At 71.4% G+C, this 450,566-nt stretch carries 455 protein-coding genes, 1 tRNA gene, 2 pseudogenes and 3 riboswitches; of the genes and pseudogenes, 247 read left to right on the top strand and 211 right to left on the bottom strand.

What is annotated here, in order from left to right:
• Positions 1-904: 904 nt before the first annotated feature.
• The 5 genes from IEZ27_RS53960 to IEZ27_RS17955 all read left to right on the top strand — a co-directional run bounded on the left by IEZ27_RS53960 (position 905) and on the right by IEZ27_RS17955 (position 6,236).
• The gene (locus tag IEZ27_RS53960; RefSeq protein ID WP_229824081.1) at positions 905-1,831 is read left to right on the top strand and encodes a hypothetical protein; all 927 of its coding nucleotides are present in this window, start codon (positions 905-907) and stop codon (positions 1,829-1,831) included.
• A gap of 41 nt (positions 1,832-1,872) precedes the next feature.
• Positions 1,873-2,043 carry a hypothetical protein gene (locus IEZ27_RS17970; RefSeq protein ID WP_189648240.1) on the top strand — a complete coding sequence of 57 codons (171 nt, stop codon included), beginning with the start codon at positions 1,873-1,875 and terminating at the stop codon, positions 2,041-2,043.
• Between the two features lie 1,199 nt (positions 2,044-3,242).
• Positions 3,243-3,662: an N-terminal phage integrase SAM-like domain-containing protein gene (locus tag IEZ27_RS53955; protein WP_229824080.1), complete on the top strand. Its 420-nt coding sequence runs from the start codon at positions 3,243-3,245 to the stop codon at positions 3,660-3,662.
• Positions 3,663-3,956: 294 nt separating this feature from the next.
• Positions 3,957-4,436 carry a tyrosine-type recombinase/integrase gene (locus IEZ27_RS17960; protein ID WP_189648238.1) on the top strand — a complete coding sequence of 160 codons (480 nt, stop codon included), beginning with the start codon at positions 3,957-3,959 and terminating at the stop codon, positions 4,434-4,436.
• A 1,254-nt stretch (positions 4,437-5,690) separates the two neighbouring features.
• Positions 5,691-6,236: a 5' nucleotidase, NT5C type gene (locus tag IEZ27_RS17955; RefSeq protein ID WP_229824079.1), complete on the top strand. Its 546-nt coding sequence runs from the start codon at positions 5,691-5,693 to the stop codon at positions 6,234-6,236.
• A 251-nt stretch (positions 6,237-6,487) separates the two neighbouring features.
• On the opposite strand, the pseudogene IEZ27_RS17950 reads toward IEZ27_RS17955, so the two are convergent.
• Positions 6,488-7,254, bottom strand: a pseudogene (locus IEZ27_RS17950) (transposase family protein).
• A 748-nt stretch (positions 7,255-8,002) separates the two neighbouring features.
• On the opposite strand from IEZ27_RS17950, the gene IEZ27_RS17945 reads away from it, so the two are divergent.
• Complete coding sequence (locus IEZ27_RS17945) at positions 8,003-8,392, top strand: integrase core domain-containing protein (RefSeq protein WP_189648236.1); 390 nt, start codon at positions 8,003-8,005, stop codon at positions 8,390-8,392.
• Between the two features lie 28 nt (positions 8,393-8,420).
• Positions 8,421-8,768 (top strand): integrase core domain-containing protein, encoded by a 348-nt coding sequence (locus IEZ27_RS55540; protein ID WP_379478710.1) that lies wholly within the window; start codon positions 8,421-8,423, stop codon positions 8,766-8,768.
• A gap of 249 nt (positions 8,769-9,017) precedes the next feature.
• On the opposite strand, the gene IEZ27_RS17935 is transcribed toward IEZ27_RS55540, so the two are convergent.
• From IEZ27_RS17935 to IEZ27_RS17925, 3 genes are read right to left on the bottom strand one after another with little or no spacing between them, the layout of a single operon-like run.
• Positions 9,018-9,320, bottom strand: coding sequence for a hypothetical protein (locus IEZ27_RS17935; protein WP_189648235.1), 303 nt, complete (start codon positions 9,318-9,320; stop codon positions 9,018-9,020).
• The gene (locus IEZ27_RS17930; protein ID WP_189648234.1) at positions 9,317-9,934 is read right to left on the bottom strand and encodes a SigE family RNA polymerase sigma factor; all 618 of its coding nucleotides are present in this window, start codon (positions 9,932-9,934) and stop codon (positions 9,317-9,319) included. Before IEZ27_RS17930 ends, IEZ27_RS17935 begins: the two co-directional genes overlap by 4 nt.
• Positions 9,931-11,463 (bottom strand): sodium:solute symporter family protein, encoded by a 1,533-nt coding sequence (locus IEZ27_RS17925; RefSeq protein ID WP_229824078.1) that lies wholly within the window; start codon positions 11,461-11,463, stop codon positions 9,931-9,933. Before IEZ27_RS17925 ends, IEZ27_RS17930 begins: the two co-directional genes overlap by 4 nt.
• 163 nt (positions 11,464-11,626) lie before the next feature.
• Here IEZ27_RS17925 and IEZ27_RS55535 point away from each other — a divergent pair, with 163 nt between their 5' ends.
• The 5 genes from IEZ27_RS55535 to mctP all read left to right on the top strand — a co-directional run bounded on the left by IEZ27_RS55535 (position 11,627) and on the right by mctP (position 16,410).
• On the top strand, positions 11,627-11,881 hold the full coding sequence (locus IEZ27_RS55535; protein ID WP_189648233.1) for a DUF3311 domain-containing protein: 255 nt from the start codon (positions 11,627-11,629) through the stop codon (positions 11,879-11,881).
• A 92-nt stretch (positions 11,882-11,973) separates the two neighbouring features.
• Positions 11,974-14,151 carry a carbon starvation CstA family protein gene (locus IEZ27_RS17915; RefSeq protein WP_189648232.1) on the top strand — a complete coding sequence of 726 codons (2,178 nt, stop codon included), beginning with the start codon at positions 11,974-11,976 and terminating at the stop codon, positions 14,149-14,151.
• Positions 14,148-14,333 (top strand): YbdD/YjiX family protein, encoded by a 186-nt coding sequence (locus IEZ27_RS17910; RefSeq protein ID WP_189648231.1) that lies wholly within the window; start codon positions 14,148-14,150, stop codon positions 14,331-14,333. The genes IEZ27_RS17915 and IEZ27_RS17910 overlap by 4 nt, the downstream gene beginning before the upstream one ends.
• Complete coding sequence (locus IEZ27_RS55530) at positions 14,324-14,764, top strand: DUF3311 domain-containing protein (RefSeq protein WP_407672838.1); 441 nt, start codon at positions 14,324-14,326, stop codon at positions 14,762-14,764. The genes IEZ27_RS17910 and IEZ27_RS55530 overlap by 10 nt, the downstream gene beginning before the upstream one ends.
• Positions 14,761-16,410 (top strand): monocarboxylate uptake permease MctP, encoded by a 1,650-nt coding sequence (gene mctP, locus IEZ27_RS17900; protein WP_189648230.1) that lies wholly within the window; start codon positions 14,761-14,763, stop codon positions 16,408-16,410. The genes IEZ27_RS55530 and mctP overlap by 4 nt, the downstream gene beginning before the upstream one ends.
• A 301-nt stretch (positions 16,411-16,711) precedes the next feature.
• On the opposite strand, the gene IEZ27_RS17895 is transcribed toward mctP, so the two are convergent.
• On the bottom strand, positions 16,712-17,257 hold the full coding sequence (locus IEZ27_RS17895) for a pyridoxamine 5'-phosphate oxidase family protein (RefSeq protein ID WP_189648346.1): 546 nt from the start codon (positions 17,255-17,257) through the stop codon (positions 16,712-16,714).
• 1,577 nt (positions 17,258-18,834) lie between these two features.
• Between IEZ27_RS17895 and IEZ27_RS17890 the strand changes: the two genes are divergently transcribed.
• Positions 18,835-20,427: a site-specific integrase gene (locus IEZ27_RS17890; protein ID WP_189648229.1), complete on the top strand. Its 1,593-nt coding sequence runs from the start codon at positions 18,835-18,837 to the stop codon at positions 20,425-20,427.
• A 425-nt stretch (positions 20,428-20,852) separates the two neighbouring features.
• On the opposite strand, the gene IEZ27_RS17885 is transcribed toward IEZ27_RS17890, so the two are convergent.
• Positions 20,853-20,926, bottom strand: a tRNA-Ile gene (locus tag IEZ27_RS17885).
• A gap of 277 nt (positions 20,927-21,203) precedes the next feature.
• On the opposite strand from IEZ27_RS17885, the gene IEZ27_RS17880 reads away from it, so the two are divergent.
• Positions 21,204-21,731 carry a histidine phosphatase family protein gene (locus IEZ27_RS17880; protein WP_189648228.1) on the top strand — a complete coding sequence of 176 codons (528 nt, stop codon included), beginning with the start codon at positions 21,204-21,206 and terminating at the stop codon, positions 21,729-21,731.
• Positions 21,732-21,901: 170 nt separating this feature from the next.
• Here the strand turns inward: IEZ27_RS17880 and IEZ27_RS17875 are convergent, their stop codons facing one another.
• Positions 21,902-22,834 carry a LysR family transcriptional regulator gene (locus IEZ27_RS17875; RefSeq protein WP_189648227.1) on the bottom strand — a complete coding sequence of 311 codons (933 nt, stop codon included), beginning with the start codon at positions 22,832-22,834 and terminating at the stop codon, positions 21,902-21,904.
• A gap of 96 nt (positions 22,835-22,930) precedes the next feature.
• On the opposite strand from IEZ27_RS17875, the gene IEZ27_RS53950 reads away from it, so the two are divergent.
• On the top strand, positions 22,931-23,155 hold the full coding sequence (locus IEZ27_RS53950; RefSeq protein ID WP_308427286.1) for a DUF6158 family protein: 225 nt from the start codon (positions 22,931-22,933) through the stop codon (positions 23,153-23,155).
• A 17-nt stretch (positions 23,156-23,172) separates the two neighbouring features.
• Positions 23,173-23,397, top strand: a complete 225-nt coding sequence (locus IEZ27_RS17870; RefSeq protein ID WP_189648226.1) for a hypothetical protein — start codon at positions 23,173-23,175, stop codon at positions 23,395-23,397.
• Between the two features lie 481 nt (positions 23,398-23,878).
• Here IEZ27_RS17870 and IEZ27_RS17865 read toward each other — a convergent pair whose 3' ends face one another.
• Both IEZ27_RS17865 and IEZ27_RS17860 read right to left on the bottom strand, forming a co-directional pair.
• The gene (locus tag IEZ27_RS17865; protein WP_189648225.1) at positions 23,879-24,040 is read right to left on the bottom strand and encodes a hypothetical protein; all 162 of its coding nucleotides are present in this window, start codon (positions 24,038-24,040) and stop codon (positions 23,879-23,881) included.
• Positions 24,037-25,614 carry a sodium:solute symporter family protein gene (locus IEZ27_RS17860; protein WP_229824077.1) on the bottom strand — a complete coding sequence of 526 codons (1,578 nt, stop codon included), beginning with the start codon at positions 25,612-25,614 and terminating at the stop codon, positions 24,037-24,039. The genes IEZ27_RS17865 and IEZ27_RS17860 overlap by 4 nt, the downstream gene beginning before the upstream one ends.
• A 134-nt stretch (positions 25,615-25,748) precedes the next feature.
• Between IEZ27_RS17860 and IEZ27_RS17855 the strand changes: the two genes are divergently transcribed.
• Complete coding sequence (locus tag IEZ27_RS17855; protein ID WP_229824076.1) at positions 25,749-26,528, top strand: putative hydro-lyase; 780 nt, start codon at positions 25,749-25,751, stop codon at positions 26,526-26,528.
• Positions 26,529-26,543: 15 nt separating this feature from the next.
• Here IEZ27_RS17855 and IEZ27_RS17850 read toward each other — a convergent pair whose 3' ends face one another.
• A complete protein-coding gene (locus tag IEZ27_RS17850; protein WP_189648224.1) occupies positions 26,544-28,748 on the bottom strand; it encodes an excinuclease ABC subunit UvrA in 2,205 nt (734 codons plus the stop codon).
• 52 nt (positions 28,749-28,800) lie between these two features.
• Here IEZ27_RS17850 and IEZ27_RS17845 point away from each other — a divergent pair, with 52 nt between their 5' ends.
• Positions 28,801-29,421: a TetR/AcrR family transcriptional regulator gene (locus IEZ27_RS17845; protein ID WP_189648223.1), complete on the top strand. Its 621-nt coding sequence runs from the start codon at positions 28,801-28,803 to the stop codon at positions 29,419-29,421.
• On the opposite strand, the gene IEZ27_RS17840 is transcribed toward IEZ27_RS17845, so the two are convergent.
• Positions 29,363-29,959 carry an AAA family ATPase gene (locus tag IEZ27_RS17840; RefSeq protein WP_189648222.1) on the bottom strand — a complete coding sequence of 199 codons (597 nt, stop codon included), beginning with the start codon at positions 29,957-29,959 and terminating at the stop codon, positions 29,363-29,365. The genes IEZ27_RS17845 and IEZ27_RS17840 overlap by 59 nt on opposite strands.
• Before the next feature lie 85 nt (positions 29,960-30,044).
• Between IEZ27_RS17840 and secY the strand changes: the two genes are divergently transcribed.
• Positions 30,045-31,334: a preprotein translocase subunit SecY gene (secY, locus tag IEZ27_RS17835; protein ID WP_189648221.1), complete on the top strand. Its 1,290-nt coding sequence runs from the start codon at positions 30,045-30,047 to the stop codon at positions 31,332-31,334.
• On the opposite strand, the gene IEZ27_RS17830 is transcribed toward secY, so the two are convergent.
• From IEZ27_RS17830 to IEZ27_RS17820, 3 genes are all read right to left on the bottom strand, one after another.
• Complete coding sequence (locus IEZ27_RS17830) at positions 31,327-32,028, bottom strand: response regulator transcription factor (protein ID WP_189648220.1); 702 nt, start codon at positions 32,026-32,028, stop codon at positions 31,327-31,329. The genes secY and IEZ27_RS17830 overlap by 8 nt on opposite strands.
• A complete protein-coding gene (locus IEZ27_RS17825; protein WP_189648219.1) occupies positions 32,025-33,005 on the bottom strand; it encodes a sensor histidine kinase in 981 nt (326 codons plus the stop codon). Before IEZ27_RS17825 ends, IEZ27_RS17830 begins: the two co-directional genes overlap by 4 nt.
• Positions 33,006-33,089: 84 nt before the next feature.
• A complete protein-coding gene (locus tag IEZ27_RS17820; RefSeq protein ID WP_189648218.1) occupies positions 33,090-33,995 on the bottom strand; it encodes a phosphotriesterase family protein in 906 nt (301 codons plus the stop codon).
• Between the two features lie 150 nt (positions 33,996-34,145).
• Here IEZ27_RS17820 and IEZ27_RS17815 point away from each other — a divergent pair, with 150 nt between their 5' ends.
• Both IEZ27_RS17815 and IEZ27_RS17810 read left to right on the top strand, forming a co-directional pair.
• The gene (locus IEZ27_RS17815) at positions 34,146-34,607 is read left to right on the top strand and encodes a TIGR02611 family protein (protein WP_189648217.1); all 462 of its coding nucleotides are present in this window, start codon (positions 34,146-34,148) and stop codon (positions 34,605-34,607) included.
• 64 nt (positions 34,608-34,671) lie between these two features.
• Positions 34,672-35,601 (top strand): TolB-like translocation protein, encoded by a 930-nt coding sequence (locus tag IEZ27_RS17810; protein WP_189648216.1) that lies wholly within the window; start codon positions 34,672-34,674, stop codon positions 35,599-35,601.
• Here the strand turns inward: IEZ27_RS17810 and IEZ27_RS17805 are convergent.
• Both IEZ27_RS17805 and IEZ27_RS17800 read right to left on the bottom strand, forming a co-directional pair.
• The gene (locus IEZ27_RS17805) at positions 35,596-35,916 is read right to left on the bottom strand and encodes a GroES family chaperonin (RefSeq protein WP_125631016.1); all 321 of its coding nucleotides are present in this window, start codon (positions 35,914-35,916) and stop codon (positions 35,596-35,598) included. The two genes, IEZ27_RS17810 and IEZ27_RS17805, sit on opposite strands and share 6 nt — an antisense overlap.
• Before the next feature lie 74 nt (positions 35,917-35,990).
• Complete coding sequence (locus tag IEZ27_RS17800) at positions 35,991-36,941, bottom strand: endonuclease/exonuclease/phosphatase family protein (RefSeq protein WP_189648215.1); 951 nt, start codon at positions 36,939-36,941, stop codon at positions 35,991-35,993.
• Between the two features lie 52 nt (positions 36,942-36,993).
• Between IEZ27_RS17800 and IEZ27_RS17795 the strand changes: the two genes are divergently transcribed.
• Complete coding sequence (locus IEZ27_RS17795; protein WP_189648214.1) at positions 36,994-38,247, top strand: ArgE/DapE family deacylase; 1,254 nt, start codon at positions 36,994-36,996, stop codon at positions 38,245-38,247.
• A gap of 10 nt (positions 38,248-38,257) precedes the next feature.
• Here IEZ27_RS17795 and IEZ27_RS17790 read toward each other — a convergent pair whose 3' ends face one another.
• Complete coding sequence (locus IEZ27_RS17790; RefSeq protein WP_125631010.1) at positions 38,258-38,575, bottom strand: rhodanese-like domain-containing protein; 318 nt, start codon at positions 38,573-38,575, stop codon at positions 38,258-38,260.
• Between the two features lie 37 nt (positions 38,576-38,612).
• Here IEZ27_RS17790 and IEZ27_RS17785 point away from each other — a divergent pair, with 37 nt between their 5' ends.
• A complete protein-coding gene (locus tag IEZ27_RS17785; protein ID WP_229824075.1) occupies positions 38,613-39,251 on the top strand; it encodes a TetR/AcrR family transcriptional regulator in 639 nt (212 codons plus the stop codon).
• A gap of 66 nt (positions 39,252-39,317) precedes the next feature.
• On the opposite strand, the gene IEZ27_RS17780 is transcribed toward IEZ27_RS17785, so the two are convergent.
• Entirely contained in the window at positions 39,318-40,133 is an 816-nt protein-coding gene (locus tag IEZ27_RS17780; protein ID WP_189648213.1) for an ABC transporter ATP-binding protein, read from the bottom strand.
• Positions 40,133-40,309 (bottom strand): annotated as a pseudogene (locus tag IEZ27_RS17775) (iron chelate uptake ABC transporter family permease subunit); the annotation flags it as partial. The pseudogene IEZ27_RS17775 and the gene IEZ27_RS17780, both read right to left, overlap by 1 nt.
• Positions 40,310-40,542: 233 nt before the next feature.
• Between IEZ27_RS17775 and IEZ27_RS17770 the strand changes: the two are divergent.
• Positions 40,543-41,307: an ABC transporter substrate-binding protein gene (locus IEZ27_RS17770; RefSeq protein ID WP_229824074.1), complete on the top strand. Its 765-nt coding sequence runs from the start codon at positions 40,543-40,545 to the stop codon at positions 41,305-41,307.
• Here the strand turns inward: IEZ27_RS17770 and IEZ27_RS17765 are convergent.
• Both IEZ27_RS17765 and IEZ27_RS17760 read right to left on the bottom strand, forming a co-directional pair.
• The gene (locus IEZ27_RS17765) at positions 41,301-43,718 is read right to left on the bottom strand and encodes a helicase-associated domain-containing protein (RefSeq protein WP_189648212.1); all 2,418 of its coding nucleotides are present in this window, start codon (positions 43,716-43,718) and stop codon (positions 41,301-41,303) included. The two genes, IEZ27_RS17770 and IEZ27_RS17765, sit on opposite strands and share 7 nt — an antisense overlap.
• Before the next feature lie 76 nt (positions 43,719-43,794).
• Positions 43,795-44,289, bottom strand: coding sequence for an ATP-binding protein (locus IEZ27_RS17760; RefSeq protein ID WP_125630998.1), 495 nt, complete (start codon positions 44,287-44,289; stop codon positions 43,795-43,797).
• A 232-nt stretch (positions 44,290-44,521) separates the two neighbouring features.
• Between IEZ27_RS17760 and IEZ27_RS17755 the strand changes: the two genes are divergently transcribed.
• From IEZ27_RS17755 to IEZ27_RS17730, 6 genes are all read left to right on the top strand, one after another.
• The gene (locus IEZ27_RS17755) at positions 44,522-45,343 is read left to right on the top strand and encodes a helix-turn-helix domain-containing protein (RefSeq protein WP_125631253.1); all 822 of its coding nucleotides are present in this window, start codon (positions 44,522-44,524) and stop codon (positions 45,341-45,343) included.
• Positions 45,344-45,580 carry a DUF397 domain-containing protein gene (locus IEZ27_RS17750; protein ID WP_189648211.1) on the top strand — a complete coding sequence of 79 codons (237 nt, stop codon included), beginning with the start codon at positions 45,344-45,346 and terminating at the stop codon, positions 45,578-45,580.
• A gap of 100 nt (positions 45,581-45,680) precedes the next feature.
• Entirely contained in the window at positions 45,681-45,920 is a 240-nt protein-coding gene (locus IEZ27_RS17745; protein ID WP_229824073.1) for a 3'-5' exonuclease family protein, read from the top strand.
• A 43-nt stretch (positions 45,921-45,963) separates the two neighbouring features.
• Entirely contained in the window at positions 45,964-46,722 is a 759-nt protein-coding gene (locus tag IEZ27_RS17740) for a hypothetical protein (RefSeq protein ID WP_185844458.1), read from the top strand.
• 20 nt (positions 46,723-46,742) lie between these two features.
• Positions 46,743-47,624 (top strand): maleylpyruvate isomerase family mycothiol-dependent enzyme, encoded by an 882-nt coding sequence (locus tag IEZ27_RS17735; protein WP_189648209.1) that lies wholly within the window; start codon positions 46,743-46,745, stop codon positions 47,622-47,624.
• 25 nt (positions 47,625-47,649) lie between these two features.
• Complete coding sequence (locus IEZ27_RS17730) at positions 47,650-47,916, top strand: sigma factor (RefSeq protein ID WP_189648208.1); 267 nt, start codon at positions 47,650-47,652, stop codon at positions 47,914-47,916.
• Here the strand turns inward: IEZ27_RS17730 and IEZ27_RS17725 are convergent.
• Together IEZ27_RS17725 and IEZ27_RS17720 are read right to left on the bottom strand one after the other, a co-directional pair.
• A complete protein-coding gene (locus IEZ27_RS17725; protein ID WP_125630987.1) occupies positions 47,909-48,493 on the bottom strand; it encodes a histidine phosphatase family protein in 585 nt (194 codons plus the stop codon). The two genes, IEZ27_RS17730 and IEZ27_RS17725, sit on opposite strands and share 8 nt — an antisense overlap.
• Positions 48,486-49,412, bottom strand: coding sequence for a TIGR03621 family F420-dependent LLM class oxidoreductase (locus tag IEZ27_RS17720; protein WP_229824072.1), 927 nt, complete (start codon positions 49,410-49,412; stop codon positions 48,486-48,488). The genes IEZ27_RS17725 and IEZ27_RS17720 overlap by 8 nt, the downstream gene beginning before the upstream one ends.
• A 59-nt stretch (positions 49,413-49,471) precedes the next feature.
• Between IEZ27_RS17720 and IEZ27_RS17715 the strand changes: the two genes are divergently transcribed.
• The 9 genes from IEZ27_RS17715 (at position 49,472) to IEZ27_RS17675 (ending at position 57,952) form a co-directional block, all read left to right on the top strand.
• Entirely contained in the window at positions 49,472-50,239 is a 768-nt protein-coding gene (locus IEZ27_RS17715) for a phytanoyl-CoA dioxygenase family protein (RefSeq protein ID WP_125630983.1), read from the top strand.
• Positions 50,224-51,180, top strand: a complete 957-nt coding sequence (locus tag IEZ27_RS17710; protein WP_229824071.1) for a phosphotriesterase family protein — start codon at positions 50,224-50,226, stop codon at positions 51,178-51,180. The genes IEZ27_RS17715 and IEZ27_RS17710 overlap by 16 nt, the downstream gene beginning before the upstream one ends.
• Positions 51,177-52,370: a cytochrome P450 gene (locus tag IEZ27_RS17705; RefSeq protein WP_189648206.1), complete on the top strand. Its 1,194-nt coding sequence runs from the start codon at positions 51,177-51,179 to the stop codon at positions 52,368-52,370. The genes IEZ27_RS17710 and IEZ27_RS17705 overlap by 4 nt, the downstream gene beginning before the upstream one ends.
• Positions 52,367-53,218: an SDR family NAD(P)-dependent oxidoreductase gene (locus tag IEZ27_RS17700; RefSeq protein ID WP_189648205.1), complete on the top strand. Its 852-nt coding sequence runs from the start codon at positions 52,367-52,369 to the stop codon at positions 53,216-53,218. Before IEZ27_RS17705 ends, IEZ27_RS17700 begins: the two co-directional genes overlap by 4 nt.
• 168 nt (positions 53,219-53,386) lie before the next feature.
• Positions 53,387-54,244, top strand: a complete 858-nt coding sequence (locus tag IEZ27_RS17695; RefSeq protein ID WP_189648204.1) for a Gfo/Idh/MocA family protein — start codon at positions 53,387-53,389, stop codon at positions 54,242-54,244.
• A 253-nt stretch (positions 54,245-54,497) separates the two neighbouring features.
• On the top strand, positions 54,498-55,454 hold the full coding sequence (locus tag IEZ27_RS17690) for an ABC transporter substrate-binding protein (protein ID WP_189648203.1): 957 nt from the start codon (positions 54,498-54,500) through the stop codon (positions 55,452-55,454).
• A gap of 1 nt (position 55,455) precedes the next feature.
• Positions 55,456-56,493, top strand: a complete 1,038-nt coding sequence (locus IEZ27_RS17685) for a FecCD family ABC transporter permease (protein ID WP_189648202.1) — start codon at positions 55,456-55,458, stop codon at positions 56,491-56,493.
• The gene (locus IEZ27_RS17680; RefSeq protein ID WP_189648201.1) at positions 56,490-57,266 is read left to right on the top strand and encodes an ABC transporter ATP-binding protein; all 777 of its coding nucleotides are present in this window, start codon (positions 56,490-56,492) and stop codon (positions 57,264-57,266) included. Before IEZ27_RS17685 ends, IEZ27_RS17680 begins: the two co-directional genes overlap by 4 nt.
• Complete coding sequence (locus tag IEZ27_RS17675) at positions 57,263-57,952, top strand: adenosylcobinamide amidohydrolase (protein ID WP_189648200.1); 690 nt, start codon at positions 57,263-57,265, stop codon at positions 57,950-57,952. Before IEZ27_RS17680 ends, IEZ27_RS17675 begins: the two co-directional genes overlap by 4 nt.
• On the opposite strand, the gene IEZ27_RS17670 is transcribed toward IEZ27_RS17675, so the two are convergent.
• Entirely contained in the window at positions 57,936-59,621 is a 1,686-nt protein-coding gene (locus IEZ27_RS17670) for a hydantoinase B/oxoprolinase family protein (protein ID WP_189648199.1), read from the bottom strand. The two genes, IEZ27_RS17675 and IEZ27_RS17670, sit on opposite strands and share 17 nt — an antisense overlap.
• Positions 59,618-61,612, bottom strand: coding sequence for a hydantoinase/oxoprolinase family protein (locus tag IEZ27_RS17665; protein WP_189648198.1), 1,995 nt, complete (start codon positions 61,610-61,612; stop codon positions 59,618-59,620). The genes IEZ27_RS17670 and IEZ27_RS17665 overlap by 4 nt, the downstream gene beginning before the upstream one ends.
• 102 nt (positions 61,613-61,714) lie before the next feature.
• Between IEZ27_RS17665 and IEZ27_RS17660 the strand changes: the two genes are divergently transcribed.
• From IEZ27_RS17660 to IEZ27_RS17635, 6 genes are all read left to right on the top strand, one after another.
• Entirely contained in the window at positions 61,715-63,190 is a 1,476-nt protein-coding gene (locus IEZ27_RS17660) for a zinc ribbon domain-containing protein (RefSeq protein WP_189648197.1), read from the top strand.
• Entirely contained in the window at positions 63,190-64,890 is a 1,701-nt protein-coding gene (locus tag IEZ27_RS17655; protein WP_189648340.1) for a serine/threonine protein kinase, read from the top strand. The genes IEZ27_RS17660 and IEZ27_RS17655 overlap by 1 nt, the downstream gene beginning before the upstream one ends.
• A gap of 70 nt (positions 64,891-64,960) precedes the next feature.
• Positions 64,961-65,617, top strand: a complete 657-nt coding sequence (locus IEZ27_RS17650; RefSeq protein ID WP_189648196.1) for a response regulator — start codon at positions 64,961-64,963, stop codon at positions 65,615-65,617.
• 70 nt (positions 65,618-65,687) lie between these two features.
• The gene (locus IEZ27_RS17645; RefSeq protein WP_189648195.1) at positions 65,688-67,751 is read left to right on the top strand and encodes a DUF6421 family protein; all 2,064 of its coding nucleotides are present in this window, start codon (positions 65,688-65,690) and stop codon (positions 67,749-67,751) included.
• Positions 67,748-68,377: an SDR family NAD(P)-dependent oxidoreductase gene (locus IEZ27_RS17640; protein WP_189648194.1), complete on the top strand. Its 630-nt coding sequence runs from the start codon at positions 67,748-67,750 to the stop codon at positions 68,375-68,377. The genes IEZ27_RS17645 and IEZ27_RS17640 overlap by 4 nt, the downstream gene beginning before the upstream one ends.
• Positions 68,374-69,423 carry a threonine aldolase family protein gene (locus IEZ27_RS17635; protein ID WP_189648193.1) on the top strand — a complete coding sequence of 350 codons (1,050 nt, stop codon included), beginning with the start codon at positions 68,374-68,376 and terminating at the stop codon, positions 69,421-69,423. Before IEZ27_RS17640 ends, IEZ27_RS17635 begins: the two co-directional genes overlap by 4 nt.
• A gap of 7 nt (positions 69,424-69,430) precedes the next feature.
• On the opposite strand, the gene IEZ27_RS17630 is transcribed toward IEZ27_RS17635, so the two are convergent.
• The 4 genes from IEZ27_RS17630 to IEZ27_RS17615 all read right to left on the bottom strand — a co-directional run bounded on the left by IEZ27_RS17630 (position 69,431) and on the right by IEZ27_RS17615 (position 72,280).
• Entirely contained in the window at positions 69,431-70,852 is a 1,422-nt protein-coding gene (locus IEZ27_RS17630; RefSeq protein WP_229824070.1) for a phytoene desaturase family protein, read from the bottom strand.
• A gap of 13 nt (positions 70,853-70,865) precedes the next feature.
• On the bottom strand, positions 70,866-71,495 hold the full coding sequence (locus tag IEZ27_RS17625) for a DUF305 domain-containing protein (protein WP_189648192.1): 630 nt from the start codon (positions 71,493-71,495) through the stop codon (positions 70,866-70,868).
• A gap of 146 nt (positions 71,496-71,641) precedes the next feature.
• Positions 71,642-71,902, bottom strand: coding sequence for a winged helix-turn-helix domain-containing protein (locus IEZ27_RS17620; protein WP_229824069.1), 261 nt, complete (start codon positions 71,900-71,902; stop codon positions 71,642-71,644).
• 126 nt (positions 71,903-72,028) lie between these two features.
• Positions 72,029-72,280 (bottom strand): GntR family transcriptional regulator, encoded by a 252-nt coding sequence (locus IEZ27_RS17615; RefSeq protein ID WP_189648191.1) that lies wholly within the window; start codon positions 72,278-72,280, stop codon positions 72,029-72,031.
• A 180-nt stretch (positions 72,281-72,460) separates the two neighbouring features.
• On the opposite strand from IEZ27_RS17615, the gene IEZ27_RS17610 reads away from it, so the two are divergent.
• The 7 genes from IEZ27_RS17610 (at position 72,461) to IEZ27_RS17580 (ending at position 76,997) form a co-directional block, all read left to right on the top strand.
• A complete protein-coding gene (locus IEZ27_RS17610) occupies positions 72,461-72,670 on the top strand; it encodes a hypothetical protein (RefSeq protein WP_189648190.1) in 210 nt (69 codons plus the stop codon).
• 73 nt (positions 72,671-72,743) lie between these two features.
• Entirely contained in the window at positions 72,744-72,893 is a 150-nt protein-coding gene (locus IEZ27_RS17605) for a hypothetical protein (protein ID WP_189648189.1), read from the top strand.
• Positions 72,890-73,204 carry a hypothetical protein gene (locus IEZ27_RS17600; protein WP_189648188.1) on the top strand — a complete coding sequence of 105 codons (315 nt, stop codon included), beginning with the start codon at positions 72,890-72,892 and terminating at the stop codon, positions 73,202-73,204. Before IEZ27_RS17605 ends, IEZ27_RS17600 begins: the two co-directional genes overlap by 4 nt.
• Before the next feature lie 99 nt (positions 73,205-73,303).
• A complete protein-coding gene (locus IEZ27_RS53945; RefSeq protein WP_229824068.1) occupies positions 73,304-74,140 on the top strand; it encodes a hypothetical protein in 837 nt (278 codons plus the stop codon).
• An 83-nt stretch (positions 74,141-74,223) separates the two neighbouring features.
• Entirely contained in the window at positions 74,224-75,921 is a 1,698-nt protein-coding gene (locus tag IEZ27_RS17590) for an FtsK/SpoIIIE domain-containing protein (protein WP_189648187.1), read from the top strand.
• A gap of 134 nt (positions 75,922-76,055) precedes the next feature.
• The gene (locus tag IEZ27_RS17585; protein ID WP_189648186.1) at positions 76,056-76,235 is read left to right on the top strand and encodes a hypothetical protein; all 180 of its coding nucleotides are present in this window, start codon (positions 76,056-76,058) and stop codon (positions 76,233-76,235) included.
• 144 nt (positions 76,236-76,379) lie between these two features.
• On the top strand, positions 76,380-76,997 hold the full coding sequence (locus tag IEZ27_RS17580; protein ID WP_189648185.1) for a hypothetical protein: 618 nt from the start codon (positions 76,380-76,382) through the stop codon (positions 76,995-76,997).
• A 58-nt stretch (positions 76,998-77,055) separates the two neighbouring features.
• Here IEZ27_RS17580 and IEZ27_RS17575 read toward each other — a convergent pair whose 3' ends face one another.
• The 23 genes from IEZ27_RS17575 to IEZ27_RS17465 all read right to left on the bottom strand — a co-directional run bounded on the left by IEZ27_RS17575 (position 77,056) and on the right by IEZ27_RS17465 (position 92,901).
• Complete coding sequence (locus tag IEZ27_RS17575; RefSeq protein WP_189648184.1) at positions 77,056-77,313, bottom strand: holin; 258 nt, start codon at positions 77,311-77,313, stop codon at positions 77,056-77,058.
• Between the two features lie 9 nt (positions 77,314-77,322).
• The gene (locus tag IEZ27_RS17570) at positions 77,323-77,703 is read right to left on the bottom strand and encodes a hypothetical protein (protein WP_189648183.1); all 381 of its coding nucleotides are present in this window, start codon (positions 77,701-77,703) and stop codon (positions 77,323-77,325) included.
• Entirely contained in the window at positions 77,700-78,437 is a 738-nt protein-coding gene (locus IEZ27_RS17565; RefSeq protein WP_189648182.1) for a peptidoglycan recognition protein family protein, read from the bottom strand. The genes IEZ27_RS17570 and IEZ27_RS17565 overlap by 4 nt, the downstream gene beginning before the upstream one ends.
• 2 nt (positions 78,438-78,439) lie before the next feature.
• Positions 78,440-78,715 (bottom strand): hypothetical protein, encoded by a 276-nt coding sequence (locus tag IEZ27_RS17560; RefSeq protein WP_229824067.1) that lies wholly within the window; start codon positions 78,713-78,715, stop codon positions 78,440-78,442.
• Positions 78,716-78,808: 93 nt separating this feature from the next.
• Positions 78,809-79,216 (bottom strand): hypothetical protein, encoded by a 408-nt coding sequence (locus IEZ27_RS17555; protein ID WP_189648180.1) that lies wholly within the window; start codon positions 79,214-79,216, stop codon positions 78,809-78,811.
• Positions 79,216-81,066, bottom strand: coding sequence for a hypothetical protein (locus IEZ27_RS17550; RefSeq protein WP_189648179.1), 1,851 nt, complete (start codon positions 81,064-81,066; stop codon positions 79,216-79,218). Before IEZ27_RS17550 ends, IEZ27_RS17555 begins: the two co-directional genes overlap by 1 nt.
• A 16-nt stretch (positions 81,067-81,082) precedes the next feature.
• Positions 81,083-82,162 carry a phage distal tail protein gene (locus tag IEZ27_RS17545; protein WP_189648178.1) on the bottom strand — a complete coding sequence of 360 codons (1,080 nt, stop codon included), beginning with the start codon at positions 82,160-82,162 and terminating at the stop codon, positions 81,083-81,085.
• Between the two features lie 15 nt (positions 82,163-82,177).
• Positions 82,178-82,882: a hypothetical protein gene (locus tag IEZ27_RS17540; RefSeq protein ID WP_189648177.1), complete on the bottom strand. Its 705-nt coding sequence runs from the start codon at positions 82,880-82,882 to the stop codon at positions 82,178-82,180.
• Positions 82,883-82,884: 2 nt separating this feature from the next.
• Entirely contained in the window at positions 82,885-83,091 is a 207-nt protein-coding gene (locus IEZ27_RS17535) for a hypothetical protein (protein ID WP_189648176.1), read from the bottom strand.
• 9 nt (positions 83,092-83,100) lie between these two features.
• Complete coding sequence (locus IEZ27_RS17530) at positions 83,101-83,562, bottom strand: hypothetical protein (RefSeq protein ID WP_189648175.1); 462 nt, start codon at positions 83,560-83,562, stop codon at positions 83,101-83,103.
• Positions 83,563-83,621: 59 nt separating this feature from the next.
• The gene (locus IEZ27_RS17525; RefSeq protein WP_189648174.1) at positions 83,622-84,098 is read right to left on the bottom strand and encodes a hypothetical protein; all 477 of its coding nucleotides are present in this window, start codon (positions 84,096-84,098) and stop codon (positions 83,622-83,624) included.
• Between the two features lie 9 nt (positions 84,099-84,107).
• Positions 84,108-84,317, bottom strand: a complete 210-nt coding sequence (locus IEZ27_RS17520) for a hypothetical protein (protein ID WP_189648173.1) — start codon at positions 84,315-84,317, stop codon at positions 84,108-84,110.
• A gap of 13 nt (positions 84,318-84,330) precedes the next feature.
• On the bottom strand, positions 84,331-87,624 hold the full coding sequence (locus IEZ27_RS17515) for a phage tail tape measure protein (protein ID WP_189648172.1): 3,294 nt from the start codon (positions 87,622-87,624) through the stop codon (positions 84,331-84,333).
• A gap of 139 nt (positions 87,625-87,763) precedes the next feature.
• Entirely contained in the window at positions 87,764-88,327 is a 564-nt protein-coding gene (locus IEZ27_RS55810) for a DUF7426 family protein (protein ID WP_446686196.1), read from the bottom strand.
• A gap of 19 nt (positions 88,328-88,346) precedes the next feature.
• Positions 88,347-88,817, bottom strand: coding sequence for a phage tail tube protein (locus IEZ27_RS17505; RefSeq protein ID WP_189648171.1), 471 nt, complete (start codon positions 88,815-88,817; stop codon positions 88,347-88,349).
• A gap of 12 nt (positions 88,818-88,829) precedes the next feature.
• Positions 88,830-89,267 (bottom strand): minor capsid protein, encoded by a 438-nt coding sequence (locus IEZ27_RS17500; RefSeq protein ID WP_189648170.1) that lies wholly within the window; start codon positions 89,265-89,267, stop codon positions 88,830-88,832.
• On the bottom strand, positions 89,264-89,614 hold the full coding sequence (locus IEZ27_RS17495) for a hypothetical protein (protein WP_229824065.1): 351 nt from the start codon (positions 89,612-89,614) through the stop codon (positions 89,264-89,266). Before IEZ27_RS17495 ends, IEZ27_RS17500 begins: the two co-directional genes overlap by 4 nt.
• Before the next feature lie 9 nt (positions 89,615-89,623).
• The gene (locus IEZ27_RS17490; RefSeq protein WP_189648169.1) at positions 89,624-89,938 is read right to left on the bottom strand and encodes a hypothetical protein; all 315 of its coding nucleotides are present in this window, start codon (positions 89,936-89,938) and stop codon (positions 89,624-89,626) included.
• Positions 89,931-90,362, bottom strand: coding sequence for a hypothetical protein (locus tag IEZ27_RS17485; protein ID WP_189648168.1), 432 nt, complete (start codon positions 90,360-90,362; stop codon positions 89,931-89,933). The genes IEZ27_RS17490 and IEZ27_RS17485 overlap by 8 nt, the downstream gene beginning before the upstream one ends.
• Positions 90,363-90,431: 69 nt before the next feature.
• Entirely contained in the window at positions 90,432-90,779 is a 348-nt protein-coding gene (locus IEZ27_RS17480; RefSeq protein WP_189648167.1) for a hypothetical protein, read from the bottom strand.
• Positions 90,780-90,781: 2 nt separating this feature from the next.
• Entirely contained in the window at positions 90,782-91,120 is a 339-nt protein-coding gene (locus IEZ27_RS17475) for a hypothetical protein (RefSeq protein WP_189648166.1), read from the bottom strand.
• A complete protein-coding gene (locus tag IEZ27_RS17470; RefSeq protein WP_189648165.1) occupies positions 91,120-92,319 on the bottom strand; it encodes an SU10 major capsid protein in 1,200 nt (399 codons plus the stop codon). The genes IEZ27_RS17475 and IEZ27_RS17470 overlap by 1 nt, the downstream gene beginning before the upstream one ends.
• 9 nt (positions 92,320-92,328) lie before the next feature.
• The gene (locus IEZ27_RS17465) at positions 92,329-92,901 is read right to left on the bottom strand and encodes a hypothetical protein (protein WP_189648164.1); all 573 of its coding nucleotides are present in this window, start codon (positions 92,899-92,901) and stop codon (positions 92,329-92,331) included.
• A gap of 105 nt (positions 92,902-93,006) precedes the next feature.
• Between IEZ27_RS17465 and IEZ27_RS17460 the strand changes: the two genes are divergently transcribed.
• A complete protein-coding gene (locus tag IEZ27_RS17460) occupies positions 93,007-93,387 on the top strand; it encodes a DUF732 domain-containing protein (RefSeq protein ID WP_189648163.1) in 381 nt (126 codons plus the stop codon).
• 59 nt (positions 93,388-93,446) lie between these two features.
• On the opposite strand, the gene IEZ27_RS17455 is transcribed toward IEZ27_RS17460, so the two are convergent.
• From IEZ27_RS17455 to IEZ27_RS17290, 34 genes are all read right to left on the bottom strand, one after another.
• Positions 93,447-93,611 (bottom strand): hypothetical protein, encoded by a 165-nt coding sequence (locus IEZ27_RS17455; RefSeq protein WP_189648162.1) that lies wholly within the window; start codon positions 93,609-93,611, stop codon positions 93,447-93,449.
• Positions 93,612-93,625: 14 nt separating this feature from the next.
• Complete coding sequence (locus IEZ27_RS17450; protein ID WP_189648161.1) at positions 93,626-95,764, bottom strand: phage minor capsid protein; 2,139 nt, start codon at positions 95,762-95,764, stop codon at positions 93,626-93,628.
• 15 nt (positions 95,765-95,779) lie between these two features.
• Positions 95,780-95,944 (bottom strand): hypothetical protein, encoded by a 165-nt coding sequence (locus tag IEZ27_RS17445; protein ID WP_189648160.1) that lies wholly within the window; start codon positions 95,942-95,944, stop codon positions 95,780-95,782.
• Positions 95,945-95,947: 3 nt separating this feature from the next.
• A complete protein-coding gene (locus IEZ27_RS17440) occupies positions 95,948-97,510 on the bottom strand; it encodes a hypothetical protein (RefSeq protein ID WP_189648159.1) in 1,563 nt (520 codons plus the stop codon).
• Between the two features lie 11 nt (positions 97,511-97,521).
• Positions 97,522-97,677 carry a hypothetical protein gene (locus tag IEZ27_RS17435; protein ID WP_189648158.1) on the bottom strand — a complete coding sequence of 52 codons (156 nt, stop codon included), beginning with the start codon at positions 97,675-97,677 and terminating at the stop codon, positions 97,522-97,524.
• Positions 97,674-97,955: a hypothetical protein gene (locus tag IEZ27_RS17430; protein ID WP_229824064.1), complete on the bottom strand. Its 282-nt coding sequence runs from the start codon at positions 97,953-97,955 to the stop codon at positions 97,674-97,676. Before IEZ27_RS17430 ends, IEZ27_RS17435 begins: the two co-directional genes overlap by 4 nt.
• A 161-nt stretch (positions 97,956-98,116) precedes the next feature.
• Positions 98,117-99,367, bottom strand: a complete 1,251-nt coding sequence (locus tag IEZ27_RS17425) for a PBSX family phage terminase large subunit (RefSeq protein WP_189648156.1) — start codon at positions 99,365-99,367, stop codon at positions 98,117-98,119.
• Entirely contained in the window at positions 99,348-99,857 is a 510-nt protein-coding gene (locus tag IEZ27_RS17420; RefSeq protein WP_189648155.1) for a helix-turn-helix domain-containing protein, read from the bottom strand. The genes IEZ27_RS17425 and IEZ27_RS17420 overlap by 20 nt, the downstream gene beginning before the upstream one ends.
• Positions 99,858-99,954: 97 nt before the next feature.
• A complete protein-coding gene (locus IEZ27_RS17415; protein ID WP_189648154.1) occupies positions 99,955-100,539 on the bottom strand; it encodes a hypothetical protein in 585 nt (194 codons plus the stop codon).
• Positions 100,540-100,545: 6 nt separating this feature from the next.
• The gene (locus IEZ27_RS17410) at positions 100,546-101,256 is read right to left on the bottom strand and encodes a hypothetical protein (protein WP_189648153.1); all 711 of its coding nucleotides are present in this window, start codon (positions 101,254-101,256) and stop codon (positions 100,546-100,548) included.
• A complete protein-coding gene (locus IEZ27_RS17405; protein ID WP_189648152.1) occupies positions 101,253-101,576 on the bottom strand; it encodes a hypothetical protein in 324 nt (107 codons plus the stop codon). The genes IEZ27_RS17410 and IEZ27_RS17405 overlap by 4 nt, the downstream gene beginning before the upstream one ends.
• Positions 101,569-101,997, bottom strand: coding sequence for a helix-turn-helix domain-containing protein (locus IEZ27_RS17400; RefSeq protein WP_189648151.1), 429 nt, complete (start codon positions 101,995-101,997; stop codon positions 101,569-101,571). The genes IEZ27_RS17405 and IEZ27_RS17400 overlap by 8 nt, the downstream gene beginning before the upstream one ends.
• A complete protein-coding gene (locus IEZ27_RS17395; RefSeq protein WP_189648150.1) occupies positions 101,994-102,224 on the bottom strand; it encodes a helix-turn-helix domain-containing protein in 231 nt (76 codons plus the stop codon). Before IEZ27_RS17395 ends, IEZ27_RS17400 begins: the two co-directional genes overlap by 4 nt.
• The gene (locus tag IEZ27_RS17390; protein ID WP_189648149.1) at positions 102,202-102,573 is read right to left on the bottom strand and encodes a hypothetical protein; all 372 of its coding nucleotides are present in this window, start codon (positions 102,571-102,573) and stop codon (positions 102,202-102,204) included. The genes IEZ27_RS17395 and IEZ27_RS17390 overlap by 23 nt, the downstream gene beginning before the upstream one ends.
• On the bottom strand, positions 102,570-105,098 hold the full coding sequence (locus tag IEZ27_RS17385) for a bifunctional DNA primase/polymerase (RefSeq protein WP_189648148.1): 2,529 nt from the start codon (positions 105,096-105,098) through the stop codon (positions 102,570-102,572). Before IEZ27_RS17385 ends, IEZ27_RS17390 begins: the two co-directional genes overlap by 4 nt.
• 1 nt (position 105,099) lies before the next feature.
• Positions 105,100-105,489: a hypothetical protein gene (locus tag IEZ27_RS17380; RefSeq protein ID WP_189648147.1), complete on the bottom strand. Its 390-nt coding sequence runs from the start codon at positions 105,487-105,489 to the stop codon at positions 105,100-105,102.
• 145 nt (positions 105,490-105,634) lie between these two features.
• Entirely contained in the window at positions 105,635-105,913 is a 279-nt protein-coding gene (locus IEZ27_RS17375; RefSeq protein WP_189648146.1) for a hypothetical protein, read from the bottom strand.
• A gap of 88 nt (positions 105,914-106,001) precedes the next feature.
• Positions 106,002-106,619, bottom strand: coding sequence for a hypothetical protein (locus IEZ27_RS17370; protein ID WP_189648145.1), 618 nt, complete (start codon positions 106,617-106,619; stop codon positions 106,002-106,004).
• Between the two features lie 25 nt (positions 106,620-106,644).
• On the bottom strand, positions 106,645-107,442 hold the full coding sequence (locus IEZ27_RS17365) for a hypothetical protein (RefSeq protein ID WP_189648144.1): 798 nt from the start codon (positions 107,440-107,442) through the stop codon (positions 106,645-106,647).
• Positions 107,439-107,834 carry a hypothetical protein gene (locus tag IEZ27_RS17360; RefSeq protein ID WP_189648143.1) on the bottom strand — a complete coding sequence of 132 codons (396 nt, stop codon included), beginning with the start codon at positions 107,832-107,834 and terminating at the stop codon, positions 107,439-107,441. Before IEZ27_RS17360 ends, IEZ27_RS17365 begins: the two co-directional genes overlap by 4 nt.
• Before the next feature lie 114 nt (positions 107,835-107,948).
• Positions 107,949-108,302, bottom strand: a complete 354-nt coding sequence (locus IEZ27_RS17355; RefSeq protein WP_189648142.1) for a hypothetical protein — start codon at positions 108,300-108,302, stop codon at positions 107,949-107,951.
• On the bottom strand, positions 108,299-108,559 hold the full coding sequence (locus IEZ27_RS17350; protein ID WP_189648141.1) for a hypothetical protein: 261 nt from the start codon (positions 108,557-108,559) through the stop codon (positions 108,299-108,301). Before IEZ27_RS17350 ends, IEZ27_RS17355 begins: the two co-directional genes overlap by 4 nt.
• Positions 108,560-108,633: 74 nt before the next feature.
• The gene (locus tag IEZ27_RS17345; protein ID WP_189648140.1) at positions 108,634-109,494 is read right to left on the bottom strand and encodes a DUF2303 family protein; all 861 of its coding nucleotides are present in this window, start codon (positions 109,492-109,494) and stop codon (positions 108,634-108,636) included.
• On the bottom strand, positions 109,495-109,866 hold the full coding sequence (locus IEZ27_RS17340; RefSeq protein ID WP_189648139.1) for a hypothetical protein: 372 nt from the start codon (positions 109,864-109,866) through the stop codon (positions 109,495-109,497).
• The gene (locus IEZ27_RS17335; protein WP_189648138.1) at positions 109,863-110,240 is read right to left on the bottom strand and encodes a WhiB family transcriptional regulator; all 378 of its coding nucleotides are present in this window, start codon (positions 110,238-110,240) and stop codon (positions 109,863-109,865) included. The genes IEZ27_RS17340 and IEZ27_RS17335 overlap by 4 nt, the downstream gene beginning before the upstream one ends.
• Positions 110,228-110,752: a Holliday junction endonuclease gene (locus tag IEZ27_RS17330; protein WP_189648137.1), complete on the bottom strand. Its 525-nt coding sequence runs from the start codon at positions 110,750-110,752 to the stop codon at positions 110,228-110,230. The genes IEZ27_RS17335 and IEZ27_RS17330 overlap by 13 nt, the downstream gene beginning before the upstream one ends.
• Positions 110,752-110,895 (bottom strand): hypothetical protein, encoded by a 144-nt coding sequence (locus IEZ27_RS17325; protein ID WP_189648136.1) that lies wholly within the window; start codon positions 110,893-110,895, stop codon positions 110,752-110,754. Before IEZ27_RS17325 ends, IEZ27_RS17330 begins: the two co-directional genes overlap by 1 nt.
• Positions 110,892-111,230: a hypothetical protein gene (locus IEZ27_RS17320; protein WP_189648135.1), complete on the bottom strand. Its 339-nt coding sequence runs from the start codon at positions 111,228-111,230 to the stop codon at positions 110,892-110,894. Before IEZ27_RS17320 ends, IEZ27_RS17325 begins: the two co-directional genes overlap by 4 nt.
• Positions 111,227-111,583: a hypothetical protein gene (locus tag IEZ27_RS17315; RefSeq protein WP_189648134.1), complete on the bottom strand. Its 357-nt coding sequence runs from the start codon at positions 111,581-111,583 to the stop codon at positions 111,227-111,229. The genes IEZ27_RS17320 and IEZ27_RS17315 overlap by 4 nt, the downstream gene beginning before the upstream one ends.
• The gene (locus tag IEZ27_RS17310; RefSeq protein WP_189648133.1) at positions 111,580-111,735 is read right to left on the bottom strand and encodes a hypothetical protein; all 156 of its coding nucleotides are present in this window, start codon (positions 111,733-111,735) and stop codon (positions 111,580-111,582) included. Before IEZ27_RS17310 ends, IEZ27_RS17315 begins: the two co-directional genes overlap by 4 nt.
• Positions 111,732-112,247 (bottom strand): hypothetical protein, encoded by a 516-nt coding sequence (locus IEZ27_RS17305; protein ID WP_189648132.1) that lies wholly within the window; start codon positions 112,245-112,247, stop codon positions 111,732-111,734. Before IEZ27_RS17305 ends, IEZ27_RS17310 begins: the two co-directional genes overlap by 4 nt.
• On the bottom strand, positions 112,247-112,774 hold the full coding sequence (locus IEZ27_RS17300; protein WP_189648131.1) for a hypothetical protein: 528 nt from the start codon (positions 112,772-112,774) through the stop codon (positions 112,247-112,249). The genes IEZ27_RS17305 and IEZ27_RS17300 overlap by 1 nt, the downstream gene beginning before the upstream one ends.
• An 89-nt stretch (positions 112,775-112,863) precedes the next feature.
• Complete coding sequence (locus IEZ27_RS17295; protein WP_189648130.1) at positions 112,864-113,163, bottom strand: hypothetical protein; 300 nt, start codon at positions 113,161-113,163, stop codon at positions 112,864-112,866.
• Positions 113,163-113,441 (bottom strand): helix-turn-helix transcriptional regulator, encoded by a 279-nt coding sequence (locus tag IEZ27_RS17290; protein ID WP_189648129.1) that lies wholly within the window; start codon positions 113,439-113,441, stop codon positions 113,163-113,165. The genes IEZ27_RS17295 and IEZ27_RS17290 overlap by 1 nt, the downstream gene beginning before the upstream one ends.
• 160 nt (positions 113,442-113,601) lie before the next feature.
• Here IEZ27_RS17290 and IEZ27_RS17285 point away from each other — a divergent pair, with 160 nt between their 5' ends.
• Together IEZ27_RS17285 and IEZ27_RS17280 are read left to right on the top strand one after the other, a co-directional pair.
• Positions 113,602-114,105, top strand: a complete 504-nt coding sequence (locus tag IEZ27_RS17285; protein WP_189648128.1) for a helix-turn-helix domain-containing protein — start codon at positions 113,602-113,604, stop codon at positions 114,103-114,105.
• Between the two features lie 189 nt (positions 114,106-114,294).
• The gene (locus IEZ27_RS17280) at positions 114,295-114,510 is read left to right on the top strand and encodes a hypothetical protein (protein WP_189648127.1); all 216 of its coding nucleotides are present in this window, start codon (positions 114,295-114,297) and stop codon (positions 114,508-114,510) included.
• 103 nt (positions 114,511-114,613) lie between these two features.
• On the opposite strand, the gene IEZ27_RS17275 is transcribed toward IEZ27_RS17280, so the two are convergent.
• The gene (locus tag IEZ27_RS17275) at positions 114,614-115,591 is read right to left on the bottom strand and encodes a tyrosine-type recombinase/integrase (RefSeq protein WP_189648126.1); all 978 of its coding nucleotides are present in this window, start codon (positions 115,589-115,591) and stop codon (positions 114,614-114,616) included.
• A 262-nt stretch (positions 115,592-115,853) separates the two neighbouring features.
• On the opposite strand from IEZ27_RS17275, the gene IEZ27_RS17270 reads away from it, so the two are divergent.
• Positions 115,854-116,555, top strand: a complete 702-nt coding sequence (locus IEZ27_RS17270; RefSeq protein WP_189648125.1) for a DUF3105 domain-containing protein — start codon at positions 115,854-115,856, stop codon at positions 116,553-116,555.
• Positions 116,556-116,621: 66 nt separating this feature from the next.
• Here the strand turns inward: IEZ27_RS17270 and ald are convergent, their stop codons facing one another.
• The gene (ald, locus tag IEZ27_RS17265; protein WP_189648124.1) at positions 116,622-117,737 is read right to left on the bottom strand and encodes an alanine dehydrogenase; all 1,116 of its coding nucleotides are present in this window, start codon (positions 117,735-117,737) and stop codon (positions 116,622-116,624) included.
• 165 nt (positions 117,738-117,902) lie between these two features.
• Between ald and IEZ27_RS17260 the strand changes: the two genes are divergently transcribed.
• Positions 117,903-118,847, top strand: coding sequence for an excalibur calcium-binding domain-containing protein (locus tag IEZ27_RS17260; protein ID WP_189648123.1), 945 nt, complete (start codon positions 117,903-117,905; stop codon positions 118,845-118,847).
• On the opposite strand, the gene IEZ27_RS17255 is transcribed toward IEZ27_RS17260, so the two are convergent.
• The 3 genes from IEZ27_RS17255 to IEZ27_RS17245 all read right to left on the bottom strand — a co-directional run bounded on the left by IEZ27_RS17255 (position 118,844) and on the right by IEZ27_RS17245 (position 122,698).
• Positions 118,844-120,223 (bottom strand): NCS2 family permease, encoded by a 1,380-nt coding sequence (locus IEZ27_RS17255; RefSeq protein ID WP_189648122.1) that lies wholly within the window; start codon positions 120,221-120,223, stop codon positions 118,844-118,846. The genes IEZ27_RS17260 and IEZ27_RS17255 overlap by 4 nt on opposite strands.
• 62 nt (positions 120,224-120,285) lie before the next feature.
• Positions 120,286-120,519, bottom strand: a complete 234-nt coding sequence (locus IEZ27_RS17250) for an EF-hand domain-containing protein (protein ID WP_189648121.1) — start codon at positions 120,517-120,519, stop codon at positions 120,286-120,288.
• Entirely contained in the window at positions 120,503-122,698 is a 2,196-nt protein-coding gene (locus tag IEZ27_RS17245; RefSeq protein WP_189648120.1) for a xanthine dehydrogenase family protein molybdopterin-binding subunit, read from the bottom strand. The genes IEZ27_RS17250 and IEZ27_RS17245 overlap by 17 nt, the downstream gene beginning before the upstream one ends.
• Positions 122,699-122,793: 95 nt before the next feature.
• On the opposite strand from IEZ27_RS17245, the gene IEZ27_RS17240 reads away from it, so the two are divergent.
• Entirely contained in the window at positions 122,794-124,284 is a 1,491-nt protein-coding gene (locus IEZ27_RS17240) for a PucR family transcriptional regulator (RefSeq protein ID WP_189648119.1), read from the top strand.
• Between the two features lie 2 nt (positions 124,285-124,286).
• On the opposite strand, the gene IEZ27_RS17235 is transcribed toward IEZ27_RS17240, so the two are convergent.
• Genes IEZ27_RS17235 through IEZ27_RS17225 form a run of 3 tightly spaced genes read right to left on the bottom strand, consistent with a single transcriptional unit; the run spans position 124,287 to position 132,696 of the window.
• Positions 124,287-127,094, bottom strand: a complete 2,808-nt coding sequence (locus IEZ27_RS17235) for an AfsR/SARP family transcriptional regulator (RefSeq protein WP_189648118.1) — start codon at positions 127,092-127,094, stop codon at positions 124,287-124,289.
• Positions 127,091-129,901, bottom strand: coding sequence for an AfsR/SARP family transcriptional regulator (locus IEZ27_RS17230; protein WP_189648117.1), 2,811 nt, complete (start codon positions 129,899-129,901; stop codon positions 127,091-127,093). Before IEZ27_RS17230 ends, IEZ27_RS17235 begins: the two co-directional genes overlap by 4 nt.
• Positions 129,898-132,696 carry an AfsR/SARP family transcriptional regulator gene (locus IEZ27_RS17225; protein ID WP_189648116.1) on the bottom strand — a complete coding sequence of 933 codons (2,799 nt, stop codon included), beginning with the start codon at positions 132,694-132,696 and terminating at the stop codon, positions 129,898-129,900. Before IEZ27_RS17225 ends, IEZ27_RS17230 begins: the two co-directional genes overlap by 4 nt.
• Before the next feature lie 452 nt (positions 132,697-133,148).
• Between IEZ27_RS17225 and IEZ27_RS17220 the strand changes: the two genes are divergently transcribed.
• The 4 genes from IEZ27_RS17220 to IEZ27_RS17205 all read left to right on the top strand — a co-directional run bounded on the left by IEZ27_RS17220 (position 133,149) and on the right by IEZ27_RS17205 (position 137,623).
• Positions 133,149-134,432 carry a helix-turn-helix domain-containing protein gene (locus tag IEZ27_RS17220; RefSeq protein WP_229824063.1) on the top strand — a complete coding sequence of 428 codons (1,284 nt, stop codon included), beginning with the start codon at positions 133,149-133,151 and terminating at the stop codon, positions 134,430-134,432.
• Positions 134,433-134,476: 44 nt separating this feature from the next.
• A complete protein-coding gene (locus IEZ27_RS17215) occupies positions 134,477-135,055 on the top strand; it encodes a copper resistance CopC family protein (RefSeq protein WP_189648115.1) in 579 nt (192 codons plus the stop codon).
• Entirely contained in the window at positions 135,052-137,025 is a 1,974-nt protein-coding gene (locus IEZ27_RS17210) for a cytochrome c oxidase assembly protein (RefSeq protein WP_189648114.1), read from the top strand. Before IEZ27_RS17215 ends, IEZ27_RS17210 begins: the two co-directional genes overlap by 4 nt.
• Positions 137,026-137,233: 208 nt before the next feature.
• Positions 137,234-137,623: a sensor histidine kinase gene (locus tag IEZ27_RS17205; RefSeq protein ID WP_189648113.1), complete on the top strand. Its 390-nt coding sequence runs from the start codon at positions 137,234-137,236 to the stop codon at positions 137,621-137,623.
• 33 nt (positions 137,624-137,656) lie between these two features.
• Here the strand turns inward: IEZ27_RS17205 and map are convergent, their stop codons facing one another.
• Positions 137,657-138,505: a type I methionyl aminopeptidase gene (gene map, locus IEZ27_RS17200; RefSeq protein ID WP_189648112.1), complete on the bottom strand. Its 849-nt coding sequence runs from the start codon at positions 138,503-138,505 to the stop codon at positions 137,657-137,659.
• A 32-nt stretch (positions 138,506-138,537) separates the two neighbouring features.
• On the opposite strand from map, the gene IEZ27_RS17195 reads away from it, so the two are divergent.
• A complete protein-coding gene (locus IEZ27_RS17195; protein ID WP_189648356.1) occupies positions 138,538-138,714 on the top strand; it encodes a hypothetical protein in 177 nt (58 codons plus the stop codon).
• 13 nt (positions 138,715-138,727) lie between these two features.
• Here IEZ27_RS17195 and IEZ27_RS17190 read toward each other — a convergent pair whose 3' ends face one another.
• Together IEZ27_RS17190 and IEZ27_RS17185 are read right to left on the bottom strand one after the other, a co-directional pair.
• Complete coding sequence (locus IEZ27_RS17190) at positions 138,728-139,372, bottom strand: cyclase family protein (protein ID WP_189648111.1); 645 nt, start codon at positions 139,370-139,372, stop codon at positions 138,728-138,730.
• The gene (locus IEZ27_RS17185; RefSeq protein WP_125630923.1) at positions 139,369-139,620 is read right to left on the bottom strand and encodes a CBU_0592 family membrane protein; all 252 of its coding nucleotides are present in this window, start codon (positions 139,618-139,620) and stop codon (positions 139,369-139,371) included. The genes IEZ27_RS17190 and IEZ27_RS17185 overlap by 4 nt, the downstream gene beginning before the upstream one ends.
• Before the next feature lie 73 nt (positions 139,621-139,693).
• Between IEZ27_RS17185 and IEZ27_RS17180 the strand changes: the two genes are divergently transcribed.
• Complete coding sequence (locus tag IEZ27_RS17180; protein ID WP_189648110.1) at positions 139,694-140,635, top strand: LysR family transcriptional regulator; 942 nt, start codon at positions 139,694-139,696, stop codon at positions 140,633-140,635.
• Positions 140,636-140,663: 28 nt separating this feature from the next.
• On the opposite strand, the gene IEZ27_RS17175 is transcribed toward IEZ27_RS17180, so the two are convergent.
• Complete coding sequence (locus tag IEZ27_RS17175) at positions 140,664-141,242, bottom strand: hypothetical protein (RefSeq protein WP_125630920.1); 579 nt, start codon at positions 141,240-141,242, stop codon at positions 140,664-140,666.
• A 109-nt stretch (positions 141,243-141,351) separates the two neighbouring features.
• Between IEZ27_RS17175 and npdG the strand changes: the two genes are divergently transcribed.
• Complete coding sequence (npdG, locus tag IEZ27_RS17170) at positions 141,352-142,005, top strand: NADPH-dependent F420 reductase (RefSeq protein WP_221761998.1); 654 nt, start codon at positions 141,352-141,354, stop codon at positions 142,003-142,005.
• Positions 142,006-142,019: 14 nt separating this feature from the next.
• On the opposite strand, the gene IEZ27_RS17165 is transcribed toward npdG, so the two are convergent.
• From IEZ27_RS17165 to IEZ27_RS17140, 6 genes are read right to left on the bottom strand one after another with little or no spacing between them, the layout of a single operon-like run.
• Entirely contained in the window at positions 142,020-142,625 is a 606-nt protein-coding gene (locus tag IEZ27_RS17165; RefSeq protein WP_125630916.1) for a response regulator transcription factor, read from the bottom strand.
• Positions 142,622-143,707, bottom strand: a complete 1,086-nt coding sequence (locus IEZ27_RS17160) for a sensor histidine kinase (protein WP_189648109.1) — start codon at positions 143,705-143,707, stop codon at positions 142,622-142,624. Before IEZ27_RS17160 ends, IEZ27_RS17165 begins: the two co-directional genes overlap by 4 nt.
• Positions 143,708-143,726: 19 nt before the next feature.
• Entirely contained in the window at positions 143,727-144,446 is a 720-nt protein-coding gene (locus tag IEZ27_RS17155) for an ABC transporter permease (RefSeq protein ID WP_189648108.1), read from the bottom strand.
• A complete protein-coding gene (locus tag IEZ27_RS17150; protein ID WP_189648107.1) occupies positions 144,443-145,324 on the bottom strand; it encodes an ABC transporter ATP-binding protein in 882 nt (293 codons plus the stop codon). The genes IEZ27_RS17155 and IEZ27_RS17150 overlap by 4 nt, the downstream gene beginning before the upstream one ends.
• A gap of 46 nt (positions 145,325-145,370) precedes the next feature.
• Positions 145,371-146,060: an alpha/beta fold hydrolase gene (locus tag IEZ27_RS17145; protein ID WP_189648106.1), complete on the bottom strand. Its 690-nt coding sequence runs from the start codon at positions 146,058-146,060 to the stop codon at positions 145,371-145,373.
• Between the two features lie 12 nt (positions 146,061-146,072).
• Positions 146,073-147,509 (bottom strand): aminotransferase-like domain-containing protein, encoded by a 1,437-nt coding sequence (locus tag IEZ27_RS17140; RefSeq protein ID WP_189648105.1) that lies wholly within the window; start codon positions 147,507-147,509, stop codon positions 146,073-146,075.
• A 60-nt stretch (positions 147,510-147,569) separates the two neighbouring features.
• Between IEZ27_RS17140 and IEZ27_RS17135 the strand changes: the two genes are divergently transcribed.
• Both IEZ27_RS17135 and IEZ27_RS17130 read left to right on the top strand, forming a co-directional pair.
• The gene (locus IEZ27_RS17135; RefSeq protein WP_189648104.1) at positions 147,570-148,742 is read left to right on the top strand and encodes a trans-sulfuration enzyme family protein; all 1,173 of its coding nucleotides are present in this window, start codon (positions 147,570-147,572) and stop codon (positions 148,740-148,742) included.
• Between the two features lie 88 nt (positions 148,743-148,830).
• A complete protein-coding gene (locus IEZ27_RS17130) occupies positions 148,831-149,766 on the top strand; it encodes a serine/threonine dehydratase (RefSeq protein WP_189648103.1) in 936 nt (311 codons plus the stop codon).
• Positions 149,767-149,782: 16 nt separating this feature from the next.
• On the opposite strand, the gene panB is transcribed toward IEZ27_RS17130, so the two are convergent.
• Positions 149,783-150,610, bottom strand: a complete 828-nt coding sequence (panB, locus tag IEZ27_RS17125; RefSeq protein ID WP_189648102.1) for a 3-methyl-2-oxobutanoate hydroxymethyltransferase — start codon at positions 150,608-150,610, stop codon at positions 149,783-149,785.
• 134 nt (positions 150,611-150,744) lie between these two features.
• Between panB and IEZ27_RS17120 the strand changes: the two genes are divergently transcribed.
• The 6 genes from IEZ27_RS17120 to IEZ27_RS17095 all read left to right on the top strand — a co-directional run bounded on the left by IEZ27_RS17120 (position 150,745) and on the right by IEZ27_RS17095 (position 158,174).
• Positions 150,745-151,971 (top strand): MFS transporter, encoded by a 1,227-nt coding sequence (locus tag IEZ27_RS17120; RefSeq protein ID WP_189648101.1) that lies wholly within the window; start codon positions 150,745-150,747, stop codon positions 151,969-151,971.
• 219 nt (positions 151,972-152,190) lie between these two features.
• The gene (locus IEZ27_RS17115; RefSeq protein WP_189648100.1) at positions 152,191-153,732 is read left to right on the top strand and encodes an MFS transporter; all 1,542 of its coding nucleotides are present in this window, start codon (positions 152,191-152,193) and stop codon (positions 153,730-153,732) included.
• A gap of 7 nt (positions 153,733-153,739) precedes the next feature.
• Complete coding sequence (locus IEZ27_RS17110) at positions 153,740-154,357, top strand: TetR/AcrR family transcriptional regulator (RefSeq protein WP_189648099.1); 618 nt, start codon at positions 153,740-153,742, stop codon at positions 154,355-154,357.
• Positions 154,358-154,495: 138 nt separating this feature from the next.
• On the top strand, positions 154,496-156,583 hold the full coding sequence (locus IEZ27_RS17105; RefSeq protein ID WP_229824062.1) for a right-handed parallel beta-helix repeat-containing protein: 2,088 nt from the start codon (positions 154,496-154,498) through the stop codon (positions 156,581-156,583).
• Positions 156,580-156,957, top strand: coding sequence for a cupredoxin domain-containing protein (locus tag IEZ27_RS17100; RefSeq protein WP_189648097.1), 378 nt, complete (start codon positions 156,580-156,582; stop codon positions 156,955-156,957). The genes IEZ27_RS17105 and IEZ27_RS17100 overlap by 4 nt, the downstream gene beginning before the upstream one ends.
• Complete coding sequence (locus tag IEZ27_RS17095) at positions 156,954-158,174, top strand: hypothetical protein (RefSeq protein ID WP_189648096.1); 1,221 nt, start codon at positions 156,954-156,956, stop codon at positions 158,172-158,174. The genes IEZ27_RS17100 and IEZ27_RS17095 overlap by 4 nt, the downstream gene beginning before the upstream one ends.
• Here the strand turns inward: IEZ27_RS17095 and IEZ27_RS17090 are convergent.
• The 5 genes from IEZ27_RS17090 to IEZ27_RS17070 all read right to left on the bottom strand — a co-directional run bounded on the left by IEZ27_RS17090 (position 158,135) and on the right by IEZ27_RS17070 (position 165,976).
• Positions 158,135-159,253 carry a DNA alkylation repair protein gene (locus IEZ27_RS17090; protein WP_189648095.1) on the bottom strand — a complete coding sequence of 373 codons (1,119 nt, stop codon included), beginning with the start codon at positions 159,251-159,253 and terminating at the stop codon, positions 158,135-158,137. The genes IEZ27_RS17095 and IEZ27_RS17090 overlap by 40 nt on opposite strands.
• Before the next feature lie 134 nt (positions 159,254-159,387).
• A complete protein-coding gene (locus tag IEZ27_RS17085) occupies positions 159,388-161,160 on the bottom strand; it encodes an NAD+ synthase (protein WP_189648094.1) in 1,773 nt (590 codons plus the stop codon).
• Between the two features lie 32 nt (positions 161,161-161,192).
• On the bottom strand, positions 161,193-162,686 hold the full coding sequence (locus IEZ27_RS55275) for a BTAD domain-containing putative transcriptional regulator (protein WP_189648093.1): 1,494 nt from the start codon (positions 162,684-162,686) through the stop codon (positions 161,193-161,195).
• Positions 162,687-162,735: 49 nt separating this feature from the next.
• On the bottom strand, positions 162,736-164,616 hold the full coding sequence (locus tag IEZ27_RS17075) for a sensor histidine kinase (protein ID WP_189648092.1): 1,881 nt from the start codon (positions 164,614-164,616) through the stop codon (positions 162,736-162,738).
• 166 nt (positions 164,617-164,782) lie between these two features.
• Positions 164,783-165,976, bottom strand: a complete 1,194-nt coding sequence (locus IEZ27_RS17070) for an MDR family MFS transporter (protein WP_229824061.1) — start codon at positions 165,974-165,976, stop codon at positions 164,783-164,785.
• Positions 165,977-166,034: 58 nt separating this feature from the next.
• Between IEZ27_RS17070 and IEZ27_RS17065 the strand changes: the two genes are divergently transcribed.
• Positions 166,035-167,000 (top strand): DUF5937 family protein, encoded by a 966-nt coding sequence (locus tag IEZ27_RS17065; protein WP_189648090.1) that lies wholly within the window; start codon positions 166,035-166,037, stop codon positions 166,998-167,000.
• 66 nt (positions 167,001-167,066) lie between these two features.
• Here the strand turns inward: IEZ27_RS17065 and IEZ27_RS17060 are convergent, their stop codons facing one another.
• Together IEZ27_RS17060 and IEZ27_RS17055 are read right to left on the bottom strand one after the other, a co-directional pair.
• Positions 167,067-168,047 carry a terpene synthase family protein gene (locus IEZ27_RS17060; RefSeq protein WP_229824060.1) on the bottom strand — a complete coding sequence of 327 codons (981 nt, stop codon included), beginning with the start codon at positions 168,045-168,047 and terminating at the stop codon, positions 167,067-167,069.
• An 8-nt stretch (positions 168,048-168,055) separates the two neighbouring features.
• Complete coding sequence (locus IEZ27_RS17055) at positions 168,056-168,601, bottom strand: EF-hand domain-containing protein (RefSeq protein WP_125630879.1); 546 nt, start codon at positions 168,599-168,601, stop codon at positions 168,056-168,058.
• 152 nt (positions 168,602-168,753) lie between these two features.
• Here IEZ27_RS17055 and IEZ27_RS17050 point away from each other — a divergent pair, with 152 nt between their 5' ends.
• Positions 168,754-170,115, top strand: coding sequence for a glutamine synthetase family protein (locus tag IEZ27_RS17050; protein ID WP_189648089.1), 1,362 nt, complete (start codon positions 168,754-168,756; stop codon positions 170,113-170,115).
• A 25-nt stretch (positions 170,116-170,140) separates the two neighbouring features.
• On the opposite strand, the gene IEZ27_RS17045 is transcribed toward IEZ27_RS17050, so the two are convergent.
• On the bottom strand, positions 170,141-170,485 hold the full coding sequence (locus IEZ27_RS17045; protein WP_189648088.1) for a YciI family protein: 345 nt from the start codon (positions 170,483-170,485) through the stop codon (positions 170,141-170,143).
• A 13-nt stretch (positions 170,486-170,498) separates the two neighbouring features.
• Positions 170,499-171,122, bottom strand: coding sequence for an AAA family ATPase (locus tag IEZ27_RS17040; protein ID WP_229824059.1), 624 nt, complete (start codon positions 171,120-171,122; stop codon positions 170,499-170,501).
• A 442-nt stretch (positions 171,123-171,564) separates the two neighbouring features.
• On the opposite strand from IEZ27_RS17040, the gene IEZ27_RS17035 reads away from it, so the two are divergent.
• On the top strand, positions 171,565-172,278 hold the full coding sequence (locus tag IEZ27_RS17035; protein ID WP_189648086.1) for a PaaI family thioesterase: 714 nt from the start codon (positions 171,565-171,567) through the stop codon (positions 172,276-172,278).
• A 63-nt stretch (positions 172,279-172,341) separates the two neighbouring features.
• Here the strand turns inward: IEZ27_RS17035 and IEZ27_RS17030 are convergent, their stop codons facing one another.
• Positions 172,342-173,190 (bottom strand): alpha/beta fold hydrolase, encoded by an 849-nt coding sequence (locus IEZ27_RS17030; protein WP_189648085.1) that lies wholly within the window; start codon positions 173,188-173,190, stop codon positions 172,342-172,344.
• A gap of 102 nt (positions 173,191-173,292) precedes the next feature.
• On the opposite strand from IEZ27_RS17030, the gene IEZ27_RS17025 reads away from it, so the two are divergent.
• The gene (locus IEZ27_RS17025; RefSeq protein ID WP_189648084.1) at positions 173,293-173,970 is read left to right on the top strand and encodes a type 1 glutamine amidotransferase; all 678 of its coding nucleotides are present in this window, start codon (positions 173,293-173,295) and stop codon (positions 173,968-173,970) included.
• 22 nt (positions 173,971-173,992) lie between these two features.
• On the opposite strand, the gene IEZ27_RS54980 is transcribed toward IEZ27_RS17025, so the two are convergent.
• Positions 173,993-174,535, bottom strand: coding sequence for an HXXEE domain-containing protein (locus IEZ27_RS54980; protein WP_185844455.1), 543 nt, complete (start codon positions 174,533-174,535; stop codon positions 173,993-173,995).
• An 81-nt stretch (positions 174,536-174,616) separates the two neighbouring features.
• Between IEZ27_RS54980 and IEZ27_RS17015 the strand changes: the two genes are divergently transcribed.
• Positions 174,617-177,538, top strand: a complete 2,922-nt coding sequence (locus IEZ27_RS17015) for a bifunctional [glutamine synthetase] adenylyltransferase/[glutamine synthetase]-adenylyl-L-tyrosine phosphorylase (protein WP_189648083.1) — start codon at positions 174,617-174,619, stop codon at positions 177,536-177,538.
• 33 nt (positions 177,539-177,571) lie between these two features.
• Positions 177,572-178,615, top strand: a complete 1,044-nt coding sequence (locus IEZ27_RS17010) for a hypothetical protein (RefSeq protein ID WP_189648082.1) — start codon at positions 177,572-177,574, stop codon at positions 178,613-178,615.
• Between the two features lie 10 nt (positions 178,616-178,625).
• Here the strand turns inward: IEZ27_RS17010 and IEZ27_RS17005 are convergent, their stop codons facing one another.
• Complete coding sequence (locus IEZ27_RS17005) at positions 178,626-179,453, bottom strand: LysR family transcriptional regulator (RefSeq protein ID WP_189648081.1); 828 nt, start codon at positions 179,451-179,453, stop codon at positions 178,626-178,628.
• 83 nt (positions 179,454-179,536) lie between these two features.
• On the opposite strand from IEZ27_RS17005, the gene IEZ27_RS17000 reads away from it, so the two are divergent.
• Positions 179,537-180,811, top strand: a complete 1,275-nt coding sequence (locus IEZ27_RS17000) for an MFS transporter (RefSeq protein WP_229824058.1) — start codon at positions 179,537-179,539, stop codon at positions 180,809-180,811.
• The gene (locus IEZ27_RS16995; protein WP_229824057.1) at positions 180,808-181,530 is read left to right on the top strand and encodes a B3/B4 domain-containing protein; all 723 of its coding nucleotides are present in this window, start codon (positions 180,808-180,810) and stop codon (positions 181,528-181,530) included. Before IEZ27_RS17000 ends, IEZ27_RS16995 begins: the two co-directional genes overlap by 4 nt.
• A gap of 37 nt (positions 181,531-181,567) precedes the next feature.
• On the opposite strand, the gene IEZ27_RS16990 is transcribed toward IEZ27_RS16995, so the two are convergent.
• The 3 genes from IEZ27_RS16990 to IEZ27_RS16980 all read right to left on the bottom strand — a co-directional run bounded on the left by IEZ27_RS16990 (position 181,568) and on the right by IEZ27_RS16980 (position 184,770).
• Positions 181,568-181,801 (bottom strand): hypothetical protein, encoded by a 234-nt coding sequence (locus IEZ27_RS16990; RefSeq protein WP_125630860.1) that lies wholly within the window; start codon positions 181,799-181,801, stop codon positions 181,568-181,570.
• Positions 181,802-182,224: 423 nt separating this feature from the next.
• A complete protein-coding gene (gene glnA / locus IEZ27_RS16985) occupies positions 182,225-183,649 on the bottom strand; it encodes a type I glutamate--ammonia ligase (RefSeq protein WP_189648080.1) in 1,425 nt (474 codons plus the stop codon).
• 95 nt (positions 183,650-183,744) lie between these two features.
• Positions 183,745-184,770, bottom strand: a complete 1,026-nt coding sequence (locus IEZ27_RS16980; protein WP_189648079.1) for a hypothetical protein — start codon at positions 184,768-184,770, stop codon at positions 183,745-183,747.
• Positions 184,771-184,847: 77 nt separating this feature from the next.
• Between IEZ27_RS16980 and IEZ27_RS16975 the strand changes: the two genes are divergently transcribed.
• From IEZ27_RS16975 to IEZ27_RS16960, 4 genes are read left to right on the top strand one after another with little or no spacing between them, the layout of a single operon-like run.
• Positions 184,848-185,309 carry an RDD family protein gene (locus tag IEZ27_RS16975; protein WP_125630854.1) on the top strand — a complete coding sequence of 154 codons (462 nt, stop codon included), beginning with the start codon at positions 184,848-184,850 and terminating at the stop codon, positions 185,307-185,309.
• Positions 185,306-186,493, top strand: a complete 1,188-nt coding sequence (locus tag IEZ27_RS16970) for an MFS transporter (protein ID WP_189648078.1) — start codon at positions 185,306-185,308, stop codon at positions 186,491-186,493. The genes IEZ27_RS16975 and IEZ27_RS16970 overlap by 4 nt, the downstream gene beginning before the upstream one ends.
• Positions 186,494-186,544: 51 nt before the next feature.
• Complete coding sequence (locus tag IEZ27_RS16965) at positions 186,545-187,165, top strand: TetR/AcrR family transcriptional regulator (protein WP_229824056.1); 621 nt, start codon at positions 186,545-186,547, stop codon at positions 187,163-187,165.
• Complete coding sequence (locus IEZ27_RS16960; RefSeq protein WP_229824055.1) at positions 187,162-188,100, top strand: hypothetical protein; 939 nt, start codon at positions 187,162-187,164, stop codon at positions 188,098-188,100. Before IEZ27_RS16965 ends, IEZ27_RS16960 begins: the two co-directional genes overlap by 4 nt.
• On the opposite strand, the gene IEZ27_RS16955 is transcribed toward IEZ27_RS16960, so the two are convergent.
• From IEZ27_RS16955 to IEZ27_RS16890, 14 genes are all read right to left on the bottom strand, one after another.
• The gene (locus IEZ27_RS16955) at positions 188,081-188,845 is read right to left on the bottom strand and encodes a class I SAM-dependent methyltransferase (RefSeq protein ID WP_189648077.1); all 765 of its coding nucleotides are present in this window, start codon (positions 188,843-188,845) and stop codon (positions 188,081-188,083) included. The genes IEZ27_RS16960 and IEZ27_RS16955 overlap by 20 nt on opposite strands.
• Positions 188,845-189,525, bottom strand: a complete 681-nt coding sequence (locus tag IEZ27_RS16950) for a DUF4191 domain-containing protein (protein ID WP_125630848.1) — start codon at positions 189,523-189,525, stop codon at positions 188,845-188,847. Before IEZ27_RS16950 ends, IEZ27_RS16955 begins: the two co-directional genes overlap by 1 nt.
• Positions 189,526-189,581: 56 nt before the next feature.
• Entirely contained in the window at positions 189,582-191,939 is a 2,358-nt protein-coding gene (locus IEZ27_RS16945) for a glycoside hydrolase family 3 protein (RefSeq protein ID WP_189648076.1), read from the bottom strand.
• A gap of 52 nt (positions 191,940-191,991) precedes the next feature.
• Complete coding sequence (locus tag IEZ27_RS16940; protein WP_229824053.1) at positions 191,992-192,807, bottom strand: alpha/beta fold hydrolase; 816 nt, start codon at positions 192,805-192,807, stop codon at positions 191,992-191,994.
• Positions 192,804-193,187, bottom strand: coding sequence for a VOC family protein (locus IEZ27_RS16935; RefSeq protein WP_189648075.1), 384 nt, complete (start codon positions 193,185-193,187; stop codon positions 192,804-192,806). The genes IEZ27_RS16940 and IEZ27_RS16935 overlap by 4 nt, the downstream gene beginning before the upstream one ends.
• 96 nt (positions 193,188-193,283) lie before the next feature.
• Positions 193,284-194,240: an AraC-like ligand-binding domain-containing protein gene (locus tag IEZ27_RS16930; RefSeq protein WP_189648074.1), complete on the bottom strand. Its 957-nt coding sequence runs from the start codon at positions 194,238-194,240 to the stop codon at positions 193,284-193,286.
• Positions 194,241-194,332: 92 nt separating this feature from the next.
• Positions 194,333-195,262 (bottom strand): lipoyl synthase, encoded by a 930-nt coding sequence (lipA, locus tag IEZ27_RS16925; RefSeq protein WP_125630838.1) that lies wholly within the window; start codon positions 195,260-195,262, stop codon positions 194,333-194,335.
• Between the two features lie 42 nt (positions 195,263-195,304).
• A complete protein-coding gene (locus IEZ27_RS16920) occupies positions 195,305-196,288 on the bottom strand; it encodes a M48 family metallopeptidase (protein ID WP_189648073.1) in 984 nt (327 codons plus the stop codon).
• Positions 196,289-196,345: 57 nt separating this feature from the next.
• The gene (gene lipB / locus IEZ27_RS16915) at positions 196,346-197,038 is read right to left on the bottom strand and encodes a lipoyl(octanoyl) transferase LipB (protein ID WP_125630834.1); all 693 of its coding nucleotides are present in this window, start codon (positions 197,036-197,038) and stop codon (positions 196,346-196,348) included.
• A 37-nt stretch (positions 197,039-197,075) separates the two neighbouring features.
• Positions 197,076-197,813: a Type 1 glutamine amidotransferase-like domain-containing protein gene (locus tag IEZ27_RS16910; RefSeq protein ID WP_189648072.1), complete on the bottom strand. Its 738-nt coding sequence runs from the start codon at positions 197,811-197,813 to the stop codon at positions 197,076-197,078.
• Between the two features lie 36 nt (positions 197,814-197,849).
• The gene (locus tag IEZ27_RS16905; RefSeq protein WP_189648071.1) at positions 197,850-198,743 is read right to left on the bottom strand and encodes a TIGR01777 family oxidoreductase; all 894 of its coding nucleotides are present in this window, start codon (positions 198,741-198,743) and stop codon (positions 197,850-197,852) included.
• Between the two features lie 66 nt (positions 198,744-198,809).
• Positions 198,810-200,246 (bottom strand): 2-oxoglutarate dehydrogenase, E2 component, dihydrolipoamide succinyltransferase, encoded by a 1,437-nt coding sequence (sucB, locus tag IEZ27_RS16900; RefSeq protein ID WP_189648070.1) that lies wholly within the window; start codon positions 200,244-200,246, stop codon positions 198,810-198,812.
• Positions 200,247-200,284: 38 nt separating this feature from the next.
• Positions 200,285-201,649 (bottom strand): dihydrolipoyl dehydrogenase, encoded by a 1,365-nt coding sequence (lpdA, locus tag IEZ27_RS16895; protein ID WP_189648069.1) that lies wholly within the window; start codon positions 201,647-201,649, stop codon positions 200,285-200,287.
• A 51-nt stretch (positions 201,650-201,700) separates the two neighbouring features.
• Positions 201,701-203,167 (bottom strand): leucyl aminopeptidase, encoded by a 1,467-nt coding sequence (locus tag IEZ27_RS16890; protein ID WP_189648068.1) that lies wholly within the window; start codon positions 203,165-203,167, stop codon positions 201,701-201,703.
• Positions 203,168-203,273: 106 nt separating this feature from the next.
• Between IEZ27_RS16890 and IEZ27_RS16885 the strand changes: the two genes are divergently transcribed.
• The 3 genes from IEZ27_RS16885 to IEZ27_RS16875 are packed head-to-tail and all read left to right on the top strand — an operon-like array spanning position 203,274 to position 205,467.
• Positions 203,274-203,621, top strand: coding sequence for a GntR family transcriptional regulator (locus IEZ27_RS16885; RefSeq protein WP_125630823.1), 348 nt, complete (start codon positions 203,274-203,276; stop codon positions 203,619-203,621).
• The gene (locus IEZ27_RS16880) at positions 203,618-204,583 is read left to right on the top strand and encodes a DUF1648 domain-containing protein (protein WP_189648067.1); all 966 of its coding nucleotides are present in this window, start codon (positions 203,618-203,620) and stop codon (positions 204,581-204,583) included. Before IEZ27_RS16885 ends, IEZ27_RS16880 begins: the two co-directional genes overlap by 4 nt.
• A complete protein-coding gene (locus IEZ27_RS16875; RefSeq protein ID WP_189648066.1) occupies positions 204,580-205,467 on the top strand; it encodes a CPBP family intramembrane glutamic endopeptidase in 888 nt (295 codons plus the stop codon). The genes IEZ27_RS16880 and IEZ27_RS16875 overlap by 4 nt, the downstream gene beginning before the upstream one ends.
• A gap of 16 nt (positions 205,468-205,483) precedes the next feature.
• Here IEZ27_RS16875 and IEZ27_RS16870 read toward each other — a convergent pair whose 3' ends face one another.
• A complete protein-coding gene (locus tag IEZ27_RS16870) occupies positions 205,484-206,227 on the bottom strand; it encodes an adenosylcobinamide-GDP ribazoletransferase (protein WP_189648065.1) in 744 nt (247 codons plus the stop codon).
• A 35-nt stretch (positions 206,228-206,262) separates the two neighbouring features.
• On the opposite strand from IEZ27_RS16870, the gene IEZ27_RS16865 reads away from it, so the two are divergent.
• On the top strand, positions 206,263-207,063 hold the full coding sequence (locus IEZ27_RS16865) for an ABC transporter ATP-binding protein (RefSeq protein WP_125630815.1): 801 nt from the start codon (positions 206,263-206,265) through the stop codon (positions 207,061-207,063).
• A 47-nt stretch (positions 207,064-207,110) separates the two neighbouring features.
• Here IEZ27_RS16865 and IEZ27_RS16860 read toward each other — a convergent pair whose 3' ends face one another.
• Positions 207,111-208,130, bottom strand: a complete 1,020-nt coding sequence (locus IEZ27_RS16860) for a bifunctional adenosylcobinamide kinase/adenosylcobinamide-phosphate guanylyltransferase (protein WP_229824052.1) — start codon at positions 208,128-208,130, stop codon at positions 207,111-207,113.
• Positions 208,131-208,732: 602 nt separating this feature from the next.
• Here IEZ27_RS16860 and IEZ27_RS16855 point away from each other — a divergent pair.
• On the top strand, positions 208,733-208,939 hold the full coding sequence (locus IEZ27_RS16855; protein ID WP_189648063.1) for a hypothetical protein: 207 nt from the start codon (positions 208,733-208,735) through the stop codon (positions 208,937-208,939).
• A 62-nt stretch (positions 208,940-209,001) separates the two neighbouring features.
• On the opposite strand, the gene IEZ27_RS16850 is transcribed toward IEZ27_RS16855, so the two are convergent.
• Positions 209,002-210,000 carry an aldo/keto reductase family protein gene (locus tag IEZ27_RS16850; protein ID WP_189648062.1) on the bottom strand — a complete coding sequence of 333 codons (999 nt, stop codon included), beginning with the start codon at positions 209,998-210,000 and terminating at the stop codon, positions 209,002-209,004.
• Positions 210,001-210,056: 56 nt separating this feature from the next.
• Here IEZ27_RS16850 and IEZ27_RS16845 point away from each other — a divergent pair, with 56 nt between their 5' ends.
• Positions 210,057-211,010, top strand: a complete 954-nt coding sequence (locus IEZ27_RS16845) for an SMI1/KNR4 family protein (protein WP_189648061.1) — start codon at positions 210,057-210,059, stop codon at positions 211,008-211,010.
• 118 nt (positions 211,011-211,128) lie between these two features.
• On the opposite strand, the gene IEZ27_RS16840 is transcribed toward IEZ27_RS16845, so the two are convergent.
• Complete coding sequence (locus tag IEZ27_RS16840) at positions 211,129-211,713, bottom strand: DUF3043 domain-containing protein (protein WP_229824051.1); 585 nt, start codon at positions 211,711-211,713, stop codon at positions 211,129-211,131.
• Between the two features lie 151 nt (positions 211,714-211,864).
• On the opposite strand from IEZ27_RS16840, the gene IEZ27_RS16835 reads away from it, so the two are divergent.
• The 6 genes from IEZ27_RS16835 (at position 211,865) to IEZ27_RS16810 (ending at position 216,453) form a co-directional block, all read left to right on the top strand.
• A complete protein-coding gene (locus IEZ27_RS16835) occupies positions 211,865-212,671 on the top strand; it encodes a PspA/IM30 family protein (protein ID WP_189648060.1) in 807 nt (268 codons plus the stop codon).
• A complete protein-coding gene (gene pspAA, locus IEZ27_RS16830; RefSeq protein WP_125630804.1) occupies positions 212,668-212,946 on the top strand; it encodes a PspA-associated protein PspAA in 279 nt (92 codons plus the stop codon). Before IEZ27_RS16835 ends, pspAA begins: the two co-directional genes overlap by 4 nt.
• Positions 212,947-212,951: 5 nt before the next feature.
• Positions 212,952-213,851: a zinc metalloprotease HtpX gene (gene htpX / locus IEZ27_RS16825; RefSeq protein ID WP_189648059.1), complete on the top strand. Its 900-nt coding sequence runs from the start codon at positions 212,952-212,954 to the stop codon at positions 213,849-213,851.
• A gap of 6 nt (positions 213,852-213,857) precedes the next feature.
• Entirely contained in the window at positions 213,858-214,415 is a 558-nt protein-coding gene (pspAB, locus tag IEZ27_RS16820) for a PspA-associated protein PspAB (protein WP_125630801.1), read from the top strand.
• Between the two features lie 25 nt (positions 214,416-214,440).
• On the top strand, positions 214,441-215,784 hold the full coding sequence (locus tag IEZ27_RS16815; RefSeq protein ID WP_189648058.1) for an alpha/beta fold hydrolase: 1,344 nt from the start codon (positions 214,441-214,443) through the stop codon (positions 215,782-215,784).
• A gap of 66 nt (positions 215,785-215,850) precedes the next feature.
• On the top strand, positions 215,851-216,453 hold the full coding sequence (locus tag IEZ27_RS16810; RefSeq protein WP_189648057.1) for an SIMPL domain-containing protein: 603 nt from the start codon (positions 215,851-215,853) through the stop codon (positions 216,451-216,453).
• A 45-nt stretch (positions 216,454-216,498) separates the two neighbouring features.
• On the opposite strand, the gene nadA is transcribed toward IEZ27_RS16810, so the two are convergent.
• Entirely contained in the window at positions 216,499-217,656 is a 1,158-nt protein-coding gene (gene nadA / locus IEZ27_RS16805) for a quinolinate synthase NadA (protein WP_189648056.1), read from the bottom strand.
• Between the two features lie 157 nt (positions 217,657-217,813).
• On the opposite strand from nadA, the gene erpA reads away from it, so the two are divergent.
• Positions 217,814-218,167, top strand: a complete 354-nt coding sequence (gene erpA, locus IEZ27_RS16800; protein WP_125630793.1) for an iron-sulfur cluster insertion protein ErpA — start codon at positions 217,814-217,816, stop codon at positions 218,165-218,167.
• A 108-nt stretch (positions 218,168-218,275) separates the two neighbouring features.
• Entirely contained in the window at positions 218,276-219,262 is a 987-nt protein-coding gene (locus IEZ27_RS16795; protein WP_189648055.1) for a carbohydrate kinase family protein, read from the top strand.
• A gap of 52 nt (positions 219,263-219,314) precedes the next feature.
• On the opposite strand, the gene IEZ27_RS16790 is transcribed toward IEZ27_RS16795, so the two are convergent.
• From IEZ27_RS16790 to IEZ27_RS16780, 3 genes are read right to left on the bottom strand one after another with little or no spacing between them, the layout of a single operon-like run.
• The gene (locus IEZ27_RS16790; RefSeq protein WP_189648054.1) at positions 219,315-219,743 is read right to left on the bottom strand and encodes a CBS domain-containing protein; all 429 of its coding nucleotides are present in this window, start codon (positions 219,741-219,743) and stop codon (positions 219,315-219,317) included.
• A 54-nt stretch (positions 219,744-219,797) separates the two neighbouring features.
• On the bottom strand, positions 219,798-220,043 hold the full coding sequence (locus tag IEZ27_RS16785; protein WP_125630788.1) for a sulfurtransferase TusA family protein: 246 nt from the start codon (positions 220,041-220,043) through the stop codon (positions 219,798-219,800).
• A complete protein-coding gene (locus tag IEZ27_RS16780) occupies positions 220,040-221,173 on the bottom strand; it encodes a cysteine desulfurase family protein (protein WP_189648053.1) in 1,134 nt (377 codons plus the stop codon). The genes IEZ27_RS16785 and IEZ27_RS16780 overlap by 4 nt, the downstream gene beginning before the upstream one ends.
• A 151-nt stretch (positions 221,174-221,324) precedes the next feature.
• Between IEZ27_RS16780 and ctaC the strand changes: the two genes are divergently transcribed.
• The 4 genes from ctaC (at position 221,325) to IEZ27_RS16760 (ending at position 225,573) form a co-directional block, all read left to right on the top strand.
• Positions 221,325-222,158: an aa3-type cytochrome oxidase subunit II gene (ctaC, locus tag IEZ27_RS16775; RefSeq protein ID WP_125630784.1), complete on the top strand. Its 834-nt coding sequence runs from the start codon at positions 221,325-221,327 to the stop codon at positions 222,156-222,158.
• Positions 222,155-223,816, top strand: a complete 1,662-nt coding sequence (gene ctaD, locus IEZ27_RS16770; protein WP_189648052.1) for an aa3-type cytochrome oxidase subunit I — start codon at positions 222,155-222,157, stop codon at positions 223,814-223,816. The genes ctaC and ctaD overlap by 4 nt, the downstream gene beginning before the upstream one ends.
• Positions 223,816-224,229: a cytochrome c oxidase subunit 4 gene (locus IEZ27_RS16765; RefSeq protein WP_125630780.1), complete on the top strand. Its 414-nt coding sequence runs from the start codon at positions 223,816-223,818 to the stop codon at positions 224,227-224,229. Before ctaD ends, IEZ27_RS16765 begins: the two co-directional genes overlap by 1 nt.
• Before the next feature lie 141 nt (positions 224,230-224,370).
• Complete coding sequence (locus IEZ27_RS16760) at positions 224,371-225,573, top strand: L,D-transpeptidase (RefSeq protein ID WP_189648051.1); 1,203 nt, start codon at positions 224,371-224,373, stop codon at positions 225,571-225,573.
• A gap of 119 nt (positions 225,574-225,692) precedes the next feature.
• Here IEZ27_RS16760 and trpD read toward each other — a convergent pair whose 3' ends face one another.
• Positions 225,693-226,739, bottom strand: coding sequence for an anthranilate phosphoribosyltransferase (gene trpD, locus IEZ27_RS16755; RefSeq protein ID WP_189648050.1), 1,047 nt, complete (start codon positions 226,737-226,739; stop codon positions 225,693-225,695).
• 6 nt (positions 226,740-226,745) lie between these two features.
• Positions 226,746-227,144 carry a hypothetical protein gene (locus IEZ27_RS16750; RefSeq protein WP_189648329.1) on the bottom strand — a complete coding sequence of 133 codons (399 nt, stop codon included), beginning with the start codon at positions 227,142-227,144 and terminating at the stop codon, positions 226,746-226,748.
• A 207-nt stretch (positions 227,145-227,351) separates the two neighbouring features.
• Here IEZ27_RS16750 and ctaE point away from each other — a divergent pair, with 207 nt between their 5' ends.
• From ctaE to qcrB, 4 genes are read left to right on the top strand one after another with little or no spacing between them, the layout of a single operon-like run.
• A complete protein-coding gene (ctaE, locus tag IEZ27_RS16745) occupies positions 227,352-228,002 on the top strand; it encodes an aa3-type cytochrome oxidase subunit III (RefSeq protein ID WP_125630774.1) in 651 nt (216 codons plus the stop codon).
• A 14-nt stretch (positions 228,003-228,016) separates the two neighbouring features.
• Entirely contained in the window at positions 228,017-228,826 is an 810-nt protein-coding gene (gene qcrC / locus IEZ27_RS16740; protein ID WP_189648049.1) for a cytochrome bc1 complex diheme cytochrome c subunit, read from the top strand.
• Positions 228,823-229,938, top strand: a complete 1,116-nt coding sequence (qcrA, locus tag IEZ27_RS16735) for a cytochrome bc1 complex Rieske iron-sulfur subunit (protein ID WP_189648048.1) — start codon at positions 228,823-228,825, stop codon at positions 229,936-229,938. Before qcrC ends, qcrA begins: the two co-directional genes overlap by 4 nt.
• Positions 229,935-231,584, top strand: a complete 1,650-nt coding sequence (gene qcrB / locus IEZ27_RS16730) for a cytochrome bc1 complex cytochrome b subunit (RefSeq protein WP_189648047.1) — start codon at positions 229,935-229,937, stop codon at positions 231,582-231,584. The genes qcrA and qcrB overlap by 4 nt, the downstream gene beginning before the upstream one ends.
• A 158-nt stretch (positions 231,585-231,742) precedes the next feature.
• Here the strand turns inward: qcrB and IEZ27_RS16725 are convergent, their stop codons facing one another.
• Positions 231,743-232,030 carry an Lrp/AsnC family transcriptional regulator gene (locus tag IEZ27_RS16725; protein WP_125630767.1) on the bottom strand — a complete coding sequence of 96 codons (288 nt, stop codon included), beginning with the start codon at positions 232,028-232,030 and terminating at the stop codon, positions 231,743-231,745.
• 17 nt (positions 232,031-232,047) lie between these two features.
• Positions 232,048-233,772, bottom strand: coding sequence for a DEDD exonuclease domain-containing protein (locus IEZ27_RS16720; RefSeq protein ID WP_189648046.1), 1,725 nt, complete (start codon positions 233,770-233,772; stop codon positions 232,048-232,050).
• Positions 233,773-233,906: 134 nt separating this feature from the next.
• On the opposite strand from IEZ27_RS16720, the gene IEZ27_RS16715 reads away from it, so the two are divergent.
• From IEZ27_RS16715 to IEZ27_RS16705, 3 genes are all read left to right on the top strand, one after another.
• Entirely contained in the window at positions 233,907-235,409 is a 1,503-nt protein-coding gene (locus tag IEZ27_RS16715; protein ID WP_189648045.1) for a serine/threonine-protein kinase, read from the top strand.
• Positions 235,399-236,844, top strand: coding sequence for a serine/threonine-protein kinase (locus IEZ27_RS16710; protein ID WP_189648044.1), 1,446 nt, complete (start codon positions 235,399-235,401; stop codon positions 236,842-236,844). The genes IEZ27_RS16715 and IEZ27_RS16710 overlap by 11 nt, the downstream gene beginning before the upstream one ends.
• Positions 236,845-236,917: 73 nt before the next feature.
• Positions 236,918-238,495: a hypothetical protein gene (locus IEZ27_RS16705; RefSeq protein WP_189648043.1), complete on the top strand. Its 1,578-nt coding sequence runs from the start codon at positions 236,918-236,920 to the stop codon at positions 238,493-238,495.
• A gap of 151 nt (positions 238,496-238,646) precedes the next feature.
• Here the strand turns inward: IEZ27_RS16705 and IEZ27_RS16700 are convergent, their stop codons facing one another.
• From IEZ27_RS16700 to IEZ27_RS16690, 3 genes are read right to left on the bottom strand one after another with little or no spacing between them, the layout of a single operon-like run.
• Complete coding sequence (locus tag IEZ27_RS16700; RefSeq protein WP_189648042.1) at positions 238,647-240,212, bottom strand: PH domain-containing protein; 1,566 nt, start codon at positions 240,210-240,212, stop codon at positions 238,647-238,649.
• Positions 240,209-240,700: a PH domain-containing protein gene (locus IEZ27_RS16695; RefSeq protein ID WP_189648041.1), complete on the bottom strand. Its 492-nt coding sequence runs from the start codon at positions 240,698-240,700 to the stop codon at positions 240,209-240,211. Before IEZ27_RS16695 ends, IEZ27_RS16700 begins: the two co-directional genes overlap by 4 nt.
• Complete coding sequence (locus IEZ27_RS16690; protein ID WP_189648040.1) at positions 240,697-240,924, bottom strand: hypothetical protein; 228 nt, start codon at positions 240,922-240,924, stop codon at positions 240,697-240,699. Before IEZ27_RS16690 ends, IEZ27_RS16695 begins: the two co-directional genes overlap by 4 nt.
• A gap of 110 nt (positions 240,925-241,034) precedes the next feature.
• Between IEZ27_RS16690 and IEZ27_RS16685 the strand changes: the two genes are divergently transcribed.
• Positions 241,035-242,258 carry a sensor histidine kinase gene (locus tag IEZ27_RS16685; protein WP_229824048.1) on the top strand — a complete coding sequence of 408 codons (1,224 nt, stop codon included), beginning with the start codon at positions 241,035-241,037 and terminating at the stop codon, positions 242,256-242,258.
• Between the two features lie 14 nt (positions 242,259-242,272).
• Positions 242,273-242,929: a response regulator gene (locus IEZ27_RS16680; RefSeq protein ID WP_125630751.1), complete on the top strand. Its 657-nt coding sequence runs from the start codon at positions 242,273-242,275 to the stop codon at positions 242,927-242,929.
• Here the strand turns inward: IEZ27_RS16680 and IEZ27_RS16675 are convergent.
• The gene (locus IEZ27_RS16675) at positions 242,919-243,986 is read right to left on the bottom strand and encodes a phosphotransferase family protein (protein WP_189648039.1); all 1,068 of its coding nucleotides are present in this window, start codon (positions 243,984-243,986) and stop codon (positions 242,919-242,921) included. The two genes, IEZ27_RS16680 and IEZ27_RS16675, sit on opposite strands and share 11 nt — an antisense overlap.
• Positions 243,987-244,187: 201 nt before the next feature.
• Here IEZ27_RS16675 and IEZ27_RS16670 point away from each other — a divergent pair, with 201 nt between their 5' ends.
• The 6 genes from IEZ27_RS16670 to IEZ27_RS16645 all read left to right on the top strand — a co-directional run bounded on the left by IEZ27_RS16670 (position 244,188) and on the right by IEZ27_RS16645 (position 251,447).
• Positions 244,188-245,465, top strand: coding sequence for an NYN domain-containing protein (locus tag IEZ27_RS16670; RefSeq protein ID WP_229824047.1), 1,278 nt, complete (start codon positions 244,188-244,190; stop codon positions 245,463-245,465).
• 85 nt (positions 245,466-245,550) lie between these two features.
• Positions 245,551-246,525, top strand: a complete 975-nt coding sequence (locus IEZ27_RS16665) for a C40 family peptidase (protein ID WP_229824046.1) — start codon at positions 245,551-245,553, stop codon at positions 246,523-246,525.
• Between the two features lie 326 nt (positions 246,526-246,851).
• Positions 246,852-247,015: riboswitch (cyclic di-AMP (ydaO/yuaA leader) on the top strand.
• A 154-nt stretch (positions 247,016-247,169) separates the two neighbouring features.
• Positions 247,170-247,622 carry a C40 family peptidase gene (locus IEZ27_RS16660; protein ID WP_229824045.1) on the top strand — a complete coding sequence of 151 codons (453 nt, stop codon included), beginning with the start codon at positions 247,170-247,172 and terminating at the stop codon, positions 247,620-247,622.
• A gap of 134 nt (positions 247,623-247,756) precedes the next feature.
• Positions 247,757-248,587, top strand: coding sequence for a gluzincin family metallopeptidase (locus IEZ27_RS16655; RefSeq protein ID WP_189648036.1), 831 nt, complete (start codon positions 247,757-247,759; stop codon positions 248,585-248,587).
• Between the two features lie 11 nt (positions 248,588-248,598).
• The gene (locus tag IEZ27_RS16650; RefSeq protein WP_189648035.1) at positions 248,599-250,365 is read left to right on the top strand and encodes a M48 family metallopeptidase; all 1,767 of its coding nucleotides are present in this window, start codon (positions 248,599-248,601) and stop codon (positions 250,363-250,365) included.
• Positions 250,362-251,447, top strand: coding sequence for a glycosyltransferase family 4 protein (locus IEZ27_RS16645; RefSeq protein ID WP_189648326.1), 1,086 nt, complete (start codon positions 250,362-250,364; stop codon positions 251,445-251,447). Before IEZ27_RS16650 ends, IEZ27_RS16645 begins: the two co-directional genes overlap by 4 nt.
• Before the next feature lie 9 nt (positions 251,448-251,456).
• Here IEZ27_RS16645 and IEZ27_RS16640 read toward each other — a convergent pair whose 3' ends face one another.
• The 3 genes from IEZ27_RS16640 to IEZ27_RS16630 are packed head-to-tail and all read right to left on the bottom strand — an operon-like array spanning position 251,457 to position 254,526.
• Positions 251,457-252,374, bottom strand: a complete 918-nt coding sequence (locus IEZ27_RS16640) for a carbohydrate ABC transporter permease (RefSeq protein WP_189648034.1) — start codon at positions 252,372-252,374, stop codon at positions 251,457-251,459.
• Positions 252,371-253,243: a carbohydrate ABC transporter permease gene (locus IEZ27_RS16635; protein WP_125630737.1), complete on the bottom strand. Its 873-nt coding sequence runs from the start codon at positions 253,241-253,243 to the stop codon at positions 252,371-252,373. The genes IEZ27_RS16640 and IEZ27_RS16635 overlap by 4 nt, the downstream gene beginning before the upstream one ends.
• A complete protein-coding gene (locus tag IEZ27_RS16630; protein ID WP_229824044.1) occupies positions 253,243-254,526 on the bottom strand; it encodes an ABC transporter substrate-binding protein in 1,284 nt (427 codons plus the stop codon). Before IEZ27_RS16630 ends, IEZ27_RS16635 begins: the two co-directional genes overlap by 1 nt.
• A gap of 183 nt (positions 254,527-254,709) precedes the next feature.
• Between IEZ27_RS16630 and IEZ27_RS16625 the strand changes: the two genes are divergently transcribed.
• Entirely contained in the window at positions 254,710-255,492 is a 783-nt protein-coding gene (locus tag IEZ27_RS16625) for a DeoR/GlpR family DNA-binding transcription regulator (RefSeq protein ID WP_189648033.1), read from the top strand.
• A gap of 36 nt (positions 255,493-255,528) precedes the next feature.
• Here IEZ27_RS16625 and IEZ27_RS16620 read toward each other — a convergent pair whose 3' ends face one another.
• Positions 255,529-256,422, bottom strand: a complete 894-nt coding sequence (locus IEZ27_RS16620) for an aldo/keto reductase (RefSeq protein ID WP_189648032.1) — start codon at positions 256,420-256,422, stop codon at positions 255,529-255,531.
• 59 nt (positions 256,423-256,481) lie between these two features.
• Between IEZ27_RS16620 and IEZ27_RS16615 the strand changes: the two genes are divergently transcribed.
• From IEZ27_RS16615 to IEZ27_RS16605, 3 genes are all read left to right on the top strand, one after another.
• Positions 256,482-256,853 (top strand): MerR family transcriptional regulator, encoded by a 372-nt coding sequence (locus tag IEZ27_RS16615; RefSeq protein ID WP_189648031.1) that lies wholly within the window; start codon positions 256,482-256,484, stop codon positions 256,851-256,853.
• 77 nt (positions 256,854-256,930) lie between these two features.
• Positions 256,931-257,257 (top strand): PadR family transcriptional regulator, encoded by a 327-nt coding sequence (locus tag IEZ27_RS16610; protein ID WP_229824043.1) that lies wholly within the window; start codon positions 256,931-256,933, stop codon positions 257,255-257,257.
• On the top strand, positions 257,254-258,228 hold the full coding sequence (locus IEZ27_RS16605) for an HD domain-containing protein (RefSeq protein ID WP_189648030.1): 975 nt from the start codon (positions 257,254-257,256) through the stop codon (positions 258,226-258,228). Before IEZ27_RS16610 ends, IEZ27_RS16605 begins: the two co-directional genes overlap by 4 nt.
• A 34-nt stretch (positions 258,229-258,262) precedes the next feature.
• On the opposite strand, the gene IEZ27_RS16600 is transcribed toward IEZ27_RS16605, so the two are convergent.
• Positions 258,263-260,008: an AMP-dependent synthetase/ligase gene (locus tag IEZ27_RS16600; protein WP_189648029.1), complete on the bottom strand. Its 1,746-nt coding sequence runs from the start codon at positions 260,006-260,008 to the stop codon at positions 258,263-258,265.
• 128 nt (positions 260,009-260,136) lie between these two features.
• Here IEZ27_RS16600 and IEZ27_RS16595 point away from each other — a divergent pair, with 128 nt between their 5' ends.
• The 7 genes from IEZ27_RS16595 to IEZ27_RS16565 all read left to right on the top strand — a co-directional run bounded on the left by IEZ27_RS16595 (position 260,137) and on the right by IEZ27_RS16565 (position 265,794).
• Complete coding sequence (locus IEZ27_RS16595) at positions 260,137-260,904, top strand: metallophosphoesterase family protein (protein WP_189648028.1); 768 nt, start codon at positions 260,137-260,139, stop codon at positions 260,902-260,904.
• A 61-nt stretch (positions 260,905-260,965) separates the two neighbouring features.
• Complete coding sequence (locus IEZ27_RS16590) at positions 260,966-261,409, top strand: SRPBCC family protein (RefSeq protein WP_125630724.1); 444 nt, start codon at positions 260,966-260,968, stop codon at positions 261,407-261,409.
• Positions 261,406-262,569 (top strand): ArsA family ATPase, encoded by a 1,164-nt coding sequence (locus IEZ27_RS16585; protein WP_189648027.1) that lies wholly within the window; start codon positions 261,406-261,408, stop codon positions 262,567-262,569. Before IEZ27_RS16590 ends, IEZ27_RS16585 begins: the two co-directional genes overlap by 4 nt.
• Positions 262,570-262,609: 40 nt before the next feature.
• On the top strand, positions 262,610-263,005 hold the full coding sequence (locus IEZ27_RS16580) for a DUF5304 family protein (RefSeq protein ID WP_189648026.1): 396 nt from the start codon (positions 262,610-262,612) through the stop codon (positions 263,003-263,005).
• A 13-nt stretch (positions 263,006-263,018) separates the two neighbouring features.
• Complete coding sequence (locus IEZ27_RS16575) at positions 263,019-263,951, top strand: ROK family glucokinase (protein ID WP_189648025.1); 933 nt, start codon at positions 263,019-263,021, stop codon at positions 263,949-263,951.
• Positions 263,952-263,990: 39 nt separating this feature from the next.
• Positions 263,991-264,650, top strand: a complete 660-nt coding sequence (locus tag IEZ27_RS16570) for an endonuclease/exonuclease/phosphatase family protein (RefSeq protein ID WP_229824042.1) — start codon at positions 263,991-263,993, stop codon at positions 264,648-264,650.
• Positions 264,651-264,738: 88 nt separating this feature from the next.
• Positions 264,739-265,794: a hypothetical protein gene (locus IEZ27_RS16565; RefSeq protein ID WP_229824041.1), complete on the top strand. Its 1,056-nt coding sequence runs from the start codon at positions 264,739-264,741 to the stop codon at positions 265,792-265,794.
• Between the two features lie 71 nt (positions 265,795-265,865).
• Here the strand turns inward: IEZ27_RS16565 and IEZ27_RS16560 are convergent, their stop codons facing one another.
• Positions 265,866-266,321, bottom strand: a complete 456-nt coding sequence (locus IEZ27_RS16560) for a hypothetical protein (protein ID WP_185844448.1) — start codon at positions 266,319-266,321, stop codon at positions 265,866-265,868.
• A 46-nt stretch (positions 266,322-266,367) separates the two neighbouring features.
• Positions 266,368-267,126 carry an alpha/beta hydrolase gene (locus IEZ27_RS16555; protein WP_125630710.1) on the bottom strand — a complete coding sequence of 253 codons (759 nt, stop codon included), beginning with the start codon at positions 267,124-267,126 and terminating at the stop codon, positions 266,368-266,370.
• 147 nt (positions 267,127-267,273) lie between these two features.
• On the opposite strand from IEZ27_RS16555, the gene IEZ27_RS16550 reads away from it, so the two are divergent.
• Positions 267,274-267,984 carry a lysophospholipid acyltransferase family protein gene (locus IEZ27_RS16550; protein WP_189648023.1) on the top strand — a complete coding sequence of 237 codons (711 nt, stop codon included), beginning with the start codon at positions 267,274-267,276 and terminating at the stop codon, positions 267,982-267,984.
• Here the strand turns inward: IEZ27_RS16550 and IEZ27_RS16545 are convergent.
• Positions 267,974-268,429, bottom strand: coding sequence for a MarR family winged helix-turn-helix transcriptional regulator (locus IEZ27_RS16545; RefSeq protein ID WP_189648022.1), 456 nt, complete (start codon positions 268,427-268,429; stop codon positions 267,974-267,976). The two genes, IEZ27_RS16550 and IEZ27_RS16545, sit on opposite strands and share 11 nt — an antisense overlap.
• A gap of 81 nt (positions 268,430-268,510) precedes the next feature.
• Here IEZ27_RS16545 and IEZ27_RS16540 point away from each other — a divergent pair, with 81 nt between their 5' ends.
• A complete protein-coding gene (locus IEZ27_RS16540; RefSeq protein WP_189648021.1) occupies positions 268,511-268,945 on the top strand; it encodes a DoxX family protein in 435 nt (144 codons plus the stop codon).
• Between the two features lie 71 nt (positions 268,946-269,016).
• On the opposite strand, the gene mmuM is transcribed toward IEZ27_RS16540, so the two are convergent.
• From mmuM to IEZ27_RS16525, 3 genes are all read right to left on the bottom strand, one after another.
• Positions 269,017-269,883, bottom strand: a complete 867-nt coding sequence (gene mmuM, locus IEZ27_RS16535) for a homocysteine S-methyltransferase (RefSeq protein WP_229824040.1) — start codon at positions 269,881-269,883, stop codon at positions 269,017-269,019.
• Positions 269,884-270,301: 418 nt separating this feature from the next.
• Positions 270,302-272,839 (bottom strand): VIT domain-containing protein, encoded by a 2,538-nt coding sequence (locus IEZ27_RS16530; protein ID WP_189648019.1) that lies wholly within the window; start codon positions 272,837-272,839, stop codon positions 270,302-270,304.
• The gene (locus IEZ27_RS16525; protein WP_189648018.1) at positions 272,836-273,438 is read right to left on the bottom strand and encodes a helix-turn-helix domain-containing protein; all 603 of its coding nucleotides are present in this window, start codon (positions 273,436-273,438) and stop codon (positions 272,836-272,838) included. The genes IEZ27_RS16530 and IEZ27_RS16525 overlap by 4 nt, the downstream gene beginning before the upstream one ends.
• 117 nt (positions 273,439-273,555) lie before the next feature.
• Here IEZ27_RS16525 and IEZ27_RS16520 point away from each other — a divergent pair, with 117 nt between their 5' ends.
• Positions 273,556-274,023 (top strand): Dps family protein, encoded by a 468-nt coding sequence (locus IEZ27_RS16520; protein ID WP_125630696.1) that lies wholly within the window; start codon positions 273,556-273,558, stop codon positions 274,021-274,023.
• 259 nt (positions 274,024-274,282) lie between these two features.
• The gene (locus tag IEZ27_RS16515; RefSeq protein ID WP_189648017.1) at positions 274,283-275,305 is read left to right on the top strand and encodes an alkaline phosphatase PhoX; all 1,023 of its coding nucleotides are present in this window, start codon (positions 274,283-274,285) and stop codon (positions 275,303-275,305) included.
• Between the two features lie 21 nt (positions 275,306-275,326).
• Here the strand turns inward: IEZ27_RS16515 and IEZ27_RS16510 are convergent, their stop codons facing one another.
• Positions 275,327-275,920 (bottom strand): TetR/AcrR family transcriptional regulator, encoded by a 594-nt coding sequence (locus IEZ27_RS16510; RefSeq protein ID WP_229824039.1) that lies wholly within the window; start codon positions 275,918-275,920, stop codon positions 275,327-275,329.
• 150 nt (positions 275,921-276,070) lie between these two features.
• Here IEZ27_RS16510 and IEZ27_RS16505 point away from each other — a divergent pair, with 150 nt between their 5' ends.
• Positions 276,071-278,260, top strand: coding sequence for an MMPL family transporter (locus IEZ27_RS16505; protein ID WP_229824038.1), 2,190 nt, complete (start codon positions 276,071-276,073; stop codon positions 278,258-278,260).
• On the opposite strand, the gene IEZ27_RS16500 is transcribed toward IEZ27_RS16505, so the two are convergent.
• Positions 278,217-279,074 carry a bifunctional helix-turn-helix transcriptional regulator/GNAT family N-acetyltransferase gene (locus IEZ27_RS16500; RefSeq protein WP_229824037.1) on the bottom strand — a complete coding sequence of 286 codons (858 nt, stop codon included), beginning with the start codon at positions 279,072-279,074 and terminating at the stop codon, positions 278,217-278,219. The two genes, IEZ27_RS16505 and IEZ27_RS16500, sit on opposite strands and share 44 nt — an antisense overlap.
• Positions 279,075-279,168: 94 nt before the next feature.
• Between IEZ27_RS16500 and IEZ27_RS16495 the strand changes: the two genes are divergently transcribed.
• Positions 279,169-280,068 (top strand): lactonase family protein, encoded by a 900-nt coding sequence (locus IEZ27_RS16495; RefSeq protein ID WP_189648013.1) that lies wholly within the window; start codon positions 279,169-279,171, stop codon positions 280,066-280,068.
• Positions 280,069-280,198: 130 nt separating this feature from the next.
• The gene (locus IEZ27_RS16490; RefSeq protein WP_189648012.1) at positions 280,199-281,704 is read left to right on the top strand and encodes a N,N-dimethylformamidase beta subunit family domain-containing protein; all 1,506 of its coding nucleotides are present in this window, start codon (positions 280,199-280,201) and stop codon (positions 281,702-281,704) included.
• On the opposite strand, the gene IEZ27_RS16485 is transcribed toward IEZ27_RS16490, so the two are convergent.
• A complete protein-coding gene (locus tag IEZ27_RS16485; protein WP_189648011.1) occupies positions 281,661-282,386 on the bottom strand; it encodes an ATP-dependent Clp protease ATP-binding subunit in 726 nt (241 codons plus the stop codon). The genes IEZ27_RS16490 and IEZ27_RS16485 overlap by 44 nt on opposite strands.
• A 186-nt stretch (positions 282,387-282,572) precedes the next feature.
• On the opposite strand from IEZ27_RS16485, the gene IEZ27_RS16480 reads away from it, so the two are divergent.
• Positions 282,573-283,376, top strand: a complete 804-nt coding sequence (locus IEZ27_RS16480) for a class I SAM-dependent methyltransferase (RefSeq protein ID WP_189648010.1) — start codon at positions 282,573-282,575, stop codon at positions 283,374-283,376.
• Positions 283,377-283,645: 269 nt separating this feature from the next.
• Positions 283,646-284,671, top strand: a complete 1,026-nt coding sequence (locus tag IEZ27_RS16475) for a 6-phosphofructokinase (protein WP_189648009.1) — start codon at positions 283,646-283,648, stop codon at positions 284,669-284,671.
• 153 nt (positions 284,672-284,824) lie between these two features.
• On the opposite strand, the gene IEZ27_RS16470 is transcribed toward IEZ27_RS16475, so the two are convergent.
• Together IEZ27_RS16470 and IEZ27_RS16465 are read right to left on the bottom strand one after the other, a co-directional pair.
• Complete coding sequence (locus IEZ27_RS16470; protein ID WP_189648008.1) at positions 284,825-285,643, bottom strand: MHYT domain-containing protein; 819 nt, start codon at positions 285,641-285,643, stop codon at positions 284,825-284,827.
• A gap of 98 nt (positions 285,644-285,741) precedes the next feature.
• Entirely contained in the window at positions 285,742-286,611 is an 870-nt protein-coding gene (locus IEZ27_RS16465) for an MHYT domain-containing protein (RefSeq protein ID WP_189648007.1), read from the bottom strand.
• A gap of 115 nt (positions 286,612-286,726) precedes the next feature.
• Here IEZ27_RS16465 and macS point away from each other — a divergent pair, with 115 nt between their 5' ends.
• The 3 genes from macS (at position 286,727) to thiI (ending at position 289,808) form a co-directional block, all read left to right on the top strand.
• A complete protein-coding gene (macS, locus tag IEZ27_RS16460; RefSeq protein ID WP_189648006.1) occupies positions 286,727-287,824 on the top strand; it encodes a MacS family sensor histidine kinase in 1,098 nt (365 codons plus the stop codon).
• Positions 287,825-287,898: 74 nt separating this feature from the next.
• Positions 287,899-288,546 carry a response regulator gene (locus IEZ27_RS16455; RefSeq protein ID WP_189648005.1) on the top strand — a complete coding sequence of 216 codons (648 nt, stop codon included), beginning with the start codon at positions 287,899-287,901 and terminating at the stop codon, positions 288,544-288,546.
• A 65-nt stretch (positions 288,547-288,611) separates the two neighbouring features.
• Complete coding sequence (gene thiI, locus IEZ27_RS16450; RefSeq protein ID WP_189648004.1) at positions 288,612-289,808, top strand: tRNA uracil 4-sulfurtransferase ThiI; 1,197 nt, start codon at positions 288,612-288,614, stop codon at positions 289,806-289,808.
• A 1-nt stretch (position 289,809) separates the two neighbouring features.
• On the opposite strand, the gene IEZ27_RS16445 is transcribed toward thiI, so the two are convergent.
• Positions 289,810-290,100, bottom strand: coding sequence for a YiaA/YiaB family inner membrane protein (locus IEZ27_RS16445; RefSeq protein ID WP_125630667.1), 291 nt, complete (start codon positions 290,098-290,100; stop codon positions 289,810-289,812).
• A 155-nt stretch (positions 290,101-290,255) separates the two neighbouring features.
• Between IEZ27_RS16445 and IEZ27_RS16440 the strand changes: the two genes are divergently transcribed.
• The 3 genes from IEZ27_RS16440 to IEZ27_RS16430 all read left to right on the top strand — a co-directional run bounded on the left by IEZ27_RS16440 (position 290,256) and on the right by IEZ27_RS16430 (position 292,854).
• The gene (locus IEZ27_RS16440) at positions 290,256-290,852 is read left to right on the top strand and encodes a molybdopterin-dependent oxidoreductase (RefSeq protein ID WP_229824036.1); all 597 of its coding nucleotides are present in this window, start codon (positions 290,256-290,258) and stop codon (positions 290,850-290,852) included.
• Between the two features lie 55 nt (positions 290,853-290,907).
• Positions 290,908-292,047 (top strand): sensor histidine kinase, encoded by a 1,140-nt coding sequence (locus tag IEZ27_RS16435; protein WP_189648002.1) that lies wholly within the window; start codon positions 290,908-290,910, stop codon positions 292,045-292,047.
• A gap of 66 nt (positions 292,048-292,113) precedes the next feature.
• Positions 292,114-292,854 (top strand): LytR/AlgR family response regulator transcription factor, encoded by a 741-nt coding sequence (locus tag IEZ27_RS16430; RefSeq protein WP_189648001.1) that lies wholly within the window; start codon positions 292,114-292,116, stop codon positions 292,852-292,854.
• 666 nt (positions 292,855-293,520) lie between these two features.
• Here the strand turns inward: IEZ27_RS16430 and IEZ27_RS16425 are convergent.
• Complete coding sequence (locus tag IEZ27_RS16425; protein ID WP_125630659.1) at positions 293,521-294,363, bottom strand: deoxyribonuclease IV; 843 nt, start codon at positions 294,361-294,363, stop codon at positions 293,521-293,523.
• 144 nt (positions 294,364-294,507) lie between these two features.
• On the opposite strand from IEZ27_RS16425, the gene uraD reads away from it, so the two are divergent.
• From uraD to IEZ27_RS16390, 7 genes are read left to right on the top strand one after another with little or no spacing between them, the layout of a single operon-like run.
• Positions 294,508-295,020 (top strand): 2-oxo-4-hydroxy-4-carboxy-5-ureidoimidazoline decarboxylase, encoded by a 513-nt coding sequence (gene uraD, locus IEZ27_RS16420; RefSeq protein WP_189648000.1) that lies wholly within the window; start codon positions 294,508-294,510, stop codon positions 295,018-295,020.
• Positions 295,017-295,316, top strand: a complete 300-nt coding sequence (gene uraH / locus IEZ27_RS16415) for a hydroxyisourate hydrolase (RefSeq protein ID WP_125630655.1) — start codon at positions 295,017-295,019, stop codon at positions 295,314-295,316. The genes uraD and uraH overlap by 4 nt, the downstream gene beginning before the upstream one ends.
• Positions 295,317-296,180 carry a factor-independent urate hydroxylase gene (pucL, locus tag IEZ27_RS16410; protein WP_189647999.1) on the top strand — a complete coding sequence of 288 codons (864 nt, stop codon included), beginning with the start codon at positions 295,317-295,319 and terminating at the stop codon, positions 296,178-296,180.
• Positions 296,181-296,185: 5 nt separating this feature from the next.
• The gene (locus tag IEZ27_RS16405) at positions 296,186-297,046 is read left to right on the top strand and encodes an FAD binding domain-containing protein (protein ID WP_189647998.1); all 861 of its coding nucleotides are present in this window, start codon (positions 296,186-296,188) and stop codon (positions 297,044-297,046) included.
• Positions 297,046-297,516, top strand: coding sequence for a (2Fe-2S)-binding protein (locus tag IEZ27_RS16400; protein WP_189647997.1), 471 nt, complete (start codon positions 297,046-297,048; stop codon positions 297,514-297,516). The genes IEZ27_RS16405 and IEZ27_RS16400 overlap by 1 nt, the downstream gene beginning before the upstream one ends.
• Positions 297,513-298,928 carry an 8-oxoguanine deaminase gene (locus IEZ27_RS16395; RefSeq protein ID WP_189647996.1) on the top strand — a complete coding sequence of 472 codons (1,416 nt, stop codon included), beginning with the start codon at positions 297,513-297,515 and terminating at the stop codon, positions 298,926-298,928. Before IEZ27_RS16400 ends, IEZ27_RS16395 begins: the two co-directional genes overlap by 4 nt.
• 47 nt (positions 298,929-298,975) lie before the next feature.
• On the top strand, positions 298,976-299,188 hold the full coding sequence (locus IEZ27_RS16390; protein ID WP_125630645.1) for an EF-hand domain-containing protein: 213 nt from the start codon (positions 298,976-298,978) through the stop codon (positions 299,186-299,188).
• A gap of 18 nt (positions 299,189-299,206) precedes the next feature.
• Here IEZ27_RS16390 and IEZ27_RS16385 read toward each other — a convergent pair whose 3' ends face one another.
• Positions 299,207-300,358 (bottom strand): winged helix DNA-binding domain-containing protein, encoded by a 1,152-nt coding sequence (locus IEZ27_RS16385; protein ID WP_189647995.1) that lies wholly within the window; start codon positions 300,356-300,358, stop codon positions 299,207-299,209.
• Positions 300,359-300,562: 204 nt separating this feature from the next.
• On the opposite strand from IEZ27_RS16385, the gene IEZ27_RS16380 reads away from it, so the two are divergent.
• The 3 genes from IEZ27_RS16380 to alc are packed head-to-tail and all read left to right on the top strand — an operon-like array spanning position 300,563 to position 303,972.
• A complete protein-coding gene (locus IEZ27_RS16380) occupies positions 300,563-301,717 on the top strand; it encodes a glycerate kinase (protein ID WP_189647994.1) in 1,155 nt (384 codons plus the stop codon).
• The gene (gene allB, locus IEZ27_RS16375) at positions 301,714-303,024 is read left to right on the top strand and encodes an allantoinase AllB (protein WP_189647993.1); all 1,311 of its coding nucleotides are present in this window, start codon (positions 301,714-301,716) and stop codon (positions 303,022-303,024) included. The genes IEZ27_RS16380 and allB overlap by 4 nt, the downstream gene beginning before the upstream one ends.
• Positions 303,025-303,972 (top strand): allantoicase, encoded by a 948-nt coding sequence (gene alc / locus IEZ27_RS16370; RefSeq protein ID WP_189647992.1) that lies wholly within the window; start codon positions 303,025-303,027, stop codon positions 303,970-303,972.
• Positions 303,973-303,982: 10 nt separating this feature from the next.
• Here alc and pknB read toward each other — a convergent pair whose 3' ends face one another.
• The 4 genes from pknB to thiO all read right to left on the bottom strand — a co-directional run bounded on the left by pknB (position 303,983) and on the right by thiO (position 308,168).
• Complete coding sequence (gene pknB, locus IEZ27_RS16365; RefSeq protein WP_229824035.1) at positions 303,983-305,914, bottom strand: Stk1 family PASTA domain-containing Ser/Thr kinase; 1,932 nt, start codon at positions 305,912-305,914, stop codon at positions 303,983-303,985.
• Between the two features lie 130 nt (positions 305,915-306,044).
• Positions 306,045-306,752, bottom strand: a complete 708-nt coding sequence (locus IEZ27_RS16360; RefSeq protein ID WP_229824094.1) for a thiazole synthase — start codon at positions 306,750-306,752, stop codon at positions 306,045-306,047.
• 40 nt (positions 306,753-306,792) lie between these two features.
• Positions 306,793-306,993, bottom strand: a complete 201-nt coding sequence (gene thiS, locus IEZ27_RS16355; RefSeq protein ID WP_125630631.1) for a sulfur carrier protein ThiS — start codon at positions 306,991-306,993, stop codon at positions 306,793-306,795.
• A complete protein-coding gene (thiO, locus tag IEZ27_RS16350; RefSeq protein WP_189647989.1) occupies positions 306,990-308,168 on the bottom strand; it encodes a glycine oxidase ThiO in 1,179 nt (392 codons plus the stop codon). Before thiO ends, thiS begins: the two co-directional genes overlap by 4 nt.
• Positions 308,158-308,274: riboswitch (TPP riboswitch) on the bottom strand. It overlaps the preceding gene by 11 nt.
• 58 nt (positions 308,275-308,332) lie before the next feature.
• Between thiO and IEZ27_RS16345 the strand changes: the two genes are divergently transcribed.
• The 3 genes from IEZ27_RS16345 to thiE are packed head-to-tail and all read left to right on the top strand — an operon-like array spanning position 308,333 to position 310,514.
• The gene (locus IEZ27_RS16345) at positions 308,333-309,496 is read left to right on the top strand and encodes an NAD(P)/FAD-dependent oxidoreductase (protein ID WP_229824034.1); all 1,164 of its coding nucleotides are present in this window, start codon (positions 308,333-308,335) and stop codon (positions 309,494-309,496) included.
• A 30-nt stretch (positions 309,497-309,526) separates the two neighbouring features.
• On the top strand, positions 309,527-309,901 hold the full coding sequence (locus IEZ27_RS16340) for an Rv2175c family DNA-binding protein (RefSeq protein ID WP_189647987.1): 375 nt from the start codon (positions 309,527-309,529) through the stop codon (positions 309,899-309,901).
• Positions 309,879-310,514, top strand: a complete 636-nt coding sequence (gene thiE, locus IEZ27_RS16335) for a thiamine phosphate synthase (protein WP_189647986.1) — start codon at positions 309,879-309,881, stop codon at positions 310,512-310,514. Before IEZ27_RS16340 ends, thiE begins: the two co-directional genes overlap by 23 nt.
• Positions 310,515-310,573: 59 nt before the next feature.
• On the opposite strand, the gene IEZ27_RS16330 is transcribed toward thiE, so the two are convergent.
• Entirely contained in the window at positions 310,574-311,641 is a 1,068-nt protein-coding gene (locus tag IEZ27_RS16330; RefSeq protein ID WP_189647985.1) for a polyprenyl synthetase family protein, read from the bottom strand.
• A gap of 85 nt (positions 311,642-311,726) precedes the next feature.
• Here IEZ27_RS16330 and metF point away from each other — a divergent pair, with 85 nt between their 5' ends.
• Entirely contained in the window at positions 311,727-312,647 is a 921-nt protein-coding gene (metF, locus tag IEZ27_RS16325; RefSeq protein WP_189647984.1) for a methylenetetrahydrofolate reductase [NAD(P)H], read from the top strand.
• A 181-nt stretch (positions 312,648-312,828) separates the two neighbouring features.
• On the opposite strand, the gene IEZ27_RS16320 is transcribed toward metF, so the two are convergent.
• Both IEZ27_RS16320 and IEZ27_RS16315 read right to left on the bottom strand, forming a co-directional pair.
• Positions 312,829-313,392 carry a GNAT family N-acetyltransferase gene (locus IEZ27_RS16320; protein ID WP_229824033.1) on the bottom strand — a complete coding sequence of 188 codons (564 nt, stop codon included), beginning with the start codon at positions 313,390-313,392 and terminating at the stop codon, positions 312,829-312,831.
• 10 nt (positions 313,393-313,402) lie between these two features.
• Positions 313,403-313,879, bottom strand: coding sequence for a YbaK/EbsC family protein (locus IEZ27_RS16315; RefSeq protein WP_189647983.1), 477 nt, complete (start codon positions 313,877-313,879; stop codon positions 313,403-313,405).
• 124 nt (positions 313,880-314,003) lie between these two features.
• Between IEZ27_RS16315 and IEZ27_RS16310 the strand changes: the two genes are divergently transcribed.
• The gene (locus IEZ27_RS16310; protein ID WP_189647982.1) at positions 314,004-314,828 is read left to right on the top strand and encodes a L,D-transpeptidase family protein; all 825 of its coding nucleotides are present in this window, start codon (positions 314,004-314,006) and stop codon (positions 314,826-314,828) included.
• Between the two features lie 77 nt (positions 314,829-314,905).
• Positions 314,906-316,612 (top strand): hypothetical protein, encoded by a 1,707-nt coding sequence (locus IEZ27_RS16305; protein ID WP_189647981.1) that lies wholly within the window; start codon positions 314,906-314,908, stop codon positions 316,610-316,612.
• Here IEZ27_RS16305 and IEZ27_RS16300 read toward each other — a convergent pair.
• Both IEZ27_RS16300 and IEZ27_RS16295 read right to left on the bottom strand, forming a co-directional pair.
• The gene (locus IEZ27_RS16300; RefSeq protein ID WP_189647980.1) at positions 316,595-317,089 is read right to left on the bottom strand and encodes a hypothetical protein; all 495 of its coding nucleotides are present in this window, start codon (positions 317,087-317,089) and stop codon (positions 316,595-316,597) included. The genes IEZ27_RS16305 and IEZ27_RS16300 overlap by 18 nt on opposite strands.
• A gap of 88 nt (positions 317,090-317,177) precedes the next feature.
• Positions 317,178-317,777 (bottom strand): TetR/AcrR family transcriptional regulator, encoded by a 600-nt coding sequence (locus tag IEZ27_RS16295; protein WP_189647979.1) that lies wholly within the window; start codon positions 317,775-317,777, stop codon positions 317,178-317,180.
• A 93-nt stretch (positions 317,778-317,870) separates the two neighbouring features.
• Here IEZ27_RS16295 and IEZ27_RS16290 point away from each other — a divergent pair, with 93 nt between their 5' ends.
• From IEZ27_RS16290 to IEZ27_RS16280, 3 genes are all read left to right on the top strand, one after another.
• Positions 317,871-319,049: a cytochrome P450 gene (locus IEZ27_RS16290; RefSeq protein ID WP_189647978.1), complete on the top strand. Its 1,179-nt coding sequence runs from the start codon at positions 317,871-317,873 to the stop codon at positions 319,047-319,049.
• Positions 319,050-319,055: 6 nt separating this feature from the next.
• Complete coding sequence (locus IEZ27_RS16285) at positions 319,056-319,247, top strand: ferredoxin (RefSeq protein ID WP_125630602.1); 192 nt, start codon at positions 319,056-319,058, stop codon at positions 319,245-319,247.
• Between the two features lie 580 nt (positions 319,248-319,827).
• Positions 319,828-320,214, top strand: a complete 387-nt coding sequence (locus IEZ27_RS16280) for an SAV_6107 family HEPN domain-containing protein (protein ID WP_229824032.1) — start codon at positions 319,828-319,830, stop codon at positions 320,212-320,214.
• Positions 320,215-320,523: 309 nt separating this feature from the next.
• On the opposite strand, the gene bldD is transcribed toward IEZ27_RS16280, so the two are convergent.
• From bldD to IEZ27_RS16240, 8 genes are all read right to left on the bottom strand, one after another.
• A complete protein-coding gene (bldD, locus tag IEZ27_RS16275) occupies positions 320,524-321,018 on the bottom strand; it encodes a transcriptional regulator BldD (protein WP_026214021.1) in 495 nt (164 codons plus the stop codon).
• 301 nt (positions 321,019-321,319) lie between these two features.
• Positions 321,320-322,186: a universal stress protein gene (locus IEZ27_RS16270; RefSeq protein WP_189647977.1), complete on the bottom strand. Its 867-nt coding sequence runs from the start codon at positions 322,184-322,186 to the stop codon at positions 321,320-321,322.
• Position 322,187: 1 nt separating this feature from the next.
• Entirely contained in the window at positions 322,188-323,609 is a 1,422-nt protein-coding gene (locus tag IEZ27_RS16265) for an amino acid permease (protein ID WP_189647976.1), read from the bottom strand.
• A gap of 9 nt (positions 323,610-323,618) precedes the next feature.
• Entirely contained in the window at positions 323,619-324,554 is a 936-nt protein-coding gene (gene arcC, locus IEZ27_RS16260; RefSeq protein ID WP_125630593.1) for a carbamate kinase, read from the bottom strand.
• Entirely contained in the window at positions 324,555-325,559 is a 1,005-nt protein-coding gene (gene argF, locus IEZ27_RS16255) for an ornithine carbamoyltransferase (RefSeq protein WP_125630591.1), read from the bottom strand.
• 10 nt (positions 325,560-325,569) lie between these two features.
• Positions 325,570-326,814, bottom strand: coding sequence for an arginine deiminase (locus tag IEZ27_RS16250; RefSeq protein WP_189647975.1), 1,245 nt, complete (start codon positions 326,812-326,814; stop codon positions 325,570-325,572).
• Positions 326,811-328,226 (bottom strand): amino acid permease, encoded by a 1,416-nt coding sequence (locus tag IEZ27_RS16245; RefSeq protein WP_189647974.1) that lies wholly within the window; start codon positions 328,224-328,226, stop codon positions 326,811-326,813. The genes IEZ27_RS16250 and IEZ27_RS16245 overlap by 4 nt, the downstream gene beginning before the upstream one ends.
• 104 nt (positions 328,227-328,330) lie before the next feature.
• Positions 328,331-328,546, bottom strand: coding sequence for a DUF3040 domain-containing protein (locus IEZ27_RS16240; RefSeq protein WP_125630585.1), 216 nt, complete (start codon positions 328,544-328,546; stop codon positions 328,331-328,333).
• A 225-nt stretch (positions 328,547-328,771) separates the two neighbouring features.
• Here IEZ27_RS16240 and pyrR point away from each other — a divergent pair, with 225 nt between their 5' ends.
• The 36 genes from pyrR (at position 328,772) to IEZ27_RS16060 (ending at position 368,396) form a co-directional block, all read left to right on the top strand.
• A complete protein-coding gene (pyrR, locus tag IEZ27_RS16235; RefSeq protein ID WP_125630583.1) occupies positions 328,772-329,317 on the top strand; it encodes a bifunctional pyr operon transcriptional regulator/uracil phosphoribosyltransferase PyrR in 546 nt (181 codons plus the stop codon).
• A complete protein-coding gene (locus IEZ27_RS16230) occupies positions 329,314-330,231 on the top strand; it encodes an aspartate carbamoyltransferase catalytic subunit (protein WP_125630581.1) in 918 nt (305 codons plus the stop codon). The genes pyrR and IEZ27_RS16230 overlap by 4 nt, the downstream gene beginning before the upstream one ends.
• Entirely contained in the window at positions 330,228-331,517 is a 1,290-nt protein-coding gene (locus tag IEZ27_RS16225; protein WP_189647973.1) for a dihydroorotase, read from the top strand. Before IEZ27_RS16230 ends, IEZ27_RS16225 begins: the two co-directional genes overlap by 4 nt.
• A complete protein-coding gene (carA, locus tag IEZ27_RS16220; protein ID WP_189647972.1) occupies positions 331,514-332,620 on the top strand; it encodes a glutamine-hydrolyzing carbamoyl-phosphate synthase small subunit in 1,107 nt (368 codons plus the stop codon). Before IEZ27_RS16225 ends, carA begins: the two co-directional genes overlap by 4 nt.
• Positions 332,607-335,894: a carbamoyl-phosphate synthase large subunit gene (carB, locus tag IEZ27_RS16215; protein ID WP_189647971.1), complete on the top strand. Its 3,288-nt coding sequence runs from the start codon at positions 332,607-332,609 to the stop codon at positions 335,892-335,894. Before carA ends, carB begins: the two co-directional genes overlap by 14 nt.
• A 37-nt stretch (positions 335,895-335,931) precedes the next feature.
• The gene (locus IEZ27_RS16210) at positions 335,932-336,783 is read left to right on the top strand and encodes a dihydroorotate dehydrogenase electron transfer subunit (protein ID WP_229824031.1); all 852 of its coding nucleotides are present in this window, start codon (positions 335,932-335,934) and stop codon (positions 336,781-336,783) included.
• The gene (locus tag IEZ27_RS16205; RefSeq protein WP_189647970.1) at positions 336,773-337,750 is read left to right on the top strand and encodes a dihydroorotate dehydrogenase; all 978 of its coding nucleotides are present in this window, start codon (positions 336,773-336,775) and stop codon (positions 337,748-337,750) included. Before IEZ27_RS16210 ends, IEZ27_RS16205 begins: the two co-directional genes overlap by 11 nt.
• A complete protein-coding gene (pyrF, locus tag IEZ27_RS16200) occupies positions 337,747-338,445 on the top strand; it encodes an orotidine-5'-phosphate decarboxylase (protein WP_125630570.1) in 699 nt (232 codons plus the stop codon). The genes IEZ27_RS16205 and pyrF overlap by 4 nt, the downstream gene beginning before the upstream one ends.
• 454 nt (positions 338,446-338,899) lie before the next feature.
• The gene (gene mihF, locus IEZ27_RS16195) at positions 338,900-339,223 is read left to right on the top strand and encodes an integration host factor, actinobacterial type (RefSeq protein WP_020541698.1); all 324 of its coding nucleotides are present in this window, start codon (positions 338,900-338,902) and stop codon (positions 339,221-339,223) included.
• Between the two features lie 121 nt (positions 339,224-339,344).
• Positions 339,345-339,932: a guanylate kinase gene (gene gmk, locus IEZ27_RS16190; RefSeq protein ID WP_229824030.1), complete on the top strand. Its 588-nt coding sequence runs from the start codon at positions 339,345-339,347 to the stop codon at positions 339,930-339,932.
• A 5-nt stretch (positions 339,933-339,937) separates the two neighbouring features.
• The gene (rpoZ, locus tag IEZ27_RS16185) at positions 339,938-340,207 is read left to right on the top strand and encodes a DNA-directed RNA polymerase subunit omega (RefSeq protein WP_043638590.1); all 270 of its coding nucleotides are present in this window, start codon (positions 339,938-339,940) and stop codon (positions 340,205-340,207) included.
• An 8-nt stretch (positions 340,208-340,215) separates the two neighbouring features.
• Entirely contained in the window at positions 340,216-341,409 is a 1,194-nt protein-coding gene (gene coaBC / locus IEZ27_RS16180) for a bifunctional phosphopantothenoylcysteine decarboxylase/phosphopantothenate--cysteine ligase CoaBC (RefSeq protein ID WP_189647968.1), read from the top strand.
• A gap of 229 nt (positions 341,410-341,638) precedes the next feature.
• The gene (locus IEZ27_RS53915) at positions 341,639-341,857 is read left to right on the top strand and encodes a hypothetical protein (RefSeq protein WP_229824029.1); all 219 of its coding nucleotides are present in this window, start codon (positions 341,639-341,641) and stop codon (positions 341,855-341,857) included.
• 128 nt (positions 341,858-341,985) lie between these two features.
• Positions 341,986-343,173: a methionine adenosyltransferase gene (metK, locus tag IEZ27_RS16170; protein WP_125630562.1), complete on the top strand. Its 1,188-nt coding sequence runs from the start codon at positions 341,986-341,988 to the stop codon at positions 343,171-343,173.
• Between the two features lie 368 nt (positions 343,174-343,541).
• Positions 343,542-346,037, top strand: a complete 2,496-nt coding sequence (locus IEZ27_RS16165) for a primosomal protein N' (protein ID WP_189647966.1) — start codon at positions 343,542-343,544, stop codon at positions 346,035-346,037.
• 49 nt (positions 346,038-346,086) lie between these two features.
• Positions 346,087-347,556, top strand: coding sequence for a hypothetical protein (locus IEZ27_RS16160; RefSeq protein ID WP_189647965.1), 1,470 nt, complete (start codon positions 346,087-346,089; stop codon positions 347,554-347,556).
• Between the two features lie 37 nt (positions 347,557-347,593).
• A complete protein-coding gene (locus IEZ27_RS16155) occupies positions 347,594-348,940 on the top strand; it encodes a hypothetical protein (protein ID WP_189647964.1) in 1,347 nt (448 codons plus the stop codon).
• A 38-nt stretch (positions 348,941-348,978) separates the two neighbouring features.
• A complete protein-coding gene (gene def / locus IEZ27_RS16150) occupies positions 348,979-349,527 on the top strand; it encodes a peptide deformylase (RefSeq protein ID WP_189647963.1) in 549 nt (182 codons plus the stop codon).
• A gap of 2 nt (positions 349,528-349,529) precedes the next feature.
• Complete coding sequence (gene fmt, locus IEZ27_RS16145; protein ID WP_189647962.1) at positions 349,530-350,459, top strand: methionyl-tRNA formyltransferase; 930 nt, start codon at positions 349,530-349,532, stop codon at positions 350,457-350,459.
• On the top strand, positions 350,446-351,912 hold the full coding sequence (locus IEZ27_RS16140) for an RsmB/NOP family class I SAM-dependent RNA methyltransferase (RefSeq protein ID WP_189647961.1): 1,467 nt from the start codon (positions 350,446-350,448) through the stop codon (positions 351,910-351,912). Before fmt ends, IEZ27_RS16140 begins: the two co-directional genes overlap by 14 nt.
• Positions 351,913-351,977: 65 nt before the next feature.
• Positions 351,978-352,634, top strand: a complete 657-nt coding sequence (gene rpe, locus IEZ27_RS16135; RefSeq protein WP_189647960.1) for a ribulose-phosphate 3-epimerase — start codon at positions 351,978-351,980, stop codon at positions 352,632-352,634.
• A gap of 665 nt (positions 352,635-353,299) precedes the next feature.
• Positions 353,300-354,277 (top strand): ABC transporter permease, encoded by a 978-nt coding sequence (locus tag IEZ27_RS16130; RefSeq protein ID WP_125630547.1) that lies wholly within the window; start codon positions 353,300-353,302, stop codon positions 354,275-354,277.
• Positions 354,278-355,117 (top strand): ABC transporter permease, encoded by an 840-nt coding sequence (locus IEZ27_RS16125; RefSeq protein WP_229824028.1) that lies wholly within the window; start codon positions 354,278-354,280, stop codon positions 355,115-355,117. It abuts the gene before it with no gap.
• Entirely contained in the window at positions 355,114-357,183 is a 2,070-nt protein-coding gene (locus IEZ27_RS16120) for an ABC transporter ATP-binding protein (protein WP_189647959.1), read from the top strand. Before IEZ27_RS16125 ends, IEZ27_RS16120 begins: the two co-directional genes overlap by 4 nt.
• Positions 357,180-358,889, top strand: a complete 1,710-nt coding sequence (locus IEZ27_RS16115; protein WP_189647958.1) for an ABC transporter family substrate-binding protein — start codon at positions 357,180-357,182, stop codon at positions 358,887-358,889. Before IEZ27_RS16120 ends, IEZ27_RS16115 begins: the two co-directional genes overlap by 4 nt.
• An 87-nt stretch (positions 358,890-358,976) precedes the next feature.
• Positions 358,977-359,789 carry an oxygenase MpaB family protein gene (locus IEZ27_RS16110; protein WP_189647957.1) on the top strand — a complete coding sequence of 271 codons (813 nt, stop codon included), beginning with the start codon at positions 358,977-358,979 and terminating at the stop codon, positions 359,787-359,789.
• A 77-nt stretch (positions 359,790-359,866) separates the two neighbouring features.
• A riboswitch (FMN riboswitch) is annotated at positions 359,867-359,997 on the top strand.
• Between the two features lie 104 nt (positions 359,998-360,101).
• Complete coding sequence (gene ribD, locus IEZ27_RS16105) at positions 360,102-361,292, top strand: bifunctional diaminohydroxyphosphoribosylaminopyrimidine deaminase/5-amino-6-(5-phosphoribosylamino)uracil reductase RibD (protein WP_229824027.1); 1,191 nt, start codon at positions 360,102-360,104, stop codon at positions 361,290-361,292.
• Complete coding sequence (locus tag IEZ27_RS16100) at positions 361,292-361,882, top strand: riboflavin synthase (protein WP_125630539.1); 591 nt, start codon at positions 361,292-361,294, stop codon at positions 361,880-361,882. The genes ribD and IEZ27_RS16100 overlap by 1 nt, the downstream gene beginning before the upstream one ends.
• Positions 361,879-362,523, top strand: a complete 645-nt coding sequence (locus IEZ27_RS16095; RefSeq protein WP_125630537.1) for a nicotinamide mononucleotide transporter family protein — start codon at positions 361,879-361,881, stop codon at positions 362,521-362,523. Before IEZ27_RS16100 ends, IEZ27_RS16095 begins: the two co-directional genes overlap by 4 nt.
• Complete coding sequence (locus IEZ27_RS16090; RefSeq protein ID WP_125630535.1) at positions 362,520-363,773, top strand: bifunctional 3,4-dihydroxy-2-butanone-4-phosphate synthase/GTP cyclohydrolase II; 1,254 nt, start codon at positions 362,520-362,522, stop codon at positions 363,771-363,773. Before IEZ27_RS16095 ends, IEZ27_RS16090 begins: the two co-directional genes overlap by 4 nt.
• A complete protein-coding gene (gene ribH / locus IEZ27_RS16085; RefSeq protein ID WP_189647956.1) occupies positions 363,770-364,237 on the top strand; it encodes a 6,7-dimethyl-8-ribityllumazine synthase in 468 nt (155 codons plus the stop codon). Before IEZ27_RS16090 ends, ribH begins: the two co-directional genes overlap by 4 nt.
• Before the next feature lie 19 nt (positions 364,238-364,256).
• Complete coding sequence (locus tag IEZ27_RS16080) at positions 364,257-364,715, top strand: PH domain-containing protein (RefSeq protein ID WP_189647955.1); 459 nt, start codon at positions 364,257-364,259, stop codon at positions 364,713-364,715.
• Positions 364,716-364,807: 92 nt separating this feature from the next.
• The gene (locus IEZ27_RS16075; protein WP_189647954.1) at positions 364,808-365,674 is read left to right on the top strand and encodes an AAA family ATPase; all 867 of its coding nucleotides are present in this window, start codon (positions 364,808-364,810) and stop codon (positions 365,672-365,674) included.
• On the top strand, positions 365,667-366,740 hold the full coding sequence (locus IEZ27_RS16070) for a vWA domain-containing protein (RefSeq protein ID WP_189647953.1): 1,074 nt from the start codon (positions 365,667-365,669) through the stop codon (positions 366,738-366,740). Before IEZ27_RS16075 ends, IEZ27_RS16070 begins: the two co-directional genes overlap by 8 nt.
• Positions 366,733-367,824: an XdhC family protein gene (locus IEZ27_RS16065; protein WP_189647952.1), complete on the top strand. Its 1,092-nt coding sequence runs from the start codon at positions 366,733-366,735 to the stop codon at positions 367,822-367,824. The genes IEZ27_RS16070 and IEZ27_RS16065 overlap by 8 nt, the downstream gene beginning before the upstream one ends.
• Positions 367,824-368,396, top strand: coding sequence for a nucleotidyltransferase family protein (locus IEZ27_RS16060; protein ID WP_189648321.1), 573 nt, complete (start codon positions 367,824-367,826; stop codon positions 368,394-368,396). Before IEZ27_RS16065 ends, IEZ27_RS16060 begins: the two co-directional genes overlap by 1 nt.
• Here IEZ27_RS16060 and IEZ27_RS16055 read toward each other — a convergent pair.
• Positions 368,393-369,280, bottom strand: coding sequence for an endonuclease/exonuclease/phosphatase family protein (locus IEZ27_RS16055; protein ID WP_229824026.1), 888 nt, complete (start codon positions 369,278-369,280; stop codon positions 368,393-368,395). The two genes, IEZ27_RS16060 and IEZ27_RS16055, sit on opposite strands and share 4 nt — an antisense overlap.
• 93 nt (positions 369,281-369,373) lie before the next feature.
• Between IEZ27_RS16055 and IEZ27_RS16050 the strand changes: the two genes are divergently transcribed.
• The gene (locus IEZ27_RS16050) at positions 369,374-370,414 is read left to right on the top strand and encodes an LLM class F420-dependent oxidoreductase (RefSeq protein ID WP_189647950.1); all 1,041 of its coding nucleotides are present in this window, start codon (positions 369,374-369,376) and stop codon (positions 370,412-370,414) included.
• 247 nt (positions 370,415-370,661) lie between these two features.
• Positions 370,662-371,960, top strand: a complete 1,299-nt coding sequence (locus IEZ27_RS16045; protein WP_185844444.1) for a dicarboxylate/amino acid:cation symporter — start codon at positions 370,662-370,664, stop codon at positions 371,958-371,960.
• A gap of 69 nt (positions 371,961-372,029) precedes the next feature.
• On the opposite strand, the gene IEZ27_RS16040 is transcribed toward IEZ27_RS16045, so the two are convergent.
• Together IEZ27_RS16040 and IEZ27_RS16035 are read right to left on the bottom strand one after the other, a co-directional pair.
• The gene (locus IEZ27_RS16040) at positions 372,030-372,239 is read right to left on the bottom strand and encodes a helix-turn-helix domain-containing protein (protein WP_189647949.1); all 210 of its coding nucleotides are present in this window, start codon (positions 372,237-372,239) and stop codon (positions 372,030-372,032) included.
• On the bottom strand, positions 372,239-372,844 hold the full coding sequence (locus IEZ27_RS16035) for a DUF2975 domain-containing protein (RefSeq protein WP_189647948.1): 606 nt from the start codon (positions 372,842-372,844) through the stop codon (positions 372,239-372,241). The genes IEZ27_RS16040 and IEZ27_RS16035 overlap by 1 nt, the downstream gene beginning before the upstream one ends.
• A gap of 151 nt (positions 372,845-372,995) precedes the next feature.
• Here IEZ27_RS16035 and IEZ27_RS16030 point away from each other — a divergent pair, with 151 nt between their 5' ends.
• From IEZ27_RS16030 to IEZ27_RS15995, 8 genes are all read left to right on the top strand, one after another.
• Entirely contained in the window at positions 372,996-374,630 is a 1,635-nt protein-coding gene (locus IEZ27_RS16030; RefSeq protein WP_189647947.1) for a serine/threonine-protein kinase, read from the top strand.
• 42 nt (positions 374,631-374,672) lie between these two features.
• Positions 374,673-375,710, top strand: a complete 1,038-nt coding sequence (locus IEZ27_RS16025; RefSeq protein ID WP_189647946.1) for a M24 family metallopeptidase — start codon at positions 374,673-374,675, stop codon at positions 375,708-375,710.
• A 25-nt stretch (positions 375,711-375,735) separates the two neighbouring features.
• Positions 375,736-376,296 (top strand): elongation factor P, encoded by a 561-nt coding sequence (efp, locus tag IEZ27_RS16020; protein WP_125630512.1) that lies wholly within the window; start codon positions 375,736-375,738, stop codon positions 376,294-376,296.
• 1 nt (position 376,297) lies between these two features.
• Positions 376,298-376,708 carry a transcription antitermination factor NusB gene (nusB, locus tag IEZ27_RS16015; RefSeq protein ID WP_189647945.1) on the top strand — a complete coding sequence of 137 codons (411 nt, stop codon included), beginning with the start codon at positions 376,298-376,300 and terminating at the stop codon, positions 376,706-376,708.
• A gap of 168 nt (positions 376,709-376,876) precedes the next feature.
• The gene (locus IEZ27_RS16010; RefSeq protein WP_189647944.1) at positions 376,877-377,215 is read left to right on the top strand and encodes an MmcQ/YjbR family DNA-binding protein; all 339 of its coding nucleotides are present in this window, start codon (positions 376,877-376,879) and stop codon (positions 377,213-377,215) included.
• Between the two features lie 130 nt (positions 377,216-377,345).
• Positions 377,346-378,065, top strand: a complete 720-nt coding sequence (locus IEZ27_RS16005; RefSeq protein ID WP_189647943.1) for a methyltransferase domain-containing protein — start codon at positions 377,346-377,348, stop codon at positions 378,063-378,065.
• A 32-nt stretch (positions 378,066-378,097) separates the two neighbouring features.
• Positions 378,098-379,339, top strand: a complete 1,242-nt coding sequence (locus IEZ27_RS16000; RefSeq protein WP_189647942.1) for a DNA polymerase IV — start codon at positions 378,098-378,100, stop codon at positions 379,337-379,339.
• A gap of 240 nt (positions 379,340-379,579) precedes the next feature.
• A complete protein-coding gene (locus tag IEZ27_RS15995; RefSeq protein WP_125630502.1) occupies positions 379,580-379,975 on the top strand; it encodes a DUF3040 domain-containing protein in 396 nt (131 codons plus the stop codon).
• Positions 379,976-380,053: 78 nt separating this feature from the next.
• Here the strand turns inward: IEZ27_RS15995 and IEZ27_RS15990 are convergent, their stop codons facing one another.
• From IEZ27_RS15990 to IEZ27_RS15980, 3 genes are read right to left on the bottom strand one after another with little or no spacing between them, the layout of a single operon-like run.
• Positions 380,054-382,480, bottom strand: a complete 2,427-nt coding sequence (locus tag IEZ27_RS15990) for a transglutaminase family protein (RefSeq protein ID WP_189647941.1) — start codon at positions 382,478-382,480, stop codon at positions 380,054-380,056.
• The gene (locus tag IEZ27_RS15985; protein WP_189647940.1) at positions 382,477-383,739 is read right to left on the bottom strand and encodes a DUF58 domain-containing protein; all 1,263 of its coding nucleotides are present in this window, start codon (positions 383,737-383,739) and stop codon (positions 382,477-382,479) included. The genes IEZ27_RS15990 and IEZ27_RS15985 overlap by 4 nt, the downstream gene beginning before the upstream one ends.
• A complete protein-coding gene (locus IEZ27_RS15980) occupies positions 383,736-384,713 on the bottom strand; it encodes an AAA family ATPase (RefSeq protein WP_189647939.1) in 978 nt (325 codons plus the stop codon). The genes IEZ27_RS15985 and IEZ27_RS15980 overlap by 4 nt, the downstream gene beginning before the upstream one ends.
• Before the next feature lie 466 nt (positions 384,714-385,179).
• Between IEZ27_RS15980 and mraZ the strand changes: the two genes are divergently transcribed.
• The 18 genes from mraZ (at position 385,180) to IEZ27_RS15890 (ending at position 406,394) form a co-directional block, all read left to right on the top strand.
• On the top strand, positions 385,180-385,611 hold the full coding sequence (gene mraZ / locus IEZ27_RS15975) for a division/cell wall cluster transcriptional repressor MraZ (protein ID WP_125630494.1): 432 nt from the start codon (positions 385,180-385,182) through the stop codon (positions 385,609-385,611).
• 219 nt (positions 385,612-385,830) lie between these two features.
• Positions 385,831-386,796 carry a 16S rRNA (cytosine(1402)-N(4))-methyltransferase RsmH gene (rsmH, locus tag IEZ27_RS15970; protein ID WP_189647938.1) on the top strand — a complete coding sequence of 322 codons (966 nt, stop codon included), beginning with the start codon at positions 385,831-385,833 and terminating at the stop codon, positions 386,794-386,796.
• Complete coding sequence (locus IEZ27_RS15965; protein ID WP_189647937.1) at positions 386,786-387,277, top strand: hypothetical protein; 492 nt, start codon at positions 386,786-386,788, stop codon at positions 387,275-387,277. The genes rsmH and IEZ27_RS15965 overlap by 11 nt, the downstream gene beginning before the upstream one ends.
• A 917-nt stretch (positions 387,278-388,194) precedes the next feature.
• Entirely contained in the window at positions 388,195-389,928 is a 1,734-nt protein-coding gene (locus IEZ27_RS53910; protein ID WP_446686197.1) for a peptidoglycan D,D-transpeptidase FtsI family protein, read from the top strand.
• Positions 389,929-389,968: 40 nt separating this feature from the next.
• A complete protein-coding gene (locus tag IEZ27_RS15955) occupies positions 389,969-391,501 on the top strand; it encodes a UDP-N-acetylmuramoyl-L-alanyl-D-glutamate--2,6-diaminopimelate ligase (protein ID WP_189648319.1) in 1,533 nt (510 codons plus the stop codon).
• Positions 391,498-392,928: a UDP-N-acetylmuramoyl-tripeptide--D-alanyl-D-alanine ligase gene (locus IEZ27_RS15950; protein WP_189647936.1), complete on the top strand. Its 1,431-nt coding sequence runs from the start codon at positions 391,498-391,500 to the stop codon at positions 392,926-392,928. The genes IEZ27_RS15955 and IEZ27_RS15950 overlap by 4 nt, the downstream gene beginning before the upstream one ends.
• Positions 392,925-393,983: a phospho-N-acetylmuramoyl-pentapeptide-transferase gene (gene mraY, locus IEZ27_RS15945; RefSeq protein WP_189647935.1), complete on the top strand. Its 1,059-nt coding sequence runs from the start codon at positions 392,925-392,927 to the stop codon at positions 393,981-393,983. The genes IEZ27_RS15950 and mraY overlap by 4 nt, the downstream gene beginning before the upstream one ends.
• Positions 393,980-395,350 carry a UDP-N-acetylmuramoyl-L-alanine--D-glutamate ligase gene (gene murD / locus IEZ27_RS15940; RefSeq protein ID WP_189647934.1) on the top strand — a complete coding sequence of 457 codons (1,371 nt, stop codon included), beginning with the start codon at positions 393,980-393,982 and terminating at the stop codon, positions 395,348-395,350. Before mraY ends, murD begins: the two co-directional genes overlap by 4 nt.
• On the top strand, positions 395,340-396,641 hold the full coding sequence (gene ftsW, locus IEZ27_RS15935) for a putative lipid II flippase FtsW (protein WP_308427281.1): 1,302 nt from the start codon (positions 395,340-395,342) through the stop codon (positions 396,639-396,641). Before murD ends, ftsW begins: the two co-directional genes overlap by 11 nt.
• A gap of 12 nt (positions 396,642-396,653) precedes the next feature.
• Positions 396,654-397,730 (top strand): undecaprenyldiphospho-muramoylpentapeptide beta-N-acetylglucosaminyltransferase, encoded by a 1,077-nt coding sequence (gene murG, locus IEZ27_RS15930; RefSeq protein WP_125630480.1) that lies wholly within the window; start codon positions 396,654-396,656, stop codon positions 397,728-397,730.
• Entirely contained in the window at positions 397,727-399,124 is a 1,398-nt protein-coding gene (gene murC / locus IEZ27_RS15925) for a UDP-N-acetylmuramate--L-alanine ligase (protein ID WP_189647933.1), read from the top strand. The genes murG and murC overlap by 4 nt, the downstream gene beginning before the upstream one ends.
• A 73-nt stretch (positions 399,125-399,197) precedes the next feature.
• Positions 399,198-399,860, top strand: a complete 663-nt coding sequence (locus IEZ27_RS15920; protein WP_125630476.1) for a cell division protein FtsQ/DivIB — start codon at positions 399,198-399,200, stop codon at positions 399,858-399,860.
• Positions 399,861-400,195: 335 nt separating this feature from the next.
• Entirely contained in the window at positions 400,196-401,680 is a 1,485-nt protein-coding gene (gene ftsZ / locus IEZ27_RS15915) for a cell division protein FtsZ (RefSeq protein WP_189647932.1), read from the top strand.
• Positions 401,681-401,831: 151 nt separating this feature from the next.
• Positions 401,832-402,524, top strand: a complete 693-nt coding sequence (locus IEZ27_RS15910; protein ID WP_189647931.1) for a YggS family pyridoxal phosphate-dependent enzyme — start codon at positions 401,832-401,834, stop codon at positions 402,522-402,524.
• A 138-nt stretch (positions 402,525-402,662) separates the two neighbouring features.
• Positions 402,663-403,163 carry a cell division protein SepF gene (locus tag IEZ27_RS15905; RefSeq protein WP_125630470.1) on the top strand — a complete coding sequence of 167 codons (501 nt, stop codon included), beginning with the start codon at positions 402,663-402,665 and terminating at the stop codon, positions 403,161-403,163.
• An 80-nt stretch (positions 403,164-403,243) separates the two neighbouring features.
• Entirely contained in the window at positions 403,244-403,537 is a 294-nt protein-coding gene (locus IEZ27_RS15900; RefSeq protein ID WP_125630468.1) for a YggT family protein, read from the top strand.
• Between the two features lie 107 nt (positions 403,538-403,644).
• Positions 403,645-404,520, top strand: a complete 876-nt coding sequence (locus IEZ27_RS15895; RefSeq protein ID WP_189647930.1) for a DivIVA domain-containing protein — start codon at positions 403,645-403,647, stop codon at positions 404,518-404,520.
• 41 nt (positions 404,521-404,561) lie between these two features.
• Positions 404,562-406,394 carry a hypothetical protein gene (locus IEZ27_RS15890; RefSeq protein ID WP_189647929.1) on the top strand — a complete coding sequence of 611 codons (1,833 nt, stop codon included), beginning with the start codon at positions 404,562-404,564 and terminating at the stop codon, positions 406,392-406,394.
• 139 nt (positions 406,395-406,533) lie between these two features.
• Here IEZ27_RS15890 and IEZ27_RS15885 read toward each other — a convergent pair whose 3' ends face one another.
• Positions 406,534-407,145, bottom strand: coding sequence for a nucleotidyltransferase domain-containing protein (locus tag IEZ27_RS15885; protein ID WP_189647928.1), 612 nt, complete (start codon positions 407,143-407,145; stop codon positions 406,534-406,536).
• Between the two features lie 86 nt (positions 407,146-407,231).
• Positions 407,232-410,372 (bottom strand): isoleucine--tRNA ligase, encoded by a 3,141-nt coding sequence (ileS, locus tag IEZ27_RS15880; protein WP_189647927.1) that lies wholly within the window; start codon positions 410,370-410,372, stop codon positions 407,232-407,234.
• Positions 410,373-410,810: 438 nt separating this feature from the next.
• Here ileS and IEZ27_RS15875 point away from each other — a divergent pair, with 438 nt between their 5' ends.
• From IEZ27_RS15875 to IEZ27_RS15865, 3 genes are read left to right on the top strand one after another with little or no spacing between them, the layout of a single operon-like run.
• Positions 410,811-411,200, top strand: a complete 390-nt coding sequence (locus IEZ27_RS15875) for a TraR/DksA family transcriptional regulator (RefSeq protein ID WP_185844443.1) — start codon at positions 410,811-410,813, stop codon at positions 411,198-411,200.
• Positions 411,164-411,802 carry a signal peptidase II gene (lspA, locus tag IEZ27_RS15870; protein WP_229824024.1) on the top strand — a complete coding sequence of 213 codons (639 nt, stop codon included), beginning with the start codon at positions 411,164-411,166 and terminating at the stop codon, positions 411,800-411,802. Before IEZ27_RS15875 ends, lspA begins: the two co-directional genes overlap by 37 nt.
• A complete protein-coding gene (locus IEZ27_RS15865) occupies positions 411,795-412,724 on the top strand; it encodes an RluA family pseudouridine synthase (protein ID WP_125630458.1) in 930 nt (309 codons plus the stop codon). The genes lspA and IEZ27_RS15865 overlap by 8 nt, the downstream gene beginning before the upstream one ends.
• Positions 412,725-412,729: 5 nt before the next feature.
• Here IEZ27_RS15865 and IEZ27_RS54975 read toward each other — a convergent pair whose 3' ends face one another.
• From IEZ27_RS54975 to IEZ27_RS15835, 6 genes are read right to left on the bottom strand one after another with little or no spacing between them, the layout of a single operon-like run.
• Complete coding sequence (locus IEZ27_RS54975) at positions 412,730-413,977, bottom strand: serine/threonine-protein kinase (RefSeq protein WP_189647925.1); 1,248 nt, start codon at positions 413,975-413,977, stop codon at positions 412,730-412,732.
• Positions 413,978-413,986: 9 nt separating this feature from the next.
• Entirely contained in the window at positions 413,987-414,298 is a 312-nt protein-coding gene (locus IEZ27_RS15855; protein WP_189647924.1) for an AzlD domain-containing protein, read from the bottom strand.
• Positions 414,295-414,957, bottom strand: coding sequence for an AzlC family ABC transporter permease (locus IEZ27_RS15850; protein WP_189647923.1), 663 nt, complete (start codon positions 414,955-414,957; stop codon positions 414,295-414,297). Before IEZ27_RS15850 ends, IEZ27_RS15855 begins: the two co-directional genes overlap by 4 nt.
• A gap of 10 nt (positions 414,958-414,967) precedes the next feature.
• Entirely contained in the window at positions 414,968-415,831 is an 864-nt protein-coding gene (locus IEZ27_RS15845) for an AraC family transcriptional regulator (protein ID WP_189647922.1), read from the bottom strand.
• Between the two features lie 47 nt (positions 415,832-415,878).
• Positions 415,879-417,603: a protein kinase domain-containing protein gene (locus IEZ27_RS15840; RefSeq protein WP_189647921.1), complete on the bottom strand. Its 1,725-nt coding sequence runs from the start codon at positions 417,601-417,603 to the stop codon at positions 415,879-415,881.
• 10 nt (positions 417,604-417,613) lie between these two features.
• Positions 417,614-419,365, bottom strand: coding sequence for a serine/threonine-protein kinase (locus IEZ27_RS15835; RefSeq protein ID WP_189647920.1), 1,752 nt, complete (start codon positions 419,363-419,365; stop codon positions 417,614-417,616).
• 286 nt (positions 419,366-419,651) lie between these two features.
• Between IEZ27_RS15835 and IEZ27_RS55525 the strand changes: the two genes are divergently transcribed.
• On the top strand, positions 419,652-420,560 hold the full coding sequence (locus IEZ27_RS55525) for a chorismate mutase (protein ID WP_189647919.1): 909 nt from the start codon (positions 419,652-419,654) through the stop codon (positions 420,558-420,560).
• A gap of 21 nt (positions 420,561-420,581) precedes the next feature.
• Here IEZ27_RS55525 and IEZ27_RS15825 read toward each other — a convergent pair whose 3' ends face one another.
• Both IEZ27_RS15825 and IEZ27_RS15820 read right to left on the bottom strand, forming a co-directional pair.
• Entirely contained in the window at positions 420,582-421,625 is a 1,044-nt protein-coding gene (locus IEZ27_RS15825; RefSeq protein WP_189647918.1) for an SGNH/GDSL hydrolase family protein, read from the bottom strand.
• A gap of 126 nt (positions 421,626-421,751) precedes the next feature.
• Positions 421,752-423,116, bottom strand: coding sequence for an amino acid permease (locus IEZ27_RS15820; RefSeq protein ID WP_229824023.1), 1,365 nt, complete (start codon positions 423,114-423,116; stop codon positions 421,752-421,754).
• 169 nt (positions 423,117-423,285) lie between these two features.
• On the opposite strand from IEZ27_RS15820, the gene dnaE reads away from it, so the two are divergent.
• Together dnaE and IEZ27_RS15810 are read left to right on the top strand one after the other, a co-directional pair.
• A complete protein-coding gene (dnaE, locus tag IEZ27_RS15815) occupies positions 423,286-426,813 on the top strand; it encodes a DNA polymerase III subunit alpha (protein ID WP_189647917.1) in 3,528 nt (1,175 codons plus the stop codon).
• A 110-nt stretch (positions 426,814-426,923) separates the two neighbouring features.
• The gene (locus IEZ27_RS15810; protein WP_189647916.1) at positions 426,924-428,300 is read left to right on the top strand and encodes an amidase; all 1,377 of its coding nucleotides are present in this window, start codon (positions 426,924-426,926) and stop codon (positions 428,298-428,300) included.
• Here IEZ27_RS15810 and IEZ27_RS15805 read toward each other — a convergent pair.
• The gene (locus tag IEZ27_RS15805) at positions 428,297-428,809 is read right to left on the bottom strand and encodes a hypothetical protein (protein WP_189647915.1); all 513 of its coding nucleotides are present in this window, start codon (positions 428,807-428,809) and stop codon (positions 428,297-428,299) included. The two genes, IEZ27_RS15810 and IEZ27_RS15805, sit on opposite strands and share 4 nt — an antisense overlap.
• A 63-nt stretch (positions 428,810-428,872) precedes the next feature.
• On the opposite strand from IEZ27_RS15805, the gene murA reads away from it, so the two are divergent.
• Positions 428,873-430,183 carry a UDP-N-acetylglucosamine 1-carboxyvinyltransferase gene (gene murA, locus IEZ27_RS15800; protein ID WP_229824022.1) on the top strand — a complete coding sequence of 437 codons (1,311 nt, stop codon included), beginning with the start codon at positions 428,873-428,875 and terminating at the stop codon, positions 430,181-430,183.
• Positions 430,184-430,202: 19 nt separating this feature from the next.
• Complete coding sequence (locus tag IEZ27_RS15795; protein WP_268246067.1) at positions 430,203-432,524, top strand: transglycosylase domain-containing protein; 2,322 nt, start codon at positions 430,203-430,205, stop codon at positions 432,522-432,524.
• A gap of 16 nt (positions 432,525-432,540) precedes the next feature.
• On the opposite strand, the gene ybaK is transcribed toward IEZ27_RS15795, so the two are convergent.
• Together ybaK and IEZ27_RS15785 are read right to left on the bottom strand one after the other, a co-directional pair.
• Positions 432,541-432,996 (bottom strand): Cys-tRNA(Pro) deacylase, encoded by a 456-nt coding sequence (ybaK, locus tag IEZ27_RS15790; RefSeq protein ID WP_125631198.1) that lies wholly within the window; start codon positions 432,994-432,996, stop codon positions 432,541-432,543.
• A gap of 61 nt (positions 432,997-433,057) precedes the next feature.
• The gene (locus IEZ27_RS15785; protein WP_189647914.1) at positions 433,058-433,795 is read right to left on the bottom strand and encodes an AraC family transcriptional regulator; all 738 of its coding nucleotides are present in this window, start codon (positions 433,793-433,795) and stop codon (positions 433,058-433,060) included.
• Positions 433,796-433,849: 54 nt separating this feature from the next.
• On the opposite strand from IEZ27_RS15785, the gene IEZ27_RS15780 reads away from it, so the two are divergent.
• Entirely contained in the window at positions 433,850-434,971 is a 1,122-nt protein-coding gene (locus tag IEZ27_RS15780) for an MFS transporter (RefSeq protein WP_229824021.1), read from the top strand.
• Here the strand turns inward: IEZ27_RS15780 and IEZ27_RS15775 are convergent.
• The 3 genes from IEZ27_RS15775 to IEZ27_RS15765 form a co-directional block, all read right to left on the bottom strand.
• Positions 434,968-436,455, bottom strand: coding sequence for a trypsin-like serine peptidase (locus IEZ27_RS15775; protein ID WP_189647913.1), 1,488 nt, complete (start codon positions 436,453-436,455; stop codon positions 434,968-434,970). The genes IEZ27_RS15780 and IEZ27_RS15775 overlap by 4 nt on opposite strands.
• A gap of 192 nt (positions 436,456-436,647) precedes the next feature.
• Complete coding sequence (gene ligD, locus IEZ27_RS15770) at positions 436,648-437,670, bottom strand: non-homologous end-joining DNA ligase (RefSeq protein ID WP_189647912.1); 1,023 nt, start codon at positions 437,668-437,670, stop codon at positions 436,648-436,650.
• A gap of 48 nt (positions 437,671-437,718) precedes the next feature.
• Entirely contained in the window at positions 437,719-437,913 is a 195-nt protein-coding gene (locus tag IEZ27_RS15765; RefSeq protein WP_125630430.1) for a hypothetical protein, read from the bottom strand.
• 392 nt (positions 437,914-438,305) lie between these two features.
• On the opposite strand from IEZ27_RS15765, the gene hisD reads away from it, so the two are divergent.
• Genes hisD through hisF form a run of 9 tightly spaced genes read left to right on the top strand, consistent with a single transcriptional unit; the run spans position 438,306 to position 444,343 of the window.
• A complete protein-coding gene (gene hisD / locus IEZ27_RS15760; RefSeq protein WP_189647911.1) occupies positions 438,306-439,622 on the top strand; it encodes a histidinol dehydrogenase in 1,317 nt (438 codons plus the stop codon).
• 32 nt (positions 439,623-439,654) lie between these two features.
• A complete protein-coding gene (locus IEZ27_RS15755) occupies positions 439,655-440,740 on the top strand; it encodes a histidinol-phosphate transaminase (protein ID WP_229824020.1) in 1,086 nt (361 codons plus the stop codon).
• Positions 440,737-441,330, top strand: a complete 594-nt coding sequence (gene hisB / locus IEZ27_RS15750; protein ID WP_189647910.1) for an imidazoleglycerol-phosphate dehydratase HisB — start codon at positions 440,737-440,739, stop codon at positions 441,328-441,330. The genes IEZ27_RS15755 and hisB overlap by 4 nt, the downstream gene beginning before the upstream one ends.
• Entirely contained in the window at positions 441,327-441,482 is a 156-nt protein-coding gene (locus tag IEZ27_RS15745) for a hypothetical protein (protein WP_189647909.1), read from the top strand. The genes hisB and IEZ27_RS15745 overlap by 4 nt, the downstream gene beginning before the upstream one ends.
• A complete protein-coding gene (gene hisH / locus IEZ27_RS15740) occupies positions 441,479-442,114 on the top strand; it encodes an imidazole glycerol phosphate synthase subunit HisH (protein WP_229824019.1) in 636 nt (211 codons plus the stop codon). The genes IEZ27_RS15745 and hisH overlap by 4 nt, the downstream gene beginning before the upstream one ends.
• On the top strand, positions 442,111-442,440 hold the full coding sequence (locus tag IEZ27_RS15735) for a hypothetical protein (protein WP_189647907.1): 330 nt from the start codon (positions 442,111-442,113) through the stop codon (positions 442,438-442,440). The genes hisH and IEZ27_RS15735 overlap by 4 nt, the downstream gene beginning before the upstream one ends.
• The gene (priA, locus tag IEZ27_RS15730) at positions 442,441-443,163 is read left to right on the top strand and encodes a bifunctional 1-(5-phosphoribosyl)-5-((5-phosphoribosylamino)methylideneamino)imidazole-4-carboxamide isomerase/phosphoribosylanthranilate isomerase PriA (protein ID WP_189647906.1); all 723 of its coding nucleotides are present in this window, start codon (positions 442,441-442,443) and stop codon (positions 443,161-443,163) included.
• Positions 443,164-443,195: 32 nt separating this feature from the next.
• Complete coding sequence (locus IEZ27_RS15725) at positions 443,196-443,585, top strand: Rid family hydrolase (RefSeq protein WP_229824018.1); 390 nt, start codon at positions 443,196-443,198, stop codon at positions 443,583-443,585.
• Complete coding sequence (gene hisF, locus IEZ27_RS15720; RefSeq protein ID WP_189647904.1) at positions 443,582-444,343, top strand: imidazole glycerol phosphate synthase subunit HisF; 762 nt, start codon at positions 443,582-443,584, stop codon at positions 444,341-444,343. The genes IEZ27_RS15725 and hisF overlap by 4 nt, the downstream gene beginning before the upstream one ends.
• 39 nt (positions 444,344-444,382) lie before the next feature.
• Here the strand turns inward: hisF and IEZ27_RS15715 are convergent, their stop codons facing one another.
• The 3 genes from IEZ27_RS15715 to IEZ27_RS15705 form a co-directional block, all read right to left on the bottom strand.
• Positions 444,383-445,744 (bottom strand): glutamine synthetase family protein, encoded by a 1,362-nt coding sequence (locus IEZ27_RS15715; protein WP_189647903.1) that lies wholly within the window; start codon positions 445,742-445,744, stop codon positions 444,383-444,385.
• 62 nt (positions 445,745-445,806) lie between these two features.
• Positions 445,807-445,968, bottom strand: coding sequence for a hypothetical protein (locus IEZ27_RS15710; RefSeq protein ID WP_185844438.1), 162 nt, complete (start codon positions 445,966-445,968; stop codon positions 445,807-445,809).
• 163 nt (positions 445,969-446,131) lie between these two features.
• Entirely contained in the window at positions 446,132-446,761 is a 630-nt protein-coding gene (locus IEZ27_RS15705) for a TIGR03085 family metal-binding protein (protein ID WP_189647902.1), read from the bottom strand.
• Between the two features lie 117 nt (positions 446,762-446,878).
• Here IEZ27_RS15705 and IEZ27_RS15700 point away from each other — a divergent pair, with 117 nt between their 5' ends.
• The gene (locus tag IEZ27_RS15700) at positions 446,879-448,681 is read left to right on the top strand and encodes an ABC transporter ATP-binding protein (RefSeq protein ID WP_189648312.1); all 1,803 of its coding nucleotides are present in this window, start codon (positions 446,879-446,881) and stop codon (positions 448,679-448,681) included.
• Positions 448,678-450,456, top strand: a complete 1,779-nt coding sequence (locus tag IEZ27_RS15695) for an ABC transporter ATP-binding protein (RefSeq protein ID WP_189647901.1) — start codon at positions 448,678-448,680, stop codon at positions 450,454-450,456. Before IEZ27_RS15700 ends, IEZ27_RS15695 begins: the two co-directional genes overlap by 4 nt.
• The last annotated feature ends 110 nt before the right edge of the window (positions 450,457-450,566 follow it).

The following is a 450,566-nucleotide window of genomic DNA, read 5'->3' as shown; positions in this document are numbered from 1 at the left end:
CCGAATGCTTCCACCTCCACGCGAATGCCTCAGCTGCTTTCCGCCAAAATAACGGACCGCGCCTTCTTGTCTGGTTGCCCGCCCCGGAGTCCCTCGCGCAGGCGCGGGTGCCGGCCAGGTGAGACGCATGGTGACGGGGACGCTACAGAATTCGTCCACCCCCTTGAGGAAATCAAGAATTCCTGTGTGATGTACGTCACACTTCGATTTTAGGGCTCCTGTGCATGAGCTGGCCGAATCCCCTTGGCTGGGACTATTTCCGGCCTGCTGCACCACCAGTGATCACCTTGTCAAGGCCTATTCCTGGTTCGACTCTTCTGTGTATATCTGTGGCGTTATTTATGCGGCGCTTACGGGGATGCGCCTGGTCTGCGGGGAGCGTGGGCGTGGCCATGCGGCGTGCTCGGACAGGTGCGGGTGTGTTGGGCCGGGCAAGGTTCGGCCTCGGACGAAATGGACCCGTACCCTGCGTCGCCACCGACGGGTCGTGCTCGACCTGCGCCTCCAGGCGCAACGTCCGCGACTCCGGGTCGCCGCCGTACGCGTAGAAGCTCGGCTGCGTGGACGGCAGGCTCCAGATCCCGGACGTCACCTGTCCAGGCGAGGCGATCCCAAGACCAGCGTCGGCTACAGCGCAGCCGGTGATCTGATCACCTCCACCGATGCTCGGGGTGCGCACCTTGAAGTATGGCTACGACCTGGCCGGCAACCCGACCAGCCAGACCTCCGCGGAAGGTCACGCCACCACTCAAGTATTCGATGCCGCGGACTGGATGATCGAACGCAAGGAACCGGTCTCGGCTACCGAGACGATCACCACATCGTTCGGCTACGACACGAGCGGGCGCCGGTCGGGTCGGCCGTCCACAGGTCCACGTACCTCGGCTGCCGCAAGAACGGCAGTATGTCGAAGTGTGAGCAGAACGAGGTCCGTGCGGAGTGTGCCAACGGCGCCCGGCACCAGCCCTACGAGCATGGGACCTGCACGTACACGGTCGATGACTACAAGGAGTGCCGTTCCGCGAAGTATGGGCGCGGCGAATGCCGGGAAGGGGCAATGGTGTATGCCAGCTGCGTCGCGGGAGGCAACGGCAGACAAACCTGCGGGGAGGGCAGCGACATCTACCAGACCTGCCGCGCAGGACACAGCGCGAACCGCGCCGTGGCCAGAGATATCTGTGAAAACAGCGAGCGGATCTACCGGGAGTGCCGCGAATCCAACAACAAGGACACTTGCACGCCGGTTTCCTCCTCGTACGGGAAGTGCCGGGACACGACGGAGCAAGGCCACGTGAACTGCGAGTCGTATGCGGAGTCCTATTTGACATGCCGCTCGTCGCAGAAGTACGGAAAGCACAACGACCAGTTCTGCTCGGAAGTCCAGGAGGCGAAGCTCCGGTGCATCGACAAGTATGCGATGCCGGACTGCGCATGGATCCACAACTCGTACATGGAGTGCGCCAAGGCGGCGGGTAGTGAAGGAAAGTGCACCGGGGAGGACGGCGTGACCAGTAGGCAATGCAATAAGGACGGCTCCATCTGCACGTACTCCCTCAACAACGCCGACACGTGGTTGATCGCGGGAATGCTGCTCGCGGTGGGAGGAGCGGCCGGCGTCTGCGCCTTGTCTACCGCGGCAACTGTGATCGGGCTGCCGCTGTCGGCAATCTGCACCGTCGTAGGGGTCATAGCCGGATTGGCCGGCGGCGCGCTGGGCTACCTCAACAGGAACAACCACGGCATCTGGATTAAGGTCACCATCACCCCGCCGTACATATATCGAGGCGTACCGCATCAGGGAGATCCAGTCGTCACCTGGGGATCCCAATGAAGCCCGGCGGACGACTTCGGCCTCTTACCAAGGCACTGGGCATGGCGGCGGCGGTGCTCTGTTTCGTGACGGCGGCGTTCATCTTCTCCACACTGCCGGACGTCCCACCGGGCACGTTCGCACTCGTACTGGTGTCGGTGACCCTTCTCATCACGAGCCTGGTTCTTTCGGTTCGCGACCGATTGCACCGCGACGACCAAAGACAGGATTGACTGGCTGGTGTGGCCGACCCGGCCCTACCGGTCAATGGAGAGAGCCCTTCGCTGACCGGAACTTTGGGCCGGAGGTGGCGGCTGCGCGGGTGGGAACACAGAAGCGATCAACTTCCCCGGCCAACCAGCGGGGGCACTGTCTTTCTCCAGGTCTCCAAGTCCAGGCACCCCAACTGCGCACCCGCCAGACGGCTACCAACCACCGAGTCTGCCGTAAGGCGACTCGCTAAAAATGATTAGGCGCCGCAAAGGAGCCGTACCCGCTCGATCTCCGCTTCGAGTCGGAGTTGCAGGCTCTGGTGAACGCGGTCGACATCGCAGAACTGGCCCCCGTCAATTCGAAGGCAGGGACTGGCGAGCGCCTCGTGATCTGCTATGACCACCGTCTCGAGGCGACCGTCCAGCGCGTACAGTACTTCCAGAGTCCTGTTCGGTCCAGGCGCGCTTCACGCTAACGGTGACTTCGACGTTTCCGTTCAGCATCGCGTGAATGGCTGGGTTAGATAGTTCGACCGCTGATGCTGTGCGGGTGGTGCCTCGTTGCGCCATGGCTTCGCGCTGTTCAACAAGCGGGGCGTTCAGGAGCGAGAGCTTCGCCGCACTTGGAGCGTTCGCGAAGACGCCCGGTGCGTCCCAGATGGTAGCGGCTCGTCCTTCTCGAACAGCGTCTTGTGCCTGGAAGTAGGCTTTGATTCGGTTGAGGTAGTCCTGTGCACCTGACTCCTCGGACACCGCTACGTTTGCGCGGGCTGGCCGCGATGGCGGTGGGGAGGCCATGCTCGCTCAGTTCGCCGCTGTCGTAGGCGTGGGTCGTCGTCTCCCAGGCGTCGAACCGGTGGGTGTCAGCCAGCGCCGACAGTGCCGCTGACCCGTGGTCGGCGAGGGCGAGGTCCCGCAGGGACGTGTCGGTGCAGATCTCACCGCGCGGGGTGGCCGTGGCGGTGCTGACGTCGTACACCCTGATCGAGGCGGGGGCGGCTCCCGGCCCTCCCGCCACCAGTGTGTTGCCTACCTAAACGTTCCTGTTGTCTGGGTCTATTGTTGCTCGGCTCGTGCGTTGCTTTTGAGGCGGACCTGGAGGTAGGCGATGTCGGGCAGCGACGTCAGGCATTGCGTGGTGTACAAGCGGTGCGGATGCAGCGACGTGGTCAGCGGCAGGAGGCTGGGTGGCCGTTTCGGCCGGTTGGCCGAGGTGGGGCATGGGAGCTGGTGATTCGCGGTTCAGGTTGGGGGCGTCGGGCCGGCGGGAGCGGGTTCGGCGTGGTGGGTTCGCGAGTGCTGAGGCGGCGCGGTCAGCGGGCGGTGAGTTGCTGGCGGCGGAGGTAGATGGGCCGCTCTCTGCGGGGTGCACGGTGGGGCAGTGGTTGAGGTACTGGTTGTCGGTGGTGGAGTCGCGGTTGCGGCCGACCACACACCGGGCCTACCGGGATCACGTGCGGCTGCATCTGATCCCGTATCTGGGCCGGGTCAAGCTGGCGGAGTTGTCCCGGCGGGACGTGACGCGGGTGTTCGTGGCGTTGGGGCGGCGGCGGAATCGGTACGGCCAGCCGATCAGCGCCTCCACTTTGGAGCGGATCCGGGCGAAGTTTGCGGGCGGCGCTGAACCACGCGGTGCGTGAGGACTTGACCGCCGTCAACCCGGCGTAGGGCGTCCGGTTGCCGTCGCCGGTGCGGACGCATCCAGTGGTGTGGACAGCTCGTCGGGAGGCGGCCTGGCGGCGCGGGGGAGAGCGTCCGACGGTAGCAGTGTGGACGGTCGAGCAGCTGGCCGCCTTCCTGTGCTTTGCACGTGAGGATCCGCTGTTCGTGCTGTGGTGGCTGGTGGCCGGGCTGCGCTGGGTGGACCTCGATCTGGAGCGGCGTGAGCTCACCATCGCCCATCAGCTGGTGCACACCGACGAGGGGCTGGCCTTGTGCGAGCCGAAGAGCGCGGCCAGGCCTTGTGCGAGCCGAAGAGCGCGGCCAGACGGCGGACGTTGGCACTCGATCCGGAGACCGTGCGGCTGTTGCGCCGCCACGAGCGTGCGCAGCGCCGACTGCCGGAAGAGCGGTGGTCACCGACCAGTCCGATCTTCACCGCGGGAAGCGGAGCCGCGGTGCAGCCGAGCTATCTCACCCACCGCTTCCACAAGCTGGTGAGTGCGAGTGGGCTGCCGCCGGTCCGATTGCACGACCTGCGCCATGGAGCTGCGACGTTGGCGCTGGCGTCGGGCACCGAGCTGAAGGTGGTGCAGGGCACGTTGGGGCATGCCAGCATCGTGCTGACCGCCGACACCTACGTCTCGGTGCTACCGCAGCTGTACCGCGACAGCGCCCGCGCGACCGCGCGGCTGGTGCTGAAGGCGGTGCGGGCGACCAACCGGAAGATCGGCAAGGTCCGGGATTCGACGTGACTCACGATCAGATGACGCGACTACGGTTCCGGGTGAAGCCGTAGGTCGGCGTGGTAGGGCGGGTGGGACTTGAACCCACGACCCACGGATTATGAGAGGCAGTCAGGGCGGCTCGATCATATCCATGCCCTGCGAAAACTATCTAGGGGATGCGTTCGGCACGGCTCAGTGGGGAGGGGTTGGGGAACGATCAAGCCTGAGAGCCATTCTCTCGATACGTAGCGAGCTACGTACCAATTCCACCTCAGTGCCCGCATTCGCCTGCCAGTGAGCGCGCGAGTCCCCTCGGCGCTACCGTTATGGTTGCCAAGAGAGTGACGGGCATGCTCACATGACATGTGAGGAGGGGTAAGCGAAAATCAGAGCCGTCTGGCGCGGGGGTCGAAGTGTGCGCCAACCGTTGGAAATGGCCTTGTGAGCTATGAAGCGCTTAGAACTTGTCGTGACGCTTGTTTCTGTAGCTGTAGGTGTTATAACTCTTGCAGTGGCTGATTTGTGGCCTGTCATTAGGTCGTTGGCGACGATTTCCGGTACCAATCTCAATGATGCTGGTCAACTTGGTGCATGGGTTGATTCGCTTTTCCGTACCTCTCTCTTGCTGGCGATCGCGACGATAGTTCTTGTTATTCGACTTTACGTGGGAAAGAGGTTGCCTCGGCAGCGAGACGGGAATGCTGGCTATACATGTGATGACGTAGTTGAATATATTGGCAAACGTGCTTCACGTATCACACGATTGACGATATTCGGTTACTCGTTGAGCTGGGCGGAGCCTCTGCGAATACATCTCCAAACGGCGCACTCGCCAAGCCTTACTGTGGAAATTCTCGTACCCGATGCGAGCTATGTTTGCAATAATTGTCGTGAGGAAAAGGATATAAAGTTTCGTGTCAGTCAACTTGAAGGAAGGGTGGAGGAATGGAGGCGAGTGGCCGCGATCGGACGGATAGGAGCGGTAAGTGTGTACCACTTCGCCGCATTGCCGCTAGAGTGGGGAGTCGTGGTAAATAATGAGACAGTCTTTATTGGAAGATACCCGTGGAATCTAGAGGAGGGGGCTGCTGTTTTAAGGAAGAATCCAGCACGAGAAAGAGTAATGATTAAGATTGAGGCAAGCGCGCCAGTCATTTTTAACTACTTGCTGAGCGTGGTTCAAATGAAGCGACGGAGGCGAGTAGGCGATGCATAACATGGCTATTCGATTGTCTGTTCAACGCTTCACTGTAACTTGAGACACGAGGGAAGATGACAACAATGTCTGATGTCGTTCTGGTTGACATGGATGGTGTTATTGCCGACTTCGACATCGGCTTCAACGTGGCCTGGAGTGAGAGATTTCCAGAGCGCAAACTGATACATTTTGATGAGCGCCGGTCTGTGAGGATATCTGACGACTACCCCGAACAATACATGGCCGACATTTATGATATTCTGACTTCTCGCGGCTTCATTCGTAGCCTTCCCGAGGTTGACGGGGCGGTCCACGCCCTTGGTGAAATGCTGGCAATCGGATTTTCGGTTTACATATGCACGAGCCCTCTGTCTCCCTATGGAAATAACGTAGAAGAAAAATATGAATGGATTGAGCGCCATCTTGGGCGAGCATGGATGAAGCGACTTATTGTCTCGAAAGACAAGACTCTCATACGCGGAAAATATCTTGTCGACAATGCACCAACGGTTGACGGGCTTCTGGAGCCAACTTGGGAACATGTAGTCTTCGATAGGCCATATAATCGAGCGGTTTGTTCTAGGAGACGACTGACTTGGCCTAATTGGAAGTCGGTAGTTTGTCGGTAGTCCGCAGGTAAAATAGACTCCGCTCTGTGTTTTAGGGTCCCCGAAATATCTGGTCTATAAGGGCCATCTGAGATGTTCGCCGTACGCCTGACTTAAGTATTCTTTTCGTGCACCCTCTGACGTGTCGCAGCCACCCCCACGAGCACTATGGCCGTGCCGATGAGCGAAGTGCCTGCGATTCCCTCTCTGAGAGTGATCCAGCCGAGGGCGATGGCGACAATAGGCAGAAGGTACGTAACAGTGAGGCTTTTTCATCTGTAGGCGAGCTCGTAGTTCTGCAGGACGGCGATCGCCTTGCATAGCTGACCTGCCTTGTGCGGGCAGCAGCGGAGCTTGCGGAGGACGCGCCAGCTCTTGAGCTGGGCGTTGGCGCGTTCGCCCGGTCCGCGGAGCCGTGCGAGCGGTTGGCCGCCTTGTGCGACAGGGGCTTGTTGCGGCCCTTGTACGGCGTGGCCACCGGACCTTCGGCGCCTTGGTAACCCCTGTCGGCCAGGGTCAGGACGCCCGCCTGCGCCAGCGTACGCAGGATGCGCCAGGTGCGGGCGGCGGTCAGGTCGTGGGTGCTGCCCGGCAGCGAGCCGGAGGTCCAGACGATGCTGCCGTCCGGAGAGGCGATGACCTGGATGTTCATCCCGTGCCTGCGGTGCTTGGCCGAGTAGTACGGCCGGTCGGCGCGCACCCGGTCGGTGGGGATGAGCATGCCGTCCAGCACCAGGTAGTGCAGACCATCCCGTACGGCGTTGCGTAAGGCGCGGCCGAGCTTGGGAGCGCGGGTGCGCAGCAGGGCGACGGTCTCCTCCACGTACCGACAGGCGGTGGCGACCGAAACGCCGAATCCGGCGGCGAGCTCGGTGTAGGTCTCGCCTTTGCGCAGGTAGACCAGGACCAGTAGGGCCTGCTGGGCGGGGTTGAGGCGTCGCCACGTGGAGCCGATGGCCTTGCGGTGGCGGCGGATGATGCCGGCCACGTAGTTCAGCGTTGAGCGCGACAAATCGACCGCAGCACGATAGAACAGCATCCGGACCTCTGGTGGTGACGGTGTTGATTGTGGTGATCCACCCGTCTACCAGGGGTTCTCTGCGTCTTCAGGCGAACGTCGGACTCGCGATCATGCTGTGATCGGCAGGGACCCGCCGAGGATGAAAACGGCTCACTGGAAGACTTGGACCTAATTCCAGCGAAGTATGCGGGGAGCTTCATCAGGGCCCGGTTCAGCGTGCCCGTAGGGCGATGAGCAGGGGGAGAACCATACCGCCGGGGCGAACCCCTGATCCAAGCCATGCTGGACTCTGGGTACGCATTGGGGAGGACTGCCCGCCGACACTCGATACCGGCCGTAGACAGTCGGACGTGCCGGACCTCAGGCCAAACGCAACGGTGCAGGTGAGACGAGGTTCGGGCTGGGTGGAGATGGTAGGGCGGGTGGGACTTGAACCCACGACCCACGGATTATGAGTCGGTTCCCTCGATGCCGTTCAGTGTCGCGGGGTGCTGTTTTCTGTGGCTGTGGCCGGAATTCTCCCCGCTGCCGTGTCGGGAAGTGACGGTAAATGCTGTGCCGTACCGCGTTCACGCGAGCAACCACCGAGCAACCGCGTGTTTTTGCTATCGGCATTATATGGTATTTGTCCATGCTTTAGCAGGATGGCGTATGGTCAGGCCTTCGTGGGGAAAGCCCGAGCTTCTCGGCGGATCGAACGCGTACGAGCAACCACCGAGCAGCCTGTACCGCTTCATAACTCATCAGTGGTGCTTGATCTGCGGCTTTGACTCCCAGCCGCCGTGCGGGCAAGATCGCGGCCTGTGTCTGTTCGTCTGCTGTATCTGACCTTGGTCCGGGTGTTCGGCTGGCTGGTGTTGCTGGGGCGTGGCCAGGCGTCCAAGGACGTCGGACGCCCCGCGCCAACGGTTACGCCGAACGCTGGATCCGCACCGTCCGAGCCGAATGCACTGACCGCATGCTGATCTACGACGACCGCCACCTTCGATCGGTCCTGAACGAGTACGCCGAGCACTACAACGCGCACCGCCCGCACCAGTCCCGCCAACAACGCCCACCTGATCAAGATGAGGACGTAGTAGTGCCGCTGGAGGGCCGGATTCAGCGCCGAAAGGTGCTCAGCGGAGCCATCAACGAGTACCACCGCGCCGCCTGACCAACCCGAAGAGACACCAGCTCAGACCATGTGCACGAGTTCTGAAGCGGTACAGGTGAAGATCCCGCCGCGCACGCCGCGGGCGAACTGCTATGCCGAGCGGTGGGTGCGCACTGTACGGGCCGAGTGTACCGACCGCATGCTGATCTACGGCGAACGGCACCTGCAGTCGGTTCTGCCGGAGTATGCCGCTCACTACAACGGCCATCGGCCGCACCAGTCCCGCTCGCAGCGACCACCCGATCACGAGGAGCGGACCAAAGTACCCCTGGAAGGCCGGATCGAACGCCGGAAGGTGCTCGACGGGCTGATCAACGAGTACCACCGAGCCGCATTGCCGCTTCGGAGAACTCCCAGCTCAAGCCCTACCCGATGAATTTTGAAGCGGTACAGGGTGTTTGGCCGGCTGGTGTTGCTGGGGCGTAGCCAGGCATCCAAGGATGTCGAGATCATGGTGTTCCGACACGAAGTTGCCATGTTGAAGCGTCAGGTAGTCCGGCCGAGGCCCGTCGGCCAATCCCCAAAGGGCGGTCTACAACGTCCCAAGGGCTTCGGACTGCATGACTCGACCGTAGCCGCCCACCGCAGGTGCACCAGGTCCGCGAGGGTGCGGACCTGGTGCCGATCACCGTACCGGGAGGTCTGGCAGGTCGTTGGCGGGCGGCACGTGCGATCGGGCCGGTACAGGCTCCCTGGGGGCCACGTGCGGCCGGTCCTGGTACTGGTTCAGCGCCCACAGCCCCACGATGTCGGCGATCGCGAGGACGAGCACCACGAGGATGACCAGGATGAGCCGGCGTCTGCGCTCGCGCCGTCGCCATTCGCCCTGGACCCGGCGGTAGGCGTCCGGGGCCGGCTGGACGCCGTTGGCGAGTTTGTCGAGAACCTCGCGTAGCTGGTCCTCGGTGCTGGCGGGGCCGGTCGTCATCGTCGCTCCTGCATGATCTTGGTGAGGGTGGCCATGCCGCGGCTGGTGTGCGCCTTGACCGCACCGCAGGAGATGCTCATGGCTTCGGCTATGTCGCTTTCGCGTAGACCGAGCCAGTAGCGCAGGACGAGGGCCTCTCGCTGCCGGGCCGAGAGCCGCTGCAGGGCCTCGATGAGCGCTTTCTGATCGTCGTGGAGCAGGGCGACGCTTTCGGCCGACCGCTCGAGGTCAGTGGTCCAATCGGTGTGCTTGCGGATGACCTGCAAGTGGCGCAGTCTCATGCGGGCCAGGTTGCACACCACCGAGCGCAGGTAGGGCAGGGCGGCCTCGGCCGAGCGCAGCCTGCTCCAGCGGCGGTGCAGCTGGCAGAACGCCTCGGCGACGATGTCCTCCGCGTCGTCGGCGCCGAGCAGCACGGCCAGCCGGAGCAGGCCGGTGTAGTGCGTCTCGAACAGCTGCGTCAGCGCGGCCTCGCGTCCGGCGTCCGGCGGGCCGGGGGTGGGCGGTCCCCCGGCGGACGGCCCGTCCGTCCGTGCCGGGGGCGGCGTGTCGACCGATACGGAGCCGGATTCGGCGAACGTCGGCAATGGTATGGGTGGCCGAATCCCGGTCATGTGATCGTCTCCGCTTCGGGGGGTAGGGGGACCGGAGAGCTCGACGCCGGAGTGTGCGTTCTGGCCACCCGGTTGAAGAGCGGGGTCAACGTCACGACGACGGTGAGGTTCAGTGTCATGGCGACCACCGCGGCGTATGCCTGGATCTCCTGGCCGCCCACGCCCAGGGGCACCAGCGACGAGAATCCGCTGTGCACCACCAGGAGGGTGCCCGCGGCCATACCGCTCATCCACCCGGCCAGTAACGCCCAGGGGTGCAGACGGCGGGTGAACACGCCGAGCGCCACGGCGGGGAAGGTCTGCAGGATCCAGACGCCGCCCAGCAGTTGAAGATTGATGGCGTCCTGGTTGCGCAGTCCGAACACGAAGACGACCGCCCCGACCTTGGTGCTGAGCGAGACCATCTGGGCGATCCGTGTCTGGTGCTTGGGTGTGGCCCTCGGATGGAAGTACTCGACGTAGATGTTGCGAACGAACGAGGTCGCCACTGCGATCGACATGACCGCCGCCGGTACGAGCGCGCCCACGGTGAGAGCGCCGAAGACCAGACCGGTGAGGGCGGCGGGCATCAGGTCCTTGACGAGCAGGGGGACGGCGGTTTCCGCGCCGGTGGATGGGGGCTGGATGCCGGCGGCGAGCGCAGCGACGCCGAGCATGGCGAACAGTCCGAGCACCGCCGTCCACAGGGGCAGCGCGACCGCCGCGCGGCGCAGCGTGTCCGGGCCGGACGCGGCGAAGGCGGCCGTCAGCACGTGGGGGTACATCAGCAGGGCGAGGGCCGAGCCGAGGGCCAGGGTGGCGTAGACGGGGAACTGGCTCGGATCGAGCGTCAACGACGCCTGAGTCGTCTCCCCGCCGGACAGTGCGCGCTCCGCGCTGTCGAACATCGGCCCGGGCCCGCCGAACCGATCGAGGACGAGGAAGGAGACGGCCAGGATCGAGCAGAAGACGGCCGCGCCCTTCATCAGCGAGATGATCGCCGGCGCGCGCAGCCCGTGCCGGTAGGTCGCCACGGCGAGGACAGCGAACACGGCGACCAGCGCGAGGTCGCCGAGCGCCCCCCTCGGGTACAGCCCGACGGCGGACAGGATCGAACGGATGCCCACCAGTTGCAGCGCGATGTAGGGCATGGTCGCCAGCACGCCGGTCGCCGCGACGACCAGTGCGAGGGCGGGGGAGCCGTAATGACCCCGGACGAAGTCCGCGGGGGTGATGTACCCGTGCCGGCGCGCCGCCGACCAGAGCCGGGGGAGCAGTACGAACGCCAGCGGGCACATGATCACGGTGTACTGCAGGGCGAAGAACCCGAGCGCGCCCGTGCCGTACACCAGACCTGGTACGGCGGCGAACGTGTAGGCCGTGTAGATGGTCCCGCCGAGCAGGAACCACGTCGTCGGGGTGCCGAACTGGCGGCGCGCCAGCGCCCAGTCCTCCAACGTGGGCAGCTCGGGAGGCGGCCGGAACCAGCGCGCGGCGACCGCGAGCAGGGAGGTGCCGCCGAGCACGGCGAGGAACGTCACCGTGCTCATCGGCTCAATCATCGGCCACCGTCCACAACGCCCGGGAAGTACTTCTAGGTTGCGTAATCCGCACTGCTGGTTGACACGAAATCTCCTCGAAATCGGCGTAAACCAGATCGGAACCGTCCGCAACCCTTGCAACAAGAACGCGGGAACATTCCGGAGGACGACGATGGTGAAGCCGACGCGGCGGGCGCGACGTTTCGCGGCCGGTATCTGTCTGGTCCTGCCCATCGTGGCACTCCTGTGGGTGCCCTGGTATTCCTACGACGCGCCACATCTGGCCGGAATGAGGTTCTTCTTCTGGTACCAGCTCATCTGGGTGCCAGGGAGCGTGGTGTTCATGGCCGTTGCCTACGTCCTGAGACGTGGCGCGGATCGCCCGCCTCGCGATCGTCATCTCACCTACGACCGGCGTCGCCGGTAACACCGACCACATCACCTCGTTCGGATCTCCGGGCGATTTTTCCCTCGTAGTACCGGCTGCTCTGCCATGCCCTGAGTTCAGGAGAATCAGCCATGCCCGAAAACGGCACCGCGAAATCAAGACCAACCCCCAAGTCGATCCTCATATGGACGGCAGTCGCCCTGGTAGGTGCGGTCGCCTGGGGGGTCGTCGCCCTGTCACAAGGAGAGGAGATCTCGGCGATCTGGCTGGTGGCCGCCGCCCTCGGTTCGTACGCGATCGCCTACCGGTTCTACTCCCGGTTCATCGCCCGCCGGGTGCTCGGCATCGACGACCGTCGCGCGACTCCCGCGGAACGGCTGGACAACGGGGTCGACTACCATCCGACCGACCGGCGGGTGCTGTTCGGCCACCACTTCGCCGCCATCGCCGGTGCCGGGCCGCTGGTGGGCCCGGTCCTCGCCGCGCAGATGGGATATCTGCCGGGGACCATATGGATTATCGTCGGGGTCATCGTGGCCGGGGCGGTCCAGGACATGGTCACCCTGTTCTTCTCGATGCGCCGTGACGGCAAGAGCCTGGGCCAGATGGTGCGCGAGGAGATCGGCCCGGTGGGCGGGACCGCCGCGCTGGTCGCGGTGTTCGCCATCATGATCATCTTGCTCGCGGTGCTCTCCCTGGTGGTGGTGAACGCGCTCGCACACTCGCCGTGGGGTACCTTCTCCATCGCGATGACCATCCCCATCGCCCTTTTCATGGGCTTCTACCAGCGCGTTCTGCGGCCGGGGCAGGTCATGGAGACCACGGTGATCGGGGTCGTGCTGCTGCTGCTGGCCATCGCGGGCGGCGGCTGGGTCCAGAACTCGGCCTGGGCCGACGCCTTCACGCTGAGCCCGCAGACGCTGGTCATCTGCCTGGTGGTCTACGGGTTCCTGGCCTCCGTCCTGCCGGTGTGGATGCTGCTGACGCCGCGCGACTACCTGTCGACGTTCATGAAGATCGGCACGATCGGGCTGCTCGCGGTCGGCGTGGTCATCGCGGCGCCGCACTTGCAGAACGAGGCGATCACCACGTTCGCGCTCAGCGGCACCGGGCCGGTCTTCGCCGGGTCGCTGTTCCCGTTCCTGTTCATCACCATCACCTGCGGCGCGATGTCGGGCTTCCACTCGCTCATCGCCTCCGGCACCACGCCGAAGATGATCCAGAAGGAGTCGCAGGTCCGGCTGATCGGCTACGGCGCGATGCTCATGGAGTCGTTCGTCGCCATCATGGCGCTGATCGCCGCGTGCGCGCTCGAACCCGGTCTCTACTACGCGATGAACGCTCCCGCTGGTCTGCTCGGCACCTCGCCGGAAAGCGCCGCCGCCGCCGTGGCGAAACTGGGCTTCGTCATCACCCCGGATGACCTGCGCGCCGCCGCGGCGGCGGTTCAGGAGCAGACCGTGATCGCCCGCACCGGCGGTGCCCCCACCCTCGCGATGGGCATCTCTGAGATCCTGTCCGGGATCTTTGGCGGCGCCGCGTTCAAGGCGTTCTGGTACCACTTCGCGATCATGTTCGAGGCGCTGTTCATCCTGACCACCGTGGACGCCGGCACCCGCGTCGCCCGCTTCATGCTTCAGGACTCCCTCGGCAACCTGTGGAAGCCGATCGGGCGGGTGAGCTGGAAGCCCGGCCTGTGGGGCGCCAGCGCCGCGGTCGTGCTGGCCTGGGGCTACTTCCTGTACACCGGCGTCACCAACCCGCTGGGCGGCATCAACCAGCTCTACCCGCTGTTCGGCCTCTCCAACCAGCTCCTGATCGCCATCGCGCTGACCCTCGGCACCACGATCCTGATCAAGTCGGGCAAGCTCAAGTGGGCGTGGGTCACCGGCGTACCGCTGGCCTGGGACTTGGCGGTGACGATGACCGCCAGCTGGCAGAAGGTCTTCCACGATGACCCCAAGATCGGCTTCTTCGCCCAGCGGGAAAAGTACGCCGACGCGCTGGCCGTGGGGAAGGTGATCGCGCCCGCCAAGAACCTCGACGACATGCAGGCGGTCGTCGTCAACTCCACCGTCGACGGCGTGCTGGCGGCGATGTTCGCGCTGCTGGTCATCATCGTCGTCGGCAACGCCGTGGTCGTGTGCCGGCGCGCCCTACGGTCCCGTGACCCCCTGCCGATGGCAGAGGCGCCCTATGTCGAATCCAGCATCGTGGCACCTGCGGGGTTATTCGCCACCGCGGCGGAACGGCGCGAGCTGGCCGAGGTGGGTGCGGGGAACAACGGAGCGGACGGTCAGCGATCATGACCGTGGTTTCACTGCTGCGCTTCGCCCGCTGGTACCTGCGCGAACTCACGGGTTCCGGTGAATACGACCGGTACCTCGCCCAGCACCGATCCCATCCGCACTCGCCGCCGCTGTCACGGCGGGAGTTCGAGCGGCACCGATCCGACCTTCGGGAGAAGAGTCCCGGCATCCGGTGCTGCTGAGGCGGGATCCGTCACCTGATCCGCTATCCCCGCCGGCCCCCTCCCACCTGCTCGCCCACCACTCTCGGGCGAGCGGGTGGGAGGGGCCGGCGTCCTGTCCTCACCTCGGGAGAGACGACGACACTTCAGGAGACGACGTGGCAACCCCATCGTCACCGCCGGCCCGGCCGGTCAGACACAGGACCTCCGGGCCCTGGGCGAAGCTGAGCATCGGGGCGCTGTGGCTGCCCTTCCCGGCGCTGCTCTGGATCGAAGGTTATGCGGGTGCTGAGCCACGGCTGTTCGGCCTCCCGTTCTTCTACTGGTACCAGTTCCTGTGGATTTTCCTGTCCTCCAGCCTCACCTGGTGCGCCTACCTTCACACGACCCCCACCCGCCAGGCTCGAACCGGCGCGCATCGGCCCGCCGGCCCCGGAGAGAGAAGCCGATGAACCGAGATAGCATCGACTGGACCGCTCTCACGATCCTCGTGATCTTCTTCCTGATCGTCACGGTCACGGGGTTCGCCGCGGTCCAGGGCAGGAAAGGCCGCCACATCACGGGCACCGTGAACGCGCTGGACCAGTGGGGGCTGGCCGACCGGGGCTTCGGCACCCTCACCTCGTGGCTGCTCCTGGGCGGCAACATCTACACGGCCTACACCTTCATCGCGATACCGGCGGCGATGTTCGCCTCGGGCGCGGTGAGCGGCTTCTTCGCCGTCCCCTACACCATCATCGTGTATCCGTTGATCTTCACAGTCATGCCACGTCTGTGGTCAGTGGCCCATCGTCACGGCTATGTCACTCCCGCCGACTTCGTGCGCGGCCGCTACCGGAGCAGAGGGCTCACGCTCGCGGTGGCCCTTACCGGACTGCTGGCCACCCTGCCCTACATCGCGCTGCAGTTGGTGGGGATCCAGGCCGTGTTCGAGGTGCTCGGCCTGGGGAGCAGCAACCCTCTCGTCAACGACCTGCCTCTCGCCGTCGCCTTCACCGTCCTGGCAGCCTTCACCTACGTCAGCGGGCTCCGGGCGCCCGCGTTCATCGCCGTCCTGAAGGCCTTTCTGCTGTTCCTCGTCGTGACCGCCGCGTTCGTCGTCCTGCTCCCACGGCTGGGCGGCCTTGAGACGATCTTCGCCTCGGCCCAGGAGAGGATGGCCGCGCCCGATCCGAAGACCGGGCGCCCCACTGGGGTCTTCATCCCGGGAGCGAGCGGCTTCTGGCCGTACGCCACGCTGGCTCTCGGGTCGGCGATGGCCCTGGTGGTGTATCCGCACACGGTCACCACCGTGCTCGCGACCAGAAGCCGCGACGTCGTGCGCCGCGGCGCCGCACTCCTGCCGGCCTTCACGCTGGTTCTCGGCCTGTTCGCGCTGCTCGGCTTCTTCGCGATCGCGGCCGGTACGCGCCCTGTCGGCATGGACGGTCAGCCCAACCCCCAACTCGTGATCCCGCGGCTCTTCGCGGACCTGTTCCCGAGCTGGCTCACCGGCATCGCCCTGGCCACCATAGCCATCAGCGCTCTCGTACCCGCCGCGATCATGTCCATCGCCGCCGCCAACCTCGTCAGCCGTAACGTCTATCGCGAGTTCATCAGGCCGGACGCGAGTTCCCAAGACGAGCTGCGCGTCTCCAAGGCGGCCTCCCTCTTCGTCAAGTTCGGAGCGCTGGCCTTCGTGTTGTTCCTCGACAGGAAGTTCGCGCTGGACTTCCAGCTCCTCGGCGGAATCTGGATCCTGCAGACCTTCCCGGCGATCGTGGTCGGGCTCTACACCCGCTGGTTCCACCCCGGTGCGCTGCTCGCCGGCTGGGCGTCCGGCATGGTGTACGGCACCGTTACCGCCTACGGCATCGTCAACCCCGGAACCGGCAGGCACTTCGGCGGATCGCTCGCGGAGATCCCGGTCATCGGCGGCGGCCGTCTCGGCTACGTCGCCCTGACCGCTTGCGTGCTGAACGCGGCCGTGAGCGTGGCCGCCACCCTCGCGTTCCGTGTGGCGAAACGGCCGGCGGGCCGCGATGAGACCTCGGCCGACGACTACCATGCGGATATCGACGATCCGCGCGTCGAACCCATCCGGGAACTCATCCGGTGATTCCGGCTGGCGGGAACAGGGTCATGGGGGCGCGGAGCGCCCATGGGAGCCTGGGCGATGACGTCGCCGAGGCGCAGCGGCTCCTTCGGTCGTGGCAGGAGGTCGCGAATCTAGCGAGGCCTCTGGTCGTATCGGTACTTGGCGGCGAGGCGGACAGACGTGATCGCTGGCGTGCTGCGCTGCGCATGGTTCGTGGGGAGGACCAGCCAGACCAGAGGGTGCAAATGAGGATCGATCCGATGGAAGGGCCCTTCCCGCGGCATGCCTTCCCCTGGCGAACAGAGGCTTCCTTGTGCGCAGGCTAGAAGGTGTAGCGAGTGTGGCTGAACACCTGGCTGTCGTGCCCGAAGCTGTACGCCGTGCCGGGTGCCACCGCGAACAGCAGGTCGTCGCCCTTGCGGATGCTGTCGCCGTAGCCGTAGAAGGTCCCCTCGGGCGAGGTGATGTGGTCCCCGTACTGCGCCTCGAACGCGGCGATGACCTCATCCTGCCGCGCCGGATCCGTCACCCGCTCCGCCATGCCCTCGATCACGATGTCGAGACCTTCGGAAAGAGAGTTGTGCCCTGTGGTGAGTGCGCAGTGGGCGTTGCCGGCCAGGTTCTTCGCCTTCTGCTCGTCCCGCCCGGTGCTGAAGTGCAGCGCCCCGTCGTGCCAGGCGGCGATCAGCGGCGTGACGTGCAGCCGGCCGTCCGCCCTGACCGTGGTGATCCAGAAGATCTCGGCGGCCCGCAGCCGGCGCTGGGCCTCGGCCCACTCGGTGGCGGTGACGTTCTCCGCGCCCGGGCGCGGGTTCAACGCCGAGCTGTAGCGAGCATCGAGCTCGGTCCTGGGCTGCTTCGCCGTCATGCGGAACTCCTTTCGCCTTCTTGTGACGAAGCCTACGCAACCCGGCGCCCAAGCCCGGCTTCTGACACAGATCGAGCTCTTCGCGAGTCCCGACGGATGCCTCACCCTGCACCATCCACTCCGGCTGTGTGAGTCAATGACCAGGAAGTGCGGCGCTGCCGACCGCTCGTGCCAAGGCCCTCCACCTCGACATCGCACACCACTGCTGGTCCACCGGCCGGTCACGTCCACGGAGGTGGTGCATGAATCAGCCTTCGCGTGATCCTGTTTCTGCGGGTTAAGCGGTAAGTGCCTGCGGGAGTGAGTTCGGGGCTGGTGTGTCACTCGCGAGGAACCGGACGCGGGCCTTGGCAAGCACATCAGGCCCATGTAGCGGCGAGCCTCGGTCCATTCGTCGGTCTGCTCGACCAGCACCGCGCCGACCAGCCGGATGATCTCGGCCGAGAGCGGCTTTGCGAGCCCCTGGACGGGCCTGAGGGTAAGTCGGGCGCGGCCTGCCGTGCGCCCCTTGCATCGCACCCCTTGCCTTGAATGCCTGGCGGGTCCGGCTTTACCCATCGGGGCCAGGCCGCCCGGCAGCCGCCTACGCGAAGCGGGCATTCCATCCCTGGACACAGCCCACTGACATGCCGAACCCGTGCCGAAGAGCATGTGACGAGCATGATCTCGGCCATTCTCACCTCTCGGAGACGAGCCGAGAATCGAGAAAGCCCAGGTCAGATGGGGTATGGAGTGGTAGGGCGCCCGGGGCTCGAACCCGGAACCTACGGATTAAAAGTCCCCAGCTCTGTTTATGCATGTCAGCGCGTGCCGCATTCTGTCCCGCGCGTTCAAAAGGTGTCAGCGCGAATGGGTCGATATCGAGACACGCATGCACGAAGCGACCGGTGGCGATCCGTCCATATGTTGCGAGTCTTAAGCTATGCGCTGCTGCTGATTGCTCGAGCTGCTCGGTTCGGAGTCCGATGCCGATTTGACCAGGAGTTGGCCTCCCGTCCTGTCCTTACTCGGCCTTTCTGGCCGGTATTTAGATCAGTGACAGGGATGATTCGCTCGTTAGATCGGGGCGTCTGATGGTGACCGTACAGTCCAGCTACTTCGCCGACTCTTCATGCGCCTTCCGCACCAGCTGAGGCTGCACCGTGCGATCGGCGAGGGACTCTCTGCGTGAGGCCGGCGTCCTCCGGCGAGGCATGCAATCCGATGCCCCCAGTCCTGGTCGCGACGTGCACCGGGGCATTGTGACCAGCGGATATCGCTTGACATGGGTGGTGAAGGTGGGCGTCGATACCGACCGCCCCGGGCCGGTCGATGGCACCGCAGGTCCCCCGCTATAGGCCCCTAACGGGTCTGTACGGGCCGACCAGGGCCGCCCTCCGTGCCGGGGCGCGGCAATCCCCCTTCCGGGCCGCCGACGGCGACCCGCGCGGTGATGGACACGGTACGCCGAGCGCCGCCAGGAGCGTCCAGCATCCCTCGTACCCCACGGGGCGTGGGGACGGGGGAGCGCCGCGGGAAGCGCGACGTCAAGCGGTTGGCGACGCGAAGTCAGCGAACAAGGAAGGCGCAACGCGACGATGAACGGAACCACCTTCAAGACGTGTTCCTGCCGGGACGAGGCTACGGGGAAGAGGCTGGGCAAGGCGTGCCCGAAGCTGCGCCGCCCTGGCGGTGGGGAGCGGTGGAGCAGCACCCACGGTACGTGGGCCTTTCAGCTGGAGTTGCCCGCGCACGCCGACGGACAGCGACGCAATCCGCTTCGCCGCCGGGGCTTTGCGACGCTGGAGGAGGTGGAGGCCGAACTGGAGCAGGCTCGGGCGCTGCTGGCGTTGGATGAGGACCCGCACGTGCAGCGGAAGATCGCTGAGCTGATGCTGGCCACGCTCAAGGACACCAAGGCGTTGCCGCCGGTGGAGGAGGTGCGGCGCAAGGTCCGCACCCGCCAGGACCTCAACCCCACCGTCACAGTCGCCGAATGGATGGACGAGTTCCTGCGCCGCAAGCGGAAGATCGACCCGACCACGCGCCGCTCGTACGAGGCGCACATCCGCCTGTACTTCACCCCCTACCTCGGAGACATCCGGCTGGACCGGCTGCGGGTGTCGGATGTGGCAGGCATGTTCGATGCGATTGAGGAGTTCAACGACGTCATCACCACCGCCCGCGCCAGCGCCGATCCCGAGGAGCGGGCCAAGGTGCGGTATCGGCGGCCGGCCGGTCCGGCCACTATGCATCGCATCCGCGCCACCTTGCGGCATGCGCTGAACATCGCGATCAAGCAGGATCGGCTGATCGGTTTCAACCCGGCTGCGGTGGTCGAACTCCCTGACGCCGAGCGGCCCAAGGCGTTGGTGTGGACCGATGAGCGGGTGGCCGCCTGGAACCGGGACCTGCAGGAGCGGCTCGATATCGAGCAGCGGCGGCGCGGGGCTCGGCTCAGCCGCGCTCAGATGGTCAACGTGTACGCGTCCGTGGCGCGTCCGTCTCCGGTGATGGTGTGGACGCCCTCGCACACGTTCGCCTTCCTCGCCCAGGCGGCGACCCGTCGGCTGTTCGCGCTGTATCGGTTGATCGCTCTGCGCGGGCTGCGCCGGGGCGAGGCGGTCGGGCTGCGGTGGAAGGACGTCGACCTGGCCGCCGGGACCGCAGGGGTGCACTGGCAGATCACCCAGCTGGGCTGGGAGCCGGTGCAGGGCAGGCCGAAGACCGAGGCCAGTGATCGCACCATCGCGTTGGACGCCGACACTGTCGCTGCGCTACGTGCGCACCGCAAGCGGCAGGCGGCTGAGCGGCTGGCGGCGGGGGAGGCGTGGACGGACAGCGGGTTCGTCTTCACCGACGAGGTCGGCCGGGCGTTGCATCCGCAGCAGGTCAGCGACCAGTTCTACCAGTTGGCCTTCCAAGCGGGGTTGCCGCCGGTGCGGCTGCATGATCTGCGGCATGGGGCCGCGTCGATCATGTTGGCCGCGGGGGTCGATCTGAAGGTCGTGCAGGAGACGCTCGGGCACGTGTCGTCCACCTTCACCCGAGACACGTACACCAGCGTCTACCCCGAGGTGGCCCGCGCCGCCGCCGAATCCACCGCCGCCCTCATCAACACCGCAGCCGCAGGTGCCCAGAGCGCCCGGCTGATCACCCTGCCGAACCACACCGGCGACGCCATTACCTGATCCACCGAACTCAGCAGGCCCGCCGATTCATCGGTGGGCCTGCGTGCTTGTTCTCCAGGGCCGGCGCACGGCCGGTTCAGCCGGTTGATTCCTTGCTTGCGCTGCAAGGGGGCTAAAGGATCGGCGCGAGTAGCAGCGGATCTTTTATCTGCTGGTTGGAAATGCCTGTCGAGCCCGACGGGGCGGCTTGGGCGAGACTTGACCGCGCAACAAGTCATCGCTGACGGGCAGGGCCGTGCAGGCCTTCTGGCTTGGTCTTCTATTGGTCGTCACCGGGGTCTGAACTGACGATGGCGGTCTAAATGATCTACCGGCGTACACGGTCCGTACACAAGAGCAACCATGGAGCAACCAACCATGATCAATAGCAAGATCCGAGGGTAGCGAGAAGCGAGAAACCCCAGGTCGAACGCGGTTTTGGTGAGTAGGGCGGGTGGGACTTGAACCCACGACCCACGGATTATGAGTCCGATGCTCTGACCGGCTGAGCTACCGCCCCTGGATTCAGTTGTGACATGCGGTGTGCGGCGAGGGGATCTTGGTGAGGCTCGCGCATGTCAAGGCTAGAGCATCGGATCCCGGTGTGCCGTACGGCCGGATGGGGACGAGGTCCCGCGGACATCATTCCATGCCCGGCAAGGTGGATGGCGTCTGTGTCGATCATATTCGGGTCTCGGTTGGGGGCTTGTACGCAGAGGCGGAGGTACGGGGGGTTGTGTTTGCTGTGGGCGGAATGGGAGGGGGAGGGCGGGATGGCGGGAGGTACGGTGCGAATCATGGCTGTCAACGTGGTGTACGAGACGCACTCCATCACTGTGGACAACGAGACCGGGGTCGCCACCGGGTGGCTTCCTGGGGAGCTGTCCGAGCGGGGGCGGGAGCTGGCCGCCGAACTCGGTGTACGGAGGCGGGGGGTGGACGTCGTCTACTGTTCCGATCTTCGCCGGGCGGTCGAGACGGTGGAGGTGGCGTTCGGGGGTGGGAAGGAGGTCCGGCTCGACGCTCGGCTCCGGGAGTGTGACTACGGCATCTACAACGGGCGGCCGGTGAGCGAGGTCGCGGCCTTGCGGAGTCGGTACGTCGACACGCCGTGGCCCGGTGGGCAGAGCTATCGGCAGGTCGTGGCGGAGACGGCCGGGTTCCTCGGGGAGCTGCGGGAGGAGTGGCAGGGGGCCACGGTTTTGGTGGTGTCCCATTCGGCCAATCGGTGGGCGTTGCAGAACCTGCTGGAGGGGACTCCGCTGGAGGAACTGGTGGACGCGCCGTTCGACTGGCGGCCCGGGTGGGAGTACGAGGTGGTTTAGCCCGGTTTGCGGGTGGGGTTCCGGCTGGGGGCTGACATGACTGATGCGCCGATCGCGGTCGCGATCAGCGCCGGGGTGCGCAGCATGGTTGTCTCCTGGCTGCTGGGGGTGCCGTCACGGTAACGGCGTGCCCAGGAGCGGAGGAGTATTAGTTCACTCCTATCAGCGTGTTATGGCGCGGTGCCGTACGCCGGGTTACGTACAAGCCAGTCGGAATAGACGGGACTGCGGCGTACGGCCTCGGTGTGTGCCTGTTTGGCCTGTGCCACCACCCAGGTGGCGTCGGGGGCGGTGGGGTGCCGGCCGAGGAGTTGCCGCCAGCGCAGCGGCGCGCCGGAGAGCGGGACCATGGCCAGCCCCGGCAGGGCCTGGTGGGTCGCCTGGCAGAGCACCACGGCGCGGCCCACCTGGGCGAGATGGGTGCAGGTCGGCACGTCCGTCTCGTAGATCGTTCCGGGGGTGAAGCCGGCTCGCGCGCACGCCATGGCGAAGCAGTCGGCGAAGCAGCCGTCGCCCGGCGTCACCGCCCATTGCTCGCCGGCCAAATCGGCCAGCTCCACCTCCTTCTCCTTGGCGAGCGGATGATCCTCGCCGACGAGACAGAAGACCGGGTCGAGGCTGATCGTCTCCCACAGGAGCGTTCCCGTGGGGGTGCCGGAGTCGCCGCAGGCGCCGGTCAGCACGTAATCGAGGCGGCCGAGCTCGACCATGTTGATCAGCTCGTGCGTCGACCACGACGTGAACGTGGTGACCGTGCGCTCCGCGGCCAGCCGGTCGACCAGGCCGCCGAGTATCGGGCCGTTGGTGGCGCCGATGCGGAAACCGGGGGAGGGGGTGTGGGCGAATCGTACGGCTTCGTCCTGCAGTTCCTTTGCCGCGGGAAGCAGCACGCGCGCCCTGGCGAGCACCAGCTCGCCAAGCCGCGTGGGCCGCGCCCCGTGGCGGTCACGTTCGAACAGGGCGCCGCCGAGCACCCTCTCGATACGTTTGAGCTGGGCGGTGAGGGCCGGCTGTGCCAGCCCGAGCAGGGACGCGGCCTTGCTCACACTTCCCGCGTCCGCTACCGCGCGGACGATCCTGAGGTGCCTGAGCTCGAGGTCCATAACGGGAAGGTAAGGCGACGATCCGCTCCCAAACAATGGCTATATGTCAGGAATTGTGACAGATATTGTCGGGGGTGTCTGGGGTAGGGGGAACCCATGACGACGATGGGAATCGATCCGGCCCAGCTCAGCGACGAAGATGTGGTACGCGAGCTGCGGCAACTCCATGCCACTCGTAGTGACACATTCTTCCACGGATCAGACGATGCTTTGGCACGTCACACTTCCCGGACCAAGGAGCTGGAGGCCGAATACCTCCGGAGGTTCCCCGATCGCGAGGTCGATCCGGCCAGGCTCAGGGAGGGGGCGAGGCAACGGTGATGTCCGAAGGACACGATGTGCAGGAGCTGTCGGACGTCGACATCCACGTGTACGAGGCGGTGGCCTCGCAGGTGGTCGAGTCCGGGGGCGCCGCGGGCCTGGAGGCGGTGGTCCGGGCGACCGGTCTGGAGGGGGACGAGGTGCGTGACAGCCTGGCCGTCCTCGCGGGCCGTGGGTACGTCGTCCCGCAGGGGGACGACAGGTACGGGCTGGGGCCGCACACCTTCGAGGTCGAATACTGAACGGGCGCCCGTCGAACACCGAACCCTGAACGGGCGCTCGTCGAACAACACCGAACGGACGCCCGTCGAATACTGAACGGACGCCCGTCGAAAACCGAACGGGTGCTCGTCGAACGCTGAACCGGGCGCCCGCGTCACGGCGGTCCACGCCGCCGTGCCCCCTGACCCTGGGGTCCTCGAATCGCGTTCCCCTGACCCGGGGCAGATGCCGAGCCGCCGGCCGCCGGACGGCCCAGCCCGGCGCAAACGGCCCGCCCCCGCCCGCCCGCGTGGCTCGGACGGCTCGGACGGCTCGGCTCAGGTGCTCGGCTCGGGAGGCAGCTCTGCCCACCCGGCTTGGCTGGGAAGGACTGGACCGGGGCCATCCGGCCGGAGGGACCGCGCGGCTCGGTTCGGTTGGGGTGGGTGGTTGGACGGTCCAGAGGGAGCGGTTGGCTCGGTCGGTCTCTGGTGAGCCACCGGTCGGCACTGGGGGTCGGGGTCAGGTGGGGTGGGTGTGGGACCAGAGGATGAAGGTGGTGCCGAAGATGGCCATGGGGATGCCTGTCCACAGGTTGACCGCGTCACCCAGCAGGCCGGCCACCACCAGGATCACCCCGTACACCAGGAAGAGGGCGCCGATCACCATTCGGATGTCGCTCACAGGATCACTTCGTACAGAAGGGCGGCGAGGATCACGGCGCCGCCGCCGAGCAGCACCGGCGAGCGGCACCAGCGTCTGTCGCCCGCGAGGTAGACGTTGCTCAGCCCGTACACCAGGCCGCGCAGCTCCTCCTCGGGCTTGGGCGTGGTGACCAGCGTGACGATCACCGACACCAGTACGTCCACCGCGAAGGCCAGTCCCGCGCCCCAGAAGCCGGCGTTCAGCTCGGTGCCGAAGTCCACCACCCCGGCCTTGTACGCGAAGTACGACGCGAACGCGCTCCCCGTCCCCGCCGGCAGCCCCCAGAACCCGGCCCACGGCGTCATCCGCCGCCAGAACAGCCCGAGGACGAACGTCGCGAACAGCGGCGCGTTGAAGAAGCTGAACAACGCCTGGAGGTAGTTCATGATGTTGGAGTAGCCGGCCTCGATGAACGCCGTGCCCACGCCGAGCGCCACCCCGGCGACGGTGGCGGCGCGCCCCACGTTCAGGTAGTGGCCGTCCGGCAGGTAGGGGCCGTCCGGCTGGTCGGGCCGTACGTGCGCCTGCCAGATGTCGTTGGTGAACACCGTGTTGAACCCGCTGATGTCGGCCGCCATCCCCGCCATGAACGAGGCCGGCAGCCCGGTCACCGCGACGCCGAGCACGCCGTTCGGCAGCAGGTCACGCATCAGCAGCGGGATCGCGTCGTTGTAGTCCTGCCCCTTGCCCAGGTCGCCGAAGAGCACCAGCGCGATCATCCCCGGCAGTACGGTCACCAGCGGGATGAACAGCTTGGGGAAGGCGGCGATGATCGGCGTCATCCGGGCCGCGTTGGTGTTCCGGGCCGAAAGGGCGCGCTGCACCTCGGCGAAGTTCGTCGTCCAGTAGCCGAACGACAACACGAACCCCAGCCCGAACACGATCCCGATCCAGTGCGCCTGCATCGGGCTGGCGCCGGCGGTCCCGGCCCAGGTGTGCAGGCCGCCCTCGCCGAGCGCGCTGCGGCGTACGCGGTCGAACAGTCCGGAGACGCCGCCGACCTTGATCAACCCGAGCACGGTCAGCGGGATCAGCCCCGCGAGGATCACGAAGAACTGCAGGACCTCGTTGTAGATGGCCGAGGACAGGCCGCCGAGCGTGATGTAGGACAACACGATCAGCGCCGAGACCACCACGGACACCGGCAGCGGCCAGCCCAGCAGGGCCTCCATGACCAGGGCGAGCGCGTACAGGTTCACCCCGGCGATGAGGATCTGCGCGACCGCGAACATGATCGCGTTCAGCAGCTGGGTGGCGCCGTTGAAACGGCGGCGCAGGAACTCCGGGCCGCTGCGCACCTTCGAGCGGTAGTAGAACGGCATCATCACGACGCCCAGGAACACCATCGCCGGGACCGCGCCGATCCAGTAGTAATGGACGGTCATCGCGCCGTACTGGGCGCCGTTGGCCGCCATGCCGAGGATCTCGATCACGCCCAGGTTGGCCGACACGAACGCCAGCCCGGTGACCCAGGCGGGCAACCCCCGTCCGGCCAGGAAGAAGTCGAGGCTGGAGCTGATCTTGCGGCGGGCGGCGAACCCGATCGCGAGCACGGTGGCGAAGTAGATCGCGATGAGGAGGTAGTCGAGGAGGTTGACGTCTCATCGCCCGTCCGGCCCGCTACCCGGAAAACACCGTGATAGCCGCGTTGTGGACCGTCGTGCGCCGGCCGCCATAGTGTCGAGGGGTGGACGTCGCCGCATTGAGCCCCGCGCAGGCGCGGGCGCGCTTCCGTGCCGGTGAGCGGGTGCCCACGGCGGGCTGGTGCCGGGGCTGGACGCAGGCCAACCTGATCGCCGTGCCCGCCCCGCTGCGGTACGAGCTGCTGCTGTTCGCCCACCGCAACCCGCGGGCCTGCCCCGTGCTGGACGTGGGCGAGCCGGGGGCCTGGTCGACCACTCTGTTCCGCGGTGACCTGCGGACCGACCTGCCCGGCTACCGCCTCTACCGCGGCGGCGAGCCCGTGGCCGACCTGGACGAGGTGACCGGACAGTGGCGGGCGGACCTGGTGCCGTTCCTCATCGGGTGCAGCTTCACCTTCGAGGGGGCGCTGCTGGCCGCCGGGGTGCCGCTGCGGCACCTGGAACAGGGCAGGAACGTGCCGATGTACCGCACGAACGTGCCGTGCGAGTCCACCGCCTCGTTGTCGGGCCCGCTGGTCGTCTCGATGCGGCCGGTCCCGGAGGAGCTGGTGAGCACCGCCGTCGAGGTGAGCGGCAGGTATCCGCGGGTGCACGGCGCGCCCGTGCACGTGGGCGATCCGGCCGCGATCGGCGTGCTCGACCTGGACCGGCCCGACTTCGGCGACCCGGTGGAGCTGCGGCCGGGCGACGTGCCGCTGTTCTGGGCCTGCGGGGTGACGCCGCAGGCGGCGATCATGGCGAGCGGCGTGGAGTACGCGATCGGCCACCTGCCCGGCCACATGGCCGTCCTGGACGTCAGGGACGACGACTATCGAGTGACTTAACGGCTATCGGGCGACTTAACGACTTCCGAGTGATTTAACGAGATATTTCGCGGTGTAGGTGGACGCATCGGTCAGCTCGGCCGGCGTGCCCTCGAAGATCACCTCGCCGCCGTGCCGGCCCGCCTCGGGCCCGAGGTCGATCACCCAGTCGGCGTGCTTGACCACGTCCAGGTCGTGCTCGACGACGATGACGGTGTCGCCCTCGTCCACGAGCCGGTCGAGCAGGGCCAGCAGCGTGTCCACGTCGGCCATGTGCAGCCCGGTCGTGGGCTCGTCGAACACGTACACCTGGCCGCGCTCGCGCATCCGGTGCGCCAGCTTGAGCCGCTGCCGCTCGCCGCCCGACAGCGTGCTGAGCGGCTGCCCGAGCGTCAGGTAGCCGAGCCCCAGCACGCCGAGCCCGCCGATGCCCGGCAGCTCGAACCGGCCCGCGGCCTCCTCGGCCGTCATCGCCAGCACGTCCGCGATCGTACGGCCCTCCACCGTGTACGACAGCGCCTCCTCGCTGTACCGGCTGCCCCCGCACGCGTCGCACACCCGGGTCACCGGGTCCATGAACGCCAGGTCCGTCTTGATCTCGCCGCGGCCCTTGCACAGCGGGCAGGCCCCGGTCGAGTTGAAGCTGAACATGCCCGGCCGCACCCCGCTCGCCTCGGCGAACAGCTTCCGCAGCGGGTCCATGACGTCGAGGTAGGTCGCCGGGGTCGAACGCGGCGAGCCGCCGATGGCCGACTGGTCGATGAGCACCACGTGCGGGTGCCGGGCGACGAGCTCCTGCCGCATCAGCGTGCTCTTGCCCGACCCGGCCACGCCGGTGACCGCCGTCAGCACGCCGAGCGGCACCCGTACGGTGACGTCCTTGAGGTTGTGGGAGTTCGCGCCCGCGACGGTCAGCCAGCCGGACGGCGCCCGCACGGCGTCCTTGAGCCCGGTCACGCGCCGCAGCATGCGGCCGGTCAGCGTGCCGCCGGCCGTCAGCCCGGCCACCGTGCCCTCGAACACCACCCGGCCGCCGTGCGTGCCCGCGCCCGGTCCCATGTCCACCACGTGGTCGGCCAGCTCGATCAGGTCGCGGTCGTGCTCGACGACCAGGACTGTGTTGCCCTTGTCGCGCAGCTCCACCAGCAGGTCGCCGAGGCGGTGCACGTCGCGCGGGTGCAGCCCCACGCTGGGCTCGTCGAAGATGTACGTCACGCCGGTGAGGCTGCTGCCCAGGTTCCGCACGGTCTTGAGCCGCTGCGCCTCGCCGCCGGACAACGTTGGCGTCACCCGGTCGAGGCTGAGGTAGCCGAGCCCGATGGCGTCGATCCTGCGCAACGACTCCACCGCGGCCTCCGCCACCGGGTCGCCGGGCTCCTCCAGCACGCCGATGAGGTCGGTCACCTCCATCGCGCTGTGGTCGGCGATGGACCGCCCGTCGATGAGCGAGGCCAGCGCGGCCGCGTTGAGCCGCCGGCCGCCGCACTCCGGGCACGTCGCCTGGCGCACGTACGGCGCCGCCGCCCGGTCGAGCTGGTCGAGGTCGCGTTTGAGGTGGACACGCTCGAAACGGGTGACCAGGCCCTCGTAGGTGTTGGTGTACTTGCCCCGGCTGACCTTGAAGCCGCTGCCGTGCAGCAGCAGGTCGCGCTCTTCGGGCGTGAAGTCGCTCAACGGCTTGTCCGGGTCGAACAGCCCCGACCGGGCGTAGAGCTGCCACACGTACGAGCCGGGCGCCGCGATGCGGATCGCGCCCTCGTTCAGGGACAGGTCCTCGTCGAGCATCTTGCCGACGTCGGCCTCCACCTTCTTCCCCAGACCATCGCAGACCGGGCACATGCCCTGCGGATCATTGAACGAGTACGCCGTCGCGGGCCCCGCCGACGGCTCGCCGCGCCGCGAGAACAACACCCGCAGGATCGCGTGCACCTCGGTCATCGTGCCCACGGTCGAGCGCACGCCGCCGCCGACCGGCTTCTGGTCCACGATCACGGCGGCGGTCAGGCCGGACATGCGCGTGGCGCGCGGGCGTTCGTGCTTGGGCAGCCGGTTCCTGACGAACAAGCTGAAGGTCTCTTTGAGCTGGCGCTGCGACTCCGTGGCGATCGTGCCGAACACGATCGACGACTTGCCCGACCCCGACACCCCGGTGAACACCGTGAGCCGCTCCTTGGGCAGCCGCAGCGAGACGTCCTTGAGATTGTTCTGCCGCAGGCCGGTCAGTTCGATGTCACGCGACACGTTCCACACCCCTATTAGCTTTGGCTACTGCCTATAGCCTAAGCTAACTCCTGTGGCAGACATTCCCGACCGGCGGGCACGACGGCGAGCCGAGACGCAGGCCGAGATCCTCGGCATCGCGCTCGACGTGATGGCGGAGGAGGGCGTCGCGGGGCTGAGCCTGGCGACCGTGGCCAGGCGGCTCGGCATCCAGCCGCCCTCGCTGTACAAGTACTTCCCGTCCCGGCACGCGGTCTACGACGCGCTGTTCAGGCGCGGGCAGGAGGGCTACCTGGAGGCCGTGCGGCGCGGCGCCGGGGCGCACGAGCCGGGCCTGGCGGCCATGGGGGCGTCCCTGGAGGCCGGGGCCCGGTGGGTGATGGACCACCAGGTGCTGGCCCAGCTCATGTTCTGGCGGCCGGTGCCGGGGTTCGCGCCCTCGCCCGAGTCGTACGCGCCCGCGCTGGCCGTCCATGAGCACTTCGCCGCCCTGATCGGGGCCGCCGTCGCGCGCGGCGAGCTGCATCCCGACGCGGCGGGGGAGGAGGGGCTGGCCCTGGCCGCGAGCCTGATCGCCGGGCCCCTCTCCCAGCAGCTCAGCAACGAGCCCGGGGCCTCCTACGAGGAGGGGCGGTTCACCCGGCTCGTCCCCCGGCTGCCGGCCGTGTTCGCGGCGGTATACCCGCCGCCGTGAGCTGGCCCCCGACCGGCGGCGCGCCCCGCCGGTTGTCGATCTCCAGGTACGGCACGGCGGGCGGCTCGTCCACCCGGATGTCGCGCAGGTAGTCCGCGAAGGCCGCCAGCTTGCCCGCGTCCCTGGCCAGGCCGCGTGTCTCCAGCCGCGCGCGCAGCGTCGGCCCGTCCGAGCGCACCCACAGCAGGCGCACCGGCGGCCCGCCCAGCTCGGCCACCCACCGCGCCCACACCGCCGCGTCGTGCACCTGCGTGGTGAACGGGCCGTCGAGCAGCACCGGGCAGCCGTGGCCGCGGATCTGCGCGGCGATCCTGGTCAGGCCGGCGTACTCGTGCCGCTTGACGTGCCGGTCGTACCAGGGGCCCTCGCGTTCGCCGTGGTCGCGGCCGTGGGCCCGCAGGACCTCCGCGACGAGGTCGCCGTAGACGGTGTCCTTGTCGAGCAGGGCGGGCACCGGCGACAGGCGGGCCAGCAGCTCGGCGGCCACCGTGGACTTGCCCGCCCCCGGCGGCCCGCTGACCACCCACACCGTCGTCATGCGATCAACCTACGCGGATCTGCGTACACGGGTGCCTCGCCTGGACGGACGACGCCACGCGCGCCCGCGGACAGACTTCGTGGTCATGCTGACCGTCTTCGCCAGGGCGTTCCGGGTGCCGGAACTGCGTAAGAAACTGCTGTTCACGCTGGGACTGATCGTGTTGTTCCGCCTCGGCCAGATCATGCCGGCGCCCGGTGTGGACGTCCTGGCAGTGCGGCAGTGCGTGGGCTCGGCCAGCGGCGGGCTCTTCGACATGATGCAGATGCTCAGCGGCGGTGCGATGCTCCAGCTCTCGGTGTTCGCGCTGGGGGTCATGCCCTACATCACGGCCAGCATCATCATGCAGCTCTTCGCCGTCCTGGTGCCGCGCCTCGACGCGCTCAGGAAGGAGGGACACAACGGGCAGGCGCGCATCACCCAGTACACCCGCTACCTGACCGTCGGCCTCGCGCTGCTGAACGCCACCACCATCGTCGCCATGGCCCGCTCGGGCAACCTGCTGCCCGGCTGCGCCCGTCCGCTGCTGCGCGACCAGGGGCTGCTCACGGTGTCGGTGATCGTGCTGACGATGGTCGCGGGCACCTGCGTGGTCATGTGGATGGGCGAGCTCGTCACCGACCGGGGGATCGGGAACGGCATGTCGATCCTGATGTTCACGCAGGTCGTCGCGGTGTTCCCGGGGTACATGGCGAAGATCTTCGTGCTCACGCCGTTCGGGTTCGCGGTGATGCTGGCCTCCGGGTTGTGCCTGGTCGCGGCGGTGGTGTTCGTGGAGCAGGCCCAGCGCCGGGTGCCGGTGCAGTACGCCAAGCGCATGGTGGGCCGGCGGATGTACGGGGGGAGCAGCACGTACATCCCGCTCAAGGTGAACCAGGCGGGCATCGTGCCGGTGATCTTCACCTCGTCGCTGCTCTACCTGCCGTCGCTGGCCGCGCCGCTGCTCGGCGCGGAGGCGGGCGCGTGGGTCTCACGCAACCTGACCGCCGGGACGCATCCGCTCTACATGAGCGCGTACGTGCTGCTGATCGTCTCCTTCGCCTACTTCTACGTCGCGATCACCTTCAATCCCGTCGAGGTGGCCGACAACATGCGGCGGTTCGGCGGGTTCGTGCCGGGGATCCGGCCGGGCGCGCCGACGGCCCGCTACCTGGCGTACGTGTTGTCGCGGCTGACCGCCCCCGGAGCCGTCTACCTGGGCGTGCTGGCGCTGCTGCCGCTGGTGGCGTTCGCGATCCTGCGCGACCCGGGCACCCAGCAGAACTTCCCGTTCGGCGGGACCAGCGTGCTCATCATGGTCGGGGTGGGCCTGGACACCGTCAAGCAGATCGAGTCCCAGCTCCAGCAGCGCAACTACGAAGGTTTCCTCAGGTAGGCAGCGCGAGCCCGGCCCGCATGGCGAACACCACGAGCTGGGCCCGGTCGCGGGCACGCAGCTTGACCATGGCGCGGCTGACGTGCGTGCGCACGGTGTCGGGGCTGATCACCAGCTCGGCGGCGATCTCGTCGTTGGAGCGGCCCGTCGCCACCCAGGCCACCAGCTCGCGCTCGCGCGGGGTGAGCGTGCCGAGGCCCTCGACCGGCTCGGCGCCGCTGCGGCCGAACAGGCCGATGACCTTCCTGGTGATCGACGGCGACAGCAGCGCCTCGCCCGCGGCCACCACGCGCACGGCGTTGACCAGCTCGTCGGGCGCGCTGTCCTTGAGCAGGAAACCGCTGGCCCCGGCCTGGAGGGCGGCGAAGACGTACTCGTCGACGGCGAACGTGGTCACCACCACGATCCGGGTGCCGCCCAGCCCGGGATCGGCGGCGACGGCCCGCAACGTGGCCAGGCCGTCGGTACCGGGCATGCGGATGTCGAGCAGCAGCACGTCGGGGTGGGTACGGCGGATCAGGTCGAGCGCCGCCGCGCCGTCGGACGCCTCGCCCACGCACTCCATGCCGGGCTCCCGCTCCAGCAACGCCCGCAGCCCCATCCGTACGACGGCCTGGTCGTCGGCGACCGCCACCCTGATCGGGCGCCCCGGGTCGTGGACGGCCGCCTCCGGGCCCGGATCGTGCGTGGTCATGCCCGGACCTCGGGGAACCGGGCGGTCACCCGGAAACCGCCGCCCTCGCGCGGCCCGGCGGCGAACCGGCCGCCCGCCTGGATGACGTGGGCGCGCATCCCGGCCAGCCCGCGTCCCTCGGCCGCGCCGTCCCAGCCCGCGCCCCGGTCGGCGACCTCCAGGACGAACCCGTACGGATCGTGCGCCAGGCGTACCGAGGCCCGGGTGGGACCGGCGTGCCGGAGCACGTTGGTGAGGGACTCGCGGACCACCCGGTAGACGGCGGTCCTGAGGTGGGCGGGCACGGCGGGGTCGGCGGGATCGACGTCCACGGGCAGGCCGGCGGCCCGTACGCCGGCGATGAGAGCGGGCAGGTCGGCGGCGGGCGGGTCGATGCCGTCGAGCGCGGCGCGCAGGTGGGCGAGGGCGGCGGTGCTGGTCTCCCTGATCGCCCGGAGCGAGGCGCGCGCCTGTTCGGGGTCGTCGTCGAGGGCGACGAGCGCGAGGCCCGCCTGCATCGCGATGGCCGCCAGGCCGTGACCGGCGGCGTCGTGCACCTCCCCGGCGATCCGCGCCCGCTCCGCGGCCCGCGCCAGCTCGGCCACCTCGCCCTCCGGGTCCCCGGCGGACGCGCAGGAGGCCGCGGCGAGCGGCTGGGCGGGACGGACGGTGGCAGCGGGATGAACGGCGGCGGGATGAACTGCGGTGGGACGGACGGTGGTGGCGGGCTGTGGCGCGGCGGGAGCCGGGATGCCCCACGCCGCCGCCCCCAGCAACGACCCGGTGTCGGCGGCGTGGGCCGACGGAGGGGGCTCGGTGTCGGCGGCGGCCGCGGCGGCGGCCCTGGCCTGGGCCAGGCCGTTGAACGACCACGGGACGGCCAGCCACCCGGCCCAGGCCAGCATGACCACGACCGGGATGTCACCCAGCCGGTTCAGGCGTGACAGCGTGGCGAGCGACCCGCGCAGGCGCCCGCCGCGTCGCTTGTGCTCGCTCACCATCCCCCACCCGGCCAAGCTCGTATCGCCCCGATCCTAGCGACTTCTACGCCATGCGGGACGATCACGGCCGGGGGTGCGGGATCAGCTCATTCCGTCGGTCAGCCAGCGCACCGGGTTGTCGCGGGTGATCAGGCGGATGACGTCCTCGCCGGTGCCGGCCTCGCGCAGGCGGGGGAGCAGGCTGTGGAACAGGTGGGCGTAGCCGCAGCCGCCGTAGCGCTGGACCTGGGCGACGCGGCTCAGGCCGGTGCTGAGGAGCAGGCGTCCGGCGTGGCCGTCCTCGATCAGGCCGAGTGCGATCCTGGCCGCCTGGTCGGGGCCGAGCGCCAGGGCGCTCAGGCTGACGTACGCGCCCGCCTCGGCGATCTTGCGCGCGCCACCCAGGTCGCCGGAGTAGCCGACGGCCACGCGGGAGCCGGGCAGGTTCTCGCCGAGCAGGATCTCCAGCAGCGCGAGGGCGTTCTGGCCGTGGGTGGCGACGGGCAGGCGCGACTGCCGGGAGGCGCGGGCGGCGGCGCGCAGGCAGCGCTCCTCGCGGGCGGTGGGCTCGGGGCCCCAGCTCCCGACCTCGCCGATCACGCCGGGGAAGACGCCGGTGCCGTCCACGCCGCTGGAGATCTCGGTCATCAGGCGCCGGGTGAGCTGCTCGACGTCGTCGTCGCCGGCGTCGGTGAACGGCTCGGCGAAGAACCCGGTCGAGGCGATCACCGGCACCCGGCTGCCCGCCGCGATGCGGGCCAGGGCGGCGGCGTCGCGGCCCATACCGAGACAGGTCAGGTCGACCACCAGGTTGAGCTCGTCGGACTGGCGCAGCTCGCGGAGCTCCGCGGTGACTGTGGTCTCCTCGTCGAGCCAGCGGTGCGGGTCGGAGTCGATGCCGACCGCCCAGCGCATGTCGGTACGCAGGTGCTCGTGGGGGAGTACGGCACCGTTGACTGCGGCCGCGCGGATGGGGCCGGTGACGGTGCGAAGGATGACCTCGGGCATAGCAGACATTAACCGATAGTTGCCTGAATCCCGTCCCCTGTGTCCCGAAATTTTACCATTTATCCGGTTTGGTGAACTGCTAGCGCCTTGCAACTGTTCCTATGGGTCTGAGTCGTATCCTTGGGAGCATCCGACCGACACGGGGGAGACGTGCCGATCCAGAACTCCGAGACAGGCGACGCCGACGTGATGAAGGACGACGCCGCCGCGCGATCCGCCATGCCCGCCCGCCGCGGCGGCCTCAAAGGCTGGCTCGACGGCGTCAGGTCCACCCGCGCGGGCGCGCTCACGCTGAAGATCGTGATCGGCGTCATCGGCGCGGTCATGGTGGCCGGCGGCCTGATCATGGTGCCGTTCCCGGGGCCGGGCTGGCTGGTGGTGTTCGCCGGGCTGGCGGTGCTGGCCACCGAGTTCCACTGGGCCCACAAGGTGCTGGAGTTCGGCAAGCAGACGTTGCACGCCTGGACGCAGTGGTACAAGCGGCAGGGCTGGACGGTGCGCATCCTCGTGCTGCTGGTGACCGTGGCCGCCGCTGCGGTGATCGTCTACTTCGGCATGCGGACGCTCGGCGTCGACCTGCTGGAGATCGCCCAGCGGTTCGTCCAGCGCTGAACGCTTTCAGACCGGGTCGTTATCGTTCCCGGGATCGGGGGATTTCCCCGCCTATTCTGCGGGCGTGATCGCTCAAATCGCCGTCGCGTTGTCGTTGACGTTTCTCGCCCCGGCCGCCGCTCAGGCGGACCTCGTATTGCCGGGCACCGGTGGCATGAAATATCACGAAAAATCGGGCGATCCCGTACGGCTCACCGCCTACGGCCTCGGCACCAAGCACACCTATCTCCGTCCCGCCACCGGCGACGCCTTCACCTGGCAGAAGAGCCTGTCCGAGGCGTCGGTCTCGCCCGACGGCCGCCTGACCGCCGGGGTGCCGTCCTCGTACCGGGCGGGCTTCGACTCCCTGATCGTCACCGACCGCACGACCGGCAAGACCGCCCGGATCCGTACCGTCAAGAAGCCCATGACGGCCTCCTATGCCTCCTGGTCCAGGGACGGCAGGAAGGTCGCGCTCACCGTCGAGCAGAAGACGGGCGGGACCTGGCAGGTGCTCGGCTTCACCGTCGTGGACGTGCGCGCGGGCACCGCGAGCACGGTCCGGGTCGCGGGCCTGCCCCGGCGGGCCGGCTTCTGGTGGAGCCCTGACGGCAACCTCGTCACCATGTTCGGCACCGGCCTGCGCGTCTACCGCCCCTCGGACGGCACGGTGTTGCGCACGTACACGAACGTGGGCCTGCCGACCGGCCCCGAGGACTCCTACGCGCCCTCGGGCAAACGCCTGACGACGTGGTGCCCGTCGCGCTTCAAGGAACAGGTCTGCCTGGTGGACCTCGCCACCGGCGCGATCGCCCAGCGCGTGGCCGTCAAGCCCGAGGCCCTGTTCGGATGGTGGGACGACGGCCATCTGATCGCCGTCATGCCGGTCAAGGGCGGCTACCGCCTGTCGGTGCTCGACCTGACGGGCCGGACGACCCGGGTGCTCGCGGACGTGCCCGCCGCCACCTGGGCCGCCGAGTTGTGGGTCAGCTTCGCCAGGACCCGCGTGTCATAGGTAGAGGCCCGTGCCGTGGTCGGTCTCCTGGGTGGCCACCGCGTGCAGGTCGCGCTCGCGCATGACCAGGTAGACGCGCGCGTGCACCTCGACCTCGAACTGCTCCTCGGGGTTGAACAGCACCTTGTCGCCCACCTTGACCGAGCGCACGTTCGTGCCGACGCCGCAGACCTCGCCCCATGCCAGCCGGTTGGCCATCTTGACCGTCGCGGGGATGACGATGCCGGAGCCGCTGCGCCGCTCCTCGGCCTCCTGCTCCAGCCGGATCATCACTCGGTCGTGCAGCATCTGAATCTCGAACTTGGGCGCTTCCACGGGGACAGTTTACGAGCCGCCGAACCCCCGCCGGCCCACGATCGTCCCAGGTCCCACCCGGCGCGGCAGGCGGCTCACGGCAGCAGGAGCTCGGCGAACACCGGCCGGTGGTCGCTGCCGACCGGCGGGAGCACCCGGAAGTCCCGTACCGCCATGCGCTCGCCGGCCAGCACGTGGTCGATCGTCACGCCGGGCAGCGGGCCCCATCCGCCCCAGGTCGGCGACAGGCCCCGGCCCATGACGTCGGCCGCGTCCCGGTAGCCCGCCTCCAGCAGGTCGCGCAACGGGAGATGGTCGAGGGTGGCGTTGAAGTCGCCGGCCAGCACCCGCAGCCGTTCGCCGCCGCGCGGCAGCCGTTCCAGTCCCGCCAGCCAGCACGGTTGCCGGCCCACCCGCTTCGGCGCGCACGGATGCACCGAGACGATCTCCACCTGGGCCCCGCCGGGATGCGTGAGCACGGCCGTCGCCTGCCCGAACCCGCCCAGCTCGATCAGCTCGCCGGCGGCCAGCGGATATCGGGCGTAGACGGCCGAGCCGCCCACCCCCCGGACGGGCCTGGTCACCGCGTGCGGCAGCAGTTCGCGCAGTCCCGCCGCATCCAGGCGCCGCCGCGCGGCGGGCGTGAACTCCTGGAGCGTGAGCACATCCGGCCGCAGCGACCGGACCAGGCCGACCAGCCGCGCCGCGTCGGCCGTGCCCACCAGCAGGTTGGCCGCCAGCACCCGCAGCGCCGGGCCGCGCGCACCGGCCCCGGAGTCGGGCCCGGAGTCGGGGAGGGCGCGCGGCAGCACCGCGGCCCCGAGTGCCAGCACCGTGACCAGCGCGACCGCGCCGGGAGCCCACCGCCGCAACAGCGCGGCGAGCGCCAGGCTGAGCGCCGCGCCCACCGCCGCGTACGGCGTGAACGCGACCACCGGCACCCACGGCCAGTCCGGCTCGAACCCGCTGACCCGCACCGCCGCCCACAAGGCGAACGGCGTCACCGCGATCCAGCTCATCCAGGTACGCACGCCCTGTATCGCCATATGTCGGGATTCGCGTTCACGGCCCAGGAAACCGCGTGAGAAAGTGTGCTCCATGCGCGACGTGGAAGCCAGAGTCCTCAACGCCATCGACGAGGCCGAGACGGTCGCCCTGCTGGCCGAGACCGTACGGGTCCCCAGCGTCACGGGCACCGACGCCGAGTCCGACCTCCAGCACCGCTTCGCCCGCCTGCTCACCGAGGCCGGCCTCGACGTGGACGTCTGGAAGCTCGACCTGGCCGGCCTCACCGCCCGCGCGGGCTTCCCCGGCACCGAGGCCCCCAGGCAGGAGGGCTACGGCGTCGCGGCCGTGACCGAGGGTGAGGGTGTGCCCGCGCTCGCCCTGCAGGGCCACGTGGACGTCGTCCCGACGGGCGACCTGGCCAAGTGGGAGGGCAGCGACCCGTTCGCCGCCCGGATCACCGGCGACGTGCTGCACGGCCGGGGCGCCTGCGACATGAAGGCCGGCCTGGTGGCCAATCTGGCCGTCGTTCGGGCGCTGAAGCGGGCGGGGGTGCGCCTGGCCAGGCCCCTCGCCGTGCACTGCGTGATCAGCGAGGAGGACGGCGGCCTCGGCGCGTTCGCCACGCTGGCCAGAGGGCACACGGCGGAGGCCGCGGTGATCACCGAGCCCACCGGCGGCACGGTGATCACGGCCAACGCCGGGGCGCTGACCTTCCGCGTGGAGCTGGCCGGCCGGGCCGCCCACGGTGCCACCCGGTACGAGGGCGTCAACGCGATCGAGGTCTTCTGGCCGGTGTTCGAGGCCATCAGGCGCCTGGAGGCCGAGCGCAACCGCGACGTGCCGGAGGTCTTCGGCGGCAACCCGATGCCGTACCCGATCGAGGTCGGCACCGTACGGGCGGGCGACTGGGCCAGCACCGTGCCCGACCTGCTGGTCGCCGAGGGACGCCTCGGCGTGCGGCTGGAGGAGGACCCGGCCGCGGCGCGGGCGGCGTTCGAGGAGGCCGTCGCCTCGGCCGCGCACCCGTGGCTGCGGGACAACCCGCCCGTGGTGACCTGGCCGGGCGGGCAGTTCGCCAGCGGCCGGCTGCCCGCCGGGCACGAGCTGCTCGACGAGGTGAACCGGGCCGTCGGCGACGTCGCGGGCCGGCGTCCGGCCGAGGCCGCCGCGCCGTACGGGAGCGACCTGCGCCTGTACGCGGCCGGCGGCATCCCGACCCTGCACTACGGCCCCGGCGACGTGCGGTTCGCGCACGCCCCCAGGGAGCAGGTGGAGCTGGCCGAGCTGCGCGAGGTCACCCGCGCGCTGGCGCTGCTCGCGGTACGCCGCTGCGGCGTCCTCTGAGCGGCGTCCGTCACAGGGACGACTCGACCGGCAGCCCGGCCCCGACCCAGTCCTCGATGCCCTCGACGTACCGGCGGACGTCGGTGTAGCCGAGCGCGGTCAGCCGGTTGGCGACGGCCTTGCTGTTGCCGCAGGCCGGGTTGGAGCAGTAGGTGACGATGGGCGCGTCCTTGTCGGGCAGCAGCTCGGCGGCGCGCTCGGCGACCTCGCTCTCGACCAGGGCGACGGCGCCGGGCAGGTGCTGCTGGGCGTAGTAGGAGCCGCCGAGCGTGTCGAGCACGGTCAGGCCGCCCAGGTTGGCGTGCAGCTCCTCGCGGGTGATGGTCATTGTGGCCTCCGTACGAAATGGACTAAAGTCCGGATGTGTGGATGGCCAGGAAGTTAACGGACCACGGTCCGGTTCGTCAAGTGAGCCGCTGGAGCTGCTGACCGGCAAACCGGTGCGCGAACGTGCCGACGCGGCGCGCAACAGGGAGAAGGTGCTCGCGGCCGCCGCGCGGCTGTTCGCCGAGAAGGGCGTGGAGGCCGTGTCGATGGACGCGGTCGCCGCCGAGGCCGGGGTCGGCAAGGGCACGCTGTTCCGCCGGTTCGGCGACAAGTCGGGCCTGGCGGTGGCGCTGCTGGACGCCCGCGAACGCGACCTGCAACAGCGCGTCCTGTCCGGGCCGCCGCCCGTCGGACCCGGCGCCCCCGCCGCCGAGCGCCTGACCGCGTTCACGGCCGCCTATCTCGACTACCTCTTCGCCCACCTCGACCTGGTACGCATGTCCGAGACGGCCAGCCCCGGCGCCCGCTACCGCATCGGCGCCTACCGTTTCTGGCACCGCCACGTGGCGATCCTGCTGGCCGAGGCCCGTCCGGACGCCGACGCCGACGTGCTCGCCCACACCCTGCTGGCCGCGATGGGCGCGGAGGCGGCCGGCGTGCTGCGCGAGCAGTACGGCCGCGAGCGCGCCGCCGCGGGCATCACCGCCCTGGCCGCCGCCCTCGCGCACCCGGCCTGACCGGGGCCGGGCCGGGGCCGTCACACGCCTGGCTAAGGCCGGGGCCGGAGTCGTCACGCGCCCGGCTCAGGCCGGGGCCGACACCCGCCGGCGTGCCTCCGGCACGATCATCGGCGTGCCCGTCTGCGGGTCCTGGATGATCTCGCAGCGCAGGTCGAACACCCGCAGCACCAGGTCGGGGGTGACGATCTCGGCCGGCACACCCTCGGCGACGACCTCGCCGGCCCGCATGACGATCAGGTGCGTGGCGTACCGGCAGGCCTGGTTGAGGTCGTGCAGCACGGCCACCATGGTCCGTCCGGCCTCGTGCAGGTCGGCGCAGAGGTCGAGCACCTCGATCTGGTGGGAGATGTCCAGGAACGTGGTGGGCTCGTCCAGCAGCAGGATCGGCGTCTCCTGCGCCAGCGCCATGGCCAGCCACACCCGCTGCCGCTGCCCGCCGGACAGCTCGTCCACGATCCGGTCGGCCAGTTCGGCGACGTCGGTCGCGCGCATGGCCTCGGCCACGGCCGCCTCGTCGGCCTTCGACCACTGCCGCATGAGCCGCTGGTGCGGGTACCGGCCGCGGGCCACCAGGTCGGCCACGCTGATCCCGTCGGGCACGATCGAGCTCTGCGGCAGCAGGCCGAGCCGCCGCGCGACCTCCTTGGACGGCAGCGAGGTGATCACGCTCCCGTCCAGGTGCACGGCGCCCTTCCTGGGTTTGAGCATCCTGGCCAGCGCGCGCAGCAGGGTGGACTTGCCGCACGCGTTCGGGCCGATGATCACGGTGAAGGACTCGTCCGGGATCGCCACGCCGAGGCTGGTGGCCACGACGCGCTGGTCGTAGGCGAGGGTGAGGTCGGTTCCGGTGAGGCGGGCAGCCCCGGGTGACGCGGCCATCAGTGGCGGTCCTTTCGCAGGAGCAGGGCGAGGTACGTGCCGCCGACGGCGGCGGTCAGGACGCCGACGGGAAGCTGCGTCGGCGCGAGCAGCCGCTGGGCGACCAGGTCGGAGGCGGTCAGCAGCACGGCCCCCATGAGCGCCGAGGCGCCCATCGTGACGCCGGGGGAGCGGGTCGCGCAGAGGCTTCCTGGCCGCCACGGCAGGGCTCGCGGCGGCCCTGACGCTGTCGGCCTGCGGCGGCGGCACCGAGGCGGCGGGCAGCGGTACGTCCACCTCGCCCGCCTCCTCCGCCGCCGCCCAGAGCTGGACGTTCACCGACGACCGGGACAAGAAGATCGACCTGCCCAAGGCCCCGTCCAGGATCGTCGCCCAGGTCGGCGCCGCCGCCGCGCTGTGGGACTTCGGCGTGCGCCCGGTCGCCGTCTTCGGCCCCCACAAGCTCGCCGACGGATCCAGCGACCCGCAGGTCGGCAACGTCGACATCACCAAGGTCGAGGGCCTCGGCAACGTCTGGGACGAGTTCAACGTCGAGAAGTACATCTCCCTCCAGCCCGACCTGCTGGTCAGCAGCATGTACGTCAAGGGCGCCCTCTGGTACGTGCCGGAGAAGTCGAAGGAGACCATCGAACAGGTCGCCCCCACCGCCGGCGTCATGCTCACCGGCCGCAGCGCCACCCAGGTGATCGGCAAGTACGAGGAACTGGCCAAGTCGCTCGGCGCCGACCTCCAGGGTGTGCCGGAGGCCAAGGCCCGCATGGAGGCCGCGACCAAGGAGCTCGCCGCCTTCAAGGACCTGAAGATCCTCATGATGTCCGGCGGCGCCGACGCCATGTGGGTCGTCAACCCGCCCGAGTACCCCGACATCGTGCATCTGACGGAGAACGGCCTCAACGTCGTCAAGCCCTCGAAGGTGGACGACGGCGGCTTCTTCCAGACCCTGAGCTGGGAGAACGCCGACACCTACGACGCCGACGTGATCCTCTACGACACCCGTACCCAGTCGCTCAAGCCCGAGGAGATGCTGAAGAAGCCCACCTTCGCCAAGCTCCCCGCGGTCAAGGCGGGCCAGCTGTACCCGTGGCGCGCCGAGGCCCCCTTCAGTTACCAGGGCTACGCGACGTTCCTGGAGGAGCTGGTGTCGAACCTGAAGAAGGCGAAGCCGCTTCAGTAGGCCCCGCGCACCTCGGTGATCTCGGCGAGGGGGAACTCCAGGTAGTCGCCCGCCTCCTCGCACCAGGCGTCGAGGGTGCCGGACCGCAGCTCGCCGTGGCTGATCGTGGCCGTCAGGCCGTCGGCCAGCGTGATGGCCGCCCGTACCCCGCGGTCGACGACGAAGCCGAGCAGCGACTGCTGGGCGGTCGGCAGCCTGGTCGCCATCCGGCCGATGACCGCCCAGGTACGGCCGTGCTTGTCGGTCTCCTCCCGGCCGGCCGCGACCAGGCGGCGGGCGTGCTCGTGCGGGTCGGGCGCGGGCTCGGCGAGCACGTACGGCGCCTGCGGATCGGCGCCGGCCGCGAATTCCGACAACTCGGCCACCTGCCCGCCGGGCAGCAGGATCAGCTTGCCGTGGTGCGGTTCCTCGGCCCTGGCCCGGTGAATGGTGATCTCGCCGGTGTCGGAGACGGGCACGGGGGAGTAGCCGTGTTCGCGCAGCGCGGCCAGCGTGCGTTCGGCAGGGGCCGCGCTGACCAGCACCGTGGGCGCCAGCAGCCGCAGGCCCAGCCGGGCCAGCCGCCGGTGGCCGGCGATCTCGGCGAGCAGCCCGGTGTCGCCCGCCTGCACGACGCAGCCGACCGTGGTGACCGTCACCTCGCCGTGGCGGCGCGCGGTGTCGCGGACCAGGTACTCCAGCGGCTGCGGGATCGTGCCGACCGCGGCCAGCTCGTCGAGGAGTTCGTCGGCGTCGTAGCCGTGGTCGAGCGCGCCGCGCAGGCTCTCGGTGGTGAATCGCCACACCGAGGCCGCGCCGCGCGACTCTCGCTCGGCCACCCGGTCGAGCAGCGCCGCCAGCTCGGCCGACGGCGGCCCGGTGACGACCGCGGTCAGGTCGGGGCCGAACAGGGCGCTCCTGCGTACGCTGGCCAACGCCCTGGTGGACGCCTCGGCCAGCACCGGATCGTGCTCGACCTGCGGCACGGCGTCGTCGTTCTCGTCGCCGGGGCTCGCGCCCAGCCCGGCCAGGGCGCGCCCGAGGTCGGTGAGCGCGCCGTTGGCCAGCAGGCCGAGCAGCGTGGCCTCGTCCAGCACGGCCGGCGCGCACTCGGCCAGCAATGCCTGGTCGAGCAGCGGGGCGTGCCAGTGGACGTTGCGCACCAGGCTGTCGCGGCCGGCCATGGCGGTGCCCGCGGGCAGGTGGGCGAGCGCCGCCAGCACCGCCCTGCGCACCCTGGCCACCGCGCTGCCCGAGGGGTCGTCGCCGAGCACGGTGGCGTACTTGCCGTCGATCTTGCGCAGGGACGAACGTTCCATGCGCCACCAGGCCGACAGCAACACGCGCAGCCGGGCCGAGCCCTCGTCGAGGCGCCAGCGGTCGAACCGTTCGGTGGGGATCATGCCGGCCGACTTCTCGTCCCATGCCAGCAGCCTGGCCACGGCGCAGACCTCCAGCAGCAGGCGGGTCTCGTCCTCGTCGCAGCCGGTCTCCTTGGCCACCCTGCGGACCTCGCGCACGCCCACGCCGCCGGTCTTGAGCAGCGGCAGCGGCGTCTTGGAGGTGTTGTCGAGCAGGGCCGCGCAGCGCTCCACGACGTGCGGCGCGGCGAGCGTCATCAGGTGGTCGACCTCCTCGGGATCGACCGGGATCGCCGCCATCTCGGGCGCCTCGGGCTGGAACGGCGGATGGTAGCCGGGGCCGCGCAGGCACAGCGCGACCTCGCGGGAGACCTCGGCGACGTGCCAGCTCGGGCGGAACAGCAGGCCGTGGTCGGCGCACCACTTCTCGGGTGTGCCGTGCATGACGAACCGGCCGCCGTCGACGTCGCGCGAGGGGCCGTCCCAGGCGAAGCGGCCCAGCAGCGCGAGCGTGCCCTCGGGGGCGGTGGCCGTCAGCCGGTCGAGGCGTACGGGGTCGGACAGCACCTCGATGACGCGGGCGATCGTCCGCCGTTTGTTGCCGTGGGAGGGCAGGCCGAGCGAGCGGGCCAGGGCGCGCAGGGCGTCGTTGCTGATCGTCCAGGAGTTGAGGTAGTGCTCAAGTGGCTCGCCCAGGCCGAGCGGGGCCGCCCACCACCGCGCCACACCCTCGGCCAGATGGATCACGCCGTCGTCGTCGGGCCAGGCCAGCGCGTGGTCGCACAGATGGTCGAGCCAGGGGGCCAGCGCCTCGCCCGGTACGCCGAGGAAGGCGGCCAGCCCCTCGGCCGTCGGCCGGCTCATGGTCAGGCCCGCCTCGGCCAGTTGCAGGGCGGGCAGCGGCAACCCGCGCATGGCCTCCATGACGGCGAAGCCGTTGCCCAGGCGCTGGGCCAGCGTGTCCAGCCGCCGCGGCCAGGGCGGCGCGATGGCGTCGGGCCTGTTGGCCAGGATGCGGGCAAGCCTGTTTTCGTCTAGTGTTCGCAGCCAGCCGAGCAGGTGATCTTCCATCTGTCAGCACTCTCATGGGGTCGCTTGGGACTCACCGTGAGCCATGACCATCCACGGTAATGCAGAGCACCCCTCGTCAGGAGAGGACTGCCCAGACGATCTTTCCGTGGGGCGCGAGTGCCGACCACCCCCAGCGGAGGCTGAGCGATTCGACGATGTGGAGACCCAGGCCGCCGGTGTCAAGGGGGCCAGGGTATCGCAGCACGGGCACCGAGGTGCCTGGATCGGTGAACGCGCTGGTGACGAGCGACCCCCGGCGTACGAGGGACATGTGGACCGGGCGCTGGCAGCGGGGCTCGTCGAGGCGCAGGCCGTGGCGCAGGGCGTTGGTCGCGAGCTCGGAGACCACGAGTTCCATGTTCTCGACCAGCTCGCCCAGGCCCCAGCCCGAAAGGGTGCCGGTGGTGAAGCTGCGCGCGGAATGGACCGAGGACGCGGTGGGCGGGAGCACGTACGTGGCGCTCGCGGACGGTCCGGTGACCAGGAGATCGCGAGCCGCCTCCGGCCACCAGCCGACGGGCGGCCACCAGTCGAACGTGGTCCACTGGCCGGGCGCCGTGGTGAATTGCACGTGATCATTCTGCGGCAATCTCTCGTGCAGGTGCAAGAGCGAATGCACGTGCAGACATGTCGTGCAGGCGCTACGGTTCTCCCCAAGTGGTCAATATGGGGGAAAGGGGATCTTGTCCGCGGCCCATGATCTTTCGGCCGCTAAGTGACAGACTGTGTCTTCAAGGAAACGACACAAGGAGCAGCACGTGTCCATTGATCCGCCCGGCTCCGGCTCGACCGTTCGGCGCATCATGCTGGGTGCGAGCCTCAGGCGTCTGCGCGAGGCCTGTGGACTCGACCGCGGCCAGGCCGGATTCCACATCCGGGCGTCCGAATCCAAGATCAGCCGCATGGAGCTCGGGCGTGTCGGATTCAAGACACGGGACGTTGAAGACCTGCTCACCCTGTACGGCGTCGTCGACGATGCCGAACGCCGTGCCCTGCTGGAGATGGTCCGCGAGGCCAACACCCCCGGGTGGTGGCACAAGTACTCCGCCGAGCTGCCCTCGTGGTTCACGACGTACGTGGGCCTGGAGGAGGCCGCGAGCGTGATCCGCACCTATGAGGTGCAGTTCGTGCCCGGCCTGCTGCAGACGGCCTCGTACGCGCGATCGGTCTTCCAGCTCGGCAACCCCGACGCGAGTCCGGACAAGATCGAGCGCCGCGTGCACATGCGCATGCAGCGCCAGGAGCGCTTCACCCAGAAGGACGGCCCCAAGCTGTGGGCCGTCATCGACGAGGCGGCGCTCAAGCGGACCATCGGCGGGCGAGAGGTCATGTCCGAGCAGCTTCAGCATCTGCTGGAAGTCGCCGCCCTGCCCAACATCACCCTCCAGGTGATGCCCTTCAGGTTCGGCAAGCACGCCGCCGAGGGGGGCGCGTTCAGCATCTTGCGGTTTCCCGAGTCCGACTTGTCGGACGTTGTCTACGTCGAGCAGCTCTGGGGTGCCCTGTACCTGGACAAACGTGAGGACGTCGACCCGTACCTCACGGCCATGGAGCAACTGTGCGTGGAAAGCACCACGCCAGGGGGCACCGTCGAGCTCATCGGCGGTCTTCTCAGAAAGATGTAGATGAACCACACCTACAACGGCATGCCCGCGGCCGACCTGACCCAGGTCGCCTGGCGCAAGAGCCGCTACAGCAACTCGCAGGGCAACTGCGTGGAGCTCGCGAAGCTTCCCGACGGTGGGATCGCGGTCCGCAACTCGCGTTTCCCCGACGGCCCTGCTCTCATCTATACCCGGGACGAGATCCGGGCCCTGGTGCTCGGGGCCAAGGACGGCGAGTTCGACGGCCTTCTCGTGTAACAGCCCGTTCATCTCCGGCGCGCTTCCTTAACGGGGGCGCGCCGGAGGCGTAACCGGCGTGGTCCTTCCGCCGGTCAGGATGTGGCACATGCTCGACCAGATGACTCTGTACCCGATCGCCGACGACGTGCTGTTCGCGCCGGGCGGCAAGGTCGTGATCCGCACGTACGGCGTCGCGCCCGCGGGCGCCTCCGTCTCCTACCGCACCTGGGTGACCGGCCTGCGCGACCAGCCGCGCTACTGGCACTGGGGCCACTTCGAGGACGCCGCCTCGGGGCACCGCCGGGTGCTGGAATGGCTCACCGGCAGGGGTCCGCAGCCTTCCCAGGCGGTGACCTGATCGCTATCCTCGTGCCAAGCAAATGCTTGGTAGAGGAGGCGTGGTGCGGCGCGCGATCCACCTGCTCGAAGAGGTCGACTTCCGGCCGATGAACTCCAGACGCCCGCTGGAGTACCTGACCTGGCTGACCCGTTACAAACGCGAGGACGAGAGCCGCGACGCCCCCGCCCTGACCTCCGGCATGTCCATCAGGTCCCGCGAGATCGACCTCGTCGGCGCCTTCTACGCCGTCGGCATCACCGGACACCCCCAGTTCAAGGCCGTCACGCTGTGGGACTGCCACGGCGGGTGGGACGGCGGCTGGCGGCAGATGATGGGCATCTACCAGGGCGTCGACGAGCGCCTGTTCCTGTCCGACATCGACGACCTGCGCTTCTCCGCCTTCTCCAGGCCGCTCGGCGCCGCGCCGGGCTGCCCGCCGCTCGGCCGGGCGCCCGCCGCCGAGTTCTACCTCTTCGAGAGCGCCCGCGTACGCCCCGGCGCCGCGCTCGACTACCTGGAGGCCGTACGCACCGAGCGCGCCCCCCTGCTGGCCGAGCACGGCCACACCCTGACCGGCCTGTACGAGGTGCTGTTCTGCGACACCGAGGCCGTCACCATGTGGGCCGTCTCCCTGGACGACCACCTCGCCACCCAGCGGGCCCGCGACGCCGCCCTGGGGCTCGACGACGAGGTCCGGCCCGACCCCCGCCTGCTCGACTGGGGCAAACGGGCCCGCCGCTACCTCGAAGGCCCCTGGCGCGAGACGCTGCTCGCGCCGTTTCCCGGCAGCCGTCTGGCGTACGGGCCCCCGCCGGGTTAGCGTCGGCTGCGGAGGCAGCCATGACGGACTCGTACCTCTACGACGGGCCGGGCGAGGCCGATCACCTCGCCGCGTGCCCGGAGTGCAGCGCGGCCCTCGCGCTGGTGGGCCTGCCGGAGACGGCGGCCGAGCCGCCGCCGACGCTGCGCGAAGCGGTGTTGTCGGGAGCCCGCCGCCGGCGCGCGCCCGCGGCGCTCGGCGTGGCGTCCGTGACGGTGCCGTACGCCGAGCAGGTCGCGCTCATGGACGACCTGCTCGCCGAGCTGAGCCTGCCCCAGTGGGACGCGCCGATCGCCCGGCACGGAACCGTCCGCGACCTGGTCGGGCACCTGGCGGCCAACGACGCCACCGTGGCGGCGTTCATGGGCCTGCCCGGCGCGGGGACGGCCAGGGAGCACCGGCGCTGGCGCGATCAGGCCGGCTCGCTGCTCGAACGGGTCTCGCGGGCCGGCGAGGTGCTGCTCGGCGTCGAGGTGGCGCTGGCCGGGGTGCGTCCGGCCCGCGCGCCGCTGCGCCAGGCCATGATCCAGCGCACCTTCGAGACCTGGACGCACGCCGACGACATCAGGGCCGCCACCGGCCGCCCGCCCGCGCCGCCGCGCGACGAGCACGTGCACCTGATCGCCGAGTTCGGCCTGGCGCTGCTGCCGCGGGCGCTGAAGGGGCCGCGCCGCGACGTCTCGGTCACCGTCGTGCTGACCGGGCCCGGGGGCGGCACGTGGACCATCCCGCTCTCGCGCGCCGCCGGCCGGGTCGCCACGCTCGTCTCGGCCGACGCGGTCGGCTTCTGCCGTCTGCTGGCCGGCCGAAGACCGCCGGACACCTTCCCGTACGCGGCCGAAGGCGACCCCGCACTCGCCCGCGACCTCATCCACGCCGCCGCCACCCTGGGCTGCGACTGATGGGCCCGGCGAGGGAGTGCCGCCGATGAACACCGACGGGGAGATCCGCGCCCGGCTGGTCGCCGGGGAGATCGGGGCGCTCGCCGACGCGTACGACCGCCACGGCCCGTACGTCTACGGGGTCGCCGTACGGGTGACCGGGAGCCGGGCGACCGCCGAGGAGATCACCCAGAACCTGTTCGCCGACCTGTGGGCGCGGCCGCAGTCCTACGACCCCGCCCTCGGCTCCCTGCGGGGCTGGCTGGTCAGCCGGGCCCTGCACGAGTCGGCGATGCGCGCCAAGGTCAGCTGACCGGCGAGTTCCAGCTCACCAGCACCGGCTCGGAGTGCTCGAACCCGAGCCGCGAGTAGGTGCCGGTGTCGAGCTTCAGCAGGCGGCCGTCCCGCGCGTCCAGGCGCAGCCAGCGGGCGGCCAGCACACGCAGGAAGTGGCCGTGCGCCACCAGCACGACCCGGCCCTCGGCTCGCCTGGCCCGTTCGATCACCCGGTCGGCCCGCGCGGCCACCTGCGCGGCGCTCTCGCCGGGATGCTCGGCGTCGCCGGGGATCACGCCGTCACGCCACAGGTACCAGCCGGGCCGGGTCTTCCTGATCTCCGGCGTGGTGATGCCCTCGTAGCCGCCGTAGTCCCACTCCCACAGATCCGGGTCGACCTCGTAGTCCGTCAATCCGGCCAGCTCCGCCGTACGGCGGGCCCGCTGCGCGGGGGAGACCAGCGTCAACCCGAACGTGTTCCCCTTGACCAGTGGCGCCAGCGCCCTCGCCTGATCCTCCCCCTCCGACGTCAACGGCAGGTCGGTACGGCCGGTGTGCTTGCCGGCCGTGCTCCATTCGGTGGCTCCGTGCCTCAACAACAACAACTCATCCATGTGCCCCATCATCCGGCAGGCCCGCCAGCTCCTCGACGACGGGGGTGAAGGCGGGCAGGTCACGCTCGTGGTGCAGCACGAAGTAGGTGACGCCGTGCTCGTCGCGCCAGTGGCGCAGCTTGTCGGCGATGTCGCGGCGGGTGCCGAGCAGCACCTGCGGCGTGCCGCCCAGCCCGGAGCTGTCGGCGGCGCTCCACGACTCCTCCGGCTTGCGCTCGCCCACCTGGACCACGCTCGTGCCGACCTCCAGCCGGTCGTGGCGGGGGCTGTCGCGCAGCAGCGCCAGCTTGGCGAGGAACGCCGCCGGTCCGGCGTCGAGCGGGTCGGGGCCGCTGCCGTCGGCCCTGACGCGGGTGCCGAGGTTGACGATGTCGGCGTGCTCGGCGGCCAGGCGCAACATGCGGGGGCCGCCGCCGCCCAGCAGGATCGGCGGGTGGGGGCGCTGGACCGGCCGTGGCTGCTGCTCCAGCCCGGCGAGCCGGTAGTGCGCGCCGTCGTACGTCAGCGGGCCGCCGCGCCACAGGCCCTTGATCACCTCCAGGGCCTCGCGCAGCCGGTCGAGGCGGGTCCCGGGCGGGTCCAGGCGCAGCCCGGCGCCCGCGTACTCGCCGGCCATCCAGCCGGTGCCGAGGCCGAGCTCCAGCCGTCCGCCGGACAGGACGTCCAGGGTGGCGGCCTCCTTGGCCAGCACGGCCGGGTGCCGGAAGTCGTTGGCGAACACCAGCGTGCCGACGCGCAGCCGGGTGGTGGCGCACGCCGCCGCCGTGAGCGCCGCGATCGGCGCGAACCTGGGGCCGACCAGGTGGTCGGGGACCAGCAGCACGTCGAAGCCGGCCCCCTCCAGCCGCCTGGCCTTCTCGGCCCACGCCTTGCCGGACTCCGCCTCGCGTATGACCGCGCCGAACCTGAACCGCCGCACGGCATCCTCCTCGCCCGGCATCTTACCAAGCGCTTGCTTGGAGTGGCAGACTGGTCGCCATGGAGATCCCGGTACGCCAGGCGACGGACGACGAGGTGGCGTTCTTCGGCGAGCACGGCTGGGTCCGCCTGGACCGGCTGGTCGATCCCGGCGCGGTGGCCGCGCTGCGCGAACGGGCGCGCGAGCGCCTGCGGGCCCGGAGCCGGGCCAGGGAGACACTGGTCGACCAGGCGTTCGGCCAGTCACGCGACATCGCCGCCGAGGACGCGCTGTTCGGCGCGCTCAGCACCAGCCCGGCCATGGGCCGCAACGCCGTACGGCTGCTGGGCGGGGTGCGGGCCGTGCGCGTACAGGTCACCAACCTGCTGGTCAAGGAGCCGGGCGAGCACGGCGCCACCGAGTTCCACCAGGACTTCCCGTGGATGCCCATGGACCGTTCGGCCATGCTGACCGTGTGGCTGGCGCTGGCCGACGTGCCCGCCGACATGGGGGCGCTGCGCTTCTACAGCGGCTCCCACCGCTGCGGCCTGCTCGGGCGCAGCTTCACCCGCGCCGGGGACGACCAGCTCAGCCAGCATCCCTGGATCGAGCGGCTGGAGTTGTCGCCGCCCCTGGACCTCAAGGCCGGGGACGCGACCGTGCACCACGCGCTCACCGTGCACGGCGCGCCCGCCAACCGCCGCGACGGCGACCGCCTGTCGTTCACCGTCACCTACTTCGACGCCGACGCCCTCTACACCGGGCTGCCGTACCGGCAGACCGACGGGCTCGGGCTGGAGGTCAACCGGCCCTTCGAGCACGAGAGGTTCCCGTGCCTGAGACCGTGAGGGGACCGGTCGCCGACCTCGGGGCGACGCTGATGCACGAGCACGTGTTCGGGCTCAGCCCGGAGATCCTTTGGAACTGGCCGGACGTGCCGGAGGGCTGGGACCTGGAGAGGCGGGCGCGGGAGGCGGCGGCCAAGCTCGACGCGCTCAAGGCCGAGGGCGTGGACACCGTCGTCGACCTGACCGTCGTGGGTCTCGGCCGGTACGTCCCCGCCGTCCAGCGGGTGGCCGAGCTGACCGGCGTGAACATCGTGGCCGCCACCGGGCTCTACACCTACGACGCGCTGCCGCCGTACTTCGGCAACCGGGGGCCGGGGTCGCTGTTCGGCGGCCCGGACCGGCTGGCCGAGTTCTTCGTCCGCGACATCGCCGAGGGGATCGGGCGGACCGGCGTGAAGGCGGCCATGCTCAAGTGCGCCTCCGACCACCTGGGGATGACCAAGGGCTGTGAGCGGGTGTTCCGGGCCGTGGCCGAGGCCCACCTGGCCACCGGCGTGCCGATCACCACGCACTCGCACAGCGCGTCCAGGGGCGGGCTGGAGCAGCAGCGGCTGCTCGGCTCGCTCGGCGTGGACCTGGAACGGGTGGTCATCGGGCACGCGGGCGACTCGACGGACCTCGCCTACCTGGAGGAACTGGTGGCGAACGGCTCATACCTGGGCATGGACCGGTTCGGCATCGAGACGATCAGCCCGTTCGAGGACCGAGTGGCGGTGGTGGCCGCGATGTGCGAACGCGGTCACGCCGGAAAAATGGTGTTAGGTCACGATTCTTACTGTTTTAACGACCGATTCGACGCCGACGTCGTACGGCGGCGGCACCCGAACTACCACCTCCTCCACATCTCCCGCGACGTCGTGCCCGAACTGCGCAGGCGCGGCGTCACCGGCGACCAGCTCCACCAGATGCTCGTCGGCAACCCCCGGAGGATCTTCCGATGACCGAGGACTTCGACGTCGACTCCGACTGGCACGTCGCCGCGCCGTACGACTTCCTGCGCCGGCTGCGCGCCGAGCGGCCGGTGTTCCGCAGCGAGCACCTGGGCGCGTACGTGCTGACCCGCCACGCCGACGTGCGCGCCGCGTACGGCGACCCGGGACGCCTCTCCTCGGAGGGCTCCCTGACGATCTCCCGCAGCCTCACCCCGGAGACCCGCGCCAAGCTGGGGGAGCACGGCTCGTTCCTGTCCAGCTTCGTGGCCAACGTGGACCCGCCCGACCACACCCGCCTGCGCCGCTCGGTCTCCAGGGCATTCACGCCCCGGGCGGTCGCCGCCATGGAGGAACGCTTCAGACGGCTGAACGAGGACGTCCTCGACCGGGTCGCCCCCCGGGGCCGGGCCGACTTCGTCGGCGAGATCGGGCACGAGCCGTCGATCAAGCTGACCGCGCGTTTCATCGGCGTGCCCGAGGCCGACGAGGCGTTCGTGCAGGCGCACGTCAAGGACTGGTTCATGTTGTTCCTGTCGCCGCAGCCGCCCGCCCGCCAGCTTGAGCTGGCCGACAGCTTCCTGGCCTACCTCGACTACGTCGACCGCCTGGTGGCCGCCCGCGCCAAGGATCCCCAGGACGACTTCACGTCCCTGATGACCTCGCTGATCGGCGACGAGCTGACCCACCGGGAGGTCGTCGAACTGATCTCCACGATCCTGCTCGGCGGCAACGACACCGTCCCGAACCAGCTCGGCAACAGCGTCCTGCGGCTGCTGCGCGAGGACGCCTGGCCGGTGCCGCCCGCGCTGGTCCCGGGCGCGGTCGAGGAGTGCATGCGCATCGACGGCGCCTCGCTGGGCTCGTTCCGGCACGCCGTCGCGGACGTGTCCCTGCACGGAGTGACGATCCCGGCGGGCTCGCTCGTCCTGCTGTCCACCGACTCCGCCGGGCACGACGAGACCGTCTTCCCCGATCCCGAACGTTTCCGCATCGACCGTCCCAACGCCGCCGACCACCTGGTCTTCGGGTACGGCATCCACTTCTGCGTCGGCGCCGCGCTCGGCCGTCTCCAACTGCGCACCGCGCTCGACGTACTCGGCCGGCGCCTGCCGGGGCTGCGGCTCGTCCCGGACGCGCCCGTCGCCTACCGCAGGTCGCTCGTGGGGCGCGGGCTGAGCGCGCTGGAGGTGGAGTGGTGACGTACGGCACGGCCGCGTCCGGACGGTCCGATGGGCGGTTCGACGGGCGGTCCGAGGGGCGGTTCGACGGGCGGGTGGCGCTGGTGACGGGGGCGGGGTCCGGGATCGGCGCGGCGTGCGCGGCGCGGCTGGCCGCCGAGGGCGCCTGCGTGGGCGTGCTCGACCTGCGCGCGGCGAGCGCCCGTGCCACGGCCGCCGCCGTCCGGGCCCACGGCGGCACCGCCATGGCGCTGACCTGCGACGTATCGGACGAGAAGCAGGTGGAGGAGTCGGTGGCCGAGCTGGTCGCCTCCTTCGGGCGCGTGGACGTGCTGCACTCCAACGCCGCCTGCCTCGACCGCGACGTCTACGGCCGCGACCGCGACCTGGCCGCCATGGACGCGGCCGTCTGGGACCGTACGATGGAGGTCAACCTGCGCGGCGCGATGCTCCTGGTCAAGCACGTGATCCCGGTGATGCCGGACGGGGGCGCGATCGTCCTGACGTCCTCGGTGTCGGGCCTGACCGGGGACGTGGACCACGCCGCGTACGGCACCTCGAAGGCGGCCCTGATCGGCTTCACCCGCTACGTCGCCACGATGTACGGCGCGCGCGGCATCCGCTGCAACGCCGTCGCCCCAGCCCTCGTCATGACCGCCGCCGCCGAGCGCGCCCTCGGCCCGCGGCAACTCGCCGACAAGGCCGCCGAACGCCTCCTGCCCTGGCCCTGCGTCCCCGGCGACGTGGCCGACCTGGTGGCCTTCCTGGCCTCTTCCGAGTCCCGCTGCATCACCGGCCAGACCGTCGCCCTCGACAGCGGCACCCTGACCCACCGCCCCGAACACGCCATCCACCGCTCCCGCCCCTGACGATGTCGGGGCCGGCGGCCCCTCGTCCGCCGCCCCGGACATGCCATCGACCGGTCCGGTGCCTGAGCGTGCCCCGAGTGCCCTCCGTACATCTGGGTGTGGGGCGGTGGGGCGCGGGCGGGAGGGGGGATTTAGGGTCGGTGGCAGCAAGCGGACCAAGGGGGATGTATGGAGCCTGTCGCTGTCGGTCTGATCGGGGCGGGGCCCTGGGCGGAGATGGCGCACGCGCCGATGCTGGCCAGGGGCCCCCACACCAGGCTCGCCGGTGTCTGGGCCCGCCGCCCCGAGCAGGCCGCCAGGCTCGGCGCCCCCGTGTACGAGCGCGTCGAGGAGCTGTTCGACGCCTGCGAGGCCGTCGCCTTCTGCGTGCCGCCCGGCGTACAGGCCGAGCTGGCCGTCCGCGCCGCCCATGCCGGCAAGGCGCTGCTGCTGGAGAAGCCGCTCGCCGACTCGGTGGCGGGCGCCATGCGGGTGGCCGAGGCCGTCGCGGAGTCGGGCGTGCCCTCGCAGATGATGCTCACCCTGCGCTACGCCACCCCCACCCGCACCTTCCTGGCCCGCTGCGCCGAGATCCAGCCGTTCGGCGGGCACGCCGCCAACATCTCCGGCGCGCTGCTCGGCGACCACCCGTTCGCCACCCCCTGGCGGCTGGAACGCGGCGCGCTGCTCGACGTGGGCCCGCACGTGATCGACCTGCTGGACGCCGCGCTCGGCCGGATCACCGGCGTGCGCGCGCACGGCCATCCGCTCGGCTGGACCGGCCTGCTGCTGGAGCACGAGGGCGGCGCGGTCAGCGAGGCGTCCCTGTGCATGGCGGCCGTCGGCGACCTGCCGCCCTCGACCGTCGAGGTGTACGGCCGGACCGGCAACGCCGTCCTGCTGCCCGGCGACGAGGACCCCCTGGAGACGGTGGCGGAGGAGTTCGCGAGGACCGTCCGGCGCGGCGGCGGCCATCCGCTCGACGCGGCGCACGGCCTCCGGCTCCAGGAGATCATCGCCGAGGCGGAGGCCCAGCTCGCCTCCTGAGGCCAGGCCCGCCCCCTGAGGTCTGGCTCGTCTCTTGAGGTCCGGCCCCCTTGACGTTGAGGATTTCCGGGGGATTGATAACGTTTGTCCGACGCGCAGTGCTGCAGCGAAGTCCGGTGCGAATCCGGCGCTGTCCCGCAACTGTCATAGCCAGGTCGCCTGCCTCTGCGCCGACGTCATCAACCCTCGTGGAAAAGGGTGATCCGTCGCTCATCGCGGGTCTCTCGGTTCCGACAGTGTGAAAGGACTACTCGTGAGGCCCGTACGCACGGCCTTCGCGGGCGCGCTGCTGGGAACGCTCGTCCTGGCCGGATGTGGCCAGACCGGCGCCAATGTCGCCCCCTCCGAATCCCCCGCCCAGACCGCCGCGGCGGCGAGCACCGGGGACTTCCCGGTCACCGTCGAGGCCGGAAACGGCCAGGTCACCCTGGCCAAGAAGCCGGAGCGCATCATCTCGCTCTCGGCCACCCACACCGAGACGCTGTTCGCGATCGGCGCGGGCCCCCAGGTCGTCGCGGTGGACGACCAGTCGAACTACCCGCCCGAGGCCCCCAAGAGCGACCTGTCCGGCTTCAAGCCGAACGTCGAGGCCATCGTCGCCAAGAAGCCCGACCTGGTCATCCTCTCCAACGACCAGGACAAGATCGTGGCCGAGCTGGCCAAGGTGAACGTCCCCGTCCTGCTCGAACCGGCCGCGACCAAGCTGGACGAGGCGTACGAGGAGATCGCCGAGATCGGCGCGGCCACCGGCAACAAGGCCAAGGCCGACGAGGTCGTCTCCGGCATGAAGTCGGCCCTGGACAAACTGGCCGCCGAAGCCCCCAAGGACAAGAAGCTCACCTACTACCACGAGCTCGACCAGACGCCGTACGCCGCCACGTCCGGGACGTTCATCGGCCAGGTCTACGCCATGTTCGGCCTGACCAACATCGCCGACAAGGCCCCGGACGCGGCGGGCGGCTACCCCAAGCTGTCGGCCGAGTTCGTCGCCCAGTCCGACCCCGGGCTGATCTTCCTGGCCGACGTCAAGTGTTGTCAGCAGAGCAAGGAGACGCTGGCCAAGCGGCCCGGCTGGAAGAACCTCTCGGCCGTCAAGAACGACCAGGTGATCCAGCTCGACGACGACCTCGCCTCCCGCTGGGGGCCGCGCGTCGTCGACCTGGCCCAGGCGATCGGCGCGGCCGTGGCCAAGGCCGGCGGCGCGGGCTGACGTGACGGGCAAGGCGCAGCCGTCGCGGGCGCGGCCGGTCTGGGTGGCGGGCGCCCTCGTCCTGCTGGCCGTCACGATGGTCGCCGGGCTGCTCGGCGGCGCGGCGGACATCTCGCCGTGGCAGGTGGTCCTCCAGGTGGTGGACTGGCTGCCGTTCGTCTCGGCCGACTCGGGCCTCGCGCCGGTCGAGCAGGGCCTGCTGTACGAGCTGCGCCTGCCCAGAGTGCTCGTCGCCGCGGTCGTGGGCGGGCTGCTGGCCATGGCCGGGGCCGGGTACCAGGGCGTGTTCCGCAACCCGCTGGCCGACCCGTACCTGCTGGGGGCCGCCTCCGGCGCCGGGCTGGCCACGACGCTGGCCATCGTGCTGCTGCCGGGGACGAGCGCGAGCATCCCCGTCGCCGCCTTCGCGGGGGCGGTGGGCGGGGTGTTCCTGGCGTACACGCTGGGCAACGCGGCCGGCCGCTCCGGCGGCGGCACCGCGACGCTGGTGCTGGCCGGGGTCGCGGTGACGTCGTTCCTGACCGCGATCCAGACGTTCGTCCAGCAGCTCAAGGTCGAGCAGCTGGAGCGCATCTACTCCTGGATACTCGGCGACGTCGGCGGCGGGTGGGACCAGCTCACGCTGGTCCTGCCGTACGCCGTCGTCTCGGCCACGCTGCTCCTCCTGCACGGCCGGATGCTGGACGTGCTCAGCGTCGGCGACGAGGAGGCCGGCAGCCTCGGCGTACGCGCCGGCCGGGTGCGCCTGACCGTGCTCGTGGCCGCCTCCCTGGCCACCGCGTCGGCGGTCGCGGTGAGCGGGCTGATCGGGTTCGTCGGCGTGGTCGTGCCGCACGTGGTCCGGCGGCTGGCGGGCAGCTCGTACCGGATCGTGCTGCCGCTGTCGCTGATCGGCGGCGCGGCGTTCCTCGTGCTGGCCGACCTCATCGCCCGTACCGTGATCGCGCCGGCGGAGTTGCCCATCGGCGTCGTCACGATGTTCGTCGGGGCGCCGTTCTTCGTCGGCGTGCTGCGCATGACCCGGCGGGTCGCCACGTGATCGGCGCGCGGGCCCTGTCGGTGCGCCTCGGCGAGCGTGACGTGCTGACCGGCGTCGACCTGCGCGTACGGCGCGGCGAATGGCTGGCGATCATCGGGCCCAACGGCGCGGGCAAGTCCACGCTGCTCAAGACCGTCGTCGGCGCCGTCACCCCGCACCGGGGCGACGTCGTCGTGGACGAGCGGCCCGCCGCCGGGCTCAAGCCCCGCGAGCGCGCCAGGCTGCTGGCCTACGCCCCGCAGGCGCCCGCCCTGCCGCCCGACATGACGGTCTTCGACTACGCGCTGCTGGGGCGCACGCCGTACATCCCCTATCTGGGACGGGAGAGCCGGCACGACCGCGAGGTGACCGCGTCCGTGCTCGACCGGCTGGACCTGACCTCCTTCGCCGGACGCCGCGTCGGCGAGTTGTCCGGCGGCGAGCGCCAGCGCGTCGTGCTGGCCAGGGCTCTGGCCCAGCAGGCCCCCGTGCTGCTGCTCGACGAGCCCACCACCGCGCTCGACCTCGGCCACCAGCAGCAGGTGCTCGAACTCGTCGACCGGCTCAGGCGCGCCGACGGCCTGACCGTCGTCACCACCCTGCACGACCTGACCGTCGCCGGCCTGTACGCCGACTCCCTCATGCTGCTGGCCGACGGCCGCGCCGCCGCCGCGGGCCGTCCCGACCAGGTGCTCACCGAGTCCCTGATCGGACGGCACTTCGACGCCCGTGTCAAGATCGAGCCGGGCCCGGACGGCCGGCCCGTGGTCCACCTGGTACGAGGGGGAACGTGAAACTGACCTATCGCGTGGAGGAGGGCACCCGGCTGGGCTCCCTGCTGTGGGAGTTCGGGCCGGGCTTCCGCATGATCTCCTCGGCCATGCTCGGCGGCGGCATCGGCCCCCGCGAGTGGGTGCTGAACGCCCAGGTGGTCGCCGGTTACGCGCGGATGGACCCGGTCGACCACCTGATCTCGCTGGGCCCGTCCGGACCCGGCGTCGGCATGCTGACCGCCGCCTCGGTCGACCGGTACGTCCGGGCCGCCGACGGGGGAGCCGAGGCCGTGGCCACCGTCGGGCTGCGCGTCCCCACCTGGGCCGCCGCCCCGGAGGGCGCCGCCGACCCCGAGCTCGCCCCCATGAAGGTCGGCACCGTCAACATCGTGACCGTCCTGCCCGTGGCCATGACCGACGCCGCCCTGGTGAACCTGGTCATGACCGTCACGGAGGCCAAGACCCAGGCGCTGCTGGAGGCCGGTTTCCCCGGCACGGGCACGGCCTCGGACGCCGTCTGCGCGGTGGTCCCGGACCACGGGCCCGAGGAGCTCTTCGGCGGCCCGCGCTCGGAGTGGGGAGCCCGCGCGGCCCGCGCCGTCCACGCCGCCGTCCGCCGCGGCGCCGAGGCGTGGCGTCCCGGCGACTACCCGGGCGCCCGTCCCTCCGGCGGGGACGGCCCCGACGGGGTCATCCGGCCGGACTGACCGGCCCCGCGGCCTCGAAGCCGTAGTCCTCGTACGCGCCGCGCGGGGTGACGTGGCCCGACTCCAGGTCGGCCAGGATCGCCGCCGGGTCCCGTTCGGACGGGGGGCCGAGGCCGCCGCCGCCCGTCGTCTCCACGACGAACGCCTCGCCCGCCGCGAACCGTACGTTGTTCACCTTCGAGGCCAGGCGTTCCATCCGCCCGTCCAGGTGACGCCGGTGGAAGCCGCCCACGCGGCCGGGCAGGCCGCCGTCCCGGCCCGGGGGCGGCAGGCGGAGGCGGTCGCCGCGGGTGGTGACGTGGCAGTCGGCCAGGAAGCGGTAGACCGTACGCGAGCCGAGCCCGCCCCTGAAGCGGCCGGGGCCGCCGGAGTCGGGGATCGTGCCGATGGACTCCACGATCAGCGGGCAGCGGCTCTCCACCGGCTCGGCCTGCGGCACCGAGTTGCGGCCGATGCCGAAGTGCACGCCCGTCGCGTCGGGACCGTCCAGGCCGGGCCGGGCGCCGACCCCGCCGAAGTCGTAGGACAGATGGATCCAGTACGGCGCCCCCACCGCCGCGATCGAGAACGGCTGCAGGATCCCGCTCGCCGCGATCGCCCGTTCCGGCACCGCGTCACCCAGCGCCTGGAACACGGCCTCCATGGCGGCGTAGATGGGGACGTACCGGCCGCCGCAGGGGTGGGGGGAGCGGGCGTTCAGCAGGGAGCCCTCCGGCAGGACGACCTCGATCGCGCGCAGGCAGCCGTCGTTCATCGGGATCGTGGGATCGAGGAAGCAGCGCACCGCGAAGACGGCCGCGGCGAGCGACTGCGACGCCGAGGCGTTGATCGCGGCGGGCACCTGCGGCCCGGTGCCGGTGAAGTCGAGTACGGCCGCGTCGCCGCCGAGCGTCACGGCGACGCGGACGTGATGGGCCACGCCGGGACGCACGCCGTCGTCGTCGATCGGGTACGACGCCTCGAACCGCCCCCGGGGCAGCTCGGCCAGCGCCGCGCGGGTCCGGGTCTCGGTGTGGTCGAGGTAGTCCTCGACGCCCGCGGCCAGCCCGTCCTCGCCGTGCTCGGCCATCAGGGACTCCAGGCGGGCGGCGGCCACCGCCGTCCCGGCCACCAGCGCCCGTACGTCGCCCATCACCTTGTCGGGTGTACGGCTGTTGGCCCGCAGGATGGCCTCGACGGCCGGTTCGAGTCCGTCCCGGGTGGCCAGGCGGACCGGCGGGAGCTGGAGCCCTTCGAGGAAGACGTCGGTGGCCAGCGGGGCCATGCCGCCGGCCGACAGCCCGCCGAGGTCGGAGACGTGGATCATGGTCGCGGTGAAGTACGCCGGGACGCCGCCGGCGAACACCGGCCGGTAGACCAGCAGGTCGTTGGTGTGCACGCCGCCCCGGTAGGCGTCGTTGAGCGCGTACGCCTCGCCGGGCCGCATGGTGTGCGGCGGGAAGTCCTTCAGCAGCTCGGGCAGGGCCACCTTCAGGGCCATGCTGTTCATCAGCGTGGTGGCCATGGACTGCGCGATCAGGCGGCCCCCGGCGTCCAGGACGGCCGCCGAGGCGTCGGAGCCCTCCACGACGAACGTCGACCACGCCGAGCGCACCACCACGATGCCGGCCTCCTCGGCGGCCACGACCAGCGCGTTCCTGAGCACCTCGGCGGTCAGCGAGTCGTTCACGCGGCGCCGTCCCCGGTCAGGAGCACGGCTCCGGCGGCGCCGGGCGCGGCGTGCCAGCCGGGCGGGACGACGATCGTGGACTCGGCGTCCTCGACGATCGCCGGGCCGGCCACGTGATCCAGCGTGGCCCGGGTGTGCACGGGGACGTCGGCGTACCCCCCGGCCTCGGGGAAGTACGCCCTCCTCCGCCCGGGTATCCCTGCCCGCGCGCCCGTGGCGGGCGGCGGGGTGGCGGGGACGGCGGGCGCGGAGGCGTCGGTGACGCGGACGCGGTAGCTGACCAGCTCGATCTCCCCTTGCTGCGCGATCCCGTACACCTGCGCATATTTCGCGAAGAATCGGGACTCAAGCTCTTCCCGTGACTCCGACCACTCCACTGTCAGCTCGTGCGACTGGCCCCTGAACCGCACGTCCACCGACCGCGCCACCCGCACCTCCGGGACCCCGAGGTCGGCGGCGGCCTCGGCGGCCAGCCCGGCGAAGATCCCTTCCGGGTCGCCCGCGTCCAGCCGCGACAACACCCGGTCCGTCGACAGCGCCCCCGCCAGCAGCCCCGCCGCCGAGGCCACCCCGCAGTACGCCGGCACCACCACCGTCGTGATCCCGAACCGCCGTGCCACCCCGGCCGCGTGCATCGGCCCCGCGCCCCCGAACGCCACCAGTGCGAACCCGCGCGGGTCGATCCCGCGCTGGACCGTCACCACGTGCACGGCCGAGGCCATGGCGGCGCTCACGATCTCGTGCACGGCGTGCGCCGCCGCCTCCCGCGACACCCCGAGCGGCCCGGCGAGCCGGTCCAGGGCCTTGGCCGCGAGCGGCGCGGAGAGCGGGATCGAGGCCGAGGAGAGGTAGCCGAGCACGAGGTTCGCGTCCGTGACGGTGGGGTCGCCGCCGCCGAGCCCGTAGCAGGCGGGGCCGGGGGAGGAGCCCGCCGAGCGCGGGCCCACGCGCAGCGCGCCCGCCGGGTCCAGCCACGCGATGCTGCCCCCGCCCGCGCCGACCTCGGCCAGGTCGATGGCGGGCGTCTTGATCGGCACGCCGGTGCCCGCGCGCCGCCCGCCGAAGCTGCCCTTGCCGCCCACGTGGAACTCGTGGGTGATCTCCGGACGGCCTCCGCGCACCACGCACGCCTTGGCCGTCGTGCCGCCCATGTCGAAGGAGATCACGTCCGGCAGCCCGGTGCCCGCCGCCGCCAGCACCCCGGCGGCCGGTCCCGACTCGATGGCGGCCACGGCGCGTCCGGCGGCCAGCTCGGCCGAGATCACCCCGCCGCCCGACTCCATGACGTGGACGGGGGCGTGGATCCCGATCGCGGCCAGGCATTCGCGCAGGCGGGACAGGTAGGAGGCCATCAGCGGGCCGATGTAGGCGGACATGATGGTCGTGGTGGCGCGCTCGTACTCGCGGATCTCCGGCCAGATCTCGCAGGAGGCCACCACGTGCGGCACGCGTTCGCGCAGGATCGCCGCCACCTGCCGTTCGTGGGCGGGCTCGGCGTAGGAGTGCAGCAGGCAGACGGCCGCCGAGGTGATGTCGCGCCGGGCGATCTCCGCCGCGGCCCGCCGTACCGAGGCGGGGTCGAGGGGGGTCAGCACGTCGCCGCGGGCCGAGACGCGCTCGTCCACCTCGAAGCAGTCGCCGGGTGCGACCGGGGGAGGGGGCGGCGTGAAGCGCAGGTCGTACCGGTCCTCCTCCACGCGGGCGTAGCGGCCGAGCGGGACGACGGCGCGGAAGCCCCGGGTGGTCACGAACGCCACCCGCGCGCCCGTACGTTCGAGCACCGCGTTGGTGGCCAGCGTGGTGGCGTGCACGACCCGGGTGACCCGCGCGGGGTCCGCGGATCCGAGCACGCGAGTAACACCGGTGACTATGCCGGCGATGGGGTCGTCGTGGGTGCTCAAACACTTGGCCACGGCGGCGACGCCGTCCGGGCCGCTCAGGACCACGTCAGTGAAGGTGCCGCCGACATCGACGCCGATCGCGTACCCCATCCCGGTACGTTAAGGCCCCGAGCAAGCGCTTGTCTATGTATCGATCTCTTGACTTACCGCATCTGATTGGGAACCTGGACCTATTCAGTGTTTGGAGCAAAGATGGCGCGCATCACAGCTCTGGCGGGCGGCGTGGCGGCGCTGCTCGTGCTGCTCGCGATCCCCTCGATCCCCGCCGCGGCGCACAACCATCCCAGCGGCATCACCGATCTGGTGACCCCCGCCGTGGTGCGCGTGGAGGCGGTGTCCCACGTCGAGATCACCCTGCTCGACCACATCGGCGAGCTCAAACACGTGGAGCGCTCCTACGACATCCCGTTCGCGTCGGGCACCGGGACGGTCGTCAACCCCGAGGGTGACGTCGTCACGCTCAGACGCAACGCGGTCAACCCGGACGACGTCGCCGTGTACGCCGCCAACAAGATCTTCGCCGAGCACCACAAGGTCAAGATCCCGCTGGACTACGAGAAGCACACGCTCAAGGACGACCAGCTCAACCACCACCTCCAGGAGTGCTACCCGCCGAAGACCAGCACCGCCACCTGCATCATCGACGTCACCACCGACATCACGGTGTTCCCCAACGTCTCGCCGGCCAGCGAGACCGGCCTGAAGTACAAGTGCATCAAGGCCGGCAAGACCCCCGACACCCCCGCCGTGCTGATCCCGCTCACCCCCGCCTCCGGCGGCGTCGGCGTGCCCACCGCGCCGCTCGCCGACAAGGTGCCCGAGCAGGAGGGCTCGCCGACCAACGTGGCCGGCTTCCTCGGCCGGCCGGGCCCGAAAGTCCAGGAGACCGTGCAGATCGCCCACCTGTCCAAGGGCGGCCAGGCCGGCGCGACCGGCAGGCCGTTCGCCGACCCGGAGAAGAAGGTCGACGAGCCGGTCAAGCTGGGCGCGCTGGCCGACCAGGGTCTGGCCGGGGCGCCGGTGATCGGCGACAAGGACGGGCACGTCATCGGCATGCTCATCGGCGGCGGCAAGGAAGCCACCATGCTGGGCGTCAGGGAGATCACCGCCACCCTGGCCGCGGCCAAGGTCGCGCCGCGCAGGGGCGCGATCGACACCGCCTTCGAGGCGGCGCTGACCCGCTACCACACCAAGTACTACACGGAGGCGGCGCCGGGCTTCCAGCGTGTGCTGGAGCTCTATCCCGGCAACGTGGTGGCCGCCAACCTGCTGAAGACGTCGCTGGCCAAGCGCGGCGGGCCCGAGGACCAGGGCACCAAACAGGTGGCGGCGCCCCCGTCGCGGTCCACGCCGTTGTGGCCGTTCCTGCTGGCGGCCGGGGTGCTGTTCCTCGCCGCGGGCGGCGGGGCGTACCTGTTGTGGCGGCGGCGCGCGCCGGAGAAACCGATCGAGCTGCCACAACCCCTTCCGGCGGCCGGGCCGTTCGACGAGGGCGCGAGCCAGACCGTCGTCGTACGGCGCTCGCAGCCGTTCCAGGTGGCCGCCCAGCAGCAGCAGGTGATGACCGCCCCCGACTCCCCGCCGGTCAAGTACTGCACCTCGTGCGGGATGAGGCTCGGCCCGGCCCATCGTTTCTGCGGCTACTGCGGCCATCCCATCGAGACGTGATGCAATTGAACGACAGATCGCTCATCGGCCAGGAGGTGGCCGGGTACTACATCGAGGACATCGTCGGCAAGGGCGGCATGGCCGTCGTCTACCTGGCGCTCGACCCCCGGCTCAGCCGCCGCGTGGCGTTGAAGATCCTCAACCCGGTGCTCTCCGTCGACGACAGGTTCCGGCAGCGGTTCATCCTGGAGTCGAGGACCGTCGCCAGCATCGAGCACCCCAACATCATCCCCATCTACGAGGCCAACGCCGACGCCGACGGCGTCCTGTACATCGCCATGCGCTACGTCGACGGCCTCGACCTGCGCCGGCTCATCTACGACCGGGGGCCGCTGCCGCTCGCCCAGGCCAACCAGATCTTCGCCCAGACGGCCGCCGCGCTCGACGCCGCGCACGCCCACGACCTGATCCACCGCGACGTGAAACCGGCCAACATCCTGCTGGCCGGCGACCACGTCTACCTCACCGACTTCGGCATCACCAAGCACCGCTCGTCGATCTCCGGGCTGACCCAGACCGACCAGTTCATCGGCACGCCGAGGTACATGTCGCCCGAGCAGATCAACAAGGAGCACATCGACGGCCGGTGCGACCAGTACGCGCTGGCCTGCGTGGTCTACGAGGCGCTGAGCGCGCGGCTGCCGTTCCAGCGGGAGAACGACATCGCGCTGCTGTGGGCGCACCTGGCCGAGCACCCCGCGCCGCTGTCGCAGCTACGACCGGAACTGCCGCCGCAGGTGGACGTCGTGATGACGCGGGCGCTGGCCAAGGCGCCCGAGGAGCGCTACGCCACCTGCACCGAGTTCGTGACCGCGCTGCGCGACGCGATCAGCGACCAGGAGGCCGGGCCCGGCGGCGGGCCTTCCTCCGGCCCCCACCTGATCCCGCACGCCGTCCCGCCCACGGGTCCGCACACAGGCCCGTCCACAGGGCCCCGTACCGGCCCTCAGGCGGCCCCACAGACGGGAGCGCGGCAGATCCCGTACGGAGTGCCGCAGACGGGCCCGCGCGGCCTGGGGCGGCCCTCGGGGCCGCACGCGGCACTGGGCGGGCATCCGCAGGGGGCGCCCACCCAGCCCTCGGCGCCGGCGAAACGCCCCGGACGGCTGCCGATCGTGGCCGTCACGCTCGTGGCCGCCGTGGCCGCGCTGGCCCTGGTCGCGATGATCATCTTCAACCACCGCGGCGACACCTGGTCCCGCTACGCCGCCAGCGCCGCCGCGCCGCTCACCTTCGAGTACCCGGGCGACTGGACCGCGCGCACCCACCAGGACCTGTTCGCGCTGGCCTCGCCGCACGCCACCGAGTTCGAGTCCCTGTTCGTGGCCGGTCCCGGCGCCGACTGGTCGGCGGTCTCCCAGATCGTCGCCGACGACCCCGACAGCGCCACGGGCGTGTACGTCCAGGTCTCCGACACCCTGGACGCGGGCGGCGACTCCGAGCAGATGAAGAGCAAGATGGACAACCTGCTGCCCGGCCAGGTGGACCTGGGCAAGCCGGTCCAGGACCAGGCGGGCAACAGCCCGGCCACCCGCTTCGACGGCGCGCTGCACGACCCGGCGAGCGGCACCCGGCTCGGTTTCGTCAGCTACGTGATCGACCGGCAGCCCAAGACCATGCTCGTGATGTACTTCTGCGCCAAGAACACCTGCGACGACGCCGTCCAGACGCGCGTGCGGCAGAGCGTGCGGCCCTCGTAGACTTGTAACTGACTTGTGCCCGGCTTGACCTGGGTGTTCAAGCCGGGCATCCGGCGTCTACCCTCCGCGTGTGGGCATTCGAATCGTCATCGCCGACGACCAGGCGATGGTCAGGGCCGGGCTGCGCATGGTCGTCGAGAGCGACCCCGGCATGGAGGTCGTCGGCGAGGCCGGCGACGGGCGTGAGGCCATCGCGGTGGCCCGGCGCACGAGACCGGACATCGTCCTCATGGACATCTCCATGCCCCGGCTCGACGGGCTGGCGGCGGCCAAGGAACTGCTCGACACGCCGTCGCCGCCCAAGGTCATCACGCTGACCACGTTCGACACCGACGAGAACCTCTACGCCGCGCTGCGCGCCGGCACCAGCGGGTTCCTGCTGAAGGTGTCGCCGCCCGAGCAGCTCCTGGAGGCGATCAGGGTGGTGCACGCCGGCGACGCGCTGCTCGACCCGGCCGTGACCAGCCGGGTCATCGCCACCTTCGCCGGGCGCGCCGACCCCACGCCCTCGCCCATGCTGGCCGAGCTGACGCCGCGCGAGCTGGAGGTGCTGCGGCTGCTGGCCCGGGGCCTGACGAACGCCGAGATCGCCAGGGACCTGTACGTCGGCGAGGCCACGGTCAAGACGCACGTGGCCAGGGTGCTGATGAAACTGTGCCTGCGCGACCGCGCCCAGGCGGTCGTCTTCGCCTACGAATCAGGGGTTGTGCGTCCAGGAGACGCCTGAGGTTTGACGGATAGGGGGGTATCTATGTGTATATTTTCCGTGAGAAGGCGGTAGTAACAGGAGATATTTCATGCCATCGTTCCCCCGGGTGCTGTTCGACGAGGCCCACAGCGAGTCGTGGACCATCCGCCGCGAGGTCGCCGAGACCATCAATCCCGCCCATCCCGACGACAACAGCTACGCGCGCGCCGCCGGCGCGCTGCGCCATCTGGGGCACGAGGTGCTCGCCCACACCGAGGGCGCTCTCACGCACGAGACGCTGTCCGCCCATGACGTCCTGGTGATCGCCCACCCGTCGGGCGACCGGTGGGAGCGCACCACCGGCCAGGGCAGCCCGGTCTTCGCCGCCGCCGAGCTGGACGCGGTCGAGTCGTTCGTGGCCGAGGGCGGCGGGCTCGTGGTGCTGGCCGAGGAGGAGCAGGACAAGTACGGCAACAACCTCGCCGACCTGCTCGCCCGCTTCGGCGTCGGCGTCGGCCACACCACCGTGCGCGACCCGAGGAACGCCCATCGCGAGGTCGCCACCTGGGTGCTCGCCGAGCGCGCCACGGGCGACGGCGTGCTGGCCGGTGTGCAGCGGGCCTGCTTCTACCGCTCCGGCGTGCTGACCGCGCCCGAGCATGGAACGGTCCTGTTCGCCACCTCGGCCACCGCCGACCCGGCGGGCGCGCCGCTGGCCGTCGTACTGCGGCACGGCAAGGGCCGGGTCGTCGTGTTCGCCGACTCCGACCTGTTCGGCGACGACTCGATCGAGGACTACGACCACCGCACCCTGTGGGGCAACGTGGTCACCTGGGCCGCCCGAGTACCCGGCGGTGACGAGGCCGCCGGAACCCGGGACGAGGCCAAGGCCGCCCTGTTCGCCCGGCTCAAGGCGGCCGTGGAGGAGCTGCGGCCGCTGCAGGTCAAGGACGGCTCGGTGCCGGAGGAGAAGGAGCGGGCCAAGGCGCTGGTCGCCGAGATCGGCCGCTGCGTGGGCGAAATTTCGCCTTATTTCGCCCATGACGCCGCGTACCTCCAGGCCGTCCAGAACGACCTGGCCGCGTGGGTCGAGCAGGACCTCGGCGTGCCCGACTTCCTGGACGCCCTGAACCTCTTCCACCCCGACACCCAGCGCGTGGACGGCCTGGAGCACGTCGTCGTGTTCCCCATGTACACCCAGAACGGCAACCTCACCCGCAACATCGAGGCCGTCTGGATCCGGACGATCTGGCCCGACTGGCTGGCCCGGCTGGAGGCGGGCGGCTACGACAACCCGATGTTCGTGCCGATCGCGTTCGAGGACTTCACCTCCGGCTACGAGACCCACTCGGCCGTGTTGTTCCCCGAGACGGTCGCCGTCCGGACGACGCCCGAGCGCTTCACCTGGGGCGGCATCTTCGCCGACCGCGAGTCGGCCAGGTTCCGCCGGGTCTCGGCGGCCGCCGCCGCCACGCTGCGGCTCGACCTGCCGCCGGACGCCGCCCGGCTGCTGGACTCCCAGCAGCTCGCCCAGGACACGTTCGTGTTGTGGGACCTGATCCACGACCGTACGCACAGCCACGGCGACCTGCCGTTCGACCCGTTCATGATCAAGCAGCGGATGCCGTACTGGCTGTACTCGCTGGAGGAGCTGCGCTGCGACCTGACCGCGTTCGGCGAGGCCGTGGAGCTGGAGGGCAAGGGCGTCCCGCACGCCCGGTACGTGCAGCTCGCGATCCTGTTCGACCGGCTGTTCCGGTTCCCGGTCACCGGTGACCGGGTGCGCAACTACGACGGGCTCGGCGGCCAGCTGCTCTTCGCCTACCTGCACCGCAACGACATCGTGCGCTGGACCGACAACCGCCTCACGATCGACTGGGAGCGCGTCGCCGACGGCGTGGCCGACCTGCGGGGCGAGGTCGAGAAGTTGTACCGCGACAGCATCGACCGGTCCAAGCTGGCCCACTGGCTGGCCGCGCACGAACTGGTCAGCGCGTACGTCCCGCCGGCCCCTGGCTCGGTGTGGGCCAAGGGCGTCCAGGCGCTGCCGGAGGAGCAGAAGGCCAAGGTGGACGCGGTGCTGCCGGACGAGTTCCCGCTCAGCATGTTCTACGAGGCCCTGCGCCGTAAGCTGACGGACGTGGTCGATTCGACTAAGGGGATCCGCGCATGATCATCCTGGTGACGGGGGCCGGCGGCCCCACCGGAGAGGCAGTCTCCGAGCACTTCCGCAAGCAGGGTCACACCGTGATCGGTGTCGACAAGCAGGACGTCGATCTGCTCGACCGCGCGGCCGTACAGGATCTGGCCGCGCGGATCGACGCCGAGCACGGCCGTGTGGACGGTGTGGTCCACCTGGTCGGCGGCTGGCGCGGCTCGCGCACCTTCGCCGACACCCGCCTGGAGGACTGGGACGACCTGCACGACCTGCTGATCCGTACGCTCCAGCACGTGTCGCTGGCCTTCGAGCCGCTGCTGCGCAAGAGCGACAACGGCCGGTTCGTGATCGTCTCGGCCAAGGCCGCCGAGCGCCCGACCGCGGGCGGTGCGGCCTACGCGGCGGCCAAGGCGGCCTCGGAGGCGTGGACGCTCTCCCTGGCCGACGCGCTGTCGGGCACCGACGCGGCGGCGGTCATCCTGGTGGTGAAGGCCCTGGTCAACGACGCGATGCGGGCCGCGAAGCCCGAGGCGAGGTTCGCCGGTTTCACCGACGTCGGCGACCTGGCCGAGGCGATCGCCGGTCTCTACGACCGTCCCGCCGCAGACATCAACGGCACCCGATTGGACCTCACTTCTTGATCCCCCGGCACGACCCCCAGCTCAAGGCGTTCGCCAGCGACAACTACGCCGGCGTGCACCCCGAGATCCTCCAGGCCATCGTCCAGGCCAACGGCGGTCACCAGATCGCCTACGGCGACGACGTCTACACCGAGGCGCTGCGCCAGGTCTTCCAGCGGCACTTCGGCGACTCGGCGCAGGTCTGGCCGGTCTTCAACGGCACGGCGGCGAACGTCGTCTCGCTGCGCTCGATGACCGCCCACTGGGAGGCGGTCATCTGCGCGGAGAGCGCCCACATCCACACCGACGAGGGCGGCGCCCCCGAGGTGGCGGGCGGCATCAAGCTGCTCACCGTGCCCACGCCCGACGGCAAGCTCACCCCCGAGCTGATCGACCGCCAGGCGTGGGGCTTCGGGGACGTGCACCGGGCCCAGCCCAAGGTGGTGTCCATCTCCAACACCACCGAGTGGGGCACCCTCTACACGCCCGAGGAGATCGCGGCGATCTGCGCCCACGCGCACGATCTCGGCCTGCTCGTCCACCTCGACGGCTCGCGCCTGACCAACGCGGCCGCCGCGCTGGACGTCCCGATGCGGGCGCTGACCACCGACGCGGGGGTCGACGTGCTCTCCTTCGGCGGCACCAAGATCGGCCTGCTGTACGGCGAGGCCGTCGTGGTGCTCAACCCGTCGGCGGCCACCGGCGTCGACTACATCCGCAAGACGTTCATGCAGTTGTCGTCCAAGATGCGGTTCGTCTCGGCCCAGTTCGAGGCGCTGCTGTCGGGCGACCTGTGGTTGCGCAACGCGCGGCAGGCCAACGCCATGGGGCGGCGGCTGGCCGAGGCCGTGTCGCGCATCCCGGGCGTCACGCTGCCCCGGCCCGTGGAGGCCAACGCGGTCTTCGCGATCCTGCCCAAGGACGTGACCGAGCGGCTGCAGAAACGCTTCCGCTTCTACACCTGGAACGAGGCGACCGGCGAGGTGCGCTGGATGTGCGCCTTCGACACCACCGAGGCCGACGTGGACGCGTTCGCGGCGGCGGTCGCCGAGGAGATGCGAGCCTGACCTGAGGTCAGCGGGCGTGCCGCTCCGCCTGGGTGGCCAGGCGGGCGGCCTGCCAGCCGCCCATGCCGTGCACGGCGGGCCCGGGCGGCGTCGAGGCCGAGCAGAGGAACACCCCCGGCAGCGGGGTGCGCCACGGCGCGGGCGACCAGACCGGCCGCCTCAGGAACTGGGCCAGGCTGTTGAGCCCGCCGCCGATGTCGCCGCCGACCAGGTTGGGGTTGACCGCCTCCAGGTCGGCGGTGGTCATCGTGTGCCTGGCCAGCACCCGGTCACGGAAACCCGGGGCGTGGCGCTCGATCTGGTCCTCGACGGCGTCCGTCAGGTCCGCGGTCGAGCCGTTGGGCACGTGGCAGTAGGCCCACAGCGTGTGCCCGCCCCTGGTCGGATCGGCCGCGTACGGCTGCACGGCCAGCACGTACGGGCGCATCGAGTGCCGTCCGGCGGCGACCTCGGCCTCGGCCACGGCGATCTCCTCCAGCGTGCCGCCGAGGTGCACGGTCGCGGCCCGGCCGACCTCCGGGTCACGCCACGGCACCGGCCCGTCGAGCGCCCAGTCCATCTTGAAGACGCCGGGCCCGTAGCGGTAGCGGCTCAGCGCGCGGCGGTACCGGGGAGGCAGGTCGGCCATCGCGAGGAACTGCCGGGGCGTCACGTCGAGCACCACCGTACGGGCGTCGAGCTCGTCGAGCCGCTCCACCCGGTGACCGGTGACCGCCTGGCCGCCCAGCGACCGGAGCTCGGCCACCAGGGCGTCGGCCAGCACTTGGGAGCCGCCTCGTACCAGCGGCCAGCCGACCAGGTGCGCCAGCGCCCCGAGCGCCAGCCCGTAGCCGGCGCTGGTGGGGGAGCGCAGGTCGAGCATCGAGTGCGCGGCCAGCCCGGCGAGCAGCGCCCGGCCCTCCACCGTACGCAGCGCGCCCCGGGCCAGCACCGTGGCCGGCAGCAGGGCCGCGGCCCCGAACCTGGCGGCCCGAGCGAACTCGCGCGGCGTGGCCCGCCACGGCCCGAGCGGGCTGAGCAGCAGTTCCATGAGCGGGAACCCGGCCCGCGCCGCCGCCCCGACCGTCGCCTGCCACACCCGGCCGTCCCTGCCCAGCCCCTCGGCCGTACGGGCGGCGTCGCGGTGCAGCAGCACGGCCGGACGGTCGTCGAGCGGATGGGCCAAGGCCACCGGCGGATGGACGAACTCGACCCCTTCGAGGCGGAGCGCCCGGAACGCCGGGGAGGCCAGCGTCATCGCCATCACGGTGGCCCCGAGGTCGTGCACCCGGCCGGGGAGCGTCAGCTCGCCGGAACGCAGCCCGCCGCCGAACCGGTCGCCCGCCTCCAGCAGCAGCACCTCGCGCCCGGCGCGGGCCAGCATGACCGCGGCCATCAGCCCGTTGGGGCCCGATCCCACGACGACGGTCTCGGCCCTTGCGGTGATCACGGCGTCGCGGGGGTCAGGAGGCCAGGATCGACGGGTAGGGCTGCGCGCCGCGCTGCTTGAGCAGATCGGTCATCAGCTTGATCTCGCCGCTCTGCCCCTGGACGATCTTCTGGGCCATGCTGACCACCTCGTCCCGCTTGGACAGCTTCAGCAGCCCCTCGGCCATCTCCACGCCGCCCTCGTGGTGGCGGATCATGAGCTGGAGGAACAACACCTCGGCCTGGGCGCCCTGCAGCTCCTTGAGCTTGGCCAGCTCCTGCGGCGAGGCCATGCCCGGCATCGCGCCCGGCGCCGTGGGCGTGGCGCCGTGGCCGTGGCCCGCCATCCACGCCATCGGCCGCTGGTCGGTGGCCTGGCTGAGATCCCACTGCTGCAACCAGCCCTGGAACATGCCGCGCTGGTTGGACTGCGTGGTGATGATGTCGAAGGCGAGGTTCCTGATCTCTCTCGCCGGGTTCTTGTCGCGCACGACGAACGCCATCTCCACGGCCTGTGCGTGATGCGTGGCCATGTCGCGGGCGAACCCGGCCTCGGGCGAGGAGTCGCCGGGTGTGCCGTCCCTGCCGAACAGCAGGAACGCCGCGGCGACGAGCACCAGCACGGCGCAGACGATCAGAACGGGTTTTCTGGCGGACTTTTCCATGGCCAGTCCAGCGTACCCACCCCCCGCGCAAGCTGTGATCCGACGCTTATGCGCCACCTACAAGCCAGCCACCCGCGTGCAAACGCCAGTCTAAGCAGCACGTTGCTCACCCGCATACAGAACACTTAAACCGCCTATCGGCGGTCTTAGTCGGCGTCCGGATCCGGGCCCACGAACGAACCCAGGTTCGGCCTCGTGTACACGTATCCCCGATCGCGGAGACCGGCCATCGCCTTGCGAACCGTCACCTTCGCGACCCCGAACTCCTCGATCAGATCGCGTTCGGTTATGCGGCGCCCGGGAGGGTAGAGGCCGGACTCGACACGCTGCCCGATAACCCTCACGATCTGCTCCCACCTGGGCAAATCGTCCCGCCACATGATCATGACGAGAGCGTAGGGGCTCACGCCAGCACCCCCGTACGCAAGAGGCCGCACGCGGGCGCACACGGGCGCATAGGTACCTATAGACCGGGGTAGACCAAAGCGCATGGTGGGGCCGGGTCGGCGTCACACGACCGGTCCCACCATCCCTCAGATGTCGCCGCCGGCCTTCCGGTCAACGACGAACGTGCCGCGTCCACGGACCGCCATGAGCAACCCCTCGTCGCGCAGAATCTTGACCGCGCTGCGTACCGTGTCGCGGCCCAGCTCGTGATCGTGCATCAACCGCTGCTCCGTCGGGATCGGCCTGTTCGGCGGGAGAGTGCCGTCCTCGATCTGAGCTCGCAGAAGGTTCGCGAGCTGGACGTACAGAGGTGTCGGCCCGTCGTGGTCGATCGTCATGGCCATGGACCGTAGATGTCCCCCAAGATGGTCCATCAGCCGCCCACGTTTGCCTTCAGGGGCAGACGTTGGGAAACGTTTGGTCTAGCCTTGCGGTGCAGGGCCACTCATGAGTCGGGCCCGGCCTACGGCGTTCGCGCGCCAGGCTCGGGCCCTGATCGCACACTGGAGGTGCGACCTATGCGACAGCCTACGGGCACGCCCAGCCCCGCCCAAACCCCTCCCGGTCTCCCCCAAATCCCCTCCTGCGACGTCCAGCTCGACGCCGACGGCCAGCTGCTCGTCACTCACCGCGCGACCGGCGAGGCCGCGGTCGCGGCCGACGAAGAGCACGCGGTCATCGCCGGGATGATCCTGCGGATCCTCGCCGCCTGGAGGCCGCGGCCGTGAACGAGGAAGAGACCGCCGCCTACGGCGAGCAGCTCACGCGGCGCCACACGCCGATCGCAGCAGGAGACCTGTGATGGGCTTCCTGTTCTGCCTGGCATGCGGGGCCACCGTCGAGGAGAACGCCGACGGCGACTGGGAGAGCGCAACCGGAACTGCCTGCCGCAAGCGCACAGACGGCCACCTGGTCGAGCAGGTCATCCCGGACCCGGAGGGACCGGCGTGATTGGCCTCCGCTACATCCTCGACGACTGGGCACCCGACATGGACAGCTGGTCGTGGCAGATCAACGTCGACAACGAGGGCAATTGGCGGCTGACCCAGCACGGACTTCGCCGCACTCGCACACCATGGCGGCCGGCGAACGAGATGGACGCCTACGCCGTGGTTGTCATCCTCTACGAGCTCAACCAGGCCGGCGAGGTGCCCATCCCTGACGCGATCGCCGCCAAGACGGACAAGGCCGACCAGGATGCGCTCCTACTGAATTTCCAGACGCAAGGCTTCGGCATCCTGCTCCGACACCTGCTGCGCTGACGCGGCACCGCCCCCGTAAACGAAGAAGGCCCGGCCAGCGCGCCAACGCCGGCCGGGTTCTTCCAGCCCAGACACCAACTCTCCTTGGAGTCCAGAACCATGCACGACCCTACGATTACGCCCACCGCTGCGCCAGCCTTACAGGCGAAGCCGCCCGCACGGTGGCCCCTCATCCTCCTCGCCCTCCCCGCCGGCGTCGCCACCTGGTCCGGCTGGGTCGGGCTCGGCGAACGCACCGGGTTCGGCGTCGTCAAACCGCTGCCCGGCCTGCTCGACACCTTCGAGATCAACACGGCGATCACCCTGCCAATCGGCGTCGAAACGTATGCGGCCTACGCGCTCGGCGCGTGGCTGAACCGCTCCCCCCGCATCTCGGCCAGCACGCGCAGGTTCGCGAAGTGGTCCGCGATCGGGAGCTTGCTGCTCGGCATGCTCGGCCAGGTCGCCTACCACCTGCTGGAGCAGGCCGGGATCCAGCACGCCCCCTGGCAGGTGACCACCGTCGTGTCCGCACTCCCCGTCCTGGTGCTCGGCATGGGCGCCGGCCTCTCCCACATGATCGCCAGAGACCTCCATGCACCCGACGAGGTGCACGCACCCGAGCCCGTACCTGAACCGGCCGCCGAGCCGGAGCCAGACCCGGCGGCGGAGCAGGCGGTCGCCGAGCTGATCGCATGGACGCACCGCGTCGGCGACGGCCTTCCGCCCATCCCGGCCGGGGTCGAGGTGCGCGCACCCGAAGGCGCACCTGAGATGGACCCGCTGTGCACCTCCGCAGGTCAGCACTACCGTGTGATGCTCGCTGCGGGGAAGGTGCCGTCGGTGCGGCAGCTGAAGAAGGAACTGCGGATCGGCCAGGACAAGGCCAAGCAGGTGCACGCGCACCTGACCGCACTTGCCGACACCCGGACCCTTCCTCTGGAAGTGGCGTCATGACGGCGGCCGACACGTTCGAGCGCCCGCAGACGCCGCCGGACTTTTGGTCCGGGCCTACGCGCACCCGGCGTGTACTCCGGACGTTGCGGCAGGGCAAGTACGGGCGTCGCACGGCCAAGTTCTCCTTCAGGTGCGCCGCCGCCCCGGTCGCTGGGACCACGCTGCTGGCACAGGCCGGGTGGCGGTGGATCCGGGCCGACGACTACGCGGCGACCGACGACCTGATCTTCCGGGAGCGGGTGCGGACTCGGCGGCGCCGTCAGGCGTGGATGGCCGGCCTCACCTACCTGGGCGGGACGGTCGCGGCGACCGCCTGGTGGGACACGCGCGCGCCCGCGCTCGCGGCCGCCGCCCTGGCCGCGGTCGGCACCGCGGTCGAAGTACGTAGGCGGGTGAAGGACCGGCCGCTCCCGTTCAAGCTGCCCGGCAGGAAGGGCGGCACGCCGCAAGAGAATCAGGTGGTGCGGGCGGCGATCGACGCCAAGCTCGGCCGGGTCGAGGGCATGAAGTTGGCGTCGCCGGTGCTGACGGAGGATGGCGGCTGGTCGACGATCCTGCAGCTGCCGCCCGGCCAGCGTGCCCGCCACGCCTTGGGGAAGGAGGCCGACTTCGCCAGCGCGCTCGGCGTTGGAGAGAGCCAAGTCGTGTTCGAGTTGCTGCCTGAGCATGCCGGCCGCCTGGCCATCTTCGTGGCCAAGTCCGACCCGTTCCTCAAGCTGTACCCGTCGCCGCTGATCGGCCGCACCGAACCCTTGGACTTCTGGGCGGGTGTCCCGGCCGGCGTGAACGGCCGCGGCCGGGCCGAACGGCTCCGCCTGGTCGACGCCTCCCTGCTCGTCGCCGGCGAGCCGCGGGCCGGGAAGTCGGCGGCCGTGAACGGCATCATCGGCACGGCCGCGCTCGCCGTCACCCCGAAGATCCACCTGTTCGACGGGAAGGGGGCCGGGGATCACCGGCCGTGGCGGAAGATCGCTCACACGACGGTGAAGCGCAACGCCCAGGGCCTGCTCGCCCACCTGCGCAAGATGCAGGCACAGATGGAGCGCGTCTTCGACATGCTCGACGAGGCCGGCGGCAGTACGAAGCTCACCCCCGAGTTGTGCCGCCAGTTCGGCGTCGACGTCGAGCTGACGGTGGTGGACGAGACCCGCTACTACGTGACCTCCCCGCACGGCGCGGAGATCGTGGAGGCGATGGTGGACATCGCGTCCCGGGGCCCGGCGGCCGGGATCCTGCTCGTGCTGGCGACGCAGCGGATGACGACCGACGCCATCCCCGGGCCGTTGAAGGGTGTGTGCTCGCTGCGGTGGGCGATGCGCTGCCCCGACACCACCGCGAGCAACGCGGTGCTCGGGCAGGGCGCGGCCGGCGCCGGATACAACGCCTCCGAGATCCCGCGCTCGCACCGCGGTGTCGGCATCCTCGACGCCGACGGCTCCGACCCGGTCAAGATCAGGAGCTACTTTCTCGACGACGCCGGCACCGACCTCCAGGACCTGGCCGCGGTCGCGTACGAACTGCGGCGCGCAGCCGGAACTCTCCCGCCCGCCGAGCAGGAAGCCGCGACGGATCCGGTCGAGGAGATCCTGGCCGCGTTCGGCGACGCCGACCGGATGCACACGGCCGACCTGATCGAAGCGCTCGGTGCGGGCTGGACGGCCGGCCGTGTCGCCCAGGTCCTGAAGCCGCACGGGGTCACGCCGGGCCAGGTCGTGATCGACGGCGTCAACCGCAACGGCTACCGGCGGACCGACCTCGAAGCGCTCTTCGTCGCCGCCTGACCGAGGTCTATCCGGCCTCTACCGGCCGCGCCGGGTCTACCTCGCCTCTACCCGCTCCCACCTGCGAGGTAGGGGCGGTAGACCCGTCCGACCGCCCCTCAACTTGACTCTCTCCGGGCCTTGAAGGAGCCGTCATGGAGCTCGCCATCATCACCCTCACCCTGCTCGTCATCTACCTGGTCTGGGACCACTACCGGCATCCGAAGAAGGCCTGCCCTCGGTGCGTCGGGTCGGGCCGGAAGACGTCGCGGTGGAACGGCAAGGCGTACGGGCTGTGCCGGCGCTGCCGGGGGAAGGGCGAGGTGCGTCGGTAGGGGGGTGGCGCCCGGGTCGCTTCCCCACGCACCGGGCGCCACGCCTCTCAGGCTACCCATGCCGCCCCCTCTCCCTCTTCCCTTAGAAGAATCGAGCACATACTAGGTGTGAACCTCCCAGCCCCCCTGCGCGTCCCATGGCTCATGAGCAACGGTTCGACTCTAGAAATCACTACAGCCGGGATCATCGCAACATGCGCCCTGTTCTTCACGGTGGGCACGTTCTGGTGGATGAATGTACGGCAAGGTCGCCTACGCTCCTTCGCGCCACACACCTTTTCGGCGGCCATAAACAAGGAAAGGTTGCAGCTACGCCTCCCTTTGGTGTTCTACAACACTGGGGCCAAACCCATCGTTGTGACGGATTTGCGGATTCGATGGTTAGGCGAAGATGGAACACTGGTCGGCGTGCTCTTCTGGCACAGCACGCGCTCTCAACTGAAGCCGGAAAAGCCTGATGGCCACGAGTTCCCCGCCGTGTTCTCTCTGGAGGGCCGCAAGGCGCAGCAGCTGTTTGTGGAGTTCTGGATGCTCTGGGATGAGGTCCGAGTGCAACGCATGGATTACAAGATTCAAGTCCAAGTTAAGTTGGGCCACAAAAGCACATGGGCCGAACTCCTGGAGTTTACTCTCCACGGGGGGCGAATCCTCCACCCGGAAAACTTCATCACCTATAGCAATGATCCAGAATATCCAGTCCACCCTCATGATTTGCAGCTTGCAGAAAAAGCCTGGAAGAAACTCGACGAGCGATCAGCGTAAACAAGAAAGGCTGGCCCCCGCCTCCTCAATGAGGAAGCGGGGGCCGTTTCGTGTCGAACTATCGCTGACTGGACGGGAGGTCTGGCCGGGCCGTGTGCCGGGCCCGCCAGCCGGCCACCCACGACAGGGCGGTCGGGATCAGCGGGATGGTGACGGCCTCCAGCCAGTCGGGGAGGACCTCGATGAGGCTGTGGTCGGCGTCGACGGCCTGGAGGACCGCGGTGGCGGCCACGCTGCCGACGAAGGTGCCGAACGCGGCCCACTTCACCTTGGTCTCGGTGGGCGGCTTGCTGTAGCTGACGGGCTCTCCGTGCACGGGTCCTCCTCAGGACGTGGGGGTGGGAGACGGGGCGGGGGTGACCTTGACGCAGGCGAACCGGGGCAGGCCGGCCGCGTTGGAGCCGTTCGGCTTGCAGGTGGCCGTGTCGCCGCCGAGGCTGATCTCGAAGCCCTTCAGCGGCTTGACGAGCGCGTCGACGCCCGATCGGCTGTAGAAGGTGACCTTCCGCTCTGTGCTCTTGCAGCCGCCGTTCACGCTCTTCGCCAGGTTGTTGCGCTCGAGCACGCGGAGGTATCCGGTGCTCTTGGAGACGCAGCCGCCGTAGCTCTTGGCGGGCTCCGTCCAGGCGGCGACCGCCGCGGCGGTGCTGGCGCCGACGAGCAGCAGTGCGACGCCGGCCACGAGGCCGACGATGAGCTTCTTCACGGTTTCTCCGATCGGTTGAGGGCTGTCCAGCAGTCGGCGGTCCAGTCGGGGCCGGGGCCGAGGTGGTGCTTGGTCTTGAAGGCGGAGACGAGGGCCATCAGGTCGGGGTCTTCCGCCGTGTACGCCGTGCTGGTCTGGTTGGCGGCGCCGAGCGCCCGCCGCAGCGTGACGACGTGCTCGGAGCGGTCGCCCGGCCGGAGCTCCGGCAGCCGCGGCGCAGCAGGCTGGCGCTTGGCGAGCAGCCGGGCGACGTCGGCCCGAAACGCGCTCATGTCGATCGAGTGCGGGTCCGGTTTGCCACGGTTGACCTCGCGGTGCGCCATCACCCTGGAGGCGGGCAGCTCGTACTCGCGGCAGAGCTCGGCGCACAGCATGCGGTAGGCGAGCAGCTGCACACTGGGCCAGGCTTCGCGGCCGTTGTTCTCAGCCTCGATTCCGATCGACGAGCTGTTGTCGTGGTGCTCGCTCGTGGACGGCGCGTTGTGCCAGCAGCGGCCCGCCGCCACCACGAATATCGTGCCGTCCCTGCGCAGCCAGAACTGGGAGAGCGGCCCGTCGAGGCCAGGGCGTCCGTCGCGGACGATGTGCATGTCGTCCCGGCCGGCGGTGTGGTGGCAGACGACGCCCTCCACGCACGGCTGCGGGCCGTGGCCGCGCGTCTTCCAGCCGTCGACCTCGACGACGGGGAAGCCGGTCCGGCGGGCGATGGTGGCGAGCCTGGTAAGCCAGGGCATGATCAGGCTCCTCTGGTCGCGATGAACGAGATGACGGCCAGGACCACGCTGATGATCGACACTACGGCGGCCAGGGACGGGAGGGGCCACCGGCTCCGTTCGAGAGCCCGGATGCGGGCCTCATGGTCGGCGGCGTCTTTCACCAGCTCTCCGTGCGCCTGCGCGACCTGGGCGACCTCACCGCGAACACCGTCGATTTTGCGGTCCGTCTGCAGGAGCTGGTCGTAGATCTCTCTCGCTCCGATGGTGACGGGGCCGAGCGGGTCGAGCTGCGTCACAGGGCGCGCTCCGTTCATGGGTTGGATGGGTGGAGGGATGGGCCGCCCGCGCTCCCTTGGGGGCGACAGCGCGAGCCCGCGCGGGCGGCCAGTTCAGGTGTCGATGACGTCGCCGCCGCGCAGCGACGAGATGAGATCCATCAGGTCGGAGCGCAGATCGACGACGTCGCCTCTCAAGGTGTTGTAGTCGGAGCCGACCACCGTGGCGCCGTTGGACAGGATGGGGGCGTCGATCGTGTCGGCGTCGGGCACCGGGCTTCCTTGCGGCGGGAACAGCAGCGGCACCGCCCCCGCGGTGCTGGTCGCCCACAGCCGTCCGCCCTGGCTGTAGATGTGGGTTTTGCCGGCGGGCGGGGTGGGTGGCGTGGTCCGGTCGGTGAAGATCCACCCGGCGGACGCCTCGATAAGGGCGGGCCGGCGCGCGGTCGAGCCCTGCGCGGTCGCCACATCGCGCTGCAACTCCTTCACCGACTGCCAGCCGGTTTTCGGGATCGACTCCATTACTCGACCACCTCGGTCTCCTCGATGATCAGTTCGGCCTCGTCCTTGCCGTTCTCTCGGCCGACGGGGGTGATGCGCATGCCGATGATGCGGTGACGCTCGTGGTAGCCCGGCCCCGATCCGACCTGGTAGAACCATTCGTTCGTCATGGAGAACGTGGCGTGATCGCCCAGGCTGGCCGGTGAGATGGTGGGGTTCTCGCCCAACAGGACGGTCGCCTTGAACACGCTGGGGACAGCGGAGCGGGCCGCCCACGACGCCGCGTACTCCTCCAGCGTCTCGACCTGGTTGACGCCAGGCCGGTCGACGGTGCGGTCCTGGCGGGGGTGTCCGGCCGCCAGGTACGCGGACGCTTCGTGCACCGTGGACATGAGCGGCACGGCCTCGACGGAGGCATCCGTTTGCGGGGTGTCGCCGCGGGCGCGCCACCGGTTGCCGCCCCGCTTGGGGGTGCGTTCGATGCCCCAGTCGAGGATGTCGCCACCCTCGAACGACTTGCTGAAGTAGTGGGCGGCGTCCGGGTCTCCCAGGTTGGGCGCGGCCCATCGCCAGTGCCGTTCCAGGCCGGCCGGACCGAGCTTGGTGAGGATGTGCCACTCGAATCCGTTGATCACTTCCGACAGCTCTTGGAGGCGCTGGCCGACCTTGGCCTGCTCGCTGGCCTTGTAGTGCCGGTCGCGTAGGGTGCCGGACGCTCCTGCTTGGAGGATGAGGCCGATGTCGGAGCGCGGATCGGACTGCATGTACTCCAGGAGCTGGCGGGCGATCTCGATCTGGTCTTCGCCCTCGAAGTCGAGGTCGTCTTGGATCTCCACGCACATCAGGTAGTCGTCGAGGGTGGCGCCGCGCAGTTGCAGGACGGGCACCTGGCGGCGTTGCTGGCCGACGTAGGAGCCGTTGATCCAGAAGCTGCCCCACGGGTCCCCTGCCCGGTACACGTCGCAGGTGATGACGCCGGGTCCGCGGGTGAGGTCGGCGGGGTCGCGGGGGACGAGCTGGTGGGCGAGCCGTGCGATGTCCGGGCTGGTGATCGGCAGCTCGGCGGAGAACTGGCCCGGCGAGATGTTGCCGCGGTTGATGCGGTGCTCGAACGACACCTGGCGGAGCGCGAAGTGGTCGATCAGTTCGCCGGTCAGCACGTGCCGGAACTCATACACGTACAGGGCGTCTCCGACGCCGGGCAGCAGCGGCGGCACCGGGTCCGGGGTCGGCTCCTGATCCGCAGACGCGAACGAGATGGTGATGCCGATCGGGCTGAGCCCGGTGTCGTCCGGGTCGACGTCGAAGATCTTCTCGCCGCTGCCGGTGGAGGAGTTGAGCTGCCGGGTGGCGAGCGCGGCCAGGGCTTGCGCGGCTGGCAGGTGCGTCTGTCGGCGCATCTGGTAGCTGGCGGGCGCCTTGGTGGTCGCTGCCGGGGAGCTCGGGAGTGTGTTCGTCCACGAGGCGGCGATCCGCATCTCCAGGTGGGAGGGTGCGGCGGGGGCGACGGTCGGGGTGGCGATCTGGTCGCCCAGGGTTCCGGCGAGCGCGGTCAGGTCGACCGCGATCCGCGGGCTGATGGTCAGGTCGCTGTCGCGGACGCAGGCGATGATGGTCACGCCTGACGTGCCGAACGTCCAGGTCGCGGGTTCGGCGCCGTTGGCGGTGCGGCGGAGCTGCCGTACCGACACCAGGTCGTTGGTGTCGGACCGCACCACCGACCAGCCCGGCGGCGGGTCGCCGAGCGTACTGTTGGTCACCTGGACGGCCCACAGCACATCCTGGTGGGCCAGGATCGGGGAGGGCCGGTCGACGGTCACGCCGCCGGATGCGGCCGAGCCGATGGAGGAGGAACGGATGTCGGCGGGCATGCTCACCTCCAGCCGGTCATAGCCAGGCGTCGCGGTAGAGGGCGACCGCCGGAATAGCGCCGCCCGAGGCGGCCGTGAACGTCACCTGATTGGCGCCGCGGCGCAGCACGAACGCCCTGATCGGCACGCTGGTGCCGACGAGTTTCCCCGTGACGATCGTGTCCCCGGGCGTGATGTAGGCAACCCTGCGTTTCGGATCGATCGTCAGCCGCTGCCCAGAGGTGACCGTGAGGTTGAAGACGAGCTGGCGGCTCATCGTCGAGTTGACGATGGTCGGGTTGGTCACCGGGCCGTCGATGCGGATGATCGGCCACGTGGACGCGTTGCCGGCGTTCGGCAGTGCGGTGGGGACGCCGAGCTCCAGGTTGATGCCGGTGCGCTCCAGGTTGTAGCGCCTGGGGTCGCTGCAGGTCCACTGCAGGCCGAGCTTGCCCAGGCCCAACCTGAGCTGCTGGTCGTCCGGCAGCGCGAGGTCGTTGATCTTGCCGTAGACGAGGTACGGGGTGCCGAGGTCGTTGATGACCAGCGGCAGTTCTTCCTCGGTCTCCAGCACCGGCAGCGCCTGCTCAAGTGCGTTGACCGCGGCCTCGATCTCTTCCCGGGGCGCGCGGATCAGACTGGTGTAGATGATTGTCCTGCGGGCGAGCAGGGGCCGCACCGACAGTGCCCCGTGCGAGTCGGGGTCGGGCACGTCCTGGGCCTCGTTCGGCGGCCTGGTGCGCCACCCGTCCAGCACCTTCCACCGGTACGCGGTCGTCCTCCCGAGCAGGAAGCCGTTGAATTCGAGCTGGCCAGCTGCCCCGTCCATGGCGTCGCCGGGCCGGATCGGCACCGAAACCACCAGGTCAGGGAACTCGTCGGCGATCTCGAACGCGGCCAGGGTGACGGCCTGGCCGGTGGAGAGAGTCAGGGCCGGGAACTCGTCGGCGATCTCGAACGGGCCAAGCGGCACCGTGGCGTCGGGGGTGGTGACGAGCAGGGCTGGGAACTCGTCGGCGATCTCGAACGGGCCAAGCGGCACCGTGGCGGGGATGCTGAAGCGGCGCCGCCGGTAGATCGCCGACTTGCTGGGGTATCCGCGTCCGAAATGCGCCACCGCGCACCCCCTTCACTACCAGGTGGCGGCGTGGTGCACCGCTGTCAGAGCTTGCAGGATGCGGATCGGCCGGCCTTCGGCTTCGGGTTTGATCTCGGCCGCGCACCACTGCCAGTCGCCGCCCAGCGTTCCCGACGCATTCATGTTGAACGTGACCGTGGCCGGGGCCGGGGTATTGGCGGCCTTGATGACCAGGATTCCCGACCGGGCCGGGGTGGTGATGTTCCACGGTGAGCCGGAGTCGGTCGAGGCGGGCAGGCCGCGGTTGTTGGCGTCGTAGGCGGCGCAGACCCCGCGCGAACCGGCCACGGTGGAGGTGTAGCCGTTGGCGGTCACGTTGTCGTCGACGGTGTTGCCGTTGCCGGTCGCTCCGGCCGGGCTGCCCAGGTCGGCGCCGGTGAGAACGTAGAGTTTCAGTCCGGCCAGCAGGTCTGTGCCGGTCGCTGTGGCGGTGATGTTCGTCAGCGCGGTCGGGTTCGGCGCGGCGTAGATCGCGGCGAACGGCTGGTCGGCGAACACTCGCGACGTCAGCAGCGACCAGGTGCGGGCCGTGCCGCTGTTGGACATGGTCGGTGGGCTGGTGCCGGTCAGCGTTCCTGACCAGCAGGCCACCAGCAGGCTGTTGTCGGGCGGGCTGAAGGCCGCGGTGGTGAGCGCGGTCGGGAACGTGCTGCTGGGGGTGACGACGGTGGCGGGGCTGGTGCCCAGAGCGATCGCCACCGCTACCCGCCATCAGGCAGATCAGCCGTCCACGGCAGACCGCCCAGCTCGTCCTCGATCCGCACCGGGGCCGCGCTGTAGTCGCCCTCGGACGCGCACCGGGCCAGATCAGCCTCGGCCTGCCCCAGCGCCGCCTCCAGGCTCTCGTAGGCGGCCTTGCGCTCGGCGTGCTCGGTCGAGTCGGGCCACCGCCAGAACAGATACACCATGGTCAGCTCCTATTCGTTCTCGGCGATCTCGATGTAGCCCTGGCAGTTGACCGCGGCTGGGGCAGTGCAGCGCAGCGCCAGCCCGTGCCCGGAGGAGTCACGCAGCGGCTCCCGGCCGAGCGGGTACTGCATCAGCAGCGCGCCGCCGGCCGGGTGGATCAGCCACCGTTTGAGCACCGTCAGCACGGTCGGCTCGGCGCTGTAGGCGCGGCCGGCGGTGGCCACCGCGCTGCGCGCCGCGCCGGACACCTGCGCCGGGGTCGGCGTCGCGCCCGGCGTGCCTGCGGTCGCCTGTGTGGAGGCGCACAGCTCGACGGTGACGGGCTCCGCGTTGGCGGTGACGCCGTCGAAGGACACGCTGAGCTCGGTGACCTTGAGCGTGCGCCCGGAGTTGATGACGTTGAGCACGGTCTTGGCAGTGGCTGCGGTCAGCGCGATATCGCCGTTGGTCTCTACCGTGTAAGTGGGCATCGGCCCTCCCGTACATGCGGAAACCCCGCACGCGGGCGGGGTTGAGGTTCAGGTCAGGGTCAGAGGATGGGGCCGACGTGCGCGCGTCGCAGGATGCCGTCGGTCGGCATGCCGACCTCGAAGTCGCCGTCGTTCGTCGGGTAGGACTGGGCGAAGGCGCGCAGCAGGATCGCCACGCCGTCGCTGGCGCGGTAGACGAGCAGGCCCTTGGCAGTGATCGTCGTCTCCGTCCACAACAGATCGTTGACGATCCACCCGGTCTTGCCCGGGGTGGAGACGAGCTCGGCGAAGCTGACGACGACGAGGGCCTGTCCGCCGGTGGTGTAGCCGGGCCCGGACGCCTCTCCTCCCGAGGTGCCGTTCCAGGGCGAGGTCCCGTAGGCGGGGTTGGCCTGGGAGGCGTTCGGGGTGACCGCGTCGGTCCACAGGGCGGCCTTGTAGACGCCGGGCGTGGTGGTGCCCAGGTCCAGGGTGATGTCGGCGTTGTGCCACTTGACCTGGGTGTCCACGAACACGATGTCGCGGGTGATCGACACGTTCGTCTCCTATCCGAGCCGGACGCGGACGTGCTGCCGCTCACGCCCGTCCGGGGCGGTCTCCCGGGTGATGGTGGTGCCGGCCTGGTCGGTCCGCTCCTGGTAGCGGGTGCCGTCCTCGCGGCTGCCCTCGACCACCTGGTCGCGGGTGGCGTTGGTGCGTGTCATCTGCCCCACCGCCTTGGCCCGCAGCTCTTCGGCGTACGACATGTCGGCCATGCCCTCTCCCTTCTCATAGGACGGCCAGCTCGAAGCTGACCCGATCGCCGAGCTTGGTGATGTCGGCTTCTTCGCGGATGGTCGCGTTCGGCATGTTGAAGTTGTTGTTGATCACCGGTCCGGTCCCAGGCTGGGCGGGTGCGGCCGGCGTGTACCCGTCCAGGCCCAGCCCGGCCGTCGCGCCGGTCCTGCCGACGCGGCCAGCCATCGTGCCGAGGCTTCCGAGGCTGGCGGTTGGGCTTCCGCCGGCGGCGGCCTGGGCGCCGGTCACGGCCTGGGAGACGACCATCTGCGCGGCACCTTGTACGGCGGACGTCATGGCCTGCATGCCGACGACGAAGCCCTCCATGGTCATGGTGCCGATGTCGGCCATCACCTGCGAAGGGCTCTTGATCTTGAGTTCTTTCTTGATCGCTCGCACGAGGGCGTCGACGATCTTCTTCATCTCCTTGTCGAGCTCCTTCAGAGACTCCTCAAGCCCCTTCAGGTAGCCCTCACCAGCCTTTTTACCGGTGTCGTACATCGCGTCCGCCGAGCTCTTCCCGAGCTTCTTCGACGCCTTGTCGACGGCGGCCTGCGCCTTGTTCAGCGCCTTGATCTCGCTACCGTCCGAGCCGACCAGCATCTCGGCCCAGGTCGCGCCGCGCTCCACGCCGGCGTCGATGATGTCCTGGATGATCTTCTTGTTCAGGCCGCGCTTCGCCAGGGTGTTGATGTTGTTGGCGAAGTCGTTGATCGCGTGCGCCTTCGAGTTCAGCTCGTTGGCGAGGTCCCCGCCGCCGGCGAAGTCTTCGCTCTTGAGGCCGGTGATGGCCGCCCATTCTTCGGCGCTCCCCGCGACCTTCTTCGCCATCTCCTTCGCATCGGCCAACTTCTGCACGAGGGCCTCGCGCTGGAGGGCGAGATCCTCGAGATTCTTGTTGCCGGTGCGGATGAAATCGATCAAGCCCTCGGCCACGTCTGGCTTACTCGTGAACGCCTTCTTCACGGTGTCGACCATCTTGTCGACGGTCGACTTGACGTTGCCTTCCTCCGACTGCAGGCCCTGGATGAGGCCCTTCACAGTCCAGTGGCCGATCTCCTCGAACACCTTCGACGGGGAGTGGATGCCGAGAGCGTCCTTCGCGGTCTGGACAGCGCCGCTGACGACGTTCTTCGCCGCAGAGGCGAGCTCGGATGCCTTCTGCTGAACCCCGTTGATCATGCCCTGGATCAGATCCTTGCCAGCCTGCAGCAGCCACGTGGCGGCAGAGGAGAAAACGGCCTTGATCTTGGTCGGGATCTCCTTCGCCGACGCCACCAGCTCCGCCGCCTTGGCCACGGCCCCCGATTTGAGCGCCTCCCAGGACTCGAGCGTCTTCGCCTTCAGATCGGCCCAGCCGGACGAGAAGAAGCCCCCGATCTTGCCCGGCACGGACTCGAGCCACGACACCAGCTCGGACGCCTTCTGCGTCGCCCCGGACTTGAGCCCTTCCCAGGACTCGATCGTTTTCGCCTTCAGATCGGCCCAGCCGGACGAGAAGAATTCGCCGATCTTGCCTGGGGTTTCGCCGACCCAATCGGCGATCTCGCCCGCTTTCGTGCTCAGCCAGTCGCCGATGTCGTCCCAGATCTCCACGGTGGTGTCTTTGACGGAGTTCCAGGTATCGGCGAAGAACGGGCCCACCGTTCCGGTGAACCAAGCGCCGACCTCTGCCCATCCCGCGTCCATGTCTGCCGGGGACGGGAACACGGATTTGATCATTTCGAGGGCGACCTCGCCCACGCCTGAGAAGGCTGTCTCCCAGCCGCGCGACCACCGGTCAGCATCCGCTGCTGAGGTGTCGCCGAGTGACTTTCCGGCGGTCTCGACGGCGCCCTTGAAATCACCGACCGAGCTCTTCGCCTTGTCGAGGTTGAGGGCGTTGATGCTACGTGCCATGTCTTCGGCCTTGGTGCCGAACAGCGAGACCGCGAGCTGGCTGCGCTTGGCGGGGTCCTCAACGGCGCCGAGCTTCTCCAGGATCTGCTGCAGCGCCGCCCGCGCCTTGGGGCCGCCCTTCGCGAAGGCGCTGGCCATCTCAGTGGCGTCGAGGCCGAGCGCCTTGAGCGCCTTCTTCGCGGACAGGTCCTTGACCCGGATGTCCAACTCTTTGAGGGCGTCGGCCACGGTGTCGCTGTCGCGCGCGCCGGCCTTGAGCCCCTGGGCCATGAGGCCAAGCGCGTCCTTCGAGTTCAGGCCCAGATCACGGAAGATCGTGCTGTACTCGTTGAAGGTGTCGAGCAGGTCCTCGCTCTTGTTGACGCCCTCCTGCTGGCCCCGGATCAGGACGTCGAACGCGTCCTTGGCGCTGGGTGAGAGGTCGTTGCGCAGCATCTGGGAGACGGCGCGCGTCACCGCACTGACGTCTTCGTCCATCGCCTTGGAGACGGTCAGCGCCTGGGCGGTCATGTCCTTCAGCGCGGAGTCGCCGAGCTTGCCCGCGCCGTCCATGTTCTGGATCACCCGGGCGAGGGCGTCGGTGACCTGCTCGAGGCTCTCGCCGTACGCGTCTGCGTAGAGTTCGCCCGCGATCCTGCCGAGCCGTTCGCTTTCCTTGCCAAACGCTCCGACCTTGACGGCGAGGGTGGCGAACAGGTCCTCGCGCTCCAGAGCGGTCTGAATGCCCTCGATCAGCTTGTCGCCGATCGCTGACCCGACGCCAGCCGCCAGGCCGATCGCGCCGACCTTCAACCCGCCGATCAGGTTGGAGCCGATGTTGGCCATCCGGCCGCCGCCACCCTTACCGCCGCCGCCGTCCTCAACCCCGTCGCCGAACTCCTTGCCGCTCTTCCGCCCCTGCTCGCGGGCCTTGTCTGGAGCGTCCTTCAGCCCGTCCTCCAGGCCGTCGGTCAGCTTCTCGCCCGCTTCCTTGCCGGACTGCTTGGCGACGTCGTCGGCGCCGTCCAGGCCCGCGCGGAGACCGTCCACAGCCTCTTGGCCGCCACGCCGTGCCGGACCGTCGAGGTCGCCGAATGCCTCTTCCATTGCTGCGTCGAGCTCGGCCGCGAACCGGTCGGCTTCGGCGTCCATATCGGTCAGGGAGGCGTTGAGGGCGGCTTCGAGCCGGTCGAGGTCGGCGATCGCCGAGGCGGGGTCGAGGCCGTCGGCGATCGCCTGCTCGATGTCCTTCAGCGACCGGGTGACGGTTGTCTCCATGGACTGCATGGAGCTGGTGGTGGACGACTGCAGGGACCGCATGTCGTTCGCGACGTCTTTGGTGCCGCGCTGGAAGTCCTTGCGGTCGAGCTGGGCGTAGGCGACGAGCTCGCCGACCGTGAGCGCCACGACTCACCCCCTGATCAGTCGTAGTCGTCGAAGGACACGTCGGCCGCGCGTGCGGTGCTGGTGTGCTCTTCGTCCCGGGCGCGGAAGGCGCGGGACAGGCGGGTGCGGGGTTCGGAGAGGAGGCCGATCACGCGGACTCTCAGCCAGTGGCCGGTGCGCTCCCGGAGGAGCCCGGGTTGTCCGAGGTCGATCCCGTAGAGCTGGTGGAGGTCTGCTTCGACGAGCGCCCACCGCTCGAAGATGTCCGCCCAGGTGATGCCTGGCGTCTCCGGCTCGGGGTCGTACCACTCTCGGAGTCCGGTGTCGGGGTCGACGGGTCCTCCGCCGGTGTCTCCGTCGGCTCGTCCGTCTCCGACGTCGACCGTCGTTTTGGGGGTCCGCCCACCCACACCTTCATGGCGGCCTCTTCGCCCTGGACGTGCCAGGAGAGCGCGGTGAGACCGCATCGGCGGACCTGCTCCCAGCCAGCCTTGTCGGCGTAGAGCTCGTCGTAGACGGGGCCGAGGCACCGCTGATAGATCGTCTTCTCGGATCGGTCGTCGACCTCTTCGTCGTCGCCGGCAGCGAAGCGGGCGGACAACCACTCCCACGTCTCCGCGTCCACCGGGGGCACGTAGTACGTCTTCACCTGCCCCCTGGGAAGCGGCACCGGGAGTTCGAGGGATTCGCCGAGGGAGGCGTTCAGCTCGGGAAACTTGGGCATGGCTCGGTACGCCCTTCTGTCAGGCTGCGGGGTTGGTGATGGAGGCGCGCTTACCCTGACCGCTCAGGGTGAAGTTGAACGGCTCCAGCGCGGTCACGCCGCCGCCTCCGCCGCCGTACTGGACGGACACGTTGCCCTGCCACGCGTCCGGGGCGCCGTCACGGCGGTAGTAGCGCACCTCGATGTTGGAACCGACGCCGACCAGGTTGCCGGCGTCGAGGATGGCCTGCTGGCCCGGATCGGCCACGAACGAAGAGGGCGAGGCGGCGTCGCGCTTCCTCTTCCCCTCGCACTCCAACTTCCACTTTCGCTGCGTGACCTGGTCGGATCCCCAGCCGTCGGAGTCGAAGTCGGAGTCGTCCTCCATCGTGGTGTCGATGGTCTCCTTGAACGAGGTCATGCCCTTGACCGGGGTCCAGACGGGCGCGCCGCTGGTGCCGGTGTTGACGTCCAGCGCCCACGCGCTGGCGAGGAGGCTCTGCGTAGCCATGAAGTGATCTCCCTATCCGGGGCGGTTGCTGGTGGGCCGGTGTACGAGCAGGTGGTAGGAGTCGGCCCGCTCCCACCGCTGATTGCCATCCACGCCCATCGGGGCGTTGATCCGGCGCGTGCACAGGAGGATCCCGGCCGCAGGCGCCTGCCAGCTCTGGAGGGCGTCGAAGCAGGCGTCGGCGATGTCGTCGACCACGCGCGGGTCGGTGGTGCCGCGGATGCGCAGCTGGACGCCCTGGGTGCCGTCGGTGTTGACGGGGTCGTCGGCGAACTGGTCGACGCCGTACGCGGCCAGGGCGATGGCCCGGTCCGGGGTCGAGGGGAGCCGGCCGAACACGATCGCGGTCTCCCCGGGCGAGTACGGCGGGCCGGACGGGCGCCAGGCGCCGGCGCCCTGGGCATGCAGCCGTTCGGCGATGGTGGTGATCAGGTCGGTGGTCCAGCTCATCGCAGGGACCGCCGGATCTGGGCTGCGATCAGCTCCTGCATCGTCTGCTGCTCGGCGTCGAAGGGGTCTTCCAGGTATTTCGCCTTGCGGCCCTCGTCGTGGCGGAGAGTGAGGTCTTCGTGCTGGCGAACCGAGTACGGGGTGTCGTAGGAGACGGCCCCGGTCAGCGTGGACTCGTCCACGGACGGGGTGCCGGACCTTTCGAGGGTGCCTTCCTCGTGCGGCACCTCTTCGCGCGACTTCTGGAGGAGGTGCTCCATCGCCACCTTCAGGCCCTTCACGGCGCCCGCCTCCATCGCCTTGTCGATGGGGGCGATGTCGAGCTTGAGCGTGGAACGCTGCGCCACCGGGACCTCCTACTGGAGTGCGACTTCGAGGTGGTCTGGGGTGGGTAGGCCGCCGCCGTCGCGCCGCGAGGCGGTGATGGCGTAGGTGACGCGGCCGTTGACGGTGACGCGGGAGCCAGTGGGGCAGGTGGCGTCGAGCCGCATGTAGACGGTGGTCTCGGACACGACCTCCGCGCCTTCCGCGTCCCGCACCAGGCGGCGCTTGTCGTCGACGAACGCGGACTCGGTCACCTGCTCGCCGTACTCGGGTCCGAACGGGCCCTCCCCCTCGAAGGGCTCGACCAGCACCTGGTGGCGTAGCAGCCACGCGGGGAGCTCACCCATCGGCTGGCTCGCACCGCGGGTACGTCCGGGGTTCCTGGCCGAGGAGTCCGGCCAGGCGCAAGATTTTGGCGGGTTGGGGGGCGAGGCAGTCGGCGGCCGAGCCTCCGCCGGCCGCCCCGCCCCCGCTCGTGGACCGGCCCAGGGAGGCGCTGCCGATGGCGAGATTGCTCCACTGGGCGGCGGCGCCGGTGCCGTCCTCGACACCGGACGCCTTCCAGGCGGCCACCTGCTCGCACACCGCGCGCTTCAACGCGTCCACCAGTTCGGTCTTGACGGGCAGGCCGTCAGCGTCGACCTCGTAGACGGCGGACATGATGTGGTCGTCTACGACGGTGGTGGCGCGTTCGAGCAGCAGGTCGGCGTCGGCCGGAGCGGTCGCCAGGTATTTCGGCACCAGGTCGGCGACGGTCGCGTACGGCACCATGACGGCCTCCCTTTCCTGGTTGGGCGCGGGCGGGCGCGCACCCTCACAGTCCCGAGCCCGCCCGCACGTCTACTTGGGGGTGATCTCGACGACCTCGTACGTCACCGTCGTCGGCAGCGAAATGTCGATGTAGACGGAGCCGTCGTCCTGGGCGTACGCGCCCGACCACGGCCCGAACCACTTCGTGGCGGCGGCCGCCACGGCGACGACCCGGTCGGCGGGAGCCACGCCGTCGACGGCCGCGGCAGGCCCGAACTTCTCCGTGATGTTGACGCTCGCCCCGGAGCCGTTGGTGACCCGCAGGGCGCGCTTGCCGCCGTTCGGGATGGCGATCCCGTCAACCGTGAACGTGGTCGGGGTGACGGCGACGCCAGCGGTTGAGGGGACGGTGGGTGAGGTGATGACGACTCGCGCCATGGCTACTCCTTGTCGAGCTGGTCGGCCAGCTCGATCAGCTGGGCCTTGGTGAGGTCGTCGGCCTGGTCGGCGTCCATACCGTGAGCGGCAGCCCAGTCGACCCATGCCTGCTTGGGAGCGGCCTGGGGCGGCCGCTTGCCCAGCTCGACCGGCTCCTGGACGGGTTCCTGGGTGGTGGGGGCGGAGCCGCGAGTCCCCGCCCCCACCACGTCGTCGAGCCGCCGCCACCCGGAGGCCGGGTCGGCGGCCAGCTGCTCGTAGCGGGTCTCGTCGTCGCTGCCGGGCTCGGCCTGGACGCGTTCGGCGATATGGCCGCCGGCGCCGCGGACGTAGACGGCCATCAGATGACCAGGCCGGTCATGACGGCGTGCGTGCGCTCGTTGCCGTATTTGAGGCCGATCTCGCCGTACAGCTGCACCTCGTCGCTGGCGCCGGTCTTGGCGAGGGGCTCCTCGAAGAAGACGCCCTTGCCGGGGATGCTGAGCAGCACCGGGGTGAGCTGCTCCAGCGACGTGACGATGATGGTGTCCTGGGGGACGTGCCGGTCGAGCATCAGGTTGAGGGTGCCGAAGTCGGTGACGACGGTGTTCACCGCGACGCCGCCGACGGTGCGGGACGTCTCGTGGTACTGGCCGTAGGCGGTCATGTACGCCTTGGTGATGGCCCGCTTCTGGATGCTGTTGACCAGCAGGGTGGCGGTGGCCTGCTCGCTGATGCCGCCGTTGTCGTAGGCGAGCTGCAGCAGGTCGTTCACGTGGTCGGAGGTGAGCGCAGTGGCCCACACCTTCGTGAAGGCGATGCCGGTCGCGGTGCCGAGCGTGATCGCCGACCCGCCGCTGGAGGTGGACACCTTGAAGGTGTTGGTGTCGATCTGGTCGACGTAGTAGACGCGGCCGGGGATGATGCCGGTCGCGGCGCCGACAGCGGTGAACACGATCTTGTTGCCGTCGACCAGGCCGTGCCCGGTCGAGGTGATCGTGTCCGTCGCACTGGTCGCACCGGTCACGCTGGTGCCCTTGGCGATCCTGTTCGTGCTGATCGCCTGCAGCAGGCCGCGCGTCTGCCGCGCGGTCGAGTTGGTGGTGGGCAGCACGTACTGGCCGTTGATGAACGACCAGTTGACGTCCAGCGCGATCGACTTCAGCGCCTGGGCGACCTGCCAGTCGAGCTCGCTACCGACCGGGTTCGAGCCGGGCACACCGGTGTACGGCGCCGACTGCGGGGTGGCGAGCTGGCCGATGGCGGCCTGCTTGGTGTAGGAGACCGACACCTTCTCCATGTGGATCTGGCACACGTTCCGCACGTTCGCCCGCACCCGCTCCTCAGCGGTCGGCGCGGTCGCGCCCTCGACCTTGGTCCGCTGCGACGGGTCCCGAAGGTCGTAGGTCTGCCACTCGAACTCGGTGGCGGTGGTCATGCCGCCGCCGGTCAGGCCGCCGATCGCCGACAGGAGCGGCGTGTCGTCCGGCGTGAGGCCGAACAGTTCGTTGACGTAGTTGGGCAGGTTGAACGTCGTGCCCATTCCGGTGATGCCGGCCATCGTCTACTCCTAGGTGGTGGGTTGGGCGGCTCGCTGCCGCTTGAGCGCGATGGCGAGCGCGAAGTTCTTGGTCTTCTCGGCCTCGGCGATCTGCTCGTCGAGGCTCTTGGAGGGGGCGCCGCCGCCGTTGCCGCCGCCGAAGTCGCCGCCCGACGTGGACGGGGCCTTGGGGGCGAGCTTCGCCAGCCTGGCGACCGCCTTGGTGATGGCGTCCTGGTCGACGGTGCCGTCGTCCTTCACGAACTTGCCGACGTCGATCAGGTCGGCGACGTCGCCGAGCTCGATGCCCTTCTTGGCGAGGGCGGCCTCGAACTTGGATTCGGCCAGTTGCCGGCCGTGCTCGCGCGCGGCTTCGGCGCGTCCTTCGGCCTTCGCCTGCTCGACGGCCTTCTCCTGCTCGCTCATGGACTGCTGCTTGAGCTTGGCGAGGTCGTCGGCGGCCTTGTTGTTCTCCTTGGCGCGCTTCTCCCACTGGCGGGCCATCGCCTTCCAGTCCGTCTCCTCCTGTGCAGGAGGCGGGGCGGTCTCGGGGGCCTTCGGGTCGTCGGTGGGTGGCGTGCTCTCGGGGATGGTTTCGGACATGCTGTTGTCTCCCGTGCGGGATTGGGTGCCTGTGCAGGCGGGTTTCGGGCATCCGTCTGGAACGATCCGGGCGGAAGATTCTGGTGGGGCAATACGGTGCACGCCATGCGAAACACCCTGATCGCCGCCATGCTCGGCGTACTCGCTCTCACCGGCTGCAGTTCCACAGGGCCCGCGGCCTCGTCGCCGAGCAGCGATGTCGGAGCAACGACCTCCCAGAGCGCGCCGGCGCCGGACTATCTGACGGCGCAGAAGGCGGACTACCTGGCCGCGTTAGACGCGATCGACCCTGGCCTGGTGGTGAATGAGGAACGCGCGCTGCGCCGCGGGCAGCGGGTCTGCGACCGGATCCTGCGCGGCTCGGACGGCGGCACCATGTCGTTGGAGGAGTACACGGTGGCGGAGCTGTCGGGCGGGAACGCCACGATCAACGAGGCCCAGGCCAAGCAGGTGATCAAGGCTGTGAAGGTGTGGTGCAAGCCCTAGGCCTAGAGCCGATAGGGCATGAAAAAAGGCCCACCGGAGTGAGCCCTGAGGGGAAGAATCTAGGTCTGGTCTCGGCCTTTCAGCCATTCGTCCCAGACGGCGTACTCGGGATCGTCTGGGCCGATGGTGACCATCGCGTCGCCGACAATCCCGCCGGGCCCTTCGGCGCGCCGGGGGATGGTGATAGTGCCGTCGGCGTTGCGGATGGCATCCACCAGCTGCACTCCAGACTCCCGGTTCAGCGTTCCAGCCTCAACAGCAGGTTACTGAAGTATTCGGACAATCGGCCACCGATCTCGGCTGCGACCGCCGGCGGAACGCCAACAGCTTGGCCGACCGCCGCATCCCGTGCAGTGCGAGGGTCGTCTCGGTGCATCACCCAAGCCGCGAACGCTTCAGCGAACATCTCCTCGCGGCCGGCGGCTCCGGCCTGCGCGAAGTAAGGCAGGACGCCCCGGGAGACTGCGTCAGCATGCACTGCCCCGAACTCAGGGCTGGAGGATGCGTGGCCTAGCGCGTCGTCCACCGCGTGGCCCGTCTCGTGCGCTGCCACCGATGCTGACCCGTGCCCGAGCCCGCGCCCGCCGGCGACGATGATGTGCCGTGTGCTCGGATCGTAGGCGGCGGGCACGTCATCCCACGTTTTCCCTGCTGGCCAGCCGCGAGGCTGTACGCCGCGCAGCTCCGGTTTGAAGTCGGGGACGGCGCCGTCGCCGAAGTCGACGAAGCGGACATGCTTGGCGAGCAGGTCGTGGAAGGCGTCGGGGATTCTCGCGAAGTCCGCGGCGTGCTTCGCGCCGAGCTGCGACCTGTGCTGGATTCGGAGGCGTCCGCCGTAGCGGGTCTCCAGTTCCTTCACCCTTGACGTCGTGTCTGCCTGCTTCGCTGCTCCCGCCTGGGTTGCAGCGTTTGCCTGCCCGGAGGTGTCGGCGTCCCGCGTGGATCGGACGTCCACCGGGGACACGTCCTGCTGTTGGCCGGCCACCTCTACCTTGATCGCGCCGTGCTTGCCCTTGCCGATGACGCGCCCGGGTTTGCCTGCGACGGTGACAGGGTCGCCTTCGCGGAGTACGGCGTTGCGGGCGTCGACGCCGACCTTCCTGCCGGTCTTCGCCGCGGTCTTCTGCTTGGGCTTCTCCTCGACGGCCTGGCGTTCCGCGGAGGTCTCCAGCTCGGCGCCGCGGTCGAGCGTCGGTCCGTTGTCCTTCGGCGGTTCGAGGTCGCCGACGGGTCCGCCCTTCGGGCCGCCGGCGCGCGGGATGTTGCCGGCGCCGATCTGCTCCCGGTAGGGCAACCTCTTGAGCTTGGGATGGGCGGCGAGGTGGGCGCGCAGGGCGGCCTGAGCGGCGCGGACGCGGGCGCCCGCGTCCTTCTTGGCTTCGGGTGTGAGCGCGCCGAGCGCTTTCTCCTTTTCGGCCCGGATGCGGCGTTCGAGGGCGCGCTGCTTCTGCCGGGCCTTGTCGCCGTCGGGGTCAGCGGTGTTCTTCCGCAGCTTGGTGACGCCGGGCAGGTACGCGGACGCGCTGTGGCGGCAGTTCGGGTGGAAGAGCCCCTTCGCCATCGCACCCTGGAGGGTGTCGATGACGTCGACCGTGACCATCTCGCCGTCGCGGGTGGCGTGCTCGACCTTCACCTTGCCGACCGGGCCGGAGCCGCGCGCCAGCACCTTCGACTCGAAGGGCCGGCACCTCTTGCACTCCTGGACGTTGTCCGAGATGTACACGAGGTCGATGCCGAGATCTTGCAGCCGGTCGGTTTGGCCCTGCACGGCGGCGCGCTGGGCGTTCGACCGGGCGAGCATCTCCACGTAGCTGCTGAGCTTCCAGCGGCGGCCGGCCCGGTCCGTGAAGTCGACGATGCCGCGATCCATCAGCCTCTGCCAGGCCGCCTGCGAGGCTTCGCGACGGGTGAACGCTCCGCTGGTGATGCGGGCGGCGGCCCCGGCCTGGACCGCCCGGTAGGCATCGACGGGGGCTCTGAGGATGTTGGCGTCCACCCTGCCGACGTCGCGATGCAACGCCATGGCCAGGTTCTCCATCAGACGCGCGTTCGGGATCACTTGCTCGGCCGCCCGCGCCCTGCCCGCCACAGCCTTCGTCACGCCGACGAGAGCAGCCTGCTGGCCGGTCCGATAGGCGTCCGCGAGCGCCTGACGGATCACCTGGACGCGCGCCTTCTGCAAGCGCAGGAGGATCGCCTGCGCGGCGGCCTGCAGCTGGCGGACGGCGGCCAGCTTGCCCTCCTCGAACGGTGAGGGGAGGGGCAGGTCTGCGCGCAGCCGTTGGGCGACGGCGCGGACGAGCGCGGTTTCGACCTCGCGGTACAGGTCGGCGACGCTGCCGGCGATCTGGTCGAGGAGGTCCTGGTCGACAGCCACCACGACCTCCCCGAACTAGAACTCGTGGCAGATGAAGGTGCACACGTCGGAGCCGGAGGTGCTGCAGTCGCCGTTGCATCCGTGTCGGCAATCGTCTTCCTGCTCGACGTTTGGGTCGTCCAGCGGGATGCCCAGCAGCTCTGCGACGTTGCGCGAGATGCGCGTCCTCTCCTCCGCCACGGGCTACTCCTGTCCGGCCGGCGGCCCGTCCTGCTGGCCGGGATCCTCGCCCTCCTGGCCAGGCCCGACCATGTCGCCCGGCAGCGCGAACGGGTCGGCGACCGGGTCCGGCCTGCTGTCAGCGATCGCCTTCACCTCAGCCTGCACCTGCTTGTCGTCCCAGTCGGGGTGCAGCATCTGTACGAGGGTCTCGTCGGAGGCGGCCTCCGCCCGGCGCATGAGTTCGGCCGTGGCCGCCAGCTGCTGCATGTCCGGCGACACGGAGTCGGCGAGGACGATGGTGGGCAGCTCGGGGGTGACGGCCTGGCCGGGGAACAGCTTGGCCTCCAGTTCGAGCAGCATCTCGATCGCGGACGCCAGCTCGGGGACCGTGTAGAGGCCCTTCCTGCTGCGTGTGGTGAGCGACCTGCGCTCCTTGGCGGCGACCTCGGTGGCGGTGATCGCGACCTCGCCGTCGAGCCCGAAACTCTGGGCGCTGTAGCCGGTGGCGCGGAGGATGGCGTGCAGCAGCTCGGCCGCGGTCTCCTTGTGCTCGACGACGCGGATCGCGAACTGGGTGGCGGTCAGCTCCATGCGGTCGTCGCCGCCGAGCACGTTCATCGCCTCATAGATTTCGCGGTCCGGGTCGAAGTATGAGCCTTGGCCGCGGCCCTGCGACTGCAGATAGCTCGCGGGGACGTGGACGCGGCCCTTGCCGATGCGGATGTCGCGCATCCACGACGTCCACACCTCGTCGAGCGCGTCGAACAGGCCGAGCACCGGGCCGTCGAAGTCAGAGCGGCCGAGGTTGGCGCCGGCCGGGTAGTTTCGCCAGGCCCGGTTGGGCTTCATGTTCGGCACGTAGACGGCCGTGCAGCGCTCCAGGCCGGTCGGGATGGCCGGCTGCAGAGCGGCGGTTTCGGGGTGCGCGGTGAGCGGGAGCGAGTTGCCGAGGTCGGAGGGCTTGCCCTTGTAGAGGCCGTGGAGGATCGCCCCGGGCTCGTGCCTCTCCAGGTGCCAGAGGCACACGTCGTCTTCAGTTTCGATGATCCGCCAGAACGTGACCGCGAACAGCTTCCCCCACCGCCATTCGGGGACGGCAGCGTCGGCGTGCACCGCGGCGAGCCACGGCCGTTCGGCGACCGAGGTGTCCCAGACGGCGCGAAGGTAGTAGCCGCCCAGGGCTGCCCCGACTTCTGCGCCTTCGAGGAGGGTGGCTTGGAGGCTGGGGAGCATGTCGTCGATGCGTTCCTGCGTCTGCGGGTTCTCGACGGTGATCGACGGGGGTTCGCTGAACAGCAGGTCGCTGGACATGGTGGCGATGTCGCTCGCCACCGGGATGTGCAGCTTCGTCAGCTTCTCGCCGGCCGGGGTGGGTGCGCCCCAGAACCAGCGGGCGGCCCGGCCGATGACGCCGCCCCGGTACTGCGATGGCCGGTTAGCGGGGACCCCGTTTCCGCGCGGGTCACCGTAGAGGGCGGCCAGGCGTTCGTTGTCGCCTTGGTACCAGGCGTCGAGGACGGCGTATTGCTGTTGGATGGGCTGGTGGGTGCGGGGCGGCCAGGTGCCGCCGCTCGGCAGCGGCATACTTGCCTCCCTCAGGGACGGACGTGGGTTTCGGCCAGCTCGCGGAACGTCAGCTCGGCGGCCATGCACTCGTCGGAGCAGAACGGGTCGCGGTCGAGGTCGTCGCTCCACATCCACATTGCCGTGCCGCCGGTGAGAGGCAGCCCGCAGTGCGTGCAGACCATCACCCGGCGGGGTGTGCAGTCGGCTGTGGGGACCACTCACCTGGCTCGTCGCCGGGCGGCACGTTGTATTCGGCCCAGCCTCCCGAGTCGCCGGGGGTGAAGACCCACAGGTGTACGTGCCGGTCGGAGCTGAGGGCGGGCACGTGGCCGGCCTCGACTCCGCGCGGGTCGAGGGTGCGGGTGTCGGCGGTAACGATCGCGGCGCGCACGGCCTGGTGGCCGATCTTGCCTCGATAGCGGACGATGTCGCCGGTGATCGGGATCATGATGTGGATCTCCACAGGCTCGAATGTGGTTACTTGCTGGTAACAGAACAGAATGTGCATTCTGTTCGGTCGGCGTTCGGAGTTTCCGCAGGTCGCAGCGTTGCGCCGAGAACGAGTCCCGCAACGGCAGAGAAACGTTCTCGAATGTCCGTTTATGCAGTCGTCATGCAGTCCGTTTATGCAGCGAGCAGGGTCGGCTCGCGCAGCTGGAACTGCCACACCGACCGCGTGGTGTGGACCGCGTACCGGCCGGCGTCCAGGCTGTGATCGTCGACCTTGACGGGTACGTCCTCGCCGTCCTTCTCCGCCTTCTCGTCATCCCACGAGTAGCCGGGCACCTCGTTGAGCCAGCCCTGGCATGAGCGGTGCACCTTCAACCGGTCGGTGGCGAGCAGCGACGACATGGTCATGATGCCGGGCACGACCTCGTTGTCGCCGAGCTTGGAAGCGATACCGAACGGCGGCTGGTGCAACTGCACCCGGAACGATGCCGCGGACGGGTCGACGACCACATAGGTGGGGCGCGGATGTCCGCCGGCGTCCATCCAGGCGACCATGCGGGTCGCGTACTCGATGTCGGTCAGCGAGCGGCGCTGCAGCTTCGAGTCGTACCGCCATTCGCGTGTGAAGTAGAGGCGGCCGTCGGCGCCCAGGCCGAGCATGAGTGCGGCGAAGGGGTTGACGGTGCCGTAGTCCACCCCGCACGCGATCCACTGGACGATCGGCGGCAGCACGTCGACGACGTGCGTGGTCTCGTCCCAGGTGTCGAAGATGGCGCCGGACGCGAGGCACCATTCGCCCTTGATGAAGCGCCGGTACCAGAGGCCGACGTACTCCGACTTGAGGGCGGCCACGTAAGCCGGGTCGAGGGCGGGGTTGTCGTCGAGGGTGAAGTGCCAGTGCCGAAGGTCGAGGTCGCCCTGCCGGAGGATGAACTTCTTCCGCGCCCAGTGGGCGGGCCCGTCCGGGTTCGTCGTGCAGAACACCTTCGCCCCGGGCACGGACAGGCGGGCGAGCAGCTGCTGGAAGAAGCTCTCGGGGATGAGGGTGAGCTCGTCGACGTAGGCGCCGGCGGCTGTGAGCCCGCGCAGGCGTCCTTCGGCTTTCTCGTCGTTGGCGGTGATGACCTCGACCTGGCGGCCGAGGATGGTGGCCGTGGATGCGCCGCGCGTGTACTTGATGTGCTTGGCGGCCGGGCCGGTGACGGCGGGGTCCTGGAGCGGGCCGAATACGTTCCTGGAGACGGTGTCGAACGTCTTCCCGCTGACGACGAGGGCGCCGCCGCGGGGTGCTCGGCCGACGTATTCGAGCCAGCGCAGCAGGCTGGAGATGGTCTTGCCGGAACGGACGGCGCCCGACCAGATGTTGATGCGGGCCGTGCTGTGGGCGATCGACCGCTCTTGCAGGTTACTCAGCCGCGGGGTCATCGTCGCTGGTGCCGTGCTTGGCGCGGAGGCCGTCGAAGAGGGTGCCGAGCAGGGATGCGACCTGGTCCGCTCCGTCGCTGGCGTCTACCTGCTCCAGGCGCACCGCCGTGGTGGCTGCCGAGGAGATGGCGGTGAGGAGCGCCTTGCGGTCTTGGGCGGGGAGCCGGTCGACTTCGTAGCGGACGACCTTGCCCATGCTGACTTCGGCGAGTTGGTGGCCGGCGGTCTTGAGCTGTACGAGGTCGTCTTCGATGACGTCGTACAGGTTGGTGATGATGCGGGTGCGGCGGGCGGCGTTGTCATCGCGGCGGGCCTGTGTGGCTTCCCGGGTCTGCTTGCGGTCGAAGTCGAGACCCATGCCCTGGGCGGCGCGCGAGATGGTGGAGCGGTCGCGGCCGAGTTGGCGGGCGATGGCGTTGCAGCCGTGGCCGGCGGCGTGGAGGTCGCGGATTTGCTGGCGCTCGTCGTCCGTGAGCGGGGGAGAGGGCATCGTGCACCTCCCGGACGTGCGAAAGCCCGCTCGATGGCGGGGCATGCTGCGCGTGGCCTGATGATCGCACCTGTGGATAACCAGCGTCAAGCGCAGTTCAGCGTCTTAAATCGTCCAGATGCCTGTTCCGTGCCCAGTGCGATCTTCGCATGTTCATCGTCTGAGCAGCGCGCTGCTGCCTGCATACAGTGACCAGAGCTTCACGTGTTTCCTCCAGCGCCTTGAAGGACGCCCACGCTCCTTCGGTATCGAACTGCTTGGTGTCCCAGGCATCCCGCAGCACGTCCTCGAGTGAAGCATGAGCGTCATATATGCGCCGTGCTGCTGCTCTGACCTCATAGGTAGCGAGCAGATCGAGTGTCGCTAGCGACCTGCGGAGATCCGCTACGAGTTCTGCTGTAGCGCGCTGAAGTTCGAGCTCTCGTTCAGTGAAGTCCCTCCCGATGCGCTGCCGCTTCGCCAGCGCGTGCAGAAGTTGTGCTTCTCGCTGCTCCAGAGCAGCTACCGCGGTCAGGTAGGCCGCGCTTGCCTCTCGGTTCTCGTCCATGTGTTTTAGGAGCAGTTCGCGGTGGAACTTGGCGGTCTCCCGAAACGAGGTCCAGAGGACTGTAATGCCGACGCCAGCCAACGCAGAAGCGGGCGCAATCAGCATTTCCCAGGAAAACGGCACGAGAGTAATCATCTCGCATCATGCGGCCTCGCTCGCCCGCACCAGCTTAGCCAGCCGCGGCCATTCCGATATCGGCCAGCACGGCGCGCCGCCCCACCACGTGCCCACCTCCCGTGCCGGGGGCTCGCACGCGCCGTGGCAGACGATGGCGATCTGGCCTCCGGGGAGTTCGTGGACGCGCCACGTGTGCGCGCCGCCGGCGGGGTGTTCGGGGGTGACGCCGTGGCACCAGGGGCAGGTGACGCGCACCACCTGGCCGGTGTAGAGCATGGCCAGGGCCTTGGCGACCTGCTCGTACATGCGGTGCACGGTGGGTTCGGCGAGGGCGTACCAGGGGCCGGGCTCGTCGAGGTCGTGCAGCTCGGCGAGGAGGCAGGCGCGGGCGCGGGCGAGGTACGGCCGGGCGTCGAGCTGGCCGGGCCCGGGCGGCGCGAGCACGGGCGCGATGGTGGGCTCGGTGAGTTCGGCGGCGAGGTCGTCTGCGCGCACGAGGACGTCGAGGATCGTCGAGAGGACGGTGACGTCGACGGGGGCCGGCGACTCGCCCAGGCCCAGCACGGAGCGCTCGACGCGCTCCAGCCGGGCCTGGACGTCACGCTCAGCGCGGGCCTGCTCGCCGAGCTCGCCGGCGTGCTGCGGGCGCCGGGTGGCCATCGGCAGGCGCGCCTCGACCAAGTCCGGCCAGTACTCGATCAGCCAGGCGAGGGTTTCGACGACGGCAGTGCTCAACGGCGAGTCTCCCTGTCGATGAACGAGATGAGGTCGTTGGCGTACTGTGCAGCCACGCCGAAGGGGGAGCACCAGAAGCGGAACTTCTCGTCGATGTAGGTGCGGATGCGGGCGACGTTGGCCTCGGCCGCACCGAGGCGCTTGCGGAGGTCCTCGTTCTCGGAGCGGAGCGTCTCCGTGTCCTGGTCGCGCACCGTAAGGACGGCGTCCACGACTGCCCCGATGGGGATGATCTGACTGTGGTCGCACAGCATGGTGGCCTGCTCGCCCCATGCCTTCATGGCGGCGTCCGCGCAGCGCTCCCGGTAGTCGTCAGCCATGGTCAGCCTCGCTCAGGTCGAGTGTGCAGCGGATCGCGCCCAGCACACTGATCGCCGTAGGCAGATGCGTGCCCGGCCCGGCCAGGCGGATGATGCTGGTGATCGAGGCTGGGGTGACGAACAGGCCGTCGGCGACCTGGCGCACACTAAGCCCGGCGTCGTCGAGCAGGGCGCGCAGGCGGGGCATCAGCTCGTCCAGTTCGCCCACCAGCTGGCCGTCGCGGACGGCGACGACGCGGCGGCCGAGGAGCTCGGCGTACGCGCAGGTGTGGCCGACGCGCGGCGCGGAGCGGCCGCGTTCCCAGTTGCACACCATGGACGGGCCGGATTTGACGGCGAGGCCGATTGCGGCGGCGACGTCTTGCTGGCGGAGGCCGACGGCGCGGCGGGCGTCGGCGAGGGCGGCGATGAGCGGGATCACTGGCCGATCTCTCCCGCCGCCAGATACGCCTCCACAGCCCTGGAAGGCACCCTGAACGATCTCCCAACCCGCACCGCTCCTTGGAGTTCACCGTCGTGGATCAGCCTGTACACGGTCATCTTGGAGACGCGCAGACGGGCGGCGATCTCGCCGATCTTCAGGAACTCTTCTTCGCGCGCGGCGGCCGGAGCCAACGTTGTGGCGTCAGAACGGGGGGCGGTCGTCATTGTGCACCGTGGCTTTCTGTTCGGTGTGCTGGATGAATGCGATTAGTGGGTTATTGCATTTGTGTGTGGCGAATACTTGGTAGCGGCGTGGTTTTGAAATGAAGTGTGGTGTGCGTTCGTGTAATTCGCGGCCGGTTTTTGTGGGGAGCAGGTCGTAGGTGGTGCGGTCTTGGAGGAGGGCGACGGCTTCGCCCATTTCGGTGAGTGGGGTGGGGTCGCAGCGGACGGGCATGGCGGTGTGGTCGGCGTCGAGGCCGGCCAGCACCGTGGCCTTGCATGAGGGGCAGGGCTTGAGGTTGGCGGCGCGTGCCCATTCGGCTCGGCGTGCCTGGAGCCAGGCGGCGGTCACCGTGGCTCCTCGGTTCGGATCTCGGCGGTCTCGGTGTTGACCCATTCGCCGTCGATCTGGATCCACTCGTCGGTGGCGGTCGGGGGGAGTAGGTCGTGGGGGTCTCGGGGGTCGTGGGCGGGTGGTGATGCGTCAGTGCGTCGGCCCCCTTTAGGGGGACGCACTGACGCATCACCCGCCCGGTGCGTTGACGCATTGCGACGCGCTGACGCATCAAAGCTGTGACCTGGTGTTTTAGTGCGTTGATCTTGTGACGCACTGTTGGCGGAGGAGTGATCGTTTTCTCTTATTGACACGCGATCTTGTGACGCACTGACGCACCGGCCTTGACCTGCAAAGACGTTATTGACATCGCTTACGTTTTGATCTTGTGACGCATCAAACGAGGCGGCCGAGTCCGAGACCAGCCAGTGCAGCACGGCCCGCCCGGGACCCCGCGAGGTCTTCACGTGGCCCTCCTTCACGAGCGCCTTGAGCGCCGCCCGGCCGGCCTTCTGGTCGTGCCCGGCCGCCATGTACGCGTCTTCGATCTGCCGCCCGGAGACGCCCGGAGAGAGCGTCAGGAACTCGACGATCGCCGCGGACACGCCACGGTGCTTGGCGTCCTTCCGGGAGCCGCCGGCGAGCGTGAGGCGCCGCGTAGGCGGGTCGAACGACAGCAGCCCTTCGGCGATATCGACGTCCCGCCCGAACGCTGAGAAATACCGTGGCGCATTCGGCTCGGATTCACCATCGTCATTCTTTTCGCGGACGAGACGCCATTCCACGTCGGGCCAATCCCGCAGGCGTGACGCGCCCCTGGCGCGCTCGCCGGTGTGCCCCATGTGATGGACGAGCACGGCCTCTTGTACGCCTGCTTCTTTCAGCATCTCGTCAAATGCGACGAGGAATCTTCCGGCCTCTTTGTCCTCGGAGAGGCCGAGGGAGTCGAGGATGGGGGCGAGGCAGTCGAGCACCACCACGGTGGCGCCCGCCTGGCGGAGGTCTGCGGCCCACTCGGAGCGGGTCTCGGGGTCGAGCAGGTCGAAAGAGGACAGGCGTCCGCGCAGGCTGACCACGGACGCGGCCGGGGTGTGCTGGATGCCTTGGTCGCGGAGCCACCGGCGGACCATGGTCTCGTCGAGCTCGTCGTCGAGCAGCACCACCTTGCCGGCGAAGGGTTCGACGGCGAAGGTGTCGAGGAACGGCTGCGAGTCGACCAGGCTGCGCATCAGGTTGCCGATGATGGTGGTCTTCCCGGCCTTGTACTGGGCGGACAGGACCACGCGGCCGCCCTTGGGCCACAGCCGGTCGATCCGGTACGCCACGGGCTCGTCAGGGATCGAGAGGAACTCGTCGAGGGGGACGATGCGGGGGCGCTGGATGGGCCCCTGGCGGGCCTTCCGTGCGCGTCTGGCGGCCTCTTCGCGCACGCGGATGCGGTGGAGCTCGTGGGAGACCTCGCGCTCGAACGCCAGGGCCTCGAGGTCGACGCCGTCGGCCGACTGCTCATCGGCGGCCACGCCGGACTTGTCTTCCTCGAAAGGGGGCGGCGCCTGGGGGTGGCCGGGCGGCAGCAGGTCGGAGAAGTCGTCGTCGCGGGGCGCGCGCTCGTCTACGGCGTCGCGCACGGCGGCGGTGTCCGCCTGGGCGGTCTGGGCGATGGCCCAGGCGAGGATCCCGAGATGTTCGGCTCGGGCCTGGGCAGCGGGCAGGGTGCGCTCGACCCCGTCCCTCGAGGCGGCCAGCGCGGCGACGAACGCCTGCTGGAGTGCGTGGGCGGCGGTGATGGCGGGGTAGAGGCCGGCCGCGGCTTCGCGCATGGCCCAGGCGGCGGCGGAGAGGGCGGCGGCGTGTCGGGACTCTCCGGCGGCCACGGCCGTGGTGAAGCGGGTGAGGACGCCGGCGAGCAGCTCGGGCCGCGCGCTGGCCGTGTGGGCGTTGAGGAACGCCTTCACCTCGCGGTCGGTGGCCGCGTCGCTGGCGTCCGATGCGTAGGGCAGTTGCTCGGCGAGCGCCTGGGGGAGTTGGGGGAGGGGGCCGGTGCGGGTCCACTCGTACCGGCCGCCGTCGGCGTGCTTCTCGTGCTCGGAGGGGGAGACGACGATGATGCCGTTCCGGCCGCGCACCTCACCCCACGACTTGCCGAGCTGGCCGTTGCTGTTGCCGAGGGAACGGCCGTCGGGGACGGCGTACAGGTAGTGCCCGCGGTCGGGGTCCTGCTCGCGCGTCGACTGCATCGGGCCCGGGACGGTGAGCAGGGCGGCGCGCAGCAGCGGCGGCAGTTCGGCCGGCCGGTCGACGTCGAAACAGACCGCGCCGGACCGGCCGACGTGCAACGCGAGCGCGTGGCTCTGCCCGGCGAACCAGCCGATGATGGTCTCGACGTCACGCGAGCTCTTGGCGGGCCAGCCCTTGCCGAGCACCGACCCGGCGTGCTTCGTCTGCTGGTTGACGGGGAGCACGTACCAGCCCGCGCGCGCGTAGGCGAGGGCGGCCGAGAGGGTGTCCTGCTCGGGGGTGATGTCGGGGATGTGCAGGGTCACGTCAGGCGGCTGTCTCGCGGTCGGTGATGAGGATCTCGACGTCGTACTCGTAGCCGATCGAGTTCATCGAGGTGTAGCGGTGTTCTGCGATGCGTACGTCGACGGGGATCTTGAACATGCTCGTCTCGTCGTCGGGCAGCTCCTTGCCGATGACGATCGTGCGCCCGCCGAGCTCGTACGTCTGGCCGTCGAGCAGGTCGAGGATGTCCGCGTAGAGGTCGTCACCGCTGGCCGGGCAGTCGTCGCACGCCAGCCAGGGCCACTCTCCGGTGTCGCCCTGGATGGTCCAGGCGTGTCCGGCCGGCCGGGCGGCGCACTCGGCGATCTGGCGCTCCACGGCATCTCGGCTGTGCCACGGGTCGAAGGGGTTGTCTACCTGTGTGAAGTCCATCGTGGGCCCCTTCCTGGTGCTGGTGCGAGCGGTGGTTGGTGCTTCTCCTCGGACTCGAACCGAGGTGTCTGCCGGTGAAGCTGGGTGCCCCCGGGTGCGCCGTCGAGGGGATGATGCGGCGCGCCCGGGGGCGGTCTACGAGGGGTCAGGTGGCGTGCGGGTCGTAGTAGCCGCTGTCGTCCAGGTCCTCGTCGTCGGCCTCCTCGTCGTGCGGGCAGCGCTCGCAGGTGCGGAATCCGGCGCGCCACTCGCTGCCCGCGACGCGGTGGGCGCACGTACCGACGACGTAGCCGGGCTGGTCGGGGATCTGGCTGCCGGGTGCGGGGTAGACCGGGGGCTCCTCCTGGTCGTCGTTCTCGTCGTCCATGTCGGGCTCGGTGGGCTCGCGGTCGTTCGGCTCGTACAGGTCGTCCACGTACGTCATGTCGTCCTGCTCTCCTGGTTGGCTCGGTGGAAGTGGGTGGCCCCCGGACCCCGCGGAGGGGTGCGGGACACGGGGGCCGGTTCAGGGGTTACGCGAAGCCGAGGGCGGCGCGCTGGGTGGGGTCGAGCGCGGCGAGGGCGGCGGCCTGCTCGGGGGTCATACCGGGCGGCGGCGTCCACGCCCCCGGAGCGGTGGACGCCGCCGGCGCGGCGGCCGGGGGAGCAGCGGGCGCCGCCTGCGGGGCGGGCTGGCCGCCGGTCAGGAAGTCGTTCGCGGCCACCGCCGACGGCGGGGCGTATGTGGCGGAGTACAGCTTGGGCGGGTTCTTGCCCCTGGTCTTCTGCTCGCCGTCGCCGGTGTAGGTGAGCGTCAGCGTGCCGCCCACCTCGATCCCCTTCGCGCCGGCCCGGCGGACGGCGTCGCGGACGGCCTTCAGGGAGTTGGCCTTGATGTAGAAAGCGCGCTGCCCGTCGTCGTCGACGATCTCCGGGTCGCGGATCTCGGTCTGGACGGTGACGACCATCTGCATCATGGGCTTGCCGTCGTTCCAGAACTTCAGCTCGCCGGTGTCGAGGTCCTTCTGCTGCTCGACCTTGGGCGGGGTGGAGATGGGGCCGCCGACGGTGGTGCCGATGGTGTCGAACTTGGCGGAGGGAATGCCGCCGCCCATGAGGAAGTCGTTGGCGCTCATCATGAGGTCGGTCATGGTTCTGTGCTCCTGTGATGTTGGGTTACTGAGAGATGAGGTCGAGCAGGTCCGACGCCGCTTCATCGACGACGTCGGGGTCACCCGGGCAGCCCCGGGCGAGATCAGTGCTGCCGGGCGACAGCCAGGGGCAGGAACGGCACCAGGACGCCTTCCGCTTGAGCAGCGGGAAGGCGGCCGGGCCGAGCGCGCGAACGAGTTTGGCGATGCCGTCGGCGCGCGAGAGGGCGTCGAGAGCGCGCTGCCGGTCGTACGGCGCGGACCAGAGGAAGCGCTGCTTCCACTCCTGGTCGCGGGGCAGGAAGTAGATGACGATGTCGGTCACCGGGCGGCCGGCGAGCTCGTGGCCGAGGCCGTACACGTGACCCTGGACCTCGTACTGCTCGCCGGGCCCCTCCTTCTTGTACTTGCGGAGGGTGGTGCCGCCGGGGATCTTCCAGTCCCAGACGATGCCATCGACGTACAGGTCGCTGTTGCCAGAGATGTCGGTGCCGTCGACGCCGCCAGCGGTGACGCGCTGCTCCAGGAGGTAGCGGTCCACGCCGTCGGCCGCCCAGCCGGGGCGGGCCATGTTGGCGCGGGTGAGCAGCTCCTCCAGGCCGGTGTGGACGTTGGTGCCGATCCACGCCTTCCACGGCAGGGTCTGGTTGGCGTTGACCTCGGGGTGGCCGGCGAGCTTGTAGCCGAGGCGGAGGTCGCAGGGGATGCCGAGCTCGCTGGGTCCGGGCTCGCGCTGCAGCGACCGGGGCTGGTTAAGGATGTGGCCCTCGATCAGGGCGTCGAGTTCGGCCTGCTGGTCGAGGACCTTCTGCGAGATGTTCACCGGTCGCCCTGCCAGCGGTACACCAGGCCGATCGGCCCCCACGCACGGCGAGCGCCCTCTGGGTCCACGTGGCTTGCGCCGCGCGTTGAGACGAACTCGATGCAGGGGCCAGTCGGGTCGTCGTCGGCGTTCATGTCAGTGGCGAACCACAGGTCGCCGTCCCGGTCCTGCCAGACGTCGCCCGCCTGGGGCGGCCACACCTCGTCGGCGGGAGTGGCGGGCCGGATGGTGATGCCGGGGCAGGCGGTCAGCAGTCTGTGCGGGGTGCCGCCGAGGAAGAAGTTCAGCCACCCCGGGTCGCTGCGGTGGCCGACGCGTGCGCCCTTGAGCGTGATATCGACGATGTCACCGACCTGCGGTCGGGGGCTTCTTTCTTCTTTTTCACCGGTCATGGCTGCTGTGCTCCCTGGGATCCGTGTTGCGCCTTGTGGCGTCCCGATGCATACACGCTACAACATGCAACATCACGCCGCAAGGCGCAACACAAGATCGAATACGAAAGACGCCTACCGCGCCGAAACCGCCCTCCAAGCAGGCAGTTTGTGCATGCAGTCCGCCCGCATGTTCGCCTCCTGCAACAGGGCCAGCCGCTCCGCCAGAGCGTCCGCACGCGACCGCTCACGCAACACCTCGACACCCGGCGTCAGCGGTGTGGGGGCCGGCATGGTGGCGCGGTCGCCGAGCTCCAGCCGGGCCAGGAGGTCGCCGATGGTGCGTCGGCCCGCGTCCCGCTCCCGCTTGGCCCCGGCCGTCTCTCGGAGCGACGTCTCCAAGGCGGTAGCGACGTCGGCGCACTGCTCGCGCGCCTCCACCAGCTCCGCCACCAACGCGGCCCGGCTCCTGAACCAGTCGAAGATCACGCTGTTCCTCCAGTGCAGCAGGGAGTGCCGTCGGCGGCCGGGCAGCCGTCGACGCAGTACGCGCATCCGGCGGTCGCGCAGTGCTCGCCCGACTCGTCCGCGGCGCACGTGACGGGGTCGCAGCGGCAGCACGCCGGCTTCGTGAGGGTTCGGGCGCGGGCAGTCGGTTCGCCCAGCAGCGACGCCACGAACGCGGCCACGCCCATGCATGTCTCCCAGGTGGACACGACGACCTGGCCGTTGCGGCGTTCGGTCACGGTGATGCTCGCCCCGGGCGGGGATGTGGGAAGGCCCCCACCGTGTGCGATGAGGGCCTCCATGGTGCTCAGCTTCATGCGGGCGTGCCCCGCAGCACCTCGATGCCCAGGCCCCGCTCGACCTGCTGGACGACGTCCAGGACGGCATCGCGAAGCTTCGCGTCAGGGTCGTCGAGCAGGTACTGCACGCGCAGCTCGCCGCCGCGCTCGACGCGGAACCGGAACCGCGCCGCGATCGCGTAGAACGTCGGGTCCTCGCCTTCAGCCACCGGCAGTTCGAGGCACCGCACCGCGATCTTGAACTCGGTCGGCACCTTCAGGTGGCCCTTCGCGCCCGCGGCCGCGTCCGTCGTCTCCTCCCACACCAGGTTCGCGTCACCGCTCGACAGACGGGTCGCGGAGGAGAACTTGACGGTCGTCTTCGCCTGGAACGTGGACGCGATCTCCAGCATCTCGGCGGCGGCCGGCTCCCGGATGTCGGCCAGGTGGTCCTCGACGAACTCGGCCCATTCCCTCTGCGACAGCCACTTCCGGTCGTTGGCGATCCACTCCGCCCACGCGTTCGTGGTGCGCAGGCGCAGGATGAGCCGGTGGTCACCCCAGCGCGGGCCCTCCTGGCTGTGGGCGTTCAGCACGGCGGTGATCGCCCTGCTGTCGATGTTGACGAACGTCTCGCTGTCCTCGTCACCGTGCTTGGTGTAGTACGCCTGGAACGACGCGACGTCCTCGACCACGGTCAGGCCCTGCTTGCGCGCGGGGGCGGGCAGGCGGCGGAGGTAGCCGTCGGCGGCCAGGTCGACGATCTCGGGGCCTCGCTCGGTGGGGAAGGCGTAGATCGTGCCCGGTGCGAGCACCGCGGGTTCGGCCTGCGCGCGGGCCGCCTCCTCCGCGATCTCGATGATGGCGTCGTTCTCCGTACGGATGACCTCGGTCACCTACAGCTCCTTGATGTTGTCGTGGTTGACGGCCCGGCCGACCTCGCGCAGCACGCCGGGCAGGGCGAGCTGGCGGGGGTCGTCGCGGACCAGGTTGTTGTCGCCGTCGAAGAAGAAGACGGCAGCGGTCGGCTCGCCCTTCGGCGGCTTGATGCTGGCCTGAGCGGACACCATGAGCGCGGAGGTGTTGCCCTTCATCGGCTGCACCTCGATGGCCAGCGTCATCGACCCCTTCTTGCCGTGGGTCTGCACGGCGGCGACGAGCTGCTGCATGAGCATGGCGGCCTCGTCGGCGACCTCGCCGCCCTGGATGTCGCGGAGCACGTCGGCGAACGGGCGCACCCGGCCCGGCTCGGTTTCGGTGGTGGTCACTCGGTTCCTCTCATCGTGTTGCGGCGGTGCTTGTCGCAGGGCTTGCAGTCGGGGCGCCGGGATGGTGCGTGGGGCTTCCACTTGGAGAAGGCCGTCAGCGGCTTCGGCTCGCCGCACGTCCGGCACGTTCTCGTGGTGACGTTCTGGTGGATCGCCTCGCGCTCTTCGAGGGTCATGGCGGCGATGACGCCGCCCGGGTCCGCGCTGAACGGCAAGGAGAGGATCCACTCGCAGCAGTCGTCGAGGACGGGACAGCTGTAGCAGGTGGCGCGGGCACGTCCTGGGGATCCGTACATGATGTTGGGCTGGCCGACGCAGGGGCCGACCCCCTGCCACTTCGGCAGGTAGTCGAGGGGGGCTTTCACGCGGGGCATGCCGCACCTGGCCAGTCCACCTTGGCCAGCGCCTCACGCTGCCCCTTCGGCAGGTCGACGGGCGGGTGGCCGAGGTGGTCGAGGCCGGCGGCGCGCAGCCACCAGGCGTCGACCTTGTTGTCGTCGCGCTCGTCGAGCCCGGCCCGCTGGAGGAGGGCGACGCGCATGTCGGGCTTGGTCGCGTTCCCGCGGCCCGCCGCGTACTTCTTCAGCGTGCTCGGCGGGATCACGGCGTACGGCACCTCGAACACGTGCAGCCGGTAGATCACGTGCCACCACAGCCCGGCCGCCTCGTGATGCCCGGCGCCGGACTGGCTCCCGTACGACGGGCCCTCGACGACAACGAGGTCCGCCGCCTGGGTCAGGCCGTCGCCGAAGATGTGCGACGCGATCCAGGACATCCGCGGACCGCCGCGGAGGTCCCCCGTACGGACACGCGAGAGGGTGCCGTCGGCGGTGGCGATGCCGGTGCCGGTCAGGGAGAGGTCGAGGCCGACCACGTGCGGGGCCATCACGCCTCCCACAGGCTGACGGGGGATGGACTGGAGGTGGGGACCGGCGTTGCTGCCCGCGTCACGGCGAACGCGAGCAGGCCGCCGGCGAGAGCGGCGAGAATTACGCCGATCAGCAGCGCGAAGAAGACCCGGAGGTTCACGGATGACCCCGCTTCTCGACCTTGAACGCGGCCAGGACATCGCGGGCGAGCAGCTCGGTGTCGATTCCCGGGTCGCCGCCGATAGCGTCGTCGATCGTCTCGGACAGCGCGGCAAGCAGTTCGGGGTCGGGCTCGGCCTCGGCGGCCTCGGCCAGCTCCAGGAGGGCGGCGGCCACCATGCGGGCCGTCTCGATCGGCCAGTCCTCGTGCAGCAGCTGGATGCGGCGTCCGATCCTGCGGACGGGAATCCCATTGACGTAGACATGGGTCTTCTCGTGCAGCCTCGGGTTCTTGCCGAAGTAGACCCGGCCCACGCTGATCGTGTCGCGGCTCACGGCTGGCCTGCCCAGTGCTCCAGCGCCAGCCGCGCGTCCCGGATCGCGGGCCACAGCTCGGACGGCCGTTCCGCGTGGATGAGCCGGTGCAGCAGGTCGCGGTACACGTCCCGCTCCTCCGCGACCAGGTCCGGCGGCGGCGTCGGCGCGGGGAGGCCGCGCTCGGACTCCAGCACACTGACGCCGACGGCCAGGGCAGCGATCAGGTCGCGGCCCCAGACGGGGTCGTCCAGACCGAGCACCTCGCCGGGGCCGAGGGTGATGGGCACGACGGGCCCGGCCTCGCCGTGGTCGAGGTCGCCGGCGTGGGGGCGGCCGAGCGGGGTCCAGGTGGTGCGGCGGATGCTCGTCACGCGCTCCTGCTCTCGGTGGTGGGGGGTTGGTAGGGGTGGGCCCCCGCCGGGTGGGCGGGGGCGGCCAGAGACGTCAGGTAGGTGGTGATGTCGGCGTCGGTGGGGACCTCGGGGCGCAGGTAGGCGCGGAAGCGCGCGAGCAGGCGCGTCACCGAGCACCAGCCCGGCGGAGCTCGATGACGATCCACTCGGTGGCGCGGATCCGCGACCAGCGCGTCAGGTCGCGTACGGGGTCACGGTCGATGCGGTAGCCGAGATGCGCGGCCAGGGCGCGCAGGGCGGCGTCAGCCTGCTCGTAGGCATCTGGGCCGAAGGGCGTGAGCTCAGCGGCGGCCGCCCGGATCACGTGCGTGACGTTGAAGCGGTCGAGCTGGTGCGTCTCGATGTAGTCGGCGGCCCGGCGGAGCACGCCGCTGGCTGTCGGCGACTGCTCAGCGGGGCGCGTCACGCGGGCCTCCTGACGCACCCGCCGGACACGAGCGTCAGCTCCATCCCGATCGACACCACCACGGCGCGGGCCCGCGCGACGGCAGTAGGCGTCCTGGTAGCGGACCGCGATCCGGCCGCCGTGCACGCGGTGCACCTGGGCGATGCGCACGGGCTCGCCGTGGTTCCACTCGGGGGCGGAGACGACCATGCAGGCGTTGAGGTCGACGGCCACCATCACGCACCAACCGACAGGGTCGTGGCGGCCGAGGCAGCGTCGGCGTTCGCCCTGGTGTAGGTCGACAGCTCGATCCGGACGCCGGCCCACACCACCTCGCCCAGCTCCAGCTGGACCGCGTGCTCGGACTCCCGCTCGCTGATCTCGGTGACGCCGAGCACAGCGGCGTACGCCTCGATCGCCTTTCGCGCCTTGTCGGCGTCGGAGATGTGAAGGGTGCCCGTCAGCTTGTCCGGCTGGTAGGGGGCCAGCTGCCAGTGTGCGAGCGGGAGCCGCGCCCTCGTCAGCTCGGACAGCACGTACATCGTGTGCTGGTAGATCGCGCTCTTCAGCTGCTCGTCGTCGACGGTCTGCCACTTGCTGCCGTCGAACTCGGCCAAGGTGGAGGCCGGGAAGTTGTCGCGGATCCGGCGCAGGAGGCGCTCGGCCTCGGCCGCCGGGTGGTTCTCGTGCAGGATGCCGACGAGCTTGTCGCCGTCGACGACGCGGATGGCGAACGTCGGGGCCGACGGTGGGAAGATGTTCATGAGACTCGCGCCCTTCTGTGAGTGTGGGGGTTGCGGGTTCTGCGAGGTCCGGCCGTGCAGGGCTGGGCCTCGCCGCATCTCTGCTGGTGCTATGCGGTGCGGCGCGCCGTGTTGGGCTTTCGGCGCTGCTCGGCGTTGGCCTTGCGCGTCTCGGCGGCCTTGAGCGAGCGGGCGCGCTGACTCGCGCGGAACGCGGACTGGGCGGCGGCCTCGACGTCCTCCTCGCGCACGACGCCCTCGGCGCGCACTTGCGCGATCCAGTAGTCGAGAGACAGGGGAGAGGCGCGGTGGCCGGGCGCGGTGCGCTCGGTGCGGTTGGGGGTGCGCGCCCAGGAGATGTCGGCGGCGATCTGGCGTACCGCGGTGACGCGGGCCGGGTCGGCGGCCATCAGGCGTTAGCCCTGATGGCGTCGGCGACGGAAAGCTCGCGCCTCGGGGGGAGGTCGACGTTCTTCGCCTTGATGTCGGCGTTGGCCTCGACGGGCCGCCCGGCCAGGTAGGCGTCGACGGAGTCCTTAGCGACCTGGACCTCAGCGTTGCGCGCCGGGCCGATTTTCCGAGCCCTAAGGGTGCCGGCCTTGATAAGGCGGTGGACGGTCCAGCGGGTGCGGTCGAGACGCTCGCACGTCTGCTGGATGGAGAGGTATTGGTCTTCGGTCATCAGCATCTCTCGTTGTTGCACCTTGTTCTGTCGTGCAACAAGACGCTACAACACGCGCCGCACATCACGCAACAACTCGCGCCATGACGCCACATTTTGCTGCCTGGTGAGGCAGATTGTCGTGCGAAGCAGGATTCCGATATCCGTCTGTGCTACAACTTGCAACATGAGCGACAGCAGCGGACTTCCCCCCGCGCGCCGACTCTGGGAGCGCGTTGAGAATGAACGCAATCAACGAGGCTGGACCACACTTGAGCTGCAAAAACGCTCCGGGGTGGACCGAGCGACCGTGTCCCGGTGGCAGCACGCGAAACGCGCCCCACTTCCCGAGACGGTCAATGCGCTCGCCGACGCCCTCGGCCTACCGCGAGAAGAACTTCTGGCCCTAGCCGGATTGATCACCAGCCCTGTGGAGCGCGTCCTCCGTGAAGCTGTCACGGCGCCGCAACCGGTGGTAAGTGCCGCTGTCGAGGGTGATGCAGAGACTCAGGAGTTGCTCGCGCGGTTGTCGCCGAGGCGCCGGCGCTTCCTGGAGGAGATCCGAGAATCGGAACGGCAGCGATTGGCGCGGATTGCGCAGGATGCGGCGCGTGAGGCGCGAGAGGCTAACGACCGTTTTGCGCGCCTTGTCCGCATTGAAGTGGAAGAATCCGACATATCGGAAGCGTGATTGCGACGGTACGTAGCGTAACAATTACACAGTGAGTAATTTTGGGTTAACTTAAAGGAAACACTGGAACGTGACTAAACCTCGTGGTTCTCTGTTTCGTGCAACAAGTCGCACCAACCCGAAAAGGGGTATTTGCGCCAACCGCACGACAGACCGAGCAACACGAGGGGGCCCTCACCCATGCGTCACATGCTGCTGCCCACCACAACAGCGCTGTTGTGGATCCTGAACGTCGCCTACGTGGCCGCCGAACGAACGGCATGGCCCACCCTCGGCGAATGGGAATCGGGGCAGCGGCTGCTCATCGGCACCATGATCGTATTCACGATTGCCTGGCTTCTGGAGAAGCAGGGCATCGAGTACAGGATCGGCTACCGGCAGGGGCAGCAAGACAGAGACCAGTAAACGGATTACGGGTGGCGCGTAGGTGACGATGCGCGCTCCCGCACACCTCGGGGACGCAGACGGGCCCGGAGCCAACGGTGGAGGCTCCGGGCCCGTCGCATGCCTACACCCGGTCGCTGGGGGAGTACCGGGCATGCGCCGCCCGCGCCCGCTCATCACCCAGAGCCTCGGTGTACTGCCGGAGCATCGCATCCGACTTCCAGCCCAAAATCCGCTTCACGTCATCCGGACTCGCGCCGGCCGCGAGCAGCTCGTGCGCGCTGCTGCCCCGGAAGCGGTGCGGGAACAGATCCGCCACCCCGGACGCCTCGCCGCGAGCCTTGAGCATTCGCTGGACGCCGGACACCCCCAGGCGCTGCCGATGCTTCACCGCCAGCCATAGCCACTCCAGGCTCGCCGCCGGGTGTCGGCTCCGGACTCGGAGGTATCGGTCGATCGCCTGGGCGGTCTTGTCGCCGATGGGCGCCCAGTGCTCGTTGCCCCCCTTCAGCGTGATCCGGAGCCTGCGCCCTGGCAGATCTACGTCGTAAAGGCGCAGGCCGGTCAGTCCTGAGACTCGCATCCCGTTGTCGAACAGCACGCGGACGATGGCGGCATCGCGACGGGACGCGAAGTCGCCGCCCCGGCATACCTCCAGCAGCGCACCGAACTGCTCCAGAGAGACGTACTCCCGCACCTTCCTCACCATGTGAGGTCGGTCCTTGGCCAGCACGGGGGAGACCGTGGTGCGCTCCTTCTCCTCTATCAGCCAGCTGAAAAAGACGCCGAGGTACGAGTGTGCCGCCAGGGCGGTCGGCACCCCTGCCCGATTCTGCTCGTGCACGAGGAACGCACGCACCTGGTCCCGGCCGACGCATTCAGCGTCGGCCGGCTCATTGTGCTTGGTGAGGTAGGCGACGAAGCGGCGGGCCACGCGCAGATACATCGTGATGGTGTTCTGGCTCCGGTTGGCCGAGCGGAGCGCGAGCTCCCACGAGGCAATGAGGTCGCCGAGCGGGATGCCTGCCGGGACCGCAGGCTTGCGGCGGCGCCCGCTGCTGACGCGGCCGCGGGCGGATGTGATGGGGACGACTGTGGGCATGGCTGCGCCTCCTCCGATGAGGGGGATAGACGGCATTCGGCTTACGCCGGGGAGCGCCGATTATGCTGCCCATCACCCGCATGCAAACTGTTTGAAGATCCACTTGCTCCCTACACGCGGTTGAACCCGGCCCTTAAGCAGGGAAGATAAGGCGCGAGCGCGCGCCTCTCAGACTCCCGATCAACGGCTTATGCGCCACTTATTCTCCGCATACGCCCGGAGGGCATAGGGTGACCGGAGTCAGCACGCCGATGGAGGGACGATGACGAAGGAGAAGGCGCAGGCGAGGCGCGAGCATCTGCAGAAGATGCGGGCCGAGCAACAGCGCAAAGCGCGCCGCGCCGCACTGCTCATGTGGGGGACGGGCGGTCTCATTGTCGTGGTCCTCGTCGGCGTGGTCGGCGTCTACCTGGTCAACCAGGCCCGCGCGACCTCACTCGACGCCGTCACCAGCTACAAGTACGAGGCCGGCCAGCACGTCGCCAAGACCGTGACGTACAAGGAGAGCCCGCCCGTGGGCGGCGAGCACAACAACTACTGGCAGCAGTGCGCGGTCTACGACAAGCCGATCCACAACGAGCACGCCGTCCACTCGCTGGAGCACGGCGCGGTCTGGATCACCTACCGCCCCGATCTGCCCAAGGCGCAGGTCGACGCGCTGAAGGAAGTGGCGACCTCCACGGGCCAGCAGGACTACATGCTGGTCAGCCCCTACCCCGGGCTGCCCGCACCGGTGGTCGCCTCCACGTGGGGCCACCAGCTCAAGCTGCAGGACCCGTCCGACCCGAAGCTGACAGCCTTCATCAAGAAGTACCAGAACGGCTCCGACACCCCTGAGCCGGGTGCCGTCTGCGGCGGCCAGGACGCGATCACCACCACGGCCGACCAGGCCCCGCTGCCGCCCGAGCCCACGGGCAACACGCCGATGGAGACCCTCGCTCCCTCGCCCACCCAGTCCAAGTGACCCCGTGACACGTTCGAAGGGCCCGGCTCCGGCCGGGCCCTTCGGCGTTCACGTCGTGTTCCGCGCTCAGGCGAGCACCTCCTCCAGCGGCGTCCACTCCAGGTCGTGCGCCTCGGCCACCGGCCGGCTGGTCAGGCGTCCCTCGTGGGTGCTCACGCCCGCCGCCAGGGCCGGGTCCGTACGGACCGCCTCGCGCCACCCCTTGGCGGCGACGGCCAGCGCGTACGGCAGCGTCACGTTGGTCAGCGCGAACGTCGAGGTGTGCGGCACCGCCCCCGGCATGTTGGCCACGCAGTAGAAGACCGACTCGTGCACCCGGTACGTCGGCGCGGCGTGCGTGGTCGGCCGGGAGCCCTCGAAGCAGCCGCCCTGGTCGATCGAGATGTCCACCAGCACCGACCCCGGCTTCATCCGCCGGATCAGGTCGTCGGTGACCAGTCTGGGCGCCTTGGCCCCCGGCACCAGGACCGCGCCGATCACCAGGTCGGCCTCCAGCACGGCCTTCTCGATCTCCAGGGTGTTCGACGCGACCGTCTGGCAGTGGCCCTGGTAGATCATGTCGGCCTGGCGGAGCTTGTCGATGTTGCGGTCGAGCAGCAGCACCTCGGCCTGCATGCCGAGCGCGATGGCGGCGGCGTTCATGCCGGACACCCCGGCGCCGATCACGACGACGTTCGCCGCGCGCACCCCGGACACGCCGCCCATGAGCACGCCCCTGCCACCCTGCGAGCGCATCAGGTGGTAGGCGCCCACCTGCGGCGCCAGCCGTCCGGCGACCTCCGACATGGGGGCGAGCAGGGGCAGCGAGCCGTCCCTGTTCTGCACGGTCTCGTACGCGATGGCCGTGACGCCCGAGTTGAGCAGGGCCCTGGTCAGGGCGTTCGAGGCGGCCAGGTGGAGATAGGTGAACAGGACCTGGCCCTTGCGCATCCGGTGGTACTCCTCGGCCACCGGCTCCTTCACCTTCATGATCAGGTCGCCCGCGGCCCACACCTCGTCGGCGTGCGGCACGATGACGGCGCCCGCCGCCGCGTAGTCGTCGTCGGGGATGGCCGAGCCGAGGCCCGCCTCTCGTTCGACGTGGACCTGGTGCCCGTGGCGTACCAGTTCGTGCACGCCCGCCGGGGTGAGTGCGACACGGTATTCGCTGTTCTTGACCTCGCGGGGAACTCCGACCTTCATGGGGTCATCCCTCGTTCGCGTGGAAAGTTGCCGACAACCTGCCTTCTCATTTCCATTCTTCCTCCGATCTCACGGAAAGGTGATGATTCTTCGGCTGATTACCCCGGTTCCGTCCGTCCTCGATAGGCTCACCGGCAGCCCGAACGTGAGGATGGGGTCTCGACGATGGACAAGCCGGTAGAGGCGCCGCCCGCGGAGCCGGGAGAGCCGGAGGAGCCGAAGGCCAGCCGCCTCACCACCGTCGTGCTCACCGTCTCGCTCGTGCTCGTCGTCGCCGTGGCGGGCGTACTCGGCACGGTCGCCGTCCTGATGACCAAGAGCCCGGACAGCCCGCTGCTCGGCGGCGCGCCGCCGACGCGCCTGGCCGTGCCCATCCACTTCGCGCCGGTCAAGGAGACGAAGACCGCGCCCTGTCCGGGCGACCCGGCCGTGCTCGACGAGGGGCAGACCACCTGTTACCTCCTGGAGGACGGCGTCACGGTCGGCGCCGTGCAGCGGATCGAGCCGGTGCGGGAGAGCGACGGGTCGTACTCGGTGCGCGTCGCCGTCGCGCCCGCCTTCAAGGACCGGCTCGTCCGGCTCATCGACGAGTTGCAGCCCGCGCAGCGGCAGGTCGCGGTCGTACTGGCGCCCGAGGGCGAGCAGACGCCGAAGACGGTCCTGGCCGCGCCGGTCGTCACGCAGGGCATGGACGGCGACAGCATGAGCATCGCGGGCTTCACCAAGGAGGAGGCCGACGCGCTGGTGACCCGCATACTCGGCGCGTCCCCGTCGCAGCCCGCCCCAACCGGTCCCGCCCAGTCCGACCCCGCCCAGTCCGACCCCGCCCAGCCGCCGACCCAGCAGCAGCCGCCCGCCACCACGACCCAGCCGGACGGCACGACGACGGGCACCACCGGCACGACCGGGACCACCGGGACCACCGGCACGACGGGCACGACCGGGACCACCAACGGTGTCGCGCGCGTGCCCGACAAGCGCTACGCGAGCTGCAAGGAGGCCCAGGCCGCCGGCGACGGCCCCTACACACGCGGACGGCATGAGGAGTACTCCTGGTATCCCGACCTCGACCAGAACGGCGTGGCCTGCAACAGCGGTGACATCCGCTAACCGAACAGGCTCTCGAGCGCGTTGATCCCGAAGTACGCCAGGAAGATCAACGACACGATCCACAGCAGCCAGGGGATCTGCGCGAACTGCCCCCGGGCCGCCTTGATCAGCGTGTACACGATCACCCCGGCCCCCACCCCGTTCGTGATCGAGTACGTGAACGGCATCAGCGCGATCGTCAGGAACGCCGGGATGGCCACGTCGATGTCGGCCCAGGGCACGTTCTTGGACTGGGTCATCATCAGCGCCCCGACCAGCACCAGCGCGGGCGCCGCCGCGGCCGCCGGCACCACCGCGGCGATCGGCGTGAACAGCAGCGTCAGCCCGAGCAGCGCCCCGGTCACGACACTGGCCAGACCGGTACGCGCCCCTTCGCCGACACCGGCGGCCGACTCGACGAACACGGTGTTGGCCGAGGCGCTGACCGAGCCGCCGACCATGCCCGCCACGCCGTCGACGGTCAGGATGCGGCCCAGCCGCGGCACCCGTCCCAGCCGGTCCACCAGGCCGGCCTCGTCGCTGACGCCGATGATCGTGCCCATGGCGTCGAAGAACCCCGACAACACCAGCGTGAACAGCACCACGGTCGCGGTCAGCGCGCCCGCCGTGACGAACCCGCCGAACAGGTCGAACTGCCCCACCAGCCCGAACCTCGGCGCCGAGATCAGCGACTCGGGCATACGCGGTGCGACCACGCCCCACGACTCGGGCTTGACGGGCACCAGCGAGTTGACCACGACGGCCAGGACGGCGGTGACCGCGATGCTGATGAGGATGGCGGCCGGGGTTCTGCGCACGTACAGGACGATCATCAGGAGCAGGCCGAAGCAGAAGAGCGTGACCGGCCAGCCCGTGAGGTGGCCGGTCGCCCCGAGCTGTACGGGCGTGCCGGTGCCCGAGGCGACGAACCCGGCGTCGACCAGGCCGATCAGGGCGATGAACAGGCCGATCCCGACGCTGATCGCGTGCTTGAGCGCCAGCGGGATCGCGTTCATGATCAGGGTTCGCAGGCCGGTCACGGCCAGGATGATGATGACCGCGCCCTCCAGCACGACCAAGCCCATCGCCTGGGGCCAGGTCATGTGCGGCGCGGCCTGGTAGGCGACCACCGCGTTCAGGCCGAGCCCGGCGGCCAGGGCGAAGGGCGCGTTGCCGATGAACGCCATGAGCAGCGTGGAGATCGCGGCCGCCAGCGCGGTCGAGGTGGTCAGCTCGGAGATCGACAGCCGGGCGCCGGTGACGTCCTTCGCGCCGGCCAGGATGATCGGGTTGAGCAGGATGATGTAGGCCATCGCCATGAACGTGGTCAGGCCGCCGCGGACCTCGCGTCCGACGGTCGTCCCCCGCCCGGTCAGCTCGAAGAGTCTGTCGAGCACCACACGATCCCCCTCGTCATGACCGAGGGGAGTGCGGGTCACCTACCCGGCGGGGGACAAGATCACGCCTTCTCGTGCCGCCCGTGGCCGAGCAGGCCGACGAACTCCTCCAGGCCGATCCGGCCGTCGCCGTCGGTGTCGGCGGACGTGATGAACGCCTCGATCTCGTCCTCCGAGGCGCCGTGCACCCCCAGAGCCTCGTTGGCCTTCCTGATCTCGGCCGCGGTCAGCAGACCGTCGCCGTCGGTGTCGAAGCGACTGAACTCCGCCTCGGCGGCTTCACGACCGCTTGCCATCGGATACCTCCCCGTGATTGGACAAGGCGATATCTTCCGGCCTGATCGGAACGCGAGTCAACCGGAGACCCGTGGCGGCGCGTACGGCGGCGGCGACGGCGGGCGTGGAGGAGAGCGTGGGAGGCTCGCCGGCGCCGCGGAGGCCGTACGGCGCGAACGGGTCTGGATTTTCCAGGATTTTCAGCTGCATGGGCGGCATGTCGAGCATGGTGGGAATCAGGTAGTCGGTGAACGACGGGTTCAGCACCCGGCCGTCGCGTACCTGGATCTCCTCCATGAGCGCCAGCCCGAGGCCCTGGGCCGAGCCGCCGTGGATCTGGCCCTCCAGCGCCTGCGGGTTCAGGATCCGGCCCACGTCCTGCACCGCCGCGAGCTCCACGACCTTGACCAGCCCCAGCTCGGTGTCCACGTCCACCACCGCGCGGTGCACGCACAGCGCGAGCTGCGTATGCGAGTCGCCCTGCCCGCTCACCGGATCCATCGGGTACGTCGGCCGGTGCCGGTACTCGCGGGTCTCCTCGATCGGCCCGAACCTGGCCAGCGCCTCCCGAGGCGGCAACCCCTTGAACCGCTCGCGCACCGCCTCGCAGGCCGCCTTCACCGCGCCGCCCGTCACGTAGGACTGCCGCGAGGCCGACGACGAGCCCGCCGAGCCGACGGAGGTGTCGGCGGTCGCCACGGTCACGTCCTCGATGCCCAGCTCGGTACGCGCGATCTGGCCCTGGACGGTGATCAGCCCCTGGCCCATCTCGGCCGCGGCGGTGTGCACGGTGACGTGCGGCTCGTCGCCCACCAGCTCGGCCCGCACCCTGGCCGTGGAGTAGTCGTCGAAGCCCTCGGAGAAGCAGATGTTCTTGAGGCCGACGCCGTAGCCGACGCCGCGCCGCACCGACTCGCCGTGCGTGGTCTGGGAGACGCCGCCCGGCAGCGCCCGCAGGTCCGCCTCCGTACGGGGGCCCGGCAGCGGCATGGCCTCCAGGTCGCGCAGCATGTCCGCCAGCGGCGCGGGGGAGTCGATCACCTGGCCCGTGGCCAGCGCGGAGCCCTGCGAGACGGCGTTGCGCACCCGGATCTCGACCGGCGACAGGCCGCACGCCTCGGCCAGCCGGTCCATCTGCGACTCGTAGGCGTAACACGCCTGCACCGCCCCGAACCCGCGCATCGCACCGCACGGCGGATTGTTGGTGTAGACGCCCACGGCGTCGATCCACACGTTCGGCACCTCGTACGGCCCCGCCCCCAGCGAGGCCGCGTTGCCCACCACGGCGGGGGAGGAGGAGCAGTACGCGCCGCCGTCCAGCAGGATGTCGGCCTTGACGTAGACCAGGCGGCCGTCGCGCGTGGCGCCGTGCTCGTAGCGCATCCTGGCCGGATGGCGGTGCACGTGCCCGAAGAACGACTCCTCCCGCCCGTACACGATCTTGACGGGGCGGTTCAGGCGCAGCGCCAGCATGCACGCGTGCACCTGCATCGACAGGTCCTCGCGGGCGCCGAACGCGCCGCCCACGCCCGACAGCGTCAGCCGTACCTTCTCCGGCGGCAGGCCCAGGCAGGGGGCGAGCTGGTCGCGGTCCACGTGCAGCCATTGGGTGGCGATGAACAGGTCCACGCCGCCGTCCTCGGCCGGCACCGCGAGGCCCGACTCCGGGCCGAGGAACGCCTGGTCCTGCATGCCGACCTCGTACTCGCCGGTGACGACGACCTCCGCCTCGAAGGTGTCCCCCTTGCGCACCGGCTGGCGCCTGACGAACTCCCGCGACTCGCGCGGATCGGTTACCGCCGGGCGCGGCTCGTACCCGACCACGATGGCCGCCGCCGCCCGGCGCGCGGTCTCCGGATGGTCGGCGGCCACCAGCGCCACCGGCTCGCCCTGGTGGCGGACCTGGTCGATGGCCAGCACGGGCTGGTCCTTGTGGTCGAGCCCGTAGAACTTCTCGCCGGGCACGTCCTCGTGCGTCAGCACGGCCAGCACGCCGGGCATCCGCAGCGCCGGGCCCACGTCGATCGAACGGATCCAGGCCGACGGGTGCGGGCTGCGCAGCGTCACGCCCCACACCATGCCGTCGAGCCACAGGTCGGAGGCGTAGGCGAACTCGCCGGTCACCTTCAGCGTCGCGTCCGGCCGCCGCGCGCTCGCGCCGACCCCCGCGGACCTGGTGGAATGGGCGGTCTCCGTCATCCTCCGAGTAGAGCACCGGCCGGGCCCGGCCTCCTATGCCCGTGACGTGAAATCCCGGTCATACCTTGACACACCGGCCTTGTATATTCCTCCAAGTGCGTATCAGTGACCTGCTGGCGATCGAGGAGCTGGGTCTCAGGCTGCTGGCCGGCGACCCCGATCGCGAGTTCGGCAGCGTCTGCGTCACCGACCTGCCCGAGCCGGGGCGCTACCTGTCCGGCGGCGAGCTGGTGCTGACCGGTCTGATGTGGCGCCACACCGCCGCCGACTCCGCCCGCTTCGTGACCGCCCTGGTCGAGGCCGGGGTCTCCGCGCTCGGCGCGGGCGAGGCCCGCCTCGGGCACGTGCCCGGCGACCTCGTCGCGGCCTGCCGCCGGGCCGGGCTGCCGCTGGTCGAGGTGCCGGTCGAGGTCTCCTTCCGTACGCTGGCCGAGCTGGTCGCGCCCCGGCTGTCCGGTGACGCGCGCGACGCGCTCGGGCGGCACCGCAGGCTCGTGGCGGCCCTGGCCGAGGGCGCCGACCTGCGCGAGCTGTTCGAGCTGACCGCCGCCGAGCTGGGCGTCACGGGCGCCGTCCTGTCCGCGTCCGGCGAGGTCATCGTCGGTACGGCCGCCCAACCGGCGCTGCTGGCCGAGGCGTACCTGACCGCGCCCCGGCTGCCCGTGCTCGCCGAGGGCGTCACGCTCTTCGCCGTCGGCCGCGGGCACCGGGCGGCCGGCTGGGTCCTCGCCTGCGACGGCGACCTGCTCGGCCGCGCCGACCTCGGCTACGAGCTGGCCGCCTGCGTGGCCCTCGAACGCGGCCGCCTGGAGGAAGGCCGCCGGGTCGAGCGCCGGCTGGCCGGGCAGCTCGTCGCCGCCGCCCTCGCCGGGGCCGACGCGGCCGAGCTCAACGCCCGGCTCCGCACGTGCGGCCTCGACGCCGCCGAGCCGTACGCGGTGCTCGACGCCACCGCCGCATCCCACGGCGCCTCCCCCGGTGGGACCGGGGTGCTCGGGGGGCAGGTCGTGGAGGAGCTGCTCGGGCGGGAGACGGTCGCGGCCGTCCGCGGCGAGGGCGCGGTGGCCGTGGTCCCGCTGCGTGGGCGTACCACCGGCGAGCTGGCCGCGCGGCTGCGCGCCGGGGCCGCCGTACTGGCCGCGCTGCCCGCCACCCGCGTGGCCGTCGGCCTGAGCGGCGCGCTGACCGGCGCCGCCGCGCTCAAGGGCGGCGTGGAGGAGGCCGGGCACGCCAGGCGGCTGGCCGAGGCGCGCGACGGCGGCGTGGTCACCAGCGACGAGATCTACACCCACGCCCTGCTGCTGGCCACGGTCCCGGGCGACGTGCGCCGCTCCTTCACCGACCGCCTGCTGTCCCCACTGCTGTCCTACGACCGCGGCCACCAGTCCGACCTGGTCCGCACCCTCGACGTCTTCCTCGACTGCTCAGGCTCCTGGCACGCCTGCGCCGAACGGCTCCACGTGCACGTCAACACCGTCCGCTACCGCATCCGCCGGATCGAGGAGCTGACCGGCCGCGACCTGTCGGCGATGGCCGACCGCGTCGACTTCTTCCTCGCCCTGCGCGACACCACCCCACCCGCCTGACCTCACCCCTCCGGCCCCGCCGCCCCCATCGCCTCCCGCTCCTCCGCGACGCGCTCCAGCCAGGACGCGCTGTCCAGGGCCCGCGCCAGCGACTCCGCCTCGGCCAGGCGTTCCGCCGCCGCCGTCCGCCGCGTCAGCAGCCGGTTGGCCCGGGCGAGCTGGATCAGGCACTGCACCTGCATGAGCTTCGTGCCGCCCGCCACGGCGCGGCCCAGCGCCCGTTCGAGCTGGGCGAGGCCGGCCTCCAGGTCACCGCGGTCGAGCTGGAGGGCGCCGAGCGCGTGACGCATGTGCCCTTCGAGCGCGGCGTCACCGGCCCGCCCGGCCATCGCCGCGGCCTCCTCCAGAGCGGCCGCCGCCTCACCGAGACGTCCCATTTGCCGGTGGGCGTTGCCGATCTGCAGGAGGGCGTACCGCTCGCCGACCTCGGAGGAGATCTCCCTGGCGATCTCCCGCTGGGCCAGCGCGTGTTCGAGGGCCCGGTCGTACCTCTGCGCCTTGGCGTACGTGGCGGCCAGGTTGCCGTGGGCCCGTTGCTCCTCGAAGCGGTCGTTCAGCCGTCTGGCCAGGGTCAGGTGCCGGTCGATGTGCTCCAGCGCCGCGGTGAGGTCGCCCTTGAAGTACTCGCCGACCCCGGCCTGGCTGTGGGCGTGCATGGCGGTCTCGTCATCGGCGAGGCGCTCGGCCACCGACAGCGCCCGGTTCCCGATGGAGATCAGGTCGGCGACCCGGTAGGCCTTCTGCTGGGGCCAGAGCATCGCCAGGCCGAGGGCGGCCCCCGTACGCGCGAGGTCGTCGTCCGGGTCGGCCATGGCCTGCGCCGCGGCGGCCAGCAAGGTGGGCTCCTCCCGCTCGATCCAGGCGTTCGCCTCGTCGGCGTCCCGGAAGGCCCGGCCCGGCTCGGCCACCGGGAGGTGCGTCGGGTGGACCCGGTTGGGGTCCGCGGTGCGGGCGGCCGACCGCAAGCCGGCCGCGTAGTAGCCGAACAGCCGCAGCAGCGGGGCCTTGCGGCCCTCGGCGGGGACCAGCTCCCCGGCGAACACCCGGACGAGGTCGTGCAGCTGGAAGCGGCCACGAACGTCCCGTTCGAGAAGGTGGGCGTCGCTGAGGCGGTCCAGCGCGCACCCGGCCTCCCGCTCGGGTACGCCGGCCAGCCGGGCGGCCGCGTCCGCCGAGAGGTCGGGGACGTGCACGAGCCCGAGCAGGGCCAGCATGCGCGCGGCCGCCCGGTCGACGGCATGGTCGCTGTGCGTGAGATGGCTCCAGCTCGCCGCCAGTCCCGACCGGACCGCGAGATCGCCCGCCTCCAGCTCGTGCAGCCGGGTCCGTTCGTCGGCGAGCCTTCCGGCCAGCTCGCCGACGGTCCAGTCCGGGCGGTCGGCCAGGCGCGCCCCGGCGATGCGCAGCGCCAGCGGGAGCCCATCGCACAGGCGGATCAGCGACGCGGTCCCGGCGGGGTCGGACCGGACCCGTCCCTTCCCGGCCAGTCCGGCCAGCATGCTCCCGGCCTCGGCCCGCGGGAGCCGGCCCAGGCGGACCCGGACGCGGCCGTCCCCCACCCTCAGCGACTCCCTGCTGGTCACGAGGACGCAAACGCCCTCCGGCACCGGCAGCAGCCACCGGATCTGCGCGAGGCCGGCGGCGTCGTCCAGGAGCACGAGGAGCCTTCTGCCCTGCGCCCTGGCGCGCCACAGGGCCACCGCCTCCTCAGAGCCGGGCGGGACGTCCTCGTTCGGCGTGCCGATCGCGCGCAGCAGCCGGGCGGCGATCTCCTGCGGGGTCAGCCGTGGCACGTTCGGCGTCCCGCCGCGCAGGTTGACGAACACCTGCCCGTCCGGGAAGCGGTGCCGTACGCCGTGCGCGACATGCACGGCCAGCGCGGACTTGCCGGAGCCCGGCGCTCCCGAGATCACGACCATCGGCGGCGGCTCGTCGTCACCGGGCGCGAGCAGGGCCCGCAGCCTGGCGATCTCGCGCGGCCGGCCGACGAACCCGCTGAGATCGCGCGGCAACTGCCTGGGGACCGGCCCTTCCTCCCGCGCGACCTCGGTTCCGCCGCCCACCAGCGCGTACGCCCTCCGCAGCCCCTCACCGGGCCCCACACCCAGCTCGTCGTCCAGGACGTGCCGCGCCTCCTCGTACACGCGCAGCGCCTCCTGCCGCCGCCCGCAGGCGTCGAGCGCCAGCACGAGCAGCTCGTACGGATGCTCGCGCAGCGGATGCCGGGCCACCAGGGCCCGCAGCTCGGGAACGGCCTCGTCCGCGGCGCCGAGCCGGATCCGGGCCGCGGCCCGCCCCTCGACGGCGCCCGCGCGCAGCTCCTCCAGCCTGAGCCGCTCCGCCTCGGCGAACGGTCCCGGCACGTCGCCGAGCGCGCGTCCACGCCACAACCCCAGCGCCTGCTCGTAGACGCGCAACGCCTCCGGGTGCGCACCGGCCCCGGCCGACCTGCGGGCCGCCTCGGCGAGACGGGTGAAGGCGATCGCGTCCACCTGGTCCGGCTCGACGAGCAGCCGGTACCCGCCCGCTGCGCCCACCAGCAGGCCCGGCCGCGCGCCCGGGTCCCGGGCCGGCTCGATCGCGCGCCTGAGTCCCGCGACGTAGGTGTAGACGCTCTGCCGGGCACTCGCCGGCGGCCGCCCGCCCCACAGCCCCTCGACGAGCTGGTCCTGCGTGACCACCCGCCCGGGGGACGCCGCGAGCATCACCAGGACCGCCCGCTGCCGCGGCGGTCCCGCGTCGACCTCCTCGCCGTCGAGCACGCACGAGACCGGCCCGAGCAGGCGCAGGCCGAGATCCGGCGCGCTCACGAGCCGTCCGCCGCGATCCTCATCGCCGCCCGCACGGCCGCCAGCTCGGCCTCGGCCTGCTGCTCCCAGGTCGTGAAGCCGTGCCGCCGGATGAGATCCAGGGCCTGTGTCACGTAGTCCAGCGCGTCGTCGAGCTTTCCCAGGACGCGCGAGGCCTTCGACAGCGAGACGAGGCCGCGCACCTGGAACCTGTAGCCCCCGGAGTTGAGTATGTCGGTGGCGGCGTGGATGTGCTCCAGAGTCCGTTCGGCGTCGTCGAGTTCGATCAGCACCTCGCCGAGCGACAGGCGGAAGAGCCCCTCGTGGGTGATGTCCCCGGCCTCCTGGGCCATGACCAGGCCCTCCATGAGGGCCCGGCTCGCCTCGACGGCGCGTGCGGTGCCATGGTGGGCCATGCCGAGTATGAGGAGGGCGAAGCGGACCCCCACCTGCGAGCCGGCGGCGCGCGCCACGGCGAGCTGGCGTTCGGCGTAGGGCAGCGCCTCTTCGAAGCGCAGGCCGGTGACGTAGGCGTTGGCGAGGTTGCCCAGCGCGCGTAGCTCGCCGAAGTCGTCACCGAGGCGCGTCGCGAGCTCCAGCTCCGCCTCCAGGTGGACGACCGCCTCCTCGGTCCTGCCCGTCAGCCGCATGCCGTTGGCGATGTTGTCATGGGAGATGAGCGCCGCCTTCTCGTCGCCGAGCCGCGCGCAGACCCGCAGCACCAGCGTGTTGAGCTCGATGAGCTCCTGAGTCGCACGGGCTCGCTGCTGGTGCCACTTGAGCGCGAAGGTCAGCCGCACGCCCAGTTCCGCGATCTCGTCGTCCGCCGAGTTCAGCGCCTGGACGGCCGCCGCGCTCAGGACGTGCGTCTCCTCCAGCAACCAGGACTGCGCCTCCTCGGCGTCCGAGAACTCGTGCCTGGGCCCGTCGACGTCCTGGGCGAGCTGCACCCGGTGCGGGTCGATGATGACGCTGCTCAGCCGCGTGGACGCGGCTAAGTAGGCGAGCGTCCGGGCCAGCGGACGCTTCCAGTCCTCGGGGCGCAGCTCGCCGGCGAAGAGCCTGACGAGGTCGTGCAGCTGGTAGCGGCCCGGTCTGGGCCGATCGATCAGGTGGGCGTCGGCCAACCGGTCGAGCGCGCGCGCCGCCTCCTCCGCTCCGGTGCCGAGCAGCATCGCCGCCGTCTCCGGGGTCACGTCCGGCACGTTCAGCAGCCCCAGCAGCGGCAGGGTGCCGGCGGCCATCCGGTCCAGGGGGCGCGGGCTCGCCGCCAGACCGCTGTGGCTGCCGCTGAGGCTGGAGCGCACGGCCAGGTCTCCGGCCGCCAGCTCCCGCAGCCGTCCGCGTTCGTCGGTGAGCCGCCCGGCGAGTGTGCCCACGCTCCACTCCGGGTGGTCGGCCAGGCGCGCGCCCGCGATCCGCAGCGCGAGGGGGAGGCCGTCGCACAGGCCGACCAGTGCGGCGGTGTGGCCGGCGTCGGCCGCCACCCGCTCGTCGCCGGCCAGCTTGGACAGCATGGCCGCGGACTCGGGCCCGGAAAGCGGACGGAGCCGGAGTTGCACGCAGTCGTCGCCCGCCGTGAAGGACTCCCTGCTGGTCACGAGCACGCTCACGCCCAGCGGCGTGCCGAGGAACGGCCTGATCTGTGCCAGGCCGGCCGCGTCGTCCAGAAGCACCAGGAGCCTTCTGCCGTGCAGTCTGCTCCGCCACATCGCCGCCGCCTCGTCCACGTCGACGGGGATGTCCTCGTCCGAGGTGCCGATGCCGCGCAGCAGCCGTCCGGCGATCTCGTGAGCCGGCAGCGGCGCGACGCCCGGGGTGCCGCCGCGCAGGGCGATGGCGAGCTGCCCGTCCGGGAAGCGGTCCTCGACCGCGTGCCCCACGTGCACGGCGAGCGCCGACTTGCCCACACCCGGCGGCCCCGATATGGCGACGACCGGGTGGGGTTGCCCCGCCTGCGGCGCCAGCAACGATCTCAGCCGGGCGACCTCCTCGGACCGGCCGACGAATCCGATGAGATCGCGCGGCAACTGCCGGGGCACGGAGGTGGTGGCGGATGGGGGCTCCTCGGCGCCGCCGGACAGGACCACCCTGTGCGCCGCGCGCAGGCCCTCGCCGGGCAGGACACCGAGCTCTTCGTCCAGGGTGCGTCTGGCCCTCTCGTAGGCCAGCAGCGCCTCCGCCTGGCGGTCGGCGCCGTGCAGGGCCAGGACGAGCAGTTCGTGGAGGCGCTCCCGCAGCGGATGGCGTCCGACAAGGTCCTGCAGGGTGGTGATGGCCTCGCGCTGTCGGCCGAGACGGAGCAGGGTCTCGGCGCGGGCCTCGGTGGCGCCCAGGAACAGCTGCTCCAGCCGGGAGCGCTCGGCCTCGGCGAAGGGGCCGGCCAGGCCGCTCAGGGCCACGCCGCGCCACAGGGACAGCGCCTGCTCCAGCACGCGCAGGGCGTCGTCGCCACGGCCGGGATCGAGGAGGCGCGCCTCCTCCACCAGCTCCGTGAACAGGCAGGAGTCCACCTGGCGGGGCGCGAGCAGCAGCCGGTACCCGCCCGCCTCCCCGACGAGGACCGTCGAACGCCGGCCGGGCTCGCGACCCGGTTCCAGCGCGCGCCGCAGCCCGGCCACGTACGTGTAGACGCTCTGCTCGGCGCTGGCCGGCGCGTCGTCCCCCCACAGCCCTTCCACGAGCCGGCCCTTGGTCACGACGCGGCCCGGGGGAGAGGCGAGCATCGCGATGACCGCACGCTGCCGGGCGGCGCCGAGGTCGATCTCCGCGTCACCGAGCACGCCGGTCACCGGGCCGAGCAGGCGGATGCCGATGCCGTCGATCACCCGCGCCTCGCACGGGCCTCGTGCACGGCGGCCTGCTCTTCCCTGGCCTCCGTCTCCCACTCCGCCAGCCCGTCCGCGCCGGCCACCGCCTCGGTGACGTGGGCGAGCGCCAGATCGAGCTTGCCCATGGCCCGGTACGTGCGCGACAGCCCGACCAGGTCGCGCAGCCGTCCCACCCGGTAGCCGGCCCGCTCGATCAGCTCCAGGGCGATGAGGTAGTGGGGCAGGGCGTGCTCCGGCTCGCCCAGATCCAGGTGCACCCGGCCGAGAACCGCGCGCAGCTGCGCCTGGTGCGTCCTGTCGTCCGCCTCCTCGGCCTCGGCCAGGCCCAGGGCCAGGATCTTGCGGGCCTCCTGCGGCCGGCCGAGTGCCTGGTGGGCCTCGCCGATGATGAGCATGGCGTACCGGGCGCCGACCCGGGCGCCGATCAGGTCGGCGATCGCGAGCTGCTGTTCGGCGAAGACGATCGCCTGCTCGTACTGGTCGCCGTTGAAGTACGCGTTGGCGAGGTTGCCCAGCGCGCGCTGCTCGGAGAAGGTGTCGCCGAGCCGCCTGGCGATGGCCAGCTCGGTCCGCAGGTGCTCGACGGCCTCTTCGATCCGCCCCCGCATGCGCAGGGCGTTGGCGAGCAGACCTTGGGCGTGCATCGTGTTCTCCACGTCGCCGAGCCGTTCGCACACGGCCAGGGCCATCGAGCTGAGCTCGATCATCTCCAGCGTCCGGTAGCTGCGCTGGTAGGGCCATTCCAGGGCGAGCGTGAGCGCCACGCCCATCGCCGCGACGTCGTCGTCCTCGGCGGCGAGCGCCTGGCGGGCCGCGGCCGTCAGGACGCCCTCCTCCTCCAGCAGCCAGGCCGTCGCCTCCTCCTGGCCGGTCACCATGTGCACGGCCGACTCGGGAGCGGTGCCGCGCTGGGCGCGGTGCGGATCGAGCACGCCGCTGGCCAGGCGCGTGGAGGCCGCGAAGTACGCGAGCGCGCGCAGCACCGGCTTCTTGGCGTCGCCGGGCCGCTGCTCGCCCGCGAACAGCCGGACGAGGTCGTGGAGCTGGTAGCGGCCCGGCCGGGGGCGGTCGAGCAGGTGCGCGTCGGTCAGCCGTTCGAGGGCCAGGTCGGCGTCCGCGGGGTCGGCGGCGAGCAGCGCCGCGGCCGCCTCGGCGGTGATCTCGGGCACGTGCAGCAGGCCCAGCAGGGACAGCGTGCGGGCGGCCAGCCGGTCGAGGGGGCGGGGGCTGCGTTCGAGGGCGGTGAAACCGGCCGCCAGGCTGGAGCGTACGGCCAGGTCCCCGGCCACGAGCTCGTGCAGGCGCCGCCGTTCGTCGCCCAGCCGGCCGGCCATGGTGGCGACGCTCCAGTCGGGGCGACCTGCCAGGCGGGCCCCCGCGATGCGCAGCGCCAGGGGCAGGCCCTCGCAGAGCCGTACGAGCTCGGCGGTGTCGCCGGCGCCGGCCCGCACGCGCTCCTCCCCGGCCAGCCCGGCCAACATCGCGGCCGATTCGGCGGGGGACATCCGGCCGAGTTCGAGCTGGTAGGAGTCCTCGCCCCAGGTCATGGTCTCGCGGCTGGTGACCAGCAGCGCGGTGCCGAAGGGCGTGGACAGCAGCGGGCGGATCTGGGTCAGGTCGGCGGCGTCGTCCAGCAGGACGAGGACCTTGCGGCCGTGCAGGAGGCTGCGCCACATCGCCGCGGCCTCGTCCGGATCGGCGGGTACGGCGTCGGCCGCCACGCCCAGCCCGCGCAGGAACCGGCCGAGCACGTCGAGCGCGGTCAGCGCGGGCAGCTCCGGCGTCGCGCCGCGGCAGTTGACGAAGAGCTGGCCGTCGGGGAAACGGTCCTGGACCAGGTGGGCGACCTGGGCGGCCAGCGTGGACTTCCCGACGCCCGGCGGCCCTGAGACGATCACCAGTGGGGTCGGCGGGCTTCCGTCGTCCGGGGCCAGCCGCCTGGCCAGCTCGTCCAGCTCGCACGACCGGCCGACGAACCCCGCCAGGTGGCGCGGGAGCTGGTGGGGCACCCCGTCCCCCCGCCACGGCGCCGGCTCGCCGCGCAGCACCAGCTCGTGGCACCTGCGCAGGCCCTCGCCCGGCGTCAGGCCCAGCTCCTCCAGGAGCAGCAGCCGGCCCTCCTCGTAGACCTCCAGCGCCTCGGCCTGGCGGCCCGACCGATAGAGGGCCAGCATCAGCAGTTCGCGGGTGCGCTCGCGCAGCGGGTGGCGGGCGGTCAGGTCACGCAGGTCCTCGGTGATCTCGTGGTGACGGCCCAGGTGCAGCAGGCTCTCCGAACGCTGCTCCAGGGCCGTCAGCCGTAACAGCCCAAGACGGGAGCGTTCCCGCTCGGCGAACGGGCCGGTCAGGCCGCTCAGCGCGGGGCCGCGCCACAGCGCCAGGGCCTCGTCCAGCAGGCGTACGGCCCGGCGGTCGTCGCCGTCGCCCCGGCACTCACGGGCTTCGTCGAGCCGTGTGGCGAAGCACAGGGAGTCGACCTGCGCGGGCCCGACATGTAAGACGTATCCGGCGCCCGTGCCGGATAACCACCGCGACGGGGCGCGCCGCCCCCGGTCGGGCTCGAAGGCGCGGCGCAGGCCGGAGACGTAGGTGTAGACGCTCTGCTCGGCGTTGCGCGGCGGCTCGTCGCCCCACATCCCGTCGACGAGCTGGCTCATGGGTACGGGCCGGGCGGCGGCCGAGGCGAGGATGGCGAGAGTGGCCCGCTGCCGGGCCGGGCCTAGATCGAGGGGCTGGAAGCCGCGTTCGGCGTGAACGTCGCCGAGAAGGCGAATGTAGATGTCGTCGCTCACGCGTCCTCCCCGGTACGGCCCTACGTCCCCCTCACGAAGGCAGCGTAATCAGAATCTTGTGGCGGTAAAGCGGTCAGACGACTGTAGATCGAATGTAGACGGCGTCAGGTAGGCTCTGGCCAGATGTCGGAAGAGGGGGCACATCGACGGGGTGAGGACGTCATGTCCTCGTTGTGTGACTTAATACCTTTGATGGCTTGGTGCGGTTCAAGTCTCAGAGGTGCGCGATGCACCCCCTCTTGGTGAAGTCAGCCGGTCAGCAGCAGTGCGCCATGTCCTGGCCTGAATAGAGTGCAGACGTGTCGGCGTTCGCCGCCGTAACATTGCCTGCGAGAGTCACCGCTGCGATGAGCACGGTGGCTAGCGCAGACAGGGCAATACGCATGCGCATGGGGGTTCTCCCTCGCCTGTGTGGGGTTGCTCGGACTTCATCATCTCAGGGAGCAACGACTGTGACCACATCTGACCTGGTCGGACTCCGTATCAAGACCGTTCGCCGGCAGCGTGGCCTGTCACAGGCACAGCTGGCGCACCCCGAGTTGTCGGACAGCTACGTCTCCTTGATCGAGAGTGGCAAGCGTACCCCGACACCTGCGGTCCTGGAGCTGCTGGCGCAGAAACTCGACTGTTCGCTGTCCTATCTGATCAACGGCGTGACCGCCGAGCAGATGGAGGACATCGAGCTGGCGCTCGGCTACGCGCGTCTGGCGCTCGAGAACGGTGAGGTCGCCGAGGCCCGCACGCGCTACACCGAGCTGCTGGCGAACAACAACCTGACAGGCTTGACGGCTCTTCGTCAAGACACCGAATTCGGCCTCGCGCTCGCCACTCAGGCCAGCGGCGACCTCGACGGCGCCATCGCCATCCTGCTGCGGCTCCGCGAGGAGGAGCTGTCGACCGAGCGCCGGATCGAGATCGCCATCAACCTGTGCCGCAGCTACCGGGAGAGCGAGCGCCTCACGGAGGCGGTCGAGGTCGCCGAGCGGATACTCAACGCAACGACGCGACCCGTCTGGAACGACCTGCTCGTGGAGCTCGGCGGCAGCCTGCTGGCGGCGTACATGGAGCGCGGCGACCTGCTGCGCGCCCGCCAGTTCGCGGCCGAGCTGCTGAACGCCGCCGACGCCCTCGGCACGCCGCGCTCGATCGTGGCCGCCAACTGGATGGCCTCGAACACGGCGGCCATGACCGGCCACACCGAGGAGGCGCTGTCCTTCTCCGAGCGGGCCATGGCCGTGCAACTGGAGCACGGGCAGCCGCGCAGCATCGCGATCATGCGCCTCGCGCTCACGCAGAAGCGGCTCAAGGCCCGCCCGCACGAGGCGGCCGCCGCCCGTGACGTGCTGCGCCAGGCCGTCGTCGAGCACGAGCAGACCTCGACCAGCCCCATCGAGCGCGCCCGCGTCCGGATCGAGCTCGGCGTCGCCGAGGCCATGACCGGCAACCTGGACGAGGCCGTCAAGCAGGCCCAGGCGGGCAAGGACCTGCTGCCCTACCCGGGATCGGCCCTCGGCGCCGAGGCCGACCTGCTGCTCAGCAGGGTCTACGGCGGGGTCGGCCGGATGGAGGAGGCCCGCGCCCATGTGGGCCCCGTGCGCGACTGGCTGGCGCCGCTGCCCGACTCCCGGCGTTCGGCGTCCACCTGGTACGCCACCGCCGAGACGATGGACCAGCTGGGCGATTCCGACGGCGCCGTGGACGCCTACCAGCGGGCTCTCGCCTGCGCGGGGCTGTAGCGAGGTCAGGACCGGGCGGTGGCGTCGGTAGCCTTGGTGGTGCCATGAAGAGTTCCCCGCTCGCGGCACTCACCGCGATTCTCGCCGCCCTGTTCGTGCTCGGCACCGCCACCCCGGCGCTGGCCCACGACTCACTCAAGAGCAGCGACCCGGCCAAGGGCGCCGAGGTCGAGGCTCTCGACGAGGTCAGGCTGGAGTTCACCGCCAAGGTGCGCATGCCGTTCGTCATCGTCCGGGGCGCGGGCGAGGCCGTCTTCCAGGAGGGCAAGCCCGAGGTCGACGGCGCGGTCGTGCGGCAGGCGGTCAAGGGGCCGCTGCCGGGCGGGAAGTACACCATCGCCTACCGGGTCGTCTCCTCCGACGGCCACCCGATCGAGGGGGAGATCCCCTTCACGGTGAAGGCGGCCGCGGCGCCCTCGCCGAGCGCGTCGGCCACCGACCCGGCTTCGGCCGCCCCGGCGACGGCCGCCTCGTCCGCTCCTGCGGCCACTCCCGCCGCGGCCGAGGCCGACCAGGCGTCGGCGGCGCGGGTCGGCTTTCCCACGTGGCTGATCATCGGGATCGGGGCGCTGGTCGGCATCGGCATCGGGTTCCTGTTCAGCGCGCGGAAGAAGAAGCCATGAGCAGAACGGCGCGTCTCGCGCTCGCGGGTGGGGCGGCCGCGGTCGTCGCCCTGGTGATCGGCATGATCGCCGGCGGCAGGGCCTTCCCCCGGATCATCCCCGGGCTGCCCGACGCCGGAGCGGTCGTCAGGTGGGGCCTGCCGGTGTCCAAGCTGCTCATGGACGTCACGGGCGTGCTCACCGTCGGCCTGCTGCTGGCGGCGGCGCTGCTGCTGCCCAACGACAAAGGCATGCTCGGCAAGGCGGGCCTGCTCTACGTCAGGTCCGCCTCCTGGACCGCGCTCGGGTGGGCCGGATCGGCGTTCCTGGCCATCGTGTTCACCACGGCCGACTCGTGGGGCCGTACTGTGCCCCAGATCCTCAACCGGGAATACCTGACCAGCACCGCCACCCAGACCACCCAGGGTGTGGCGCTCACGCTGGTGGTGCTGTTCGGGGTGGCCATCGCGCTGTTCTCGCGCGGGGCCATCACCGCCGGGGCCGCGGCCGCCCTGCTGGTGTTCGCGCTCGTGACGATGTTGCCGCCGCCGCTGACCGGCCACACCTCCTCCTCGCCCAACCACGACCTGGCCACCTCGGCGGTGTCGCTGCACCTGCTCGCGCTCGCCCTGTGGGTGGGCGGCCTGGTGGTGCTGGCCGTGCACGCGATGCGCGGGCAGCCGCAGCTCAACGTGGCCGCCGCCCGGTTCTCCACGATGGCGGTGTGGTGCTTCGTCGCCGTCGGCCTGTCCGGCGTGTTCAGCCTGGTCGCCCGCCTCGGCGCGCTGTCCGACCTCTGGACCACCCAGTACGGCCTGCTGGCCCTGGCCAAGATCGTCGCCTTCGTGCTGCTCGGCTACGTCGGCTACTGGCACCGCCAGCGCACGCTGGTCGACCTGGAGGCGGGCAAGCCCAGGGCGTTCACCCGCCTGGCCGGCGGCGAGACGCTGCTCATGCTGGCCACCGTCGGGCTGGCCGTCGCGTTGTCGCGTACACCGCCGCCCGAGTTCAGCGTGCCCGCCGACCGGGCGTTCGAGCTGCTCGGCTTCCCCGTCCCGCCGGAGCTCACGATCGCGAACGTGTTCTCCCTGTGGTGGTTCGACCTGTTCTTCGCCGCGGTGGCCGCCGTGCTCGCCGGGCTCTACGGCGCCGGCGTCTACCGGCTGATCCGGCGCGGCGACGCCTGGCCGTGGGGGCGCACCGCCGCCTGGTTCATCGGGATCGCGCTGCTGGTGTTCTCCACCCAGAGCGGCCTGGCCCGCTACGCCAAGGTCATGTTCGACGTGCACATGATCGAGCACATGACGCTCTCCATGATCGTGCCGATCTTCCTGGTCCTCGGCGGCCCGGTCACGCTGGCGCTGCGGGCGCTCAAGCCGGCGGCCCGTCGGGGTGACCGGGGCGCGCGGGAGTGGATCACGACGATCCTGCACAGCCGGGTGGTCAAGGTCCTGTCCCACCCGGTCGTGGCGACGGCCATCTTCATCGCCTCGACGTACGCGCTGTACTTCACGCCGCTGTTCGAGTCGGCCATGCAGGAGCACCTCGGGCACATCTGGATGACGCTGCACTTCCTGCTCAGCGGCTCCCTGTTCTTCTGGGTGATCATCGGCGTCGACCCGGGGCCGAGCAGGCTCCCGTACGTCGGGCGGCTGCTGATGCTCTTCGTCACCATGCCCTTCCACGCCTTCTTCGGCATCGCGCTGATGATGACCGGCTCGGTGATCGCCTCCGGCTGGTACGAACAGCTCGGCCGTACGTGGGGCGACAACCTGCTCCAGACCCAGCAGGACGGCGGGGCCATCGCGTGGGGCTTCGGTGAGATCCCCACGCTGCTCGTGCTGCTGGCCATCGCGTTCCAGTGGTACCGCGACGACGAACGGCAAGCCCGGCGCACCGACCGCAAGGCCGAACGCGCCGCCGGCGACACCGAACTCGACTCCTACAACGCCTATCTCGCCCGTCTCAACCGCGCTGACAAGGGCGAGTAGCGGTTCGGCCAGGGCACCCTATCTTCCGACTCCAGGTTTCAGAAGCGCCGGGTAGCCTGTCTCACAGGGGAGAAGGGCATAACCTCATCAGCAGCGTCTGCGAACCTTGAGGGGGGATCGCGCGACGCGGTGCGGGGCGCCGGCGTGGGGACCGGCGCGGGCCCCGGGGTGCCGAGGAAGGCGAGAACCATTGTCGGAAGAGACACGCATGCGCGGGGGGCAGAGCCTGGCCGAGGCGCTCGAAAGCCTTCTGGCGCAGTGGTCGGAGCAGACGGGGATCGCGGTCGAGACGTGGGCGCTGCCCGGGACCGACGTGCCGTCGAGGGTGTCGGGCGGCGTCATGGAGACGATGCGCGAGGCGCTGTCCAACGTCGAGCGGCACAGCCGGGCCAAGACCGTCTCGGTCGCCGTGACCACGGGCCCGAGCGGCCTGCGGCTGACGGTCAGCGACGACGGCCAGGGCTTGCCCGACGGGCGCACGGGGCGCGGGATCGCCCGGATGCGGGCCGCCTTCGCCGAGCTCGGCGGCAGCCTGTCGGTCAAGGGCGTGCCCGGCGAGGGCACCACGGTGAGCGGAGTGATCCCCAGGCGACGATGACCGTCCAGGGCCCGGGGTGCCCTGGGGTGAGGCTCAGGGGAGGGTCAGGATCTCGCTGCCGGTCTCGGTGACCATGATCGTGTGCTCGAACTGGGCCGTGCGCTTGCGGTCCTTCGTGACGGCCGTCCACTTGTCGGGCCAGATGTCGTAGTCGATCGTGCCCAGCGTGAGCATCGGCTCGATGGTGAACGTCATGCCCGGCACCAGCTCCACCCGCAGCGACGGGTCGTCGTAGTGGGGCACCATGAGGCCGGAGTGGAAGGTCGTGCCGATGCCGTGGCCGGTGAAGTCGCGTACGACGCCGTAGCCGAAGCGCTTGGCGTACGCCTCGATGACGCGGCCGACCACGTTGAGCTGGCGGCCGGGCGCGACCGCCCTGATGGCCCGCATCATGGCCTCGCGGGTGCGCTCGACCAGCAGGCGCGACTCCTCGTCGACCTCGCCCACCAGGTAGGTGGCGTCGGTGTCGCCGTGGACGCCGCCGATGTAGGCGGTGATGTCGACGTTGACGATGTCGCCGTCGCGCAGCACGGTGTCGTCGGGGATGCCGTGGCAGATGACCTCGTTGATCGACGTGCACAACGACTTGGGATAACCCTTGTAGCCGAGCGTGCTGGGGTAGGCGCCGTGGTCGAGGAGGAACTCGTGGCCGATGCGGTCGAGCTCGTCGGTGGTGACCCCGGGGACGGCGTGCTTGCCGACCTCTTCGAGGGCCTGGGCGGCGATGCGGCCGGCCACCCGCATGCGCTCGATGATCTCGGGGGTCTTCACGTCGGACTCGCCGGTCCTGGGGCGCTTCTTGCCGACGTACTCCGGCCGCTCGATGTGGGCGGGGACCTTTCGCATGGGCGAGACTCGCCCGGGCTGGAGCAGTGTCGTCATGAAACACGAGTCTACGGGGCAGAATTGACCTCGTGAGCGAAGGCCAGTGGTGGTTCTGTCTCAAGCACATGCGGGTCGAGCCCGAGCAGGGCTGCCCCAACAAGGACCGGATGGGTCCCTACGCCTCGGAGGAGGAGGCGGCGGGCGCATTGCAGCGCGCCGCCGACCGCAACAAGGCGTGGGACGAGGCCGATCAGGAGGACGAGTGACGCCCCGTCCCGCCTACGGCACGACGGCGTAGGCGCGTACGGGGAAGGTGCCCATGCCCGCGATCATCGGGGGCGCGGCATGGAACCTGAAGCCCTCACTCGGCAGTGCCGAGAGCCCCGTCAGGTGCTCGACCAGCGGGATCCCCGCCCTCAGCAGGATCGTGTGGGCGGGGCGTTCGCCGTGCGGCGGGGTGTCGTCGATGTTGAGCGAGTCGATCCCGACCAGCGCCGCGCCCTGCTCGGCCAGCCACTCCGCCGACTCCGCCGCCAGGTACGGATGGTCGCGCAGGTAGGCGCCGGTGCCGAAGTGGCGGTCCCAGCCCGTGTGGATCAGCACGGCCCGGCCGCGTACGTCCAGTGTGGTGTCGAGCACCACCTCCCGCCCTCCCGAGGCGGGTACGCGCAGGCCGGGCAGGTCGGCCAGCCTGCTCACCGGCACCTGCGACAGGTCCGGGCCGTCGGCGTAGCGGTGGTGGGGCGTGTCCAGGTAGGTACCGGTGTTGGCGGCCATCGTGATCGTGCCGATCTCGAACTCGGTGCCCGGGGCGTAGACCTCGCGCGAGTCCTCCCTGCTCAGGTGCGTACCGAGGACCGGGCCCGGGACGCCGGGATAGGTGATCATGCCGTCGGTGATGCGGTGGCTGAGTTCGACGATCATTTGGCGGCTCCCACCCGGGCGAGTTTGACGAGGGCGATCCCTCCGATGGCGGCCCATACGAGGTTCAGCCCGGTGGAGGGCCAGGCGGCGTTGTAGGCGCTGTTGACCATGAGGCCGAGCGCGCCGAACAGGTTGATGAGCTGGTACGCCACGCCGTCGCCGGACAACCGCGCGGACGAGACCAGGGCGTACCCGGTCAGCAGCAGGGCGGCTCCGGCCCAGCCGACGGCGTCGAGGAGGAGATCCATGGCCGATATTCTCTGGATTTTTGGGCTTAAAGCACAAATAAAGAAAGCTAAAGGTGGACGTAAGCTGACCTGCATGGATATCGACCCTCGTCGTCTGCGTGTCCTGCACGAGGTCGCCCGCCGCGGCGGCGTGATGCGCGCGGCCGAGGCGCTGTACCTGACCCCCTCAGCGGTCTCCCAGCAGCTCGCCCAGCTCGAACGGGAGGTCGGCCTGGCGCTCATCGACCGCTCGCAGCGCCGCGTCTCGCTCACCCCGGCGGGCCGCGTGCTCGCCGGGTACGCCGAGCGGGTCGAGGAGGAGCTGACCGAGGCCAGGAAGGAGCTGACCAGGTTCACCGAACGCCTGGCCGGGCCGGTGCGGATCGCCGCCTTCCCCACGGCCATCAAGCACATGCTGGTGCCCGCGATGCGCGCCCTGGCCGAACGCCATCCGAGGATCACGCCGGTCATCCACGAGGTCTACGGGCAGCCCGCGCTGCAGGAGTTGCGCCTCGGCGCCGTGGACCTGCTCATCACCGAGCAGGACATGAGCCTGCCGGTCCCCGCGCAGCCCTCGCTGACCGTACGGCCGCTGCACGTGGACGAGTTCCGCGTCGTGCTGCCGCCGGACTGGCCCGAGCCGGAGTCGACCGCGGACCTGATGCGCCTGCCGTGGGTGGCCGCCGAGCCGGACCAGGCGTGCGGGCAGGCGCTCGACCGGCTCGCCGGGATCCACGGGGTCGAGCCCCGCAGGACGCACGTCGTCACCGACTTCTCGCCGGTGCTCGCGCTGGTGGCCGCCGGGCACGGGGTGGCGATCGTGCCCTCGCTGGCGCTGCTCGACGTGCCGGAGGGCGAGGTGCGGGTGAGCGACGTACGGGAGGTGGGGGCGCGCCGGCTGGACGCGGTCACGCGGGTGAGCAGGACGCGGTCGGGCGAGCCGGACCCGGTGCAGGCGGTGGTGATCGGCGCGATCGAGGAGGCCACCGAGAGCCTGCGGGCGGCACTCGGCCCCCGCCTCGCCACCCAGCCCTGACCTCCGGACGTTCGGCCACTCGGCGGGGTCATTCGGTCAGGTGGGGGCCGCTGACCTTCTCCAGCAGGCGGGCCAGGCGTTCGCGCAGGCCCGGACGCTGCTCGACCTCGCCCGCCGCCGCGCTGACCAGGTGCTGGGCGCCGTCGAAGGTGATCAGCCCGCTCGCCGGCACGGCGATGGCGTCGTGGGCCAGCCCGCTCAGCTCGGAGTCGGCGCCCCCGATCGCCAGGATGGTCGCCCCCGTACGGCGGGCGTCGTCGACGCGCTCCAGCAGCGGGACCGGCGCCGCCTGCTCCGACAAAACGAACAGGGTCTCGCCGCGTCCGGCCTGCTCCAGCCGGTCGAGGCCGACGCGCAGGTGGGCCGGGGCGTCGGCGGGCGGCGACCAGCGGACCAGCGTGGGGGTGAGCTGCGGCAGGCCGGAGAACTTCGCCTCGTCGCTGAGGTGGGCGGTGACGTGCCAGGGCTCGTCGTCCGGCGGGCCCACGAGCAGCAGGCCGCCGGGCGAACGGGTGGCCCGCAGGGCCAGGCCCAGCTCGCGGGTGCGGTCGAGCCAGCCCGTCGGGGCCAGGATCTCGCGCAGGAATGCCACCGAACCTGAGTCCATGCCTCCATGGTGCACGAGGAACGGGAACGAAGGAGGCCGATTCGGACGTCCGGCGCCCGGGCCGCCCCGGCCTGCCGTACGCACCGGCGGGGCTGGCATGATCGGGGCTATGACAGATGTGAACGGGCTTTCCATCGCGATCCTCGGCGGCACCGGCGACCAGGGGAAGGGGCTGGCGCGACGGTTCGCGCTGGCCGGGCACACGGTGCTGATCGGGTCGCGCAGCGCGGAGCGGGCGCAGGAGGCGGCCGGGTCGATCGGCTCGGGCGCGCGGGGCGGGGCCAACGCCGACGTGGCGGCCGAGGCCGACGTCGTGATCGTGGCGGTGCCGTACGAGGGGCACAAGGCGCTGCTGGAGTCGCTGCGCGCCGAGCTGGCCGGGAAGATCGTGGTCGACTGCGTCAACCCGCTCGGCTTCGACAAGCAGGGCGCCTACGCGCTGCCGGTGGAGGAGGGCAGCGCCGCCCAGCAGGCGGCCGCGGTGCTGACCGAGAGCCGGGTCGTGGCGGCCTTCCACCACGTGTCGGCCGTGTTGCTGATGGACCCGGCCGTGGAGAAGGTGGACCTCGACGTGCTGGTGCTCGGTGACGACCGCGAGGCCACCGACACCGTGCAGGCGCTGGCCGAGCTGATCCCGGGCGTACGCGGTGTCTACGGCGGCCGGTTGCGCAACGCCCACCAGGTCGAGGCGCTGACCGCGAACCTCATCTCGATCAACCGCCGTTACAAGGCGCACGCCGGCCTGCGCGTCACCGACGTCTAGAGCGTCCGGAGCGTCTAGAGCCAGCCCGCGTCCTCGGCGACGCGGATGGCGTCGATCTTGTTGCGGGCGCCGGTCTTGGTGATCGCCGCCGTGAGGTAGTTGCGTACCGTGCCGGGGGACAGGTGCAGGCGGGCGGCGATCTCCTCGGCCGTCGCGCCCCTGGCCGCCTGCCTGAGCACGGTGGACTCGCGCGGGGTGAGCGGGCTCTCGCCGTACTCCATGGCCGAGGAGACGAGCTCGCTCTCCAGCACGCGCAGCCCGGCCGCGGTACGCCTGATGGCGTCGGCCAGGCGGTCGCCGGGCGCGTCCTTGACCAGGAACGCCTCGATGCCCGCGGCCAGCGCCCGGCGCAGGTGGCCGGGCTGCCCCATGGCCGTGAGCACCAGGATCCGGCAGGACGGGAGCCGTTCGCGCAGCTCGGCGGCGGCGGTGATGCCGTCGGTGACCGGCAGGTCGATGTCCACGACCGCCACGTCGGGCCGGACGTCGAGCGCGACCGGCACGATCTCGTCGCCGCGGGTCACCTCCGCCACGACCTCGATGTCGGTCTCCAGCCGGAGCAGGGCGGTGAGCGCGGCGCGGATCATGTGCATGTCCTCGGCCAGCAGCACCCGGATCACGCCGGCACCTCCATGGTCAGCAGGAAGCCGCCGCCGGCCGGGGCGGCCGAGCAGGCGCCGCCCGCTTGCGAGGCCCGTTCGGCCAGCCCGGTCAGGCCCCCGCCCGGCTCGCCGGACCCGCTCTCCACGCCGTCGTTGGCCACCTCCAGGCGGACCCGGCCCTCCCGCAGCGACGTGGTGATCGTGCAGGTGGTGGCCCTGCTGTGGCGCAGGACGTTGGTGACCGCCTCGCGTACGCCCCAGGCCAGCGCCTCCTCAGCCCGCCGGGACAGGGTCACCTCGGCCAGATGGGCCTGGCAGCTCACGCCCGACGACTCCAGCAGCGCCGCCGCGCGGTCGGTCTCGCCGGTCAGCGACATCGCGCGGTAGCCGCGGGCCACCTGGCGCACGTCCTGGGCGGCCTCCCTGGCGACGCGTACCAGGTCGCCCACCTCGCCGCGGGCGGAGGCGGGGTCGCGGTCCATGAGACGTCCGGCCAGGTCGCCCTTGAGCGCGATGGCGGTGAGGCTGCGGCCGAGGCCGTCGTGCAGGTCGCGGGAGATGCGCAGGCGTTCCTTGAGCACGGCCGCGTCGGCCAGGTCGGCCCTGGCCTCCTCCAGGTCGGCGGCGACGCGGACGAGCCGGACGAGGACGTAGATCATCGAGCCCGTGATGGGGATGGTGATCACGTAGAACAGGGTGACCACGGCCAGGGGGAAGCCGATCCACGTGTTGGCGCCCTCGTACAGCATCATGAGGACGATCAGCGGCACGGCCCAGCGGAGGGAGAGGAACACCAGCAGGGTCCCGGCCAGCAGCGGCGCGGCGATCGCGGACCAGCCGCTCGGCAGCAGATAGTCGCCCGCGTAGGTGGCGACGGCCTGGAGCGGCAGCGTGGCGGGGAACAGCGGCGGACGCCCGCCGCGCAGGGCGGCCCGCATGTTGACGTAGTGGGTGGAGACGACGGCGACCAGCACGGCCGTCGCGAGCAGGCCGACGCCCGGGCCTCCCATGAAGTAGAGCAGCCCGATGAGCGAGTAGACGACCGAGACGCCCGTGATGAGCACCCGCGCGAGCCTCTGGGCCGAGGACGAGACCACCACAGCAGCGATTATCGCCGAGTCACGACCGGCGCGGTTCCCAGCGGAACCACAACCTGATCGCGACGACGCCGACGACCGCCCACCCGGCCAGGACGAGCGCGGGCACGACCGCCTCCCCGGTCTTCACCGCGTGCACCACGGCCGAGGTGGGCAGCAGGTCCAGCGCCGTACTCAGCCACGAGGGCAGCGGGATCGGCCCCATCGCGCCCGCCGACACCCCGGCGGCCAGGAAGAGCGGCATGGTGTACGCGCCGGCCAGCTCGCTGCGCGGGATCGCCGCCGTGTACGCGGCCCCGAGCAGCGCCAGCACGGCCGAGCCCGCGGCGGTCATGGCGGCGAACAGCAGCGGGTCGTCCGGCAGCGGCACCCCGGCCGCGAACCGCACGGCCACCGTGCACAACACGATCACGACGAAGGTCTGCGTGGCCGTGCCGGCGATCTGGCCGACGAGGATCTGCGCGTCGGTCAGCAGCCCGGCCCGCAGCCGCTTGAGCACGAGCTGGTCGCGGCGGGTGGTCAGGGCGACCGCGATGTTCATGAACGCGGTGAGCGCCAGCAGGATCGCCAGCGCGCTCTGGAACATCGTGGTGGCGAAGGGCACGCCGCCGGAGGTGACGTGCCGCATGAGCGCGGGCATGCCCACCGCCAGGCCGACCGGGGTGATCACCGAGGCGGCCAGCATGGCCCTGTCGCGCCAGAACAGGCGGGTGCCGAGACGGTAGGTGGCGGTCAGGCTCATCGGGCGCTCCTGGGCAGGTCGAGGAAGAGGTCTTCGAGGGTCGCGGCGCGGACCTCCAGGCCGGACAGCCGCAGCCCGCGCCCGGCCGCCCAGGTCAGCAGCGTCTGCGCGGCCAGGTCGGGGTCCTCTGCGCGGCAGACGGCGGTGCCGCCCTCCACCGTGACCGGCAGCGGCAGGTCGTCCGCGGCCACCCCGGCGGGCAGCCGGAACGCCACCCGCCCGCCGCGCCCGGCCAGCGTCTCGGCGATCCCGCCCGCCGCCACGATCTCGCCCTCGTCCATGATCGCCATGGACGAGGCCAGGCGCTGGGCCTCCTCCAGGTAGTGCGTGGTCAGCAGGATCGTGGTGCCCCTGGCGGCCAGGGCCGAGACGACCTCCCAGGTGTTCGCGCGGGCCTCGGGGTCCATGCCCGCGGTGGGCTCGTCGAGGAACAGCACGTCGGGGCGGCCGAGCAGGGCGAGCGCCAGGTCGAGCCGGCGCTTCTCGCCGCCGGAGAGCTGGCGCACCCTGGTCCGCGCCTTGTCCGACAGGCCGGCCAGGTCGAGGGCCTCGCCCACCGGGCGCGGCGCGGCGGTGAAGTCGCGCCAGACCGCGACGGTCCGGGCGACGGTCAGGTCGGGGAAGAACCCGGCCTCCTGGAGCATGATCCCGACCCGCTGCCGTACGGCCGCCCGGTCGGACCAGGGGTCGAGGCCGGCCACCCGGACGGTCCCGCCGTCCGGCCGCTGGAAGCCGGCCAGCACCTCGACCGTGGTCGTCTTGCCCGCGCCGTTCCTGCCGAGGAGGGCGAAGATCTCGCCCGGCGCCACCTCGAACGAGACGCCCTTCACCGCCGCGTAACTCCCGTAGCTCTTCCTGAGCTCGTTCACCTCAATCATGTGTCCGACTATGACCGGACAGGTCAGGGGCTCGACAGTGAAGAATTCACGACTTCCTGGAGAGCTTCAGCAGCGTGTCCGCGACGCCTTCCGGGTCGATGACCTGGTGCAGGTGGAGGCCGGGCAGCCGGGTGACCGGCCAGCCGCGGCCGGCCGCGTCCTGGGCCGCCTTCTCGTACGGGGGGCCGAACCACAGGCACGAGCACCTGACCGCGTCCCAGCCCGCCGGGACGGGCACGGACTGCGTGTAGTAGTCGAGCGGCAGCCGCGGCTGCTCGACCGTCACCCGTACGCGGACGGCGGGGTCGGGCAGCATGGCCACCACGTCCTCCTCGTCCCACCAGTCGGTCCAGCGCGGCAGGACGCCGTCGGGACCGGCCAGGCCGCGCAGGAACGGCAGGAAGTCCTCCTCGGCGATCCTGACCAGCCCCCGGGCCGGCGGCACGTGCGCGTCGGCGAACACGCAGGCCACCACCCGGTCGCCGAGCCCCTCCTTGATCACCGGCATGAAGAACCCGGCGTTGCTGTGGGCCACCAGCACCAGCGGCCCCTCGGCGGGGGCGGCCTCGCGCACGGCCGCGACCACGCGCGGCCAGTACGGCGCCCCGCCCGCGGCCACGCCGGTCAGGTCGGGGACGACGGCCGCCCGGCCGCGCCGCTCCAGCGACTCGGCCACCGGAGCCCACGTCGAGGGCCCGACGGAAGGGCTGTGCACCAGCACGAAGGTCGTTTCCATGGCCCCACCCTGTCAGACGACGAGCGCGTGCCGGGAGACGGGTTTCCGGCCGCCGTCGTAGGCCGCCCAGGCCGCCGCCAGATCGCGCACCGCCCGCGACGACTCCTCCTCGGAGAACAGGAAATGCAGGCGCAGGCGGTCGGCCTGGCCGCCCAGGGGATCGAAGGAGCGGCCCGGCGGCACCGCGACGCCGTGCCGGAGCGCGACCTGGGCGAAGGAGTCGGCGTCGCCGCGCGGAAGGCGTACCCAGATGGTCTGGCCGCCGCGGGCCGGCTCGAACGTCCAGGACGGCAGCCGCGCGCGCAGTTCGGCGCACAGGTGGTCGTGCCGCCGCCGCAGGACCCGTACGCGGGCGTCGCGCACCTCGTCGAGGCGGCGCAGCAGCGCGACGGCGGCCAGCTGGCTGAAGACCTCGCCGCCGAGATCGTGCACGGCCCGCAGCCTGGCCAGCCGCGAGACCAGCGGCGCCGCCGCGCGGATCCAGCCCACCCGCAGCCCGCCCCACACCAGCTTGCTCAGCGAGCCGACGGTGACGACCTGCTCGCCCGCGCCGAACGCGGCCACCGGCGCGGGCGTCCCGCCCGAGAAGCACAGCTCGGCGCGGACCTCGTCGTCGATCAGCGGCACGTCGTGCTCGGCGGCCAGGGCGGCCAGCCGCCTGCGGCCCGCGTCGTCCATGATCGCGCCGTCGGGGTTGCGCGCGGTGGGCACGCAGTAGACCAGCGCCGGCCGCTCGCGCACCGCCGGCCGCGCCTGGTCGTGCGTCAGGTCCACGGGCTTGACGACGGCCGCCGCGTGCCGGAACACCTCCAGCGCCCCCGGATAGGTCGGCGACTCGGTCAGCACGGTGTCGCCCGGCGCGACCAGCAGCCCGGCCAGCAGTGTGAGGGCCTGCTGCGCGCCCGTCGTCACCATGATCTGTCCGGCCGTCGTGGGCACGCCGCGCGCGCTGTAGTAGCGGGCCAGCGCCTCCCGCAGCGAGGGCTCGCCCGCCGGCTGGTATCCCAGGTCGCGCAGCTCCGCCACCCGCGCCCCCGCCTCCTGGTACGCCTCGAACAGCGCCTGCGGCGGGTCGTCGGGCGCCGCGCAGGTCAGCAGCCGCACGCCGTCGGGGGCGTCCAGGAGGTGCAACATCAGCGGATTGGCCGCGACGCCGTCGGCGGTCCTGGTGGCGGACAGGTCGGACGGCGCGACGCGGGTGCCGCTGCCCTGGCGGCGCACCACCCGGCCCTCCTGCTGGAGCAGCTCGTACGCGGCCACCACGGTGCCGCGGCCCACCGCGAGCCGGGCGGCCAGGACCCGGTCGGGCGGCAACTGGCCGCCCGGCGGCAGCACGCCGTCGTCCACGAGCGTCCGGAGGCGGGCGGCGAGCAGCAGGTAGAGCGGGCCGCGGCCGGAGGCCCACCGGCCCAGCAGGTCGACGAGGTCGTCGGGATTGGCCCTGTTCATGGACCAATTCTGGCGTATTGGCTCTGCAAGAAGATGCCAAAGCGGGGGATATTTGATGACATGACTGAGTTTCGCCCTGAGACGCGTGCCGTACACCTGCCTCAGCCCGCCGTCGAGGGCAGTCGCCCGCTCGGCATGCCCATCTACCAGAGCGCCGGGTTCGCCTTCGACGACCCGGAGATGATGGGCGCGGCGATGGGCGACCCCGACGGCGCCTTCGTCTACGGCCGCTACACCAACCCCACCGTCCGCGCCCTGGAGACGGCGGTCTCCGGGCTGGAGGGCGGCGCGGCCGCGCTGGCCGCCGCCTCCGGCATGGGCGCGATCAACACCGTCCTGCTCGCTCTGCTCAAGCCCGGCGACCACCTGATCGCCCAGCGTTCCCTGTACGGCGGGACCGCCGCGATGATCAACGAGCTGGTCGGCCGGTTCGGCATGACCGTCACCCACGTGCCCGAGAACGACCCCGACGCGCTGCGCGCCGCCGTACGGCCCGAGACCCGGCTCGTCTACCTGGAGACCATCAGCAACCCGATGGCGCTGGTCGCCGACCTGCCGGCCATGTGCGCCACGGCCCGCGAGCTGGGCGTGCTGTCGGTGGTGGACAACACCTTCGCCACCCCCGTGCTGTGCCGCCCCCTGGAGCACGGGGCCGACGTCGTCGTGCACTCCACCACCAAGTACCTGTCCGGGCACAGCGACGTGATCGGCGGCATCGCCGTCTTCGCCGACCCGGAGCTGCACGGCAAGGTCTGGCACTTCGCCACCGAGCTGGGGTCGGCGGCCGAGCCGTTCACGTCGTGGCTGACGCTGCGCGGGCTGCAGACGTTGCCGCTGCGCATGGAACGCCACTGCGCCAACGCCGACTTCCTGGCCACCCGGCTCGCCGCGCACCCCGCCGTGTCGGCCGTGCACTGGCCGGGGCTGCCCTCGCATCCCTCGTACGAGCTGGCGGCCAAGCTGCTGCCCGCCTTCGGCGGCGTGTTCTCCTTCGACCTGGCCGGCGGGCGGGCGGCGGGGGAGGCGTTCATGAAGTCCGTACGGCTGGCGCTGCTGGCCCCCTCGCTCGGCGGCGTGGAGACCCGAGTCATGCACCCCGCCACCACCTCGCACCGCACGCTCGACGCCGAGGAACTGGCCAGGCACGGCGTCGGCGAGGGCATGGTACGCATCGCCGCCGGCATCGAGCATCCCGAGGACCTGTGGGCCGACGTGGCCCAGGCGCTCGGATAGCCTCGGCGTGTGCTCGCCGTCTCCGAGCCGTGACCACCCCTCCGGAGCCTTCACCAAGGGGGCTCCGAGCCATGACCAAGGGAGAGCCGTGACCGCCGTCACCTACGACGATGTCCTCGACGCGGCCGTACGGATCTCGGGACACGTGCTGCGCACGCCCGTCCTGGAGATCTCGCCGGGCCTGTTCCTGAAGCTCGAACTGCTGCAGCACTCGGGCTCCTTCAAGGTGCGCGGTGCCTTCAACCGCATCCTGTCGGCCGGTACGCTGCCCGCCGCGGGGGTCATCGCGGCCAGCGGCGGCAACCACGGCCTGGCCGTCGCCCACGCCGCCAGGTCGCTCGGGGTGCGGGCCGAGATCTTCGTACCGGAGGTGACGAGCCCGGTGAAGGTGGCCGGGCTCAGGGCGCTCGGCGCGCACACCACCCAGGTCGGGGCCATCTACTCCGAGGCCGCCGAGGCCGCCGCCAAGCGCGCCGCCGAGACGGGGGCGCTGGCCGTGCACGCCTACGACCAGGCCGAGGTGCTGGCCGGGCAGGGCACGACCGGCCTGGAGATCATGGAGCAGACCGGGGGCGTGGACACGATCGTGGTGGCCGTGGGCGGCGGCGGCCTCGCGGCTGGCACCACCCTCGGGGCGCGGGCCGGGGGCGACGCCCCGCGGATCGTGGCGGTGGAGCCCCACGCCATCCCCACGCTGCACGAGGCGCTGCGCGCGGGCCGCCCGGTGCCGGTGCAGGTGGGCGGCGTGGCCGCCGACGCGCTCGGGGCCACGCAGCTCGGCGCGCTGGCCTTCGAGGTGCTGTCGGGTGTGGGGGTGGAGAGCGTACTGGTGGAGGACAAGGCGATCATCGCGGCCCGGCGCGCGCTGTGGGAGCGGCACCGCCTGGTCGCCGAGCCCGCCGGCGCGGCGGCGTACGCGGCGCTGTTGTCCGGCGTCCACCGGCCGGCCGACGGGGAGCGGGTGGCCGTCGTCGTGTGCGGCTCCAACACCGACCCCGCCACGCTGTCCGGCGCGGCGGGGTGACCGGCTGCAGGTGTGCTCAGCTGTAGGTGTGCTCGGGCGCCGGGAAGGCGCCCGAGCTGACCTCGGCGGCGAAGGCGCGCACCGCGCGGTCCATCTCCGAGGCCAGGTCGAAGTAGCGCTTGACGAACTTGGCCGGGCGCGGCGTCAGCCCCATCAGGTCCTGCCACACCAGGACCTGCGCGTCCGTCGCGGGCCCGGCGCCGATGCCGACCGTGGGGATCGCCAGCGACGTGGTCACCCGCTGCGCCAGGTCGGCCGGTACGCACTCCAGCACCACCGCGAACGCCCCCGCCCGCTCTAGGTCCTTGGCGTCGGCCATCAGCTCGTCACCCGACTGCCCGCGCCCCTGCACCCGGTAGCCGCCGAGCGCGTTGACCGATTGCGGGGTGAGTCCGAGGTGCGCCATGACCGGCACACCCGCCGAGACCAGCGCCTCGACCTGCGGCAGCACCCGCCGGCCGCCCTCCAGCTTGACCGCGTGCGCGCCCGCCTCCTTCATGAACCTGGCCGCCGACTCCAGCGCCTGCTGCGCCGACCCCTGGTACGACCCGAACGGCAGGTCGGCCACCACCATCGCCCGCGAGGAGCCCCGGACGACGGCCGCGGTGAGCGGGACGAGATGGTCGAGGGTGACGGGCAGGGTGGAGTCGAAGCCGTAGACGACCATGGCCGCGGAGTCGCCGACCAGCAGGACGGGCACCCCCGCCTGGTCGAACACCCCGGCCGTCATCGCGTCGTAGGCGGTGACCATGGGCCACCGCTCTCCGCGCTCCTTGGCCGCCGCGAGGTCGCGGACGGTGACCCTGCGCCCTGAGACACCGCCGTACAGCGTGGTCGAAGACATGGACAACCTCCAGAAACGTCTCGAGGCGTCCCAGTGACGTCCCCGGACTCCTTCGATGATGTCATGGAGGGAAATCCAGTGGCGAAACTGTCGGTGCCTCTTGACACAATCGACGCGGAGGTAAACGACACACCATGGCTCTCGACCAATATCGCCGGCTCTTCCGGCTCCCAGGCGTCCGCACCCTGCTCCTGGTGGGGATGCTCGCGCGCGTCCCCGCCACCGCGATGGGGATGGCGCTGACCCTGCACGTGGTCTTCGGGCTGCGCCTGGGCTATGTCGAGGCCGGCGTGGTCACGATGGCCAGCACGGTCGGCATGGCGATCGGCTCGCCGCTGTCGGGCCGGTTCGTCGACCGCCACGGCGTGCGTCCCGTGCTCGTCGTCACCACGCTGGCCCAGGCGGTGTTCTGGTCGTGCGCGTGGGCGCTGCCGCTGCCCGCGCTGGCGGTCGCGGCGGCGGTCGCGGGCCTGCTCAACCTGCCGGTGTTCAGCCTGACCCGGCAGTCGCTGGCCGCGCTGGTGCCCCCGGAGCAGCGGCGTACCGGGTTCACCCTCGACTCGATGCTGGTCGAGCTGTCGTACATGACCGGTCCCGCGCTCGCCGCCGCCGGCATCACCACGCTGGGCAGCAAGACGACGCTGATCGTCATCGGCGTCGGCATCACGGCGGCGGGCATCGGCCTGATCGCCTTCAACCCGCCCGTCCGCTCGGCGGTCGAGCTGGAGGAGCCGGTGGTGAAGGTGCCGCGGCGGCAGTGGCTCACCCCGGGGTTCGTCGCGCTGCTCGGCACGACGGCGGCGGCCACGTTCATCCTCACCGCGACCGAGCTCGGGCTGGTCGCCACCATCAACTCCGCGGGCGAGACCGGGTGGGTCGGCGTCGCCGTGGGCATCTGGTGCCTCTACTCGCTGGTCGGCGGCTTCGTCTACGGCGGCCTGTCGCGCGGTTTCTCGCCGCTGGCCCTCATCGCGGGCATGGGCCTGCTGACCATCCCCGTGGGGCTGGCCGGGGCCGACTGGCGCTGGCTGATCCTGGCGCTGCTGCCGGCGGGCCTGCTGTGTGCCCCGGCGCTGTCCTCGACGGTCGACGTGCTCAGCCGCTGGGTGCCGACCGGGGCCAGGGGAGAGGCGATGGGCCTGCACGGCACCGCATTGCTCATCGGCGGCGCGGCGTCCTCGCCCATCGCGGGGGCCATCATCGACGGCGGCGGTCCGACGTGGGCGTTCGTGGTGGCGGGGCTGACCGGGGTGGCCATGGTGGTGGTCGCGCTCCCGTTCTGGCGCAGACGCCCGGCGGCGGTGGCCGTGCCCGTCTCTGCCGAGGAGCAGTCCGCACCTTCGGCGGCCACGGCGGGCTGAGCCGGGGGCGTTTTCTGACTGCCGGCTGAGGGGCCGGACTGAGGGTCGGCGTGTGTCCGTGAGGGCCCGTGCGGGCGGCGGATCTGGTTTGCCGGTTGTTTCCTCGTGCGCACTTCTCCCGTCATGTGGAAGTTACGAAACGGGACCGTTGCGTATCGGAATGTCTTGCGATACGGTGTCGTTGCGAAACTCAGACGTATCGAAATTAAGGATGTTTCCATGGACCCGAACGAAGGGCATCCACGGCGCTGGGGGATCCTCGGAGTGCTGGTGTTCAGCCTCCTGGCGGTCGTGCTGGACAACACGATCCTCAACGTGGCGATGAAGACCATCTCCGACCCCCATGTCGGATTGGGCGCGACGCAGAGCCAGCTCGAATGGGCGATCAATTCCTACACGCTGGTGTTCGCCGGTTTGTTGTTCACCTTCGGCGTGATCGGTGACCGTACGGGTCGCAAGCGCATGTTGTTCATCGGCATGGCGCTGTTCGGCCTGGCCTCGCTGGCCAGCGCCTACTCCCAGGACCCGACGCAGCTGATCTTCGCCAGGGCGGCGATGGGCATCGGCGGCGCGGCGATCATGCCGGCCACGTTGGCGATCATCTCCAACGTGTTCCCGCCCGGCGAGCGCGGCAAGGCGATCGGCATCTGGGCCGGTGGCGTGGGGCTTGCGGTGGCGATCGGCCCGATCACCGGCGGCCTGCTGATCGAGCACTTCTGGTGGGGCTCGGTCTTCCTGGTCAACGTGCCGATCGTGGTGATCAGCATGGTGCTCATCGGCGTCTTCGTGCCCGAGTCGCGGGACCCGAAGCCGTCCAAACTCGACCCGGTGGGCGTGCTGCTGTCGATCATCGGCCTGGTGGCCCTGGTCTACGGCATCATCCGCGGCGGCGACCTGGCCACCCTGGTCGACGCCGAAGTGATCGTCCCGACGGTGGTCGGCGTGCTGGTGCTGGGCGTGTTCGTGTGGTGGGAGCGCCGCATCGACAACCCGGTGTTCGACGTGCGCAACTTCAGCAACGTACGGTTCAGCTCGGCCATCGGCATGATGGGCATCGTCTTCTTCGCGATGATGGGCGGGATGTTCTTCCTGACCTTCTACCTGCAGATCGTGCTGGGCTTCAGCCCGATCCAGGCGGGGGCCCTGATGATCCCGTTCGCCGCCGCGCAGCTCATCTTCGCGCCGCTCAGCCAGCGGGTGCACCAGATCTTCGGCGCCAAGCTGTCGGCCACGGTCAGCATGCTCGTGGTGACGGCGGCCCTGGGCAGCTACGCCCTGATGGACGTGGACACGCCCGTGGTGCTGATCGAGATCATCTTCTTCGTCCAGGGCGCGGCGATGGCCAACATCATGCCGCCCGCGACCACCGCCATCATGGAGGCGCTGCCCAGGGAGAAGGCCGGTGTGGGCTCGGCCATGAGCAACACCGTCCGCCAGGTCTCCGGCGCGCTGGGCGTGGCCGTGCTCGGCTCGGTGTTGTCGAGCAGCTACCGCGGCGAGATCGCCTCGGCGCTGCCGGCGGGCGCACCGCACGCCGCCGGTGAGTCGATCATGGCGACGATGGGCTTCGCCGGGAGGCTCGGCGAGCAGGGCCAGGCGCTGGTCAAGTCCGCCTTCACCGCCTTCGTCGACGGCATGCACGTCACGGCGATCGTGTCGGCCGTGATCGCCCTGGTGGGCGTCGCGGTGGTGGCCAAGTGGATGCCGGGGAAGGCGCGTCCGGTCCAGCAGGCGGAACAGAAGGAACCAGCGGTAGTGTGAGGCCGCGATGACGATCCAGGATTCAGGGACTGCCCGCCCGGCGGGCCGTCCGCGCAGCGAGAAGGCCGAGAAGGCGATCATCGACGCGACCCTCGACCTGATCGGCGAGGGCATGGGGGTGTCGGAGCTGTCGATCGAGGCCATCGCGTCGCGGGCGGGCGTCGGCAAGACCACGATCTACCGGCGCTGGTCCAACAAGGAGGATCTGGTCGTCGACGCGCTCTCCACGTTGAAGGCGCCGCTTCCGCCGCTGTCCGGCATCTCCGTACGCGACGACCTGATCTCCCTGCTCGACGCGATGCGCAAGGAGGCGGGGCAGGCCCGTACCCGCTGCGTGATGAACATCGCGCTGGGCGAGGCCGATCGTTACCCGCGGCTGATGGAACGCTTCGTGAAGCGGGCCGTCGAGCCGCGCAGGCAGGCGCTGCGCTCGGTGATCGAGCGCGGTGTCGCCAACGGCGAGCTCAGGTCCGACCTCGACGTCGACCTGGCGATGGCGCTGTTCTCGGGTGCCATGATGTGGCACACGAAGTGGGGCCCGCCCGGCGACCTGCCGCTCGACCTGGCCGAACGGGTGGTCGACACGGTCCTGCTCGGGCTGGCCGGAGAGCGCGCCACGTCCTGAGACGTCCTGACTCCCACGGAGGCGCGCACCGAGGCGCCTCCGTGAGTCGTCGGCCCCGCGGCGCAGGGGCCGTCCGTACGAGCCTCAGGCGGCCTGTTCAGAAGGTGAGCCTTGTTCTAATCTCGCGCCATGCCCCCCATGCGAAGAATCGCGATCCTCGGCGTGCTCACCTTCGGCCTGCTGTTACCCGGCGGCGCCGCGCTGGCCCACGAGGAACGTCCGGTGACGTTGCCGGACGGGACCGGGACGGTGCCGGCGCTACGGACGGGCGAACCCGACCTGCTCGTCTGCAAGGACGACAAAGCCGACTTTGAGCGTCGAATCGCGAATTTTCCGGCGGAGCTGCGACAGCGCAATCTCGACCTTTTCGCGAAATGTCAGCAGCAAGGGGTAAGGAACTTACAGGACGCGGTCGATCGCGTTCAGCGGCCGGGGATGACGATCGCCATCCTGCCCGGACTCTACCGGGAGGAACCCAGCCAGGCCGCCCCCACCGGCGCCTGCGCCAGGCTGCCCGCCCGCTGGTCGAGCTGGGGCTACCAGATCCTCACCTTCGAGCAGCAACTGCAGTGCCCGCACAACCAGAACCTGGTCGCCGTCCTCGGCAAGAAGGACCTCCAGATCGAGGGCACCGGCGCCGGCCCGCTGGACGTCATCGTCGACGCCGAGTACCGCAAGCTCAACGCCATCCGCGCCGACCGCACCGACGGCGTCTACTTCCGGAACTTCACCGCCCAGCGCACCACGTTCAACTCCCTGTACGTGCTGGAGACCGACGGCTTCGTCATCGACCGCGTGCTCACCCGCTGGAACGACGAGTACGGTTTCCTCACCTTCGCCAGTGACCACGGCCTCTACACCGACTGCGAGGCGTACGGGAACGGCGACGGCGGCCTGTACCCCGGCAGCGCCTCCAACCTCAACGACGGCCGCGGCCACGACGTGCCCAGGTACGCCATCGAGATCCGCCGCTGCAAGAGCCACGACAACGCGCTCGGCTACTCGGGCACCGCGGGCGACTCCATGTGGGTGCACGACAACGAGTTCTACGACAACATGGTCGGCGCCACGATGGACAGCCTCTGGCCCGGCCACCCCGGCCTGCCGCAGAACCACGCCAAGTTCGAGAACAACAAGATCTACGACAACAACCGCTACACCCGGGACGGCACCTGCGCCAGACCTCCGGCCGAGCGCGGTTACGAGCACGGCGTGGTCTGCTCCCAGGTGGGCGTGCCGCCGGGCACGGGCATCCTGGTCGCGGGCGGCAACTACAACGTCTTCAGGAACAACCGCGTCTGGGGGCACCGGCGGGCGGCGTTCCAGCTCTTCGGGGTGCCCGCGTTCATCAGGGGCGAGAACGACCTGGCCAAGCAGGCCGACACCTCGAACCACAACCGCTACGAGGGCAACGTGTTCGGCGTCGGCCCGGCGGGGGAGCGGCGGCCCAACGGCCTGGACGTGTGGTGGGACGGCCAGGGCACGGGCAACTGCTGGCAGGGCGACGCGGGCCGCTCGACGCCCGCCGCGCTGCCCGTCTGCGCCGCCCGCGCGCCGGAGTTGTCCGCCGGGACGAGCCGCGTGCTGGCCGAGCCCGTCAAGCTGGCCAAGCTCTACCTGTGCGCCGACTTCAGCGCGGCAGAGGCACGGCTGCCCGCCGGTTGCGACTGGTTCGGCGAGTCCGGGCTCGGCAAGGTGGAGGCCCAGCTCGCCCTCGGCGGTTCGGTGGTGCTCGCGCTGTTCGCGGTGCTGTTCTGGCGGCGGTCGGGCGCGACCGTACGGCTCCACAAGGGCGGACGCGGGGCCGGGCCGTCGGCCAACGGGGTGGCCCCGGCGGTGACGTACGTCAGCGCCCGCAGGCACGCGCTCATCGTGGCCGGGGCGCTCGGCGGGCTGGCGGGGCTGACGATGGACGTGGTGGCCGCGACCGAGGACAGCACGCTGCTCGCGGCCCTCGCGCTGCTGCTCATGGCCGACTGGTGGTTGTGCCTGGGCGTGGCGCTGCGGCCGAGGCGGCCGGCGTTCGGCTGGCTCACGATCGTGCTCGGGCTGCTGGCCTGCGTGGACGCCTTCGACCGGGTGGTGTACTCGGTGCCGTTCGTCCCGGTGGGGCCGGGGTGGGTGCGCGGGCTGCTGACCGGGGTGTGGGTGTTGTGCGCGGTGGTCGTGCTGGCGCCGCGGCGCGGCCGTACGGAGGACGCGCCCGCCGCCGGGGCACGGGCGTGAGGAGGGCGGCCTGGGCGGCGGCGGCCGTGCTCCTGGCGGGCTGCGGACCGCTGTCGGACACCCATCACGTGCCGGGCAACAGCCACCAGGTGGCCACGTCCGCGCCGGACGGGCAGGCCGTCGCCGTCATCACCGTCGCGGGCGGCCGGGTGAGCCCGCCGTCCGGCTGGCTGGAGGTCGCCCAGGGGCGGCCGGTCAGCATCACGGTCACCAGCGACGTGGCCGACGAACTGCACGTGCACGGCTACGACATCGAGGCCGAGCTGCGGCCCGGCGTGCCGGAGACCGTGCGCTTCACGGCGGACCTGACCGGCGTGTTCGAGGTGGAGACGCACCGGAGCCGGCTCGTGCTGACCCAGGTGGCGGTGCGATGACGTACCTGCTCGCGCACGGGGTCGGCGGCCGGAGCGACCTGCCGATCCCGCTGTTCTACGCCTACGCCGGGGCGTTCGCGGCGCTGGTGGTGTCGTTCCTGGCGCTCGGCCTGCTCTGGGCGGACTCGCGTTTCCGGGGGGACCGGGCCGGGACGGTGATCGCGCTGCGCCTGCCCGCGCGGCCGGCGCGGGTGCTGACGCTGCTGGTCGCGGGCTACACGCTGGGCCTGCTCGCGGTCGGCCCCGAGGAGGGGAACGCCGGGCCGTACCTGGTCTACGTGTTGTTCTGGGTGGGGCTGGTGCCCGCCTCACTGCTGTTCGGGCCGGTGTGGCGGGGGCTGAACCCGTTCCGGCTGCTGCCCGACCGGCCGCGCCGGCCGCTCCCGGCGCGGCTCGGCTACCGGCCCGCCGCGGCGGGCCTGCTCGCCTTCACCTGGATGGAGCTGGTCGCGCCAGAGCCCGCCGCCCCCGCCACCCTGCTGCTCTTCTTCGCCCTGTACGGCGCCGCCCAGCTCGCCGGCACCACCGTGTACGGCCACGCCTGGCTGGAACGCGGCGACCCGTTCGAGGTGTACTCGACCCTGATCGGCCAGCTCTCACCCGTCGGCAGGCGTGCCGACGGCACCCGCGTGCTGCGCAACCCCTTCGACGGCCTGGACGCCGTCGTGCCCGCCCCCGGCCTGGTCGCGACCGTGTGCGTGCTGCTGGGCAGCACCGGCTACGACGGCTTCTCCTCCGCCCCCGCCTGGGTGGACGCCCTCCAGTCGGGCCCGCTGGGCCGCACCGGCCTGGGCACGATCGGCCTGCTGACCGCCGTCACCGGCGTGGCGCTGTTGTACGCCGCCTGCCTGGGCGCGGCCGGGCTGATCGGCGGCACCCGCGGCCTGGCCCCCCGCTTCGCCCACTCGCTGGTGCCGATCGCGGTCGGCTACCTGGTCGCCCACTACTTCTCGTTGCTGGTCGTCGAGGGCCGGCGCGCGGTCATCCTGGCGCTGGGCCTGGACGCCCGGGTGGACCAGAACGCCGTCTCCCCGGCGACCGTCGCCGTCGTGCAGGTGGCGGCCATCGTGATCGGGCACGTCGTCGGCGTGGTGGCCGCCCACGACCGCTCGGTACGGCTGCTGCCGCCCGCGCGGGCGGTCGCGGGCCAGCTCCCGTTGTTCGTGCTGATGATCTGCTACACGGTCGGCGGGCTGACGCTGCTGTTCGCCGCCTGACCGGCGGGAGCGGCCTCGACCAGGGTGAAGGGCACGGTGGCGGCCACCCGGCCGTTGACGATGACGTCGAGCTCACGCGGCCCCGGCGGCTCGTTGCGGGTGGTGACCGGGCGGAAGGAATGGCTCTTGCGCACCGTGAACGCCGTCCCCTCGGCGGCGGCCTCGCGCCGGCCCAGATGGAACACGCGACGCGAGCCCGCCCGGCGCACGGCGTACTTGAGCAGCAGCGGGCCGGGCGCGCCCGCCGTGACCGTGACGGTGAAGGCCAGGCTGCCGCCGACGGGGACCACGGCCGAGTCGAGGGTGAGGGCGTCGGCCGAGCCGCTGCCCGGCGTGGCGCCCAGCAGTTCGAGCGCCTCGGGATGCCCAGCGCGCAGCAGCCCGCGCGCCGCGTGGCGTACGACGCGCTCGACGTGCGAGCCGCCGCTCCCGACCCAGCGGGCCAGCAGGGCGAGCGCCGCGTCGGGATGGTCTTTGGCCAGGTCGTTGACGTGATTGGCGACCGAGCGGCGGACGTATTCGCTCGGGTCGTCGCGCAGCAGGTCGAGCAGGGGCAGGGTGGGGCCGGGCGCCATCAGCCAGCCGACCCGGCCGGCCCAGGGCAGCCGGGGCCGCGAGCCCTCGGAGGCCAGGCGGCGCAGGTGCTCGTCGGGCGACTCCGCCCAGCTGTACATGATCTTGAGGGCGTCGTCGCGGTGGCGGTCGAGGTAGGGGCGCACGGCGAACTCACCCGTCGAGTACGGCGTGATCGCCGCCAGCGTCGCCATCGCCTCCTCCAGATGGCCGAGACCGTGGACGGCGGTGTGGTCGGTGAGCGGCCAGCCGCTCCACAGGTCGAGCTCCCCGCGCGCGGCGCAGGCGCGGGCCAGCTCGGCGGCCCGCGGGTAGGGCAGCGGGAGGGCGTCGTGGAGGGCGGCGGAGACGTGCCTGACCCGGTCCTTCAGCTCCAGCGGGCCGAGCCCGGCCTCCGCCCGCTCGGCGAAGCGGGCGCGCGGGAACGCGGGCCAGACGGCGGCCAGGCCGTCGGCCAGCACCGACACGGACCGGGCGTTGATCATGTCTTTGAGCGGTTGTGCCACGGGCACCACCCTGCCAGTCGCCACCGACAATCCGCGCGGCCCGCTCCTCGGGGAAGGGGGCAGGGTGGCTCGGCCTGGCTCGTGCCTTGGGGACGGGCGGCTCGGCCTGGCCAGTTGCCTTGGGGACGGGCGGATCAGCCCGTCGTCTCCCGCCAGCGGTTGGTGATCGGGAGGCGGCGGTCCCGGCCGAAGTTCTTCGGCGTGATCTTGGGGCCCGGCGGGTACAGGCGGCGCTTGTACTCGGCCAGGTCGACCAGCCTGATCACGCGCGTGACCAGCGCGGGGTCGTGCCCGGCCGCGATGAGCTCCTGCGAGCCCATGTCCTTCTCCACATAGTCGTCCAGCAGCCGGTCCAGCACCTCGTACGGCGGCAGCGAGTCGGTGTCGCGCTGGTCGGGACGGAGCTCGGCGCTGGGCTCCTTGGTGATCGAGTTCTCCGGGATCGGCCGCTCGGCGGTCATCAGGAAGTCCTCGCGGGTGTGCGCGTTGCGCCACTCGGACAGCGCCCACACCATCGTCTTCGGCACGTCCTTGATCGGCGCGAAGCCGCCGGCGGAGTCGCCGTAGAGGGTGGAGTAGCCGGTCGCCAGCTCGCTCTTGTTGCCGGTGGTCAGCACCAGGTGGCCGTGCTCGTTCGACAGGCCCATGAGGATCATGCCGCGCACCCTGGCCTGGAGGTTCTCGGCGGCCAGGCCGGACAGCTCGATCTCCTTCTCGAACGCCGTGACGATCTGGACGATCGGCACGATGTCGGAGTTGATGCCCTGGCGGGCCACCAGGTCCTCGGCGTCGGCCAGGGAGTGCTCGGAGGAGTAGCGCGAGGGCATGAGCACGACGTTCACCCGGGAGGGGCCGATCGCGTCGGAGGCGATGGCCGCGGTCAGGGCCGAGTCGATGCCGCCCGACAGGCCCAGGATGACCGACCGGAAGCCGTTCTTGGCCACGTAGTCGCGTACGGCCAGCACGAGGGCCGAGTAGATCTCGGCGTGCGGGTCGAGGCGCTCGGCGATGCCGGCGGGCACCGCCTGATAGGGCTCCACGGGGGCCTGCGACAACACCCGGCGCTCGACGGTGATCGTGGTGCCGTCGCCCGCGTCGTAGGGGAACGTCCCGGGCTCGGCCTCGGAGACCGGCAGGTCCAGGTCCACGACCAGGAGCTCCTCGCGGAACTGGCCGGCCCGCGCGACCAGCTCGCCCGAGGCTTCGACGACGATCGAGTCGCCGTCGAAGACCAGCTCGTCCTGGCCGCCGACCTGGTTGACGTAGACGAGCGCGCAGCCGGCCTCGCGCGCCCTGCGGGCGCACAACTCCAGCCGTACGTCGTCCTTCTCCTTCTCGTACGGCGAGGCGTTCGGCACGACCAGCAGCCCGGCGCCCGCCTGGCCGACGACGGCGACGGGGCCCCCGTCCTGCCAGAGGTCCTCGCAGACCGCGATCGCCACGTCCACCCCGTGCAGCCGGACGATCGGCAGCCGGTCGCCGCGCACGAAGTAGCGGTACTCGTCGAACACGCCGTAGTTGGGCAGGTGGTGCTTGGCCGTGCGGACGACGACCTCGCCCTTGTGCAGCAGCGCGGCGGCGTCCAGCGGCGCGCCCTTGGGCTGGCCGACCCTGGGCGCCAGCCCGGCGCGGTCGACATAGCCGACGACCACCGGCAGGTCGCCCAGCCCTTCGCGGTCGAGCCGGCGCGCCACCTCCTCCAGGGTCCTGATGCTGGCGTCCACGAAGGACGTGCGCAGCACCAGGTCCTCGACGGGGTAGCCGGTGAGGAACATCTCGGTGAAGACGACCAGGTGGGCGTCCCGTTCCGCGGCGTCGCGGGTCCACGTGACCAGCCGTTCGGCGTTGGCGGCCAGATCGCCGACGGTCGGATTGGTCTGTGCGAGGGCTATGCGCAGTTGTGCCACGTCATTAGCCTAGTACGACCTGATTTTTATCGTCAAAGCGACGAAAAGTGTCCCTTGTCCCCGGGAGTCACCAGTCCGGACTCGTACGCCGCCATGACGAGCTGCGCCCGGTCGAACAGCCCGAGGTGGTCGAGCAGCGACTTCACCAGCACCGCCACCTCCTCCTCGGGCAGCGCGAGCGTCTGGCCGATCTGCCGGTTCGTCAGCCCGCGCGCGACGAGTTTGAGCACGTCGAGCCGGGCGTCGGAGAGCCCGGCCAGCGCCGGCGGCGAGGCCGGGTCGGTACGGCCGGCGAACGCCGAGATCAGCCGCGTGGTGACCGCCGGGTCGATGAGCGCGTCGCCGGCCGCGGCGGCCCTGATCGCGGCCAGGAACTGCTCGGGGGCCGAGGTCTTCAGCACGAAGCCGCTCACGCCCGCGCGCAGCGCCGCGTACAGGTTCTCGTCGCTGCCGAACGTGGTCATCATGACGACCTTCGGCGGGCGTTCCCCGGCCAGGATCCGGCGGGCGGCGGCCAGGCCGTCCAGGTGCGGCATCTGGATGTCGAGCAGGACGACGTCCGGCCGGTGCTCGCGGACGCCCGCGATGGCCTCCTCGCCGTTGGCCGCCTCGCCGGCCAGCGTCACGCCCTCCTCGGCGCCCAGCATGGCCCGCAGCCCGGCCCGTACGAGCGCCTGGTCGTCGGCCACCAGCACCCGCAGCACCTTCTCCCCGGCCGCGGCGCCGGTCGTGACGCCGGTCGTGACGCCGGTCGTGGTGGTGGCGGACGGCGGGGGCGGCGGCTCCTCCAGCCGCTGGGCCAGCATGTCGGCCTCCAGCCGGCGCAGCCCGGCCGACAGGTCGAGCCCCAGCTCGTCCCGCCACACGGCGCGGGCCCGGCGCAGCGCGGCCAGCGCGTCGCCCTGGCGGCCCATCCGGTACAGGCCGAGGGCCAGCAGCCGCCAGCCCTCCTCGCGCAGGGGATGGGCCGAGGCGTGCGCGTCCAGGTCGGCCACCAGCGAGGTGGCCCGGCCGAGCGCGAGACCCGCGCCGGCGCGCCGCTCGACCGCGATCAGCCGCAGCTCCTCCAGCCTGCCCGCCTCGGTCGCCGCCCAGGTCAGCTCGGCGAACTCGGCCAGCGCCGGCCCGCGCCACAACCCGAGCGCGCTCTCCATGGACGCCCACACCTGCTCCGGCGGGCCCTCCGACTTCACCAGGCTCTCGAACCGCCACGAGTCGACCTGCTCGGTCGCGGCCCGCAGCGCGTAGCCGGGGGCGGCCGAGACCAGCACCTCGGCCTCCTCGCGCGGCGCCCGCCCCGGCTCCAGCGCGCGGCGCAGCCGGGAGACGTAGCCCTGGATGGTGGACAGGGCCTGCGCGGGCGGATCGCCCGGCCACAACTCGTCGATGAGGGTGTGCACGGGCACGGCCCGGCCGCCCGCCACGAGCAGACGGGCGAGCACCGCCCGCTGCCGTTGGCCGCCGAGGTCGAGGGGGACGCCTTCGCTCCAGGCGTGGAACGGTCCCAGTGCGGTGAATGTCAGCATGTCAGGGGTAAGCGTAGAGGGAGAACACGTCAGGGTATATGGCGAATTGTCACAGCGGAAGCTCGGCGTGGACAACCGTGCCACCTCCCGGTCCCGTTCGTACGGCGCAGGTGCCCCCGAGTTCGGCGGCCCGTTCGCGCATCGAGCCCAGCCCGACGCCGGGCCGTACGTCCGGCGGCAGGCCGATCCCGTCGTCGGCGACCGTGACGTACAGGCGGTCGTCGCGGCGCAGCGTCACCGAGATCCGCGTGGCGGCGGCGTGCTTGCGCGCGTTCGTGAGCGCCTCCTGCACGATGCGGTACGCCGCGACCTCGACCGCCGCGGGCAGGCCGGTCAGCTCGCCCGACGTCTCGACCGGCGCACCGGCCAGCTCCTCGATCGCGCCGGCCAGGCCCAGCTCGTCCAGCGCGGGCGGGCGCAGGCCGTAGACGAGCTGCCTGATGTCACCGGTCACGGCGTCCATGCCGGCGCGCAGCCCGGCGAGCAGCCGGTCGGCCTGGTCGGGAGCGCTGTGCATGGTCAGGCGGGCGGCGTTGATCGACATGGCCATGCCGCTCAGCGACTGGCCCAGCCCGTCGTGCAGGTCCCGGCGCAGCCGCCGCCGTTCCTCCTCCCGCGCGGTCAGGATGCGCTCGCGCGAGCGCTGCAACGCCCCCGTCAGCCGTACGGCGTGCGCGGCGTCGGCGATGTACGGCGTCAGCGTGGCGATCACCCGCTCGTCGTGGGCCGCGGGGAACCTGCGCCGGTCCGTCGGCCCGATCAGCAGCAGCCCGACCGGCTCCCCGTGCCAGACCAGGGGGACCGTCCTGGCCGCCGTGCCGAGCACGCCGGACGTGGTCACCGCGCCGTCGGCCTCGACCGCCACGCCGCTCACCGACAGGCCCTCGCGCAGCACGTCGAGCGTGGTCAGCAGGCCGTGCACGGGGTCGGTGTGCTGGAGCCGGTGCCGCAGCCGCCGGGCCAGCGTGCCGGGCACGCCGGTGCTGCCGTACAGCAGGCGGTCCACACCGCGTTGCAGGCCGCGGCGCATCGGCTGGAAGAACGCCCCGGCGAACAGGGCCGCCGGGATCCCGGCGATCCGGTCCACCTCCGACAGGAACACGCTGAGCGCGGCGCTGACGGCCACGTACACGAGGGTGATCACGATGGCCAGGCCGGTGCCCACCAGCGCCCGGCTGATCAGTGTGTCGATGCCGAACAGCCGGTAGCGCAGCACCGCCACGGCGATGGCCGCCGGGATCAGCGGGATGGCCAGCGAGGCCACCCACCAGACGTCCGCGCCGAGCATCCAGGGCACCAGCAGGCCGGGCAGCGCCACCAGCAGCCACAGGAGCTGCCGCCGTTCGACCGCGTCGCCGCGCTTGAAACGGACGACGAGCGAGGCGAAGGCCAGCACCATGCTCGCCGACAGCGTGCCGTGCCCGGCCTCCCGCAGCTCCGGCCGGCCGGCCAGCAGCCCGGCCCAGTCCAGCGCCTGCCCGGCCACGGCCAGCGCGACCACCGTCCGCCAGCGCCGCGACAGGAGCCGGCCCACCGGGTACAGCAGGGGCAGCAGGACGCCGAGGGTGAGCTCGCAGACGTTCCAGGTCAGGTTGACGACCGGCCAGCGCGGGCCGGGCGAGCCGTCGAGCAGCTGGTAGAGGTTGGCCGACAGGATGTTGGCCGCCGCGCTCACCCCGCCCAGGCACAGCAGCCAGCCGATGACCAGCCGCGGCCTGCTGTGGACCAGGATCGCGCCGAAGACGGGGAAGGCCGTGCCCGCCATGTCCTCGGGCGCGAACGGCAGCGGCGTGTACGGCGACGGCGGCAGCTGCGCGGTCACCCAGATGTCGGCCAGCTCCAGCACGACGGCGAACGTGGCGATCCCGATCGCGACGCGGGGCGTGGCCAGTCTCGTCACCGCCCGGCGCGCCCAGCCTGCGTGGCGCATCCCACCGATTCCTTCCGTGATCGGCAGGAAATTATCGGGAAAATGCCAACATCGGATCAAAATTCTCTCAACGGCGGCGGATTCCGTGGTCCGCCCCGGTCCGCCCCGGGCCGCCCCGGTCCGCCCCGGGCCCGCCGCCAACCCGGCCCGCGTCACCGCGCCCGGGTCACCGCCGTCTGATCGCCGGGCCGAGTGCCAGCATGCCCGCGGCCGACACCAGCGCCACGCCGCCCACGGTGAACCACAACACGTGCGACCCGCGTTCGAGCAGCGGCCCGCCCAGCAGCGGCGCCAGCATCGCGGCCAGCGACCAGGCGAACCCGAACAACCCCGAGTACCGCCCCCGCAGGTGCTCGGGAGCCAGCGCGGCGACGATCGTGCCGGAGAAGCCCGCGACGATGATCTCGCCCACGGTCCACACGGCGATCGTGACGGCCAGCCAGAACGTGTTCGTGACGAAGGCCGTCATCGCGAACCCGGCCCCCATGATCGCCAGGCCGAGCGCGAACGTGCGGGAGGCGTCCCGGCGGCCGAGCCAGCCGGAGACCAGGGGCTGCACGATGACGATCAGCACCCCGTTCAGCGCCATGGCCAGGCCGAACTGGGCGGGCGTCAGCTTCACCACCGCGGTCATCGCGACCGGCAGCATGGTCATGGTCTGCAGGTAGACCAGCGCGTTGCCGAGCACGACCAGCGTGAAGGCCACCATCAGCCGGTCGCGCAGCACCACGCCGAACCCGCCGCCCGACTCGCGCGCCGGCGGCCTGGTCTCGGGCACCGCCCGCCACACCAGTACGGCGAAGATCACACAGGAGACCGCGTCGATCCAGAACAGCCAGACGAACCCGACCCCGGCCAGCCAGCCGCCGCTCGTCATGCCGACCGCGTACCCGAGGTTGATCGCCCAGAACAGCAACCCGTACGCGCGGGGCCGCTCCGACGGGGACACCAGGTCGGCCACCAGGGCGTTGGACGCCGGCCGGTAGATGTCGATCACCAGGCCGAGCACGAACATGGAGGCGACGATCGCCGGCAGCGAGGTGCTGTAGCCCAGCGCCAGCATGGTGGCGGCGGTGGCCAGCATGCCGCCCGACAGCGTCACCCGGCGGCCCACGCGGTCGGTCAGCACGCCCGCGAGCAACTGTGACACCAGCGAGCCTGCGCCGTAGACGCCCATGATCAGGCCGACGGCGGTCACCGACATGCCGCGGGCCTGGGTCAGGTAGACGCCGGTGAACGGCATGACCATGGTGCCCAGCCGGTTGACGAGGGTGCCGCTCCACAGGGCCCAGAAGGGGCGCGGCAGGCCGCCGATCTGTGAGCGGAGGAAAGAGGGCTTCTCAACAGTGGTGCTCGACACGGATACAGAGTCGGGCTTCCGTTTTGGAGTCGCCAACGATTTAGCCCACACTAAAACCATGGCCGTCACGTGGGTGCTGAAGCCGGAGGACATGGCGCGGATCCGGTTCGCGTTCTCGCCTCTGTGGGAGCTGGTCGCGAGCCTGCGCACCCTCCAGGACCCCGCCAGGCAGTCGCTCCACCTGCCGTGGATCAAGGCCGTCCGGCCCCGGCTGCCCGGCCTCGACCTGGACGAGCTGTTCGCGCTGGTGCCGGCGAGCGGCTACCTGGCCGACTTCATCACGCCGCCGCCGCGGACGCCGCTGCCCGACTTCGCCGCCGAGCTGGACCAGGTCCGGCGCACGCCGCCCGAGCGCGCGGCCGAGGAGGCCGCGAAGATCGCGGGCACCGACCGGACGGTGCTCGACCGGTTCACGGCCGATCCGGCGGCGGGGGTGGCCCGGGTCGCCGACGCGCTGGAGACGTACTGGCGGGAGTGCTTCGCCGAGTTCTGGCCCCGCGTCTACGGGCTGCTCGAACGCGACGTGCTGCGCCGGTCGCGCCAGCTCACCCAGGGCGGGGCCAGCGAACTGTTCGCCGGGCTCGGCCCCGCCGTCGAGTGGACGGGGGAGCGGCTGCTCATCGACCGGCCCTGGTGCGACGCGGGCGGGCTGCACGGCGACGGGCTGGTGCTGGTGCCGAGCGCGTTCTACTGGCCGTCGGTGGCCGTGATGGCGGCGCCGTACCAGTCGATGCTCGTCTACCCGGTGCTCGGCGTGGGCACGCTGTGGGAGCAGGGGCCGCCGCCCGCGCCCGGCGCGCTGGCCGCGCTCATCGGGCGCAGCCGGGCGCAGATCCTGCTCGCGCTGGCCGAGCCGAGCACCACCTCGGCGCTGGCCACCCGGATGTCGCTCACCCCGGGCGCGGTCAGCCAGCACCTCGGGGTGCTCAGCGACGGCGGGCTGACGGTGGGCCTGCGGCTCGGCAAGCAGGTCGTCTACCGGCGTACGGCCGCGGGCGACATGCTCGCCGCCACCGCCGCCTGACCACACCCCTTTCCGGCCGGGCCCCTGTCGGAGCTGGGGCCCGCGCCGCGTCCGGGGTCCGTCGCGTCAGGTGTAGCGGGACGTCTCCAGGAGCCAGTCCAGGTGGGCGCGCGGCGCGGCCAGGTAGGCGCAGGCGACCTTGCTGACGTCCCGGGCCGCCTTGGGCGGCAGGTCGTCGAGCGGCAGCAGCCTGGCCGCCCGGTTCATGTCCTGGCAGCGGTCGGCGATCCGGTCGAGCACCCACGCCACGGCCTCGCGCTCGCCCAGCCCGAGCTGACGGACCGCCAGTACGACCAGGTTGTGCACGTCGCCGCGCTCCTTGGGCCGCGAGGCCACGTCGTTGCACCAGGCGGTGACGTCGTTGCAGGCGTCCACCAGCTCCCGCCACGGCTGGCACTCGACCATCCAGGCCGGCACCTCGACCCGCAGGCACGGCTCCACCAGGTCGTACAGGTACGGCCCCACCGTGCCCCTGCGCAGCGCCGGGTACTCCTCCAGCGTCGGCATGCGCCCGGCCGCCCGGTTGTCGGCCTCGGTACGGCACGCGTCGGCCTGGCGGCGCAGGTTGACCGCGAAGCGGGCCCGCCACTGGTCGCTCATACGCGCGCTGGTCACCCGCCACAGGTCGGCGAAGGCCGCCTCCAGCGGATGCCGGGCCGCGCCCTTGAGCATGCCGTGGAAGATGTCCAGCGGGCACGACCCCTCGTCGAGCTCGTCGTCGAGGTGGAACAGCCAGGTCAGCCACTGCGCGAACAGCGCGGCGGCGGCCGCATCGAACTCGGCGAAGGCGCGCCCGGCCATCCGGTGGAAGCCCACCCCGGCGTCGGCGCGCAGCCCCGTGCGCCTGGCCCAGTCGATGACCGCGGCCTCGATCGCGTACACGGCCGGGTGCATGCGGCACGGCGCCGCCATCGCCGGCACCCGCTCGACCAGCGGCAACAGCGCCAGCGCGGGCGAGCCGCCCTTGCGCGGCAGCGGCAACATCGGCTTCCAGTGCAGGACCGAGCGGAGCGCGGTGCGTACCGTGGCGAACACGGTGGTGCTCACGGCGGTGTTCACAGCGGCCCGTAGAGCCAGTTGCCCGCGGCGTTCGGGTCTGAGCTGCGGTAGAAGTCCTCGGCCGCGATGATCAGCTCCTCGACGGTGAGCGTCCCTCTGCCCTCCCTGTCGAGCCGGTCGAACGCCTCGTCCACGTCGTCGTAGGCGGTGCCGAACGCGCTCAGCATCGTACGGAACTCGCCCGGCCGGATCAGGCCGTCGCCGTCGCCGTCGCAGAGCTGGGCCACCGCCACCGTCGCGGGCCGGAACACCGGCTCGTAGTGCTCGCCGATGACGAACGCGGCCGCCATGCCGTCGCGGAAGTCCGCCCGCGCGATGCCCGCGTCGCCGTCGCGTTCGAGCGTGCCGGCCAGCGTCGACCAGATGCCGTCGAAGCTGCCGACGAGCCGGCTGCCGGTGACCGAGGTGGGGGACTCCCCGAAGCCCACCAGCAGACGGGCGCCCAGCCCCAGCAGGTCCTCCCTCTCCACGACACCGTTGCCGTTCGCGTCGATGTGGTCGAACGCCCGATCGAGCTTGTGATTGAGCAGGTCGATAGCCACCAATGCCTCCCCCGAGACTCACTGCGTGATCACAGTAGATCTGGGCGGCCCCTTTGTCAGTGAGGCTCGCACCGGCACCCCCCGTAACGTGTGCGAAACACGGGCACGGCATCCTGATAGAAGACCCGCACTGTCTTCAACGAGGGGATGCCTTGGACCGCCAGCAGGAGTTCGTGCTCCGCACGCTTGAGGAACGCGACATCCGGTTTATCCGGCTCTGGTTCACCGACGTTCTCGGCTTCCTCAAGTCCGTCGCCATCGCCCCCGCCGAGTTGGAGGGCGCCTTCGCCGAGGGCATCGGGTTCGACGGCTCGGCCATCGAGGGCTTCGCCCGCGTCTACGAGTCCGACATGCTGGCCAAGCCCGATCCCTCGACGTTCCAGATCCTGCCCTGGCGCAGCGAGACGCCGGGCGCGGCGCGCATCTTCTGCGACATCCTCATGCCCGACGGCACCCCGTCGCACGCCGACCCGCGCTGGGTGCTCAAGCGCACGCTCGCCAAGTGCGCCGACATGGGCTTCACCTTCTACACCCACCCCGAGATCGAGTTCTTCCTGCTGAAGAACCGTCCCGAGGCCGGTCAGAGGCCCGAGCCGATCGACTCCGGCGGCTACTTCGACCACACGCCCCACAGCTCGGGTCACGACTTCCGGCGCCAGGCGATCATGATGCTGGAGTCGATGGGCATCTCCGTCGAGTTCAGCCACCACGAGGGCGCCCCCGGTCAGCAGGAGATCGACCTGCGCTACGCCGACGCGCTCACCACCGCCGACAACATCATGACGTTCCGGCTGATCATGAAGGAGGTCGCCCTGGAGCAGGGCATCTGGGCCTCGTTCATGCCCAAGCCGTTCACCGAGCACCCGGGCTCGGGCATGCACACGCACATGTCGCTGTTCGAGGGCGACCGCAACGCCTTCCACGAGGCGGGGTCCGACTACCGGCTGTCGAAGATCGGGCGCTCGTTCATCGCGGGCCTGCTCCGGCACGCCGCCGAGATCACCGCCATCACCAACCAGTGGGTCAACTCCTACAAGCGGCTGTGGGGCGGCGCCGAGGCCATCGCGGGTCAGGGCGGCGAGGCGCCCTCGTACGTGTGCTGGGGCCACAACAACCGCTCGGCGCTGGTCCGGGTGCCGATGTACAAGCCGCACAAGGGCGGCTCGACGCGCATCGAGTTCCGCTCGCTCGACTCGGCGTGCAACCCGTACCTGGCCTTCGCGCTGGTGCTGGCCGCCGGGCTCAAGGGCATCGAGGAGAGCTACGAGCTGCCCCCGGCCGCCGAGGACAACGTCTGGACGCTGACCAGCGCCGAACGCCGCGCGCTCGGCATCCGGCCGCTGCCCGGCTCGCTCGACGAGGCCATCGCGGTCATGGAACGCAGCGAACTGGTCGCCGAGACGCTGGGCGAGCACGTCTTCGACTTCTTCCTGCGCAACAAGCGGGCCGAGTGGCGCGAATACCGCCGTACGGTCACCGAGTTCGAGCTGGGCCGCTACCTGCCGGTGTTGTGAGGCCGGGCGGGGAGACCCGCCCGGTTCAGCCCTTGAACTCGCGCACCTCGACCGGCAGCACGCCCACCGCGCGCGCGAGCCGGCGCCCCCACTCCAGCGCGCCCTCCAGGTCGGGCGCCCGGATGACGGTGAACCCGCCGACGTGCTCCTTGCCCTCGGTGTAGGGGCCGTCGGTGGTGAACGCCTCGCCGGCGCGCATCCGGATCACCGACGCCCGCTCGGCCGGGACGAGACCGCCGGAGAAGACCCACACGCCGGCCTCCCGCATCTCCGTCTCGACCGCGGCGATGTCCCGCATGATCGGCTCCAGCACCGCCGGCTCGGGCGGCGGGCCGTCGGGCTCGAACAGGGTGAGCAGGTACTGGTTCATCGCGGGTCCTCCCTCATGTCCCGTGCGCGCGGCTGTCGACGGCGCTCCCCGTGACGCTCCCTGCGACGCTGTCGAAGACGATGTGCTCCAGCAGGTCGGCCTCGGCGCGGGTGACCACGCGCGCGGTGGCGGCCGGCGCCGGGTCGCCGTCCGCGACCCGGGCCAGCAGGCTCTCCCATCGGCGGCGGTGGCGGGCGAACGTGCGGGGCGCGACCACCCTGCCCCTGGCGTGCTGCCCGGCGATCGCGGCCTCCGCGGGCGCGTCGAGCAGCAGCAGGTGGAAGCTCGCCCGCTGCCTGCGGGCCAGCCACGCGAACCCCTTCAGCACGTACGTGGCGCAGCCCCGGTTGTGCGCGAGGACCGACTGACCGCGGATCAGCGCCCGGCGGATGCGGCTCAGATGGGTGGCGAACACCACGGCGCGGCGGACGGGCCTCGGGGCCCAGGTGATGCGGCCGTCCCAGCGCAGGCGGGACTGGCCGGAGTCGATCACCACGACCGCGCCGGCGGCGACGGGCGCGCTCTCGGCGCCGTGGAGGCCGTACAGGCGGCGCAGCAGCGTGGTCTTGCCGGCGCCGGGCAGCCCGGTCAGCACGACCAGCGACCCGGGCGGATAGCGTAACGTCGCCCGCTGCACAGACCCACCCCGCCCGATCAGGATTCGCTTCGACCCCTGTCGCGCCAGCATAGGGCGCGCGAGCGCACGGCGGGTGCGCGGCGGGTGCGCGGAACGGTCCCATGGGATTCACCGGGAATGGGCCCGGGACGGGGAAATCACGGGATAAAGTACTGCCGACGCCTTGATCGGCCTCACCCCGGACACCGCTCCGGGTTGAGGCCGATTTTCGTTGTTCCTCACCCCTGAGTCACCCCCGTGCCATCGACGGCATCGACCCTGGGAGAGGGACGGCCGGGGGGCGGTCGGGGAAGTTTCGGCCCCGCCTGTGGCGTTATGGGGGAGTCGGTCGGCGCTCAGGGACCCCCGCCATCGTGCTAAACCGGGAGTCCAGTAAAATCGGCCTGCTCTTTACGATATTTCCGGACTTCTCGCCTTGTGTGGCGATATTGGAGGGTGTGGCATGACGACGGCTGCCCTGCAGACCGTGTTGACCGTTCCCGAGCGTTTCCGGGGCCCGGTGGGAGTCGCCAACGGCGGCTGGATCGCGGGAACCATGGCGGAGGCGCTGAACGGTGGCCGATCAGCGGTCGAGGTCACGCTGCACGCGCCCACGCCCCTGGAGACCGAACTGCGCCTGGAGCACGTCGCCAACAGCGTCTCGCTGTCCGACGCCGAAAAGGTGCTGGTCGAGGCCATCCCCGTGGCCGAGACGCTGGCCGGGCCCGGGTTCGTCCCGTTCACCGACGCCGCGCGCGCCGAGGCCGGGTTCGTCGGCCTGAAGGCCCACCCGTTCGCCGAGTGCTTCGCCTGCGGCCTGCGTGAGCCCGGCGACGGCCTGCGCATCTTCCCCGGCCCGGTGGAGGGATCCGACCTGGTGGCCGCCGGCTGGCGGGTGCCGTTCACGGTGAGCGGGGAGGACGGCGTGCCCGCCTCGATCGTGGGCGCGGTGCTCGACTGCATCACCGGCTGGGCGCACTTCGGCCCCGGCGAGTCGGCCCTGCTCGGCCGCCTGGTCGTGCAGATCAACGGCCCGGTGCTGCCCGGTGGCCGCTACTCGGTCGTGGCCCGTCCGACCGGCCGCGACGGCCGCAAGATGTACGGCGAGAGCGGCATCTACGAAGGCGACGGCACGCTGGTCGCCGCCGCCCGCGCCACGTGGATCGCTCCACGCTGACCCACTGCCGAACGGCCCCCTGAGCAGCCGCTCCGGGGGCCGTTCGCATGTCCGCGGGGCCCGTCAGGACTCCGTGATACGGGCCAGTACGGTCGTCACCGGGTCCTCGTCGAACAGGATCGTGTAGTGGTTGCAGTCCGGCACGACCTCGTCCCGCAGGCCGGGCAGGCGGGCCGCCCAGGGCCGGGCGATCTCGTCGGGGAGCATGCCGGTGTCCTGGTCGAGCAGGCCGCGCGGCGCCCTGAGCAGGTACGTCGGGGCCTTGATCGCGGTCAGCGCGGCCTCGATCTCGGCGGTCCTGAGCCGCATCCAGCGGCCGTCCTCCATCACGGCCTCGCCGACGGCCCGCGAGTGCATCGCGCCCTCGGGGCCGGCCAGGTCGTAGCGCACGTACGCCTCGACGTCCGGGCTCCAGCGGCCGACGAAGGCGGGGTGGGCCTTGAAGAAGTCCACGTACTCCTCCGGCGTGGCGAACGTGCGCCGGAGCCGGGCCAGCGCGGGCCCCAGCGTGGCCTCCAGGGCGGCGTCCGGGTCCACGCCCTCGGGCAGCGGGAGCGGGAGTCCGCCGTCGACCAGCACGACCCTGGCGAAGTCGCGCCGCGCCGCGGCCAGCACGGACACGTACGCGCCCATCGAGTGCCCGGCCAGCACCGCGTCCGGGCCCGCGCCGACGTGCTCGGCGACGCGCAGCACGTCCTCGGCGTGCCTGGGCAGCCCGTACGGGCCGGGCAGCGAGGCGCTGTGCCCCCGGCCGCGCAGGTCCATGGCGACCAGCGACCACCCTTCGGGCAGCCGCCGCCCGACCGCTCCCCAGGCCATCAGCGAGGCGCTGATGCCGTGGACGGCGATGACCGTCCGCGGCCCGTCGCCGAACGTGGCGATCCGCAGCCCGCCCACTTCATCGATTCTCATAACCGGATCCTAGGGACACGGCCCATGGGCGATCGGGGCCACCACCCACGTGACGCGGACAGGTTGGTACGTTCAGTCAAAAATACGGATAAATTACCCGCTATGCGCATTACCGTGGTCGAGCACGAGGCCGACGCCGGGCTCGGGTACCTCGCGGACTGGCTGGAGCTGACCTGCGACGTCGTGCGCCCGTACCTGGGCGAGGAGATCCCTGGGCGGGCCGCCGACGGCCTGATCGTGCTCGGCGGCGCGGCGGCCGCCTGGGAGGACGAGCGCAACCCCTGGCAGCCCGCCACCCGCGCCCTGCTGCGCCGCGCCGTGGAGGAGGGCACCCCCACGCTCGGCATCTGCCTCGGCGCCCAGTTGCTCACCCTGGCGCTCGGCGGCGCCGTCGAACGCGGCGGCGCCGGCCTTGAGGTCGGGGCGTGCGAGGTCGTCGCGCTGCCCGCCGCCGCCTCCGACCGCCTGCTGTCCGGCGTGCCGGGCACGGCCACGGCCGTCCAGTACCACCAGGACGCCATGACGCGGCTGCCCGAGGGTGCGGTGCCGCTGATGACCGGCGCCCAGTACCCGAACCAGGCCTACCGGGTCGGCGAACGCGCCTGGGCGGTGCAGTTCCACCCCGAGGCCACGCCGGAGATCTTCACGGCGTGGACGGCCGAGTCCGGCCTGGCGGCGGCCGAGGAGCTGAACGCCGGTGTCGAGGCCGCCAGGGACGCCCTCGTCTCCACGTGGCGGCCGGTCGTCCAGGCGTTCGCCGAGGTGGTCAGGGCGGGCTGAGCCCCCACCCCGTCCGTACGGGTCAGAACCAGCGGTCGTGGACGCGCGGGGCCTTCGTACGGCGGCGGGTGAGCAGGTGGGCCGCGGCGTGCACCCCTCCCACCACCAGCGGCAGCGCCGCCAGCCCGGCCACGCCCGCCCGCCCCGGCGCCGCGACCACCCCCGCCTGCCGCAGCCGCCGCCACGCCCACACCGAGAACGGGATCACCACCACGGGCGCCGTCGCCACCCCCGGCGTGTACCCCCGCGTGGCCGCGGCCTGCGCCAGATGCACGACCCCGTGCAGGCCGAACCCGGCCAGCACCGACTGGAAGACCGGGCTGCGCCCGCCGGTCCGCGCCCCCAGCGCCGACACCCCGGCCATCACCCCGCCCATCAGCCCGATCGCCACGTTCACCTGCGCCTGCGACAACTCGAACCGCTCCCAGGGCACCCCCGGGTACAGCCGCTCCAGCCGCGGCCGGGCCCGGCGCACCCATCCGGCCATCGTCGCCAGCTCCTCTGCGTCGTGCACGACCCACGCCCCCAGCAACCCCCAGGTCACCGCCGCCGACACCCGGCTCATGTCCATCCCCTCCCGCAAAACGCAACGCAACGTCGCGTTGTACTCTACGGCTTCCGAGATGTCACCTGTCAAGATGGGCAGGTGCCCAGGATCGAATCGACCGCCGCCCGGCTCGCCAAGCTCGGCTTCGCCGACGGCGCCAGGGCCGCCCAGTTGCTCGACCGTTCCCCGGCCGATCTCGGCGACCTCCTGGAGTTCCTGGTCGACGTGGCCGATCCCGACCTGGCCCTCGTGTCGCTGACCCGCCTGGCCGAGCGCGAGCCCGCCGTGCTCGGCGCCCTGCGCTCCGACGAACGGCTCAGGACCCGCCTGTTCGCCGTGCTCGGCGTCAGCGCCGCGCTCGGCGAGCACCTGGTGCGCCACCCCGGCCAGACGGCCCTGCTGGCCGAGCCCGAGCCGGGCGAGGCGCGGGCGGGGCTGCTGCGCGCCGTCGGCGCCGAGCCGGACGAGCCCGAGCCCCGGGCCGCCGGGCCCGACGCGCTGGTGGCGCTGCGGGTGGCCTACCGGGGCCGCCTGATGCACCTGGCCGCCCGCGACCTCACCGGCCAGGCCACGCTGTCGGAGGTCATGGCCGAGCTGTCCGACCTGGCGGGCGCGGCCCTGGAGGCCGCCCTGGCCGTCGCCCGCGCGGAGGTCGACGACTCCGAGGTACGCCTGGCCGTCATCGGCATGGGCAAGTGCGGCGCCAGGGAGCTCAACTACATCAGCGACGTCGACGTGATCTTCGTCGCCGAGCCGCGCGAGGGCGCCGACGAGACCAAGGCGCTGCGCGCGGCGACCCGGCTGGCCCAGGCCATGATGCGGGCCTGCACGACGGCCACCCAGGAAGGCTCGTTGTGGGAGGTCGACGCCGGCCTGCGTCCCGAGGGCCGCTCCGGCCCGCTGGTCCGCACCCTCGCCAGCCACCTGGCCTACTACCGCCGCTGGGCCAAGACCTGGGAGTTCCAGGCGCTGCTCAAGGCCCGGCCGGTGGCGGGCGACCTGGAGCTCGGCGCGGCGTACGTCGAGGCGGTCAACGACCTGGTCTGGACGGCCGCCACCCGCGAGCACTTCGTGGAGGACGTGCAGGCCATGCGCCGCCGCGTCGAGTCGCACGTACGCGCCGAGGGGGAGCGGCAGCTCAAGCTCGGGCCCGGCGGGCTGCGCGACATCGAGTTCGCCGTCCAGCTCCTCCAGCTCGTGCACGGCCGGCTCGACCCGCTGCTGCGCCGCAGGGCCACCCTGCCCGCCCTGGCCGCGCTCTCCCGCGGGGGTTATGTGGGCCGCGACGACTCGCGCGGGCTCGCCGAGGCGTACACGTTCCTGCGCCAGGTCGAGCACCTGCTGCAGCTCCACCGGCTGCGGCGTACGCACGTGCTGCCCACCGACGAGGCCGACCTGCGCAGGCTCGGCCGCGCGCTCGGCATGCAGCCCGACCCGGTGGGGGAGTTCACCGCCAGGTGGCGGCGGCACGCCATGGAGGCGCGGCGGCTGCACGAGAAGCTGTTCTACCGGCCGCTGCTCCAGGCCGTGGCCCGGCTGCCGGAGTCGGAGGCGCGGCTGTCCACGGCCGCGGCGGCGGCCCGGCTGGAGGCGCTCGGCTACCTCGACCCCAACGGCGCGCTGCGGCACATCGCGGCGCTGTCCACGGGCGTGTCCAGGCGCGCGGCCATCCAGCGCACGCTGCTGCCGGTCATGCTCGGCTGGTTCGCCGACACACCCGACCCCGACGCGGCGCTGCTCGGCTTCCGCCAGGTCAGCGACAAGCTCGGCAGCACCCCGTGGTACCTGCGGCTGCTGCGCGACGAGACCGCCGTGGCCGCGCGGATGGCGCGCGTGCTCGGCACCGGCCGCTACGCCACCGGCCTGCTCATGCACGCCCCCGACGCGGTCGCCATGCTCGGCTCCGACGAGGAGCTGGCCGTACGCCCGCCCGAGTCGCTGCGCGGCGAGGCGTCGGCCGCGGTGTCCAGGCACGCGGGCGACCCGGAGACGGCGGTGGCGGCCGTGCGGGCGCTGCGCCGCAGGGAGCTGTTCCGCACGGCCGTCGCCGACATCTCGGGGCTCATCGACATCGAGACCGTCGGCACGGCCCTGTCGGCGCTCACGGACGTGACCCTCCAGGCCGCGCTCGACGCCGCGCTCGGCAAGGCGACCGACGTGACCAGGTTCGCGGTCATCGCCATGGGCCGGCTCGGCGGCATGGAGTGCTCCTACGCCAGCGACGCCGACGTGATGTTCGTCCACTCGCCGCTGCCCGGCGTCGAGGAGCGGGAGGCCACCGACGCCGCCTTCGCGGTGGCCAACGAGCTGCGCCGGCTGCTCTCGCTGCCCGCGCCCGACCCGCCGCTGCTCATCGACCCCGACCTGCGTCCCGAGGGCCGCCAGGGGCCGCTGGTGCGCACGCTGGCCTCCTACCGCGCCTACTACGCCCGCTGGTCCGCGCCGTGGGAGTCGCAGGCGTTGTTGCGCGCCCGCTTCTCCGCCGGTGACCCCTCGCTCGGCGGCGCGTTCACGTCCATGATCGACGAGTTGCGTTACCCGGCCGGCGGGCTGCGCGACGACGCGGTCAGGGAGATCAGGCGGCTCAAGGCGCGTATGGAGGCCGAGCGGCTGCCGCGCGGCGCCGATCCCGCGCTGCACACCAAGCTCGGGCCCGGCGGGCTGTCCGACGTGGAGTGGGTGGCCCAGCTCCTCCAGCTCCGCCACGCGGGCGGCGTGCCGGCCCTGCGCACCACCCGTACCGTCGGGGCGTTGCGGGCGGCGGCGGCCGAGGGGTTGCTCGACCCGGCCGACGAGGTCGTGCTGGCCGAGGCGTGGCGCTACGCCTCCCGCGTCCGTGACGCGATCATGCTGGTCAGAGGGCGGCCCGGGGACAGCGTGCCCGCCGACGCGGGCGAACGCGGGCTCATCGCCCGTACGCTCGGCTACCCGCCCGACGGCTCGGAGGACTTCCTTGACGACTACCGCCGCGTCACCCGCCGCGCCCGGCAGGTCGTGGACCGCGTCTTCTACGGGGGTTGATCCGGGCACTCGCCCGGGTGTATCAAGGCGCAGGTGTTATCCGTTTACGTGGACCTGGCCCTCGGCCTGGTGGTGTCGTTCCTGCTGCTCTCACTGCTGGTGAGCGGGATCAACGAGGCGTTCGTACGCCTGCTCGCCATCCGCAGCAAGTTCCTGTGGGCCTACCTCAGGGACACCCTCGACGGCGCCGACGCGCAGGGCAGGTCGTGGTTGCCCGCCAAGGTGCGCGACGTGTTCGCCGCACTGCCGTTCGCCCGCGATCCCCGGCCGGTCCACAGCGACCAGCCCTCGCCCGCCGAGCCCGGGACGTTGCCGATCGGCGAGACCAAGGCGCAGGACGCCATGGTCAAGCTGCTCTACGAGCGCGTCCAGGAGATCGACCATCCGACGAAGGGACGTACGAGCATCGCGAACATCCCGCCCGGGCGCTTCGCGGTCGCCCTGATGGAGATGGCGGCGGCCGAGCCCGAGGGCGTCGAGGGCTTCCTGGCCAAGCTCAAGGAGATGGGCAGCCCCCTGTACGGCCACCTGCGCGGCGTGTGGGAGACCGCGCAGCGCGACCTCGACCGGTTCAGGGCGGGCGTCGAGACCTGGTTCGACGGCGAGATGCAGCGCCTGTCCATGTTGTACAAGCGCTACGTCAAGTGGGTCGTGGCCGTGCTCGGCATCCTGGTGACGCTGCTGTTCACCATGGACGGCCTGGAGTACGGCAAGACGCTGCTGCGCGACAACGCCTTCCGCGCCTCGGTCACCGCCGTGGCCGGGGCGGGCACCGAGGCGTACGACGAGCTCAAGGCCCGGTGCGCCGGGTCCGACCCCGTGCCGTGCATCACCGAGACGCTCAGCGAGCCCGCCATGGTCCAGATGCTCCAGCACGCGCTGGTCAGCATCGAGATCCCGGCCGAGGGCGACCCGACCCTCCACTGGAACGGCGCCACCTGGTGGGACCGGCTCACCACGCCCAGCCATTGGCCAGGGTTCCTGCTGACGTACGTGGCCCTGCTGTTCGGCGCGTCCTTCTGGTGGGACGTGCTCCGCCGCATCACCGGCATCAGGTCCCGGCGCAAGGACCAGTGAGAGCCGCGGCTCAGGCGCTCATGGCGTACAGGACGTCGCGCAGGGACTCCTCGCGGCCGCGCAGCCAGACCAGGCGCAGAGCCAGCGCGGACGCCGGGTGGTCGAGCGCGACCAGCGCGCCGGAGTCCAGGTCGGAGCCCAGGGCGAAGTCCGGCAGCAGGGCCTGACCGAGGCCCTGCCTGGCCCACTCGCGGGCGGTGGCGATGCTGGTCAGCTCCCTGCGCGGCACCCCCGGGCCGAACGCCTGGTCGGTCGCCAGCCGGATCGAGCAGCCGGACGGGCTCACCAGCAGCGGCTCCCGTTCGCCGCCCGGCGCGACGACCAGCTGCAGCGCGACCTCGCCGACGTCCAGGAAGTCCATGCCGGCGGGCGGTGTGAAGCCGAGGCCGCCGATGCGCGGGCCGAGGTCCAGCAGCAGCGCCGCGTCCAGGTCGCCGCGGGACACCTGGGCCAGCAGGTCCTGCCGCATCAGGGAGCGTACGTCCACGTCGAGGTCGGGGCGGCGTTCGGACAGGCGGCGGACGACGGCGGGCAGCCGGACGGCGGCCAGCATCTCCAGCGCGCCGAGGCGTACCCGGCGGCGGCGGCCGGTGACCGCGCGGCGCACCTCCTCGGCGTGGTCGAGCAGGCCCTGCGCGCGGGTGAGCAGGGCGGCGCCGGAGTCGGTCAGCCGCATGCCCTGAGGCGTACGCTCGAACAGCGCCACGCCGAGGCTGCCCTCCAGCCTGCGTACCTGCTCCGACACCGACGCGGGGGCCAGGCCGAGCGCGTTCGCGGCGCCGGTGACGGTGCCCGTCCCCGCCACGGCGACGAAGCCCCGCAATTGCCGCAAGTCCATATAAGGCAGCATACGGTTTTGCCGAATGCCCCATGCGGCGGCGCCTGTTGAGGGGGAATGTCGGGTTTCAGCAGGCTGTGGGCATGCGAATGTTCGGCTTCTCCCTCGCCTACTTCCTGGTGATCCTCGACACGACCGTGCTGACGATCGCGCTGCCGGACCTGCGTGCCTCGCTCGGCGGCTCGCTGGCCGGACAGCAGTGGGCGGTCAACGCCTACACGGTCGCCTTCGCCGCGTCGCTGCTCACCGGCGGCGCGGTGGCCGACCGGTTCGGCGCGGCCCGGGTGTTCAAGGCCGGGGTGGCGGCGTTCGGCGTGCTCTCGCTGCTCAGCGCGGCGGCGCCGGGACTCGGCGTACTGGTCGCGCTGCGCGCCCTGCTCGGCGTGGCCGCGGCGCTGTGCACGGGCGGCTCGCTCGGCCTGCTCGCCGAGATGTTCCCGGTGCCCGCCGCGCGCGCCCGCGCCACCGGCCTGTGGGCGGCGATCACCGGCTCGGCGCTCGCCGCCGGCCCCCTGCTCGGCGGCCTCCTGGTCGGCTCGTACGGGTGGCGCGCGGTCTTCCTGATCAACGTGCCCGTCGCCCTGGCCAGCCTGCTGATCATGCGCCGCGTCTCCTCGCCGCGCGGCTCCCGGCGGATCGACTGGCAGGTCCAGGCCCTGGCCTGCGTACTGCTCGGCCTGGTCGCCGAGGCCCTGATCGACTCCTCCGTACTCGCCGGGGCGCCGGCCGCGGCCGTCCTGGTGGCCCTGGTCCTGGTGGAGCGCCGCAGCCACGCCCCGGCCCTGCCCGGCGGCCTGCTCACCGCCACCTGGCCCGAACTCCTGGCCGGCACGGTGGCCAACTTCGCCTTCTCCGGCGCCCTGTTCGTGCTCACCCTCCTCCTCCAGGACACCCGCCACCTGTCCCCGGTCGCCGCCGGGCTCGCCTTCCTGCCGCTCACGCTGCCGATGACGGTGAACCCGCTGCTCACCGGCCGGCTGGTCGCCCGCTACGGCCCCCGCCCGCCGATCCTGGGCGGCCTGGCCCTCCTCGCGACCGGCCTGGCGGGGGTCGCCCTCACCGACGTGCTCGCGCCGTGGCTGGTGGTCATGGGGTTCGGGTTGTCGTTCGTGTTGCCGGCCCTGATGGCGGGCATGGTGAACGCCGCCCCCACCGGTACGGCCGGCACCGCGGGCGGTGTGCTGAACGCCGCGCGCCAGGTCGGCGCCACCCTCGGCGTCGCCGTGCTGGGCGTCGCCGGGCGGCCCCTGCTGGTCGCGGCCGTCCTGACCGCGCTGACGTTCGTCTGCTACGGCCTGGCCGCCGCCCGCGCCCGGCATGCCGCGAGCGGAAGGCGGGCGCCCGCCGCAGTATCGTGATCGGCACCAGCGAGACGACCGGCGAGGTGACAGTGCGTTTCCAGCATTCCGACGACATCTGGCGGGACTTCCCCGCCCTCGTCCCCTTCGCGCTCCATGTGGAGGGCGTCGGCCCCGGCGTGTCCGTCGACGACCAGGTGGCCCGCTACTGCGACCTGGCCGCGCGGCGGGCCGCCCCCGAGAGCGAGCTGCCCGAGATCCAGGCGTGGCGGCGGGCGTTCACCCGGATGGGGCTCAAGCCGACGCAGTACCGGTGCGCGTCGGAGTCGCTGCTGCGCCGCTTCAGGAAGGAGGGCGCGCTGCCGCGGCTGCACCCGCTGATCGACCTGTGCAACGCGGTCTCGATCGCCTTCGCCGTCCCGGTGGCGGTGTTCGACGTCGCGTACGTCTCGGGGCCCCTGGAGGTGCGGTACGCGACGGGCGAGGAGACGTATCTGACCTTCTCCGGCGAGACCGAGCACCCGGCCGCCGAAGAGGTGATCTTCGCCGACGCGGAGGGCCGGGCGCACGCGCGCCGCTGGACGAACCGCCAGAGCGGCCTGTCGGCGGTCCGCGACACGACCGCCGACGTGCTCATCGTGGCCGAGGCGCTGCACGAGAGCGCCCGCGCGGACGTCGAACGCCTCGCCACGGCCCTCTACGACGAGCTGACCGCCCTGTGGCCGGTGTCGCCGAAGTCGGAGATCCTCACCGCGTCGGCGCCCCGCTTCGACTTCTGACCCGGCTCCCGGCCACAGGGCGGTTCACGCCCTCGGCTCAGCAGGGCGTGAAGTAGACCTTCTGGGTGCCCGACAACGTGCCCCACTCACCGGCGGGCTGGCCGCAGCCGAACCAGCGTTGTCCGACGAGCTGGTCGCCGTTGAAGTAGGCGAAGACGACGAGGAGATCGCCGCCGGGCGGCGGCGGGGGGATGGCGTGAGCGGGGGTCGCACCTAGACTGAGCACGCCGGCGGCCAGCACCGCGGCTAAGACCCCTCGCCTGATCTTCATGAAGGTCCTCCGGATCCGTCGGGCGCGATCGGCGGAAGGCCGGCCGCGCGATCTGGGATCACCGTAACCGCGTTCGGCCAAGCCCGCCAGATCATCCTTCTGCTTCGTGCGGGGGACCGCCGGTGTCCGGCGAGGACGTCCGGGAACCCGGCTTCAGCGCGCTCTCCACGTGGCCGCGACCTCGCTGGTGGACTTGGCGATGAGCGGGGCGGGCCACACCTGGATCAGGTACTCCTCGACGGGGTCGCCGTCGTCGCGGTCATGTCCCACTCGAACTCCGTCACGAGGTCCTCGCCGGCCAGGTCGACGGTGGAGGCGGCCACGAACACCTGCGCGCAGGCACGGCTGGGGGCGCCGCCGAGATGATCGGTGGCGCCCCCGCGTGGTTGCCGGTCGGGTCGCGATCGTCACGCCATCGCGACGTCACACATCGTAATAGAGCTCGAACTCGTGCGGGTGCGGGCGCAGGCGGATCGGGTCGACCTCGTTCTCCCGCTTGTACGCCACCCACGTCTCGATCAGGTCGGGCGTGAACACGCCGCCTTCGAGCAGGTAGTCGTGGTCGGCCTCCAGCGCGGCGAGCACCTCGGGCAGCGAGCCCGGCACCTGCGGCACCGAGCGGGCCTCCTCCGGCGGCAGCTCGTAGAGGTCCTTGTCGACCGGCTCCGGCGGCTCGATCTTGTTGCGGATGCCGTCGATGCCGGCCATCAGCTGCGCCGAGAACGCGAAGTACGGGTTGCACGACGGGTCGGGCACACGGAACTCGATGCGCTTGGCCTTCGGGTTGGAGCCCGTGATCGGGATGCGTACGCAGGCCGAGCGGTTGCGCTGGGAGTAGACCAGGTTGACCGGGGCCTCGTAGCCCGGGACCAGGCGGTGGTAGGAGTTGACCGTCGGGTTGGTGAAGGCCAGCAGCGACGGCGCGTGGCGCAGCAGGCCGCCGATGTAGTGGCGGGCGGTGTCGGACAGGCCCGCGTAGCCCACCTCGTCGTAGAACAGCGGCGAGCCGTCCTTCCACAACGACTGGTGGCAGTGCATGCCGGAGCCGTTGTCGCCGAACAGCGGCTTGGGCATGAACGTGACGGTGTGGCCGTACTCCAGGGCGGTGCTCTTGATGACGTACTTGTAGAGCATCAGGTTGTCGGCCGTCTTGAGCAGCGTGCCGAACTTGAAGTCGATCTCGGCCTGGCCCGCCGTGCCGACCTCGTGGTGCTGCATCTCGACGTCGATGCCGCACTCGATGAGGTTGCGCACCATCTCCGAGCGCAGGTCGGTGAAGTGGTCCATCGGCGGGACCGGGAAGTAGCCGCCCTTGTAGCGCGGCTTGTAGCCCAGGTTGCCGCCCTCGGTCGCCTTGCCGGTGTTCCAGGCGCCCTCGATGGAGTCGATGTAGTAGTAGCCGGCGTTCTGGCGGGTCTCGAAGCGTACGTCGTCGAAGATGTAGAACTCGGCCTCGGGGCCGAAGTAGGCCGTGTCGGCGATGCCGGTGCCCTTGAGGTACTCCTCGGCCTTGCGTGCCACGTTGCGCGGGTCGCGGCTGTAGGCCTCGCCGGTCAGCGGGTCGTGCACGAAGAAGTTGAGGTTGAGCGTCTTGTGCTGGCGGAACGGGTCGACCACCGCGCTGGACGGGTCAGGCAGCAGCAGCATGTCCGACTCGTGGATCGCCTGGAAGCCGCGGATGGACGAACCGTCGAACATGAGCCCGTCGGTGAAGACGTTCGCGCCGAAGTTCTCTACCGGGAAGGTGAAGTGGTGGGTCGTCCCCGGCAGGTCGGTGAACCTGACATCGACGAACTGCACCCCTTCGTCACTGATGAACTTCAGGACGTCGTCGGCGGAGTTGAACACTCTCGAACCTCCCTGAGGGACTGGCCATCATGCCGACGCTAGGCCGAGGCCGTTTCCATACGGTGTCTCGATTGTTTCGCATGTGTTACGCAAGGTCACGTCCCCTGGGCCGTGTCGCAGCCCTCGCCGGAGCGCGGCCGATCCGCCAGGTCGTAGGGGTCGATGGGCGGGCCCGTCGCCGGGACGGTGCCGGGCGGGTCGTCGGCGTAGACGGGGTGGATGAAACCGTCGTGGGTGTCGCAACTGGCCGGGGTCGGGCTCATCGACCAGTTCACGAACAGGGCCGTCCTGCCGCCGGAGCGGTAGAGCTGCACCTCGCCGGAGAGGTGCGCGACCAGGCGCATGGTGGTGGACGGCGCGCCGGGGCGGCGTACCGCGTAGGCGACCAGGTAGTTCACGTCGATCTTGACGCCGTGCCGCCCGCCCTCGCGGAAGGTGTCCAGGCGGGCGGCGCCGTTGACCTTGATCACGTCGGTGGCCAGGTCGGCGCTGCGCGGGGCGAAGCTGGTGACCATGTAGCGGCTGTCGTAGGGCTTGCCGCCCAGCTCCTCGTAGAACCTCTCGCGCTGGCCGGGGTCGAGCAGCCGGGCGAAGGCCGTGGGACGGCCCCCCAGAAGCGTCTTGCGGTCGAGGAGGGCCGCCGCCAGCAGCGCGCGGGTACGCTCCAGGCCGCCCGCCACGTCCGCCTTCGACAGGCCGCCCAGCGCCTTCGCCTCGGGCATCACGAAACCCGCTGCGCCGTCGGCGTACTTCTCGGCGGGCGAGCCGGCGAAGGGGTCGGCCGCCGGCACGGGGTCGGCGAGGACCGGCACGCCCTCCAGGCCCGGGTTCGCGCCGAGCAGGTCGGGCCGGTACGTGATCATGATCCCGGCGGCGCCCACGAGCGCGCACAACATGATCAGGACGACCGACGACCGGCCGAGCCGGCGCGGCGCGCGGTCGGCGGGCGCGCGCCCCGGACGTGACCGGCGCGGCCCGCCCGGCTCGCCTGGCGCGCGTTGCCTGGTCGCGCCCTCCTTGGCCGCCTTGGCGGCGGCGGACCGCATCCTGCGGCGCTCGTCCTGTCCTATCTGCGCGACCACCTCGTTGAAGCGCGCGTCAAGGTCATCCCCGTGTGGCATGGCGACCATGATGGCGACGGCAGAGCGCGGTTGGGTCACGATGCCGACCGGCCCGGGGGCCGGATACCGTTGAAGGCATGAGCAGCAACGAGCCGCGGTGGACGCAGACCTGGCTGGGCGGCCTCCGCTCGGCCGGGATCGATCTCGGATACCCGGGGGAGCGCCTCGGGCTGCCCGAGGAGGGCAGCGGATCGGTCGCCGGATGGGGGCGCAGGATCGCCGCTCTGGTGATCGACTGGATGATCTGCACCTGGGTCGTCGTGCAACTGCTGCTCAGGATGAACCCGGCCGAGTCCCCATGGGCACCCGTCCTGGTCTTCGCGCTCCAATACCTGCTGCTCGTCGGCTTCATGGGCCAGACGTTCGGCCACCGCCTGGCCGGCATCCGCGTCGCCGCCATGGACGGCGGAGCCCCGCGCCTGCTGCCCGTTCTGGTGCGTACCGTGCTGCTGGGCCTGGCCCTGCCGGCGCTGATCTGGGACCGCGACCACCGCGGCGTGCACGACCGGGTGTCCAACACCGTGGTCGTCCGGATGTGACGAACCCCCGGGCCGGTTCGGGCCGGTGGTTCGGGCCGCTCATGGTGGCGGCGGTGTGCGTGCAGGCGGCCACGTTCGCGGCCCGGCCGATGGTGAGCTACCGGGCCATCGAGATCGGCGCGGGCAACCTCGGCATCGGGCTCATCACCGCCGGGTTCTCGTTGTTGCCGCTCTTCGCGGCCGTCTCCGTCGGCCGCTGGGTGGACGCCTCCGGCGAGCGCGGGGCCGCGCTGCTGGGCGCCGCGCTGATCACCGGCAGTGCCCTGGCGCTGGCCGTGGCCCACTCCCTGTGGGCGCTGGTGCTGCTCAACGCGCTGTTCGGGCTCGGGCACCTGCTGTCCGTCGTGGCCCAGCAGGCCGTCATCGCCAACCGGGTGGCCGCGGGTGGTCACGACCGCGCCTACGCGCGCTTCACGGTGTTCACCTCGCTCGGCCAGCTCGCCGGACCGGCCGCGGCGGCCCTGGTGGCAGGCGGCACGCTCGCCTCTCGGGGGGAGGCGGCCGACGTCGGGCCCGCGCTGGTCGTGGCGGCCGGGTTCGGGCTGGTGGCGGGGCTGGCGAGCCTGCCGTCCGCGGGCGGGGGCGCCGTACGGGAGCGGGCCGCGGGCCGGCGTTTCCCGCTGCGGGGCACGCTCGGCCAGGAGGGCATGTGGCAGGCCCTGGTCACCAGCCTGGCCACCGTCTCCACGATCGACCTGGTGCTGGCGTACCTGCCGGCCTGGGGGGAGAGCCGCGGCGCCGGGGTGGTCGCGGTCGGCGCGCTGCTCGCGCTGCGGGCCGCCACCACGATGGCGAGCAGGCTCGCCATGGAACGCCTGGTCCTCCGGTACGGCCGCCGCGCCGTCCTCGTGACCAGCACCGTCGTCGCCGCGGTCACCGTCGCCGCCCTGCCCCTGTGCGGGCCGGCCGCCGCCGTGCCCGTGGTGGCGCTGATGGGGTTCGCGCTGGGGCTGGGCCAGCCGCTGACGTTGTCGTGGGTGGCCGGCCGGGCCAGGGCGGGGGAGCGCGGCACGGCGCTCGCGCTGCGCCTGACCGGCAACCGGCTGGGCCAGGTGCTGGTCCCGGCCCTGGCCGGGGTGGTGGCCGGCGCGACCGGCGTGCTCGGGGTCTTCTCGCTCAGCGCCGCCATGCTCGCCGCCACCGCCGGGCTCGCCGCCCGCGCGCCGATGAGCACCGCGGAATGAAAAACCCGTACCGGGTTTGAAAACATACTCGGTACGGTTATTGTGGGTCGCATGATGGCGGGGCTCAGGGAGCGCAAGAAGGAGCAGACCCGGCGGCGCATCGCGGAGACGGCGATGCGGCTGTTCGCCGAGCGCGGCTACGACGCGGTGACGGTCAACGAGATCGCCGAGGCGGCCGGGGTCGCGAAGGTCACGTTGTTCGCGTACTTCCCCAGCAAGGAGTGCCTGGCCCTCGACGGCGTCAAGGACGACACGGCCGCGATCGTGGTGGGGCGCGGGGAAGGGCGCTCGCCGCTCGGCGCGCTGCGCGAGCACTACCGGTCGATGGCCGGCGCGCGGGAGGTGGACGTCGAGGAGCTGCTGACCAGGGTCCGGGTGATCGCGGCCAACCCGGCGCTGCTGGCCGCCGTCCACCAGACCCACGCGGGGGCGCGCCACGAGCTGGCCGCCGCGCTGGCCGAGGCGGCGGGCGTGCCCGCCGGGGACGTGACGGCCCAGCTCATGGCCGGCCAGATCACCGCCGCGATCACCACGCTCCAGGAGTCGTTCTTCCAGCGGCTCGCCGCCGGGGTCCCGCTGGAGGAGGCGGGACTGCTCCTGGCCAGGGACGTCGAAACAGCCTTCGACCTCCTCGAATACGGCTTCTCATCCATAAAAAAGGAAAAATCGTGAAAAAAGGGATCAATTACGATATCGGTTTCCTGAACGGCCCCCAGCTCACCCGGCCGGTGTTCGACCCCGACGTCGTCGCCCGCGAGATGCGGGTGATCGCCGACGACCTCCACTGCACGGCCGTCCGCGTCTCCGGCGGCGACCCCGGACGGCTGACCGTCGCGGCCGAACGGGCGGCGGCGGCCGGGCTGGAGGTGTGGTTCGCGCCCTTCCCCGTGGACGCCACCCCCGAGGAGGCCCTCGCCCTCTACGCCGACTGCGCCGATCGCGCCGAGGCCCTGCGCCGGACCGGCGCGGAGGTCGTGCTCGTCATCGGCTGCGAGTCCAGCGCCTTCTGCCACGGTTTCATCCCCGGCGCCACCTATGGCGAGCGCCTGGAGGCCATGATGACGGCCGACCTGGCGTGGTGGCAGTCGCTGGCCGAGATCGTGCCGCGCTTCAACGCCTTCCTGGCCGAGGCAGCCGCGGTGGTCAGGCCCAGGTTCGGCGGCCGGCTCACGTACGCGTCGGGCCCGTGGGAGCTGATCGACTGGACGCCCTTCGACATCGTGGGCGTCGACGCCTACCGGGCCGCCTACAACGCCGGCGGCTTCGCCGAGGAGCTGCGCGCCCACTTCGCCCACGGCAAGCCGGTCGCCGCCACCGAGTTCGGCACGTGCGCCTACAAGGGCGCGGGGGAGCGGGGCGGGTCGGCGTACGTCGTGCCCGAGGGGGCCGTGCCCGACGAGGGCGAGCAGGTCCGCTACCTGGACGAACTGCTCGACGTCTTCGAGGCCGAGGGCCTGGACGCGGCGTTCTGGTTCACCTTCGCCGGATACAACCGGCGCGGCGCGGCCGACCTCGGCTCCTACGGCGTGGTCAGGATGCTCGACGAGACCCGCTGGGAGCCCAAGGAGGTCTTCGCCGCGCTGGCGGCTAGGTATTCGCGCAGGTGAAGATGGCCGTGCCGGGGATGTGCCGGCCGCGCAGCGGGCTCCAGCCGCCCCACGCCCGCTCGTGCCCCTGCGGCCACTCCGGCTCCAGCAGGCCGGTCAGGGTCAGCCCGGAGGCGGCCAGCAGGCCGATCCAGTCGCCCATCGTGCGGTGGTGCTCGACGTAGGCGGGGGTGCCGTCGTCGTCGTGCTCGACGTACGGCGAACGGTCGAAGTAGGACCGGTCGGAGGTGAGCCCCCGCGGGCCCGGGTCGTCGGGGAAGGCCCACCGGATCGGATGGCTCACCGAGAACACGAACCGGCCGCCGGGCCTGAGCACCCTGCGCACCTCGCGGAAGACCGCCAGCGGATCGGCCACGAACGGCAGCGCCCCGTACGCCGAGCACGCCAGGTCGAAGGCCCCGCTCGCGTACGGCAGCGACTCGGCGTCGGCCTGCGCCACGGGGACGTGCAGGCCGGTGTCGAGGTCGATGCGCCGGGAGTGGCGCAGCTGCCGGTGGGAGATGTCGAACGCGGCCACCCGCGCGCCCTGCGTGACCAGCCACCGCGCGCACTGCGCCGCGCCGCAGCCGATCTCCAGCACGCGCCGGTCGCGCACCTCGCCCAGGAGGTGCGCGTCGGCCTCGTCGACGCCCTCGGGACACCAGACGAACCCGGTGTCCCGCAGGAACTCGCCGTGCTCGACCTGGTAGTCGTCGGCGTTGCCGTCCCACCAGTGGCGGTTGGCCCGCGAGGAGACCGACAGCACTAGCGCATCTTCGGGCCGCGCGGCATGCGGGCGCCCTTGGGCATCGGGCCCTTGGGCATCGGCAGGTTCTTCGGCAGCGAGCGCAGCCGGTCCTTGACCTCGTTGACCGAGGGCTTCTTCAGGTTGCGCGGCAGCTTCATGATGTGCCGCTGGAGCTTGCTGATCGGGACCTGGCCCTCGCCGTCGCCGCACTGGATGTCGTAGATCTCGACGCCCAGCACCACGCGCGCGACCCGCTTCTTCTCGGCCGCGAGCATCTTGGCCACCCGGTTGCCGGGCCCCTCGGAGACCAGCACGACCCCCGGGAAGCCGACGACGAGGTGGATCAGGTCCTGGTCACGGTTGACGGCGATGGCCGGGGTGACCTGCCAGTTGCCCCGCATGCCCTGCAACACCGCGGCGGCGGCGCCGGTCTGGCCGTGCAGGATCGAGTACTGGGCCTTCTGGGCGAGCTGGCCGAAGACGACCAGCCCGACGGTGAGCGCGGCCAGGACGCCGATGAACACCGAATACCACAGGTAGTCCGTGACCAGGCCGATCACGACGACCACAGCCAGCGTGCCCACCGCCGAGAGGAAGACGATCGGCATCCCCTTGGGATTGGCCTGCTTGATGATCTGCGCGATCATGCGGAGCTGCTTGATGCGCCCCGGCTTCTCTGGATCCTCGGACTTTGCCATGCTCAGAAGGATACAAACCAACTGGTGCACTATGGAAAATGCGCCTGGCCTTTTCGCTAGATCTTCACCGTGATCGACAGCCTCGGGTCCGCGACGTGGTGCGATGCCCGCAGCGTGTACTCGCCCTCGACCGTACGCCAGCCGTCCTCCCACACCTGGAAGGCGCGTTCGGGCAGGAAGACGGTCGTGATCACGGTCTGCCCCGGCTCGGCCTCGACCACGTCGAACCCGGCCAGCCAGCGCTCGCCGCCCCGGCAGGCGTAGATCTGCACGACCTCGCGGCCGAAGCGGTCGCCGGTGTTGGTCAGCGCCACGGTCACGGTGTCGCCCTCGGCGGCGATCGAGTCGTAGCTCCAGGTCGTGTAGCCGAGCCCGTGGCCGAACCAGAACGCCGGAGCCCGCCCCGAACGCTCCCAGGCCCGGTAACCGATGTGCACGCCCTCGTCGTAGGCCACCACGCCGTCCACGGGCGTCACGTTCACGACGGGCGCGTCCTGGAGGGTCGTGGGCCAGGTGGTGGGCAGGCGGCCGCCGGGTTCGGCACGGCCGGACAGCACGTCGGCCAGCGCCGTCCCGGCCTCCTGCCCGGGGAACCAGGTCAGCAGCACGGCCGCGACCTCCTCCGCCCACGGCATCTCGACCGGCGAGCCCGCGTTGACGACGACCACCGTGCGCGGGTTGGCCGCGGCCACGGCGCGGATCAGCTCGTCCTGGCGGCCGGGCAGCCGGAGGTTCGCGCGGTCGAAGCCCTCGCTCTCCACCTCCGGCGTGGTCGAGGCCACGACCACGGCCACGTCGCTGTCCGCCGCCACCCGTACGGCCTCGGCGATCAGCTCGTCCGGCCCCGGCATCGGGTCGGCGTGCCCCAGCGTGTACGCCACGAACGCCATGCCGCCGAAGGCCCCCGCCGGATGCGTCACGCTCAGCTCGTACGGCTCGCCCGCGGCCATCTCCACCGCGAACCGCCGCTCCGGCGGCGACAGGAACGCGGCCGCCGGGTCGCCGCCCTCCAGCTCGATCGCCTGGTCGAAGACGGTCTCGCCGTTCACCGTGACCGTGAACGGCCCCACCCCGGCCACCGACAGCTCGTGCCGGCCCCCCTTGCCCGGCGTGTACGACGCCCGCAGCCGTACGGCCTTGAGGCGTTCGCCGTCCACGTCCGGCGGGAGCTGCCCGACCCACCGGGCCTCGGCCGCCGCCAGCGGGTGCTCGGCCAGCAGGCCGCCGTCCTCGTCGAGGAACTGCGCCACGGCCGGGCAGGCCAGCGGGGACAGGCGGACCCGCGGGTCGGTGCCGAGGGCGTGGCGCACCTCGACGCCCTCCAGCCCGCGCAGCCCGTCCAGCGGGGAGACCACCCGGTCGGGGAAGACCTGGGCGCTGCCGCCGCCCATGACCCGGGCCTCGCCGGCGGCCGAGCCGATGAGCGCCAGCGTGCGCACGTCCCGCAGGGGCAGCACGCCGTCGTTGGCGAGCAGCGTGAACCCGCGCACGGCCACCTCGCGGGCCAGCGCGACGCCGTCGATCACGCCGGGCTCGGGCCGGTCGCCGCCGCCGAGCGCGCCCGTGCGCCGGGCGAGCCGCAGGATGCGCCGGACCCGGTCGTCGATCACCGACTCGGGCACCCGCCCCTCCCGTACGGCGGCCTCCAGCTTGTCCCCCCACGGTCCGAACGGGCCGGGCATGGCCACGTCGGTGCCGCCCATGGCGGCGGCCTCGGTGCTGCGTACGGCCGTCCAGTCGGACACGACGAACCCGTCGAACCCCCACTCGCCCTTCAGCACGTCGTTGACCAGGGCGGAGTGCTCGGTCATGGTGGTGCCGTTCACCGAGTTGTAGGCCGTCATCAGGCCCCAGGCGCCGGCCCGTACCACCCGTTCGAAGGGCCGCAGGTAGACCTCGCGCAGCGCCTTCTCACCGACCTCGACGTCGACGGTGAAGCGGTCGGTCTCGAAGTCGTTGGCCACGAAGTGCTTGGGCGTGGTGGCCACGCCGCCCTCCTGCACGCCTTCCACGTACGCCGCGCCGATCTCGCCCGTCAGGTACGGGTCCTCCGAGAAGCACTCGAAGTGCCGGCCGCCGAGCGGGGAGCGGTGCAGGTTGATCGTGGGCGCGAGCAGCACGTGCACACCCTTGCGCCGGGCCTCCTGGGCCAGCAGCGCCCCGGCCCGCCGGACGAGGTCCACGTCCCAGGTCGCGGCGAGCGCGGTCGGGCTGGGCAGCGCGATCGACGGGTCGGCGGAGGTCCACTGCTCGCCGCGTACGCCGATCGGGCCGTCGCTCATCACGAGCCGGTCGAGGCCGATCTCGGGGACCGGCGGGAGGGACCACATGTCGGCCCCGGTGAGCAGGCGGATCTTGGTGGCGAGGTCGAGCCGGTTGATCAGTTCGTCGAGTTCCACGGCAACAGTGTTCATCAGAAAACCGAGTACTCGATAGGTTTGTGACCTTTACGTTGCACAAAACCTGTCAGCGGGCGAAGAACTCCAGCAACTCGGGCACCAGCGCCTCCGCCGTCACGGCGTGGGCCTGCTCCTCCAGCACCCGGTGCCGCGCCCCCGGCACGGCCGCCGCGACCGCCAGGGCCGCCGCCGCCATCCACCCCGGGCTGCGCTCCCCGCTGAGCACGAGCACCGGCCGCGTGATCGCGGCCAGCCGCGCGCCCGGCAGCCGGTTGCCCGGCCCGAGCACGGCCGCCTCGTAGGCCAGCGTGCGGGCCACGCCCTTGAGGTACGACCAGGACGGGTCCGCCCGCATCGCCGCCACGGCCTCGACCGGCACCTGCGCCGCCGCCACCATGAACCGCTCGACCGCCTCCTCCCACTCGCCCGCGTCGACCAGCGCCGCGAGCCGCTCGGCGAAGTCGTCCGGCAGCGGGGGAGCGCTGTCGTCCACGTGGTATGGCGGCTCCCACACCGCCAGCCGGGTGATGCCGAGACCGCTCGCGGCGGCCTCCAGCGCCAGCGCCGCCCCGGACGAGCCGCCGAACACCATGGCCGTACCGCCCGCCGCGCCGATCACCGCCGCCAGGTCCTCGACCTCCCGCTCGACCGCGTACGGGAGGGTGTCGCCGCTGCCGCCCCGGCCCCGGCGGTCGTAGTTGACCACCGTGAACCAGGGCGACAGGGCGGCGGCCACGCCCGCCAGCGTCGGGTGCGCCCGGTCGCCGAACGCGCCGTTGACCAGCACGACCGCCGGCCCGGCCCCGCAGGAGTCGAAGGCCAGCACGGTGCCGTCCGCCGAGGTGACCGCACCGCTCACCGGGCCGCTGATCGGGCCGCTCACGCGGGCTGGACCAGGCAGAGCGCCTCCCAGTGGTGGCCGTCGAGGTCGGCGAAGCCGCGCTGGTAGCGGAACCCGCCCTCCTGCGGCGTGCCGGCCGGGGTGGCGCCCAGCGCGAGCGCCTTGTCGACCAGCTCGTCCACCTGGGCCGGGTTCTCCATGCCGAGCACCAGGATCGCCTCGGTGCTGGTGGTGGCGTCGGAGATCTCCTTGCTCACGTACGTGGCGAACGTGGGCTCGGTGAGCAGCATCACCTGCGTCTGCTCGCTGATGATCACCGACGCCATGCCCTCGGCCATGCCGAACATCGTGAAGCCGAGCTCGGTGAAGAACTTCTGCGACCGGTCGAGGTCCTTGATCGGGAGGTTGACGAAGAGCTGCATGTCCTGGTCCTTCGCTTCAGAGGGGATGTGCGACACCCTCAGTCTGCTGCGGGCCGCTCCGCGCGTCTTGGATCACAGCGCCAGGGGAGTTGACGATCAGCGCACGGGATGGGCGCGGCGGAACTCGGCGGGCGGCAACCCGTACGCGCGCTTGAACAGCCTGCTGAAGTGGGCCGCGTCGGGCAGCCCCCACCGGGCACCCACCTCGCTCACCGTCAGGTGGCGGGCGGCGAGCAGGTCGGCGCGGCAGCGCTCAAGACGACGGTGCCTGATCCAGGCGGCCACCGTCGTGTTCTCGGACTCGAACAGCCGGTGCAGGTAACGCACCGAGACGTGATGGGCGGCGGCCACCATGGCGGGATCGAGGTCGCCCCACCCCAGCCGCTGGTCGATGAAGGCGCGTACGCGCAGCAGCAGCGTACGGCGGCGGGCGTCCTCCGGCACCGCCTCACCCTGCTCGGCGCGCTCGGCCAGGGCCGTGGTGACCAGGTCCATCACCACCGTCGCCAGCCGGGCCGCGCTGGCCGGGGTGTACTCGTCGTGGTCCGTGGCGACCCGGCGCAACAGCGGCACGGCCAGGGCCCCGGCGCCGGAACGCGCCGAGACGGGCACCGCGGTCAGCCGGGCGACGTCGTGGTGGGGCAGGGGCAGCAGCTCGTGCGGGAAGCTGAACACCGCCAGCCGCACGGCCGCGTCGTAGGCCACCTCGTAGGGCCGGGTGAAGTCGTAGATCGCGAACTCGCCCTTGGCCAGGCGGATCTCACGGCCGTCCTGGCGCAGTACCGGCTCGCCCGAGACGGCCAGCACGGCCCGGTAGAGCTCGGGGTTGTCGCGGTGGATCAGCCGCGCCGTACGGTGGACGCTGTGCGGCGTGGTGGTGGCGACCCGGCCCACGCCCACCGGGCCGAGCTGCCCGAGCTCGATCTCGCCCCGCAGTGGCGCGTCGAGGTCGATGCGCAGGTCGAGCGGGCCGAGCGTGTCGCAGACGATGCCGCGCCAGGCGTCGTGCCGGCTGCGGGCGGGCAGGTCGCTCGTGCGGATCACGGTCGCCATCGCCCTTCGCCCCTCCCTCGGCCGCTGCGGCCATGGTAGGGACGCGAGAAGCCCCGGGCAATCCAGGCCCGGGGCTCTTGCTCACGTGGGGGTCAGGCGCTCTGGCGGGCCTCGATGGCCTGCTGGTAGAGCCTGCCCGCGCGGTAGGACGAGCGCACCAGCGGGCCGGACAGCACCCCGGCGAACCCGATCGCCTCGGCCTCGGCCTGCAGCTCGACGAACTCCTCCGGCTTGACCCAGCGCTCCACCGGGTGGTGGCGCGGCGTCGGCCGCAGGTATTGGGTGATCGTCAGCAGGTCGGTGCCCGCGGCGTGGAGGTCGCGCATCGCCTCGACGATCTCCTCGCGCGTCTCGCCCATGCCCAGGATCAGGTTGGACTTGGTGACCAGACCGGCCTCGCGGGCCGTCGTGATCACACCGAGCGAGCGTTCGTAGCGGAAGGCCGGGCGGATGCGCTTGAAGATGCGCGGCACGGTCTCCACGTTGTGGGCGAACACCTCGGGCTTGCTGGAGAAGACCTCCTCCAGCTGCTCGCGGTTGCCGTTGAAGTCGGGCACCAGCAGCTCGACGCCGCAGCCCGGCAGCAGGGAGTGGATCTGCCGCGCGGTCTCGGCGTAGAGCCAGGCGCCGCCGTCGGGCAGGTCGTCGCGGGCCACGCCGGTCACGGTCGCGTAGCGCAGGCCCATCTGCTGGACGGACTCGGCGACCCGGCGCGGCTCGTCACGGTCGTATTCCTTGGGCTTGCCCGTGTCGATCTGGCAGAAGTCGCACCGGCGGGTGCACTGGTCGCCGCCGATGAGGAAGGTCGCCTCGCGGTCCTCCCAGCACTCGTAGATGTTGGGACAGCCCGCCTCTTCACAGACCGTGTGCAGGCCCTCCCGGCGCACGAGCGATTTCAGCTCGGTGTATTCGGGGCCCGTCTTCAGCTTGGTCTTGATCCACGGGGGCTTGCGCTCGATAGGGGTTTCGGCGTTACGCACCTCCAGGCGGAGGAGCTTTCGGCCTTCAGGAGCAACGGTCACCCGTCCAGCTTACGTCCGCCCGCGAGCCGGACCGTTCGAGGGTCAGGTGATGAGGCCGAACCCGCGGATCGCCCGGGTGTAGTGGCGCAGCAGCTCCTCGTCGATCAGCGCGGACGCGGCCGTGCCCAGCAGCTCGGAGTGGGGCGCGGAGGTGAGCACGCCGTCGTTGGTGAGCCGGTGGCGGGCCAGCGCGCCCTGCCGGATCGCCGTGACGCTCTCGCCGCGCAGCGCCGCCGCCTGGATGGGCGCCAGGTAGCCGCCGGCGGCCACGTCCCGCAGCTCGGCCAGCTCGGCCTCGGACACGACCCGCCGCGCGATCGCCTCCCGCCGCTCCTCGGTACGGGGACGCCCGGCGCGGGCCAGCCCGGTCAGCGCGTACTCGGCGAGCAGCACGGGCCCGCCCAGCACCCGGCCGATCAACCGGCCGAAGGCCCCCATCACCTCGTACGTCGTGCCCGGCTGGTCGATCGCGCCCAGGGACGACCTGGCGATCGTGGTCTGGGCCTCCTCCCTGATCTTCAGCGGCACGTTCGACCCGAGCAGCGCGTCGTGCCAGGAGGCCAGCGTGAACAGGGCGCCGTCCACGACCAGTTCCTCGCCGGCCGGCTTCCGGGCGTACGCGGCGGCCAGCAGCGCCACCCGCTCCCGCGGCGGCAGGGCCAGCCACAGCGGCAGCCCGATGACCAGCACCGGGGTGCGCAGCACGCCCACATGGTCGTAGACCGTCTCGGTGGCCAGGTCCCTGAGCGCGACCTTGCGCGGCCTCTTGACGCCGGCCCGGTCGGCCACGCGGTCGGCCAGGGCGTACAGCTCACCGGCGGCGGCGCGGTCGAGCACCTCGGCGTCGGCGGGCAGGCGGGCCAGTCGCGGCCGCAGCGCCCAGCCCACGGCCAGGCTCACGCCGCCGAGCAGCCACCCGAGCAGGGAGTCGAGATGCGCCAGCACGGCCCAGGCCCCGAGCACGAGGAAGGCCAGCGTGAGCAGGTGAACCAGCAGCGCGAGAACAAGAGCGGCTAAACGCTTCACACTCCCGATGGTAGGCCGGAAAGATCCAGATTTGACCGCTGTCCGATGCCGATTCGGTCACCTGCGCAGCAGGTCCTCCTCATGCAGGTCGTACGGCTCCATGCCCAGCGCCTCGGCCAGCCGCTTCTCGGCGATCGGCACGACCTCCTCGACCACGATCCGGCGGCCGGTCTCCGCCGACAACGAGGAGACCCCCGCGTCGGTCAGGCCGCACGGCGCGATCCGGTTGAACCACCTGGGGTCGTTGGCGCAGTTGAGGGCGAAGCCGTGCATCGTCACGCCGCGCGCGACGCGGATGCCGACCGCGCCGAGCTGCCGGTCGGGCAGCCCCAGGCTGACGTCGCCCGCCGCCCACACCCCCGGACGCCCCGGCACCCGCCGGCCGGTGACGCCGAAGTCGGCGCACACCTGGATCATCGTCTCCTCCAGCGCGCAGATGTACCGGGTCACGTCGGCCACGCCGACGATCGGGTACGCGACGAGCTGGCCGGGGCCGTGCCAGGAGACCCGGCCGCCCCGGTCGACGTCGACGACGGGCGTGCCGTCGGCGGGGCGGTCGGCGGGCAGGGTGCGCCTGCCCGCGGTGTAGACGGGCGCGTGCTCAAGGATCAGGACCGCGTCGCCCAGCTCGCCGGCGATCCGCTTGGCGTGCATCCAGCGCTGCAGCGACCAGGCCTGCTCGTAGGGGACGTCGACACCGAGGCGGACGACGGCGAGCGCGTGGGGATCGTCCCCATGGGTGGGGCGCATGAGCCTATTGTGCCGTTCCCTCACCCAGTCAGGGTAATCAGGGGGTCAACAGGCGTGGCTCGATCCTGAACTCCTTGACGCCCGTGGCACCGTCGTACTCCAGCTTGTACGCGTAGGCGGCGGGGTCGACCGTGACCGCCTGGATGAACTCGGTGCCCACGTAGTGGAGGGCGACGCCCTCGTCGGCGGCGTAACCGCCGGGCAGCTCGCCCGAGGCCACCGACTCCTGCAACAGCGGGCGGCGCTGCGGCTCGGCGTTGTAGTGGACCCCGCACGAGTACGGCAGCAGGCCCAGCCCGTCGGCCCACGGCCGCAGCCCGGGGCCGAAGGAGTCGGTGTTGCCGCCCACGTGCCAGCACAGGGCGCCCGCGCTCTGCCCGGCCAGCACCACACCCGCCCGCCAGGCCTCCTCGAAGACGTCGTCGAGGCCGTGCAGCCGCCACAACGCCATCAGGTTGGCCACACTGCCGCCGCTGACGTAGATCATGTCCTGTTCCAGCGCCCACGACCGCGGATCCTCAACGTTGGGCATGGGGAACACGGTCAAATGGCTCAACTCGACGTCCCAGCCGGAGAACGCGCCGTACATCTTCAGCAGCCAGTCGGAGGAGTCGCCGAGGGCCGTGGCCACCAGACCGAGCTTGGGGCGGTCCTGGCCGGTCAGGTCGAGGCCGTACCGCAGCAGGCCGCTCGCCTCGATGAAGTTGTGGCGCTCGCTCTGGCGGAACGACCCGCCCCCGATCGCCAGAATGTGTGACTGTCCTGACCTGCTCATGTCGGATCTCCTGCGTGCTGAAGGACGAACGGCACCCTACAGTACGGCCCTCAGCGCCTCGTCGAGACGCGTATGCGTGAAGCCGTAACCGCTGTCAAGCAGCTTCCGCGGAATCATCCGATGGCTCGGCAGCAGCCCCGCGCGGGCGAATTCCCCCACGCCCATGGACAGGGCGAACGCCGGAACCGGCATGGGCACAGTGCCTTTACGCAGGCATTTACCGAGAGTTCGGGTGAATTCCTCATTGGTGACCGGAGAAGGCGAGCCGAGATTCACCGGCCCTGAGATTTCCTGATTTTTCAGGATATGTAGGGCGGCGGCTACCCAATCGTCCTGGGAGATCCACGACCAGTACTGCCGTCCAGTCCCCAAAGGCGCGCCGAGCCCGATGCGGAAGATCGGCAACATGCGGCCGAGCGCCCCGCCGTGCCGGCTCAGCACCATCGCCGTACGCAGCCGCGCGACCCGGATCCCGGCCTCCCCGGCCCGCTCGGCCTCCCGCTCCCAGCGCTCGCACAACTCGGCCAGGAAACCCCGGCCCCTGCCCTGGCCCTCGTCGATCTCCCGGCTGCCCGTGTCGCCGTAGAAGTCGACCCCGGAGGCCGACAGCAGCACCGCGGGCGGGGCGTCGAGGGCGCGCAGCGCGTCGACGAGCAGCCGGGTGCCCTCCACCCGGCTGCGCACCAGCTCGGTCTTGTAGGCGGCGGTCCAGCGCCGGTCGCCGACCGAGGCCCCGGCCAGGTGGACCACGCCTTCGGCCCCTTCGAGCGCGGCCCGGTCTATCGCCCCCGCCGCCGGGTCCCAGAACGCCTCTCCCGGCCCCTCGGGCTGCCGCCGGACCAGACGGACGACCTCGCGCCCCTCGTCCAGCAGCGCCCCGACCAGCGCCGTACCGAGCAGGCCGGAGGCCCCGGTCACGATGATCGCCATGGCCTCACAGTACGCCAAAGGCCGGGCGGCCCCCGGAAGGAGCCGCCCGGCCTTTGTCCGCGATGACTACGCGAGCCCGAGCTGGGCCTCGAAGCGGCCCTCCTCCAGGCGACGCTTGATCGTCGTCAGGAAGCGGGCGGCGTCGGCGCCGTCGACCAGGCGGTGGTCGTAGGTCAGCGCCAGGTAGACCATCGACCGCACCGCGATGACCTCGCCCTCGGGCGTGTCGAGCACGACGGGCCGCTTGACGACCGCGCCGGTGCCGAGCATGCCCACCTGCGGCTGGTTGAGGATCGGCGTGTCGAACAGCGCGCCACGGCTGCCGGTGTTGGTCAGCGTGAACGTGCCGCCGGTGATCTCGTCGGGCGTCACCTGGTTGTTACGGGTGCGCTCGGCCAGATCGGTGACCTTGCGGGCGATGCCGGCGAGGTTGAGGTCGCCGGCGTTCTTGACGACCGCCGCGAGCAGGCCGCGCTCGGTGTCGACCGCGATGCCCAGGTTCTCCACGTCGAAGTACGTGACCTCGTTGGTCTCGTTGTTGATCGTGGCGTTGAGCTTCGGGTGCTGCTTGAGCGCCTCGACGGTGGCCATCGCGAAGAACGGGGTGAAGGTCAGCTTCACGCCCTCGCGGCGGAAGAAGTCGTCCTTGGCCCGCGCCCGGAGCTGGGCGATCTTCGTGACGTCGACCTCGACGACCGACGTGAGCTGCGCCGCGGTCTGCAGCGACTCGACCATGCGCTTGGCGATGGTCTGACGCAGCCGCGTCATCTTCTCCGTACGGCCGCGCAGCGTGGTGTCGACCTCGACCGGCTCGGGAGCGGCGGCGACCGGCGCCTGGGCGGCGGCCGGAGCCGGCGCGGCGGCGGGCTGGGCGACGGGCGCGGCGGCGACCGGCGCGGCCTGCTCGCGCTGGGACTTGGCGGCCTCCAGCACGTCCTGCTTGCGGATGCGGCCGCCGACGCCGGTGCCGTTGATCGAGTCGAGGTCGACGCCGTGCTCGTTGGCGAGCTTGCGCACCAGCGGCGTCACGTAGGGGCTGTCGCCCGAGGACGGCAGCGGCGTGGGCTCGGCGGCCGGCGTGGTCGCGACCGGCGACGGCTGCGGGGCCGGAGCGGCCTGCTGGGGCGCGGGCTGCGGCGGCGCGGCCTGGGCCGGGGCCGGCTGCGGGATGGAGGAGACCGGGGGCGCCGGAGCCGGGGCGGGCTCGGGCTGCGGCTCGGGCTCCGGAGCGGCCTGCGGGGCCGGGGCGGCGGCGCCCGGCTGGGCGTTCTCGTCGATGATGGCGAGCTCGGCACCGACCTCGACCGTCTCGTCCTCAGCCACGACGATCTTGGTGAGGACACCCGCGGAAGGCGACGGGATCTCGGTGTCGACCTTGTCGGTCGAGACCTCGAGGAGCGGCTCGTCGGCCTCGACGCGCTCGCCCTCCTTCTTCAGCCAACGGGTTACCGTGCCCTCGGTCACGCTCTCGCCGAGCTGGGGCATCTGTACGGAGACCGGCATCGTTATTCTTCTCTCGCGTTCTGATCTCGAGGGCTGGACTAGTTGTGTACGTGCAACGGCTTGCCGGCCAGGGCCAGCATCGCCTCACCGACTGCCTCGGACTGGGTCGGATGTGCGTGGATGAGCTGGGCGACCTCTGCGGGCAGCGCCTCCCAGTTGTAGATCAGCTGGCCCTCAGTGACGAGCTCGCCGATGCGCCGGCCCACCATGTGGACACCGACGACCGGGCCGTCCTTCTGGGCGATCACCTTCACCGCCCCGGAGGTGCCGAGGATCTGACTCTTGGGGTTGCCCGCGAGGTCGTAGACCTGCTCGACGATCTCGATGCCGCGCTCGGCCGCCTGCGCCGACGTGATGCCGACCGAGGCGACCTCGGGGTCGGAGTAGGTGATGCGGGGCACGCCGGCGTAGTCGATCGGCGGCGGGTTGAGGCCGGCGATGTGCTCGGCCACCAGGATGCCCTCGGCGAACCCGGCGTGCGCGAGTTGCAGCGTGGGGATCAGGTCGCCGATGGCGTAGACGCCCGGGACCGAGGTGCGGCAGTGGTCGTCGACCACGACCGCGCCGCGCTCGACGGCCACGCCCTGCTCCTCGAAGCCCATGCCGGACGACACCGCGCCCCGGCCGACCGCGACGAGCAGGATCTCGGCGTCGAGGGTCTTGCCGTTGGCCAGCGTGACGACGACACCGGTCTCGGTGGTCTTGGCCGAGTCGAAGAAGACGCCCAGCTCGTACTTGATGCCGCGGCGGCGGAAGGCCCGCTCCAGAAGCTTGGAGCTGGACTCCTCCTCGGTCGGCAGCAGATGCGGCAGCGCCTCGACGATGGTGACCTCGGCGCCGAAGGAGCGGTAGACGCTGGCCAGCTCGACGCCGATCACCCCGCCGCCCAGGACGATCACCGACGACGGCACGCGGTCCATCCGCAGCGTGTGCTCGCTGGTGATGACCCGCTCGCCGTCGATCTCCAGACCGGGCAGCGTGCGCGGGGCCGAGCCGGTGGCCAGCACGAGGTTGGCGCCCTCGTAGACCTCCTGGCCCACCTGCACGCTGCGCGGGCCCACCAGCCGGCCCTCGCCCTCGACGATCGTCACGCCCGCGCCCTTGAGCAGGCCCTGGACGCCCTTCCATGCCCGCGTGACGATCTTGTCCTTGAACGCGTGCACGCCCTGGACGTCGATGCCCTCGAAGCTCGCCTTGACGCCGAAGGACGCGCTCTCGCGGGTCTCGTCGGCGACCTCCGCCGAGTGCAGCAGGGCCTTCGTGGGGATGCATCCCCTGTGGAGGCAGGTGCCGCCGATCTTGTCCTTCTCGATCAGGACGACCGACTTGCCCAGCTCGGCCGCCCGGAGAGCACAGGCGTAACCGCCGCTGCCGCCACCTAGGACGACGATGTCATAGGCCACAGGAAAGCTCCTTGTCGGGGTGTTCGTGATGCCGTCATCTTTTCATTTGTTTCAGATGCTCGCGTGCCGCTCTGCGAGTCCGATGAGGGTGCGGGTGATCGCGCCGGTGCCGCCCTTGGGGGTGTAGCCGTACGGCTCGCCCTTGTTGAACGCCGGTCCGGCCATGTCGATGTGGGCCCAGCGCACCCCGTCGGGCACGAACTCCTTGAGGAAGATGGCCGCGGTCAGCATGCCGCCGAAGCGCTCGGGGTGGAGGTTGGCGATGTCGGCGACCGGCGAGTCGAGGCCCTTGCGCAGCTCCTCGGGCAGCGGCATGCCCCAGGCGCCCTCGCCCGCGGCGGTGGCGGCCTCGACGACCAGCTCCCTGACGGCGTCGTCGTTGGACATGACCCCGGACGTACGCCAGCCGAGCGCGACGATCTGCGCGCCGGTCAGCGTGGCGATGTCGACGATCAGGTCGGGGGAGTCCTCGGCGGCGCGCGCGATGCCGTCCATGAGCACCAGGCGGCCCTCGGCGTCGGTGTCGAGCACCTCGACCGTCTTGCCGCTGTAGCTGTGGATGACGTCGGAGGGACGCTGGGCGGTGCCGCTCGGCAGGTTCTCGGCCAGGCAGAGGTAGCCGACGACGTTGACCGGCAGGCCGAGCCTGGCGATGCCGATCAGCGCGCCGAGCACCGCGCCCGCGCCGCCCATGTCGGACTTCATCCAGTCCATGGAGGCGGACGGCTTGAGCGACAGGCCGCCGGAGTCGAAGGTGATGCCCTTGCCCACGAACGCCAGCGTCTTGGCGGCGTCGGGGTGGTTGTAGGAGACGCGGACCAGGCGCGGCGGGTTGACCGAGCCCTGGCCGACGCCGATGAGGCCGCCGTAGCCGCCGTCCTTGAGCTGCTTCTCGTCGAGCACCTCGACGGTCAGCCCGGTCTTGGCGCCCTCCTGCTCGGCGATCTCGGCGAACTTGGCCGGCCACAGGTCGGACGGCGGCGTGTTGACCAGGTCGCGGACCAGCGCGACGGACTCGGCCAGCACACCGGCCCGCTCGGCCACGGAGTCGGACTGCCCCGACAGGACCGTGATCTCGGAGACCGGGGCCTTCTGGTCCTCACCCGTACGGTAGCGGGCGAAGCCGTAGGCGCCGAGCAGCGCGCCCAGCGCGACGGCCTCGGCCTGCGCGGCGTCGTCGGCGGGCAGGGCCAGCGCGGCGCGGCCGGTGCCGGCGAGCGACCGGACGGCGGCGCCCGCGGCGCGGCGGAGGGACTCGAGATCCGGCGAGTCGCCCAGGCCGACGGCGACGAGCACCGGGGCCGCGATGGCGCCGAACGTGGGGAGCTTGGCCAGCTCTCCGGGGTTGCCGGAGAAGCCGACGGAGCTGAGGGAGGCGGCGAGGTTGCCGCCGAAGGCCGCGTCAAGGGACTCAGCGCCCGTGAGGCGGGGGCCGTTCTGGCCGGGCCGGAAGCCGACGATCAACGCGTCGGTGTCGACGGAGGCTGGGTCTGCTGAGTTCAACCGCACAGTGGTCACGTAAACCGATGCTATCCACGGTTTCTGGGTACTCACAAACAGGGGTTCATCCTACAAATCGCAGGTCGCGCCCGTTATGCGACATGGTGCTAGTGTCATTAGCATCATGCTGCTCGCTCTCGACCTCAACGACGCACGTCCCCTCCATGAACAGGTGGCCGGCGCCATCCGCCGCGCCATCGGAGAGGGCTCCTACGCCCCCGGAGAACGCCTCCCCCCTGCCCGCGACCTGGCCAGGGCGCTCGGCATCAACCCCAACACCGTGCTGCGCGCGCTGCGCGACCTGCGCGACGAGGGGCTGCTGGAGTTCCGGCGGGGGCGCGGGGTCAGCGTCGCGGGCCGGGCCGACGGGCGCGCGCTGCTCGTGCAGCGGGCCCGGGAGCTGCTGGAGGAGGCCAAGAAGCACGGCTACCGCCGTGAGGACCTCATCACCATTTTGGAGGATCTGCCATGAACCCCAGAATCGTCGCCGCGATGTGGGGCGCGGTCGTCACCGCGGCCCTGGTCCTGGTCCCGATGGGGCTGCGCGACCGGCTGCCCGATCCGCTGGCCACCCACTGGACCGGGTCGGGGCCCGACGGCATGGCGTCCTTCACCACCCACGTGCTCACCGTCGCGGCGGTGTGGACCGTGGTGTGGGTCGCGATGCTGGCCGCCACCGCGCGCGGCTGGTCGCTGCGCCGCAGGAACGGCCGGATGTTGTGGTGGGGCGCGCTGTTCGGCGGCGGCACGCTGGTGCTCGGCACCCAGGCTTCCACGGTGTCGGCCAACCTCGACGTGCCCCACTGGAGCGCCGCGAGCCTGCCCGGCGGCCACGTCGTGCTGGTCGTCCTCGCCTCCGCCGGGGTGGGCGTGCTCGCGGGGTACCTCGGCAGGGGCGGGCCCGACCCGGTCGAGGGCGTGCAGGCGCCCCCGGCCATGCGGCTGCGTCCCGGCCGGCGTACGGTCTGGGTCAGCCACCTGGTCAACCCGTGGCTGGTCGCGCTGGCGGTCACGGCGGCGGCGGTGATCGTCGTCCTGTGCGGGCTGCGCCTGGCCGGGGTCGTCGAGGCGGGGACGTTGGCGTCGGTCCTGCCCGGGGCCGTCATCGTGCTGGTCGCGGGGGTGGCGACCTCGACACTGTCCGTACGGGCCGGCGACGACACGGTCGTCATCGGCTTCGGCCCGCTCGGCGTCCTGGCCCGCCGGATCCCGCTGTCGAGGATCGACCGGGCCTGGACGGAGGACCGCCGGCCGAGCGAGGTCGGCGGATGGGGCTTCCGCGGCCTGCCCGGCGCGGCCACCATCATGCTGCGCGGCGGAGAGTGCCTGGTCCTCGCCTACCGGTCCGGCGGCCGGCTGACCATCAGCATCGACGACGCCGAGCGCGGCGCGTCCCTCATCAATGCCCTCGTCGCGGAGCGTGCCCGGTCATGAGAAGACAACTTCCCGTCTACCTCGTCCTCGCCTTCGGCCTGTCCTGGCTGGTGGCGCTGCCCATCTGGCTCGGCGCCGGACTCGGCTCGCCGGCGGCGAAGGGGCTGGCCGCGATCATGATGTTCACCCCCACCGCCGGGGTGCTCGGGGTGTGGGCGCTGTCGCGCGCGCCCTGGCGGCGGTGGGCCGCCGAGACCGGTCTGACGCTGGGCGAGCGCAAGGGGCGTACCGGCCGGTACGTCCTCGCCGCCTGGCTGGGCGTGCCGCTGCTGATCGCCGTCAGCGCCGGGCTCAGCACCGCCGTCGGGCTGTTCCCGCTCGACCTCGACCGGTTCAGCCTGTTCGCGGCGGCGCTGGAGGCGCAGGGCGTGCAGCCGCCCGCGAACCCCGGCCCGGCCCTCTACCTGCAGATCGCCGTGGCCGTGCTGGTGGGCCCGGTGCTGAACGCCGTGCCCTCGCTCGGCGAGGAGTGGGGCTGGCGCGGCTGGCTGCTGCCCCGGCTCTCCTCGACGTACGGCGCGTTCGGCGGCCTGGCGCTGTCCGGGGCGATCTGGGGCCTGTGGCACGCCCCGCTCACCCTGCTCGGCTACAACTACCCGAGCATCGGGTCGTGGGCGGCGTTGCAGTTCATCGGCTTCTGCGTGCTGGCCGGCATCGCGATCGGCTGGCTCAGGCTGCGTACGGGCAGCGTGTGGCCCTGCGTCGTCGCGCACGGGTCGCTGAACGCCGTCCTGCCCGCGGTGCTGCTGCTCGGCGACGCCGCGGCCCCGCCCGACACCACGCTGGCCGGGCTCACCGGGCTGGTCGGCTGGGTCCCGCTCGCCCTGCTCTGCGTGTTCCTCCTCCGGCGCCTGCCGGCCCGCACCCCGGAGCCGGTCGGCTGAACGTCCCGCGTACGGGTCAGGCCGCCAGCGCGGACACCGCGAGGGCGGTCGCCGTACCGGTCTCCACCAGCGCGCCGAGCACGTCGCCGGTGATGCCGCCGAGCCGCCGCCGGGCGTGCCGGAGCAGCAGCAGCGCCGCCCCCAGCCCGGCCGCCAGCGCGAACGGCGGGACCCACGTCCCGGCCGCCAGCCCCAGCCCGGCCGTCACCACGAGGGCGGCCAGCGTGGTGAGCCAGGCCGCGAGGTCGCTCACGGTGCCCGCGACCATCGCCCCCAGCCCACCGGGACGCGCGGCGGGCACGCTCGCCCGGCAGGCCCAGGTGAGCGCCAGCCGCCCGGCCACGCAGGCGGTCACCAGGGCGGCGTAGCCCGTCCCGGTCAGCGCCGCCGCCTGGACGAGCAGCGTGATGACCAGCGTCATCACCCCGAACGGCCCGATGTCTGACTTTTTCATGATGTCGAGGGCCGCGGCGGCGGGCTTGCCGCTGCCCAGTCCGTCGGCGAGATCGGCCAGCCCGTCCAGGTGCAGCCCGCGGGTGAGCACGGCCAGCAGCCCGAGCGCGAGCGCCGCGCCCAGCAGCGGCGGCCCCGGCAGCAGCAGGGGCAGCCCGGCCGCCGCGCCGAGCGCCAGCCCCACCGCGGGAGCCGCCACCATGGCCCGCCCGGCGACCTCCCGGTCCACCCGTTCGACCCGTACGGGAACGGCGCTGAGCGTGCCGATCGCGAAGCGCAACCCATGGGTCAGCTCAGCAAGCCGCATAACGACCGATCCTAGGGCCGACTAATGTGACGGGAATGCACGTGCTTGAACTCGAAGGTGTAGGTGTCCGGGTTGTCGGCAAAACGCTGCTCGACGGCATCGACTGGCAGGTGGCGTACGGCGACCACTGGGTGATCCTCGGCCCCAACGGCGCGGGCAAGACCACCCTGCTCTCGCTGGCGGGGGCGGTGCGGCACCCGAGCGAGGGCACGGTCAGCGTGCTCGGCCACCGGCTCGGCCGGATCGACCTGCGGGAGCTGCGCCGCCACATCGGCCTGGTCGCGGCCAGCCAGCGGCTGATCGACGAGGAGCTGATGGAGCAGGAGGGCGCCACCGCCCACACCGTCGTCCTCACCGGCCACACCGGTACCAGCGTCCCGCTGTGGGACAAGTACGGCGACGCCGAACGCGAGCGCGCCACCCGCCTGCTGGCCGACCTGGGCTGCAAGGACCTGGCCGAACGCCCGTTCCGGGTGTGCTCCCAAGGGGAGCGGGCCCGGGTCAGGGTGGCCAGGGCGCTCATGGCCGAACCGGCCGTGCTGCTGCTCGACGAGCCGTTCGCCGGGCTCGACCTGCCGGCGCGCGAGGACCTCATCACCGCCGTCGAGCACCTGGCCGAGACCCGGCCGGTCCTGACCACGGTGACGGTGACCCACCACCTGGAGGAGGTGCCCGCGACCACCACGCACGCGCTGCTCATGCGCGACGCCCGGGTGCTGGCCGCCGGGCCGGTGTCGGAGGTGCTCACCCCCGACAACCTGTCCGACTGCTTCGGCCGCCCGCTGGCCGTCGACCGCCTCGACGGCCGCTGGTACGCCCGAGCCGTACGCCCGTAGCCCCCGCGGCTCGGGGTTTCGGGGCTTCGAGACATCACGGCTTCGGGTCAGAGCTCCAGCAGGCGTCCCGCGACCACCAGCGCGACGTACTCGGACTCGGCGGCCAGTTGCTCGTTGAGGCGGCCGAGGACGTCCCTGAAGGCCCGTCCGGCGGACGTGGCGGGCACCACGCCCATCCCCACCTCGTCCGAGACCGCCACGAGCGGCACCGGCGTGGCACGCCAGGCCGCGACCAGCTCCGCGCAGCGTGCCGCCACGGGCGCGCGCTCGCCCTCCCATGCCCCGCACTCGTCGAACACCGCCGCCACCCACGTGCCCAGCCCGTCGATCAGCAGCGGCGTCCTGGCCGCCCCGATGACCGCCGCCAGGTCCGTCGTCTCGACCGTGTCCCAATGGGCGGGCCGCCGTTCCCGGTGCGCCCGTACCCGCGCCGCCCACTCGCCGTCCGCCGCGCCGTCGCCGCCGGTGGCGACATAGGTGACGTACGGCTCGGCCGCCAGCCGCAGCTCGGCCTCGGCCGACTTGCCCGACCTCGCCCCACCGAGCAACAACACCCGCCGCGCCGGCACCTCCCGCCCACCACCCCCGAGAACCGTCCCGTCCGGTACGGCCTCCGCCCTGTCGCCCTCCAGAACCGTCCCGTCCGGTACGGCCACCGCTCCCCAGAGCCGCAGCCGTCTGGCCAGCTCCTCCTCCGACCGGACGCGGTGATCCAGCCAGGCGGCCACCACCAGGGTCCGGTCGTCGGCCAGCCCCGCCCGGCGCAGTTCGCCGAGCCGCTGCGGGCGGTCGAGCAGGTCGAGCACGACCGCGTCGTACCGGGCCGGGCCGCCGGCCGGGGGCTCGCGGCCAGGAGGCAGGCACAACACCGCCCGGCCATCGGGACACACCATCCCCAGCCCACCGCCGAACGCGCCGGCACCGCTGAACGGGAACCGCGCGACGTCGTCCACGACCAGCTCGAAGGGACGGCGATGCCCAGGGGGAAGCCGTACGCACGAGGCACACGGGCACCCCGGCACCGGCCACCCGGCCTCACCAGCGGTCCCGGAGAAAAGAAGCTTCACCGCCCAGAGGCTACCGACCACCAGAGCCCGGGCCCGCTCAGCCATGGGCCGCTCGCCCCCAGAAGCGCCTGAACGGACCCAGCCCCTCCCCACCAGAGGGGAAGGCACCGAATGCAGGCGCACGGGAGCGGGCGCCTGGCCCGAGAGGGGCCTGCCGGGGACGGGCGCTTGGGCGGGAGCAGAGGGGCTGCCAGGCCGGGGGGCTTGGAGCCGGGGGAGGGGTTGCCGGGCGCGAGGGCTTGTCGGGTGGACGTCTTCGAGCTGGAGGGGCCTCAGCAAGCGATGGTCGGGGGGCGTTCTCTGCGAGGGGTGCCGGCGCGGCGCCTGGTGGCCGCCCAGGCGGCGGCGCCGAACAGCAGCAGCGCACCCGCACCACCTCCCACCGACAGCACCGGCAACCCACCCGACAAGCCGCCACCATCCGACGCAAGGGTGAGGCGAGCACCGGAGAGGGGGAGAAGAACCAAGACGGACGCCCCCACGCCGACCCCGGCCGCAACACGGCACGCGCGCGGCATCGATGGACCTCCGAGCTCGGGAGTAGGGTTCCAGTGCGGTCGGAGGGAACGCGCCGGCGAACCCGCGGAAAAGGAGCGTATGGCATGACATGGCGGTGGCGTTATGAAAATGCAAATGGTGGTGAGGTGACCGAACGCCCTTTGCCGCGAGAGGTGTTCCCGAGCCAGGCCGACGCGGAATCCTGGCTCGGGGAGAACTGGCGTGACCTGCTCGAAGCCGGAGTCGAGCGGGTGGCGCTGCTCGACGAGGACCGCGTCGAATACACGGGATTGTCATTGCGCCCCGAGTGATTCCCGGAAAAGAAAAAACCCCTTGAGCGCATTGTGGCTCAAGGGGCTTTTCGCGGCCCGCGCTACGGACGGGTGCTCGGGCTGACCGTCTTGGCGGGGTCGCGCTCCACGACCGTGCCGAGGACGTCGTCGATGCGCTTCAGCACCTCGTCCTCCAGCTTGACGCCGGCGGCCTTGACGTTGTCGCGCACCTGCTCGGGGCGGGTGGCGCCGACGATGGCGCTGGAGACGTTCGGGTTCTGCAGCACCCACGCCACTGCGAGCTGGGCCATGGTCAGACCGAGGTCGGCGGCGATCGGCTTGAGCTCCTGGACGCGGGCGAGCACGTCGTCGTTCATGTAACGCGCGATCATGGCGCTGCCGCTCGCGTCGGTCGCCCGCGAGCCCTGCGGGGGCTGCTGCCCGGGCAGGTACTTGCCGGTGAGCACGCCCTGCGCGATCGGCGACCAGACGATCTGGCCGACGCCCTCGCGCTCGCTCAGCGGCACGATCTCGGCCTCGATGACCCGCCAGAGCATCGAGTACTGGGGCTGGTTCGACACGATCCGGTCGAAGCCCATCTCGTCGGCGATCTTCAGGGCCCTGGCGATCTGGTCGGCCGTCCACTCGCTGACGCCGACGTAGAGCACCTTGCCCTGGCGTACGAGGTCGTCGAACGTCTTGAGCGTCTCCTCCAGCGGCGTCTCGTTGTCGAAGCGGTGGGCCTGGTAGAGGTCGACGTAGTCGGTCTGCAGGCGGCGCAGCGAGTTGTTGATCGACTCGGTGACGTGCTTGCGGGACAGACCGCGGTCGTTCTGGCCGGGGCCGGTGGGCCAGTAGACCTTGGTGAAGATCTCCAGCGACTCCCTGCGGACGCCCTTCAGCGCCCGGCCGAGCACCTCCTCGGCTTTCGTCCCCGCGTAGACGTCGGCGGTGTCGAAGGTGGTGATGCCCTCGTCGAGCGCCGCCTGCACGCACAGCTTGGCGGCGTCCTCCTCGACCTGGGAGCCGTGGGTGAGCCAGTTGCCGTAGCTGATCTCGCTGACCTTGAGACCGCTACGACCGAGGTGTCGGAATTCCATACGTCCGACCTTAAGGCGTCACATGAACCGATTGGTTTCGGGATAGGGTGCGCGACGTGCTCAAGCTCGTCCGCCAGGCTCTCACCGCGGCCGTCCTGATCGCCCTCGCGGTGCGGTTACGCCGCCGTGCCCGCCTGCCCAGGGCCGAGCCGCCGCCGTCCGTACCCGTGCCCGTCCGGCGGGCCCGCGGCGGGAGGGCGGCCCTGCTGTGGCTGGTCGTCGCCGCGGTCGCGGTCGTCGCGCTGGTGCTCGCCCTGACCCGTACGACGGAGCAGCGCGACGCCCAGGCCCTCGCGCGCGCCGCCACCGAGCAGCAGCAGGCGGCCGCGACGAAGACCGAGCCCGCGGCAACGGCCCGCGCCACCGCCCCGGCCACGACCGCCCAGGCCACGCGCACCGACGCTGCCACGGCCACCCAGGCCACGGCCACCCCGCCCAACTGCGCGCCCAGCCCCCGCCCGATCGACCCCCGCAGGGTCGCCCCCGAGGTCAAGCGGGCCGTGGACGCCCAATGGCGGCGCATCGAACGCTGGCTCAGGACGCACGCTCCCCGCACCTACCGCACGCTGGGCGCCCCGGTCAGGGCGCGCACGATCGCGGTGGCGGAATCGCAGACGGGCCTGGACTTCCCCGACGCCCTGCGCGCCTCACTGCTGCGCCACAACGGCTCGCGCGGGGCCGGCGTCTTCGGCTTCCGCCCGGGAGCGCGCGCCCACCTCACGGTCCGCGGCATGAGGGACGCCTGGCGCGAGATGTGTGCCCGCGACCAGCCCGGCTCCTGGGACGGCCTGCTGATCCCGTTCCTGTCCTACACCGCCCCCGACGGCGGCGTCGCGTACGCGGTCGTGAGCTCGGCCGACGGGACGGTCACCGGGGCGACGGGCAGGCGGCTGAAGTCGTCGTACACGCTGCTGCGGACCGTCGCCGACGCCCTCGAACGGGGCGGGACGATCGACGGCCGGCGCCCGGCGGTCAGCGGCGGCCTCCTGCGCTGGAAGCCGGCGGGCTGACCCGGGACGCGCGTCGCGGGGCCACGCCGGGACGCGCACGTGCCCACCACCGGGAACGGTGATGGGCACGCGGAGCGTCGCCGATTAGGCGGTTTCCCGAAAAATCGGGAAACCTGGACTACTTCTTGGGCGGCGCGGGCCGTCCGCCCGGCAGCACCGTGGGCGGCGGGAAACGCAGCTTGCGGATCTGCAGGGCCCGCATGGCCGCGTAGAAGCCGACGCCCTTCACGCTCTCGTTGGGCAGCTTGGCCGCGACCTCCTTCTTCACCTTCCACGCCACGTAGACGGAGGTGAACAGGACGCCGACCATCATGATGGGCCAGCCGACCGCGATCACGATGTTGAGCACCTTGGCCCGGATCTCGATGGGCCACGGCACCCAGGTCGCCAGCAGGATCAGTAGCGAGAACGGCAGGAAGTACTGGCTCGGCAGGCGCCGCGAGTCGACCCAGTCGCGCGCGAACTTGCGCGCCGGACCCTTGTCGCGAACAGGAAGATAACGCTCGTCACCTGCGAGCATGCCCTTGCGGGCCCGGTCACGCTCGGAGGCCTGCTTGGCCCGCATCTGCCGATAGGCCTCCTTGCGGTCCTTCGGCGCGGAGACCGGCTGGCGTCGTCTGCCCTCGGCATCCCGGCGCTTGGGTGTGGGACGACCTTTACCCTGGGGCTTAGGATCGTCAACGGGGACGGGGGTGTCGTCCACGGAGGTTTGGGATCGGCGTCGCAACACACGTCAACCCTACCTGGACTGCAACTTAGTGACGCCCCCGTGCGTTATGCGTAGGGTAATCCCAAGGCGGCTGCGCTGCATTGGGTGAACACCAGCACGACCTAGAAGGGGACGGCCGACGCGCATGAGCGTGATGAAGAGACTTTCGATGATCTTCAAGTCCAAGGCCAACAAGGCCCTGGACAAGATGGAGGATCCGCGCGAGACGCTTGACTACTCCTATCAGCGGCAGCTCGAGTTGCTGCAGAAGGTGCGTCGAGGGGTGGCCGACGTGGCCACCTCGCGCAAGCGGGTAGAACTGCAGATCAACGGCCTGGAGGCACAGGCCAGGCGCTACGAGGACCAGGGCCGCAAGGCGCTGTCCGTCGGGCGCGAGGACCTCGCGCGTGAGGCCCTGCAGCGGCGGTCCAATCTGCAGGGGCAGATGGCCGACCTCAAGGTCCAGCACGACAACCTGCAGGCCGAGGAGGAGAAGCTGACCACGGCTTCCCAGCGGCTGCAGGCCAAGGTCGACTCCTTCCGTACGAAGAAGGAGACGATCAAGGCGACCTACACCGCCGCCGAGGCGCAGACGCGCATCAACGAGGCGTTCTCCGGCATCTCCGAGGAGATGGGCGACGTCGGCCTGGCGATCCAGCGCGCCGAGGACAAGACGGCGCAGATGCAGGCCCGCGCGGGGGCGATCGACGAGCTGCTGGCCAGCGGCGCGCTCGACGACTTCAGCGGCACCCGCGGCGACGACATCCAGGCCGAGCTCGACCGCATGGGCGGCGGCATGGACGTCGAGCTGGAGCTGGCCCGGATGAAGTCCGAGCTGGGCCAGGGCCCGGCGCCCAAGAGCGCCATCGAGCAGGGGCAGCCGCAGCAGCAGGCCCAGCCGCAGCAGCAGGGTCACACCCAGCAGCTGCGTCAGCCCGGGGAGGGCGCATGATCGTCAGAATCATGGGCGAGGGCCAGGTGGAGATCTCGGCGGACGACATCGCGGTGCTCAACGAGCTCGACAGCGAGCTCGAGGCCGCCATCGAGACCGGCGACGAGAGTGCCTTCCGCGTCAAGCTGCACGCGTTGCTCGACAAGGTGCGCCATGTGGGCAAGGCGCTTCCCGACGACAGCCTTGAGCCGTCAGAGCTGATCCTTCCCCCCGCGGACGCCTCGATCGAGGAGGTCCGGGAGATGCTGGGCGACCAAGGCCTCATTCCGGGCTGAGTCCCGTGGGTACGCGGTTCGCGTCCGACAGCGGCCTGACCCGCCGCATGGTCGTGACGATGTTCCTGCTGGGGCTGCTCTACGTGGTGTTCGTCGGCGTGCTGATCGCCCTCGGCGTGCGCGCGCTGACCGTGCTGGTGCTCGCCGGGGGGCTGCTGCTGGTGCAGTACTTCCTGTCCGACCGCATCGCGTTGTTCGCGATGCACGGGCGGGAGGTCTCCCCACAGGAGGCCCCCGAGCTCCACGGCCTGATCGACCGGCTGTGCGCGCTGGCCGACATGCCCAAGCCGCGGGTGGCGATCGCCGACTCCGACGTCCCCAACGCCTTCGCCACCGGCCGCAACCAGAAGCGGGCCGTCGTCTGCGTGACGACGGGCATCCTGCGCCGCCTGGAGCCGCAGGAGCTCGAAGGCGTCCTGGCCCACGAGTTGTCGCACGTCGCCCACCGCGACGTCGCCGTCATGACGATCGCCTCGTTCCTGGGGATCGTCGCGGGGCTCATGACCCGGTTCGCCCTCTACGCCGGCTTCGGCGGGCGCAGGGACAACGGCCAGGGCGGCATCCCGGTCGGGCTGATCATCATGCTGGTCTCGATCATCGTGTACGCCGTCAGCTTCCTGCTCACCCGGGCCCTGTCGCGTTACCGCGAGCTGGCCGCCGACCGGGCCGGAGCCCTGCTCACGCAGCGTCCCTCGGCCCTGGCCAGCGCGCTGACCAAGGTCACCGGCGACATGGCGAGGATCCCGACCAGGGATCTGCGCGAGGCGGAGCCGTTCAACGCCTTCTACTTCGCCCCGGCGCTGGCCAAGGGGCAGACGCTGGCGAACCTGTTCTCCACGCACCCGCCGCTGGAACGGCGGCTCGAACTCCTCGCGTCCATCTCCAAGCAGCTCGGAAGGGGCTGAGACCGTATGGGCTGGCTCGACGCGCTGCTGGGCCGGTCCAAGCCGGCCAAGCCCAATCTCGACGCGCTGTTCGCGCTGCCGTCCGCCGCCGTGACGCTCCAGGCCGCGACCGGTCTCGTCCCCACCGGTCTCGGCTCGGTGTCGTTCCGGGCGGCGGAGGGCGGCGCGTTCGCCACGCTGGAACGCGACGTCAAGGCGCTGCTCGGTGAGCGCGTCGAGGAGTCCGACGACGGCTACGGCTACACCTGGCTGCTGGTCCGGCGCTCGCCCGACGACGTCAGCGACCTGGTCACCGAGCTGCACGCGGTCAACTCCTCGCTGGAGTCGGCCGGGTTCGGGCCGTCGTTGTTGTGCTCGCTGGTGTCGTTCGCCGATCCGGACGGCAGGCGGCTGGCCGTCGTCTACCTGTACAAGCGCGGCACGTTCTACCCGTTCGCGCCGCTGCCCGGGCAGCGGCGCGACAACGCGCTCGAACTGCAGGCCAGGGGCGCTCTGGAGGGCGAGCTGCCGCTGGAGTCCGACCTCAGCCGATGGTTCCCGGTATGGGGTGCTCCGGGCCTCTGAACACCCATAGTGGTGTAATCGTCACGTGGAGCGAAGGTTGTTCGTCGCCGCCGCCTCGGTGCTCATCGTGGCGGCGGTGTTGTACAGCGCGTGGATCACCGGGCAGTTCACCACGCCCGCCGTGGACAGGACCGACGGTTACGTCAGCGAGCTGGCCGCCCGCGACCAGCCCTGGACGCGGTTGTTCCGGGTCAGCGACGTGCTGTCGGGGCTGGCCTGCCTGGCCGCCGTGGCCGTGGTGCCGCGGGTGGCGCGCGAGTGGGCCGGCTGGCTGGCGCTGACCGCGTTCGGGCTGCTGACGGTCCTGTCCGGCCTGTTCCCGCTCGACTGCGCCGTGCTCAGCGATCCGTCCTGCCGTGGCGACGGGGCCTCCCACCTGTTCCACCTGGTCGTCGGGGCGCTGGGCGTGGTGGCCCTGCTGACCGCGATGGCGCTGCTCGCCGCGCGCTGGCGCTCGGTGGTGTCATGGACGCTCACCGGCCTGAACGTGGCGGCCACCCTGGTCATGCTGGCCGCCCTGGCCGCCGGCCGGTGGGCCGGCCTCGCGCACCGCGCCCAGCTCACGATGATCGCCGTCTGGCTGGTGTACGTGGCGCTCAGGCTGCTCGTCCACGACGGCGACGAGAGCTCCTGCGGCCCGCCGCACGTCGTCGACCAGGGCGCGGGCCCCGGCGTGCTCATCACGGCGGGGCTCGGCGGCGCCTGGTTCCACTGGGACGCCGTGGCCGCGGCGCTGGCCGCCGGTCACCGGGTCGTCCGCTTCGACCGTCCGGGGCTCGGCCTCAGCCCGCCCGCCCCCGACCGGCCCACCCTGTACGGCGAGGTCGCCCGGCTGGCCGCGCTGGCCCCCTCGCACCCGTCCCAGGTCACCTTGGTCGCGCACGGCGCGTCCTGCTGGCACGCCGAGGCGTTCGCCCGGCTGCACCCGTTGTGCGTGGCCAAGCTCGTCCTGGTGGACCCGTGCCCGCCGCCCCTGCGCCGCCCGCTCGCGCTCGCCGCCGCCCTGGGCGCGTGGCTGCCCGCCCTGGGCGGCACGTGGGGCGCCAACGCGCTGGCCCGCCTGGCCGGGCCCCTGACACACCGCCTGGTCACGGGTACGGGCGACCCCTTCGGCGTGTACCGCATGGGCAAGGTGCCCGCGGCGGTGGCGGGGGAGTGGCTGGCCCGCCGCGACATGGCCGCCGACCTGCGCCGCATCCGGTACGGGCACCCCTTCCCCGACATCCCGGTCACCGTGATCGCCGCCGGCGCCCGGGACGCCCGCCAGGAGCGGCTGGCCGTCGCCTTCGACGCCAAGCTCGTCCTCCTGCCCGCCTCCGGGCACCAGGTCGAGCTGGACGATCCGGGCGCGATCGCCGGCGCCGTGTGAGCTTCCCGTAGGCGGGGGCAGGACACGCCCGTAGGATCGAGGCGAACCCAGTCGAGGGGGGCAGGAGTGGACATCTCCGTCGTCGGTGAGGGCAGCGTGCAGGCCGCTCCCGACGTCCTGCGGTTGCTGGCGGGCGTCGAGGTGCGCAGGCCGTCGGCCTCCGAGGCGTTCACGGCCGTCAGGGCCGCCGCGGCCCGGCTGGCCGACGCGCTGCGCCAGGCCGGCGTCGCGGCCCACGACGTGCGTACGGTCGAGCTCTCCCTGGGCCCCGAGTACGAGGTCTTCCCGAAGGTGTCGGCCTACCGCGCGGCGCAGGGCGTCGAGGTCGTCGTCAGGGACCTGTCGCGGGCCGACGCCGTCATCGACACGGTGGCGGGCGTGGGCGAGGAGGCCCGGCTCAACGGCGTGGCCTTCGAGCTGTCCGACCCGGCGTCGGTGCTCGGCGAGGCCAGGTCGAGGGCGTTCGCGGACGCCGCGGCCAAGGCATCCCAGTACGCCGGGCTGGCCGGCCGCCCGCTCGGCCCGGTCGTCTCGATCGCCGAGGAGGTCAAGGGCGGCGCCCAGCCGCTGACCACCATGGCCTTCGCGGCGGCCGACAGCGCCCCCTCGGTCAGTCCGGGCCGCCAGACCCTCACGGTCACCGTCCGCGTCGGCTACGACTTCGCCTAGCCGCGGCGAGGGCGGGCGCTCCTCGCCGCGGCCAGGCTCGGCCGGTTACGGGAGGGCCAGCATGCGGTCGAGGGCGACCCTGGCCCAGTGGGCGGTGTCGTCGTCCACCGTGATCCGGTTGACGACGTCGCCCAGGACGAGCGACTCCAGCGCCCACACCAGGTGGGGCAGGTCGATGCGGTTCATGGTGGAGCAGTAGCAGACCGTCCGGTCCAGGAACGAGACGTTCTTGTCGGGGAACATGGTGGCCAGCCGCTTGACCAGGTTCAGCTCGGTGCCGATGGCCCAGCTCGAACCGGCGGGAGCGGCCTGGAGGGTTTTGATGATGTGCTCGGTCGAGCCCACGTGGTCGGCCTTGAGCACCACCTCGTGCCGGCACTCGGGGTGCACGAGCACGTTCACGCCGGGGATGCGGGCGCGTACGTCGTCGACGGACTCGGGCGTGAAGCGGCCGTGCACCGAGCAGTGGCCCTTCCACAGGATCATCCGCGCCCGGTCGAGCTGCTCGCGGGTCAGGCCGCCGCCGGGACGGTGCGGGTTCCAGACCACGCAGTCCTCCAGCGACATGCCCATCTCCAGGACCGCCGTGTTGCGCCCGAGGTGCTGGTCGGGCAGGAACAGCACCTTGCGGCCCTGCTCGAACGCCCAGTCCAGCGCCCTCTTGGCGTTGGAGGAGGTGCACACCACGCCGCCGTTGCGGCCGCAGAACGCCTTGATGTCGGCGCTGGAGTTCATGTACGTGACCGGGACCACCTCACCGGCCAGACCGGCGTCCTCAAGGGCCTCCCAGCACTCCTCCACCTGGTCGAACGTGGCCATGTCGGCCATCGAGCACCCGGCGGCCAGGTCGGGCAGCACAACCTTCTGCCCGTCGCCGGTCAGGATGTCGGCGGACTCGGCCATGAAGTGCACGCCGCAGAAGACGATGAACTCGGCCTCGGGACGCGCCGCGGCCTGCTGGGCGAGCTTGAAGGAGTCGCCCGTCACGTCGGCGAACTGGATGACCTCGTCGCGCTGGTAGTGGTGGCCCAGCACGAACAGGCGGTCGCCCAGCGCCTCCTTGGCCTTGCGGGCCCGCTCGACCAGGTCCGGGTCGGACGCCGGCGGCAGCTCGCCGGGGCACTCGACGCCCTTCTCGCTGTGCGGATCGGCGCCCTGCCCGAGGACGAAGAGCGGCAGCCCAGTCTGGGTGGCCATCGCCATACCCCCTTATCGTCGTTTTGACGATACTCACTATGACACACGGACGAATGTGGTTATTCCGGAGGTTGGGGACCCGGGAATGTGTGGCATGGGCCATGTGTTGGTAGCGTCATCAGTAGGACGTCGGAATCAGACAGCCGGGTTAGGGAGTCAGCAGATGACGGTTGAGAGCAGCGAGACCACGACGCAGGGTCTGATCCTGACTGACGCGGCCGCCGCGAAGGTCAAGAGCCTGCTGGAGCAGCAGGGCGAGGAAGGTCTGCAGCTGAGGGTCGCCGTGCAGCCGGGTGGTTGCTCCGGCCTGCGCTACCAGCTCTTCTTCGACGACCGTTCCATGGACGGTGACGTGGTGACGGACTTCGGTGGTGTGAGCGTGGTCACCGACCGCATGAGCGCCCCCTACCTGCTGGGCGCCAGCATCGACTTCGTCGACACGATCGAGAAGCAGGGCTTCACCATCGACAACCCCAACGCCACCGGCTCGTGCGCCTGTGGCGACTCGTTCAACTAAGGGGTCACGGCTTCGGCCTGTGGGGTCCCGCCCGCCTTTGTGCGAGCGGGACCTTCGCGTATTCTCGTGGGGCTCATTGGCCTGCTGACAACGAGGAAGAAGAATCCCGTGCGCATCGCCGTAACCGGCTCCATCGCGACAGACCACCTGATGACGTTCCCAGGAAGCTTCGGCGATCAGCTCATCGCCGAGCAGCTCGACCGGGTGTCGCTCTCGTTCCTGGTCGACGACCTTCAGATCCGTCGCGGCGGCTGCGCGGCCAACATCGCCTTCGGCATGGGCTGCCTCGGCCTCAAGCCGATCCTGGTGGGCGCCGTCGGCAACGACTTCGCCGACTACCGCTCCTGGCTGGAGCGCCACGGCGTCGACTGCGAATCCGTGCACGTCTCCGAGACGCAGCACACCGCGCGTTTCCTTTGCACCACCGACGAGCACCACAACCAGATCGCCTCCTTCTACACCGGGGCGATGGCCGAGGCGCGGCTGATCGAGCTGCAGCCGGTCTCCGCCCGGATCGGCGGGCTCGACCTGGTGCTGATCAGCCCCAACGACCCCGACGCGATGTTGCGCCACACCGACGAGTGCCGCCAGCGCGGCATCCCGTTCGCCGCCGACATCTCCCAGCAGCTCGCCCGTATGGAGGACGAGCAGATCAGGCAGCTCGTCGACGGCGCCGCGTACCTGTTCTCCAACGACTACGAGAAGGGGCTCATCGAGCAGAAGACCGGCTGGTCCGACGAGGAGATCCTCGACCGGGTCGGCGTCCGGATCACCACGCTCGGCCCCAAGGGCGCGGTCATCGACCGCAAGGGCGAGCCGTCCGTGCAGGTCGCACCGGCTCCCGAGCGGGGCAAGGCCGATCCCACGGGCGTCGGCGACGCCTTCCGCGCCGGGTTCCTGTCCGGGCTGGCGTGGGGGCTGCCGCTGGAGCGCTGTGGCCAGATCGGCAACCTGACGGCCACGCACGTGCTGGAGCGCGTCGGCGGCCAGGAGTACGAACTGGGGCAGAAGGTCTTCCTGGAGCGCTTCACGGCCGCGTACGGCGCCGAGGCCGCCGCCGAGATCGCCGACCACGTGCGCTGCTACCACCCCTGACAGCCGAACGCCCCGCCGGCCGGAAGGCGTGGCGGGGCGATCTCCCTCACGGTCAGTGCTTGGCGTACACCCGGTGCACGAACTCGGCGAGCTGGTCGTCGGGCAGGTGCTGGGCGAGGTCGGCCTCGCTGATCATGCCGACGATGCGCTCGCCCTCCAGTACGGGCAGCCGCTTGATCTGGTTCTGCTCCATGCGCGTGAGCGCCTCCTGCACGGTGGCGTCCGCCGGCACCCAGACCAGGCCGGTCGCCAGTTCGCCCGCCGTCACCTGCGCGGGGTCGTGACCGGCCGCGACGCACTTCACCACGATGTCGCGGTCGGTGATGATGCCCGTCACGCGGTCGTCGGGCCCGCACACGGGCAGTGCCCCCACGTCGCTGTTGCGCATCATCTGCGCCGCCCGGTCGAGCGTCTCGTGCGCGGCGATGCACTCCGTGCCCGTGCTCATCACGTCGCGGGCGGTCTCGTTCCCCTTGGCCATGGTTTCCCCCGAAAGGTCGATGTCCCCTCAGGGGAGGGCCCTACCCACAAACCGTCAGTAGTTGCGCATCACGTGGATGGCCCAGCCGCCCGAGGGCAGCTCGTAGGAGGCCACGTGGCGGTGGGACTTCAGCCGGCACCAGGCCGGTACGTCGGTGTAGGCGGCCGGATCGTCGGCCAGCACCGCCACCACGGCGTTGAGCGGCACGTGATTGATCTGCTCGGCGAGCATGATGATCGGGATCGGGCACTTCTTGCCGAGCGCGTCGATCGTCAATGCCGGCTGAGTTACCTCGGTCATGCGACTCCTGCGTCGTGCCGGATGCGGTGAACCAGGTCGGGCAGCACGGCCAGGAACCTGTCGACCTCGGCCGCGGAGGTGCCCCTGGGCAGCGACACCCGGACATTCCCATGCGTCAGTACGCCCATCGCTTCGAGAACGTGCGATGGACGAAGCGTACTAGCGGTGCATGAACTTCCGGACGATACGGCGAATCCCGCCTTGTCCAGTTCGGTGAGCAGCGCCTCGCCGTCGACGTAGAGGCAGGAGAAGGTGACGATGTGGGGCGCCCGGCCGACCGGGTCGCCGATCACCTCGACGTCCGGCACGATCGCGGGGACGGTCTCCCTGATCCGGGTGACGAGCTCGGACAACCGCGCCTGCTCCTGGGCCGCCTCGGCGCTCATCGCGCGCAGCGCCGCCGCCGCGGCCACGATGCCGGGCACGTTCTCGAAACCCGGCACCCGCCGCCGTTCGCGCTCGTCCTCGGGCAGGAACGAGCGGAAACGGGTGCCCTTGCGCACCGCCAGCACGCCCACCCCGGCCGGGCCGCCCCACTTGTGGGCGCTGGCCGTCAGCACCGACCAGCCGGGCGGGACCGGCATCCGGCCGGCCGTCTGGGCCGCGTCCACCAGCAGCGGCACCCCGTTGGCCCGGCACGCGGCGGCCGCCTCGGCCACCGGCTGTGCGGTGCCGACCTCGTGGTTGGCGGTCTGCAGGCAGGCCAGCGCGGTGCCGGGTCGCGCGACCGCCGCGGCGAACGCGTCGAGATCGACCCGTCCGCGCAGGTCGACGCCCACGGTCTCGACCGTGCCGCCGTCGCGTTCGTGCACGCCGGCCGCGTGCAGGACGCTGGAGTGCTCGACCGCGCTGGTGACCAGATGACGCCCGACCCTCCGCCTGCCGTGTAGGGTGCCGAGGACGCCGAGATGCACGGCCTGCGTGCCGGACGAGGTGAACGACACCTCGTCGGGTCGCGCGCCGAGCGCCTCGGCCACCTCCGTGCGGGCCTGCTCCAACAGCAGGTGAGCACGGCGGGCCTGGCCGTACAGTCTCGCGGGGTCGGCCCAGCCGACGTCGATCGCCGCCAGCAGCGCCTCGCGTGCCTGAGGGTGGAGCGGCTCGCTCGAGGCCGCGTCGAAATACGCCACGAGACCTATCGTCCCACTTGCGGCACCATCGAGGGGTCGCGCGGTAGGGCGGGACACCTGCACGCTAATGTGTCTGCAATCAGCTGTGCATTTGGAAATACGAGCACCCAAGGGAAAGACTCTTGGGCTTCATCTGTGGGGTAGGCGATCCGTGAGTCCGACTCGCCGTACGACGCGGCGTTCGTTGGCCCGGCGCAGGGTGCCGCGCGCCGCCGCTTTGGCGTTGCTGCTGGCCACTGCTACGGCGTGTGCTAATGACGTTCCCAAGTTCGACTGGTCCAACGGCCTGCTGCCCGAGGGCGTCACCGAGCAGGCCGAGGTCGTTCAGCATTTGTGGAACGGGGCCTGGATCGCCGCACTGGCCACGGGCCTCGTCGTCATCGTTCTGATCGTGTGGGCCGCGATCTTCCACCGCAAGCGCAGGTCGAAGGCGGAGCTGCCTCCCCAGGTGCGCTACAACCTGCCGATCGAGATCCTCTACACGGTGATCCCGCTCGTCATGGTGTCGGTGTTCTTCTTCTTCACCGCCCGCGACAGCAAGGCCCTCACGGACGTCGCGGGTGACGCCCCCGTCAAGGTCAAGGTCGAGGCGTACCAGTGGAGCTGGCGCTTCACCACGACCTACAACGGCAAGACGACGCAGCCCGTGCCCGGCATGCCGGTGAGCGACTACCGGGAGGGCCCGCAGTTGGTCCTGCCGACGAACACCAAGGTCGAGTTCGACCTGTCCACGGACGACGTGATCCACTCGTTCTGGGTGCCTGAGTTCCTGTTCAAGCGGGACATCATCCCCGGCATCCCGGAGGGCAACCCCGGACGCAAGTTCGAGATCAAGACCCTCGGCGACGACCGTGTGGGCATCTACGCGGGCCGGTGCGCCGAGCTGTGCGGCGTCGACCACAGCCGGATGTTGTTCAAGGTGAAGCTCGTCAAGCAGGCTGAGTTCGACCAGTACATCGCGACCCAGGCTGGGAGTGCCCAGTGACCGCCATCCAAGAACCACTTCGCGTAGCGGTCCGGCCCGTCACCAAGGGCCAGATCATCGCCAAGTGGCTGTCCTCGACTGATCACAAGATCATCGGGCACATGTACCTGATCACGTCGTTCGCCTTCTTCCTGATCGGCGGCGTCATGGCGCTGATCATGAGGGCCGAGCTGGCGCAGCCCGGGCTGCAGATCACCAGCAACGAGCAGTTCAACCAGCTGTTCACCATGCACGGCACGATCATGCTGCTGATGTTCGCGACGCCGCTGTTCGCCGGCTTCGCCAACGAGCTGATGCCGCTGCAGATCGGCGCCCCCGACGTGGCCTTCCCGCGACTGAACATGGTGAGCTACTGGCTCTACCTGTTCGGCAGCATCATCGCCGTGTCCGGCTTCCTCACGCCGGGCGGCGCGGCCTCCTTCGGCTGGTTCGCCTACACGCCGCTGTCGAGCGCGATCGCCTCGCCCGGCATCGGCGGCGACCTGTGGATCATGGGCCTGGCCCTGTCGGGTCTCGGCACGATCCTCGGCTCGGTGAACTTCATCACGACGATCATCTGCATGCGCGCCCCCGGCATGACCATGTTCCGCATGCCGATCTTCACCTGGAACGTCCTGCTGACCAGCATGCTCGTGCTGATGGCCTTCCCCGTGCTGGCCGCGGCGCTGCTGGCCCTGGAGGCCGACCGCAAGCTCGGCACCCACATCTTCGACCCCGCCAACGGCGGGCCGATCCTGTGGCAGCACCTGTTCTGGTTCTTCGGCCATCCGGAGGTCTACATCATCGCGCTGCCGTTCTTCGGCATCGTGACGGAGATCCTGCCGGTCTTCAGCCGCAAGCCGATCTTCGGCTACATCGGCCTGGTGGGCGCGACCATCGCCATCGCCGGTCTGTCCATCACGGTCTGGGCGCACCACATGTTCCCGACCGGGCAGGTGTTGTTGCCGTTCTTCTCGTTCATGACGTTCCTCATCGCGGTGCCGACGGGCGTGAAGTTCTTCAACTGGATCGGCACGATGTGGCGCGGGCATCTGTCGTTCGAGTCGCCGATGTTGTTCTCCGTCGGCTTCCTGATCACGTTCCTGCTCGGTGGCCTGACCGGTGTCATCCTGGCCTCGCCGCCGCTCGACTTCCACATCAGCGACACCTACTTCGTCGTCGCCCACTTCCACTACGTGGTCTTCGGCACGGTCGTGTTCGCCATGTTCGCCGGCTTCTACTTCTGGTGGCCCAAGTTCACCGGCAAGATGCTCGACGACAAGCTCGGCAAGCTGCACTTCTGGCTGCTGTTCATCGGCTTCCACACCACGTTCCTGGTGCAGCACTGGCTCGGCATGGTCGGCTTCCCGCGCCGCTACGCCGACTACAGCGCGGCCGACGGCTTCACCGACCTGAACATGATCTCGTCGGTGGGCGCGTTCATCCTGGGCGCCTCGACGCTGCCGTTCTTCTACAACGTCTGGAAGACCTGGCGTTCGGCGCCGAAGGTCACCGTCGACGACCCGTGGGGTTACGGCGGCTCGCTCGAATGGGCGACCTCCTGCCCGCCGCCGCGGCACAACTTCACCTCGCTGCCGCGCATCCGGTCCGAGCGTCCGGCGTTCGACCTGCACTACCCGCACCTGTCCGCCAAGTCCGCCCAGGAGGTGGAGGCCTGATGAAGGTCCAGGGTTGGCTGTTCCTGCTGTGCGGCCTGTTCTTCGCCGGGGTCGACGTCGGCTACTGGTTCTGGACCAAGTCGGCGACCGGCCACGGTGAGCCCGTGGGCACCACCGCCATGGCGATCTCGGTCGGGTTCGCGTTCATGGTGGGCTACTACCTGATGTTCACCGCGCGGCGCATCGGGGCCCAGCCGGAGGACGACAAGCAGGCCGACATCAGCGACGGCGCCGGTGAGATCGGGTTCTTCAGCCCGAGCAGCTGGTGGCCGCTGTTCCTGTGCCTCGCGGCGGCCTTCGCCTTCGCCGGGTTCGTGATCGGCTTCTGGATGTTCCTGATCGGCGTGTTCCTGATCATCATGGCCATGATCGGGTTCGTGTTCCAGTACTACCGGGGCAACTTCTCGCACTGACAAGCGGCTCGAAGCGGGCGTCCTTCCCATACGGGAGGACGCCCGCTTTTTCGCGTTCTTTACCAGGTCACGGATGTGGTGAATCGATCACTCAGGGTAATAAGGGGGGAGAAGGTTGGATCTTGGGTGAGGGAGTCACTCGTGGGGCGCGTTGCGAATAGATCGGCCGGCCTGCTGGCCCTGGCGCTGCTCACGGCGTGCTCGCTGAGCGGCGCGGCGAACGAGTCGAAGGAACTGCCCGGCGCGGTGCAGCGGCAGCCCCCGGTGGCGGTCACACCGGTGGACAAGGCCGCGAACGTGGCCACCGACCAGCCCGTGGTGGTCTCCGCCCAGGGCGCCACGCTCAAGAGCGTACGGGTGGACGGCGGCAAGGCGGGCCGGCTGCGCGGCGTCCTGAGCGGCGACGGCACCCGCTGGCGCAGCACGTCCACCGCCCGGCCCGGCGCCAGCTACACCGTCACCGCCGTCACCGTGGACACAGCGGGCAAGCAGAGCGAGACCACCAGCTCGTTCACCACGGTCAAGGGCGACAAGACGTTCGACATCCAGTCGATCACCCCGAACCGGGACGACACCGGCCTGACGGTCGGCATCGGCATGCCCGTCATGATCGCCTTCGACAAGCCGGTGAGCGACCGGATCGCCGTCGAGCGCAACCTCACCATCCGCAGCTCCAAGCCGGTGGAGGGGGCCTGGCACTGGTTCGACGACAGCCACGTGGACTTCCGGCCGCAGGAGTACTGGCCGGCGTACACCAAGGTCCGGCTGGAGGCGAAGCTGGCCGGCGTACGCGGCGGCCAGGGCCTGTACGGCAAGCGCGACGTCACCCTCGACTTCAAGATCGGCCGTTCCCAGATCACCAAGGGGACCACCGACGAGCACGTCCTGACGGTCCGCCGGGACGGCAAGCGCATCCGCACCATGCCGATGAGCGCCGGGCAGGGCGGCCAGTGGAAGTACTACACGACCTCGGGCGTGCACCTGGCGATGTCGCGGGAGCCGGTGACCGTCATGACCTCTCCCGGCATCGGCCCCGGCCAGTCGGGCTACTACCAGCTGACCGTCTACAACACCGTGCGCATCTCCAACAGCGGCGAGTACGTGCACAGCGCGCCCTGGTCGGTGGGCTCGCAGGGCAACTCCAACGTCAGCCACGGCTGCGTGAACGTCAGCCCGGAGAACGCGGCCTGGTTCATCAAGAACACGCTGATCGGCGACCCGATCATCATCACCGGATCGCCGCGGAAGCTGGAGCCCACCAACGGGTGGGGTCACTGGCAGGAGAACTGGAAGGAATGGCTCAAGTGGAGCTCGCTGAAGGCGGGCCCGAGCATCACCTTCTGACCGGTCCGAACACAGTCACCGCGTACACGGCTCTGAGCTGCCCCTGGACGCCCTGAGGGGCTGTGAGGGCACCTCGGACCCACGAAAGACGTGAGCGCGCCTCACGGGCGCGCTCACGGTCACGACGGGCGGCAGGAGCTGCTGACCTCGACCCAGCGGCGGAGCGTGTCGGAGGCCAGGCCCGAGTCGACGGCCTGCGTGGCGCGCTCGTAACCCTTGATCATCGCCGTGTCGAGGTCGTCGCCGGCGCCGTCGAGGGCGACCAGGGCGGCGGCGGTGTTGAGCAGCACCGCGTCGCGCACCGGCCCCTTCTTGCCGCCCAGCAGGTCGTGGACGGCCTGGGCGTTGAACTGCACGTCGCCGCCGCGCAGCGCGCCCGCGTCGGCCCGGGGGATGCCCAGGATCGCGGGGTCGAACGTGGTCTCGGTGGCCGTGCCGTCCCTGACCACCCAGACCGTGGAGGTGCCGGTGATGGTCAGCTCGTCGAGGCCGTCGTCGCCGCGGAACACCAGGGCCGAGACGCCGCGCTCGGCGAAGACGCCGGCGATGACGGGCAGCATGCGGGCGTCGAAGACGCCGATGGCCTGGGCGCTCGGCCGGGCTGGGTTGGTCAGCGGGCCCAGGAAGTTGAAGACCGTGGGGACGCCGATCTCCTTGCGCGCGGGCCCGGCGAACCGCAGCGCGGGGTGGTAGACGGGGGCGAAGCAGAAGGCGATGCCCGCCTCGCGCGCCACCCGCGCGGTCTGCTGCGGCGTCAGGTCGAGCCTGATCCCCATGTGCTCCAGGACGTCGGCGGCCCCGCACAGCGAGGAGGCCGAGCGGTTGCCGTGCTTGACGACCCTGGCGCCCGCGGCGGCGGCCACGATGGCGGCCATCGTGGAGACGTTGACGGTGTGGGCGCGGTCGCCGCCCGTGCCGACGACGTCGAGGACGGGCCCCTCGACGGTCAGGGGGGTGGAGAACTCCAGCATCGTCCGGGCCAGGCCCACCACCTCGGCCACCGTCTCGCCCTTGGCCCGCAGGGCCAGCGCGAAGCCCGCGATCTGGGCGGAGGTGGCGTTGCCCGAGAAGATCTCCCGCATCGCCCAGGCCGTCTCGTCGGCCGTGAGATGCTCGCCCGAAAGGAGAGCGGAGAACAAGGCTGGCCAGGTCGTTCGGGAGTCCATGGGCACCTACTTCGCGTTGAGTCGGGTGGCGGAACGGCGGCGCATCAGGTCGGCCACGGTGTCGGCCAGGACCATGGGCTCCAGAGGCTGCGGGACGACGGCGTCGGCCTTGGACCAGTCGGCCAGCCACCGGTCGTCGCGCCTGGCGATGATCAGGCAGATGGGCGGGCAGTCGTAGACCTCGTCCTTGGCCTGACGGGAGACGCCCATGCCGCCGGCGGGCTGGGTCTCGCCGTCGAGGATCGCCACGTCGATCTCGCCGGAGCCGAGCCACTGGTGCACCTTGGGCTCGGTGGCGCACTCGACGATCTCGACGAGGGGCAGATCGGCCGCCGGTCGCCGGCCGATGGCCTGGCGGACCTCGGCCCGGGTGGTGGCGTCGTCGCTGTAGACGAGGACCCTCATCGTGTCGTCGGTGCTCCCAGAGGACGTCACTTTCGCGCTCACTATCGCTCGAAGCTGTATGGTCACCTGGATCGTACCGGTGCCCCGGCATGCAATCCCAGGCCACCAGGTCTGACAGGCGTTTTGTCCCAATTATCCCAGGTTGATGGCCGGTTTGTTCCTCCTAACGGGGGGTCGTTGGCCGGACCGAACACCGGAGCCGCAATAATGCTGCCCGTGGCGACAGCATCCGCAATAACTTCGACGACGACAGCCCAGTCGTACCGACGGCCGAACCTGGTCAGTGTCGGCACGATCGTGTGGCTGTCCTCTGAGCTCATGTTCTTCGCGGCGCTGTTCGCGATGTACTTCACCATCCGGTCGGTGAGCGAGGGGAAGGGCATCGAGTGGGGCCCTGCCTTCCTTCCTGCAGGCGTTGAGGCAGAAGGCGCTCACCTGAACATCCCGTTCGCGACGGTCAACACGATCATCCTGGTCCTGTCGAGTGTGACGTGCCAGCTGGGCGTGTGGGCCGCAGAGAAGGGGCAGGTCGGCAAGCTCCGCTTCTGGTACATCGTCAGCTTCCTGATGGGCGCGATCTTCGTCGCCGGTCAGCTGTACGAGTACGGCGAGCTGGCGTCAGAGGGCGCGACCCTGTCCGCCAACGCCTACACCTCGGTGTTCTACCTGACGACGGGCTTCCACGGCCTGCACGTGACCGGTGGCCTGATCGCGTTCCTGTTCATGCTGGGACGCACGTACGCCGCGAAGCGCTTTACGCATGAGCAGGCCACCAGCGCGATCGTCGTGTCCTACTACTGGCACTTCGTAGACGTCGTCTGGATCGGTCTTTTCGCGACCATCTACATCATTCGTTAAGGAACGGGATCTCTGTGACTAGGAGCACCGCTTGGCGGCGGCATCCCCTCGCGAGATACGCCGTCCTGATTTTGGCGTTGGCGCTGGTCGGGATGGTATACGCCGCCTTTGTCCAGGCGAGCAAGCCTGCTGACGCGGCGCTGGCTGCAGGCAAGGTCGACGACGTGGCCGAAGGCAAGAGCCTGTTCGTGGCCCACTGCTCCAGCTGCCACGGCATGAACGCGGAGGGCACCAACGTCGCCCCCACGCTCGTGGGCGTCGGCGCCGCGGCGGTCGACTTCCAGATGAGCACCGGCCGCATGCCCGCCGGCAACCCCGGTCCGCAGGCGCCCCGCAAGCCTCTGGCCCACTGGGTCAACGAGGAGAGCACCCGTCAGGTCGCCGCGTACGTGCAGTCGCTCGGCGGCGGCCCGCAGGTGCCGGGCAAGGAGCAGGTCGACCCGAAGCTCGGCGACGCCGGCAAGGGCGGGGAGCTGTTCCGGGCCAACTGCATCCAGTGCCACAACTGGGCCGGCGCGGGCGGCGCCTTGACGCAGGGCAAGTACGCGCCCAACCTGAACGAGTCGTCACCGACGCAGATCTACGAGGCGATGGTGACCGGCCCCCAGGCGATGCCGGTCTTCAACGACTCGACGATCACGCCTGAAGAGAAGCGCAGCATGATCGCGTACATCACCCAGGTCCGTGAGCAGAAGGACCCCGGAGGGTTCGGTCTCGGCCGCATCGGCCCGGTCACCGAAGGTCTCGTAGCGTTCGTGGCGGGCATCGCCGCCCTTGCCCTCGCCGCCATCTGGATCACCGCGAAGAAGCGACAGAAGTCATGACAGACAACGAGCACGAGATCGAGCAGCCGGACGAACGCGTGCCCAAGCGCGTCATCGGCACTCCCGCGCCGGGCACCTCGATGCTCGGCGCCGCGGAGGCGGAGGAAGCCGCCGACCGCGACGTCCCCGGCGTGACGCTGCAGGACGAGACCAAGGCCCGCAAGGCCGAGAAGATCGTGGCGCTCTGCTTCACGATCACGTTCCTCGCCGCGATCGCCTTCATCATCTCCTACGTGGTGTTCCAGGTCGGCAGCCCAGAGGCGACGGGGACCTCCAACCTCGCGCTCGGCGGCACGCTGACGCTGGCGATCCTCGGCCTCGCGGTCGGCATCGTGATCTGGGTCCGCCAGATCATGCCGAAGTACGCGCTGGTCCAGGAGCGCCACTCGATGGCCTCGGACGAGGATGACCGCGAGGTCGTCGCCGAGACCTTCCTGGAGGGCGCCAACGAGAGCGGCTTCGTCAAGCGCAAGATGTTGCGCCGCACGCTGCTGCTGGCCGCCGCGCCGCTCGGCCTGGTGCCGGTGGTGCTGCTGCGCGACCTCGACAACTCCAAGATGCCCGCCGCGAAGTTCAACAAGCTGCTGCGCCACACCGTCTGGGGTGAGAAGACCAAGGACGGCAAGCCGCTGCGCCTCGTCGTCGAGGGCACCGGCCAGCCGATCCGCGCCGCCGACTTCAACTCGCCCGGCGGCATCCTGTCGGTCGTGCCCGAGGGTTACCAGCACGACCTCAACGCGCTCGCCAAGGCCACGCTGATCCTGATCAAGTTCCGTCCGGAGGAGCTCAAGGGCGGCGTCAAGCAGAACTGGACGCACGACGGCATCGTCGCGTACTCCAAGATCTGCACGCACGTCGGCTGCCCGGCGGCGCTCTACGAGCAGACCACCCACCACATCCTGTGCCCGTGCCACCAGTCGACGTTCGACGCGGCCGACGGTGCGAAGGTCATCTTCGGTCCGGCCGCCCGGCCGCTGCCGCAGCTGCCCATCACCGTCGACAGCGAGGGCTATCTGATCGCCCAGGGTGACTTCAACGTGCCCGTCGGTCCCAGCTACTGGGAGCGCGGCGACGCCGAGGCCGAGGCCAGGGAGAAGGGGGCCCAGGCATGAGCGACCTGAACGCCGTACCGAAGGCCATCTCCGGGCCGTCGACCTTCCTCGACGACCGCCTGGGCGGGGCCAACTTCCTCAAGCGCAACCTGCGCAAGATCTTCCCGGACCACTGGTCGTTCCTGCTGGGCGAGATCGCGCTCTACTCGTTCATCATCCTGCTGCTGACCGGTACGTTCCTGACGCTGTGGTTCAAGCCGAGCATGGGCGAGGTCGTCTACGACGGCTCGTACGCGCCGCTCAAGGGCGTCATGATGTCGGAGGCCTACGCGTCGTCGCTGGAGATCAGCTTCGACGTCCGGGGTGGTCTGCTGATGAGGCAGATGCACCACTGGGCTGCCCTCCTCTTCGTGGCCGGCATGACGGTCCACATGCTGCGGGTGTTCTTCACCGGCGCCTACCGCAAGCCGCGCGAGCTCAACTGGATCATCGGCGTCCTGCTGCTGACCCTGGCGCTGGCCGAGGGCCTGACCGGCTACTCCCTCCCCGACGACCTGCTCTCCGGCGCCGGTCTGCGGATCACCGAGGGCGTGGCGATCTCGCTGCCGCTGGTGGGCACGTACATCACGTTCTTCCTGTTCGGCGGGGAGTATCCCGGCGGGGACGTCGTCGCCCGGTTCTACTCGCTGCACATCCTGCTCATCCCGGGCATCCTGCTGGCGCTGGTCTCGGCCCACATGGTGCTCATGTGGGTGCAGAAGCACACGCAGATGCCGGGCAAGGGGCGTACCAACAAGAACGTGGTGGGCGCGCCGTTCTACCCGGCCTTCATGGCCAAGGCGGGCGCGTACTTCCTGTTCACGCTCGGTGTGGTGTCGGGGCTCGCGACGTTCGCGCAGATCAACCCGATCTGGCTGTTCGGGCCGTACACACCGGCGGACGTGTCGGCGGGTTCGCAGCCCGACTGGTACATGGGCTTCCTCGAAGGCTCGCTGCGCATCATGCCGCCGTGGGAGTGGAACCTGTTCGGCACGGCCCACGCGGGCACGCTGCCGATGAGCGTGATCATCCCGGCCCTGGTGCCGATGGGCATCATCATGACCGGTCTGGCGCTCTACCCGTTCCTGGAACGGTGGGTGACCGGCGACCACCGCGAGCACCACGTGGCCGACCGGCCGCGCAACAACCCCCACCGCACGTCCATCGGCATCTCGGCGATGACGTTCTACGGGGTGCTGTGGCTGCTCGGCGCGAACGACGAGATCTCCGCCAACTTCCACGTCAGCCTCAACTGGACGACGTACGCGGGACGCGTGCTGATCTTCGTCGCACCGGCGCTGGCCTACCTGATCACCTACCGCATGTGCCTCGGCCTGCAGCGCAGCGACGCCGCGGTCATCGGGCACGGTGTCGAGTCGGGTGTCATCAAGCGGCTGCCGCACGGTGAGTTCATCGAGGTGCACACGCCGCCGTCCGAGGACACCGAGGCCCACATGCGTGGCAAGGAGCCGGTGCCGGCCCTGCCCGTGGACGAGGACGCCGCCGGCATCCCGCCCAAGGGCATGCGCGGCCCGCTCGGCAAGCTGCGCGGGCGGATGTCCAAGGCGTACGGCGGGGAGAAGATCCCGATCGACGACGGGCACCACGAGGAGCACGGCGAGCACGCCGCCATCGGTTCCGACGACGACCGGAGCCTCACCCACTAGGGATGCTTCGTGAGATCGGCCCGGACGGGGTTCGCCCCGTCCGGGCCGATCCGCGTTCCGGGGGCCTTGTTCGAGCAAAGCCGTGGAAACGCCGCGGGCCCGGCCGGGGGACGGCCGGGCCCGGGGTACGGACGCGCGTGGGTGGTGCGGGGACGGGGTCAGTCGCTCTCGGGGAAGCCGATGGAGAAGGCGGCGTCGAGGTCGTGCCTGGAGTAGGTGCGGAAGGCGATGTGGGTCTCGGTGTGCTCGACGCCGTCGACCTTGTTGACCCGCCCGGGGATGACCTCGGCCACCTCCTCGTAACGGGCGACCCTGACCATGGCGAGCAGATCCCATTCGCCGGTGATGGAGTAGACCTCGCTGACCCCGTCGATCTCGGCGATCGTCTGGGCGACCTCCGGGATCCGGTCTACCTCGGCCTTGATGTGGACAATTGCCGTGACCATGCATTAACTGTATCGGGTCATCGCAAAGGTCGCCCCTCTCGGTCGCGGCGCTGATCAAGGCCGCGGTAGGCCAGATCGATGCGGGCCTTGTGGCGGGCGGCGCCGCGCGCGGGCAGCGACCACACGCCGTCGACCTCGACCAGCCGCACGCCCGGCGACTCCAGCCAGCGCAGGATGCACTCGGTCTCCTCGGCGCTGGCGGCGTGGACCGGGCCGGGGCCCGGGATGACGGCCTCGGCCATGGCCTTGAGCGAGGCGACGAACGGCGTCGGATGTGCGCCCTTCGGCATGACACCGGCCGCGGCCAGGCGGCCGTAGCGGACCACGTGGATGTCCCAGCCGCCGTCGAAGGCCGGGCTCGCGGCCACCAGCTCCGGGATGCGGGTGATGGCGCTCAGGCGCTGCATGCGGGCCGCCGCCCGGACGAACGCGGCCAGCCGGTCGCGGTCGACGGAGGCCTCCTCGTAACGCTGCTCGACCGACAGGCGCTCCATCCGGGCCGACACCGCGGTGTAGACGAGGGAGGCGTCGGAGGTCATGGCCCGGCGCGCGCTCTCGACGTGCACGGAGTATTCCTCCGGGCTCTCCTGGCCCGCGCAGGGCGCGCCGCAGCGGCCCATCTCGTGCAGGACGCAGGCCGCCCGTCGGGTGCGCAGGCTGATCGGCTGGGTGCACTGGCGCAGCGGCACCGCCTCGTGCAGGGCGATGCGGGCCTCGTCGGCCAGGCGGGCGCTGCCGAACGGGCCGAGGTAGGTGGCGTCGTCGTCCTTCAGCTCGCGCACGATCGACAGGCGGGGGAAGGGACCGGCGGTGAGCTTGAGCCAGACGACCTTCTCCGGGAAACGCGAACGGCGGTTGTAGCGGGGTTTGGCGCCGCCGATCAGCCGCAGCTCCCTGACCTCGGCCTCCAGCCCCGTCGCGCAGACGATGTGGCGGACGCGCTCGGCGATGCCGATCATCTCGCGGATGCGCGGACGGGTCTCGCCGGCCGTGAAGTAGGAGCGCACCCGGTTGCGCAGGTTGGTGCTCTTGCCGATGTAGAGCACCTCGCCGCGGTCGTCCTCGAAGAAGTAGACGCCCGGGGCGTGCGGGACGGACTCGGCCAGGTGGCGCTTGCGCTGCTGCTCGGGCGTCGGGGCGCGGACGAACGACTTCAGCTCCTCCAGGGTGTGCACCTGGAAGGAGCCGGCCCGCTCGATCAGCCCGTGGAGCACGTCGACGGTCGCCCTGGCGTCCTGGAGGGCGCGGTGGCACGGCTCGGTCGGGCTGCGGAAGAACCTGGCCAGCGTGGACAGCTTGGCGTTGGGCGTCTCGTCGCGGGTCAGCACCCGCCGGGCCAGGTCGACGGTGTCGACGACCGGGTTGGGCGGCGGGGGATAGCCGTGGGCGGCGCAGGCGGCCTTGACGAACCGGGTGTCGAAGCTCGCGTTGTGGGCCACCAGCGTGGCGCCCTTGATGAACTCGAGGAAGCTCGGCAGCACCGCCTCGATGCGCGGGGCGGCCACCACCATGGCGTCGGTGATGCCGGTCAGCACCGAGATGAACGGCGGGATCGGCCCGCCCGGATCGACCAGCGTGGAGAACTCGCCCAGCACCTCACCCGCCCGCACCTTGACCGCGCCGATCTCGGTGATCGAGTCTTCGGCCGGCGAGCCGCCGGTGGTCTCCAGGTCGAACACGACGAACGTGACGTCGCTCAGCGGGGTGCCGAGCTCGTCGAGGGTGCCTTGAACCGCGTCCACGTTCCAAGACCATAGAGAGGGGGACCGACAGTTACTCCGGCGGACCACGCCGACGGCGGGGAACGGCAGGAGGGGCAGAAGGGGAACGATGCTCGAATAACCATCTTTCTTGATCCTTAGTTACCCTTCCCTTTATGTCCGCGGGAAGACTCGCCGGCCGCTACGCCCTGCTGCGCCCCCTCGGCGCCGGCGGCATGGGCAAGGTGTGGCTGGCCAAGGACGAGATGCTTGACCGCGAGGTCGCGGTCAAGGAGCTCACCCTGCCCGAAGGCATGCCGCCCAAGGACCGCGCCGACTCGGTCACCAGGGCCGTACGCGAGGCGCAGGCCACCGCGCGGCTGCGCCATCCCGGCATCGTGGCGCTGCACGACGTCATCGTCGAGCACGACCGGCCGTGGCTGGTCATGGAGCTGCTGCGGGGCCGTACGCTGGCCGACACCGTACGCGAGTTCGGCCCCATGCCCCCCGAGTACGCGGCCCGCGTCGGGGCCGACGTGCTGGAGGCGCTGGAGGCCGCCCACGCCCAGGGGTTGCAGCACCGGGACGTGAAACCGGGCAACGTGTTCCTGACCGACGGCGGCAGGGTGGTGCTGACCGACTTCGGCATCGCCCGGCAGGAGGGGCAGTCCACGCTCACCGAGCAGGGGCTCATGATCGGCTCGCCCGGGTTCATCGCGCCCGAGCGGCTGGAGGGCGAGCCCGGCGGCCCGGCCAGCGACCTGTGGTCGCTCGGCGCGACCCTGTTCGTCGCCGTGACCGGCGGGAACGCCTACCAGGGCTCGGTCGCCGAACGGGTCAGGGCGACCGTCACACAGCCGGTGCCGGTCGCGCCGGGGCCGCTCGGGCCGCTGCTGGCCGCCATGATGGCCCGCCATCCAACGGCCCGTCCCGCCCTGCGTACCGTCGTGCACGCGCTGCGGCAGGTGGCCGCGGGCGGCCCGCCGCCGGTCCTGCCGGCCGGCGAGCACGCGACCGCGCCCCGCCGGGTCGGGCGGCGCGGCCGGAAGCCGCTGCTGTGGGCCGCCGCGGGCCTCGTGCTCGTCGTCGCCGCCGCGGCCACCGGCTTCTACCTGCTGCGCGACGACGACGGGACGCCGGCCGCCTTCACCGTGCCGATGGACGTGTGCACCCTGCTCACCCCGCAGGACGTCGGCGGCCTGCTGCGCACCCAGAGCCCGCCCAAGGCCCGGCCCGACTCCGACGAGGTGGGCCCCGAGTGCGGCTGGCCGGCCGCCGGCACCGGAGTGGGCCTCCAGGTGCAGAAGGACTCCGACACCGTCGACCCGTGGTCCATGACCGCCGCCACCGCCGCCACCCTGTTCCAGAACCAGAAGCGCTACTGGGCCAAGTACGACGACATCGACTGGACGTGGCCCGAGATCGGCGTCAAGTCCAGCATGCGTTCCAAGCGCACTCCGCTGCGCGACCTGCCGGGCCTCGGCGAGGAGGCGTTCGCGTTCGAGCTGAAGGGCACGACCGGCCGCGTCCACTCCGCCCACGTCTACTACCGGATCGCCAACCTGGTGGTGGCCGTCGAGTACGCCACCCTGGCCGACAAGCCGACCGACGACGACGTCAGGCAGGCGGCCCTGAAGGCCGCGCGGGCGACCGAACAGGCGTTGCGCCGTGCGGGGTGACCACTACCTGCTGGCCGGGCGCTACCGCCTGGTCGAGCAGCTCGGGCAGGGCGGCGCGGGCACCGTGTGGCGGGCGGTCGACGAGACGCTCAGCCGCGAGGTCGCGGTCAAGCAGGTACGCGTGCCGCCGGGCCTGAGCCCCCACGAGCGGGCCGAGTTCGCCGACCGCGCCATCCACGAGGCCAGGTCGGCCGGACGCCTGCGCGACCCGGCCATCGTGCTCGTGCACGACGTGGTGCTGGAGGGCGACCAGCCGTGGATCATCATGGACCTGGTCACCGGCCGTTCCCTCGACAAGGTGATCAAGGAGAACGGCCCGCTGCCGCCCCCGTACGCGGCCCGCATCGGGCTCCAGGTGTTGTCGGCGCTGGAGGTCGCGCACGCCCACGGCATGCTGCACCAGGACGTCAAGCCGGCCAACATCCTGCTCGACGCCGACGGCTCGGCCATGCTGACCGACTTCGGCATCGCCGCCCCCATGGGCGGCCACGGCGACCGCTACGGCAGCGCCGGCTCGCCCGGCTACATGGCCCCCGAGCGGCTCAACGAGCAGCCCTCGGACCCGTCGGCCGACCTGTGGTCGCTCGGCGCGAGCCTCTACACCGCCGTGGAGGGGCGGGCGCCGTTCGAGCGGCAGCTTCCGGCGGCGGTGGCGGCGGCGGTGCTGCTGCACGACCCGCCGTTCCCCGAGCGGGCGGGCCGCGAGTTCGGCGGCCTGCTCATGGCCATGCTGGCCAAGGACCCCGCCGCCCGTCCCACGCCGGCGCAGGTCCGGCAGGTGCTCAGCGGCGCGCCGGTGCGCTCCGGCCCGGTTCCCGGGCGCCGCCGCCGGTGGATCCTGCCCGTGGCGGTCGCGGCGGGCGTCGCGGTGCTGGCCGCGGGCGGCTGGTACGCCGTCGGAGCCCTGGCCGGCACACCGGAGACCGGCCGGTACGCCACCGCCCCCGACCCCTGCGCCCTGCTCGGCGACGCCCAGGCCGCCGAGCTCGTCAAGGGCACCCCCGTGCGGAGCGCCACGCGGGCGGGCGAGTGCCAGTGGTTCGCCGGTCAGGACGAACGGCGGCCGCGGCGCATCACCGTCCGCATGTGGATCGAGAAGCCCGACGGGGACCTCGGCGGGCCGCAGGTGGCGCTGCGCCGGTTCACCAGCGAGAAGGACACCAGGAGCGCGGCGGAGGGCACGCGGGCGCGCGCCGCCGTCGGCAAGGTGGGCGACGTGACGGGGGTGGGGGAGGCGGCGTTCGTGCAGAGCCGGTTCCAGCTGGCCATGGGCTCCAGCGAGGTCGGCCGGTCCGACAGCGTCGTGCTCTTCCGCTCCAGCAACCTGCTCGGCGAGGTGATCTGGAACCGCGAGGACGTGCCGGTCAAGGCGGCGGCCGACAAGGAGACGGTGCTGAAGGCCGCCCGGATGGTGTCCGGGGCGTTGCCGAGATGACGCCCGGCAAGCGTTTTGCAAGGGGCGTCACTACCATGTTTCCCCGCAAGTCAGGGCAACCTCAGGAGTCCCAGTGAATCCCGGTAGCGAGTACGAGCCGCCGACCACCCCCCATCCGGTGCCGGGCAGGCGGTTCGAGCCACAGGGAACGCCGCCCACGGTCCCCTACGGGCCGCCCGCCCAGCAGTGGGGCCCGCCGTCCGGCCCGCCGTCCGGCCCGCCTGCCGGGCCGTCGCGGGGGCGGCCGTCGTGGGTGCTGCCCGTGCTCGCCGCGGCCCTCGTCGTGGTCGTGGCCGCGGGCGGCGTCGGGGCGTACCTCCTGCTCTCCGGCAAGAGCCCCGCCGGTACGGCGACCGGGCCGACGTCGTCGGCCGCGCGTTCGGCCGTTCCGGCCGGCGCCGCGGCGGGCCCGGACGTGTGCTCGATGTTGCCCAAGGAGGAGGCCGAACGGCTGGTGCCCGGAGCGACGGTGGCCAAGTCGTCCCGCGACTCCGACTACACGGTCAACTTCACCTGCAACTGGCAGAACCAGCGCATCTCGTACGGGGAGTTCTGGCGTACCAGGGAGATCGACGTCAGGATCGAGCAGCACAAGGGCGAGGGCGCCAAGACCGGGCGTTCGATGGCCCAGAACGCGTACGAGATCGACTACCGCGGCGCCAAGTACGGCGCGACCGCCAAGCCCTCGCTCGACCCCGACGAGAAGGAGTACGTCTCCCCGGTCAAGGACGTGACCGGCGCGGGTGAGGGCGCGTTCGCGCAGTACACCTGGCGGCGCGCCGGCAAGCTGCTCTGGTACTCCTACGGCCAGGCCCAGGCCCGCGTCGGCGACATGACGATCGAGGTCAAGTTCCAGGCCGGGCAGCAGCGCAAGGACGCCCAGATCCTGTCCAACGAGAGCACCAGGTCCATCACCGAGGAGAACGCGCTCCGCGAGGTCAGCGGCCTGGCCGCGCACTTCGCCAAGGGCGTGGCCGCCTGGCAGGCCCAGCACCCCGGCGTGCTGGCCAAGCCCGACCAGCCCGCCGCCACACAGACGCCGACCGCCCGCCCGACGTCCTCGCCCACGGTGCTGGCCGCCTTCCCGCCCGCCTGCCAGGCCGTCGCGGACGCGGCCACCCGCCTGGTTCCGGAGCCGACCACGCGGGCGCGCGGCACCGAGGCGGGCAACGACGACCAGACCGAGTGCCGGTGGCTCAACCTCGCCCTGCCCGGCGCGGCCGGGAACGTCAAGATCCGCAGTGTGCTGATCACCACCCACCGCTTCACCAACCGGGCGGGCGCGGTCGACCCGGGCGGGGCCAAGGCGTACTACGCGGGCGAGTACGGCGGCGACAAGAACAGCGCCGGGTCGGTCATCGGCGGCATCACGTGGGGCAAGCTGCTCGACGTCGAAGGACTGGGCGACCAGGCCTACGGCCAGTACGTGCAGACCCGGCAGGGCGAGGTGTCGGCCTCCAGCGGCACGGTCATGGTCCGTACGGGCGCGCTGGTCGTCAGGGTCGACTACTCCGGCGCCGAGCGGCCCAAGGACGAACCGCCCAACTCGCCCAAGGCCCAGCTCATGCCGGAGAAGGAGGCGCAGGCGGGCGCCCTCGCCCTGGCCAGGGCCTACGTGGCCGAACTGGCCAAGCAGCCCGTCGGCAGCTGACCGGCCGGGCGGGGCCCCGGTTCTGACAACGTGTGGTTAATAAGGCTGCAACCTGGCTGCAAGCGCGACAAATAGCGTTATCGGTAAGCAAGCCGCCGGGCCGCGCGATCACGCTTGCCCACCGCAGGGGCATGGGCAAGACCGTGGAAGATCACGCGGCCTGCCGCTTGCCGTGCGAACCGCCTGCCGGGTAGCCGTTCGAGCCGCTTGCCGGACCGCCGTGAGGGCCGCCGTGCGGGCCGTTGTCCGGGGCGCCGGTCAGGAACGGCTCCAGGAGCCCCGGGACCGCGTGCGCCGCCAGGTCCAGCCCGTCGCCGCGGCCCACGTCCAGCACCTCGTAGTGGCCCCCGCCCGCGGCCGTGCAGGCCGAGACGGTCAGCAGGCCGGAACGCCGCTGGAAGTACGACTGCCTGAACGTCCAGCCGGTGACACCGGCCCGGTCGAGCGCCACCGTACGGCGGACGACCGCGCCGGCGCGCACGACCAGGTGCCGCCCGCCGAGCGCGTGCCCGAGACCCCGATGCCCCTCGGCGGCCAGCCACAACCCCACCGGCAGCGCCAGGACGGGCACCGCCCAGACCCACGCGCGGGACCACGACGCGGGCAGCAGCCACCAGCCGAGCCCGGCGCACGCCGCCAGCACGACCGCCGTCACCAGCGCCCGCACGACCCGCCGCCGCCGCGCGGCCGGCGGGTGCGCCGTCAGCGGCGGGACGCCCGCGCCCGCGATCGAGGCGGCGACGCGGACCGCCTCGGCACGGGGGAGCGGCGGCGTGAGCGCGGCCACGTCCTCGGTCTCGTCCTCCTTCTTGGCCAGGCCGGTCGCGACGGCCTTGACACGCGCGCCGCCGCCCAGCCGGAGCAGCAGCGGCTCGCTGATCTCGACGCCGCGCAGCCGGCGTTCCTCCAGCGTCAGCGAGCGCGTGGTGAGCAGCCCGCGGCGCAGCCTGAGCCGGCCGGGCTCGCGTTCCAGCCGGTAGCGGCCCCAGGACTCGGCGAACAGCAGGAACGCCCCGAGCGCGCCCACGGCCGCGTTGAGCGCCAGCAGCAGCGGGACCGCGAGCCAGGGTTGCCCGCTCACCCAGTCCCACAGGCCGGACGCCGTCCGCGTGGTGACGTCCTTGAGCCCGATGGCGTCCAGCGCCTTGTAGGCCGCGCCCAGGACCACCGCGGCCCCCGTGAACGTCCAGACCGACAGCGGCGCGTACCGGATCCACGACCAGCGCAGCTCGGCCAGGGGGCCGTCCTCGGGCGCGGGCGCGTCCTGGCGCAGCAGCGTACGGCGCAGCGTCTCGGCCGAGTGCCGGTCCAGGGCGTCCAGCACCAGCTCCGAGCCCTCGGCCGCGTGCTCGCCGGTGCCCACCTTGACCACGGTCAGGCCGAACGCCCGGCGTACCGGATCGGCCCGCAGGTCCACGCTGCGCACCCGGTCCAGGGGGATCGAGCGGTGTTGCCGTACGGTCACGCCCGAGCGCAGCTCCAGCCGGTCGGCGGTGAGCCGCCAGGCGGTCGTACGCAGCCGGGCCGTCTCGTAGGCCAGCGCCGCGGCCACGATCAGCACGGCCGCGCCCGCGCAGACGGCCACGATGCCGCCGAGCTCCCAGTCGCGGCCGGTCAGGAAACGCGCCAGCCCGGCCCCCGCGCCCGCCACGAGCGCCAGCGACCTGGCGCCCGCGTTCCACAGGCTCCGGCGGGACAACCGCCGCCAGCCGGTCACGTCGCGTCCCCGGGCGTCGCCTGGGTCCGCGCGGTGAGCCGTTCGGCCAGGTCGGCGGCCAGGCGGTGGTCCAGCGCCGTGATCTTGATCGCCCCGGCGGAGGAGGCGGTGGTCACCGTGACGTCGGCCAGCCCGAACAGCCGCTGCACCGGCCCCCGCGCGGTGTCGACCCGCTGGATCCGCGACATCGGCGCCACCCTCCACGTGTGCGTGAGCCACCCCTGGCGGGTGTAGACCGCCTCGTCGGTGACCTCCCACCGCTGCACCCGGTAGGCCGCCCGCGGCTCGGCCAGCGCCATCAGCAGGCACAGCGCGGCGAACGCCCCCGCCGCCACCCCCAACCCCACCGGACGCTCCGTGAACAGCAGGTACGCCCCCACGGCCGCCACCGCCACCGGCACCAGGAGGAGCAGCCATTGCACCGTCCACCACGACACCGCCCGGCGGTCGGGCCGGTTCCGGGGCGGACGCAGCGAGGTCGTGCTCATCGCCCCTCCCCCGCCCGGCCCGCCGAGCCGGCCACCGCGAGCACCGCGAACCCCAGCACCCCTATGACGACGGCCGCGAAGACCTCGTAACCGTCGAGGAACGGCAGCAGGTTGACCACGAGCAGGCCGTGCGCCCACTGCCACCATCCGAACAGGGTGTTCATCAGGCCGCCGATCCCTTGCAGGACCAGCAGCCAGCCGAACACCTCCGCGATCGCTTTCATGCCACCACCCTCGTCCCGCGGGCGGCGGCCCCGCCTCGGCCATCGGTCTGCGGCGACACCGACTTTGGTCGCTGTCGCCCGGTCCTCGGCAGGGCATAACCTCGACGAATGTGAGGGAGCTGCGGGGGGAGGGCGATCCGGCCCTGGAATACCGGTGGGCGTTGCCGTCGACGCTGCTCGGCGACGGCCGCGGGGGCCGGGTGCGGCGCTCGACCCTCGACTGGGTGTCCGACATCATGCTGTTCCTGCTGGCCAGCGGCCTGACGTTCATCAGCATGGAGGAGCTCAGGAACACGCCCGAGCCGCTGATGGCCATCGAGCAGATCGTGGGGGCGCTGGCGTGCGCGGGCGTGTGGCTGCGGCGGCGCTGGCCGGTGGGGTTCGCGCTGGTGACGATCCTCCTGTCGTCCTATCTGGAGCTGGTCGGCGGGGCCTCGCTGGTGGCGCTGTTCACCGTGGCGGTGCACCGGCCGTTCAAGGTGTCGGGGCCGATCGCGCTGCTGGCGCTGGTCACGCTGGCTCCGTACGTGCTGCTGCGGCCGCAGGAGGACCTGGGGCCGCTGTGGGGGGCGGCCTTCGGGGTGACGGTCGTGGTGGCCGTGTACGGCTGGGGGATCGTCATCCGGGCCAGGCGGCAGCTCGTCTGGTCGCTGCGGCAGCGGGCCGAGACGGCCGCCGAGGACGCCAAACGGCTCGAACGCGAGCGCATCGCCCGCGAGATGCACGACGTGCTGGCCCACCGCATCTCGATGCTGAGCCTGCACGCCGGCGCGCTGGAGTTCCGGCCGGACGCGCCCGCCGCGGAGGTCGCCAGGGCGGCCGGGGCGATCAGGAGCAACGCCCACCTGGCGCTCCAGGACCTGCGCGAGGTGATCGGCGTGCTGCGCCACACCCCGCCGGGCGCCGGCGACCCGGTGCCCGACCGGCCGCAGCCGACGCTCGCCGACCTGCCCACGCTGGTCGAGGAATGCCGGCAGGCGGGCATGGACGTACGCCTCGACCTCAGCGCCGGTGACGGCGCCCCGGCGGCGCTCGGCCGCAACGTCTACCGCATCGTGCAGGAGGCGCTCACCAACGCGCGCAAGCACGCGGACGGCGCGCCGGTGAGCGTGACCGTGGCGGGGGAGCGGGGCGAGGGCGTCTCCGCGGAGGTGCGCAACCCGGTGTGGACGCGGCACGCGCCGCGCATGCCCGGGGCGGGGGCCGGGCTCATCGGGCTGACCGAGCGGGCCGGCCTGGCCGGCGGGCGGCTGGAGCACGGCGTGCGGGACGGTGAGTTCCGGGTCAGCGCCTGGCTGCCGTGGCCGCGGGAGACGGACGGGGACGACAGTTGAGCGACGGAGGGCGGATGGACGCGCCGATCAAGGTGCTGATCGTGGACGACGACGCGATGGTGCGGGCCGGGTTGTCGATGATCCTCGGCGGGGCCGCCGACATCGAGATCGTGGGCGAGGCGGGCGACGGGGCCGAGGTGCCGCCGCGGGTGGCCGAGCACCGGCCCGACGTGGTCCTGATGGACATCCGCATGCCGGGCGTCGACGGGCTCGCCGCGACCGAGGCGCTGCGCCGCACCGCCTCGCCGCCCGAGGTCGTGGTGCTGACCACGTTCCACGCCGACGCCCAGGTCGTACGGGCGCTGCGCGCCGGGGCGGCCGGGTTCCTGCTGAAGGACATCGCGCCCGGCGACCTGGTCGACGCGATCAGGAGGGTGGCCGCGGGGGAGCCGATCCTGTCGCCGGCGGTGACGCGGCAGCTCATCTCGCACGTGTCCGACGGGGGCGGGCGCGACCGTACCGAGCGGGCGCGGGGGCTGCTCGGACGGCTCAGCGAGCGGGAGCGCGAGGTGGCGCTGGCGGTGGGCCAGGGCAGGTCGAACGCCGAGATCGGGCGCGAGTTGTTCATGAGCGTGCCCACGGTCAAGGCGCACGTCTCGCGCATCCTGACCAAGCTCGACCTGAACAACCGGGTGCAGATCGCGTTGCTGGTCTACGACGCTAGCGGGTGAGCAGTTCCTCGATGGCGGCCCGGTGCAGCACCAGGTCGTCGGGGTCGTCCGGCATGGGCTGCTCGCCGAAGTGGATCCTGCGCTGCCACACCCTGGCCATGATGATGCCGTGCCGGAGGGCGGCGTACATTTCATAAAAGTCCATGTCGCGGGGCTCGTAGCCCGTTATTTCGCGATATTTCTGGCAAACGTCGTCGCGGCGCATGAAGTCCGGCATGCCGGGCACGCCCAGCGTGACGGCGAGGTCCTGGAAGAAGCGGTGCAGGAAGATCATCCAGGAGACGTCCAGCTCGCGCGGGCCCACGGCGGCCATCTCCCAGTCGAGCACCGCCACCGGACGGAAATCCTGGTACATCACGTTGCCGATCCGGGCGTCCCCCCAGGTCAGTACGTCGGGACCGGGGGCGTCCGGCCAGTGTGAGTCCAGCCAGTCGAAGGCCCGCTCCAGCACGGGGATCGGCCGCTCCCCATGCGCCCACCGGTAGTAGGCACGCTGGGCCTCGACGTGGGCGCGCAGGCCGTCCGCGCCGCCGGGGACGACCGGGCCGAGCACCCCGACGTCCTCCGCCGTGAACGGCGTCTCGTGCAGGGCCGCCACGAGCCCGACGCTCGCGTCCTGGAGCCGCCGCCGGTCCCCGGGGGCGGCGTCGTGCAGCCACCCCCCGAACGTGTACGGCATGACATCGGGCGGCACCTCGCCCTCGGCCCGTTCCATGACGAAGAACGGCGTGCCGAGCGGCCCGGGGTCGGGCTCGAACCAGAGCGGCCTGGGCGCTGGGATCCCAGCTTTCTCCCTGGCCAGCCGCATGACCTCGAACTGGGCTCGCAGATCGTAGGAGGGGAACACCGGAACGGCTTCCCGCGCAGGTGCGAGCCTGGCCACGCACCGCCTGCCGGCGCCGTCCCACGTGGCGGTGAAGAAGAGCGTCTCGCTGGACATCCCGTTGCCGGAGGGCCGGGACAATTCCGAGACCGTGGCGTCCCCGCCCACCCGGCCGCGTAGCCAGCGGGACGCGCGCTCGCGCAGTTCGTCCAGGTCACGGGTTGATGTACGCATCTGTTCCGTCACCACTCACCTCCACGCCCGGCCGCTGCCCCGGCTCAGTCGTATACCCCCTACCAAGCGCTTGTCTAGGTTCAAGGGACCGTTACGGTCAGGTACGGGAGAGCCGTACCCTTGTCTGAAAGGGCATGTCACGAAGGGACAAGTGGGATGAGTTCAGCGGGTGAAGGCCTGTCTCGCCCGCTTCCTGAGCAGGTGCGCCTCAACGTCGTCGACCTGGCGGCGCAGGTGCTCGGGACGATGCCCGCCGTCTCCGTGCCGGCGCCGCTGCGCGGGATCGCCAAGTTCGACCCCCGCAAGCGCGCCAAGCTCGGCAGTGCGCCGATCGCCGCGCAGTTGGAGAACGACAAGAAGTTCCGTGAGCTGGTCGCCGAGTCCGTGGCCGCCGGCTGGCCCGAGCTGGTCGCCTCCCTGGCCGAGGGCAACGTGCCGCCCGCCGCCGATCCCGTGCTGGTGGCGGCGGCGGCCTATCTGACCAGGCCGCCCGGCTGGGCGGAGATGATCGAGGCCGCCCGCGCCGACCTTGAGCAGTCCGCCGTGGCCGCCGAGGGCTCCGAGCGCGAGGAGGCGGTGGCGCGGCTGCGCGAGCAGCTGGCCGCGCAGAAGACCGCCGCCAAGGAGGAGGCCGACCGGCTGCGCGAGCAGATCAAGGCGGCCCGCGCCGAGAACTCCGACCTGAGACGCAAGCTCCACGAGGCCCGCGAGCGCGCCAAGGCGGCCACCCGCAGGTCCGAGGAGATGGAGCAGGCCGCCGACGACGCCCGCCACGCCGCCTCCACTGCCGGCAACGCGGGCGAGGCCGAGCTGCGGCGGCTGCGCGAGCGGGTGGCCGACGTGGAGAAACAGCTCGAAGCCTCACGCCGGGCCGCCCGCGAGGGCCGCAGCATCGAGGACGCCCGCATCAGGGTGCTGCTCGACGCGCTCCAGGACGCCTCGGCCGGGCTGCGCAGGGAGCTGGCCCTGCCCACCACGATCAGCAGGCCCGCCGACTCGGTCGCCGCCAGCACCGGCGAGCGGCCCGGGGTGCGCGGCGTGCCCGCGCGGGCGCTGGCCGACGACGACCCGCAGCTCCTCGACCAGCTGCTCGCGCTGCCGCAGGTCCACCTGATCATCGACGGCTACAACGTCACGAAGACCGGCTACGGCACGCTCACCCTCGCCGACCAGCGCAACCGGCTGATGACCGGCCTCGGCGGGCTGGTCGCGCAGACCAGGGTCGAGGTGACGGTGGTCTTCGACGGCGCCGAGCTCAACGCGCCGGTGCAGGTGGTGGCGCCGCGCGGGGTGCGGGTGTTGTTCAGCGCGCCGGGCGAGATCGCCGACGACCTCATCCGCCAGCTCGTCCGGGCCGAGCCGCCCGGGCGGGCCATCGCGGTCGTCTCCTCCGACCGCGAGGTGGCCGAGTCCGTACGCCGGATGGGCGCCAGACCGGTTCCGTCTGGTTTGCTGCTGCGCCGGTTGGGCCGCGCATAAGTTACGAATTAGCACCTTTGGTGAGACCCCACTCGCCACTTCTGTACTATTTCGCCCCAGGTGGAATCCCCTGGGAGGCGACGCTGTGAGGGTTGGCCGGGTGGCGGTGGCCGCGGGTCTCGCGATCGGACTGATGACGGTTCCGGCGGGTACGGCACTCGCTGATCCCAAGCCCACGGTCAAGCAGGTCAAGGCGAAGCTCGACAAGCTCAACGACAAGGCCGACAAGGTCGTCGACCGGTACAACACGGCGACGGAGCAGTACAAGAAGGCCAAGAACGCCTACACCAAGCTGAACGACCGCTACAAGCAGAAGCTCCAGACGGTCGCCGAGCTGCGCGCCGAGGTCATCAGGGTGGCGGTGGACGCGTACAAGATGGGCGGGGACGTCACGTCATGGCCCGGCATGGTCGGCGCCGACAACCCCGACCATCTGCTGTCCGGGCTGGCGATGGCCGGGCAGATCTCGCGCGAGCGGCTGGAGAAGCTGACCGCCTTCGACCGCGAGAACAGGGGCCTCAAGGACGAGCGCGACAACGCCCAGACCGCGCTGGCGGAGGCGGACGAGGAACGGGACTCGGTCCAGAAGGAACGGGCCGAGGTGCTGAAGCTGATCGGCGAGCAGAAGAAGCTCCTGGACAAGCTGGACGCGTACAACCCCGGCAACCCCAACAGCACGGGCATCAAGTACACCGGGCCCGCCTCGGGCAGCGCGGCCGCCGTCCTGCGCTTCGCCTTCGCTCAGGTCGGCAAGCCCTACATCTACGGAGGCACGGGACCGCGCGGGTACGACTGCTCGGGCCTGACCCAGGCCGCCTGGCACGCGGCGGGCGTCTCCCTGCCGCGTACGACGTGGCAGCAGTGGGCGTGGGGCGCCGGCCGGAAGGTCGACATCAAGGACCTCCAGCCGGGGGACCTCATCTTCAGCGAGGGCCTCGGTCACGTCAGCATCTACGCGGGCGGCGGCAAGATCGTGCACGCGCCGCAGACGGGCGACGTCGTCAAGGTCGTCCGCCTCGCCGACTACGGCCGCCCGCTCGTCGGCGCCATCCGCCCCTGAGACCGCCCTCGGGCGTGCCCTCCGGGGCGGCTGACAGCGCTGTCGGTCAGTACGGGACGAAAGGTGCGAACGGGACGAACGGGTCCTGACAACCGGGTGCTCCAGGAAGTGTGAGAAGGGTCACATTTGAATAACGGAACCTCTTCTCCAGCAGGACTTCCGTTCTTTACTCACCCCTTTATCTGATCTTTACAACCTGACTGGGACTTTGCCCAACCTTGACCCTTCCGCGTAGCTTCTGGCGTCGCGGCGAACACGCCATGGTCGCTGTGATCAACAAAAATCCGTCGGTCGCCACCGATATCCCCATTCAGGCAAACCCATCAGGTGGCGACCTGCCGAGTCCGTGCAGCCAGGAGGCACGGAGCCGGGGACCCAAAGATCCCGTAATCCCCCGGGATCAGGGGTGAATCGGCGCTTCATCGCGCCGTAGGGCGACTTCCAGGCCCGAATCCGTCAGCTAACCCGGTAGGCGTTCGTGGAAGACACGAGGAGAAATCCTGTCTACCTCCCTGCATAACCCCCGTCTGTCCCGTCTCGCCCTGAAGGGCGTCGCACTCACGATGACCGTGACGGCCGGAGGTGCGGTTCTCCATGCCGTACCGGCCGGGGCGCAGACGGCGAGCGAATCGGCGCTCACGGCGGTGTCCACCACCGCAAGGGCGGCCACCGCCAAGTCGGCGAAGACCGCCAGGTCCGCCAGGTCGGCCAAGGCGGCACGAGTCGCCCGGCAGGCGTCGAAGGCCCGCAGGGCCGTCTCCGCCGCCAAGCACCAGATCGGCGACCCGTACCGGTACGGGGCCACGGGTCCAGGTGCGTTCGACTGCTCCGGTCTCGTCCAGTACGCCTGGAAGAAGGCCGGGGTGAGACTCCCGCGCGTGACGAGCAGCCAGTTCGCCCGCATCAGGCACAAGGTCTCCTGGCGCAACCTCAAGCCGGGCGACCTGATGTTCTTCAACGGGCTGGGCCACGTCGGCATGTACGTCGGCCACGGCAAGATGATCCACTCGCCGCGTACCGGCCAGCGGGTGCGCATCGACAAACTGGGCGGATGGCGGAAGTCGTCGTTCGTCGGCGCGGTGCGACCCGGTGCGTGACCACAGGCCCCTGCCCGGACCCTCCCCGGTCCGGGCGGGGGCCTGTCGCGTGTCCGGCCTCCTGGAGGACTCGTGTGCCCGGCGTCCCGCGAAGGCCGGGGCGTGCGGTCGGTGGGGGCGGCTAGCATCGGGCCGTGTCCTCGCAGGTGCGTCCGTCCCCTCGCGGCGCGCGGCTGCTCCTGCCCGTCCTGTTGCTGGCGGCGCTGCTGACGGCCGCCGACGTGCCGTACGCCGCCGTCCTGCCCGCCGGGGCGCGCGGGTTGTGGGGCGAGGGAGGTCAGGTGGCCCGAGCCGGGCGTTCCGTGGTCGTCGGGCATCACGCCGCGCCCGGACTGCTCGCCGACCTGGCCCGCCGTGCCGACCTCGCAGGTCGCCGGGTCTCGGCGGTGCTCGGCCGGCCGGTACGCCCCCTGGTCGTCGTACCGGACTCCGACGCCGAGGCGGCCGGGCTGGCCGGCACGGGACGGCTCGACGGGCTGGCCGCGGTCGCCGACGGCGGCCGGGTGATCGTCGTGCCCGGCTCCTTCGCGCGGCTCACCCCCACCGGACGCGACGTCGTGCTCACCCACGAGCTCACCCACGTCGCCGCGGGCACCGACCGCCTGCCCGTCTGGCTCTACGAGGGCTTCGCCGACTACGTGGCCTACCGCGACGCCGGGCTCCCCGTCGGGACGGCCGCCGCCGAACTGGCCGCCGAGGTGCGGGCCGGACGACTGCCGAGCGAGTTGCCCGGACCTGCGGCTTTCGCTCCGACCGCCGCGGATCCCGGACGGCTCGCGCGGGCGTACCAGGAGGCGTGGCTGGCGTGTCGATTCCTCGCGGACCGGTTCGGTGACGGGACCCTGGTACGGCTCTACCGTGATGCCCGCGTGGCCGGCGTCGATCAGGCGCTCGCCTCCGTGGGGCTCACCGCCGGGACACTGGCGGCACGGTGGCGCGAGTACGTACGAGAGCAGCTCGCGTGAAGGGGAGGCAGATGAGCGAGGGGAACGACCCGCCCAGGGAGGCGGACGAGCCCGCGGCGGTCGCCAGAGTGGCCGACGAGCCCGGTACGGCGGTCGAGGCGGGGCACGGTGGAGGCGTGGCCATCAGAGACGACGACGGCAGCGCCAGCGACAACAACCCCACCGACCCCCCAACCCCCGTAAACGACCCCACGGCCCCAGCGGCCTCGGTGGGCTCGGTGGGCTCGGCAAGTTCCGGCTCTGGGGAGCCGTCCGGCCACCCCGACGACGCGGAGGACCCCGACACCCACCCGGCCGCGGCCCCGGACACCGACGCGGACGCCGACCCGGACACCGAGGACCCGCGCCATCTCCCGCCCCCCACCCCCGACGACCGCCCCCACGCGGCGGCCACCCCAGGAAAGGACGCCCCGGAAAAGGGCGCCTCAGGGAAGGACACCTCAGGGAAGGACGCTGAGGGGCCGGGTGGGGACGGGAAGTTGGTGGGGGCGGCGGAGCATCTGGTGGAGCGTGAGCGCCGGCGCGCCGAGTCCCGCTCCAGGCGGGCGGCCGGCGCCGCCCTGGCTCTGGTCGGCGGCGTGATCCTGGCCGTGGCCGCGTTCACCACCCCCTGGCGGGTCCTGGCCGCCGGCGCGCCCGCCGTGACCCCCGACCCCGCCCGCGACTTCAGCGCCGCCCAGATCGCCAGGTCGCAGGCGTTCGACGCGGCCACCAGCCTGCCTGGCTACCTCTCGCTCGGCCTCACGGTCCTGTTCGCCGGGCTGCTGGTGCTGACGCCGTTCGCGGCGAAGGTGCTGGGCGTGCTGAGGGGCCCGTGGTGGCTGCGGGTGGTGCTCGGCGTGGTGGTGCTCACCGCGATCACCGAAGCGCTCAGGTGGCCGCTCGGCATGTGGTTCGAGACGATCATGCGCGACTACGGCCTGTCCACCCAGGACTGGGCCGGCTGGACCGCCGACCGGCTCAAGAACACCGGCGTCAGCGTGGTGCTGCTGGCGATCATGTTGCTCGCCCTCGTGGCGCTGGCGCGCAAGGTGCGGCGCTGGTGGATCCCGGCCGCCGTGGGCGCGTTCGCGCTCACCGTGGGCGTGTCGTACGTCTACCCGGTGGTGTTCGAGCCGCTGTTCAACGACTTCACCTCCATGCCGCAGGGCACGCTCCGGACGGAGCTGCTGGCCATGGCCGAACGGGACGGCGTCCCGGTCGAGGACGTGCTGGTCGCCGACGCCTCGCGGCGTACCACGGCGCTCAACGCGTACGTGTCGGGCTTCGGCGCCACGCGCCGCATCGTCGTCTACGACACGCTGCTCAAGGCGCCGGAGTCGGAGGTCGAGCTGGTGGTGGCGCACGAGCTGGGCCACGCCAAGCACGCCGACGTGCTCGACGGCACGCTGCTCGGCGGCCTGCTGGCCGGGTTCGGGGCGATCGGCCTGTTCCTGCTGGTCGGCCCGCTGCGGCGGCGTACGGGGATCGCGTCGGTGGCCGACCCGCGCGCGGTCGGCGTGCTCATGGGCGTGATGACCCTGGCCTCGCTGGTCTCCGACCCGGCCCAGAACCTGATCACGCGCCACGTGGAGGCGCGGGCCGACGTGCACGCCCTCGACCTGACCAGGGATCCGGCCACGTTCGTCGCGATGCAGAAGCGCCTGGCGATAACCAACATTTCCGACTTGTCGCCGGATGCGGTGGAATATGTGCTCTATGCCTCCCATCCATCCAGCCCCGAGCGCATCGCCATGGCCCGCTCGTGGGCGAGACTGAACGGCGTCCCCGAGCCGTGACCGACGTGGTCATCGTGACGAACGACTTCCCGCCCAGACCGGGCGGCATCCAGTCGTTCGTGCACGGACTCGCGCTCCGCACGCCGGGTGTGGCCGTCTACGCCCCCACCTGGCCGGGCTGCGAGGAGTTCGACCGGCGTCAGCCGTACCGGGTCGTGCGGCACCCGACGCGGCTGATGTTGCCCACCCCGGCCGTCGCGCGCGCGACGGCCGGGCTGGTGGCCGAGCACCGCGCCACGACCGTGGTCTTCGGCGCGGCCGCGCCGCTCGGCCTGCTCGCCCCCCGCCTGCGGGCGGCGGGCGCGCGGCGCGTGGTGATGCTCACCCACGGCCACGAGGCGTCGTGGGCGGGCGCGCCCGGCTTCCGCTCGGTGCTGCGCCGGATCGGCGCGCACGCCGACGTGGTGACCTACCTGGGCGACTACACGCGCGAGCGCCTGGCGGCGGCGATCCCCCCGCACAAGCTCGTACGGCTCGCGCCCGGCGTGGACACCGGCCAGTTCCACCCGGACGCGGCCAAGGCGGCGCTCGGCCTCGACGGCCGGCCGGTGGTGGCCTGCGTGTCCAGGCTGGTCCCGCGCAAGGGCCAGGACCAGCTCATCAGGGCCTGGCCCCGGGTGCTGCGCGCGGTGCCGGGCGCGGTGCTGCTGCTCGTCGGCGGCGGGCCGTACCGGGCGCGGCTGGAGCGCTTGGCGGGCGGGCACGAGTCCATCAGGTTCACCGGCACGGTCCCCGCCGCGAGCCTGCCCGGTTACTACGCGGCGGCCGACGTCTTCGCGATGCCCTGCCGTACCCGCTGGAACGGCGTGGACGTGGAGGGCCTCGGGATCGTGTTCCTGGAGGCGTCGGCGACCGGCCTGCCGGTGGTCGCGGGCAACTCCGGCGGCGCGCCGGACGCCGTACGGCCGGGGGAGACCGGGCTCGTCGTGGACGGCGAGGACGTCGCGGACGTGGCGCAGGCACTCGTCGACCTGCTCGGCGACCCCGGACGCGCCCGCAAGATGGGCACGTGCGGCCGCGACTGGATCACCCGCGAGTGGACGTGGGACCAGGCCGCCGCCCGCTTCCACGCCCTCCTCTGAGCCCTCCTCCTAACCTTTGGTGGACCCCAGCGTGAGCCCGGCGACGAACTGCTTGTGCAGGAGCTGGAAGACGATCAGCGTGGGCAGCGCCACCAGCACGGACCCGGCCGCCAGCAGGTTGTAGTCGGTGAAGAACTGGCCGCGCAGGTTGTTCAGCGCGGAGGTCACCGGCAGCTTGTCGCCCGAGGACATCAGCACCAGCGCCCACAGGAAGTCGTTGTACATCCAGGTGAACTGCAGGGTGGACAGCGCCGCCAGCACCGGCCGGCACAACGGCAGCGTGAGCCGCCAGTAGCGTTTCCACACGCTCGCCCCGTCCACGAGCGCCGCCTCGGTGATCTCCTCCGGGATCGTGCGCATGAAGTTCGCCATCACGAAGACGCAGAAGCCGAACTGGAACGCCACGTGGATGAGGATCAGCCCGAGGTAGGAGTCGTAGAGCGACTGGGAGTCCGACAACCAGGCGGGCAGCGGGACCAGCGTGTACAGGGTGTAGAGCGGGGTGATGAGCACCTGCGGCGGCAGCAGGTTCCCGGCGGTGAACACGATCAGCAGCACCTTGCGCCCGGGGATGCGCAGCCGCGCGATGGCGAACGCCGTGAACGAGGCCAGGAACAGCGTGACCAGCACGCCCGGGACGACGATGATCAGCGTGTTCAGGTAGTAGTGCGGCAGTTCGGCCTGGCCCCACGCCTTGGCGTAGTAGTCGAACGTGAGGTGCTCGGGCAGCGAGAAGTAGCCGAGCCTCGCCGTCTCCTCGTACGGCCGCAGCGAGGCGTAGACCGACAGGGCCAGCGGGAGGAGCCAGCCCAGCGCGACCAGCGCCAGGAAGGCGTGCAGCAGGATCCGCAGCGGCCGGACGGGCCGGCGCGCGGGCGCCCGCCGGTCCTGGGCCGGGGGAGCGGGGGCGGGCGCGGTGAGCGTCATCGCTCCTCCTTGAACAGCTGCGACAGGTACGTGACGATGAACCCGAGCGAGATCACCAGCAGGATCACGGCGATGGCCGAGCCGAAGCCGATGCGGCTGGCCTCGCCCACGATGTTCTCGGTGACCAGCACCGACAGCAGTTCCAGGCCGTTCCTGCCCTTGTTGATGGCGTAGACGATGTCGAACGCGCGCAGCGCCTCGATCACGGTGATGACCAGCACGATCACGTTGACCGGCCGCAGCGTCGGGAACACCACGCGGAAGAACGTCTGCGACTCGTTGGCCCCGTCGATGGCGGCGGCCTCCTTCAGCGCCGGGTCCACGGCCTTCAGCCCGGCCAGGTAGATGATCATGACGTAGCCGACGTGCCGCCAGCCGGCCGCGACCATCACGACCCAGATGTTGATCGACCGGTCGCCCAGCCAGTCCACGGTCAGCCCGGTCACCGCGTTCAGCACGCCGTAGTCGGAGGAGTAGACGAGCTGGGCGATGAAGCCGACCACGGCCAGCGACAACACGACGGGCAGGTACAGGGCGCTCTGGTAGACCCGCGACAGGCGCAGCCGCCGGTCCAGCAGCACCGCGCAGAACAGCCCGAACGGCGTGGCGACCAGCCCCAGGAAGCCCAGCCACAACACGTTGTTGCGGACGGCCGACCAGAACGGCGGATACTCGGTGGCCAGGTCGTGGTAGTTGCGCCCGCCCACCCACTCGATCGGCCCGATGCCGTTCCAGTCGGTGCCGGACAGCGCGGCGGAGGCCAGCGTGGGCCCCCAGATGAGACCCACGTTGACGATGACGGCCATCCCCAGCCCGATGACCAGGATGGTCACGTCGCGGGCGGAGTAGCGACGGGTTTTGACGGTCATCAGCGGAAGATGTTGGCCTTCTGCTTCTCGATGCTCACCAGCAGGGAGTCGATCTCGTCCGGCTTGCCGACGAACGACTGCAGGGACGGGATCATCACGGTGGAGGCGAAGTCGGGGCGGGTGTCGCGGTCGAGGAACTGGGCCAGGTGGGTGGCCTGGGAGACCAGCTCGGCGCCGCGCTTCTGCAGGGCGCTGTAGCCGCCGGTGTCGGCCTTGGAGCTGGCCGCGAGCGTGCCGGGGTCGAGCTTGGTGGCCTCGTTCTGGGAGGAGCCCTTGGCCAGGTGCTTGAGCAGCGCCTTGGCGCCGTCCACGTTCCTGGCCTTGGCCGAGATCATGTAGCCGTCGATGGGGGCGTCGATCGAGTCGGTGCCGTAGGCGGGGTTGATCTCGGGGAAGGTGAAGAAGTCGATGTCGTCGCGGTCGGCCTCGGGGAACTGCTGGGCGACGAACATGCCGAGCAGCATCATGCCGGTCTTCTTCTGCGCGAGCGACTGCCCGGCCTCCTGCCACGTACGCCCGAGCGCGGCCGGCTGGTGGTACTCCATCAGCCCCCGCCAGGTGTCGAACACCTGCTTGACCCGGGGGTCGGTCCACGACTCCTTGCCCGCCATGAGCGAGATGTGGAAGTCGTAGCCGTTCGTACGCATGTTCAGGATGTCGAACGTGCCCATCGCCGGCCAGCCGTCCTTGTCGGCGAACGCGAACGGGATCAGCCCGTCGGCCTTCATCTTCCTGGCCAGCGCGGTGAGCTCGTCCAGGGTCTTGGGGGGCTCGTACCCCTTGGACTGCCACACGCTCTTGCGGTAGAAGACCGCCCACGGGTAGTAGGTGAACGGCACGAAGTACTGCTTGCCGTCGACGCCGGTCGACTGGTCCTTGAACGCCTGCGTGTAGTCGCCCCCGATCTCCTGCCACACGTCGGAGATGTCGGTCGCGAGCCCCTGCTCGGCGAAGAACTGCATCCGGTATCCGGCGAACCAGGTGAACACGTCGTCGGGCGTGCCCTTGAGATAGCGGTTGATGTTCTCCTGGAACGTGTTGTGGTCCACCGTGTTGATCTTCGTGGTGGCCTGGGTGAAGCCCTTGAGCACGGTCTCCAGGGACTTCTTGGGGATCTCGTCCGAGGCGTTGGATCCGATCGTGACCGTGCCCAGGCCGTTCGAGGACCTGCCGGGCGCGGTGGAGGTGCTGTCGGACCCGCAGCCGACGAGAACGGCGGGCACGCCGAACGCGGCGGCTCCGAGAAGTAGATGGCGGCGGGAGATCGGCATGCGTTGGTCCATGATGGTTCCTCCTTGCCGGACCCTTCAGATTCCCCCGAGTTCGCTCACACCCATTCATCGAAAGACGAACATCTACGACTGTCAACGCACGTTTTCATGACGGTTTCGACGCATTCACCGGGTCGGTGCCATGTCATGATGCGAACGGGATGGTGTCGGAACCTGTTGGGATCTGGTGATGCGATGCTCGCCCCACAGCGTCAGCAGGCGATTCTGGACCTCGTCCGGCAGAACGGCGGCGTCCGGGTCGTGGACCTGGTGCGCACGTTCGGCGTCTCCGACATCACGATCCGGCGCGACCTGGAGACGCTGGCCGACCGGGGCCTGCTGGCCAAGGTGCACGGCGGCGCCACCACCATCGGCTCCACGAACGAGCCCGGCTTCGCCGCGAAGTCCGTCCAGCAGGAGGAGGAGAAGCGGGCCATCGCCGGCCACGCGGCCACACTGGTACGCCCGGGGACGGCCGTGGCCCTGTCGGCCGGCACCACCACCTGGACGCTCGCCCACCACCTGGGCTCGGTCGTCGGCCTGACCATCGTGACGAACTCCGTCCGGATCGCCGACGTCTTCCAGCACACCGGCCGGCCCGACCAGACGGTCGTGCTCACCGGCGGCGTACGCACCCCCTCGGACGCGCTCGTCGGCCCGGTCGCCGTGGCCGCGATCCGGCAGCTCAACGTGGACCTGCTCTTCCTGGGCGTGCACGGCATGACCGTCCGGGCGGGCTTCACCACCCCGAACATGATGGAGGCCGAGACCGACCGGGCCCTGGTCGAGGCGGCCTCCCGGCTGGTGGTCCTGGCCGACCACACCAAGTGGGGCACGGTGGGCATCAGCACGATCGCCGAACTCGGCGAGGCCGACGTGGTCATCTCCGACACCGGCCTGCCGGGGCCGGCCAGGGACGCGCTGTCGGAGCGTGCGGGCCGGCTCGTCCTGGCGGACACGCGGCCCGTCACCAGATGACGGGCCGCGCCGTCGGCGTCGGCGGTACACCCGGCCTCACGCGGCCGCCGCCGAGAGCCGGTCGTACTGCTCGTCGGAGAGCTTGACCGACAGGGCGGCCACGTTCTCCTCCAGGTGCCCGATCGAGGACGTGCCCGGGATCGGGATCACGGTGGGGGAGCGTCGCAGCAGCCAGGCGAGCGACGCCTGGGCCGGGGTGACGCCGATCTCGGCCGCCACCGCCGCCAGCGGCGTGCCGGGCCCGGCGTGGGAGCCCGCCGCGATCGGGAAGAACGGCAGGAACGCGATGCCGTGCGTGGTGGCGTGCTCCACGACGTCCTCGTGCTGCCGGGCGGCCAGGTTGTACAGGTTCTGCACGGCCGCGATCGGCGTGATCTCCGCCGCCTGGCGCAGTTCCTCGGCGCTCACCTCCGACAGGCCGATGTGCCGGACCTTACCCTCGTCCCTGAGCTGCTTGAGCGCGCCGATCTGGTCGGCGAGCGGGTAGGCGGGGTCGAGGCGGTGGAGCTGCAGCAGGTCGATGCGCTCCACCCGCAGCCGCCGCAGGCTCAGCTCGGCCTGCTGGCGCAGGTAGGCTGGGTGGCCGAGCGGCACCCACTCGGCGGGCGAGGGCCGCAGCACGCCGATCTTGGTGGCCACCGCCACCCCGTCCCCGTACGGGTGCAGCGCCTCGGCGATCAGCTCCTCGCCGGCGCCGAGCGCGTAGGAGTCGGCGGTGTCGAAGAGGTTCACGCCCACCTCGACAGCCCTGCGCAACAGGGCCACGGCCCCCGCCCGGTCCGCCGGGGCCCGCCAGATGGGCGCCTCCAGAGCCGAACGCGCCGGGTCGGGGGCGTCGGCCAGCCGCATGGCCCCGTAGCCGATGCGGCGTACCTCCAGGTCTCCGCCAATAGTGAACGTCTGTACAGTTTCGCGAGGAATTTCTCTCATGGACGTCACGCTAGAAGCTCACATAGATGTGAGATGCAAGCGGGTGTGAGGAGCATCACGTGAAGATCGGCACGCTCTCCGCGGAGACCGGGGTCAGCCCCCGGCTGCTGCGCTACTACGAGGAGCAGGGGCTGCTGACCTCGTACCGGGCCGAGGGCGGCCACCGGCGCTACGACCTGGACGCGCCCGTCGTGGTCCGGCGCATCCGTACGCTGCTCGCCGCCGGCCTGCCGACCAGAGTGATCAAGGACGTGCTCCCGTGCGCCTCCGGCTCCGGCGAGGTGCTGGACGCGTGCACGCTCGACCGGCTCCGCGGCCGGCTCACCGGCCTGGACGAGCAGCTCGCCGAGCTCACCGCCACCCGCCAGGCCCTGTCCGCGATCCTGACCGCCACCGAACGCGCCGGCACCCTGGCCGGAGCCGCCGCCTGACATCCGGGGCCGGGGCAGACGAGTGTCACCTTGAGGGGTGATGTCACGCTCTGTGCCTGATGTCTAGAGTTCGACACATGGCGGACCGCCCCCGGATGACCCTGCCGACGATGCTGGTGCTGCGCGTGCTGCTGGCCGACCCGGCCGAACGCCGCTACGGGCTGGAACTGTGCGAGCTCACACGCCAGCACTCCGGCACCGTCTACCCGATCCTGGCCCGGCTGGAGCGCGAGTTCGGCTGGCTCGAACGCCGTGTGGAGTCCCCGGCCGAGCACCTGCCCGAAGGACGCCGCGCCCGCCACTACTACGTACTGACCGAGGAAGGCGCCGTACGCGCCCGCGCCGCCCTCGACGAGGCCGAGCGCTCGCGTACGGTCCCCAGCCTCCGGACGGCGACGACATGACCGGCCCGCCCACCCCGCCGCCCTGGCTCCGCGCCGGGCTCACGGCCAGATTCACCTCCGGCGAGCGTGACAGGATCCGGCGCGCCCACGAGTTCGCCGCCCGCCGCCACGCCGGTCAGGTACGCAAGAGCGGCGATCCGTACATCACCCACCCGGTCGCCGTGGCGGAGATCGCCCTCGACGCCGGCCTCGACTGCGACGTCGTCTGCGCCGCCCTGCTGCACGACGTGATCGAGGACACCGGATGCGAGGCCGGGCTGATCCGCGCGGAGTTCGGTGACGAGGTGACGGCCCTGGTGGAGGGCATGACCGCGCTGGAACGCGGGCCCGAGCAGGCGGTTCTCGACGTGGCCGACGACCGCGTCCTCGCGCTGAAGGTGTTCGACCGGCTGCACAACATGCGTACCCTCCAGCCCCTCGACCAGGCGAGGCGGGAGCTGAAGAGCCGGCAGACCCTCGCCGTCGTCGCCCCGGTCGCCGCGCGGCTCGGCCTGCGGGCCGTCGCGGCCGAGCTCGAATCGATCGCCCGCCGCAACCTGCCCGGGGACACGGCCTGTCGCGTGCTCGCCCTCGGCTCGCTGCTCCTGCCCAGGGCCCACAGGGACACTCACCTGGACGAATGGCTGGGCGAGCTCGACGTGCTGCGGGACCGCCGGGCCCGCGCCCGCTTCGCGTTCGGGCTGGTACGCGCCCTGCCCGCGCTGTCACTGACCCTGCGCCGCCCACCCTCCGGCGCCACACCCGCCCCGCTGCCGATCGCGCAGCTCCGGGCCACCGGGCGCAGGGTCCTGTGCTGGATCCTGCGGTCGGAGCTGCGTACGTGGACCCCGCTGACGCTGCTGCTGGCCTGGGTGGTGCTGGCGGCCGCGCGGAACAGCCCGGCCGACGCGGTGGTCACCCTCATCACCGTGCCTCCCGTCCTGCACGCGGGCGTCAGGAGCCTGCGCGCCAGGCTCGGCCCCCCACCGTGAGCACGGCGGACCGGCCGAGCCGCCACCCGGCGGGTCAGTGGCCGTAGAGCTCTTCGATCTCCTTGGCGTAGTCGCGCATCACCAGGTTGCGCTTGACCTTGAGCGTCGGCGTCAGGTGGCCGCTCTCCTCGGTGAGGTCGCCGTCGAGGATCGTGAACTTCTTGATCTGCTCGGCCTTCGACACCGTGCCGTTGGCCCGGTCGACCGCCTGCTGGATCTGCGCCAGGACCGCCGGATCGGTACGCAGCTCGGCCGCGCTCTGTCCGGCGGGGCTCGCCTCGGGGTCGAGCGTGATCAGCGCGCCGACGAACGGGCGCCCCTCGCCGACGATCATGGCCTGGGAGATCAGCGGGTGGGCGCGCAGCGCGTCCTCCAGCGGGCCGGGGGCCACGTTCTTGCCCGCGGCCGTCACCAGGATCTCCTTCTTGCGGCCGGTGATGCGCAGGTAGCCGTCGGCGTCGAGCTCGCCCACGTCGCCGGTGTGGTACCAGCCGTCGGCGTCGACCGCCTCGGCGGTGGCCGCGTCGTTCTTCCAGTAGCCCTGGAAGACGTTACGGCCCTTGGCCAGGATCTCGCCGTCGTCGCCGATGCGGATCGTGACGCCGGGCAGCGGCTTGCCGACCGTGCCGATCTTGTTGGCGCCCGGCATGTTGACCGAGACCGGGGCGGAGGTCTCGGTCAGGCCGTAACCCTCGAAGACCTCGATGCCGACGCCCCTGAAGAAGTGGCCGAGCCGCTCGCCGAGCGCCGAGCCGCCGGAGACCGCGGCCGACAGCCGGCCGCCGGTGGCCGCGCGCAGCTTGCCGTAGACGAGCCGGTCGAACAGCGCGTGGCGCAGCCGCAGCCCGAGCGGCGCGCCGCCCGAGCTCTCGGCCTTGCTCCAGGCCACCGCCACGTCGGCGGCACGGGCGAAGATCTTGCCCTTGCCGCCCGCGAGGGCCTTCTGCTCGGCGCCGTTGTAGACCTTCTCGAACACCCGCGGCACGCCCAGCAGGAACGTGGGCTTGAAGTCCTGGAGATCCGGGGCGACGTTCTTCATGTTCGGGGTGTGGGCCATGATCGCGCCCGACTCGACCAGCACCACCTGGATCATCCGCGCGAAGATGTGCGCGAGCGGCAGGAACAGCAGCGCCGCTGGGTCCTTCGAGCTGAACAGCCGGTCCAGCGGCCCGCGCAGCACGTTGAGCGCGGTGAACAGCAGGTTGTCGTGCGTGATCCGGCAGCCCTTGGGACGGCCGGTGGTGCCCGAGGTGTAGACGACGGTGGCCAGGTCGGCGGAGACGACCTTCTTCCTGCGCTCCTCCACGGCCGAGTCGGGCACGCCGTCGGCCTCCAGCCGCCCCTCGACCCGCCAGATCGCCTTCAGCTCCGGCGCCGCCTCGCGTACGGTCTCCTCGTGCGCGTCGAGCTCGACGAAGGCCGCCTTGGCCTCGCTGTCGGCCAGGATCCAGCGGACCTGCTCCACCGAGGAGGTCTCGTAGATGGGCACGGTGACCCCGCCCACGGACCAGATGGCGTAGTCGACCAGCGTCCACTCGTAGCGCGTGCGCGACATCAGCGCGACCCGGTCGCCGTGCTCGATCCCGGCCGCGATGAGCCCCCTGGCCACCTCGACCACCTGGTCGCGGAACTCGCCCGCGGTCACGACGGGCCAGCCGCCGTCGGTCTTGCGGCGCATGATCACGGTGCCGGGCTCCCGCTCGGCCCGGTCGAAGACCGTGTCGGGCAGGCTCGCTGAGGCAGGCACATCGACCAGGACGGGGACGCTGTACTCGCGCACGAACTTTCAACTCCTCTTCGGGGACGGCCTGGACGTTACCGCCTTAAGTTACGCACCGGTAGCTTCGTCATGGGAGCGTTATGAAGGGCATTCATCACGCTAGCAGCCGCCCCACCTAGGATTTCCCCATGAGGGTCCACGTGGTGAGTGACGTTCACGGCAGGGCCGACGCGCTGGCCAGGGCGGGTGACGGCGCCGACGCGCTGATCTGCCTGGGCGACCTGATCCTCTTCATCGACTACGACGACCACGCCAACGGCATCTTCGCCGACCTGTTCGGCGAGGAGCGGGCCGCCGAGTTCATCGCCCTGCGCACGGCCAAGCGCTTCGAGGAGGCCAGGGCCATGTCGGCGCGCCTGTGGGCCACCCTCGACGGCGACCCCCGCGAGCACGTCGAACGCAACGTCCGCGCCCAGTACGCCACCCTCTTCGCCGCCATGCCCACCCCCGCCTACCTCACCTACGGCAACGTCGATCTGCCCCGCCTGTGGCCCGACTACCTCAGGCCCGGCCACCAGGTGCTCGACGGGCAGGTGGTGGAGATCGGCGGCCTGCGCTTCGGGTTCGTCGGCGGCGGGCTCAAGACCCCCTACCGCACCCCGTACGAGATCGGCGACGAGGAGTACGCCGCCAAGGTCGAGGCGGTCGGCGAGGTCGACGTGCTGTGCTGCCACATCCCGCCCGCCCTGCCCGAGTTGCTCTACGACGTCGTGGCCCGGCGGTTCGAGCGCGGCAGCGAGGCGACGCTGGCGGCGATCCGGCGTACCCAGCCGCGTTACGCCCTGTTCGGCCACGTGCACCAGCCCCTCCACCGCCGTGCCCGCGTCGGCCGTACCGAGTGCGTGAACGTCGGCCACTTCCGCGGCAGGGGTGAGCCGTTCGTCCTGGAATGGTGAGCGGGGCGGCCGGTGACCGGCGCTCCGCCGCAACGGGCGGTTTCTGCATTACGGTGGTCGCATGGCTGATCGCACCACTTCGAGCACCACCATCGGCGCCGGTCGCGCCGAGGTCATGGCGGTCATCGCCGACTTCCCCGCCTATCCGGAATGGGCAGGTTCGATCAAGAGCGCCGAGGTCGTCACCACGGGCGCCGACGGCCGGGCCGAGCAGGTGCGGTTCGTCCTCGACGCGGGCGTGATCAACGACACCTACACCCTCGCCTACACCTGGGAGGGCGACGAGGGCGTGCGCTGGCAGGTGGTCGAGCCGGGCCGGATGGTGGGCGACCTGCGCGGAAGTTACCAGCTCGCCGAGACGGGCAGAGGCACCGACGTGACGTACGAGCTCACCGTCGACCTCACGGTGCCCATGATCGGCATGATCAAGCGCAAGGCCGAGAAGGTGATCGTGGACACCGCGCTGAAGGGACTGAAGAAGCGCGTCGAGGGCCGTCCCCGGTGAGCCCGCGGGTCCTGCTCTTCACCGGCAAGGGCGGCGTGGGCAAGACCACCGCCGCCGCCGCGACCGCCACGCTGGCCGCCGAGCGCGGGCTCAAGACGCTGATCGTCTCCACCGACACCGCCCACTCGCTGGCCGACGCGCTCGCCGTCGAGCCGGGCGAGATCGCGCCGGGCCTCCACCTCCACCAGGTCGACACGCAGAAGACCCTGGAACGCCACTGGGGCGAGCTGCAGCACTACGCCAGGGGCGTGCTGAGCGAGCTGGGCCTCGACGAGATCACCTCCGAGGAGATCACCGTGCTGCCCGGCGCGGAGGAGGTCATCGCCCTGCTGGAGCTGCGCGAGCACGCCCGCCAGGGCGGCTGGGACGTCATCGTGATCGACTGCGCCCCCACGGCCGAGACGCTGCGCCTGCTCGCGCTGCCCGAGGCGCTCGACTGGCACGTCACCAGGCTCATGCCGGTCGGCCGCAAACTGGTCAAGGTCATCTCGCCGTTCGTGCGCAGCGTGGCCCGGGTCAGCGCGCCGGGCGAGGACGTCATGAGCGCCGCCGAACGTTTCCACCGCGGGCTGATGGAGGTGCGCGAGCTGCTCACCGGCGACAGCGCGTCCGTGCGGCTCGTGCTCACCCCCGAGGCCGTGGTGCTCGCCGAGGCCAGGCGCACCCTCACCTCGCTCAACCTCTACGGCTACCGCGTCGACGCGGTCGTCGCCAACCGCGTCTTCCCCGCCGAGGGCGCCGACGAGTGGCGGGCCACCTGGGTGGAGGCCCAGTCGAGGTTGCTGGCCGAGGCCGAGGAGTCGTTCGCGCCGCTGCCCGTGCACACCATCCCCTACCTGCCCGCCGAGCCGGTCGGCCGGCACGCGCTGGCCGAGGTGGGCGCCGCCCTCTACGGCGCGGCCGACCCGTTCGCGGCCCCGGCCGTCGAGCCGCCGCTGCGGCTGAGCGCCGACGAGCTGACGCTCTCGCTGCCGGGCGCCGACCGCGACGACATCGACCTGGCCCGCAAGGGCGACGAACTCATCATCACCGCCGGCCCGTACCGCAGGATCCTGGCGCTGCCCGCGGCGCTGGCCCGCAGGAAGATCGGCTCTGCCGCGCTCCGCGGCGGCGTGCTGAGAATACGGTTCAGTGTGGGGAGCGAATCCGCCGCCGAATGAGTTGAGCAGGATGAGCGACCCATACGCAGGGAGGGCCAAGATGACCGAGAACAACGACAGGGATCCGATCGGCACCGTCGCCGACGAGGCGCGCAAGCTGTTCGAGACGATCCAGGGGCGCGCCACGCGCCAGGTCGGCAAGACCGTCTACAACTCCTTCACGGGCGGCGGCGCCCGCAAGGAGAAGGACGTGTGGAGCGAGGCGGTGTCCGAGCCCCACGACGAGTACATCTGCCGCGCCTGTCCGGTGTGCCGGGCGATCGCGGCCCAGCGTGAGTCGGGCTCCGACGTGACCGGGCACCTGGTGGCCGCGGGCGGCGAGCTGTTCGCCGCGGTACGCGGGGCGTTCGACGCGCTGAGCAGGCCCGCCCCCCGCGGGCCGCGCGACACCCGCGACCGCGATCGCGGCGACGTGGAACACATAGATCTGGGATAGGGAGACACGCGGCATGCTCACGATCGGTGTCGACATCGGCGGTACCAAGGTCGCCGCGGGCGTGGTCGACGACAACGGAGAGATCGTCGAACACACCCTGAGGCCGACCGCGGCCGACCAGCCCGACGTGGTCGCCGAGACGGTGGCGGACGTCGTCCGTGAGCTGTCCAGGGGCAGGGACGTCGAGGCGGTCGGCGTCGGCGCGGCCGGGTTCGTCGACGAGACCCGCTCGGTCGTGCGCTTCGCCCCCAACCTCGCCTGGCGCGAGGAGCCGCTGCAGAAGAAGATCAGCGACCTGGTCGGCCTGCCCGTCGTGATCGAGAACGACGCCAACGCCATGGCCTGGGGCGAGACCAGGTTCGGCGCCGGACGCGGCCAGTCCCACGTGGTGTGCCTGACCCTCGGCACCGGCATCGGCGGCGGCATCGTCATCGACGGCGCCCTCTACCGCGGCCGCTGGGGCATGGGCGCCGAGCTCGGCCACATGCAGGTCGTGCCCGACGGCCGGGTGTGCGGTTGCGGCAACATCGGCTGCTGGGAGCAGTACGCCAGCGGCCAGGCCCTGGTCAAGGAGGCCAGGGAGATCGCGGCCAGGCAGCCCGAACGCGCCGAGATCCTGCTCGGCCTGGCCGGCGGCCGGATCGAGGGCGAGGAGGTCACCGAGGCCGCCCGGCTGGGCGACAAGGTCTCGCTGGCCGCCTTCCGCAGCCTGGCCGACTGGCTCGGGCAGGGCATGGCCGACCTGGCCGCCGTGCTCGATCCCGGCTGCTTCATCGTCGGCGGCGGCGTCTCGCGGGCCGCCGACCTGTTCCTCGACGAGGCCCGCGAGGTGTTCGCCAGGCAGCTCACCGGCCACGGCCACCGGCCGCTCGCCGAGATCCGGCTGGCCGAGCTGGGCGCGTCCGCGGGTGTCGTGGGGGCCGCCGACCTGGCCAGACGGCGTTAGCGCGTGCTGGTCAGGGTCGCCTCGTACAACGTGCGGAGCATGCGGGACGACGTGCCCGCGCTGCGCCGGGTGGTCGCCGCGATGCGGGCCGACCTGGTCTGCGTCCAGGAGGCCCCCAGGTTCGCCCGGTGGCGGGCCAGGCGCCGGGCCCTGGCCGAGGCCGGCGGGCTGCGGGTGATCACCCCCGGCCGGGCGGGCGGCGTGTGCGTGCTGGCCGGGTCGCGCGCCCGCGTGCTGGAAGCGCGGCTCCATCGGCTCAAGGCGTTCCCCGGGCTGGAACGCCGGGTGCTCGCCGTCGCCGTCGTCGAGATCGGCGGCGCGCGGCTGGCCGTCGGCTCGCTCCACCTCGACCTCCACCACGCCGCCCGGCTGCGGCACGCGGGCGAGGCCATGTCCCACCTGGAACGTACGGCCGCCGCGCACGGCGCCGCGATCGTGGTCGGCGCCGACGTCAACGAGGGGCGGCACCAGCCGGCCTGGCGTTTCCTGGCCGCCCGGCTGTCCGACTGCCACGCCGCCGCGCCCGCCGGCGACGGCCTGACCTTCCCCGCCGCGCGGCCCGCCGAACGCATCGACGCGGTCTTCGCCGCGCGCGAGGCACACGTCGTGTCCTGCGGGGGAGTGGTGGCCGGGAACGCCGATCTGGCCGGGGCCAGCGACCATCTGCCGGTGCTCGCGGAGTTGCAGGTTGGACTCTGACGGGCGAGTCGCGCGGGCCAACCCGTAGCATTTGTTCATGACCCGTCGCTCTCAGCGGCGTGCGCTCTCTATCCTTCTGGCGACGTCCGTGGCCTTGCCGCAGGTCACGCCCGCCGCGCATGCCGAGCCCCGCCCCGCCGCAGAGGCGTGGCAGAAGTCGACGAGCGCGCGCCTCGACGCGGACGGCTCGCTCTCCGACGTGCTCGCCGTCTCGCCAGGAGACGTGTGGGCCGTCGGCCAGCAGGAGATCTGGGACGTCTGGAAGAACCGCGGCACGATCCGCCACTGGAACGGCTCCGCCTGGAGCGAGGTGAGCGTGCGCGACGCCACCGCCTCGGGCAACCTGCGCGGCCTGGCCGCCGCCGGCGCCTCCGACGTGTGGGCGGTCGGCGACGGCCACGACGGCCTGCCCTACCTGGCCAACGGCGACGTCACCGGCTTCGACCGGGTCCGCCCCCAGGGGCTGCACGCCGGCGACTGGCTGGGCGGCATCGACGCCAAGCCCGGCCGGGTGGTCGCGGTCGGCAGCCGGGAGAAGAACGGGCTCATCCTCACCGGCCAGGGCAACACCTGGACCGTTCAGGAGACCAAGGAGAAGGGCGCGCTCTACGCGGTCTCCTCCGGCTTCGCCGTCGGCGACACCGGCGGCGCGCCGCTGATCATGCACTACACGTCGGGCACCTGGAAGTCGATGTCCGTGCCCGCCGTCCCCGGCGGCTACCTGCGCGACATCCAGGTCGACAGCTCCAAGCGGGCGGTGGCCGTCGGCGGCGTCTACCACGGCCCCGGCGAGATCTCGCCGCTCGTCCTCACCTGGAACGGCAAGCGCTGGCAGCGGCTGACGATCCCCGCCACCGACGCCCGCCTCTACGGCGTCACCGGCGACGGCAAGGGCCGCTACTGGATGACCGGCTACGACCCGGCGCAGGCGGCCCAGCCGTTCGTGATGCGCTGCGAGAAGGACACCTGCCAGATCATCCGCGGCGCCGCCGAGAAGGGCCGCAGCAGCGTACGCCTCCAGGCGGCGGCCTACCTGGCCGGCAAGGGCACGCTCTGGGCGGTCGGCCACGCGGTCGACACGGCCGACCGGTACACCGACGTCGTGGAGTCCTTCGCGCCGAGGACCACCACGGCCAAGTCGTAGCGCGCCGCCAAGTTGTAGCGCGCCGCCCTACAGGACGGCGCCGTTCAACAGGACCGCTCTACTGGGCCGTTCTACAGGACGGCGCCGTCGTCCCAGCCCGAGTCGTTGGGCGGGCCGTCGCCCATGCGCACGACCAGCGCCACGAACCCCCCGATGAACGCCGCCACCGCGGTGAACAGCGCCCAGCCCTCCATCTGCCAGCTCGCCATCGCCGCCACCAGCAGATAGGCCGGCCCGCCGAACAGGGCCACCCACGCGAGCTTGGTCGGCAGGTCGAGCTTGGGCAGCGGGGGCGGGGGAGGCGGCTCGAAGTGCCCCTCGTCCTCGTCTTCGTCGTCCTGGTCGCGCTCGGGCTCGTCCTGGTCGAGCTCGGCCTCCTCGGAGGGTTTGACCACCCTGCGGGTGGGCTCGGCGGGCACGTTCTCGCTGTCCGGCCATGGCTGGTCGGCCGAGTCACGCTCGGCTGTGTCGTTGAAGGACGCGACGATCTGCCGCCAGACCTCGTCCTCGTCACTCTGGGGCGTCACCTAGATGGGCCTCTCCGCAGCGATCGCGACTTCCCCCTGGGTGCGATCAGTCCCTCTGCAAGGGTACCGAGGCATGTGTCCGGATGAAGTCGAGGCTACCGGCAAAGATCCTGTCGGCATCGTTGTCAAGCGTCGCAACATGGTAGCTATCGGTAAGCTCCTCGATCGTGGCCTGCGGGACCTTCTGGCGAATGATCGCCACACTCGTCGGTTTCACCACGTGGTCGTCGCGGCTGTGGAAGACCAGCAGCGGCTGGGTGACCTTCGCCAGGTCGGCCTGCACCAGCGACCACAGCCCCGGCAGCGACGCGGCCGCCTTGACCGGCGTACGGTCGTAGGCCAGCTCGGTCACGCCGGGCTTCTTGACGTCGTTGGCGACGCCGGGCACCGACGGCAGGAACCACTTCAGCAGCGGAGCCAGCCTCATCAGCGGCACGTCACTGGCGATGGAGGGATTGACCACCATCACGCCTCTGACCGCGTCCCCGTGCACCTCGGCCAGCCGCAGGGCCAGGCAGCCGCCCAGCGACAGGCCCGCCACGAACATCTCCGCGCAGCGGCCCTGGAGGTCGGCGAACGCCTTCTCGACCTCGGCGTACCAGTCCTCCCAGCGGGTGCGGTTCATCTCCTGCCACGTGGTGCCGTGGCCGGGCTGGCGGGGCAGCGACACGCTGACCCCGTGGCCGGCCAGATATTCGGCCCACGGCCGCAGGGACTGCGGCGTGCCGGTGAACCCGTGGCACAGCAGCACACCGACCTGACCCGCTTGGTGGTGGTAGGGCTCCGCGCCTGGCATGAGCGGCATAACAGCTCCTCCACGCAATTTCATCCCGGAACTGCCCGATCGTCGCACGATCCGGGGTGATTGTGCGAGAGCTGGTGTAGTTGCATCTCGCCAGGGATGGGAAGATGACTCTGCTCCATCATGATGTCCTGAGGAAGAGGTGGCCGGGTGTTCTACTGGGTGGTCAAGGCCATCTTGACGCCGTTCCTCCTGACGATCTTCCGTCCCTGGACGGAAGGCGGGGACAACGTGCCCAAGGAGGGGCCCGCGATCCTGGCCGGCAACCACCTCTCCTTCGCCGACCACTTCTTCGGGCCGCTGCAGATCCGCCGCAAGGTGATCTCGCTCGGCAAGGCCGACTACTTCACCGGCACCGGCATCAAGGGCTTCTTCACCCGGCTGTTCTTCAGCGGCGTCGGCACCGTGCCGATCGACCGCTCCGGCGGCAAGGCCAGCGAGGCCGCGCTCCGCACCGGCCTGCGCGTCCTGCGCGAGGGCCACATCCTCGGCATCTACCCCGAGGGCACCCGTTCGCCCGACGGCCGCCTCTACAAGGGCAAGACGGGCGTGGCCCGGCTCGCGCTGGAGTCGCGGGTGCCGGTCATCCCGTGGGCCATGGTCAACACGTACGAGATGATGCCGCCCGGCCGGATCTTCCCCAAGTTCGGCATCCGTCCTGGCGTCCGGTTCGGCAAGCCGCTCGACTTCTCCCGCTACTACGGCATGGAGGACGACCGGCTGGTCCTGCGCGCGGTCACCGACGAGATCATGTACGCCCTGATGGAGCTGTCCGGTCAGGAGTACGTCGACAAGTACGCCGCCAGCGCCAGGGTCGAGATGGAACGTGCCGCACGGGCCGCGGCCAAGGCTAGCTCCTGAGGGCCTGCTCGCTCTTCGTCATCGCGCTGGTCAGTGAGGCCAGCTCCGCCCGGCTGAGCCGGTCGATCAGGTAGTCGCGCACGACCGCCACGTGCCCCGGCGCGATCCGTTCCAGGCAGCGCGTGCCAGCCTCGGTGAGCACGGCCAGCACCCCGCGATCGTCGGACGGGCAGGTGGCCCGCTCCACCAGCCCCGCCTTCTCCAACTGCGTGATCTGGTACGTCAGCGCGCTCTTCGACACCACCACGCCCCTGGCCAGCTCCGTCATGCGCATCTGACGGCCGGGGGCCTCCGACAGGCGCGCCAGGATCTCGTACTGCGGGTGTGTCAGCCCCGCGGCGCTCTTGAGCTGCTCCTCGATGCGCCGTTCCAGGAGGTGGGAGGCCGTCAGGAAGGCGCGCCAGGCGGCCATCTCCGTCTCGTCAAGCCAGCGGGTGTCCGTCACGTCCCAAGTGTACTTGTTGTTCACTTTTGAACTACCGGTAGAGTGGTTGTTCAAATCTGAACAACTCCCTGGGGGGATTCCATGATCGACCGGGCGCGTCCTTTCGCCCTGCTGCTCGCCAGGATCGCCATCGGGGCGATCTTCCTGGTGCACGGCTACCAGAAGTTCGCCGACATGGGCATCGCGGGCACCGTCAAGTTCTTCGAGTCCGCGGGCATTCCGCTGGCGGGGCTGGCCGCGCCCGCCGTGGCGGTGCTGGAGGTGGTCGGCGGGCTCGCGCTGATCCTCGGCGTGGCGCTGCCGATCGCGGGCACGCTGCTGGCCCTCAACATGATCGGAGCGATGGTGTTCGTCCACGCCTCCAACGGGTTCGGCGCGGGGGAGGGGGGCTACGAGTTCGTGCTGGCGCTGGCGGCGGCGAGCCTGGCCGTCGGATTCACCGGCGGCGGCGCCCTGTGCCTCGACCGCGTCCTCAACCGGAGCCGCGACACGGCCACGGCCACGGCCACCGCCTAGAACCCGTCCCGGCCGCCACCCCTGCGCAAGGCCCGCGTGAGGGCCTTGCGCGGGGGTGGCTCGCGCCGGGGTCAGGTCAGGTGGGCGCGGATCTGCCGGATGTGGTCGGGGGTCGTACGGCAGCAGCCGCCGATCAGCGACGCCCCGGCGCGTTCCCACTCCTTGGCGGCCAGGCCGTACTCCACCGGGTCGGACAACCCGAGCCACCGCCGCCGCTCCGCGTCCCACGTCTCGCCCGAGTTCGGGTAGACCACCACAGGCAGGCCGCCGGAAAGGCGGCCGATCAGCCCGGGGATGTGCCGCGGCGCCGTGCAGTTGACGCCCACCGCCACCACCTGCGGATTGCCGGAGAACAACGCGGCGGCCCGGTCTATCGGGGTGCCGTCGCTGATCCGCTCGGCGTCGCGGCAGGAGAAGCTCACCCACGCCTTGACCTCCGGCGTGGACGCCAGCAGCCCGGCCAGCGCGCGCGCCTCGGCGTAGGACGGGATGGTCTCGCAGGCCAGCAGGTCGGCGCCGGCCGCGGCCAGGATCTCCCAGCGCGGGCGGTGCCAGGCCAGCAGGCCGTCCTCGTCGAGGTCGTAGTCGCCGGTGTACTCGGCGCCGTTGGCCAGATAGGCGCCATATGGGCCGACCGAGGCCGCCACCAGGCCGCGGCCCGCCTCGTCGCGGGCCTGCCCGGCCAGCTCGACCGACAGGCTGATCAGCCGCTCGGCCTCGGCCCGGTCGAGCCCGCGCCGCTGGAAGCCGGGGACGGTGGCCTGGTAGCTCGCGGTGGTGGCCACGTCGGCGCCCGCGGCGTAGTAGTCGGCGTGCACCCGCCTGATCAGCTCGGGCTGCTCCAGCAGCAGGCGCGCCGACCAGAGCTCGTCGCGAAGGTCCGCGCCGAGCGACTCCAGATGGGTGGACAGGCCGCCGTCCAGGACGAGTGTGCTCACCCGTCCAGAATAGGAGGCCGCGGGGGATGATGGCGCAGCGGAATGGCGCACCTTTTCCGTGGGGCGCATGAATATCGCGACAAGGATATCGCCGGGCGAGGAATTCAAAATGTTCACGGGCGGGTGTGACGCGTCCAGCACAGGTTTCGCCTCGCGACGCATGCCTTGGGCGACCCGCCGCCAGGCAGACCGTCGGGACATGTGCTCATTCGTCGGTGTCCCGCATTGTCATGGCGATTATGCGGTCGAAATCGGTGAAGAATCCAAGATTTCAGCATTTGATGGAAAGGGAGGCGATAGGGGCGCCCTGACCGGCCGGGTGGCCGTGTATTCGCCATTCGCCCGTAGGTGGCCGAGGGGTGGACGGCAGTGCGACGCGGTCATCCACGTCGCACTGCCGCACCACGCCGTACGGCCGTCAGGTGCGTTTCCAGAAGGGGCCGCGGCGCTTCTCGGGAGCGGGGTCACCGGCCGGAGCGCCCAGGGTGGGATCGCCGGGGGCCTCCGGGCCGCCGCGCGGGATCGGGTCGCCGGGGGCGATCGGGCCGTCCGGCGGCGTGGGGAGGGTGGGATCGCCGGGCGCGACCGGCCCGTCGGCGGGTGTGCCGGTGAGGGTGGTGAGGACCTCGACGGCATGGGCGTGCAGGGACCGGATGTCGGTGCCGGGGCGTTCGGCCGCTTCCAGGTCGCGGGCCAGCGCCGCCAGCGCCTCGTTCCCGCCCAGGTACGCCGCCAGCGCCGCCAGCCGCGAGCCCAGGTCCGCCAGGTGAAGGGCGTCGGGCACGCGCATCGCCCTGAGCCGTTCCAGCTCGACCGTCAGCTGCGGCCTGACCGTCTCCAGCCCGACGGCCGGACGCGGCGCCGCCGGAGGCGCGAACTTCGGCGAGCCTCCCCGCCGGAACCCGCGACCGGGCGCGGCCGGCGGACCGGCGGAACCCGGCGCGGGCGGCGGGCCGCCGGCCGGTCCCGGGACGAACGGCGGCGCCGGGAAGGCCGACTCGGGAGCCGGCCCGGACGGCCCGCCCGCCCCGCCGAAGCCCTGGTCGAGGCCCTGGTCGAACGCCGTGGGCGCCGGGGGCACGATCCGCGGGGCGCTCGCCGGACGTCCCATCGTCATCGCCTGCGCCACGAACCCCCCGGTCATGGACGGGCTCGGCGGCAGCTCCCACCCGCTCGGCGGCTCGACCGGCTGGATGACCCGGTGCTCCGGCCCGCCCTCCGCGACCTGCCGGGTGTCGATCGCCACGTACGCCGTGAACCTGCACAGAACGCCGTTCTCCAGCGAGGTACGCACGATCCGCGACTCCAGACCGTGCTCGCCCATGGCGTACCGGTCCTCCAGCTCGCGCAGGTGGGCACGGGCCCACACCGCCCGTACGGCGGGACTGTCCGCGGTCACGCCCGCCACCCGCTCCTCCCACGGCCCCTCGGCCGACATCCCGCGTACGGTGACGGCCTCGGCGCCCTCGCGGCACCGCCCGTACACACGGAGGGGCACCCCGGGGAAGATCGAGCCGAGATGGGTGACCGTGTCCGGCTCGGTCTCCAGCCCCTTCAGGGACAGGTCCGTGACCAGCGGTGCGCCGATCCTGCGGTGGATCTGCTCCATCGCCGCGTCGAGCCGGTCCTCGGACTCGACCAGCTCGCACCGGCCCGCCCCCAGCCCGGCGAGCCTGCCGAGGAACCCGGCGTTCACCGCCCTGTCGATCCCGACCGTGTGCACCCGCATCGCCGACAGCGCGCCGCCGGTCTGCTCCAGGATCTGGTCCTCGTTGCCCACCTGGCCGTCGGTGACCAGCACCACCACCCGCTCCCTGCCGTCCGGCGCGCCGAGGAGCGTGATGGCGCGGCGCAGCGGTTCGAGCAGTTCGGTGCCGCCGCGCGCGTCGACCCGCGCGAGGTGCTCGACGGCGCGGTACCGGTTGCGGTCCGAGGCCTCCACCAGCCCCTCGAACGCCGCCTCGACCACCGAGTCGAAGGTCAGCACGTTGAAGCGGTCGTGCGCGGTGAGCGTGTCGACGATGCGCGCCGCCGCCCGCCGCGCCGCGACCATCTTCCAGCCGCCCATGCTGCCCGAACGGTCGAGCACCAGCACCACGTCCCGCGGCGTGCGGGCGGCCTGGAGCGCCGGGGGCACGACGGTGAGCGCGAACGTGCCCCGCCCGTCGAACTGCAACGACGAGGACGCCTCGAACGACAGGCGCAGGATGAAGTCGCGGTCGAGGCGTTCGCCGGGACGCAGGCGTACGGTGTGGCCCTCCTCCTCGACCACGTGCAGGCTGGAGGCCAGCTCACGCAGGTCGAGGCCGGAGGCGTCGACGCGGGCCGTGAGCGAGAGGCGTACAGGGTTGGGGAAGCCCGGCAGCAGCACCGGCGGCGTGATCCGCGAGGCGTCGGGCACGGCGTCGGTGTCCGGCGCGACGCCCGGCCCGGCCGGGGCGCCGTCGAGCGGGGTGCCCGGGATGTACCGGGGGGCCACCACCAGCGGGAACCGGAACGTCGCCGCGCCGTCCTCGTAGGGGAGCGGCTGGCTCATCGTCAGCCTCACCGAGACCCGTTCGCCGGGCAGGATGTTGCCCACCCTGATCGTGAACACGTCGGGCCGGTCCTCCTCGGCGATCGCCGCCCGCCTGCCCTCGCGCAACGCCTGGTCGTAGTCGGCCCTGGCCTGGGCGCGCTCCTTCAGCACCCCCTCGACGACCCGGTCGTCGGCCTCCATCCTGAACCCCGTCACCGCCGCCCGTTCGGGCAGCGGGAAGACGTACGTGGCCTCCAGCGTGACGTCGAACGGGTTGCGGAACCCCTGCTCGACCTCGACCCCCGCGACGAGCCCCGAGATGTCGGCGTGGACGTCCACGCTCTCCAGCGGCAGGTTGCCGCGCTCGGTCAGCAGCGCGCCGAACCCGGAGTCCGGCACCGGCAGGCACCGTGCGGGCTCCAGCGAAGTGATCTTCACAGCAGTCTCCTCTCTACGAGCACCGCGAGCAGCGGTCCCGCCGCCGCCAGCACCGCCTGGACGTCCTCCTCGGACGGAGGCCGCCCCCCGTCCCACAGAACCCGCACCCCGTCCTGGAGCACGACCCCCGCGACCACACCATCGCCCGCCGGCCCGCCCTCCACGCGGCCGTCGCCCAGCGGCCCTTCACTCCCCAGCTCTTCGGCGGGGGCGGGGCGGCCCGGCCGCTCGGCCCAGAAGCGCGCCCGGGGCGCGTCACCCTCGCCCGGCCGGTGCGGGACGTGGGCGCCGTCGACGCCGGCGGCGGCCTCCAGCGTCGTGTCCGTCGCCCCGGCCAGCGCCGTCTGGATCTGGGCGATCGAGTGGCCGGCCGCCTGCATGCGCTTGACGGCCACCAGTTGCAGCAGGTGCCGCCGGCCGTACCGGGCGATCCTGCCGCGTCGGGTCAGGGGCGGGTCCACGAGGCCGATGGTGGTGTACCACCTGATCAGGCGCTCTCCGGGCACATCGCGGACCCGGCCGTTGACCGGCTGAGCCCCGGCGCGCAGCGCCCGCGCCGCGCGCTCGGCCAGCTCGCCGATGGTCCAGGTGTCGCTCATACCTTCACAATGACACTGTCACTGTTGCACTGTCAATGAGGTGAAGATCGGAAGAATCCGGCCCCGAATAGCGTTACAAAAGGGGAAAAGCATGACGTGAAGGGGAGGAAATACGACATGGCTACGATCACCGGTCCGCTCTCGGGTGATGCCAAGAACACCGTCGCCGAAGCCCTCCAGGGTGCCCTGGTCGATCTGATCGATCTCTCGCTGATCGCCAAGCAGGCGCACTGGAACCTCGTCGGCGCCCATTTCCGCCCGATCCACCTTCAGCTCGACGAGCTGACGGACCTGGCCCGTACCCACATGGACACCATCGCCGAGCGGGCGGTCGCGCTCGGAGTGAACCCCGACGGGCGCTCGGCGACCGTCGCCAAGTCCACGCGACTCCAGCAGCCCGAACGCGGCTGGCTCGAGGACGGCAAGGTCGTGGCGACCATCACCGACATCCTCGACGGCATCAGCAAGCGCATGTACGAGCGCATCCAGGCCACCGACGAGCCCGACCCGGTCAGCCAGGACCTGCTCATCGCGGTGACCCAGGACATCGACAAGCAGCACTGGATGTTCCAGGCCCAGCGCTGACGCGAGGGCGCCGGCGCTTGACGCGACGGCATACGAAAGGCCCGGGCGCCACCACGGCGCCTGGGCCTTCGTGTGCCCGCTCCCGGGAAGAAAGATGGGCGATCTTCCGCGCAATGGGTACGGACTGTCACGCATCGTCCGGGAAGCGTCGACGATCCTGCTCTGGGAGCGAGGGGTTTGCGCAGAGTTTGACGTCGCGAGTCCTTGCCATTCATGTCGGTGCGGTCGACTAGCGTGGCACCTAGAGGGAGGCCCCACGATGTCCCACAAGACTCTCCTCCGCACGGGCCCGCTCTTGCAGGGCGGCATCAGCCCGTACGGGCCGCTCGCGCCGGCGTCCGCCGACGGGCTCGCGCTGCCGCCGGGTTTCACCGGCCGGGTCGTGGCCCGCTCCGGTGACAAGGTGGCCGGGCTCACCTGGCACGCGGCGCCCGACGGCGGCGCCTGTTTCCCCGACGGCGCCGGCTGGATCTACGTGTCCAACTCCGAGCTGCCGCTGCTCGGCGGCGCCTCCGCGCTGCGCTTCCGCCCCGACGGCACGGTCGCCGACGCCTACCGCATCCTGTCCGGCACCGACCTCAACTGCGCGGGCGGTGCCACGCCGTGGCACACCTGGCTGTCGTGCGAGCTCGGCGACCGCGGCCGCGTCTTCGAGTGCGACCCCTACGGCGCCCGCGCCGCCCGCCCCCGCCTGGCCATGGGCCGCTTCCGGCACGAGGCCGCCGCCTGCGACCCCGAGCGGCGCGTGGTCTACATGACCGAGGACGAGCCCGACGGCTGCTTCTACCGGTTCCGTCCCGGCGACTGGGGTGACCTGACGGAGGGCGCGCTGGAGGTGTTGTGCGCGTCGGGCGGCTGGCGTCCGGTGCCGTCCCCGGCCGCGCTGCTCATCGCGGCCCGCCACCAGGTCGAGGACGCCCGCCACTTCGACGGCGGCGACGGTTGCCACTACGCGGGCGGCGTCTGCTACTTCACCACCAAGGGCGACACCGGCCTGTGGGCCTACGACGCCCAGACCTCCACGCTTGAGCGGCTGTGCGAGGGCGTGCGCGCGATCACCGCCGCCCCCTCGGGCGACCTCTACGTGGCCAGGGAGACCACGGAGATCGACGTCATCGCGCCCGACCGGGCGGTCACGCCGTTCCTGCGGCTCGGCGGGCACGACGGGGTCGAGCTCACGGGGCTGGCGTTCTCGCCGAGGGGCGACCGGCTCTACTTCTCGGCCAGGCGCGGCCGTACCGAGGGGCACACGTTCGAGGTGAGCGGCCCCTTCCGGCCCTGATCCCGGGGGCAGCCCCCGGGGTCAGGCCAGGTAGCGCACCAGCATGAGCTTCAGCTCGGCCACGAGCTCCGCGCCGTGCTCCGGCGTGGCCGGGCCCAGCATGGGCAGCACCGCCTTCACCATGGCCAGTGCCATCGTCGCGTTGAGCCGTGCCCGCTCCTCCGGCAGGCCGGGCGAACGCCGCCGCAGCAGCGCCGCGATCTGCTCCGCGAGCGCCGCGTGCATGCGCTGCGAGGCCGCCGCGAGCCGGTCGCCCGTCGCCGACCCGTACAGCAGCGACCAGTACGCCGGCGACTCGGCCTTGAACGCCACGCTCTCGTCCACGAACGCGCCCACCAGCACCTCCAGCGGGACATCCGGGGTCACCGCCGACAGCCGGGCCGCCCAGAACTCCTCCCGGTCGTCGGTGTACCGGGCCACCAGGCCGTCGAGGATCTCCTCCTTGTTCCGGAAGAACTGGTACAGCGAGCCGGGGGAGAGCCCGGCCCGCGCCGCGACCTGGTTGGTCGTCAGCTCCGGGTAGCCGACCTCGGCGATCATCGACTCCGCGGCGTCGAGGATCTCGGCCATCCGCTTCAGGCCGCGTGCCTGCCTGCGGACCGTGCGTTCAGGCATGGGCCACCTCGTTGACAAATGCGAGCATTTACTTGTATTTCTGGGTTCGACAGCGAAACACGAGTAGTTTACCGAGTTTCCATCGGGAGATCCCATGAGAACCTGCCCATCAGGCCCATCAGGCCCCGTGCGGGCGCGGGCGGTGCGGGCGTGGCCGTGAACGTCGCCGCCCGGAGCCCGCGCGCCACGGCCGGCGGGCCGCCGCTGCGCCGGCTGGGCCACCTCCTCGTCCGCCGCCGCCGGCTCGTGCTGGCCCTGGCCGCGCTCGTCCTGGTCGTCGCGGGCACGCTGGCCGCCGGGACGGTGTCCCGCCTGTCGCTGGCCCGCTTCGAGGCGCCGGGCTCGGAGTCCGACCGGGCGCAGGCCGAGCTCGTACGCCGGTTCGCCACCGGCAGCCCCGACCTGGTCTTCCTGGCAACGGTCAGATCGGGCGCCGTCACGTCCGGAACCGTCGACGACCCCGCGGCCGAGGCGGCGGGCCGGGAGCTCACCGCGCGGATCGGCCGGGCGGAGGGCGTCGCGGAGGCGTCCTCGTACTGGACCAGGGGCAGGCCCGCCACCCTGCGCAGCGCGGACGGCAGGCACGCGCTCGTCGTCGTACGGGTCCCCGGCGACGCCGACCACGTGCGGACGCGGGTGTTGCCCGGCCTGGTCCCGCGGATCGTCGGCGAGCAGGGCCCGTTCCAGGTCAGGGCCGGGGGAGGGGAGGAGGTGTTCCGCGAGACCGTGCCGCTGGCCAGGCAGGACTTCGTCCGGGCCGAGCTGGTGATCTTCCCGCTGGCGTTCGTGCTGCTCTGGCTCTACCAGCGGCGCGCGATGGCCGCCCTGGTGCCGATCCTGGCCGGGGTGCTGGCCATGGTGGTCGGCCTGGCCCTGTTGCGGGGCGTGCTGCCGTTCACCGGGATCTCGACGTTCGCCCTCAACCTCACCCTGGCCATGGGCCTCGGGCTCGGCATCGACTACTGCCTGTTCGTCGTCCAGCGTTTCCGTGAGGAGGTCCGCGCCGGGCGCGACCGCGCGGCGGCCGTCGCCGGGGCCGTCGAGCACGCCGGAAGGACCGTGTTGTTCAGCGGCCTCACCGTGGCCGCCTCGCTGGCCGTGCTGTTCGCGCTGCCCTTCGACTTCCTGCGCTCCTTCGCCTACGCGGGCATCGCGGTCGTGGCCGGCGGCCTGTTCTCGGCGGTGATCGTGCTGCCCGCCGTGCTGGCCGTCGCGGGCGGCACGATGGTGCCCAGGCGGCAGCGGCCCGAGCGGCACACCGGCTTCTGGCACGGCCTGGCCACCCGGGTCATGCGCCGCCCGCTGGTGTCCGGCGGCCTGGCCGCGGCGCTGCTGCTGGTGCTCGCCTCGCCGTTCCTCGGCCTGCGCTTCGGTACGGCCGACGACCGCATCCTGCCGCCGGAGGCGTCCTCCCGGCAGACCCAGGAGGTCATCAGGCGGGCCTTCCCGGCGGAGGAGACCGACGCCATCCAGATCATCTCGAAGGGGGCGACACCGGGCGACGTCCCGGCGTACGCGGTGCGGCTCTCGCGGGTGCCGGGCGTCGCCCAGGTCGACTCCGCCGTCGGCTCGTACGCGGCGGGCCGGCGCGTCGGCGACGGCGACCCGGCCCGCTTCCGCGGCGAGGGCGCGTGGTTGTCGGTCGTGCCGTCCGCCGAGGCGCTGGCGGGCGACCCGGTGCGGCTCGTGGCGGCCGTACGGGCCGTGCCGCCGCCCTTCGAGGTGCTGGTCGGCGGCTACCCCGCCGAGCTGGCCGACTACCGCGCCTCCGTCGTGGACCGCCTGCCGCTGGTGCTCGCGCTCATGCTGGGCGTCACGTTCGCGGTGTTGTTCCTGATGACCCGCAGCCTGGTGCTCCCGCTCAAGGCGACCCTGCTGAACGTCCTCAGCCTCGGCGTCATGTTCGGCGCCGTCGTATGGATCTTCCAGGAGGGCCACCTGTCCGGGCTGCTCGGCTTCACCCCGACCGGCACGCTCGACCCGAGCATCCCGATCCTCATGCTCTGCGTCGCCTACGGCCTGTCGATGGACTACGAGGTCTTCCTGCTGTCCCGGATCAAGGAGGAGTACGACCGGACGGGCGACACCGCGCGGGCCGTCGCCACCGGCCTGCAACGCGGCGCGCCCCTGATCACCGCGGCGGGCGGCATCCTGGCGCTCACGTTCGCCGCCTACGCCACCGCGCGCGTGGTGTTCGTGCAGATGCTCGGGGTCGGCATGGCGGTGGCGGTGCTGGTGGACGCCACCGTGATCAGGGCGGTGCTGGTGCCGAGCCTGATGCGCCTGGCCGGGCCGCTCAACTGGTGGCCGCGAGGTCGAGCGACCACATCTCCTCGGTGACCTCGGCGCCGTTCTCCGTGCCCTTCTCCGCCGACTCCAGCTCGAACCCGGCCGTCTGGTAGATGCGCCGCGCGCTCACCAGGCAGTCGCGCGTCCACAGCGTGATCCGCCCGTAGCCCCTGGCCCTGGCGTGGCGCAGGCACTCGGCCACCAGGCGCCGCCCGATCCCCAGCCCCCGCGCCGACGGCTCGACCAGCAGCATGCGCAGCTTGGCCGTCGTGTCGTCCTGGTGCACGCAGAACACGCAGCCGGCGCGTTCGCCGTCCACCTCGGCGATCCAGCCGGCGTCGCGGGCGGGGTCGTAGGCGCCCACGATCCGGGCCACGAGCTGCTCGAACTCGGTGCCCCACCCGTACTCGGCGCTGTAGAGCGCGCCGTGGCGGTAGGCGACCCAGCCCAGGTCGCCGGTGCGCGGGGGCCTGATCACGTACGAACGGTCAGAGCCCTCCCCGAGCAGCCGCCTGATCGTGGCCATGCTGCCGACCAGCAGCGCCCGGTCCTCCTCGGGCAGGCCGCCGAGCAGGCGCTCGATCTCCTCGGCCGAGCGGCGGTCGAGGCCGGCGAAGGTGGCGGCGCCGGCCGCGGTCAGCCGTACGAGCTGTTTGCGGGCGTCGGCGGCCGACCGCTCGCGGGTGATCAGCCCGTCGCCCTCGAATCGGGTCAGGATCCGGCTCAGGTAGCCCGCGTCCAGGTCGAGCAGGCCGCGCAGCTCCCCGGTCTCCATGCTGTCGGCGTGCGCGAGCTCGAACAACACCCGCACCTCGGTCAGCGAGTAGGGCGAGTCGAGCATGCCCGCCTGGAGGACGCCGATCACTTTCGTATAGAACCGGTTGAAGGCTCTGATCTCAGAAACCCTTGCCTCCGTCAACGAACTCATTGCCACAGTCAACCATAAGAAGGATCCCATTGTGAAGCTGTACATAGGCGGTTACGGTCCCGGCATCTTCACGGTCGGCGGCGAGCTGACCCGCGTGGCCTCGCCGTCCTTCCTGGCCGCGCACCCCACCCTGCCGGTGCTGTACGCCGCCGGCGAGCTGGAACGCGGCCGGCTCACCGCCTACACCACCCAGGGAGCCCTTTCCCCGCTGGACGAACGGCCCAGCGAGGGCGACAGCCCGTGCCACGTCGCCGTGCACCCCTCGGGCAGCCTGCTGGCCGCGGCCAACTACGGCGACGGCACCGCCAGCCTGCACCGCCTGGACGAGCGGGGCGCCTTCACCGGCGACCCGATCGTCCTGCGGCACGTGGGCTCGGGCCCCGACATCGACCGCCAGGCCGGCCCGCACGCCCACCAGTGCGTCTTCCACGACGACGTGCTGCACGTCGCCGACCTCGGCACCGACGAGATCCGCCGCTACCGCCTGGACGGCGCCCCGCTCGACCCGATCACCCTGGCCCCGGGCAGCGGCCCGCGCCACCTCGCCTTCGACGGCGACCGCCTGTACGTGGCCGGCGAGCTGGACGGCACCGTGACCCTCGTCGAGGGCGAGCGCCGCACCGTCGTCCCCGCCTCCCGCGACGGCGGCCAGAACTTCCCCTCCCACCTCCAGCTCGACGGCGACTTCGTCTACGTCGCCAACCGCGGGCCCAACACGGTCTCGGTGCTGCGCGCCGCCGACCTGTCCCCGGTGGCCGAGGTGCCCTCCGGCGGCGACTGGCCCCGGCACTTCGCCATCACCGGCGACCGCCTGTACGTCGCCAACCAGAAGTCCGGCGAGGTCATCGTGTTCACGCTCAAGGACGGCGTGCCGGAACCCGCCGGGCAGGCGTACGAGGTGCCCAGCCCGGCCTGCGTGCTGCCCGTGTGACAGGCCGGGCCCGGTGGCGGAGCCGGGCCCGGAGCCGCAGGTCGTACGGGGGTCGGCGGGAGTCGCCGGTCGTGTAAGAAGTTGGCCAAGTCGCGGCCCGGTCCGGCGCCGGGCCGTGGACGATGGCGGGGTGCGCAAGATCCTGTTGCTTCTCGCCCTGCTGATCGCCGTCCTGCCGGCCGCGGCCTGCGGCGGCCCACCCGTACGCCCCGCGCCGCCCGCGCCGTCCGCGCCCCGGCCCCCGGAGCCCAGCCGGGAGCCCAGCCCGGAGCCGACGGCGGTGGACGCCGCGCAGTCGTGGCGGATCACCACCCGCGGGGCCGACCACGAGATCGAGGGCTACGCCGACCACGTCAGCGTGCTGCCCGGCGAACGTTTCGGCCTGCGCGTCTCCACCACCGCGCCGCGCTTCACCGCCAGCGCCTTCAGGATGGGCGCGCACCCGGTCAAGGTGTGGGAGTCGTCCCAGGTCAAGGGGGTACGCCAGTCCCCGGCCAGAACCGTGCACGGCACGGTGACCGCCGCCCACTGGAAACCCTCGCTCACCGTGGACACCGGCGGCTGGGCGGAGGGCGCGTACCTGATCAGGCTCGACGCCTCCACCGGCGCCCAGCGGTACGTGCCCGTCACGGTACGTTCGGCCTCCACCCGGGGCCGCGTGGTGCTGGTGAACGCGGTCACCACCTGGCAGGCGTACAACCTGTGGGGCGGACGCAGCCTGTACCTGGGGCCGGGCGGCTTCGCCGACCGCTCGCGCGCGGTCACCTTCGACCGCCCGTACGACGGGGGCGGCGCCCGCCTGTTCCTCGACTTCGAGCAGTCGGCGCTGGCCGTGGCCGAACGCAGCAAGGTGCCCCTGGCCTACCTCACGAGCCTCGACCTCGGCCCCGGCGTGCTCGACGGCGCCAAGGCGGTGGTCTCGCTCGGCCACGACGAGTACTGGTCGCCCGCCATGCGCACGGCCGTCACCCGCGCCCGGGACAGCGGGACGAACCTCGCCTTCCTCGGCGCGAACGCCATCTACTGGCGCATCGCGATCCAGGGCAGGACGGTCGCCTGCGACAAGGAACGGCTGTGCCCGCTGTGGCGGGACTCCCGCCCGGAGAGCGCCCTGGTGGGCCAGATGTACGACTGCTTCCCGGCCCAGGGCGCCTACACGGTCAGCAGGCCCGGCCACTGGATCTTCGCGGGCACCCGGGGGCGGCGTTTCCCCGGCATGGTCGGCCCGGAGACCGACAAGGTCTCGCGTGGCTCGCCGAAGGGCGTCGAGGTGCTGGCCGACTCGCCCTTCTCGTGCGCGGGACGGACGACGACGTCGCAGAGCACGTACTACACGGCGCCGAGCGGGGCCGGGGTGTTCGCGTCGGGCACGATGCGCTGGGTGTGCGCGATGCGCGGCAAGAAGTGCGGCCACGGCGTCCCCGAGTCGGCGGCCGCCTTCACCCGCCGCGCGACCACGAACGTGCTGACCCGCTTCGCCGCCGGCCCGGCCGCCGAACACTCCGCCGGAGAACACCCCGCCGCCGAACACCCGCCCGCCGAACGCCCCGCCCCGGCCCCCCACCGCGCCGCCCGGGATCACGCGGGACCGCCTAGGGGTGCCGCTCGCGCAGGATCTCCTCCAGCCGCTTCTTGATCTCCCGCTCGGCCGGCTCCTTGCGTACGCCGAGGTCGGCGAGGGCCTGCACCACCGGGCCCTCCTCCAGGGAGAGCACGCCGAGCAGCAGGTGCTCGGTGCCGACGTAGTTGTGCCCGAGGCGCAGGGCCTCGCGCAGGGTCAGCTCCAGCGCCTTGGCGCTCTGCGCGGCGAACGGCAGGGTGACCGGCGACTGCCCGCCCCCGGGGCCCATGGCGGCCGTGACGGCCTCCCTGACCGCCTCGGGGGAGGCGCCGAGCGTCGCCATGGTGGCGGCGGCCAGCGCCTTCGGCACGTGCAGCAGCCCGAGCACCAGGTGCCCGACCTCGATGTGGTCGTGCCCCGAGAGCCGCGCCTCCTCCTGCGCCTTGACCACCGCGACCCGCGCCTTGTCGGTGTACCGGGCGTAGTTGCGCAGGTCGTCGGCGAGCGAGCCGCTCTCCTTGGCCACGAACCGCTTCTGCGCGGCCTGCTTGGTGACGCCCATGCTGCGCCCGATCTCCGTCCAGGAGGCGCCGGAGTGGCGGGCGTGGTCCACGAAGTGGCCGATCAGGTGGTCGGCCACGTCCCCCAGGTGCTCGCCCAGCGTGACGGCGTCGGAGAGCTGCCCGAGGGGGTCGCCGTCGGGGTGACGGCTCTTGATGGCGGCGATGAGGTCGTCGAGACGTACGGTTGCATCCATGCGTCAACCATAGGTTGACGATTCTGCAGCGTCAACCCTTGGTTGACGGTCGACGTTGGGGGCGCTGGTCGGCCCCGCGCTTCCGCCAGGCGAGTTCCGCGCGTACGAGGAGCGAGGAGAGGCGGCTTCGGTCCTCGATCTTCCGGATCTGCCATATGTCTGTGCCGCCGAGACCGCTGGGCCAAAATGGCCCGCATGCCTACGACGCCCGAAGATCACGTTGAGACCGCGAACCCCTCCGCACTCAACGCCTATGACATGATCGCCGAGGGGTACACGGCCGAGAACGAGACGAGCCTCCTGAACGCCTACTACGAGCGGCCCGCGATGCTGGAGCTCGCCGGGGACGTGACCGGCCGGCGAATCCTCGACGCCGGCTGCGGCTCGGGTCCACTGTTCGCCGCGCTGCGCGATCGAGGCGCCGTCGTCACCGGCATCGACGCGAGCGCCGGGATGCTGGAGCAGGCCCGACGCCGGCTGGGCGCCGACGCGGAGCTGCGGGTCGCCGACCTGGCCGGCCCGCTGCCCTTCCCCGACGAGGCGTTCGACGACGTCACCGCGTCCCTGGTGCTGCACTACCTGGAGGACTGGGGACCGACACTGGCCGAGCTGCGACGCGTGCTGAAGCCTGGCGGCCGACTCCTCGTCTCGGTCGACCATCCTTTCTCCGTCGTCCTCTTTCAGCACATGGCCGGGGAAAAGCCCAACTACTTCGAGACCCGCAGCCGGACCGAAGAATGGACCATGGGCGGGCAGACCGCCCAGTTGAAGTTCTGGAGTCGGCCGCTGCACGCGATGACCGACGCCTTCGCCGCGGCCGGCTTTCGTGTCAGCGTCATCAGCGAACCGCCGTTCGCGCCGGAAGCCCGCGAACTGTTCTCCGAGGAGCTCCGCGAGATCGAGCCCACCCGTACGAGGTTCCTGTGCTTCTTGTTCTTCGTTCTCGAAGCCGGCCAGGCGAGCCGATCTGATTCGCCAAGATCGAATTAGTGGGGTTTCAGCGCCTATCGCCCGGGTTAGATCAAGTTCAGGAGGTGGGTCGGCAGCTTGAGAAGGCGGCGCAGGTCAGCGACCTCCAGCGGTGGCGTCGACGGCCCCTGCCGATGCCCGGTGACAGGCATTTCCAGGAGCCGCATGATCGCCCGTCCGACGAAATCCTCCGCGGCTCGCGTTTGGTCTAGACCACTGAGCGCCCCTCCGGGCACAATGCGAGCTGTCACCGAGCAATGGTTCGTGAACCCCATCGGGAGGAACCCGCCATGCGTATAGGAGTGCTCACCGGAGGCGGAGACTGTCCGGGTCTCAACGCCGTCATCAGGGCCGTGGTGCGTAAGGGGGTGAGCACGTACGGCCATGAGTTCGTGGGGTTCCGCGACGGGTGGCGCGGTCCCCTGGAGGGCGACACCATGCCGCTGGACATCCGGGCCGTACGGGGCATCCTGCCGCGGGGGGGCACCATACTCGGTTCCTCCCGTACCAACCCGATCAAGATCGAGGGCGGCGTCGACCGCATCAAGGAGAACCTCGCCACCACCGGCGTCGACGCGCTGATCGCCATCGGCGGCGAGGACACGCTAGGCGTCGCCAAGCAGCTCTACGACCGCGGCGTCAAGGTCGTGGGCGTGCCGAAGACCATCGACAACGACCTGTCCGGCACCGACTACACCTTCGGCTTCGACACCGCGGTCAACATCGCGATGGAGGCCATCGACCGGCTGCACACCACCGCCGAGTCCCACCACCGCGCGCTGATCTGCGAGGTCATGGGCCGCCACGCGGGCTGGATCGCGCTGCACGCGGGCATGGCGGGCGGCGCGAACGTGATCCTCATCCCCGAGAAGCCCTTCGACATCGACCGGGTCTGCGAGTACGTCGAGTCCCGCTTCCGCACCCGCTACTCGCCGATCATCGTCGTGGCCGAGGGCGCCCACCCTGTCGAGGGCCAGATGGAGCTGCAGACCGGCACCCTCGACGAGTTCGGGCACGTACGGCTCGGCGGCATCGGCGAGATGCTGGCCAAGGAGATCGAGAAGCGCACCGGCAAGGAGGCCCGTACGACCGTGCTCGGCCACATCCAGCGCGGCGGCACCCCGACGGCCTACGACCGGGTGCTGGCCACCAGGTTCGGGCTCCAGGCGATCGACGCCGCGCACGAGGGCGACTTCGGCACGATGGTCGCGCTGCGCGGCACCGACATCGTACGGGTCGGCCTCGACGAGGCGACGGCCGAGCTGAAGACCGTGCCGGCGTCCAGGTATTCCGAGGCCGAGGTGTTCTTCGGCTGAGGTGTTCTTCGGCTGGCTGAAAGCGGCTTGCAAGCGCCCGGCCGTACTTTCTGGGCAGCGGGGTTACCGCTACGAAACCCCCCTCAGGGTACGGCTTGCGGCGCAGCGAGTCGGCGGCCCACTTGGTGCCGCAAGCCGTACCTAGGACATAGCTCAACCGTGGGGCGTGCCGAAGAGATCCACCTCCGGCGCGCCCCCGTCGCGTGCGGCCAGACGGGCCCGGAACTCGGCCTCGTGGCGCAACTCCTTCTCCGACGGCGACAGGATGAAGGTGAGCAGCAGGCCCACGGTGATCACGCTGATCCCGACGATCAGCGGCAGCAGGAAGTCGATGGCCTTGGCGCCCGGCACCTGGACCATGCCGGCGTTCAGCTCGACGGACATCGCGTACATGCCGGTGTAGTACATGCCCGAGACGGCCACGCCCATGACCAGTGCCGCGCCGCCGATCCTGAGCACGCCCTCGACCCGCAGCGCGAACCACAGCGCCACCGTCGCGGCGGCCACGGCGATCAGCACGGAGAGCGTCACCATGGCGGCGTCGTAGCGGACGTGGCCCGACAGGTTCATGGCGGCCATGCCCAGGTAGTGCATGCCCGCGATGCCGAGCCCGGTGAGCACGCCGCCGCCCAGCAGGCGGCTCCCGCGCCGCGCGCCGCCGTACGCGGCCAGGAACAGTCCCATCCCGACGACCGCGACGGCGACGACCGCCGAGGCGGCGGTGAGCGGGACGTCGTACCGGATCACCGAGCCGCGTACCGAGAAGCCGAGCATGCCGATGAAGTGCATCGTCCAGATGCCCGTGCCGCCGATCGCGAAGGCCGCTCCCACCAGCCAGAACCGGCTCTCGCCGCCGTCGGTCAGCCGGGCCCGCGCGGTCAGCAGCAGCCCCAGCATCGAGCCGACGCCGGACATGGCGTACGCGAGGACAGGGGTCAGGAGCCCCAAGGAGAAGTGGTCGATCGGCGACATGTCACCATCCATCCCTCGCTCACTGATAGGGAGTATGGGCAAAGCCTCTGACGGGCCGCAACAGCCGCGTCCACCGCTGCAGGAACCTGCAGCGCCGCCTACCTCCGGGGCGCCCGCATCATCTGCTGCTGTTGCCGCCGGGTACGCGCGGCGGCCGGCGGCGCGGGGTAGGCCAAGGGCTGCTGCTGGGCGGTGCGCCGGCGCAGCTCCAGGCGGGCGACCAGCTCGGCGTCCTCGTGCAGCTCCTCCGCCGAGGGCGCGAGGATCACCATGAGCAACATGGTCAGCGTGATCAGGCTGATCACGGTCATCAGGGGGACGAGGAAGTCGAGGGCGTCGGCGCCGGTGACCACGCCGGGCTCGGCGTCGACGGTGACGTGCATGGAGTACATGCCGGTGTAGTGCATGCCCGAGACGGCCACGCCCATGACCATCGCGGCGCCGGTGATCCAGACCGGCTTCCTGACCCGCAGCGTGAACCAGAGCGCGACGGTCGCGGCCACGACGGCGATGCCCACGGAGGCGGCCACGATCGTGCGCTCGTAGGAGACGTGGGCGCTCATGTTCATGGCGTACATGCCGAGGTAGTGCATGCTGGCTACGCCGAGCCCGGTGAGCAGGCCGCCGCCGAGCAGCGCCAGGGCCCGGCCGCGGCCGTAGGAGACCAGGAACAGGCCGGTGCCGACCACCACGATGGCCACGGCGGCCGAGGCGACGGTGAGCGGCACGTCGTACTTGATCTGCGTGCCCTCCACCTCGAAGCCCATCATCGCGACGAAGTGCATGACCCAGATGCCGGTGCCGCCGATGGAGATCGCCGCGCCGATCAGCCAGCGCATCCGCGCACCGCCGCGGCTCGCGTGGGCCTGAGCCGTGAGCCGCAGTCCGAGCATCGAACCCAGGCACGACATCAGGTACGCGAGCACCGGGGTGAGCGGTCCGTGGGTGAAATGATTAACAGCGGTCATATATCGACATTCCTTGTGATTAGGGGTTCACGGATTGTGGCATCCGCCCTGTCCCTATCGCATGGATAACGCAACTATCTGTCAACCGCGATGTCGGAAAACATGAAAAGGACTCATGGGTATCGAGGGCCCGTTCTGGCGCGCGATCGCGGTCTTCCGCGTCGCGTCGCTCGTGTACGCCGCCGTGCTGATGGCCCAGTACCGGGGCTACGAGGAGCCGGTCATCGGCTGGCTGGTGATCGCCGTGATGGCGTTGTGGACGGCAGGGGCCACGTACGCGTACGCGGCCGAGGGGCTGCGCGGGTGGCCACTGCTGACGATCGACCTGCTGGTGGCCCTGGCCTGCCTGCTGGCCTCGCCGTACGTGGAGGGCGTCCGGCAGGGCGCGGCCGGCACCATGCCGGTGCCCGCCACCTGGGTGGCCGCGCCGGTCCTGGCCTGGGCCGTCCACGGCGGCCGGCGCGCGGGCGCGGTGGCCGCGGGCGTGGTCGCCGCCGCGGACCTGTGGTTGCGCGCGCGTTCCCCGGACGCGCCCGTGATGCTCAACGGAGCCGTCCTGCTGTTCCTGGCGGGCGTGGTGGTCGGGCACGTGGCCCGGCTGGCCAAGGAGGCCGAGGAACGTATGCAGCGCGCGGCCGAGATGGAGGCCGCCCAGCGCGAACGCGACCGGCTGGCCCGCGACATCCACGACTCGGTGCTCCAGGTGCTCGCCCTGGTCCAGCGGCGCGGCCGGCAGATCGGCGGCGAGGCGGCCGAGCTGGGCCGCCTGGCCGGTGAGCAGGAGGCCGCCCTGCGCGAGCTGATCGCCTCCCGGCCCGCCCCGACCGGCTCCACGGACCTGCGCTCCCTGCTCATGCGGCACGGCTCGCCGCTGGTGACGGTCTCCACCCCGGCCACGCCGCTCGTCCTGCCCACCCCGGCCGCCGAGGGCGCCGCGGCCGCCGTCCGGGCCGCCCTGGACAACGTACGGGAGCACTGCGGCGCGGACGCGCGGGCCTGGGTGTTCGCCGAGTCGTGCGACGACGTCGTCATGGTGACCGTACGGGACGAGGGGCCCGGCATCCCCGAGGGCCGCCTGGAACGGGCCGCCGCCGAGGGCCGGCTCGGCGTCGCCCAGTCCATCCGCGGGCGCGTCGCCGACCTGGGCGGAACGGTCACCGTCACCTCCGCGCCGTCCGGGACGGAGATCGAGATCAGCCTCCCGCACGGATAGGGACGCGAACGAGGGGCGGGTAGCTCGGATTGGGGCGCGGACCGGGGGCCGGTGGGCGCGGTTAGAGTGGCGTCATGGTGCGGGTCATGGTCGTGGACGACCACCCCATGTGGCGCGACGGCGTGGCCAGGGATCTGTCCGAGGCCGGCTACGAGGTCGTGGCGGTGGTGGGGGAGGGGCGGCAGGCGATCCGCGCGGCCGCGGCCGTACGCCCCCAGGTCGTGGTGCTGGATCTCCACCTGCCCGACATGTCCGGCGCCGAGGTGGCCGCCGGGCTGGCCGGGGCCGAGCCCGCGCCGAAGGTCCTGGTGTTGTCGGCCAGCGCCGAGCAGGACGACGTGCTGGAGGCGGTCAAGGCCGGCGCGTGCGGATATCTGGTGAAGTCGGCGAGCAGGGAGGAGTTCCTCGACGCCGTCCGGCGCACCGCCGACGGCGACGCGGTCTTCACGCCGGGCCTGGCCGGGCTCGTCCTGGGGGAGTACCGGCGGCTGGCCGCACGCCCGGCGGCGGCGGCCGACGACGGCCCCCGGCTGACCGAGCGCGAGACGGAGGTGCTCAGGCTGGTCGCCAAGGGCCTGACCTACCGCCAGGTCGCCGACCGCCTGGTGCTCTCGCACCGCACGGTCCAGAACCACGTGCAGAACACCTTGAGCAAGCTCCAGCTGCACAACCGGGTGGAACTGGTCCGATATGCGATCGAGCAGGGCCTCGACGCGGACTAAACTCGATGGGTCGCGGCGTTGCCTTCCTACGGCCGCGCTTTCCCCGTCTTCCCGGAGGTTCCACCATGACGATGTCCGCCCTGGGCGAGCCATGTGTTCTGCTCAAGCTGGGCGAGATCGTTCTCAAGGGCAAGAACCGCGAGCTGTTCGAACGCCGCCTGATCGACAACATCCGCTTCGCGCTCAAGGATCTCGACCTCAAGACGGACGTACGCCGCCGCCACGGCGTCATCGCGATCTTCCTGCCCCAGGGGTCGGGCGTCGAGCGGGCCGACGCCGTGGCCCAGCGGGTCGCCGACGTGCCCGGCCTGGTGTGGATCCACCGCGCCTGGCAGGTGGCCAAAGACCCGGACACCGTGGTCAAGGCCGGTCTCGAACTGATCCGCGACAGCGAGGAGGTCCGGCGCGGCGCGCGCTTCGCGGTGCGCTCCCGCCGCCGCGACAAACGTTTCCCGCTGCGCTCCAACGATCTCGACCGGCTCGTCGGCGGCGCGATCAACGACGAGTACAACCTGCCCGTCGACCTGAAGAACCCCGAGCTGACCGTCTTCATCGAGGTCGACAGGGACGAGGTGTTCATCTTCACCGGCGGCATCCCCGGCCAGGGTGGCCTGCCGGTCGGCAGCAGCGGCCGGGCGCTGGTGCTCATGTCGGGCGGCATCGACTCGCCGGTGGCGGCCTACCGGATGATGAAGCGCGGCCTGCACGTCGACTTCCTGCACTTCTCCGGCATCCCGTTCACCACCTCCGAGTCGATCTACAAGGCGTACGCGCTGGTCAGGAAGCTCGACCGGTTCCAGGGGCGGTCGCGCCTGTGGGTGGTGCCGTTCGGCAAGGCGCAGCAGTCGATCCGCACCTCCGGCCAGGACCGCCTGGCCGTGATCGCCCAGCGGCGGCTCATGCTGAAGACGGCCGAGGAGGTCGCCCACCGCATCCGCGCCGGCGCGCTGATCACCGGCGACGCGCTCGGCCAGGTCTCCTCCCAGACGCTGGCCAACATCACCGCCCAGGACAACGCGGTCGAGCTGCCGATCCTGCGCCCGCTGGTGGGCTGGGACAAGACCGAGATCATGGCCGAGGCCCGGCGCATCGGCACGCTGGAGATCTCGGAGCTGCCCGACGAGGACTGCTGCTCCCTGCTGGCTCCCAAGCGTGCCGAGACCCGGGCCAAGATCGAGGACCTCAAGCAGATCGAGAAGCGGCTCGACGCCGAGGAGCTGTGCGTCCAGCTCGCCGACTCGATCCAGGAGTACAAGCTGTAGCTCAGGCCGCGTCGACCCTGAACGGGTCGTGCTCGGCCAGCAGCTTGTCCAGCCTGGCCTGGTCCACGCGGTTGGTCACCTCCGACAACTCCTGCCGGTCGCGTACGACCTTGCACAGGTTGACCGTGGAGGTGACCACGTACAGCAGGCCGAGCGCGAGGAACGCCCTGATCCAGCCGGAGGCCGGCAGGTAGATCAGGGCGATCACCACGGACGACACGGAGACGGCGAACGACAGGATCGCCTGGACGTAGAACGCGGTGGTCTGCGTGGGGCGGATGGGCTTGCTCATGGGCCAATCGTGACTCCGCAGGCCAGGCCGCCGCATGGGGTGCCGTACTCAAGTTACTCCTGAGTACGCAAGGCCCCGCCCCAGCCCCGGGCGCGGGGCGTGGGCGGGCCGATGGCAGGATGGCTCAAGACGCGAGATCGGTGAGGGGAGTGATCGTGGAGGAGTCGCGCCTGCCTCCAGGCCAGTACGTCCCGCGCGGCCGACCCGTGATCCACTACGGCAGGGTGCCCTCGTTCAAGCCGGAGAGCTGGGACTTCCGCGTCTTCGGCGCCACGGCCTCCGGCGAGGAACACTGCCTGACCTGGTCGGACTTCGAGCTGCTGCCCAGAGTCACGCGCCTGGCCGACTTCCACTGCGTCACCAAGTTCTCCCTCATGGCCAACGAATGGCGGGGCGTCACCCCGGCCACGATCATGGAGCTGGCGCCGCCCGACCCCGGCGTGCGCCACGTCATGATCTGGGCCGAGTACGGCTACAGCGCCAACCTCCGCATGTCCGACTTCGCCGCCCCCGACACCCTGTTCGCCACCGAACTGGACGAGAAGCCGCTCAGCGCCGATCGCGGCTACCCGCTGCGCATCGTGGTCCCCCACCTGTACGCCTGGAAGAGCGTCAAATGGGTGCGCGGCATCGAATACCTCCTGGAGGACCGGCGCGGTTTCTGGGAGGAACGCGGCTACCACAACCTGGCCGATCCCTGGCGCGAACAGCGTTACTCCTACCAGGAGGAACCCGGCGAGGGTCCACCGTAGACTTCGCTCAGGGTTTTCACCCGAACACGGTGGGTTATTGGCTACGGTTTCCCGCATGCAGACCACCGCTTGCGTGGCGCTCTCCCTTCTGCTTTTCGCCCTCGGCTACGCCTGCGCCAGGACGCGCCGCCATGCGCTCCCCGAAGGCGACAGGAAGGACAAAGCGGCCTTCACCGCGTTGCACGTCGCGGCGATGGCCGCCCCCGCCCTGAGAGCCGGGCTCGACCGCGAGTCGGCGCGCAAGGCCGTGCGCCATCTGCGCACGCTGCTCGGCACCCGCGCCGTCGCGATCACCTCCACCGACGCCGCGCTGGCCTGGGACGGCCCCTGCACCGACGACGTGCTCACCTACGCCCGCACGACGCTGGCCGCCGGGCGCGCGCAGGTGTTCGCCGGGGAGCCGTACGGGGCCGTCGTCGTGCCGCTGACCGTCGACGACACGGTCGTGGGCACGCTGGCCGCCTTCGACGAGGAGGTCAGCGCGACGCTCGTGCGTACGGTGACCGAGCTGGGCCGCTGGGTGTCCGGGCAGCTGGAGCTGGCCGACCTCGACGCCTCCCGCCGCCGGGCGCTGGAGGCCGAGATGCGCGCGCTGCGCGCCCAGATCTCGCCCCACTTCGTCTACAACGCCCTGACCACGATCGCCTCGTTCGTCCGTACGAACCCCAAACGGGCCCGCGACCTGCTGCTCGACTTCGCCGACTTCTCCCGCTACGCCCTGCGCAGGGCCCACGACTTCACCACCCTGGCCGACGAGCTGACCTGCGTCGACCGGTACCTGCTGCTGGAACGGGCCCGCTTCGGCGACAAACTGCGCTTCAGCATGCAGGTCGCGCCCGAGGTGCTGCCGGTGCCGGTGCCGTTCCTGTGCCTGCAACCCCTCGTGGAGAACGCGATCAAGCACGGCATGCGCGGCCGGCGCGGCGGCGGCGAGGTGCGGGTCGTGATCCGCGACGCCGGCCCCGAGGCCCACATCACGGTCGAGGACGACGGCACCGGCATGGACCCCGAGTGCGCCAGGCGCATGCTCGACGGCGAGCCGGCCCGCGAGGGCGGCGGCATCGGCCTGGCCAACGTGGACCTGCGCATGCGCCAGATCTACGGCGACGGCTACGGCCTGGTCGTGGAGACCGCGCTCGGCGCGGGCACCAAGGTGCGGCTGCGCGTACCGAAGACACAAATTAGCGCATTGTAGTCGTTTCTTTACGCAGGGCTGGCGTGTCGCTTGTGACCTTTGCTTTCATAGGCCAGCGTGGAGGCCATGCTGAGGGTCCTGGCGGTCGACGACGAAGTGCCCGCTCTTGAGGAGCTGGCCTATCTGTTGCGCCAGGACCCGAGAATCGAACACGTCGCGACCGCGGCCGACGGCGTCACCGCGCTGCAGGACATGGTCCAGATGATCGGCGGCGGCGAGCGGCTCGACGGGATCTTCCTCGACATCAGGATGCCGGGCCTCGGCGGGCTCGACCTCGCCCGGCTGGTCGGCGGCTTCCCCAGTCCGCCGAAGCTGGTGTTCGTCACGGCGCACGAGGAGTGCGCGGTGCAGGCGTTCGAGCTGGAGGCCGTCGACTACCTGCTCAAGCCGGTCCGGGCCGAGCGCCTGTCGGAGGCGGTCAGGAGGCTGGAGGCGGCCTCGGCGCCGCCCGCCGAGCCGGCCCAGGACGACGTGATCCCGGTCGAGCTGGGCGGGCGCACCAGGTTCGTGCCGCAGCAGGCCGTCTGGTTCGCCGAGGCCAAGGGCGACTACGTCCGCCTGCACACGGTCGACGGCAGCTACCTCGTGCGCATGTCGCTGGCCGCGCTCGAACGCCGCTGGTCGGAGGCCGGGTTCATCCGCGTCCACCGCAGCACGCTGGTCTCCGCGCGGCACGTCAGCGAGCTGCGCTTCGAGGGCGGCCGGGTGACGCTCACCGTCGGCACCGAGACCCTCCAGGTCAGCCGCAGGCACAGCCGCCAGGTCCGCGAGCAACTCGTCCGCCAGCACCGCGGCGTCTTCTCCTGACCTCACCCGCCCGCCCCCGGCCAACGGCCCTCTGGCGGCCCTGTACGGCCCCCTGCGCCCCCGGGACGCGGGGGGCTGGTGCGTTCGGGCGGGCGTGAAGCTGGGCGTGCCGACGTCGTGCCCGGTGGGGCGCCGGGTCTGGTAGCGGTGTCGCGATGGTAAAGACTTCCCAGGTCACGCGGGTACGGACCCGCCACGGGCCGGCCGGACGACGGTCGGCAGGCAGCCGCCGGGCCCCGGGAGGACCCACGAAGCTACCGCTCGTCGCTCGCGGAAGACCGCTCGCCGGATGACCGCTCTCCGTATGGCGATGACTACAGACCGTTCGACGCGCTGACCGTAAACAGGGTTTCGCGCACAAGATCGCGACCGTAGTGTTTCCGCATCAGAAGCCACCCGGCGCATCGGGGGGGGACGGGCCGCAAGGCCCAAGTAAGGGCCTGATGCGCCGGCTTCACCGGTGACCGCGCAGGTCACCTCGGCTGTCGGGCCCTTGACCGGGGGGTGGGGCCCGCCTGCCGATCAGGTGAGGGGGCGCCTGCGGAGGCCACGGACCCCGGCCCCGCGATCCGGCCTTCGGGGGCGGCCGGATCGCGAGAGCAGGCGCCCCTATCACGATTGACGACCGGGCTTGCTCTTCATCCCCGTTACGGGGGAAAAGCCGGGTCAGTCCTCGTCGCGGAGCTTCTTCAGCAGCTCGATGTCCTCGCGGTGCTTGTCGGCCTTGCCGGGCGTCTCGATGCAGATCGGCACACCCGCCACCGCCGGATGACGCATGAGCTCGGCGAACGGCCGGGCGCCGATGTGACCCGCGCCGATGTTCTCGTGGCGGTCCTTCTTGGCCCCGCACACGTCTTTGGAGTCGTTGGCGTGGATCAGCTTGAGCCGGCCGGGCGCGATGGCGTGGAGCGCGTCGAACGTCTCCCGCACCCCGCCCTCGGCGGCCAGGTCGTGACCGGCGGCGAAGGCGTGGCAGGTGTCGAGGCAGACGCAGGCCCGCGGGTGCCAGTCGAGCGCGGCGAGATAGGGTTCCAGATCCTGGACGGTCGCGCAGAGCATCGCGCCCTGGCCCGCCATCGGCTCCAGCAGCAGGTCGGGGCCGCCGTCGGGGATCTCCTCCAGCAGCGGCAGCAGCGTCTCGCGCACCTGCCGCAGCGCGTCGTCGCGCGACTGGGTGACGGCCGAGCCGGTGTGGACCACGACCCCCTTGGCGCCGGTCTCGACGCCGCGCCGCAGCGTGTGGCGGACGACCGCGATGGAGTTGGCCAGCGTCTCGGGGCTGGGTGAGCCGAAGTTGACCAGGTAGGGCACGTGGATGAAGGCGTCGACGCCGGACTCGGCCAGCTTGGCGTCCTCGGCGGGCTTGCCGTCGTTGAGCGCCCAGCCGCGCGGGTTGGTGACGAACACCTGGACCATCTCGGCGCCGATCTCGGCCATGTACTTCAGACCGCCGGTCGCCAGGCCGCCGGTGACGGACACGTGTCCGCCGATCAGGGATGTCGGGCTCATGATGGCTCCCAGTGTAGGCGCAGCTCAGGGCGGCCCGGCCGGGGCGTGGTTGGAGCATGACACGAAAAGTCCTGGCCATCCCGTTGCGTACTTGGGAGTTCTCACGGATGGACCGGGGAGCAGGCCCCTGTGTGTACTGCTGACATGCCCAACTCGTTGGCCGGGTTCAACCGGCGGCCGCGGGCGGAGGCGGAGGCGGAGCTGCTGGCCTGCTGCGCCTCCCGCGCCTTCGCCGCGGACGTGGCCGCCCGCAGGCCGTACACCGGCCGCGAACGGCTGGCCGAGACCGCCGCGGCGGCCGTACGCGCGCTGGAGTGGCCCGACGTGCTGGAGGCGCTGGCCGCCCACCCGAGGATCGGGGAACGCGCGCCCGGGGACGCCAGGGAGTCCCGCTGGTCCCGCCAGGAACAGGCGGGCGCGGGTGAGGGCGGTGCCGGGCTGCGGGAGGCGCTGGCCGACGGGAACCGCGCCTACGAGGAGCGGTTCGGGCATGTCTACCTGGTGTGCGCCACCGGGCTGAGCGGGGCCGAGCTGCTGGCCCGGCTGCGCGCGCGCCTGGGCAACGACGAGGAGACCGAACGCGGCGTCGTCCGCGACGAACTGGCGAAGATCACCCGGCTCCGGCTGGGGAAGCTCATGGAGGAGGAGGGGAGATGAGCTTCTCGACGCACGTCCTGGACGCGGTCACCGGCAGACCGGCCGCCGGCGTCGGCGTACGGCTGGAGCACGGGGGCCGCGTGCTCGCGCGGGGCAGCACCGACGACGACGGCCGGATCGGGGGCTGGGAGACCGGGGAAGGCGTGCACCGCGTGGTCTTCGACACCGGCGCCTACCTGGCCGACACCTTCTACCCCGAGGTCGTCATCGCCTTCACCGTGTCCGACCCGGAGGCGCACCACCACGTGCCGCTGCTGCTCAGCCCGTACGCGTACTCCACCTACCGAGGGAGCTAGATGACCGTCAAGCTCGGCCCCAACCGCTACGGCAAGGCGGAGACCCGGCTCGTCCGCGTGGTACGCGACGGAACGACCCACCACATCAAGGACATCAACGTCAGTTCCGCCCTGTCGGGCGACATGGAAGAGGTGCACCGGACCGGCAGCAACGCCGCGGTCCTGCCCACCGACACGCAGAAGAACCTCGTCTACGCCTTCGCCAGGAAACACGGCGTCGAGGAGATCGAGGACTTCGCCCTCTTACTGGCCCGCCACTACGTCTCCGCGTACCCGTCCATCCACCACGCGCGGGTGGAGATCGAGGAGTACGCCTGGAACCGCATCCCGGGCCGGTCGCGGCACTCGTTCGTGCGCGACGGGGGCGAGGTGCGCACCTGTGTCGTGCACCACGACGGGGACGGCCGCACCACCGTGGTGTCGGGGCTGACGGACCTGGTCGTGCTGAACTCGACCGGCTCGGAGTTCCACGGCTACATCGTGGACGAGTACACCACCCTCCGGCCGACGACCGACCGCATCCTGGCCACGGCGGTCACGGCCCGGTGGCGGCACGCCGGGGACGGGGAGCGCCCGCCGTACGCGCGGGTGCGCGAATGCCTGCTGGACGCCTTCGCCCAGACGCACAGCCTGTCGTTGCAGCAGACGCTGTACGCCATGGGCGAGCGCGTGCTGACGACCTGGCCTCAGGTCTGCGAGGTCAGGTTCGCGCTGCCGAACAAGCACCACTTCCTGGTCGACCTGTCGCCGTTCGGCCTGGACAACGAGAACGAGGTCTTCTACGCCGCCGACCGCCCGTACGGGCTGATCGAGGGCAGTGTGCTGCGTGAGGACGCCCCCGACGCGGGATTCGCCTGGGAGTGAGGACGATGGACTTCTTGCGGCCCACCACGTGGGCTGAGGCGCTGGCCGCCAAGGCGGACCGGCCCGGTGCCCTGCCCGTCCAGGGCGGGACCGACGTGATGGTCGAGATCAACTTCGACGTGCGCAGGCCGGAGGCGCTGCTCGACCTCAACCAGGTGGCTGAGCTGCGCGAATGGGACATGACCGACGGGGTCTGCCGGATCGGGGCCGGGGTGACGTACACGACGGTGGTGAACGAGCTGGGCGGCGTGCTGCCGGGGCTCGCGCAGGCCGCGCGTACGGTCGGTTCGCCGCAGATCCGCAACCGCGGCACGGTCGCCGGGAATCTCGGCGCGGCCTCGCCCGCGGGCGACAGCCACCCGCCGCTGCTGGCGGCGGGCGCGGTCGTCGAGGTCGAGTCGCGCGACCGGGGCACCCGGCTGATCCCCGCGGGCGAGTTCTACCTCGGGGTCAAGCGCAACGCGCTGGAGCCGGACGAGCTGATCAGGGCCGTACGCGTCGATCCGGCCCCCGGCCCCCAGTACTTCTCCAAGGTCGGCACGCGCAACGCCATGGTGATCGCGGTGTGCTCGTTCGCGGTCGCCCTGCACCCGGGCGAGCGGCGGGTCGGGACCGGGATCGGCTCGGCCGCGCCCACACCGCGCCGCGCCCTGGAGGCGGAGGACCTGCTGGCCAGGGAGCTGGACTGGACCGCGCCGCTCGACCCCGCGCTGCTGGCCCGCTTCGGCGAGCTGTGCGCGGCCGCCGCCGCGCCGATCGACGACGTGCGCGGCACCGCCGCCTACCGGCTGCACGCCGTCGGCGTGATGGCCCGGCGCACACTCACCTGGGCCTGGAACGACCACCTCACGAGGAGGGCGGCCTGATGCGCCTCACCTTCACCGTCAACGACCGCGACGAGACCGTGGACGACGTCTGGGAGGGCGAGAGCCTGCTGTACGTCCTGCGCGAGCGCGTCGGGCTCCCCGGCTCCAAGAACGCCTGCGAGCAGGGCGAATGCGGCTCGTGCACGGTCTACCTGGACGGCCTGCCGGTCTGCTCGTGCCTGGTCGCCGCCGGGCAGGCCGAGGGGCGGCGGGTGCGTACCGTCGAGGGGCTGGCCGACGGCGACCGGCTCGACCCGGTGCAGGAGGCGTTCGCCGAATGCGGGGCCGTGCAGTGCGGCTTCTGCACCCCGGGCCTGCTCGTCCAGGCCCACGACCTGATCGACCGCGTGCCCCGGCCCTCCGACGCCGAGATCCGCGAGGCGCTGGCGGGCAACCTGTGCCGCTGCACCGGCTACGAGAAGATCCTCGACGCCGTACGGCTGGCCGCGGCCCGGAAGGCGGCCCGATGACCCCGACGAGCGAGCCGCCGACCCCGCCGACGACGCTGTTGATCGAGAACGTGCACATCGCGCCCGTCGCCGGGCCCGAGATCCCCTCCGGCCATATCATCGTCGAGGGCGACCGCATCGCCGCGCTCGGCCCCGGCCCCGCGCCGCTGACCCCCGGCGCCCGGCGCGTGGACGGCTCCGGCTGCCTGGCCACCCCCGGCCTGGTCAACACCCACCACCACCTCTACCAGTGGGCCTCGCAGGGGCTGGCCCAGGACGCCACCCTGTTCGAGTGGCTGGTGGCGCTCTACGACGTATGGGCCGCCATGGACGCCGAGGTCGTCAGGGGCGCCGCCACGGCCGGGCTCGGCTGGCTGGCGCTGGCGGGCTGCACCACCTCCAGCGACCACCACTACGTCTTCCCCAAGGGCAGGGGAGACCTGTTCGCGGCCGGGATCGAGGCGGCGCGGGAGATCGGCGTACGCTTCCACCCGGCGCGCGGCTCGATGGACCGGGGCAGGTCGCACGGCGGGCTGCCGCCGGACGAGGTGGTCGAGGAGCTCGACGACGTCCTGGCCGCGACGGCCGAGGCGATCGACGCCCACCACGACCCCTCGCCGTCCTCGATGGTGCGGGTGGCGGTCGCGCCGTGCTCGCCGTTCTCGGTCAGCGCCCGGCTGATGACCGAGTCGGCCGCCCTGGCCAGGGCGAGGGGCGTACGCCTGCACACCCACCTGGCCGAGACCCTCGACGAGGACGAGCACTGCGTGGAGCAGTTCGGCATGCGTCCCGTCGACTACATGGACAAGCTGGGCTGGCTGGGCCCGGACGTGTGGCTCGCGCACGCCGTGCACCTCAGCGACGGCGACATCGTCAAACTCGCCCGCACCGGCACGGGCTCGGCCCACTGCCCCTCCTCCAACGCCCGCCTGGGAGCCGGGATCGCCCGCGTGTCGGAGATGTTGCGCCAGGGCGCGAACGTCGGGCTCGGCGTGGACGGCAGCGCCTCCTCCGAGCTGACGTCGCTCGCCGGGGAGATGCGCCAGGCGCTGCTGTTCCAGCGGGCCAGGTACGGCCCCCACGCGCTGTCGGCCCGCCAGGCACTGGAACTGGCCACCCTCGGCGGCGCGCGCAACCTGGGCCGCGAGGCCGAGCTCGGCTCGCTGGAGCCGGGCAAGCTGGCCGACGTCGTCCTGTGGCGGACCGGCGGGCCCTTCGCCGCCGCCGTGGCCGACCCGGTGTGCGCCCTGGTGTTCGGGCCGCCGCCGCCCGTGGCCCTCGTGCTGGTCGGCGGCCGTACGGTGGTCGAGGACGGCGAGCTGCGGACGACGCCCCACGACGCCGCCGGCCGGGCGGGCGCCGACGCGCACCGCAGGCTGACGCGGCTGGCGGCCGAGCACGGGTTCACGGCGGCCAGGGAGATCCATCACTAGGGTGGGAATGTCCGGAAACGTGGTAGCCAGCACCGAAAGGCGGTCCCGTGTCGCCAGAACTCCCCGACGAGCGGCTGACGCAGCTCAAGAGCACCTTCGCCGAGATCGACTCCGACGGCGACGGCTTCATCAGCGAGACCGAGCTGAAGCGGCACTTCCCGGCCCTGCCCGCCGAGGCGCTCGGCGCGCTGAGCCAGGAGGCCGACACCGACCAGGACGGGCGTTACTCCCTGGAGGAGTTCATCCGCGTGGTGTCCTGACGGGCGCGCGCGGGCGGCCTACTGCGCCAGCGCGCGCTCCAGCGGCGTACGGAAGCGCGGCGTGACGCGGACGCCGCCGAGCCAGGAGGCCAGCCCGGCGATCTCCGCCTCGACGGCGGCCACCGCGTCGGAGCCCACGTCGGTGAGCGCCCGCCACACGACCTCGCCGTCGGGCCGCTGCCCCCATCCGCCCACGACCTGCCCGTTCCACCACACGGTCGGCCCGACGTTGCCGCTGCGGTCGAACAGCTCGGCCCGGTGCTCCTTCGGCAGGTACCAGTCGCGGCCCTGCCAGCCCATCGGCGTCGGGTCGAGGGCGGGCAGCAGCGCCGCCCACGGCTCCGGCTCGGGCGTCTCGTCCAGGTCGTCCGGCAACACGTACGCCGGGCCCTCGTCCAGCTCGACCTCGGCCGCGCCGACGGCGGCCAGCGCGGCGCGCACCTCGCGCAGCGTCCAGCCGGTCCACCACTTGACGTCGGCCTCCGTGCCGGGGCCGAACGCGGCCAGCCAGCGGCGTACCAGCTCGGCCTGGGCCTGGGGGACGGTCAGCTCGGCCATGGGCGGGGCGACGGCCCACAGGTGCTGCGTACTGGTCCACGAGCCGGACGGGCGGCCCCGGCGGACGAGCCGGCCCTCCATGCCCATCAACGTGATCAGCCGCTGCCCGACGCTGTGCACGGCCTCGTACGGCTTGCCCACGGCCACCCGGAACTGCTCGCGCAGCCGCGGCTCCAGCACGCCCAGCCGGGTCGCGGTGGCGGTGCCCTCGCCGGCCAGGACGCGCAGGACCGACGACTCCACCTCCGCCAGCCAGGGTTCGTCCCACCCGCCGGCCCCGGTCAGCTCCTTGACCAGCGCCTTGCGTACCTTCGTGGCGACCGCCAGCGTGGAGGAGTGGTGCACGACGGGGACCAGCGCGGCCGGGACCACGAACACCGTGCGCCGCATCCCGTGCATGCGTACCAGGGTGCGGTCCTCGTACAGGGCCCGCTCGACCGGCGCGGGGCCGGGCGCGGTGAGCCGCGCGCCCGCCGACAGGAACACGGTCGCCGGGTCGGTGGCGTGCAGCACCACCACGGACGCCGTCGCCTCCTCCGGCGTCGCCGCCTTGGCCGCCAGGCTGTGGCGCACACCCAGCCGCCGCCGCCGCTCCCGCTCCGAAATGCGCATAAACGCCTCCTTAAGGGATCTGAGCCTAATCGGCGGACCAGACACCTCAGAACCGGTCAGCAAGGGTGCACCCTGCGGCAGGACCGGGAGGTCGCCTGATGTGATGATGAGTCACGCCTTCCTGCCCGCTCGCACCGGGCAGGAAGGCGTGTCCGGCCATTGTTCAGCATCTTGTGGGAGTTCGTAGTGGTTAAGCAGGTTCTGGTGGCACCCGACAAGTTCAAGGGCTCGCTCACCGCCGCCGAGGTCGCGGCGCGGGTGGCGGCCGGGCTCGGGGTGCCGGCGGTCGAGCTGCCGGTCGCCGACGGCGGCGACGGCACCGTCGAGGCGGCCGTGGCCTGCGGGTTCGACCAGGTCACCGTGGAGGTCACCGGGCCCACGGGAGAGCGCGTGGCCGCCTCGTACGCCTGGCGGCAGGCGGACGGGACGCCGACGGCGGTGATCGAGCTGGCCGAGGCGTCCGGACTGCGGCGGCTGCCCGCCGGGCCCGCGCCCCTGACGGCCACCTCGTACGGCACCGGAGAGCTGATCGCCGACGCCCTGCGCAGGGGCGCCCGGCGGATCGTCCTGGGACTCGGCGGCAGCGCCGGCACCGACGGGGGAGCGGGCATGGTCCGGGCGCTCGGCGCGCGCCTGCTGGACGGTGACGGCGCCGAGCTGCCGGACGGGGGCGCCGCGCTGCGCGGCCTGGCCCGCATCGACCTGTCCGGGTTCGCCGACGTCAAGGACGTGGAGTTCGTGGTCGCCGGCGACGTGGACAACCCGCTCCTCGGCCCCCACGGCGCCGCCGCCGTCTACGGTCCGCAGAAGGGCGCCACCCCCGAAGACGTCCGTACGCTGGAGGCCGGCCTGTCCCGGCTGGCCGCCGTCGCCACGCAGACCCACGGCCTGCTCGGCGCCGTCGAGCACGACGACACCCCGAGGGCCATGGGCGTGGCCGGAGCCCCCGGCGCGGGCGCGGCGGGCGGCGTCGGGTTCGCGGCGCTGGCGTTCCTGCACGCCGAGCTGCGGCCCGGCATCGAGTACCTGCTCGACCTGCTCGGCTTCGGCGAGCTCGTCCGGGACGCGCGGCTGGTGATCACGGGGGAGGGGTCGCTCGACGAGCAGTCCCTGCGCGGCAAGGCGCCGGTCGGCGTGGCCCAGGCGGCGGCCAGGGCGGGCGTGCCGGTGGTCGCGGTCTGCGGCCGGCGCACCCTCAGCGACACCCAGCTCAAGGACGCCGGCATCGAGGCCGCCTACGCCCTGACGGACCTGGAGCCCGACCCGGCCCGCTGCATGGCCGAGGCGGGCCCGCTCCTCGAACGCCTGGCCGCCCGCGTGGCGGCCGAACACCTGGCCGACCATCTGGAGGGCAGATGACCGACTACGACCTCGTCGTCCGTTCCCGCCGGGCCGTCACGCCCGAGGGGGAGCGGCCCGTGGCCGTGGCCGTACGGGGCGAGCGTGTCGAGGCCCTGTACGGCTACGCCGACCCCCTCGACGCCGCCGAGGACATCGACCTGCGCGACCTGCCCCTGCTGCCCGGCCTGGTGGACACGCACGTCCACGTCAACGAGCCGGGCCGTACGCACTGGGAGGGGTTCGCCTCGGCGACCAGGGCAGCCGCGGCCGGCGGCGTGACCACGATCGTGGACATGCCGCTCAACTCGGTGCCGCCGACCGTCAGTGTGGAGGCGCTGGAGGTCAAGCTGCGGGCCGCCCGGGGGCAGTGCCACGTGGACGTGGGGTTCTGGGGCGGGGCGGTCCCGGGCAACCTCAAGGAGCTGCGGCCGCTGCACGAGCGTGGCGTGCGGGGTTTCAAGTGCTTCCTGTCGCCGTCCGGGGTCGAGGAGTTCCCGCCGCTCGGCACGGCGGAGCTGCGGGCGGTGCTGGCGGAGGTCGCCGGGTTCGACGGGCTCGTCGTCGTGCACGCCGAGGACCCGGAGCTGCTGGCCGAGCCGGGCGGGCCGACGTACCGGGAGTTCCTGGAGTCGCGGCCGGGAGCGGCCGAGCGCAGCGCGGTCGCGCGGGTCGTCGCGCTGGCCGCCGAGACCGGCGCGCGCGTGCACATCCTGCACGTCTCCAGCGCCGAATGCCTCGGCGTGCTGGAGGCGGCCCAGGCGGACGGGGTGGCGGTCACCGCCGAGACCTGCCCGCACTACCTGACGCTGGAGGCCGAGCAGGTGCCCGAGGGGGGCACGGCGTACAAGTGCTGTCCGCCCATCCGGTCGCGGGCCAACCGCGAGCTGCTGTGGGAGGGCCTGGCCAAAGGCGTGCTGAGCTGCGTCGTCTCCGACCACTCGCCCTCGCCCGCCGACCTGAAGGTGCCCGACTTCGCCGCGGCCTGGGGCGGGGTCGCCTCCCTCCAGCTCGGCCTGTCCGCCGTCTGGACCGAGGCCGCCCGGCGCGGCCACGGGCTCGCCGACGTCGTCCGCTGGATGTCGGCCAACCCCGCCGCGATGGCGCGGATCCCCGGCAAGGGCGCGATCCGGCCCGGGTACGACGCCGACCTGGTCGCCTTCGACCCCGACGCCGACAACCCGGTGGACGCCGCCCGCCTCCACCACCGCAACCCGGTCACCCCCTACCACGGCCGGGTGCTCAAGGGCGTGGTCCTGACCACCTGGCTGCGCGGACGTCCCGTGGACGGCGAGCCGCACGGCCGACTCATCCTGGGAGAGCAGTAGATGCCCGGCTTCACCACCCTGCCCGACCTGGCCCTGCGCACCCTCGGCGGTTCGGTCGTGGCGGCCAGCGACGAGTCCTTCGCCGAGAAGGAGAGCCTGATCAGGCCGGGCCGCCCTGGCTTCCGCGCCGAGACGTTCGGCAACAAGGGCCAGGTGTACGACGGGTGGGAGACCCGCCGCCGCCGTACCCCCGGCCACGACTGGGCCCTGGTACGGCTGGGCCTGCCGGGGGCGATCCGCGGGGTGGTGATCGACACGGCCTGGTTCAAGGGCAACTACCCGCCGTACGCCTCGGTCGAGGCCGCCGCCGTGCCCGGCCATCCCTCACCCGCCGAGCTGGCCGCCGCCGTCTGGACGGAGATCGTCCCGAGGACCGCGCTCAAGGGCGACGCCGAGCACCACGTCGAGGTCACCGGCGACGACACCCGCTACACCCACGTACGGCTGAACATGTACCCCGACGGCGGCATCGCCCGCCTGCGCGTGCACGGCGAGGTACGCCCCGACCTGTCGGTCTATGACGGCCTGAGCCTCGACCTGGCCGCCCTCCAGAACGGCGGCCTGGTCACCGCCTGCTCCGACGAGTTCTACTCCGCGCCCAACAACGTCATCGCCCCCGGCCTGGCCCGCCACCAGGCCGAAGGCTGGGAGACCGCGCGCCGCCGCGACCCCGGCAACGACTGGCTGCTCATCCGCCTGGCGGGCCCCGGCCTGGTACGCCTGGCCGAGATCGACACCACGAACCTGATCTTCAACGCCCCCGGCCACGTCGCACTCACCGGGCTGACCGGCGTGCACGAGGTCGAGCTGCTGCCGAAGACCCGCCTGCAACCTGACACGCCCCACCGCTTCCGCCTCGCCCACACCGAGCCGGTCACCCACGTACGGGTCGACGTCTATCCGGACGGCGGGCTGGCCAGGGTGCGCCTGCACGGGCACCTGGCCTGACCCCGCGGCCCTACTGCCAGAGCCAGACCATGGTGCCGGGCGGCCGCTCGCTGTTGGGCAGCGGCCGCTGGTACTGCACCACGCCGCCGTTGCCCAGCCGGTTGACCCGGACGCGGAAACCCTGCGCCTGCAGCTCGGCCTGGGCGTCCTTGACGTTCTTGCCGATGACCGCGGGCACCAGGCGGAACTCCTGGTCGTCGCGGGCCTCGTTGTCGCCCTTGAACCAGTCCCAGAAGTCGGTCTGGCAGCGGGACACCGTGACCATCGCCGGGGTGCCCTTGTCCACCTCGGACTTGGCCTTCGGCGTCTGGGCGATGACCGTGCACGGCTCGGCGTCGTCGTCGACCTCGTTGACCTGCACCTGGAAGCCCTGGCCGCCGAGGTAAGCGGCGGCTTCGTCCTTGGGCATGCCGGTCACGTCGGGCATCACCAGGCCGGCGCTCACGAAGATGCCGACCTTGGCGCCCTCCTTGACCTTCTCGCCGGCCTCGGGGGAGGTGCGGATCACCTTGTTGCGCTCGACCTCCATGTTGGGCAGCCGCCTGACGCTGCCCACGGTGAGCCCGGCCTCGGCGATCTTGACGCGGGCCTCGTCGCTGGTAAGGCCCTTCACGCTGGGCACGATCACCCGCTTGGGGCCGAGCGAGGGCACCAGCGTGATCGTCCCGCCGCTCTCCAGCTCGCTCCTGCCCTCGGGGTCGGTACGCAGCACCAGCCCCTCGGCCGTCTTCTCGTCGTACTCGCCCTGGACCTTGCGGATCTTGAAGCCCTTGCCCGTGGCGGCCCGCTCGGCGACCAGCATGTCCTGGCCGACCAGGTCGGGCACCTGCACGTACTTGGTCTGGGAGAAGAACCAGCCGGTCACCCCGACCGCGACGACCATGACGGCGGCGAGCACGACCAGGAACCAGTTGGGCTTGAACGAACGGTTGGGCGCGGACGACGGCGGCGGGGGCGGCGAAGGCACCTCGGCGCGCGGCTGGATCAGCGTGTGGGCCGGCGCGGCCATGGGCATCGACGGCGCGCCCGCGCCGCTCGGGCGCGGCGGGATCGACTGGTTGAACACCGCCGTCATCGCCGGAGGGGTGCTCAGCCGCGGCAACATCCGGTGGGCCTCGACCGCCTGGACGAGCATCGCCGTGGCGTCGGCCGGGCGGTCGTGGGGCTCGCGGGCCGTGGCGTGCGCGACCAGCGTGTCGATCAGCGGCGGCACCTCGGGCACCAGCGCCGACGGCGGCGGCACCGTGTCGTGGACGTGCCGGTAGGCCACCGACATCGGCGTCTCGCCGTCGTAGGGCTGCTGCCCGGTCACCAGCTCGAACAGCATGATGCCCGCGGCGTAGACGTCGCTGCGCACGTCGGCGCCGCCGGTGGTGACCTGCTCGGGCGACATGTAACCGATCGTGCCGATCATCACGCCGGTACGGGTCTGGTTGGTCGCCTCGATGGCCCTGGCCAGACCGAAGTCGACGACCTTGACCCGGCCGTCGTCGGTCATCAGCACGTTCTCGGGCTTCACGTCGCGGTGGACCATGCCGGCCTGGTGGGCCGCGCCCAGGGCGGCGAGCACCGGGATCATGATCTCCAGCGCCTCGCGGGCGGGCAGCCTGCCGCGCTCGCGCAGGATGTCGCGCAGCGTCCGGCCCGGCACGTACTCCATCGACAGGTAGACGACGTCGTTGTCGGTGCCCTGGTCGAAGACGTGCACCACGTTGGGGTGGGACAGACTGGCGACGGACTTGGCCTCGCCGATGAACCGCCGGACGAACGCCGGGTCGTCGGCGAGCGAGCGGTGCATGACCTTCAGCGCGACGGTGCGGTCCAGCCGGACGTCGAGCGCCAGGTAGACGGTCGCCATACCGCCCCGGGCGATCCGGCTCTCGATGCGGTAGCGCCCATCGAGGAGCCGACCGACCAAGGGGTCCGCAGTCACCTTATCCACCCCCCTGAGTTTACGGGCGTTTTGCCACCCGCAAGGCCCGACCGCCCGAAACCGATGCGGAGACGTGCCCATGCGAGTGGCTCCGACCGGGGGGAAGGGGCCCGGCTCGCACCGGGACCCTCCGGGGATCTTACGGGGTCGTCGGCGAGGATGCCTCCGCATAGCGCCGACGCGGGATCCGGCCCGCCTGCCGCGCCTGCCGGCCCGCCACCACGGCCGACCTCATCGCCGCGGCCATGAGGTCGGGCCGCTGCGCCCGGGTGACGGCCGTGGCCAGCAGCACCGCGTCGCAGCCCAGCTCCATCGCCAGGGCGGCGTCGCTGGCCGTGCCGATGCCGGCGTCGAGGATCACCGGGACCGAGGCGGCCTCCACGATGAGCTCGATGTTGTGCGGGTTCCTGATGCCGAGCCCCGACCCGATCGGCGCGCCCAGCGGCATCACGGCCGCGCAGCCCGCCTGCTCCAGCCGCCGCGCCAGCGCCGGGTCGTCGCCGATGTAGGGCAGCACCACGAACCCGTCGGCCACCAGCCGCTCGGCCGCGTCGAACGTCTCGATCGGATCGGGCAGCAGCGTGCGCTCGTCGGAGATGACCTCCAGCTTGACCCAGTTGGTCCCCAGGGCGTCGCGGGCCAGCCGGGCCGTCAGCACGGCCTCGCCGGCGGTGAAGCAGCCCGCGGTGTTGGGCAGCACCTTGATGTCGCGGCGGCGCAGCACGTCGAGGACCGAGCCGCGCGCACCGGGGTCGAGCCGCCGCATGGCCACGGTGGTCAGCTCGGTGCCCGAGGCGGCCAGCGCCTGGTCGAGCACGTCGAGGGAGGGCGCGCCGCCGGTGCCCATGATGAGCCGGGAGGAGAACTTCTCCCCGGCGATGATCAGCTCATCCACCCTGCACCGCCGTCAGCACCTCGACGCGGTCGCGGTCGCCGAGCGCCGTGGTCTCCCACGTGCTGCGGGTGACCACCTCGTCGTTCACGGCCACGGCCACCCCGGTGGTGGCGGTGGTCAGCGTCCGTACGGCCTGGGCCACGGTCGTGCCGTCGGCCACCTCGTGCGCGGCGCCGTTGATCATCACAATCATGAAATTTCCCGAAATCTCGCGGGCGAGCACAGCTCGGCCAGCTCGCCCTCCTCACCCGTCAGAATCTCCGCGCCCGGCGACAGGCCCGCCGTCACCAGGGCCGCCGTGAGCGGGGCCAGCAGCACCCCGCCCCGGTGATGGCCGGTCGCCAGCACGAGCCCCGGAGCCTCGCCGGCCCCGATGAGCGGCAGGTTGTCGGGGGTGCCCGGCCGCAGCCCTGCGACCACGTCGGCCACCTCCAGCTCGGTGACGCCCGGCACCAGCTCCCTGGCGTCGCGCAGCAGCTCGTGGAGCCCGCCCGCGGTCACCCGGGTGTCGAACCCCAGCTCCTCCTGCGTGGCCCCGAGCACCAGCTCACCGTCTCCCCGGGGGACGAGGTAGACGGGGGCGCCGTGCACCGTCCCGCGTACGCACCGGCCGAGCAGCGGCTGCGGCGAGCGCAGGCGCATGATCTGCCCCTTGACCGGCCGTACGGGCACGCCGGCCAGCTCCCCGCTCCATGCCCCGGCGGCCAGCACCACCCGCTCGGCCGCGAGCTCCCGCGCCGCGACACCGGGGGCGGGATCGAGGCGTACGCCGGTGACGGTCTCGCCGTCGCGCAGCAGCCCGGCCGCCCGCGCCCGCACCAGGGGCACGCCCAGCCGGTCGAGCGCGGCCAGCAGCGCCGCCGTGACGCGGCGCGGGTCGACCCAGGCGTCACCGGGGGCCAGCAGCCCGCCGCGCACCGAGGGGGCCAGCATGGGCTCCAGGCGGCGGCACTCGCGCCCGGTCAGCCGCTCCACCCGCAGCCCCAGCTTGTCCATGAACGCCGCCAGCTCGTCGAGCGCCGCCAGGTCGTCGGCCCCGAAGGCGACGTCGAGAGTGCCGTCGGCGCGCAGGTCGAGCCCACGCCGCGCGGCCTCCCCCGGCCCGCTCCCGCCGAACTCCTCATCCAGGCCCGCGTCGGCGGCCAGCTCGTCGGCGAACGCCGGCCAGCGGCCCAGCGAGGCGGCCCCCAGCCGCAGCAGCGGCTCCTCGGTGTAGGAGACCTCGCTCACCGGGGCCAGCATCCCGGCCGCCGCGTGGGAGGCCCCGCGCGCCGGGGCCGGGTCGACCACCGTGACGGGCAGCCCCTCGCGGGCCAGCCGCCAGGCGACCGACAGCCCGATGACCCCGCCGCCCACGATCACATTCATCCGCGCTCCCTTCGCCGGCATGATCCGGATCAGGTGTCTTGCGGTCGAAGGCCCGGTCAAGCCTTCCTCTCAGCCCGGTCACGGCCGGACTCCCGCGCGTCTTGCGCCTCCAGCCTACGGCCTCGGCGCGACGAGCCGGCACGGCCCCCGTTATGGTCGTGAACGTGAACCATGTCGTAGTGGTGGGAGCGGGCCTGGCCGGGCTGCGCAGCGTCGAGGCCCTGCGCGGGCGCGGATTCGCCGGACGGATCACGCTGATCGGCCAGGAGCGCCATCGGCCGTACGACCGTCCGCCCCTGTCCAAGGCCGTCCTGTCCGGCGCCGCCGACTCCAGCTTCCTGGAGGCCGACCTGGAGTCGCTGGAGGTGGACTTCTGGCCGGGCGTCACCGCCAAGGCGCTGCGCGAGGGCGTCCTGGAGACGACCGAGGGCCAGCTCGGCTACGACGGCCTGGTCATCGCCACCGGAGCCGAGCCGATCACCGTGCCCGGCGACGGCCCGCAACACGTCCTGCGCACCCTCGACGACGCCCACGAACTGCGCGCCAGGCTCGTTCCAGGGGCCCGCGTGGCGATCATCGGCGCGGGCTGGATCGGCGCCGAGGTCGCCACCGCCGCCCGCAAGGCCGGCTGCGCGGTGACCGTGATCGAGGCCGGCCCCACCCCGCTCGCGAACGCCGTGGGCCCGGAGATCGGCGCCCGCACCCAAGGCTGGTACGACGGCATCGACCTGCGCCTGGACACCATGGTCGACGAGGTGGACGAGGGCGGCGTACGCCTGGTGGGCGGCGAGTTCGTCGAGGCCCACGTGGTCGTCACCGGCATCGGCGTGCGCCCGGCGATCGAATGGCTGGCCGGCTCCGACATCGACCTGCACAACGGCGTCGTCACCGACGAGCACCTGCGCACGTCCATGCCCCGTGTGGTCGCCGCCGGCGACTGCGCCGCCTGGTGGTCGCGCCGCTACGGCACCAGGCTCAGGGTCGAGCACTGGGACACCGCGCTCGGCTCGCCCGAGGTCGCCGCCGCCACCCTGCTCGGCGAGGAGGCCGTCTACGACCCGGCGCCGTACTTCTGGTCCGAGCAGTTCGGCCACATGGTCCAGTACATCGGCCACCACCCCTCCGGCGACCGCCTGCTCTTCCGCGGCGGGCCCGAGGGCAAGTGGTCGGCCGTATGGCTGACGCCCGGCGACACCCTCGCCGCGGTGCTCGCCGTCGACCGGCCCCGGGACTACGTGCAGGGCCGTAGGATCATCGAGGGCGGACACCGCCTCGACACGGAACGCCTGGTAGATCCAGATGTCCCCCTACGGGATTGTGTTGTTTGAGCAAGGACGGCATGTGGTAGTTGTGGTTTCGTGACGCTTTCTGTTGCACAGATCGACCGGGAGACCGACCAGCTCGTAAGCGAGTGGCTCACTCTCCCCGAAGTGGCCCGGCGCCTCGACCTCTCAATCGGGCGGGCCAAGCAACTCCTCAAGGACCACAAGCTGCTCGGCGTGCGCCGCGGCGGCGGCGGGCCGCAGGTGCCCGCGGTGTTCCTCGACGGGAAGGACGTGATGAAGGGCCTGCCCGGCACACTGACCGTGTTGCAGGACGCCGGCTACGACGATGTCGAGTCGCTGCGCTGGCTCTTCACCCCAGACGAGTCCCTGCCGGGGTCGCCCATCGAGGCGATCAAGGCCGGCCGTCACACGGAGGTCAAGCGGCGTGCCCAGGCCCTCGGTTTCTGAGGCCCGCCTCTATCTCTGCACCGACGGCCGCCGCGACCGCGGTGACCTTGCAGAGTTCCTCGATTCGGTGCTGGCCGGCGGCGTGGACATCATCCAGCTGCGGGAGAAGGGCCTGGAGGCACGCGAAGAACTCGCGCTCCTGGAAGTCTTCCGCGACGCCTGCGACCGGCACGGCAAACTGCTGGCCGTCAACGACCGGGCGGACATCGCCTACGCCGCCCGGCCCGACGTGCTCCACCTGGGGCAGGACGACCTTCCCGTGACGGTCGCGCGAGAGATACTCGGCGACGACATCGTCATCGGCCGGTCCACCCACTCCGCCGCCGAGGCGTCCGCCGCGGCCGTGGAGGAGGGCGTCGACTACTTCTGCTGCGGCCCTGTCTGGCCGACGCCGACCAAGCCGGGCCGCCACGCGCCCGGCCCCGATCTGCTGCGGCACGTGGCCTCGCTGGGAACGGCGCGGCCGTGGTTCGGGATCGGCGGCATCGACCTCGGCAACCTCGACGCGGTCATGTCCCACGGCGTGAGCCGCGTGGTGGTCGTACGCGCGATCACCGACGCGGAGGACCCGGGGGCGGCGGCGGCCGAGTTCGCCAAACGCCTGACCCCCTAGAACCGGCCCCTTGAGGGCACCGGACGTCCGTCCGGAGGCGGGCGCCCGCCTCCGGCGCGTCAGGTCTTGCGGGACGTCGCGGCGATGGCCAGCCCGGTCAGCGCCGTGCGCGCCTCGGCCGTGACGGGCGCCTGGTCGAGCGCCTCCAGGGCTTCGGCGAGGTAGCCGGCGATCAGGTCCTCGCACTCCTGGAGCGCGCCGCTGTCCTCGATGATCTCGCGCAGCACGCGCACGCCGTCCTCGTCGAGCGCGGGGTCGCCGAGCAGCCGGCGCACCGTCGCGGCCGCCTCCGGCGCGGCCCCGGCCAGGGTACGGGCCACCAGCATCGTGCGCTTGCCCTCCCGCAGGTCGTCACCGGCCGGCTTGCCGGTCTGGGCCGGGTCGCCGAACACCCCGAGGATGTCGTCCCTGACCTGGAAGGCGATGCCGACGCGGCGGCCGTAGCCGGTGCACAGCTCGTCCATCCAGGGGTGGAGCGCGCCGGCGGCCAGCACCAGGCCGAGCCTGAGCGGCTGCTCCACCGAGTACTTGCCGCTCTTGAACAGCGCCACCCGCAGCGCCGACTCGAAGGTGTTCTCGCCGTGGGCCTGCTCCAGCAGGTCGAGGTACTGGCCGCACATCAGCTCGGTGCGCATGTGGTCGTGGACGGGCTGCGCGGCGGCCAGCGACGCCGGCGGCAGGCCGCTGGTGCGCCACATCTCGCCCGACCAGACCAGCAGCAGGTTGCCCAGCAGGATGGCGGCCCCTTCGCCGAACTGCTCGGGCGAGCCGTGCCAGCCCTCCTTCTCGTGCAGGGTCTGGAAGCGGCGGTGGGCGGCCGGCATGCCCCTGCGCAGGTCGCTCTTGTCCATCACGTCGTCGTGCACGAGCGCGCTGGCCTGCAACAACTCCAGCGAGGCGGCGGCGGTGAAGATCCCCGGCACGTCGGCGCCGCCCGCGCCGCGCCAGCCCCAGTAGCAGAACGCGGGACGCAGGCGCTTGCCGCCCGCCAGCAGGTCGCCTGCGGCGCTGCGGAGTGGTTCGAGCTCGGCGTCGCCGGAGGCGGGCAGCTGCCGTTCGACGAACTCCCCGAGTGCGCGCTCCACCTGGGTGCGCAGGGTGTCCATGCTCGCGGCGTGAGTGGTCATGCCTTGAGACTAGTGGGCCCCGGCTAAGGGTCGGGTCCCCGGTCTAGGGGCGGCCGATCCGGACACCGGCCTGTACGCTTGGCACATGGCGCTTGGTCGACCCTCCATCCTGCCCGATCGTGTCCCCACCGTCCGCGAGCTGCTCGCCGCCGGTGGCCGGTCGTTCTCCTTCGAGTTCTTCCCGCCGAAGACCGACGAGGGCGAGCGGCAGTTGTGGAAGGCGATCAGGGAGCTGGAGTCGCTGCGGCCCACATTCGTCTCGGTGACCTACGGCGCCGGCGGCTCGACCCGCGACCGCACGGTCGACATCGTCGAGCGGCTGGCCCATGACACCACGCTCACCCCTGTGGCGCACTTCACGGCGGTCAACCACTCGGTGCGTGAGCTGCGCCACCTGATCGGCCGCTTCGCCGACGCCGGGGTGCGCAACATCTTGGCCGTGCGCGGCGACCCGCCCGGCGACCCGGGCGCCGAATGGGTGCAGCACCCCGAGGGCGTGCTCTACGCCGAGGAGCTGGTACGCCTCATCCGGCAGGCGGGCGAGTTCTGCGTCGGCGTGGCCGCCTTCCCCTACAAGCACCCGCGCTCGGCCTCCATCGAGTCCGACACCGACTACTTCGTGCGCAAGTGCCGCGCGGGGGCCGACTACGCGATCACCCAGATGTTCTTCCAGGCCGACGACTACCTGCGCCTGCGCGACCGGGTGGCGGCCCAGGGCTGTGAGACGCCGATCATCCCGTGCATCATGCCGGTCACCCAGATGAGCACGATCGCGCGTTCCGAGCAGTTGTCGGGCGCGCCGTTCCCGCCGGACGTGGCGGCCCGCTTCGAGGCGGTGGCCGACGACCCGGCCGCGGTGCGGGCGCTCGGCATCGACCACGGCGCGGAGTTGTGCCAGCGGCTGCTCGACGAGGGCGCCCCGGGCATCCACTTCATCACGTTCAACCGCTCCAGCGCCTCGCGTGAGGTGTTCCAGCGCCTGACGCCGGTCGCCGCGACCGCCTGACCGGTACGACGGGCACGAGCGGAGTCCCGCCACCCGCCCGCAGGGGGACCGGGCGGGTGACGGGCAGGGGGCGGTATCCACTAGGTAACGTGTCCGTCACTTTCCGTCATCAAGATGCCCTTGGGCATGGCCCGGCAAACCCCGCAAGTGCTGGCTTTACCTGCGGCGATGTGGGCCGGCGTCAGCCGAGGGGGAGCGGGCGGCCCACGATCGCGTACTCCTCGTGGCCGCCGGGGAAGACGAAACGGGTCAGCAGGTCGGCGAATCCCATGCTCGCGTAGAGGTGGCGGGCCGCCGTGGGACGGTCGTGGGTGGACAACACGGCCGAACGCTCGGCGCGGCCGGCGCACAGTGTCCTGATCATCGCCCGGCCGACGCCCTTGCCCTGGTGGTCGGGGTGCACGTGGATCTCGGCCAGCTCGAAGGCGTGGCCCATCCAGGCATGCGCCGCCTGCTCGCCCGCGTGGTCGGCCAGTGCCCTGATCACCACGTCGTGCCACCACTGCCCGGTCGTGCCGCGGAAGCCGTACGCGAAGCCGACGGTCTGCGGGGGCGTTTCACCGGACGAGTCCCGCAATTCTGCGAAATAGCACTGGAAATGCGGATATGTGCCGTGATTTCGCATGATTGTCTTGCGGCCGGCGATCTGCTCGGGGGGCGGGTTCATCGCCGCCGTGTAAATGTCGATCACCGTGTCCAGTCGTTCGGTGAACTCGGCGGGCCCCGCCCCGCGAAACTCGATCACCCGTCGCACACTACTCGACGTCCACCGGGGCGCCGCCGGTGATCGTCACCAACTCCTCGAACGTCGTCGGGAACACCGTCAGCGGGTGTCCGCCGGCCGCCCACACCACCTCATGCTTGCCGAGCCAGTTGTCCACCAGGGTGCGGACCGGGGCCGGATGGCCGACCGGGGCCACACCGCCGATCGGCTGGCCGGTGGCGGCCCTGACGAACTCCGGCGTGGCCCGGCGTACCCGGTCGACCCCCGCCGTGCGGGCGATCAGCTCGACGTCCACGCGGTGGGCGCCGCTGGTCAGGACCAGCAGCGGCGCGCCGTCGGCGTCGAAGATCAGGCTGTTGGCGATCGCGCCCACCTCGCAGCCGAGCTGGGCGGCGGCGGTCGCCGCGGTCGGCGCCTTCTCGGGCAGGACGACGATCTCCCCGGCGGCCCCCAGCGCGCGCAGGGCGGCCTCCACGACGACGGCGTTCGACGGCAACTTCTCAGACATGAGGACACTCTAAACAGGTTGACCGCCTTATTACCTGTTCATGGTAGGTGGTGTAGGGTCCTTCGATCCGGATTTTTCGTGATAAAGAGAGGTGGTACGGGTGGGGGCTCGACGGTTGCCCGGAATGGCTGCTCTGTTGACGGCTGGAGCCGTCGTACTCACGGGCTGCGGCGCGCAGCCGGTCACATCCGCCGCGACGCCGCCCCTCTCCACAGCGACGACCGGTACGACGACCGGCACGGCGGGCTCCCAGGCGGGCCCGGCCGCGGCACCCGCCGCCGCGCCTGCCGCCGCGCCCGTCGCGGCGCCGCGCAAGACGCTGAAGCTGGGCGCCAAGGGCACCTCCGTCGCCTGGCTCCAGCGGCGCCTGGCCGCCCTCGGCTACCTGCCCGGCAAGGCCGACGGCCGCTACGGCGGCACCACCCTGGCCGCCGTCTGGGCCTTCCAGAAGGTCAACGGCATCAAGCCGACCAGCACGATCGCCCGCGGGACGTGGGAGGCGCTGGAGCAGCCGAAGACCCCCAAGGTCCTGGTGCGCAACGGCAAGCCCACCCGCGCCGAGGTCGACCTGACCAAGCAGATCATGGTCTTCTACGTCGGCGGCCAGGTGAAGCTGATCACCCACGTCTCCTCCGGCAGCGGCGTCCCCTACTGCGAGACCACCACCTGGCAGGGCAAGGAGCAGCGTTTCTGCGGCTCGGCCCGTACGCCGACCGGCGACTTCCGCACCACGTGGCGCGCGAGCGGCTGGCACAAGTCGTACCTGGGGCAGTTGTACAACCCGATCTTCTTCAACGGCGGCATCGCCTTCCACGGCGCGCTGTCGGTGCCGCTCTACCCGGCCTCGCACGGCTGCGTGCGCATGCCGATGAACGTGGCCGAGGTGCTGCCCGGACTGCTCGGCAAGGGTGTTCCGGTGCACGTGCGAGGTGCGTTCAGGCGCGTGTGACGTCCGCATAACCGGATCCGGTTACGGCCGGATTATCCGCCTTTTGCTGGACTTCCCCCGACTTCAAGGGGGATTCCATGACGATGTCCATGGTCCGTGTTCCGGCCCCTGTCCCGCTGAGGCGGCGCGGGGGCCGGTCGCGTACGTGGTGGCTGCTCGCGGCCGGGTGGGCCGCGCAGGTCGCGCTGCGGCTCTGGTTGTTCCGGCAGCACGCCGGGCCCGTGGCCAACCCGGACGAGACCGGCTATCTGATCGCCGCCCGTTGGCTGGCCGGGGGGCCGGGGGCCGATCTCAGCGGGTCCACCTTCTACCAGGGCGGTTATCCGCTGGTGTTGGTGCCGGTGCTCTGGTTCGTACGGGATCCGGTGGTGGCCTACCGGCTGGTGGTCGTGGTGGGGGCGATGGCGGCGGCGGGGGCGTTCCCGCTGGCGTACCTGCTGCTGCGGCGGCTCGGGACGGGCGGGCGGACGGCGACGGTCGCGGCGTTCGCGGGCGGGCTGGCGCCGTCGCTGCTGGTGTTCTCGGGGCTGGCGCTGGCCGACGCGATCCTGCCCACCGTCGTCCTGGCGTGGCTGGTCGCGCTGCACGACCTGGCGGCCAGGGGGTCGGCTCGGGCGGGCGCGCTGGCGGGCGGCCTCGGCGCGTACGCCATGGCGGTGCACCTGCGGGGGACGGTCGTCCTGGCGGTGACCGTGCTGGCGCTGGCGGGCCTGTACGTCGCCCGCCGCCGCGCGGGCGCGGTGGCCGGGCTGGCGGTCGCCGGGGTGGTGGCGGCGGCCGGGGTGCTGCTGAACCGGGTGCTGTCCGGGGCGCTGTACCCGGGCGGGGCGCGTGACCTGTCGGGCCTGCTGGCCGAACGGGTGGGCGGGCTGGCCGGGCAGGCGTGGGCGCTGGCGGGGGCGGCCGGGCAGCTCTGGTACCTGATCGCGGCCACCTGGGGGCTCGCCGGGGTCGGGCTCGCGGGCGCCGCCGCCCTCGTGGCGCGACGGTCCGCACCCGGGCCGCACCGCCTGCTCGCGGCCGTCCTGCTGGCCACCACCCTGGGCATCGCGTACGCCTCCTCCGCCGCGCTGCCCGACGAGCACCGGGTCGGCAACCACGCCTACGGCCGGTACCTGGCCTGCGTGGCGCTCGCCTGGACGCTGGCCGGGCTGCTCGTGCTGGCCAGAACCGGTCGCCGGGCGGTCGTATGGCACACGCTGGCGGCGGCCGGGCTGCTCACGGCGACCGGCGGCGTGGTGGCCTGGTACGCGGGGGACCGGCTGCGGGGTTCGGCCTACATCGCGTTCGACTTCCCCGAGGTGATCTTCCTCACCCGGGTGCGGGACTCGTTCGACCTGGTCGCGGCCTCGGCCGTGGCGCTCGCCCTGCTGGCGGCCCTGACGGGAGCGGCCCTCCTGACGGCCCGCCGGGCCTGGCCGGCGGTCGTGGCGGTGCTCGCGGTGATCAACGTCGCCTTCGCCGCCGACCTGGCCCCGAAGTCCGCGCCCGCCGCCGCCGGGGCCGACTGGCTGCCCGCGCTCACGGCCCCCGGCCGCGTGGCCGTGGACCGGCGGGTGCGGTGGAACGTCTGGGTCCCGCTGTCCTACCGCGTCTCCTGGACCGAGGTCGAGCACTACGACCGTACGCCGCCGGCCGGTGTCTGCACGGCCGTCGTACCGCCCGACGCGGGGCCGCCGCCGGAGGGGTGGGCCGCGACCGGCGCGGGCGGCGTCCGCCAGGGCTGGACCACCTGGGTGAACGACCGCTGCCCCGGGGACGGGACGTCAGCGCGCGGACGGTGACGCCGCGCCGTGCGCCCGGGCGGCCGTACGGACCGCGCCGACCGCCTGGGCCAGGGCCGCCGCGAGCAGGAGCAGGGCCGAGCCCGCCTGCCACGGCGGCAGCGCGTCCGCGAAGGCCGGACTGCGGTAGAACGCCGCCAGCCTCGGCACGGGGTTGTAGAGGGCGACGGCGACCCCGAGCGCGTACGGCACGACGAGGACGCCCGACAGGACCAGCAGCGGGCTCCTGCCCCGGCCACGGCGGCGCAGCAGCAGGCCCACCACGGCGAGCCCGGCCGCCGCGAGCCCGGCCACCAGCGCGACGCCCTTGACCACCCACCAGAGGTCCGCGCCCAGCGCGGTCAGCCCGCCGGACGTGATCCGCCCGCCCGCGGCCCGCGAGGCCGTGCTGATCGCCGCGTGATTGACGGCCGCGTACGCCGCCACCAGGACCGGTCCCGACAGCAACAGCGCGAGGCTGCCCGGCCGTGCCCGCATCGATCTCCCCTCACGCAGCCTTCCCGTGCGGCCAGCCTGTCAGACCGCCGCGGCCCCGCGCCACCCGGGCCGCGCCACCGGGGCCGAGCTAGCGGGAGAGGCCGTGCAGGGCGACGTCGGCGGCCCGGCGGGCGGCGTCGCGGGCCTCCTCCACCGTGAGGCCGTCGGCCAGCGTGGACATCACGGCCAGCTTCACCGCGCCGATCAGCGCGCCCACCACCGCCGCGGCCTCGACCGGGTCGAGCCGGTCGGGGTAGGCCTCCCGCAGCACCCGGGCGAGCCGGAGCTGGCTGTCGTACAGCAGGTGCAGCGCCCGCGCCTGGAGCGGCGGCTCGCTCATGATGAGCCGCAGGCGCAGCGAGACGTGCTCGGACCAGACTTCCTGGCCCTCGCCCGACGCCGACAGCGTGCCCACGATGAAGTCGCGCAGCAGGCCGGCCGGCTCCTGGCCGGGCGCGGGCGCGGCCATGAACGCCAGCGCGCGCTCGATCCCGTACTCGGAGTCGTAGAAGAGCACGTCCTCCTTGCTGGCGAAGTAGCTGAAGAAGGTGCGCGTGGAGACCTCGGCCGCCGCGGCGATCTCCGCCAGCGTGGTCTCCTCGTAGCCCTTCTCGTCGAACAGCCGGAGCGCGGCCTCGATCAGCGCCCGGCGCGTGCGCTGCTTCTTGCGCTCCCGCAGTCCCACCATGACGGAACTCTACACCGGTAAACGAATTTCATGCATTGAAGTTTTGCATCGAATGAGGTTTTCTGGAGAGCGAGCTCGGAAAGGAGCCGCAGCATGTCCGAACTGACCTTTCCCACCGCCCGCCGGCGGCCGTTCGACCCGCCGGACGAAGCCACGGCGCTGCGACAACAGGGGGCGATGCATCGCCTGACCTTCGCCGACGGCCACCTCGGCTGGCTGGTCACCGGCTACTCGGCGGCCCGCTCGATACTGGCCGACCCCCGCTTCAGCAACCGCCCCGAGAACCACCACCCCGTGGTGCCCTCGCGCATGCAGTTCCAGCGGGAGGTGCCCCCCGGCTTCTTCCTGCGCATGGACGCGCCCGACCACACGCGCTTCCGCAAGCTGCTCATGGGACAGTTCACCGTCCGCAGGATGAAGGAGCTCGAACCGAGGATCGAGGAGATCACCGGCTCCTGCCTGGACGCCATGCAGGCCGCCGGACCGCCCGCCGACCTGGTGCAGTCCTTCGCGCTGCCGATCCCGTCGCTGGTGATCTGCGAGCTGCTGGGGGTGCCGTACGAGGACCGCGCGGAGTTCCAGGAGGACACCAAGGTCCTGGTCAACCTGGAGACCAAGGCCGACGACGCCATGGCCGCGTTCTCCCGGATCGGGGCGTACCTGTCGGGGCTGATCGGGCGCAAGCGGGTGGAGCCGGCCGACGACCTGCTCAGCGGGCTCGTCGAGAGCGGGGAGCTGACGCACGAGGAGCTGACCGGGGTCGCGTTCCTGCTCCTGGTGGCCGGGCACGAGACGACCGCCAACATGCTGGGGCTGGGGACGTACGCGCTGCTCACCAACCCCGACCAGCTCGCCGCCATGCGCGACGACCCCTCGGTGGTGGACAACGGCGTCGAGGAACTGCTGCGGTACCTCACGATCATCCACCTCGGCCCGGTGCGCAGCGCCCTGGAGGACGTCGAGATCGAGGGCCACCTGGTCAGGGCGGGCGATTCGGTCGCCTTCCACCTGCCCGCGGTGAACCGCGACCCCTCCCGCTTCCAGGACGCCGACCGCCTCGACGTCCACCGGCCGGCCGGCGGGCACCTGACGTTCGGCCACGGCATCCACCAGTGCCTCGGGCAGCAGCTCGCCCGGGCCGAGATGCGCATCGCGTACCCGGCGCTGCTGCGGCGCCTGCCTGGCCTACGCTTGGCCGTAACACCCGAGGAGGTGCCGATGCGCTCGGACATGAGCATCTATGGAGTGCACCGCCTCCCTGTCACTTGGTAGGTCACGATGAAGATCACAGCGGATACGTCGGTGTGCATCGGGGCGGGCATGTGCGCCCTGACCGTGCCGGAGGTGTTCGACCAGAGTGAGGACGAAGGCACGGTGGTGCTGCTTCAGGAGGTTCCCGCGGAGGGGCAGGAGGAGGCCGTGCGGCGCGCGGTGTCCTTGTGCCCGTCCGGCGCCCTGTCCGTCTCCTGACCTGGCGTTCTGCCCAACCTCCGACCTGGCGCCTGGTCCGTCTCCTGGCCTGGCGTCCGTGCGGGTCTGACCGTTCCGCCGCCGCCACCGTCCTCCGGTGGCGGCGGCTTTTCCTTGCCCGGGACGCCTGTTGATGATCGTGCCGCGAACAGGGGGAGGTTGTGGTACGGAACGGCGCTTGGCGTCCATGGTCATCGAACCTGTGTTCGTGGAACAGGTTGACACCGAGCGTGATCGAAATTATGTTCGACCTAGTGACGGTGAGGCTCGCGGCTCAACGTCACCCCAGGACCTGGTCGCGGGCCGTTCGCTTCCCCAAGCGATCCCCGCGGCCGGGCTCCACGGGCGAAGGGCGCGTCCTCGTCGTCGGCGGAGACGAGTTGGGCGTGTCCTGGCCGGACGGGGAGAGGGGAAGCTCCTCGTCCGGCTGGCTCGGCGGAAATGTCGGTGGCGTCTGCGATTGTTGGCCTCACCGGCGGAGACGCCGGCCGCCGCCCACGACTCCAAGGAGGCGCGCAAGATGGCACCACGGCCTAGAGACACTCCCGGGCCCCGGCTGTCGCCTGCGGTTCGGGCACACTTGACCGACTCACGTTCCTGCCTGGTGGAGGCGACCACCGCCCGCACCCCGGCATCCCGATACGTGGCCGCCCACCTGGCGGCCCTCCGAGCGGCGGCGGCGATCCTGGCCGCCCGGCCACGTCCCATGGAAGGCCGCAGGCGCCGCCTGCGCAGCGCGTGGGAGCTGCTGCCCGAGGCCGAGCCCCATCTCGCCGAGTGGGCCGCCTACTTCTCCGTGAGCGCCGCCAAGCGCGCGGCCGCGGAGGCGGGCGTGGTCCGCGGCATCAGCGCGGCCGACGCCGACGAGATCCTGGCCGAGGCCGAGACGTTCGTGTCCACGGTGGAAGACCTGCTCGGCGTGCCCGTCCAGCCCCAGCTTCCCGCAGAGGTCCCGCTGGCGGGCTGACCCCGCCGCCCGGCTCTCCAGGCGAGGCCGCCGCGCGGAGGGGCGTGGGTGGCGGGGTCCAGCAGGCCGACGACGCGAGGAAAGGCGGCCGGCGCTGACGCACGCCCGCGTCCTTGCCGGCATACGCGAGGCCGATGACGTACGTGGGCGCCTTCGAGGTGGCGTCGGTGGCGTACGTGGGCGCCTTCGAGGTGGCGTCGTGATGATCGCCGTTGCTCCGTGCGGGGAGTTCTCCTGCGAAGGCGCCCTGGTATGACGGAGGGCCCGCCAGGGGAATTGACGGGCCCTTCGGGGGTGAAGCGGTGAAACCTAGAACGACTCGACGGCCCTGCGGGCCTCAGCGTCGAGCACGCCCCAGCTGATGAGCTCCTCGGTCAACTCGCTGGGCGACTTGTCATAAATCACGGCCAACGAGCGCAGGTCCTCCTGGCGGATCGACAGGACCTTGCCGTTGTAGTCGCCACGCTGGCTCTGGATGGTGGCGGCGTAACGGGCAAGAGCTCCGGCCTTCTCCTTCGGCAGTGTCGCCAGGCGCTCCAGGTCGATCACAAGCTTGGGAGTCGGCCCGAGCGGGCTCGGCGCGGCGCCTCCGGGCAGCAGCTCGGAGACAGGCACCCCGTAGAAGTCGGCAAGCTCGGCAAGTTTCTGCACCGTGACAGCTCGGTCGCCACGCTCGTAAGAGCCCACGACCACGGCTTTCCACCTGCCGCGCGACTTCTCTTCGACTCCGTGCAGGGACAGGCCCTGCTGGGTGCGGATGGCGCGGAGTCGTGCACCCAGCGACTTTGCGTACTCAGACGGCATCGTGTTGGCCCCCCGGCTCTCGTATGTAGCGCTCTCAGTAGATTGTGCTCCCTTGCGGCATATGCCCCAGCCACCGGGGGGTACGGTGCCAGGCTCGGCACCATCGGTAGCCGTGGCCCTGGGTTTACCCCAGAACGCCGCGCGGTGTGGTTACGCACAGTGACGGTAAAGGGGTGGGAGCCTAAGGTCAAGCTGATTGGAAAAAAGATGCCGAATCCGGTCCGGGAGGGAACGCAACAAACGCCCCTCTTGTACCGATGGCCACACTACTTCGTCATAGTTTGACGAGTGAAATCGAACGTCAGGTCTCGCGGGTCAGAATCATGACCGGGCAGGTCGCGGCCTGGACGATCTTGATGGACGTGTCGCCCAGAAACACCCGCCGCAGCGGCCCGGCTTCGCTGGAGGCGCACACGATCAGCTCGCCGGGCAGCCACGTGGTCGTGCCGAGGGCCTGTGCCACGTTCCGGCCCTCCAGGAGCTCCACCTCGACCTGGAGCCTGCGCCGCTGGCCCCGTGCCGCCGCACGCAGGTCCGCCGCGGCCTGGTCGCGCAGCCGTACGAGCATCTCCTCCTCGATCCTGACGCGGCGGCCGGTCCTGAGCACCAGCGTGACCAGCCGCAGCGGGATGTTCAGGGTGACGGCCGCCTTGGCCGCGCCCTTGACGGCGGCGTCGGCGCCGGGGCCGCGGCGGTAGGCGACGGTGATGCGCTCGAAGGCGGCCGGCGGCTCGTCGCCGTAGCCGCGCGGCGCCAGCAGCACGGGCACCGGCGAGGAGTGCAGGAGCTGGTCGGCGGTGCTGCCGACGGTGATGCGGAACCGGCCGCCGCCGGGCGCCGAGCCGATCACCACGACGTCCGCGCCGAGCCTGCGCGCGACCTCCACCAGCCCGCGGCCGCTGCCCTTGTTGGTGTTGCGCACGTACTCGGCCTGGTCGCCGGCCAGCTCGCGGGCCTGGGCGAGGGCGTTCTCGGCCTGCTCGCGCAGGTACGCCCGCCAGGCGCCCTCGTCGGCGCGGGCGGGGCCGGGCGTGGTCGCCACCGGCGGCTGGACGGTCGCCACCGTCAGGCTGCCCGCGGTCTGCCGGGTCAGCAGGACGGCCAGCGCGAGCCCGTCCATGCTCCGCGGCTCGGCGATGTAGCCAGCCAGCACCTTGTCGAACTTCATGTCACCGCACCTCGGCATTCAGCCGCGAATGCCCGTAGCCGTACAGGAAATAGCAGATCAGGCCGAGCAGCATCCACAGGCCGAAGGCGGCCCACGTGACGCCCGCCAGCCCGGCCATGACGATGACGCAGAACAGCGCGCCGAGCACCGGGGTGAGGGGGAAGAGCGGCGTACGGAAGCTGCGGGGCAGCTCGGGGCTGCGGTAGCGCAGGACCAGCACGCCGACGTTGACGATGAAGAAGGCGAACAGGGTGCCGATGCTGGTGGCCTCGGCGAGCTGCCCGAGCGGCACCAGCCCGGCCAGGACCGAGATGAACAGGGCCACGATCAGCGTGTTGGCGACCGGCACCTGGTGGCGCGGGTTCACCCGCTGGAAGACGCGGGGGATGAGCCCGTCGCGGGACATCGCGAACAGGATGCGGGTCTGGCCGTAGATGACTGTGAGCACGACGCTGGCGATGGCGATCACCGCGCCGAAGGAGACGATCAGGCCGGGCCAGGTCGCGCCGGTGGCCTGGTCGACGATCTGCGACAGGCTCGCCTCGGTGCTCTCCGGGTCGAACTCCGTCCACGGCTTGGCCCCGATGGCGGCCACGGCGACCAGGACGTACACGGTGGTGACGATGGCCAGGGACAACAGGATGGCCAGCGGCAGGTCGCGCTTGGGGTTCCTGGCCTCCTCGCCGGCGGTGGAGGCGGCGTCGAAGCCGATGTAGGAGAAGAACACCTGCGAGGCGGCCGCGGTGATCCCGGCGACGCCCAGGGGGGCGAACGGGGTGAAGTTCCCGGCCTCGAACGCCGTGAACGCCACCGCGCAGAAGAACACCAGCACCGCGATCTTGATGAGCACGAACACGGCGTTGGCCGTGGCCGACTCCGAGGCGCCGTAGAGCAGCAGCCAGGTGGCCAGCAGCACGATGACGATCGCGGTGACGTTGACGACGCCGCCGTCCTGGCCGGGGGAGTGGGTGATCGCCGCCGGCAGCGTCCAGCCGAACAGGCTGCGCAGGAACGCGTTGAGGTACTCGCCCCACCCCACCGCCACGGCCGCGACGGACACCGCGTACTCCAGCATGAGGCACCAGCCGCACACCCACGCCACCAGCTCGCCCAGCGTCGCGTACGCGTAGGAGTAGGACGACCCGGACACCGGGATCGTGCCGGCCAGCTCGGCGTAGGACAGGGCGGAGAACAGCGCCGTGATCGCGGCCAGCACGAACGCCAGCACCACCGCGGGCCCGGCCTTGGGCACCGCCTGCCCGAGGATGACGAAGATGCCGGTGCCCAGCGTGGCGCCGACGCTGAACAGGGTGAGCTGCCACAACGTCATCGTGCGCCGCAGCTCGCCGCCCTCGCCCTGCCCGCCCTCGGCCACGATGCGCTCGGTCGGCTTGGTGCGCAGCAGCCGTGCGGCCAGTGTCACGTCGGTCTCCTAGAGGGTGCTCGTCAGCGGCCACATCCCATTGGGCGTGACGATGGTGCCCGCGGAGCCGGTGAGTATGTCCTCGGCGTCGTCGAGGCTGCCGATGGCGGCCATGTCGCCGGTGGTCTCGACGAACCGGCACACCGCGTCCACCTTCGGCCCCATCGAGCCGGCCGGGAAGCTCAGGCCGCGCAGCTCGTGCGGGGTGGTGTGGGCGATCTCGGTCTGGCCGGGCGCGCCGAAGTCGCGCATCACCCGGGGGACGTCGGTCAGGATGAGGAAGGCGTCGCACTCCAGCGCCTCGGCCAGCATCGAGGCGGTGAGGTCCTTGTCGATGACGGCCTCGACGCCGGTCAGCCGGCCGCGCTCGTCGCGTACGACCGGGATGCCGCCGCCGCCCGCGCAGATCACCACGACGCCCTCGCGGATCATCTTGCGGATCAGCCGGGTCTCCACGATGCGCTGCGGGGTGGGGGAAGGGACGACGCGGCGCCAGTACTGGCCGTCGGGCTTGACCGTCCAGCCGTACTCGGCGGCCAGCTTGCGGGCCTCGTCCTCCTCGTAGACCTGGCCGACGAACTTGGTGGGGTCGGCGAAGGCCGGGTCGACGGCGGTGACCAGGGTCTGGGTGACCATGGCCAGCACCTGGCGGCCGGGCAGGGCGTTCTGCAGCGCCTGCTGCATCCAGTAGCCGATCATGCCCTGCGTCTGCGCGCCCAGCGTGTCGAACGGGTAGGGGCGGCTCAGGCTGGGGTCCGCGGCGCTCTCCAGCGCCAGCATGCCGACCTGGGGGCCGTTCCCGTGAGTGATGACCAGCTCGTGCTTGTCGGCGAGCTGGGCCAGTGTCCTGACGGCGGTTGCGATGTTGTCCCGCTGGACGTCGGCGTCCGGTTTCTGACCGCGCTTGAGCACCGCGTTGCCGCCGAGTGCGACGATGACCCGCATTCAGTCCCCCAGGGTTGCGACCATGACCGCTTTGATGGTGTGCAGCCGGTTCTCGGCCTCGTCGAAGACGATGGAGCGCGGCGACTCGAAGACGTCGTCGGTCACCTCCAGGGCCTCCAGGCCGGTCTTGGCGTAGATGTCGGCGCCGACGCTCGTCTCCCGGTCGTGGAAGGCGGGCAGGCAGTGCATGAACTTCACGTCCGGATTGCCGGTGGCCCGGATCGCCGCCTCGTTCACCTGGTACGGCAGCAGCAGCTTGATGCGCTCGTCCCACACCTCCTTCGGCTCGCCCATCGACACCCACACGTCGGTGTAGAGGAAGTCGGCGCCCCTGACGCCCTCGGCCACGTCGTCGGTGAGGGTGATCCGGGCGCCGGTGGACTTCGCCAGCTCCACGGCCGGCCCGACCGCGAGGTCCCGGTCGGGCCGCAGCGACGGCGGGGAGACGAGGCGGATGTCCAGGCCGAGCAGCGCGCCGGTGACCAGCAGCGAGTGGCCGGTGTTGTTGCGCGCGTCCCCCAGGTAGGCGAGGGACACCTCGCGCAGCGGCTTGTCGGTGTGCTCCTGGACGGTGAGCATGTCGGCCAGCATCTGCGTGGGGTGCCACTCGTCGGTCAGGCCGTTCCACACCGGCACGCCGGACAGCGCCGCCAGGTCCTCGACGTAGGACTGCTTGCTGCCCCGGTACTCGATGCCGTCGAACATCCGGCCGAGCACCCGCGCGGTGTCCTTGACCGACTCCTTGTGCCCGATGTGCGAGCCGGCCGGGTCGAGGTAGGTGACGTGCGCGCCCTGGTCGTGGGCGGCCACCTCGAACGCGCAGCGTGTGCGGGTCGAGGTCTTCTCGAAGATCAGCGCGATGTTCTTGCCCCGGAGCCGCTGTCGCTCGATCCCCGCGTACTTGGCGGCCTTCAGCTCAGCCGACAGGTGCAGCAGGAAGCCGAACTCCTCCGGGGTGAAGTCCAGCTCCTTCAGGAAACTGCGGTTACGCAGGTTGAACGCCATGTCGCCCCTTCTAGACGCCGTCACGCTCCAGCGGGCAGCTCATGCACCGCGGGCCGCCCCGGCCCCTGCCGAGCTCGCTGCCGCGGATCGTGATGACCTCGATGCCGTTGTCGCGCAGGTGGTTGTTCGTGGTGGTGTTGCGTTCGTAGGCGACGACGACGCCGGGCTCGACGGCCAGGCCGTTGCAGCCGTCGTCCCACTGCTCGCGTTCGGCGGCGTACACGTCCTGGTGCGGGGTCAGGACGGTGATGTCGTCCATGTCCAGGGCGCGGGCGATGGCCTTGTGCATGTCCTCGGGCGGGTGGTCCACGACCCTGAGCTCCTTACGGGTCTCGCCCGGCTCGATCGTGTACGCCGGCAACATCCCGAGCCCCGCGTACTTGGTGAACACGCCCACGTCGAGCATGGTCATGACCGTGTCGAGATGCATGAACGCGCGCGCCTTCGGCATGTCCAGCGCCACGATCCGGGTCGCCGAGCCGGCGCTGAACAGCCGCTGGGCCAGCATCTCGACCGCCTGCGGCTGCGTACGCTCGCTCATCCCGATCAGCACCGCGCCGCGCCCGATGACCAGCACGTCGCCGCCCTCCATGGTCGCCGGCGCCATCGCCTGGCCCGGCAGCCAGCAGTGGAAGCCGCCCTCGCCGGGCCGGTCGAAGCCGGCGGCGAACATCGGGTGGAACATGTAGACGGCCTCCAGGTTGACCGTCTCGCGCATGCGGGCCTTCTTGCGCATCGCGTTGATCGACACGCCGTCGTAGATCCAGCAGGAGGTGTCGCGGGTGAACAGGTGGTTGGGCAGCGGCGGCAGGATGAAGTCGTCCTCGGCGGTGGTGTGGAAGGCCACCGACTTGGGGTCGCAGCCCATCTCGACCAGCTCGCGCTTGGTGATGCCGCCGGTCAGGTGCACCTGGAGGGTGGCGGCGTCCATGCCGTCGAGCGTGTTGCGGATGTCGTCGATGGCGACCGGGCCGAGCCAGCGCTCGTCGATGACCGCGTCGAGGATGTGCTTGCGCGCCTCGGGGATGTCGACCACCTCCCGAAGGAGGTCGGCCAGCATGTGGACGACGATGCCGCGCCCGCGCAGCACCTGCTCGAACTCCTCGTGCTCCTCCACCGCGCGCTGCACCCACAGCACGTCGTCGAACAGGAACGCGTCCTTGTTGCTCGGCGTCAGCCGCTTGAGGGCCAGTTCCGGCTTGTGCAGCAGGACCTGACGCAGCCGGCCCACCTCTGAATCGACATGAAAGGTCATTTTTCAGATATCCCCTCAGGGCGACGGACATCACGCGGCCCGTACTCCCCGTGTCTGGCCTTCAGCCAGATGTAGACGGGCACCCCGACCAACAACATCAGCGTCCCGCCGAGCACGGCCGAGGGGCCGGAGCCGTACGCCATCCAGAACGAGAACAGCAGCGCGAGCACCGCGACGGCCAGGTCGCGGGCCAGCCGCCCCCGCTCGACCCGCCGCTCCCGGGTCACCAGCCAGAACAGCTGGGCGGCGGCCGAGAAGAAGTAGGGGATGACGGTGGTGAAGGAGGCCAGCAACACGATCGTGTCGAAGGCGTTCTCGGAGGTGTAGCCCACCAGCAGCATGAGCGAGGTGAGGACGGTCCCGGCCAGGATGCCGGTCAGGGGCGCGCCGCGCCGCGTGACGACGGCGAAGGCGGGCGGGAACATGCCGTCCTTGGAGGCGGCCAGCGGCATCTCGGCCACCAGCAGGGTCCAGCCGTTCAGCGCGCCGATGCCGGAGACGATCGCGCAGGCGGCCATGAGCAGCCCGCCGCCCGTGCCGCCGAACATGTGGTCGAGCGCGGCGGCGAAGGGCGCGGTGGAGCCGACCAGCTCCTCCTGCGGCACGGTGCCCATGACGGCGACCGTGCTGAGGATGTACATGACGGCGCAGACCAGCACGCCGATGACGCTGGCCCGGCCGATGGTGCGGGCGGGGTCCTTGACCCGTTCGGCGGCGATGGCCGCGCTCTCCACGCCGGAGTAGATGAACAGGGTCACCGCGCCCGCCATGGAGACGGCCGAGACCCAGCTCCCGCCGGTGGCGTTGAACGAGGGGTAGTTGCCGCTGTGCACGAAGAACAGGCCCACCACCGACACGAACAGCAGCGGCGCGAACTTCAGGATCGTGGTGACCACCTGGAAGGCGGCCGCGTTGCGCACGCCCGCCAGGTTCACCACGGCCGGGATCCACACCCCGGCCAGGCCGATCAGGATCGAGCCGAGCGTGCCGCTCCAGTGGAGCCCGAACAGCCCGTGGGCCAGGTACTGGACGTAGCCCACCCAGGCCACGGCGATGGCCGCGTTGCCGATCCACGCCGTCAGCCAGAACGACCAGGCGATCCAGAACCCGGCGAACTCCCCGAACGCCTCCCGCGCGTAGGCGTAGGGGCCGCCGGCCGCCGGTACGCGCCCGCCCAGCCGGCCGAAGACGATGGCCATCGCGATGGCGCCCGCGGTGACCAGGACCATGGAGACCAGGCTCACCGTGCCGAACGCGGCCAGCGAGGCGGGCAGCAGGAAGATGCCGGTGCCGACGACGTTCCCCATGACCAGCGCGACGGCGGCGCCGAGGCCCAGGCCGCCCGCGGCTGAGGACTGCGTCCGGCGCGCCGCCGTCGTCACCCCGTTCGAGGGCGGACGTCGTTCCCGCATGCGTGCCCCCGCGCGAGTCCCCAGGAAGGGCCGACGCCGAGCGCGTACGGCCCTGGGTGACGTGCCCTACGCGGAGGACGCCGACACGGGGCCTGGCGGGGAAATTACCTGATCACGGTATGCGGCAGGGCGTCGGGTGACCCCGACAGCAGCAGCACGACGGCGAACACCGCGAGGCACAACGCCATCAGCGCCACCGGCCAGGCCAGCGGTGACCGGGCGCCGTGCCGGGACATGGCCGCGAACAGCGCGGGGTCCTCTTCCCTGACCTGCCGGGCGATGGCCTTGAGCACCGACCGATCGCGTGCCGACAGCGCCATACGAAACCTCCCCCGAGAAGACCTAGAGGAGTTTTTATACCTGTATGTCGGTAATTGCCAAATTCGCCTGTCACGCGGGACGGACGGCCGGTCGGGACGTCCGCCACGCCCGGCCGGCAGGGCGGGGCGCTCACGTTGTACCAGGTAGCGCCTGGTACTGTGTGTCCCGACCAACACCCTTTTAAGACCCGTCCCGTGAGGCGGGAAAGGTGGTGAGATCCCTCCATGTCCGATTCCAGGGCCGTACTCGAAGGCCCGGACATCCACCGGGCGCTGACCCGAATCGCGCACGAGATCCTCGAACGCACCAAGGGCGCCGGTGACGTCGTCCTTCTCGGCATCCCCACTCGTGGCGCCACGCTCGCCCGCCGGCTCGGCGACCGCGTCGAGCAGTTCGAAGGGCTCAAGATCCCCGTCGGCTCGATCGACATCACCATGTACCGCGACGACCTGCGCAGCGGTCCCGTCCGCCCGCTCGGGCGCACCGAACTGCCGCCCGACGGCATCGACGGCAAGGTGGTCGTCCTCGTCGACGACGTGCTCTACTCCGGCCGTACCGTCCGGGCCGCGCTCGACGCGCTCAACGACCTCGGCCGGCCCACCGCCGTACAGCTCGCCACGCTGGTCGACCGCGGCCACCGCGAACTGCCGATCCGCGCCGACTACGTGGGCAAGAACCTGCCCACGGCCAAGAGCGAGAAGGTCAAGGTCTACCTCTCGGAGATCGACGGCCGCGACGCCGTCCTGCTCATGAAGGAGGACGCCAGGTGAACCGGCATCTGATCTCGGCGGGCGACCTCACCAAGGACGACGCGCTGCTCATCCTCGACACCGCCGAGGAACTGGCGAGGGTCTCGGAACGGTCCATCAAGAAGCTGCCCACGCTGCGCGGTCGTACGGTGGTCAACCTGTTCTTCGAGGACTCCACCCGCACCAGGATCTCCTTCGAGGCGGCGGCCAAGCGGCTGTCCGCCGACGTCATCAACTTCTCGGCCAAGGGGTCGAGCGTGTCCAAGGGCGAGTCGCTCAAGGACACCGCGCTCACCCTGGAGGCCATGGGCGCCGACGCCGTCGTCATCCGCCACGGCTCCTCCGGCGCGCCCCACCGGCTGGCCGGCTGGGTGCGCGGCAGCGTCGTCAACGCCGGCGACGGCACCCACGAGCACCCCACGCAGGCGCTGCTCGACGCCTTCTCGATGCGCCGCCGCCTCGGCGGCCTCGAAGGCCGCCGGGTCACCATCGTCGGCGACGTGCTGCACAGCCGCGTCGCCCGCTCCAACGTGCTGCTGCTCAACACGCTCGGCGCCGAGGTCACCCTCGTCGCGCCGCCCACGCTGCTGCCCGTCTCGGTCGCCACCTGGCCGTGCGAGGTCTCCTACGACTTCGACGCGGTGCTGCCCAAGTCCGACGTGGTCATGATGCTGCGGGTGCAGAAGGAGCGGATGAACGCCGCCTACTTCCCCAGCGAGCGCGAGTACTCCCGCCGCTACGGCCTCGACCGCGACCGCTTCGCCAAGATGCCGGACGAGGCGATCGTCATGCACCCCGGGCCGATGAACCGGGGCATGGAGATCGCCGCCGAGGTGGCCGACTCACCGCGATCCACGATCGTGGAGCAGGTCGCCAACGGCGTGACCATCCGCATGGCCGTCCTGTACCTGCTGCTCGGGGGAGAGACCCAGTGATCATCAAGAACGTGCGGGTACTCGGCGGGGAGCCGGTGGACATCCGGATCGCCGACGGGCTGATCGCCGAGATCGGCACTGGCCTCGACGGCGGGGGAGATGTCGTCGAGGGCCGCGGCGCGATCGCGCTGCCCGGCCTGGTCGACCTGCACACCCACCTGCGCGAGCCCGGCCGCGAGGACGCCGAGACCGTCCAGACCGGCACCCAGTCCGCGGCCCGCGGCGGCTACACCGCCGTGCACGCCATGGCCAACACCTCGCCCGTCGCCGACACCGCCGGCGTGGTCGAGCAGGTGTGGCGGCTCGGCCGCGAGTTCGCCCACTGCGACGTGCAGCCGGTCGGCGCCGTGACCGTCGGCCTGGAGGGCAGGCAGCTCGCCGAGCTCGGCGCGATGGCCGACTCCGCGGCCCGCGTACGGGTCTTCTCCGACGACGGCAAGTGCGTCAGCGACGCCGTGCTGATGCGCCGCGCCCTCGAGTACGTCAAGGCGTTCGACGGCGTCGTCGCCCAGCACGCCCAGGAGCCCAGGCTCACCGAGGGCGCCCAGATGAACGAGGGCGTCGTCTCCGGCAGGCTCGGCCTGACCGGCTGGCCGGCCGTGGCCGAAGAGGCGATCATCGCCCGCGACTGCCTGCTGGCCGCGCACGTCGGCTCCCGCCTGCACGTCTGCCACGTCTCCACCGCCGGCTCGGTCGAGATCATCCGCTGGGCCAAGTCCAAGGGCTGGGACATCACCGCCGAGGTCACCCCTCACCACCTGCTCCTCACCGACGACCTCGTCGAGGAGTCCCCGGTCGGCGCCTACAACCCGATCTACAAGGTCAACCCGCCGCTGCGCACGGACGCCGACGTCCAGGCGCTGCGGGCCGCGCTGGCCGACGGCACGATCGACGTCGTCGCCACCGACCACGCCCCCCACCCGGTCGAGGACAAGGAGACCGAGTGGCCGGCCGCGGCCATGGGCATGATCGGCCTGGAGACGGCGCTGAGCGTCGTCCAGGAGGCCATGGTCGAGACCGGCCTGCTCGACTGGGCCGGGGTCGCCCAGCGCATGTCGGTCACCCCCGCCCGTATCGGCCGCCTGGCCGGACACGGCCGGCCGCTGGAGCCGGGCGCGCCCGCCAACATCACGCTGTACGACCCGTCGGCCCGCACGAAGGTTGACCCCTCCGCCTACGCCTCCAAGAGCAGGAACACCCCGTACGAGGGGATGACGCTGCCCGGCCGGGTGGTGGCCACGTTCCTGCGCGGCACGCCGACCGTTCTCGAAGGGAAGCTGGTTTGAACACCGCGGTGCTCGTCCTGGAAGACGGCCGCGTCTTCCACGGAACCTCTTACGGCGCCGAAGGCGAGACGTTCGGCGAGATGGTCTTCAACACCGGCATGACCGGCTACCAGGAGACCCTCACCGACCCCTCCTACCACCGGCAGATCGTCGCCATGACGGCCCCGCACATCGGCAACACCGGCGTCAACGACGAGGACCCGGAGTCGGGCCGCGTCTGGGTCGCCGGGTACGTCGTGCGCGAGCCCTCCAGGGTCGTCTCCAACTGGCGGGCCAACCGCTCGCTCGACGACTACCTCAAGGAGCAGGGCGTCGTCGGCATCGCCATCACCGGCACCCGCGCCCTGACCCGCCACCTGCGCGAGCGGGGCGCGATGCGGGCCGGCATCTTCTCGGCGCCCTCGGCCACGGTCGAGGAGCTCGTCGAGCGCGTACGGCGCGCGCCCGCCATGGAGGGCGCCGACCTGGCCGGCGAGGTGGCCACGGCCGAGCCCTACGTCGTGCCCGCCGTCGGCGCCCGGCGCTTCACCGTCGCCGCCGTCGACCTCGGCATCAAGGGCATGACCCCGCACCGGATGGCCGAGCGCGGCTGCGAGGTGCACGTGCTGCCCGCCACGGCCACGTACGAGCAGATCATGGCGGTCGAGCCCGACGGCGTGTTCTTCTCCAACGGCCCCGGCGACCCCGCCACGGCCGACGTGTCGGCCCTCCAGGCCGTCCTGGCGGCGCGGGTGCCCTTCTTCGGCATCTGCTTCGGCAACCAGCTCTTCGGCCGCGCGCTCGGGCTGTCCACGTACAAGCTGCGTTACGGCCACCGCGGCGTCAACCAGCCGGTCCAGGACGTACGCACGGGCAAGGTCGAGATCTCGGCCCACAACCACGGGTTCGCGGTCGAGGCGCCGATCGGCGAGTCGTTCGAGACCCCCTACGGGCCGGCCGAGGTCAGCCACGTCAATCTCAACGATCGCTGCGTGGAGGGCCTGCGCCTGCTCGACGGGCGGGCCTTCAGCGTCCAGTACCACCCCGAGGCAGCCGCGGGGCCGCACGACGCCGCTTATCTCTTCGACGAGTTCTGTGAGGTCATGAGCCGTGCCCAAGCGTGAGGACATCCGGTCGGTCATGGTGATCGGCTCCGGGCCGATCGTGATCGGCCAGGCGTGCGAGTTCGACTACTCGGGCACCCAGGCCTGCCGCGTGTTGCGGGCCGAGGGTTTCCGCGTGATCCTCGTCAACAGCAACCCCGCCACGATCATGACGGACCCGGAGTTCGCCGACGCCACGTACGTCGAGCCGATCACCCCCGAGTACGTCGAGAAGATCATCGCCAAGGAGCGCCCCGACGCGCTGCTGCCCACCCTGGGCGGCCAGACCGCGCTGAACACCGCGGTCGCGCTGCACGAGTCGGGCGTGCTGGAGAAGTACGAGGTCGAGCTGATCGGCGCCGACTTCGACGCGATCCAGGCGGGCGAGAACCGCGAGAAGTTCAAGGAGATCGTCGCCAAGGTCGCCCGCGAGCACGGGCTCAACGCCGAGTCGGCCAAATCGGTCATCTGCCACACGATGCGCGACTGCCTGGCCGCCGCCGGCGAGCTGGGCTACCCGCTGGTCGTGCGGCCCAGCTTCACCATGGGCGGCGTCGGCTCCGGCTTCGCCTACGACGAGGACGACCTGCGCCGTATCGCCGGCGCCGGCCTCGACGCCTCGCCGACCACCGAGGTGCTCCTTGAGGAGTCCATCCTCGGCTGGAAGGAGTACGAGCTGGAGGTCATGCGCGACAAGGCGGACAACGTCGTGATCGTGTGCTCCATCGAGAACATCGACCCGATGGGCGTGCACACCGGCGACAGCGTCACCGTCGCGCCCGCGCTGACGCTGACCGACCGCGAGTACCAGAACATGCGCGACGTCGCCATCGCGGTCATCCGCGAGGTCGGCGTGGACACCGGTGGCTGCAACATCCAGTTCGCGGTCGACCCGCGCACCGGACGCATGATCGTCATCGAGATGAACCCGCGCGTCTCCCGCTCCAGCGCCCTGGCCTCCAAGGCCACCGGCTTCCCGATCGCGAAGATCGCCGCCAAGCTGGCCATCGGCTACACCCTCGACGAGATCCCCAACGACATCACCAAGGAGACCCCGGCCTCCTTCGAGCCGACGCTCGACTACATCGTGGTCAAGGTGCCGCGCTTCGCCTTCGAGAAGTTCCGCGGGGCCGACCGTACGCTGACCACGCACATGAAGTCCGTGGGCGAGGCCATGGCCATCGGGCGTTCCTTCCCCGAGGCGCTGCAGAAGGCGCTGCGCTCGCTGGAGAAGAAGGACTCCTCCTTCACCTGGGCGGGCCCCGTACAGGACAAGGACGAGCTGCTGGAGGCGTGCCGCACCCCGCACGACGGGCGGCTGCGCACGATGCAGCAGGCCGTCCGCGCGGGCGCGAGCGCGGCCGAGCTGTACGAGGCCACCAGCGTCGACCCCTGGTTCCTCGACCAGCTCTTCCTGCTGGAGGAGGAGGCCCAGGAGATCGCCGCCGCGGCCGAGCTGGGCGCCGACGCGCTGGCCCGCGCCAAGCACCACGGCTTCTCCGACGCGCAGATCGCCGAGATCCGCGGCGTGGACGAGGCCCGCGTGCGCGACCTGCGTCACGCGCTCGGCGTGCGGCCGGTCTACAACACCGTCGACACCTGCGCCGCCGAGTTCGCCGCCCGGACGCCGTACCTGTACTCCACCTACGACGAGGAGACCGAGGTCCCCCTCGGGGACCGGCAGAAGGTCATCATCCTCGGCTCCGGGCCCAACCGCATCGGGCAGGGCATCGAGTTCGACTACGCCTGCGTGCACGCCTCGTTCGAGCTGTCGCGGGCCGGGTTCGAGACCGTCATGGTCAACTGCAACCCCGAGACCGTCTCGACCGACTACGACACCTCCGACCGGCTCTACTTCGAGCCGCTCACGCTGGAGGACGTCCTGGAGGTCGTGCACGCCGAGCAGCAGACCGGCCCGGTCGCGGGCGTGATCGTGCAGCTCGGCGGCCAGACGCCGCTCGGCCTGGCGCAGGCGCTGAAGGACGCGGGCGTGCCCGTGGTCGGCACCTCGCCGGAGTCGATCCACCTGGCCGAGGAGCGCGGCGCGTTCGGACGGGTGCTGGCCGAGGCCGGGCTGCCCGCGCCCAAGCACGGCACCGCGCTGACGGTGTCGGAGGCGCTGGAGATCGCCGGCGAGATCGGCTACCCGGTGCTCGTCCGGCCCTCGTACGTGCTCGGCGGGGCCGGCATGGCCATCGTCTACGACGACGAGACGCTGACGACGTACATGGCGGCCCAGGAGGGCGGCCACCCGGTCCTGGTGGACAAGTTCCTCGACGAGGCCATCGAGATCGACGTGGACGCGCTCTACGACGGCGAGGAGCTGTTCCTCGGCGGCGTCATGGAGCACATCGAGGAGGCCGGCATCCACTCCGGCGACTCCGCCTGCGCGCTGCCGCCGCTCACGCTCGGCAGCCACGACGTCAAGCGCATCCGCGCCGCCACCGAGGCCATCGCCGCCGGGGTGGGCGTACGCGGGCTCCTGAACGTCCAGTACGCCATGTCCGCCGGCGTCCTGTACGTCCTGGAGGCCAACCCGCGGGCCAGCCGTACCGTGCCGTTCGTGTCCAAGGCCACGGCCACGCCGCTGGCCAAGGCGGCGGCCCGGGTGATGCTCGGCTCCTCGATCGCCTCGCTGCGCGCGGAGGGCATGCTGCCGGCCACCGGCGACGGCGGCACGCTGCCGCTGGAGGCGTCCATCGCGGTCAAGGAGGCCGTGCTGCCCTTCAACCGCTTCCGGGGCGTCGACACCGTGCTCGGGCCCGAGATGCGCTCCACGGGCGAGGTCATGGGCATCGACGCGTTCTTCGGCGTGGCGTACGCGAAGTCCCAGGCGGGCGCCTATGGCGAACTGCCGACCAAGGGACGCGCGTTCGTGTCCGTGGCCAACAGGGACAAGCGTGCGATGATCTTCCCTGTGAAGGCACTGGCCGACCTCGGCTTCGAGATCCTCGCCACCGAGGGCACGGCCGAGGTGCTGCGCCGCAACGGTGTCCATGCCAAGATCGTGCGAAAGCACAGCGAGGGGACCGGGCCCGGAGGGGAGCCTACGAGCGTGCAGGCGATTCTCGACGGCGAGGTGGACCTGATCGTCAACACGCCGTTCGGCAGCCCCGGCCAGTCCGGGCCGCGCCTGGACGGCTACGAGATCCGCACCGCGGCGGTGCTGCGCGGCATCCCGTGCATCACCACGATCTCGGGGCTGGCCGCGGCCGCGGCCGGCATCCAGGCGATCGTCCGCGGCGACGTCGGCGTGCGTTCACTCCAGGAGCACGCACAGGCACTACGCGGCTGACCCGCGCGGGAGGTGAAGACGACTGGCCGGCACACCTGTGCAGGTGACGGGCACGGTGCTGACGACGCGCCGGGTCGACGCCTACCATGCGCTGACGGTGGTGGCGCCCGGCATCGCCGAGCGTTACCGCCCCGGCCACTTCGTCTCCGTGGCGGTCGGCGGGGCGCACACGTCGATGGTGACGCGGCGCGCGCTGTCCATCCATGACGTCAAGTCCGACTACGGCGGCACGGTCGAGCTCGTCTTCACCGCCTCCGGGCCGGGCACGTCCTGGCTGGCCGAACGGCGCGCCCGCGACACGCTCGACCTGGTCGGGCCGCTCGGCCGGCCATTCCCGCTGCCGCGCGACCCGGTCAACTGCGTGCTGGTCGGCGCCGAGTACGGATCGGCCGTGCTGTTCCCGCTGGCCGACGCGCTGCTGGCGCGCGGCTGCCGGGTCGACTTCGTGCTCGGCGGCGCCGGGGCCGACCGTGTGTTCGGCGCCATGCGGGCCCGCCGCATCGCCGAGACGACGACCCTGACCACCGAGGACGGCTCGCTCGGCGTACGCGGCAAGGTCACCGACGCGCTGCCCTCGGTGATCGCCGACACCCGGGCCGACGCCGTCTACGCCTGCGCGCCCATGTCGGCGCTGCGGGCGGTGACGGCGGTGGCGATGGAGTTCGACATCCCGGTGCAGGTGGCCGTCGAGGAGTCGATGGCCTGCGGCATCGGGGTCTGCATGACGTGCGTCATCCCGGTCATCGGCGACGACGGCGCGACCAGGATGGTCCGCGCGTGCGCGGAGGGACCGGTGTTCCGGGGAGAGCGGGTGCGGTTCGAGGACGTGGGAACGATCCCGTTCGACGCACTCGGCGCCCCCGGAGGCGGTGCACGACATGTCAGTTGATATGCGTACATTTCTGGCGCACGTGGAGCTGGCGAACCCGATCACCACGGCCGCCGGCTGCGCGGGCTCGGGCCGGGAGCTCGCGCAGTTCTTCGACCTCCACCGGCTCGGCGCGCTGACCACCCGGTCCATCACCATGGCCCCGCGCGCGGGCCGTCCGACCCCGCGCATGGCCGAGACGCCCTCCGGCATGCTCAACGCCGTCGGGCTCCAGGGGCCGGGCATCGAGGCGTTCCTGGAGCGGGAGCTGCCCTGGCTGGCCCAGCGCGGCATCAAGACCATCGTCTCGATCGGCGGCGGCACCGTCGCCGAGTACTCGGAGCTGGCCCGCAGGCTCGCCGACGCGCCCGGGGTGACCGCACTTGAGGTCAACCTTTCTTGCCCCAACATGGAGGACAGAGGGCGTGTCTTCGCCCGCGAGGGCAGCGCCGCGGCCGAGGTGATCGCCTCGGTGCGGTCCATCATGCGCTACGACGTGCCCGTGGTGGCCAAGCTCGCGCCCGACGTGGCCGACATCGTCTCCGTCGCGCGCGCCTGCGTGGACGCCGGGGCGGACGCCCTGTCCATGATCAACAACCCGCTCGGCATGGCCATCGACACCGAGGCGCTGCGCCCGTCGCTGGCCGCGGTCACCGGAGGGTTGTCGGGGCCCGCCGTCCTGCCGCTGGCCGTACGGTGCGTGTGGCAGGTGCACGCGGCCCTGCCAGGGGTGCCGCTGATCGGCATGGGCGGCGTGATGACCGGCAGGGACGCCTTCCAGCTCATCCTGGCGGGCGCCTGCCTGGTCGGGGTGGGCACCGCGCTGTTCCACGACCCCTACGCGTGCCTGCGCATCGAGCGCGAGCTTGAGGACCTGCTGCGGGCCCGCGGCTTCCAGCGCCTGGCCGACGCCGTCGGCCTGGCCCACCGCCCGCCGGGGAGCGCTCCCCGGCACCTTCTAGTCGACTCGGAGGAGAGCTCCCCTTGACGCCCGCACCCATCGCCGTCGCCCTCGACGCCCCTGACCTGGAGACCGCCGCCCAGTGGGCGAGCCTGGTGACGCCGCACGTCAGCACCATCAAGGTGGGCCTCGAACTGTACCTGCGCTACGGCCCGGACGTGATCGCCTCCGTGCGCGGCGCCAGCGGCGTCCAGATCTTCCTCGACCTCAAGCTGCACGACATCCCCAACACCGTCGCCGGCGCCGCCAAGGCCGTCTCCCGGCTGCGCCCGGCGATCCTGACCGTGCACGCGACCGGGGGCGCCGCCATGATCCGGGCCGCGGTCGAGTCCGCCCCGCACACCAAGATCGCCGCTGTGACGATCCTCACCTCGCTGAACGAGTCCGACCTCGACCGCATGGGTCTGGCCGGGCCCGCCGACGAGGCCGTGCGGCGACTGTCGTCCCTGTCGGTCGAGGCCGGCGCCACGGCGCTGGTGTGCTCGCCCCACGAGGTCGCGGCCGTACGGGCCGAGGTGGGGCCGGACATCACCCTCATCACGCCCGGTGTGCGGCCTCAGGGTGCCGACGTCCAGGACCAGGCGCGGGTGGCGACGCCCGAGCAGGCGCTGGCCGACGGGGCCGACCTGCTGGTGATCGGCCGCCCGATCACCGGCTCGGCGGACCCGGGAGCGGCCGCCGCCGCCATCGCCGCCTCGCTGCGCCGTACGACCGCCTCCTGACCCGCCCCGAAGGGCGAACCCACCCCATGGGTGCCCGCCGTCCGCGCGCGCCCATGGCTTCCCCGGTGCGCGGACGCGGCCACCCCGGAGCGGGCACGGCGGCAGACGCCGCCGTGCCGTCCGCGAGCCCTCGCTTCACAAGATCGTAATGCATCGGACGGGCGCTCGCGCACCCTTCCCGTTCCGGGTTTCGGTCCTGGTCCAGCCGTGATTTCGGACATGATCCGCCGATGTGAACATGATCACCGCCGCGTTCCGCGACCCCCTCGCGGGAAGGGCCGCGAAGCGGGAAGTGGGGGCGATTTGATCGGCAGTGTGTAATTTTACGATCACGGACAGTGATGAAGTGGATTTTGTGACGAGAGAAACTGCCTTTGACGTTGCTTAGGGGGCGATGACCAGCTAGTTTCCCTTCCCGTCCGAGTACATCGACAGAAATTCGAGGTGACCCGGCGTGGCTCTTCCTCCCCTGACCCCTGAGCAGCGCGCCGCAGCCCTGGAGAAGGCTGCCAAGGCCCGTAAAGAGCGTGCCGAGGTCAAGAACCGGCTCAAGCATGGCGCGGTTTCTCTGGCTGAGGTGCTCAAGGATGGGCAGACCGACGACGTCATCGGCAAGATGAAGGTGTCGGCTCTGTTGGAATCGCTCCCCGGCGTGGGCAAGGTCCGCGCCAAGCAGCTCATGGAGCGGCTTGCCATCGCCGAGTCCCGCCGCGTGCGGGGTCTCGGTGCGAACCAGAGGGCTTCCCTCGAGCGCGAGTTCGGTGGCAACGAGAGCTAATCTCTGTTCCACAAGAAAGCGCAGGTTCAACGGGGGGTAGGAAGTGACCGACAGGTCTTGGTCCGGCGAAGCAAGGGCCCACGAGGCAGTCGGATCGGGAGCGAAGGTCGGCTTCCCGCCCTTGAGCAAGAGGCGTCTGACGGTCCTGTCAGGGCCGTCGGGCGTCGGCAAGTCCACGGTCGTCGCCGAGCTCCGGCGGGCACACCCCGAGGTGTGGCTGTCGGTCTCGGTGACCACCAGGAGGCCCCGTCCCGGCGAGGTCAACGGGGTCCACTACTTCTTCGTCGACGGCGAGGAGTTCGACCGCCTGGTCGAGGCCGGCGAGCTGCTGGAGTGGGCGGAGTTCGCGGGCAACCGCTACGGCACCCCGCGCGAGCCGGTGCTGGACAAGCTCGCCAAGGGTGTGCCGACCGTCCTGGAGATCGACCTGGAAGGCGCCAGGCAGGTGCGCACCACCATGCCGGACGCCCTGCTGGTCTTCCTGGCCCCCCCGACGTGGGAGGAGCTGGAGAAGCGGCTGCGCGGCCGCGGCACCGAGCCCGAGGACGTCATCGAGCGCCGGCTGCGGGCCGGACGGGTCGAGATGGCCGCCGAATCGGAGTTCGACCTCACACTGGTGAACACGAGTGTCCAAGAAGTGTGCCACCGGCTGATAGCCTTGATGACTGACCCTCAGGGGGTCACCACCACCATCAACCGAGAGGTCTGACAATCGTGGCAGGCACCACCCCGGCCGCGGAGGGCATCACCAACCCGCCGATCGACGCGCTGCTCGACATCGTCGACAGCAAGTACTCCCTGGTGATCATGGGTGCCAAGCGCGCCCGCCAGATCAACGCCTACTACTCCCAGCTCGGCGAAGGCCTGCTGGAATACGTCGGACCGCTGGTCGAGACGCATGCTCAGGAGAAGCCGCTGTCCATCGCGCTGCGCGAGGTCTCCGAGGGCCTGCTCAACGCCGAGCCCATCGAAGGCGCGGTCTGACCCCTTCGATGAAGGTCGTCCTCGGCGTCAGCGGCGGCATCGCCGCGTACAAGGCGTGTGAGCTGCTGCGGCTGTTCACCGAGTCCGGTCACGAGGTGCGGGTCGTGCCGACCCGCGAGGTGCTCCGGTTCGTGGGCGAGCCCACTTGGGCCGCCCTGTCGGGCAACCCCGTGACCGCCGACGTCTGGGACGACGTTCACGAGGTGCCCCACGTACGCATCGGCCAGCGGGCCGATCTCGTCGTGGTGGCGCCGGCGACCGCCAACACCCTGGCCAAGGCGGCCCACGGGCTCGCCGACGACCTGCTGACCAACACGCTGCTGACCGCGCGCTGCCCGGTCGTGTTCGCACCGGCGATGCACACCGAGATGTGGCAGCACCCGGCCACCCGCGCCAACGTCGCGACGCTGCGCGAGCGCGGCGCCGTCGTGATCGACCCGGCCGTGGGGCGCCTCACCGGCGCCGACACCGGCCCCGGGCGCCTGCCCGACCCGGCCGAGATCTTCCAGGTCTGCCTGCGTGTGCTGCGCGGCCGGCCGCGCGACCTGGCCGGGCACAAGATCGTGATCTCCGCCGGAGGCACCCGCGAGGCGATCGACCCGGTGCGCTTCATCGGCAACCGCTCGTCCGGGCTGCAGGGTTACGCCCTGGCCCGCACCGCGGTCGCGCGCGGCGCCGAGGTGACCCTCGTGGCCGCCAACGTCTCGCTGCCCGACCCCGCGGGGGCCGCCGTGGTGCGGGTGGGGTCCACGGCCGAACTGCGCGAGGCGGTGCTGGCCGCCTCGGAGAAGGCCGACGCGGTCGTCATGGCCGCCGCGGTGGCCGACTTCCGCCCGGCGTCCCGGCACGAGTCGAAGATCAAGAAGACCGACGGCGAGCCCGACCCCATCCATCTGACCAAGAACCCGGACATCCTCGCCGAGCTGGGCCGGCTGCGCCGCGAGGCCGGCGCCGGCCCGCGCGTGATCGTCGGGTTCGCGGCCGAGACCGACGACGTGCTCGCCAACGGGCAGGCCAAGCTCGCCAGGAAGGGCTGCGACCTGCTGGTCGTCAACCAGGTGGGGGAGGGGCTGGCCTTCGGCACGCCCGACAACGCGGCCACCGTCCTCGTCGCGGGCGGCGAGCCCGTAGAGGTGCCGCGCGGCCCCAAGGACGACGTCGCCGACGCGGTCTGGGACCTCGTCGCGCCCCGCCTGTCCTAGCCCGGCCGATCCGTACGAACGATTACCCGATCACCAGTTGCGACACCCCCGGACGCCTACGGATACTTGAGGCAAAGGGGGACGAATGCCGGTGGGTTCCGCTGTCAGGGATCGTTGCAGGAGACTACTGGAAGACCAAGGAGGAATCCGTTACGTCTTTCCCGCGTTGTCCGTGGGGCCGACGGGAACGGGACACTTCCTCATCGTCGTCACTGATTTATCCGTATCCGTGCTCACCACCAGAACCCTCAGGAGCGACCGGCCCGTCGCGGTGTACGCCACGTACCCGCGGCACACCAGGCTCGGCCCGATCCTGCCCGGACTGATCATCGAGCTCGGACACACCGCGTTCGAGTTCGACGAGGAGTACGCGGCGGTGGTGTGCGCCGCCGACGCCGAGGTCTTCGCGCCGGAGACCCTGCCGCCCGATCCCCTTCCCGACCTGTGACCGGACACGGACACGGGACGGTTTCGCGACCGGGCACCCGGTAGGGCTAGACTTCGGCGAGGCCCTGGCGTGTTCTTCCGTCCCGGGCCCAACATCCGTCAGCAGCCGCTGCATGAGGAGCCACTGAGTTGTCACGTCGCCTGTTCACCTCCGAGTCGGTCACCGAGGGCCACCCGGACAAGATCGCCGACCAGATCAGTGACGCGATTCTCGACGCCATGCTCAAGGACGACCCCAAGAGCCGGGTCGCCGTCGAGACGCTGATCACTACCGGCCAGGTCCATGTCGCAGGCGAGGTCACGACCGAGACCTACGTCGACATCCCCGGCGTCATCCGGGAGAAGATCCTGGAGATCGGCTACGACGCCTCCCACAAGGGCTTCGACGGCGCCTCCTGCGGCGTGTCGGTGTCCATCGGCGCGCAGTCGCCCGACATCGCCCAGGGCGTCGACGACGCCTACGAGCACCGCGTGAGCGGCGACGCCGACGAGCTCGACCGCCAGGGCGCGGGCGACCAGGGCCTCATGTTCGGTTACGCCTGCCGCGAGACCCCCGAGCTGATGCCGCTGCCGATCACGCTCGCGCACCGGCTCGCCCAGCGCCTGTCCGAGGTCCGCAAGACCGGCACCGTGCCCTACCTGCGCCCCGACGGCAAGACCCAGGTCACCATCGAGTACGACGGCGACAAGCCCGTCCGCCTCGACACCGTGGTCGTCTCCACCCAGCACGCGGCCGAGATCGACCTCAAGGAGATGCTCGCCCCCGACATCAAGGAGCACGTGGTCGACCCGGTGCTCGCGGGGCTGGAGATCGACACCGAGGGCTACCGCCTGCTGGTCAACCCGACCGGCCGCTTCGAGATCGGCGGCCCGATGGGCGACGCCGGCCTGACCGGCCGCAAGATCATCATCGACACCTACGGCGGCATGGCCCGCCACGGCGGCGGGGCCTTCTCGGGCAAGGACCCGTCCAAGGTCGACCGTTCGGCGGCCTACGCCATGCGCTGGGTGGCCAAGAATGTCGTCGCGGCCGGGCTGGCCGACCGGTGCGAGGTGCAGGTCGCGTACGCGATCGGCAAGGCTCAGCCGGTGGGTCTGTTCGTGGAGTGCTTCGGCACCGAGAAGCTGCCGGTCGAGCAGATCCAGGCGGCCGTGCTCCGCGTGTTCGACCTGCGTCCGGCCGCGATCATCCGCGACCTCGACCTGCTGCGCCCGATCTACTCCGAGACCGCCGCCTACGGTCACTTCGGCCGTGAGGGCTTCTCCTGGGAGTCCACGGACCGCGCCGAGGCCCTTCGGACGGCCGCCGGTCTCTGACCCCCCTCAGGGGCGAGTGTTGACGTGAAGTGCCGCATCCGGCCCTTGAGGGGCGCGGATGCGGCACTTGTCGTTGCCGTGGGTACGGCCTGGCGACGGGCTGGCTGCCGTGCGCCGTGTTCCTGGCGTGGCCTTTCTGGTGCGGCCCTTCCCCCGGCAGCCCTTGCCTCGGGCCCTTGCCTCGGGCGGTCTTTGCGTCGGGTGGTCTTTGCGTCGGGCTCGTTTCGTCTTGGGGTCGTTCCTGTGCTTGTTTCGTCTCACGACTGCTTTCTCGTGCCGGATTTTCCCTGCGTTCGTCTGCGGGGGGCTCGGTGGGGGTGGGGTGGTCGTGGGGATGGCGGGGGTCGGGGTCTGGTAGACGTTAGGGCGTGACCCACTCCGACGACGCCCTTCTGCCGCTCGACGCCGTGCGGCCCCCGGCGTCGTCGAAGGACACCAAGGGGGCGGTGGTCCCGGCGCCCGAGCGGCCGGTGGCGAGGGTGGTCGTGGACAGCCCGCTGCCGCACCTCGACCGTCCCTTCGACTACCTGGTGCCCGCCGCCATGCACGAGGCGGCCCGGCCGGGGGTGCGGGTACGGGTGCGGTTCGCGGGCAAGCTGATCGACGGGTTCCTGCTGGAACGGGCCGACGAGAGCGACCACGAGGGCAAGCTGACCCCGCTGGAACGGGTGGTCTCACCCGAGCAGGTGCTCACGCCGGAGATCGCCGGTCTGGCCCGTGCGGTGGCCGACCGTTACGCGGGCACACTCACCGACGTTCTCCGCCTGGCCGTCCCGCCGCGCCATGCCAAGGCCGAGGCCGAGGCCAAGCCGTCGCCGTCCGAGCCGTCGCGGTCCGAGCCGTCGCCGTCCGAGCGGCCGGGCCCGGCTCCCGGCGCCGACGAGGAGGGCGCCGTCGTCGCGCCGGGCGCGGACGAGCTTGCCGGATCCCCCGGGGAGAGCCGGGAGGCGGAGGCCGGGGAAGGGCGTACGAGCGCGTGGGACGCCTATCCCACCGGGGCCTCCTTCCTGGACGCGCTGCGCCACGGCCGTACGCCCCGGGCCGTCTGGTCGGCGCTGCCGGGCGCCACGGGCTGGGCGGGGGCGATGGCCGAGGCCGTCCTCGCCACGCTGGACGGCGGCAAGGGCGCGGTCGTCGTGGTGCCCGACGGCAAGGACGTCGCGCTGGCCGACGCCGAGTTCGAGCGGCTGCTCGGCCCCGGCAGGCACGTCGCGCTGACGGCCGACCTCGGGCCCGCCGAGCGGTACAGGCGGTGGCTGAAGGTCCTGAGGGGCCAGGTGCGCGCCGTCGTGGGTACGCGGGCCGCCATGTTCGCCCCCGTCGCCGACCTCGGCCTGGTGGCCATCTGGGACGACGGCGACGACCTGCACGCCGAACGCCTGGCCCCCTATCCTCACGCCCGCGAGGTGCTCGGCCTGCGTGCCCTCAGGACGGACGCGGCCATGCTGATCGGCGGCTACGCGCGTACCGCCGAGGCCACCCAGCTCATCGCGACGCGCTGGGCCCGGCCGATCGTGGCCGCGCGTACCGTGATCAGGGGTCTGGCGCCGCGGGTGCGTCCCGCGGGCGAGGACGCCGAGCTGGCCAAGGACCAGGCGGCCCGGCAGGCGAGGTTGCCCAGCCTGGCCTGGCGGGCGCTGCGGCAGGGGCTGGAGAGCGGGCCGGTGCTGGTGCAGGTGCCAAGGCGCGGCTACCTGCCCGCGCTGGCCTGCGGTCACTGCCGCGCCCCGGCGCGCTGCGTCCTGCCGCCCACCCGGATCGCCCCCCATCTCGCCGCGACCCTGGCCCCCGCCGCGCCGGGAGCGGCCCCCCAGAGCCGGCCGGGCGCACAGGGCGGTGCGGGCCCACACGGAATGCCTGAGACCCATGGCGGAGCCGAGGCGCTGAACGGGATGACGGCGGCCGGCGGGGTCCCGCTCAGGCTGCCGGTGGCGGCGGCCACCCCGATGCCCGGTACGCCAATGCTCGGGACCTCGATGTCCGGGGGCGTGATGGCTGGGGCAGGAGCAGGGGCCGGGGTTCAGTCGTACGGTCACGACGTGACGGCCGGTTCGCCGGAAGGGCCCGGGACCGGCGCGTACGCGGCGGGGGAGCCGTTGTGTCACGGCCCGCTCGCGCTCAGAGCCGGCCACGCCGCCCCCTACTGCCGCTGGTGCGGCCGGGTGGACGCCGGCTGGCGCTGCCCGTCGTGCGGCAGCCCCAGGTTGCGGGCCGTCGTGACCGGCGCCAGGCGCACCGCCGAGGAGCTGGGCCGGGCCTTCCCCTCGGTTCAGGTGCGCACGTCGGGCCGCGACGGGGTGCTGGCCCGCGTGCCCGCCGCCCGGGCCCTGGTGGTCGCCACGCCGGGCGCCGAGCCCGTGGCCGAGGGCGGTTACGCGGCGGCCGTGCTGCTCGACGGGTGGGCGTTGCTGGGCCGGGCCGACCTGCGGGCGGGGGAGGAGACGGTGCGAAGGTGGATGAACGCCGCCGCGCTGCTGCGGCCGTCCGCCGAGCTGGTGGTGCTCGGTGACGCCGGGCTGCCCGCCGTGCAGGCGCTGCTGCGGTGGGACCCGATCACGCACGCCGAGCGCGAACTGGGCGACCGCGCCGAGCTGGGCTTCCCGCCGGCCGTACGGATGGCGACGCTGACGGGCTCGCCCGGGGCCGTACGCCAGATGCTCGACGAGGTACGCCTCCCGCCGGACGCCCAGGTGCTCGGCCCCGTCCCCGTGGACGAGTCGGGCCTGGAACGGGCCATGATCCGCGTACGGCGCGGCGGCGGGGCGGCGTTGTCGGCCGCGCTCAAGGGGGCCAGTGGGGTGCGTGCGGCGCGTAAGACGCCAGATGTCGTGAGGGTGAGTGTCGACCCACTCGACCTGATTTAGACCGTTTCCCCGATTCGCTCATCTCTTTGACAGCCGTTAGCGTGCCTCTGTGTCGATCGAATGGGTGAACCAGGCCATCGACGACCTGCGCGCATGGGGGCGCGCGCGGGAAGTCGAAGTGGACGCGGACGAGGTCCGCCTGCTCTGCGACTACGCCAGCGACTATCTCAATGTCAATCAACTGCGCGACTTCACGCCGGAGACCTTCGACGAGCTGCTGCTGTCCATCTACCCGCGCAAGGTGATCGCTCCGCCGGAGAGCGCGTCCGAGACCGTGGCGGCGGCCCGCATGCTGGTCGACTACCTCAGCGACGCCGGTCACACGAGCCCGGCCACCGCGGCCGGCATGCGTGCCCGGCTCGACGACATCGCGCCCCGCATGCCCGAGGCTCTGGCCGACACGGCCAACTTCGGCATGGCCAAGAGCCTGTTCAGCTCGATCGGGCCCGAATCCCTCGAACAGGCGGTGCCGATCCCGTCCGGGGAGCTGCCCGACCTGGGCGAGGCGCCGTGCGACTGCCCGGGCTGCACCCCGCTGCCCGGCGTACGGCTGGCCTCGGAGGAGGAGCTGGCCGAGGCGCTGCGGAGCGTTCCCGTGCTGGGCGGCGGCCCGCCGCCGGGCGACGGTGAGCCGCTGAGCGCCTGGGCCGAGACCGTGGCCCGGCTCCTGGAGGACGACACCGGCGGTGAGATCACCGGCCACGCCGAGCTCGACGAGGGCCTCTACGACCTGTTCGACATGCTCTACCGCCTTCAGGCGCCGGTGCCGCTCCAGGTCGTCGCCGACTACCTGGAGGAGGTCTCGGGCGAGGGCGGCGTCGACGTGGCGGGGGCGCTCGACCGGCTGGCCGCGTGGGGCATGGTCCGCCTGACGGGCGAGGCCGCCGAGCTGACGCCCCTGGCGGTCTGGGGGCTGCGCGAGCACTACCTCTCGCTCGGCCTCGACGCCCCGCTGGCCCCCGACCTGGGTGAGGCCGACGCGCGCGGCCTCGTCGAAGGGCTGCTCGAAGGGCTGCCCGCCGAGCTGGCCGAGCAGGACATCGCCCGCTGGTTGTCCGGCCGCACCCCGGGCGAGGCCGCGGCCGAGCTGCTGAGCGCGGCCTCCGGCGCGCCCGCGGTGGCCCGCGGCATCGCGATCACCATCGTCGACCGGCTCGGCGCGGAGGCCGAGCAGCAGGTCCGCGACCATCTCGACGACCAGGAGCTGCGCCCGCACGCCATACACTGGCTTGCCGCACGTGGTCTGGGTGCGCCGCCGCTCACCCAGGACGAGCTGCTGTGGGTGAGCGTCGACATGCTCGCGCTGGCGATGCCGGCCGCGCGCGAGGATCCGGAGATCTTCGCCGAGAACATGGCGGCCTCCGGTCCGCCGGCCCATCTCATCGAGGAGATGTGGCGGGTCGACCACCCCGACGTCGTCGAGGTCCTGGAGCTGCTCGGACGCTCCCTGGCCGACGACACGGTGGCCAAGGCGGCGCGCAAGGCGGCGTTCAAGGCACGCTCCCGGGCCATCCGTTGAGTACGCCCTTGTGACTGCTGTGCAGTAAGTTTCCTGGGTGGCAAACAACGTCTTCGACCTCGCCGAGCTGCGCAAGCTGATCGATGAGCAGGCCGCCGTGCCTCCACGGTCACCTGAGGAGACCTCTGTGGAGCACGAGGCGCTGACCTTCCCGCCCGTCCTGCTGGCGAGCGACGCCGAGCTGGCCCGGGCGGTGCCCGCGGTGCCGCTCGTCGCCGACGCGATCCGCCTGACCGCCTGGACGGGCAGCCGCGAGGTCGGCGCCGACGGCATGCTCGGCGAGTCCGACGCCAGGGCCGCCACGGAAGAGCTGGGGCTCCAGGAGTCCCGGCTGCGGCTGATCTGGATCGTCGCGGTCAACACCGGGCTGCTGCGCATCCTCGGCGGCCGGGCCTCGCGCGGGCCGCTGTCGATGCAGCTCACCGTCGAGGCCACGCTGGAGTTCTGGGACGGCGTGGTGATGGACGTCCTCGACCGCGCCGACGACGGCTTGACGGGCTCGGCCGTGGTCGACGGTCACCTGGCCGAGATGCTGGCCACGATCTACTCGGTGCGTTCCGGCGTGGCCGTGGGAAACCTGGCCAGGGGCATCCTGCAGTCCCACGAGGTGGCCTGCGCGCCGGGCCCGGTCGAGATGCGCCGGCTGGCCGCCGCGCTGCCGGCCGAGTTGCTGGAGGCGGTGTCGCTGCTGACGTACTGCGGGCTGGTCGAGCAGACCGAGGCCGGGCGCACGGCGCTCACCCCGCTCGGGGTCTGGGCCGTGCGGCGCGACCTGCTGCGCGAGGGCCACGACGCGCCCACCGCCGCCGAGGTGCAGGTCTTCGCCGACCTGTCGGCGGCCGAGCTGGTCGAGGCGCTGGTGCGGGGCACGGCCACGCAGAGCGCGGTGGCGGGCTGGCTGGAGCGCCGGCCGCCCGAGGCGGCGGCGCGCGACCTGATCGAGATCGCCGCCTCCGGCACCGCCGGGCAGCGCGGCGCGGTCGGCGCCATCCTGGAGGAGCTGGGCCCGGAGGCCGAGGAGCCCGTGCGGCGGGCGCTCGACCACCCGCTGACGCGCCGCTACGCCGCCTCCTGGCTGCACATCCGCGACCTGGAGGCCCCGCCGCTCAGCCCCGAGGACCACACCTGGATCGCGGTCGACAACCTCGCCGCGCTCATGCACCTGTCCGGGCCCGCCGCGGGCCGCCTCGACATGCCCGAGCCCGGCGAAGACCTGATCAAGCTCGTCGGCGAGATGCCCGCGGTCGGCCACCCCGACACGCTGGCCGTGCTCGACATGCTCGCCGGCGCCCACGACGACCAGGCGGTGGCCAAGGCGGCGCGCAAGGCCGCGATGAAGGCGCGCACCCTGCGGCACGACCGCCCGCCGGCCCACCGCCGGTAAACTGGGCTGATCCACGTTCGAGAACAGGAGTGAGCCCCTTGGCGATCCAGTCGATCCGGCTGTTCGGAGATCCGGTGCTGCGCACCCCGGCGGCCCCGGTCGTCGACTTCGACAAGGAGCTTCGCAAGCTGGTCAAGGACCTCACCGACACGATGATGGACGCCCCGGGCGCGGGTCTCGCCGCCCCGCAGATCGGCGTCGGCCTGCGGGTGTTCACCTACTACGTCGACGACCGGCTCGGCCACCTCATCAACCCCGACCTCGACCTGTCCGCCGACCTCGACGAGGAGGGCGAGGAGGGCTGCCTGTCCTTCCCCGGCCTGTCCTACCCGACGCCGCGCGCCGTGCGGGCCGTGGCCAAGGGCGTCGACATGCACGGCGAGCCGGTCACGCTGGAGGGCACCGACCTGATGGCCCGCTGCTTCCAGCACGAGACCGACCACCTCGACGGCATCCTGTTCATCGACCGGATGGACCCCAAGCAACGCAAGCTGGCCATGAAGGCGATCCGAGAGGCCGAGTGGAGCGGCCTGTCCGCCCCCGTGATCAGGATGTCGCCGCACGCCACCGGCGGAAGGGCGCTCTGACGATGCGGCTGGTCTTCGCGGGCACACCCGAGACGGCGCTGCCGTCGTTGCGCATGCTGATCGACTCGCCGCGGCACGAGGTCGTGGCCGTCATCACCCGTCCCGACGCCCAGGCGGGGCGGGGGCGCAAGGTCCACCCCTCGCCGGTGGCCGAGCTCGCCGAGGAGGCCGGCATCGAGGTGCTGCGCCCGGCCAAGGTCGGCGACCCCGCCTTCCTCGACACGCTGCGCGCGCTGGAGCCCGACTGCTGCCCGGTGGTGGCCTACGGCGCGCTGCTGCCGCAGTCCGCGCTCGACGTGCCCCGCCACGGCTGGATCAACCTGCACTTCTCGGTCCTGCCCGCCTGGCGCGGCGCGGCCCCCGTCCAGCACTCGGTGCTGCACGGCGACGAGATCACCGGCGCGACGACGTTCCGGATCGTCAAGGAGCTCGACGCGGGCCCGGTCTACGGGGTCGTGACCGAGGAGGTCCTGACCCACGACACCAGCGGCGCCCTCCTCGAACGGCTGTCCGTCTCGGGCGCGGGGCTGCTGGCCGCCACGCTCGACGGCGTCGAGGACGGCACCCTTGAGGCCCGTCCCCAGCCGCTCGACGGCGTGACGACCGCTCCCAAGATCAGCGTCGCCGACGCGCGGGTCGACTGGACCAAGCCCGCCATGCACGTCGACCGCCTCATCCGGGCCTGCACCCCCAACCCGGGGGCGTGGAGCGAGTTCAGGGGCCAGCGGGTCAAGCTCGGGCCGGCCAAGGTCGCCGTCCAGGCCGAGCGGCTCGCGCCCGGCCGGATCCTGGCCACCAAGAACCACGTGCTCGTCGGCACCGCCACCGCGCCCGTCGAGCTGGGCGAGGTCCAGCCCCAGGGCAAGCGGCTGATGAGCGCGGGCGAGTGGGCGCGCGGCGTGCGGATCGAGGGTGACGATGCCTTCGCGTGACCGGGGCGGGCCCACGGGCACCAAGCCGCGCGGCGCGGGCGGTCCCCGCCGTCCGGCCCGCGACCACGCCCGAAACGCCGCCTTCGACCTGCTGCGGGCCGTCGACGAGCGCGACGCCTACGCCAACCTGCTGCTGCCGCGGATGCTGCGCGAGCGCGGCATCCGGGGGCGCGACGCGGCGCTGGCCACCGAGCTGGCCTACGGCACGCTGCGCGGCCTCGGCACCTACGACGCGATCATCGAGATGTGCAGTGACCGCACCCCCGATCCCGACGTGCGCGACGCCCTGCGGCTGGGGGCCCACCAGCTCCTGCGCATGCGCGTCCCGCCGCACGCCGCCGTCGGCACCACCGTCGATCTCGTACGCCTGCGCGTCGGGCAGGGCGCGGCCAAGTTCGTCAACGCGGTGCTGCGCAAGATCGGTTCGCGCGAGCTGGAGGACTGGATCCCGATCGTCGCGCCCGACGCCGAGCGCGACCCCGTCGGCCATCTGGCCGTCGCCTACGGCCATCCCCGCTGGATCGTCTCGGCCTTCCGCGACGCGCTGGGCGGCGGCGGCGAGCTGGCCGACCTGCTCGACGCCGACAACGCCCGCCCGCTGGTGACCCTGGTCGCCCGGCCGGGGCGCAGCTCGGTGGCGGAGCTGGCCGAGTCCGGCGCCACGCCGGGCCGTTACTCGCCGTACGCGGCCTACCTGCGTGAGGGCGACCCCGGGCAGATCGAGGCCGTGGCCGAGACCCGCGCGGCCGTCCAGGACGAAGCCAGCCAGCTCGTGGCGCTCGCGCTGACCCGGGTGCCGTTGGAGGGCGAGGACGAGCTCTGGCTCGACATGTGCGCGGGCCCCGGCGGCAAGGCCGGCCTGCTCGACGCCGTCGCCTCCTACGGCGACCTGGAGGGCCTCGACGGTGAGCGCCGTACGGACGACGGCCCGGAGGCGGGCGGCGGGGTGGCGTTCCCGGGTGGGGCGCGGGTGCTGGCCGCCGACGTGCAGTACCACCGGGCGCGGCTGGTCTGGCAGACCACCAGGAACGCCTCGGTGGTCACCGCCGACGGCACCGAACCCGCCTGGCGGCCCGGGGTGTTCGACCGGGTGATGCTCGACGCCCCCTGCACGGGGCTGGGCGCGCTGCGGCGGCGTCCGGAGGCCCGGTGGCGGCGCGACCCGGCCAGCATCGCCGAGCTGGGCGCGCTCCAGCGGCGGCTGCTCGGCACAGCCCTCGACGCCGTGCGCCCGGGCGGGGTGGTGGCGTACGTGACGTGCTCGCCACATCTGGCCGAGACGCGCGTCGTGGTCGGCGACGTCGTCGGCCGCAGGGACGACGTGGAGGAGCTCGACGCGCGCGACTACCTGCCGGAGGTCGACGGGCTCGGCGACGGCCCGCACGCGCAGTTCTGGCCCCACCGCCACGGCACGGACGCCATGTTCCTGTCGTTGCTGCGCAAACGCCCCTGACCGCCGTCCATCGGGCGGGAGGGGGCGTCGAGGGGGGAACGGGCGATTCAATAGACTGGCGCATCATGGCCGTACAGATCTCGCCCAGCATCCTCGCCGCCGACTTCGCGCGGCTGGCCGACGAGGCCGCAGCCGTCCCCAACGCCGACTGGCTGCACGTGGATGTCATGGACTACCACTTCGTGCCCAATCTCACCCTCGGGCTGCCCGTGGTCGAGTCCCTGCGCAAAGCCACGCAGATCCCCCTCGACTGCCACCTCATGATCGCCGACCCCGACCGCTGGGCCCCCCAGTACGCCGAGGCCGGCGCGGGCAGCGTGACCATCCACGCGGAGGCGTCCAAGGCGCCGGTGCGTACGCTGCGGGAGATCCGCTCGCTCGGGGCCAGGGCGGGGCTGGCGCTCAACCCGGCCACGGCCGTGGAGCCGTTCGAGGGGCTGTTCGGTGAGATCGACATGCTGCTGCTGATGACGGTGGAGCCGGGCTTCGGGGGGCAGAAGTTCCTCGACATGGTGTTGCCGAAGGTGCGTGCGGCGCGGGCGATGATCGAGCGGCACGGCGGCTCGGTCTGGCTCCAGGTCGACGGGGGAGTGACGGCCGAGACGATCGAGCGGTGCGCGGAGGCGGGCGCCGACGTGTTCGTGGCCGGCAGCGCCGTCTACGGGGCCGCCGACCCGAAGGCGGCCATCGACGCCCTCCGGGCCGCCGCCGCCACCCACTGACGCTCCCCGGTTCCACGGTGCCCGGCGCCCTCGCCGGGCACCCGTCCGTGCCGCTCTGACCGGTTTCGTGTCGCTCTGACCGAGTCCGGGTCACTCTGGCTGGGTTCGTGCCGCTCGGACGGCGTGCTCATCCGTACACGGGGGCGGGGGCGTCTGGATCTCCGCGGGGTGCGGCCTCGCCGTGTGTCCGTGAGCGGAGCGTGAGCGAGGGGTGGTCGCGCGGGGACGCCGACGGGGGCGGGCGGCAGCGTGCCCTCGGACCGATCCACGTCGGTCGCCCGCCTGAGATCAAAACCCGCAACATCGCGAAATATCAATCCCGTACCTATTGGTCAGTATGACGTGGGTCACTTAGGGATTGGGTTATTTTTTGTCAGGATTCTGTGACACAAGCTGATCCGGTAGCCCGCGTTACCGATCTTGAATGAGCGAGTTTCCGCAGGTCAGCACCCCTATCGAGGCCCATCCCCACCTGGGGCCCTCCGGCGTTTAGTGACCTTACCGTTATGTCGAACTATTGCTGACTGTGATGTTTCGCTAGATATCCTGCTTTTTGATCGCCGTTCCGCGTCATGATTTTTCGCGGCGTAAGACGGTCTTTTACCATTGCGGGGGTCTTCTCCTACCGGGGTTTCCGGGCCCTCGTTCAGTGCGAACGGAGGGTAATGGGCAAGTACCTGCTGCGCAGGTTGGCGATCAATCTGATCCTGGTCGCGATCGCGGCCAGCCTGGCCTACATGCTCGCCGCGACGACCATGAACCCTCGCGGTGCGTACGAGGGCCGCCAACCTCCTGTCGCCGAGGAAGTCATCGACGCCACGCTCGACGCCTACAACCTCAACGACAAGACGCCCGTCCTGGAGCGCTACGCGACCTGGGCCAAGGGCGTCGTCACGGGGGACTTCGGCAAGACCTGGAACGGCGGTTCGGTCAACGACGAGATGGGCCGCCGGATCTTCGTCAGCCTCCGGCTGCTGCTGGTCGGCACGATCCTCGGCTTCGTCCTGGGGGTGGCACTGGGCGCCTACTCGGCGGTCAAGCAGTACCGGATAAGCGACCGGGTGATCGGGGTCGGCTCGTTCGTGATCATGGCGGTGCCGGTGTTCGTGCTGGCCACGCTGCTCGCGATCGGCGCCTACAACCTCAACCGCGGGCTCGGCTTCACGCTGATCGAGTTCACCGGCGAGTACAACCCCAAGCTGTCGGGCTGGGACCAGTTCGCCAACCGGCTGAACCACCTGATCCTGCCGACCATCTCGCTCAGCCTGGGCTCGATCGCCTTCTACAGCCGCATCCAGCGCAACATGATGCTCGACGTACTGGGCCAGGACTTCGTCCGCACCGCGATGGCCAAGGGCCTGCGGCGCAGGACCGCCCTGTTCAAGCACGCGCTGCGCACCGCGCTGATCCCCTCGGCCACGTACTTCGCCTTCGCCTTCGGGACCATGCTCACCGGCGCCACCTTCACCGAGAAGATCTTCGCCTGGAACGGCATGGGCGCCTGGCTGGTCGACTCGATCAACCAGAACGACGTGAACTCGGTCGCCGCGGTCAGCATGTTCGCCTCCGTCTGCGTCCTGTTCGCCGGCTTCCTGTCGGACCTGCTGGTGGCGGCCCTCGACCCTCGAGTGCGGGTGAGCTAAGTGCGTTCCAAGGTTGTTCTCGGGCGGATGCTGCGCAACAGGCAGGCCCGCTACGGCATCATCGCCCTCCTGCTGCTGGTGGCCCTCGCCTACATCGGCCCCTTCTTCGGCGCCTACGACTGGACGGACAAGGACTTCCTCGCCTTCCTGTCGGCCCCGTCGTCCGACCACTGGTGGGGCACCACCACGATCGGCCAGGACATGTACGCCGTCACCCTGCGCGGCATGCAGAAGTCGATCATCATCGGCCTCCTCGTGGCGCTGATCTCCACCGGCCTGGCGGCCGTGGTGGGCGCGTTCGCGGGGTACTTCGGCGGCTGGGTGGACCGCGTCCTCATGTGGGGCGTGGACCTGCTCCTCGTCCTGCCCAGCTTCCTGATCATCGCGATCGCCTCGCCGCGCCTGCGCGGCGCCTCCTGGCTCTGGTTCGTGGTCCTGCTGGCGGCGTTCGCCTGGATGATCACCTCCAGGGTGGTGCGCAGCATGACGCTCTCGCTCCGTGAGCGCGAGTACGTGCAGGCGGCCGTCTACATGGGCATCCCCCGCTGGAAGATCATTTTCCGGCACATCGTGCCGAACCTGTCCTCCTTGCTGATCATCGACGCGACGCTCAACGTCAGCGGCGCGGTGATCGGCGAGGCCGCGCTGTCCTTCTTCGGCTTCGGCATCCAGCCGCCCGACGTCTCTCTCGGCACGCTGATCGCCGAAGGCTCCCGCAACGCCACCGGCTACCCCTGGCTGTTCGCCTTCCCCGCCGGGCTCCTGGTGCTGCTGGTGCTCAGCATCAACCTGATCGGAGACGGCCTGCGCGACGCACTCGACCCGGGGAGCAACTCATGAGCATCCTGGAGGTCCAAGACCTCACCGTGACGTTCCCGGGCGGCATCGAGGCCGTACGCGGCGTCAGCTACGAGGTCGCCCGCGGCGAGGTCCTCGGCATCGTGGGCGAGTCCGGTTCGGGCAAGTCCGTGACGTCCCTGGCGATCATGGGCCTGCTGCCGCGCAACGCCCAGATCAGCGGCTCGGTCAAGCTGCACGGCCAGGAACTGATCGGGATGAAGGAAGAGGACCTGGTCAAGGTCCGCGGCAAGTCGATCAGCATGATCTTCCAGGACCCGCTGTCGGCCTTCACGCCCGTCTACACGATCGGCGACCAGATCTCCGAGGCCCTGCGCATCCACCAGAAGCTCGGCAAGGACAAGGCCGCCAAGCGCGCCGTGGAACTGCTCGACCTGGTCGGCATCCCACACCCGGGCGTACGGGCCAAGGCGTTCCCGCACGAGTTCTCCGGCGGCATGCGGCAGCGCGCGATGATCGCCATGGCCATCGCCAACGATCCCGACCTGCTGATCTGCGACGAGCCGACCACCGCGCTCGACGTGACCATCCAGGCCCAGGTGCTGGAGGTGCTCAAGACCGCCCAGCGCGAGACGGGCGCCGGCATCGTCATGATCACGCACGACCTGGGCGTCGTCGCGGGCATGGCCGACCGGGTGCTGGTCATGTACGCCGGCAAGCCGGTCGAGCAGGGGCACGTCGACGACATCTACTACCGGCCGCGGATGCCGTACACGATGGGGCTGCTCGCCTCGATCCCCAGGATCGACGGCGAGGAGGGGCCGCTGGTGCCGATCGAGGGCAACCCGCCCTCGCCGGCCTCGCTGCCGCCGGGCTGCCCGTTCGCGCCGCGCTGCCCGATGAAGATCGACTCGTGCGACGACGAGGAGCCGCCGCTCACCGACGTCGGCGGCGGCAGGCACGTGGCCTGCATCCGGTCCCGCGAGATCGAGTACAAGGGCCTGACCGGGGCCGACGTGTTCCCGGTGCCGGTCATCCCGGTCAGCGAGGTGGTCCGCGTGCCGCGCGAGCAGCGCGCGACCGTGCTGGAGCTCGACAACCTCATCCGGCACTACCCGCTGATGAAGGGCGCGGTGTTCAAGCGCCGCGTCGGCACCGTGCACGCCGTGGACGGCATCAGCTTCGACATCGCCGAGGGCGAGACGCTGGCCCTGGTCGGCGAGTCGGGCTGCGGCAAGACCACGACGCTGCAGCAGATCATGCAGCTCGCGCCGCCGCAGAGCGGCCGGATCGTCGTGCTCGGCCAGGACAGCGCCAAGCTCGGCCCGTCCGGGCGCAAGGCACTCCGCGGCGACCTGCAGATCGTCTTCCAGGACCCGATGGCGGCGCTCGACCCGCGCATGCCGGTCGGCGACATCATCGCCGAGCCGCTGCGCGCCCACGGGCGTACGAACGTCAAGGAGCGGGTCGCCGAGCTGCTCGAACTGGTGGGCCTGGCGCCGGAGTACGCCGAGCGCTACCCGCAGAGCTTCTCCGGCGGCCAGCGCCAGCGCATCGGCATCGCCCGCGCGCTGGCCCTGGAGCCGAAGCTGCTCGTCCTCGACGAGCCGGTCTCGGCGCTGGACGTGTCCATCCAGGCCGGCGTCATCAACCTGCTGGACGAGCTGAAGAACACGCTGGGGCTGTCGTACCTGTTCGTGGCGCACGACCTGGCCGTGGTCCGGCACCTGGCCGACCGCGTCGCGGTCATGTACCTCGGCAGGATCGCCGAGATCGGCACGGTCGAGGAGGTCTACGACCGCCCCGCGCACCCCTACACGCAGGCGCTGCTGTCAGCGATCCCGCTGCCCGACCCCGAGATGGAGCGCACGCGCAAGCGGATCCTGCTCGAAGGCGACCTGCCCAGTCCGGCCGACCCGCCATCGGGTTGCCGGTTCCGTACGCGCTGCCCCAAGTTCGCCCTGCTCACCGAGGCCGAACGCCGGCGCTGCGTGGACGAAGAGCCCTCGGTTGCCCGGCTCGCGAACGCCGTCGACCACGGCGCCGCCTGCCACTACGCGGAGGAAGTCGAGGTCATCACGGCCTCGGACGATCAGGAGGAAAAGTGAAGGTTCGTTACCGGGCGGCGGCGGGAATCGCCGTCCTCGCCATGGCCGCGGCGGCTTGTGGCGGTGGTGGCGGCGAGGCCAAGAAGCCGAGCGCCGAGCAGTCGCAGCAGGCTCAGCAGCAGATGTCGCAGACCCCGGGCATCTCGATCAACCCCGTCGCGTACGAGCAGGTCAAGGACGGCGGCACGCTCACCCTCTCGGTCGGCCAGTGGCCGAGCCAGTGGAACGGCAACCACGTCGACGGCAACCAGCGCGACACGGCGGACATGCTCGACTCGCTGATGCCGCAGCTGATGGTCGCCGACTCCGAGGCCAACTTCAAGGCCAACCCCGACTACCTCACCGACGTCAAGATGGACCTGTCGTCGGGCAAGCAGGTCGTCACCTACACGCTGAGCGACAAGGCCCAGTGGTCGGACGGCACGCCGATCACCTGGAAGGACCTTGAGGCGGCGTGGAAGGCCAACAGCGGCAAGGACAAGAAGTTCAAGCCGGCCTCCACCGACGGCTGGGACCGCATCGAGTCGGTCACCAAGGGTGACTCCGACAAGGTCGCCATCGTGACGTACGGCAAGAACTACCCCGACTGGCAGGGGCAGTTCTCCCGCTCGCCGCACCTCTACCCGGCCTCCCACATGGAGACCCCGGAGAAGTACGAGAAGGACTACCTGCAGAAGATCCCGGTCACCGCCGGGCCCTTCAAGGTCGAGAGCATCAACGAGGGCACCAAGACCCTGACCGTGGTGCGCGACGACAAGTGGTGGGGCCGCAAGGCCAAGCTCGACAAGGTCATCTACCGCACCATCGAGACGCCCGCCGCGCAGGTGAACGCCTTCGCCAACGGCGAGCTCGACGCGGTGGAGATCCCGCCGGGCAGCCCCGCCGACCTCAAGCGGGCCAAGGAAGTCCCGAACGTGGACGTCCGCAAGGCGCTCAGCCCGAACTGGCGGCACATCACCGTCAACAACCAGAGCCAGTTCCTGAAGGACAAGTCGGTCCGCCAGGCCGTCGCGTACGCGATCAACCGTGACGTGATCACGCAGTCCGACCTCAAGGACATGGACTGGCCGCTGCAGACGCTGGGCAACCACGTCTTCATGAACAACCACAAGGCGTACGTCGACAACTCCGGCGACCTGGGCAAGTACAACCTGCCCAAGGCCAAGGAGCTGCTCGACGCGGCCGGCTGGAAGCTCGAGGGCGACGTCCGCAAGAAGGACGGCAAGGAGTTCTCGCTGAACTTCGTCGTCCCGGCGGGCCTGCCGTACGCCAAGACCGAGGGCGAGCTGACCCAGGCCATGCTCAAGGAGGCCGGGATCAAGCTGACGATCCGCCCGGTCCCCGATGACAAGTTCTTCACCGACTTCATCATCAAGGGCGACTTCGACCTGGTGCCGTTCTCCTGGATCGGCACGCCGCTGCCGATGGGCGGCCTGCCGCAGATCTACAAGTCGGGCTCCGAGTCCAACTTCCCGAAGGGCAGCGACCCGGCGCTGGACGCCGCGATCGACGCCGCGGTCGGCGAGATGGACCCGACCAAGGCCGCCGAGCTGGCCAACGCCGCCGACAAGCTGATCTGGGACCAGGTGCACACCATCCCGCTGTACCAGCGTCCTGACATCCAGGCGACCAAGAAGACGCTGGCCAACTACGGTGCCTTCGGGTACCAGGCCCGCGACTACACGGCGATCGGCTTCACCGGCTGATCCTCGTAGCTGCGCGAAAACCCCCGGCCGGGCTCCGGTCGGGGGTTTTCGGCATGATTCGCCCCATACGTGGGTAACTGTTCACTTATGGACGACGACTATGGGATCTTCGGCCCCGAGTCGGTGACCTGGCGCGTGATGGGGGAGCCGATCCAGCTCGTCGGCGGCTTCCGTGCCCTGCTCATGCAGGGGCTGCATCCCAGGGCGATGCGCGGCGTGCTGCAGAACTCGGCGCTGCTCGACCCGGCCGAGGCGTGGGCGCGCTTCCTGCGTACCAGCGAGTTCGTCCGGGTGCGCACGTACGGCACACGCGCCGAGGTGGAACGGGCCGGCCGCCGGGTGCGCAAGATCCACGCCACGCTGACCGCCCGCGACCCCGACACCGGCGAGACCTATCACCTCGACGACCCCGAAGCGCTGCGCTGGGTGCACGTCGGCGAGGTCGACTCCTACCTGACGGTCGCCCGCCGCGCGGGTGTGCGCCTGTCCGACGCCGACGCCGACAGGTTCGTGGCCGAGTGGCGGCGGGCCGCCGAGGTCGTGGGCCTGAGCGCGGACGACGTGCCCGGCTCGGTGGCCGAGTTGCGCGACTACATCGCCGCCCGGCGCCCGGAGCTGCGCCTCGTGCCCGAGGCCGCCCATCCGCTGCGGTTGTCGCTGCACACCCCGCTGCCCGGCGCGCTGTCCGCGCTGCGCCCGGCGGTGCCCGCGCTGACCGTGCTGGCCCTGGCCACCCTGCCGCGCTGGGCCCGCCGCCTGTACGGCCTGCCCGCCACGCCCGTCGGCGACCTGTGGGCCTCCACCACGCTGCGCGCCCTGCACACCGGCATCGGCCTGATCCCCGCCCAGGTCCGCTACGCGCCTTCGGCCCGCCGGGCGCGCAAGCTCATGGCCGCGTAAAGCGAGCGCTTGCTCAAAAGCACGGGGGCGGTCGCATTTCCCGTACGCGGCATGGCAAACTGGTACAAGAAGAGAGCTAGCGTGCTCCGGGGTCGGTGAAAGTCCGAACCGGCGGTTACAGTCCGCGACCCGGCCGATGCCATCGGCCGGTTGACCCGGTGAAATTCCGGGACCGACGGTTAAAGTCCGGATGGGAGGAAGCGCGCGAGGTGTCCGGCGTCCAGCCGGGCGCCTGTTGTGGTGCCGTGACGGCACCGTACAACCCCCCGGGGCCCGCCGTGGCTTGAAGCTACTGGCGAGTAGGAGACCCGGGTGGACACTTCAGCCGCCGATGCCGCGCACATGGCGCGTGCCGTCGAGCTGGCCGCGCGCGGACATGGCAGCACCAGCCCCAACCCCGTCGTCGGCTGCGTCGTGTTGTCGCCCTCCGGGCAGGTCGTGGGCGAGGGCTTCCACCCGTACGCGGGCGGGCCGCACGCCGAGGTCGTGGCGCTGGCACAGGCGGGGGAGCGGGCACGGGGCGGCACGGCGTACGTGACGCTGGAGCCCTGCGACCACACCGGCCGCACCGGGCCGTGCAGCCAGGCGCTGCTGGCGGCGGGCGTGGCCCGCGTGGTGGTCGCCGTGGCCGACCCCAACCCCAAGGCCGCGGGCGGTGCGACACGCCTGCGGGCCGCCGGCGTGAGCGTGACGCGCGGCGTACTGGCCGAGGCGGCCGAGCGGGTCAACGAGGAGTGGCTGACCTTCGCCCGGCTCGGCAGGTCGCACGTGACCTGGAAGTTCGCCGCCACCCTCGACGGGCGGTCGGCCGCCGCCGACGGCACCAGCCAGTGGATCACCTCGCCGCAGGCGCGGGCCGACGTCCACCGCCTGCGCGCCGCCTCCGACGCCATCGTGGCCGGCATCGGCACCGTGCTCGCCGACGACCCCCACCTCACCGCCCGCCTCCCCGAACCCGCGCCGCCCGCCGAGTCCGGTGCCGAGTCGGGAGCCGAGTCGGGTGACGGGGGAGCGCTGCTGGCCGGGAGCCCGCCGCTCGCCGCCCGTCCCCTGGGCGCCCGCCCGCCCCTGCGGGTCGTCGTGGACACCGAGGGCCGGACGCCGCCCGCGGCCCGCGTCCTCGACGACGAGGCGCCCACGCTGGTCGCCGTCGCCGACGACGCCGCCACCGGGCTCAAGGCCGGCCTGCTGCGCCTGCCCCGCCACGACGGCGGCCTCGACCTGGCCGCACTCCTGCGCGAGCTGGCCGCCCGCGAGGTGGTCAGCGTGTTCCTGGAGGGCGGCCCCACCCTCGCCGGCGCGTTCCTGCGGCAGGGCCTCATCGACCGCGTGGTCGCCTATCTCGCCCCCGCCCTCCTCGGGGAGGGCAGGGCCGCGCTCGGCCCGGCGGGCGTCCGGACGATCACCGGGATCCACCACCTCACCTTCGACGAGTTTTCCCCCATCGGGCCGGATCTGCGGTTGATCGCCCGGCCCGCTCCGCATCAAGGCAGGGAGAAGTGATGTTCACCGGAATCATCGAGGAGAAGGGCGAAGTCGTCGCCATCGAGCCGGCGGGCGGCGGCGCCCTGCTGTCCGTACGCGGCCCCCTCGTCACCTCCGACGCCGCCCACGGAGACTCGATCGCCGTCAACGGCGTGTGCCTGACGGTCGTGGAGGTCAGGGACGAGGTGTTCACCGTCGACGTCATCAGGGAGTCGCTCGACCGCAGCTCGCTCGGCGGCCTCACCGCGGGCTCGGCGGTCAACCTCGAACGGTCCGTACGCGCCGACCAGCGCCTCGGCGGGCACATCGTCCAGGGCCACGTGGACGGCACCGCCCGCCTGCTGTCCCGCGCCCCCGGCGAGAACTGGGACGACCTGCGCTTCTCCCTCCCCGGCCCGCTCAGCCGGTACGTGGCCGAGAAGGGCTCGATCGCCATCGACGGAATCAGCCTGACCGTCACGACGGTTGACGACGACAGCTTCGGCGTGAGTCTCATCCCGACCACGCTGAAGCTGACCACCATGGGCGACCGCCAGGTGGGCGACGTGGTGAACATCGAGGTCGACGTGATCGCCAAGTATGTGGAGAGGCTGGTGGGCACCCGATGAGCTGGGTGGACGCATCGATTGACATCTTCGGTCTGCCGGTGAAGTGGACCGACCTGCTCGGCAACGTCTTCGCCCTCGCCACGGTGGCGTTCGCGATGCGCAAGTCCCTGTGGACGTGGCCGGTGCAGTTCACCGGCTCGGTGTTGCTGTTCCTGGCCTCGATCAGCGCGCACGTCACCGGCAACGCGCTCAAGCAGGCCCTGTTCGCCGCGCTGGCGATCTACGGGTGGTGGAGGTGGCGGCGCGGCACCCAGGAGCACGCCCTGACCGTCCGGCCGGCGACGAGCCGCGAGCGGACGACGATGATCGCGGCGCTCGCGGTGGGCACCGTGCTCGTGACCGTGTTGTTCAAGACGTTCGACCTGTCGTGGTACCCGGGCGCGCCGCTGGGCGTGGTGGCCTCCGACGCCTACATCTTCGTCGGCGGCGCGGTCGCCACGTGGGCGCAGGGCCGGGCCCTGGTCGACTTCTGGATCGTGTGGGTGCTGGTCGACCTGGTGGGTGTGCCGGTCGCGTTCAAGTCCGGTCTGTACGTCTCCGGCGCCGTCTACGGCGTCTTCTTCGTCATGGTCCTGGCGGGCTTCGTCAAGTGGCTGCGCGAGTACCGCGCGGCCCGTCCCGAACTGGTGGCAGCCGTATGAACGACATCCAGCTCGACCCGATCGAGCGCGCGATCGAGGACATCCGCGCCGGCCGGCCCGTCGTGGTCGTGGACGACGCCAACCGCGAGAACGAGGGCGACCTGATCTTCGCCGCCCAGAAGGCCACGCCGGAGTTGTGCACGTTCCTGATCCGGCACACCAGCGGCATGATCTGCGTGGCCATGGAGGGCAAGGAGCTCGACCGGCTCGGGCTGCCCCTCATGGTGTTCCAGAACCGCGAACGCCTGCGCACCGCTTACACGGTGACCGTGGACGCCCGCGACGGCGTCACCACCGGCATCTCCGCCGCCGACCGCGCCAGGACCATCCGCACCCTCGCCGACTCGGCCACCGAGCCCAACGAGCTGGTACGGCCCGGCCACGTCTTCCCGCTGCGCTACCAGGAGGGCGGCGTGCTGGCCCGGCGCGGCCACACCGAGGCGGCCGTCGACCTGGCCAGGCTCGCCGGGTTGTCGGGGGCGGGGGCGCTGGCCGAGGTGGTCAACGATGACGGCACGATGGCCAGGCTGCCCCAGCTGCGCCGCTTCGCCGACGAGCACGGCCTGGCGCTGGTCTCCATCGAGCAGCTCGTCGACCACCGCCGCCGGGCCGAGAGCATGGTCACCCGGGTCGCCGAGACCCGGCTGCCCAACGCGTACGGCATGTGGCGGGCCTACGGCTACGCCAGCGCCCTCGACGGCGGCGAGCACGTCGCGCTCGTCTACGGCGACCTCGGCGACGGGGACAACATCCTGGTCAGGGCCCACTCCGAGTGCCTGACCGGCGACGTGTTCGGCTCGCTGCGCTGCGACTGCGGGGTGCAGCTCGACCACGCGATGGGCGCGATCGCCGAGGAGGGCCGCGGCGTCGTCGTCTACCTGCGCGGCCACGAGGGCCGTGGCATCGGCCTGCTGGCCAAGCTCAAGGCGTACAGCCTGCAGGACAACGGCAGCGACACCGTCGACGCCAACGTCGAGCTCGGGCTGCCGGTGGACGCCCGCGAGTTCTCCAACGCCGGGCAGATCCTCGCCGACCTCGGGGTGCGTTCGGTGCGCCTGCTCACCAACAACCCGGCCAAGCTCAAGGGCATGGACGGCTACGGCATCAAGGTGCTCGGCCGCGAGCCCATGCCCGTGGCCATGAACCCGCACAACGAACGGTACCTGGAGGCCAAGCGCGACCGGCTCGGCCACGACATCTCCTCCAGCGTCCCGCACGAGATCCCGCGTGAGATTCCGGAGGCGTCATGAGTGGAGAAGGCCGTCCCGGCGCGGTCGCGGTGGACGCGGCGGGCCTGGTCGTGGGCGTGGTGGCGGCGAGCTGGCACGCCAAGATCACCGACCAGCTCGTGGCGCGGGCCGTGCAGGCGTGCGACGACAGCGGCGCCACCGCCACCGTCGTCCGCGTGGCCGGCTCGCTGGAGATCCCCGTCGTGGCCCAGGCGCTGGCCCGGCGCTGCGACGCGGTGGTCGCCCTCGGCGCGGTCATCAAGGGCGAGACCGCTCATTTCGAGTACGTCTGCGACTCGGTCACCAGCGGCCTGACCCGCATCTCGCTCGACGAGGAGACGCCCGTCGGCAACGGCGTGCTCACCTGCGAGACGATGGACCAGGCGCTCGACCGTTCCGGACTGCCCGGCAGCAAGGAGGACAAGGGCTACGAGTCGGCCATGGCGGCCCTGGAGACCGCACTCCTCCTGAGGGACCTCCACTGAGCTGCGGTAGGTTTCCCTCGTGCCCGAGCCCGTGACCTCACCGCCCCTGCCCGTGACCTGGCGTCCCAGCCGGGGCCGGATCGTGCCCTACGGCTTCGCCGTGCTGGTCGTGGCAGGGGCGGTCATCATGGCGATCTTCATCGCCGACCCGTTCAAGCTGCCCGACCGGATCGCGATCGTGGCCTTCGGCCTGGCGGTGGCGTACGTGCTCCACCTGCTGGGCCGGGTCCGCGTCGAGGCCGACGAGCAGGGCCTGACCGTCGTCAACGCGCTGCGCGTCCACCGCTACACCTGGCCGGAGGTCATCGACGTGACCCTCCTGGTGGGCGACCCGTGGCCGAAGATCGACTTCTCCGACGGCCGGACGATCGGCGCCATGGGCATCCAGGGCTCGGAGAAGGCCCGCGCCCGGCGGGCCACGGCCGAGCTGGCCGCGCTGATCCGCGAGCGCGGTGAGGCGTCCGAATCCGGCGACTGACCCCTTTCTGCCGCGCGGCCCGCGCGAGCCGATGTCGCCGGAGCGGGGTGGCGACGTAGCCTGAAGGCGTGCTGCGGCGGACAATCAGGGCAATGGACATCGAGTCGCCGGACAAGCTCATCGAGCTCCTCGACCGGCACGCCTACCTGGCCGACCGAGGGCTGGCCACGGCCGCCTTCCTGGCCTTGCGGATGGGACGGCCGCTGTTCCTGGAGGGGGAGGCGGGCGTCGGCAAGACCGAGCTGGCCAAGACCCTGGGAACGCTGCTCAAGGCGCCGCTGATCCGGCTGCAGTGCTACGAGGGCCTCGACGCGGCCCAGGCCCTGTACGACTGGGACTTCGCCCGCCAGCTCCTCCACCTCAAGGCCGCCGAGGCCGCCGGGATCACCGACGCCGCCCGGCTGGAGGGGGAGATCTACGACCGCCGCTTCCTGATCGCCCGCCCCCTGCTGAAGGCCGTCGAGACCCAGCCGAGCGTGCTGCTGGTGGACGAGATCGACCGCGCCGACGACGAATTCGAGGCGTTCCTGCTCGAAGTGCTCTCCGACTTCACCATCACCATCCCCGAACTGGGCACGATCAGGGCCAGGACGCCCCCGGTGGTCGTGGTGACCTCCAACAGGACCCGCGAGGTGCACGACGCGCTCAAGCGGCGCTGCCTCTACCACTGGCTGGAGCACCCGAGCTTCGACCGCGAGGTCGCGATCCTGCTGCGCCGCCTGCCCGGCTGCACCGAGGAGCTGGCCACCCAGGTGGCGCGGACGGCCGAGCGGATGCGGCAGGCCGGGCTGGTCAAGCCGCCGGGCGTGGCCGAGACGCTCGACTGGACCGAGGCGCTGCTCACGCTGGGCGCCAGGGAGCTCGATCCCGACCTGGCCGCGGCCACGCTGGGCGCGGCGCTGAAGTACCGCGAGGACATCGCCGCCGTCCTGGGCAACGGGCTGCTGTCGCATGGATGAGCTGGTCCGGACCGTGACGGGCTTCGTCAGGACGTTGCGCGCGGCGGGCGTGGGCGCCGACCACGAGCGTACGCAGAGCCTGCTCAAGGCCCTCGGTCACCTCGACGTCAACGACCAGGACGAGGTCTACTGGGCCGGCCGGCTCACCCTGTGCGCCACGCCCGACGACCTGCCCCGCTACGACCGCTGCTTCGCCGCGTACTTCGGGGGGCGGCGGGCGGCGGTGGCCCGTACCGGCACCACCAGCGTCACCAGGCACCTGGCGGCGGACGACGGCGGCGGGAGCGAGGGCGGCGAGGACAGCGCGGCGCCGGCCACGGCCAGCCGCGCCGAGGTGCTGCGGCACCGGGACGTGGCCCGGCTCACCGAGGCCGAGCGGGCCGAGGTGCACCGGATGCTGGCCATGCTCAGGAACGGCCGGGCCGCGCGCCGCTCGCGCCGCTTCGAGCCGGCCCACCGGGGCGGGCTGGACCAGCGCCGCACCGTACGTGAGGCGCTGCGCAGCGGCGAGGTGGCCAGGCTCCGGCACCGGCGGCACACCACCAGGCCCCGGCGGGTGGTGTTGTTCGTGGACGTCAGCGGGTCGATGGCCCCCTACGCCGAGACCCTGCTGCGCTTCGCGCACGCGCTGGTCAGGAGCGAGCCGCGGGCCACGAGGGTCTACTCCGTGGGCACCCGGCTCACCGAGGTCACCGCCGAGCTGCGCCACCGCGACCCCGGCACGGCGCTGAACGAGGCCTCCAAGGCCATCCCCGACTGGAGCGGCGGCACCCGGCTCGGCGAGGAGTTCAAGGAGTACCTGGCCCGGCACAGCGCGCGGGGCGCGATCGTGGTGATCGCCTCCGACGGCTGGGAACGGGGTGACCCCGCGCTCCTGGGCGCCCAGCTCGCCAGGCTGTCCCGGCAGGCCCACCGGCTCATCTGGGTCAATCCACACAAGGGGTATGAGGACTACCGGCCGCTGACCGGGGGCATGCGGGCCGCCCTGCCGTACCTGGACGACCTGGTGGCCGGGCACAGCCTGGCCGCGTACGAGGAACTCAGCGAAAGGCTCGCCCATGCGTGACGTGCTCCCGGAGATCATGCGGTGGTGGAGGTCGGGGCTCAGGTTCGGGCTGGCGACCGTGGTGAGCACGTTCAGCAGCGCGCCGCGCCCGCCCGGGGCCGCGATGGCCGTACGCGGCGACGAGGTGGTCGGCAGCGTCTCCGGCGGGTGCGTCGAGGGCGCGGTCTTCGAGCTGGCCTCCGAGGCCGACGCGCCCGTCCTCCAGCGGTACGGGGTCAGCGACGACGACGCCTTCGCCGTCGGCCTGACCTGCGGCGGCATCATCGACATCCTGGTCGAGCCGGTCTCCATCGAGACCTTCCCCGAGCTGGGCGAGATCTGGGCGTCCGTCGAGGCCCACCATCCGGTCGCCGTCGCCACCATCGTCGCCGGGCCCGGCACGATCGGCGCCCGCCGGATCGTCTGGCCCGACCGCTCCTCGGGCACGCTCGGGCTCGACCGCCTCGACGAGGCCGTCGACGACGACGCGCGCGGCATGCTGGCCCAGGGCCTGACCGGCATCAGGCACTACGGCGGGCACGGCGAGCGGCGGCTGGACGACCTGTCGGTGTTCGTCCAGTCGTTCGCGCCGCCGCCGCGCATGCTGGTGTTCGGGGCGATCGACTTCGCCGCGGCCGTGGCCAAGGTGGGCAAGTTCCTCGGCTACCACGTCACCGTCTGCGACGCCCGGCCGGTCTTCGCCACCGCCAAGCGTTTCCCCGAGGCCGACGAGGTGGTCGTCAAGTGGCCGCACGACTACCTGGCCTCGGTGCAGGTGGACGAGCGCACGGTGATCTGCGTGCTGACGCACGACCCCAAGTTCGACGTGCCGCTGCTGGAGGTGGCCCTGCGGACGCGGGCGGGCTACATCGGGGCCATGGGCTCGCGCCGTACGCACGAGGACCGGCTGGCCCGCCTGCGCGAGTCGGGGCTCACCGAGGACGAGCTGGCCCGGCTGAGGTCGCCCATCGGCCTCGACCTCGGCGCCCGTACGCCGGAGGAGACGGCCGTGTCGATCGCCGCCGAGCTGATCCAGCTCCGGTGGGGCGGCTCGGGCCGGCCGCTGTCGCGGACGGGCGGGCGCATCCACGGGGAGTCCGCGTGATCGCCGGGCTGCTGCTGGCCGCGGGGGAGGGCTCCCGGCTGGGCCGGCCCAAGGCACTGCTGGAGCTCGGGGGCGAGCGGCTGGTGGACCGCGGCGTGCGCCTGCTGGAGGAGGGCGGCTGCCATCCCGTCGTGGTCGTGCTCGGCGCGGCGACCGTGCAGGTGCGCGGGGCGGTCACCGTGCGCAACCCGGACTGGCGCTCCGGCATGGGCTCCTCGCTGCGGGCCGGGCTCGCCGCGCTGCCGCCGGAGGCGGAGGCCGTGGTGGTCGCGCTGGTGGACCAGCCCCTCGTACGGGCCGGCGCGGTACGCGCCCTGAGGGAGTCGGGCGCCCGGCTGGCGGTGGCCACGTACGGGGGACGGCGGCGGAACCCGGTGCTGATCGGGCGTGAGCACTTCGCCGGGGTGGCGCAGCTGGCGGCGGGCGACGTGGGGGCGCGGCCGTACCTGAAGGCGCATCCCGAGCTGGTCACCGAGGTCGCCTGCGACGAGCACGGCGACCCGGCCGACATCGACACGCCACGCGACCTGGAAGCCGCCGCGGGAGCGCTGGAGCCGCCCGGGACGCGCTAGAGGCGCAGGGAGGCGATGGCCGCGCGGTGGTCGCTGCCGGTCGCCGGGGCCACGCCCGCGCTGGTCGCCGTCATGCCCCTGAACAGGATGTGGTCGGGCCGGGTGATCGGGAACTCCGAGGGCCAGGTGAACCCGAACCCGTCGCCGGCGACGCTCTGGGCGTCGGTCAGCGGCGGGGTCAGACCGTGCATGCCGCGGTCGGTGGTGGCGGTGTTGAGGTCGCCGAGCAGCAGGACGCGCTTGCTGGGGTCGGCGTCGACGAGCTTGCGGGCGTGCGCCAGGGAGGCGTCGCGGGAGGCGGTGTGGCCGGGCCTGGCCGAGGCCAGGTGCATGACGTAGACGGTGACCTTGCCCTTGGGGGTGCTCACCACCGCGCGCAGCGCCCGCGGCCAGCCCATGCCGACGTCGAGCGGGCTGGTCTCGCTGAGCGGGTAGCGGCTCCACAGGCCGACCGTGCTGACCGTGTAGTGGTAGCGGAACATCTTGTTGAGCTGCTTGGCCGCGGGGCCGCCGGGCGTCAGCTCCTGCGCGGCCAGCAGGCCGAGGTCCTCGGCGATGGCCTTGACCGCCTCGCCGGAGGCGCTGTTGCGCACGCCGACGTTGACCGTGCCGACGGACACGTCGCTGGGGCCGCCGGGCGGCGTGGCCAGCACCGTCGAGCCGAACATCGCCGCCCACACCAGGCCGGGCACGAGGGCCGCGAGCGCGGCCGCCCTGGAACGGGCCAGGACGGCGAGGAGCAGCAGCAGCGGCACCGCCAGCCCCATCCACGGCAGCAGGCTCTCCAGCACCGGCGTGAACCCGCCGAGAGCCGGGATCAGCTGATGTCCCGCCAGGGTCAGGGCGACCACTGCGGAGACGATGACGACGACCCGGCTCAGCACCCGAACCAGGCTAGTGCTTCGCCGTGCGACACGCCGACACGCTAACCTGTTGACGTCGCAACGGAACAACATTCGGTTCATCGGGAGCCCGGCATGCGCATCGGTATGGCACTCAACTACTCGGGCGGCTTCAAGGAGACGGTCGCCGAGCTGGCCGACTACGAGAAGGCCGGCCTCGACATCGTCTTCGTCGCCGAGGCGTACAGCTTCGACGCCGTCAGCCAGATGGGGTACATCGCGGCCAAGACCGAACGCGTGCAGATCGCCTCGGGCATCCTGCCGATCTACTCCCGTACGCCGACGCTGCTGGCCATGACCGCCGCGGGCATGGACTTCGTCTCCGACGGGCGTTTCACGCTGGGCATCGGGACCTCGGGGCCGCAGGTCATCGAGGGCTTCCACGGGGTGCCGTACACCGCGCCGATCGGGCGTACCCGCGAGGTCATCGAGATCTGCCGCAAGGTGTGGCGGCGTGAGCGGCTGGAGCACGCCGGCCGCAACTACACCGTGCCGCTGCCCGCCGGCGAGGGCACCGGCCTGGGCAAGCCGCTCAAGATCATCAACCACCCGGTACGGCCGCGCATCCCGATCGTGGTCGCCGCCATCGGCCCCAAGAACGTCGAGATGACCGCCGAGCTGGCCGAGGGCTGGGAGCCGATCTTCTACTACCCGGAGAAGGCCGCCGAGGTGTGGGGGCCCGCGCTGGCCGCCGGCAAGGCCAGGCGCGACCCCGAGCTGGGCGAGCTCGACGTGATCGCCCAGGCGACGCTGGCGATCGGCGACGACGTGGCCGGGCTGCGCGACTTCGGCCGGGCGATGGCGGCCCTCTACATCGGCGGCATGGGCGCCAAGGGCAAGAACTTCTACAACGACCTGGCCAGGCGCTACGGCTACGAGAAGGAGGCCGAGCGGATCCAGGACCTCTACCTGGAGGGCAAGAAGGACGAGGCCGCCGCGCTGGTGCCCGCCGAGCTGCTGGAGAACATGTCGCTGATCGGCAGCGAGGGGTTCGTCCGCGACCGGATCCAGGCGCTGAAGGAGTCGGGGGTGACGACGCTCAACGTGGCGCCGCTGGGGCGTACCCATGAGGAGCGTGTCCGGCTGCTGGAGAAGGTCAAGGAACTGGCGGGCTGACGCCGGACGGCTCCGGAAGGGTGTGACGCACGTCACAATGCGTGGGGGAATATGCCCCGATTCGCATGGTGTTGTACGTCCCTGTGAGGTTCTCCGTGGTGATCGTGCGGCTCGTCGAGCGTCTGCACGTGGATCTGTGCCGTCTGCACGGATCCCTCTGTCGCTGACCAGCGCGTCCCCAGACCCCCCTTCCTCACCCGCATGCCCCCTTCGCTTTGGCGTGCCTGACTTCCGGAGCCTTCCTCCCGTGAAGAGATTCACCTTCTCCCTTCAGCTTCTGCTCGGCCTCGTGGCCGGCATCGCCCTGGGGTTCGTCGCCAAGATCTGGGACGTGGCCTGGCTGGCCGAGACGCTGACCCAGGTCGGCAAGCTCTTCGTCCAGCTGCTCAAGCTGGCCGTGCCGCCGCTGGTGTTCACCGCCGTACTGGTCAGCGTGGCCAACCTGCGCAACGTCAACGGCGCCGCCCGGCTGGCCTCCAAGACCCTGATGTGGTTCCTCATCACCGCGTTCGTCTCGGTCGCGTTCGCGATCGGGCTCGGCCTGATCATCAACCCCGGCCAGGGCGTCACCCTCGACACCGGCGCCGCCAAGGCCGTGGACACCGAGGGCGCCGGCACCTGGCTCGACTTCGTCACCGGCATCCTGCCCACCAACATCGTCACGGCCTTCACCGAGGTCAACGTCCTCCAGATCGTCTTCCTGGGAGTCGTCCTCGGGGCGGCGGCCCTGGCGGTGGGGGAGAAGGCCGAGCCGTTCCTCAACCTCAGCCGTTCGATCCTTGAGCTGGTGCAGAAGGCCCTGTGGTGGGTCATCCGCCTGGCCCCGATCGGCACCGCCGGTCTCATCGGCAAGGCCGTGTCCACCTACGGCTGGGACCTGCTGGCCCCGCTGGCCAAGTTCAGCGTCGGCGTGTACGTCGGCTGCTTCATCGTCCTGCTGGCCGTCTACCCGACCCTGCTCGCGGTCTGGGGCAAGGTCAACCCGATCACGTTCTTCCGCAACGCCTGGCCCGCCATCGAGCTGGCCTTCGTCTCCCGTTCCTCGGTCGGCACGCTGCCCCTGACCCAGCGCGTCACCGTCGAGCGCAACGGCGTGGACCGCGACTACGCCTCCTTCGCGGTGCCCTTCGGCGCCACCACCAAGATGGACGGCTGCGCCTCGGTCTACCCGGCGCTCGCCGCGATCTTCGTGGCCCAGGTGTTCGGCGTGCACCTCGGGGTGGGGGACTACCTGCTGATCGCGTTCGTCTCGGTCGTCGGCTCGGCCGCCACGGCCGGACTGACCGGCGCGATCGTCATGCTGACGCTCACGCTGAGCACGCTGGGCCTGCCGCTTGAGGGCGTCGGCCTGCTGCTGGCGATCGACCCGATCCTCGACATGATCCGTACCGCGACCAACGTCGCGGGCCAGATGGTCGTCCCGGTCCTGGTGGCCCGCTCGGAGGGCCGCCTGGACGAGGCGGTGTTCAACGCGCCGCCGCAGCCGCTCGACGACGCCCCCGTCGCCGTCCGCGCGCCGCGCGGGCCGGAGCCGGCGACGGCCTGAGCGAGTTCTCCGCTGTGTTTTCCGCTATGTTTTTCCGCTGAGGGCGGGTGGCCGTACGGCCACCCGCCCTCAGTCGTAGGTCAGCAGGTCACCCGGCTGGCAGCCGAGCGCCTCGCACAGGCGCGTCAGCGTGGAGAAGCGGATGGCCTTGGCGTGGCCGTTCTTGAGTATCGACAGGTTCACGACGGTGATCTCGACCTTCTGCGACAGCTCGGTGAGCGTCATGCCGCGCTGGGCGAGCAGTTCGTCCAGGCGTACCCGGATGGTGCGTCCGGGCATCAGATCGTGGCCTCGACCTCGTCGAGCAGGACCACGCCCCGGCGGACGATCTCCGAGACCCCGAGCGCGCACAGCCCCGCCACGAGGGCCACGAGCGTCCCGCCCGGCGGCGGGTCGAACATCTGACCGGTCATCAGCAGCATGCCGGAGAGTATCGCCTGCGCCACCGTGCCGGACACCGCCGACACGAGCGAACCGGCGATCAGGATCCAGCCCAGCCGCCGCAGGTGCCCGGCCGTCGTCGCGGAGAACAGCGCCCGGTCGCCCGAGCGTGCCCTGCGCAGCGCGCGGACCACGGTGAACAGCGCGAGCAGCCCGGTCGCCGTGGGCGGCGCCCATTGCAGGAGGTAGAACAGCGCCGCCGCGGGCGAGGCCCCCACGGGACGTACGGTCACCTCCGCCGCGGCGCTGACGATCTCCGCGCCCGGCACCGGGAGCACGGGCACCGGCACGTCGTGGACGTGCAGCGGGACGCCGATCCCGGTGGCCGTGCCGAAGAAGGCGATCATGACGGTGGCGCCCAGGGCGGCGAGCGCGCCCAGACAGCCGAGTACGAGGCCGAGGCTCAACACGATCTCGAGCCGGTTGATCCACTTCGTTGCCATAACGATAATCGTAAATAACGATAGTCGTTATGTCGAGGGGTGAGCGGCGACGCGTGGCGCGGCGCGCGAAGTGTGGATCATGGGGCGGCGAGGGGTCAGGGGGGCCTATGGTGGGTCGGAAATAGCCCAATATTCGAGTTTTGGCGGGGATATGTCCGACGCTACGCCTTCGATGGTCGCCGACCGGTACCGGCTTGACGAGCTCATCGGCAGCGGTCCGATGGGTGAGGTGTGGCGGGCCTACGACACGCGCGCCGACTGGGTCGTGGCCGTGAAGGTCCTGGGCGCGGGGGCGGCCGGCGAGGCCGCCAGGGAGGCGCTCAAGCAGCACGCCCAGACGGTGGCCAGGGTGATCCACCCCAACGTGGCCATGGTCCTCGACGTGGGCGACCAGGACGGCACGCCCTTCCTCGTGACCGAGTTCCTCACCGGGACCAGCGTGGGCGAGGACCTGGCGGCCGAGGGGCCCTTGAAGATCGTCGAGGTGTGCGACCTGGTGGGCCAGGCGGCGGCGGGGCTGGAGGCCGCGCACCGCGCCGGGGTCTTCCACGGGCAGATCGACTCCGGCAGCTTCCGCCGGGCGGCCAGCGGCGTGCTGAAGGTGGTCGGGTTCGGGCTCCCGGACGAGGAGCCGTCCCAGGCCGAACGCCGCTACCTCGCCCCCGAACGGTCCGCCGGCCGCCCCGCCTCCGCCGCCGCCGACCTGTACGCCCTCGGCGCCGTCTGCTACGAACTCCTCACCGGCCGCCCGCCCGGCGCCACCCCGGACCTGCCGGTGACCGGCATGCGAGCCACCCCCGCCGCCCCCGCTCCCGCCCCCGCCCCCGCGGAAGCGCCCGGGGCCGCCGAGCCGGGGCCCGCGGGCGGCGCACAGGGGCCCGGCGGCAGTGCGCAGGGGCCTTCCGGTGCCGCGCAGGGGCCCGGCGGCGGCGCGCAGGGGATCGTCCCGCCCAGCGCGTTGCGCCCCGAGGTGCCCGCCGAGCTGGACCGGCTCGTCCTCGCCATGCTCGCGCCCGACCCCGCCAGGCGTCCCACCAGCGGCGAGACGATCCGCCGCGCCCTGGCGGCCATCGCCCGGCCCGGCGCGGCCCCGGGCGCGCCCCCGACGGGCGGCCACCCCGCCGCGACGCCCGGCGGCCGCCCCGGCGACACCGAGGTGTACGCCTTCGCCAACGCCCCCCGCGCCGGCGACACGGCCCTTTATGAGGCCGCCGACCTGGCCCCCGCCCCCGCCCCCGCGCGCAACAAGCTGCTCCTCCAGATGGGCGTCGCCGTGGCCGCCATCGCCGCCGTGACGGTCGCCATGGTGTTGTGGGCGGGCTCCCGCGAGGAGACCCCGGAAGCCGCTCAGTCCCCGAGCGCGAGCCCCAGCCCCGTCCTGTCCCCGGCCATCACCTTCACCGCCGGCCCGGCCCCCGAGCAGCCCGACCCCACCCCCACCGACCTCACCCCGGGCGACACCTCCACCAGCCTGGTCGCCACCGTCGCTCCCAAGGCGACCCTGGACGCCGGGCAGGCCCCGCCCGGCGGCTGGGACCACTGGCTGGTGGAGTTCGACAAGACGCTGACGGCCCAGGAGCAGATCGGCGACATCCACCCCAAAGTGGCCGAGAAGGCCCACGACAAGCTCAGGAAGGCCGCCCGCAAGCTCCAGGAGGGCGGTCTGGGGCCCGCCCGCGGCCAGATCGCCGGCGTCTACAAGGACCTGCGCCACGCCCAGCAGAAGGGCGAGGCCCCGCTCTCCGGCCCGCTCGCCTCGTTCCTGGACGACTTCATGCTCGGCTGATCGGGGGTGGGTGAGGGGCGCGGGCGCGCGTACATTGGCGGGATGACCATCGACTACCCGGCGCGCCGGGCGCGGCTGGCCGCGGCGCTCCCGGCGTACCAGGTGCCCGCGCTCCTCGTCACCAACCCGGTCAACGTCCGCTACCTCACCGGGCTGGTCAGCTCGAACGCCGCCGTCCTGGTCGGGGCCGACGGCACGGCCCTGCTGGCCACCGACAACCGCTACATCGACAAGACCCGCGCCCTCGGTCTGCCCGCGGTCGAGGCCCCCGACGTGGTCGGCCGGCTGGCCGCGCCGAGCGTGGGCATCGAGGCCGCCTCCATGAGCGTGGCCACCTTCCGCCGCCTGGGCGAGGGCCTGGTGCCGCTGGGCCCGGTGGTCGAGGAGCTGCGCGCGGTCAAGGACGAGGGGGAGCTCGACCTCATCCGCACCGCCTGCGCCATCACCGACCAGGCCTTCGCCGACGTGCTGCCGAGGATCGCGCCCGGCCTCACCGAGCGGGCCGTGGCCCGGCTCCTCGACAACCGGATGACCGAGCTGGGGGCCGACAAGCCGGCGTTCGACACGATCGTCGCCGCCGGCGAGAACGGCGCGATCCCGCACCACGCCCCCACCGACCGCGAGCTGCGCGCCGGCGACCTGGTCACGATGGACTTCGGCGCCCGCTACCACGGCTACCACGCCGACATGACCAGGACGGTCTGCCTCGGCGCGCCCGCCGCCTGGCAGCGCGACCTCTACGACCTGGTGGCCCGAGCCCAGCGGGCCGGCCGGCACGCCCTGGCCCCGGGGGCCGAGGCCAAGGAGGTCGACGCCGCCGCGCGCGGGCTGATCGAGGCCGCGGGCCACGGCGGCCACTTCAGGCACGGCCTGGGACACGGCGTCGGCCTGGAGATCCACGAGGACCCGTTCCTGGGCCCCTCCAGGACCGCTAGACTAGAGGATCGAGTTCCGATCACTGTCGAGCCCGGGATCTACCTCCCGGAGCGGGGCGGGGTTCGCATCGAGGACACTCTCGTGACCCGTGAGGGCGGCCCGGAACTTTTCACCAAGACCACCAAGGAGCTGCTCGTCCTTTAGAGCGGCCACACGCGGGAGAGAACGAGTGGCGACGACCAACGACCTCAAGAACGGCATGGTGCTGAAGCTCGAGGGCGGTGAGCTCTGGAGCGTTGTCGAGTTCCAGCACGTCAAGCCGGGCAAGGGCGGCGCGTTCGTGCGCACCAAGCTCAAGAACGTCCTCTCCGGCAAGGTCGTCGACAAGACCTTCAACGCCGGCGTGAAGGTCGACGTGGCCAACGTCGACAAGCGCGAGATGCAGTACTCCTACAAGGACGGCGACGACTTCGTCTTCATGGACACCGAGACCTACGACATGGTCAACGTGCCCTCCCGGACCGTCGGCACCGCCGCCAACTACATGCTGGAGAACACCCTCGCCACGATCGCCTTCAACGAGGGCTCCGCGCTCTACGTCGACCTGCCCGCGGCCGTCGAGCTGACCATCTCCAACACCGAGCCCGGCCTTCAGGGCGACCGCTCCACCGGCGGCACCAAGCCGGCCACGCTGGAGACCGGCGCCGAGATCAAGGTGCCGCTGTTCATCACCACCGGTGAGAGGGTCAAGGTCGACACCCGCAGCGGCGAATACCTCGGCCGGGCCTGAGGTGTCTGCACGCGGCAAAGCACGCAGACGCGCCCTTGACATCCTCTTCGAGGCGGAGCTGCGCTCGGAGGACCCGCTGAGGATCCTCGCCGAGCGCGTCGAGCGGCAGGAGCCGCCGGTCAACGAGTACACCTCGGCCATCGTCGAGGGCGTGGCCCGCCACCACGCCCGCATCGACGAGCTGATCACCACCTACTCCGAGGGCTGGACGCTCGACCGCATGCCCGCCGTCGACCGCAACCTGCTGCGCGGCGGCACGTACGAGCTGCTGTGGATGCCCGACGTGCCCGAGGGCGTGGTCATCAGCGAGTGGGTGCACCTGGCGGGCGAGCTGTCCACCGACGAGTCGCCGCAGTTCATCAACGGCCTGCTGGCCCGGTTCAAGCAACTCAAGCCAAGCCTCACCCTTTAGACAAAGGTCGCGAAGGCCGTTTCGGGGTACGTTCCAGTCATACGGCCCGTACGCCTCGCGAGAGGCGAGGCCCCGGCCGCGGGGCCACCGGCCAGTCCGGGGAAGCGGCGCGTCACCAGCCGCGACGCGCCCTTTTCCGGACCCCCGTCCCCGTGTGAGCATCGACGCATGGTGACGGAAGACGAGGTGCGCGCCACCGCCCTGGCGCTGCCCGAGACCGCCGAGAAGCCCATGTACGGCACGCCCGCCTTCTACGTCCGAGGCAGATGGTTCGCCCGGATGCGCGAAGAGGGCGACGTGCTCGTCGTGCCGGTGGGCGGCGAGGAGCACAAGCACGAGTTGATCGCCGCCGACCCCGGCGCGTTCTTCACCACGCCCCACTACGACGGCCATGCCGTGGTCCTGGTGCGCCTCGCGGCGGTCGAGGCCGACGAACTGACCGAGCTGCTGACCGACGCCTGGCGGCTGCGGGCGCCGAAGAGGGTGGTGGCGGCGTTCGACGGTTAGGGTCTGGCCTGCGGGCGGGCGCGCGTACCGCGTAGGCTGGGCCCGTCCGCACAGGGCGAGGGCCGCCCGCGGAGGAGAGAGAGGCGAGCCGACGTTGCGAGCAGAAGGCGTCACCACGAGGACCCCGGCGGTGCGCACCGCCGTCGTCTGGGACGCGTTGCGGTCGGTCCTGGCCGAGCGGACGCGGGCCACCGGCCGTGACGCGCTCGACATCGTCGACGCCGGCGGGGGCACCGGCGGGTTCGCCGTGCCGCTGGCCGAGCTCGGCCACACCGTCACCGTCGTCGACCCCAGTCCCGACTCGCTGGCCGCGCTGGAGCGCCGGGCCAAGGAGAAGGGCGTCGGAGTGCGCGGCCTGCAGGGCGACGCCGCCGACCTCGGCGACCTGCTCGACCGCGACTGCGCCGACCTGGTCCTGTGCCACAGCGTCCTCGAGTACGTCGACGACCCGATCGGCGCGCTGACCGCCGTGGCCCGGGTGTTGCGTCCGGGCGGGGCCGTCAGCGTGCTGGCCGCCAACCCCGTGGCCAGCGCGATCCACCGGGCGCTGGCCGGGCAGTTCGACGAGGCCAGGGCCGTGCTGGCCGACCCGGGCGGCACGTGGGGCGACCGCGACCCCACGCCCCGGCGCTTCACCGCCGAGGCCCTGTCGGAGCTGCTGACCGTCACGGGCTTCGCCGTCGGCGCCGTCCACGGCGTACGCGTCTTCGCCGACCTCGTGCCCAGCAGGCTCGTCGACGGCGAGCCGGGCGCGGCCGACGCGCTCGTGGCGCTGGAGCAGGCCGCCGCCGTCCACCCCGTGCTGCGGGACGTCGCCACCCAGGTCCACGTCCTCGGCCACCGCGCCTAGACTGGAACGCCTGTTCGGATAGACTCGGAAGAGTGTCCCGCAAGCAGATCACAGGCATCGGCCCCGCGCCGCGGACCGGGGCCGATGACAGCGGCTGCCCGATTCTCCACGTCGACATGGACGCCTTCTTCGCCAGCGTCGAGCTGCTGGATCGGCCGGAGCTGCGGGGCCGCCCGGTGATCGTCGGCTCGCCGGCCGGGCGCGGCGTCGTGCTCAGTGCCACCTACGAGGCCAGGGCCCTCGGCGTGCACTCGGCGATGCCGATGAGCAGGGCGCGCCGGTTGTGCCCGCAGGCGACGATCATCCCGCCCAGCCACGGCAAGTACTCCGAGGTCTCCCGGGGCGTCATGGAGATCTTCCATTCGATCACCCCGCTGGTCGAGCCGATCGCCTCCGACGAGGCGTTCCTCGACGTCGGCGGCGCCCGGCGCCGGCTGGGGCAGCCCGCGGCGATCGCCGCCATGATCAGGGAACAGGTGCTCGACCGCTACGGCATCACGTGCTCGGTGGGGGTGGCGAGCAGCAAATTCGTGGCAAAGCTGGCCTCCAAGCAGTGCAAGCCCGACGGGCTGCTGGTGGTGCCCGAGACGCAGGTGGTCGACTTCCTCCATCCGCTGCCGGTCTCGGCGTTGTGGGGGGTGGGGGAGCGTACCGAGCAGTCCCTCGTACGGCTCGGCATCCGCACGGTGGGCGACCTGGCCAGAGTGCCCCTGAACACGCTCCAGCGCGAGCTGGGGCAGGCCGTCGGCGGCCATCTGGCGGCGCTGGCCTGGGGGCGCGACGAGCGTCCGGTGACCGCGCACGTGCCCGACAAGAGCATCGGCAACGAGGAGACCTTCGCCGCCGACATCGACGACCCCGAGGTGATCCGGCGCGAGCTGCTGCGCCTGGCCGAGCGGGTGGCGGCCAGGATGCGTAAGGGCGGTCACGTGGGAAGAACTGTAAGTGTGAAGCTGCGCCGGGCCGATTTCACCACGATCACCCGGTCGCGCACCCTGCGGGAGCCGACCGACGTGGCCCAGGTGATCTACGCCACCGCCTGCGAGCTATTCGAGGCCGCCGGTCTCGAGCGCGTACGTCTGCGCCTGGTCGGGGTCAGGATGGAGAATCTCCGCCCGGCAGGCGAGGCCACCCGTCAGCTCAGTCTGGGCGAGCGGGAGACCGGCTGGCGCGAGGCCGAACAGGCGATGGACAAGGCGATCCGGAGATTTGGTCCCGATGCGGTGCTCCCAGCGTCGCTGGTACGTGGCAAGCTTGATGAAATAGAGACATGACGCCCATGTCCTACTTGATCGGTCAGTCGGGTAGGAGAAGGATGTCACGATTTTGGGGAGAGGGGCGCGAGATGGTCCAGAATGGAGCCATGACGTCACCTCCGGTTTGGTCTGCGTTGGACGTTTGCTTTCGCCTACGTCTACAGCCTCGTATTCTGGGGATAACCGACCGCGAGGTTCGGACACCCCGGGTCGTCCGTTGCCGTCTTCCCCGTCCTGGGGCTGTCCTTGGGAGGCGCCGTGCCGCTCTCTGAGCACGAGCAGCGCTTGCTCGACCAGATCGAGCAGGCCCTCTACGCCGAGGACCCGAAGTGGGCCAACACCGTAAGGATCAGTGACCCGCGCAGCCATTACAAGCGTCGCCTGATCAAAGCCTCCATCGGCTTTGCCCTGGGCGTCGTCATCATGATGGTCGGCGTGGTCATGAGTCAGATCCCGCTCGGCGTCGGCGGTTTCGTGGTCATGCTCGCCGCGTGTCTGTGGGGTCTGTCCAGCTGGAAGCGCATGAACGGATTCGGCGACTCCCCGCCGGCCCCGGGCGCCGGTGGCACGGGCCGGCAGGCCAGGCGCGCCAACCGGGGCACCTTCATGGAGCGCATGGAAGAGCGCTGGCGCCGTCGTCACGACGAGCGCTGACCCGCTTTTCACCGAACACGAAGCGTGCGGCCGTTCCCCTGGTGGGGAGCGACCGCACGCTCGGTCCTGGCGGGCTGATCAGGCGCCCTTGGATGCCGCCGTCCGCCGCAGCCTGATGTTCTCCAGCAGGTCGAACCCGTCCAGCAGGCGCTCGCCCAGCCCCCGCAGCCGCCGCAGCGTCGACGGGGGCAGCAACACCGCCCGCATCCGCCGTCCCCGCGACACCGTCGCCGCCAGGGCCTGCCGCACCTTGCGCAGGTCCTTCCTCATGGGCGCGATCGTGCCCGGGTCCCTGGCGAACAACACCCGCTCGACCGTCGTCGCGATGGCCGTCATGGCCGCCGCCGACTCGGCGTCGAACTCGTACTGGTGGGTCAGCCGCCGGGCCAGGGCCCTCGGGGTCTCGCTGGCGTCGCGGCCCATGCCGTAGTCGTACAGCACGTCGTCCAGCTCGGCCCACACGGCCGCGACCGACGGATGGTGAGCGGTCGCGATCCTGGCCGTCATGTCGTCGCCCGGTCGCGCGACCTTCCAGCCCAGCGCGCGTACCCGCCGGTTCCTGGTGAGCAGGCGCAGGGCCGCCGGGACCAGCAGGAGCAGCAGCAGCGCGCCCGCGCCGATGCCGATCTTGCCGATCAGCGGCATCGAGTCGTCCGGCGGCAGCCCGCCCGTCGCGATCAGGCCCTCACGGTCGAGCTCGCGCGGGTTGCGCCGGGTCGAGGGGTTGATCGGGTCGTCGGCGCCCGAGTCGGACGCGCCGGTGCTCGGGGACGTGGACGGCGTCGTCGCCGGCGCCCGCGGGATCGTGTAGTCCGGCACCCGCGCGCTGCCCTGGCCCAGCGTCCCGGCCGGCGTCGGCTCGAACGGCAGCCAGCCCACGCCCTCGAAGTACAGCTCGGGCCAGGAGTGGGAGTCGCCGGTCGTGACCGTCCAGTTGTCGCCGACCTTCGTACCGCCGGTGTAGCCGATCGCCACCCGCGAGGGGATGCCGACGATCCTGGCCAGCACCGCCATCGAGGCCGCGAACTGCTCGCAGTAGCCCGTGCGGTCGCGCAGCAGGAAGTCCCGCAGCGCGGAGTTGCCGTGCCCCTGCGTCCTGAGGTCGTAGCGGAAGTCGCCGTCCTTGGTGAAGAACTGCTGGAGCTTCACCGCCGCCTCGAAGTTGGAGTTGGTCTCCGCGGTCAGCGAACGGGCCAGCCTGACGATGTCCGGCGGCAGGTCGTCCGGCAGCTTCAGGTACCGCCGGTCCACGCTCGGCTGGACGCCCTCCAGCGACTCCAGCAGCTCCGGCGTGGCGTCCGGCTCGCTGGTGGCGACCTCGTACTCCAGGCCGGCGGCCTCGTCGGGGATGGAGAAGACCATCAGCGTGCCGACGTCGGCCCGCCAGTCGCCGTCCACCCGGATCTGCCGCGGCGGGTACGGCAGCGGCAGGAACTGCAGCCGCTCGATCTCGTCGCTGATCCGGATCCTCGTGACGACGTTGCGGACCTTCGTGTTCGGGCTCAGCCCGGGAGGGGCCGGCAGCGGGCCGTTCTCCGTCCTGTTGTCCGGCGAGCCCTTCGGCTCGGTCATGCCGAACTGCTGGCCGTCGAAGGTGTCCAGCGCGTAGATCCGCAGGTATCTGGGCTTGTTGTCGTTGTTGTTGTAGGTGAGGATCGTGCGCCGCTCGGGCAGTTCGAGCTGCCCGCGCAGGCTCGCGATCGGGCTGGCGATGCTGATCGAGTTGCCCTTGCCGCCCCCGCGTCCGCCCACGCCGAACTGGAAGAAGGAGACCGGCTCCATCACCGGCAGCGCGGCGGGCAGCAGCACGGCCAGCGCGATGGCGGCGAACCCGATGCGCTTGCCCGACAACCGCAGGCCGCTCGTGTCGGCCCTGGCCACGCCGGTCTCCGGACGCGGTCCGGTCGCCACGCGGGTCCGGCGGACGAGCACCGCCCGGCCCCAGTGGCCCACCCGCTCGCGCCCGTCGGCGATGAGCAGGCTGACGAAGCCGAGCGCGGCGATGATGAACGCGGGCCAGCTGATCGGCTCGGCCAGGATCGTCGCCGGGACCGTGGCCAGCGCCAGCAGCGGCAGCCCGGCCAGCGCCGCCCGCCGCAGCCGCGCGGCCAGCAGGTCCACGGCGACGGTGATCACGCCCACGCCGCCCGCGGTCAGCAACGTGATCCCGTCCGTGGACGGCACGGGCGCGGCGAAGCGCTGGATGTCGGCCCAGCCGGCGCCCAGCAGCCTGCCCAGCTCCCACACCGACGACTTGGTCGGGATCACCAGCGCCCACGCCTTGCCCGCGGTGAAGACCACGGTCAGGAAGATCCCCAGCGCGGCCAGCCCCACCAGCGGCGCGGCCCAGGCGGGCAGCGTCAGGCGGGAGCTGAGCAGGCCCGCGGCCATCACGGCCAGCACCGCGCCGAGCGACGTCCAGAACCAGGCGCCGCCCTGGAAGAGCGGGTAGAGCAGGATCGCCGCGGCGAACGCGGCCACCCCCGAGGCGGCCGTCAGTCTCATGCCGCACCTCCCGTGGAGTCGAGCGCGTACCTGCCGCGGTTGGCGGCGTCCTGCCAGACCGAGGCGATGGAGGTGCCGGCGGGCAGGCGCACGATGCGCCAGCCGTAACCGGCCAGGACGCCCTGCACGGCGTCGAAGTTCTCGTGCGAGCCCCGGCCGGCGCCCTCCCACGTGCCCGCGTCGAGCAGCACCGCGACGCCGGTGACGCCGCTGTGCCGCAACCGGGCCAGGTCCCTGGCCTCCTCGGGGTCGAGCGCGCCGAGCACGGCCACGATCAGGCCGTCCCCGCCGCCCTGGCGCAGGGCCGAGACGCCCATCTCCAGCGAACGGGCCGAGCTGTGCCGCACCACGGCGAGCGTGTCGAGCAGCGAGTAGCTCAGCCCCTGGTCCGTCAGGTGCTCGGCGCCCTGGTCGGTCACCAGCCGCAGGCCCAGGCCCTCATGGGCGAGGTGCACGCCGATCGAGGCGGCGGCCGAGACCGCCACCTCGAAGGAGGAACGCGGGCCCTCGCCGCGGTGGGCGTGCCTGCGGGTGTCGAGCAGGAGCGCGCCGCGGCTCTGCCACTGCTGCTCCTCGCGCCGTACCATCAGCTCGCCGTACCGGGCGGTCGAGCGCCAGTGCACCCGGCGCAGGTCGTCGCCCTGCCGGTACTCGCGCGGCGCCACGTCGTCGTCGCCGGCCGCGGCCACGCTCCGGGTGCGGCTGTCGCCGCCGCCCGTCCACTCGCCCGACAGCCGTACGTGCGGTAACGCCACCACCTGCGGCGTCACCACGAGCGTGTCGCTGATCGTGAACGCACGTGTCAGCTCCACCAGCCCGAACGGGTCGGCGATGCGCACCGACAGCGGCCCGATCGTGTACCTGCCGCGCAGGTCGGACCGCACCCGGTAGTCGATCTCGCGTACGCCCTTGGACTCGACCCGGTCCAGCACGAACCGCGGCCGCACGCCCAGCGCGTACGGCACGGTGTCCTCGATCAGCAGCAGCCCGGTCGGCAGCCTGGTCACGTTCTCCAGGCGCAGCGTCACCGTGGCCTCGCCGCCCACCTCCGCCCTGGGCGGGTCCAGCCGCCGCGCGCAGCTCAGCCGGTACCTGGTACGCGCCACCACCAGCGCGGCCAGCAGCGGCAGCGCCGTGACCAGCACCCCGATCCTGAACAGGTCGTTCTCGCCCAGGATCAGGGCCATCAGCAGCGCCGCGACCCCCGAGGCGAGGAACGACCTGCCCCGGGAGGTCAGCGCCCGCAGTCCGGCTCTCACGACGCCCGCGTCTCCGGCACCGGCACCCGCCGGACAAGGTCGGTCACCACCTGCTCGGGCAGGCGGCGCTGGCCCTGGGCCTCGACGCTGGGCAGCAGCCGGTGCGCCAGCACGGGCACCGCCAGGTCCTGAAGGTCGTCCGGGATGACGTAGTCGCGCCCGGCCAGCGCCGCGTGCGCCCTGGCCGCCCGTACGAGCTGCAGCGTGGACCGGGGGGAGGCGCCCAGCCGCAGGTCGGGGGAGTGGCGGGTGGCCACGACGAGGTCGATGGCGTACTTCTTGACCGGCTGCGAGACGTACACGCCGCGCACGGCCTCGATCAGCGCCCGTACCTCGGCGGTCGTGGCCACCGGCTCCAGCTTGTCCAGCGGCGAGGTGCTGCCGTGCACGTCGAGCATCTCCAGCTCGGCCGACGGCTCCGGGTAGCCCATCGCGACCCTGGCGGTGAACCGGTCGCGCTGGGCCTCGGGGAGGGGATAGGTGCCCTCCATCTCGATGGGGTTCTGGGTGGCGATCACCATGAAGGGCGCGTCCAGCGGGTACGTCACCCCGTCCACGGTGACCTGGTGCTCCTCCATGCACTCCAGCAACGCCGACTGAGTCTTGGGCGAGGCGCGGTTGATCTCGTCGCCCACGACGATGTTGGCGAACACCGGCCCGGGCTTGAACTCGAACTCACGCGTCTGCTGGTTGTAGGCGCTCACCCCGGTGATGTCGCTGGGCAACAGGTCGGGCGTGAACTGCACACGCCGCACCGGGCAGTCGATGGACCGCGCCAACGCCTTGGCCAGCATCGTCTTGCCGACGCCAGGCACGTCCTCGATCAAAAGGTGGCCCTCGGCGAGCAGGACCGTCAGCGTGAGGCGGACGGCGTCGCTCTTTCCCTCGATCACCGATTCGATGGCCTGCCGGATTCGGTGGGCTGTGGAGACCAGCTCGTCGAGCTGGGGAGGGACGTCACGGGTTACTGCCACCAGGCCTCCATAGTGCGACGGCCGTCCCGCACGGTGCCATTACGGGAGCCATGCCATTCCTTTTCCATTGTCTGTACGACCCTACGACGCTGTGGGTTCTTGAGCGACATTTGTGGATATTCCAGGGAACCCCGGTGATGTTCCTGTTCTTGTCGCATAGCAGTGCGAATCCCGTGACACTGCCCCCGCCGGTCCGCCCCACTTTCCTCCACCGCGGCCTTCGCGCTCGCTCCCGGCCCCTATTTCGCCGGGCTTTAGAACCCTCGACACGCCCATGAGGGTTGGCCCGCGCCCGCCCGCCCCCCACTCCGCACCAGGCCCCTGACCTGCGGTAACGCAACGGAAACTGATGATGAAGACGGTTCGAATCAGTTGACGGTGGGGAGAAGTGGAGTATGGTGGTGCGCAGTGGAGGGCCCGGTGCGCCAGCGCTGAGCGCTTCGCTGAGGCACGGGAGGTGGCGCCGATGTTCCTCGGCACCCACCAACCGCGTCTTGACGACAAGGGACGGCTGTTCCTGCCGGCTAAGTACCGTGAGGAGCTGGCGGAGGGTCTTGTGATCACCAAAGGCCAGGAGCGATGCCTCTACGTCTTTCCAGTAGAGGAGTTCCAGCGCATAACCGAGGCTCTCAGCACCGCCCCGGTCACCGCCAAAGCGGTGCGTGACTACAGCCGCGTCTTCTTCGCCAGCGCGTCCGACGAGAAACCAGACAAGCAAGGACGCATCACGATCCCGCAGAGCCTGCGTCAGTACGCGGGCCTGGAGCGTGACTGCGTCGTCATCGGGGCCAACACCCGGTTGGAGATCTGGGACTCGCAGGCCTGGGACACCTATCTCAACGCGCAGGAGCAGGCGTTCGCCGATCTGTCGGAGGAGGTGCTGCCAGGGATCTTGTAGTGATCACGGTCGATCCGTCGGTGATGTCGTTCGGCGAGGTCTCCACCCGCAACCACTGCCTGCCAACTGATGCACCTTCCCCGGTGTCAGAGGGCGGGCGTCCACGAAGAGGGTGCGGATGGGGACCTGGCCGGACGGCGCCGGGTGGGGACCCAGGAATGACTGACGATGGACCGGATACGCGTCATCCGCGAGCAGGACGCGAGAGGGGGGTTGGAGATGGACGACAACGTAGGCACGAGCGGTCACGTTCCGGTGATGCTCGAGCGCGTACTGGAACTGCTGGGCCCGGCACTGTCGGGGCCCGAGCCGGTCGTCGTCGACGCCAACCTCGGGCTCGGCGGCCACTCCGAGGCCCTGCTCGCCGCCTTCCCCTCCCTGCGCCTGATCGGGATCGACCGCGACCCCTTCGCGATCGACTTCTCCACCCGCAGGCTCGCCCCGTACGCGGACCGCATCACCCTGGTGCACGCCTCCTCCGGCGACCTGGCCCAGGTGATCGCCGAGGCCGGGCACACCACGGTCGACGGCGTGCTGTTCGACCTCGGGGTCTCCTCACCGCAGCTCGACGAGGCCGAGCGCGGCTTCGCCTACTCCTACGACGCCCCGCTCGACATGCGCATGGACACCGAACAGGAGCTGACGGCCGAGGTGGTCGTCAACACCTATCCGGCCGCTGACCTGGTACGAATCCTGCGCGACTACGGCGAGGAACGTTTCGCGCCGAGGGTCGCGGGGCTTATCGTCAAGGAACGCGCCAAGGAGCCCATCAGCTCCACCAAACGGCTCGCCGACATCGTGCGCGACGCGATCCCCGCGGCGACCAGGCGTACCGGCGGCAACCCCGCCAAGAGGACTTTCCAAGCCCTGCGCATCGAGGTGAACGCGGAGCTGTCCGCCCTGGAGGCGGCGCTGCCCGCGGCGCTCGACGCGCTGGCGCTGGGTGGGCGAGTCGTCGTGCTCTCCTACCACTCCCTTGAGGACCGGCTCACCAAGCAGGCCCTCACGGCGCGAACCAAGGACACCAGCCCGCCAGGGCTGCCCGTTCCGCTACCGGCACACCAGCCGAGGTTCCGCCTGCTGACGAGGGGAGCCGAGCTCCCCGGCGATGAAGAGCTCGCCCGTAACCCGCGGGCGGCCTCGGCCCGGCTACGGGCGGCAGAGAGGATCCGCGTTGACGATTGAGCAGGAGACCGGCCGGGTCGCGCCCGTCCGCCGCGCCGTGCCCAAGCCGGGCACGCGCAGGCCCGGCGTCTCCCACCAGACCAAGCCGCGGCCCCGTCCCGGCACCGACGGCCGGCGGCCGGCCGCCGCGCGTCCCGGCGAGAGCGCCGAGCCCGCGCGCCGTCCCGCCGTACGGCGTCCTTCGGCCAAGCGGCAGCGGACGCCGTTCGTGCTGCTCGTCGTCGGGTTGATGTGCGGTGGTCTGGTGAGCCTGCTGCTGCTCACCACCATGCTCGGGCGCGACGCCATCACCGACGCGAAGCTGCGCGACGAGATCGCGGCGGCGCGCCAGGAGAAGGAAGCGCTCCAGAAGAAGTACGAGGAGAAGATGCAGCCCCAGAACCTCGCGCGGCAGGCCGAGGCGCAGGGCGACCATCTGGACAAGACGCTCGGCATCTGGACCACCGGCGAACCGAGCGGCCAGGCGGATCCGGAGCGGTGAGGGAATCAGGCGGCAGGGGACAGGGTCCCGGCCGCGGCGCTGGCGGCGCCGGCTCTCAAGGAGGGCCCGGCGCCGCTCGTCGTACGCCGGGCGGTCCGGGGCGGGCAGGGCGTGACGGCTCTGCCCGTTCCGAGGGGGCGGGCCGCCCGGCGTCGCCGGACGACTCGCCGCGCAAGCGGCCCCCGGACCCGTTCGACCTGCCGTTCGACGACGCCGCGCGCGGGCGTCCGCCACAGGACTCCGGCGACGACGACGAGCGCGGCGGCGCCCGCCGCGGCCCCGCGGGCGGTTCACGCGGCCGGCAGCGCCGCGACGACGGCGACCGCGGGCGTTCCCGAGACGACGACGAGGGCACGCGCTCGCGCCGCGAGCCGGGCGACGGCCCCCGCCGCCGCCCCCGCGACGACTCCGACCGCTCCCGCGGCCGTACCGGCTCCCAGGGGCGGGATGACGACGACCGTCCCCGCGGCCGTACCGGCTCTCAGGGGCGGGACGAGCGGGCCCGGGGGAGTGCTCCGCAGGAACGGTCCCGGCGGCGTGGCGACGGGCCGGAGACGCCGCCCGGCGCCGGCGCGCGCAGTCCGCGGACCCGCCGGGACGACGCCGCGCCACGTCGTACGCAGGCGGGTGGCCCCGGCCCGGACCAGTCACGCACCTCCAGGACCGGCCAGGCGCGCGGCTCACGGCCGGACCAGTCACGTACCTCCAGGCCGGACGAATCCCGGAGCTCCAGGTCGGAGGCCCGGACTTCCAGAACGGACCAGGCGCGGGGCTCGCGGCCGGAGGGGCCCCGAGGGGCCAGGCCGGAGCAGGCGCGGGGGCACGAGCGAGGCGTGTTGCGCCGCGGTACGGAGACGCCGCCCCCCAGGGGACCGCGCCGCCCGCCCACCCCGCCGCGCCCGCCCCGGCCCCCGCTGGTGCTGCGCCTGGGCAGCCCGCGCAGGCGCATCAACATCGGCCTGATCGGCATGACCTTCGTCCTGTCGATCTTCGCCGGCCGGCTGATCCAGATGCAGGGCCTCGACTCCAAGGTCTACGAGGCCGCCGCCGTCGGCCAGCGCCAGCACGTCGAGGAGATCCCCGCCAAGCGCGGCACGATCACCGACGTCAACGGCAACGCCCTGGCCCGTACGTCGGAGGCCCGCGAGGTGTCCATCGACCCCAGCAAGATCCCCGAGGGCGCGCGCGCCGGCGTGGCGGCGTACCTGGCCAGGCAGCTCGGCAAGACCGTGGAGGAGATGACCGCCAAGCTGTCCAAGAGCAAGTCCCGCTACCAGCTCCTGGCCAGGGACGTCGACCCGGTCGTGGCCACGCGCCTGATGCAGCAGGCCGAGGTGCCGGGGCTGAGCTCGACCAAGACGTACCGGCGCGACTACCCGGCGGGCGACCTGGCCGGCAGCCTCATCGGGTTCGTCGGCGACGAGGGCAACGGCCTGGGCGGCATGGAGCAGGCGAAGAACACGATGCTGGCCGGCCGCGACGGCAAGCAGCGGGTCGAGACCGGCCGCGACGGCCAGCGCATCCCCATGACCAGCAGCGAGCGCACCGCGCCCGTCGACGGCCAGGACGTGCGCCTCACGATCGACCGCGACATCCAGTGGGCGGCCCAGAAGTCGGTCGCCGACGAGGTACGGCGGTCGGGGGCGAGCAGCGGCGCGGTCATCGTCATGGACGTGCGCACCGCGCAGATCATCGCCATGGCCAACGCGCCGGAGCTCGACCTGGCCAACTGGCGAAGGGCCCCCGCGTCCTCGTACGTGAACAAGGCCGCCGCCGACGTGTTCGAGCCCGGCAGCACCAACAAGGTGATCACCGCCGCCGCCGCGCTGGAGGCCAAGGAGGTCACCCCCGACACGGTGTTCCAGGTGCCCGACAACATCAAGTGCGCCGACCGCGTGCTGCGCGACGCGCACCCGCACAAGCCGGAGGCGATGACCTTCCGCCAGGCCATGGCCCAGTCCAGCAACGTGGCCACGATCATGGCCGCCCGCAAGGTCGGCAGCGAGCGCCTGTACGCGATGCTCAAGGCGTTCGGGTTCGGCGCGACCCCGCCGGGCGGCGTGCCGAGCGCCGAGGCGGGCCTGCTGCCCAACTACAAGAACTGGTCGGGCAGCCAGAGCTGCACGGTCGCGTACGGCCAGGGCGTGTCGGTGACCGCGTTGCAGATGGCCAGCGTCTACCAGACGATCGCCAACGGCGGCGTACGCGTCGATCCGCAGATCGTCGCGGGCACCACCGACGCGACCGGCAGGTTCGTCCCCGCTCCCGCGGGCAGGCAGACCAGAGTGGTGAGCGAGACGACGGCCAAGGAGATCGCGACGATGCTGGAGACCGCGGTGAGCGCCGAGGGCACCGGCACGCTGGCCGCCATCCCCGGCTACCGGGTGGCGGGCAAGACCGGCACGGCCAACCGCTACGACTCCGAGCTGGGCCGGTACGACGGCTACACGGCCTCCTTCGTCGGGTTCGCGCCCGCCGACGCGCCCCGGCTGGTGGTGCTCTCGGTGCTCCAGAACCCCAAGAACGGCCACTTCGGCGGTCAGCTCGCCGCCCCCGTGTTCAAGGATGTGATGACGTTCGCCATCAAGAGCAGGAAGATTCCTCCCACAGGCTCGGACGTGCCACCGGTGCGTACGCGCGCGGGACAGTGAGCAGGGAAGGTACGCTCTCGCCGTGCGTCCCCCGTCGTCTATGCGTCCCAAGACCAGCCCGCCCCGTCCACTGACCGGGCTCGCGACCATGCTCGACGCCGATTCCGGCACGTCGAGGTCGCCCCACGCCGCCCTGACCGGCGTCACCATCGATTCCCGCGCCGTACAGCGCGGCGATCTCTACGTGGCGCTGCCGGGCAACCGCGTGCACGGCGCGACCTTCGCCGCCGAGGCGATGGCGCGCGGAGCCGTGGCCGTCCTCACCGACCGGGAGGGGCGGGAGGCGTCCGTGGCCACCGGCCTGCCGGTGCTGATCGTGCCCGACCCGCGCGCGCTGCTAGGGCAGGTGTCCGCCTGGGTCTACGGCCAGCCGGCCCACGACGTCCAGGTGATCGGCGTGACCGGCACGAGCGGCAAGTCCACCACCACGTTCATGCTGGAGGCCGGGCTGCGGGCGGCGGGACACACGACGGGCCTGGTCGGCGGCGTCGAGATCCACGCCGCGGACCTCCGCTTCGAGCCCACGCTGACCACCCCGGAGGCCCCGCAGCTGCACGCGCTGTTCGCGCTGATGCGCGAGCAGGGCGTGAGCGCGGCCGCCATGGAGGTCTCCAGCCACGCCCTGGCGCTCGGCCGGGTCGACGGCGTCTTCTACGACGTCGCCCTGTTCACCAACCTCTCCCAGGACCACCTCGACTTCCACAAGGACTTCGAGGACTACTTCGCCACCAAGGTCAGGCTGTTCCAGCCCGAGTTGTGCCGCGTCGGCGTGACCAACATCGACGACCGCCACGGCCGGGAGCTGCTCCACCGGGCCAAGGTGCCGATGACCACGTTCTCGGCGCTCGGCGCCGCGGAGGCGGAGTGGCGGGCGCTGGAGGTCAGGCTCGGCGCCGACGGCAGCGCGTTCCGGGTGGCCGGCCCCGGCGGGGTCGAGGCCGACGCGCAGATCTCGCTGCCGGGGCCCTTCAACGTCGCCAACGCGCTCGGCGCGATCGTGTCCCTGGTGGAGTCGGGGGTGCCGCTCCAGGCCGCCGTGCACGGCGTGGGCACCCTCACCGGGGTGCCTGGGCGCATGCAGCGCATCACGTCCGCCGAGGAGGAGTTCCAGGCGCTCGTGGACTACTCCCACAAGCCGGGCGCCGTTGAGTCGGTACTGCGTTCGCTGCGGGAGGTGACCGCGGGCACGCTGACGATCGTCCTCGGTTGCGGCGGCGACCGCGACACCGGCAAACGCCCCATCATGGGCGAGACCGCCGCCCGGCTGGCCGATGTGGCCATTTTCACCAACGACAATCCACGCTCGGAGGATCCGCTCGCCATCCTGGCCGCGATGATGGAGGGAGCGCTCGCCGTTCCGCCCCGCGACCGCGCTCATGTGATCATGGAACCTGACCGCGCGGCCGCGATCGACCTGGCCGTCGGCCGGGCCGGGCGCGGCGACGTGATCGTCGTGGCGGGCAAGGGTCACGAGCAGGGCCAGTACGTCTCAGGCGAAGTGATCCCCTTCGACGACCGTGAAGTGGTCGCCGAGGCGATCGACGCACGCAAGGAAAGCAGGAAGCACCGATGATCCCGTTGCCTCTGGCCAGGATCGCCGAGATAACCTCGGGCGCCCTGTCGGGCATGGCAGACCCCCGCGCGGTGGTGCGCGGGCCCGTAGTGATCGACTCACGGGCGGTGGAACCGGGATCGTTGTTCGTCGCCTTCGCCGGAGCGCGGGTCGACGGCCACGACTACGCCGCGCAGGCGATCCGGGCCGGAGCGGTCGCCGTCCTGGCGACCAGGCCGGTCGAGGGGCCGGCGGTGATCGTCCCCGACGCCGCGGTCGCGCTGGCCGAGCTGGCCGCCGCGCAGGCGGCCGCGCTGCCGCAGGCCACCGTGATCGGCGTGACCGGCTCGGCCGGCAAGACCAGCACCAAAGACCTGCTGGCCAGGCTGGCCGGCCGGATGGGGCCGACCATCGCGCCCCAGGGCAGCTTCAACAACGAGCTCGGCCACCCGCTGACCGTGTTGCGCGCCGACGCCGACACCCGCTTCATGGTGCTCGAACTGGCCGCCCGCAACGTCGGCCACATCAAGGAGCTCACCCGCATCGCGCCGCCCACGATCGGCGTGGTGCTCAACGTCGGCACCGCCCACCTCGGCGTGTTCGGCGGCAAGGAGTCCATCGCCAAGGCCAAGGGCGAGCTGGTGGAGTCGCTGCCGCGCACCGGGGTCGCCGTGCTCAACGCCGACGACCCGCTGGTGTCGCAGATGGCCGCGCGCACCGACGCGCGCGTGACGTACTTCGGGCGCGGCGAGGACGCGGCCATCCGGGCCGAGGGGGAGACGGTCGACGCGCGCGGGCGGGCCTCGTTCACGCTGCGCACGCCGTCCGGGTCCGCGCACGTCTCGCTCCAGCTCTACGGCGCCCACGCCGTGGAGAACGCCCTGGCCGCCGCCGCGGCGGCCTACGAGCTGGGCCTGCCGGTCGCCACCATCGCCGAGGAGCTGTCGGAGGCCACCCCGCGCAGCCGCTGGCGGATGGAGGTCACCGACCGGCCCGACGGCGTGACGGTGGTCAACGACGCCTACAACGCCAACCCCGACTCGATGCGGGCCGCGTTCGCCATGTTCGGCGTGATGGGCCAGGACCGGCGGCGCTTCGCGGTCATCGCGGCGCTGCGCGAGCTGGGCGACGAGAGCGCGGCGCTCAACGCCGAGCTGGGGCGCCTGGCGGGCGGTTCCGGCCTGACGGGCCTGATCGTCGTCGGGCCCGACGCGGGGCCCGTGCTGGAGGGCGCGAACGCGGCCGCGGCGGCCGCGGCGGGACCGCCCGGTGCTGGAGGGCCATATGCTCCCCAGATGACCCGGATCGTACACGTCCCCGATGCTGAGGCGGCGGCGGCCGAGCTGACCGGCCTGCTGCGCCCCGGCGACGCGGTGCTCGTCAAGGGCCCGCGCGCGATGGGCCTGGAACGCACGGCGGAACTCCTTCTCGGGGGTGCCGCCAAGTGATCAACATCGTCATCGCCGGCGCGGTGGGCCTGGTCCTGTCGATGCTGGGGACCCCCTTGGCGATCAGGCTGTTCTCGCGGCGCGGCTACGGCCAGGAGATCCGCGAGGAGGGACCGTCCGGCCACCACGGCAAGCGCGGCACCCCCACCATGGGCGGCACGGTGTTCGTGCTGGCCGCGCTGCTGGCCTACGGCGGCTCCCACCTGGCCACGCTCACGCCGCCGACGGTGTCGGGCATGCTCGTGCTGTTCCTGATGACCGGCCTCGGCGCGGTCGGCTTCCTCGACGACTTCATCAAGATCTACAAGCAGCGCAGCCTGGGCCTGCGCAGCGGCGCCAAGGCCCTCGGCCAGCTCGTCGTCGGCGCGGTGTTCGCGGTGCTGATCACCCGCCAGCCCAACGTCTACGGCATCACCCCCGCCGAGACGCGCCTGTCGTTCCTGCGCGACATCGGCCCCTCGATCGGCATCGTGGGCTTCACCATCTGGGTGCTGTTCATGATCGTCGGCTTCTCCAACGCGGTGAACCTCACCGACGGCCTCGACGGCCTGGCCAGCGGCGCGACGGGCGTGGTGCTCGGCGCGTACGTGCTGATCGGCAACTGGCAGCTCCGCAACAACTGCATCGACCAGCTCGGCCCCAACTGCTACTGGGTACGAGATCCGCTCGACCTGTCGGTGGTGGCCGCGGCCGTGCTGGGGGCGCTGGTCGGGTTCCTGTGGTGGAACGCCCCGCCGGCGAAGATCTTCATGGGCGACACCGGCTCCCTGGCCCTGGGCGGCGTGCTGGCCGGCCTGGCCATCGCCACCCGTACGCAGCTCCTGCTGATCATCCTCGCCGGGCTGTGCGTGATCATCACCTCGTCCGTCATCATCCAGGTCGGGTTCTTCAAGATGACCGGTAAACGGGTGTTCAGAATGGCGCCGCTGCAACACCACTTCGAGTTGAAGGGCTGGGCCGAGACCACGATCGTGGTCCGGTTCTGGCTGATCGCCGGGCTCTGCGCGGCGCTCGGGCTCGGGCTGTTCTACGTCGAGTGGATGCCCAAGCCATGACCTACACCTGCGTGGCCGGGCTCGGCGTCTCCGGCACCGCCGTGGCCAGGGTGCTGGCCGAGCGCGGGGAGCGGGTCGTGGTGGTGGAGGCCGTCGAGGGAGAGCGGCAGCTCGCCGCCGCGGCCGAGCTGGCCATGGCAGGGGTCGAGACCAGGTTCGGCGAGATGACGCTGCCGCAGGGCGTGGACAGGCTCGTCACCACCGGCTGGGCGCCGCACCACCCGCTGATCGCCGCCGCGCTGGCCGCCGGCGTCGAGGTGGTGGGGGAGGTGGAGCTGGCCTGGCGGCTGCGCCCGCCGCACGCGGCGCCCTGGCTCGCGCTGACCGGCACCAACGGCAAGACCACCGCCGTACGCATGCTCACCTCGATCCTGCTGGCCGCCGGGCACAAGGCCCTGGCCGTGGGGAACGTGGGCGTACCGGTCGTCCGCGCGGTCGCCGAGCCGTACGACGCGCTGGCCGTCGAACTGTCCAGCTTCCAGCTCCACTGGTCCAGCACGCTGGCCCCGCACGCGGCGGCCATCCTCAACATCGCGCCCGACCACCTCGACTGGCACGGCTCGATGGCCGCGTACGCCGCCGCCAAGGGCCGCGTCTACGAACGCGCCGGGACCGTGATCTTCAACGCCGACGACCCCGAGTGCGCCCGGCTGGCCGAGCCGTACGAGGGCGCCGTCGGGTTCACCCTGCGGGTGCCGCGCAGCGGGCAGCTCGGCGTGGTCGAGGACCTGCTGGTCGACCGGGCGTTCGTGGACGACCCGGTCGAGGCGGCCGAGGAGCTGGCCACGCTGGCCGACATCCGGCCCCTGGCCCCCCACAACGTCGCCAACGCCCTGGCCGCCGCCGCCCTGGCCCGCTCGCTCGGCGTGCCGTCGGAGGCCGTACGCCTCGGGCTGCGCGCGTTCAAGCCCGACCCCCACCGCCTGTCGCACGTCGAGCGGGTCGGCGACGTCGACTACATCGACGACTCCAAGGCCACCAACCCGCACGCCGCCGCGGCCGCGCTGAGCGCGTACTCCTCGATCGTGTGGGTGGCCGGCGGTCAGCTCAAGGGCGCCGACGTCGACGACCTGGTACGGCGGGCCGCGCCCCGGCTGCGCGGCGCGGTGCTGCTCGGCGTCGACCGGGCCGCGATCGCCGAAGCGCTCGCGCGACACGCGCCGAATGTCCCCGTCGTGGACATCGCGGGCCAAGACACTGGTGTGATGGACACCGTCGTCACCGAAGCCGCGCGCCTGGCCTCGCCCGGGGACACCGTGCTGCTCTCCCCCGCGGCCGCCTCGCTCGACATGTTTCCCGGCTACCCGGCGAGAGGGGAGGCCTTCGCCCGCGCCGTCCGCGAGCTGAGGCGGCGGCGTGAGCACTAGCACCGGGACCGCGGGCCCCCGCCCCGCCGCGGGCGGGTCCAAGACGCAGGAGAGCCCGGCGAGCTGGATGCGCGAGCAGCGCGCCGCTCTGAAGGAGCTGCTCGACAAGCCCCTGACGACCTACTACCTGATCATCATGTGCAGCGCGCTGCTGCTCGCGCTCGGCCTGATGATGGTGTTGTCGGCCTCCGCCGTCGAGGCGCAGCAGAAGACCGGCAACCCGTTCTCGTGGTTCATCAAGCAGTCGCTGTCGGCCGGCATCGGCCTGCCCCTCATGTACGCCTGCTCGCGCCTGCCGCTGAAGTTCTTCCGCTGGGCGGGCTACCCGCTCATGGCGCTGTCGGTGCTGGCACTGGTCATGGTGCTGTTCATCGGCGAGTCCGAGCTGGGCGCGCAGCGGTGGATCTACCTGGGCCCGTTCACTCTCCAGCCGTCCGAGCCGGCCAAGCTGGCGCTCGTGTTGTGGGGGGCCGACATGCTGGCCAGGCGGGCCAGGCAGGGCCGGATCGAGTGGCGGCAGATGCTGATCCCGCTCATGCCCGGCACCGCGATCCTGGCCGTCATGGTCATGCTCGGTCGCGACCTGGGCACCACCCTGGTGCTGTTCATGATCTTCCTGTCGCTGCTGTGGGTGGTGGGGGCGCCGATCAAGTTGTTCGGCGGCATCCTGGCGCTGGCGGTGCTGGCCGCGGCCATCATGATCAAGGTGGAACCGTACCGGATGGCGCGCATCGGGGCCTTCCTCAACCCGTGGGCCGACGCCCAGGGCGCCGGCTACCAGGCCGTCCAGGGGCAGATCGCGATGGGCTCGGGCGGCTGGTTCGGGCTGGGGCTCGGCAGCAGCCGCCAGAAGTGGAGCTGGCTGCCCCACGGCGAGAGCGACTTCATCTTCGCCATCCTCGGCGAGGAGCTGGGGCTCATGGGCACGCTGATGGTGGTGGCGCTGTTCGGCCTGCTCGGCTACGCCGGGCTGCGGGTGGCGATCCGGGTCAACGACGCCTTCGTACGCCTGGCCGCGGCCGCCATGGTGGCCTGGGTCGTCGGGCAGGGGACCGTCAACATGGGAGCCGTCCTCGGCGTCCTGCCGATCACCGGGATCCCGCTGCCGCTGGTCTCCTACGGCGGATCGTCGCTGCTCCCCACGCTGGCCGCGCTGGGCATCCTGCTGTCGTTCGCCAAACGCGAGCCGGGCGCGCGTGAAGCCTTGGCCGCCCGTGGCCCCGGACCGGCCGTACGGGCCCTAAGCTGGCTTGGCCTGGGGGGTACGTCCAGAGGCCGAGTGAGACGTTAGGGAGTGACCGAGATGAGGGTGGTCCTCGCCGGTGGGGGGACGGCCGGGCACATCGAGCCCGCGCTCGCCCTTGCGGACGCGCTGCGGCATCTTGACCGCAGCGTCGGCATCACCTGCGTGGGCACCGAGCGCGGGTTGGAGACGCGGCTCGTGCCCGCCAGAGGCTACGAGCTCGAACTGGTGCCGGCCGTGCCGCTGCCCAGGGCGATCACCCCGAGCCTGCTGACCGTTCCGGGCCGGCTGGCCGGGGCGATCAACGCGGTGTCGGGCGTGCTCGACCGGGTCGGCGCCGACATCCTGGTCGGCTTCGGCGGCTACGTCGCCACGCCCGCCTACCTGGCGGCCAAGCGCAAGGGCCTGCCGATCGTCGTCCACGAGGCCAACCCGCGTCCCGGCCTGGCCAACCGGCTGGGCGCCCGGCTCACCGACCACGTCTTCACCGGCTTCCCCGACGCCGCGCTGCCCAAGGCCGAGTTCATCGGCACCCCGCTGCGCCGCGGGATCGTCACGCTCGACCGCCTGTCCACCGGCGACAAGGCACGTTCCTGGTTCGGCCTGGAGAACGACCGGCCCACGCTGCTGGTCTTCGGCGGCTCCCAGGGCGCCCGGTCGATCAACGAGGCCGCGCTGGCCGCCGCGCCGGTGTTGCGCCGGGCGGGCATCCAGGTGCTCCACGTCATCGGCCCGAACAACACGGTCGAGCACGAGCCGCCGCCCGGCGACCCCCAGTACGTGCTCCTGCCCTACGTCGACCGCATGGACCTCGCCTACGCCGCCGCCGACGTGGCCCTGTGCCGCAGCGGGGCCCTGACCTGCGCCGAGCTGACCGCCGTGGGGCTGCCGGCCGCGTACGTGCCGCTGCCCCACGGCAACGGTGAGCAGACCGTCAACGCCGAGCGCGTCGTACGCGGCGGCGGCGGCCTCATGGTCGACGACGCCGGCCTGTCACCCGATTGGATCATCCAGAACGTGCTGCCCATCCTCCGCGACCCCGAACGGGTCGTCGTCATGTCGGAGGCCGCCTCCAGGCTGGGGCGCAAGGACGCCGATATCATGCTTGCCAGGAAAGTGTTGGAGATAGCCCGATGAGTCTCGTCAAGCTGGTCGATCCCGTCGCCGTCGAAGAGCTCGGCCGCGTGCACTTCATCGGCATCGGCGGGGCGGGCATGTCGGGCATCGCCCGCATCCTGCTCAAGCGCGGCGTCCGCGTGACCGGAAGCGACGCGCGCAGCTCCGAGCTGGTGACCGAGCTGCGCGAGCTGGGCGCGACCGTGCACATCGGCCACGCCGCCTCCCACATCCGTGACGTCGACACCGTGGTCGTCTCCACCGCCATCCGCGACTCCAACCCCGAGCTGGGCGAGGCGCTCAAGCAGGGCCTGCGGATCATCCCGCGGGCCGCCGCGCTGGCCTCGGTGATGGCCGGCCGCACCGGCGTGGCCATCGCCGGCACCCACGGCAAGACCACCACCACCTCCATGCTCACCGTGGCGCTGCAGAAGTGCGGCGCCGAGCCGTCCTACTGCGTGGGCGGTCAGCTCGTCACCACCGGGCTCGGCGCCGACGAGGGCACGGGCGGGGTGTTCGTGGCCGAGGCCGACGAGAGCGACGGCTCCTTCCTCATGCTGGCCCCCGACATCGCCGTGGTGACCAACGTCGAGGCCGACCACCTCGACAACTACGGCGACCCGCGGGCGGTCCACGACAGCTTCGCCCGCTTCGCCGAGCGGGTCGGCTCGCTGCTCATCGTCTGCGCCGACGACCCGGGGGCCGCCGAGCTGACCGCGCGGGGGCGCGAGCGCGGGCTGCGGGTCAGGACCTACGGCGAGCAGGGCGAGGACTACCGGGTGACCGGCGTACGACCTGACGGCTTCGGCACGGTGTTCTCCATCGAGGGCAGGGGAGACGTGCGGCTGGCCGTCCCCGGGGCGCACAACGCGCTCAACGCCACCGCGGCCATCGCCGTGGCCGACGAGCTGGGGCTGGCCTTCGAGGACATCAGAGACGGCCTGGCGGCCTTCACAGGAGCCAAACGGCGCTTCGAGGCCAAGGGCGAGGCGGGCGGCGTCGCGGTGTTCGACAGCTACGCCCACCACCCGACCGAGCTGGCCGCCGACCTGCGCGCCGCGCGCGACGTGGTGGCCTCCTACTCGGGCACGGGCCGGGTCATCGCGATCTTCCAGCCCCACCTCTACTCGCGTACCCGCTTTTTCGCCGACGACTTCGGCGCCGCGCTCGCGCTGGCCGACGAGGTCATCGTGCTCGACGTCTACGGCGCGCGGGAGGACCCCGAGCCGGGCGTGTCCGGCGCGATGGTGGCCGGGCGCGTGCCGCTGCCGGCCGAGCGGGTGGCCTACGCCCCCGACCGGGCCGCGGTGCCCGACCTGGTGGCCGGGCGGGCGCGGCCCGGCGACATCGTGCTCACGATGGGCGCGGGCGACGTGACCGAGCTCGGGCCGCAGCTCGTGGCGCGCCTGTCCTGAGCCGTATGCGCGTGGCGGGCCGCTGCCGGCCGGCCCGTCGGCGTACGGTCGAAGCCGGCGTGCGAGGAGGGCGATGAAGGCGCGGACGGCGTTCCTGGTGCTGCTGACGGCGGGCGTGGTCGGCTCGGCCGCCTGGCTGGTGTTCTTCTCACCGGTCCTCGGCGTGCGGTCGATCGAGATCGTGGGAAATCTCACAGTGCCCAGCGAGCGCATCGAGCAGCAGGCGGGCGTGGCCGACCTGCATCCCCTGGCCACGGTCGACCTGGCCGACGTCGAGACCCGCGTGCTCGGCATCAGGCAGCTCGCGACGGCCAAGGTCGACCGGGTCTGGCCGGGCACGCTGCGGATCGAGGTGGTCGAGCGCGAGCCCGTCGCCGTGATCCCGGCGGGCGGCCGGTTCGCGGTCGTCGACAAGCAGGGCGTGGTGATCGAGGTCAAGGACACCTCGCCGTTCATGCTGCCACTGCTCAAGGTCGACCGTCCGGCGGCGGGCGACCCGGCCACCATGGCGGCGCTCCAGGTCGTCCAGGCGCTCCCGCCCGTGGTGGCGGGCAAGGTCCGGCTGGTACGCGCCGCCTCGGCCGAAGGCGTGACGCTGGAGCTGTCCGACGGGCGTACGGTCCTGTGGGGCGGAGCCGACCGGCCGGAGGAGAAAGGCCGCATCCTGGTCTCGCTCCTCAAGCGCAAGGCCACCCTGTACGACGTCAGCTCTCCCGATGTCGTCACCCTGAAGTGATCACGAGTGTCAGAGTCTGGCAACTCCGTGGCAAGGGCATCGCGTGCCTGTGCGAGGTGGGGGTCGCGGCGTGAGAGCCTGTAGATCGGACCTTCGGCAGAGGAAGGCCCCGACCAGGCACGACTTCGGAGCGAATCGGACAGCCCGCGACACGCCGGACGTGCTTGCGGCGCGGTTAGTTGACCCGCCTGGTAGGGGACTCCTACTGTCCGTATCAATCCTCAGGTTGACATAAATCTAAATCTCAACCTGAGGTTGAGAGTTACGCAAACTGAGAAAACGCGGAGACGATCCGCACCGAAATGGCAAGTCAACGAGCGGAAAGGCCCCTCGTCGTGGCAGCACCGCAGAACTACCTCGCGGTCATCAAGGTCGTCGGCATTGGCGGCGGCGGAGTGAACGCCGTCAACCGGATGATCGAGGAGGGACTCAAGGGCGTCGAGTTCATCGCCATAAACACCGACGCCCAGGCGCTGCTGATGAGTGACGCCGATGTGAAACTTGACGTGGGCCGCGAGCTCACGCGCGGACTGGGCGCCGGAGCCAACCCCGACGTGGGGCGCAAGGCGGCCGAGGACCACCGGGAGGAGATCGAGGAGGTCCTCAAGGGGGCCGACATGGTCTTCGTCACGGCCGGCGAGGGCGGTGGCACGGGCACCGGCGGCGCGCCGGTCGTGGCCAACATCGCCCGGTCGCTCGGCGCGCTGACGATCGGCGTGGTGACCCGGCCCTTCAGCTTCGAGGGGCGGCGTCGCGCCTCGCAGGCCGAGGCCGGCATAGAGACGCTGCGCGACGAGGTCGACACCCTCATCGTGATCCCCAACGACCGGCTGCTGTCGATCTCCGACCGGCAGGTGAGCGTGCTCGACGCGTTCAAGGCGGCCGACCAGGTGCTGCTGTCCGGTGTCCAGGGCATCACCGACCTGATCACCACGCCCGGCCTGATCAACCTCGACTTCGCCGACGTCAAGTCGGTCATGTCGGGCGCGGGCTCGGCGCTCATGGGCATCGGCCACGCGCGCGGTGACGACCGGTCGGTCGCCGCCGCCGAGATGGCGGTCTCCAGCCCGCTGCTGGAGGCCAGCATCGACGGCGCCCACGGCGTGCTGCTGTCGATCGCGGGCGGCTCCGACCTCGGCCTGTTCGAGATCAACGAGGCGGCCCAGCTCGTCTCGATGGCCGCCGCCCCCGACGCCAACATCATCTTCGGCACGGTGATCGACGACGCCCTCGGCGACGAGGTGCGGGTCACCGTGATCGCGGCGGGCTTCGACGACGTGCCGCCGCCCGTCGAGAAGCCGCTGCCGAGGCCCGCCGCCAGGCCGGCCACGCCGCCCGCGGCGCCGGTCTCCTCGGCCGTACGGCCCGGTGTCGCCGCCTCGCCCAGCGTGAAGTCCGAGCCGCCCGCGCCGAGGCCGGAGCCGCGTCCCGAGCCCCGCCCGGAGCCGCGGGCCGAGCTGCGGTCGGAACCCCGCCAGGAGTTCCGCGCCGAGCCTCGCCCGGAGCCGCGCCAGGAGTTCAGGCCCGAGCCCCGGCAGGAGTTCAGGCCGGAGCCGCGTCCCGAGCCCCGGCCGGAGCCGCGCCAGGAGTTCAGGCCCGAGCCGGTCCGCCCGGTGGAGCCGGTCCAGTCCGCCGAGCCCGTCGGCGCCGGTCTCGGCGACGACGAGCCGCAGGCCCCGGTCTCCATCCCGAGGCCCACGCCCGAACCGGCCAACCCGCCCACGCCCATCACCTCCCGCATGTCGGAGCCTCCCAAACGTCCTCGGGTGATCTTCGAGGAGCAGGAGGAGGAGCTCGACGTCCCCGACTTCCTCAAGTAGCTCACCACCCACCGCCGCTCCCTGCAGGCATCCGGGAGCGGCGCCGTCGTGTGTGCCGTGAGCAGACCCGCGGCACGGAAAGGGGGCCATCGTGGCGTACGGCACACGTGCCGAGGTGCGGGACGATGGAGGCAGGGAGAGGGAGAGACGCGTGCGTAGTGACGAGATCGCGGCCGGTCTCACCGAGATCGACACCCGCATCGGCGAGGCCTGCCAGGCGGTGGGCCGCGACCGCGGCGAGGTCACCCTGATCGCGGTCACCAAGACCAGACCGGCCGACGACGTGCGCATCCTGTGCGAGCTGGGTGTGCGCGACGTCGGCGAGAACCGCGACCAGGAGGCGGCGGCCAAGGCTCACGAGCTGGCCGGCCTGCCGCTCACCTGGCACTTCGTGGGCCAGCTCCAGACCAACAAGGTGCGTTCGGTCGTCGGGTACGCCGACGTGATCCACTCGGTCGACCGCCTCAGGCTGCTGGAGGCGATCAGCAAGGAGGCCGTGCGGCAGGGCCGCAAGGTCGGCTGCCTGATCCAGGTGGCGCTCGACGACGACCCCTCCAGGGGCGGCGCCCGGCCCGCCGACGTGCTCGCGCTGGCCGACGAGGTGGCGCTGACCGAGGGCGTGTGGCTGGGCGGCGTCATGGCGGTGGCGCCGCTGGGGGAGGAGCCCGCCCGGGCCTTCGCCGTTCTGCGCGACGTGGCGACCCGCGTCCAGGAGCAACATCCGCGGGCCACGATGGTCTCCGCGGGCATGAGCCAGGACCTCGTCGAGGCGGTCGCGTACGGTGCGACACACGTGCGGATCGGTACGGCGTTGCTCGGCCGTCGCAGGCCCTTCGTCAGGTAATGTCCCCTCAAGTGGGTCTTCAGGCCCATGATCAAGTAGAGGTCGATCCGCGGTGAGCTCCAGGGGGGTACGGCTGCCGCCTCGGCCCCGGCGACGGGTCCGAGCCAGTGCGACCATGAGCAGGAGGACGACGTAGCGATGGCCGGCGCGATGCGCAAGATGGCGGTCTACCTCGGTCTCGTGGAGGACGACCGCTACGAGAGGTACGAGACCTACACCGACGAGTACGCCTACGACGACGATGTCCAGCGGACCGGCGAGGAACGGCCCGTGGCGGTCCAGGACCGCGACGAGGAGGCCGACTCGGGGGTGCCCGCGCCCAGGCCCGCCACGACGATCCTGGAGCGCCGTACGACCGACCTGGCGCGCATCACGACCCTCCATCCCCGGACCTACAATGAGGCCCGAACCATCGGAGAGCACTTCCGCGACGGGACCCCGGTCATCATGAATCTGACCGAAATGGTTGACAGCGACGCGAAGCGGCTCGTGGATTTCGCGGCAGGTCTGGTCTTTGGCCTACATGGAAGCATTGAACGTGTTACCAACAAGGTGTTCCTGTTGTCCCCTGCCAATGTCGAGGTGACCGCCGAGGACAAGGCCCGAATCGCGGAACGCGGGTTCTTCAACCAGAGTTAGAGTCTCTGTATGTCCATCGCACCCAACCGGGTCCGTGCGCGGCCGGTAGGGCACATCAGAAGTGGAGGCGCGGCCGGGCCGTGGAGATCGTGAGTGGGATCTTGGTCGTAGTCCTGTCTCTGTATTTGGTGTTGCTCATCGGCAGGATGATCTTTGAGACGGTGCAGGCGTTCGCCCGGCAGTGGCGGCCTTCCGGGGTCGTGCTGGTGCTGGCGGAGGCCACATACACCGCGACCGACCCACCTCTCAAGTTCCTCCGCCGTTTCATTCCCCCGCTCCGGTTGGGTACGGTGGCCTTTGACCTAAGCTTCACTGTCCTGTTCATCGTCGTGCTGATCTTGATCCAGATCGCTGGGTCACTGGGCGGCCGGTGAGGCGGGCTGGTGGGGTGCCGGTCGTGATCCAACTCGTGTCCGCGCTGAAGTGATTCGGGTTCACCGTCCCTCCGGACAGACTCCAAGCGCGCCAAGGAGACCAAAAAATGCCGCTGACGCCCGCTGATGTGCGGAACAAGCAGTTCAGTACCACCCGGCTGCGGCCGGGCTACGACGAGGAAGAGGTCGACGCCTTCCTCGACGAGGTGGAGGCTGAGCTTGACCGCCTGATCCAAGAGAACGAGGAGCTTCGCGCCAAACTGGCCGAGTGCCTGCGTGGGAAGGTGCCGGGCGGCATGGGCATGCCCATGGCCTCCGCACCCGTTCAGGAGCAGCCGAAGCCAGAGATGATGGCGCCGCCGCAGCCGGAGCCCATGCGGGCCCCCGAGCCGCCGCCCATGCGAGCCCCCGAGCCGCAGCCCATGGCCATGAGCATGCCTCCCGCCGAGGACAACATGGACACCGCGGCCCGCGTGCTGGCCCTCGCCCAGCAGACCGCCGACCAGGCGATCTCCGACGCCCGCCGGGAGGCGGACGAGACGGTGACCCGCGCCCGCCGCGAGGCCGACGAGATCCTCACCAAGGCCCGCCGCCAGGCCGAGCAGGTCATCGGCGACGCCCGCGCCCGCGCCGAGACGCTTGAGCGCGACGCGCAGGAGCGCCACCGCCAGGCCATGGGCTCGCTGGTGCAGACCCGCGACGAGCTCGAGCGCAAGGTCGAGGAGCTGCGCAGCTTCGAGCGCGAGTACCGCAGCCGCCTCAAGCTCTACCTGGAGAACCAGCTCGCCGAGCTCAACGTCTCGGCCGAGGGCAGCGGCGGCTTCCCCGTCATGTCCGGTCCCCAGACCCAGGCTCCCGCCATGTCGCACGCGGTTCCCCAGGGTGGCCAGCAGCCTCTCCCCGGTGGTCCCAACCCGTTCGGCGGCGAGGCCCCGCAGGGCGTTTTCCCCGGCGGCGACGGTCCGCACAACGACCGCCGGTAAAGTAGCGGGTCACTAGGACCTGTCACTCGAAAGAGCCCCCTGTGATCCTTATCAGTGCTGGTTTGGTGCTCGCGGCGGTCGTGTTGCTGATCGCGGGCTTCGTACTGGCTAAGCCGTTCCTGATCATGTGGTCCATCGTGGTCAGCGTGCTGTCCGCGCTGTTCCTGGTGATCGGGGCGTTGCTGCGGCGTCACGAGCTGTTTCCCGGTGGTGGGCGGGCCGCTGCGCCGGCCACCCCTCCGGCCCCGCTCCCGCCGCCCGGCCTGCCGTACAACCAGACCGGTCCTGCCGGGCCCCAGCCGCATCCGCGGCCACAGCCCCATCCGCACCAGCCGCCCCCGCAGACGCTCCAGCGGACCGCCGTACCGGCCTCCGCGCCTCGCCGCCCCGCGGCGAGCGGCATCTCGCCGGACGCGATCGTGCTGGTGATCCCGGGTCGCAGGAGATACCACGTGCCAGGCTGTCGCCAGCTGGCCGGACGGGATCACGAGGAGCTCACCTACGAGGAGGCACGCGAGGAGGGCTTCACGCCCTGCACGACGTGCCTTCCAGACGCCGCGCTCGGCGGACGGCAGTTGCCCCCTGCCGCCGACCCCGAGCCAGCCGTCGCCCCCGGCCCCGGTACCACCCCCTCCGCCGTGGCGGAGAACCGGGCCGAACCCAAGGCAGAGAGCCGGTCCGAGAACCGGGCCGAGCCCCGGACGCAGAGCCGGGCCGAGACCTCCGCGGAGACCCAGGACCTGCGTCCGCCGGTCGTCCCGCCGAAGCCCGACACGAAGGCTTCCACCCCCACCCCGGAGCCCCCCGCCTCCCGCGAGGAGGGCGCCACCGGGTGGTTCGGCCGTCCGGCCGCCGCCGCTCAGGCGGGCGACCAGGCCAAGCAACCCTCCGCCGCCGCCGCGCCCGACCCGGGGGCCGACTCCGGTGACGAGCAGGCGGAGATCCAGACTTCGTACTTCCGGCCGCCGCACGACCGCGAGCGGCCCGCGCGTCCCGCTTCCCCAGACGAGGCCAAGAGCCTGTCGGCTCCGGCCTCGTCGTCCTCGGGCAAGCCGGACGCCACCTCGGGCAAGCCGGACGCTTCTTCGGGCAAGCCGGACGGTTCTTCGGGCAAGTCGGCTGAGAGCGCGCCGGGGAGGCCGTCTTCGGCGGCCCGGCCGTCGCCCGCCGACCGGCCCGGACAGTCCCCTGACGAGGACGACGACTCCTCCGGCCCGGACACGGCCCCGCAGCCTCGCGTGACGTCTTCCGGGATGCCGGTCCACCCCGAAGGTTCGGGTGGGGCTTCCGGGCCGTCTGAGCGGCCTTCTGGGGCTGCGCCGGCCCCGTCGAGTGGTCGGCCCCCGTCGTCCGCCGAGTCGGAGGCCAAGCCCACGGGCCCGCTCCCCGCCGGAGCACCCGCCACAACCGGTACGGCCTCGAAGCCCGCCGATGTCCCCAAGACACCGGGCGCGGGTGGCAAGCCCGGCACGACGGGCCCGTCCCCCAAGACGGCCGCGTCCCCCGCATCGAGCGGAGGCCCGAAGCCCAGTACGCCCCCGAAGAGCGGCACACCCTCCGGAGGTGGCGCGTCCAAGGCGGAGAAGGCGGCGGAAGGGGCCGGGTCCGCCGGAGCGGGTGAGGGGGCCAAGAAGGCCGCTCGGGGCGATGAGGACGCTGAAAGCGCTGGTGGCAAGGGTGGGGCCGATGCTGCGGGCGGTAGGGGCGGGACGGTCAAGGTCATCGTCGGTACGAGCCGTTTTCACAGCACCGCCTGCCCGCTGATCAGAGGCGCGGGTGAGTCGGGTGTGGAGACCATGACGCTCGCGGAGGCCGAGGCCGCCGGGCTGACCAGTTGCTCCGTGTGCCAGCACGACCGCGAGACGGTCAAGTAACGCTCACCCTGTTCTGACCAGCCCTGTTCCGACCCGCCTCAGGGGGCCGGGGAGCCGTCGTGAGGTGTCGTCTCCCCGAGGGGAGCCCTGGGAGGGGCTTCGGGGCCTGGCGGTGTCTCGCGGTCTTGGGGCTCGGGGGTCACGGGGTTCGGCGTAGGGGGAGCCAGGGGTGGGTGGGGTGTACGGTTTTGAGGGCCGTTTCGAGCCAGCGGCGTTGGGCCTCGGTCAATAGCGGCAGGACGGTGGCGAAGTCGGTCTCGTCCTTCGGGCGGATGCCCTGGGATTTGTACAGGAGTTGCACCTCCGGGGTGAGGTGGTGGAGGCCGTTCCGCTCGATGGTCAGGGTGGACAGAGGACGGCGGACGCGGGTGTCGCGGCGGTAGGTCCACTCGTCTCCGGCGGACTCGTCGAGCATGAGCTGGAAGCGCCAAGGGGCGTCGGGATCTTCGCGTACCCAGATGTCGTGGGCGGTGGCGGGCAGCAGCTCGTCCGGCGGCCAGGGGCGTAGGGTGCCGGGCCGGACGGCGGCGTGGACGTCCCAGCCGGTCAGCAGGCGGCGGGCCGCGAGCTGGTCGCGGCGCAGCAGTGCGATGTCGACGTCGTCGTGCCCGCGGTACGGCCGCCCCACGGCCAGCTCCAGGGCGTGGCCGCCGGCCACCCACCAGGGCGCCTCCAGACCGCGCATCAGCGTGACGACCTCGTCCAGCGCGGCGGCCTCCCACGGGCCCCACGGCGTGTCGATCCTCGTCATCCGATCATCATGCGCCAGATCCGTACGAAATGCGCACGGGAGCGAAAGGTGCACGGGGGCGGACGTGTGCCGCCCCCGTGCCCGCGTCAGGCGCGGCGGAGCTGGAAGACGAGCCCCAGGTCCTCGTCCCGGTGGGACGGGAGGTCGTCCTGCGAGCCCTCCGTCAGGGACGTGGCCAGCACCTCCTCCGACACCGTCCGGCCGTCGGAGCGCAGCGCGGCGGCCAGGTCGGGCGAGGAGGAGGTCCACCACAGGTCGATGCGGTCGGTGATGGACAGGCCGGAGGACTTGCGGGCCTCCTGGACCAGGCGGATGACCTCGCGCAGGAGCCCCGCGCGGCGGAGGTCGTCGGAGAGCTCCAGGTCGAGCGCGACGGTCTCGCCGGTGCCGGTGCCGATGGCGCCGGTCTCCACCGCCCAGCCCGCGCGCGGCTGCTCGTTGACGATCACCTCGTCGGGGCCGAGCATGATCTCGCCGAGCTCGTCCGCCTCGATCATGACGGGGGTGCCGCCCCGGAGCGTACGGGCCACGCGGGTGGCGTCGGCGGCGGTCACCGCGGCGGCCACCAGCTTGGTCTGCGAGCCGAACCGCTTGCCCAGCGCCCGGAAGTTCGGCTTCACCGTGTACGACACGAGATCGGCGTCGAATCCGGACATGTCCTCAAGCGTCTGGACGTTCAGCTCGTCCGCGACCAGCCCCCGCAGCTCGCCGGGCAGCGACGGCCACCCGTGCGCGCCCACCAGGGCCCGGCGCAGCGGCTGCCGCGTCTTCACACCCGAGGACGCGCGGGCCGAGCGGCCCAGCTCGACCAGGCGGCGGACCAGCGCCATCTGGTCCGACAGCGCCGGGTTCAGCAGGTCCTGGCGCACCTGCGGCCAGGCGGCCAGGTGCACCGAGGAGGGTGCGCCGGGCGCGCGCAGCACGTCCCAGAGGTAGTCGGTGACGAACGGCGTGATCGGCGCCATCAGCCGGGTGACCGTCTCCAGGCACTCGTACAGGGTCGCGAACGCCTCGCGCGAGCCCTGCCAGAAGCGGCGGCGCGAGCGGCGGACGTACCAGTTGGACAGGTCGTCGAGGAAGTCGGCCAGGCGGCGGCCGGCACGCTGGGTGTCGTACTCGTCGAGGGACGCGGTGACCTCGGCGACCGTCCGGTTCAGCTCGGCCAGCACCCACCGGTCCAGCAGCGGGCGCTCGGCGGCCGGGGGAGCGGGCTCGGCCGGGGTCCAGGACTCGGCGTTGGCGTACAGGGTGAAGAACGAGGAGGTGTTCCACAGGGTCAGCAGGACCTTGCGGACGATCTCCTCCAGAGTGTTGTGCCCCACCCGGCGGGCCGACCACGGCGAGCCCGAGCAGGCCATGAACCAGCGCAGCGCGTCGGCGCCGTGCTGGTCCATCAGCGGGATCGGCTCCAGGATGTTGCCCAGGTGCTTGCTCATCTTGCGGCCGTCCTCGGCCAGGATGAGCCCGAGGCAGAGCACGTTCTCGTAGGAGGACTGGCCGAAGACCAGCGTGCCGACCGCCATCAGCGAGTAGAACCAGCCGCGGGTCTGGTCGGTGGCCTCGCAGATGAACTGCGCCGGGTAGACGCCCTCGGGCTTGCCGCGCTCGCCCCACTGGGCGAACGGCATCGAGCCCGAGTCGTACCAGGCGTCGATCACGTCGGGCACGCGGGTGGCGAGCGCGCCGCAGGAGGGGCAGTCGAAGGTCACGTCGTCGACGTACGGGCGGTGGGGGTCGAGCGCCGAGACGTCGCGGCCCGCCAGCCCGCTCAGCTCCTCCAGGGAGCCGACGCACGTGACGTGGGACTCGTCCTCGGAGCACACCCACAGCGGCAGCGGCGTGCCCCAGTAGCGCGAGCGCGACAACGACCAGTCGACGTTGTTGCGCAGCCACTCGCCGAACCGGCCCCACTTGATGGTCTCGGGGTACCAGTTGGTGTTGGCGTTCTCCGACAACATCTGGTCCTTGACCGCGGTGGTCCGGATGTACCAGGAGGGGAGCGCGTAGTACAGCAGCGCGGTGTGGCAGCGCCAGCAGTGGGGGTAGGCGTGCTCGAAGTGGCTGCCGCGGAACAGCAGGCCGCGCCGGCGCAGGTCCTCGGTCAGCTCCTCGTCGGCGTCCTTGAAGAAGCGGCCGCCGACCATGGGGACGTCGTCGAGGAAGCGGCCGTCGGGGCCGATCGGGTTGACGATCGGCATGTCGTACCGCTTGATGACGGCCATGTCGTCGGCGCCGAAGGCCGGGGCCTGATGCACCAGGCCGGTGCCGTCCTCGACGGTGACGTAGTCGCCGAGCACGACGTAGTGGGCCTCGGGGATGTCGACCAGGTCGAAGGGGCGGCTGTAGCGGGTGCGCTCCAGCTCACGGCCGGTGTGGCGGGCCACCTCGGTCACGTCCTCGCCGAGGACGGACAGCAGCGGCTCGGCCACCACCAGCACCTCGCCGTCGGCGGTCCTGGCGGCGACGTACGTGACGTCGGGGTGCACGGCGACGGCCGTGTTGGACACCAGCGTCCACGGGGTGGTCGTCCAGATGAGCAGCGAGGCGCCCAGCTCGGCCAGCGGCCCGGACGTCACGGGCATGCGCACGTAGACCGACGGGCTGGAGACGTTCTCGTAGCCGCCGGGCTGGCCCAGCTCGTGGTCGGACAGGCCGGTGCCGCAGCGCGGGCAGTACGGCGTGATGCGGAAGTCGCGGAACAGCAGCCCCTTGTCGAAGACGACCTTCAGCGACCACCAGACCGACTCGATGTAGGACGGGTCCATCGTCCGGTACGCCTGGGACAGGTCGATCCAGTAGCCCATGCGCTCGGTCATCTGCTCGAACGCGTCCACGTGCCGCAGCACCGACTCGCGGCACTTGGCGTTGAACTCGGCGATGCCGTATTCCTCGATGTCCTTCTTGCCGGTCAGGCCCAGCTCACGCTCGATGCCGACCTCGACCGGCAGGCCGTGACAGTCCCAGCCGGCCTTGCGCGGGACGCTGAAGCCGCGCATCGACTTGTAGCGCGGGAACAGGTCCTTGAACACGCGCGCCTCGACGTGGTGCACGCCGGGCAGGCCGTTGGCGGTGGGCGGGCCCTCGTAGAAGACCCAGGCGGGGTTGCCGGCGTTCTGCTCGACGGACCGCTCGAAGATCTTCCCGTCCCGCCAGCGGTCGAGGACCTCGCGCTCGAGCGCGGGCAGGTCGACCTGCGCGGGAAGAGAGCGGAATGATGGGGAAGACATGTCGGGCGGGACCTCCACGCGATCGGCCGGATGTGGCTTGCGTGAAGGGACGAAGCCTCGCGGCTCCGCGGTACCACCCTTCTTGGCCTCCGGGGAGGCCCTCTTCATTCGCTCTGCTGCCGGGTCTAGTGAGCTCAACCGAGCCGTTCTTCCGGCGGCTCCGGGGTGATATCCCTCACAGCGGGGCCCCATCAACGCCTTGCAGTCTCAAACCATAACGCAGAGTGGAGCGTAAGACTTCCAGGTTTCGCATGGGCGTGCGGCGGGTTGGTAGACGGGGAGGAAATTTGTGGGAATGGACGCCCCTGGGGAGGAGTTGAATGCGCGAGGCGGGATAGTACGGGTGAGGTAAACCAACCGGCGGGTCGTTTGCCGTTCCGTTATGAGGATCCTAAGCTGCCCGCACCATTCACGGCCTTGATCAGCATGGAGGCAGCCATGGCGGCAGTCACGCAGACCGCTACACCGTCGATGTGGTCGGAAGAGGAGCTGGCCGAGGTACGCGGCAGGCTGCGGAACGAGATCGACGAGCTGGAGGCGGACATCCTCCGCCACGAGTCGGAGATAGCCTCGGGAGACGTCACGCAGGGAGCGGGCGACGACCAGGCGGACGCCGGCGCCAAGACGTACGAGCGCGAACGCGAGATCGCCCTTACCCTGAATGCGCGCGACCTGGTCGCGCAGAACGAACGTGCGATCGCCAGGATCGACGCAGGGACCTATGGAGTGTGCGAATCGTGCCACAAGCCGATCGGCAAGGAACGTCTTCAGGCGTTCCCGAGGGCGACGCTGTGCGTGGCCTGCAAGCAGAAGGAGGAACGCCGGTAGGCAGGCCGCGCGGACGTCTCCTCGCGATCCTCACCGCGCTGGCGGTCGTCGTCTACGCGGCTGACCTGATCAGCAAGACGATCGTGTTGCGCACGCTCGAAGGCAAGGCGCCGCTCGTCGTCATCCAGGACGTCCTGCAGTTCCGGGTGATCTTCAACTCGGGCGCCGCGTTCAGCATCGGCACCGGGATGACGTTCGTGTTCACGTTCATCGCGGCGGGCGTGGTGGTGGCGATCGTGCGTACCGCGCGCAAGCTCCGCAGCCTGCCGTGGGCGATCACCCTCGGACTGCTCCTCGGCGGGGCGCTCGGCAACCTGACCGACAGGCTGCTGCGCTACCCGTCGGGGTTCGGCCGGTCCTCGCAGTTCCAGGGGCACGTCGTCGACTTCGTCGAGGTGCTGCCCGGGCACTTCCCGGTGATCGACTACTTCCCGGTGTTCAACGTCGCCGACTCGGCGATCGTCTGCGGCGGCATCCTGGCGGTGCTGCTGGCCTGGCGCAACGTGCAGATCGACGGCACCGTGGAGACCCCGGAGGACACCGCGAAGGACGACGGCAGGAACACCGCGAAGGACGGCGCCAAGGAGGCCCAGGATGGCTGAGCGCCGGAGTCTCCCCGTGCCGGACGGGCTGGAGGGCGAGCGGGTCGACGCGGCGATCTCGCGGTTGTTCGGCTTCTCGCGCACCCGCGCCGCCGAGCTGATCGCCGCCGGCGAGGTGCAGCTCGACGGCGGGCAGCCGGCCAAGTCCGACCGTGTGCACGCGGGCGCCTGGCTGGAGGTGACGCTGCCGCCCCCGGTCACCACGCCGATGCCGGTGGCCGAGCCGGTGCCGGGCATGACGATCGTCTACGAGGACGACGACATCATCGTGGTCAACAAGCCGATCGGGGTGGCCGCCCACCCGACCGTCGGCTGGACGGGCCCGACCGTGATCGGCGGCCTGCTCGGCGCCGGCCACACGATCGCCACCAGCGGCGCGGCCGAGCGGCAGGGCATCGTCCACCGGCTCGACGCCAACACCACGGGCGCGATGGTCGTGGCCAAGAGCGAGCACGCGTACTCGATGCTGAAGCGGGCCTTCAAGGAGCGCACCGTCGACAAGCGGTACCACGCGCTGGTCCAGGGGCATCCCGACCCGTTCAGGGGCACCGTCGACGCGCCCATCGACCGGCATCCCTCGGGCGAGGGCAAGTTCGCCGTGGTCGCGGGCGGCAAGCCGTCGGTCACCCATTACGACACGATCGAGGCGTTCCGGGCGGCGTCGCTGCTCGACATCAAGCTGGAGACCGGCCGTACGCACCAGATCCGCGTGCACATGTCGGCGCTGCGCCACCCCTGCGTCGGCGACATGCTCTACGGCGCCGACCCCACGCTCGCGGCCCGGCTGGGCGTCACCCGGCAGTGGCTGCACGCGGTCGCGCTCGGCTTCGAGCACCCGGCGACCGGTGACTGGATGTCCTTCAGCACCGACTATCCCGAGGACCTGCAGAAGGCGCTCGACGCCGTCGCCGCCGACACCTGACAGGGCTACTCCTCCTCGCCGCCCTGCGACGGCTCGACCTCGCCGGGGGTTCTGGAGGGGTTGCGGCTGTCCTCCTCGGTGGCGGACTTGGTCGGTGTGGGCTTCTTCGCGGGGGACCTGGTGGGGGTGCCCGTGCGTTCGCCGCTGGTGGGAGAGGGGGCGCTCTGCCGCGGTACGGAGGGGCGCGCGGATTCCCCGCCGCTTGTGGAGTCCTCGCCGGTCGAGGGGGAGTCGTCGGCGGGTGGGGTGGCGACGGCGGGCATCGTCGGCGCGTTGCCCCGTACCGGCTGGTCCGACTGCTTGGTCCACCAGGCCGCGCCGCCCGTGACCAGGCCCACCAGCAGCGCGCCCGCCGCGATGACCAGGATCGGCGTCCTGCGCCTGCGGCGTACGGCCGCCGGCGGCACGGGGACCGGGCCGGTCTGCTCGGGCGCGCCGCCGGTCAGGACCACGCTCAGCCGCTGCTCGGCCTCCTCCAGAGACATGCGCTCGGCGGGGTTCTTGCGCAGCAGGCCGAGCAGCACGGGGGCGAGCACGCCGGCGCGGGCCAGCGGCTCGGGTTCGGCGTGCAGGACCGCGCCGAGCGTGGCCAGCGCGTGCTCCCGGTGGAAGGGGGAGTGGCCCTCGACCGCCATGTACAGCGTCACGCCCAATGACCACAGGTCGGAGGCGGGTCTGGCCTGGCCGCCGGCCGCCCGTTCCGGGGCCATGAAGGCGGGGGTGCCGATGAGGACGCCGGTTCTGGTGACGGGGGCCTCGTCCTCGGTGGTGGCGATGCCGAAGTCGGTGAGCACCGCCCGGCCGTCCTCGGTCAGCAGCACGTTGTCCGGTTTGACGTCCCGGTGCAGCACGCCCGCCGCGTGCGCGGCGCGCAGCGCCTCAAGCAGTTGCAGCCCGATGGCGGCGACCTTGCGCGGCGGCAGCGGGCCGTCGGCGCGTACGGTCTCGCCCAGGGTGCGCGAGTGGACGAGCTGCATGACGATCCACGGATGGCCGCCCTCCTCCAGCACGTCGTACACGGCCGCCACTCCCGGGTGCGCCACCCGGCCGGCCGCCCGCGCCTCGCGGAACGTCCGTACGGCGAACACCTCGCGCTCGGGATCGGTCAGATCGGGCGGCGGCAGCACCTCCTTGACGGCCACGTCCCGGCCGAGCACCTCGTCGTGCGCCTGCCAGACGGTGCCCATGCCGCCCTGGCCGATCGTCCTGAGCAGGCGATAGCGGCCACCGACGATCCCCGCAGAATCGGACATGCACGGCGACTACCCGAGAAACATCCGGACAAGCGCGGTGACGACGGCCGCGGCGGCCAGGATGACCAGGAACGGCGCCCGGAGCAGCAGCGCGACCACGGCGGCGGCGAGTCCCGCCGTACGGGCGGGGTCGAAGGCGGGCCTGCCCTGCTCGGTGAACATCTGCACCGCGATCAGCGCCGCGAGCAGCGCCACCGGCACCAGCTCGGCGAACCTGCGCATCGCCGGATGGTCCAGCACCCGGCGCGGCGCGGCCAGCCCGGCCAGTTTGAGCGCGTAACAGCCCAGGCAGACCGCGACGATCGCCCACCACAACGTCATCGCACCATCACCACCAGCACCGCCACCGCCGACAGCAGCACCGGGACGCCCGGCGGGAAGAACGGGCTGGCCGCCAGCGCGACCGCCGCGCCGGCCACGGCCAGTACGCGCAGCCGTCCGCTGGCCGCCAGGCGCGGCCACAGGATGGCCAGGAACGTGGCCGGGCCCACGGCGTCGAGGCCGAGCACGCGGGGATCGCCGAGGAAGGACGTGCCGACCGCGCCGGCGAGGGTGGTGAGGTTCCAGGCGACGTACAGGCTGGCGAAGGTGGTGACGAAGCCGGTGCGCGCCGACGGCTCGTCCGGCTGGGCCAGCGTGACGGCGGTGGTCTCGTCGATCACGCCGTGCGCGGCCAGCAGCCGGCGCGGGCCGCGGACGTTGAGCAGGTCGGCCAGACGCAGGCCGTAAAGGGTGTTGCGGCCGCCGAGCAGCAGCGCGCCCGCGGCCGCCGCCATCAGGTCCCCGCCCGCGCCGACCGCGCCGGCCAGCGCGAACTGCGAGGCGCCGGTGAACGCCAGCAGGCTCAGCACGCACGCCTGCGGCACGCTGAGCCCGGCGGTGATCGCCGCCGCACCGAACGCGAGGCCGGACAGCCCCACGGCCAGGCCCACACCCAGGCCGTCCCGCAGCGCGGCGGAACGGTGAGTTGTCTGTTGCATGGGATGAAGACTATGAAACGGGCAAAAGTCCGGTCTTGTACGTTCCTGCGGCTCGCTGGTACGCGGCGGGCGGCACGCCGACGACCCGCTTGAAGTGCCGGTTCAGGTGGGCCTGGTCGGTGAAGCCGACGTCGGCGGCCACCTGCGCCGGGCGTACACCCTGCTGGAGCAGGCGGCGGGCCTGCCGGATGCGCAGCGAGGTGAGGTAGGCGTGCGGCGGCAGTCCCGTCACGGCCTTGAACGCGCGCAGCAGCGGGAACGGCCGCACCCCCACCGCCTCCGCCAGCGCCTCCAGGGTGGGCGGGTCGAGCAGGCTCTCGTGCAGCAGCGCGACGGCCTCGCGGACCGCCTGCCGGCCCGCGTCCGGCGCGCCCGTGCTCGGCCTGGGGGCGGCGTACCTGCTCAGCAGCCGGGCGAACAGCGTGCGCGACAACGTGGACGCCGCCAGCGCGTCGCCGCGTTCGGCCGCCTGGTGCGCCCGTCCGAGCAGCGCCGCCACCTCCGGGTCGCGTACCACCTGCTCGGGGAAGTACGGGGTGGCGAGCGGCGCGTCCAGCTCGGCCGCGATCCCCGCCAGCGCCTCCACCGACGGATAGAGCATCCGGTACGCCCACCCGCCCGGGGTGCCCGCCTGGCCGGTGTGCACCGAGTCCGGGTTGACCAGCACCAGCTCGCCCGCGCCCGCCCGATGGAGGGTGCCGCGGTAGTCGAACTCCTCCACGCCCGACACGATCAGGCCGATGGCGTAGCCGTCGTGGACGTGACGGGAGAAGCGGTGGGTGACGTAGCGGGCCTTGAGCAGGTCGGTCTCGGGGACCGCCGGATTCCGCCAGAACCGGGCCCGTTCCGTCGCGCCGTCATCCGCCGGGCTCATGCCGCGCTCATTCCCGGCTCATCCGCACTCATACCAGCCGTTCCGCCTCATTCTGGGCGGAAGGTCTTGGCGAAGGTGTCGAACCAGTGGCGGTCGGCGGCCCAGCGGGCGTCGGAGGTCTCCCAGTACAGGGCGTAGGGGCGGCCGGCGGCGGTGTGGAAGCCGCGGTTGATCACGTGGATGAGCCGGCCGTCGCGCATGCGGGTGAACTCCCAGTCGGCGGCGCGCAGTCCCAGGTAGGAGGTGGGGGTGATGCCGATCCGGGTGTAGCGGTCGAACTCGCCCTTGGCCTCGATCTCCTTCTCCAGGCCGATCCAGTGTTGCTCGGGGTCCTTCCACGGGATGTCGGGGACGGTCCACTCGATGATCATGACGCCGGTGGTGCCGGGGCCGGAGACGCGGATGCTGTCCCTGGACGGGGTCTTGACGGCCTGCCACGCCTTGGGCACGGCGACGGAGAAGTGGCCGGCGGCGCTGGTGAGGGTGCGCCAGCCGGCGGGCACCGGGCGGGCCGTGACGGTGGGCGTCGGCTGGTCCGACGGGTCCCCGCTGGGCTCCCCGCCGGGCTCCTCGGTCGGTTGCTGCGTCGGGTCCTTCGTCGGTTCCTGCGTCGGCTTCTGCGTGGCCGGCTCGGTCCGGCCGTCGGCCGTCGGGGTGGGGGTGGTGGCGCCCGCGAGCTGGTCGTAGAGCAGCACGCCGCCACCGCCCAGGAGCGCCAGGGCGGCCACCGCGGCGGGCACCACGATCCGCAACGTCCTGCCGCGCCGCCGCTCCGGGCCACCCGGGACGGTGTGGCGCGGCACCTGCTGCCCGCCCGTGACGGGCCGAGAGTCCTGCGGGGTGAGGTAGGGGCCGCCGGGCGTGGGGTACGGACCACCGGGGGTCGGATGGGAAGGGCCGGGGGTGGGTGGGGCCTGGGGTGGGAACTGGGTCGACCACATGGGGGTCTGGTCGGCCGGCAGGGGCTGGCCGGTGGCGACCTGGTGGAGCAGGCGGGCGGCCTCTCCCGCGGGCATCCTGGCCGCCGGGTCCCGCCGCAGCAACCCCATGATGACCGGCCGCAACGCCCCCGCGCGTACCGGCGGTTCGGGCTCGTCGCGCAGCACCGCCGCCACCGTGGCCGCCCACGAGTCGCGTTTGAACGGCGGGCGCCCCTCCACCGCCGCGTACAGCGTCGCGCCCAGTGACCACAGGTCGGACTCGGGCCGGGCGGGCTCGCCGTTCAGCCGCTCCGGCGGCATGTACGCGGGCGTGCCCACCAGCCCGCCGGTCGCCGTCAGGCCCGCCTCGGCCTCCATGGCGGCGATGCCGAAGTCGGTCAGCACGACCCGGCCGTCGTCGGCCAGCAACACGTTCTCGGGCTTCACGTCACGGTGGAGCACCCCGGTGGCGTGGGCGGCCCGCAGCGCGTCGAGCACCCGGCCGCCGACCATCGCCACCAGCGGGACGGGGAGCGGGCCGCGTTCGCCGATCACCTCGGCCAGGGAGCGGGACCGTACGAGCTGCATGACGATCCACGGCCGGCCGTCCTCCTCGACGACGTCGTGGATGACGATCACCGACGGGTGGTCGAGGCGGCCGGCCGCCCTGGCCTCCCTGATGGTCCTGCGGTTGAGGTCGGCCCGCTTGGCATCGCCCACGCCCGTGTAGCGGACCTCCTTGATCGCCACCGTACGGTCGAGCAGCTCGTCGTAGGCACGCCAGACCACCCCCATGCCGCCCTCTCCGAGGGGCTCGATGAGGCGATACCGGTTGCTGACCTGCCTTTCCACGCAGGGAAGCCTACTTGGCGGGCTTGAAGGTCGCGGCGAAGCCCTCGAAGAAGTGGTAGTCCTTCTTCCAGTGGCTGTTGAGGGTGTGCCAGTAGATGGCGTACGCCCTCCCGTTGTCGGTGGTGAAGCCGCGGTCGCGCACCCGGGTCTTTCCCGTGTCGGTGTTCCAGGTGAAGTCCCAGTCGGCGGCGGCCTTCATGTAGTCGACCTTCTTGATGCCGAGCTTCTTGTAGCCGCCGAAGTTGTTCTTGAGCGACGGCTCCTGCCTCTTCCAGTCCTTGTACGGGTCCTTGCCCGGCTTGGCCGCCTCCTCGATCATGAGGTAGGCGTTCGAGGCGCCGCCCGGGCCCTTGAACTTGACCTGCCGGCCGCCGCGGTCCCAGACGTCCCAGCCCTTGGGCAGCCCGATGGAGAAGCCGAGCTGCTTGTCCTTGTACATCTTCCAGCCGCTGGGCAGCGGGCCGGCCTCGTCGGTCTTGTCCGGCGTGGCCGTCGGCGTGGCCGTGGCCGTGGCCGACGGCGAGGCCGGCTGCGACTCGGTGCCCGACTTGGGGTCGGAGGCGGAGGCCGAGGGCTGAGCCTTGGAGGACTGCCTGGCCTGCGGAGGCCTGGAGGCCGGCTCCTCGGGGGCCGAGCTCAGCCCGAGGTAGCCGCCGATCCCGGCGACCAGCACGACCGCCGCGGCGGCCGCGGCGATCAGCCCGTACTTGCGTCCCTCCTGCCGGGAGGCCACCGTGGGCCGGCCCGTGGGCGCGCCTTCCTCGGGCGAGGGCGTGAGCCGCCGGCCGGTCTCGACGGGCGGCGGCGTCGCGGCGGCCCTGGATCGCGGCCTGGGGACGGGTTTGGGCAGGTCGGGGTCGGTCGGGGTGTCGTCCTCGTCCTCGACGGGCGCGGGCACGCGCAGCTTCTGCCTGGGGAAGCGCCTGGTCTCCGGCGGGCTCGCCGCCTCGATGGCCTCGCGCAGCAGCCGCGCGGTCTCCTCGTACGACAGGCGCTGCACCGGCTCCTTGACCAGCAGCCCGCTGATCACGTCGGTCAGCGGGCCCGCGTGCGGCGCGGGGTCGGGCTCGTCGGTCAGGACGGCGTGCATCGTGGCCAGCGCCATGCCGCGCTCGTGCGGCGAGCGGCCCTCGACGGCCGTGTAGAGCGTCGCGCCGAGCGACCACAGGTCGGACTCGCGGCGCGCGGGCAGGCCCTTGAGCCGCTCGGGCGCGATGAACGCCGGGGTGCCGGCCAGGCCGGTCACGGTGAGCTGCGTCTCGGTCTCCAGCGTGGCGATGCCGAAGTCGGTCAGCACGACCCGGCCGTCGTCGGCCAGCAACACGTTCTCGGGCTTGACGTCGCGGTGGAGCACGCCGGACTCGTGCGCGCGGTGCAGCGCGTCGAGCACGGCCACGCCGATCTCGGCCACCCGCTTGGGCGGCAGCGGCCCCTCCTGCTTGATCACCGCCCCGAGGGAACGCGACTGCACGAGCTGCATGACGATCCAGGGCCGGCCGTCCTCCTCGATCACGTCGTGGACGACGATCACGTTGGGGTGCTCGAACCGGGCCGCGGCGCGCGCCTCGCGCATCGTACGCCGGTTGAGCAGCTGCACCTCGTCGCCCAGGGCGGCGGCGTAGCGGACCTCCTTGACCGCGACCGTGCGGTCGAGGAGCTCGTCGTGGGCACGCCAGACGATTCCCATGCCGCCCTTGCCGATGGGCTCCTGGAGCTGGTACCGGCCGGCGATGCGGCGTCCGTCCTGCTTGCGATCCGACATCAACGGCCTCAAACCCTCCCTCTCGGCCAAGAAATACTCCCATAGCGAGGGATCATCGGCGACTCGCCGGAAGGTCAGTCCGCGATGTGAGAAGGAACGTCCAGCAGGTGGAGGGGCGGTGTAAGGTTCAGACATGACTTGTCGCTACACGTTTATCGAGCCGGCTCCGGGAGGGCCGGTCGTCAGCTAGCGACCACCTGGAGTCGGCACAAGGCAGAGACGCCCCGTCTCTGCCTTTTTGGTTTTCCTGCCGGCTTCGCGGGGCCGGCCCGAGTGGGGAGTCGAGATGACATCGACCTTGGAACGGCACATGGTGACGATCGGCGGCCAGCGTGTGGGTGACGGCCCGGCCGTGGTGCTCGGCGGACGGGTGAGCCTGCGCCCTCATCGGGGGCAGGCGGACGCGCGTGAGGTGCTGCGGGAGCGGGCCACGCTGGCCGAGCCGTACTCGGCGGCGGACCTGCCGGCGATCGCGGCGCTCGCCGACGCCGTGGTGGTGGGCGCGTCGTGGACGCGGGACATCCCGCTGGTGCGCGCCGCGGCCGGGCTCGGCCTGCCGGTGGTGGTGGAGCGGCGGCCGTCGGCCTCGGTGGAGGAGTGGGTGGAGCTGGCCGGCTACTGCGCGGCCGAGGGCAACGACCAGGTGGTCCTGTGCGAGGGCGGCCGGCTGGACCTCGGGGTGCTGCGGGCCGCGCGGGCGGTGTCGGGGCGCCCGGTGCTGGCCGACGTCTCGCACGACCCGGGGTTGTCGGCGGCGGCGGTGGCGGCGGGCGCGGACGGTCTCGTCGTCGCCGGTCCCTCGCGTACCGCGCCGCAGGAAGGCGGCGCGGCCGGCCAGGCAGGCGCGGGTGCTGTCGGGGTGGCGGACCTGCGGGCGGCCGAGGAGGCCGTGACGCTGGTCGGGGCGCTGCTGCGGCCCGAGTCGCCCGGCACGCTGGCCGAGTGCAGGGAGGCGATCGATCGGGTGGACGCCGCGCTGGCCACCCTCCTGGAGCGCCGGGCCGCCCTGGCGGGCGTCGTGCAGCGGCTCAAGCCCGTCGGCGGGTTCGCCGGACGGGACCTGGCACGGGAGCGGGCGCTGGTGGCCAGGATGGCGACGCGGGCGCCCCAGCTCGGGGAGGAGCGGCTGGCGGCCGTCATGAACGCCGTCATCGAGGCCGGCCTCCACCTGTCGGAGGAACGCGCCCGCCCCTGACCCGGCCCGCCCGGGAGCCGGTCAAGGGGCGGTCATCCGGAAGTTGTGGAGGGGCCGGCCGGGGCCGGCGGCGATCTGGCGGTTGATCAGCTCGGCGAAGCGGCGGTAGCCGTCGCCGGTCGGGTGGTAGCTGCGGGCGTTGACGGTGAGGGCGTCCACGTCCAGGGCCAGGCTGTTGAGGTACGGCTGCGCGGTGCCGGCCTCGTGGCCGGTGAACGCCTCGTAGGCGTCCACGTACTCCACGCTTCCGGGGGCGCCGAGGCCGTCGAGGCCGCGGTCGTACTGGGCCGTCACGGCGCCGACCGTGTCGTTGAGCTTGCGGGTCACGGTGTTCAGCCACCGCTGGTCGGCCACGCCCAGGTTGTCGACGGCCTGGGACGGAGAGGCGGGGAACGGCCTGGGGTAGCCGAGGACGATGACCCGGGCCCGCGGCGCGCGGGCGCGCAGCTCGCCGAGCACCTTGAACAGGCTGGGCCGCAGCTCGTCGATGCGCCGGGCGACCTCGGCGTCCTGGTCGACGCAGGCCGACGACCACGGCAGCTTGACGATGCAGCCCGTGAGGACGTCGGTGAACCCGGCGTCGTTGCCGCCGATGCTCAAGGTGATCAGGCTGGCCGAGGGGTCGACGCGGGTGATCTGGGGTTGCTGGCCGTACTGGCCGGACAGGAGCTGGCGGGTGGTGGCGCCGCTGCAGGCGTAGAAGGCGTTGCCGCCGCTGAAGTCGTGGGCGCCGGCCACCAGCGGGACGTAGGAGCCGCGGGCGCGGTGGCAGCGGTCGGCGCCGCCGTTGACCGGGCTGCCGTCCTGCTCGTAGACGCCCTCGCCGGAGGAGTAGGAGTCGCCGAGTGCGACGTACGTGCCGCTCAGCGCGACCTGGACGGGCGTCAGCCGGGTCAGCCGCGGCAGGCGGCCGCGCGGCTCCTGGAGCGGGTCCGTGGCGCAGCCGGGGGAGAGCACGGCGCAGGCGAGCTTCGGGTAGACGCCCAGCGGCACGCCGGCCAGCGCGAGCGCGGCCCCCAGGGCGGCGGCCACCGCCACCACCCGCACGACCCCCCACCGCTTCACGGCGGGCGCCTCGGGAGGCGCGGGCGCCGTCTCGGGGGGCGCCGTCTCAAGGGGCGCGGGATCCAGTGTGTCGTCCAGCTTGTCCAGTGTGGCCTCCCCCGAGCGGCGACTCCTGCCCGGACGAGACTAACCCGCCTCCTGCGTGGCCGGCCGCGGCCGACGGCGGCGGCGTACGGCCGTCCAGCCGAGCGCGATGGCCGCGACCAGGGCCGGGATCAGGAAGAACGCCACCTGCTGATCGCGGTCGGCGAACGGCATCAACAGGACGACCAGCGCCAGGAACCCGAGCGTCAGCCAGTTGGTGTACGGCGACCCCGGCATCGGGAACGACGACCGGTGCCCCGTCCCGCGCAACCGCATCTGGCAGTACACCAGCACCCCCCAGGTGCTGATCACCCCCAGCGAGGCGACGGCGGTGGCGATGTTGAAGGCGCGCTCGGGCAGGTAGTAGAACAGCGCCACGCCGCCCAGGAACATGGCCGCGGTGAACACGATCCCGCCGATCGGCACGTGACGGGAGCTCAGCGCGGCGGCGAAGGCGGGCGCCTCCCGCTTGGTGGCCATCGAGCGCAGGATGCGGCCGGTGGCGTACAGGCCGGAGTTGCAGGACGAGAGCGCGGCCGTGATCACGACGAGGTTCATGGCGTCGGCCGCCCACGGCACCCCCAGACCGGCGAAGAACGTGACGAAGGGCGAGGTGCCCGCGCTGTAGGCCGTCCACGGCAGGACCATCGCCAGCAGCAGCACCGAGCCCACGTAGAAGATCGCGATGCGCCAGATCACGCCGTTGATCGCCCGCGGCATGACCTCGTGGGGCCGGGCGGTCTCGCCGGCGGTGATGCCGACCAGCTCGATCGAGGCGTAGGCGAACACCACCGACTGCAGGCTCATCAGCACCAGCGGGAAGCCCGTGGGGAGGAAGCCGCCGTGCGCGACCAGGTTGGCCGGCCCCGCCTCGCCGACGGCGAACACCACCAGCACCAGCGCGACCACCAGGAAGATCACGATGGCCACCACCTTCAGCATCGCGAACCAGAACTCCAGCTCGCCGAACAGGCGGACCGACAGCAGGTTGACCGCCAGCACGAACCCCAGCGCGAGCAGCGCCGTCAGCCACTGGGGGAAGCCGGAGGCCCAGTAATGGATGTACGCGGCGATGGCGGTCAGCTCGGCGATGCCGGTGAAGGCCCAGTTGACCCAGTACATCCAGCCGCTGGCGAAGGCCGCCCAGGGGCCGATGAACTCACCGGCGTACTCGACGAAGGAGCCCGAGGCGGGACGGTAGAGCACGAGCTCCCCGAGCGCCCGCATGACGAAGAAGGCGGCCAGCCCGGCGGCGGCGTAGGAGAGCACGAGCGCGGGCCCGGTGGCGGCCAGCCGGCCGCCCGCGCCGAGGAACAGGCCCACCCCGATCGCGCCGCCGATCGCGATCATCTGGATCTGGCGGTTGCCCAGCGCGTGGCTGTATCCCTCGTCGGACTGCGTGCGCACCCGGTGTCTCCTTCATTACTTTGCGTGAGGGAGACGATATCGAGGCCGGTGGCCGCGCCGCTTCCGGCGCGCCGGTCGGGCGGGGCGCGCGAGGCGGCTCCGGGATGTCGGTCCGGCCCACTAGAGTCGGAGCGCACCATCGCATCCAGACCCGGGGAGGCGCCGCTCCATGTCGTCCAGCGACTCGTTCGTCCATCTGCATGTGCACACCGAATACTCCATGCTCGACGGGGCCGCGCGGCTCAAGCAGATGTTCAAACAGGTCGGCGACCTGGGCATGCCCGCCATCGCGATCACCGACCACGGCAACATGCACGGCGCGTACGACTTCTATCGCCAGGCCACGGCCGCCGACATCAAGCCGATCATCGGCATCGAGGCCTACGTCGCGCCGGAGTTGCGGCACAACAAGAAGCCGGTGTTGTGGGGCGAGCCCCACCAGAAGAAGGACGACGTCTCGGCGGGTGGCTACTACACCCACATGACGATCTGGGCGCGCAACAAGACCGGCCTGCACAACCTCATGAAGCTCAGCTCGCGCGCCTACACCGAGGGCTTCGTGCGCAAGTGGGCGCGCATGGACGCCGAGATCCTGGCCGAGCACTCCGACGGCCTGATGGCCACCACCGGCTGCCCGTCGGGCGAGGTGCAGACGCGGCTGCGGCTCGGCCAGTACGACGAGGCGCTCAAGGCTGCTGCGAAATATCAGGACATCTTCGGCAAGGACAACTTCTTCCTGGAGATCATGGACCACGGGCTCGACATCGAGCGCCGGGTCCGCGACGGCCTGACCCGCATCAGCGCCGACCTCGGCATCCCGCCGCTGGTCACCAACGACTCCCACTACACCTACGAGTCCGACGCCTCCTCCCACGACGCCCTCCTGTGCATCCAGACGGGCAAGCAGCTCTCCGACCCCGACCGCTTCCGCTTCGACGGCTCCGGCTACTACATCAAGACCGCCGACGAGATGCGCGCGGTCGACTCCTCCGACCTGTGGGCCGAGGGCTGCCGCAACACGCTCCTGGTGGCCGAGAAGGTCGACCCGGCCGGGTTCTTCGAGTTCAAGAACCTCATGCCCACCTACCCCATCCCCGACGGCATGACGGAGAGCGAGTTCTTCCGCGCCACCGTGTGGGAGGGCATGGACCGCCGCTGGCCCGAGGGCTACGACGCCGAGCACAAGAAGCAGGCCGACTACGAGATCGGCATCATCGAGCAGATGGGCTTCCCGAGCTACTTCCTCGTGGTCGCCGACTTCATCATGTGGGCCAAGCAGAACGGCATCCCGGTCGGCCCGGGCCGTGGCTCGGCGGCCGGCTCGCTGGTGGCGTACGCGATGGGCATCACCGACCTCGACCCGCTCCCGCACGGCCTGATCTTCGAGCGCTTCCTCAACCCCGACCGCGTCTCCATGCCCGACGTCGACATCGACTTCGACGAGCGCAGGCGCGGCGACGTCATCCGCTACGTGACCGAGAAGTGGGGCGCCGACAAGGTCGCCATGATCGCCACGTTCGGTACCATCAAGGCGAAGGCCGCCATCAAGGACGCCGGTCGCGTCCTGGGCTATCCCTACGCGCTGGGCGACAAGGTGTCCAAGGCGTTCCCGCCGGCCGTGATGGGCAAGGACATCCCGCTGTCGGGCATCTTCGACAAGGACCACCCGCGCTACAACGAGGCCGGCGAGCTGCGCAAGCTCTACGAGGAAGACGTCGACGTCAAGTCGACGATGGACCTCGGAAAGGGCCTGGAGGGCCTGATCAGGCAGACCGGCGTGCACGCCGCCGGCGTGATCATGTCCCGCGAGGTGATCACCGACCACATCCCGATCATGCGCCGCGACTCCGACGGCGCGATCATCACGCAGTTCGACTACCCGACCTGCGAGACGCTCGGCCTGCTGAAGATGGACTTCCTGGGCCTGCGCAACCTCACGATCATCGACGACTGCCAGAAGATGATCGAGTCCACCACCGGCGAGCAGATCGACCTGCTGAAGCTGCCGCTCGACGACCGCAAGACGTACGAGCTGCTGGGCAGGGGCGACACTCTGGGCGTGTTCCAGCTCGACGGCGGCGGCATGCGCTCGCTGCTGCGGCTGATGAAGCCCGACAACTTCGAGGACATCTCGGCCGTCGGCGCCCTCTACCGTCCCGGCCCGATGGGCGCCAACTCCCACACCAACTACGCCCTGCGCAAGAACGGCCAGCAGGAGATCACCCCGATCCATCCGGAGTTCAAGGAGTCGCTGGCCGAGATCCTCGACACGACCTACGGCCTGATCGTCTATCAGGAGCAGGTCATGGCCATCGCGCAGAAGGTCGCCGGGTTCTCGCTCGGCAAGGCCGACCTGCTGCGCCGCGCGATGGGCAAGAAGAAGAAGTCCGAGCTGGACAAACAGTTCGAGTCCTTCGAAGGGGGCATGAAGGACAACGGCTACTCGGCCGCTGCCGTCAAGACCCTGTGGGACATCCTGCTGCCCTTCTCCGACTACGCCTTCAACAAGGCCCACTCGGCCGCCTACGGACTGATCTCCTACTGGACGGCCTACCTCAAGGCCAACTATCCGGCCGCGTACATGGCGGCGTTGTTGTCGAGCGTGAAGGACGACAAGGACAAGTCGGCCCTCTACCTCAACGAATGCCGCCGCATGGGCATCAAGGTGTTCCCGCCGGACGTCAACGACTCCGACTTCGACTTCACCCCGCGCGGCACCGACATCCGCTTCGGCCTGTCGGCGGTGCGCAACGTCGGCGGCAACGTCGTCGACGGCATCATCTCGGCGCGCAAGTCCAAGGGCCGCTTCGGCGACTTCAAGGACTTCCTGCGCAAGGTGCCCGCGATCGTGTGCAACAAGCGCGTGATCGAGTCGCTGGTCAAGGCCGGGGCCTTCGACGCGCTCGGCCACGTGCGCAAGGGCCTGGTCATGGTGCACGAGCAGGCCGTCGACGCCATCATCGACATCAAGAAGAACGAGGCCATCGGCCAGGACTCCCTGTTCGGCGCGATCGACGGCGGCGAGGACCAGACCTTCGACGTGCAGATCCCGGTGGGGGAGTGGGACAAGAACACGCTGCTGCAGTTCGAACGCGAGATGCTCGGCCTCTACGTCTCCGACCATCCGCTGTTCGGCGTGGAGCACATCCTGGCCGCGGGGGCCGACTGCTCGATCGCCGCCGTCCAGGACGAGAGCCGGGCCGACGGGCACGTGGTGACGGTGGGCGGCATCCTGAGCGGGGTGCAGCGCAAGGTCACCAAGAAGGGTGACACGTGGGTGCTCACCCAGCTCGAGGACCTCGAAGGCGCGATCGAGGTGATGATCTTCCCGTCGTCGTACCAGCTGTGCTCGACGATCCTGGCCGAGGACGCGATCGTCTTCGTCAAGGGGCGCATCGACAAGCGTGAGGACGTCGCGAAGATCATCGCGATGGAGGTGACCGCGCCCGACCTGACCCAGGAGGCGGGCGGGCCGCTGCTGGTGAGCCTGCCGCTGACCCGGTGCACGCCGCCGGTGGTCGGGCGGCTGAAGGAGATCCTCACCACGCATCCGGGCACGTCCGAGGTGCACCTCCAGGTGCACAACGGGCCCAGGACCACCGTCATGCGGGTCGACGACCGGCTGCGCGTCACGCCGTCGCCGGCGCTGATGGGCGACCTCAAACAACTCCTCGGCCCCGCCTGCCTCGGCGCCTGACCCCTCCGCCCCCCGAGCCCCCGCCGGTTGTCGGGGGGTGACAAGGGAGGTGGGGCGGGTGGGGTGATGTTGCCGTCGTCAGGCGGGCGCGGCTGGGGCAGGATCGCAGGGTGAGCGAACTGCACTATCTGACCGCGACGGAGATGGCCCACCTCGTCAGGACCGGGCAGCTGAGCGCCGTGGAGCTGCTCCAGGCCCACCTCGACCGGATCGAGCAGGTCAACCCCGAGGTGAACGCCATCGTGACCCTGGTGGCCGAACGGGCGCTGGAGGCGGCGGCACGGGCCGACGCCGCCGAGCCCGTGGGGCCGCTGCACGGCGTCCCGGTCGCCCACAAGGACCTGGTGGACACCGCGGGCATCCGCACCACGTACGGCTCCCCGCTGTTCGCCGCGAACGTCCCGGGCCGAGACGACCTGATCGTGCGCCGGCTGCGCGCCGCCGGGGCGATCACGATCGGCAAGACGAACACCCCCGAGTTCGGCACCGGCTCGCACACCGTCAACGAGGTCTTCGGCGCCACCAGGAACCCCTACGACCTCGGCAGGTCCGCCGGCGGCAGCAGCGGCGGGGCCGCGGCGGCCCTGGCCACCGGCATGGTCCCGCTGGCCGACGGCTCCGACATGGGCGGCTCGCTGCGCAACCCCGCCTCCTTCTGCAACGTGGTGGGCCTGCGTCCGACGCCGGGCCGCGTCCCCGACCCGAGCGACACGGCCGCCTGGTACACGCTGGCCGTGCCGGGGCCGATGGCGCGGACGGTCGACGACCTCACGCTGATGCTCGGGGCCGTCGCCGGGTTCGACGCGCGGTCGCCGTTCGCGATCAAGGAGGTGTTCGCGCCCGAGCCCGAGCAGGGGGTGCGCGGGATGCGGGTGGCCTGGAGCCCCGACCTGGGCGGGTTGCCGGTGGATCCGCGTACGGCCGCGGTGACCGCGACGGCGCCGGCCGTGTTCGAGCGGCTCGGGGCGCACGTGGAGGAGGTCGCGCTGGACCTGTCCGACGCCGAGGACGCCTTCCGGATCTACCGGGCCTGGTACTACGCCCTGTCCTTCGGCGACCTGACCGGGCTCGGCCCCAACACGAGCTGGAACGTCGAGCGGGGCCGCCTGGTCACCGGCGCCGACCTGGCCCGCGCCGAACGGCTGCGCAGCGGCCTCTACCAGCGGATGGCCGACTTCTTCGACACCTACGACGTGCTGATCGCGCCGGTCAGCCAGGTGCCGCCGTTCCCGGTCGATCAGCCGCACGTGAGCGAGATCAACGGTGAGCGCCTGCCGGACTACCTGGCCTGGATGCGCTCGGCGTACTGGATCAGCGTGCTGCACGCGCCGGCGGCGTCGGTGCCGGCGGGATTCACGCCCGAGGGGCTGCCGGTCGGGGTGCAGATCGTCGGGCGGCCGTTCGCCGACGCCCGGGTGTTGCGCGTGGCCCGCGCGTTCGAGCAGGCCACCGGCCACGGCCTGCGCCGCCCGCCGCTGTGGGGCTAGGGCTCGATCCCGTACGGCTGCCGCAGCGGCGACTCCCGGTAGCCGTGCATGCCTTCGAGCAGCCCGAACAGGCCGACCGCGAGCAGCGGCCAGGCCACCAGCACGCCCTGCGCGGTCAGCTTCAGCGCCCCGGGGACGATCCGCACCCCGGGCTCCGCGGCGGCCTCCACCACGACCGCCCCGATCGTGAAGGTGGACCCGGCCCACAACGTCAGGAAGCTCCCCGCCACCCCGCCCGCGCACAGCCCGAGCAGCACCGCCAGCATCCACCGCCGCCCGGCGAACCACGCCAGGCCACCGCAGAGCAGCCCCAGCGCGCCCGTGATCACCGCGAACCACCCGTCGGCCGCGATCAGCGCCTGCGTGGTGAGATCGGCCAGCACGGGCCCGCGCTCGGTCAGCTGGTACGGCGCCCGCGGCGAGATCGCGGACCAGCTCAGCCCGGCGGCGACCCCGAGTGTGGCGAGTATGAGGACAGTTACCGCAAAAGCGCGTACTTCCCTCGTCACGCCACTCCCCCTCACAACTGCATCCGAACCAGCTCGATGGTATCTCCCGGTTAGGCTCACTTCGTGATTGCAGAAGAGGTCTGGCTGATCGAGCCCTCCGGCCCCCTCCGCGGGGACGTCGTCGTACGGGGCTCCAAGAACGGTGTGTCCAAGCACATGGTCGCGGCCATGCTCGGTGACGGGGAGAGCATCATCGGCAACGCCCCCGAGGTGGGCGAGGTGGGCATCACCGCGGCGATGCTGGAGGCGCTCGGCATCCACGTCGAGATCTCCGGCTCCGAGATCCGCATCGCGCGCGGCGCGGAGATCAGGCCGCGGGTGCCCGACGCGTTCACCGGGCTCAACCGCATCCCCATCCTCATGCTCGGCCCGTTGCTGCACCTGGCGGGGGAGGCGTTCGTCCCGCTGGTCGGCGGCGACCCGATCGGCCGGCGGCCGGTGAACTTCCACGTGGAGGCGCTGCGCCTGATGGGCGCCGAGGTGGAGGTGGGCGACGGCGGCATCTCCGCCAAGGCCAAACGGCTCAACGGCGCCCGGATCGAGTTGCCGTACCCGAGCGTGGGCGCCACGGAGACGATCCTCATGTCGGCGGTGCTGGCCGAGGGCAAGACCGTGCTGAAGAACGCGGCCATGGAGCCCGAGGTGGTCGAGCTGGCGCTGTTCCTGCAGCGGATGGGCGCCAGGATCGAGTTGTCGCCCGACCGCCGGATCGTCATCGAGGGCGTGGAGCACCTGCGCGGCGCCTCGACCTGGCTGACCGGCGACCGCATCGAGGCGTTCTCCTACCTGGCGGCCGGGCTGGTCACCGGGGGAGAGGTACGCGTGCACGGCTGCCCCCAGGACCGCCTGGTCACCGCCATCACCACGCTGGCCAGGATGGGCGCCGAGTTCGACATCAACGACGAGTACCTGTGCGCCACCGCGCCGCCCGAGGGCCTGCGCTCGGCGGCCGTGCAGACCGACACCCACCCCGGGTTCATGACCGACTGGCAGACGCCGCTCATGGTGTTGTTCACGCAGAGCCAGGGCATGTCGGTGCTGCACGAGACGGTCTTCGAGAACCGCCTGGTCTACGTGCCCGCGCTGCAGAAGATGGGCTGCGAGATCGAGGTGTTCGACCAGTGCCTGGGCGGGCCCGCCTGCCGCTACCACGACACCAACGCCCGCCACTCGGCCGTGGTGCGCGGGGTGTCCAAGCTCCGGGGCGCCGACGTGACGCTGCCCGATATCAGGGCCGGGTTCTCGGCCGTGCTGGCGGCGGCGGTGGCCGACGGGACGTCCACGCTGCGCGGGGTGCACCACATCGAGCGGGGGTACCACAGGCCGTACGAGCAGTTCGCCTCGCTTGGTCTGAACATCCGTAGAGAACGGTAAAGAGCGAGGAAGCGGGCGTTTGCCGCTGATCTGCTGGTTGCAGATCATCTGCGTGACCGTACTCAGATCCATCGCCGGACTCGCCATGGCGGGGGCGCTCGGCGGGGTGCTGGCGGCGGCACTGGCCGTACCAGTGGTGAGCGGCGGCGGGCTGGCCGCCAAGAACGTCGTCGACACCTTCGTCGACCTGCCGCCCGCGCCGCGCGAGGAGCCCTTGGCACAGGTGACCAGGCTGCTGGACAAGGACGGCAGGCAGTTCGCCCAGTTCTACGAGGCCAACAGGACGGCCGTGCCGCTCGGGGCCGTCACGCCCGTGATGCGCAAGGCCATCGTGGCCATCGAGGACGCCCGCTTCTACGAGCACGGCGGCCTCGACGTCAGGGGCACGCTGCGGGCGCTGCTCACCAACACGCAGGCGGGCGGCATCCGGCAGGGCGGCTCGTCGCTGACGCAGCAGCTCGTCAAGAACATCCTCGTGGAGAGCGCGCGTACCGACGCCGAACGGGACCGGGCGCGCGCCCCCAACCTGGCCCGCAAGATCACCGAACTGCGGTACGCCCTGGCCCTGGAACGCAAGTACCGCAAGGACGAAATCCTCGAACGGTACCTGAACATCGCCTACTTCGGCGCGGGCGCCCACGGGGTGGAGGCGGCGGCCCGGCGGTTCTTCTCCACCACGGCCTCCAAGCTGACGCTGACGCAGGCGGCCACGCTGGCCGGGGCGGTGCGGATGCCGTACTCGACCGATCCCTCGCTCGGCAGGTCGCACCAGGCGCGGCTGAAGGAGCGGCGCGACCTCGTGCTGGACCGCATGGCCGGGCTCAAGCTGATCACGCAGGCCCAGGCGAGCGCCGCCAAGAGCAGCCCCCTCGCCCTGCGCCTGCGGCCCGAGCCCGGCGGCTGCGGGCAGAGCGCGTACCCCTACTACTGCCTGTACGTCCAGCACGAACTGCTGTCGAACCCGGCGTTCGGCAACACCCCGGCCGAACGGCGGGCCAGGATGACGAGGGGCGGCCTGGTGATCAGGACCGGCCTCGACCCGATCGCGCAGCGCGCCGCCGAGCGCGCCATCCAGCGGCACGTCGCGCCCGAGGACACCGAGGTCGCCGCCGAGGCCATGATCGAGCCGGCGACCGGCCGGATCAGGGCGATGGCGGCGAGCAAGCAGTTCGGCCGCAACCGGGGCAACAAGAAGAACGGCCCCAGAACCACCTTCAACCTCCCCGCCGACGTGGCGCACGGCGGTGGCCAGGGTTTCCAGGCCGGATCGACGTTCAAGGTGTTCACGCTGGCCACGGCGTTGCAGCAGGGCTGGCGGTTCGGCGACGGCTTCATGACGCCGGGGGAGCTGGTGCCCGCGCAGGGCTACCGCAACTGCGCCGGACGCCCGGTCAACGACCCCGAGGCACGCATTCTCAACGCCAGCGGCGAGGGCTCGGGCGGGCCGCACAGCATCGAGACCGGCACCTGGAAGTCGGTGAACATCTTCTACATGATGCTGGAGCGCAAGGTCGGGCTCTGCGCCGTGGTCAAGACGGCCAAGGCGCTCGGCGCGGTGCGGGCCGACGGTGGGCCGCTGCGCGAGGTGCCGACGTTCACGCTGGGCGTCAACGAGATGGACCCGGTGACGGTCGCGGGGGCGTTCGCCACGTTCGCGGCGCGCGGCGTGCACTGCCGGCCGCTGGCCATCGTGGAGATCACCGACCGGAGCGGCCGGCGTACGCACGTGCCGCCCTCCTGCGAGCAGGTCTTGGAACGGCCCGTCGCCGACGCCGTCAACTACGTCCTGTCCGGGGTGTTCGACAAGGGCACCATGCAGGGGCAGAGCATCGGCCGCCCGGCCGCCGGCAAGACCGGCACCAACAACGGCTACACCTCGGCCTGGTTCGCCGGGTACACCCCGGACCTGGCGGCGGCCGTGAGCGTGGGGGACATCCGGGGCTCCTACCGTTACCCGCTGCAGGGCGTGCAGATCGGCGACCAGTACTACGGCGCGGTGCAGGGGGCGTCGCTGCCCGGCCCGATCTGGGTGCAGTCGATGGAGCAGGCGCTGACCAACACCGAGCCGAGGGGTTTCCCCGGACCGGACATGGGCCGCTTCGGCGGCGGGTTCACGCCGGGCCTGAAGGAGGCCGAGGCGGCGGAGGAGAAGAAGAAACGGCCCGGCGAGCGTGCCTTCTTCCGGCACCACCGGCGCCTGTTCGAGTGGCTGCTCGGGCAGCGCCCGCCCGACCCGGGGTTCCGTCGGGGCGGGCAGCGCCCGGCCGATCCGGGGTTCCGCAGGGGCGGGCAGCGCCGGCCCGACCCGGGGTTCCGCCGGCCCCGCCACCGCATGTGGTAGGCGGCCGGCGGGGGGCTCAGCCCGCCTTGCCGATGGGCGCGGTGACCGCGCGGGTGAGGGTGATCAGGTTGTCGGGGGCGGTCTCGATCTGGAGCCCGCGCCGGCCGGCCGAGAAGTAGATCGTCTCGAAGTCGAGCGCGGAGGAGTCGACCACGGTCGGAAGCTGCTTGCGCTGGCCGAGCGGGCTGATGCCGCCCACCACGTAGCCGGTCACGCGTTCGACCTTGGCGGCATCGGCCATGGCGGCCCGCTTGCCGCCCAGCGCCGAGGCCAGGGCCTTGAGGTCGAGCTTGCCCGACACGGGCACGACCGCCACCGCGAGGCCGCTCTCGACCTCGGCCACCAGCGTCTTGAAGATCCTCTCGTACGGCACGCCCAGCGCGTCGGCCGCCTCCTCGCCGTAGGCCTGGGCGCTCGCGTCGTGCTCGTACGGGTGGAGCGTGAAGTCGGCCTTGGCCTTGGTCAGCGCCATGGTGGCCGGAGTGCCGCCGCCCTTGCCCTTGGTTTTGCTCACGTTCCCGAGTGTAGCGAATCTACAATGTAAAGGCGCGGCCCGGGGTGTACCCCAGCGCGCGCCGGAACACGTCGATGAACGCGCTCGCCGAGGCCCAGCCGCAGCGATGGGCCACCACGGTCACCGGCAGGCCGTCGGCGAGCAGCAGCAGGGCGTGGTGCAGGCGGAGCTGGGTGCGCCACTGGGGGAAGCTCATGCCGAGCTCACGGCGGCACAACCGGGCGAGCGTGCGCTCGCTGGTGCCGGCCCGGACGGCGAGCTGGGCCAGCGTACGCCCGTCGGCGGGCTCGTCGTGCAGGATCGCGCAGACGGCGGCCAGCCGCGCGTCCCTGGCGGTGGGCACGTGGAAGGGCTGCTCGGGGGCCCGCCTGAGCCGGTCGAGCAGCACGGCGAGCAGCCGTGCGCGCTCGTCGCCGGTGGGGGCGTCGTCGTCGGTGCAGGCGATGATGAGCTCGCGCAGCAGCGGGCCGACGGCGAGCACGGCGGGCCGGTCGAGGCCGAGCGGGTTGCCGGTGAGGCCGATCAGGCGCAGGTCGGTGCTGCCGTGGGCGCGGTGTTCGTGCACGGTGCCGGCGGGCACCCAGATCGCGCGGTTGGCGGGGGCGACCCAGGTGCCCGCTTCGGTGGTGACGGAGAGCATGCCGGCGCGGGCGTACGCGATCTGGTGCGTGTCGTGCCGGTGGGCGTCGATGCCCGTGCCGGGCGCCAGGGGGCGGCGGCCGGTCGGCGCCACCGGGGTGTGGCGGATGTTCGGCATAGATTGGCATTTTATCGGAAGCAGGCCAGATTCCGCCGGGAAATCATCGGGAGCGTGAACAGGATCTGGTCGCTGGCGGCGGGGCACGCGTGCGTGGACTTCTATCAGGGGGCGGTGCCGGCGCTGGTGCCGTTCCTGGTGGCCGGGCGGGGGTACGGCTATGTGGCGGTGTCGGGGATCGTGCTGGCGGCCACGTTGTCGTCGTCGGTCGTGCAGCCGCTCTTCGGGGTGCTGACCGACCGGTGGCGGATGCCGTGGCTGATCCCGCTGGCCACGGTGGTGGCCGGGACGGGGGTGGCCCTCGCGGGGGTGACGGGCTCGTACGCGCTGACGTGGCTGGCGGCGGCGCTGTCGGGGCTGGGGGTGGCCGCCTACCATCCGGAGTCGGCGCGGCTGGCCAGGATCGCGAGCGAGGGCGGCCACGTGCCGATGAGCTGGTTCTCCCTGGGCGGGACGCTCGGGTTCGCCTCGGCGCCCGTACTGGTGACGCCGCTGCTGTCGGTGTGGGGGCTCGGGGCCTCGCCGCTGCTGGCGGCGCCGGCGGTGCTGGGAGCGGCGCTGACGCTGCCGGCGGTGCGCGCGCTGACCGGCGCGCGTGGCGGGTCGCGGGCGGTCGTGCGGGCCGGCGGCCGTGACGACTGGCCGGGGTTCGCCCGGCTGACGCTGGTGATCGTCTTCCGCTCGGTGGTGTACGTCGGCCTGAGCGCGTTCGTGGCCCTGTACGTCGGCGGTGGCGCGGCGGGCGCGGTGGCGCTGTTCGTGTTGTTCGCGGGCGGCGCGGCGGGCACGGTGCTGGGCGGCCGGCTGGCGGTGCGGTGGGGACGGGTGCCGGCGATGCGCGTGGCCTACGCGGCGGCCGTCCCCGCGGTGGCCGGGGTGGTGCTGGCGCCGGGCCCGCTGGTCTACGTCTTCGTCGCGGCCTCCTCCGTCGCCCTGTACGTCCCGTTCTCGCTGCATGTGACCCTGGGCCAGGACTTCCTGCCGAACCGCGTGGGCACGGCCGGCGGCGTCACCCTGGGGCTGGCGGTGAGCGTCGGCGGCCTGACCAGCCCGCTGGTGGGCGCGATGGCCGAGGCCACCACGCTGCGGACGGCGCTGGCCTGCCTGATCGCCTTCCCGGTGCTGGCCTGGCTGCTGGCGCGCACGCTGCGGGAACCGGCGCCGGAGCCCGCCTAACCGGCGGTGCGCAGGCGGACGACGGCGGAGTTGTCGCGCTGGGCGGGGTCCAGGCGGGTGGAGGTGACGTGCATGGTGACCGGCAGGGCGGCGCCGGCGTCGCGGCCGACGGCGAGCTTGGCGGTGAGGCGTACCGGCCGGCCGGGGTGGATGACGTCGATCGTGCACTCGGCCCGCCGGTCGCCGCGGCGGCAGGAGGCGCCGTTGACGGAGGTCAGGGAGGCGCCGGGCGGGAGCGTGACGGTGACGGGCACCTGGGCGGCGGCCATGAGCCCGTGCATGGTGACGGTCGCGGTCACGGTGGCGGTGCCGCCGCGGCGTACGGGCCCGTCGGGGCCGGTCGCGTCGAGGGACAGGGAGTCGTAGACGCCCTGGGGGTCGGCCTCGTGCACGATCGCGCCGTAGCCCTCCAGGTTGAGTGCGGTGGCGACGGAGTTGCCGTCGGGCTCGCCGTCCTCCTTGCCGGAGGACAACACACCGACCAGGTCGCTGCTGCCGCGCACGACCCACGGCCCGCCGCTGTGGCCCTTGGCCAGATGGCAGTTGTACGTCTCCATCCGCCCGGTACGCGCGTCCGTCCCGGCCAGGCGGGCGGCGAGCATGTCGGCCTCGGCGTCCTCCTCGCGGGCCTGCTGGGTACGTCCCAGGCACCACAGCTGGTCGCGGCCGTCGTAGGGGCGGCGGCCGAGCACGCCGGGGTAGCCGGCGGTCGAGATGGTGAAGCGGCCGCCCTCGTTGCGCAGCGGGGTGAAGGCGCCGACGGTGTCCTGGAGCGTCCGGTTCCGGCCGCCGACCTCGACGAGTGCGACGTCGTAGACGGAGTTCCAGTCGCCGCCGGTCCGCCCGGTGTAGGCGTCGGGCTTCCAGGCGCGCCGCCCGCCCCACCTGCCGTACGGTTCGCGCTGCCGCGCGGTGTCGGCGCGGCCGTCGTAGGCGGGGACGAAGGCGAAGTGGGTGTGCCAGCGGCCCTCCCCGGAGCCGTCGGGACTGCTGTAGACGCAGTGGGCGGCGGTGATCACGAGGAGCCGGCTGGCCGAGCGGACGACGGAGGCGGTGCAGGAGTCGTCGCGGCCGGAGCCGTTGACGAAGAACAGCCGTCCGGTGACGCGGCTGCTGTCGTCGGCGGTGTACGGCCGGCGTACCCGCGCGTAGCCGTTGGCGTCGCCTTCGGGGGTGAGCCGTTTGGCGCCCGGTACGCTGCGCCGTTCGGCGGCCCCGCCGGCGGCCCCGCCCCCGGTTGCGCTGAGGGGCAGGTCGACGGCCTTGGCCTTGGCCTGTTTGCCGGGTGTCCAGTAGCGGGCGGAGCGGCCGGGGCGCATGAGCGGTGAGGACGCGGCGCCGGCGTTCTGGCCGGGGGGCCGGGCGTGGGCCTTGAGGGGCGGCGGTTCGGCGGCGGCGGGAGCGGTGGCGAGAGCGGTGGCGAGAGCGGTGGCGAGCGAGAGGGCGGCCAGCGCGGCCGGCGTGGTGACCAGAGTCTTCGACACGATGTCCCCTTGAACGGTCGCAAGCGATTCCGATCACTGTAAGTCACGAATTGATCGCTTAGAGTGCCGAAGCGGGACGTGTCGCGACCGCCTTCGATGGGGGGCGGGCGAGGGCGGTCGCCATGGGTGAGGGCGGTCGCCGTGGGTGAGGGCGGTCGCCGTGGGTGAGGGCGGGCGCCTTCGGTCAGGAGGTCAGCCGGCGGCGGCGTCCCCGGCGGCGTCTCCGGGGCTTCCGGGGGGCAGGAACTCGGCGGTGCCGACGTCGTGCGGTTCGCGGTCGGGGCGCAGGCCGCGCCAGGAGGGGTGGCGCAGGCGGTTGTCGCCGGTCACCTCGGCGTACTGGACCTCGCCGACCACCCGGGGCTCGACCCAGTGGGCGTGGCGGGAGTGCTCGCGCGGCACGGGTTCGTCGAAGGGCGGGCCGGGGCGTTCCAGAGGGGCGAGGAGGTCGTGGAGGTCGCGCAGCATCTGCTGGGTGAAGCCGGTGCCGACGTGCCCGACGTAGAGCAGGCGGCCGTGCCGGTCGTAGGCGCCGAGCAGCAGCGAGCCGATCATGCCGGTCCGCCGTCCGCCGCCGGGTTGCCAGCCGCCGATCACGACCTCGGCGGCGCTGACGTTCTTGATCTTGGTCCATTCGCCGCTGCGCCGCCCCGGCCGGTACGGGGACCCGAGCCGCTTGCACACGATCCCTTCGAGCCCGAGTTGGCGGGAGGAGTCGAAGGCGCGGTCGGCGTGGTCGGCGAACCAGACCGGCACCTCCCAGCGGAAGCCGGGCCGCAGGGTGTTCTCCAGCAGCTCGCGGCGTTCGTTGTAGGGGCGGCCGATCACGCTGTCGTCGTCGAGGTGCAGGATGTCGAAGGCCATGAACGTCACCGGCACGACCCGGGTCAGCTCGGCCACGGCGGCGGGGTTGCGCTGGTGCATCCGGGGTTGCAGCGCGGCGAAGCTGGGCCGTCCGGTCTCGTCGAAGGCGACGATCTCGCCGTCGATCACGGCCGCCCGCCTGCCCGTCGAACCGGCCATGAGCTGCAGTTCGGGGTAGGCGGCGGTGATGTCCTTGTTGTTGCGGGACATCAGGCGCACCGACCCGCCTTCGACGTAGGCGAGGGCGCGGACGCCGTCCCACTTCATCTCCACGGCCCAGCCGGCGCCCTGGACGGAGGTCAGGGTGCCCAGCTGGGCCAGCATCGGCGCGTAGGCCGGCAGCCGCACCATGGACCATGCCGTACCCCGGGCCTCTGATCGACAGTGGCGGGCCGGGGTCTACAAATGGTCAAGTGGCGTGTCTTCTACCAGTTCAGCGAGATCTACGCCGTGTTCGCCCAGTTCGGAGACGGTCGTGCAGTAGCCGCGCAGGTACCTGCGGCCGTTGACGCGGTGTGAGACGCGCAGCAGCGGACGATCGTCGAGGATGATCGCCTCCACCAGGATGCCGCCCGGGCCTCGCCACTGTCCCATGCCGCCAGGGTAGGCGAACGGACATAATGGACAGATAATACGAAAGGCGTGAGGGGGTGGCCGCTGCCGCGCCGAGCAGGGCAAACCAGGGCAAGGTTAATTTGAACTCGCCCAGAGTTTTTCTTGCCTCAAGGTGTTAGACACCTGCCGGGCAGGGCAGAAGGGGGCCACAAGCCATTCCCCTGCTGTGGCCGCGCCCCCGTGGCGGCCACGGCGTCCTGCCCCGGCTTGGCCCGGTCCGGGGCTCGGGCGGCCGCGAGGCGGTGTCGGCGAACGCCGTGCTCGCGGCCGCCCGCTAACGTTCTTGGGCCCCGTCCCGTGCGGGGCCTGTAGGTGTGTCCCGCATGGTGGACAGAACCGGATCCGCGGTCCGGACTCCGTAGACTGTCAGGGTGATTTCCCGTATTGACATGCGCGGTTCCCTTCCGGAGGACCTGCGCGACGTGCTGCCCCGCGCCGAGCTCGACGTCGAGGCCGCCCTGGAGAAGGTGCGGCCCATCTGCGACGACGTGCGCCATCGCGGGGCGGCGGCCGTACGGGAGCTGACCGCCAGGTTCGACGGCGTCGAGATCGCCTCCGCCCGCGTCCCCGCCGCGGAGATCCGGCGGGCGCTCGACGAGCTCGACCCCCGGGTCAGGGCCGCGCTGGAGGAGTCGATCAGGCGGGCCCGGCTGGTCCACCGCGACCAGCGCCGCTCCGACGTCACCACGCAGGTCGTGCCCGGCGGCACGGTGACCGAGCGCTGGGTGCCGGTCGACCGCGTGGGCCTCTACGTGCCCGGCGGCCGGGCCGTCTACCCCTCCAGCGTGGTCATGAACGTCGTACCGGCGCAGGAGGCGGGCGTCGCGTCGCTGGCGGTGACGAGCCCGGCGCAGAAGGAGTTCGGCGGGTTGCCCCACCCGACCATCCTGGCCGCGTGCGCGCTGCTCGGCGTCGACGAGGTCTACTCCGTGGGCGGCGCGCAGGCCGTGGCCATGTTCGCCTACGGCACCGAGGAGTGCCCGCCCGCGACCATGGTGACCGGCCCCGGCAACATCTGGGTCGCCGCCGCCAAGCGCCTGCTCAAGGGCCGCATCGGCATCGACTCCGAGGCCGGTCCGACCGAGATCGCCATCCTGGCCGACGAGACCGCCGACCCGGTGCACGTCGCCGCCGACCTGATCAGCCAGGCCGAGCACGACACGATCGCCGCCGCCGTCCTGGTCACCACCAGCCCCGAGCTGGCCGAGGCGGTCGAGAAGGAGCTGCCGGGCCAGGTCTCGGCCACCCGCCACTCCGAGCGCATCACCGAGGCGCTGGGCGGCCGGCAGTCGGGCATCGTGCTGGTCTCCTCGATCGAGGACGGCATCAAGGTCGTCGACGCCTACGCCGCCGAGCACCTGGAGATCCACACCGCCGGCGCGGCCGAGGTCGCGGCCCGGATCCGCAACGCCGGAGCGATCTTCGTCGGCACGTACGCGCCGGTGTCGCTCGGCGACTACCTCGCCGGGTCCAACCACGTGCTGCCCACGGGCGGCTGCGCCTGCCACTCCAGCGGCCTGTCGGTGCAGTCGTTCCTGCGCGGCATCCACGTCGTCGACTACACCCGCGAGGCGCTGGCCCAGGCGGCCGCCCACGTCTCGGTGCTGGCCGACGCCGAAGACCTGCCGGCGCACGGCGCCGCCGTCCGCGCCCGCTTCGACTGGCGAGTCCCCACGGAGACAGAGTGAAACCCGCTGTGAATCCCGCTGCGAGTCCCGGCGTGAGCCCCGCCGCTGTGACGCTCGACGACCTGCCGATCCGCGACGACCTGCGGGGCCGTTCGCCCTACGGCGCGCCCCAGATCGACGTGCCGGTCCGGCTCAACACCAACGAGAACCCCTACCCGCCCTCGCCCGCGCTGGTCGCCGACCTGGCCGAGGCCGTCGGCGTGAACGCGGCCGAGCTCAACCGCTACCCCGACAGGGACGCCACCGAGCTGCGCGCCGGTCTGGCCGCCTACCTCGGCCACGGGCTGACCACCGAGCAGGTGTGGGCGGCCAACGGCTCCAACGAGGTGCTCCAGCAGATCCTTCAGGCGTTCGGCGGCCACGGGCGCACCGCGATCGGGTTCGAGCCGTCGTACTCGATGCACCCGATCATCACCACCGGCACCAGCACCGAGTGGATCGGCGCCGCCCGCGAGGACGACTTCTCGCTCGCCCCGGGCAAGGCCGTCGCGGCGATCGAGGAGCACCGCCCCGACATCGTCTTCCTCGCCTCGCCCAACAACCCGACGGGCACCGCGCAGCCGTTGTCGACGATCGAGGCCGTGCTCGCCGCCGCGCCGGGCGTGGTCGTGGTCGACGAGGCCTACGCCGAGTTCGCCCGCGAGGGCACCCCGTCGGCGCTCACGCTGCTGCCGCGCCACCCCAGGCTGATCGTCACCCGGACGATGTCCAAGGCGTTCGCCATGGCGGGCACCCGGCTCGGCTACCTGGCCGCGCACCCGGCCGTGGTGCAGGCGCTGCTGCTGGTGCGGCTGCCGTACCATCTGTCGACGCTCACCCAGACGGCGGCGCTGGTGGCGCTGCGGCACCGCGACGAGCTGCTCGGCACGGTCGACGCGCTGCGCCGCGAGCGCGACGCGACGGTGGCGTGGTTGCGCGGCAAGGGGCTCGACGTGGCCGACTCCGACGCCAACTTCGTGCTGTTCGGGCGTTTCCCCGACCGGCGGAAGGTGTGGGAGGGGCTGCTGGCGCACGGCGTGCTCATCCGCGAGGTGGGCCCGCCAGAATGGCTGCGTGTGTCGATCGGCACCGGCGAGGAGATGGCGGCCTTCCGCGCCGCGATGGAGGAGGTTCTGTGAGTCGCGTAGGGCGCGTGGAGCGGGCAACGAAGGAGACCTCGGTCCTGGTCGAGGTCGGCCTCGACGGCACCGGCCTGGTCGACGTCTCGACCGGGGTGGGCTTCTTCGACCACATGCTGGCCCAGCTCGGCAAGCACGGTCTGTTCGACCTGACCGTCAAGACCGAGGGTGACCTGCACATCGACTCCCACCACACGATCGAGGACACCGCGCTGGCGCTGGGCGCGGCCTTCCGCCAGGCGCTGGGCGACAAGTCGGGCATCCGGCGGTTCGGCAGCGCGTCGTGCCCGCTGGACGAGTCGCTGGCCCAGGTCACGGTCGACCTGTCCGGGCGGCCCTACCTCGTGCACACCGAGCCCGAGGGCATGGCCCCGATGATCGGCCCCGACTACGACACGACGATGACCCGGCACATCCTGGAGTCGCTGGTCGCCCAGGCGGCCATCTGCCTGCACGTGCACGTGCCGTACGGGCGCAACGCCCACCACATCGTCGAGGCCCAGTTCAAGGCGCTGGCCAGGGCGCTGCGCGAGGCGTCCGAGCTCGACCCGCGCGCCTCGGGCGTGCCGAGCACCAAGGGCGTGCTATGACCGACAACCTTCTCGCCGGCGTGATGGTGTTCCTCGGGCTGTTCCTCGGCGGAGGCGTGTTCTCGCTGGCCAAGCAGGGCCTCAAGGTGGGCGCCGCGATCTGCGGGCTCGGCGCGGTGATGGCGATCACGGCGGGGGTGTTGTGGTGGTGAGCAAGAAGGTCGTGGTGCTCGACTACGGTTCGGGCAACCTGCGCTCGGCCGAGCGGGCGCTGGCCAGGGTGGGCGCGGACGTCACCGTGACCGCCGACTTCGACGTGGCGCTGGAGGCCGAGGGCCTGGTCGTGCCGGGGGTCGGGGCGTTCGCGGCGTGCATGGCCGGGCTCAGGGCCGTACGCGGCGAGCAGGTCATCGGCCGCCGCCTGGCCGGTGGGCGTCCGGTGCTGGGCATCTGCGTCGGCATGCAGATCCTGTTCGCCAGGGGCGTCGAGCACGGCGTCGAGACCGAGGGCTGCGGCGAGTGGCCGGGCACGGTCGAGCGGCTGGAGGCGCCCGTGCTGCCGCACATGGGGTGGAACACGGTCAAGGCGCCCGGTGACAGCGTGTTGTTCGCCGGTCTCGACGCGGCCACCCGTTTCTACTTCGTGCACTCCTACGGCGTGCGCGAGTGGGAGCTCCACCCTGCCGACGAGGGCTTCGGCGAGCCCGTCGTGACGTGGGCCGAGCACGGCGTGCCGTTCGTGGCCGCCGCCGAGAACGGCCCGCTCATGGCCACCCAGTTCCACCCCGAGAAGTCCGGCGACGCGGGAGCCGCGCTGCTGGGAAACTGGCTGCAGACCCTGTGAGCAAGGAGCGTTCGCGCCGGCGGGCCGAGCGGGAGGCCGAGCGGGCGCGCGCGATCCGGCTCAACGAGGAGCGGCAGGCGCGCCGGGCCCGGCGCCGCGCGTTCGCCGCCCGCCTGGTCCCGCGCCCGGTCAGGTTCGCCCGGCAGGGCGGCCTGATCGCCCGCCGCCGCCGCGCCCAGAACGTCGTGGTGGCGCTCGGCTTCCTGATCGTGCAGGCGATCGCGTGGCTGGTGTGGGGCTCGCCGGCGCTGAGCCTCGCCGTGTTCGTCTTCTCCCTGCTGCTCGCACCCGTTGTCGTGACTCTCGCTTTCGACCGGAGGACCTGAATGTCGCTCGTATTGCTTCCCGCCGTTGACGTGGCCGATGGCCAGGCCGTACGCCTCGTCCAAGGGGAGGCCGGGACCGAGACCGGCTTCGGCGAGCCGCTCGCCGCGGCGCTGGCCTGGCAGGCGGCGGGCGCCGAGTGGATCCATCTGGTCGACCTCGACGCCGCGTTCGGCAGGGGCTCCAACAAGGAGCTGATCAGCGAGGTGATCGGCAAGCTCGACGTCAACGTGGAGCTGTCCGGCGGCATCCGCGACGACGAGTCCCTGGCCGCCGCCCTGGCCACGGGCTGCCGCCGGGTCAACATCGGCACCGCCGCGCTGGAGAAGCCCGACTGGTGCCGCCGGATCATCGCCGAGCACGGCGACCGGATCGCGGTCGGCCTCGACGTACGCGGCACCACCCTGGCCGCGCGCGGCTGGACCGAGGAGGGCGGCAACCTGTGGGAGGTGCTCGACCGCCTGGAGGCCGACGGCTGCCCCCGCTACGTCGTCACCGACGTCACCAAGGACGGCATGCTGCAAGGACCCAACCTCGACCTCTACCGCCGGATCTGCGCGCGCACCGACAAACCCGTGATCGCCAGTGGCGGAGTGTCCACTCTTGATGACCTGGTGTCACTGGCTTCTCTCGTCCCGGACGGAGTGGAGGGAGCCATCGTGGGCAGAGCCCTGTACGCTCACGCGTTCACTCTGGAGAACGCGCTGGCCGCGGTACGCGTTTAGGTTCGCCGGGAGGGGGCGGAATGAGCGTAAGCATGGAAAGCACCGGTCCGAGGGTGTTTTCGGGCGGCGTCTGGGAGGAGAAGTACGGCTACGCGCGCGCCGTTGTCGTGGGAGAGCGCGTGATCGTGTCCGGGTGCACGGCCACGATCGACGGCGAGGTGCGCCACATCGGCGACGCCTACCGTCAGGGCCTCACCGCGATCGACATCGCGCTCGACGCGGTCGAGATCGGCGGCCTGACCCGCGAGGACGTCGTGATGGTCCGCTACTACGTGGTGGAGCAGCGCCACTTCGACCACGTCGGCCGGGCCATCTACGAGGTCTTCGGGCACGTGCGGCCCGCCTGCACAGGAGTGAGGGTCGCCGGGCTGGTCGACCCTCGAATGCTGGTCGAGATCGAAATCGAGGCACTACGAGCATGACCGTGGCGGTAAGAGTGATCCCCTGTCTCGACGTGGACGCCGGGCGGGTGGTCAAGGGCGTCAACTTCGAGAACATGCGCGACGCGGGAGATCCGGTCGAGCTGGCCAGGCGCTACGACGAGGAGGGCGCCGACGAGCTGACCTTCCTCGACATCACCGCCTCCTCGGGCGAGCGGGAGACCATGCTCGACGTGGTGCGCCGCACCGCCGAGCAGGTGTTCATCCCGCTCACCGTGGGCGGGGGCGTGCGCGTGGTCGACGACATCAACCGGCTGCTGCGGGCCGGGGCCGACAAGGTGTCGCTGAACACCTCGGCCATCGCCCGGCCCGAGCTGCTGACCGAGGCGTCGCGGCGGTTCGGCGCGCAGTGCGTCGTGTTGTCGGTCGACGCCCGCCGGGCGCCCGGCATGCCCAGCGGGTTCGAGGTGACCACCCACGGCGGCCGGCGCGGCACCGGGATCGACGCCGTGGAGTGGTCGGCGCGCGGCGAGGAGCTGGGCGTGGGCGAGATCCTGCTCAACTCGATGGACGGCGACGGCACCCTCGACGGCTACGACCTGGAGCTGCTGCACGCGGTGCGCGCGGCGGTGCGGGTGCCGGTGATCGCCAGCGGCGGCGCCGGCCGCCTGGAGGACTTCCCGCCGGCCGTCGCGGCCGGGGCGGACGCCGTGCTGGCGGCCAGCGTGTTCCACTTCGGCACCCTGAAGATCGGCGACGTCAAGGAGACCCTGCGGATGGCGGGCTACCCGGTCCGCTGAGGCCGCCCGCCGGTCCCGTCCGCGCGGACCGGCGGCCGGTCAGAACACCCGCATGTGGTGGAAGAGCTCGTAGGAGGCGTCCTGGGCGGCGAACGCGGCCGCCTCCGAACGCTTGACCGCCAGGTACGCGCTGCGCCGCAGCGGCCCGAGCGCCTCCATGAGCAGTTCGTCGTCCTCCAGCGCGTCGAGCGCCTCCTCCAGTGAGGCGGGCAGGCGCTGGTAGCGGCCCGGCCGGGTGTCGGGATCGACCTCGACGGCCTCGCCCGGGTCGAGCTTGCGCCGGATGCCGTCGAGCCCGGCGTGGATGACCGCCCCGAGCGACAGGTACGGGTTGGCCGAGGAGTCCGACGGCTTCAGCTCCAGGTTCGGCTCGCCGCTCTCGCCCAGGGGTGAGCACACCCGGACGGCCGCCTCCCGGTTGTCGGGGCCGTAGACCGCGTACGCGCTGGACCACGTGCGGGGCGCGAGCCGGCGGAAGCTGTTGACGCTGCCGCAGGTCAGGGCGGTTAGGGCGGGCAGGTGGGCGATCAGGCCGCCGATGAAGTGCGTACGCGCCTCGCCGTCCTCGGCGAACAGGTTCTGGTTGTCGCGCCACAGCGACAGGTGCAGGTGGGCGCCGTTGCCGGCCTGGTCGGCCAGGGGTTTGGGGGCCAGCGAGGCCCACATCGCCATGCGCATGGCCACGCCGCGCACGGTCTCGCGGTAGAGCACGTGGTTGTCGGCGGCGCGCAGCGCGGGCGCGTGGCGTACCGACAACTCCTGCTGGCCGGGGCCGAGCTCGGGGTGGTAGTGCTCGACGTGCAGCCCCTGGGTCTCCAGCGCGCGCATGAGCTTGATCGTGTAGTCGTGCGCGGTGTCGAAGCCCGTGTTGGCATAACAAAGAGAGTCGTCGAGCGGCACCAGCCGGTCGGGGCCGCCGCCGGGGTCGGGCAGGCGCCGGCCGAGCGTGAACTCGGGCTCGAACGCGGCCTCGATCCGGTAGCCGTCACCGGCCAGCTCGGTCACGGCGTCCTTGAGGAACGTCCGCGCGCAGGCTTCCCACGGCGACCCGTCGGGCCGGCGCAGGTCCGACAACATCGCGGCGGCACCCGGCGCATGCGGCAGCAGAACGAACGTCGCCGGGTCGGGGACGATGCGTACCTCGCCCACCGGACCCAGGTGCTCGACCTCCTGAAGCTGGTCGAGCATGTTCATCGCCATCATGGCCACCGTGTGCCCGATGCCCGAGCCGAGCCGTTCGGCCAGCCGGGACCGGGACGCCGCCTTGCCACGGACCACGCCGCCGTGGTCGGCGTACAGGAAACGAATCAGCTCGACGCCCTCGAGCTCCGCCCGTTCCAGGACGCGCCTGGCGTGCGGATCGAGCTGATTGATCTTGGTGCCGCTGGGGCGATCTCTCATCCTGCCTGCGTAACACGATCTGTCAGCGCGGGGAAGCACCTAACGCCGACAGAACGCAACCATCAGGTCAGAACATTTGTGAAGAAGACCGCCAATTGGTTGGCTCCTTGGACAATTCCGTCAAACACGCCGTTGACCGCGGCCGCCGCCTGGGCCGGCCGGGTGAACAGGTAGAAGACCACGAACGCCACCAGAACGTACGTAGCCACCTTCTTGACCTGCATGGGGGGCCTCCTGCAGTCCATTCCCAGCCGTATATACCCGGATCTGGGCGATCACGGTCATCTTCTGTGAAGATGTCCAAGATCCTAACCGGGGGGCTTCTTTCCTGTGCCATCGTACGGGCTGAAGGTTTAAGACGAAGGGTTTCTGGGCCGAGGGGTTCGGTCAGAATCCGAGCCGCGCTCCGGCCGCCTGGGTCACGGCGGCGTCGTCACCGGTCAGCTCCACCCTGGCGTGCGCCTGCCGGCCGAAGCAGAACAGCAGCAGCTCCGAGGCAGGGCCGCTCACCTGCACCTTCGCGCCGTCCCGAGCCCCGCCGAGAGCCACCCCGCCGCCGGTGCGGCGCAGCACCAGCCGGACCGGCGAGCGGCGCAGCATGAGCCGGGCGCCGGTCGCGACCCGCTTCCAGATGAGCCGGTCGAGCTCGGCCGGCAGCTCGCGCGGCTCCCACCCGGGCTGGGCCCGGCGTACGTCCTCGTGGTGGACGAAGAACTCCAGCGTGTTGACCGCCGCGTCGAGGAAGGGCAGCAGCCCGTAGACGCCACCGGGCCGGCGTACGACGCCGACCAGCTCGGGATAGGGGTGCCTGGCCTTCAGGCCGTTCTGGACCGAGGCCGTGTAACCCGCCAGCGCGCCGATCGCGATGCCGCCCATGGCGTCCGGCCGGCGCTCGCGCAGCACGAGGTGGGCGGCCAGGTCGTAGGTGGTCCACCCCGCGCACAGCGTGGGCGCGTCGGGGCCGAGCCGGTCGAACAGGTCGCAGAGCGCGGAACGTTCGCCACGAGCGAGAGTCACGTGACCAACCCTACCTGTGGGAATAAGGAACTGATCAGACGTGATAGGGACATAGGTAGAAATTTCGACGTTTGAAGGGACAAACACCGAGTGGCGAGCAAGGTCACCTCGGCCGTCATGCGTCAAGGGCTGCGTGTCCTTGGGGTGGCCATTCGCACGGAGAGAGCCGTGTTCGCGATGGCCGCGCTGGCCAGCGCGGTCTACGGCGGCATGACCGTCGCCTCGGCCTGGGCACTGGGCTGGGCGACGCAGAACGTGGTGCTGCCCGCCTTCGACCGGGGCCAGACCGCCGCCGGAGCCCTGTGGACCGCGGCACTGCTGATCATCGGCACCGCGCTGCTGAAGGCGATCGGCGTGGCCGGACGGCGCATCCTGGCCGGTGTCGTGCAGTACCGCATGCAGGCCAGGTCACGCAGGGACGTGACCAAGCAGTACCTGCGCCTGCCGCTGTCCTGGCACCACCGGCACCCGACCGGCCAGCTCCTGTCGAACGCCAGCGCCGACGCCGAGGCCGCCTGGGCGCCCCTCGCGCCGCTGCCGATGGCCGTCGGCGTGCTGGTCATGTTGTTCACCGCGGCCGTCGCGATGGTGTTCACCGACCTCGTGCTCGCGCTGGTGGGCTTCCTGATCTTCCCGGCCATCGCCGTGCTGAACCTGATCTACCAGCGCCGCCTCAGCCCGCTCGCCACCCGCGCCCAGCAACTGCGCGCCGAGGTCAGCGAGATCGCCCACGAGAGCTTCGACGGCGCCCTGGTCGTCAAGACCCTCGGCCGCGAGGAACTGGAGACCGACCGCTTCCGCCGCCGCGCCCACGAGCTGCGCGACGCCAACATCGCCGTCGGCCGCGTGCGCGGGCTGTTCGACCCCATGCTGGAGGCGCTGCCCACGATCGGCGTGCTCCTCGTGCTCGCGGTCGGCGCGCTGCGCCTGTCCACGGGCGCGATCGACTCCGGCGACCTGGTGCAGGTCGCCTACCTGTTCACGCTGCTGGCCTTCCCGATCAGGGCGCTCGGCTGGGTGCTGGCCGAGCTGCCGCGCAGCGTCGTCGGCTGGCAGCGGGTGCAGGCCGTGCTCGACGCCGAGGGCTCCATGGAGTACGGCGACTCCTCCATGACGCCGTCCGGGCCCGCCGAGCTGAAGGTGGCCGGCGTGTCGTACGCGTACGGCGAGGCCGAGGTGCTGCACGACGTCACCTTCGACGTGCCGCAGGGCCGTACCGTGGCGCTCGTGGGGCCGACCGGGTCGGGCAAGTCGACCCTGGTGCAGCTCCTCGTCCGGCTCGTCGACCCGGCCGCCGGACAGGTGCTGCTCGACGGCGTGGACGTACGCGACCTGCCCTATGGCGCCATCGCCGACTCCGCCGCGCTGGTGCCGCAGCAGACGTTCCTGTTCGACGACACCGTACGCGGCAACATCGCGCTCGGCCTGGACACCGGCGACGAGGACGTGTGGGCGGCGCTGCGCCTGGCCCAGGCCGACGGCTTCGTCGGCCGCCTCGGCGACGGGCTCGACACCCGCGTCGGCGAGCGCGGCGCGTCGCTGTCCGGCGGCCAGCGTCAGCGCCTGGCCCTGGCCCGCGCGGTGGTCCGCCGCCCGCGCCTGCTCATCCTCGACGACGCCACCTCCAGTGTCGACCCCCAGGTCGAGGCCAAGATCCTGCACGGGCTCCGCGACACCGCCGAAGCCTCCACGGTCGTGGTCGTCGCCTACCGGATGGCCACCATCGCCCTGGCCGACGAGGTGGTCTACCTGGACCACGGCCGCGTCGTGGACCGCGGGACCCACGAGGAACTGCTCGTACGCTGCCTCGGCTACCGCAACCTGGTGACCGCCTACGAGCGCGAGGAGGCCGAGCGGGCCGCCATCGACCTGTCGCTGGCCGAGGACGCCGAAGAGGAAGAGGAAGAGGTCAGCGCATGAGCGAGGCGCTCCAGGGCAACGTCGAGCGGTCCGCGCTGGCCACCATCTGGCACGGCCTGTCGCTCACCCCCGAGTTCCGCAAGGGCCTGGCCGGCACGCTGGCGCTGGCCGTCGTCGCGACCGTCGGCAAGATCATCGTCCCGATCGCGGTGCAGCAGACGATCGACACCGGCATCAAGGGCGGCACGCCCGACCTGCCGTACATCACCCGGGCTGTCCTGGTGTGCGCCGCGGCCGTGGTGCTGACCGCGCTGGCCGGCTACATCATGAACGTGCGCCTGTACAAGGCCACCGAGTCCTCGCTGGCCAGCCTGCGCGTACGCGGCTTCCGGCACGTGCACGACCTGTCGGTGCTCACCCAGAACAGCGAGCGCCGCGGCGCGCTGGTCTCGCGTGTCACCAACGACATCGACCAGATCAGCACGTTCATGCAGTGGGGCGGGCTGATGATCATCGTGGCGTTCGGCCAGCTCTTCGTGGCCAGCGTGCTCATGCTGGTCTACTCCTGGCAGCTCACGCTGCTGGTGTGGGTCTGCTTCGTCCCGCTGGTGATCGCGTTGCCGCGGTTCCAGCGGTTGTTGTCGCGGGCGTACACGACCGTGCGTGAGCGGACCGGCGACATGCTCGCCGCGGTCAGCGAGTCCGTCGTCGGCGCCGCCGTCATCCGGGCCTACGCCTCCGAGCGGCGCACCGCCGAGCGCATCGACAAGGCCGTGGACGCCAACAGGACCGCCCAGATCAAGGCGCAGACCATCGTCGGCTTCGTCTTCCCGCTGACCGAGATCGTGGCCGCGCTGGCCATCGCCGGGATCGTCCTGCTCGGGGTCCGGCTCGGCGTGTCCGGCGACATCACGGCGGGCAAGCTGGTGGCCTTCCTCTTCCTGGTCACGCTGTTCGTCTCGCCCCTGCAGACCGCCACCGAGGTGCTGAACGAGGCCCAGAACGCGGTGGCCGGCTACCGCCGCATCCTGGGCGTCCTGGACACCCCGCCGGACGTCGCCGACCCCGGCGAGAAGGGCGTACAGCTGCCCCGCGGCCCGATCTCGGTGGCCTTCGAGGGCGTGCACTTCTCCTACCCGGGCGGTCCGCCCGTCCTGCGCGAGATCTCGCTGGAGATCCCGCCGCGCTCGCGCATCGCCGTCGTCGGCGAGACCGGGTCGGGCAAGACCACGTTCGCCAAGCTCCTGACCCGCCTCATGGACCCGGTCGGGGGGCGCGTCACCGTGGACGGCCACGACCTGCGCGACGTGCGCTTCTCCTCCCTGCGCGAACGCATCGTCATGGTCCCGCAGGACGGCTTCCTGTTCGACGGCACCCTGGAGGACAACGTCCGGTACGGCAGGCCGGCGGCGACCCGCGAGGAGATCGAGCTGGCGCTGACCGAGCTGGGCCTGGCCGACTGGGTCGAGGGCCTGCCCGCGGGCCTGGACACGCCCGTCGGCCAGCGCGGCGAGTCGCTGTCGGCGGGGGAGCGTCAGCTCGTCGCCCTGGCCCGCGCCTACCTCGCCGACCCCGACCTGCTGCTGCTGGACGAGGCCACCTCGGCCGTCGACCCGGCCACCGAGGTACGCCTGGCCCGCGCCCTGGAAGGCGTCACCAGGGGGCGTACCGCCATCTCGATCGCCCACCGGCTCTCGACCGCCGAGAACGCCGACGAGGTGCTGGTGTTCGACGCCGGCCGCCTGGTGCAGCGCGGCCCGCACGCCGACCTGGTCACCCAGCCTGGCGTGTACGCCGACCTGCACGCCTCCTGGGTCTCGGCGGCGCACTCGTAGGCGTACGTCTAGGAGCTGTTTCTTAGATCAGGTCCGGAGCCAGATAGCCAGGGCGGCCAGGGTGACGGTGCCGAGGAAGATGTAGGCGCGTTTGTCATAGCGCGTGGCCA

Origin of the sequence: Nonomuraea spiralis (assembly GCF_014648435.1) — a bacterium.
Taxonomy (GTDB): Bacteria; Actinomycetota; Actinomycetes; order Streptosporangiales; family Streptosporangiaceae; genus Nonomuraea; species Nonomuraea spiralis.
This window is presented reverse-complemented; position numbering and strand designations above follow the sequence as displayed.

Bases quoted from the DNA above. Each gene is read 5' to 3' on its own strand.
- IEZ27_RS53960 (WP_229824081.1), top strand. From the start codon at position 905: ATGTCGAAGTGTGAGCAGAACGAGGTCCGTGCGGAGTGTGCCAACGGC.
- IEZ27_RS17970 (WP_189648240.1), top strand. From the start codon at position 1,873: ATGGCGGCGGCGGTGCTCTGTTTCGTGACGGCGGCGTTCATCTTCTCC.
- IEZ27_RS53955 (WP_229824080.1), top strand. From the start codon at position 3,243: ATGGGAGCTGGTGATTCGCGGTTCAGGTTGGGGGCGTCGGGCCGGCGG.
- IEZ27_RS17955 (WP_229824079.1), top strand. From the start codon at position 5,691: ATGTCTGATGTCGTTCTGGTTGACATGGATGGTGTTATTGCCGACTTC.
- IEZ27_RS55540 (WP_379478710.1), top strand. From the start codon at position 8,421: ATGTGCACGAGTTCTGAAGCGGTACAGGTGAAGATCCCGCCGCGCACG.
- IEZ27_RS17935 (WP_189648235.1), bottom strand. From the start codon at position 9,320: ATGACGACCGGCCCCGCCAGCACCGAGGACCAGCTACGCGAGGTTCTC.
- IEZ27_RS17930 (WP_189648234.1), bottom strand. From the start codon at position 9,934: ATGACCGGGATTCGGCCACCCATACCATTGCCGACGTTCGCCGAATCC.
- IEZ27_RS17925 (WP_229824078.1), bottom strand. From the start codon at position 11,463: ATGAGCACGGTGACGTTCCTCGCCGTGCTCGGCGGCACCTCCCTGCTC.
- IEZ27_RS55535 (WP_189648233.1), top strand. From the start codon at position 11,627: ATGGTGAAGCCGACGCGGCGGGCGCGACGTTTCGCGGCCGGTATCTGT.
- IEZ27_RS17915 (WP_189648232.1), top strand. From the start codon at position 11,974: ATGCCCGAAAACGGCACCGCGAAATCAAGACCAACCCCCAAGTCGATC.
- IEZ27_RS17910 (WP_189648231.1), top strand. From the start codon at position 14,148: ATGACCGTGGTTTCACTGCTGCGCTTCGCCCGCTGGTACCTGCGCGAA.
- mctP (WP_189648230.1), top strand. From the start codon at position 14,761: ATGAACCGAGATAGCATCGACTGGACCGCTCTCACGATCCTCGTGATC.
- IEZ27_RS17895 (WP_189648346.1), bottom strand. From the start codon at position 17,257: ATGACGGCGAAGCAGCCCAGGACCGAGCTCGATGCTCGCTACAGCTCG.
- IEZ27_RS17890 (WP_189648229.1), top strand. From the start codon at position 18,835: ATGAACGGAACCACCTTCAAGACGTGTTCCTGCCGGGACGAGGCTACG.
- IEZ27_RS17880 (WP_189648228.1), top strand. From the start codon at position 21,204: ATGGCTGTCAACGTGGTGTACGAGACGCACTCCATCACTGTGGACAAC.
- IEZ27_RS17875 (WP_189648227.1), bottom strand. From the start codon at position 22,834: ATGGACCTCGAGCTCAGGCACCTCAGGATCGTCCGCGCGGTAGCGGAC.
- IEZ27_RS53950 (WP_308427286.1), top strand. From the start codon at position 22,931: ATGACGACGATGGGAATCGATCCGGCCCAGCTCAGCGACGAAGATGTG.
- IEZ27_RS17840 (WP_189648222.1), bottom strand. From the start codon at position 29,959: ATGACGACGGTGTGGGTGGTCAGCGGGCCGCCGGGGGCGGGCAAGTCC.
- secY (WP_189648221.1), top strand. From the start codon at position 30,045: ATGCTGACCGTCTTCGCCAGGGCGTTCCGGGTGCCGGAACTGCGTAAG.
- IEZ27_RS17830 (WP_189648220.1), bottom strand. From the start codon at position 32,028: ATGACCACGCACGATCCGGGCCCGGAGGCGGCCGTCCACGACCCGGGG.
- IEZ27_RS17820 (WP_189648218.1), bottom strand. From the start codon at position 33,995: ATGCCCGAGGTCATCCTTCGCACCGTCACCGGCCCCATCCGCGCGGCC.
- IEZ27_RS17800 (WP_189648215.1), bottom strand. From the start codon at position 36,941: ATGGCGATACAGGGCGTGCGTACCTGGATGAGCTGGATCGCGGTGACG.
- IEZ27_RS17795 (WP_189648214.1), top strand. From the start codon at position 36,994: ATGCGCGACGTGGAAGCCAGAGTCCTCAACGCCATCGACGAGGCCGAG.
- IEZ27_RS17790 (WP_125631010.1), bottom strand. From the start codon at position 38,575: ATGACCATCACCCGCGAGGAGCTGCACGCCAACCTGGGCGGCCTGACC.
- IEZ27_RS17780 (WP_189648213.1), bottom strand. From the start codon at position 40,133: ATGGCCGCGTCACCCGGGGCTGCCCGCCTCACCGGAACCGACCTCACC.
- IEZ27_RS17765 (WP_189648212.1), bottom strand. From the start codon at position 43,718: ATGGAAGATCACCTGCTCGGCTGGCTGCGAACACTAGACGAAAACAGG.
- IEZ27_RS17755 (WP_125631253.1), top strand. From the start codon at position 44,522: ATGCTGGGTGCGAGCCTCAGGCGTCTGCGCGAGGCCTGTGGACTCGAC.
- IEZ27_RS17750 (WP_189648211.1), top strand. From the start codon at position 45,344: ATGAACCACACCTACAACGGCATGCCCGCGGCCGACCTGACCCAGGTC.
- IEZ27_RS17745 (WP_229824073.1), top strand. From the start codon at position 45,681: ATGACTCTGTACCCGATCGCCGACGACGTGCTGTTCGCGCCGGGCGGC.
- IEZ27_RS17735 (WP_189648209.1), top strand. From the start codon at position 46,743: ATGACGGACTCGTACCTCTACGACGGGCCGGGCGAGGCCGATCACCTC.
- IEZ27_RS17730 (WP_189648208.1), top strand. From the start codon at position 47,650: ATGAACACCGACGGGGAGATCCGCGCCCGGCTGGTCGCCGGGGAGATC.
- IEZ27_RS17725 (WP_125630987.1), bottom strand. From the start codon at position 48,493: ATGGATGAGTTGTTGTTGTTGAGGCACGGAGCCACCGAATGGAGCACG.
- IEZ27_RS17715 (WP_125630983.1), top strand. From the start codon at position 49,472: ATGGAGATCCCGGTACGCCAGGCGACGGACGACGAGGTGGCGTTCTTC.
- IEZ27_RS17705 (WP_189648206.1), top strand. From the start codon at position 51,177: ATGACCGAGGACTTCGACGTCGACTCCGACTGGCACGTCGCCGCGCCG.
- IEZ27_RS17695 (WP_189648204.1), top strand. From the start codon at position 53,387: ATGGAGCCTGTCGCTGTCGGTCTGATCGGGGCGGGGCCCTGGGCGGAG.
- IEZ27_RS17665 (WP_189648198.1), bottom strand. From the start codon at position 61,612: ATGGGGTACGCGATCGGCGTCGATGTCGGCGGCACCTTCACTGACGTG.
- IEZ27_RS17660 (WP_189648197.1), top strand. From the start codon at position 61,715: ATGGCGCGCATCACAGCTCTGGCGGGCGGCGTGGCGGCGCTGCTCGTG.
- IEZ27_RS17655 (WP_189648340.1), top strand. From the start codon at position 63,190: ATGCAATTGAACGACAGATCGCTCATCGGCCAGGAGGTGGCCGGGTAC.
- IEZ27_RS17645 (WP_189648195.1), top strand. From the start codon at position 65,688: ATGCCATCGTTCCCCCGGGTGCTGTTCGACGAGGCCCACAGCGAGTCG.
- IEZ27_RS17640 (WP_189648194.1), top strand. From the start codon at position 67,748: ATGATCATCCTGGTGACGGGGGCCGGCGGCCCCACCGGAGAGGCAGTC.
- IEZ27_RS17625 (WP_189648192.1), bottom strand. From the start codon at position 71,495: ATGGAAAAGTCCGCCAGAAAACCCGTTCTGATCGTCTGCGCCGTGCTG.
- IEZ27_RS17615 (WP_189648191.1), bottom strand. From the start codon at position 72,280: ATGACGATCGACCACGACGGGCCGACACCTCTGTACGTCCAGCTCGCG.
- IEZ27_RS17610 (WP_189648190.1), top strand. From the start codon at position 72,461: ATGCGACAGCCTACGGGCACGCCCAGCCCCGCCCAAACCCCTCCCGGT.
- IEZ27_RS17605 (WP_189648189.1), top strand. From the start codon at position 72,744: ATGGGCTTCCTGTTCTGCCTGGCATGCGGGGCCACCGTCGAGGAGAAC.
- IEZ27_RS53945 (WP_229824068.1), top strand. From the start codon at position 73,304: ATGCACGACCCTACGATTACGCCCACCGCTGCGCCAGCCTTACAGGCG.
- IEZ27_RS17585 (WP_189648186.1), top strand. From the start codon at position 76,056: ATGGAGCTCGCCATCATCACCCTCACCCTGCTCGTCATCTACCTGGTC.
- IEZ27_RS17580 (WP_189648185.1), top strand. From the start codon at position 76,380: ATGAGCAACGGTTCGACTCTAGAAATCACTACAGCCGGGATCATCGCA.
- IEZ27_RS17565 (WP_189648182.1), bottom strand. From the start codon at position 78,437: ATGCCCTGGCTTACCAGGCTCGCCACCATCGCCCGCCGGACCGGCTTC.
- IEZ27_RS17555 (WP_189648180.1), bottom strand. From the start codon at position 79,216: ATGGAGTCGATCCCGAAAACCGGCTGGCAGTCGGTGAAGGAGTTGCAG.
- IEZ27_RS17550 (WP_189648179.1), bottom strand. From the start codon at position 81,066: ATGCCCGCCGACATCCGTTCCTCCTCCATCGGCTCGGCCGCATCCGGC.
- IEZ27_RS17535 (WP_189648176.1), bottom strand. From the start codon at position 83,091: ATGGTGTATCTGTTCTGGCGGTGGCCCGACTCGACCGAGCACGCCGAG.
- IEZ27_RS17530 (WP_189648175.1), bottom strand. From the start codon at position 83,562: ATGCCCACTTACACGGTAGAGACCAACGGCGATATCGCGCTGACCGCA.
- IEZ27_RS17520 (WP_189648173.1), bottom strand. From the start codon at position 84,317: ATGGCCGACATGTCGTACGCCGAAGAGCTGCGGGCCAAGGCGGTGGGG.
- IEZ27_RS55810 (WP_446686196.1), bottom strand. From the start codon at position 88,327: ATGCCCAAGTTTCCCGAGCTGAACGCCTCCCTCGGCGAATCCCTCGAA.
- IEZ27_RS17505 (WP_189648171.1), bottom strand. From the start codon at position 88,817: ATGGCTACGCAGAGCCTCCTCGCCAGCGCGTGGGCGCTGGACGTCAAC.
- IEZ27_RS17500 (WP_189648170.1), bottom strand. From the start codon at position 89,267: ATGAGCTGGACCACCGACCTGATCACCACCATCGCCGAACGGCTGCAT.
- IEZ27_RS17490 (WP_189648169.1), bottom strand. From the start codon at position 89,938: ATGGGTGAGCTCCCCGCGTGGCTGCTACGCCACCAGGTGCTGGTCGAG.
- IEZ27_RS17485 (WP_189648168.1), bottom strand. From the start codon at position 90,362: ATGGTGCCGTACGCGACCGTCGCCGACCTGGTGCCGAAATACCTGGCG.
- IEZ27_RS17480 (WP_189648167.1), bottom strand. From the start codon at position 90,779: ATGGCGCGAGTCGTCATCACCTCACCCACCGTCCCCTCAACCGCTGGC.
- IEZ27_RS17475 (WP_189648166.1), bottom strand. From the start codon at position 91,120: ATGGCCGTCTACGTCCGCGGCGCCGGCGGCCATATCGCCGAACGCGTC.
- IEZ27_RS17470 (WP_189648165.1), bottom strand. From the start codon at position 92,319: ATGGCCGGCATCACCGGAATGGGCACGACGTTCAACCTGCCCAACTAC.
- IEZ27_RS17465 (WP_189648164.1), bottom strand. From the start codon at position 92,901: ATGTCCGAAACCATCCCCGAGAGCACGCCACCCACCGACGACCCGAAG.
- IEZ27_RS17460 (WP_189648163.1), top strand. From the start codon at position 93,007: ATGCGAAACACCCTGATCGCCGCCATGCTCGGCGTACTCGCTCTCACC.
- IEZ27_RS17440 (WP_189648159.1), bottom strand. From the start codon at position 97,510: ATGCCGCTGCCGAGCGGCGGCACCTGGCCGCCCCGCACCCACCAGCCC.
- IEZ27_RS17425 (WP_189648156.1), bottom strand. From the start codon at position 99,367: ATGACCCCGCGGCTGAGTAACCTGCAAGAGCGGTCGATCGCCCACAGC.
- IEZ27_RS17420 (WP_189648155.1), bottom strand. From the start codon at position 99,857: ATGCCCTCTCCCCCGCTCACGGACGACGAGCGCCAGCAAATCCGCGAC.
- IEZ27_RS17415 (WP_189648154.1), bottom strand. From the start codon at position 100,539: ATGATTACTCTCGTGCCGTTTTCCTGGGAAATGCTGATTGCGCCCGCT.
- IEZ27_RS17405 (WP_189648152.1), bottom strand. From the start codon at position 101,576: ATGGCTGACGACTACCGGGAGCGCTGCGCGGACGCCGCCATGAAGGCA.
- IEZ27_RS17395 (WP_189648150.1), bottom strand. From the start codon at position 102,224: ATGACGACCGCCCCCCGTTCTGACGCCACAACGTTGGCTCCGGCCGCC.
- IEZ27_RS17380 (WP_189648147.1), bottom strand. From the start codon at position 105,489: ATGGACTTCACACAGGTAGACAACCCCTTCGACCCGTGGCACAGCCGA.
- IEZ27_RS17375 (WP_189648146.1), bottom strand. From the start codon at position 105,913: ATGACGTACGTGGACGACCTGTACGAGCCGAACGACCGCGAGCCCACC.
- IEZ27_RS17370 (WP_189648145.1), bottom strand. From the start codon at position 106,619: ATGACCGACCTCATGATGAGCGCCAACGACTTCCTCATGGGCGGCGGC.
- IEZ27_RS17360 (WP_189648143.1), bottom strand. From the start codon at position 107,834: ATGACCGGTGAAAAAGAAGAAAGAAGCCCCCGACCGCAGGTCGGTGAC.
- IEZ27_RS17335 (WP_189648138.1), bottom strand. From the start codon at position 110,240: ATGCCCCGCGTGAAAGCCCCCCTCGACTACCTGCCGAAGTGGCAGGGG.
- IEZ27_RS17330 (WP_189648137.1), bottom strand. From the start codon at position 110,752: ATGGCCCCGCACGTGGTCGGCCTCGACCTCTCCCTGACCGGCACCGGC.
- IEZ27_RS17305 (WP_189648132.1), bottom strand. From the start codon at position 112,247: ATGGTGGCCGTCGACCTCAACGCCTGCATGGTCGTCTCCGCCCCCGAG.
- IEZ27_RS17300 (WP_189648131.1), bottom strand. From the start codon at position 112,774: ATGAACATCTTCCCACCGTCGGCCCCGACGTTCGCCATCCGCGTCGTC.
- IEZ27_RS17295 (WP_189648130.1), bottom strand. From the start codon at position 113,163: ATGGCCGCCGACCCGGCCCGCGTCACCGCGGTACGCCAGATCGCCGCC.
- IEZ27_RS17290 (WP_189648129.1), bottom strand. From the start codon at position 113,441: ATGCTGATGACCGAAGACCAATACCTCTCCATCCAGCAGACGTGCGAG.
- IEZ27_RS17285 (WP_189648128.1), top strand. From the start codon at position 113,602: ATGAGCGACAGCAGCGGACTTCCCCCCGCGCGCCGACTCTGGGAGCGC.
- IEZ27_RS17280 (WP_189648127.1), top strand. From the start codon at position 114,295: ATGCTGCTGCCCACCACAACAGCGCTGTTGTGGATCCTGAACGTCGCC.
- IEZ27_RS17275 (WP_189648126.1), bottom strand. From the start codon at position 115,591: ATGCCCACAGTCGTCCCCATCACATCCGCCCGCGGCCGCGTCAGCAGC.
- IEZ27_RS17270 (WP_189648125.1), top strand. From the start codon at position 115,854: ATGACGAAGGAGAAGGCGCAGGCGAGGCGCGAGCATCTGCAGAAGATG.
- ald (WP_189648124.1), bottom strand. From the start codon at position 117,737: ATGAAGGTCGGAGTTCCCCGCGAGGTCAAGAACAGCGAATACCGTGTC.
- IEZ27_RS17260 (WP_189648123.1), top strand. From the start codon at position 117,903: ATGGACAAGCCGGTAGAGGCGCCGCCCGCGGAGCCGGGAGAGCCGGAG.
- IEZ27_RS17250 (WP_189648121.1), bottom strand. From the start codon at position 120,519: ATGGCAAGCGGTCGTGAAGCCGCCGAGGCGGAGTTCAGTCGCTTCGAC.
- IEZ27_RS17245 (WP_189648120.1), bottom strand. From the start codon at position 122,698: ATGACGGAGACCGCCCATTCCACCAGGTCCGCGGGGGTCGGCGCGAGC.
- IEZ27_RS17215 (WP_189648115.1), top strand. From the start codon at position 134,477: ATGAAGAGTTCCCCGCTCGCGGCACTCACCGCGATTCTCGCCGCCCTG.
- IEZ27_RS17210 (WP_189648114.1), top strand. From the start codon at position 135,052: ATGAGCAGAACGGCGCGTCTCGCGCTCGCGGGTGGGGCGGCCGCGGTC.
- IEZ27_RS17205 (WP_189648113.1), top strand. From the start codon at position 137,234: ATGCGCGGGGGGCAGAGCCTGGCCGAGGCGCTCGAAAGCCTTCTGGCG.
- map (WP_189648112.1), bottom strand. From the start codon at position 138,505: ATGACGACACTGCTCCAGCCCGGGCGAGTCTCGCCCATGCGAAAGGTC.
- IEZ27_RS17190 (WP_189648111.1), bottom strand. From the start codon at position 139,372: ATGATCGTCGAACTCAGCCACCGCATCACCGACGGCATGATCACCTAT.
- IEZ27_RS17185 (WP_125630923.1), bottom strand. From the start codon at position 139,620: ATGGATCTCCTCCTCGACGCCGTCGGCTGGGCCGGAGCCGCCCTGCTG.
- IEZ27_RS17180 (WP_189648110.1), top strand. From the start codon at position 139,694: ATGGATATCGACCCTCGTCGTCTGCGTGTCCTGCACGAGGTCGCCCGC.
- IEZ27_RS17175 (WP_125630920.1), bottom strand. From the start codon at position 141,242: ATGGACTCAGGTTCGGTGGCATTCCTGCGCGAGATCCTGGCCCCGACG.
- npdG (WP_221761998.1), top strand. From the start codon at position 141,352: ATGACAGATGTGAACGGGCTTTCCATCGCGATCCTCGGCGGCACCGGC.
- IEZ27_RS17155 (WP_189648108.1), bottom strand. From the start codon at position 144,446: ATGAGCCTGACCGCCACCTACCGTCTCGGCACCCGCCTGTTCTGGCGC.
- IEZ27_RS17150 (WP_189648107.1), bottom strand. From the start codon at position 145,324: ATGATTGAGGTGAACGAGCTCAGGAAGAGCTACGGGAGTTACGCGGCG.
- IEZ27_RS17145 (WP_189648106.1), bottom strand. From the start codon at position 146,060: ATGGAAACGACCTTCGTGCTGGTGCACAGCCCTTCCGTCGGGCCCTCG.
- IEZ27_RS17140 (WP_189648105.1), bottom strand. From the start codon at position 147,509: ATGAACAGGGCCAATCCCGACGACCTCGTCGACCTGCTGGGCCGGTGG.
- IEZ27_RS17135 (WP_189648104.1), top strand. From the start codon at position 147,570: ATGACTGAGTTTCGCCCTGAGACGCGTGCCGTACACCTGCCTCAGCCC.
- panB (WP_189648102.1), bottom strand. From the start codon at position 150,610: ATGTCTTCGACCACGCTGTACGGCGGTGTCTCAGGGCGCAGGGTCACC.
- IEZ27_RS17120 (WP_189648101.1), top strand. From the start codon at position 150,745: ATGGCTCTCGACCAATATCGCCGGCTCTTCCGGCTCCCAGGCGTCCGC.
- IEZ27_RS17115 (WP_189648100.1), top strand. From the start codon at position 152,191: ATGGACCCGAACGAAGGGCATCCACGGCGCTGGGGGATCCTCGGAGTG.
- IEZ27_RS17110 (WP_189648099.1), top strand. From the start codon at position 153,740: ATGACGATCCAGGATTCAGGGACTGCCCGCCCGGCGGGCCGTCCGCGC.
- IEZ27_RS17105 (WP_229824062.1), top strand. From the start codon at position 154,496: ATGCGAAGAATCGCGATCCTCGGCGTGCTCACCTTCGGCCTGCTGTTA.
- IEZ27_RS17095 (WP_189648096.1), top strand. From the start codon at position 156,954: ATGACGTACCTGCTCGCGCACGGGGTCGGCGGCCGGAGCGACCTGCCG.
- IEZ27_RS55275 (WP_189648093.1), bottom strand. From the start codon at position 162,686: ATGCTGACATTCACCGCACTGGGACCGTTCCACGCCTGGAGCGAAGGC.
- IEZ27_RS17075 (WP_189648092.1), bottom strand. From the start codon at position 164,616: ATGCGCCACGCAGGCTGGGCGCGCCGGGCGGTGACGAGACTGGCCACG.
- IEZ27_RS17065 (WP_189648090.1), top strand. From the start codon at position 166,035: ATGGCCGTCACGTGGGTGCTGAAGCCGGAGGACATGGCGCGGATCCGG.
- IEZ27_RS17045 (WP_189648088.1), bottom strand. From the start codon at position 170,485: ATGAACCAGTACCTGCTCACCCTGTTCGAGCCCGACGGCCCGCCGCCC.
- IEZ27_RS17035 (WP_189648086.1), top strand. From the start codon at position 171,565: ATGACGACGGCTGCCCTGCAGACCGTGTTGACCGTTCCCGAGCGTTTC.
- IEZ27_RS17030 (WP_189648085.1), bottom strand. From the start codon at position 173,190: ATGAGAATCGATGAAGTGGGCGGGCTGCGGATCGCCACGTTCGGCGAC.
- IEZ27_RS17025 (WP_189648084.1), top strand. From the start codon at position 173,293: ATGCGCATTACCGTGGTCGAGCACGAGGCCGACGCCGGGCTCGGGTAC.
- IEZ27_RS54980 (WP_185844455.1), bottom strand. From the start codon at position 174,535: ATGAGCCGGGTGTCGGCGGCGGTGACCTGGGGGTTGCTGGGGGCGTGG.
- IEZ27_RS17005 (WP_189648081.1), bottom strand. From the start codon at position 179,453: ATGGACTTGCGGCAATTGCGGGGCTTCGTCGCCGTGGCGGGGACGGGC.
- IEZ27_RS17000 (WP_229824058.1), top strand. From the start codon at position 179,537: ATGCGAATGTTCGGCTTCTCCCTCGCCTACTTCCTGGTGATCCTCGAC.
- IEZ27_RS16990 (WP_125630860.1), bottom strand. From the start codon at position 181,801: ATGAAGATCAGGCGAGGGGTCTTAGCCGCGGTGCTGGCCGCCGGCGTG.
- IEZ27_RS16980 (WP_189648079.1), bottom strand. From the start codon at position 184,770: ATGCCACACGGGGATGACCTTGACGCGCGCTTCAACGAGGTGGTCGCG.
- IEZ27_RS16975 (WP_125630854.1), top strand. From the start codon at position 184,848: ATGAGCAGCAACGAGCCGCGGTGGACGCAGACCTGGCTGGGCGGCCTC.
- IEZ27_RS16965 (WP_229824056.1), top strand. From the start codon at position 186,545: ATGATGGCGGGGCTCAGGGAGCGCAAGAAGGAGCAGACCCGGCGGCGC.
- IEZ27_RS16950 (WP_125630848.1), bottom strand. From the start codon at position 189,525: ATGGCAAAGTCCGAGGATCCAGAGAAGCCGGGGCGCATCAAGCAGCTC.
- IEZ27_RS16945 (WP_189648076.1), bottom strand. From the start codon at position 191,939: ATGAACACTGTTGCCGTGGAACTCGACGAACTGATCAACCGGCTCGAC.
- IEZ27_RS16935 (WP_189648075.1), bottom strand. From the start codon at position 193,187: ATGCAGCTCTTCGTCAACCTCCCGATCAAGGACCTCGACCGGTCGCAG.
- IEZ27_RS16930 (WP_189648074.1), bottom strand. From the start codon at position 194,240: ATGGCGACCGTGATCCGCACGAGCGACCTGCCCGCCCGCAGCCGGCAC.
- lipB (WP_125630834.1), bottom strand. From the start codon at position 197,038: ATGCGCCCCACCCATGGGGACGATCCCCACGCGCTCGCCGTCGTCCGC.
- IEZ27_RS16910 (WP_189648072.1), bottom strand. From the start codon at position 197,813: ATGAGCAGGTCAGGACAGTCACACATTCTGGCGATCGGGGGCGGGTCG.
- IEZ27_RS16905 (WP_189648071.1), bottom strand. From the start codon at position 198,743: ATGGCGATCATCGTGACCGGGGCCTCCGGCCTGCTCGGTACGGCGCTG.
- sucB (WP_189648070.1), bottom strand. From the start codon at position 200,246: ATGCCGGTCTCCGTACAGATGCCCCAGCTCGGCGAGAGCGTGACCGAG.
- IEZ27_RS16885 (WP_125630823.1), top strand. From the start codon at position 203,274: ATGCTGCTCGCTCTCGACCTCAACGACGCACGTCCCCTCCATGAACAG.
- IEZ27_RS16880 (WP_189648067.1), top strand. From the start codon at position 203,618: ATGAACCCCAGAATCGTCGCCGCGATGTGGGGCGCGGTCGTCACCGCG.
- IEZ27_RS16875 (WP_189648066.1), top strand. From the start codon at position 204,580: ATGAGAAGACAACTTCCCGTCTACCTCGTCCTCGCCTTCGGCCTGTCC.
- IEZ27_RS16870 (WP_189648065.1), bottom strand. From the start codon at position 206,227: ATGCGGCTTGCTGAGCTGACCCATGGGTTGCGCTTCGCGATCGGCACG.
- IEZ27_RS16865 (WP_125630815.1), top strand. From the start codon at position 206,263: ATGCACGTGCTTGAACTCGAAGGTGTAGGTGTCCGGGTTGTCGGCAAA.
- IEZ27_RS16855 (WP_189648063.1), top strand. From the start codon at position 208,733: ATGACATGGCGGTGGCGTTATGAAAATGCAAATGGTGGTGAGGTGACC.
- IEZ27_RS16850 (WP_189648062.1), bottom strand. From the start codon at position 210,000: ATGGAATTCCGACACCTCGGTCGTAGCGGTCTCAAGGTCAGCGAGATC.
- IEZ27_RS16835 (WP_189648060.1), top strand. From the start codon at position 211,865: ATGAGCGTGATGAAGAGACTTTCGATGATCTTCAAGTCCAAGGCCAAC.
- pspAA (WP_125630804.1), top strand. From the start codon at position 212,668: ATGATCGTCAGAATCATGGGCGAGGGCCAGGTGGAGATCTCGGCGGAC.
- pspAB (WP_125630801.1), top strand. From the start codon at position 213,858: ATGGGCTGGCTCGACGCGCTGCTGGGCCGGTCCAAGCCGGCCAAGCCC.
- nadA (WP_189648056.1), bottom strand. From the start codon at position 217,656: ATGGCGATGGCCACCCAGACTGGGCTGCCGCTCTTCGTCCTCGGGCAG.
- erpA (WP_125630793.1), top strand. From the start codon at position 217,814: ATGACGGTTGAGAGCAGCGAGACCACGACGCAGGGTCTGATCCTGACT.
- IEZ27_RS16790 (WP_189648054.1), bottom strand. From the start codon at position 219,743: ATGGCCAAGGGGAACGAGACCGCCCGCGACGTGATGAGCACGGGCACG.
- IEZ27_RS16785 (WP_125630788.1), bottom strand. From the start codon at position 220,043: ATGACCGAGGTAACTCAGCCGGCATTGACGATCGACGCGCTCGGCAAG.
- IEZ27_RS16765 (WP_125630780.1), top strand. From the start codon at position 223,816: ATGAAGGTCCAGGGTTGGCTGTTCCTGCTGTGCGGCCTGTTCTTCGCC.
- trpD (WP_189648050.1), bottom strand. From the start codon at position 226,739: ATGGACTCCCGAACGACCTGGCCAGCCTTGTTCTCCGCTCTCCTTTCG.
- IEZ27_RS16750 (WP_189648329.1), bottom strand. From the start codon at position 227,144: ATGAGGGTCCTCGTCTACAGCGACGACGCCACCACCCGGGCCGAGGTC.
- ctaE (WP_125630774.1), top strand. From the start codon at position 227,352: ATGCTGCCCGTGGCGACAGCATCCGCAATAACTTCGACGACGACAGCC.
- qcrA (WP_189648048.1), top strand. From the start codon at position 228,823: ATGACAGACAACGAGCACGAGATCGAGCAGCCGGACGAACGCGTGCCC.
- qcrB (WP_189648047.1), top strand. From the start codon at position 229,935: ATGAGCGACCTGAACGCCGTACCGAAGGCCATCTCCGGGCCGTCGACC.
- IEZ27_RS16725 (WP_125630767.1), bottom strand. From the start codon at position 232,030: ATGGTCACGGCAATTGTCCACATCAAGGCCGAGGTAGACCGGATCCCG.
- IEZ27_RS16715 (WP_189648045.1), top strand. From the start codon at position 233,907: ATGTCCGCGGGAAGACTCGCCGGCCGCTACGCCCTGCTGCGCCCCCTC.
- IEZ27_RS16695 (WP_189648041.1), bottom strand. From the start codon at position 240,700: ATGAGCACGACCTCGCTGCGTCCGCCCCGGAACCGGCCCGACCGCCGG.
- IEZ27_RS16690 (WP_189648040.1), bottom strand. From the start codon at position 240,924: ATGAAAGCGATCGCGGAGGTGTTCGGCTGGCTGCTGGTCCTGCAAGGG.
- IEZ27_RS16680 (WP_125630751.1), top strand. From the start codon at position 242,273: ATGGACGCGCCGATCAAGGTGCTGATCGTGGACGACGACGCGATGGTG.
- IEZ27_RS16675 (WP_189648039.1), bottom strand. From the start codon at position 243,986: ATGCGTACATCAACCCGTGACCTGGACGAACTGCGCGAGCGCGCGTCC.
- IEZ27_RS16650 (WP_189648035.1), top strand. From the start codon at position 248,599: ATGAGCGAGGGGAACGACCCGCCCAGGGAGGCGGACGAGCCCGCGGCG.
- IEZ27_RS16640 (WP_189648034.1), bottom strand. From the start codon at position 252,374: ATGACGCTCACCGCGCCCGCCCCCGCTCCCCCGGCCCAGGACCGGCGG.
- IEZ27_RS16635 (WP_125630737.1), bottom strand. From the start codon at position 253,243: ATGACCGTCAAAACCCGTCGCTACTCCGCCCGCGACGTGACCATCCTG.
- IEZ27_RS16630 (WP_229824044.1), bottom strand. From the start codon at position 254,526: ATGGACCAACGCATGCCGATCTCCCGCCGCCATCTACTTCTCGGAGCC.
- IEZ27_RS16625 (WP_189648033.1), top strand. From the start codon at position 254,710: ATGCTCGCCCCACAGCGTCAGCAGGCGATTCTGGACCTCGTCCGGCAG.
- IEZ27_RS16620 (WP_189648032.1), bottom strand. From the start codon at position 256,422: ATGAGAGAAATTCCTCGCGAAACTGTACAGACGTTCACTATTGGCGGA.
- IEZ27_RS16610 (WP_229824043.1), top strand. From the start codon at position 256,931: ATGGCGGACCGCCCCCGGATGACCCTGCCGACGATGCTGGTGCTGCGC.
- IEZ27_RS16605 (WP_189648030.1), top strand. From the start codon at position 257,254: ATGACCGGCCCGCCCACCCCGCCGCCCTGGCTCCGCGCCGGGCTCACG.
- IEZ27_RS16595 (WP_189648028.1), top strand. From the start codon at position 260,137: ATGAGGGTCCACGTGGTGAGTGACGTTCACGGCAGGGCCGACGCGCTG.
- IEZ27_RS16590 (WP_125630724.1), top strand. From the start codon at position 260,966: ATGGCTGATCGCACCACTTCGAGCACCACCATCGGCGCCGGTCGCGCC.
- IEZ27_RS16580 (WP_189648026.1), top strand. From the start codon at position 262,610: ATGACCGAGAACAACGACAGGGATCCGATCGGCACCGTCGCCGACGAG.
- IEZ27_RS16575 (WP_189648025.1), top strand. From the start codon at position 263,019: ATGCTCACGATCGGTGTCGACATCGGCGGTACCAAGGTCGCCGCGGGC.
- IEZ27_RS16570 (WP_229824042.1), top strand. From the start codon at position 263,991: ATGCGGGACGACGTGCCCGCGCTGCGCCGGGTGGTCGCCGCGATGCGG.
- IEZ27_RS16555 (WP_125630710.1), bottom strand. From the start codon at position 267,126: ATGCCGCTCATGCCAGGCGCGGAGCCCTACCACCACCAAGCGGGTCAG.
- IEZ27_RS16540 (WP_189648021.1), top strand. From the start codon at position 268,511: ATGATCGACCGGGCGCGTCCTTTCGCCCTGCTGCTCGCCAGGATCGCC.
- IEZ27_RS16525 (WP_189648018.1), bottom strand. From the start codon at position 273,438: ATGAGCGACACCTGGACCATCGGCGAGCTGGCCGAGCGCGCGGCGCGG.
- IEZ27_RS16520 (WP_125630696.1), top strand. From the start codon at position 273,556: ATGGCTACGATCACCGGTCCGCTCTCGGGTGATGCCAAGAACACCGTC.
- IEZ27_RS16515 (WP_189648017.1), top strand. From the start codon at position 274,283: ATGTCCCACAAGACTCTCCTCCGCACGGGCCCGCTCTTGCAGGGCGGC.
- IEZ27_RS16510 (WP_229824039.1), bottom strand. From the start codon at position 275,920: ATGCCTGAACGCACGGTCCGCAGGCAGGCACGCGGCCTGAAGCGGATG.
- IEZ27_RS16485 (WP_189648011.1), bottom strand. From the start codon at position 282,386: ATGGATGCAACCGTACGTCTCGACGACCTCATCGCCGCCATCAAGAGC.
- IEZ27_RS16480 (WP_189648010.1), top strand. From the start codon at position 282,573: ATGGCCCGCATGCCTACGACGCCCGAAGATCACGTTGAGACCGCGAAC.
- IEZ27_RS16475 (WP_189648009.1), top strand. From the start codon at position 283,646: ATGCGTATAGGAGTGCTCACCGGAGGCGGAGACTGTCCGGGTCTCAAC.
- IEZ27_RS16470 (WP_189648008.1), bottom strand. From the start codon at position 285,643: ATGTCGCCGATCGACCACTTCTCCTTGGGGCTCCTGACCCCTGTCCTC.
- IEZ27_RS16465 (WP_189648007.1), bottom strand. From the start codon at position 286,611: ATGACCGCTGTTAATCATTTCACCCACGGACCGCTCACCCCGGTGCTC.
- macS (WP_189648006.1), top strand. From the start codon at position 286,727: ATGGGTATCGAGGGCCCGTTCTGGCGCGCGATCGCGGTCTTCCGCGTC.
- IEZ27_RS16455 (WP_189648005.1), top strand. From the start codon at position 287,899: ATGGTGCGGGTCATGGTCGTGGACGACCACCCCATGTGGCGCGACGGC.
- thiI (WP_189648004.1), top strand. From the start codon at position 288,612: ATGACGATGTCCGCCCTGGGCGAGCCATGTGTTCTGCTCAAGCTGGGC.
- IEZ27_RS16445 (WP_125630667.1), bottom strand. From the start codon at position 290,100: ATGAGCAAGCCCATCCGCCCCACGCAGACCACCGCGTTCTACGTCCAG.
- IEZ27_RS16435 (WP_189648002.1), top strand. From the start codon at position 290,908: ATGCAGACCACCGCTTGCGTGGCGCTCTCCCTTCTGCTTTTCGCCCTC.
- IEZ27_RS16430 (WP_189648001.1), top strand. From the start codon at position 292,114: ATGCTGAGGGTCCTGGCGGTCGACGACGAAGTGCCCGCTCTTGAGGAG.
- IEZ27_RS16425 (WP_125630659.1), bottom strand. From the start codon at position 294,363: ATGAGCCCGACATCCCTGATCGGCGGACACGTGTCCGTCACCGGCGGC.
- uraD (WP_189648000.1), top strand. From the start codon at position 294,508: ATGCCCAACTCGTTGGCCGGGTTCAACCGGCGGCCGCGGGCGGAGGCG.
- uraH (WP_125630655.1), top strand. From the start codon at position 295,017: ATGAGCTTCTCGACGCACGTCCTGGACGCGGTCACCGGCAGACCGGCC.
- pucL (WP_189647999.1), top strand. From the start codon at position 295,317: ATGACCGTCAAGCTCGGCCCCAACCGCTACGGCAAGGCGGAGACCCGG.
- IEZ27_RS16405 (WP_189647998.1), top strand. From the start codon at position 296,186: ATGGACTTCTTGCGGCCCACCACGTGGGCTGAGGCGCTGGCCGCCAAG.
- IEZ27_RS16400 (WP_189647997.1), top strand. From the start codon at position 297,046: ATGCGCCTCACCTTCACCGTCAACGACCGCGACGAGACCGTGGACGAC.
- IEZ27_RS16395 (WP_189647996.1), top strand. From the start codon at position 297,513: ATGACCCCGACGAGCGAGCCGCCGACCCCGCCGACGACGCTGTTGATC.
- IEZ27_RS16385 (WP_189647995.1), bottom strand. From the start codon at position 300,358: ATGCGCATTTCGGAGCGGGAGCGGCGGCGGCGGCTGGGTGTGCGCCAC.
- allB (WP_189647993.1), top strand. From the start codon at position 301,714: ATGACCGACTACGACCTCGTCGTCCGTTCCCGCCGGGCCGTCACGCCC.
- alc (WP_189647992.1), top strand. From the start codon at position 303,025: ATGCCCGGCTTCACCACCCTGCCCGACCTGGCCCTGCGCACCCTCGGC.
- IEZ27_RS16360 (WP_229824094.1), bottom strand. From the start codon at position 306,752: ATGGGCACCGGCGGCGCGCCCTCCCTCGACGTGCTCGACCAGGCGCTG.
- thiS (WP_125630631.1), bottom strand. From the start codon at position 306,993: ATGATTGTGATGATCAACGGCGCCGCGCACGAGGTGGCCGACGGCACG.
- thiO (WP_189647989.1), bottom strand. From the start codon at position 308,168: ATGAATGTGATCGTGGGCGGCGGGGTCATCGGGCTGTCGGTCGCCTGG.
- IEZ27_RS16330 (WP_189647985.1), bottom strand. From the start codon at position 311,641: ATGACCACTCACGCCGCGAGCATGGACACCCTGCGCACCCAGGTGGAG.
- metF (WP_189647984.1), top strand. From the start codon at position 311,727: ATGGCGCTTGGTCGACCCTCCATCCTGCCCGATCGTGTCCCCACCGTC.
- IEZ27_RS16315 (WP_189647983.1), bottom strand. From the start codon at position 313,879: ATGTCTGAGAAGTTGCCGTCGAACGCCGTCGTCGTGGAGGCCGCCCTG.
- IEZ27_RS16310 (WP_189647982.1), top strand. From the start codon at position 314,004: ATGGCTGCTCTGTTGACGGCTGGAGCCGTCGTACTCACGGGCTGCGGC.
- IEZ27_RS16305 (WP_189647981.1), top strand. From the start codon at position 314,906: ATGACGATGTCCATGGTCCGTGTTCCGGCCCCTGTCCCGCTGAGGCGG.
- IEZ27_RS16300 (WP_189647980.1), bottom strand. From the start codon at position 317,089: ATGCGGGCACGGCCGGGCAGCCTCGCGCTGTTGCTGTCGGGACCGGTC.
- IEZ27_RS16295 (WP_189647979.1), bottom strand. From the start codon at position 317,777: ATGGTGGGACTGCGGGAGCGCAAGAAGCAGCGCACGCGCCGGGCGCTG.
- IEZ27_RS16290 (WP_189647978.1), top strand. From the start codon at position 317,871: ATGTCCGAACTGACCTTTCCCACCGCCCGCCGGCGGCCGTTCGACCCG.
- IEZ27_RS16285 (WP_125630602.1), top strand. From the start codon at position 319,056: ATGAAGATCACAGCGGATACGTCGGTGTGCATCGGGGCGGGCATGTGC.
- bldD (WP_026214021.1), bottom strand. From the start codon at position 321,018: ATGCCGTCTGAGTACGCAAAGTCGCTGGGTGCACGACTCCGCGCCATC.
- IEZ27_RS16270 (WP_189647977.1), bottom strand. From the start codon at position 322,186: ATGAAGTTCGACAAGGTGCTGGCTGGCTACATCGCCGAGCCGCGGAGC.
- arcC (WP_125630593.1), bottom strand. From the start codon at position 324,554: ATGCGGGTCATCGTCGCACTCGGCGGCAACGCGGTGCTCAAGCGCGGT.
- argF (WP_125630591.1), bottom strand. From the start codon at position 325,559: ATGGCGTTCAACCTGCGTAACCGCAGTTTCCTGAAGGAGCTGGACTTC.
- IEZ27_RS16250 (WP_189647975.1), bottom strand. From the start codon at position 326,814: ATGACCTTTCATGTCGATTCAGAGGTGGGCCGGCTGCGTCAGGTCCTG.
- IEZ27_RS16245 (WP_189647974.1), bottom strand. From the start codon at position 328,226: ATGCGGGAACGACGTCCGCCCTCGAACGGGGTGACGACGGCGGCGCGC.
- IEZ27_RS16240 (WP_125630585.1), bottom strand. From the start codon at position 328,546: ATGGCGCTGTCGGCACGCGATCGGTCGGTGCTCAAGGCCATCGCCCGG.
- pyrR (WP_125630583.1), top strand. From the start codon at position 328,772: ATGTCCGATTCCAGGGCCGTACTCGAAGGCCCGGACATCCACCGGGCG.
- IEZ27_RS16205 (WP_189647970.1), top strand. From the start codon at position 336,773: ATGTCAGTTGATATGCGTACATTTCTGGCGCACGTGGAGCTGGCGAAC.
- coaBC (WP_189647968.1), top strand. From the start codon at position 340,216: ATGAAGGTCGTCCTCGGCGTCAGCGGCGGCATCGCCGCGTACAAGGCG.
- fmt (WP_189647962.1), top strand. From the start codon at position 349,530: ATGCGGCTGGTCTTCGCGGGCACACCCGAGACGGCGCTGCCGTCGTTG.
- IEZ27_RS16140 (WP_189647961.1), top strand. From the start codon at position 350,446: ATGCCTTCGCGTGACCGGGGCGGGCCCACGGGCACCAAGCCGCGCGGC.
- rpe (WP_189647960.1), top strand. From the start codon at position 351,978: ATGGCCGTACAGATCTCGCCCAGCATCCTCGCCGCCGACTTCGCGCGG.
- IEZ27_RS16130 (WP_125630547.1), top strand. From the start codon at position 353,300: ATGGGCAAGTACCTGCTGCGCAGGTTGGCGATCAATCTGATCCTGGTC.
- IEZ27_RS16120 (WP_189647959.1), top strand. From the start codon at position 355,114: ATGAGCATCCTGGAGGTCCAAGACCTCACCGTGACGTTCCCGGGCGGC.
- IEZ27_RS16110 (WP_189647957.1), top strand. From the start codon at position 358,977: ATGGACGACGACTATGGGATCTTCGGCCCCGAGTCGGTGACCTGGCGC.
- IEZ27_RS16100 (WP_125630539.1), top strand. From the start codon at position 361,292: ATGTTCACCGGAATCATCGAGGAGAAGGGCGAAGTCGTCGCCATCGAG.
- IEZ27_RS16095 (WP_125630537.1), top strand. From the start codon at position 361,879: ATGAGCTGGGTGGACGCATCGATTGACATCTTCGGTCTGCCGGTGAAG.
- IEZ27_RS16090 (WP_125630535.1), top strand. From the start codon at position 362,520: ATGAACGACATCCAGCTCGACCCGATCGAGCGCGCGATCGAGGACATC.
- ribH (WP_189647956.1), top strand. From the start codon at position 363,770: ATGAGTGGAGAAGGCCGTCCCGGCGCGGTCGCGGTGGACGCGGCGGGC.
- IEZ27_RS16075 (WP_189647954.1), top strand. From the start codon at position 364,808: ATGGACATCGAGTCGCCGGACAAGCTCATCGAGCTCCTCGACCGGCAC.
- IEZ27_RS16070 (WP_189647953.1), top strand. From the start codon at position 365,667: ATGGATGAGCTGGTCCGGACCGTGACGGGCTTCGTCAGGACGTTGCGC.
- IEZ27_RS16065 (WP_189647952.1), top strand. From the start codon at position 366,733: ATGCGTGACGTGCTCCCGGAGATCATGCGGTGGTGGAGGTCGGGGCTC.
- IEZ27_RS16050 (WP_189647950.1), top strand. From the start codon at position 369,374: ATGCGCATCGGTATGGCACTCAACTACTCGGGCGGCTTCAAGGAGACG.
- IEZ27_RS16040 (WP_189647949.1), bottom strand. From the start codon at position 372,239: ATGCCCGGACGCACCATCCGGGTACGCCTGGACGAACTGCTCGCCCAG.
- IEZ27_RS16035 (WP_189647948.1), bottom strand. From the start codon at position 372,844: ATGGCAACGAAGTGGATCAACCGGCTCGAGATCGTGTTGAGCCTCGGC.
- IEZ27_RS16030 (WP_189647947.1), top strand. From the start codon at position 372,996: ATGTCCGACGCTACGCCTTCGATGGTCGCCGACCGGTACCGGCTTGAC.
- IEZ27_RS16025 (WP_189647946.1), top strand. From the start codon at position 374,673: ATGACCATCGACTACCCGGCGCGCCGGGCGCGGCTGGCCGCGGCGCTC.
- IEZ27_RS16010 (WP_189647944.1), top strand. From the start codon at position 376,877: ATGGTGACGGAAGACGAGGTGCGCGCCACCGCCCTGGCGCTGCCCGAG.
- IEZ27_RS15990 (WP_189647941.1), bottom strand. From the start codon at position 382,480: ATGAGACTGACGGCCGCCTCGGGGGTGGCCGCGTTCGCCGCGGCGATC.
- mraZ (WP_125630494.1), top strand. From the start codon at position 385,180: ATGTTCCTCGGCACCCACCAACCGCGTCTTGACGACAAGGGACGGCTG.
- rsmH (WP_189647938.1), top strand. From the start codon at position 385,831: ATGGACGACAACGTAGGCACGAGCGGTCACGTTCCGGTGATGCTCGAG.
- IEZ27_RS15955 (WP_189648319.1), top strand. From the start codon at position 389,969: ATGCGTCCCAAGACCAGCCCGCCCCGTCCACTGACCGGGCTCGCGACC.
- IEZ27_RS15950 (WP_189647936.1), top strand. From the start codon at position 391,498: ATGATCCCGTTGCCTCTGGCCAGGATCGCCGAGATAACCTCGGGCGCC.
- murD (WP_189647934.1), top strand. From the start codon at position 393,980: ATGACCTACACCTGCGTGGCCGGGCTCGGCGTCTCCGGCACCGCCGTG.
- murG (WP_125630480.1), top strand. From the start codon at position 396,654: ATGAGGGTGGTCCTCGCCGGTGGGGGGACGGCCGGGCACATCGAGCCC.
- murC (WP_189647933.1), top strand. From the start codon at position 397,727: ATGAGTCTCGTCAAGCTGGTCGATCCCGTCGCCGTCGAAGAGCTCGGC.
- IEZ27_RS15920 (WP_125630476.1), top strand. From the start codon at position 399,198: ATGAAGGCGCGGACGGCGTTCCTGGTGCTGCTGACGGCGGGCGTGGTC.
- IEZ27_RS15905 (WP_125630470.1), top strand. From the start codon at position 402,663: ATGGCCGGCGCGATGCGCAAGATGGCGGTCTACCTCGGTCTCGTGGAG.
- IEZ27_RS15895 (WP_189647930.1), top strand. From the start codon at position 403,645: ATGCCGCTGACGCCCGCTGATGTGCGGAACAAGCAGTTCAGTACCACC.
- IEZ27_RS15885 (WP_189647928.1), bottom strand. From the start codon at position 407,145: ATGACGAGGATCGACACGCCGTGGGGCCCGTGGGAGGCCGCCGCGCTG.
- ileS (WP_189647927.1), bottom strand. From the start codon at position 410,372: ATGTCTTCCCCATCATTCCGCTCTCTTCCCGCGCAGGTCGACCTGCCC.
- IEZ27_RS15875 (WP_185844443.1), top strand. From the start codon at position 410,811: ATGGCGGCAGTCACGCAGACCGCTACACCGTCGATGTGGTCGGAAGAG.
- IEZ27_RS15865 (WP_125630458.1), top strand. From the start codon at position 411,795: ATGGCTGAGCGCCGGAGTCTCCCCGTGCCGGACGGGCTGGAGGGCGAG.
- IEZ27_RS54975 (WP_189647925.1), bottom strand. From the start codon at position 413,977: ATGTCCGATTCTGCGGGGATCGTCGGTGGCCGCTATCGCCTGCTCAGG.
- IEZ27_RS15855 (WP_189647924.1), bottom strand. From the start codon at position 414,298: ATGACGTTGTGGTGGGCGATCGTCGCGGTCTGCCTGGGCTGTTACGCG.
- IEZ27_RS15850 (WP_189647923.1), bottom strand. From the start codon at position 414,957: ATGCAACAGACAACTCACCGTTCCGCCGCGCTGCGGGACGGCCTGGGT.
- IEZ27_RS15845 (WP_189647922.1), bottom strand. From the start codon at position 415,831: ATGAGCCCGGCGGATGACGGCGCGACGGAACGGGCCCGGTTCTGGCGG.
- IEZ27_RS15835 (WP_189647920.1), bottom strand. From the start codon at position 419,365: ATGTCGGATCGCAAGCAGGACGGACGCCGCATCGCCGGCCGGTACCAG.
- IEZ27_RS55525 (WP_189647919.1), top strand. From the start codon at position 419,652: ATGACATCGACCTTGGAACGGCACATGGTGACGATCGGCGGCCAGCGT.
- dnaE (WP_189647917.1), top strand. From the start codon at position 423,286: ATGTCGTCCAGCGACTCGTTCGTCCATCTGCATGTGCACACCGAATAC.
- ybaK (WP_125631198.1), bottom strand. From the start codon at position 432,996: ATGGCGCTGACCAAGGCCAAGGCCGACTTCACGCTCCACCCGTACGAG.
- IEZ27_RS15785 (WP_189647914.1), bottom strand. From the start codon at position 433,795: ATGCCGAACATCCGCCACACCCCGGTGGCGCCGACCGGCCGCCGCCCC.
- ligD (WP_189647912.1), bottom strand. From the start codon at position 437,670: ATGGTGCGGCTGCCGGCCTACGCGCCGATGCTGGCCCAGCTGGGCACC.
- IEZ27_RS15765 (WP_125630430.1), bottom strand. From the start codon at position 437,913: ATGGGACAGTGGCGAGGCCCGGGCGGCATCCTGGTGGAGGCGATCATC.
- IEZ27_RS15745 (WP_189647909.1), top strand. From the start codon at position 441,327: ATGACCGACAACCTTCTCGCCGGCGTGATGGTGTTCCTCGGGCTGTTC.
- priA (WP_189647906.1), top strand. From the start codon at position 442,441: ATGTCGCTCGTATTGCTTCCCGCCGTTGACGTGGCCGATGGCCAGGCC.
- IEZ27_RS15725 (WP_229824018.1), top strand. From the start codon at position 443,196: ATGGAAAGCACCGGTCCGAGGGTGTTTTCGGGCGGCGTCTGGGAGGAG.
- hisF (WP_189647904.1), top strand. From the start codon at position 443,582: ATGACCGTGGCGGTAAGAGTGATCCCCTGTCTCGACGTGGACGCCGGG.
- IEZ27_RS15715 (WP_189647903.1), bottom strand. From the start codon at position 445,744: ATGAGAGATCGCCCCAGCGGCACCAAGATCAATCAGCTCGATCCGCAC.
- IEZ27_RS15710 (WP_185844438.1), bottom strand. From the start codon at position 445,968: ATGCAGGTCAAGAAGGTGGCTACGTACGTTCTGGTGGCGTTCGTGGTC.
- IEZ27_RS15700 (WP_189648312.1), top strand. From the start codon at position 446,879: ATGCGTCAAGGGCTGCGTGTCCTTGGGGTGGCCATTCGCACGGAGAGA.
- IEZ27_RS15695 (WP_189647901.1), top strand. From the start codon at position 448,678: ATGAGCGAGGCGCTCCAGGGCAACGTCGAGCGGTCCGCGCTGGCCACC.